Below are 447,382 nucleotides of genomic sequence, written 5' to 3' on the forward strand. Positions count from 1 at the left end.
CGTCGACGCGGCGTCGAACAAGGCGGCGTGGCTCGCCATGCGGCCGCTCACCGGACGCACGCACCAGCTCCGCGTCCACAGCGCGGCGATCGGCACGCCGATCGTTGGCGACGGCAAGTACGGCGGGCCGGAGGCCTACCTGTCGGGCGGCGTCAGCAAGAAGCTGCATCTCCACGCGCGGGCGATCTCGATCCCGCACCCGGACGGCGGCCTGCTGGAGGTGGAGGCGCCGTTGCCGACGCATCTGGTGCAGAGCTTCGCCTTTTTCGGCTGGAGCGAGCAGGAATACGATGACCCCTTCGCCGAGGAGGAAGAGTTTTGAACGGGCCGATCCGCTTCGTCGTCTTCGATTGTGACGGCACCCTGGTCGACAGCCAGCACGGCATCGTTGCCTGCATGACGCTGGCCTTCAACGATATCGGCAAGGGCGCGCCGGACGCCGCGGCGATCCGCGGCATCGTCGGGCTGTCGCTCGACCACGCGGTGGCGGAACTCGCGCCGTCGCTCAGCCTGGCCGAGCAGGGCGCGGTGGTCGCCGGCTACAAGGCGGCGTTCCGTCGCTCGCGCGAGACCGGCAGCCATGGCGAGGCGCTCTATCCCGGTGCGCGCGAGGCGATCGAGGCACTGGAGGAGGCGGGCTACCTGCTCGGCGTGGCGACCGGCAAGTCGATGCGCGGTCTGAAGGCGGTGCTTGACCAGCACGGGCTGGCGAGGGCCTTCGTGACCCTGCAGACCGCCGACAACGCACCCAGCAAGCCGCATCCCGCGATGCTTCGCCAGGCGATGCAGGAGGCCGGCGCCGAGGCGGCAGAGACCCTGATGATCGGCGATACCAGTTTCGACATGGCGATGGCGGTTGCCGCCGGCGCCCACCCGCTCGGGGTCGCCTGGGGCTATCATCCGGTCGAGGCGCTGCGCCAGACCGGCGCCAGCGACGTGCTCGGCCATTTCGACGAGCTGATGCCCTGGCTCGCCGGGCGCGAGGTCGCGGCATGAGCGCGGCGGCGGCAAAGCGCTTCTATCGTGAGGTCGCGGTGGTCGAGGCGACGGCAGAGGAGGGCGCCGACGGACACGGCGTGGCGCTCGACGGGCGGCCGTTGCGGACGCCGGCGCGGCGGCCGCTCATCCTGCCGACCCGTGCCCTTGCCGAGGCGGTGGCATCCGAATGGGCCGGGCAGCAGGACCGCATCGATCCGCACAGCATGCCGATGATGCGGCTGGCCGCCACGGCGCTCGACCGGGTGGTCGATGAACGGCGCCGCGTGCTGGCCGAAATGGCCGCCTATGGCGAGAACGATCTGCTCTGCTACCGGGTCGAGAGCCCGGTCGAGCTGGTCGCGAAGCAGGCCGAGGCCTGGGACCCGCTGCTCGCCTGGCTCCGGCGCCGCTACGACATCGGCCTGCGGGTGACGAGCGCGCTTGTCCATGTGCCGCAGGAGACCGCGGCGCGGGCCGCTTTCGAGCGTATCGTCGACGCCTTCGACCCGATGCGGATCAGCGCCCTACACAACGTCACGACGATCACCGGCTCGCTAGTCCTGGCGCTGGCGCTCGCGGCCCGGGAAATAGACGCGGAGCAGACTTTCGAACTCGGCGAGATCGAGGAAAGCTACCAGATTGGCCTGTGGGGCGAGGATGCCGAGGCGATGGCGCGGCGCGGCGCGCGGCGCGAAACGCTTGCCGATTGCGCCCGTTTCCTCGACCTGCTCGATTCCTGACCACGCCGGCCGGTGTGTGGCGCCCCATGGCACAACGCCGCGCCGCTTACTGGTCAGCGGCCGCAATTGGTGCTAATTGGAGGCCGCTTCGATTTGTAACATTACGACTGGCCAAGGGGGCGAAAGGGGCGGAATGCAGGACATTCTCGGCGAACTGGATGCGCGACGGGCGCGGGCCCGGCTGGGCGGCGGCGATAAACGGATCGAGGCCCAGCACAAACGCGGCAAGCTGAGCGCCCGCGAACGCATCGAGGTCCTGCTCGACGAAGGTTCCTTTGAAGAATGGGACATGTTCGTCGAGCATCGCTGCACCGATTTCGGGATGGGCGACCAGACCATTCCCGGCGATGGCGTGGTCACCGGCCACGGCACGATCAACGGCCGCAAGGTCTTCGTCTTCAGCCAGGATTTCACTGTCTTCGGCGGTTCGCTCTCGTCCAGCCATGCCCAGAAGATCTGCAAGATCATGGACAAGGCGGTGCAGGTCGGCGCGCCGGTCATCGGTCTCAACGATTCCGGCGGCGCCCGCATCCAGGAGGGGATCGACAGCCTCGCCGGCTACGCGGACGTGTTCCAGCGCAACATCCTTGCCTCGGGCGTGGTCCCGCAGATCTCGGTGATCATGGGACCCTGCGCCGGCGGCGCGGTCTATTCGCCGGCGATGACCGACTTCATCTTCATGGTCAAGGACACGTCCTACATGTTCGTGACCGGGCCGGACGTGGTGAAGACCGTCACCAACGAGACCGTGACGGCGGAGGAACTGGGTGGCGCCCGGACCCATACCTCGAAATCCTCAGTCGCCGACAATGCCTTCGAGAACGATGTCGAGACGCTGACCCAGGTCCGCCGGCTCTACGACTTCCTGCCGGCCTCGAACCGCGAGCCGGCGCCGAAACGGGTCGCCTACGACGATCCGCACCGCCAGGAACTGGCCCTCGATTCCCTGATCCCGGCCAATCCGAACAAGCCCTACGACATGATGGAGCTGATCACCAAGGTGGTCGACGAGGGCGATTTCTTCGAGATCCAGCCGGACTTCGCCCGCAACATCATCGTCGGCTTCGGCCGCATGGACGGCCGTACGGTCGGCATCGTCGCCAACCAGCCGATGGTGCTGGCCGGCTGCCTCGACATCGATTCCTCGCGTAAGGCCGCGCGCTTCGTGCGCTTCTGCGACTGCTTCAACATCCCGATCGTGACGTTCGTCGACGTGCCTGGCTTCCTGCCGGGCACCGCGCAGGAATATGGCGGCATCATCAAGCATGGCGCGAAGCTGCTCTTCGCCTACGGCGAGGCGACGGTGCCGAAGGTCACCGTGATCACCCGCAAGGCCTATGGCGGCGCCTACGACGTCATGTCGTCGAAGCATCTGCGCGGCGACGTGAACTACGCCTGGCCGACCGCCGAGATCGCGGTGATGGGTCCGAAAGGGGCGGTGGAGATCATCTTCCGGGCCGATATCGGCGACCAGGAGAAGATGGACGAACGCGCGGAAACCTATCGCCAGCGCTTCGCCAATCCCTTCATCGCCGGCCATCGGGGCTTCATCGATGACGTGATCCAGCCGCACAACACGCGCTGGCGGATCATCAATTCGCTGCGGATGCTGGAGCACAAGGAGCTCCTCAACCCGCCGAAGAAGCACAACAATCTCCCGCTCTGACAGCGCGCCCGATACGGACAACGGAAACAGTCATGTTCGAGAAAATCCTGATTGCGAATCGTGGCGAGATCGCCTGCCGCGTCATCAAGAGCGCGCAGAAGATGGGGATCAAGACCGTCGCGGTCTATTCCGAGGCCGATGACGGCGCCCGTCACATGCGGCTTGCCGACGAGGCGATCCCGATCGGCCCGCCGCCGGCATCCGAGAGCTACCTGCAGATCGACCGCATCGTCGAGGCCTGCAAGGCGACCGGCGCCCAGGCGGTCCATCCGGGTTACGGATTCCTGTCGGAGAACGGCCGCTTCGCCGAGGCGCTGAAAGCCGCCGGGATCGCCTTCATCGGACCCGATGTCCGGGCGATCGGGGCGATGGGCGACAAGATCGAATCGAAAAAGCTGGCCGCCGCGGCCGGCGTCTCGACGGTGCCGGGCCATATCGGCGTGATCGCCGACGACAAGGAAGCGATCGAGATCGCCCGGGGCATCGGCTACCCGGTGATGATCAAGGCCTCGGCCGGCGGTGGCGGCAAGGGCATGCGCGTCGCCTATGACGACGACGAGGTCCGCGAAGGCTTTTCCTCGGCCAAGAACGAGGCCCGCTCAAGCTTCGGCGACGACCGCATCTTCATCGAGAAATATATCGAGGAGCCGCGCCATATCGAGATCCAGGTGCTCGCCGACCGGCACGGCACCTGCCTTTATCTCGGCGAGCGCGAATGCTCGATCCAGCGCCGCCACCAGAAGGTGATCGAGGAGGCGCCGAGCCCCTTCGTCGATGCCGAGACGCGCCGCGCCATGGGCGAGCAGGCGGTGGCGCTGTCCCGCGCCGTCGATTACGTCAGCGCCGGCACGGTCGAATTCATCGTCGACAAGGAGCGCAACTTCTACTTCCTGGAGATGAACACCCGGCTCCAGGTCGAGCATCCGGTGACCGAACTGGTGACCGGGATCGACCTGGTCGAGCAGATGATCCGGGTCGCCGCCGGCGAGAAGCTGCCGTGGAGCCAGGACGACATCAAGCTGAGCGGCTGGGCGGTCGAGAGCCGGCTCTATGCCGAGGACCCCTATCGCGGCTTCCTGCCCTCGATCGGCCGGCTGTCGCGTTTCCGGCCGCTTCCGGAAAGCCCGACCATGCGGATCGACACCGGCGTCGCCGAGGGCTCGGAGATCACCCTGTTCTACGACCCGATGATCGCCAAGCTGATCACCTACGGTCCGGACCGCGACGGGGCGATCGCCGAGATGCGCGCCGCGCTCGACGGCTTCGACATCGGCGGGATCTCGCACAATGTCGATTTCCTGAACGCGGTCATGGCCCACCCGCGCTTCCGCGAGGGCCGGCTGACGACCAACTTCATCGCCGAGGAGTTCCCCGACGGGTTCCAGGGCGCGGCCCTTTCCGACGACGACTACCAGGCGCTGGTCGCGGTCGCGGCGCTTGTTCATGCCCGCCGCCTCAGGCGCGAGCGGTCGCCGCTGGGTGTCGCCGGGGTGTTTGTCGAACGCGACTGGATCGTCATGGAGGGCAAGGAACGCGAGACCGCGATCCGCCTTGCCGACGCGGTCGGCGGCATCGATGTCGGGCTCGGCGACGATACCGTCGAGCTGCGCAGCGAGTGGCGTCCGGGGCAGCGGCTGTTCGAAGGCGAGATCGACGGCCGGGAATACCGCGTGCTGGTCGATCCGGAAGCCTCGGGCTACCGGCTGACCTATGGCGGCGCCCAGGTGACGCTGTCGGTACTGCGCCCGAAGGTCGCCGCGCTGGCCCGCCTGATGCCGGAGAAGGCGGTTGCCGATACCGCCAAGTTCCTGCTCTGCCCGATGCCGGGCCTGCTGGTCTCGGTCGCCGTCGAGGTCGGGCAGGAGGTCAAGACAGGCCAGCCGCTGGCCGTCGTCGAGGCGATGAAGATGGAGAATGTTCTCAGGGCCGAGCGCGACGGCGTGGTCGGCACGGTCGAGGCCAAGGCCGGCGACACGCTGGCCGTCGATCAGGTGATTCTGACATTCGAGTAGCACGGGTCATCATCCGCGGCCGCGTCCAGGGCGTCTGGTTCCGGGCCTGGACACGGGAGCGCGCGCAGGCACTCCGCCTCGCCGGCTGGGTCAGGAACCGCCGGGACGGCGCCGTGGAGGCGCTGTTCGCCGGCCCGGAGCCCGCCGTCGACGAGATGCTCGAAGCCTGCTGGGAAGGGCCGGAGGCGGCCGTGGTGAAGGCCGTCGAGCCGCTTGATGCCGACGTCGACGACGAGGGCCTACCGGACGGCGGTTTCGAGATCCGCCCGTCGGACTGAGCCGAAGATCTCCTCGAAGCTCGCCTGGAGCGCCACATCGAGGTCGCCCATCACTGCCGGAATGCCGAGATCGACCAGCGAGGTGACGCCGTGGCGGGCGATGCCGCAGGGCACGATGCCGCTGAAATGGTCGAGCTCGGGCTCGACATTGATCGAGATCCCGTGGAACGAGACCCAGCGGCGGACGCGGATGCCGATCGCGGCGATCTTGTCCTCGCGCCCGCCGTCGCGCGCCACCCAGACCCCGACCCGGCCCTCGCGGCGCTCGCCGACGACGTTGAAGGTCGCCAGGGTGGCGATCACCCAGTTTTCCAGGTCGTGCACGAAGCGGCGGATGTCGCGGCCGCGCCGGTCGAGGTCCAGCATCACGTAGGCGACCCGCTGGCCGGGCCCATGGTAGGTGTACTGGCCGCCGCGGCCGCTGCGGTGGACAGGGAAGCGGTCGGGCTGCAGCAGGTCCGCCGGGTCGGCGCTGGTGCCGGCGGTATAGAGCGGCGGATGTTCCAGCAGCCAGACCAGTTCGCCGGCGGTGCCGGCGCGGATGGCGGCGACCCGGGCCTCCATGGCAGCGACCGCGGCGTCGTAGCCGACGGGGGCCTCGGCGATCCGCCATTCGACGGCTTCATTCCCGATCATCGTCATGACCGACGATATAGCGCCCCGGGCGCGGCATTTACACTTCGATAACGCTGTTGGGCCATAGTCGTCGCCAGTCATGAACGGTGGTTGGTGAGAATGAACTCCAAGGCGATCCACGATGTCGAGGTGGAAATCTCGGTCGTCCTCGGCAAGGCGACGATGCCGATCCATCAGCTCCTGAAGATGGGGCGGGGCGCGGTCATCGAGCTCGACACCTTCGTCGAGGACCCGGCAATGGTGCTTGCCAACAACAGGATCATCGCCAAGGGCGAGATCGTCATCGTCGACGATCACGTCGCGGTATCGATCCTGGAAACGGTCGATGTCAACAATGGCCCCGAGGGATGAAAAAAGCCCGGCGAGAATGCTTGCGGGCAGGTCGAGGATTTGCTATCTCCCCAACTCCCGCGCGGTCGTGGCGGAATTGGTAGACGCGCAGCGTTGAGGTCGCTGTGGGCGAGAGCCCGTGGAAGTTCGAGTCTTCTCGACCGCACCAGATTTGAGAGACATGTGGCAGGGGCGGCGTCCGATCGGATGTCGCCGCGGCCACGGGATCGGAAGGGCCCGGCATCGCCGCGGCCCTTTTTTCCTGTCCGCCGTCGGCTCAGAGCCGCTTGAACATGCAGGTTGTCGCGTGACGGGCGGCGCCATCCGGGTCGAGCGCATAGTCCGGGATGATGCCGGCCCGCTCGAATCCCATGCTTGCGTAAAGCGCCTCGGCGCTGTCGCCCGTCCGCGTATCGAGCGTCACCAGCGTCCTGCCCAGCGCCCGCGCCTGTCGCTCGGCGGCCGCCAGCAGCGCCCTCGCGATGCCCTGTCGCCGCGCCGCCGGACGCACCGCCATCTTGGCGATCTCGCAGCGGTGGGGCTGGTTGGGCGGCATCCCGACGACAAGCTGCACCGTGCCGACGATCGGTCCGTTCCGCGCCGCCGCGAACAGGATGCGCTGCCCGGAGGCAATTTCCGGGCGGATCGTCCGCCGCCAGAAGCGATCCGCGTCGTCGGCGGTAAACGGCTGCAGGAAGCCGATGGCGCCGCCACCGCCGACGCTTTCCCGGATGATCGCAGCGAGATCGTCGAAATGCGTCTCGATCCGGTCGGCCGCGACCTGAAACACCGTCACGCTGTCCATTCTGGCCCCCCTAGTGAAGCGCGATGAGATACTCGGCGACCTCGTCCCCGGTCTCGAAGCGGGAGGCGCCGAACAGCAAATAGCGAAGGCAGTCGCCCGTCCGCAGTTCGTGGGTCTCGCCCTCTATCGTCACGGTCAGCGCGCCGGACACGAGCAGGAGGTGATGTTCCAGTCCGGGCACCGGCGGCAGCCGGTATTCGATCCGCTGGTTGGCGGCGATGGTGCAGCGGATCAGTTCGACGGCGAGGCTTGCGGACGGGGGCGAGACGCTCCGCCGGACGAAACCGTGCCGGCCATCCTCCCATTTCGCCTGCTCCGCACGGCGGATCAGCGGCTGGAAGCGCTTTTCCAGCGGCTCCAGTATCTGCGAGATCGTCATCGAGAAGACCGCGGCCAGGGCGCCAAGCGTATCGGCGGTCGGGCTCACCTCGGCATTCTCGATCCGCGAAAGGGAGGCCCGGCTGACGCCGCTCCGATCGGCGAGCTGCTGCAGGGAAAGGCCCCTGGCCTGCCGAAGCCGTTTCAGCCGTTCGGCAAGTCGGGTGGTCTCGCGCGTGTCCGGTTCATTCATAAACGGGAAATTGTCCCGAATATGGGATTTCGTCAAGGGCGACGGAATATCGGCGCGGGTTTCGATGCCTGCCGCCGCCGCGGCCCTTTTTTCCTGCCTGTGCCGCCCCGGCGCTTCCCCCCCCGTCCAATGCCCGGTAGTCTGTGAATCAGGACTTTCTGATCATAGTGACAAGAAACCACGGGGACGGGGGGCATCATGGCTGACGATCTTACGGAAATGGCGCTGCGCTATCATCGCCTGCCACAGCCGGGCAAGCTCGCCATCGTGGCGACCAAGCCGATGGAAACGCAGCGCGATCTCTCGCTTGCCTATTCGCCGGGCGTTGCCAAGGCCTGCGAACTGATCGCCGAGGATCCGTCCGAGGCGGCGAACATGACGTCGCGCGGCAACCTGGTCGCGGTTATCTCGAACGGTACCGCCGTGCTCGGCCTCGGCAACATCGGGCCGCTCGCCTCGAAGCCGGTGATGGAGGGCAAGGCGGTGCTCTTCAAGAAATTCGCCGGCATCGACGTCTTCGACATAGAGGTCGCGGAAACCGATCCGCACAAGCTGGTCGATATCGTCTGCGCGCTGGAGCCGACCTTCGGCGGCGTCAATCTCGAGGATATCAAGGCGCCGGAATGCTTCATCGTCGAGAAGCTGTGCCGCGAGCGGATGAAGATCCCCGTCTTCCATGACGATCAGCACGGCACGGCGATCTGCGTCGGCGCGGCGGTCTACAACGCCCTGCGCCTGGTCGAGAAGGACATCGCCAAGGCCCGTGTCGTCTGTTCCGGTGCCGGCGCGGCGGCGCAGGCCTGCCTCGACCTGCTGATCTCGATGGGCGTCGACCGCCAGAACATCCTGATGTGCGACCGCAAGGGCGTGGTCTACGAGGGTCGCGACGAGAAGATGGATCCCTACAAGGGGCGCTTCGCGGTCAAGACCGACAAGCGCGACCTGATGGGCGCGATCGAGGGTGCCGACGTCTTCCTGGGCGTTTCCGGCCCGGGCACGCTGACCGGCGAGATGGTCGCCAAGATGGCCGAAAACCCGATCATCCTGGCGCTCGCCAATCCGACCCCGGAAATCATGCCGGAAGAGGCCAAGGCGGCCCGCCCGGACGCGATCATCGCCACCGGCCGGTCGGACTATCCGAACCAGGTCAACAACGTGCTCTGCTTCCCCTTCCTGTTCCGCGGCGCGCTGGACACCGGGGCGACGGTCATCAACGAGGCCATGAAGGTCGCCGCCGTCAAGGCGATCGCCGACCTGGCGATGGCCGAGGCCTCCGACGTGGTGGCTCGCGCCTATGGCGGCGAGGCGCTCTCCTTCGGGCCGGAATACCTGATCCCGAAGCCGTTCGATCCGCGCCTGATCACCGAGGTTTCGTCCGCCGTCGCCCAGGCGGCGATGGATTCGGGCGTCGCCACCCGGCCGATCGAGGACATGGCGGCCTATCGCCGCAAGCTGACCGAGTATGTCTACCGCTCGAGCTTCGTCATGAAGCCGCTGTTCGACCGGGCCCGCGAGAAGCCGGCCCGGGTCGCCTATGCCGAGGGCGAGGACGAGCGGACGCTCCGCGCCCTGCAGATCGTCGTCGACGAGGGGCTGGCCGAGCCCTGGATCGTCGGCCGTCGCCGCGTGGTGGAGACCCGTATCGAACGCATGGGGCTCCGCATCCGTCTCGGCAAGGACGTGCATCTGGTCGACCCGGAGGATGACGAGCGCTACCGCGAATATTCCGCCGCCTATCACGAGATCGCCGCGCGCCGCGGCGTCAGCCCGGCGAAGGCGCGCATGGCGATGCGCACCGACACGACGGTGATCGGCTCGATGATGGTGCATATGGGGCTGGTGGACGCGATGATCTGCGGCCTCGCCGGCGAGGCGGCGGGCCATATCCGCACCGTTCGCGACATCGTCGGCGCCGAGGAGGGCGTGCGCGACCTGTCCGGCCTGCAGCTGCTGGTGCTGCCGAACAAGGCGCTGTTCGTCGCCGATACGCTGGTCTCGATCGACCCCTCGGCGGAAGAACTGGCCGAGATGGCGATCCTGGCCGCCGAGACGGTGCGCCGCTTCGGGATCGAGCCGAAGGTCGCGCTGGTCTCGCACTCCAACTTCGGCACTTCGCGGGCGCCCTCGGCCGACAAGGTCCGGCGGGCGACCGAGATCCTCGACAGCCTGAGCCCGAATTTCCAGTACGAGGGCGAGATGCAGGCCGACGCGGCGCTGTCCGCGGCGATCCGCGAGCAGGCCTTCCCGGCTTCCCGGCTGGAAGGGGCGGCCAACGTGCTGATCATGCCGACGCTGGATGCGGCGAACATCGCCTTCAACATGGTCAAGGCGCTCGGCGACGGCGTCTCGGTCGGGCCGATCATGGTTGGCATGGCAAAGCCCGCCCATGTCGTCGCGCCGTCGATCACGGTTCGGGGCCTCGTCAACATGACCGCGGTGGCGGTGGTCGACGCCCAGGACCGCGTTGCATCGGGCAACGTCCTGGCGCCGCTGTCGAGCGCGGCCGAGTAACACCGCGCAGGCCGGCGCCGCCTCTTCCGGGGGGCGCCGGCGGCGGTTGCTGGCGGCGGCGGATCGCGCCGTCCCGAAGTCGGCCGTGAAATTGCCGGCCGATACGGAAGTGTCATTTCCAACATGCGGTGAAATCGGCTAGGTTTCGCCGGCACTGGCCGTGCGCGGCCCGTATAGTGCATCATCCTGGACAACCGGGGCGCCCCCGCGCGTGCCCGCCCGACGACTGAGGACGCTGGCCATGAGCGAGACGCCGACCGTCGACGCCGAAGTGCGCCCGGAAGCCGAAGACCAGAGCGAAACCTTCGACCGCATGATGCGGGAGGTTTCCGACCTGCTCGAACGGCACGACATGGCCGGCCTCGTCGACTATGTCCAGGAACTCCATTCCGCCGACATCGCCGACCTGATCGAGCAGCTGCATTCGGACGAGCGGGCGACCTTCATCGCCGCGACCCGGGGCATCCTGGACGCCGAGGTGTTCATCCATCTCGATGAGATCGTCCGCGACGAGGTCCTGGAATATCTCCGGCCGGAGGAACTTGCCGCCGTCGTCAGCGAACTCGATACCGACGACGCGGTCTATCTGATCGAGGACATGGACGAGGCCGACCAGCGCGAGGTGCTGGCGGCGGTCACCCCGGAAGACCGGGCGGCATTGGAGGAAGGTCTCGGTTACGGCGAGGACACCGCCGGCCGACTGATGCAGCGCGACCTGATCTCGGTGCCGGAATTCTGGACCATCGGCCAGACGATCGACTATCTGCGAGAAACCGACGACCTGCCGGACGAGTTCTACGAGATCTTCGTCGTCGATCCGCGCCACCGGCCGATCGGCAGCGTGCCGCTGAACCGGGCGATGCGCTCGAAGCGGCCGGTCCGGATCAGCGAGATCATGGAGGCGGAGCCGCGCATCATCCCGGTCGACATGGACCAGGAAGAGGTCGCCTACATCTTCAAGCAGTATCGCCTGACCTCGGCCCCGGTGGTCGACGCGACCGGGCGGCTGATCGGCGTGATCACCGTCGACGACGTGGTCGAGATCATCGAGGAGGAGGCCGGCGAGGACATCCTCAGGCTGGCCGGTGTCGCCGACGACGACCTGTTCGATACCGTGCTCTCGACGACCCGGACGCGCTTCACCTGGCTGCTCGTCAATCTCGGCACGGCGGTGCTCGCCTCGATCGTGATCGGCCTGTTCGACGCGACCATGGAACAGGTGATCGCGCTCGCCGTGCTGATGCCGATCGTCGCCTCGATGGGCGGCAATGCCGGCACCCAGACGCTCACCGTGACGGTCCGCGCCATCGCGACCCGCGACCTGACCAGCGCCAACGCGCTTCGCCTGCTCAACAAGGAATTCCTGATCAGCCTGATCAACGGCGTCCTGTTCGCGGTGCTTGTCGGCCTCGTCGCCTGGGCCTGGTTCGGCGTGCCGCTGCTCGGCGGGGTGATCGCGCTGGCGATGATCATCAACATGGTGATCGCGGGGATCTCCGGGATGCTGGTGCCGATGGCGCTCGACCGGCTGAACATCGACCCGGCGATCGCCTCCAGCGTCTTCGTCACCACGATCACCGATATCGTCGGCTTCTTCGCCTTCCTCGGCCTCGCGGCGCTCGTCCTGCTTTAGGTTTGCGCGCGCTACCGTGCCCAGCCGAGCCGGGCCGAGGCACCGTCGCCGTCGGCGGTCCAGTCGTGGCTGGTGGCGAACAGCCGGAAGCTTTCCAGCACCGGCGTTGGCCGGCCGTGCCATCGCAGGCTGACCGTGCGCCCGAAACTGGGCTCGGCAAGCGCGACGAGCCGGACCCCCGGGTGGCGATACAGGTCGGGAACGAGGACGACGCCGAGGCCGGCCGCGACATGGCGGAGGGCCTTCTCGTCTGAATCCGTGCGGCAGACGATGCGCGGGCGGATGCCGCGCCTGATCAGTTCCCGCGTGACCTCGCCCAGGCAGTCGCAGTGGCTCCGGACGATGCTCGCCACATGGTCGAGGTCCTCGAGGGTGATCGCGCTCCGGCCGGCGTAGGGCCCGTCCGCGGCCGTCGCCAGCATCAGCCGCCAGCGGAACAGCGCGACGCCCTGGCCGTCCGGGGCTGGGCCGGTGCCGATCGCCGCGTCGATGCGCCCCTGCGCCAGCCAGCCGGCGAGGTCGTCCTCGCTGCCATCGCGGATCACCAGCTCGTCCTTGGGCTCGGCCTCGCGATAGTCCCGGAGCAGGGGGGCGAGACGCTCGGCCGGCAGCGAGCGGCCGATCCCGAGCCGGAGCCGGCGGCGCGGTGCCTCGGGCAGCATGTCGGCCTTGGCGGCGTTGCATTCGGCGATGATGGTGCGCGCCCGGGGTAACAACGCGCGGCCCGCGTCGGTCAGCGCGATCCCCTTGCGGCCGCGCAGGAACAGCACCTGGTCGAGCGCATGCTCGAGCTTCTTGATCCCGGCCGACAGCGTCGGCTGGGTGACGAAGACCCGCTCGGCGGCCTTGGAGAAGGAGCCGGTCTCGACCACGGCGAGAAAGTAGCGAAGCTGATAGAGATCCATTCATAGAAGATATCTATTTCGCATATTGAAAGAAACGATTATGTCTATGGATACGGGGCGCATACTATCCGCCGGTTCGCGACTGCGCGGACGGGGGAGAGGAGACGGCCATGACCGCGAGCGCCCACGAGCCAGCTGAACCGGACTACGCCGAGCGGGTCCGGGCGAGCTTCGGCCGCCAGGCCTTCATGACCCTGATCGGGGCCGAGATCGCGACGGTCGAGCCGGGTTTCGTCGAGATCCGCCTGCCGTTTTCCGAGCGCGTGACCCAGCAGCATCTCTATTTCCACGGCGGCGTCACCGGCGCGATCGCCGATTCCGCCGCCGGCTACGCGGCGTTCAGCCTGTTCGCCGCGGACGAGGCGCCGCTCACCTCCGAGTACAAGATCAACCTGCTGGCGCCGGGCGACGGCGAGGCGCTGGTGGCGCGCGCCCGCGTGCTCAAGCCCGGTGCCTTCCTGAATGTCTGCCGCGCCGATGTCTTCGCGGAACGGCAAGGCGGGGAGGTCCACGTGGCGACGGCGCTGATCACCATCGTCCGGATGAAGGGGCGGCGCGACGAGACCGTCCTTGGCGGCCAGGAGCGCGCCGCATGAGCGCCGCCGGCACCGCGAGCGCGGCGATGACGCCACGCAACCCGGACTACGCGGCGGATGTGCGCGCGGTCTTCGCGAGCCAGGCTTTCCTGCAGCACCTGGGCGCCGAGATCGTCGCATTGGCCCCCGGCAGTTGCGAGCTTCACCTGCCCTACCGGGAAAGCTGGTCGCAGCAGCACGGCTTCTTCCATGGTGGTATCATCACCACGCTGGCCGACAACGCGGCCGGGGCGGCAGCCTTCACGATGATGGAGAAGGGCGCCTACGGCGTTACCGCCGACATCAAGATGAGTTTCCTGGCCCCGGCAAAAGGCGAGCTGTTGATCGCCCGCGCCCGGGTGGTGAAGCCCGGCCGCAGCCTGACGGTGGCCGAGGCCGACGTCTATGTCCGGGCGGCCGATGGCGCGGAGCGGCATGCGGCGACCGCCCTGGTGTCGCTGGTCGGCTCGCGCCTCGGCTAGGCAGGGGCGGCCTGTTGCGCTAAATCAGATATCCCGGAAGCGGGCGGAAGGACCGAAGACATGATCCCCAATCAGTATCCCGGCCTCAATTTCGATCTCGGCGAGACCGCCGACATGCTGCGCGACACGGTGCGGAGCTTCTCCGACGACGAGATCGCGCCGCGTGCCGCCCAGATCGACGAGAGCAACGATTTCCCCGCCGACCTCTGGGAGAAGATGGGCGCGCTCGGCATTCTCGGCGTCACCGTCGAGGAGGAGTACGGCGGCGCCGCGATGGGTTACCTGGAGCATTGCGTCGCCATGGAGGAGGTCAGCCGGGCCTCCGCCTCGGTCGGGCTTTCCTACGGCGCCCATTCCAATCTCTGCGTCAACCAGATCCGCCGCAACGGCCGGGACGAGCACAAGCGCCGCTACCTGCCGAAGCTGATTTCCGGCGAGCATGTCGGCGCGCTGGCGATGAGCGAGCCCGGCGCCGGTTCCGACGTCGTCTCGATGCGCCTCAAGGCGGAGAAGAAGGGCGACCGCTATATCCTCAACGGCAACAAGATGTGGATCACCAACGGCCCCGATGCCGACGTCCTGGTGGTCTACGCCAAGACCAAGCCCGATGCCGGTCCGCGCGGGATCACCGCTTTCCTGATCGAGAAGGGTTTCAAGGGCTTTTCCACGGCGCAGAAGCTGAACAAGCTCGGCATGCGCGGCTCCAACACCTGCGAGCTGGTGTTCCAGGATTGCGAGGTTCCGGCCGAGAATATCCTCGGCCAGGAGCACGAGGGCGTGCGGGTCCTGATGAGCGGCCTCGATTACGAGCGCGCCGTGCTCGCGGCCGGCCCGATCGGCATCATGCAGGCCTGCATGGATGTCGTCGTGCCCTACATCCACGAGCGCCAGCAGTTCGGCAAGCCGATCGGCACCTTCCAGCTGATGCAGGGCAAGATCGCCGACATGTACACCACGATGAACGCCGCCAAGGCCTACGTCTACGCGGTCGCCAAGGCCTGCGACCGCGGCGAGACGACCCGCAAGGACGCCGCCGGGGCCATTCTCTATGCCGCCGAGAAGGCGACCTGGATGGCGCTGGAGGCGATCCAGGCGCTCGGCGGCAACGGCTACATCAACGATTATCCGACCGGGCGCCTTCTGCGCGACGCCAAGCTCTACGAGATCGGCGCCGGCACCTCGGAGATCCGCCGCATGCTGATCGGCCGCGAGCTGTTCGAGGAATCGGTCTGAGGCGCACCCATATCCTTTCATGCCGGGGCACGGCAGCAGGAGAAGACAGATGGACAAGGATTCAATCGTAATCGTCGGCATGGCGCGCACGCCCATGGGCGGCTTCCAGGGCGACCTGGCGCCGCTCACCGCGTCGGAGCTCGGATCCGCCGCGATCCGCGCCGCGCTCGGCCGGGCCGGGGTCGCGGCCGAGGATGTCGGCGAGGTCGTCATGGGCTGCGTTCTGCCGGCCGGCCAGGGCCAGGCGCCGGCCCGCCAGGCCGGTTTCGGTGCCGGGCTGCCCGAGGCGGTCGGCGCGACCACGATCAACAAGATGTGCGGCTCGGGCATGAAGGCGGCCATGTTCGGCCACGACCTGCTGCGCGCCGGCAGCGCCGACATCGTCGTCGCCGGCGGCATGGAGAGCATGACCAACGCTCCCTACCTGTTGCCGAAGGTGCGCGGCGGGCTGCGCCTCGGCCATGGCGAGGTCAAGGACCACATGTTCCTCGACGGTCTCGAGGACGCCTATGACAAGGGCCGGCTGATGGGGACCTTCGCCGAGGAAACGGCGACCCATTACCAGTTCACCCGCGACGCCCAGGACGCCTACGCGATCGAGTCGCTGCGGCGCGCCAGGACCGCCACCGAGGACGGCAGCTTCGCCGGCGAGATCGTCGGCGTCACGGTGCAGACCCGGAAGGGCGAGGTCACCGTCGACAAGGACGAGCAGCCGCTGAAGGCGAGCCCGGAGAAGATCCCGACGCTGAAGCCGGCCTTCGCGAAGGACGGCTCGGTGACGGCGGCCAATTCGTCGTCGATCTCCGACGGCGGCGCGGCGCTTGTGATGATGCGCCAGTCCGAGGCGGAGCGTCGCGGCCTGACGCCGATCGCCCGCATCGTCGGCCATGCCGGCCATGCCCAGGCGCCGGCCTGGTTCACGACCGCGCCGATCGGCGCGATCGGCAAGCTGATGGAGAAGACCGGCTGGTCGAAGGACGACGTCGATCTCTACGAGGTCAACGAGGCGTTCGCCGTGGTCGCCATGGCGGCGATGAAGGATCTCGGGCTCGATCATGATCGCGTCAACGTCCATGGCGGGGCCTGCGCGCTCGGCCATCCGATCGGCGCATCCGGGGCCCGCATCCTGGTCACGCTGATCGCGGCGCTGCAGAAGAACGGCCTGAAGCGTGGCGTCGCCAGCCTGTGCATCGGTGGCGGCGAGGCAACGGCGATGGGCGTCGAACTGATCCACTGATCGGCGCGATCCGCCGCACGGCAAAGGGGGACGGGAATGATTCTCAGCGAGGAACAGCGCATGGTCCAGGCGATGGCGCGGTCCTTTGCCGTCGATCGTCTCGTCCCCGGCGCCGCGGAATGGGACCGGGCGGGAGTCGTCCCGCCCGAGGTCCTGAAGGAAATGGGCGGCCTCGGCCTGATGGGCATGTGCGTGCCCGAGGAATGGGGCGGCGCCGGCGCCGATCTGCTGACCTACACGGTGGCGCTCGAGGAGATCGCGGCCGGCGATGGCGGCGTCTCGACGATCATGAGCGTCAATAATTCGCCGGTCGCGGCGGCACTGATGAAGGCGGGCTCGAGCGAGCAGAAGGATCGCTTCCTCCGCCCGCTGGTCGCCGGTGAATGGCCGGGCGCCTTCTGCCTGACCGAGCCGCAGGCCGGTTCCGACGCCGGCGCGCTGCGCACCCGGGCGAAGAAGGCCGGCAACCGCTATGTCCTGAACGGCACCAAGCAGTTCATCACTTCCGGCTCGACGGCCGGCGTCGCGCTGGTCTTCGCGGTCACCGATCCGGAGGCCGGCAAGCGCGGCATCAGCGCCTTCGCGGTGCCGACCGACCAGCCGGGCTATATCGTCGCCGGCACCGAGAAGAAGCTCGGCCAGCGCTGTTCCGACACCTGCCAGATCGTCTTCGAGGATTACGAGGCGACGCCGGACATGCTGCTCGGCGAGGAGGGCGAGGGCTATCGCATCGCGCTTGCCAACCTCGAGACCGGGCGGATCGGCATCGCCGCCCAGAGCGTCGGCATGGCGCGCGCAGCGTTCGACCATGCGCTCGCCTATGCCGGCGAGCGGCAGAGCTTCGGGACGGCGATCATCAATCACCAGGCGGTCAATTTCCGGCTCGCCGAGATGGCGACGGAAATCGAGGTCGGGCGCCAGATGCTGCGCCATGCGGCGAGCCTCAAGGATGCCGGCGAGCCCTGCCTGAAAGAGGCGTCGATGGCCAAGCTCTATTGTTCGGAAATGGCCGAGCGGGTCTGCTCGAAGGCGCTGCAGACCTTCGGCGGATACGGCTATGTCGCCGATTTCCCGGTCGAGAAGATCTATCGCGATGTCCGGGTCTGCCAGATCTACGAGGGCACGTCCGACATCCAGAAGCTGGTGATCGGCCGCGCCATCGTCGCGGCCTGACCCGGCGGCGACGATGGCAGACCGGACAGAGCGCGCCCTAGAACAGGAAGTAGCCGCCGTCGATGAGGAAGGTGTCGCCGGTATGGTAGCTCGACGCCGTGCTCATGATGTAGACGGCGATGGCGCCGAAATCCTCGGGCTGGCCCCAGCGCCGGGCCGGGATGCGCGGCTTGACGGCGGCGGCGAACTTGTCCCAGCCGAAGGAGCGCTCGGTCATCTCGGTCTCGATCCAGCCGGGCAGGATCGCGTTGGCGGTGATCTGGTGGCGCGCCAGTTCGACGGAGAGCGCCCGGATCATCGAGATCAGGCCGCCCTTGGTGGCCGCGTAATGCTCGTTCCTGGCGGCCCCGGAAATCGCCGCGAGCGAGGCGGTGCCGACCAGCCGGCCGAAGGCGTCGCCGTTCGCGGCGCGCTCGGTCATGTGGCGGGCGGCGGCGCGCAGCGTGTAGAAGGCGCCGTCCATGTTGATCGACATGACACGTCGCCATTCCTCGGTCGTCATCTCGGTGAAGCCGGCGTTCTTGCCGGAGCTGACGCCGGCATTGGCGAAACAGCCGTCGACCCGGCCGAAGCGTTCCACGGTCTCGGCGAAGGTGCGGTCGACCGCCGCCTCGTCGGAAACGTCGCAGCGCATCGCCGCGGTCTTCGTGCCATGGGCGGCGAGTTTCTCGAGCGCCGCGGCGTTCTTCGCCTCGCTGGTGCCCCAGATGCAGATGTCGGCACCGGCCTCCGCCATCGCCTCCGCCATCGCCAGCCCGATGCCGCCGTTGCCGCCGGTGACGAGCGCGACCCGCCCGCTCAGATCGAACGCCTTGTAGGCCATGTCTTCCGTTTCCCTCGAAGTTACGATTGCCTCTCCGCTTTTCGGCGGCGGGCCGTATCATAGCCGCTCGAACGGTCTTAGAAAGAGTCCCCGATGACGATCCTGAAATCCGCGCTCAACAGCCGCGCCCCCGCCTTCCGCGAGAACGAGAAGTCGATGCGTGCCCTGGTCGCCGATCTTCGCGAGGCGGTCGCCGAGGCCAAGCAGGGCGGCGGCGAACGCAGCCGCGCCCGCCATCTGAGCCGCGGCAAGCTGCTGCCGCGCGACCGGGTCAAGACGCTGCTCGATCCGGGTTCGCCGTTCCTCGAACTCAGCCAGCTCGCCGCCAGGGGCCTCTACGGCGGCGACATCCATTCGGCCGGTGTGATCACCGGCATCGGCCGGGTCTCGGGCCGCGAATGCGTGATCGTCTGCAATGACGCCACGGTGAAGGGCGGCACCTATTACCCGATGACCGTGAAGAAGCATCTCCGGGCCCAGGAAGTGGCGCGCGAGAACAAGCTGCCCTGTCTCTACCTGGTCGATTCCGGCGGCGCCAACCTGCCGAACCAGCAGGACGTCTTTCCCGACCGCGAGCATTTCGGGCGGATCTTCTTCAACCAGGCCAACATGTCGTCGGAAGGGATCGCCCAGATCGCCGTGGTCATGGGCTCCTGCACCGCCGGCGGCGCCTATGTCCCGGCGATGTCGGACGAGAGCATCATCGTCCGCCGCCAGGGCACGATCTTTCTCGGCGGCCCGCCGCTGGTGAAGGCGGCGACCGGCGAGGAAGTCTCGGCCGAGGATCTGGGCGGGGCCGACGTGCATTCCCGGACCTCCGGCGTGACCGACCATTACGCCCAGGACGACGCCCATGCGCTGGCGCTGGCCCGCCGCATCGTCGGCAACCTGAACCGGCCGAAGCGGCTCGACGTCGAGGTCCGCGCGCCGAAGCCGCCGCGCTACGACCCGGAAGAGATCTACGGGCTGATCCCGACCGACGTGCGCCAGCCCTACGACGTGCGCGAGGTGATCGCCCGGCTGGTCGACGATTCCGAGTTCGACGAGTTCAAGAAGCTCTACGGCACCACGCTGGTCACCGGCTTCGCCCATATCCACGGCTATCCGGTCGGCATCATCGCCAACAACGGCATCCTGTTCTCGGAAAGCTCGCTCAAGGGGGCGCATTTCATCGAGCTCTGCTGCCAGCGCCGGATCCCGCTGGTCTTCCTGCAGAACATCACCGGCTTTATGGTCGGCCGGAAATACGAATCCGGCGGCATCGCCAAGGACGGCGCCAAGCTGGTCACCGCGGTCGCGACCGCGAAGGTGCCGAAATTCACCCTCATCATCGGCGGCTCCTTCGGGGCCGGGAACTACGGCATGTGCGGCCGCGCCTACAGCCCGCGTTTCCTCTGGACCTGGCCGAACAGCCGGGTCTCGGTGATGGGCGGCGAACAGGCGGCGAGCGTGCTGGCCACCGTCCACGGCGACGCGCAGAAGGCCCAGGGCAAGCCCTGGAGCGATGCCGACCGCGACGGCTTCATGGCGCCGATCCGCGCGCAGTTCGAGGTCGAGAGTCACCCCTATTTCGCGACCGCCCGGCTATGGGACGACGGCATCGTCGACCCGGCCGACAGCCGCGATGTGCTCGGGCTCGGCCTTTCGGCCGCCCTCAACGCGCCGATACCGGAGACCCGGTTCGGCGTCTTCCGGATGTAAAGAAGAGACCAGGGAGTAAGCGATCATGTCAGGTGAACCGGTCATCCTGCACTGCACACCGGAAGGCGTCGCCACGGTGACGCTCAATCGTCCGGAGGTGCACAACGCCTTCAACGACGAGGTGATCGAGAAGCTGACGGAGATCTTCGAGGATCTCGCCAACCAGAGCGGCATCCGTGTCGTCATCCTGGCGTCCGGCGGCAAGAGCTTCTCGGCCGGTGCCGACCTGAAATGGATGCAGCGCGCGGCGGAGTACCTGGACGAGGACAACCTGGAGGACGCGCGCGGCCTTGGCCGCCTGCTGAAGTCGCTCTACACGATGGACAAGCCGACCATCGCGCTGGTCCAGGGCAGTGCCTATGGCGGCGGGCTCGGTCTCGTCGCCGCCTGCGACATCGCCGTGGCGGTGCGAAGCGCCAGTTTCGCCCTGACCGAGGTCCGCCTCGGCCTGATCCCGGCGGTGATCTCGCCCTATGTGGTGCAGGCGATCGGCGCCCGTGCGGCGCGGCGCTATTTCCTGACCGCCGAGCCGATCGCCGCGGATCGCGCCTACGAGCTCGGGCTGGTCAGCGAACTGGTCGACGACGTGCACCAGCTCGCCGAGGTCCGCGACCGCCTGGTGGCGCGGATCTTCCAGGCCTCGCCGGCGGCCATCGCCTCCTCGAAGGAGCTGATCTTCGCGGTCGCCGAGAAGCCGATCGACGACCATGTCATCGACGATACCGCCCATCGCATCGCCGAGGCCCGTTCGCTCCCCGATGGCAAGGAGGGCGTCTCGGCCTTCCTCGGCAAGCGGCGGCCGAACTGGTGGGTCGAGATGGAAAGCTGACGGAGCAAAACGTGTTCAGCAAGATCCTCATCGCCAATCGCGGCGAAATCGCCTGCCGGGTCATCCGCACGGCGCAGCGTCTCGGCATCGCGACCGTGGCCGTCCATTCCGAGGCGGACGCCGGTGCCCGGCACGTGGCGCTGGCCGACGAGGCGGTCCTGATCGGCCCGGCCGCTGTCGGCGAAAGCTACCTGAAGGGCGAGCGCATCCTGCAGGCGGCGAAGGCGACCGGGGCCGAGGCGATCCATCCGGGCTACGGCTTCCTGTCCGAGAATGCCGCCTTCGCCGAGGCCTGTGCGGCCGCCGGGATCGCCTTCATCGGCCCGCCGGCCGCGGCGATCCGCGCGATGGGGCTGAAGGACGCCGCCAAGGCACTGATGGAGAAGGCAGGCGTCCCGGTCGTTCCGGGCTATCACGAGGAGAACCAGGATCCGGCGGTGCTCGCCAGGGCCGCCGCGGAAATCGGCTACCCGGTGCTGATCAAGGCGGTCGCCGGCGGCGGCGGCAAGGGGATGCGCCGGGTCGATGACGCGGCCGGCTTCGCCAGCGCGCTGGAAGGCGCCATGCGCGAGGCGGAATCCGCTTTCGGCGACAGCCGCGTGCTGATCGAGAAATACCTGACCCGGCCCCGCCATATCGAGATCCAGGTGTTCGCCGACAGTCATGGCCGGGCGGTTCACCTGTTCGAGCGCGACTGCTCGCTGCAGCGCCGCCACCAGAAGGTGGTCGAGGAGGCGCCGGCCCCGGACATGCCGCTTTCGATGCGCGAGGCGATGGGCGCGGCGGCGGTGCGCGCGGCCGAGGCGATCGGCTATGTCGGCGCTGGCACCATCGAATTCATCGCCGACGTGTCGGACGGCCTGCGCGATGATGCCTTCTATTTCATGGAGATGAACACTCGGCTGCAGGTCGAGCATCCGGTGACCGAACTGATCACCGGGCAGGACCTTGTCGAATGGCAGCTCCGCGTCGCCGACGGCGAGCCGCTGCCCCTGGCCCAGTCCGACCTGGCGATCCGCGGCCATGCGATCGAGGTCCGGCTCTATGCCGAGGATCCGGCGCGCGGCTTCCTGCCGCAGACCGGTACCCTGCTGCGCCTTCGCCTGCCGGAGGACAGCGCTCATGTCCGGGTCGATTCAGGCGTGGTCGAGGGCGACGCCATCACCCCCTTCTACGATCCGATGATCGCCAAGCTGATCGTCTGGGACGAGGATCGCGCCTCGGCCCTTCGCCGGCTTGCCCAGGCGCTCGGCGAAACCGAGATCGCCGGCCTGGCGACCAACCTGGGCTTCCTCGGCCGGGTCGCCCGCCATCCGGCCTTTGCCGCCGGCGAACTGGACACCGGCTTCATCGGCCGGCTGGAGGCGGACCTGCTGCCGCCGACCGGCGAGCCGGCCCCGACTGCCTATGCCCTCGGCGCGCTCTATCTCCTGCTCCGGCGCAAGGCGGCGGCGCGCGCGCTGGCGCTGACCGGCGCCGACCCCTGGTCGCCCTGGGCGGCCGGCAATGGCTGGCGGCTGAACGACGAGGGACGGGGCGGCTATCGGTTCCTGACCGACGACAGCGTCTGCGACGTCACGGTCCTCTATCGCCGTGACGGCGGCTACCGGATCGGCGTCGGCGAGCATCATTTCGAGGCCCGTGGCACGCTGGACGACAGCGGCTCGATGATCGCCGTGCTCGACGGCATCCGGCGCCGCGCCGCGGTGACCGACAATGCCGGCCGGCTGACCGTGACCTGGGGCGGGACGACTGAGAGCTTCCGGGTTCACGATCCGCTCGACGTCGAGGCGGAGGAGGAGGCCGGTGGCGCGCTGGTCGCGCCGATGCCGGGCAAGGTGATCAGCCTCGTTGCCAGCGCCGGCGCGGCGGTGGAGAAGGGCATGCCGCTGTTGATCCTGGAGGCGATGAAGATGGAGCACACCATCGTTGCGCCCGCGAATGGCCGGGTCGCGGCCTTCCACTACGAGGCCGGCGACCAGGTCGACGAGGGCGCGGTGCTGCTCGATTTCGACATCGACGGGGAGGACTGAGCGATGGCCTGGCCGACGCGCGTCCGGATGTTCGAGGTTGGCCCGCGCGACGGGTTGCAGAACGAGAAGCAGGAGGTCTCGCCGGCGGTCAAGGCCGAGCTGGTCGACCGGCTGGTCGCGGCCGGGATCGGGACCGTCGAGGCGGCGAGCTTCGTGTCGCCGAAATGGGTCCCGCAGATGGCCGGCAGTGCCGAGGTGATGGCGGCGATCCACCGGGTGCCGGGCGCCCGCTATACCGCGCTCACCCCGAACATGCGGGGCTTCGAGGCGGCCCGCGAGGCAGGCGTTGACGAGGTCGCGGTCTTTGCCGCCGCCTCCGAGGGCTTCTCGCGCAAGAACATCAACTGCTCGGTCGCCGAAAGCCTCGAGATGTTCCGCCCCGTGGTCGAGGCGGCGAAGGCTGCCGGGCTGCCGGTCCGGGGTTATGTCTCCTGCGTGCTCGGCTGCCCCTTCGATGGCGACGTCCCGCCCGGCGACGTGGCCCGCGTGGCCGCCGCGCTGTACGGGATGGGCTGCTACGAGGTCAGCCTCGGCGACACCATCGGCGTCGGCACCCCGGCGAGGGCCCGCGCGATGCTGGAGGCGGTCGCCGGCGACATCCCGGTCGAGAAGATCGGCGTCCATTATCACGACACCTACGGACAGGCGCTCGCCAACATCCTTGCCAGCCTCGAGTTCGGCATCGCGACGATCGACAGTTCGGTGGCCGGGCTCGGCGGCTGTCCCTATGCGCCGGGCGCGACCGGCAACGTCGCGACCGAGGATGTCGTCTACATGCTCGACGGTCTCGGCATCGAGACCGGCATCGATCTCGAGGCGCTGGTCCGCACCGCCTGGTGGATTTCCGATCGCCTGGGTCGCCCGCCGGTATCGCGGGTCGCACGGGCCATGAAAGCGAGACTGGACCAGGCGTGAGAGTAGGCTTACCGGGCGCGCTTTCCGCGCTCAGCATTCTGGTCGCGGTCTGGTTCTTCGTCGCGCCGCCGGACGGGCTGCCGCCTGAGACCGCGCGCGCCTTCGGCCTGTCGCTGGCCGCCATCGGCTTCTGGGCGACCGGCTCGCTGCCCGAGCATATCACCGTCATCGGTTTCTTCCTGGCGGCGATGCTGCTCGCCGTCGCGCCGCCGGACGTGGTCTTTTCCGGCTTCACCTCGTCGGCCTTCTGGCTGGTTTTCGGCGGCATGTTGCTCGGCGCCAGCATGGGCCATACGGGGCTCGGCGCACGGATCGCCGGCCGCCTCGCCGGCCTGCTCGGCGGCACCTACGGCGGCGCGGTCGCAGGCATGATCGCGGCCGGGATCGGCCTTGCCTTCCTGATGCCGTCGACCATGGCGCGGCTGATGCTGCTGCTCCCGATCGTCAACGCGCTTGCCGAGGCGATGGGCTTCGAACGCGGCAGCCGCGGCGCGACCGGCCTGACCATGGCGACCGCGGTCGCCTCCTTCCTGCCGGCCTTCGCGATCCTGCCGGCGACCGTGCCGGCCCTCGTCCTGATGGGGACCAGCGAGACGCTGTTCGGCATCCAGCAGATCTACGGCACCTATCTGTTCACCCATTTCCCGGTGCTGGGCGTGCTCAAGTGCCTGCTCATCTGGCTCATCGTCATGACGCTGTTCCGGACCCCGGCGGTGAGCCGCGCGGAACCGGCCGCCGCCGGCCCGATGAGCCGGGCGGAAAAGCGCCTCGGGATCGTCCTTGCGCTCGCCCTCGGCTTCTGGCTGACCGATTTCCTGCACGGCATCTCGCCGGCCTGGGTGGCGCTCGGCGCGGGTTTCGTCTGCCTGCTGCCGGGCACCGACCTGCTGCCGAAGGATGTCTTCACCAGCCGCATCAATTTCGCCCCGCTGCTCTATGTCGCCGGCATTCTCGGGCTCGGCGGGGTGGTTGCCTATTCCGGCGTCGGCGGCCTGCTGGCCGAGAGCATCCTCGGCGCCGGACTGCTCGCGCCGGGTGCCGATGCCCAAAATTTCGCCGTCATCGCGGCGGCCGCGGCCGGGCTCAACATGGTCGCGACGATTCCCGGGTCGGCGGCCGTCATGACGCCGCTCGCCGGCGAGTTCGCGGCCGCCTCGGGGCTCTCGATTTCCGCCGTCTTCGTCATGCAGATGTCCGGCTTCTCGACCCTGCTGCTGCCCTACCAGGGTGCGCCGGTGGTCGTCGCCATGCAGCTCAACCAGGTGAGCCTCGGCGACGCGGCGCGGGTCACGGTGACGCTGGCGCTCTGCAGTGTGCTGATCCTCTGGCCGCTGCAATATCTCTGGATGGTCCTGCTCGGCCTGCTGGCCTGACTGGACCGGGACGTCGAAAGGGGCGGAGATGCTGCGGCAGGCGACGACGACGATCGAGGTGGCGAGCGACGGCGAGGGGCTCTACGAGGTTACCGACCGGGTCGCTGGCTGGGTCGCCACCCAGGCCATCGATTCGGGCCTGCTGACGCTGTTCTGCCGGCACAGCTCGGCCTCGCTGCTGATCCAGGAGAATGCTGATCCGGACGTGCAGGGCGACCTGCTGCGCTTCTTCCGGACGCTGGTCCGCGAGGACCATGACCTCTACTGGCATCGCGCGGAGGGAACCGACGACATGCCGGCGCATATCCGCGCGGCTCTGACCCAGAGCCAGCTTTCGATTCCGGTCGGCGGCGGCCGGCCGCTGCTCGGCACCTGGCAGGGAATCTACCTGTTCGAGCATCGCCGCCGTCCGCACCGGCCGCGAAATCGCCGTTCATCTGCTCGGCGAATAGCTGTTTCCGGGTGCTGGACAAATCGCGGCGGAGCGGTCATTCCATCGCCATGACCGTTCACCTGCTCAAGCTCTGCGTCGGCGTCGACAGCCTTGACCAGCTCCGGCACTGGCAGGCGCGGCGCGTGAAGATCGCGCCGCTTCGCCACATCACGCGGATGACGCCGAAGCGCAAGGACGAGCTGCTCGACGGCGGCTCGCTCTACTGGGTGATCAAGGGCCATGTCCAGGCCCGCCAGCGCCTTGTCGGGCTCGAACCGGTGCAGGACGGCGAGATCCGGCGCTGTGCGCTGATGCTGGACGAGGAACTGGTGCCGACCCGCTGGCAGCCGCGCCGGCCGCACCAGGGCTGGCGCTACCTGGATCCGAAGGACGCGCCGCCCGACCTCCGCGACGACCAGGATATGACCTACGACATGCCGACCGAACTGGTCGCCGAACTGCGCGAGCTCGGCCTGATCTGAGTTTGCCCGGACGCTCAGCCGAGCAGCAGGCTGTCGCTGTCCAGTTCCTCGCCGTGAACCTGCTGGAAGAGCCGGATCAGGTCCGGCACGTCGAGGCCGTCGCGCCGTTCGCCGGCGATGTCGAGAACGGCCTGGCCGGCATGGAGCATTACCGTCCGCGTGCCGGCGTCGAGCGCCTGGCGCATCGAGTGCGTGACCATCAGCGTGGTCAGTTTCTGCTCGCCGACGATATCGAGGGTCAGACCGATGACGGCGGCGGCGATGCGCGGGTCGAGGGCCGAGGTATGCTCGTCGAGCAGCAGCAGCTTCGACGGCGCGAGGGTCGCCATCAGCAGGCTCACCGCCTGCCGCTGGCCGCCCGACAGCAGCCCCATGCGGTCGCCGAGACGGTTCTCCAGGTTCATCCCGAGCCGCTCGATCCGCCCGCGGAAGTCGTCGCGGAGCTTGCGGCTGACGGCGAGGCCGAGGCCCCGGCGGCCGCGCACGCGGGCCCCGGCGAGGGCAAGATTCTCCTCGATCGTCAGGTTGCCGCAACTGCCGGCCAGCGGGTCCTGGAAGACCCGCGAGACCAGCCGCGCCCGCTTCGGCGCGGGCCAGTCGGTGACATCCTCGCCGTCGATCACGATACTGCCGGCCTCCGGCGTGAGGTCGCCGGCGAGGATGTTCAGGAAGGTCGACTTGCCGGAGCCGTTCGAGCCGATCAGCGTGACGAATTCGCCGGCCGGGACGTCGAGGCTGAGCCCGCGCAGCGCCCGGGTCTCCATCGCCGTCCCCTTGTTGAAGGTGACCTGGAGATTCTCGCAGCGGATCATTTCGCGCCTCCGCGGCCGAACATCCGGCGCACCGCGACGCCGCGCCCGGGCAGGACGAGGGCGGCGGCGACGAGCAGCGCGGTGATCAGTTTCAGGTCCTGCGCCCGGAGGCCGAGGAAGTCCGCCTGCAGTGCCAGCGCCACGGCGAACTGGTAAAGCATCGAGCCGGCCAGGCAGGCCAGTGTCGCGCGGAACAGCGTCTTCGGCGACAGGATCGCCTCGCCGCCGATCACCGAGGCCAGTCCGATGACGATCACGCCGACCCCCATGGTCACGTCGGCGGCGCCGTTCGCCTGGGCGAAGAGCGCGCCCGCCAGGGCCACGAAGGCATTGGCGATCGCCATGCCGAGCAGGATCATCGCCGCGGTGTTGATGCCGTTCGCCCGCGCCATGCGCGGATTGGCGCCGGTCGCCCGCATGGCGAGGCCGATCTCGCCGGCCATGAAACGGTCGAGCAGCAGCTTGGCGGCAATGGCGAGCAGGCCGAAGACGATCGGCAGGATGATGAAGCGCGGCAGGCCTAGGGCCTCGAGCGGGGTCAGCACCGTCGCCTCGTTGATCAGCGCGATGTTGGGCCGCCCCATGATCCTGAGGTTGATCGAATGCAGCGAGATCATCGTCAGGATCGAGGCAAGCAGATGCAGGATGCCGAAGCGGGTATTGAGAAAGCCGGTGACGAAACCGGCGCAGGCGCCGGCGCCGACCGCGACGAGGGTCGCGAGATAGGGATCGGTGCCGGTCGTGATCAGGGTTGCGGCGACCGCCGCGCCGAGCGGGAAGGAGCCGTCGACCGTCAGGTCCGGGAAGTCGAGGACCCGGAACGAGAGGAACAGGCCGAGGGCGACGAAGCCGTAGAGAAACCCGACTTCGATCGCCCCGGCGAAGGCAATCTGGTTGAACAATGAGGATCCGTCCGCTGCTTTGCCGGCGTCGCTGCCGCCAGGGAACCGGCCCGGCCGAAGCCGAGCCGACCCGTCGTTAGGCTCCGCTTCCTACTCGATCGTCTTGAAGGCTTCCGCCTTGATCGCGTCCGGGATCGTGACGCCCATCTTGGCCGCCGAGGCCGGGTTGATGTGCAGTTCGAGCTTCTGGACCTGCTCGACCGCGATGTCGCCCGGGTTGGCGCCGTTCAGCACCTTGGCGACGATCACGCCGGTCTGCCGGCCGACATCGTAGTAGTTGAAGCCGAGTGCCGCGACGGCTCCGCGCGCAACCGAATCGGTGTCGCCGGAATAGACCGGGATCTGCCCGTCGTAGCCGACCTGCAGGATGCTCTCGAAGGCCGAGACCGCCGTGTTGTCGGTCGGCACGTAGATCGCGTCGACCTTGCCGGCGAGGCTCCGCGCCGCCGGGCGCACCTCGTTGGAATTGGTGGCGACCCCTTCGACGATGGTCATGCCGTAAGTCGGCGCGGCGCTTTTCAGCAGTTCGACCAGCGAGCGCGAATTGGCCTCGCCGGAATTGTAGATGATGCCGATGCGCTTGGCCGCGGGCGTGATCCGGGTGATCAGCTCCAGGTGCTTGGAGATCGGCGACATGTCGGACATGCCGGTGATGTTGGCGCCGGGCTTCTCGTTGTTGCTGACCAGCTTGGCGCCGACCGGGTCGGTGACCGCCGTGAAGACGATCTTCTGCTCGGGCCCGGCGTTGGCGGCGATCGCCTGCGCCGACGGCGTCGAGATGCCGATGATCACGTCCGGTTTCTCGCCGAGATACTTCTTGGCGATCTGCACCGCGGTCGGGAATTCGCCCTGGGCGGTCTGGAACGAGACGGTGAGATTCTCGCCCTCCTTGAAGCCCTGCGCGGCGAGCTCGTCGAGGATGCCCTGGCGGGCCGCGTCGAGGGCCGGGTGCTCGACGATCGCGGTGATCGCGACCGACTTGTCGGCAGCGCCGGCGGCGGCCGGCAAGCCTGCGACGGCCAGGCTGGCGATGCCGCCGGCCAGCAGTCCGAGAAGCTTCGATTTCGTCATGACATTCGCCTCGCTAGTTGCTGTCATCATGCTGATCGGTCGTCCGCTTCGACCCAGATCGCGGTGTCGTGGAAGGCGGCCCCGCCGACCGGGGCAGGGGAATCCGCGCCGGTCAGCAGGTTGATCCCCATTCCATCGATGAAGGCGCCGTTCGGCCAGACGCTTTCCACCACCACCACGCCCGGCTGCACGCCGTCGAAGATCTCGACATGGATGCGGAGCGAGCCGCGCCCGTTGCCGATGCGGGCGATCGCGCCGTCGGCGAGCCCGAGACGGGCGGCGTCGTCGGGATGCAGCATCAGGCTTGGCCGGCCCTCCCGTTTGATCGAGGTCGGGGTCTCGGTGAAGCTGGTGTTCAGGTAGTTGCGCGACGGCGCCGTGACCATGCGGAACGGGCAGCGCTCGGTCGCCTCGTCGATGGCGGTCCAGTGATCGGGCAGCCGCGGAATGTCGCGCTTCTGGCGGTCGAGCCGCTGCCAGTCGGGGGCGAAGCGGAACTTGCCGTCCGGGTGGCCGAAGCCGTCGAGGAAGTGGGCGGCCCGGAAATCCGGCGCGCAATCGATCCAGCGATCGGCCTCCAGGGTCTCGATATCGCCCCAGCCGGAGGATTTCAGCGTCGCGTCGACGATCTCCCGGGCGCTCATCGAGAAACCCGGATGGCGGGCGCCCAGCCGTTCGGCGAGCCCGCAGATCACCTCGTGGTTGCTGCGCGTCCCCTCGAGCGGTTCGACGACCTTCGCGCCCATCAGGATATGGCTCTGGCCGCCTGCCTGGTAGACGTCGTCATGTTCCAGGAAGGTGGTTGCCGGCAGCACGATGTCGGCGACCGCCGCGGTTTCGGTCATGAACTGCTCGTGCACGCAGACGAACAGGTCGTCCCGGGCGAAGCCGGCGTGAACCTTGGCAAGGTCCGGCGCGACGGTCATCGGATTGGTGCTCTGGATCAGCATGCCGGTGACCGGCGGGCCGTCGCCCAGGTCCTGCGGATCGCCGGTCAGCACCGGGCCGATGCGCGACTGGTCGAGGACGCGGATCGACGGATCGCGGACGTCCAGTCCGTCGATCAGGCTGCGGTCCCAGTGGAAGATCGCGCCGTTGTTGTGGAAGGCGCCGCCGCCCTTGTAGCGCCACGAACCGGTGACCGCGGCGATCGAGGCGGCGGCATGCATGTTGATGGAGCCGTTGCGGCTGCGCGAGAAGCCGTAGCCGAGGCGGAGGTAGCTGCGCTTGTTCTGGCCGAGCAGATGGGCGAAGGCGGTGATTTCCGCCTCGTCGAGGCCGGTGATCGCCGCCGCCCAGGCCGGGTCCCGGGTCCGCAGATGCGCCTCGAGCTCGTCCGGCACGTCGGTATATTGCTTCAGGTAATCCCGGTCGGCGTAGCCGTCGCGGAACAGCACGTGCATGACGGCGCAGGCCAGCGCGCCGTCGGTCCCGGGGCGCAGGCAGAGATGCATGTCGGCCTGCAGCGCCGTGCCGTTGCGGTAGGGGTCGACCACGACGATCTTCGCCGCCCGGTTCTTCCGCGCCTTGACCGCGTGGGTCATGACATTGATCTGGGTGTTGACCGGGTTGGTCCCCCAGATGACGACGACGTCGGAATTGGCCATCTCGCGCGGGTCGGCGCCCATCAGCGCGCCGGTCCCCGCAATCCAGCCGGTCCAGGCGAGCGTCGTGCAGATCGTCGAATATTGCCCCGAATAGCGCATCGCGTGGCGCAGGCGATTGATCCCGTCGCGCTGCACCAGGCCCATCGTCCCGGCATAGAAATAGGGCCAGATCGTTTCCGAGCCGTATTTCGCGGCGAGTGCCCGGAAATTCTCGGCGACCTCGTCGAGGGCCGCGTCCCAGGAGATCGTCTGCCATTCGCCGGCGCCCTTGGCGCCCTTGCGGCGGAGCGGCCGGGTCAGCCGGTCGGGATGGTGATGGCGTTCGGCGTAGCGGGCGACCTTGGCGCAGATCACTCCGGCGGTATAGCTGTTGTCGGCCGCGCCGCGGATTCTGCCGATGCGCCGCCCGTCGAGCCGTTCGACCTCCAGCGCGCAGGTCGAGGGGCAATCGTGCGGGCAGGCGGACGGGCGGAAATCTAGCGTCGTTCCGGTTGATTCCAATGCTGCCATGCCCGTTCTCCCTGAGCCTCGCCACGCGCGCGGCCCCCGAAGGTAGAACGAGCGCGCAGGCGGGGCAACCGGCGAAAGGGCGCGGGATTGGCGCGGCTTTTCCGGCCATGCTATCGTGCCGGCCGTCGATCCGGAACGTCGGTTGCAAGGTGGCAGAACAGGACCAAACGACTAGCCAGGCGGACCCGAACAGGGGCCGTTCCCTCTACATGCGGCTGCTGCGCGAATATGCCTGGCCGCACTGGAAGGCGCTTGCCGGATCGGTCCTGCTGATGGCGGTCGTGGCGGTGGTGACCGCGGCCACGGCGTGGATCCTGAAGCCGATCGTCGACGAGGTCTTCTTCGAGCAGAATCGCGACCGCATCATCCTGACAACGCTGGCGGTTTGCCTGCTGTTCCTGGTCAAGGGCGCGGCGACCTACGGCAACGAGGTGCTGCTCAGCAATGTCGGGCAACGCATCGTCGCCCGCATCCAGGCCCGGCTCTACCGGGCGATCATCGGCTTCGATCTCGCCTGGTTCCACGACATGACGTCCGGCAACATGGTGTCGCGATTCGTCTATGACACCCACCTGCTGCGCGAGGCGCTGTCGAAGACGATCATCGCCGCGGTCAAGGACAGCCTGACCGCGCTGGCGCTGATCGGCCTGCTGTTCTGGCACGACTGGCAGCTGGCGGCGATCGTCTTCATCGTCATCCCGCCGGGCGCGGTCGCCATCCAGCGCCTTGGCAAGCGGATGCGCAAGGTCTCGACCCGCATCCAGCAGGAGACCGGCAGCTTCGCCAACGTCCTCGACGAGAGTTTCCGCGGCATCCGGGTGATCAAGAGCTACGGCACCGAGGAGGCGGAGATCGCCCGTGCCGAGGCGGCGATCGCCAAGCGCATGCGGGCGCTGATCCGCGCCGTCAGGATCGGCGCGGCGAGCAGCCCGGTGGTCGAGGTCATCGGCGGCGGGGCCTTCGCCCTGGTGATCTATTACGGTGGCAGCCGGGTGATCGACGGCACGACGACCCCGGGCACCTTCTTCTCCTTCATGGGCGCGCTGCTGATGGCCTATCCGCCGATGAAGGCGCTCGCACGGTTGAACGCCAAGATCCAGGAAGGCAAGGCAGCGGCGGTGCGGATCTACGATCTGCTGGATGCCGCGCCGAAGGTCGTCGATCGCCCGGGCGCGGCGCCGTTCACCATCGGCGGCGGCGAGATCGTCTTCGAGCAGGTCGGCTTTTCCTACGACGGCCGGACGAAGGTACTGGAGGATCTGAGTTTCACCGTGCCGGCCGGCCGGCGCATCGCCCTGGTCGGCCCGTCGGGCGGCGGCAAGTCGACGATCCTGAACCTCATCCCGCGCCTCTACGACGTCGACGGGGGGCGGATCACCATCGACGGCCATGACATCCGCGATCTCACGGTCGCCTCGCTGCGCCGGCAGATCGCCCTTGTCAGCCAGGACATCTTCCTCTTCAACGACACGATCCGCGCCAACATCGCCTATGGCAGCGGTGCCGACATCGATGACACGGCCATCTGGGCGGCGGCCGAGGCGGCGGCCGCGGCCGATTTCATCCGCGAGCAGCCCGATGGCCTCGACACCGTCGTCGGCAGCACCGGGGTGAAGCTTTCCGGCGGCCAGCGCCAGCGCCTCGCCATCGCCCGGGCGATCCTGCGCGACGCCCCGATCATCCTGCTCGACGAGGCGACCTCGGCGCTCGACAGCGAATCGGAGGAGCGCGTGCAGGCCGCCCTCGACCGGCTGATGCAGGGACGGACGACGCTGATCATCGCGCACCGGCTGTCGACCGTGCTCGACGCCGACCGGATATTCGTGATCGTCGACGGCACGGTCGCCGAATCCGGCACCCATGGCGAGCTCAGCGCCCGCGACGGCGTCTACCGGGCGCTTACCAGCCGGCAGTTCGGCGAGCATCTGCCGCGTCTCGTGCCGCCGCCTTCCGGGGCCCGGGCCGGTGGGCACGGGTAAACGCCAATGCCGTTCTGGAAGCGATGGGCCCATAGCGCGATGGTCCGGCATCTCACCTGCCTGGTGATCGCCGGCTATATCTGGCTGGTTTTCCGAAGCGGCCGCTGGCGGGAACAGGGCGGCGAGGTGCCGCGCGGCTTCTGGGATGCCGGGCGGCCGTTCATCATCGCCTTCTGGCACGGCCGGCTGCTGATGGTCCCGGTCTTCTGGCGACGCGGCCGGCGCCTCCGGGTGCTGATCTCGCAGCACCGGGACGGCGCGCTGATTGCGGACAGCGTCGCCCATTTCGGGCTCGAGAACATCCGCGGCTCGTCCTCCAGGGGCGCGACCTCGGCGCTCCGCGCGATGCTCCGCACGTTGCAGGAGGGCGATTGCGTCGGGATCACCCCGGACGGGCCGCGCGGGCCGCGCATGCGGGCGAGCGACGGCGTGGTCAAGCTCGCCTCGCGGGCCGGCGTGCCGATCGTGCCGGCGGCCTTCTCGGCACGCCGCCGTCGCCTGATGCCGAGCTGGGACCGCTTCGTCCTGCCAGCGCCGTTCTCATCCGGCCTGTTTCTCTGGGGCGAACCAATCGAGGTTCCGGCCCGGGCCGATGCGGCCGCCCTCGAGGTGGCGCGGGCCGATGTCGAACGGCGGCTGACCGCGCTTGCCGACGAGGCCGACCGGCTTTGCGGCCAGCCGCCGGTGCCGCCCGCCACGGCCGGCGATGCGCCGCGCGGCGCGGTCGGCGAGGCACGGACCGGGTGATCGGGCTCGGCACCTATCGCGCGCTGACCGACCTGTCGGCGCCGTTCATCGCGCTTTACCTGGCGCGGCGGCGGCAGCGCGGGGCGGAAGACGCCGAACGCTTCGGCGAACGGCTTGGCCGGCCGGGCCTCGACCGTCCGGAGGGGCCGCTGATCTGGGTCCATGCGGCGTCGGTCGGCGAGGCGCTGTCCGTCCTGCCGCTGATCGAGGAGGTGCTGGTCCGGCGGCCCGCCGCCCACGTGCTGCTGACGACCGGCACGGTCAGTTCGGCGGCGCTGGCCCGGGAGCGGCTGCCGGCACGCGCCTTTCACCAGTATGTCCCGGTCGACCGGCGCGCCTACGTGCGGCGCTTTCTCGACCATTGGCGGCCCGATCTCGGGATCTGGGTGGAATCGGAAATCTGGCCCAACCTGCTCTCGGAAACGGCGGCGCGCGGCACCCCGCTGATCCTCGTCAACGCCCGTATGTCCGAGCGTTCGTTCCGGACCTGGGGACGGCTGCCCGGGCTGATCCGCCCGCTGATCGGCGGCTTCGCGCTCTGCCTGGCGCAGAACGAGGGCGTGGCCGAGCGGCTCGAAGGGCTCGGCGCCCGTGCCGTCGCCTGCCGGGGCGATCTCAAATGGGCGGCGGCGCCTCTGCCGGTGGCGGTCGATCTCCGTGACCGCTTCGCCGCCGCGATCGGCGCCCGCCCGGTCTGGGTGGCCGCCTCGACCCACCCGGGCGAGGAGGCGATGCTGCTCGACGTGCATCGCCGGCTCGCGGCGCGCCTGCCCGGCCTCCTGACCATCCTGGTGCCGCGCCATCCGAAGCGCGGCGGCGAGATCGCGGCGCTGATCGCCGGCGCCGGCCTGGCTTCCGCCCGGCGTTCCGAAGGCGGGCTCCCGGACGAAGGTACGGCGATCTATCTCGGCGACAGCCTCGGCGAACTCGGGCTCTTCTTCCGGCTTGCCCCGGTCGCCTTCGTTGGCGGCTCGCTGGTCCCTCTCGGCGGGCACAACCCGCTCGAACCGCTCCGTCTCGGCGCGATGGTGCTGTACGGTCCGCATATGGAGAATTTCGCCGATGCGGTCGCCCGGCTCGAAGCCTGCGGGGCCGGGGAGCGGGTCGCCGATCCGGCGGCGCTGGCCGATCGGCTCGCCGTGCTGCTGGCCAATCCGGAGACCAGCGCGACGCATGCCGCGGCCGGACGGCGGATCGCCGACGGCGGGGCCGGCGTGCTGGCCCGCGTCGCCGACGAGATCGAGCCCTTCCTGCCACGGAACGGCGGGCCGTGAAGACGCCGGGCTGGTGGGGACGCGACGGCGGCGCGATGGCCGTCCTGTTCGGCCCTGTCGCCGCCCTCTATCGCGGGCTCGGCCGTTTCAGGGCGGTGGGCGTGCGGCCGGTAAAGGTCGGTGTGCCGGTCATCTGCGTCGGCAACCTGACCGCCGGCGGCGCCGGCAAGACGCCGACCGCGCTGGCGCTGGCCGCCCTGCTGGACCGCGCGGACCTGCGGTTCCTGACCCGTGGCTACGGCGGCCGCCTGAAGGGTCCGCTCCGGGTCGACCCGGCGATCCATACGGCGGCGGATGTCGGCGACGAGGCCCTGCTGCTCGCCCGCGCGGCGCCGACCTGGCTTGCCCGCGACCGGGTGCGGGGGGCGCGGGCCGCTGTCGCCGACGGCGCCGGGCTGATCGTGATGGATGACGGGTTCCAGAACCCGGCCCTGCACAAGGACCTGTCGATCGTCGTCGTCGATGCGGGGTTCGGCTTCGGCAACGGCCGGCTGATGCCGGCAGGCCCGCTGCGGGAGCCGGTTGCCGCCGGCCTGGCGCGGGCCGACATCCTCTTGCTGATCGAGGACGGGGGCGAGGCGGCGGACAACGGGTTGCCGCGTGCCCTGCCGCCGGGGCTTCCCTTCTTCCGCGCCTGCTTCCGCCCGGCGACCGACCCGGCCGCCTTCGACGGCCAGCCGCTTTTCGCCTTCGCCGGGATCGGACGGCCGGAGAAATTCTTCCTGAGCCTGCAACAGGCGGGACACCGCCTCGCCGGGACGCGCGGCTTCGCCGACCATCACCGCTACCGGGCGGAGGAACTGATGGAGATCGTGGAAATCTCGGTCGCGCTGGGCGCCCAGCCGGTCACGACCGCGAAGGACGCCGTGCGGCTCGGCCCGACGGAACGGGAAATGGTGAGGATATTCGAGGTTTCCCTCGAATTCGCCGATCCGGAGGATTTGCGCCGGCTGATCGAGACAGCGCTCGCGGCCGGAAAGCGAGCCTGAGAGAGGCCTCAGCCGGCGAGCGCCACCGGGGCCCGTGCGGCGCGGGCGGCGACGATCCGTTCGCGTGCCATCGCGTCGGCGAGCCGGTTGGTGGGAACGTCTTCCCGGGCCGAGCGCACGAAGATCTGGGTCAGGGTTTCGCCGATCGATTCGACATGCGCCATCGCCCGGTCGCGGTCGAAGCGCGGACCCTCGTGACTGATGAAGATGATGCCGCCGGCGTTGATGACATAGTCGGGCGCGTAGAGCACGCCGCGGGCGCGCAGCGCCTCGCCGTGGCAATCCTCGGCAAGCTGGTTGTTCGCGGCGCCGGCGACAACGGTCGCCTTCAGGCGCGGGATCGTCTGGTCGTTCAGGATGGCGCCGAGCGCGCAGGGCGCGACGACGTCGACGTCCTGGAACAGGATTGTCGCCGGATCGACGGCGGTCGCGCCGAAGCGTTCGACGGCCTCGGCGACATTGTCGGCGAAGATGTCGGCGACGACGAGGCTGCCGCCGGCCGCGTGCAGATGCCCGGCAAGGCCCATGCCGACATGGCCGAGACCCTGGATCGCGACGCGGATGCCGCGCAGGTCGTCGGCGCCGAGCCGGTGGCGCACGGCGGCGCGCAGGCCGGCAAAGACGCCGCGCGCGGTCGCCGGGGAGGGATCGCCGGCGCCGCCCTCGCCGATGCCGGCGATGTGGCGGGTCGACTTGCGCGCCTCTTCCAGGTCCTCGACGGAAGTGCCGACATCCTCGGCCGCGATATAGGTGCCGCCGAGACGCTCGACCGCATCTCCGAAGGCGCGGAACAGGGCCGGGCTCTTCTCGCGGCGCGGATCGCCGATGATGACCGACTTGCCGCCGCCGAGATCGAGACCGGCGAGCGCCGACTTGTAGGTCATGCCGCGCGACAGGCGGAGCGCATCGGTGAGCGCCTCCCCGTCGTTCGCGTAGGGCCACATGCGGGTGCCGCCGAGCGCCGGGCCGAGCGTGGTGTCGTGAACGGCGATGATCGCCTTCAGGCCGGTCGCCCGGTCATGGCAGAAAAGGACGTCTTCGTGATTGTCGAACGCGGGATGGGAAAACACCGACATGACGGAAAACCTCCAACCGGTTCTGTCCGGATGCATGACAAATGATTGTCCTAGAGGTTCCATCGAACAGTATAATATTCAATGAAAATCAGGGGCTTGGCGAAATTCGCAGGAATTGTGCGAGGCCCCCGGGCAACTCGATGAATTGTTGCCCGGCCCGCCGCGCGCGCGAAATTAAACGCTGAATGGTAAGACGTCCTGACGCGGGGACGGACCGTCGGTCAGGCAGTGACTCGACGGCCCGCCATCCATGACGGATCGCGTAATGTCAGGCGCGTTCTAGAGACCGAGACTGCCGCCGATCGCGTTCCGGTACAGTCCGGCGAATGCCGCGGCGTCGACCGGGCGCGGATTGGTCGGCGCGGTCGGATCCTTCTCGGCCATCCTGGAGAACGGCTCGGCATGTTCCTCGCTGACGCCGATATCGGCCAGCGTTGCCGGAATGCCGATCGTCTCCCTGAGCTCGATGACCCAGTCCAGCACGCCGGTGAAATCGGCCCGTACGAGGCCGAGATAGCGGGCCAGCCGGGCCATCTTCCCATCGATCGCGTCGCGGTTGAAGGCGAGCACGTAGGGCATGACGACGCCGTTGGTCAGGCCGTGATGGGTGCCGAGCACGGACGAGCAGGGATGGCTCAGCGAATGCATCGCGCCGAGCCCCTTCTGGAACGCCGTGGCGCCCATCGAGGAGGCGATCAGCATGTGGCTGCGGGCCTCGATATTGCCGCCGTCGCGGACCGCGGTGACCAGCCATTCCTTGCAGAGCCGCATGCCTTCCAGCGCGATCCCGTCGGCCATCGGGTGATAGAGCGGGCTGCAATAGGCCTCGAGATTGTGGCTGAGCGCATCCATGCCGACGGCGGCGGTGATCGGCGCCGGCAGGCCGGTGGTGAGCTCCGGGTCGGCGATCACGATCGCCGGCAGCATCTTCGGATGGAAGATGATCTTCTTGGTATGGTCGCCGAGGTCGGTGATGACCGAGGATCGGCCGACCTCCGAGCCGGTCCCGGCGGTGGTCGGCAGCGCGATCACCGGCGCCATCCCGGCGACGTTGACGCGCGTGTACCAGTCCTCGCGATCCTCGAAATCCCAGATCGGCCGGTCCTGGCCGACCATCAGCGCGACCGCCTTGGCGGCATCGAGCGCGGAACCGCCGCCGAAGGCGATGACGCCGTCATGGCCGCCGTCCCGGTAGACGGCGACACCGGCGCTGACATTGGCCTCGACCGGGTTCGGCTGGACCTCGGAGAAGACCGCGACGGCGAGCCCGGCATCGCGGCAGAGCGCGACCGCCTCGGCGATCATCGGCAGCTTCGCCAGGGCCGGGTCGGTGATGAGCAGCGGCCGCGCCATGCCGAGCTCGCGGCAGGCGGCGGGCAGTTCCTTGAGCCGGCCGGCGCCGAAGCGCATCGCGGTCGGGTAGTTCCAGTTGCCTTTGAGGGCGTTCGCCATGACCGCGGTTCCTACTTGTTGCCTTCGCGCATGTGGAAGCTCTTGGGCCGCGTCAGATGCTCGTATCCGACGCGGGACAGCGTGCAGCCGCGCCCCGAATCCTTGACGCCCACCCAGGCGAGCGCCGGATCCAGGTAGTCGCAGCGGTTCATGAACAGGGTGCCGGTCTGGACCTCGTCGCCAAGCGCGAGGCCGGCATCGAGATCGCCGGTCCAGATCGAGGCGGTCAGGCCGTAGGGCGAATCGTTTATCAGTTCGAGCGCTGCCGCGTCGTCCGGAACCTTCATGATGCCGACCACCGGGCCGAAGCTCTCGTCCCGCATGACCGACATCTGGTGGTCGACGTCGATCAGCACCTGCGGCGCCAGGTAGGGCGTGCCGTCGGCGTTGGCCGGGAAGTGGCCGGGATCGATCAGCGCCCGGGCGCCGGCCGCGGTCGCCGCGCGGACCTGCTCGCGCACCGCGTCGGCGGCGCTGGTCCGGACCATGGGGCCGAGATTGACCGACGGCTCCAGCGGATTGCCGAGACGGTAGCCGCGCACGGTTTCCGCGAAGGCCTCGGTGAAGCGGTCATAGAGCGCCTCGTGCACGTAGATCCGCTCGATGCCGCAGCAGCTCTGGCCGCTGTTGAAGAAGGCACCGTCGACCAGGTTCTCGACCGCGAAATCGAGGTCGGCGTCGGCCCGCACATAGGCCGGATCCTTGCCGCCGAGCTCCAGCCCAGTGGCGATGAAGCGCTGCGAGGCCGCCGCCTGGATGCGGTGGCCGCCGCCGACCGAGCCGGTGAACGAGACGTAATCGACGCCGTCGGCGGCGATCAGGGCCTCGGTCGTGGCATGGTCCAGGTTGATGTTGCGGAACAGCCCGGCCGGCAATCCGGCCTCGGCGAAGGCGGCCGCGAAGCGTTCGCCGCAAAGCGCGGTCTGGGCCGAATGCTTGAGGATGACCGCGTTGCCGGCGAGCAGCGCCGGGACGATCGAGTTCACCGCGGTCAGGTAGGGAAAGTTCCAGGCCGGGATCGAGAGCACGACGCCGAGCGGCTCGCGGCGGATGAAGCGGGTGAAGCCCGGGATCTCGCCGACCCGGACATCGGCCAGCGATTCCGCGGCGATGGCGATCATGTGGCGGGCGCGTTCCTCGAAGCCGCGAAGTTCGCCCGGCGACTGCGAGATCGGCCGGCCGATCTGCCAGGTCAGTTCCTCCGCGATGGCCTCGCCGCGGGCAAGGAAGGCGTCGACGAAGCGGCCGAGCAGGGCGGCCCGCTCGCCGACCGGGCATTTCCGCCAGGCGACCTGGGCGACCCGCGCCCTCGCGACCGCCTGTTCGGCCTCGGCCAGTGTTGCAAGCGGACGCTCGGCATAGACCGAGCCGTCCACGGGCGTGATCAGGCGCAACGATTCCGCCATGGAATTCCCCTGTCGAGACGGCGCCGGCCCGTGCCCGGCCGGCAACGGCTCCTATAGCGCGATTGCCCGGCCGTGACCATAGCCGGCGACGGCCGGCCGGTCGCGAAAGCGTGACTTGCCGGGCCCGGCCATCCGCCGGAACATCGGGGGATCATGACGCGCGCAACGGCCATTCTCATGGGGTTCCTGTTCCTCGCCATCGGCGGCGGCGCGGCGGCCCAGCCGGCGCACTGGCAAGGCCAGTGGCCGAACACCGACTTCACCATGCATTCGGTGCCGTTCGAGGAGATCCTTTCCGGCGGCCCGCCGAAGGACGGGATCCCGGCGATCGACGAGCCGCGCTTCCGGCCCCATGCCGAGGTTACCGACATCGCACCGACCGAGCCCGTCATCGGTCTCGTGATCGGCGGCGAGGCCCGGGCCTATCCGCTCCGCATCCTGATGTGGCACGAGATCGTCAACGACGAGATCGGCGGCGTGCCGGTCGCCGTCACCTTCTGTCCGCTCTGCAATACCGCGCTCGTCTTCGACCGGCGGCTGGACGGCGACGTGCTCGACTTCGGCACGACCGGCAAGCTCCGCAATTCCGATCTCGTGATGTACGACCGCCAGAGCGAGAGCTGGTGGCAGCAATTCACCGGCGAGGCGATCGTCGGCCGGATGACCGGCAAGCAGCTGCGGATCCTGCCGTCGCGGCTGGAAAGCTTCGCGCGCTTCGTCGAGCGGGCGCCGGACGGGCAGGTGCTCGTGCCGAACGGCCGCCATGACCGGGCCTATGGCTTCAACCCCTACGAAGGCTACGACAGTCGCCCGGCGCCCTACGAGTTCTTCAAGGGCGACCTGCCGGTCGAGGTCGCGCCGCTCGCCCGCATCGTCGCGGTCGGCGAGGAGGCCTGGTCGCTCGATCATCTGCGCTCGGTCGGCCAGCTCACGACCGCCGATGGGGTCGAGGTGAGCTGGACCCCCGGGCAGAATTCGGCGCTCGATTCCCGAGCCATCGGCGAAGGCGTCGACGTCGGCAACGTGGTTGCCCGGCGGCGCGTGGGCGACGGCTGGGAGGACGTGCCCTACAGGCTCGATTTCGCCTTCGCCTGGCGCGCCTTCCACCCCGACCGGCCTATCGTGAACCGCTGACCGCGGGATGCCCGCGGTCGCACGGCGGACTCCCCTTCCTCGCCGCCATGACGCCAGATGTTGACTTGACGCAGCGGTGGACCCCGGTATTTAGTGTGCCGGATGTATTGTGAGGGGCGATATTGATGTTCGGCGCGACCAAGACGGCGGCTCCGGGCCGGGCGCATATCATCGTGCTCGGGAATGCCAAGGGCGGCTCGGGGAAGTCCACGACTGGCATGCATATCATCGTGGCCCTGCTCTCGCTCGGCTACCGCGTCGCCGCGATCGATCTCGATGGCCGGCAGAAGACGCTCGGCCGCTATATCGAGAATCGCCGGGATTTCCTCGCCGGCAACGACCTCAAGCTGCCGCAGCCCGAGCTCCGGGTGATCACGCCGAGCCAGGAATCGGCCGAGGCCGACCGCCAGCGCGACGAGTACGAGCGCTTCGTCGGCGCGCTTGGCGAATTCGTCCCGGCGCATGACTACGTGGTCGTCGACTGCCCGGGCGCCGATACCTATATCGCCCGGCTCGGCCATTCCTTCGCCGAGACGCTGGTGACGCCGATCAACGATTCCTTCGTCGATCTTGACCTGCTGGCCCGCGTCGACCCGAACAATTACCGGGTCATCGGTCCGTCCTGGTATTCCGAGATGGTGTGGGAGCAGCGCAAGCGCCGGGTCGCCGTCGACGGCTACAACATCGACTGGGTCGTGGTCCGGAACCGGCTTTCCCATCTCGACGCCCGCAACAAGCGGCGGGTCTCAGGCGTGCTGGAGCAGCTCGCCCGCCGCATCGGCTTCCGCCTCGCGCCCGGCGTCGGCGAGCGTGTCGTCTACCGCGAGATGTTCCTGAAGGGGCTGACGCTTTCGGACCTCAAGGCCGAGGGCACCGGCTTCGACATGACGATCTCGAACGTCGCCGCCCGCCAGGAAATGCGGGCGCTGATCCACGCCCTCGACCTGCCCGGCATCGAGGATTACCGCGAAGCGGTGTAACGCGCGGCCCTCACGCCTTCGTCCCGGCCGCGTGCCCGGCCCGCTCATTTCCGTCCTCATTGTCGCCGTCGTCCTCGCCGAGTTCCAGCAGCGCCGCGTCGAGATGGCGGTTCAGCGCCGCCGTCGTCGTCCGCGCCGCGCCGAGCGCCTCGGGCGGGAACTCGCCCGCCAGCCGTTCGAGCAGCGCCGCCTCGGCCGCCCGCATCGCCCCGAACAGGCGCACTCCGGCCGGGGTGAGGGCGTAGAGCGGCGAACGCCGGTGCGCCGGGTTGTCCTGGGCCTCGACCAGCCCGGCGGCGGCCAGCGCATCCATGTTGACCTGGATATGCTGGCGCGACACGCCGCGGGCGCGGGCGATGTCGGGGACCGGACGGGGGCCGTCGCCCAGCGCCTCCATCACCGCCCGCATCGACGCGTTGACGCCGCTTTCCCGGTGCAGCCGCTCGGCCACCGCCTTCAGCCGGTTGAAGGCGCCGCGGATCTCGCGGATCAGGGCGTCGAGGCGGGCGGCGTCCGGGCTCATGGAATATCCGTGCGGGTCGGTTGCGGGGCGAGGGACTGCCCGATTGTAGGGTCTTTGGACGGCCGGGCGAAGGGCCGGAATGGCAACAACAGCATCCAGAAGAGCGAGGCGGTCGGCTGCCCGCGATACTCGTCGAGGCCGATCGTCATCGTCGCCAGCTCCGGGCCGGGCTTCTCCCGGTAGGTGCCGAACAGGCGGTCCCAGATCGTGAGCGTCGCGCCGTAGTTGCTGTCGGTCTCCGGCTGCAGGCTGGAATGATGGATCCGGTGCACGTCCGGCGTCACGATCACCCGGTTGAGCAGGCGTTCGAGGCGGGCCGGCAGGCGGATGTTCGCATGGCTGAAGACCGCGAGCGCGGTGTCGGCGAGTTCGTAGAGCATCAGCGCCGCCGGCGGCAGGCCGAGCAGGACGGCAGCGCCGATCAGCAGCGGCGCGTTGACGACGAACTCGAGCGGGTGCATGCGCACCGTGGTCGAGACGTCGAGCACCGGATCGCTGTGATGAACCCGGTGCAGGCGCCAGAGCCAGGGCACTTTGTGCATGGCCAGGTGGATCGCCCAGGACACCAGGCTGCGGGCGAGCAGCGCGGCGACAACGGCGGTCCAGGGATCGATGGGCAGCAGGTTCAGGAGCCCGATGCCGTTGTCCCGGGCGTAGTCGGCCGCCATCACGGCGCTGACCGGGATGGCGCCGAGAACAACGATATTGAGCGCCGTCATCGCGTAGTTGCCGGTCCAGCGGCGCCGGCGCCGGGGCGCCTCGGCGCTGCGCGAGACGACGCCTTCGAGCAGGATCAGCGGGGCGAGCAGACCGAAGAAGACGAGATAGGTGAGGGGCTCCGACTGCACCCTCAGGAAGGCGTCGAGACCGTCCATTGCCGTTCTCCATATTGACAACAATATTGTCAAAATAGGGAATGACAATTACGTTGTCAATATCACGGGACGCGAGTCAGAGAATGCCGGTGATGAAACGATCGAGCCGGCTGTCCCGCCGATAGGCCTGGCGGACAAGAAGCGCGGCGAGCAGGGCGGTCAGGGTGCCGCCCGCGACATCGCCGGCATAATGCGAACCGACATAGATGCGTGACAGGCCCATCAGGATGGCGGCGGCCAGGTAGGCAAGGCCGCTCCGCCGCAAGCCATTCAGCAGAAAGGCGAAGGCGATGGCGAAGGCGGCGGTGGTGTGGTCGGAGGGGAAGGAAAAGTCGTTGCTGCGCGCGGCGATCAGCGTCGTCACGCCGGCGTCGTAGGGCCGGACTCGGTCAAGGAAGGCCAGGATCAGCAGGTTGATGGCGATGCCGAGCGCGAAGCTCAGGCCGGCGGCGACCAGCACGTGGCGGATGCGCGGCCGCTCGGCCCGGCGCCACCATTGCGCGGCGACGGAGAGAACGAGCAGGTGGATCCCGATGGCCGAGGTCCAGATCATCAGGAAATCGCCTGCCGCGCTGTGCCCGGCCAGGGCGTTGATGGCCGCCGTGATCGCCGTGTCGAACTCGTTCAATCGCGCCTGTCGCCTCCCGCCACTACTGCCCGTACCGTTCGGTGACAAGCCTAGCGCGGAAAGCGGGTTCAGGCGACCGGAACCTCGCCCATGGCGGGAGCCGGGCGGCCGGGACTAGAGGTCGGCCTCGACCCCGCTGGCCTTCAGTTCGGCCGCGAGTTCCGCCTTCAGCCGTTCGAGCCCGGCCTCGTCGCCGGCCTCGCAGCGGGCGACCAGCACCGCCTGGGTGTTGGAGGCGCGCAGGAGCCACCAGCCGTCCGTGGTGGTCACCCGGACCCCGTCGATGTCGTTGAAGTCGGCGCCGCGCGCTTTCAACCGCGCCTTGATCTCGTCGGGAACCTTGAACTTCCGGTCCTCGGCGCAGTCGAAGCGGATCTCGGGCGTGTTCACCACCGGCGCCAGGCCGTCGCGGAGCGCCGCCACCGAGCGGTCCGACCTGGCCGCCAGGTTGAGGAAGCGGACGCCGACGTAGAGCGCGTCGTCATAGCCGTAATAGCGGTCGGCGAAGAAGATATGTCCGCTCATCTCGCCGGCGAAGGGGCTCTTTTCCTCGACCATCTTCTTCTTGATCATCGAATGCCCGGTGCGCCACATCAGCGGCTTGCCGCCATGGGCGGCGATGTCGTCGAACAGCACCTTCGAGGCCTTGACGTCGGCGATGATCGTCGCTCCCGGGTTCTCGGCCAGCACGTCGCGGGCGAGCAGGGTGATGAGCTGGTCGCCCCAGAGCACGCGGCCCTCGCCGTCGACGACGCCGATGCGGTCGCCGTCACCGTCGAAGGCGACGCCGAAATCGGCCCCGGTGCCACGCACGGTGCGGATCAGGTCGGCCAGGTTCTCCGGCACCGTCGGATCGGGATGGTGGTTCGGGAAGGTGCCGTCGATATCCTCGTAGAGCAGCACGTGGCGGCCCGGCAGCTTCGCGCAGATCTTGACCAGCGCCTCGCCGGCGGCGCCGTTGCCGGCGTCCCAGACGACCGCCATCTCGCGCGGCACGTCGGCGTCCTTCAGGATCCGGGCGACGTAATCGTCCATCACCGGGATCTCGGTCGCCGTGCCGGCGCCGCTGACCCAGTCGCCGGCGGCGGCCATGCGGCCGAGCTCCTGGATGTCGGCGCCGAAGAACGAGGCCTTTCCGAGCATGATCTTGAAGCCGTTGTGGCTCGGCGGATTGTGCGACCCGGTGACCATGATGCCGCCGTCGGCATCGCAGTGATAGACGGCGAAGTAAAGCATCGGGGTCGGCCCGCGGCCGATCCGGACGACGTCGATCCCGGCCGCGGTCAGGCCCTCGACCAGGGCCGCCTCGAGGTCGGGGGAGGACAGCCGGCCGTCATAGCCGACCGCGACCTTGGCTCCGCCCTTGCGCGCGACGATGGTGCCGAAGGTCCGCCCGATCGCCCGCGCGTCCGCCGGGCTCAGAGTCTCGCCCATGATCCCGCGGATGTCGTATTCGCGGAGGATCGTCGGGTGAAAGTCGTGACGCTCGCTCATCGGATCTGTTCCATCACTTCACCGGGACCGTGGTCCGCCCGACGCTGACATAGCGGAAGCCGGCCTCGGCCATCCATTCCGGCTTGTAGATGTTGCGCAGGTCGATCATGACCGGCTGCTTCATCAGCTTCTTGACCCGGTCGAGGTCGAGGGCGCGGAACTGGTTCCACTCGGTGATGATGACCAGCGCGTCGGCGCCCTTCATGGTGTCGTAGGCGCTGTGGCAATAGAGAAGGCCGTCGAGCGCCTCGTTCTTGGCCGCCTCGTCCATGCCTTCCGGATCGTAGGCATGGATGTTGGCGCCCATCTCGAGCAGGGCCGGCAGGATGCCGACGCTCGGGCTTTCCCGCATGTCGTCGGTGTTTGGCTTGAAGGTCAGGCCGAGCACGGCGAGGGTCTTGCCGTTGACGTCGCCGTCGCAGGCCGCGACGATCTTCTCGACCATGCGGGCGCGGCGATCCTCGTTGATCTGCACCACCGCCTCGATGATGTGCTGCGGCACGCCGGACTTGCGCGCGGTCGAGACCAGCGCGCGGGTGTCCTTCGGGAAGCAGGAGCCGCCGAAACCCGGCCCCGGATGGAGGAACTTCGAGCCGATCCGGCCGTCGAGGCCGATGCCCTTGGCGAGCTGCTGGATGTCGGCGCCGACCGCCTCGCAGAGATCCGCCATCTGGTTGATGAAGGAGATCTTGGTGGCAAGGAAGCCGTTGGCCGCGTACTTGATCAGTTCGGAGGTCTCGAGCGTGGCGAACACCACCGGCGTCTCGTTCAGGAACAGCGGCCGGTAGATCTCCCGCATGACCTCGCGGGCGCGCTCGTTCTCGACGCCGCAGACCACCCGGTCGGGCCGCATGAAATCCTCGATTGCCGCGCCCTCGCGCAGGAATTCCGGGTTCGACGCGATGTCGAAGCTGGCCCCGCCGGAGGCCTTCTCGATCTCTTCCTTGACCTTGCGGCCGGTGCCGACCGGGACCGTCGACTTGGTGACGACGACGGTATAGCCGTCGAGGGCGCCGGCGATCTCGCGGGCCGCGTCGAAGACGTAGGTAAGGTCGGCCTCGCCGTCGCCGCGGCGACTCGGCGTGCCGACGGCGATGAAGACCGCGTCGGCCTTCGGCACCGCGTCCTTCAGGTCGGTGGTGAAATGCAGCCGGTCGGCGCGGACGTTGCGCTCGACAAGCGCTTCCAGTCCCGGCTCGTAAATCGGGATCTTGCCGTCCTTGAGCTTGGCGATCCGGTCGGCATCCTTGTCGACACAGACGACATCATGGCCGAATTCGGAAAAGCAGGCGCCCGAAACCAGGCCGACGTAGCCGGTGCCGATCATTGCGACATGCATGGGAAGTGCCTCGTGAGTTTGATTTTTGGACGGTCAGAGTTTTGAAACGATGTCTTTCAGGATCGGTGTGAAACTGCCGGCCATGTCCTCGCGGGCGAGCGCGAAGGCGACGGTCGCGTGCAGGAAGCCGATCTTGTCGCCGCAGTCGAAGCGCTTGCCCTCGAAACGGTAGCCGTCGAAGGGCTTGTTGCCGATCATCCGGGCCAGCGCGTCGGTGAGCTGGATCTCGCCGCCGGCGCCGGTTTCGCGCCGCTCCAGGTGCTCGAACACCTCGGGCTCCAGGATATAGCGGCCGATCACGGCGAGCCTGGACGGTGCCTTCGCCGGGTCCGGCTTCTCGACCAGCCCCTTGATCTCGGTCATCCGGCCCTGGCTCTCGCCCGGGGAAATCACGCCATAGCGCGAGGTATGCTCCTGCGGGACCTCCATGGTCGCGACCATGTTGCCGCCTTCCGGCCGGCGGGCCTCGACCATCTGCTTCAGGCAGGGCGTGTCGGCCATGATCACGTCGTCGGGCAGGACCACGATGAAGGGTTCGTCACCGACCAGGTTGCGGGCGCAATAGACCGCGTGGCCGAGGCCGAGCGGAGCCTGCTGGCGGACATAGGAGACTGCGCCCTCGGGCGGCATCCAGCGGCGCACTTCCTCCAGCGCCTCGGTCTTGCCGCGCGCGGCAAGCGTCGCCTCGAGCTCGTAGGAGATGTCGAAATGATCTTCCATCGCCGACTTGCCGCGTCCGGTGACGAAGATGAACTCCTCGACCCCGGCGGCGCGTGCCTCCTCGACGGCATACTGGATGATCGGCTTGTCGACGACAGGCAGCATCTCCTTCGGCATCGCCTTGGTGGCGGGAAGGAAACGGGTTCCGAGGCCCCCGACGGGGAACACGGCCTTGCGTATGGGTTTCGTCATGACGCCCTTGTGTAACGGTTTGTGTTACGGCTGGGTAAACGTGGCGCCGGTTTTGCCACGCACCCTGTTATGTAAGCAATACGTTAAGGAGCTGTTGCGTCACCACTCAAGGTCCCAGCAACAAGTCCTTGGCAGCGTTGATTTTCGCGGCGAGATAGCTCGAACCGCCGTGATCCGGGTGCAGTTTCTTCATCAGCCGCCGATGGGCTTCGCGAATCGCCTCTCCGTCGGCTCCCGGTTCGAGGTCGAGGATCTCGTAGGCCTCCTCGACCGTCATCGCCCCGGACCCGCTCGCCGCGCCGGACCCGCCGGCGCCCGGCCCGGCGCTCGCCCGTTCATGCCAGTCCGGGCCATGCACGCGGTCGAGGTAGGAAGTGACGAGCGCCGCCGACTGTTCGTCGTCGCGGCATTCGCCGAGCAGCGCGACCAGCTCCGCCTCGCTGAGAGTGGCGAGACCGCGGCCGGCGAAGCGTCCCTGCAGGATCTCGCCCCCGATCTCGCCGGTATCGTGGTCGAGACGCATCCTGAGCCAGGCCGTCTCGACATCCGAGGTCTGCCCGGGGGAGGGCTTCCGGCCGAACCCGCCCATCCGGCCGAGGCCGCCCGGAAAGCCGATCCGCGGCCCCTTGCCGAGGACGACCGGAATCAGCGCGATGACCGGGAGCGCGAGACCGAAGCGGCCGGTGACGAGCAGGAAGACCGCGAGCACGCCGAGCACGCCCACGCTGCCGAAGCGGACGATGCGGGTGAGTTTCTTGGTATCCGCCTCGACGAAGGCCTTGAGCCCGATCAGCAGGGCGAGCAGCAGCGAGATCCCGAGGATGAAATAGGCGATCATCGAACCCTGGTCACTTTATCTGACGAGCGATCATCAGTGGCGCGCCGCCCTGCTTTCGCGACAGGTCCTCGAGTGCCTTGCGTCCGCCCGCCGCGTAAACGGCAACCGCGCGCAAGAGTTCCCGGAGCGCGCCGGCACTCGCCCCGTCGAACGGACAATAGGCGCCGCCGGACAATCGCGCCATCTGTTCGAAGGCCGCCCGGGCGATCGGATCGGGGCCTTCGTGAAACAGGAAGATCGGCACGCCCAGCATGCCGAGCTTGCCGGCCAGGTGACAGAGCTCGTCGACATCCTCCTCCATGCAGTCGCCGACGAAGATCAGCGCGTTGACGCGTTTCGCCTCGGTTTCCTTGATTGTCTTGTTGAGCACGCGGCCGATCTGGGTCTGGCCGCCGAGGCAGCGCACCCGCTGCATGTAGCCGATCATCGATTCGGCGCTTGCCACCCAGGGGGTCGCCTTGCATTCGCCGAAACCGCGGTAGAACAGCAGCTTGACGTCGAGGCCGCCGAGCTCGGCGGCGGCGGTGAACATCTCAGCCTGCTGGTGGCAGGCGCGGTCCCATGTCGCCTGCCGGCTCGCCGTCGCGTCGAGCGCGAACATCAGCCGGCCGCGCCCGGCGGCGCCGGTCGGCGGCAGGGTCGCGAGCTTGTCGAGAAACGCATCGACCTCGTTTCGTGAACTCTTTGCGCCCTTGGGCGCGACTTCCCTCGCCATAGACCTGATCGGTTCCCTTGTTTCACCTCCCGTAAAGATGGTCCTTTCCGTGGCCGCTGCCAACAATGCCGCGCGATCAGGATGTCGCGGCTTGCGGCGAGGGTGCGGGGCAGGCGATGCGTCGCGGGCTCAGACGAAGGCGTCGGGGACGGCCGCTTTCTTCCCGGCGACGAAGGCGTCGAGCGCTTCCGCCTTGCCCGGGTCGAGGTCCGGCGCCTGGTATTCGGCAAGCAGCTTCTTCCAGCGCTTGTTAGCGCGCTGCGGCAGATCCATGCCGCCTTCCGCGTCCCATTGCTCGTAGGAATTGTTGTCGGCGATCGGCGAGCGGTAGAAGGCGCTTTCGAAATTCGCCTGGGTATGCGCGCAGCCGAGATAATGCCCGCCGGGCCCGACCTCGCGGATTGCCGAGAGCGCCTGGCCGTTCTCGCTGGTGTCGACGCCGCCGGCGAGGATTTCCATCATCGCCAGCTGGTCGGCGTCCATGATCAGCTTCTCGTAGGAGGAAACCAGCCCGCCTTCCAGCCAGCCGGCGGCGTGGAGGGTGAAGTTGACCCCGCCGAAGACCGTCGGCAGCAGGGTCTGCATGCTTTCGAAGGCGGCCTGTGCGTCGGGCAGCTTGGAGGCGCAGAGCGAGCCGCCGGAACGGAACGGCAGGTTGAGCCGGCGGGCAAGCTGGGCGGCGCCGAACAGCACCATCGTCGGTTCCGGCGTGCCGAAGGTCGGCGCCCCCGACTGCATCGAGATCGAACTGGCGAAGGTTCCGAAGACAACCGGCGCGCCGGGCCGGCAGAGCTGGGTGAAGGCCATGCCGGCAAGCGCCTCGGCAAGGATCTGGGTGAGCGTGCCGACGACCGTCACCGGGCTCATTGCGCCGGCCAGGATGAACGGGCTGATCACCGTCGCCTGGTTGGCCCTGGCGTAGACCTTGAGCGCGCCGAGCATGGTCGAATCGAAGACCAGGGGCGAATTCGCATTGATCAGGTTGATCAACACGGTGTTCTGGTCGACGAAATCCCGGCCGAACAGGATCTCGCACATCGCCACCGAATCGGCGGCCCGGTCGGGCGCCGTCACCGATCCCATGAAGGGTTTGTCGGAATAGCGGATATGGGCATGCACCATGTCGAGGTGGCGCTTGTTGACCGGCAGGTCGACCGGCTCGCAGACCGTGCCGCCGGAATGATGCAGCGAGGGCAGGGCGTAGGCGAGCTTCACGAAGTTGCGGAAGTCGGCGATCGTGCCATAGCGCCGGCCACCTTCCAGGTCGCGCACGAACGGCGGGCCGTAGACCGGCGCGAAGACCGTGTTGCTACCACCGATGGTGACGTTGCGGGCCGGGTTGCGGGCATGCTGGACGAATTGCGACGGTGCCGTCTGCAGCAGGGTGCGGCAGAGCCCCTTCGGGAAATGCACCCGTTCGCCCTGGACGTCGGCACCGGCATCGTGCCAGAGCTTCAGCGCCTCCTCGTCCTCGCGGAACTCGATGCCGATTTCCTCCAGCACCGTGTCGGCATTGGCCTCGATCATCTCCAGCGCCGCGTCGTCGAGGATCTCGGTGAGCGGGATCCGGCGCTGGATATAGGGGGCATGGACGGTCGTCGGGTCCTTGCGCGCGGCGTGCCGGGCGTCTCGCCCGCCACGCCGGCCGGCGGATTTCTCTCTCGCCTCGCTCATCCCGTCTCTCCCTGTCAGCGGATGCCGAGACCCATATTGCGAGGCGGTCGCACGGCCGTGATAGCTGAAATGCGACCCGGCGCGTCGCAGGCAGCGGAGGGGCGGCCGCCGGCTGTCGATTGTCGGCGCGCGGCCCGGCGTCTAGACTGGGTTCATGAGCGATGCGACATGCAATTTGCCGGGCAGGCTGACGGGTCGATGGTGCGGCCTGGTGCTGGCGCTGGCACTGGTGGTCCTGGGATCGTTGCCGGTCGCGTCGCCGGGCCGGGCTGCCGGCGCCGACGGGGCGCTCGCCGAATTCGGCCGCTACCGGGCGCTGGTGATCGGCATCAACGCCTACCGGACGCTGCCCCCGCTCGAGACCGCGGTCAACGATGCCAGCGCCGTGCACGACCTGCTCTCGCGGCGCTACGGCTTCCAGTCGGACCTGCTGCTCAACCCGAGCCGCTACGACCTGGTGCGCGCGCTCGACCGGCTCCGCGCCGAACTCGGCGAGGACGACAACCTGCTGATCTATTATGCCGGGCACGGCGTCCTCGACGAGGCGACGGACGAGGGCTTCTGGCTGCCCATCGATGCCGAGGAGGACAGCCAGGCCAACTGGGTCGCGGTCTCCACGATCACCCGGACGCTGAAGGCGATCGTCGCCAAGCATGTGCTGGTGGTCTCCGATTCCTGCTATTCCGGGGCGCTGACCCGCGATGTTCCGGCGCTGCTCGCGACCGGCGGCGACCGCATGGCCGAACTGCGGCGGATCGCGAGGAAGCGGGCCCGGAAGACGCTCACCTCAGGCGGGATCGAACCGGTGGCAGACGGCGGCGGCGACGGTCATTCGGTCTTCGCCCGCGCTTTCCTCGACATCCTTGCCGCGAACGAGGAGGTGCTGGACGGGCACGGTCTCTACACCCGGCTCCGCCGGCCGGTGATCCTGAATTCGGATCAGACGCCGCGCTATGCCGATATCCGGAACTCCGGCGACCAGGGCGGCGATTTCCTGTTCATCCCGCTGTCCGCCGCGCCGACGCTCGCCTCGGCTGACGCGGCGCCGGCCGCCGCCCCGCCGGCCGCGGTCGACGAGCGGATTCTGGAACTGGCCTTCTGGGACTCGGTCCAGGCAAGCGACGATCCGGCCCTGCTGCAGACCTATCTCAACCGCTATCCGGAAGGCGTCTTCGCTGAACTCGCGACAGTAAGGATCGCCACACTGAAGGAAAGCGGCAAGACCGCCACGACCCGCGCCGCGCCGGCCAATCCGGCGCTTGTCCACGAGAAGGCGGATGCGCCCGATCCGCTGGAAGAGGCGCTCTGGCAGGCGGTCGAGGGCAGCACGCTTCCCTCCGTGGTGCAGGCCTACCTGGACGCCTATCCGCAAGGCCGCTACGCGGCGCTCGCCCAGGTGAAGCTGCTGGAATTGCAGGCGAAAGCGGCGCCCGAACCCGCGACGTCCGCCCCGGCCGCCTCGACGGCGACGCTGGCGCCCATCGCGCCCATCGCGCCCATCGCGCCGTCGGCGCCGGTCGAGACGCCCGGCGCTGAAGTCTGGCGGCTCCGCCTGGCGCTCTCCGGCGACGGCAGCGCCGTACGGGTCTTCGAGGGCGATATCGCGCTTCCGGAGGGGCGCTCGGAAACCGACATCGCGCTCGGCGCCGAGACGCTCCGGCTGTCCGCCCAGCGGACCGGCCGGCGACTCGTTCTCAAGGGCCGGGTCGAGGGCGGCGAGGGCGCGCCGTCGCGCTTCTACCAGCAGCTTGCCGTCGAGGGCGGGCGGGTCGAGAAGCGCTTCACCGCGGATGCCTCGACCGCGATCCGCTTCGAACTGCTGCTGACGCGGTAGGGCCGCTACCGGCCCGATATCTCCGGGACGCGCGCCTTCGCGGCCCAGGCTCTTGCGGCCAGGAGGATTTCCCCGTCGGGACCGGTCGGCAGCCGGGCCCGGACGGCGTCCCGCAGCCGATTGCGCGCATCGTCGCCGAGCGACAGGCAATATTTCGGCGCGGAGCCGGTACCGCCCAGGAATGGCGCCCAGTAATCATCGAAGCTTGCGAACGCCGTCGGAATGTCGATCGGTCGCACCTCGATCTCGGTCAGACCGGCACTCGCGAAGAGTTCGGACAGCGGGCCAGGGCGACAAACGGGCGCCTTCACACCGTCATCATATTCACTCGCGCGGGGATCCAGCGCGGTGGCGGCATCGAAGAAATGACGCATTACCTGCATGTGGCCGGCATAGTCCCACACGTACAGCGCCACCATGCCCTCCGGTCGGACCACGCGGACCATTTCCCGCACGGCAGCGATCTTGTCGGGCAGGAAATTGAGAACAAGGCCGGAGACCGCGATGTCGAAGGCGCCGTCGTCCTCCGGGAGCGCCTGCGCATCTCCCGGCCTGAACGAGACACGGGGATCGTCGCATCGGGCGCGGGCGGTCTGAAGAAACATGTCGGAGCTGTCGATCGCGACCACGCGCGCCGGTTCACAGGTGTCGAGCACGGTCGACGTCAGCACACCGGTCCCACAGCCGATGTCGAGCCAGCTTGCTCCCGGCGGCGCGGCAACCCAGGCGGTGAAGTGCGGGGCGATCCTCCGGCTCCACCGGCCCATGTATCGCTCATACGCGTCGGCGCCGCCCCAAAGGTCGGGTTGCACTGTCGGCATCGGAACGCCCTCCCGCTCCGGTTCATACCGCCAGCGAGTATAGCCGATTCCGGGCCGGCAGACGGGGTCTCGATCGCATCGCCCGCGGCCATCGCGAGCCTAGCGGAAGGGTCGGGTGCCGCCGCCCGGGTCCCGATCCTAGGATTGCTCGGGGCAGCCGTTGTCCTGGGTGAACAGTGACACGAGGAAATCGACGAAGGCGCGGGTGTTGGGCGAGATGCGGTGGCCGTGCGGATAGACCGCGTAGAGCGCGGTATCCTGCGTGGTCGGGCTGACCTCGTACTGGTCGAGGACGCGGACGAGGTCGCCGTTGGCGATTGCCTGACGGGCCATCCATTCCTGCGTGACCATGATCCCGAGGCCGTTGACGGCAGCCTTCATCAGCACGGTGCTGCTGCTCGTCTGCATGTTGCCCGAGACGCTGATTTCCATGCTCTTGCCGTCCCAGGCGAAGGCCCAGGTGCTGCGGTAATGGGCGCCCTTGTAGATCAGGCAGTTGTGTTCGGCGAGTTCGGCCGGATGTTTCGGCGTGCCATGCTCGGCGAAATAGGCCGGGCTGCCGCAGACGACGCGATGGCTCTTGCTCAGGCGTCGGGCGACATTGCTCGAATCGTCCAGCTTGCCGAGCCAGACGGCGACGTCGATCTGGTTCTTGATCAGGTCGATGGTCTCGTCGCTGAGCTGGATATCGAGCGAGAGTTCCGGGTTTTCGCGCAGGAAGCGCGGGATCTCCGGCAGGATCACCTCGGTCGCGACCGAGGTGCGCAGCTGGACGCGCAGCATGCCCTTGACGCTCTTCTGATAGGACGAGACGTCGGTATTGATATTGTCTATCCGGCCGATGACGCCGGCCATCTGCTGGTAATAGAGATGGCCAGGGTCGGTCAGGTTCTGTGTCCGCGTGGTCCGGTTGATCAGGCGAACGCCGAGCAGTTTCTCGAGCGCGCCGACCTGGCGCGCGATCGAGCTGGCGGTCGTGTTCTTCTGCCGGGCGACGGCGGAGAAGCTGCCCGCCTCGACGACCTGCAAAAAGGTCCGGATACAGGTCAGCTCATCCATGACGGGACCCCGGCAGCGGCTCGGGAACGGTCTCGTGGTCGGACCGGGTCATGCCCCTAATCCTGCCGCACGCCGCCATACATCTGCCAGCCGCAGGACGCCTCCCAGCCGCAATCGATGACCAGGTTGGTGCCGGTGATCGCCGAGGCCCGGTCGGACGCCAGGAACTCGATGCCTTCCGCGACCTCGGAGGGCTCGGCGCCGCGGCCGAGCGCGGTGAAGTCGCCCGGATTGCCGGCGTAGCGGCCGCCGGTCCTCTGCCGTTCGAGGATGCGCGGGACCAGGGTCAGGCCGGGCGAGACGCAGTTCACGCGCACGCCGGAACGACCCCATTCGCCGGCCAGCGACTTGGTCATGTTGATGATCGCCGCCTTGCTCGGCCCGTAGGCATGCAGGGGATTGCCGGACAGCCCCGCGATCGAGCCGATGTTCACGATGCTGCCGCGGCCTTGCGCGGCCATCGCGGTGCCGAAGGTGCGGTTGGCAAAATAGGTGCCGTCGAGGTTGACCGCGAAGATCCGCCGCCAGGTCTCGAGTTCGAGCTTCTCGGCCGGTCCCTTGACCTGGAAGGTCCCGGACGAGACGACGAGCGCGTCGACCGGGCCGAGCGCGCTCTCGATCTCCCGGGACAGTCCGGTCACCTGGTCGTAGTCGGAAACATCGAGCGCGAACGCCGTCCCGCCGAGCGAACCGGCGACGGCCTGCGCATTGGCAAGGTCCAGGTCGACCACGGCAAGCGCCCAGCCGCGCTCCGCCATCAGCCGGCAGCAGGCGGCGCCGATGCCGTTGCCGCCGCCGATGACCACGGCGAGTTTTCTTTTCTCAGTTCCCATGACGATCGTTCCCATGCCCCGGTATCGCTCGATTGCCCCCGTACGCCGTCGCCCGGATCATTCGGCGAGGGAGTTGTAGTTGCCGCCATGGAAGATCAGCGGCGGCTTGCGGTGATTGGTGAAGTTCAGGACCCGGCCGAGAAAGATGAAATGGTCACCGCCGTCGAGCCGCCCCTCGGTCGCGCATTCGAAATGCGCCGCCGCCCCGTCGATCAGCAGCACGCCGCACTCGGCGGTGAGCACGGCCACGTCATCGAAGCGCTTGTCGCGCCCGGCAAAGAGGTTGGAGATCGCCTTCTGGCCCTGCGACAGCACGCTGACGCCGAAGTGGCTGGCTTCGCTGAAGGCCTGCACGTTGCTCGAGGTCTTCAGCAGGCTCCACAGGATGAGCGGCGGGCTGAGCGACACCGAACTGAACGAGTTGCAGGTCAGGCCGACCGGATGGCCGTCCCCGGTGCGCGTCGTGACAATCGTGACGCCGGTCGGGAACGAGCCCAGCGCGTCGCGGAACTCGCGATCGCTCCAGGCGGGCCCGGGCCCGGTTTCTCGCTGGTGATTGCTCATCTGCATTGCCATCGGGTCTCTCCGGCTTGGCCGGCCTTGCCTCAGCCGGCCTTCCTGCTCTCGCCGAGCGCGGCGACGGCGCGATCGACCGCTTCCTTGTGCTCGGGCGTCGAATGGGCGATGGCCTGCAGCGACGCGACCTGGCGGAGCATGTCCTCCAGCTCGATCGACAGGCTGCGCCGCAGCAGCGACTTGGTCATGCGAAGCGCAGGGCCGGAATGGCGGGCGATCCGCTCGGCCTGCGCCAGCGCCGTCGCCATCAGCTCGTCCTGGGGCACGAGCTTGGTGACCAGGCCGCATTCCAGCGCCTCCTCGGCCGACAGCCAGTCGCCGGTCAGGGTCATCTCGATCGCCTTGGGCAGGCCGACGACGCGCGGCAGGAACCAGGCCCCGCCGTCGCCCGGCAGGATGCCGAGGCGGATGAAGCTTTCGGCGAAACGGGCCTTCTCGCCGGCGATACGGATATCGCACATGCAGGCAAGATCGAGGCCGGCGCCGGTCGCCGGTCCGTTGACGGCGGCGATGATCGGCACGTCGCAGTTGGCGAAGGCGCGCGGGATGCGCTGGATGCCCTGCATGTAGCTCGTGTGCTTGCCGAGGACGTCGGGCGAGGCCGCGGTGGCGACCATCTTCTTGATGTCGCCGCCGGCGCTGAAGGCGGGACCGGCGCCGGTCAGCACGGCGACGCGGATCTCATGATCGTCACCGATGGCGGCAAGGGCATCGACGATCCCGTCGATCATGCCGGCGCCCGACAGGATGTTGCGCTCGTCGGGCAGGTTGAGGGTCAGGATCGCGATGGGGCCGCGGCGCTCGACCAGCAGGGACTCGGACATGGGATGGTACCTTTAGCGTAAGGGGTGACATTCAGTTTAGGCGCGGGAGGCGCCGGATAAACGGGGCTCCGCCTGAACGATCTTTGCGTGTCGCGTGAAAGCGGCGCGGTCAGACTCGCTCCAGGTGGCTCATCAGGGTGGCGTAGATCGTGTCGTCAACATGGATCGTGCCGCGTGCCTGCGCTTCCTTCCGCCGCTGGCGGCTGGCATCGCCGGGAAAACGGACATTCGGCTGGCCGTCGGCGGGCCGCGAGGTGCGGATCCGATCGGCAAGCGCCGCGACCTCGGTCTTGAAGTCGGCGACGGGCTTCAGCAGCGCCGGGTCGATGGCGACGAAGAAGAAGCCGCAATTGGAGATATCCTCCACGACCGTGCTTCCGCCGGCGAGGATGCCGAGGATCTGCACGACCAGCGACAGGCCGGAGCCGCGATGTCCGCCCCAGGGCAGTATCGCGCCGGCGAGCGCCGAGGCCGGGTCGTCGGTCGGCGCGCCATCCGGGTCGACCGCGGTGTCCGGATCGAGCTTCCGCCCGGTCCGCTTGCGCAGCAGGACCTCGCCCCAGGTCGTGCTGCCGGTCCCGAAATCGACCACGACAGGGCCGTCGTCGGACGGGAAAGCGAAGGCGACCGGGTTGGTCCCGAAGATCCGGTCGATGCCGCCGTGGGGCGCAACCCTGGCCGTCGACGTGGCGGTGTGGAAGGCGATCAGGTCCTCGCGTGCGGCGCGCTCCACGTAGTAGGCGAGGCGGCCGCTGAACCAGGTATTGCGCACGCCGACGATGCCGACGCCGTTCGCCCTGGCCAGTTCGATGGCCTTGTCCATGCCGATGACCGAGGTCACGTAGCCGTTGTGGTTGCCGCCGTCGATGAGCGCCGAGTTGGCGGTTTCCCTGACCACCTCGACGGGTGTCGTCCTGTTCTGCTGCTGCAGGTTCTCGATCAGCGCGAGGACCCGCGGCAGACCGGCGAAGGCGTGCCCGGCCATCGCCGCGTCGACCAGGTGATCGGCGACGATCGCCGCGTAGTCGGCCGAGACGCCGTATTGTCGGAGCAGCCGAACGGCAAGCTGCCGCGCCTCTTCCAGTTTCAGTTCCACCCGATGGTCTCCCGTAACTCGATACTGTTCCCGCGGTGTCTGCGCTGCGACCGGTCGGCTATCCCGCCGATGCCGCCTTGCGGCTCTGCATGCGTTGCCAGAACTGGTAGCCGCCGACCGCCGCGATCATCGAGCCGCCAAGCAGGTCGATCGCGGTATAGGGGAACATCAGCAGGAACGCGCCGACGATCAGCAGGATGCGCCCGGGCCAGTTGAGCGGGGCCAGGAAATAGCCGCTGACACCGGCCGCGAAAGGGATCGCGGAGAAGAACAGGATGACCCAGGTGTAGAGCACATCCATGTTGAAGCCCTCGGGCATCAGGATCGGCGTATACACGAACATGAACGGCATGATGTAGAGGTAGGAGGAGAATCGCATCGACTGGAAGCCGGTCCTGTATGGATGCGAATCCGCGATACTCGACGCCGCGAAGGCGGCCATGCAGACCGGCGGCGTGACGTTCGAGGACTGGCTGAACCAGAAGACGCAGAGATGCGCGGCGATCAGCGGCACGCCCATCTCGCCCAGCGCCGGCGCGGCGAGCACGGCGAGCAGCAGGTAGTCGGCTGTCACCGTCATCCCGAGGCCGAGCACGAAGGTCGCGAGCATGATGATGATGAGCGCGACCCAGACCATGCCGAAGGTGAAGGAGAGCATCAGGGCGGAGAACTTGAACGCCAGCCCGGTCAGCAGCGCCATGCCGACGATGATGCCGACCGGACCGGCCGTCGAGCCGACGATCAGCGACTTGTCGCCGCCGTCCGCCAGGGCGTCGAACAGGGTCTTGAAATAGCCCTTGATGTCGCCGGCGAGAATGAAGCGGACGGCCATCGCGGCAAGGAATGTCGCGATCGCGTAAACCGCCGCGAGCGATGCGGTCCGGCCGCTGAGCAGGACGCCGAACAGGACGAAGATCGGCAGCAGGTAGATCCAGCCGCTCTTGAGGATCGGCCAGACCTCCTTGCGTTCGGAAGCCGGCGTGGCCTCGACGCCCGAGCGCAGCGCCTCGAAATGCACCATCGAGATGTTGGCGAAGAAATAGAGCAGGGCCGGGACCAGCGCGATCAGCATGATCTCGGCGTAGGGCATGCGCAGCATCTCGGCCATCAGGAAGACGCCGGCGCCCATCACCGGCGGCATGAACATGCCACCGGTCGAGGCCGAGGCCTCGATGCCGCCGGCGACATGGGGCCGGTAGCCGGATTTCTTCATGAGCGGAATGGTGAAGGTGCCGGTCGCGACGGTATTGGCGGTCGCGCTGCCGGAAATCATGCCGAAGAAGCCGCTGGCCAGCACCGCCGCCTTCGCCGGGCCGCCCCGGAAGCGGCCGGTCAGGGCCATCGGCAGGTCGATGTAGAAGGCGCCGGCGCCGAAACGCTGGAAGATCGCGCCCATCACCACGAACAGCATCACGAAGGCGATGAAGACATAGGCGACGAAGCCGAAGATCCCGTTCATCGAGGCATAGGTGTCGGCGACGATGCGCGAGGCGGAGAAGCCCTGGTGGCTGAACAGGTCGCCGGGCAGATAGGGGCCGAGATCGGCGTAAAGCAGCAGGATGAGGGCCAGCGTCGGCATGATGAGGCTCATCGCGCGCCGGCACGCCTCGAGGACGAGGCCGATGGCGATCACGCCGAAGAAGATGTCACGCGGCGTCGTGCTGCCGCCGCGCCAGGCCATGTTGGTATAGTCGATGATGAAGTTGCCGAAGGTCAGGACGGCGAGAACGATCAGGCCGAGATCGATGACGCTCGGCCGGGAGAGCGGCGAGCGGCTGGTGGCGCGGTAGCGCATGAAGATCATCGACGTCACGAGCATGATGAAGGTCGCGCGAAGCGTCGAGGTGCTCCACATGTTGGCGACGATCGAGACGATCAGGAAGACGCTGTAGCCGGCCGCGATGAGGCGGAAGGCGAGGTTCCAGCCGGGTGTGAAATCCCGGACCTTTCGCGCACCTTCGCTCGCCTCGATGACGTCCATCAGGGAGCGGCTGCGACCGGTCGAATTGAATGCCATGAGTGTGCTCGCCCCGAAAAAAGCTCAACCGCCCCGGCCCGGCCGGAGGTCGCAATTGAAGAAAAGAAGGAGACCGGCACGAATCGGTACCGGTCTCCGGTCATGGTTGAATTACTTGAGTGTCGGTTCCGGGATCTCGATGCCCTGTTCCTTCCAGTAGCGCGCGGCGCCCGGATGGACCGGGGCGCCGTTGCCGGCGAGCGGATCCTTCGGGTTGAGGCCGTGGCTCTTGAAGGCCATTCCGACCGTATTGATGGCACCGTCGGAATAGGTGAGCTTCGTGAACTCGTAGACGACGTCGTCCGGGACATCCTTGTGGGCGATGAGGAAGCCGCTCGTGCCGAACACCGTGACGTCGTAGTCCTGCTGCGGGTAGGTGCCCGCGGCGATCTTGATCCGCTGGTAGAACGGATACTCCTTGAGGAAGTCGCTGTTGTCCAGCGCGCCCGACAGATCGATCAGGCGGATCTTGTTGCTGGCCGCCAGTTCCTCGACCACCGAAAGCGGCATCGTGCCCTGGCGGCTGATCACGTCGATGCGCCGGTCGACGAGCATGTCCGGGTAATCCTGGTGCGGCAGCATCTGCCAGTCGAGTTCGCTGATCAGGCCGGTGGTCTGCAGGAAGCGGTTCATGCCGGTCGCGGCCGACGAACCCGGCGCGCCGATGGCAAAGCGCTTGCCCTTCAGGTCATCGGCGGTCTTGATCCCCGATTCCGCAAGCGCCACCACGTGATTGGCCATCGGCGGCACGACGACACCGATGGTCCGCCATTCGCGCATCTGTTCGGTGAACGGCTTCTGGCCGTACCACGCCTCGTACATCGCGTCGACGGTGGCCATGCCGATCTGGGCCTCGGCCGAGTTCACGCGGCGAATGTTCTCGTAGCCACCACCCGAGGTGCTCGGCGTGACGTTCAGCCGGTCCGAATGGGTGTTGATGTAGTTGGCGAGCGGCGCGGCGATCAGATAATAGGTGCCGGTGACGCCACCGGTCGGCAGCTGAATCAGTGCCCGGTCGGCGGCCTGTGCCGTCGTCGCGACACCGCCGAGCGCGGCGCTGGCGGCGACCAGCCCCGCGACGATCAATCCCTTGTTCAACATAAAAACTCTTCCTTCCCTCGTTTTGGCAACCTTTGGCCCGGTTGTTTGCCCCGCCGCGGGAGCCGCGGCGATCATGGCTTGTGCATTATCGGTTGGCCAAGGCTCACAGGATTCGTATCTTCAAATCAAACGATATATTCGGATGATTTCTCATCAGGAATCTTGAAGTATGACATTGAAGCAACTCGAGACCTTCTTCTGGGTGGTCCGCCTGAAAAGCTTCGTGGCAGCCGCGCAACGGCTGAACACGGCGCAGTCAACCGTGTCGATGCGGATCAACGAGCTGGAAGAGCATCTCGGCGTCCGCCTGTTCGAGCGGCAGGGGCGGTCGATGGTGCCGACACGTTCGGGGCGCGACCTGTTCTGGTATGTCGACCGGGCGCTGGCGATGCTCGCCGAGGCGCGCGAGCAGGTCGCCAACCCCTCGGTGCAGCGCGGCACGGTGCGTGTCGGCGTGACCGAGCTGGTTGCCGTCACCTGGCTGTCCGACCTGGTGACCCGGATCAACGCCCATTATCCGGACGTCAGCGTCGAGTTGAATGTCGACCTGACGGTCGATCAGCTGCGCAAGCTCGAGGAATTCCAGATCGACGTCGCGCTTGTCCCCGGCCCGATCAAGGCACCGGAGTATCTCCAGGTCAGCCTGGGTTCGGTCGAGTTCCGCTGGATGGCCAGTCCGCGGATACCGATCGGCGACGTCCTGCTGACGCCGGGCGACCTGGAATCATGGCCGCTCCTGATGCTGACCCCGCAGTCGCATCTGCATCCGGTTCTCGGCAGCTGGTTTCGTTCGCCCCTGAACGAGCTGCCGCATGCGAACTTCGCCAACAGCATCGGCGCCGTCCTGGAACTGGCGGTCGCCGGCCTCGGCATCGCCTATCTGCCGGTCGAACACAGCCGGCCGCAGATCGAGGCCGGATTGTTGCGCGTCCTGACCACCAGCCCGGTGCTTCCGAGCATCGAGTACTATGCCATCTACAATCGGCGGGACAGCCAGGGCTTCAGCGAAACGGTCGCCAACATCGCCCGGCTCTGCAGTGGATTCAAGTCTGCCGCCCCGGCCTGATTGTGGCGCGACCGGCCAAAATCCTCAACGCACGGCATACGTTCTCGCCGCATCGGACGACCGATATCGTCTGGGCTGTTCCGGCGTCGGGTTCGGATATCCGTGCTGACCGCGAAAATCGAGAGGATTGAATAATGGATTTTGGCATCTTCAACATCATGCAGCAGCGCGACACGTCGAAGAGCGCCAGCCAGGTGTTCAACGAGTCGATCGAACAGACAATGGTGGCCGAACAGCTCGGCTACGCGCGCTCCTGGTACGCGGAGCATCATTTCTCCAACTACAGCCTCTGCCCGTCGCCGCTGATGATGTGCGCCCACATGGCCGGCCGCACGACGAAGATCCGTGTCGGCACCGCCGTGGTCGTCGCCCCGCTTTATAATCCGGCCCGCCTGCTCGCCGAGATCGGCATGGTCGATCTGCTGAGCGGCGGCCGCCTCGATCTCGGGATCGGGACCGGCTACCAGGGTTACGAGTTCGACCGCTTCGGCGTCGATCTGGCGAATGCCCGCGAGATCACCAGCGAAGTGCTCGACCTCATCGAGATCGGCCTCCGGGCGCAGGCCTTCGAATACAATGGCCAGCATTTGAAGCAGCCGCGTTCGTCGATCAGCTGCAAGCCGGTCCAGCAGCCGGTCCCGCCGATCTGGTATGCCGGCGGCGATCCCGATCACCTTCGCCGCATCGCCCGCAACGACCAGACCCTGTTCGTCTCCGGCGTGCTCGGCGGCGTGACGCGCATGAAGCGGACCCGCGAGATGTTCGAGAAGGCGGCTCTTGCCGAGGGCAAGGATCCGAAAAAGGTCCGTCTCGGCGTTTCGCGCCTCGCCTTCGTCAGCAACAACAAGGACGACGTGCGGAAGTATGTCGAATGCGCGCTCTACCAGCAGCGCCTGGCGGTCAGCCTGAAGCAGCGCCGCGAGAAGGTCGAGAACGACTATATCATCGACGAGGAGCCGTACGACGAGGAGCCGTCGATCGAGGCGATCATGCGCAACCTGCCGGTCGGCGACGTCGACAGCTGCATCGAGAAGATGGTCCGCCTGGTTCGTGAGCTGCGGCCGGTCCATATCTGCATCCAGCCGCAGGTCGGCGACATGGATCACAAGAAGTCGCTGGCCTCGATGCAGCTCTGGGCCGAGGAGGTCATTCCGGCCGTGCTGCGCGAAGTCGGCGACGTGCAAGCGGCGGCCTGAGCGTGAGCGGAAAGATGTCCGGACAGGGAGAAGGGGCGGCAGCGCCCCTCTCCGACTTGCGGGTGATCGATCTCAGCCGCGTTCTCGCCGGGCCTTACAGCGCCCAGTTGCTGGCCGACATGGGCGCCGACGTTCTCAAGATCGAGAGCCCGGGCGGCGACGAGAACCGCATGTGGGGTGCCCGCTGGAAGGATGGGATCACCAGCAACTTCCACAGCGTCAACCGCGGCAAGCGCGGCATCACGCTGAACCTGAAGTCGGAGCAGGGACGTGCCCTGCTGGCCCGTTTCGTGGCCGACGCCGACGTGGTGATCCACAGCTTCCTGCCGGCGACCGGCGCCCGTCTCGGCATCGACTACGAGACGATGAAGGCGATCAACCCGAAGCTGATCTTCGTCTCGGTTTCCGGCTACGGCGAACAGGGCGAGCTTGCGAACCGGCCCGGTTACGACCTGATGATGCAGGCCTTTTCCGGGATCATGTCGACGACCGGCCATGAAGGCGGCCCGCCGATCCGTTCGGGCGTCTCGTTCATCGACATGTCGACCGGGATCATCGCCTATAGCGGCATCCTGACCGCGCTGCGCCAGCGCGAGCGGACGGGGCAGGGCAGCTGGGTCCGGGTTTCGCTGCTCGAGACGGCGATCTCGCTGCTCGGTTATCACGGCGTCGCCTGGATGCATGCCGGCGTGATCCCGCGCAAGGAAGGCTCCGGCGTCTGGCATCTGGTGCCCTACCAGGCCTTCATGTGCAGCGACGGCTACGTGCTGGCCGGGGCGACGAACGACATTGCCTGGCGGCGCTTCTGCAAGGCCCTGGGGTGCGAGGATTATGCCGCGGATCCGCGCTTCGCGACCAACGAGGGCCGGCTGGAGCATCGCGACCTGCTGGTCTCTCTGCTGGAAGCGAAATTTGCCGAGGCGACGGTCGAGCACTGGGTCGGACGGTTCGAGGAGAACGGCGTCGCGGTTGCGCCGCTGCATACGCTCGACCAGATCATGACCCATCCGCAGGTCCTCGCCAACGACATGGTGGTCGAGGCGGAAGCGGCCAACGGCGAGATGACGCAACTGATCGGCACCCCGTTCAAGATGACCTCCTGGCCGTATCACGCCGGCGTCGCCGCGCCGGCACTGAGCGCCGACACGGAGCGGGTGCTGTCGGGCGAACTCGGCCTGAGCGAGGACGAGATCGCCGCGTTGCGGCGCGACGGGGTGATCTGATGGGCGATCTCCGGGTCGAACGCCGGGCGAACGGGGCGATGGTTCTGACCCTGGACAGCCCGGCGGTCCGCAATGCTCTCGACCTGCCGATGATCCGGGCCCTGGCGGCGGCGCTCGACACGGCGGCCGGCGATCCGGACTGCCGGATGGTCATGTTGCGGGGCGCCGGGGAGGATTTCTGTACCGGCCGGAACGTCAACGAGATCAAGGCGTTCGGCACGCGCAGCCGCGACCAGGTCGCCGAGGAGATGGCCTTCCTGCGCGACGTGATGCTGGCGGTCGAGCGGTTTCCGAAGCCGCTCGTCGTGGCCGTCGACGGCTATGCGCTCGGCCTCGGCATGGCGCTGGTCGGTCTCGCCGATATCGCGCTCGCCACCGAGCGCGCCTCGTTCGGCCTGCCGGAAATCAGGCTCGGCTTCGCGCCGTCGCTGGCCGCGGTGGCGGCGCTCCGCGCGGTCGACGGCCGCCTGGCGATGCCGATGCTGCTGACCGGGGAGCGGATCGACGCGGCCGCCGCTAAGGATCTCGGCCTTGTCCACCGGGTGGTGCCGGCGGGCGAACTCGCCGCCGAAAGCGATGCGCTTTCCGAACGCCTGACCGCCCTTTCGACAGACGCCCAGATCGTCTGCAAGCGCCTGGTCCGCGAGGCGGCCGGGCAGGACTTCGCGACCAGCACGGCGCTTGCCGTCGAGGTCGCGCTCGCTGGGTTCGGCAAGGCGCCCGGGAGCGATGGAAAGACGGCGGGAGGTTCGGCATGATCGTGCGGATCAACACGGCGCTGAAGCCCAGTCTCGAGGATGGCGACAATTTCCGGGCCTTCAAGGTGGTGACCGATACGGCGGAGATCGATGTCGAACGGCTGAACGTCCTGCTCGGGCCGGCGATCGTCTTCGAAACCGCCGAACAGGCCTGGATCGAGGTCGAGGCGCTGAAGCGCTGGGCGTCCCGGTCCGGCGACAGCGACTGGATCGCCTCGCTCGACGGGATGGTCGCCTATGCCCGCACGCGCGGCTGGGTGCGCGAGATGCCGCTCCGCCTCGCCGCCCATGTCGAGCATGCCGATCGATGACAGCGTGCCGTCCCACGATCGGGGAATCCGTCGCCTCCGGTTGCCGGCGTTGAACGCCAACGCGCGCGTCATCTTCGCGCTGTTCATGATCCACGTGGTCTGCTCGTCGGCGCCGTTGGGCATCCCGGCGCTGATTCCGTTCATCCAGTCCGACCTCGGCCTCTCGCTCACCGAGCTTGGCGGCCTGTCCGCGTCGCTGTCGCTCGGCGTCGCCGCGGCCGGCTTGTTCACCGGCTGGAGCGGCGATATCTTCGGGATCCGCGTGATGGCCGGAATTGGCCTGTCGCTTGCCGGGATCGCCTTCTTCATCGCCTCCCAGAGCACGACGATCCCGGCGCTGGTGGTCCTGTTCGCGCTCGCCGGCGCCGGCTACAGCACGATCACGCCGGCGACCAACAAGATCGTCCTGCAGCGCGTCGAGAAGCGGTTGTGGGGAACGGCGATGGGGATCAAGCAGACCGGCGCCAGCGTCTCGGGCTTCCTGACCGCGCTGCTGTTCCCGATCATCGGCGTGCATTTCGGGTGGTCGACGGCGCTCGCCGGGGCCGGCGCGGCGATCATGATTTGCGGGATCACGGTCTTCATCGTCCATCGCGATCCGCCGGCCGGCGATCGCCAGGCGTCGCGGGGGAACCAGCGCTCGCTGCGTCGTCTCCTGACCAACCGCGACCTCGTCCTGCTGTGCGTCGAGACGGCGCTGCGGGTCGGCATCCAGTTCGCCGTTCTCACCTATCTCCTGCTGTTCTCGCTCGACGAACTGAAGCTGTCGGTGCCGGCCGGCGCCGCGATCCTCGCCGTCTGCCAGATTGCCGGCGCGGTCGGGCGAATCTTCTGGGGCGTGGTCAGCGACTATTGTTTCGGCGGTCGGCGGAAGGTTGTCTATGTCCCGCTGGCATTCGCCGCCTCGGCGATCCTGCTGCTGCTGTCATTCTGCGATGCCGCGACGCCGCTACCGCTGCTGTTCCTGGTGGCGGCGGGGATCGGCGTGTCGGCGCTGGGCTTCCAGGGGCTCGGCTTCTCGCTGACCGTTGCCGTGGTGCCGCAGGAGAATGTCGGCGCCGCCTCCGGCCTGTCGATGGCCTTCGCCTTTTCGGGTGCCGTCGTGATGACTCCGATGTTCGGTTACATCGTCGAGCACACCCACCTGTTCGAGCGGGCCTGGCAGGCCCTGGCGCTGGTCGCCATGGCCAGCGCCTGCATCGTGCTCTTCGTCCGCGAACCGGTGGCCGAGAAAGCGCCGGCGGCGGCGGAATGATCCGGCGCGAAAGCCCGGTGGCCTATTTCGAGAAGCGCCAGCCGCCGTCGATGTCGAGCGTGTGGCCGGTGACGAAGTCGGACGCCGGGCTGGCCAGGAAGACCGCGCCGCCGGCGATGTCCTCGGGCAGTGCGAGACGGCCGAGCGGGATCCGGTCGCGCAGATAGGCTTCCCGCTCGGGATGCTCCTTCAGTCGCTGCTCGATGGTCGGCGTCAACGTCGCGGTCGGCGCCAGCGCGTTCACCCGGATGCCGTGCGGCGCCCACTCGGTGGCGAGCGCCGCCGTCAGGTGCGATACGCCGGCCTTCGCCGCGCAATAGACCGAGCGGCCGACGCCGACGGTCGTCGCCCAGGTGGAACTCAGGTTGATGATCTTGCCGTAGCCGTCGTCCGCCATCCGGCGACCGAAGGCCTGGCAGGCGAAGAAGGTGCCGCGCAGGTGGACGTCATGGATGCCATCCCACTGCTCGGGCGTCACCTCGAAGGCACTGCCCATGCCGCCGAGCCCGGCGCAATTGACGAGGATCGAGGGGCTCAGTCCCTGCTCGCCGAGGCCGGCCGCCAGCGCGCCGATGCTGTCGACGTCGGCGACATCGACAACGGCCCGGGTGACCTTGCCGCCGGACGCCTCAATCGCCGATGCAGTCGCTGCCAGCCGGTCGTGATGGCGGCCGGCGATGACAAGGCTGCCGCCGGCGCGGGCGAGGGCGATGGCGATCGCGGCGCCGATTCCCTGCGCGCCGCCGATGACAAGGCAGGTTCTGCCTGTAAGGTCATGTTCCGGCAATTGTTGTGAAGTCATTTCAGATCGCCTCGCCTCGTCATGCTGACCGGTTCATGCCCGGGTCGCGGTCCGCCCCCAAGTCTTTGTTCAAGCATACGCGCTTCGCCGGCAGAAATTTTCACGCGATACGCGAAAGTCTTGGGCGCGGCCCGGGATTTGTGGCCCGGGCCGTCTGTGGTCTGTTTGCCCTCGAAAAATCTTGGGGGAGGAACCTGAACATGAAGAAGAATCTCGCGGCCCTGGTGCTGGGCGCGTCGCTGCTGACCGCGGCGCACGCGCAAGCCGAAGACGTCCTGAAACTTGGCGCGCCGTTCCCGCTGTCCGGACCCGGCGCCGCCTGGGGCACGGCGGTTCTGAACGGCGTCAAGCTGGCCGCCAAGGACGTGAACGAGGCGGGCGGCCTCAAGGTCGGCGACACGACCTACAAGATCGAGGTCGTGGCCTACGACGACAAGTATTCGGCGAGCGAGGAGGTTACCGTCGTCAACCGCCTGCTCTCCGTCGAGGGCGTCAAGTTCTTCACCGGCCCGATCCCGTCCGCCGGTCTGCTGGCCGTTCAGCCGATGCTGAAGAAGGCCGACGCGGTCGCCATCACGCTGGCCTTCACCTCGAAGGCGATCGGTCCGGATTATCCGGGTATCTTCCGGGTTTCGATCACCTCGCACGAGATGGCGCAGCCGCAAGTCAACTGGCTGATCAAGAATGTCGGCGTGAAGAAGGTCGTTGGCCTGTTCGAGAATGACGAGACCGGGCACGCCATGGAAGCCGATACGGCGACCGCCTACAAGAAGGCCGGCGCGACGTACAGTTCCGAGTTCTTCGAGCGCGGCACCGTCGACTTCGTGTCGCTGCTGACCCGGGTCCTGTTCAAGGATATCGACGCCATCGAGCTCAGCGGCATGTCGCCGACGACGTCCGGGCTGATCATCAAGCAGGCCCGCGAGCTCGGCTTCACCGGCAAGATCGTCCGCACCGGCGGGCCGGCCACCCAGGAGATCGTCCACGTCGCCGGCAAGGAAGCCGCGGAGGGGATTGTCGTGCACGCGCCGATCAATCCGTACGACGAGCAGATGGCCGCCTTCATCGCGCGCTACGAGGGGGAATACGGCGCCGGCATGAACGGCTTCGCCCCGTTCTTCTATGACGGCACCCGGATGATGCTGAAAGCGATGCAGGATGCCGGCACGGTCGAGGACCCCATTGCCGTCCGCGATGCCATGGCCGCGCTTTCCGAGTACGAGGGCGTTCTCGGCAAGGTCTCGTGGGTGGGTGAGGAGACCTACGGGATCAACCGCCAGATCAGCGTGCCCTTCTACATTGCCGAGATCCGCGACGGCAAAGAGAAGGTGGTCGCCACCTGCAACGTCATCGTCTGCGAATAACGATCCAAGCGGGGGGCGGGGCGCCGGACGGCGCCTCGTCCGTCCGCCTGATCTCGCAGAGCATTCCGGAATGACGACCTGCCAGGGCGGACCATTGTGAGTTTCGAAGCATTCCTCATACAAACCGGCGTGAACGGCCTGATCCTCGGCGCCCTCTATCTGCTGATGGCGGTCGGTTTCACCCTCGTGTTCGGGTCCCTTCGGGTCGTGAATTTCGCCCATGGCGAGTTCTACATGCTCGGCGGGTTCGCGGCATACTTCACGACCGTCACCATGGGCCTGCCGGCGATTGCCAGCATTCCGCTGGCCTTCCTGTTCGTCGCGGTCCTGGGGCTGTTCTGCGAACGCGCGGTGTTCCGTCCATTCCGCGGCGATGAACTGAACGGCATGATCGCCTCGATCGGCCTGGCGCTGATCCTGCAGAACGGCGCGCTGATGCTGTTCGGGCCGATGCCGCTCGCGATGCCGCCCTTTGCCGAGGGCCTGACCCGCTTCGGCTCGATCGTCATCCCGACCTCGCGCCTGCTGGCGATCGTCATTTCGGCGGCGGTGCTCGCCATCTTCTATGTCGTCATGATGCATACGAGGGTCGGGCGCGCCGTCCGCGCCATGGTCCAGGACGCGGAAGTCGCCTCGACGTTCGGCATTCATCCGGGGCTCGTCTATCCGCTCGGCTTCGCGCTTGGCGTCGGGCTGGCCGCGGTCGCCGGCGCGGTCATGGCGCCGCTCTTCTCGGTCTCGCCCTTCACCGGTCATACGCCGCTGCTGAAGGCGTTCCTGGTGGTCGTGCTGGGCGGCCTCGGGTCGATCCCGGGGGCGGCCATCGCCAGCCTCGCCGTCGGCCTCATCGAAAGCTACACGGCGACCTTCTACGGCTCGCTCGCCGCCGACGGCCTGATCCTCCTGCTTGCCGTCATCATGCTGGTGATGCGTCCCAACGGCCTGCTCGGCCGTGCGATGCGGGTGGGATGACGAGGATGAGTGAACTCCAACAGACAAATCCCGTGCCGGCAACCGCGAAGTGGAAGATCCCGCAGGAGTTCCTGACGGCGAAGTCCGCGACCTATTGCGCGCTGTTCCTGCCGCTGGCCGCCCTGCCATTGCTGATCGACAGCTCGTTCGTCTATCACATCGCGATCCTCGTCTGCCTGAACGCGATCATCACCTCCGGCCTCGGCGTGATCGTCCGGGTTGACCAGCTGTCGCTGGCGCATGGCGCCTTCGCCGGTATCGGCGCCTATGCCTCGGCGCTGGCGGTGATCAAGCTCGGCGTGCCCTTCCTGCTGTCGCTGGTCCTTGCCGCATTGGCCGCCGGTGTCGCGGCAGTGCTGCTCGGACGGCTGGTGCTCGGCCTGAAGGGCGTCTATTTCGTGCTCGCGACCTTCGCCTTCAACGAGCTGTTCCGCATGATCATGCTGCTGCTGCCGGAAATCTCCGGCGGCACCAACGGCCTGAGCAACATCCCGGCGGCCGAGATCGCCGGCCTCGAAATCTCCTCCAAGCCCGGCTTCTACATCTTCATCGCGCTGGCGCTCGCCGCGACGCTGCTCGTCGTCTGGATGATCCTGCGGTCGCCGATCGGCCGGGCCTTCGACGCGATCAGCGGGAACCTGCCGCTGGCGCAGGCCTCGGGCATTCCGCCGCGGCGCTACCAGATCCTCGCCTTCACCAGCGGCAGCGTCATCGCCGGCGTCGGCGGCGGCATCATGGCCGCCTATGTCGGCTTCATCTCGCCGGAGAGCTTCACCTTCTGGTTCTCGGTCAACACGATCATCATGCTGATCGTTGGCGGGCGCTACTCGATCATGGGGCCGGTCCTCGGCGCGCTGCTGCTGACGCCGCTCCCGGAAGTGCTGCGCTCGACCGGGCAGCTTCAGCAGATCATCTACGGCGTCTGCCTGATCGCCATCCTGCGCTTCATGCCGGGTGGGGTCAGCGGTCTCATCGACCGGTTCGCCGAGCTCATGTCGGGGAGGAAATAGGCCATGACGGCGATCCTCGAGGTTTCCGACCTGACCATGCGCTTTGGCGGCCTGACGGCCCTCGACAGCCTGTCGTTCAAGGTCAACGATCACGAGACGGTCGGCCTGATCGGCCCGAACGGGGCCGGCAAGACGACCGCCTTCAACGTCATCAGCGGCGTGCTCGCGCCGACCAGCGGCACGGTTCACTACCGGGGCTCCGCGATCACCGGCTTGCCGACCCATCGCATCGTCCGTCACGGCGTCGTCCGCACCTTCCAGTCGACCTCGGTCTTCGCCAAGGCGAGCGTGCTCGACAACATCGTCTGCGGCGGTTTCGTCAACTGGGAAACCGGCTTCGTCAGCAATCTCTTCAACGGGGCGAAGACCCGCGCGACCCAGGCGGCGGCCCGCGACCGGGCGATGGAACTGATCCGCCTCGCCGGTATCGAGGAACTCGCCCACAGCGCCGCCGGCGAGCTTTCCTACGGGCACCAGAAGCGTCTCGGCCTGCTCGTGGCGCTGGCGGCATCGCCGTCGCTGCTGCTGCTCGATGAACCGGCGGCTGGGCTCAATGCGGAGGAATCGGAGGAACTCGCCGAATTCATCCGCAGCGTGAAGCAGCAACTGCAGATCGCGGTGCTCCTGGTCGAGCATCACATCGAGATGATCACGTCGCTTTGCGACCGGCTGATCGTGCTCGAATACGGCCGCAAGATCGCCGACGGACCGGTCGCCGAGGTTCGCCAGGATCCTCGTGTCGTGGACGCTTATCTCGGGGTTGACGATGACGACGACGCTTAGGGTCCGCGACCTGCGGGTCTCATACGGTCCGGTTCAGGCCGTCCGCTCGATCAGCTTCGAGATCGAGCCGAAGGCGATCGTCGCCCTGCTCGGCGCCAACGGCGCCGGCAAGTCGACGACCCTGCGCGCGATCACCGGTCTTCAGCGGCCGGTCGAGGGCGAGATTGAGTTCGAGGGCCGGTCGATCAGCCGCATCACGCCGATGCAGCTCGCCCGCGCGGGGATCGCCTTCTCGCCCGAGGGCCGTCGCCCGTTCGGCGAGATGAGCGTGCTGGAGAACCTGCTGGTCGGTGCGCATACCAGGCCGCGCGACGTCGCGAAGAAACTCGACCGGATCTACGAATATTTCCCGCGTCTGAAGGAGCGGTCGAAACAGATATCCTCGTCGCTGTCAGGCGGCGAGCAGCAGATGCTGGCGATCGGCAGGGCGCTGATGGCCGAGCCCAAGCTGCTGCTGCTGGACGAGCCGACGCTCGGCCTTGCCCCGCTGCTGGCCCGGGAGATCATGCGGATCCTCCGCGAGATCAACGACGAGCAGGGGATCTCGATCCTGATCGTCGAACAGAATGCCCGCATGGCGCTCAAGCTCTGCGACTACGCCTATGTGCTCGCCAGCGGCCGCCTGACCGCGGAAGGCACCGGCGGCGACCTGCTGAAGGGCGACTATATCCAAAACGCCTACATAGGGAACTGACATGACCGATTTCACGGTGGATCTGGGCGAGATCGAGTTCACCGGCGACGGCTTCAGCCGGGCCGAATGCATTCTCTACACCGAATGCGGCGACATGTTCTTCGCCCATATGGGGGCCGTCGCCCGACATGTCACGGCGGACGGCCGGAGCAAGGTGATCGGCACGCCGCCGGCCGGAATGGACTTCATTCCGAACGGCATCGCGCTGCTCGCCGACGGCTCCCTGCTGGTCGCCAACATGGGGGACGACGGCGGCATCTGGCAACTCGACACCGCCGGCGACCTGCGCCCCTGGCTGATGGAGGCCGACGGGCGGACCCTCGAATCGGCGAACTTCGTGGCGCTCGACGATTTCGGCCGGACCTGGATCGCGATCAGCACGCAGACCCATCCGCGCTATCTCGCCTACAACGATTCCGTCGCGGACGGCTATATCGTCCTCGTCGACGAGAAGGGCGCGCGCATCGTCGCCGAGGGACTGGCCTTCACCAACGAATGCCGGGTCGATGCCAGCGGCAAGGGGTTCTATGTCAGCGAGACATCCGGGCGGCGGGTCAAGCGCTACACGATCGCGCCGGACGGGTCGCTGAGCCATCCCGATACCTTCGCCGAGTTCGGCAAGGGCACCTTCCCGGACGGGATCGACTTCGATTCCGAGGGCGCCCTCTGGGTCACCAGCATCGTCAGCAACCGCCTGTACCGGATCATGCCGGACGGGCGGCAGACCATTGTCGTCGAGGACAGCAATCCGGATCATATCGATTGGGTCGAAGCGGCGCAGCAGACCAACAGTCTCTCGCGCGATCATTTCTACAAGCGCGGCGGCAAGAAGCTCAATCCGATCACCAGCGTCTGCTTTACCGGGCCGGATCTCCGGACGGTCTACCTGGGTTCGCTGAGCGGTGAGAGCCTGGCGACCTTCCGCTCGCCGGTTGCCGGCCGGCGGCCGCCGCACTGGAAATTCACGCGGTCATTCTGAGCGTCGGCTCGCACGAGGGGACAGTCATGGCACGACTTGCCGAGAAACGGGCGTTCGTGACCGGCGCCGGCTCGGGCATCGGGGCGGCCATCGCCGCCCGCTTTGCCGAGGAGGGGGCCTCCGTCGCCGCCGTCGATCGCGATTTCGAGAAGGCCACGGCGGTTGCCGAGGCGATCAACCGGAGCGGCGGCAAGGCGATCGCGGTCCATGCCGACGTCACCAGTTCCGGCGACGTAGGCAAGGCCTTCGAGGACACCGTCGCGGCCTTCGGCGGGCTCGAGATCATCGTCAATTGCGCCGGCATCACGCAGCGGCCGACACCCTGCACCGAGATGGACGAAGCGACGATCGACAGGATTTTCAGCGTCAACCTGAAGAGCGTCCATCACACGACGGTGCACGGCGTGCCGATCCTGAGACGCCACGCCGGGTCCGCGATCGTCAACATCGCCTCGGTCGGCGGCGTCCGGCCGCGCGCGGCGATGGGCTGGTACGGCGCCTCCAAGGCGGCGATGATCGCGCTCAGCGCCTCGATGGCGCTCGAACTCGCGCCCGAGCGGATCCGGGTGAACGCGGTCGCCCCGGTGCGGACCGACACGCCGATGGTCTGGTTCATGGCCGGCGGCGAGACGGAAGAGCGGCGCGCCCGGATGAACTCGGAAATCCCGCTCGGCCGCATCGGCCATGCCGACGACATCGCCCGGGCAGCGCTCTATCTCGCGTCCGACGAGGCCGCCTTCGTGACCGGCCAGTGCCTCTCGGTTGACGGCGGACGAACCCTGCTGTGACCGGCTGACCGCCGGATCGCGGCGGGCTTCGCCTCAGGCGAAGTCTTCCGGCGCCGGCAGGCCCTGCAGCTCGACCGTCGTCTTGCCGGCGGCGATCTGGCGCAGGATATCCTCTTCCTTGGCGATCCGCTTCTTGCAGCCGGCCATCAGGCCGTCCCGGTCCTCCGGGCGGATCACGACGATGCCGTCGTCGTCGCCGACGATGAGATCGCCCGGATTGACGGCCGCGCCGGCGCAGCTCACCGGGCCGTTGATGGTGCCGCCGAAGCCCTTGTGCGGGCCGTTCGGCACGACCGCCCGGGCATAGACGGGCAAGCCGGATTCGCGGATCTCGGCGACGTCGCGAACCGCCCCGTCGATGATCACGCCGCCGAGCCTGGCGGCGACCGCCGCCGCCGTCAGGATGCCGCCCCAGACCGCCGTGTTCTCGTGACCGCGGGCGTCGACGACCAGGATCGTGCCCGGGCGGGCCATCGCGACCGCGTAATGCAGCGGCGCGTTGTCGCCGACCATGACGCAAACCGTCATGGCTTGTCCCGACATCGTCGTGCCGGCGACCATCGGCTTGATCGCCGCGTCCATGGTGCAGGCCCGGTTGAGTTCGTCGGAGATCACCGCGGTCGGGATCGCGCGCCAGGCGGAAACCTCTTCGGCCGTCAGGTGGGCGTCGGGCGGATTGTGAACGGTGAGGGCCATCGGCGGATCCTTTTCTGGTGCGGCCCGGTATCGGTCGGGCCGGAATTGTGGCCGGCATGGGCGTCCAGTATCGGCGAGCCCGGCGCCATGCGCAACGCGGCCCCGCCGGCGGGCCGGTTTCCGGGCGATATCGCCCCCGGTTCGCGCGCGGATGTCGCTGGGCCGGAATGAGATGTCGGAATCCGGTCAGTCGAGGCGGCGGAGTTTGCCCACCTTTTGTTGCCGGCATTTTTCAGCCGGGGGACGAATCGCCGGATCAGGGGGTCGCGATGAAGAGCCATGCCCGTGTCGCAATTATCGGAGGCGGCGTCGTCGGCGTCAGCATTCTCTACCATCTGACCAAGCTCGGCTGGCGCGACGTCGTGCTGCTCGAGAAGCACGAACTGACCTCCGGCTCGACCTGGCACGCGGCCGGCCTGCTGCCGCTCTTCAACATGAGCTACACGGTCGGCCAGCTGCACAAGTACTCGGTCGACCTCTACCAGGAACTCGAGGCGGAAACCGGGCAGGCGGTTTCCTTCCACAAGACCGGCAATCTGCGGCTCGCCACCAACGCGGCGCGGATGGACGAGTACCGCAAGTATTGCGGCACCGCGAACACCATCGGCGTGCCCTACGAGATCATCACGCCGAAGCAGATCAAGGAACTCTGGCCGCTCTGCAAGGTCGACGACCTTGTCGGCGCCCTGTTTCATCCCCAGGACGGCCATGTCGCGCCCGTCGATGTCACCAACGCGTTCGCCAAGGGCGCGCGCAGCCGGGGCGCCGAGATCAACCGCCATACCGAGGTCATGGACATCCGCCAGAAGGCGACCGGCGAATGGCTGCTGACCACCAGCCAGGGCGAACTGACCGCCGAGATCGTCGTCTCGGCGACCGGCAACTACGCCCGCGAGACGGCGGCGATGGTCGGTCTCGACATCCCGGTGATCCCGGTCGAACACCAGTATATCGTCACCGACGAGATCCCCGAGCTCATCGAGCGCAAGAAGCAGGGCCTGCCGGAACTCGCCGTACTACGCGAGAGCGACGCGTCCTACTACATGCGCGAGGAGCGCCAGGGCCTGATCCTCGGCCCCTACGAGAAGGGCGCGCCCTGCTGCTGGGACGCCGAGGGCGTGCCGGCCGGGTTCGGCCAGGAACTGCTGCCGCCCGACTATGACCGCCTGCAGCCGCATATCGAGGCGGCGATCGCGCGCGTGCCGATCTTCGGCGAGGCCGGCATCAAGGATTGCGTGAACGGCCCGATCGCCTATACGCCGGACGGCAACCCGATGCTCGGCCCGGCCTACGGGCTGAAGAACTTCTGGTTCGCGGAAGGCTTCTCCTTCGGCATCACGGCGGCCGGCGGGGCCGGCAAGCTGCTCTCGGAATGGATCGTCGAGGGCGAGCCGGAGACCGACCCGATGGCGGTCGACCCGCGCCGCTTCGGCGGCTATGCCAACAAGGAATATGCCCGCCGCAAGAACGAGGAAACCTACGAGCACATCTTCATCATCCATTACCCGACCGAGGAGCGGCCGGCGTCCCGGCCGTCGAAGACGAGTCCCGTGCACGACCTCCTCGACGCCGCCGGCGCGGTCTGGGGCCAGCGCTACGGCTGGGAGCGGCCGAACTGGTTCGCCGCCCCCGGCGAGACCCGCGGCGATGAGCTGAGCTTCCGCCGCTCCAACTGGTTCGAACCGGTCGGCCGCGAATGCCGGCTGGTGCGCGAGAATGCCGGCGTCATCGACATCACCTCCTTCTCGAAGTTCGAGGTCAGCGGGCCGGGCGCGGAAGGCTTTCTCGACCGGCTGGTGGCGCGCAAGCTGCCGCAGAAACCGGGCCGCATCCACCTGGCGCACGCGCTCAACGAACGCGGCGGCGTGCGGAGCGAGTTCACTATCATGCGCGACGGGCCGGAACGCTTCTATCTGGTCTCCTCCGGTGCCGCCGAGCGCTTCGACCACGACCTCCTGCTGAAGCGGATGCCGGACGACGGCAGCGTCCGGGTCGACAATGTCACGACCGCGCACGGCGTGCTCGTCCTGGTCGGGCCGCGGGCCCGCGACATCCTGCAGAAACTGACCCGCACCGACCTCTCGAACGAGGCCTTCCCCTGGCTGACCGGGCAGCAGATCCTCGTCGGGCATGCGCCCTGCCGGGCGATGCGGATCAATTTCGTCGGCGATCTCGGCTGGGAGCTGCATCACCCGATCGAGTATCAGCGCGCCATCTACAACGCGCTGATGCAGGCGGGGGCCGAATACGGCATCGGCAATTGCGGCATGCGGGCGATGGATTCGCTCCGGCTCGAGAAATCCTACCGCATGTGGGGCCAGGACCTGACCCGCGAATACACCATCCTCGAGGCCGGCCTCGATCGCTTCGTCCATCTCGACAAGGGGCCGTTCCCGGGTCGCGAGGCACTGATCCGCCAGATGAAGGCGGGCCTGCCGCGCCACTTCGTGACGCTGGAATGCGAGATCGGCGATTCCGATCCGTCCGGCAGCGAGCCGCTCTATGCGAACGGCTCGATGGTCGGCCGGACGACCGCCGGGGCCTATGGCTACATGGTCGGCAAGCCGCTCGCGCTCGCCTATGTCGAGACGTCCCACGCGGCGGTCGGGACGTCGCTCGAGATCGAGATCCTGGGCGAGCGGTACGCCGCGCGGATCATCCCCGAGAGCCCGTACGACCCGGAGAACACCAGTTTGCGGGGGCTGCGTAATTGAGGGATTGCCCCGGCGACGGCCGTTATTGAACTAAGTTCCGGCCAGAGATTGCGAAAACGATGCTCGTTCTATAGAAATATTGGAGACGCGAATCGAGACAATCACCAAACAATAAGGAAGGGGGAATGTCATGCGAGATCGCTACGAGACCGAATATGAAATCGGTCAGGACAATCTCAAAGTATACGGGATGGATATCCACAACCCTGTATTCTGGATAACCAGCATCCTGATACTTGTGTTTGTAGTCGGATCCATCGCGGCACCCGAAAGTGCCAACGGCCTGTTCAACGGCGCCAAGGGCTGGTCGATCGACAATTTCGACTGGCTGTTCATGCTGGGCGGCAACATCTTCGTGCTGTTCTGCCTGGCGTTGATCGTGCTGCCGGTCGGGAAGATCCGCCTTGGCGGCGAGGCCGCGAAACCCGAATTCTCGCGCATGTCGTGGTTTGCCATGCTGTTCGCCGCGGGCATGGGCATCGGCCTGATGTTCTGGAGCGTGGCCGAGCCCGCCGGCTATTACACCGAGTGGTACGGTTCGCCGTTCAACGAGCCGGGGCGCACACCGGAAGCCGCGCAGATGGCGATGGGCGCGACGATGTTCCACTGGGGCCTGCATCCCTGGGCGATCTACGCGGTGGTCGGTCTGTCGCTCGCCTTCTTCACCTACAACAAGGGCCTGCCGCTCACCATCCGTTCCGGCTTCTACCCGCTGCTCGGCGAGAGGACCTGGGGCTGGTTCGGCCACGTGATCGATATCTTCGCCGTCCTGGCGACGATCTTCGGGCTCGCGACCTCGCTCGGCTTCGGCGCCCAGCAGGCGGCAAGCGGACTGCATTTCCTGTTCGATTTCGACAACACCATCGGCCTGCAGATCGCCATCATCGTCGCGGTGACGGCGGTTGCCCTGATCTCGGTCATTCGCGGCCTCGACGGCGGCGTCAAGCTGCTCAGCAACATCAACATGCTGCTGGCGCTGGCCCTGCTCGCCTTCGTGATCCTGATCGGCCCGACCTTGGCGATCGTCCAGAACTTCTTCTCGACGGCGGTTTCCTACGCGCAGAACATCATTCCCCTGTCGAACTGGATCGGCCGCGAGGACGACACCTTCTACCACGGCTGGACGGTCTTCTACTGGGCCTGGTGGATCTCCTGGTCGCCGTTCGTCGGCATGTTCATCGCCCGCATCTCCAAGGGCCGCACGGTCAGGGAGTTCATCACCGCCGTGCTGCTCGTGCCGACCCTCGTCACGATGGTCTGGATGGCGTCCTTCGGCGGCGCCGGGCTGGAGCAGATCCAGGCCGAGGTCGGCGCCCTTGCCGGCGGTATCGGCGAGGTTTCGCTGGCGCTCTTCCAGATGCTGGAGAACCTGCCGCTGGTCTCGATCACCTCGTTCCTGGCGATCGTCCTGGTGCTGGTCTTCTTCATCACCTCGTCCGATTCCGGCTCGCTGGTGATCGACAGTATCACCTCCGGCGGCAAGGTCGACGCGCCGGTGGCGCAGCGGATCTTCTGGGCGACGCTGGAAGGCGTGATCGCGGCGGCCCTGCTGTATGGCGGCGGCGGCGATGCGCTGGGCGCGCTCCAGGCGGCGGCGATCACCGTCGGCCTGCCGTTCACGGTGGTGCTCATCGCGATGTGCGTCAGCCTCTACATGGGGCTGAGCCACGAGAAGCGCTACGTGCTCGCCGAGAAACCCGCCTAGCGGCGATTCCGGCCGGTCGAGTGTCAGGGCGGCGGTCTTCGGATCGCCGCCCTTTCCGTTTCTGCCTCTACGGCGTCCTAGCGACTGGCGATCGCCGCCGCCGCGCCGGCCATCAGCGCCGCGCTGGAGCGGTTGGCGATCCGCATGGCGCGGCTGCTTCTCAGGAAACGGCGGGCCTGCGCCGCGGCCGCGACCCAGGCGAGATCGACGACGATCAGCACCAGCGCCATGGTCGCGGTCAGCTCGGCCCAGCCGAGCGCCGTGACCCGCGTCAGGTCGACGATCGCCGGCAGCAGCGCCAGGTAGAACATCATGATCTTCGGATTGCCGAGCGTCACCGCCATGCCGGCGAGGAACAGGCGGAACGGCGTCGCGGCCCTCGGCAGCGCCGCCCCGTCGACCGCGACCGGCGCCCGCCACATGCGGATGGCGAGCCAGAGCAGGTAGGCGACGCCGGCCCACTTGATGACGAGGAAGGCGAGGTGGAAGCTTTCCGCGACGACGGCGAGCCCGAAGATCGCGAAGGACAGCCAGATCGCCTCGCCGATCCACATCGCCGCCAGGAACGGCAGGACGTCGCCGACGCCCCGGCTGATCACCCTGGCGACCAGCGCGGCGATCGACGGGCCGGGCGAGCCGGCGGCGACGAACAGCGCCCCGGCGAAGATCAGCAGGGAGGCGAGCGTCATCACCGGCTCCGTTGTCAGATGGCTTCGGGATGCTTCAGGATAAGCGGATCGCGGCCGCCCGCAAGGGGCAGGTGCCGCGCGTCAGGGCGGGAAACTCTCGGCGAAGCGCGTCTCGCCGGCTTTCGAGAAAGCGACGACACGGCTGCCTTCCTGGCGCGCCGCCCAGCCGAGCGCCTGGAAGCGGTCGAGCAGGGCGGAGCCCAGCGCCCCGGCGAGATGGGGCCGGCGTGCGCTCCAGTCGAGGCAGGTCTTGCAGAGCGGCCGGCGCCCGCCCTCGAGCGGGGCAAGGTCGATGCCGAGCGTGGCGATGAATTCGCGACCATCCGGGCTCAGGCCGATCCCGTCGTCGGCCACGACTAGGAAGTTCCGGTTCCGCAGGCTGTCGTATAGCTGGACGCCGAGTTCGCCGGCCAGGTGGTTGTAGCAGACCCGGGCGCGCCGGAGCGCCGGCTCGCGCGGCCCGGTCCGGGTGCGCGTGTGGCCGCGCCGGGCGGCGAGCCCCATCAGCGCCTCCAGCAGGCCGCCCACGTCGTCGTCGGCCAGCGCGAAGTAGCGGTGCCGTCCCTGCCGGCGCTGGCTGACCAGCGCGGCCGCCTCCAGCTTGCCGAGATGGGCGCTCGCGGTCGATGGACTGACGCCGGCCTCGGCCGCCAGTTCGCTCGCGGTGAGCGCCTTGCCGCTCATCAGCGCCGTCAGCATGTTGGCGCGCGCCGGGTCGCCGATCAGCGATCCGATGCGGGCGATGTCGGGCCCGTCCTTGAGACGCGTGTCCTTCATGCTTCGATCGTAAGCGAAACGTCTTCGTCAGGCAATATGCGAGAAGAGACCCCTCATTTCAGGGAGAGGCACCATGATCACCTGTTTCATCCGTTACCGCATCGACCCGACGAAGCGGGATCAGTTCGCCCGGTACGCCCGGAACTGGGGCGAGGCGATCCCCCGGTGCGGCGCCGACCTGATCGGCTATTTCGCCCCGCACGAGGGTTCGTCCACGCTTGCCTACGGGGTCTATTCGGTCGAGAGCCTGGCCGCCTACGAAGCCTATCGCGCCCGTCTCGCCGACGATCCGCTGGGGCGGGAGAATTACGCCTTCGCGCAGTCGGAGAAGTTCCTGCTGGACGAGGACCGCACCTTCCTCATGCTGGTTTCCGCACCCCATGCGGCGCTCGCAAGACCCTGAAACAAAAATTCGACTGTCGCCGGGTTACGAACACGGTCGGTGAGGACGTTCATGACTGCAACGGCACTCAGATGGCCCTGGCGCTGCCGAGCAGGTAGGGCCAGCGTATGGTGATCCGCCCGTTCTCGCGTTTCGCCTCGGCGCCCGCGCGAAGTTCCTCGGTGATTGCCTTGCGGGCGGCGGGCGCCTGCAATTCGATCAGCATCGCCGCCCGGACTGTCGACTTGTAGATCAGATCGATGAACTCCTGACCGTTCGCCGGTTCATGGAGCGCGACTGCGCGGTCGAAGGCGATGGCAGTGAAGCCTGCATCGTGGAGCGCCGCCCGCGCTGTCGCTTCCTCGGCAAACCGAAAAGGCGGAGGAGCGGGCGGCAGCGGCACGTCGAGCCTGCCATGACGCTTGATGGCAGCCATCAGCATGGCGAACATCTCCCAGCCTTCATCCGGCGGGAGCCAGGTCGTGTAGAGGAAGTGCCCGCCGGGTGTCAGCACGCGTGCCGCTTCGCGAAGGGCGCCGTCGGCGTCGGCCAGATGCCAGAGACCGAAAGCGGAAACGGCGATATCGAAGCTGTCATCCGGCAGGGTGAGGGCCTCCGCGTCACCCATGCGGATGTCGGCCGAGGGGGCTCTTGCCGCCGCGATCCCGACCATGGTCGGTGAAAAGTCGACACCCGTGACCGTTGCGCCGCGGTCGCTCGCCGCAGCGGCAAGATCGCCCGGGCCGCAGCAGATGTCGAGCAGCCGCTTTCCCTCCAGCGACCCGGCCGCGCCGAGGATCGGTTCGATTGCCTGGCGCGTGATACTCGCGAAGGCGGTGTCGTAGGCATCGGCCTTCTCGGTCCAGCCGGCCTTCTCCTGTTCCTTGAACGTCGTCATTACGCTGCCGCCCCCAGTTCGGCAAACGTCACGTCGGCATAAATATTAGTAAAATGGAACATATATCTCAAGTACTGAGGCGGTTCATGCAGGAGGTCAGGCGCTCGACGAAGATGCGGGCGGCAAGGGCAAGGCGCTTCCGGGACGGCATGATGATCCCCATGCGCAGACCGGAAAGCCATGGATCGACGAGCGGGATCGCTTCCAGGGCACCTTGGCCATGCCCGGTCAGGCTGAGCGGGGCGCTCACGTGGCCGCCCCCGGGTGGAAAATTGATGTCAGTCAAAGCGAACGGGCCCGGCACGACCTAGAAAGACCCCGAGCCAGTAACGGAGGTCGTCGTGCCGCGTACGAATGTCTGGATTTTCTGGGGTTTCTGGGTCGTGCTGGGTCTGCTCTGGCTGGCCCTGAACCCGGCCATATTCTCCGCCGCGGATGTCTTCGCGTTCCGCCATCAGGTCATGCAGTTCAGCGGTGTCCTGGCGATCGCGGCAATGAGCGTCGCGATGATCCTGTCGATCAGACCGCGCTGGCCCGAGGCAAGACTGGGCGGGCTCGACAAGGTTTACCGGCTGCACAAATGGCTCGGGATCGGTGCGCTCGGCCTTGCGGTCTTTCACTGGCTTTGGTCCGAGGCGCCGAAATGGGCGGTCGGGCTGGGTTGGCTCGACCGTCCCGCCCGGGGGCCGCGGGCGGAGATCACCGACCCGGTCCAGCGCTTCCTCCTCGACTATCGCGACGCGGCCGAAGGTCCCGGCGAATGGGCCTTCTACGGCATGCTCGTCCTTCTGTTGATCGCATTGATCAAGCTGATCCCCTATCGCCTGTTCCGCTACAGCCACCGGGTCATGCCGGTCGTCTATCTGCTGCTGGCATTTCACGCCGTCATCCTGCTGGACTACGAGATGTGGCTGACGCCGCTCGGCCTCGTCATGGCGATCCTGCTGGGTGCCGGCTGCCTCGCGGCCGTCGTCTCGCTCTTCGGGCGGATCGGCGCGGGCCGGCGCGTGGCCGGCGAAATCGTGGCGATGCATCACTACCCGGGCGTCCACTCGCTCGAGACCGTGGTCAGGCTCGGCCCCGGCTGGCCGGGGCACGAGGCCGGGCAGTTCGCCTTCGCCACTTCCGACAGGCTGGAAGGGGCACACCCCTATACGATCGCCTCCGCGTGGGATCCGGCCGAGCCGTGGATCACCTTCATTTCGAAGGAACTGGGCGACCATACAACTGGCCTGGTCGACCGTCTGAAGGTCGGGCAGAAGGTGACCGTCGAAGGCCCGTATGGCTGCTTCACCTTCCATGACGGCGCGCCGCGCCAGATCTGGGTCGGCGCGGGCATCGGGATCACACCCTTCGTCGCCCGGCTGAAGGAGATGGCGAAGCGCGACGGCGGCGCGGCGCGGCCCGGGATCGACCTGTTCCACAGCACGCGCGAGGTCGACGAGGCGGCGCTCGAACGCCTGGCGGAAGACGCCCGCGCCGCCAACGTCCGCCTCCATCTGCTGATCGACGGGCGCGACGGCCGGCTGACCGGCCAGCGCATTCGCGAAGCCGTTCCGGAATGGCGGGAGGCGAGCCTCTGGTTCTGTGGGCCCGGCGGCTTGGGCAAGGCCCTTCGGGCGGATTTCGCCGCCCGCGGCATGCCAGTCGACGCGGCCTTTCACCAGGAACTCTTCGAATTGCGCTAGCGCACTGCCCTGCCGGCTCAGGTGCTCAGGCGGTTCATGCAGGAGGTCAGGTGCTCGACGAAGATGCGGGCGGCAAAGGCGAGGCGCTTCTCGGACGGCACGATGATCCCCATCCGGAGCTCGGAAAGCCGTGAATCGACCAGCGGGATCGCCATCAGCGTGCCTTCCTCCAGCTCCCGGCGGACGCCGATCTCGGTCAGGAAGCCGAGGCAGACATTCGCCGCGACGACCCGTTTCACCATGTCGAGCGCGTTGGTCTCGACCCGCGTCATCTGCGGCTCGGTGGTGGCGGCGAGTTCCTCGCGCAGGGAATCGGTGACGATCCGGCTGCCGTAGATCAGCGCCAGCGGGTAGCCGGCGCATTCCTGCAGGCGGACGAAGCGGCGGGTCGCCAGCGGATGCTGCGGCGAGACGATCAGCTTCAGCGGGGCCGGGATCTCCGCGACCACGTGGGCGAGCGGGAGCGAATCGGGCAGGAACGAAATCCCGACATCGACCTCGCCGGTGGCGACCGCCTCGACGATCGCCTCCGGCGGCGCCTCGTTGACCGCGAAGGTGATGCCTGGGTGGTCGATGGCGAATTCGCTGACCGCGTCGGGCAGGAATTCCAGCAGCAGCGATTCCAGCGCCGCGATGCTGACATGGCCGGTCTTGAGGTCGCGCATATGCTCGATGTCGGACCGGGTGCGCTCGAACTCGTACAGCGTGTTCCGGGTATGGCGGATCAGGATCTCGCCGGCCCGGGTCAGGCGGACGCCGTCGGCGAGGCGCTCGAACAGGCGGGTGCCGAGTTCCTCCTCGAGCTTCAGGATCTGCCGGTTGACCGCCGAGGAGGCGACGTTCAGCGACTGCGCCGCCTTGCGGATCGAACCCCGGCGGGCGACCTCGTCGAAATAGCGGAGAACCACCGCATGCATGTTCCAGCTCCCCGTTCCGCGCCGCCATGGTGATGCCGAAAAGGCAGCGCTTAGAGCGAAAAATTGCGCTTCTGATTATCAGGGGTGCGTGTCACGCTTTCGTCAATCAGAAAGTCGAAAGCGGCGGAAAACGTCGCGCGGCCCCAGGGCCGGGACAGCCTTGTACAGGGTACCAGGCGCGCCAAGCGCCGGAACAGGTGAGACGGCAGGCAGGGAGAACCAGCCAATGACACGACATTTCAGGTCCTTGAACCGGCGCCAGATGCTGGCCGGGACGGCGATGACGGCCGCCGCCCTCGGCATGGGCGGAACGCTGCTCGGCATTTCGCGCCCGGCGCATGCGGCGACCACGGTCAACATGCAGCTCGGCTGGCTCGCCAGCAACGGCGTCATCGGCGAGGTGGTCGCCAGCAAGCTCGGCTATTACGCCGAGAGCGGCATCGAGCTCGAGATCACCCCGGGCGGGCCGAGCGTCGACGGCGTCGCCTCGGTGGCCGCCGGCCGCGCCATGGTCGGCCAGCTTTCCTCGAGCCCGTCGCTGATGCTCGCGCGTTCCGCCGGCATCCCGATCAAATGCATCGCCGCCGGCTACCAGAAGCACCCCTTCACCTATTTCTCGCGCGAACAGGCGCCGATCCGCTCGGCCCAGGACATGGTCGGCAAGACCATCGCCACCAACAAGACCGCCTACATCCTGCTCCGCGCGCTGCTCGCCAAGAACGGCATTGCCGAGGACCAGGTCACCATCGTGCCGATGGGCAGCGACATGAACCAGCTGATGACCGGCCAGGCGCAGGCGGTGACCGGCTGGCTGACCAACACCAACGCGCTGAAGGTGATCGGCGACGACCGCGTCGACCTGATGCTCTGGGACACCGGCATCCAGCTCTACGCCAATCCCTACTATGTCACCGACCAGACGCTGGACACGGAATTCGACACCGTCGTGAATTTCCTGAAGGGCTCCGCCCGCGGCTGGGAATACGCCTACAACAACCCGGAAAAGGCGGTCGACATGCTGGTCGAGGCCTATCCCCGGATGGAAAAGGCGTCCGAGATGGAGGCCATCCAGGGCGTCCTCGGCTTCTCCTTCACCGACAAGACGAAGGCCAAGGGCTGGGGCACCATGGAGACCGACAACTGGGCCGAGCAGATCGAGATCTACGCCAAGCTCGACCAGTTCAAGGGCGAGGTGCCGAAGGTCGAGGATGTCATGACGCTCGCGGTCCTCGAGGCGACCGCCGACGTCAGGCCCAAGATCGGCTGATGGGCGCCACCGCGGTCATGGAGCCGGAGGTCGTTGCCGACTCCGGCTCCGGCGCCCTCATCCTGGACGACGTCACGGTCCGCTTCGAAACCGACAGCGGGCCCGTGACGGCGCTCGAGAATATCTCGCTCGCGGTCGAGGAGGGCGGCTTCCTGACCATGCTCGGGCCGTCCGGCTGCGGCAAGTCGACCCTGCTCCGGGTCGTCGCCGACCTGGTGGCGCCGACCTCGGGCACGGTCCGCGTGCTCGGCGGCAGCACCGAGCAGGCGCGCACCGACCGGGCGATCTCCTTCGTCTTCCAGGATGCCACCCTGCTGCCCTGGCGAAGCGCGATCGACAATGTCCGCCTGCCGCTCGAGGTCGGCCGCAGCGCCGGCGGCCGGGTCGGCCCGCGGACGCCGGAGGAACTGCTCGACCTGGTCGGCCTCGCCGGCCGGGAGGAGGCCCTGCCGCACGAACTCTCCGGCGGCATGCGCCAGCGCGTGGCGATCGCCCGGGCACTGGTGACGCAACCGCGCGTGCTGCTGATGGACGAGCCGTTCGGCGCCCTCGACGAGATCACCCGGGACAAGCTCAACGAGGAACTGCTGCGGATCTGGCGGGAGACCGGGACGACGATCCTGTTCGTCACGCACAGCATCCCGGAGGCCGCCTTCCTCGGCAAGCGGGTCCTGGTGATGAGCGCCAACCCGGGTCGCTGCCGCGACCTTGTCGACGTGCCGCTTGCCTATCCGAGGCGCCTTCGCGACCGGGAGAGCATCGAGTTCGTGAAGATCGCCGCCCATCTCAGAGAACTCCTGGAGAGCTGCTGATGGCCGTCACCGAAGAAGCCGGCGCGACGCACGCCGCCGGCAAGAGCGAACGCAGCCTGCGCCTGGCAGCCTGGCGGCGGCGCTCGCCGCCCGTGCTCGCCGCGATCGCGATCCTGCTCGCCTGGCAACTGGGCGTCATGCTGTTCGGGGTGCCGGCCTATATCGCGCCGACCCCGCTCGACGTGCTCGGCGAGTTCGGCCGGGAATACAAGCTGCTGTTCGACAACCTGGTGCCGACGGCGCTGGAAAGCCTGGCCGGCTTCTTCGTCGGCAACCTGGTGGCGGTGCTGATCGCGATTTCCTTCGTCCACAACAAGACGGCGGAGCGCGCCTTCTACCCGCTCGCGGTCTTCGTCAACACCATCCCGATCCTCGCCATCGCGCCGATCCTGGTGCTGATCTTCGGCAACGGCTTCGCGCCCAAGGTGATGATCGCGGCGCTGATCTGCTTCTTCCCGACGCTGGTCAACATGGTGCGCGGGCTGGAATCTGTGAGCCCGCAGATGCTCGACCTGATGCGCATCCTGTCGGCCAGCAAGTCCGAGGTGTTCTGGAAGATCCGCATCCAGTCGTCGCTGCCCTTCCTGTTCGCGGCGCTGAAGATCGCCACCACGACCTGCGTCATCGGCGCCATCGTCGGCGAATGGATCGGCTCCAATTTCGGCCTCGGCGCGCTGATCCTGGAGGCGACCTACAACTTCCGCTCGCCGCTGCTCTACGCCACCGTCTTCGTTGCATCCGGCCTCGCGGTGGTCCTGTTCGCGTCGGTCACTGCAATCGAGAAGCGGTTGATCCGCTGGAAGCCGCCGACCGCCCACTAGGCCCGGCGCATCCGAATTCTGGAGGAAGAAGAGATGAACGAGATCAAGACAGTGCGCGAAGCGGCCCGCGATGTGCCGGTCGTCTCGACCTCCGATGTGCTGGTGGTCGGCGGCGGCGCGGCCGGTCTCGGCGCGGCGGTCTCGGCGGCGCGGAACGGCGCCTCGGTCACCATGCTGGAACGCTATCCGCACCTGGGCGGCATGGCCTCGGGCGGCATGGTCCTGGTGCTCGACGACATGACCAACGGCGCCGAGATCACCGTTACCGGGATCATGAGCGAGGTGATCGAGCGGATCGACCGGATCGGCCTCGCCGTCTATCCGCCGGAGGACGACCGCCGCCTCGACGAGGCGATGTTCCGGCGCTGGGCGCGCTGGGGCTGCAACGATTTCCACCAGCCGGGCAAGCTGCAGCCGATCATCTATTCGGTCGCCTTCGACCCGGACGGCTGGAAGCGGGTCTCGCTCGACCTGGTCAAGGAAACCGGGGTCAACCTGCGGCTCCACAGCTGGTTCTCCGAGCCGATCGTCGAGGACGGCCGGATTCGCGGCGTGATCTGCGAGACCAAGATGGGCCGCCAGGCGATGCTGGCCGACGTGGTGATCGACGCCACCGGCGATCTCGACGTCGCCTACCGGTCCGGCGCCGAATTCACCCAGGGGGCCTATATCGTCACCACCGTGTTCCGGCTCGGCGGCGTAGACACCGACACCGCCGAGGCCTTCGAGTGGGAACAGCCGGACGTCTACCGGAAGCTCGACCGGCAGGCCCGGCGGATCATCGGCGGCGCGTGGGAGCGCTGGTGGCTCAAGACTCCGCTTCCGGGGATCGTCTGGTGCAATTGCCCGCACATGACCGGTTACGACGGGCTCTCGGTCGAGCATCTGACGGCGGCCGAGTTCGACGGCCGCGAACGGATGGTCAACCTGCTCGAATTCGCCCGCGCCAACATGCCGGGCTTCGAGAAGTCCTACCTGCTCGACAGCGGCGAACAGATCGGCGTCCGCCAGACCCGCCTCCTGCAGGGCGATTATGTCGTCACCAAGGAGGATATCGTCAGCCGCCGCCACTTCCCCGACAGCGTCTGCCGGGGCCGCGACTACTACACGCCCTACCGCTCGCTGCTGCCGCGCGGGATCGAGCAGATGGTCGTTGCCGGGCGTCATTACTCGGCGACGCCGGAGGCCCAGAAGATGTCGCGCGAGATCCCGCCCTGCATGGCCCAGGGCGAGGCGGCGGGGATCGCCGCGTCGCTGGCGCTGAACGGCAACGTTCCGGTCCGCGAGGTCGATCCGGCGGCGATCCAGAAACAGATGCGCGCCCAGGGCGCCGATCCGGGCGACGTGCCGTCGGCCAATGCCGCGAGCCTCGACGCCGCAGAATGACGCCGGCGCAAGCCATTCAGTCGTGAGAGAAGGGACGGGACCGTGTCCAACGGAACGCAATTGCCGCTCGACGGCATCAGGATCATCGACCTGACCCAGGTCATGATGGGGCCGTGCGCCACCCAGGCGCTCGCCGATTTCGGCGCCGACGTGATCAAGATCGAACGGCCGGGCGCCGGCGACCTGTCGCGCGGCTCGATCGAGCCCACGCCGGGCAATGTCGACAACCCGGTCTTCTGCTCGCTCAACCGCAACAAGCGGAGCGTCACCCTCGACCTCCGCGGCGAGGCGGGGCAGGCGGTCGTTCGCGACCTGGTGCGCGAGGCCGACGTCATCGTCAACAATTTCCGCCCCGGCGTGATGGAACGGCTCAATCTCGGATACGAATCGCTGAAGGCGATCAATCCGCGCATCATCTACGCCTCGGGCTCGGGCTTCGGCTCCAGCGGACCGAATGTCCACAAGGGCGGGCAGGACGTCCTCGCCCAGGCGGTGACCGGGGTGATGGCGCGCAAGCAGGACGAGCACCATCCGACCGCGGTCTACGCGACGGCGCTCTGCGACTACACCGCCGGCATGCACATGGTGCAGGGCATCCTGGCGGCAATCATCGGGCGCGGCCGGACCGGCGAGGGCCAGGTGATCGAGGTCTCGCTCTACGATTCCATGCTCGCCATGCAGATGCAGGAGGCGGCGATGCAGCTCATGCAGGGCAAGGACCTGAACTGGGCGGCGATGCCGCTGAGCGGCGTCTTCGAGACCACCGACCGCCCGGTCGTCCTGGTCGGCGCATTCAAGCAGAACCCGCTGCGCGACATCTGCGCCGCGCTCGAGATCGAGGACCTGTCGCTGCGCTATCCCGACCTGCCGTCCCAGCGCAAGGCCAAGGACGAGCTGCAGGCCCGCTTCCGCGCCGCCTTCGCCGGCAATTCCAGCGCCTACTGGCTGGCCCGGCTGGAGGAACAGGACCTGCTCTGCGCCCCGGTCCGCACGCTGGCCGAGGCGCTCGACGATCCGCAGACCGACCACAACGGCATGGTCGTCGAGGCCAAGCACCCGTCGATGGGCGCGATCCGCCTGGTCGGCTCGCCGGTCCACATGTCGGCGGCGCCGCTGACCATCCGTTATGCCCCGCCGGCGCTCGGCGCCGACACCGAGGCGGTGCTGGCCGAGGCCGGCTATTCCGAGGAACGTATCAGGGAACTGCGCAGCGGAGGCGTGCTCGGATGAGCATTCTGTACGAAGTCGCCGACCACGTCGCCCGCGTCACCATCGACCGGCCGAAGAAGCTGAACGCCATCGACGAGGCGTCGGAGGCGGCGTTGCAACGGATCTGGACCGAGATCGAGAACGATCCGGAGGTCCGCGTCGTGGTGCTGACCGGGGCGGGCGACCGGGCCTTCTCGGCCGGCGCCGACATGAGCGATTCGGCCAAGAACGGGGTCGCCTACTGGACCAGTCCGCGGCCCGGCGGCTTCGGCGGCATCGCCATGCGTTCGACCCTGGACGTGCCGGTGATCGCCCGCGTCAACGGCTATGCGCTCGGCGGCGGCTTCGAAATGGTGCTCGGCTGCGACATCGCGATCGCCTGCGAGGAGGCCCAGATGGGCCTGCCCGAGCCGCGCGTCGGCCGCCTCGCGCTCGATGGCGGGATGGTCCAGCTGCCGCGCCAGATTCCGCGCAAACTGGCGATGGGGATGCTCCTGACCGGCAACCGGATCAAGGCCCCGGACGCCTTCCGCATGGGCCTGCTGAACGAGGTCGTGCCGCGCGCCGAGCTCGACGCCGCGGTCGACCGCTGGGTCGCCGACATCCTCGCCTGCGCGCCGCTCTCACTGAAGGCGGTCAAGCAGGTGGTCGGACGGACCGCCCACATGCGGGCCGACGAGGCGCTCGCCGCCCGCCTGCCCGGGCTGGTCGACGCGCTCGAATCCGAGGACGGCCTGGAAGGCGTCGCCGCCTTCATGGAGCGACGGCCGCCGGTCTGGTCCGGGCGCTGAGCGGGGCGGAACCGGGCAACGCCCATGGCCTATGTCATCACCAGTCCCTGCATCGACGTGAAGGACGGCGCCTGCGTCGATGTCTGCCCGGTCGACTGCATCTACGAGGGCGGGCGGATGTTCTACATCCAGCCCGACGAATGCATCGATTGCGGGATCTGCGAATCGATCTGCCCGGTCGCGGCGATCTATCCCGATGACGACCTGCCGGCGGAGGAAGCGCCGTTCCTGGCCGCCAACCGGGCCTACTTTGGCGCCGAGGTCACTGGTCTCGGCCGGCCGGGCGGGGCCAGCGGCGAAAAGCATCGCCGTGACGCCGACCATCCGCTGATCGCCGCGGCACCGGCTAATCCGGACACGAAAGCGAGCTGAGATCTGCTTGGCCGGCGCGCGGGAAACTGCGATAGCAGGGCATGACCGGACCCATCCTCGAAACCCCGCGCCTCGTTCTGCGTCGCTGGAGCGACCGGGATCGTGCCCCCTTCGCGGCGATCTGCGCTGACCCGTAGGTCATGCGCTTCATCGTCGACGGCTCGGTGCGGACGGCGGAACAGGCATTCCGCGCGATCGACCTGTTCGAGCGGGAATGGGAGACGAGCGGCTTCGGCCTCTTCGCGGTGGAACGGAAGGACATCGGCGGGCTGATCGGCTTCACCGGTTTCGCGCGCCCCGATTTCCTGCCGGAGGTTCTGCCGGCGGTCGAGATCGGCTGGCGGTTCGCTCGTGCGCAGTGGGGTTCAGGTTTCGCGACCGAGGCCGCGACGGCGGCGCTCGCCTTCGGCACGGAGACGCTGCGGCTCGACGGGATCGTCAGCATTTGCCAGGTCGGGAACGACGCCTCCGCGCGGATCATGCGCAAGCTCGGCCTGGTTTTCGATCGACGGACGGTGGATCCGGGTTGCGGCCGTGCCGTCCTGGTCTGGCGTCTGCCGCGCTGAGGGTGCAGACAGCGCCCCGCTGCGATGCATTCCGATTGAACGGCGGGGCGAGCGGCTTATGCTCGGCGGCGCCCGCCGCGCGGGCGGGGACCGGCTGCAATCGGATCAAGAAACGTGCGTGAACCCATCGCGACGCCCGGACGGGCGTCCCGTCGCGACTACTGGAATGTCTGGCTGATCGCCTGGCCGGTAATCCTGTCGAATTCCACGGTGCCGCTCTTGGGCGCCGTCGATACCGCCGTCATGGGGCATCTGCCCGAGGCCCGCTACATGGGCGCGGTGACGCTCGGCGCGACGATCTTCTCGCTGATCTACTGGGGATTCGGTTTCCTCCGCATGGGGACGACCGGGATGATTGCCCAGGCCGACGGGGCCGGCGACGGCGACGAGATGCGGGCGGCGCTCGGCCGGGCGCTGCTGATCGCCTTCGCGGTCGGGCTGGCGATCCTCGCCCTGCAACTGCCGATACTCTGGCTGGCGCTCTGGATCTACCCGGCGAGCGCCGGCGTCGAGGAGCTGACCGCCGGCTATTTCCTGGTCCGGGTCTGGAGCGCGCCGGCGGTGCTCGCCAACTACTGCTTTCTCGGCGTCTTCATCGGGCTGAGCCGGACGCGCGCCGCGCTTGGCCTGCAGGTCTGGACCAACGGCGTCAACATCGCCCTCGACCTGCTGTTCGTCGTCGGCTTCGGCTGGGACGTGAAGGGGGTCGCGCTGGCGACCGTGATCGCCGACTGGAGCGCCATGCTGATCGGCGGCTGGATGGTCCTCCGCATGGTCCGGGGCGAGACGACCGGTATCGACTGGCGGCGGATCTTCGAGCCGACGGCGCTCAGGCGGACCTTCTCGGTCAATGGCGACATCTTCATCCGCACGCTCTGCCTGACCGCCGGCTTCGCCTATTTCAACGCCGAGAGCGCGCGGTTCGGCGACGTGGTGCTGGCCGCCAACGCGGTGCTGATGAACTTCCAGCATATCCTGGCCTACGGTCTCGACGGTTTCGCCTTCGCCGCCGAGGGCCTGATCGGGCGGGCGATCGGGCGCCGGGACCTTGCCGCCTACCGGGTCGCGGTCCGGGCGACGACGGTCTGCGCGGTCGCCGTCGCGGTGCTCTACGCGCTCTTCTACGGGCTGTTCGGGCCGTTGCTGATCGACCTGCTGACCGATATCGAGAGCGTGCGCGGCCTGGCGCGCGACTATCTGCCGTGGGTGATCGTCTCGCCGATCATCTCGATCTGGTCGTTCCAGCTCGACGGGATCTTCATCGGCGCGACCCAGACCCGCGATATGCGGAACGCCATGATCCTGTCACTGGCGGGGCTGGTCGTCGCGATCCTGCTCGCCGTGCCGCCGCTCGGCAACCACGGCCTCTGGCTCGCGCTCACCCTCTTCATGGTCGTCCGCGCCATCACCCTCTGGCGCGTCTACCCCCGTATCGGCGCTCGGATCGGATGAATGGTGGAACAGCGGCATGTGTCGCCGGGTCGGCGCCAGCACGCGGAATACCAGCGGCGCGACGAGCACGATCAGCAGGATCCGGAAGACATGCATCATCGAGACGAAGGCGGTGCCGATGCCGAGCGCCAGCGCGATCAGCGCCATCTCGGCCAGCCCGCCCGGCGCGAAGGCCAGCACCAGCGGTTCCCAGTCGATCCCGAGCGGCCCTGAGAGCGCGAAGGAAAGCCCGACGGTGATACCCAGCATCAGGGCCGTCGAGCCGATCGTGACGACGAGCGTGTGACGGATCGCGGCCAGCCGGACGCCGCGGAAGCGCGAGCCGATCGCCGAGCCGATGACGACCTGCGATATCGCGATGGCCAGCGACGGCGGGGTCGAGCCGGTCAGGCCCGAGAGATGAACGACCACCGAGCAGATCATCGGCCCGAGCAGGGCGGCGGCCGGCAGCCGCAGTTTCTCGCCGCCCCACCAGCCGACGATCCCGCAGCCGACCAGCACCAGCCCGTCGACAAGCCCGATATGGGCGAAATCCTGCCATAGCCGGGCAGTTGCCTCGGCCAGCGGTGGCGGCGCGGCGCCGGCCTCGAGGAAGCGGAAGAAGATCGGGATGCCGCTGACGATCAGCAGGATCCGCATGGAATGGACGAGGGCGATCCGCCGGCCGTCGCCGCCGAGCGCGTCGCCCAGCTCGACCATCGTCGTGAGCCCGCCCGGGGCCGCGGAGAAATAGGCGGTGACGACGTCGAATCCGCCGACCATGCGGAACCAGAGGAAGACCAGGGCCGTCGAGAGCGACAGGTAGAAGGCGAGCGCGGCGATCGCCGCCGGCCATTTCGCCGCCTGGGCGATGATGTCGGGCGAGAAGGCGGAGCCGAGCATCACGCCGAGCACCGCGACCATGAGGGTGCGTAGCGACGACGGCACGGCGATGGCGCGCCCGAAGAGCGCGGCCGCGGTGGTGACGATGAGCGCGCCGAGCATCCAGGGCAGCGGCAGGCGCAGGACAAAGAACAGGATCCCGCCGGCCAGTCCGAGGCCGAGCGCGGTAACGACAGGTCTCATGCGGCGCGCTTTCCGAAACGGACGGCGGTCAGCCCGGGACGGATCCGCGGCGAGGGCATCACCAGGTAGCAATCGTCGTAGGGGGTGACGATCTCGCGCCGGCCATCACGGGCAATCGGGGTGCCGGCCCGCGCGATGCAGGTCATGTTGCGGTAGCTTTCCAGGAAGGCGAAATCCCCGCTTCCGGCGGCGATCGCCTCGGTCACGTTAACGAAGACCTGCGGCCGGACGGGCGGCGGCGGAGCCGCGGCCTCCTCCAGCATGTCGAGCGCCGCCAGCAGGCGCAGTGTTGCGGTCAGCGCCATCTCGCCGCTCGCCGGGTCGAGATGCTGACCGCATTCGACGAGCAGGGCCGCGGCCCTGGCGCGCGGCGCGTCGAAGGCGCCGAAGTCGCGCATCCGGGTGCCGTTCTCGTGACCCCTGTCGGCGATCACGAATTCCGGGTACCCGACGCTTTCGGCGAGCCGGCGGCCCTTCGGCGCGGTGCCGGCGAGCGCCAGCGCCGCGCCCGGCGACTGCATCGAATGCAGGTCGAGAAGAATGTCCGCCGCCTCGACGAAGGGACGGATCTCGCGGGCGCGCTTCAGTTCGGCGCTGCTGCCGGCGCCGGACAGGCGCGGCTCCTCCCAGAGCCGGTTCATGTCCTCGTCGAGGAAACGGGCGGCAAGCGGTCGCGACGGGTCGTAGGTCTGGTAGGCCCGGACATTGCAGAAGATCAGCGTCAGCACACCCAGGAGCGGGCGGACATGGCGGCGCAACAGGTAGTCGAGGGCGATCAGCCCGCAGGGCTCGTTGCCATGCGTGATGGCGCTCACCACGACCGAGGGACCGGGCCGGCCGCTGTCCAGCCGGTGCACGTATTCGACCCCGCAGTTACCGCGCCGATAGGGCGCGATGTCGACGAGGGGAAGCTGTTGCGATGCCGTCTCCGTGCTGTCGGCCACGATTGCTGTCATCCGGTACTGGTTGCGCGAGGAGGATTAGCATTTGGGCGTAGGCGGAACAATCGTCGCGGCGCGATTTCCGGCGCGGGTCGGCCGGCCATTACGGGAAGGCGAGCGGGCGGGCATGGTGTGCGAGCGCCAGGGTTGCGGCCCGTCGCCGCTCCCGGTCGCCGATCAGGCCGAGCAGGAAGGCGTCCGCCGGACCGGGATCGCCGATCAGGGCCTGGGCGAGGGCGAGGACCTCGGGCTGCGACATGCGGGCGAGCCCCGGCGCCTCGCCGGGAAGCGCCGACAGGGCGATCGGCCTGCCGTCGTCGAGCAGGGCGCCATAGCGGCTCAGATAGGCATGGGCCTCGATCGTCCGGGGCGTCCCGCCGCGCGGATCGACGGGCAGCGGGCCGAGGGAGACGAAGTCGTAATTGACGCCGAGCGCCTCGCTGGCGTGCATGCGTTCGAGCTGGGCCGGGTCGAGCCAGGTGACATGGACCGGTGCGACCGCGCCCGGATGCGGGATCAGCGTCGCCGGGATCGCGCCATAGCCCGCGAAATGCGCCGAATAGACGGTCGCGACATCGCGGAGAGTTGCCGTGGTGACCGGGATGACGCCGGCGTCGCCGGCGAACTTGTCGGCCAGCCGGGCCGGCGCCGCGTTCGAGCCGGCGGCGATCACCGCCGTCCGCCCGTCGAACAGGCCGGCCTCCGCCGCCGGATCGAGCGACCGGACGCCGCCGCCGAGCTGGAACAGGAAGGCGCCGGCGGGGCGGTCGTAGGGATAGTCGCGGGCGCGCGCGAGCCTGGCCGGGTCGTCCATGAGCACCGCCGCCGTCAGGCGCCGGTGCCGGCGGTCTTGATCCGGCTCTTGCGCTCGTCGCCCGGCGTGTGGCCGTAATATTCCCGGTAGCATTTGGAGAAATGCGAGGCCGAGACGAAGCCGCAGGCCAGGGCCACGCCGATCACCGGCATCGAGGTCTGCTGCAGCAGGTTGCGGGCCCGGGTCAGGCGCAGTTCCAGGTAATAGCGGGTCGGCGTGCGGTTGAGATAGCGCCGGAACAGCCGTTCGAGCTGGCGGGTCGAGATCCCGGCGTTGCGGGCGAGCGCCAGCCGGCTCAGCGGTTCCTCCAGGTTGGCCTCCATCTCGGCGATCACCAGCACCAGCTTCGGATGCGAGATCCCGAGCCGTGACCGCAAGGTCATGCGCTGGAAATCCGCACCCTCGCGGATCCGCTCGTGGATCGACTGCTCGGAGACGATGGTCGCGAGTTCGAGCCCGTGCTGCTTCTCGATCAGGTGCAGCATCAGGTCGAGCGCCGCCGCCCCGCCGGCGCAGGTGAAGCGGTTGCGGTCGATGTCGAACAGGGTCGGCACCACCTCGATGTCGGGGAAGTCCTCCTCGAAGCTCGGGATGTTCTCCCAGTGCACCGTGCAGCGATAGCCGTCCAGCAGCCCGGCCCGGGCGAGATAGTGCGCGCCGGTGCAGAGCGCCCCGAGATCGGCGCCCAGACGGTCCATGCGGCGCAGGAACGAGGTGACGAAGCGGTCGTCGAAGGCATGGGTCTCGAGGCCGCCGACGACGACGAGCGTGCGAATCGCCTCCGCCTCGGCGAGTGGCCGGACCGGGGTCAGCGCGATGCCGGCCGAGGACGAGACCGGCTCGCCGTCGACGGTGAACATCTCCCAGGTATAGAGCTCCTCCGCCGACTGCCGGTTGGCGAGGCGCAGCGGCTCGATCGCCGAGACCACCGGCGCGAGGGAGAAATTCGGCAGCAACAGGAAGCCGACCCGCTGCGGGCGGCTGACTTGCGAGTTACCCAGCATTCGTCGCACCCATCACGCTTCACCCGAACCTACGCAGTCGGAGCAGGGGATGTCGAATTCGCGACATTCGATCTCATTAGCGCCTGTCATAACCACCGGCGTCAAGTGGGCAGCGATTCCCGGAGAATCGGCGGGCCGCGCGGTGCGGCGGGTGGTCGCGCCGGGCTTGTCGGCGATGTCGCTCGGGGCCTATGATTGGCGGTCTCGAGAGGCGGACGGCAACCGTCCGGGAGCAGGTCAGGAGGAAGGCTTGAGCGTGAAGCGAGGGGCCTATTCGATCTGGAGCCTGATGCGCAATGCGCTCAGCTATCACGAGAACTGGCAGCGCGCCTGGCGCAGCCCCGACCCGAAACCCCGCTACGACGTGATCATCGTCGGCGGTGGCGGCCACGGCCTCGCGACCGCCTATTATCTCGCGAAGGAACACGGCGTCCGCAATATCGCGGTGCTTGAGAAGGGCTGGCTCGGCGGCGGCAATACCGGCCGCAACACGACGATCATCCGCTCGAACTACCTGCAGGATGCCAGTGCCTCGCTCTACGAGCATTCGCTCAAGCTCTGGGAGGGACTGAGCCAGGAACTCAATTTCAACGTCATGTTCAGCCAGCGCGGGGTGATGAATCTCGCCCACAACGAGCACGACCTGCGCGAGCTGTCGCGGCGAACCCGCGCCAACTGGCTGAACGGCATCGATTCCGAGCTGCTCGACACCACCGGGGTGAAGCGCTTCTGCCCGATCATCAACGTCTCGCCGGAAAGCCGCTATCCGGTGCTGGGCGCGACCGTGCAGCGGCGCGGCGGCACCGCGCGCCATGACGCCGTCGCCTGGGGCTATGCCCGGGGCGCCGACGCGATGGGCGTCGACATCATCCAGCAATGCGAAGTCACCGGCATGCGGATCGAGAAGGGCCGGATCACCGGCGTCGAGACGACCCGGGGCGCGATCGCCGCCGGCAAGGTCGCGGTCGTCGTCGCCGGCCATGCCTCGGTACTGGCGGCGATGGCCGGCCTGCGCCTGCCGATCGAGAGCCATCCGCTGCAGGCGCTCGTCTCCGAGCCGATCAAGCCGATCCTCGACACCGTGGTGATGTCGTCCTCGGTGCATGTCTACGTCAGTCAGTCCGACAAGGGCGAACTGGTCATGGGCGCCGGTATCGACGGCTATACCTCCTACGCCCAGCGCGGCTCGCTGCCGATCATCGAGGAGATCATGGCCTCGACCATGGAACTGTTCCCGATGTTCTCACGCCTCAAGATGATGCGGAAGTGGGGCGGCATCGTCGATACCTCGCCCGACGCCAGCCCGATCATCTCCAAGATGCCGGTCGAGGGGCTCTACTTCAATTGCGGCTGGGGTACCGGCGGCTTCAAGGCGACGCCGGGCTCGGGCCATGTCTTCGCCCATACCATCGCCCGCGACCGGCCGCACCCGCTGAACCAGCGCCACACCTTCGAGCGCTTCCAGTCGGGCGAGCTGATCGAGGAACACGGCGCGGCCGCCGTCGCGCATTGACCGGGAAGGGACAGGAAACGCGATGCTGCTGATCGAATGCCCCTGGTGCGGCCCCCGCGACGAGCAGGAGTTCGGCTATGGCGGCGAGGCGCATATCGCCCGCCCGGCGAAGAGCGCCGCGCTCGACGATGCCGCCTGGGCCGACTACCTGTTTCACCGGACCAATCCGAAGGGCCTGCACTTCGAGCGCTGGTGGCACGCCCGTGGCTGCCGGCGCTGGTTCAACGTTGCCCGCGACACGGTGAGCCACGAGATCCTTGCGGTCTACCGGATCGGCGAGGCGCGCCCCGACATCGCGGACGGTGACCGATGACGACCGCCTTCCGCACCGCGAAGGGCGGACGCATCGACCGCAGCCAGTCGATCGGCTTCCGCTTCGACGGCCAGAACTACTGGGGCAACGCCGGTGACACGCTGGCCTCGGCGCTGCTCGCCAACGGGGTCCACTTCGTCGGCCGCAGCTTCAAGTATCACCGTCCGCGCGGCATCATGACCGCTGGCTCGGAAGAACCGAACGCGCTGGTCCAGTTCGGCCTCGGCGATCGCACCGAGCCGAATGCCCGGGCGACGGTGGTCGAACTGCACGAGGGCCTGGTCGCCGCCAGCCAGAACGCCTGGCCGACGCTCGGCAGCGACGTCGGGGTCGTCAACAGCTGGGCCTCCCGGCTGATCCCGGCGGGCTTCTACTACAAGACCTTCATGTGGCCGCGCTTCGGCTGGAAATTCTACGAGCGCGCGATCCGTCATGCCGCCGGCCTCGGCCGGGCGCCGGAGGGCAAGGATCCGGACCACTACGACAAGATGCATGCCCATTGCGACGTGCTGGTCGTCGGCGGCGGCCCGGCGGGGCTGTCCGCCGCGCGCGCCGCGGCGATGACCGGCGCCCGGGTGATCGTGATGGACGAGGGCCCCGAGTTCGGCGGCTCGCTGCTCTCGGAGACCGCCGAGATCGCCGGCCGGCCGGCGATGGACTGGGTCGCCGGCGTGGTCGACGAACTGGCCGAGCGGTCGAACGTCCGGCTGCTGACGCGGACCAGCGCGGTCGGCTATTACGACCACAACTTCCTCGTCGCCGTGGAGCGGGTCACCGATCACCTGGCGGCCCCGCCCGAGCATCTGCCGCGCCAGCGGCTCTGGAAGGTCCGGGCGAAGCAGGTGGTGCTCGCCCAGGGCGCGATCGAGCGGCCGCTGGTCTTCGCCGACAACGACCGGCCCGGGATCATGATGGCCGGGGCGGCCCGGAGTTACCTCAACCGCTATGGCGTCAAGGTCGGCAACCGGGTCGTCGTCGCGACCAACAACGACAGCGCCTATGCCGCCGCCGCCGACCTGCACGACGCCGGCGTTGCCGTGACGATCGTCGATATCCGCGACGAGCCGACCGGTGGCGACCTGCCGCTCGCGGCCTTCGGCAAGGGGATCGACGTCCTGAGCGGCCACGCGGTGATCGGCAGCGACGGCGGGCGGCGGGTCGAGGCGGCCTACGTTGCCCAGATCTCCCCGTCGGCGAAACGGATCGCGGGCTCGATCCAGCGCTTCGAGTGCGACGCGATCCTGATGTCGGGCGGATGGAACCCGAGCGTGCACCTGTTCTCGCAATCGGGCGGCAAGCTCGCCTACGATCGCGAGCGAACGATCTTCATCCCCGGCGAGACCCGCCAGCAGGCCCGCTCGACCGGCGCCGCGGCCGGCGACTTCTCGCTCGTCGACGCCCTCACGGACGGGCTCGCAGCCGGTCTCGAGGCGGCCGCCGACGCGGGCCACCGCAAGCGCGGCGGACGACCGCAGGCGCCGGCCGTGGCGCCAGTCATCACGGTCCCGCTGGAGCCGCTCTGGTCGGTGCCCGGCCGCGACCCGCGAGGCCGCACCAACAAGCATTTCGTCGATTTCCAGAACGACGTGACCGCCGCCGACGTGGCGCTCGCCGCCCGCGAGGGCTACCTGTCGGTCGAGCATCTGAAGCGCTACACGACGACCGGCATGGGGACCGACCAGGGCAAGAGCTCGAACGTGAATGCGCTGGCCCTGATGGCGGCGGCGAGCGGCCGGGACATTCCCGAGGTCGGCACCACGACCTTCCGGCCGCCCTTCGTGCCGGTCAGCTTCGGCGCGCTTGCCGGGCGCAACGTGGATCATCTGGCCGATCCGGTCCGCAAGACCCCGATGCATCGCTGGCACGAGACCGCCGGCGCGGTGTTCGAGGATGTCGGCCAGTGGAAGCGGCCGTTCTATTATCCGCAACGCGGCGAGGGCAAGCAGGCGGCGGTCAACCGGGAGGTCCGCGCGGTCCGCAACAGCCTCGGCATTCTCGATGCCTCGACGCTCGGCAAGATCGATATCCGCGGCCCGGACGCGCGCAAACTGCTCAACTGGGTCTATACCAATGCCTGGAACAAGCTCGAGGCCGGGCGCTGTCGCTACGGCCTGATGTGCCACGAGGACGGCATGGTGTTCGATGACGGCGTCACCGCCTGTCTCGACGAGAATCATTTCCTGATGCACACGACGACCGGCAATGCGGCGAGCGTGCTGGGCTGGATCGAGGAATGGCTGCAGACCGAATGGCCAAACCTCAAGGTCTGGTGCACCTCGGTCACCGAGCAGTTCGCGACGGTGACGATCTGCGGCCCGAATGCCCGCCGGCTGCTCGGCGAATTGTGCGGCGACATCGACCTGTCGAGCGAGGCTTTCCCCTTCATGTCGGTCCGCGAGGGTCATGTTGCCGGGCTCAGGGCCCGGGTTTTCCGGGTCTCCTTCACCGGCGAACTGTCCTACGAGATCAATGTCAGCGCCGATTGCGGGCTGGCACTCTGGAATGCCTGCATGATGGCCGGCGAGAAGTTCGGGATCACCCCGTTCGGGACCGAGGCGATGCACGTGCTGCGGGCCGAGAAGGGCTACATCATCGTCGGCCAGGATACCGACGGCACGGTCACGCCGATCGATCTCGGGATGGGCTGGGCGGTATCCGCCACCAAGGATTTCCTCGGCAAGCGTTCGCTCGCCCGTGCCGCCACCGCCGCGCCGGGGCGCAAGGAACTGGTCGGGCTGATGACCGAGACGCCGACCGACGTGCTGCCCGAGGGCGCCCAGATCGTCGAGAAGGCGCTGGAAAGCGCGCCGATGCCGATGCTCGGCCATGTCACGTCGAGCTACTATTCGCCCAATCTCGGCCATTCGATCGCGCTCGCTCTGGTCCGCGACGGGCGTAACCGGATCGGCGAGACGCTGGAGGTGCCGCTGCCGGAGCGGACTTGCCGGGTGAGGCTGACCGACCCGGTCTTCTTCGACAAGGAAGGAGCGCGCCTCGATGGTTGAGACCGTTCTTCGCCAGAGCCCGCTCAGCACCTGCCATCCGGAAGTCGGCGCCCTTGCCGAAATCGGCGAGGCCGGGGCAGCGCTTCGCGAACGGCCCTACCGAACCAAGGTCAACCTGCGCGGCGACGCCGCCGACAAGGCCTTCCTGAAGGCAGTCGCCGGCGCCACCGGTATCGAGCTGCCGCTGGAGCCGAACCGGACGGCGGTGATCGAGCGCCAGTTCGGCCCGGTCGCGACCCTCTGGCTCGGCCCGAACGAGTGGCTGTTCACCGGTGCCCCGGACCAGGCGGCGGCGCTGGTCGAGGCACTCGACGGGGCCTTGATCGGCCGTCACGCGGCGGTCAACGACCTGTCCGGCAGCCGCACGACGATCGAGCTTTCCGGCCCCCGCCATCTCGACCTGCTGGCAAAGGGCTGCGCGCTCGACCTCGACCTCGCCGCTTTTCCCGTAGGGGCCTGCGCGCAAACCCATATCGCCCGGGCGCTGGTCATCCTGCACCGCACTGCCGAGGATCGGGTCGAGATCCATGTGGCCCGCTCGTTCGCCGAGTATCTCTGGCTCTGGCTGCTCGATGCCGGCGCCGAATACGGGGTCGTCACCCTCGCTGGCGCGCCCTAGAGCCGCTTGGTCAGGACCCGCGGCCCGAGATGGGCGCCGCCGTCGAGGCGGATCGTCTCGCCGGTCGTGAGATTGGCGCCGCTGACCAGCCAGAGCACGGTCTGGGCGATGTCCTCGGGCTTCGAGACGCGGCCGAGCGGGATCGAATCCTCGAGCCGCTTCTTCAGCGATTCATAGCGTTCCTCGCCGTAGCCCTCGCGCAGCCAGCGCGTCTCGATCATGCTCGGGCAGATCGCGTTGACCCGGACTTCCGGCGCCAGCGAGCGGGCGAGCGACATGGTCATGGTGTTGAGCGCGCCCTTGGAGGCGGCATAGGCGATCGAGGAGCCGATGCCGCTCAGGCCGGCAACCGAGGAAATCATGATCACGCTGCCCTCGCCGCTCGCCTTCAGCGCCGGGGCCGCGGCCCGGGTCATCTGGTAGGTGCCGACCACGTTGACCGCGTAGATCTTGTGGAAGTCCTCCGCGTCGAGGGCCTCGAGATCGGAATGGGCGGCGAACTTGGTGGTCCCGGCATTGTTGACGAGAATGTCGATCCGGCCCCATTTCGCGGTCGCCGCGTCGGCGAGCCGGCGGCAATCGGCATCGACCGAGATGTCGCCCTGCACGAGCAGCGTCTCGACGCCTTCCGCGGCGCAGGCCTTCTCGGTCTCCTCCGCCTCGGCCAGGCTCTTCGTGTAGTTGATCACCACGTTCACGCCGTTCCGGGCGAGCAGCAGCGCGCAACCGGCGCCGACGCCCGTCGCCGATCCGGTCACGATCGCGACCTTTCCTGCAAGCGACATCAGTTCGTTCCTTCCTGTTCGGACAAGTCAATCGAGAGCCAGGGCATAGAGCGCGACCGGTTCGGTCTTGCCCCGGAGGGAGACGGGGCCGAGGGCCTCGGGTCGGGCCCAGGCGGGCAGGGCAAGCTCGCCGAGCAGGCTTTCCGAGAGCAGGCAATCATGGCCGAGCGTGCGGCAGCTCTGTTCGATCCGCGCCGCCGTGTTGACGGTGTCGCCGAGAAAGACGATTTCCTGGCGCACGTCGCCCATTTCGCCGGTCACGACCGGTCCGCCGTGCAGTCCGGCCCAGAATCCGGGGGAGACGCCGTAGCGCTTCTCGAAGACCGGTGACCGCGCGACGAGGGCGCGGTGGCAGGCGGCGACGCAATCGAGGGCGCGCGCGTTGGCGTCCCGGCCGGCCATCGGCCAGGTCACGATGATCTCGTCGCCGACATATTTGTGGATCTCGCCGCGATGGCTGAGGATCGGCCTGGTGACGGCATAGATCACGTCGTTCATCAGCCGGTGGAATTCCAGCGGGCCGATCCGTTCGGCGATCTCGGTCGAGCCTTTGAGGTCGATGAACAGGAAGATCCGCTTCTCCTCGCGCGGCCGGTGGTAACGGCCGGTGACGAAGCGTGCGAGCACGCCGGGCCCGAGCAGCCGGCGGATCGCGAAATAGATGTTGAACAGCAGGCCGAGCGCCGAGGCGAAGGCGAGCGAGATCAGCGTCTGGCTGTTCCAGCCGATTGTGCCGCGGGCGTCGTCGATCGGCACGACCGCCTCGCCGAACCAGAGCCCGCCGATGAAGACCGCGAGATAGCAGAGCGTGCGAAAGGCGAGCAGGGCGGTGAAGGGAAGGCGCCGGAACCGGTTGTCGTTGCCGGCATTCAGCAGCCCGACCTCGAGCGTCAGCAGGAGCGCCGTGATCGGGCCGCCGGTTGCCGCCCCGCGCAGCGCCCCGGCGAGTTCGCCGTCGCTGACGATCACCCCGAACAGCGCGCCGGAAAGCATGCCGACGAGCGTCATGATCAGGTAGAAGCGAATTCTCAGCCGACGTCACCGACCGCACCCGGCCGGTCCCCCTTTTGTCCCGTCGCCGCCATTTGGCGCTATAGTATGCGTCGCGGCAAGGCCGTGAGAGTAGCGGTGCGGACAAACTCTGGGAAAGTGCTTTCGATGTCACCAGTCACGATCGACCTGAGCGATGAGGTTCGGGCCGCGCTCGCCGATGGCGGCGCCGTTGTCGCGCTCGAATCGACCATCATCTCGCATGGCTTTCCCCATCCGGAGAATCTCGCGCTCGCCGGGGCGCTGGAGGACGAGGTGCGGGCCGCCGGCGCCGTGCCGGCGACGATCGCGATCATCGACGGTCGCCTGACGGCGGGGCTGGACACCGCCGCGCTCGAACGCCTGGCGCTCGGACCGGCCGTCAAGTGCACGACCCGCGATCTCGCGCCCGTCATGGCGGCGGGCGGGCTCGGCGCGACCACCGTGGCGGCGACCGCCTGGGTGGCGGCGCATCTCGGGATCGCCGTCTTCGCGACCGGCGGCATCGGCGGCGTCCATCGGACGGCGCCGGGTGAGGCGGCCTTCGACGTCTCGGCCGATCTCCTGGAACTGGCCCGGACCCCGGTCGCGGTAATCTCGGCCGGCGCGAAATCGATCCTCGACCTGCCGGCGACACTGGAGGTTCTGGAAAGCTACGGGGTGCCGGTGATCGGCTACCGGACCGACGATTTCCCCGCCTTCCACGCCCGCTCGAGCGGATTGCCGGTGCCGCACCGGGCCGACGACGTGGCAGGCCTCGCCCGGATCGTCGCCTGCCATCGCGATCTCGGGATCGGTTCGGCGATGCTGGTCTGCAACCCGCCGCCGGAGGAGATTGCCTTCGCCCGCGAGGACATGGAGGCGATGGTCGGCGACGCGCTCGCGGCGGCGTCCGCGGCGGGAATCTCCGGACCGGCCTCGACGCCGTTCCTGCTCGCCCATCTGCATCACCTGTCGGGCGGGCGGACAAGCGTGGTCAACCGGGGACTGGCGATCTCGAACGCGGCACTCGGCGCGCAACTGGCCGTCGCGCTCGCCGGCCTCGCTTCCGGAAAGGAATAAACTAGCTGCGCAGCGGGTCGCGGGTGATGTCGCCGTCCGGCGTGACGATCCAGCAGCTCACGCCGATATCGACGAGGCGCTGGCAGGCCTGGCTCGCATCCTCGACCTGGAAGCCGCCGAGCCGGGCGCGGTAGAGCAGCTGGTTCCCGGTCCTGGTCGGCTCGATCATGAATTCGCGGCTGTGCAGAACCTGCGGCAGCAAGCCGACCGCCTGGTGCAGGCGGGTGCGCGCGTTCAGCAGGTCCTGATAGGCGCCAAGCTGGATACCCCAGTTGGCGGCGCCCTTCTCTTGCGGCAGGGGCGCGGGCGCCCGCAGGGCCGCCGGGCCGACTTCCGCCGGCTTGCCGTGCAGGGCGACGACGGCGGCGCGGACCGGCCGGCCGGCAGAGGCGACGACGACCGGTTCCGCCTCGACGGCGGCGGTGCGAACCGTCGGCTTGGCGCGCGGCAGCGGCACGCCCACCGGGGTGTCGATGTCGATCATCGCGAAGCTGCGGTCGAACAGCTTCTTCATCTGGGCGTCGCGCGACTTCGGCGTACGGCCGCCGAAGACGACGCCGATCAGGCGCCGTTCGCCGCGCCGGACCGAGGCCACCAGGTTGAAGCCCGAGGCGCGGATGTAGCCGGTCTTGATGCCGTCGGTGCCCTCGTAATTGCCGAGCAGGCCGTTGTGATTGTCATAGGTCCGGCCGGCATAGGTGAAGCTGCGCTGCGAGAAATAGTGATAGTGCTGCGGGAAATCCCGAAGCATGGCGACAGCCAGCGTCGCCATGTCGCGCGCGGTCGAGCGCTGGTGCCGGTTCGGCAGCCCGGTGGCGTTGCGGAAACTGGTCCGCCGCATGCCGAGCTTGCGGGCCCGTTCGGTCATCGCGATGGCGAAGGCGGCCTCGGTCGGGGCCAGCGCCTCGGCCAGCACGGTGGCGGCATCGTTGGCCGATTTGGTGACGAGCGCGAGCACGGCGTCCTCGACCCGGATCGTCGAGCCCCGCTTGAGGCCGAGCTTGGTCGGGGCCTGTCCCTCGGCCCGGGCCGAGACCTTGAGCCGCTGGTCGAAGCGCAGTTCCCCGCGCTCGATCGCCTCGAACACCATGTAAAGGGTCATGATCTTGGTCAGCGAGGCCGGATAAAGTCGCTGGTCGGCGTTGCGGGCGTAGAGCACCTGGCCGTTGTCGGCATCGATGATGATGCCGGCATAGCGGGCTTCCGCCGGCGTTCCGGCAAAGGTGAGAATGGCGACCGTCAGCGACAACAGCAGGGTCGCGATATCCAGACGCGGGAGGCGGCCCCAGCCGAACAATTGCCTCATCGTGCCTACTTTCTCAACTTGGGCGTATAAACTGTTCTCGAATCAATCAGAATCCGAACATTTCGATTCTAGGAAATCGGCGATTCCCTGTCCAATGCAATTTTCCGCACGGGCAGGGGTCGCGATCGTTCCGGAGGCAGCGGCGGGTGCCGCTTGCGACCGGACACAATGATGCCAACATTGACCTTAACAGGGCCTTAAGCGCCGCTTTCGGCGGCCTGCGCTGTCCGATCCCGGTGCCCGGCCGCGGCATGGGCCGGGGTCCGGCGTGAGGCGCGCGGTCTTTTTTGCCGAAGGAGTTTTCGATGCGGTTCGCCTTGCTGTTTGTCGCCCTTGTCCTTGCGGGCTGCACCGCCGATGGCCGCGCCGGGAATCCGGTCAGCCGGATCGCGACCTGGTTCTCCTATCTGAACGGCGACGATCTGCGGGCCCGTTGCGACCCGGGCGCGGTGCCGCGCTATCGCTTCGTCTACAATGCCGTCTATCTGGAACAGGTCCGGATCTACGACCTCGCCCCGGCGGACAACGGCGCCTTCCTCCTCGACAGCAAGGTCACCGCCGGTCGGCTTCCGGCGACGCTGGAGATCGACGAGAACGGCATCCGCTTTCCCGGGTTGGCCGGCGAGACCCGCCGGCTGATCGGCGGCGGAGACGTGGCGCAGCTTTTCCAGGCACTGGCCGACGACGGGTTCGGGCGGCCGACGCCGCGCGGCCGGGTCCTGCATTCGGACAGCTATTACTGGCTGGCGATGGGCTGCCATGGCGGCCGCTTCGTCTACCAGGCGTGGAGCTGGCCGGAGGATCGTCTCGGCTCGCTCCGCTTCGCCGATCGGCTGCTCGCCCATGACGATACCGGCGTGAAGGCGAAGGCGCCGCGCGATTCGGACTTCCTGACGCCGGGCTCGCGGCCGCGTGGCGGCGGGCGTGCGAACGAGGACAACGGGCCCTATTTCAGCCTGCAGGTCGGCGACAACGGTCTGAACATCGGGCCGCGATTCTGACCGTCGGCGATTGATTCTCCGGCTCTTTTCCTTTCGGCGGCGATCCGCCAGCGGCGGCGCCTTTCGGCTTTGCAGCGATTTTGTTGCAGCGCACAAAAAATCCGGTTGACATGCGCAATCGGTTCCTTATATCTCGTGCATATTGCACTGCAGCAAATTGGTACGGCTTAGTACTGCGGGGCAAGAGGAACAACAGCGGATGCAGGGCCAAGGCCCCACCGCGTTACCGAGAGGAACCCGAAACATGGCCACCGCCAAGAAGAATTCCACCGAGACCGTCACCGGCAACTTCGAAGAGATCGTCGAAGCCGGCAAGGAGACCATCGAGAGCGCCATCAAGGCCGGCACCGAAGCCGCCTCTGGCCAGTATCAGAAGGCCTTTGCCGTGAGCCAGGAGAGCCTTGACGCCACTGTCCGCGCCTATTCGGACATTGCCGGCGTGAACAAGGAGCAGCTCGAGGCCGTCGTCGCCGCCGGCAAGCTTGCCGCCGAGGGCGGTGAGAAGGTCAACGCCGAGATCCTGTCGATGACCCGCACCGCGGTCGACGACTATTTCACGCTCGCCCGTTCGCTGGTCGGCGTGAAGACCGTCAAGGAGGCTTTCGAGCTCCAGAGCGCCTTCGCGAAGAATGTCTACGAGTCCTATGTCCAGGGCGCGACCCGCATCTCCAGCCTCGGCGTCGAGGTTGCGCAGGCTGCGGTCGAGCCGATGGGCAAGCAGTTCACCGCGTCGGTCGAGAAGTTCATGAAGCCGATGTCGGCCTGAACGAGCCGACCGTCGGGCGGTCCGGCCGCCGGCATGTCGCGTAGCGCAACAGTCGCGTTTGACATGCCGTCCCGGTCCCGATGAGCACCGAGTACGAGTAGTGTTGGAGAAGGCCCGGCCCGCGAGGACCGGGCCTTCTTCGTTTTCAGCGCGGCGGATCGCGGCCGGGAAGGTCCGCTTTTCGCCTTTTCGGGATCGGGCAGCGGCAGGGTCTTTTATTCGCGCGGCTGAATCCGATATCCTATGCAGACAGTACCCGGGGATCGGCGTTTCGACTGATGAGTGACGACAAGCAGAACGGGCAGCAGGGCAACCAGATCGGGGTTGTCACCAAGACGCGTCCGAAGGTCAAGAAACCTTCGATGTGGCGGGTGATGCTGCTCAACGACGACTTCACGCCGATGGAGTTCGTCGTCTATGTGCTGGAGCGCTTTTTTCACAAGGGTCGTGAGGAAGCCACCCAGATCATGTTGCATGTACACCAGAAAGGTGTCGGAATATGCGGAGTGTTTCCTTACGAGGTCGCTGAAACGAAGGTCATGCAGGTGATCGATTTCGCTCGCCAGAATCAGCATCCCCTTCAATGCACAATGGAAAAAGAGTAGTGCCTTCATTCTCGAAGACCCTGGAGCAGAGCCTCCACCGCGCGATGGCGCTGGCGACGGAACGTCGGCACGAACTGGCGACGCTCGAGCATCTCTTGCTCGCGCTCACCGAGGACCAGGACGCGATGGCGGTCATGCGCGCCTGCAATGTCGACATCGACAAGCTGCGCGAGGCGCTGACCCAGTTCCTGAACGGGGAACTCGACGATCTCGCCACCGCCTCCTTCGAGGAGGCGCGACCGACGCTGTCCTTCCAGCGGGTCGTGCAGCGGGCGCTCATCCATGTCCAGTCCTCGGGCCGGGAGGAAGTGACCGGTTCCAACGTGCTGGTCGCGATCTTCGCCGAGCGCGAGAGCCACGCCGCCTTTTTCCTGCAGCAGCAGAACATGACCCGCTACGACGCGGTCCGCTACATCAGCCACGGCATCGCCAAGGCGCCGGGCATGAGCGTGCAGCGCCCGGTGCGCGGCTCCGAGGGTGACGACGACAAGGGCGGCGAGAGCGGCCCGGCCGGACCCGAGCCCGATGCCGAGATGCCGGCCGAGGAGCGCGAGACGCCGGAGGCGCTGGCCGCCTATTGCGTCGACCTCAACCGCAAGGCCCGCGATGGCAAGATCGATCCGCTGATCGGCCGCGAGAAGGAGATCGAGCGGACCATCCAGGTGCTCTGCCGGCGCTCGAAGAACAATCCGCTCTATGTCGGCGATCCGGGGGTCGGCAAGACGGCGATCGCCGAGGGCCTGGCCCGGCGCATCGTCAACGGCGAGGTGCCGGAGGTTCTGGCCAACGCCACCATCTTCGCCCTCGACATGGGTTCGCTGCTCGCCGGCACGCGCTACCGCGGCGATTTCGAGGAGCGGCTGAAATCCGTTCTCTCCGAACTCGAGACGATCGAGGGCGCGATCCTGTTCATCGACGAGATGCACACGGTGATCGGCGCCGGGGCGACCTCGGGCGGCGCGATGGATGCCTCGAACCTGCTCAAGCCGGCGCTCGCCGGCGGCATCCTGCGCTGCATGGGCTCGACCACCTACAAGGAATATCGCGGCTATATCGAGAAGGACCGGGCGCTGCTCCGGCGCTTCCAGAAGATCGACGTGAACGAGCCGACGCCGGACGACGCGGTCAAGATCCTGCAGGGCCTGAAGCCCTATTTCGAGTCCTATCACAACATCCGCTACACCAACGACGCGATCCGCACCGCCGTCGAGCTGTCGGCCCGTTACATCAACGACCGCAAGCTGCCCGACAAGGCGATCGACGTGATCGACGAGGTCGGCGCCGCGCAGATGCTGAAGCCGGAAAGCCGCCGGAAGAAGGTCATCGGGGTCCGCGACGTCGAGGATATCGTCGCCAAGATCGCCCGCATCCCGGCGAAGAACGTCTCGCGCCAGGACAGCGCCAACCTGCGCAGCCTGGACACCGACCTGAAGCGCGTCGTGTTCGGCCAGGACGCTGCGATCGACGCGCTGTCGAGCGCTATCAAGCTCGCTCGCGCCGGCCTGCGCGAGCCGGAAAAGCCGATCGGCAGCTACCTCTTCTCCGGCCCGACCGGCGTCGGCAAGACCGAGGTCGCGCGCCAGCTCGCCGCCATCCAGTCGGTCGAGCTGATCCGCTTCGACATGTCGGAATACATGGAGCGGCATACCGTCAGCCGCCTGATCGGCGCCCCGCCGGGCTATGTCGGTTTCGACCAGGGCGGCCTGCTGACCGACGCGATCGACCAGAACCCGCATTGCGTGCTGCTGCTCGACGAGATCGAGAAGGCCCATCCGGACCTGTTCAACATCCTCCTGCAGGTCATGGATCACGGCAAGCTGACCGACCATAACGGCAAGCAGATCGACTTCCGGAACGTCATCCTGATCATGACGACCAATGCCGGCGCCGCCGAGATGAACAAGAAGGCGATCGGTTTCGGCCGGGAGGAGCGGACCGGCGAGGACGAGGAGGCGATCAAGCGCCTGTTCACGCCGGAGTTCCGCAACCGGCTGGACGCGGTCATCCCCTTCGCGGCGCTCGCGCCCGACATCGTCGCCCGCGTGGTCGACAAGTTCGTCCTCCAGCTCGAGGCGCAGCTCGCCGACCGGAACGTCACGATCCAGCTGTCCGACGCGGCCCGCGAATGGCTCGCCGAGCGCGGCTACGATCCGCTTTACGGCGCGCGTCCGCTGTCCCGGGTGATCCAGGAGCATATCAAGAAGCCGCTGGCGGAAGAGCTCCTGTTCGGCAAGCTGGAGAAGGGCGGCCATGTGACGGTCGGCTTCGACGGCGAGAAGCTCACCTTCGAGCTCGAGGCCGCCAGCCCGCCCAAGGGCAAGCGCGGCGGCGGCGGGACGCCGAAGAAGGAACCGGCGCTGGTCGACTGACCGGCCGGCGCACCGTCCGGCGATGACCGAGGCCGGCATCACGATCGGGCGCGCGACCGGGGACGACCTCGGCATCCTCGCCGGGATCGAGCGCGACGGTGCCCAGCTCTATCGGGCCATCGGCTACGATTTCTGCGCCGACGGCCCGGTCCGCGAACCCCATGAACATGCCCGGGCGCTCAACGAGGGAACGATCCTCGTTGCCCGGACGGACACGGGCCATGGCGAGGCGGAGGGGCCCGTCGCCTTCGCCATGCTCTGGCCCTGCGACGGCCGCGCCCATCTGGCCGAGTTGTCGGTCCGTCTCGCCTGGCAGAACCGGGGCGTCGGTCGCCGGCTGCTCGACGGCGCGGAAGCCTGGGCCAGGACCGCGGGCTACCCGGAAATCACCCTGACGACCTTTCGCGATGTCGCCTGGAATGCGCCGGTCTATGCGCGCCGGGGCTACCGCGTTTTCGTGCCCGGGCTGGAGCGGCCGGCGCTGCGCGCGGTCATTGCTGAGGAGGCCGGGGCCGGCTTTCATGTCCGGCCGCGTGTCGTCATGGCGAAGCGGCTCAGCGTGTCCGCTTCCGCGTGTGATAGGTGAGCGCGAGCGCGATGCAGTGGCCGAGTTCGGCCACCGGGAGCGGCTTGCCGGCGGGCAGCAGGATCGCCCGCTTGCCCTCGAAGGCGAGGCGGTCGCCGTATAGTTCCCGATAGGTCGCGATCAGGTCGGTCGCGCAATGGCAATACAGTGCGATCCCGCCCGAGCCGTCCTTGCGGCGGTCGATGCGGATCGTCGAGCCGCTTTTCGTCAGGCTCGTGAGATAGGCCGGCTGACCCCACTTCAGCGTTTCGCCGAGCGGGCCGACGCCCCCGGTCCGGGCCGCCGTCGCGAAGATCAGCCGACGGAGCGCCAGCAGCTCGCCGCGGACATCATCGGGAAACTCGGCAAAGGCGGTCGCGACGGCCGGCTCGGCGAAGGGCGGATCGCCATCCGCCATCGTGTCCGCCGCGGCCCGGGTCATCCGGCCGGATTGGGCCGGTCGGGGCCTTTCGGCGGCGGCGAGGAGGGGCCCGGCTTGCCCGGCGGCACGGGCGGCTGGGACGGCGGCGACGGATCGTCCGCGCCGTCGGCGCCGTCCAGCATCGGATCGACGTTCGACAGGGTCTGCGCCATGATGATCGATTCGGTGAACGGCTGGCGCTCTTCCTCGGTGACCTTCGGGCGGAGCCGCATCCGGTAGAGCGTGAAGATCGCCATCAGCACGTGAATGGTCGCGGTATAGCCGAACAGGGCGTCCGGCGAGATCACGCGCATCAGCGACGAGGCGAGCATCGGCCCGATCACCGCGCCGCCGGCGAAGACCAGCAGCAGGCCGCTCGAGGCCTCGACGAAGCCATTCGCCTCGACATGGTCGTTCATGTGCGCGGCGGCCAGCGAATAGAGCGGGAAGGCGGCGGTGCCGAACAGGAAGCCGGCGGCGAGCAGCGCGCGCGGCCAGTAGAGCCCGGTCAGGACCAGGGCGACACCGGCCAGTGCGGCGATCGTGCAGGCCAGCACGATGACGATGCGCCGGTCGGTATGGTCCGACAGCTTGCCGAACGGCCATTGCCCGATCGCCCCGGCCAGCACGCAGACGCTCATGAAGATCGCGATCGCGCCGGTGCCCATCCCGGTTCGCTGGCCGAACAGCGGCGCCAGCGCCCAGAAGGAGCCGTTGGCCAGCCCGACCGCGATCGCGCCGGCGAAGCCGACCGGCGAGATCCGCCAGAGATGGGCGAGGCGGACCTTGACGGTCAGGATCGGCGCCGGCGCCTCGGCCGTGGTCATCGCGACCGGGACGGCGGCCAGCGACACCAGGATCGAGGCGAGTGCGAACAGCGCGAAGCTTTCCGGCGAGACGATCGTCAGGATGAGTTGGCCGATGGTGATGACGGTCAGGTTGATGATCGTGTAGACCGAGAAGACGGCGCCGCGCGTCTTGTTCGTCGCCTTCTCGTTGAGCCAGCTCTCGATCACCATGTAGAGGACGGCGAAGCAGAAGCCGGTGGCGCCACGGGCGATCCACCAGATCGCCGGGACCAGCAGCACCGCGTGGATGAGCGCCGTCGTGGAGGCGATCGCGACCATCGCGGTGAAGGTCCGGATGTGCCCGGCGCGGCGGACCAGCAGCGGCCCGATCAGGCAGCCGGCGCCGAAGCCGAAGAAATAGGACGAACCGAGGATGCCGATGGAGAGCGCCGAGAAATTTTCGATGCCGGCGCGGACCGGCAGCAGCGTGCCCTGGAGGCCGTTGCCCATCAACAGGATGGCGACACTAAGGAGTACGGCGGAGACCGGGGCAATGGCTGAACGCATGAAGGACCGGGGCTTCTTCGAAAGGCCTGGGCGAGGGGCGGGTGAAGGCGCGGGGCGACGGCTCCCGTCTCGGCGCGACGCGCGGCTCCGTGCCGCGCCGGGTTCGTATCCCACGATATCGTGGCGACCCCTACATGGAAAGGCCCGGTCATGCCAGAATAACCTGACCAGGCGACGACAAGGGGCTGGAACGAATGGGTGACGAGCAGAACATGCGGCGTATCTTCCGCTTCGACGGCGCCGGGCAGGGCCGGCCGGTCACGCCGGAGGACGTGGCGGCGCGGGGCCCCGACGGTGGCTGGTACTGGGTCCATGCGAGCCGCGATGCGACCGGCCTTGCCGACTGGCTGCACCGGGATCTCGGGCTGCCCCGCCCGATCATCGCCGCGCTGGTGGCCGAGGAAACCCGGCCCCGCTGCACGGCCATGGGGGCCGGCGTGCTGCTCATCCTGCGTGGCGTCAATCTCAACCCCGGCGCCGATCCCGAGGACATGGTATCGCTCCGCCTCTGGATCGAGAAGGACCGGGTGATCTCGATTCGCCTGCGCCGCCTGCTCGCGGTCGCGGCCCTGACCGAGGAGATCGAGGCCGGCCTGCTGGTCCGCAGCCCGCTCGACCTGATCGCCTTGCTCAGCGACGGGCTGGTCGACCGCATGGGCCCGGTGCTCGACGGCATCGACGACCGGCTCGACGAGTTGGAGGACCGCATCATCGAGGACCAGGGCAGCGACCTGCGGGGCGAGCTTTCCCACCTGCGCCGCCAGGCGATCATCCTGCGCCGCTACATCGCGCCCCAGCGCGAGGCGCTGATGCAGCTTCTCACCTATGGCTCGACCAATGGCACGCTGGTGACCGAGGAGGGGGTGCGCGACCGGATCCGCGAGACCGCCGACAAGGTGACGCGCTACACCGAGGATCTCGACGCCGCCCGCGAACGCGCCGCCGTGGTCCACGAGGAACTCGGCAACCGGCTGTCCGAGCGGATGAATCGCAACATGTACGTGCTGTCGCTGGTCGCCGGGCTGTTCCTGCCGCTCGGCTTCCTGACCGGGCTGCTCGGCATCAACGTCGGCGGTGTCCCGGGGGTCGAGACGCCCTGGGCCTTCACCGCCGTCGTCGTTGCCATGGTGGTCGCCGGAATCGTCGAGATCTGGCTGTTCAAGCGCCTGAAATGGCTGTGACCGGCAGGCTCGGCGAGGCTACTCGACGACGCCGCTCTCGGGCAGCCGGGGGAAGGTGCTGTCGATCCGCTCGCGCAGCTCCGGCGGGCAGTCCTGGCCGGATTCGACGTATTTGCTGACCTGCTCGCCCATGAACTCGCCATGGATGAGCGACAGCAGGAACAGTTCGCGGTCGGTCATCTTGCGGCGATGCTTGCCGTAGACCAGCATCGGCAGGTAGCTGCGCTTGTAATCGAGCCCGCACCATTGCGTCGCGGCCGAGCGCATCGCGAAATAGATCGCCGCCCGGGCGTCGTCGGGGGTGAGCGGCGGATTGGCGAATTCCTCCGCGCTCGCCAGCCGGCACATGTCGTCGCCCTGGCAGAGTTCCGGCCGGATCGTCCTGAGCGCCTGCTGCAGCGCCTCGCGGGCCAGCGCCTCGGGGATCAGCTCGCGGATCTTCTCGTCAAGCTGGTCGTTGGCGGCCGCGCCGCCGTCGGCCGGGGCCTGGTTCTGCGCATGCGCGGGCGTGCCGGCCAGCAGCCCCGCCAGGGCCAGCAGGCAGGCGGCAGGGAGAAGGCGCCGGCGGCCCGGCGTGCCGCCGCTCAATAGAGCCGGTCCCGGATGCTCTCTTCCATCACCGCGTCCAGTTCGCTGACGCTCCGGCCGGTCTCGACCTGATCGGCCAGCATCTGCCCGAGCGTCGGGAAGTCGCCTTTCGCGACCCGGTAATCCTCGCCCCAGAGACGGCTCCGGATGAGCGCCTTGGCGCAATGCAGGTAGGCTTCCTCGACGGTCACCAGGATGCCGGAGAGCGGCGCCTTGCCGTTGACGGCGAGCGGCGCCAGTGCCTCCCCGTCGCGAACGATACGGGCCCAGCCGTTGACCCGGAGCGTCTCGTTGACGCCCGGGATGAAGAAGATCAGCCCGACCCGGGGATTGGCGAGGATGTTGCGCAGGCTGTCGAGGCGCTTGTTGCCCGGCCGGTCGGGGATCAGCAGCGTGTGGTCGTCGAGCACCTGAACGAAGCCCGGCGGATCGCCGCGCGGGCTGACGTCGGCCCGGCCCTCGGCATCGCTCGTCGCCATGCAGAGAAACGGCGATTGCGCGATGAAATTGCGGCAATGCTTCTCCAGCGCCGGCAATTGCTTGCGCCTGACGATCTCGGAGGGCTCGCCATAGGCCTCGCGCAGCGCCGCCTCGTCGGCGAAGGCGTCCGCCATCCCGTCCGGCTTCCGATCCATCCCTGTCTCCCGCGTCGCATTCGGTCGGCGCAGTCTAGTGCAGCATCCGCCGGCTTGGAAATGCCCGGATTGCCCGCGCCGGTCGAGGCGGCCTCAGCGCGGCGGCAGCCCCTCGAAGGCGGGCAGGCCGTCCGGAATATGGTTGAAGGCCTGCTTCCCGCTCGTGTAGATCGCCATCTGCTGGGCGCCGAACAGGGCCGGGTCGTCCAGCGTGCCGGCCTTGATGATGACCGCCTTCACGCCCGGCCGGCGGGTCAGGATCTGGGTGCCGCAGTCGCCGCAGAATTCCCGCGTTACCGCGTTTTCCAGGTCCGGCCTGGTGAAGGATTTCGGCGTCCCGCTGGTGTAGCGGAAGCCTTTCTCCGACAGCACCACGAACAGGTTCGGCGCCCCGCCCGAGAAATAGGCGCAGGGCCGGCAGTGGCATTCCGCCTTCATCCGGGGTTCCCCCTCGGCCACGTAGCGCAGCGCGCCGCAATAGCATCCGCCTTCGTAGGTCATTGTCCGCTCCCCTGATTGCCGCCCTTCCTGAACGGGCTGTGCTCGCCGAGATAGCTGATTTCCGCCTCGACCTCGCGCCGCTCGGCCGTGAGGAAGCGTTCGACCGCCTCGTGGAAGCCGGGATCGCGGAGCCAGTGCGCCGACCAGGTCTTCACCGGGACATAGCCGCGGGCGAGCTTGTGCGGGCCCTGGGCCCCGGCCTCGACGCGGGCAAGGCGGTGCTCGATCGCGTAGTCGATGGCGCGGTAGTAGCAGGTCTCGAAATGCAGGAAGCGGTGGTCCTCGACGGCGCCCCAGTAGCGGCCGTAGAGCGCCTCGGTGCCGGCGAGGTTGAGGGCGCCGGCGATCGGCCGGCCGCCCCGGCTGACCAGCATCAGCACGACGCGATCGCCGAGCCGTTCGCCCAAGAGCGAGAAGAAGGTCCGGTTGAGATAGGGCGTGCCCCATTTGCGGTTGCCGGTATCGATGTAGAAATGGAAGAAGGCGTCCCAGTGTTCCTCGCGGATCCCGGCGCCTGTGAGCGTCTCGAAGGTGAAGGAGGGATCCTGCGCCTCGCGCCGCTCCTTCCGGATCGCCTTGCGCTTGCGCGAGGCGAGATCGTCGAGGAAGTCGTCGAAGCGCGCGTAACCCCGGTTTTCCCAGTGGAACTGCTCCCCGTTCCGGAGCAGCAGGCCGAACTCGCCGAGCCGGCGCGCCTCGGCCTCCTCCGGGAAGGTGACGTGGAAGGACGAGACCTTGTGCCGCTCGGCGACCTGGAGCGCCGCGGCGATGAGCCCGCGTGACGCATCGCCGGCCGGCATGTCCGGGCGGACCATCAGGCGCGGCCCGGTCACCGGGGTGAAGGGGACGGCCGACTGCAGCTTCGGGTAATAGCGCCCGCCGGCCCGCTCGTAGGCATGCGCCCAGGCATGGTCGAAGACATATTCGCCGTAGGAATGGTTCTTCAGGTAAAGCGGCATGACCGCGGCGACGGTGCCGTCGGCGGCCTCGAGCGCCAGGTGCTGCGGCGCCCAGCCGGTCTCGGCCGAGACCGAGCCGGAATCCTCCAGCGCCCGGAGAAAGGCGTGCGAGACGAACGGATTGACCGACCCGGCGCAGGCGTCCCACGCGCCGGCATCGATCGCGCCGATATCCTCCACCACGCGCGCGGTGACGAACGCCGCCTCCGCATCACCCATCACGCAACTCCCCGCTCGCGGGCCTCGCCCTCACGGGAACGAAGGTAGCGCCTGCGCGGGCAAGCGCAAGGGCAGGGGGCGCGTCACGGCGAGACGTTCTCGAAGATCACGTTGTCGGCGAAGCGGCGGGCGCGTTCCAGCGCCGCCTCGTCGCGGATCGTCCAGGCGAGCAGGGGACGGCCGCCGAGCCTCGACCGTTGCGGCGCGTGGGCGTCGATCGCCTTGACGTCGTAGGCGACATAGTGGGGATCGCTGATCCGGTTGACCATCAGCGTTTCGAGGGCGAAGCGCTGGTGCCAGGAAAGCCCGTCCTCGCCGCCCCGGAACTTGCCGGCGATCTGGCCGCGCACGACGTCCGGCGCATGGGCGCGGAACCAGGCGAGGATGTGGGGATTGAAGCTCTGCACCGTGTAGGGGCCGCGATAGGATTCGAGCACCGCCCAGGTCTGCGCCGCGCGGCGGGCCGCCTCGGCGCCCCGGCCCCGGCCCTTGATTTCGACCAGGATCGGCGTCCGCCCGGCGACCGCGGCGAGCGTCGCCGCCAGCGTCGGGATGGTTTCGTCGCTGTCCTTCAGGCGGATCGCGCCGAGCGCCGCCGCCCGCTGGCGGGCCAGCGCGCCGCTTTCGCCGGTCAGCCGGTCAAGGCTGTCGTCATGGAAGACCATCGGTACCGCGTCGGCGGAGAGCTGCACGTCGAGCTCGATGCCGTAGCCGTTCCCGACCGCCGCCTGGAAGGCGGCGATCGAGTTTTCCGGCAGCCCGGTGCGCGGCCCGTGCAGGCCGCGGTGGGCGAAGGGCGTGGCTTTCAGCCAGCCGGGCAGGGTGGTCATGATGGCGGCACGCTCATGCTGGAAGCGGGGCAGATAGGCGGTTCAGTCGACCTCGATGACGGCGTCGATCTCGACCGCGATGCCGAGCGGCAAGGCGTTCGTGCCGACCGCGAAGCGGGCATGGCGGCCGGCGTCGCCGAAGGCCAGCACCATCAGGTCGGAGGCGCCGTTGATGACCTTCGGCTGGTCGGTATAGTCGTCCGTGCAGTTCACGAAACCGCCGAGCTTCACGACCCGCCTGACCCGGCCGAGATCGCCGTCGAGCGCCGCCTTGGCCTGGCCGATGATGTTGAGCCCGACCAGCCGCGCGCAGGCCTGCGCCTCCTCGGTGGTGAAGTCGCGCCCGACCTTGCCCTTGTAGGTGACCTCGCCGTTGACCAGCGGGATCTGGCCGGAAATGAACAGCAGGTTGCCGGTCCGCACCACGGGCACGTAGTTCGCCGCCGGGGCGGCCGCCTCCGGCACGCTCAGGCCCGCTTCCTTCAGCCGTGCTTCGACAGTATCGGTCATCGTCTTGCTTCCTCTTGCTTGGGGTCTCGTTCCGGGCCGCGACGGGTCCGGCGCCTGTTCGATCCGCGCAGGGCCAGCCGTCCGGCCGTCCGTTCAGCCGCCGGGCCGGCCGCCGCCGCCGGCGGCGATCCGGATCCCGACATTCTTCGACTGCACGTAGTTCAGCAGCGCCTCCTGGCCCTTCTCGCGCCCGTAGCCCGACCGCTTCGTGCCGCCGAACGGCGTCTCGATGCCGCCGGCGAACCACTCGTTGACGAAGACCTGGCCGGCGACCAGCCGGTTGGCGGCCCAGTGCGCGGTCTGCAGGTCGCGGGTATAGACCCCGGCGCAGAGCCCGTAGTCGGTGCCGTTGGCGATCGCGAGCGCCTCTTCCGGCTCGTCGAAGGGAATGACGGCAAGCACCGGCCCGAAGACCTCCTCGCGGGCGATGGTCATCTCGGGCGAGACACCCACATAGATCGAGGGCTGCATGAAATGGCCGGGCATGCTCTCGATCCGGCGGCCGCCGGTCGCCGCCTCGGCGCCCTGCTGTTCCGCGCCGAGGCAGAAGCCCTCGACCTTGGCGGCCTGCGGGGCGGAAATCAGCGGCGTCAGGTCGTGGCCGTCGATGCCCGGGCCGATCGAGAGCGATTCCGCCCTGGCGACCAGCATCTCGGCGAGCCGGTCAAGGACTGAGCGATGGACGACCAGCCGCGACTGGGCCGAGCAGACCTGGCCGGCATTGGAGAAGATGCCGGCGGCGGTCGAGGCGACGGTCTGCTCCAGGTCGGCGTCAGGGAAGACGATTCCGGCCGACTTGCCGCCGAGTTCCATGACGCAGGGGATGATGCGTTCGGCGGCCGCCTTCAGGATGCTGCGCCCGGTCGGGACCGAGCCGGTGAAGACGATGTGGTCGACCTCCTCGTGCGCCACCAGGTAGGCGCCGGCGTCGTGGCCATAGCCGCAGATCACGTTGACCGCGCCCTTCGGCACGCCGGCGCGTTCGCAGGCGGTGGCGAGGAAGGTGCAGGCAAGCGGCGACAGTTCGGGCGTCTTGACCACCACGGTGTTGGCGGTGGCGAGCGCGCAGGCGATCGAGCGGGCGGCGATCTGCAGCGGGAAATTCCACGGCACGATCTGCGCCGAGACGCCGAACGGCGCGGGGATCGTGTAGTCGACGTAATTGCCGCCGAGCGGGATCATCCGCCCCTCGACCTTGTCGGCGAGACCGCCGTAATAGGTGAAGTAACGCGCCGCGGCGAGCGCCTCGTTGCGGCCGCCGGCCAGCGACTTGCCGTTGTCGAGGCATTCGGCCAGCGCGATCTCGTCGGCCATCGCCTCGATCTCGCGGGCGATGCGGAACATCAGCTGGCCGCGCTCGACCGGTCGGACGTCCTGCAACTCCCGGCTGTCGAAGGCGCGCCGCGCAGCCGCCAGCGCGGCGTCCACGTCGGCCCGGCCGGCCCGCGCGATCTCGGCGATGGTCTCGCCGGTCGCCGGGTTCTCGACGGCGATCCAGTCGCCGTCCGCGCCGTCCCGCCAGCCGCCGTCGATGTAGTTCTGCCAGCGCCGTTTCAGTTCCTGAGCCATGCCCGTTATCCGCTTGTCGCTCCGAGGCCGCGATACTAGCGGTGACGCGGGCGCAGGCAAACGGGCGAATTCGGGAAGCCGCCTTGTCCGTTTCGCACGCTGGACGCTTCGGGCAATTCCCCTATATGGAGGACCCCAAGGCTGGTAAAACGGAATTCCAATGGCCACAACCGAATCCGGCATCGCAAGAGCCAATCCTCCGGCAATCGCCGCTGCCGTCCCGGCGCACGACTTCGCGCCCGACGACTGGCCGGTCGTCGACTGGCTGATTCGCGCGGGGCTGGGCGACGCCGACCTGGCGACCCTGTTCGAGGGATTCTGCGACAAGCTTCTCGAGGTCGGCCTGCCGGTGTGCCGGGCGAGCATCGGCATGAGCACACTGCACCCGCTCTATCGCGGCTATTTCTACATCTGGAAACGCGGCGAGAGCATCACCGAGGCCACCCAGCAGTTGCATTCCGAGCTGCCCGGTGAAGGCTGGATCCACTCCCCGTTCCATTACATGATCTCGAACAAGCTCAGCCATCTGCGCCGGCGGCTGGCCGGGCCCGGGGCGGAAACCGACTTCCCGGTACTCGCCGAATTCGCCCGTGCCGGTCTGACCGACTGGTTCGCCAATGGTTTCGACCTTGGCTGGAACCATTCGCAGGCCGCGCGCGAGCTGCTCGGCGCGGTCGCGACGATTGCCACCGATTGCGCGGAGGGTTTCAGCGATCGCGATATCGAACGGCTCAACGCGCTGCTTCCGGTCTTCGCGCTGACCGTCAAGAGCACCGAGACCGACCGGATGACCCGGACGGTGCTGGCGACCTATATCGGCAGCCGGGTTGCCGATCGCGTGCTGAGCGGGGAAATCCGGCGCGGCTCGGTCGAATCGATGCGCGCGGTCCTGGTATTCTCCGACCTGCAGGGATTCACCGCGCTCTCCGACAGCCTGCCGCGCAACGAACTGGTGCCGCTGCTCGACGATTATCTCGAGGCGCTGACCCGGCCGATCGAGGCGCGCGGCGGGCAGGTCCTGAAATTCATGGGCGACGGTGTGCTGTCGGTCTTCGATCTGGACGATCCGGCGGATGACGACACATGTTCGAACGGCCTCTGCGCGGCCATCGACTGCGCCGAGGCGATTGCCGCGCTCAACGCCGAGAGGCGAGGCAAGGGACTGACCGTCACCGAAGTCGATATCGCGGTTCACCTGGGCGAAGTGCTGTACGGTAACGTCGGTTCGGAAGGGCGGCTCGACTTCACCGTGATCGGGCCGGCCGTCAACGAGGTCAGCCGCATGGAACTGCTCTGCCAGAAACTCGGCGAGCGCATCGTGATCAGCGAGGATTTCGTCAGCCAGTCCGCGGCGGACTGCCGGCCGGCCCTTCGCTCGCTCGGCCGGCACAGCCTGCGTGGCGTTGCCCGCGAGGCGGAACTTTTCGGAATCAACAAGGGCGACGGACTGTCAGCATGAGCGAGACACCAGCAAACCTCGGCTTCCGCATGCCGGCCGAATGGGCGCCGCATGCCCGTTGCTGGATGGCATGGCCCTGCCGGGCCGAGCTCTGGGGCGAGGAAATCCGTGAGGCGCGGCTGGCCTTCGCCGAGGTCGCCTCGGAAATCGCCGCCTTCGAGCCGGTCACCATGGTCGCCCGGCCCGAGGACGTGCCCGAGGCCTCGATGCGCTGCGGCGCCGGGGTCGACGTCCTGCCGCGATCGCTCGACGATTCCTGGATGCGCGACATCGGCCCGACCTTCCTGCTCGACGGGGCCGGCCAGCTCGCCGGCGTCGACTGGCAGTTCAATGCCTGGGGCGGCAAGTATCCGCCGTTCGACCAGGACGCGCGGATCGCCGCCGAGATCCTCGAGCATCTCGATGTCCGCTCCTTCCAGGCGCCGCTGATCCTCGAGGGCGGCTCGATTCACGTCGACGGGGAAGGGACCTGCCTGGTCACCGAGCAGTGCCTGCTGAACCCGAACCGCAATCCGTCGCTCGACCGGGCGGCGATCGAGCGGCATCTGAAGGACTACCTCGGGGTGCGCACGATCATCTGGCTCGGCCAGGGCCTCGAGAACGACGAGACCGACGGCCACATCGACAACCTGGCCTGCTTCGCCCGGCCGGGCCTCGTGTTGCTGCATGACTGCACCGACAGCGACGACGCCAACTACCGGGTCAGCCAGGAGGCCCGCGAACGGCTCGCGCAGGCCCGTGACGCCGCCGGCAACCCGATCGAGGTGGTCGGCCTGCCGCAACCGAAGGCGCAGTTCCACAACGGCGAGCGCATGCCGCTCTCCTACGTCAATTTCTACCTGGCGAACGGGGCGGTGATCATGCCGGCCTTCGACGACAGCGCCGACAAGAAGGCGGCCGCGATACTCGCCGAGGTTTTCCCGGATCGCGTGGTCGTTCCGGTGTCCGGAACGGTCATCGCCACCGGGGGCGGCAACATCCACTGCATCACCCAGCAGCAGCCGGCGGCGGCGCCGGCTGGCGGGAACGAGGATTGAACGCGATGTCGAAGGTAACGCTTGCCGCGACCCAGATGGCCTGCAGCGACGACGCGGCGGAGAATGTCGCCAATGCCGAGGCGCTGGTCCGCGAGGCCGCCGCCGCCGGGGCGCAGATCATCCTGCTGCAGGAACTGTTCGAGGGACGCTATTTCTGCCAGGAGCAGAAGCCCGAGCATTTCGCCCGGGCCCATCCGGCCGAGGGCAACACGATGCTGGCCCGCATGCAGGCGCTCGCCGCCGAGCTCGGCGTGGTGCTGCCGGTCAGCTTCTTCGAGCGCGCCAACAACGCCTATTACAACAGCCTCCAGGTGATCGACGCCGACGGCCGGGCGCTCGGCATCTATCGCAAGTCGCATATTCCGGACGGCCCGGGCTACCAGGAGAAGTTCTATTTCAATCCGGGCGACACCGGCTTCCGGGTCTGGAAGACCCGCTTCGCGACGATCGGCGTCGGCATCTGCTGGGACCAGTGGTTCCCGGAATCGGCCCGGGCGATGGCGCTGATGGGGGCGGAAATCCTGTTCTATCCGACCGCAATCGGGTCGGAGCCGCAGGATTCCTCGATTGTCTCGACCGGCCACTGGCAGCGGGTGATGCAGGGCCACGCCGGCGCCAACCTGATGCCGCTGGTGGCCTCGAACCGGATCGGCCGGGAAGTCTACGACGGGTCGGAGATCACCTTCTACGGCTCGTCCTTCATCGCCGGACCGAAGGGCGACATGGTGACGACGGCCGACGACCGCGGTCGCGCCGTGCTGACGGCCGAGTTCGACCTCGACGAGATCCGCCTGATGCGGGCCTCCTGGGGGCTGTTCCGCGATCGCCGGCCCGAACTCTACCGTCCGCTGCTCAGCCTCGACGGCGGCAACGGCTAGCGCGCCACCCGGACCCGATCAGTTGGTCCGGCAGCGCCGCCGGTTCCGCTTGTCGCGATACATGGCAAGATCGGCCGAACGCAGGACATCCTCGGCCTCGGCGCTGCCGTCGAAGGCAGAGGCGCCGACACTGGCGCCGAGCGGCAATTCCTTCTTGCCGATATGCAGCGGCGAGGAAGCGAGCGCCTCCTGCAGGCGGGCGGCCTTGACCAGCCCCTGCTTCCGGTCGGCGCGGACGAGGACGACGACGAATTCGTCGCCACCGACGCGGGCGACGAAGTCGGAGGCCCGGACATTCTCGGCCAGCACCCGCGCCACATGGCGGATCGCCGCGTCGCCGATGTCGTGACCGCATTCGTCGTTGATGGTCTTCAGATTGTCGACGTCGAGGAAGACCACGACCCCGCCTTCGCCGTGACGGCGGGCGGCAGCGATCGTCCGGTTCAGGTTGTCCATCAGGCCGCGCCGGTTGAGCAGTCCGGTCAGTTCGTCGCTCATCGAGATCGATTTGAGCTCGGCGATGCGACTTTCCTGCTGGATCAGGCGTTGTTCGGCCGTGGCTGCGAAAGCCAGCACCTCCTCGATCAGCCGCCGGTCGGCGGCGTTGCCGAGCTTGGTGCGCTTCAGCAGGGCATTCAGACGCTCGGCATCGGGACCGAGCTGGCCGTCGAATACGGGGAAGACCGTGGAACCGAAATTCTCCGCAATCGCAACGTGGGACATCTCGACTACTCCTCTCTACGACGGACCATCGGTTTTCTTCTGTAAGTGCCCGCGTCAATTGGGGAAGCAAGGAGTGTGCCAGCTTGATTTCGGCGCTTTCGGCGCAATATCGCCACGATCATGGGCAAGAACTGCCGGTCGATCGCGGCTTGGCGGCCGCCGGGGGACAAATTTTGCCGCCCCTGCGGGAAAAGTGCGGATACCGGCGGGTGCTCGCCCTATGATGGCTTCAGATGACCGAGAGGATTGAGATGCGTCGATATTGTTTGTCCGTCCTGGTGCTGATCGCGATGTCCGCCGGCGCCGCGGCGGAAGCGGCCGACTTCAAGCTGATGTCGCATCGCGCGATCTACGAACTGTCGCTCGGCAAGAGCCGGCAGGCAGGCGAGGTGGCGGGCATCCGGGGCCGGATGGTCATGGAATGGAGCAATGCCTGCGACGGCCGGACCCACAATCAGCGCATGCATATGGAAGTGCAGCGCGCCGACGGCGGGGTGACGGCGACCGAGTTCACGATCTCATCCTGGGAGGCCTTCGACGGCAACCTGCTGCGCTACGCGATCCGCAATCATGTCAACGAGCAACTGGTCGAGGAATACCGCGGGCGGGCCGAGCGCAACGGCGCCGACGGTGCCGGCGAGGCCATCTTCGAGCGGCCGGAAGGCATGTCGGTCCAGTTGCCGGCCGGAACGCTGTTTCCCGATGCTCATTCCGACAAGCTGGTCGCGGCGGCGCTCGAGGGCCGCAGCTTCCTCTCCGCGCGCGTCTTCGACGGCAGCGGCGAGGAGGGCCTGAACACGGTCACGGCCTTCATCGGGCAGGCCCGGGAGGAGCCGAAGATCGCCGAACGCTTTCCGCCGCTCGCCGGCAAGCAGGCCTGGCCGGTACGGATGGCCTTCTACGATATCGATGCCGGCGACGAGCGGCCGAGCTACGAGGTCGGCCTGAACATGTATGCCAACGGCGTCGCGAGCGGTTTCGAGCTCGATTACGAGAGTTTCACCGTCCTGGGCGCGCTTTCCCGCCTGGATGTGCTGGCGGAGCCGTCCTGCTGAGCCGCTTGTCGCCGGTCAGCCCGCGTCCCTTGCCGATCGCCTCCACGCCGAACCGGTCGCGCACCCGGTCGAGCGCCGCCTCGACCTGACGGCGCCTCTCGGCACCCGGATCGAGCAGGTCGGGCAGGTCCGCCTCGACCGCATCGACGATGCCGCTGACGCCGACGCCGAGCAGGCGGAAGCGCAGGCGGCCGTCGGCCTCGCGCCGAAGCAATGGCTCGGCATGGCGGAACAGCACCTCGGCAAGCTGGCTCGGAGCCGGCATCGACTGGGCCCGGGTCAGGATCCGGAAACGGTCGGTCTTGAGCTTCAGGTTGACCGTTCGCCCGGCCAGCCCCTTCTTCTTGAGACGCCGCGACAGGGTCTCGCAGAGCCGCCAGAGCCGCGCGGAGAGATCGTCGAAGGCGGCGATGTCGTCTTCGAAGGTGGTCTCGGAGGAAACGCTCTTGGCCGCCTGCCGGGGGACCACCGGGCGATCGTCCTCGCCGCGGGCGAAATGATAGAGCCGCCGGCCCATGCTGCCGTACCGGGCCATCAGCTCGCTTTCCTGGCGGCCCTGGAACTGGCCGATGGTGATGATCCCGTCCTTCCTGAGCTTGGCCTGGAGGGCCTTGCCGACGCCCCAGATGTCGCCGACCGGGAGCGGCGCCAGGTAGGCCTTCGCCTCGGCCCGGCCGATCAGCGCGAAGCCGCGCGGCTTGTCGCGCTCGGAGGCGAGCTTGGCCAGAGACTTGTTGTAGGAGAGCCCGATCGAGACGGTGATCCCGATCTGCTTCTCGATGGTCGCCGCGAGCCGGGCGAGCGTCGTCGCCGGACTTGCCCCGTGCAGCCGTTCGGTGCCATGCAGGTCGAGAAAGGCCTCGTCGAGCGAGAGCGGCTGGACCAGCGGTGTCACCGCCTGGAACAGTTCCCGGACCTCGCGTCCGACGGCGGTGTATTTCTCGATGTCCGGGCGAATCACCACTGCCTTCGGACAGCGCGCGAGGGCCTTGAACATCGGCATCGCCGAATGCACGCCGTCCAGCCGGGCGATATAGCAGGCCGTCGAGACGACGCCGCGCCGTCCGCCGCCGATGATCAGCGGCCGGTCCCGCAGGCTCGGATCGTCGCGCTTCTCGATCGCCGCGTAGAAGGCGTCGCAGTCGATGTGGGCAATATGCAGTTCATGCAGCTCGGGATGGGCGATCAGCCGCGTGCTGCCGCAGCCCGGACAGCGCCGGGGCGGTTCGGTCCGGTCGATGCGTATCAGGCAGTCGCGACAGAGCGCGTCCATTGGTGCCAGGCCTTCCGCTCAGCTCCCGCCGGTCGGGATGCGTGCCTCGATCTCGCGTTGCAGCGCCGGCCAGTCGTCGTGCCGGGCGTGGCTTTCCTCGGCCGGGCCGAGCAGCCGGGCGAGGCGGGGATCGCCGATGAAATGCAGGCGATCGACATGGCCCGCGCTTTCCTTGACCGAGGCCAGGTTGAGCGGGCTGTCGTCGATGAACACGGTCGGCGCCGCGGCCAGGGCGGAGAGCCGGCGGACCGCCTCGCCCTTCATCCCGCTGTTGGTGATGAGCGGGTAGGGCATGTCGTTGGCGGCGAGGGCGCGACGCCGGGCCTCGCCCTGGGCATGCGGCAGGTTGGAGAGAACGACGATCTGCGCCCGTTGGCTGAGCGCGGCCAGGCCCGCGGCGGCGCCCGGAACCGTCGGCAGCGCCTCGGTATGATTCTCGAAGAAGCTGTAGATATGCCCGCGCACCTCGGTCGCCTCGATCGGCAGATCGTCGGCGCGGCGCCGGATGTTCCCGGTCAGCGCGTAGGAGGACCAGTCGAAATAGAGCGACCGGCCTTCCAGGTAGTCGGCGAATCCCTGGAGGAACAGGAACAGCACCTCGTCGGCGTCGGTGATCACCAGTGGCCGGCCGGGCTCGATCCTGATGGCGTCGATCTGTCGCGCCGTCTCGTCCGAGATCGCGGTCGTGCTCATGCCCCGCTCCATTCGTCACCGATGTCGGCGCCGGGCAGTGCGCGGCGGGCCGCCGCCGGGAGCCGCGGGTCGAGGCCCTCGCTTTCCGAGAAGGCGAGCAGCCGGCTCTCGTTGCCGAGCAGGAAATCCAGCACCCCGCCGAGAATCTCCGGGTCGCCGGCGCGCGGCGCCAGCGTCTCGGGCGCGATGCCGGTCATGCGCAGGAAGCCGTTCAGCGCCTCCGGGTCGGAGGCGATGAAGGCCAGCGCCCGAATCGCGATCGTTTCTGCTTCTTCCGCTTTCATGTCCCGCTCCGTCCGGCCGAGATCGCCGGCAACACCGTTCAGCGGATATTCGCCCCGGGGCGGGATACGATCAAGCCGTCGCTCGCGGCGGCCGGGCTTGCCGCGAAATCGGAATGATTCCGGATCGCGTGTACGCTACTATGGTTACGCACCATATGGGCGAATCCGATGTCGAAGCCGGCGTCCGCCCCCTCGGTCGACGCCGCGCCGGAATCGGCGGCGGGGCGCGCCGCCGCGCCGTCCGTCCGCGGGCTTTCGCGAGGCCCGTCGCGGCGCGCCGGAGGGATATGGGAAATTTAAAGAAAAATTAAGCCGATGCGGCCATCTTTTGATAAGGAGGGGATGGTATCCAAGAGGGTAGATCATGTGGTCCGCAGCTGAGCAGGACACTGCCGATGCGGCCAACGATGATGCCGAATCATACCTTCCCAGTCATGTCCGCCTATTGCGGCAACGAGAAGACCGGCGATGACCAAAACCGTACTGATCGTTGAAGACAACGATTTGAACATGAAGCTCTTCCACGACCTGCTGGATGCGCATGGCTATGCCACGCTGCAGACGAAGGACGGCATGGAGGCGCTTTCCCTGGCTCGCGAGCATCAGCCGGATCTGATCCTCATGGACATCCAGTTGCCGGAGGTCTCGGGCCTCGAGGTCACCAAGTGGATCAAGGAGGATGACGATCTCCGCGCCATCCCGGTGATCGCGGTGACCGCCTTCGCGATGAAGGGCGATGAAGAGAAAATTCGTGAAGGCGGTTGCGAAGCCTACATCGCCAAGCCGATCTCGGTCGGCAAGTTCATAGAGACCGTCAAGTCTTTCCTGGGTTGAGGCTGTATGTCCGCGCGTGTGCTCGTCGTCGATGATGTCCTGCCGAATGTGAAGGTCCTCGAGGCCAAGCTGACGGCGGAGTATTTCGATGTCCTGACTGCCTTCAACGGCCGTGATGCGCTCGAGACGATCTACAACGAACATCCCGACATCGTGCTGCTCGACGTCATGATGCCGATCATGGACGGCTTCGAGGTCTGCCAGAAGATCAAGGCCGACCCGGCTATCGCCCATATCCCGGTCGTCATGGTGACCGCGCTAAGCGGCCAGCAGGACCGCGTGCGCGGGCTCGAGGCGGGCGCCGACGACTTCCTGACCAAGCCGGTCGACGACGTCGCCCTGTTCGCCCGCGTCCGCTCCCTCGTCCGCCTCAAGATGATGATGGACGAGCTCCGGCTCCGCGAGGAGACCGGCCAGGATTTCGGCGTCATCGACAGCACCGCCGCCAGCGACGGTTCCGAGGTGCGCGGCCGCGTCCTGGTGATCGAGGATTACGAGATCTCCGCCGAGGCGATCCGCGAAACGCTGGGCGACCAGCATGACATCCAGATCGAGCCCGACTGCGCCCACGCGCTGGAGCGGGCGACCACCGAATCGTTCGATCTCGTGATCGTCTCCATGGCGGTCGAGAACTACGATCCGCTGCGCTTCTGCTCGCAGATCCGGTCGACTGAGGAAACCCGGCAGCTGCCGATCCTGACGCTGGTCGACGAAGGCGATTCGGCGCGCCTGATCAAGGGGCTGGAACTCGGCGTCAGCGACTATCTGATGCGGCCGCTGGAGCGGCACGAACTGACCGCGCGGACCCGGACGCAGATCCGCCGCAAGCATTACCAGGATCGCCTGCGCAGCAACTACCAGCGGTCGATGGCGATGGCGGTGACCGACAGCCTGACCGGGCTGTTCAACCGCCGCTACCTGAACAACCACCTGGAGAACCTGCTCTCGCACCGCGAGGACGAGGGCAAGCCGCTGTCGATGCTGATCCTCGACATCGACCATTTCAAGCGGATCAACGACACCCACGGCCATGGCGTCGGCGACGAGGTCCTGAAGCAGTTCGCCCAGCGCATGGGGCTCAACCTGCGCGGCGTCGACCTGGCCGCGCGGATCGGTGGCGAGGAATTCGTCGTCGTCATGCCGAGCACCGACCTGGCGCTCGCCGAGGGTATCGCCGAACGCCTGCGCCGGGCCGTCGGCGACGAGCCGTTCAAGGTCAACGGGACCGACCAGCCGCTTGAGGTCACCTGCTCGATCGGCGTCATCACCGCGCGCAGCGGCGAATCCCCGAAGGAGGCGCTGGCGCGCGCCGACGCGGCCCTCTACGAGGCCAAGCATCGTGGCCGCAACAAGGTCGTGAAGCGCATCGCCTGAGCGAGATTGTTGCCGCAGGCGCCTGATCCCAAACGATAATCGCTGTCCGCACGCGCGCGGCACCCGACCGGGCGGAACCGCCTGTTTCCGCCCGACCGGATGAGGCCGCGCCGAAGGCGGCGTTTCGGTTTCCGCCAGGCCGTGCGGCGGTCGCTACTTGCCGATCTGGATCCAGGTGGTCTTGAGCTGGCTGTATTTGTCGATCGCGTGCAGCGAGCGGTCGCGGCCGAAGCCTGACTGCTTGAAGCCGCCGAACGGGGTCGACATGTCGGCCATGTCGTAGCTGTTGACCCAGACCGTGCCGGCCCGGAGCCGGCGGGCGACCTTGTGCGCGGTCGTCACGTCGCGGGTCCAGACGCTGGCGGCGAGGCCGTAGACGCTGTCGTTGGCGATCGTCACCGCCTCCTCGACATCCTTGAAGGTGATGGTCGAAAGCACCGGCCCGAAAATCTCTTCCTGGGCGATCTTCATGTCGTTCTTCACGTTGTCGAAGATGGTCGGCGCGATGTAGTAGCCGCCGGTCTCGCCACGCGCGCGCTCGCCACCGATGCGCAGCGCCGCGCCGCCCGACTTGCCGTCCTCGATATAGCGCATCACGCGATCGGTCTGGGTATCGTCGACCATCGCCCCCATGAAGGTCTTCGGGTCGAGCGGGTCGCCCGGCTGCAGGCGCTGGCCGAAGGCCACGACCTTCTCCAGGAACTCGTCCTTGATCTCCTCCTGGACGAGCAGGCGGGAGGCGGCGTTGCAGACCTCGCCCTGGTTGAAGAAGATGCCGACAGCCGAGGTCTTGGCGGCGGCGTCGAGGTCCGGGGCGTCGGCGAGCACGATGTTCGGCGACTTGCCGCCGCATTCCAGGCTGACCTGCTTCATGTTGCTTTCGCCGGAATAGCGCAGGAAGAACTTGCCGACCTCGGTCGAGCCGGTGAAGGCAATGGCGTCCACGTCCATGTGCCGGCCGAGCGCCTGCCCGGCGGTCTCGCCGAAGCCCGGCAGGACGTTCAGGACGCCGTCGGGAATGCCGGCCTCGGCAGCCAGTTCGGCGATCCGGAGCGCCGTCAGCGGCGACTGCTCGGCCGGCTTGAGGATGACGCTGTTGCCGGCGGCGAGCGCCGGGCCGAGCTTCCACGAGGCCATCAGCAGCGGGAAGTTCCACGGCACGACGGCGGCGACGACGCCGACCGGCTCGCGGGTGATGAAGGCGACCGCGCTCGGATCGGTCGGCGCGATCTCGTCGTAGATCTTGTCGATCGCCTCGCCGTACCAGGCAATGCAGTTGGCGGCGCCGGGGATGTCGACCGTGGTCGAGAACTTGATCGGCTTGCCCATGTCGAGCGTCTCGAGCAGGGCGAGCTCGTCCTTGTGCGAGAGGATCAGGGCGGCGAATTTCTGCAGCACCTTCTTGCGCCGGGCCGGGGCCAGGCGCGACCAGTAACCGGCGTCGAAGGCGGCGCGGGCGGCGGCGACGGCGCGGTCGACATCGGCCGTGTCGCAGGCCGCGACCCGGGTCAGCACCTTGCCGTCGACCGGGCTCACGCAATCGAAGGTCTTGCCACTCGCGGCATCGACATATTGCCCGTTGATGAAGGCCTGGTTGCGGTAGGAGAGGCGGCCGGCCTGCTCCTTCCAGTCGTCAAGTGACAGCGCGGCGGACATGACGTGGTCTCCCGTCTCTGAACGTTGTGCATTTCGATCGATTGCCGGTGAGCTTAGCGCGGCCCGGAAGGACAATAAAGACGCCGTCGCGGGGCGCCGTCCGGGCAATAAAAAGGCGATTATATACTTGACGAACCCACGGTCGATCCCCATCTCTAAGGAGAAGGAGTTGACCCATGAGCGTACTATCCAAGGCATACTTTCACGACGAGGCTGCGGCCTTCGCGAAGCTTGAGGAAATCGTCTGGCCGGATGGCCCTGTCTGCCCTCACTGCGGCGGCATGGAGCGGGCCTACGACCTGACCAAGACGCGCCTTGGATTGAAGAAGTGCGGTCATTGCCGGAAGCAGTTCACGGTACGGGTGGGCACGGTATTCGAGGCAAGCCACGTTCCGCTGCACAAGTGGTTCCAGGCGACCTTCCTGATGGTGTCGAGCAAGAAGGGCATCAGCGCCCACCAGCTCCACCGGGTTCTTGAGGTCACGTACAAGACGGCGTGGTTCATGGCGCACCGTATTCGCGAGGCGATGCGCTCGGGTGATCTGTCCCCGTTCGGCATCGACGGCGGCGCGGTCGAGGTTGACGAGACGTTCATCGGCAACGACCGCACCATCAAGCCGAAGGGCCAGAAGAAGGGACGCGGCTTCCATCACAAGCACAAGGTACTGGCGCTGGTTGACCGGAACACCGGCAAGGCCCGGACGATGGTTGTTGACGATCTCAAGGCCACGACGTTGGCCCCGGTCGTTCGCGAGAACCTTGCCCGCGAAGCACGACTGATGACGGATGAGGCGTCCTACTACACCAAGGTCGGGCAGGAGTTTGCCGAGCACGGCGTGGTGCATCACAATCGCGGCGAGTATGGCCGTGGCGATGTCTACACAAACACCGTTGAAGGCTACTTCTCGATCTTCAAGCGCGGCATGAAGGGCGTCTACCAGCACTGCGGCAAGAAGCATCTGCACCGCTACGTGGCCGAGTTCGAGTTCCGCTACAACGAGCGCGACATCAGCGACGTGGAGCGAGCAGGCGAGGCATTGAAGGGCATCAGCGGCAAGAGGCTGACGTACAACCAACCTTGTGAAACACAAATTGCTTCGTGAAGATTAGAGTTTCTTCCTATAATCGAGATACCCCCTTGGGCCGAACGGTTGGGTCGAACCCGACACCGCCACTGAATTGTGGCTAGGCCCTTGGGGACCCTTCGACAACTTGATATGCCAAATTTTAAAGTGCCGTTTGTCGATAGGGGATTCCTCAGTCAGTGATAGAAGGCACGCTCTCCGACGGATATGGTCGGCCATTCTCTCTTTTGGGGAGTTGGCTCCGAGCCGCCCGTTAAGAGACGCACCTATCGCGCCGATAAGGATGTCCGAAATCCAGAAAACTGGCTCCTCACGATAATCGATATGATCGACCGAGAGGCATGGGGAGCAGTCTTTCCCAAAGCGAGCACGTCCCATTCCGTTAAGGTATTCGTTGAATTTTCCTAGATCGTGGCGGCTATTGCGGTTTGCGTAGAGATGGCGAATGCGACCACTCTTGCCCATGTTGCGCTTAAAGGCGAAGAGATGCTGGATAACAAATTTGTTGAATCCAAGTTCACTGTCGCCATCGTTAAAAGTGGCATGATCCGTATCTGATGTCTTGACAACAGCCGCGTGAAAATCAACGAGATGCTCTTTGTTGAAATCGAAAAATTGATCTATGAGGCGCTCGTATCGAAGATAATTTCCTCGTCGAATGCGCGTCCATTTTAGTGCGTCTGGGAAATCTCCTTTAGCTGACATGGTGGCGGCGCGAAGATCTCTCGCGATAGGTGCTTTACAGAGCACACCGCCGATTACCACGTATCGCTCATTAATTGAGCTTTCGTCACTAAATGAAGCGTAACGGCAAAGCATCGGAGCCAAGGATGAACAGCGACAAACGAGTACCTCAATCCGAAAAATTCAAAGAAGCCGCCCGTGAGGTCGAAGCCGACGATAGCGAGGCCGGGTTCGAGGAAAAGCTGAAACGGTTGGCGAAGGCTAAGTTGAAACCGAAGAAGGAGGTGCCGGACAAATGAGACGATGGATTCTATTTTCTACGCCGGTCAACTGGGTTGCGCGGATTGGCGGTTGGATTATTGAGCAACGGTCCAAAGAGGTTCTCAGGATTGCCGGACTTGATGGTGTTGGAGCCAGTTCCAACCACCAGTGAAAACATGTCCCGAGCCTGTGTAGGTCTCGCCAACCTCCAGGATTAAGAATGCGTCATCGCTGACGCTTTCGGTGCTCCCTTCTAACGCCATCCGGATTTCTCTCGCCGATTTCTGAGAATTGGCAAAGAACCCAGCTAAACTCGTATCCTTAGATCTAAATGCCAGCAGGTAATCCTTGTTGGATAACCGCTCTATGACCACCTTGATGCCGGAGAATGCATCCGCTAGTTCAGCCAAGCTGGCGGTTTTGTGGATGGAAACGACGATCAGATAGGTTCTGGGTTCTGGACTCATTCTCCACCCGATAATGATGAAGTATATGTGTCGCGCCGAGGATCAGGGCACGTCGCCTATCTTTTCGAATGCTACTTGAACGGGCTTGTTCATTATCTTGATCTGCTGAGCCGATCCATCAGCGAACGTAGCCGGCCAAACTGCGGATAACTGCAACGATGTTCCCGCAGCAAGTTGATCACCGGTAACGAGTGTTGCGCCGCCCTGCGGGGCAGTAAGTGTTCCGGACAGGGCCATGTTCCCCCCGGATTCTGTATAGGTGCCGGTGTATCGGCCGTTCGATACATCAACACCGACGAACATTCCCTTACCAATGTAGACAGCTCCAAATCCCGTACCCGCCGAGCCGAGATATCGGATCGCGTACAAAGCGCTCATGTGACCTCCGGAGAATATGAAATGTGCAAAGAGAAGAACGACGCTCAGACCAAAATCGAACGGCTCATCGCGGCGATGGACCGCCTCGCCCAAACCATAGAGGCGAGCACCGCACACGATCACCAAAAGCTCGAACATTGTGACTCGAGCACAACCAAAGAGTCAATGGGTGCGGGAAGTATATAATCGCCAATAAAAAAGGCCGCGATGAACGCGGCCTTTGTCGATGCAGGATCAAGCGGTTGCTACTTGATCTTGGCTTCCTTGAACATCACGTGCTTGCGCGCGACCGGGTCGTATTTCTTGACCTCGAGCTTCTCGGTCAGAGTCCGAGGATTCTTCTTGGTCACGTAGAAATAGCCGGTGCCGGCACTGCTCACGAGCCTGATCTTCAGCGTGGTTGGCTTGGCCATCTTAAAAACTCCGGAATCCCTGGCGGCGCCGGTACGCCCGGCGGCGAGACGCGAAAGATACGGATGCGGCCCGCTTTGTCAAGCACTAGAGGTGGGCTTCCGGCGGTGATGGCGCCAGAGACCGATGGCAAGAAAGACGAGCCCGCCGGCGGCCAGCGTGCCCGGCATGCCCTCCTTGCCGAAACGGTCCATCGCCTCGCCTGCGATCACCGGTCCGGTGATCCCGCCGATCCCCCACAGCGCCGCGAAGGCGGCGTTGCCGACGACCAGTTCGGGCCCGGTGAAGCGTTGCCCGAGCAGCGTCATCGCGACCGTGTAGAGGCCGAAGCAGGCGCCGCACCAGAGCAGCAGCATCGGCCAGAGCAGGATCGACTTGCCGGCAACGAACGGCAGCAGGAGCGCGCCCGCGACCAGCCCGACGCCGCAGCCGAGGAAGACCTTCTGCCGGTCGACGTGATCGGCAAGCCAGCCGATCGGATACTGCAGCAGCAGGCTGCCGAGCGCTCCGACGGTGATCATCAGCGCCGAGGCGCTTGCCGAGAGGCCCGAGCGGAGCCCGTAGACCGGCAGCAGCGAAATCAGCACGGCGTCGACATAGCCGGTCAGCAGAACCGCGAGCGACAGCGTCGGCGCGCGCGCGACGAACCCCATCAGGCCGTGCGAGGCGGTCCCGTCGAGGTCCGGCAGACCGGGCCCGGTGAGCGAGAGCGGCAGCAGGCCGGTGAGGATGATCCCGGTCGCGACCGCGAAGGGCAGCCAGCCCTCGGTCCCGACCAGCCCGAGCAGGGCCGGGCCGATCGCGAAGCCGGCCGCCATGACGCTGGTATAGATCGCCAGCACGCGGCCGCGGCGGGCGTCGCCGGCCAGCATGTTGATCCAGCTCTCGCTGACCGAGAACAGGATGCCGTCGGCGACCCCCATGGCGATCCGGAGCAGGAACCAGCAGGGCAGGTTGTCGAGCACCGGCAGCAGGCCGACGCTGGCGGCCACGGTCAGCAGCGAGATCCAGGCAAGCGGGCGGGCGCCGACGATGCGGACCAGCCGGGCGACGAACGGCGCGATGGCGAACAGGGCGACGGAGGGGGTCGCGGCGAGCAGGCCGATCAGGCCGCTCGAGTAGCCGCGCGATTCCAGCACGAAGGAAACCAGCGGGATCGAGATCCCGTAGGACAGCGCCATGGTCATCATCATCGCGATCACCGGGACGATCTGGCGCGGACTGCCGCCAGGCGCCGGTGTCGCGCTGTCAGCCATGGCGGATGCGGGCGCGGCCGCCGCGGTAGTGGAACAGCGGCAGCGGCCCGAGCGGCGGGATCTCGCCGCGTTCGAGCGCCAGCACGTGGCCGAGCACGAATTCGGTCACGTCGATGATCGGCAGGTGCAGCGCCTTCTCGATCGGAATCCAGTCGAGGTCGAGCAGTTCGCCGTTACCCCGGAGCGTGCCGCTGGCATCCTCCGCGTCGGCGATGAAGAACCGGGCATGGAAGCGCCGCGGGCTCTGCGGCGGGGTGATCGCGCGGGCGACGACGGCCAGGCGGTCGAGGGCGGGGCGGAAACTGTCCTCGCCGTCGCGCTCGCCGAACACGAGGCCGGTCTCCTCGAAGGTCTCGCGCACCGCGGCAACCGCCAGCGCGCGGGACTGGGCCGGCTTGCCGGGCAGCCGGGCGGCCTGCTCGTGGGTCAGCTCGGTCAGCGGTTCGATGGTCCGGTCGGCAGCATCCAGCGTGCCGCCCGGAAAGACGAATACGTCGGGAAAGGAGCGATGCTGCTTGGCGCGCCGGCCGAGCAGCACGCGCGGGCCGCCGGCCTGGCGGTCGACAATGATGAGGCTCGCCGCGTCACGCGGCCTGACAGGGCGTGCCGGCATGGTCCGCACCTATTCTTCGGTAAATTCGCGACGCCCGTGCCGCATGCGGAAAAGCGGGACCGGCCGCGCCGGATCGGGTGCCGGCGGGTTGGCGATCATCTCTCGCACCACGCCGAGCATGATACGCGTGACGATCAGCGTCTCCTTGGCATTCTCATGTTCCTCGATCGGCACCCAGACGAGCTCGGTGAACTCCCCTGTCGGTGCCGGTTCGCCGATCGCTTCCCGGGCCTCGGCGAGGAAGAAGCGCACGTCGAAGCGGATCGGCCGGATCGGCGGGGTGATCGCGCGTCCGACATAATCGAGCCGGTCGAGTGCCGGCAGATAGCCGCCGGCGCAGAATTCCCGCCAGTTTTCCGGCACCTTGCCCCGGGGCGGATCGCCGGGACGGGCGAGCCGCAGGCCGGTTTCCTCGTACAGCTCGCGAACCGCGGCCAGGGCGAGCGCGCGGGCCCGGCCGGGCCGGGTCGAGCGCTGCAGGCGGGCCAGCACGTCCTCGCGCGGCGCGTCGCCGGCACGGAAGCGGCTGTCGGTGGCGTCGACGCGGCCGCCGGGAAAAACCATCTGGTCGGGCATGAAGCGGTGCTTGCCGTGGCGCAGACCCATCAGCACCTCGGGGCGGCCATCGGCGCCGCGCCGATGCAGGACCAGCGTCGCGGCGTCGCGCGGACGCGGTGCGGGGTCTGTCGAGGGCGGCGAATCGGGCCGGACGACACCGGTGAATGCACGGGTCATGAAACAATCGTTCGTTGGCGGTGGGCTTCCCGCAGAGAATGCCCGCCCGCCGCGCGGCTGTCCAGTCGATGCGTCACCGGCCGCGCCGGGCCGACCGGAACTCAGTCGTCGTGGCCGCCGAAACCGTGCATGTAGCGCGACCACTGGAGGCCGATCAGCGCCCCCTTGATTCGCGGCAGCATCCAGAGCGTGAGCAGCAGGGTGATCGGCAGCCAGACCGCCATATGCACCCATTCCGGCGGCGCGTAGAGCTTTTCCGTGACGAGGACGCCGGCGATGACCACGTGGCCGACGATGGAGATCGTGAAATACGGCGGCGCGTCGTCGGCGCGCTGGTGATGCAGTTCGAGACCGCAGGTCGGGCAGGTCCGCCTGACCTTGATATAGCCGTCGTACATGCGGCTGTTCGCGCAGTCCGGACAGCGCTTCCGCCAGCCGTTCAGCAGGGCACGGCCCAGCGACCGGACCGGGCGCTCGTCCTGCACGACACTCGGATACTCGATGCTCACGAAAGTGTTCCTTCCTGACTTGCCACCGGCCTTATGTTGCGCACCGGCGGCTTCGCGGCACTGTGGCAGGTTGCCGCATTGGCCCGAACCGCCCTGCGGGACGCCGGCCGGCGCGCGATCACGGTTCGACCGGCGTGGCCTCGGGCAGCGGCAGGCCGCGCTTCTCCATGACCTCGCGCAGGCGGTCGGGATAGTCGGTGATGATGCCGTCGACCCCGCGTTCGATCAGCAGGGTCATGTCGAGCGGATCGTTCACCGTCCAGACGACGACCTCGAGGCCGATCTCGTGCGCCTCGGCGAGCGCCGCGTCGGTGAGATCGCGGTGATAGGGCGACCAGACGGCGCAGCCGGCCTTCTGCACGAGGCGCGGCAGAGAGCCGCCCTCCCTGTCGATGTCGAGCCCGGCTGTCCAGGGCGAGCTGTCCGGGCGACCGCGCTGGATATTGTTCAGCCAGTCCCGCTCGGCGCTCAGGCAGACCGTGGGGATCGCCGGTGCGAGTGCGCGCGCGGTCCGCAGTGTCGCCCAGTCGAACGACTGGATCATGGCGCGGTCGCCGATGCCGAGTCTCTCGATCTCCCGGACCAGCCGCGCGGCGAAGGCATCGGTCGGCAGGGTCCCGTCGGGACGGGTCGGGTCGACCTTGGTCTCGATGTTGAAGCGGACGCGGTCGTTGCCGCTCTTCCGCACCAGCGCGACCAGCGCCTCCAGCGTCGGAATGCGTGTGCCGTCGACCGCCTGCTGGTCGGGAAAGCGCTTCGCCTGACGGCTCTCCGGGTCGATGCGGCCGACGTCGTAGCCCTCCAGTTCGGCGTAGGGCAGGGCGCGGATCAGTGGCCGGGGGCCGGTCAGCCAGGCGCCGTCCGGCCCGCGCGTGATCGCCGGGTCGAGCGCCGGGTCGTGGCTGATCGCGACCACGTCGTCGGCGGTGATGGCGATGTCCAGTTCCAGCACGTCGACACCGAGCGTGAGCGCGCGGGCAAAGGCGGGCAGGCTGTTCTCCGGCATCAGGCCGCGGGCACCGCGATGGCCCTGGATCTCGACCGCGGATGCCGGAACGGCGCAGGCCAGTGCCGCGGCGAAGGCGGCCGGAATGCCGTATTTCCTGATCATTTCGATTTCCTCGCCTTCCTTTTCCCGGGCGCAGCCGCGGTCTTCCCGGCGGCCTTGGCCTTGCGTTTCCGCACCGCTTTCGGTGTCGTCCGCTTGACCGTCTTGCGCCGCTTGGCAAGGCCGGCCTTGGCGCGGCCGCGCGTCACCTCCTCGGTGACCTTGAGCAGCTTGAAGATCAGCCCGCCGGTGACGGTGTTGGCCTCCATCAGCTCGACCTCGACGCCGTCGCCCAGGTGATATTCCTTGCCACTCGCCTCGCCGATCAGGGCGTGCCGGGTCGCATCATGCCGAAAATACTCGTAGCCGAGGCTGGAAATCGGGATCAGGCCGTCGGCACCGGTATCGGCGATGCGGACGAACAGGCCGGCCCGCGTCGCGCCGGAGACGCGCGCGGCGAAGACGGCGCCGACCCGGTCGGCCATGAACACCGCCGTGAAGCGGTCGAGCGCGTCGCGCTCCGCCGCCGAGGCGCGCCGCTCGTGTCCGGAAATGGCCTCGCCGATCTCGGCGAACTTCTCGATGTCCTCGGGCCTGAGACCGCCCGGCCCGAAGCCGAGCGCGCCGATCAGCGAGCGGTGGACGAGCAGGTCCGCGTAGCGCCGGATCGGCGAGGTGAAATGGGCGTAGCGCCGCAGGTTGAGGCCGAAATGGCCGTAATTCTCCGGCGAATACTCGGCCTGCGCCTGGCAGCGCAGGATCACCTCGTTGATGATATGGGCGTTCGCGCTGTCCGCCGCCTGGGCGAGGATGCCGTTGAAATGGGCCGGCTTGATCACCTGGCCCTTGGCGAGACGGATGTCGAATTCCTGCAGGTAGTCGGCCAGCGCGACCACCTTTTCCGCCGCCGGACGGTCATGCACCCGGTACATGCAGGGCGCCTTGCGCGCTTCCAGCATCTCGGCCGCCGCGACATTGGCCTGGATCATGAACTCCTCGACCAGGCGGTGGGCATCCAGCCTTTCGACCGGATGCACGGCGGCGATATAGCCGTCCTCGCCGATCTCGACCCGTCGTTCGGGCAGGTCGAGGTCGAGCGGCGCCCGTTTCGTCCGCGCCGCGTCGAGGATGTGCCAGGCGTCGTAGAGCCGCGTCACATGCTCGCGCACGTCGCGGTCGTCGGGGCCGGCGATCTTGCCGTCGCGGATCGCCTGCGCCTGGCGGTAGGTCAGCCGGCAATGGACCCGGATCATGGCGCGCGAGAAGCTGTGGCCGATCTTGTTGCCGTCCGCATCGAAACGCATCTTGGCGACCATGCAGGGGCGGTCGGTGCCGGCGATCAGCGAGCAGAGGTCGGCGGACAGTTCCTCGGGCAGCATCGGCACGACGCGGTCGGGGAAATAGGCCGAGTTGCCGCGTTCCAGCGCCGCCTTGTCGAGCGCCGAGCCGGGCCGGACATAATGGGCGACGTCGGCGATCGCGACGACGGCGTGGAAGCCGCCCGGATTGGCCGGGTCGTCGTCCGGCGCGGCCCAGACCGCGTCGTCGAAGTCGCGCGCGTCGGCCGGGTCGATGGTCAGCAGCGGCAGGGCCCTGAGATCCTCGCGGCCCTTCATCTCGGCCGGAGTCGCGGCGCGCGCTTCGGCAAGCGCCGCCTCGCTGAACTCGGTCGGCAGGCCCTGTCGGTGTATCGCGATCAGGCTGAGCGCGCGCGGATCGTCGATGCGGCCGAAGCGCTCGACGACGCGGCCCTCGATGACGGCGCGGCGATGGCCGGGTTCGAGCGTGCAGAGCACCAGGTCGCCGGTCTCCGCGCCCAGCGAATGCTCGCCCCGGATGACCAGCTCGTGCTTGATGCGGCGGTCGGTCGGCTGCACCCGTCCGTCGGCGCCGACGGCGGTGAAGACGCCCAGCACCGCGCCCGGCGGGGCTTCGAGCCGGCGGATGACGCGGGCGAGATAGCTGCCGTCGGCCTGACGGTCGAGGCGGGCGAGGATGCGATGGCCGATCGCCGGCGGGGTCGGCGTGCGCTGTCCCGGCACCACGTAGATGCGCGGCGGGGCGACGTCATTCGACCAGCTTGCCGGGCGGGCCAGCAGTTCGCCGTCGACGTCCTGTTCGTGAATGTCGAGCACCGCGACCGCGGGCAGGGCGTCGGGTGGTGCCACCTTGCGCTTCGCCCCGCGTCCGATCAGACCCTCGTCGGCGAGCTCGCGGAGCATCGCCTTGAGCGGGATCCGGTCGCTGCCTGTGATGTTGAAGGCCCGCGCGATTTCCCGCTTGCCGACGGGGGTCGTGCTCTTCCGGATGAAGTCGAGGACTTCCTCGCGGCTCGGCAACCGGCCCCTGTCGCGCCCGGTCATCGGATCGCTGCGGCCGGCGCCCCGGCGAGGCGTCGCCGCGACCGGCCGTTCCCCGTCATTCCGCCGACACCGCTCCGCGCGCCTTGGCGGGCTTCGCCGTCTTCGCGGCCTTGGTGGTCTTGGTCGCCTTCTTGGCCTTCGCCGGCGCCTTCCGCTTGGCGGCACCGCCGGCCTTCTTCTTCGGGCTGGCGGCGGCCTTGGCGGCGAGCAGGGCGACCGCCTGTTCCATCGTCACGGTTTCCGGGGTCACGTCCTGGGGCAGGGTGGCATTGATGCCATCATGCTTCAGGTATGGGCCGTAACGGCCACTCATGACGGCGATATTCTGGCCGCTCTCCGGATGCGTGCCGACGATCCGCAAGGGCTCGGCGCCGCCCCGGCCACGGCCGGATTTCGACTGGGCGAGGGCATCCACGGCACGGTTGAGGCCGACCGTCAGCGCTTCCTCGGTCGAGGTCAGCCGGCCGTACTTGCCGTCGCATTCGACATAGGGCCCGTAGCGGCCGAGCCCGGCGCGGATCGGCTTGCCGGTTTCCGGGTGGGGGCCGAGGTCGCGCGGCAGCGAGAGCAGGCGGACGGCGAGAGCGAAGTCGACGTTCTCGAGCTCGATATCCTTCGGGATCGAGACCCGCTTCGGCTTCTTCTTTTCCTTCGGAACGGCCTCGCCAAGCTGCAGGTAGTGGCCGTAGGGTCCCTTGCGCAGCGTCATGTCGGCGCCGCTTTCCGGATCCTGGCCGAGCAGCTTCGGGCCTTCCTCGGCCGCGTCCTCGCCATTGCCGCCCGCCGGTGCGCCGAGCGGCCGGGTATAGCGGCATTCCGGGTACTTGTTGCAGCCGATGAAGGCGCCGTAGCGGCTGGTCTTGAGCGACAGCCGGCCATCGCCGCAGGTCGGGCAGACCCGCAGGTCGCGGCCGTCCGTGGCCTCGTCCTCGGGGAAGATGTGGGCGGCGAGAACCTCGTTCAGCTTCTCCAGCACGTCGCTGACGCGAAGCTCCTTGGTACCGTCGACGGCGGCATGGAAGTCGGTCCAGAAATTCCGGAGCACGGTCTTCCAGTCGACCTCGGCGGCGGAAACCTCGTCGAGCTGCTCTTCCAGGTTGGCAGTGAAGTCGTAGCCGACATAGCGGTTGAAGAAATTGTCGAGGAAGGCGGTGACCAGGATGCCGTTGTCCTCGGGCACGAAACGGCGCTGGTCGAGCGTCACGTAGCCGCGATCCTGCAGCACGGTCAGGATCGAGGCATAGGTCGACGGGCGGCCGATGCCGAGTTCTTCCAGTTTCTTCACCAGGGTCGCTTCCGAGTAACGCGGCGGCGGCTCGGTGAAATGCTGTTCCGGCTTGATCGCTTCCTGGGCCATCGCCGTGCCGACGGTGATCTTCGGCAGCCGGCGGCCGTCCTCGTCATCGGCGCTGTCGTCGCGGCCTTCCTCGTAGAGCTTGAGGAAGCCCGGGAACAGCACGACGCTGCCGGTCGCCCGCAGCACGGTCTGCGCCGCGGCGTCGCCGATGTCGATCGCGGTCTGTTCGAGGCGCGCGCTTTCCATCTGGCTGGCCAGCGTGCGCTTCCAGATCAGCGCGTAGAGCTTCGCCTGCTCGTCGGAGAGGAAGCGCGCCATGTCCTGCGGCAGGCGGCTGAGATCGGTCGGACGGACCGCCTCGTGCGCCTCCTGGGCATTCTTCGACTTGGTCTTGTAGAAGCGCGGCTTCTCCGGAACGTAGTCGGCGCCATACTCGCGGCCGATCACCTCGCGGCAGGCCGCCATGGCCTCGTTGGCGATCTGCACGCCGTCGGTCCGCATGTAGGTGATCAGGCCGACGGTCTCGCCGTTGATCGTGGCGCCTTCATAGAGCTTCTGGGCGACCTGCATGGTCCGCTTGGCGCCGAAGCCGAGCTTGCGCGAGGCCTCCTGCTGCAGGGTCGAGGTGGTGAAGGGCGGGGCCGGGTTGCGCCGGGTCGGCTTGACCGCGACGTCGAGGACGCGGAGTTCGGCGGCCTCGATCGTGCGCTTGGCGGCCTCGGCGGCCTCGGCATTGCCGAGATCGAACTTCTGCAGCTTGCGCCCGTCCAGCTGGGTCAGCCGGGCGGCGACGCTGTCGTTCTGTTCGGTCCGGAGCAGCGCCTCGACGGTCCAGTATTCCTGTGCCCGGAAGGCGTCGATCTCGAGTTCCCGCTCGACCACGAGGCGGAGCGCCACCGATTGCACCCGGCCGGCCGACTTGGCGCCGGGCAGCTTGCGCCAGAGCACCGGCGAGAGCGTGAAACCGACCAGATAGTCCAGCGCCCGGCGGGCCTGCTGGGCATTGACCAGCGCCATGTCGAGTTCGCGCGGGTTGGCGACCGCGTCGAGCACGGCGCGCTTGGTGATCTCGTTGAAGACGATGCGATGGACCTTGACGTCCTTCAGGGCCTTGCGGCGCTTCAGTTCCTCCAGCACGTGCCAGGCAATGGCCTCGCCCTCGCGATCCGGGTCAGTCGCGAGATAGAGGTGATCCGACGACTTGACCGCGTCGGCGATCGCCTTGAGATGCTTGGCCGATTTCGGATCGGCCTCGTAAGTCATGCGGAAATCGTCGTCGGGATCGACGCTGCCGTCCTTCGGCGGGAGATCCCGGACATGGCCGTAGGAAGCCAGAACCTCGAAGTCCTTGCCGAGATACTTGTTGATCGTTTTCGCCTTCGCGGGCGATTCCACTACAACGACGTTCATACCTGCTCGCGGGCTCCGTTCGTCGCTTCCAGCACACGGGAAGAATTCGGGACTGCCGGTCTCACGCCTCGGCGCGATCCATCGGCAAGACGGCCGTTACCCGGTTTCCTGGATGCCGTTCCAGACGCCCGGCAAGCTCCAGTTCGAGCAGCACCGTCAGAATGATTGCTGGTGGTACTTGGCACTGTCTAACGAGTTCGTCAACATCTACCGGGGTCGCGCCGAGCTTCTCGACGATCGTCGGACGGTGCCGCGAAAGAGCGTCCTCGGCGACCGCCGCGGGCGCCGGGCCGGCGAAATCGGCGCCGTCCTGATCGGCTCCGGCCGGCCGCGCGACCGCGTTCAGCACGGCCAGCACGTCGCCGGCGCCCTCGACCAGCGTGGCGCCGTCGCGGATCAGCCCGTTGCAGCCGCGCGCCCGGGGATCGAGCGGCGAGCCGGGCACCGCGAAGACCTCCCGGCCCTGGTCGGCGGCCATCCGCGCGGTGATCAGCGAGCCGGAGCGGAGCGCCGCCTCGACCACCAGGACCCCGAGCGACAGGCCCGAGATCAGCCGGTTGCGGCGCGGGAAATGGCTCGCCTGGGGCTGCGTCCCGAGCGGCTGTTCGGCGACCAGGCAGCCGCTTTCGGCCATGCGCTCGTACAGCCCGGCATTCTCGCGCGGATAGACGATGTCGATGCCGCCGCCGAGCACGCCGATGGTGCCGCTGGCGAGCGCCGCCTCGTGTGCTGCCGCGTCGTGGCCGCGGGCCAGGCCGGAGACGATGACCAGGCCTGCCTCGCCCAGTTCGGCGGCGATCGCGCGGGTGAAGCGGAGCGCCGCGGCCGAGGCATTCCGCGCGCCGACGATGGCGAACAGTCGCCGGCCGAGCAGTTCGGGGTGGCCGCGCACGGAGAGCACCGGCGGCGCGTCGTCGATGGCGCGGAGCGCCTTCGGGTAATAGCTGTCGGGCAGCGCCAGAAGGTGGCCGCCGAGGGCCTCCAGCGCGGCCGCCTCGGCCTCGATCTCGGCCCTGGCCGGAACCCGGATGCGCCGTTTCAGGCCGCCGCGCCGGGCCAGTTCGGGCAGGGCGTCGAGGGCGGCGGCGGCATCGCCGTAGCGGGCGAGAAGCTGGCGGAAGGTGACCGGCCCGACATTCTCGGACCGCGAGAGGCGCAGCCAGTCCAGTCGCTGTCGAGGGCCGAGGTCGCGCCGTTCCTGCATGGCGCGAGCATGGCGGAGCCGGGTCGGGTCGTCAATCGGCGGTAGTGCCGGGCGCCGGACGTTCGTGTCGCCGGTTTCGTGGCGGCCGGCCGCTCAGCCCTGCCGGGGAAGCGGGCGGGCAAGGTCGCGGAGCGCCGGGATCGTCGCCTCGAAATAGGCGAGGATGCTGCGCTCCAGCGGCGGCAGGGCGGCGAACGGGGTGCCGGGTTCCTTGCCGTCGTCAGGTGCGGGCGGCCCGGGCGGCTCGGGCGGTGCGGCGGGCCGGGGTTGCCCGGCGTCCGCGCCTTCGGATGCCGGTTCGTCGGTCTCTGCCTCGACCGGCGGACGGTCGGTGTCGTCCTTGCCGGTCTCCGTCGCTGCGACCGGCTGCGTCGCCTCGGGCGTATCGGTGCCGTCCGGGCTGTCGCCGTCGCCGCTGGCATCGGGGTCGTCGTCGAGGGCGGGAAATCCGGCGAGATAGCGGCTGCGGTAGGCGTCCGCCGCCTTGCCGGTCGCGGCCTTGAGCGCCTGCGCCTCCTCGGCGGCCTGTTTGCGGGCCGTGTTCATGGCCGCGCGCAGCCGGTCGGCCGCCTGCCAGAAACCGGCCGGGCCGGGGCGCGGCGGGACGTCGCCGTCCGGGGGAGTGTCGCTCATGGCCGTGATGGCTCCCGTCAAGCGTCCTCGTTCCCTCCAAGGACGCTCGGCGGGGCGGTTTCGTGCCGGCTCAGCCCGGCTAGCCGATCCGGGGCTCCTCGCCGCGCAGCAGGCGGGCGATATTGGCGCGGTGACGGATGACGACCAGCAGCGCCAGGATGGCGGCGAATTCGGCCCGCTGGAAGTCGGCGAGCACGAGGCCCTGCCACGGCGAGATCGTCGCCAGCCCATAGCAATAGACCGGCGCCATGATCGCGGCGACGAGCGCGGCGAGGGAGGAGAAGCGGAAGACCAGCGCGGTCAGCAGCCAGGTCAGGCAGGCGAGGACGCCGACCGGCCAGGCGATGGCGAGCTGGATGCCGAGAAAGGTCGCGACCCCCTTGCCGCCCTGGAAGCGCAGCCAGACCGGGAAAAGGTGGCCGAGGAAGGCGCCGCCGCCGGCCATCACCGCCATGTCCTGTCCGAAGAACTGGTTGGCGATCAGCACCGCCACGGCGCCCTTGGCCCCGTCGAGCAGCAGGGTCGCGAGCGCGAGCCCCTTGCGGCCGGTGCGCAGCACGTTGGTGGCGCCGATATTGCCGGAGCCGATGGCGCGGATGTCGCCGGCGCCGGCGAGCCGGGTCAGGACCAGGCCGAAGGGGATCGAGCCGAGCAGGTAGCCGAGCAGGGCCGCCGCATAAAGCGGCCAGGTGTAGTCGAAGCCACCGAGCGGATCAGGCATTGTCGTCATCCTCCCCGGTCGCGTCGAAGACGGTTTCGCCGCCGACCACGGTGCGCCAGACCCGGCCCTGCACCATCAGCCCGTCGAACGCCGTGTTGGCGCATTTGGAGCGCAGCTTCTCGCCGTCGATGCGCCACGGCGTGTCGGGGTCGAAGATCGCGAGGTCGGCCGAGGCGCCGGGCGCCAGCCGCCCCTGTTCCAGGCCGAGCAGGCGGGCCGGGTTGATGGTCATCTTGGCGAGCACGTCGAGCAGCGACATGTGGCCATTGTGATAGAGCCCGAGCGAAACCGGCAACAGCGTCTCCAGCCCGATCACGCCGGGCGAGGCGAGGCCGAAGGGCAGGCGCTTGCTTTCCACGTCCTGCGGCGAATGCTGGGACGAGATGATCTCGATCGTGCCGTCCTGCAGGCCGAGGACGACGGCGCGCCGGTCCATCTCGTCGCGGAGCGGCGGCGAGACCTTGGCGTAGGTCCGGTAGTCGCCGACCGCGAGTTCGTTGAGCGTGAAATAATGCGGCGCGGTGCCTGCGCTGACGTCGAGGCCGCGATACTTGCCCCGGCGCAGCGCCTCGATCGATTCCGCGGTCGTCAGCTGCGCCGCGTGCCAGCGCCCGCCGGTCAGCTCGACGAGGCGGAGATCGCGTTCCACCATGATCGTCTCGGCGACCGAGGGGTTGCCCGAGAGGCCGAGCAGGCTGGCCATCTCGCCCTCGTTCATCGCCCCGTCGGCGGCGAGGTCCGGGTCTTCCACATGGGCGATGATGAGCGCGTCGAAGGCGCCGGCATAGGCGAGCGCCCGGCGCATCACGGTCGGCCGCGCGACCGGATGCGGCGCGTCGGTGAAGGCGATCGCGCCGGCCTCGGCCAGCAGGCCGATCTCGGCCAGTTCCTCGCCGCGGAGCCCCTTGGTCAGCGCCCCCATCTGGTGCACGCGGACCGGCGAGACGGCGCGCACCCGGCGGAACACGAACTCGACCATCGCCGGATCGTCGATCACCGGCTCGGTATTGGGCAGCGCGACGATGGTGGTGACGCCGCCGGCCGCTGCGGCCGCGCCGGCGCTGCGGACCGTTTCGCGATATTCGGCGCCGGGTTCGCCGAGCTCGGCATGCATGTCGATCAGCCCCGGCGCCAGGCAGCGGCCGCCGCAATCGACGACCAGCGCGTCCTCCGGCGTGCCGTCGGCGAAGATCTCCGGGCCGAGCGCGCGGATCTTGCGGCCCTCGGTCAGCAGCGAGCCGAAATCGTCGAGGCCGCTTTCCGGGTCGAGCAGCCGGGCGTTCACGTAGGCGGTGCGGCGGAACTCGCTCATGCGGCGCCCCTCCCGGCGGTAAGGTGCCGGGTCAGCAAGTCGAGGCAGGCCATGCGCACCGCCACGCCCATCTCGACCTGTTCGCCGATGACGCTCCGGTGGATATCGTCGGCGATCACCGAATCGATCTCGACGCCCCGGTTCATCGGCCCCGGATGCATGACCAGCGCGTCCGTCCGGGCGGCCGAGAGCTTGTCCCGGTCGAGCCCGTAGAAGCGGTAATACTCGCGCTTCGACGGCACGAACGAGCCGCGCATCCGCTCCGTCTGCAGGCGCAGCATCATGATGATGTCGGCATCCCGGAGGCCGTCCCTCATGTTGGTGCAGATCTCGGCGCCGAGCCGCTCGGCGGCGGCCGGCAGCAGGGTCGGCGGGGCGATCAGGCGGACATGGGCGCCCATCGAGTTCAGCAGCCAGATGTTCGAGCGCGCCACCCGGCTGTGCAGGATGTCGCCGCAGATCGCCACCGTGAGCCCTTCCAGCCGGCCCTTGCGGCGGCGGATGGTGAGCGCGTCGAGCAACGCCTGGGTCGGATGCTCGTGGCTGCCGTCGCCGGCATTGATGACGGCGCCGCTCACCTTCTGGCTGAGCAGGCTGGCGGCGCCCGAGTCCGGATGGCGGATCACCAGCACGTCCGGGTGCATGGCGTTCAGCGTCATTGCGGTGTCGATCAGCGTCTCGCCCTTCTTGATGGCGCTGGTCGCGACCGACATGTTGATGACGTCGGCGCCGAGCCGCTTGCCGGCCAGTTCGAACGAGGTCCGGGTGCGCGTCGAATTCTCGAAGAAGAGATTGATCTGGGTCAGCCCGCGCAGCAGCGACATCTTCTTGTCGACCGCGCGATTCTTGTCGACATAGCGGTCGGCAAGATCCAGCAGGACCAGGATATCCGCCGGTTTCAGCCCGGCGATGCCGAGCAGATGGCGGTGCGGGAACGGCGCCGCGTCGGCGCCCTGATCGGGGATACTCATTAAAGCGGCAGTTTATAGTCGCCGCGCGGGACGGCGGCAAGCGGGGTTACCACGCACCGCGTGCCTGCCGCTCCGGCCGTCCCTCAGCGCGCCCGCTGTGCCCCGGAACGCGTGTCGCGGAGCGATTCCCCGCGGCGCAGGTCGTTGACGAAGGCGGCGTTCGGGCAGAAGGCGTCGTAGCCGTTTCGCGGCCGGCCATGCGCCAGCCAGGCGATGCAGGGCGCCCGCCAGGCGCAGGCGCGGCAGCGATCGAGCGCATCCGACAGGCGACCGCGCCCGATCGGGCGGCCGGTTTCGACGGCGTCGAGGCCGAGTTTCCCGATCAGCGTCCAGAACAGGTCCGGCCCGCCCTCGCCAAGCGTCTCATGCGCCGTCGAGCCGATGATCCGGCCCGGCCCGTCCGCTGCGACTGGCTCGGGATGGACGGCGACCAGCAGGATATCCGCCTCCGGCAGCAGCGCCCGGGCCTCGCTCTCGCTCGCCGCGACGACGAGGTGGGTCCGGTAGGCGGCCTGGTGCGCCTCGTCCGCGCGAACGCTGATCTCGTAGAGCTTCTTGCCGGTCATTTGGCAGCCCTCCCTGGCGACCCGGCGCCGATTGCCCGGGAGTCTAGACCGGAAGGCCGCGCGGCGGATTGCGACCGATGGTCCCAGTCCGGGATGTGGGTGGGCTGCGACTAACGGAAAGGTTGTTTCGACAAGTGCTTCTCACTTAAAAATTACGGGATGACACGGCAATGTTGCAGGATCTCTTGCTCCCAGAAGAACGGCCTGATCGAACAACGGAACTTCAGAGAAGCGGATAACTTTATGGCTGTCCCCAAGTATCATGATCTGATGTTGATGGTGCGGCGTTTGGAGACCGAAGGTGAGGGTTCCGCGAAATCACCGATCGGTTAAATCTGGGTCCGTATGCTGGAAGTTTTGGGCGCTATCAGATCGGATCGACTGAACTGAACGCTTGGCGGGATGAATGGAGAAGATGAGCCTTTTTCAAGGTGACTCACTGACGCAAATCGCATTCTCGGTTTACGAGAACAAGGGCGTGTTCGCTGTCCTCTTGGGCTCCGGAATGTCGCGTGCCGCCGAAATTCCCACCGGCTGGGAAATCACGCTCGAACTCGTACGGCGCGTTGCGCTAGCGCAGGGCGTGAAAGAACAGCCGGACTGGGCAATCTGGTACCGGGGGAAGACGGGAAAGGAGCCGGATTACTCAGCGCTCCTTGAGGAACTCGCGGCTTCCCCTGAAGAACGCCGCTCCATCCTGCACAACTATATCGAGCCTAACGAAGAAGATCGCGAGGAAGGCCGGAAGATTCCAACAAAGGCCCACCAGGCGATCGCAGATCTGGTACACAGCGGCTATATCCGCGTGATTATCACGACGAACTTTGACCGGCTCATGGAGAATGCGCTGCGAGAGCGCGGAATTGAACCGACCGTCGTCGCCTCCGTCGATGCGCTCGCGGGCGCAGAACCGCTCACTCATACCGCCTGCTACGTCCTCAAGCTTCACGGTGATTACAAGGATGCGCGCATCCTGAATACCGAAGCGGAACTGAGCAGCTATCCTGCAGCATATGACACTATTCTTGATCGCATCCTGGATGAGCACGGCCTCATCGTTTGCGGCTGGTCCGGGGAGTGGGATCATGCGCTTCGGGCGGCGTTCCTCCGTGCGCCGAATCGCCGCTATTCCGTCTATTGGGCTGCACGCGGCGCACTTGGCGGCGGTGCGGAAGTACTGGTGAAGCATCGCGATGCCCGTTGTATTCAGATCGAGAATGCGGACGGCTTTTTCTCAGAATTGAAGCAACGCGTGGAGACTCTGGAGCAGAGTCAGCGCCAGAATCCGCTCAGCATCGACCTGCAGATAAGCAGCGCCAAACGCTTCCTCGCAAAGCCGGAGCATCGCATCCAGCTCGATGAGCTGTTCGCGGAGGAGACGGAACGAGTGCTGGTGCAACTCGACCACGCTGAATTTTCGCCTGACGAAGAATGGGGGCGGGAGCAGGTTCGCGCCCGCGTCCGAAGATACGAAGCGTTAACCGAAACGCTTGCCAGCATGGCCGGCGTGCTGGGTCGTTGGGGTGATGACGGCGAGCACGCGCTCGTCGTCGATATCATTCGAAGTCTTTGCGCCCACGCTTACAAGAAAGGCAGCGGAAACCCCCGCTATCTTGGTCTTCGGTCGTATCCGGCTGTCCTAATCATGACCACGTACGGTCTTGGCTTGACGCGTGCCGAGCGATGGGCTGCCGTTCATCGACTCTTCACTGCCTCAATCGATCGACCATTTGGGGAACCGGTTCCGGTAACCGAGACGCTCTTCTTGTCGGCTTGGAAGGGCGGCGATGACGACATATGGCGGAAGTTAGAAGGGCTTGAGCAACTGCGGACGCCACTTAGCGATCATCTACTGGCGCTCGCGAGCGAATGGCGAAAGCGCTTCATTGGGCTTACACCCGATTTCGAATTGTTGTTCGAGCGTTTCGAATTTCTGGGCTCCTTGGCAGACTTTGGGCGGAATGAAAAGGCTCACGTTCAGGATGATCTCGCCGACCACTCCCGCATAGGGCTCACATGGATGCCGGTTGGCCGCGTTGGTTGGCACATCGCGAATGCCGAGAAACTTGTAGCGGAGATACAAGCGCTGCCGATGAAAACAGCTCTCTTGCAAGCTGGTTTCGGCAAGGGCGATCCCGAGTTCATCGATCTATTCATTGAGAATCTCAATCGTGCAGCTGCGACAATGCGACAGTGAAGCAAGATCAGATATGTCTGATCGCACAAGAACATTCTTAGTCGGGGTTGGTGCATGGTTGCGCTGAAACTCTGACTCTGGCGGATCTCGCGGAATAGGTGGGGCATCGAATACTCACCCCAGCAACAGCAGCACCGCCGGCATGCTGACCAGCGCGGCGACGGTCGAGGCGGTGATGATGCCGGCCATCAGGCGGGCGTCGCCGCCGAGCATCCGGCTCATCACGTAGGCCGACGAGGCGACCGGCAGCGAGGCCCAGAGCAGCGCCGTGCCGGCGGTCAGCCCCTGGACCCCGAACAGGTGCAGCGACAGCGCCATCACGGCCGGGAAGACCAGCAGCTTGAGCACGACGCCGGCGACGATCGCCGCCTTGGACGCGGCGGCCGCCTGGTAGTCGAGCGCCGCGCCGACCGCGAGCAGGCCGAGGGGCAGCGCCGCGGCGCCGAGGATTTCCAGCACCTGCTGGATCAGCGCCGGGATGCCGGTGCCGCTGCTGCTCAGGCCGGCGCCGATCAGGCAGGCGAGGATCAGCGGGTTGCGGACGACGCTGAGGACGATCTGGCGCAGGCCGGCCTGGCGCCCGGTGAGCGCGATCACCGAGATCACGTTGACCGTCGGGATCATGATCGCCGCGACGATCGCCGCCAGCGTCAGCCCGGCCGTGCCCCAGAGCGCCGAGGCGGCGGCGAAGCCGACATAGGTGTTGAAGCGGATCGCCCCCTGGACCAGCGAGCTCGCCCCCGGCCGGGCGAGGCCGAGCGGGCGGGCGACGAGCAGCGCCAGGCCCCAGAGCACGATCACGGCGAGGATCATCGCGCCGGCCAGCGGCAGCACCTGGAAGCCGCTCAGGTCGGCATGGCCGAGCCGGTTGACGAGCAGGGCCGGGAAGAAGACGAAATAGGTGATCCGCTCGGCCATCGCCCAGAAGCTCTCGTCGCCGAAGGCATAGCGGCGCAGCAGCCAGCCGAGCAGGATCATGATGAAGACGGGGACGAGGGCGGCGATCATCGCCAGGCGGAGCCGCCGCCGAGCCCGACCAGGCGGTCGAGGAAGCCCTGCAGGATGTAGGCCGCCGCCATCTTGTCGACCAGCACCTTGCGGCGGGCCCGGCTGGCGTCGGCGTCGAGCAGCGTGCGGGTCACCGCGACCGTCGACATGCGCTCGTCCCAGAACAGCATCGGCAGCGGGGTCAGTGGTTCCAGGTTGCGCTGGAAGGCACGGGTCGACTGGCTGCGCGGCCCCTCGCGACCGTCGAGCTCGGTCGGCAGGCCGATGACCAGGGCCAACACCTGCTCGCGCGCGGCGATCCGCAGCAGCGCGTCGGCGTCGGCGCGGAACTTGCTCCGCCTGATCGTCTCGAGCGGGCTCGCGATCGTCCGCGAGGCGTCGGAGAGGGCGAGGCCGATGGTCTTCGAGCCGTAATCGAGGCCGAGCAGGCGGCCGCGCGGGGGAAGTTCGGCGAGCAGCGCCTCAGGGTTGCCGATGAGCATGGCGGATGCTAATTTCCCGGCCCTGTCGGGGCCGCGGCCGGGGCTGAGCCGGAACGCCTGCGCGCCTGCCTGACAACAGTCATCTGAAGCACTTTCACAAGGTCGATCATGTCGTTGGATAAGGCCACTGTGGCGCGCATCGCCCGGTTGGCGCGGATCAGGGTCGAGGACGAGCAACTCGAACCGCTGCGCCGGGAACTCAATAACATCCTCGGCTGGGTCGAGCAACTTGGCGAGGTCGATACCGCGGGCGTCGAGCCGATGACCTCGGTGACGCCGATGACGCTGCGCACGCGCGTCGACGCGGTGACCGACGGTGGCTATCCGGAGAAGGTGGTCGCCAACGCGCCGGACGGGGTCGAGCATTTCTTCGCCGTGCCGAAGGTGATCGAGTAATGGCCGCGCTCACCGATCTCGGCATCGCCGGCGCGCTCGACGGGCTGGCGAAGGGCGATTTCTCGGCCCGCGAGCTGACCGAGGCTTCGCTTGGCGCGCTGGAACGTGCCCGTCCGCTCAACATCGCGATCACCGAACTGCCCGAGCAGGCGCTCGCCGTCGCCGACGCCGCCGATGCCCGCCGCAAGGCCGGCGAGGCCGGCGCCATGGACGGCGTGCCGATCGTGATGAAGGACCTGTTCTGCACCGAGGGCGTACTGACCACCGCCGCCTCGCACATCCTCGACGGCTTCCACCCGACCTACAGCGCGACCGTCGCGACGAAGCTGGCCGAGGCCGGCGCGATCACGATCGCCAAGGCCAATCTCGACGAGTTCGCCATGGGCTCGTCGAACGAGACCAGCCATTACGGCCCGGTCGCCAATCCCTGGACGCGGACCGGCGGCGATGCCCGGCTGGTGCCCGGCGGCTCGTCCGGCGGCTCGGCCGCCTCGGTCGCCGCCCGGGTCGTCGCCGGGGCCACCGGCACCGATACCGGCGGCTCGATCCGCCAGCCCGCCGCCTTCACCGGCATCGTCGGCATGAAGCCGACCTACGGACGCTGCTCGCGCTGGGGCATCGTCGCCTTCGCCTCCTCGCTCGACCAGGCCGGGCCGATGACCCGGAGCGTCCGCGACGCCGCCATCATGCTGGGGGCGATGGCCGGCTTCGACCCAAAGGATTCGACCAGTGTCGACCGGCCGGTGCCGGATTTCGCCGCGGCGATGAGCGGCGACGTGCGCGGCCTCAGGGTCGGCGTGCCGACGGAATACCGGGTCGAGGGCATGCCCGCCGATATCGAGGCGCTCTGGCAGCAGGGCATCGACTGGCTGAAGACGGCCGGCGCCGAGATCGTCGAGGTCAGCCTGCCGCACACGAAATACGCCCTGCCGGTCTATTACATCGTCGCCCCGGCCGAGGCCTCGTCGAACCTTGCCCGCTACGACGGCGTCCGCTACGGCCTCCGGGTGCCGGGCGCCGACCTGACCGAAATGTACGAGAATACCCGCGCCGCGGGCTTCGGCCACGAGGTGCAGCGCCGCATCATGATCGGCACCTACGTGCTCTCGGCCGGCTATTACGACGCCTATTACCTGCAGGCGCAGAAGGTCCGGACCCGGATCGCCGAGGATTTCCGCAAGGCCTACGAACAGGTCGACGTGCTGCTGACGCCGACCACGCCGTCGGCCGCCTTCGCCTTCGGCGAGAAGGGCGACGATCCGATCGCGATGTATCTGAACGACGTGCTGACCGTGCCGGCGAGCCTCGCCGGACTGCCGGCGATCTCGCTGCCGGCCGGGCTCGGCGCCGAGGGCACGCCGCTCGGCCTGCAGCTGATCGGCCGCCCGTTCGACGAGGAGACCGTGTTCCGCGCCGCCGGCGTGCTGGAGGAGGCCGCCGGCTTCGACCATCGCCCGGATGCCTGGTGGGAGGAGGCCTGAGCCATGAGCTATCGTCTTCAGGGCGCCACCGGCGAGTGGGAAGTGGTGATCGGCATGGAGGTGCATTCCCAGGTCGTCTCCAACGCCAAGCTGTTCTCCGGCGCCGCGACGGCGTTCGGCGCCGCGCCGAACAGCCAGGTCTCGCTGGTCGACGCGGCGATGCCCGGCATGCTGCCGGTGATCAACGCCCATTGCGTCGAGCAGGCGGTCCGCACCGGCCTCGGGCTCAGGGCCGAGATCAACAAGGTCTCGGTGTTCGACCGCAAGAACTACTTCTATCCGGACCTGCCGCAGGGCTACCAGATCTCGCAATTCACCCAGCCGATCGTCGGGAAGGGCGTCGTCACGCTCGATTTCCCGGATCGGGAGAGCGTCGATGTCGGCATCACCCGGCTGCACCTGGAACAGGACGCCGGCAAGAGCCTGCACGACCAGGATCCGACGCGGAGCCTGATCGACCTCAACCGTTCCGGCGTCGCGCTGATGGAGATCGTCTCCGAACCCGACATGCGCTCGCCCGAGGAGGCCGGCGCCTTCCTGCGCAAGCTCCGGGCGATCCTGCGCTACCTCGGGACCTGCGACGGCAACATGGAGGAAGGCTCCATGCGTGCCGACATCAACGTCTCGGTGCGCAAGCCCGGCGGCGACCTCGGCACCCGCTGCGAGATCAAGAACGTCAACTCGATCCGCTTCCTGCAGCAGGCGATCGTCTACGAGGCGGGGCGGCAGATCGAGATCATCGAGGGCGGCGACGAGGTCCGTCAGGAAACCCGGCTGTTCGATCCGAACAAGGGCGAGACGCGCTCCATGCGCTCCAAGGAAGAGGCGCACGACTACCGCTACTTCCCCGATCCGGACCTGATGCCGTTGGTCCTCGACGACGATTTCATCGAACGCATCCGGGCCGACCTGCCCGAGCTTCCCGACGAGAAGAAGGCGCGCTTCGTCGCCGACCTCGGGCTCGGGGCGGAGGATGCCGGCGTGCTGGTCGCCGAGCGCGAGATCGCCGACTATTTCGAGGCGGTGGCGGCCGGGCGCGATGCCCGGACGGCGGCCAACTGGGTCATCGGCAACCTGTTCGGCGCCCTGAACAAGTCCGGCAAGACGATCCTGCAATGCCCTGTCGCGCCGGCGCAATTGGGTGCGCTGATCGACCTGATCACGGACGGTACCCTGTCCAACCGGCTGGCCAAGGAGGTCTTCGAGGTGATGTTCGAGACCGGCCGGGACGCCGAGGCGGTGATCGACGAGAAGGGCCTCCGCCAGGTCTCCGACTCCGGCGCGATCGAGGGGCTGGTCGACGGCATCCTCGCCGCCAACCCGGACAAGGTCGCCGAGTATCGCGGCGGCAAGGACAAGCTGTTCGGCTTCTTCGTCGGCCAGGTCATGAAGGCAACCCAGGGCAAGGCCAACCCGCAGATCGTCAACGAGATCCTGAAGAAGAAGCTCTCCGAATAGGGCTGTGGCGCCGGCGGCGCGGGCTCAGGAGGAGAGCTTGAGGCCGACGATGCCGACGAGAATGAGGCCGACGAAGAAGATCCGCGCCAGGGCCATCGGCTCGGCGAAGAACATGATGCCGATGGCGAAGGTCCCGGCGGCGCCGATCCCGGTCCAGACCGCGTAGGCGGTGCCCATCGGCACGACGCGCAGCGAGAGCAGAAGCAGGGCGCCGCTCATCGTCATGCAGACGACGCCGAAGGCGACCCAGCCCCAGTGGACGCCGTTCTCGGTCCAGCCGTATTTCAGGCCGACCGGCCAGCCCCATTCGAAGATCCCCGCGATCACCAGATAAAGCCACGACATCGCATTCTCCCCGGCGCCGGGAGGCGCCTGCCGGCACAGATACAGCCTGTGCCCCGACCCGGGCAACTGTCGGATTTATTTACATATTGCTGATGTTTTTCCCGAGTGCATGAGCATAACGATATGAAAACAAATAGTATTTCCGCGCCGATGAATTGGCCCTTAATTTGCACACCTACAAGTTCGGTAAGGTGGCGCCGCCCGACGGGGCGGTGAGAGGGTTGCCGCCGGAGCGGCACGACCGGGTTCGGCGCGTTGCGCGGACCCGGCGATCGAGGGCTCCGGAACGGGGCGGGGCGAGGGGGCCGTGGCAGTCGGCACCCTGTCCCGGAACATGATCGCGCTCTGCCCGGCAGCGTATCCGCCGGGGTCACGCGATGGTCTGGCTGACCTAATCGGCCGAACCCTCAGAAGGGGGCGCGGTTCTTTCGGGGGCCGCGCCCCGCCTTGCCCGGTCCTGTCTGGCGATCCCGACGCCTTTCCGCGCCGCACCGCGGGCTTGCCGCGCGCGCCCGGCCGCTGTAGCTATCGCCCATGCATTGGTCGGATGACGGCATCCTCCTCGCCACGCGACGACATGGCGAGACCTCGTCGGTGATTCACGTCATGACCCGCGCCCACGGCCGCCATTGCGGGCTGGTCCGGGGCGGCGGCGGACGGCGGCTGGCCGGCGTCCTGCAGCCGGGGAACCAGCTTTCCGTGGACTGGACCGGGCGCTTGGAGCAGCATCTGGGCACCTTCAAGGTCGAGCTTTCGAATGCCCGCGCCGCACCGCTGCTCGACGACCGGAAGCGCCTGGCGGCGCTGTCCGCGGCTTGCGCGCTCTGCGAGGTGGCCCTGCCCGAGCGCGAGCCGCACGGGCCGCTCTACGACGCATTGCTGATCCTGCTGGAGGCGCTGGCGGACGACGACCTGACCTGGCCGATGGTTTACCTGCGCTGGGAACTCGGGCTGCTCGCCGAACTCGGTTTCGGCCTCGACCTCGATGCCTGTGCCCTGACCGGCGCGACCGAGGGCCTCGCCTATGTCTCGCCGCGCAGCGGCCGGGCAGCGACCGCCGAGGCGGCCGGCCTGCACCGGCACAAGCTGCTGGCGCTGCCCGGCTTCTTCGTCGGCGAGCGCGGCGTCGGGCCGAGCGACGACGCGGCCGACGACATCCGCGCCGGTTTCGCCCTGACCGGCCATTTCCTCGAACGCTGGCTGTTCGACGGCGGGCCGGCGAAGATGCCGGCGGCGCGGCAACGACTGGCGGCGAATTTCGCCTCTGCACCCACAAGATCTGGTGGTATATAGACCCGATGACAGACGATACAGTGATTGATTCCGGCGAAATCCGCCCCGCTTCGCTGAAGGACGCGCTCGCCGAGCGCTATCTCGCCTACGCGATGTCGACCATCATGTCGCGCTCACTGCCCGATGTGCGCGACGGCCTGAAGCCGGTGCACCGGCGCCTGCTTTACGCCATGCGGCTGCTGAAGCTTGACCCGGAAGGCGGTTTCAAGAAATGCGCCCGCGTCGTCGGCGACGTGATCGGCAAATACCATCCGCACGGCGACCAGTCGGTCTACGACGCGCTTGTCCGCCTCGCCCAGACCTTCGCGCAGCGCTATCCGCTGGTCGACGGCCAGGGAAACTTCGGCAATATCGACGGCGATAACGCGGCCGCCATGCGATATACCGAGGCCCGGCTGACCAAGATCGCCGAGCTGCTGTTGGAGGGGATCGACGAGGATACCGTCGATTTCCGGGCGACCTACGACGGCGAGGAATCGGAGCCGGTGGTCTTGCCGGCGGCCTTCCCGAACCTGCTTGCCAACGGCGCCGCCGGGATCGCCGTGGGCATGGCGACCTCGATCCCGCCGCACAACGCGATCGAGCTTTGCGACGCTCTGGCGCATCTCCTGCGCCACCCGAACGCCTCCATGGATACCCTGATGGAGAAGGTCCGGGCGCCCGACTTCCCGACCGGCGGCGTGCTGGTCGAGCCGAAGGAGCGGATCCGCGAGGCCTTCGAGACCGGCCGCGGCAGCTTCCGCGTCCGCGCCCGCTGGGAGGTCGAGCAACTGCCGCGCGGGACCTGGCAGATCGTCGTCACCGAGATCCCCTACCAGGTGCAGAAGGGCCGCCTGATCGAGCGCATCGCCGAGCTGATGCTGTCGAAGAAGCTGCCGCTGCTGGCCGATATCCGCGACGAATCGGCGGAGGACATCCGCCTGGTGCTGGAGCCGAAGAGCCGCACGGTCGAGCCGGAAGTCCTGATGCAGTCGCTGTTCCGGGCGAGCGATCTGGAAAGCCGCTTCAGCCTCAACATGAACGTGCTCGATTCCCAGGGCGTCCCGCGCGTCATGGGTCTGCGCGAGGTGCTGCTCGAGTATCTCGCGCACCGCCAGGTCGTGCTGGTCCGCCGCAGCCGCAACCGGCTCGAGAAGATCGAGCATCGGCTCGAGGTGCTGGCCGGTTACCTGGTCGTCTATCTCAACCTCGACGAGGTGATCCGCATCATCCGCGAGGAGGACCACCCGAAGGCCTCGCTGATGGAGACCTTCAGCCTGACCGATGTCCAGGCCGAGGCAATCCTCAACATGCGGCTGCGCTCGCTGCGCCGGCTGGAGGAGATGGAGCTGCGCCGCGAGTTCGACGAACTGAGCGCCGAGAAGGGCCTGCTCGAGGCGCTGCTCGCCGACGAGGACCTGCAGCGCGACCGCCTCGGCGAGGAGGTCAAGGCGCTGAAGAAGACGCTTCTCGGCATGCCCGAGCTGTCGAAGCGGCGGACCGACATCGGCGAGGCCGGCGAGATCGTCGAGGTGCCGATCCAGGCCTTCGTCGAGCGCGAGCCGATTACCGTCATCTGCTCCGAAAAGGGCTGGATCCGTGCCTTGCGCGGCCATCAGGACGGCAGCGTCGAGGAACGCTACAAGGAAGGCGACCGGGGCCGCTTCCGGATCCACGCGGAAACCACCGACAAGCTGCTGCTGTTCGGGACCAACGGCCGCTTCTACACGATCGGCTGCGACAAGCTGCCGGGCGGCCGAGGCCATGGCGAACCGGTCCGCCTGATGATCGATCTGGCCAATGACCAGGACATCGTCGGGCTCTTCGTGCACAAGCCGGATCGCAAGCTGCTGGTCGCCTCGACCGACGGCCGCGGTTTCGTCGTCGCCGAGAACCAGGTCGTGGCGCAGACCCGCAACGGCCGCCAGGTGCTGAACGTGGCGAGCGGGCAGGAGGCGCTGATCTGCACGCCGGTCGAGGGCGATTCGATCGCCGTCGTCGGCGACAACCGGAAGCTCAACTGTTTCGCGCTCGAGGAAGTGCCCGAGATGGCCCGCGGGCGCGGCGTGGTGCTGCAGCGCTACCGCGACGGCGGCCTGTCCGACGTCAGCTTCTTCAATCGCGAGGAGGGCGTCGGCTGGATCGACCCGGGCGGCCGCCAGCGCCGGGAAACCGACCTGACCGGCTGGTACACCAAGCGCGGCAATGCCGGCCGCATGGTGCCGCGCGGCTTCAACAGGAGCAACAAGTTCGCCTGACGGCGAGGCGCCGCCGGCCGTCCTGAAAGGAACCGGGCGCGATTCGGGGAGGGGACGATGCGTAGCGTGTACGAGGCGTTTCTGGACAGTGTCGGGGCCGCCCCCGGCAATGCCTTCCTGGCGGTCCCGCCAGCGCCCGGACGACGCTACCACCCGGACGGGCTCGAACTCAGTTACGGCGAGGCCCATGCCGCCGTCGAGGCGCTGAAGACGGCCTATGGCGAGGCCGGCTACGGCCCCGGGCATCGGGTCGCGGTGCTGCTGGAGAACCGCCCGGACCATTTCCTGCACAGCCTGGCGTTGAACGGTCTCGGCGTCTCGGTGGTGCCGATCAACCCGGACTACCGGGACGACGAGGCGCTCTACCTGCTGGAGCATTCCGAGGCGGCGCTGGTTGTCAGCGTGCCCGAACGGGCCGACGACATGCGCCGGGTCGCCGCCGGCCGGGCGATGCCGCTGCCGGTGGTCGAGGCCGGCGCGGCGCCGGGCATCCTGGCCGGTCTGCTGCCCGCGGCGGCGACGCCGGCCGGACGGGCGGTCCCCGATCTCGCGACCGAGGCGAGCCTGCTCTACACCTCGGGCACCACCGGGCGGCCCAAGGGCTGCATCCTGACCAACGACTATCACCTGACCGCCGGGCGCTGGTATGCCGGTCTCGGCGGCCTGCTGACGATCCGGCCGGGCGAGGACCGGATCTACAACCCGCTGCCGATCTTCCACATGAATGCCGGCGTGGTCTCCTTCGTCTGCATGCTGCTGACCCGGAACTGTCTGATCAGCCCGGACCGCTTCCACCCGGCGACCTGGTGGGACGATGTCGCGGCGACCGGGGCGACGATCATCCATTACCTGGGCGTCGTGCCGCCGATGCTGCTCAACCAGCCGCCCACTCGGGCCGAGCGCGCCCATCGCGTGCGCGTCGGACTGGGCGCCGGTGTCGAGCCGGAACTGCACGGCGCCTTCGAGGTCCGTTTCGGCTTTCCCCTCGTCGAGGTCTGGGGGATGACCGAGACGGGGCGGATCTTCGCCGACAACCACGAACCGCGCCAGATCGACACCCGCGCCTTCGGCCGCCCGCATGACGATTTCCAGGCCCGCGTGGTCGATGATTCCGGCCAAGAGGCTCCGGCGGGCGAGCCGGGCGAACTGCTGGTCCGGGCCGATGCCGACGATCCCCGGCGCGGCTTCTTCGCCGGCTATCTGAAGAACGAGGCGGCAACCGAGGAGGCCTGGCAGGGCGGCTGGTTCCATACCGGCGACATCGTCCGCCAGGGCGCCGACGGCATGCTCTATTTCGTCGACCGCAAGAAGAACATCATCCGCCGGTCCGGCGAGAATATCGCCGCCGCGGAGATCGAGGCGACCCTGCAGGCCCATGACGCGGTTCGCCAGGTCGCCGTGATCGCCGCTCCGGACGAACTCCGCGAGGAGGAGGTGATGGCCTGCATCGTGCCGATGGCGGGCGAGACGCCGGACGCGGCGCTGGCCGAGCGGCTGTTCGCCTGGTGCGTCGAGCGGCTCGCCTATTTCAAGACGCCCGGCTGGATCCTGTTCGTCGAGACGCTGCCGACGACCGGCACACAGAAGGTCCAGAAGACGCAGATCTTTCCGCCCGGCGAGGATCCGCGACAGCGCCCCGGCGCGCTCGACTACCGCGACCGGAAGCGGCGGCGCAAGCGCGCCTGAGGCACCTCGGGCGCCGCTCGCGGAAGGCGAGGGAAGGGCTGCGCCGGCCACCCAGACGGTCCCGGCACGATCCGCGGCACGGCCGCGATAATAAGATTGACTAGGAAACTTTATCGAAATAGTTTCCTAGTCAATCACGAGGATCGCCATGCCGCCCACCGCACCCGTTTCCGACCTTACCCAGCATCTCGGCTTCTGGCTGCGCATGGTCTCGAACCACGTCTCGCAGGCCTTCGCGGGCAAACTCGCGGACCAGGGGGTGACGGTCGCGGAATGGTGCCTGATGCGGGCGCTTTACGACAGGGAACCGACGGCGCCGAGCCGTCTGGCGGACGCCATGGGCATGACGCGGGGGGCGATCAGCAAACTCGCCGACCGTTTGATCGCCAAGGCGCTGATCCAGCGCGAGGCCAGCGTCGACGACGGCCGGGCGCAGACACTGGCGCTGACGCCGCGGGCTGTCGCACTGGTCCCGGAACTGGCCGCACTGGCCGACCGCAACGACGCCGAATTCTTCCAGTGCCTCACGGCGGCAGAACGGGAAACCCTGGAACGGCTGCTGAAGCGCATGGTCGAACGCAATCGCCTGACCGCGACACCGATCGATTGATCCAGGTCCCGGTCACGTCACGGAGAACAGCCATGAACGATCACCAGAAGGCTACCGCGCGCGCCTGTCTCGACGGGGCGGAGGACGATACGATGAGTTTTCCCGAGATCGTCGGCGCCCTCATCGAGGCCGGCTTCGAGGGCTACGCGATCGACTTCCGACGCGCCACCGCAACCTACTACCTGCCGGACGGGGGCAGCGTGGCGCTGCCCGCCCATGGCGTCGGGGCCGCCGTCGCGCCGGACTTCGATGCCGCCGGCATGCGGGCCGCCATCAGGGAGGCACAGCAGCAGGCCCCCGGCTACAGTTACCGGGGCTTCTGCGAAAAGGCCGTGGCGGCCGGCTGCGCCGGTTACATCGTGTCCTTCCCCGGTCGCCGGGTTCTCTATGTCGGTCGTTCGGCGGAAACCCACGTCGAGCATTTCCCCGACTAGGGATCGCTTCCGCCGCCCGGCCGGGTTCCGACCTTTTCCTGCCGTTCCTTCTTTCGAACGCCGTTCCGGCTCAGTTTCCGAGATCGGTGCCGAAGACCACTTTCGGCAGCCAGGTCGCGATCTCCGGGAACTGGGCGAGCACGATCAGGCCGATGATCTGGATGGCCACGAAGGGAATGACGCCCTTGTAGATATGCATCGTCGTCACTTCGGGCGGCGCGACGCCGCGCAGGTAGAAGAGCGCGAAGCCGAACGGCGGTGTCAGGAACGAGGTCTGCAGGTTCATCGCCATCATGATGCCGAGCCAGATCGGGTTGACATCGAGTTGCAGGATGATCGGCGCGACGATCGGGACCACGACGAAGGTGATCTCGATGAAGTCGAGGAAGAAGCCGAGCAGGAACATCACCGCCATCACCACGATGATCGCGCCGACGCGGCCGCCGGGCATGTTGGTCAGCAGTTCGTGCACCATGTCGTCGCCGCCGAGGCCGCGGAACACCAGGCTGAACATCGCGGCGCCGATCAGGATGACGAAGACCATGGCGGAGATCTCCATGGTCGAGCGCATCACCGTATGCAGGATCTGCGTCCGGTAGACCCGGATCAGGCTGACCACCACGCCGTAGAGCAGGATCGCGGCGAAGATCAGCGCCGCGCCGATGGCGACCAGGTTGGTCGACGTGGTCGCGTCGAGGTTCATCCGGAGGTCGAAGTAGCTCGCCAGCAGGAGCATCGCGACGAGCGAGAGGGCGCTGACGTAGATCGGCCCGCCATGGCTCTCGTCGAGGCGGAGCCCGGCCAGCAGCAGGGCGCCGACGGCGCCCACCGCGGCGGCTTCCGTGGGCGTCGCGTAGCCGGCGAGGATCGAGCCGAGAACGGCGATGATGAGCACGACCGGCGGCACCAGGGCGTGTACGACACGGCCGCCGAAACTGCCGCTGTCGGTCCCCTCCCCGAGGGCTTCACGCGGGATCGCCGGTGAGCTTTCCGGACGGACGTTCGCGATGATGATCTGGTAGAGCATGTACATGCCGACCAGCATCAGGCCGGGCAGCATCGCCCCGGCGAACAGGTCGCCGACCGAGACCGGTTCCGGCGACCAGTTGCCGATCGCGCGCTGGGCATCGACATAGGCGTTGGAAATCTGGTCGCCGAGAATGACCAGGACGATCGACGGCGGAATGATCTGGCCGAGCGTGCCGGAGGCGCAGATGGCGCCGCAGGCGAGCTTGGGATCGTAGCCGCGCCGGAGCATGGTCGGCAGTGACAGCAGGCCCATCGTCACCACGGTCGCGCCGACGATGCCGGTCGAGGCGGCGAGCAGCGCGCCGACCGTGAAGACCGACAGTCCGAGGCCGCCGCGCATCGGGCCGAACAGCATGCCCATGGTGTCGAGCAGTTCCTCGGCCACCTTACTTCGTTCGAGCATCACGCCCATGAAGACGAAGAGCGGCACCGCGATCAGCACCTCGTTCCACATCGCGTTGCCGAAGATGCGCTGCGGCATGGCGCTGAGGAAGGTCATGTCGAAGACGCCGAAGAAATAGGCGACGACGCCGACCGCAAGGCCGACGCCGGACAGGGTGAAGGCGACCGGGAAGCCGGCCATCAGGCAGGCGCATACCGATGCGAACAGGATGACGGCGAAAATCTCGTTTACGAGCACGGTCAGACCCTCTCGATCTCTTCGTCGGACGGCGCCTCATGGCCGGTCAGGACGAGAATGCTGTGAATGATCATCGAGATGGCCTGCGCGATCATCAGCGCGCAAAAGATCAGGATTGCCGTCTTCAGCAGGAAGACCAGCGGGATCCCGCTCGTTTCCTTGGAGCCCTCGAAATGGGCCCAGGAATTCCAGACATAGGGGAAGGAGGTCCACCAGATCGTCGCGCATACCGGGATCAGCAGGAACAGCGAGCCGAACAGGTCGACCTTCGCCTGGCTCGGCGGCTTCGCGGTCCGGTAGAAGATGTCCACCCGGACGTGGCCGTTGTGCAGCAGCGTGTAGCCGGCGCCGAGCAGGAACAGCAGCGAGTGCATGTAGACGATCGATTCCTGCATGAACAGGGAACCGATGCCGAACACGTAGCGCAGCACGACAACCGTGAACTGCACAAGGACCATGACCACGGCCAGCCACGCCACGTAGCGGCCGACCGTGCCGTTAACGGCGTCGATCGCTCGCGCGAGTTTCGCGATATTCTGCAACGGCACCTCCCAATGCCCGGAGAACTGATGCGCCTGCGGATGGACCTTGATCCGGTTTCTCTTCCGCGGGCGGGTAATGTTTCCCTGACGAAAAGCCTCTGACCTGATTTCGGGGCGGAACGAAAAACCCGCATCGGCTGTCCGATGCGGGTTTCGCTCTCTCTATTCGCGGTGATCAGCCGCCATACTTGAAGGGAAGCAGACGGGCCTGCATGTATGCCTGATCGGACAGCTTGCTCATCCGGATCGCCTGTTTGCGGAAGGCGATGAAGCTGTCGTAGATCTTCTTCTGGATGCCGCCCTCGTTGGCCACCCCCTGCATGACGTCGTTCGACGCCTCGCCGATCGCCTGCATGACGTCGTCGGGCATGCGCCGGGTCTGCACGTTGTGCTTGTTGATGAGGGTGTCGAGCGCGCCGGAATTCTTCGCGTTGAATTCCGAGTACATGTAGTTGTTCTCGGCTGCGGCGGCGTTCTCGACCAGCGCCTGATCGGCCGGCGAGAAGCTTTCCCAGACCTTCTTGCTCATGCCGAGGGCGAGGCCCGAGCCGGGCTCGTGATAGCCGGGCCAGTAGTAGTATTTCGCGACCTTGTAGAAGCCGAAGGCCAGGTCGTTCCACGGCCCGACCCATTCGGTTCCGTCGATCGCGCCGGACTGGAGCGCCGGGAAGATCTCGCCGCCCGGGAGCGCCACGACCGAGGCGCCGAGCTTGCGCAGCACTTCGCCGCCGAGGCCGGGCATGCGGAACTTCAGGCCCTTGAGATCCTCGACCGAATTGATCTCCTTGTTGAGCCAGCCGCCCCACTGCACGCCGGTATTGCCGGCCATCAGCGACTTCAGGCCGAAGTCACCCGCGAGTTCGTCCCAGAGTTCCTGACCGCCGCCGAAATTGACCCAGGCGTCGAGCTCGTTGGCGAGGAAGCCGAACGGCACCGCGGTGAAGAAGTTGAAGGCGGTCGACTTGCCCTGCCAGTAGTAATCGGCCGCGTGATACATGTCGGCTGTGCCACTCGACACCGCGTCGAAGCTCTCGAAGGGCGGTACCAGTTCGCCGGCGGCGAATACCTTGACCGTGATCCGGCCGTCAGACGACTTGGTGATGCGGTCGGCGACGCGCTGGGCACCCGTGCCGAGGCCCGGGAAATTCTTTGGCCAGGTCGTGACCATCTTGAGCTCGCGCTTGCCCTGCGCGAGCGCCGGAGCCGGCAGATTTGCCGCGGCTGTCGCCGCGACAGCCGCGCCGGCAACCGATGCGCCCTTGATGAATGAACGGCGGTCCATGTAGTGCCTCCCTGTTATGATCATTCGGCCGAAATCAAGCTCGGCTTCGTCATTTGGTCTGTTTCGGTTCATGGCCTAAGCCATTTCCACCACCAGAGTATCAAGACTGATGTGCCGAATGCAATAAACGGGTTCGTGTTCGCTGACGGCAGTGCCAACAAGGGTGACTGTTCAGCCGGCGTGATCGCCATCGAGTGGTCGCCAGCCTTCCGGTCGCAACCCTTCGAGGGGCCGGAACCGGGCCTTGTAGGACATCTTCGCGCTCTCGGCGATCCAGTAGCCGAGATACACGTAGGGCAGGTTTTCCCGCCGGGCTTCCTCGATATGCCGGAGGATGATGTAGCTGCCGGGGCTGTCGGCCTCCATGTCGGGATCGAAGAACGAGTAGACCAGCGACAGGCCGTCGCTCATGCGGTCGGTCAGGCAGACCGCATAGAGCGCTCCGCCGGGTCGGCGGTACTCGACCAGGTGGCTGTCGACCGGGGTTTCCTCGATCATCGAGCGATAGTCGGCGAAGCCCATGTTGGCCATGCCGCCGCCGGTATGGCGAGCCTCCAGGTAGCGACGGAACAGCTCGTAATGCTCGCGGCCGGCTACCGCCGGCATGACCCGCGCGACGACGCCTTCGTTGCGGCGGCGAATCCGCCGGTAGCGGCGGCCCTCGGTGAATTCAGCGACCCGGACGCGGACCGGGACACAGGCGCTGCAACCCTCGCAGGCGGGCCGGTAGGCGAGATCCTGGCTGCGCCGGAAGCCGGCCTGGCTGAGCGCGTCGTGCAGGGCGTCCGGATCGTCGCCGGTCAGCAGCGTCACGACCTTGCGTTCCATCCTGCCGTCGATGTAGGGGCAGGGCGCCGGCGGCGTGGCGAAGAAATGCCGCATCGGTATCTGGACGCGCTTCATGCCGGATCACCCCTTTCGTCCAGGGCTGCAAGGCGCCGGGCGGGACTTTCGCCGGCGCGGCGGAACACAGCAAACAGTAACGCGATTTCCGGCCCGCGCCAACGCTCATTCAGCGCCCTCGCGGGGGTCGTCAGAGGCCGTAGAGAAAGGGCGCTGTCAGGCTGAAGGCGAGCCACAGGATGACGACGAGCGGCCCGCCGATGCGCATGAAATCGGCGAAGACATAATGTCCGGGGCCGAGCACGAGAAGGTTCGTCTGGTAGCCGATCGGGGTCGCGAACGAGCAGTTGGCGGCCAGGATCACGGCATGGACGAAGGCGGTGGGCGGAACGCCGATCTCGGTGGCGATGCCGACCGCGATCGGCGTGAACAGGACGGCGGTCGCGTTGTTCGACAGCACGTTGGTGGCGACCGCCACCAGCAGGAAGAAGCCGGACAGGATGATCGCCGGCGAGGCCCCGTCGAGCGCAGCCACCATCTGGCGGGCGAGATAGCCGGCACCGCCGGTCGCCTGCAGCGCGGTGCCGAGGGCAAGCGCCGCCCAGACCAGCATGACGATGCGGCGGTCGATCGCCCGGCTCGCCTGGAAGATGTTCAGGCAGCCGCTGACCACCATCAGGATGGCGCCCCCCATGGCGGCGATGACGATCGGCACAATCCCGGTCGAGGCAGCGATCACGACACCGGCGAAGATTGCCAGCGCGCGCTGGGCAAGGGCGACCGCCGGCAGCTCGCGGGTCGACCATTCGAGCAGCAGGACATCCGGGTTGGATCGCAACCGGAACATGTCCTCGCGATGGCCGAGGATCAGCAGCACGTCGCCGGCCTCGATGCGGATCTCGTTCATCATGTTGGTGCGGATCATGCGCGAGCGCCGCTGCACGCCGAGCACCGTGCAATGGGTCTGGTAGTGGAAGCCGATCTGCTGCAGGTTGCGGCCGATCATCCGCGAGGCCGGCGCCACGACGACTTCGGCCATCATCTGGTCGCGGACAGGCGGCGACTGGTCGGTATCGTCCTGGCCGTCCTGCGAACGGCTGACGAGCAGGCTGGGCAGCAGGTCCTGGGTGTGGGTGACCGCGTCCATCAGCGCCTTCCGGGTGGCGCCGAGAATGAGCACGTCGCCGGCCTGAATCTCGATGTCGTCGTAAGGCGGCAGGATCACCCGTTCGTTGCGCTGGATGAAGCGGACAGTGATGTCCGGGAGCGCCCGGAAGGTTCCTGCGACCGCCTTTGCGCCGATCAGCGAGGATACCGTCGGCACCTCGATCTGGATGATGAACTGCTTGCCTTCGCCACCGCTGGCCATCTCGCCGGCCAGTGTCTGGCGGTCGCGCAGGAAGCGCGGCGCGATGAAGGCGATATAGAAGATACCGATCGCGGCGAGGAGGCTGCCCGGCACGATGAAGTCGAAGAAGCCGATCGGCGCGAGCCCCGCGGTGACCGCCGCGGCCGAGGCCAGCAGGTTGGTCGACGAGCCGATCAGGGTCGTCATGCCGCCCAGGATCGCGGCGAAGGAGAGCGGCATCATCACCGAGGAGGGCGGCCGGTGCAGCCGATCCGCCAGGGCCGTCATCAGCGGGATGAAGATTACCACGACCGGGGTGTTGTTCAGCACCGCGCTGAGCAGCATGACGACCAGCAGCGTCGCGAAGATCGCCAGCGTCGGGTGATGCCGGCGCAACGCCAGAACGCGCCGGACCGCGACCTCCATCGCCCCGGTCTGGACCACGCCCTGGCCGACGACGAGCAGGGCGAGCACCGCGATCAGTGCCGGATCGCCGATTCCGGCCAGGATGTCGGTGGCGTCGAGCACCGGTTCCCCGGTCGCCGGATCGAGCAGCGGCGCCAGCTCGAAGAGCAGCAGGACCGCGATCAGAACCGCCAGCGACGCGAGCTCGAGCGAGATACGCTCGCTCGCGAAGGCCACGATCGCGGCCGCGATGATGGCCAGCGTCAGCCACATATGCAGGCTGGGCTCGAGTCCGCTCATACCATTGGTCCCCTGCGGTAGCGTACTGGCGACCGCGCTCCTGCGTTCTCGGAATGCCGGGAAGCGGTGGCCGTGCCGGCCGTCCATTCCCGACCGTGTTTCTGCCCGGAATTGCGGCCCCGCACAATAACCCGCTGCTGCATCCTTGCCGAGCATGTCTTATGGTGCAAGGGTTCCTTATGCGCGAGGCGGTGGCATGGCGTCAGGCGGTCACGTTGCGTCCTACTATACCGAATCCGCGCAGGAACTGGTCGCGCGCCCGGCGCTGGACGGCGATCGCCGCGCCGACGTCGGCATCGTCGGCGGCGGCTTCACCGGGCTGAGCGCGGCGCTCGAACTGGCGAACCGCGGCTACTCGGTGATCCTGCTGGACGCGGCCGGGCTTGCCTCGGGCGCATCGGGGCGGAACGGCGGCCAGATCATCGGCGGTTTCGCGAATTCCATGACGGAGGTCGTGCGGGTGGTCGGCCTCGACGAGGCCAGGCGGCTGTTCGCGCTGAGCCGGGAGGCGGCGGCCCTGGTCCGCGAACGGGTCGCCCGCCACGCCATCGGGTGCGACCTCAAGCCGGGCTACTACCACGCCGCGGTCAAGCCGCGCCACCTGGACGAAATGAGCGAGGAACATGCGCTGCTCGAGGGCCAATTCGGCGGCACGGGGCTTCGCATGCTGGACCGCGACGGTTTCCGAGCGGTCGTCACCAGCCCCCGTTTCGTTGGCGCGATGCACGATTCAACCGCGGGCCATCTGCATCCGCTGAACTATGCGCTGGGCCTCGCCCGCGCCGCCGAGGCGGCGGGCGCGCTGCTGTTCGAGCGGAGCGCGGTGACGCGGATCGAGGCCGACGGCGGCCCGGCGAGGCTGGTCACCGCCCACGGTACGGTCACCGCCGACCACCTGGTTCTCGCCGCGAACGTCTACGCCGGCGCCCTCGACCGGCGCTTTCGCCACCGCGTGCTGCCGGCCTGGAGCCAGATCGCCGCGACCGAGCCACTGCCGGAGGCGGTCGCCCGCATGCTGATCGCCGACGATGCCTGCATCTGCGATTCCAACATCCTGCTCGACTACTGGCGACTTTCGGCCGATCGCCGCCTGCTGTACGGCGGGCGCGGGACATTGTCCGGGCGGCCGCCTTCCGATCCGGTGGGGCTGATGCGGCGGCGCATGCTGGCGACCTATCCGCAGTTGCGCGACGTCCGTATCGAGCGGGTCTGGGGCGGCGACGTCGCCATCACGGCGAACCTGCTGCCCGATATCGGCCGGCTTGGGCCGAACGTCTTCTACGCGCACGGGTTCTGCGGTCACGGCGTCGCACTGGCGGGTTTCGCCGGCAAGCTGATGGCGGAGGCGGTCGCCGGCACCGCCGAGCGTTTCGCGCTGTTCGAGAGGCTGCCGGGCGCGGAATTCCCGGTGTCCGGCGCGCCGCTTCGCGCGCTCCGCATGCTGGCGCTGGTCTTCTACAGGATCCGGGACGCGTTCTAGCGACCCGCCGACCGGGCCGGCCTCAGTGCCGGCCGCTGCCGCCGGCCTCGAGCTTCGGCTGGGCGGCGAGCGCCGGGTGATTGCGGATCACCACCGTGCCGAGCAGGAAGTCGTGCACGCACTGGCCGCGCCGGTTGAACAGGGCGACGAGGACGATCAGCCAGGCGGTCACCGAAATGCTGGCATAGAAAAGAATGGTATGCAGCAGGGCGAGCAGATAGTCGGGCCGGCGGCCGTCGAGCAGGCGGACCTCGATATTCATCACCCGCATGCCGATCGTCGCCGAATGGGGGCCGCCGACGAAGAAACTGTGATAGGCGAGCGGGATCAACGGGAAGATCAGCCAGATCGGCGACAGGATGCCGAGGCTCAGGATGCTGAGCAGGGTGAAGGCGAAGCCGACGGCGAAGATGAGCAGGGCAATGCAGATGGCGTCGATAAGGTAGGCGAGCGCGCGCGCCGGGGCGACCCCGTCGTAGAGTTCCGGATAGACCGCCGGATCGAGCGCGTCGGCCGGATCGGCCGCGTTCCGGTCGCCGTCGCGGAACGACAGGTCCGGAAAGTCCGGAAGCTTCTGATTGCGTGTCACGGCGGCCTCCCCTGTGGGCGATTGCTCTCCCGGAAATGGGGCCGGCGGGGTACTTTTGCAATCGCGGAACAGCAATCGTGCCAGATCGCCGCGTGCCGTGCGGTGCCTTTGGCGCTACTTCGCTTGTCATAGAAAATCGTCGGGAGCCCCGCATGAGCCAGTCGACACGAAACCTCGTCGTCATCGTCCTGTCGGGCAGCCTGATCCTTTTCATCGCCTTCGGCATCCGCTCGGCGTTCGGCCTGTTCCTGCAGCCGATGTCCGCCGATCTCGGATGGGGACGCGAGGTCTTCGCGCTGGCGATGGCGATCCAGAACCTGGTCTGGGGGGCCATGCAGCCGGTCGCCGGCATGATCGCCGACCGCTTCGGCGCGGCGCGGACGCTCGCCGTCTTCACGCTGCTCTATTTCCTCGGCCTGCTGCTCATGGCGGCGACCTCGGAACCCTGGACGTTCCATCTGTCGGCCGGCCTGCTGATCGGCATCGGCCTCGCCGGATGCAGCTTCGGGGTCGTGCTCGGTGCCGTCGGCCGCGCGGTCGACGAGAAATATCGGTCGCTCGCGCTCGGCATCGGCACCGCGCTCGGCAGCGCCGGGCAGTTCGCCATGGTCCTGATCGGCCAGGAACTGCTCAGCGCCTTCGGCTGGCAGAATGCCTTCCTGATCCTGGCCGCGATCGTGCTGGTGATGCTGCCGCTGGCCTTCGGGCTTCGCTCGGCCACGCCGGTCGCCGATCATGCCGAGACCCAGTCGCTCGGCGCGGCGATCGGCGAGGCCCGCCGCCATGGCGGGTTCCTGCTGCTGACCGCAGGTTTCTTCGTTTGCGGCTTCCACCTGGCCTTCATCGCGGTCCATCTGCCGGCCTACCTGGTCGACGCGGGCCTTCCGGCGGCGACCGGCGCCTGGGCGCTCGCGCTGGTCGGCCTGGCCAATATCGTCGGCTCCTTCGCGGCCGGGATCGCCGGCGGCCGGTATTCCAAGAAATACTGCCTGAGCCTCATCTATCTCGCCCGGAGCGCGGTGATCATCGCCTATATCGCGCTGCCCATCACCACCCTGAGCACGATGCTGTTCGCGGTCGGGATGGGCCTGCTGTGGCTCTCCACGGTGCCACTCACCTCCGGGCTGGTCGCGCAGATCTTCGGGCCCCGCTACATGTCGACGCTGTTCGGTTTCGTCTTCTTCAGCCACCAGGTCGGCAGCTTCCTCGGGGTCTGGCTGGGCGGCTATTTCTACGACACCACCGGTTCCTACGACGGGGTGTGGTGGATCTCGATCGGGCTCGGGGTTGCCGCGGCGCTGCTGCACTGGCCGATCGACGATCGCAGCGTCCGCAACGTTGCCGAAGCGCCCGGCCGGGCCTGATACCGACTGCAAACCGCCACAAGACGGAACCGTCGGGGATGCGGGCGGTTATTGTCCTGTGCTATTGCGCGGCGATTCTCTAAGATCGCCTCTACTTCGGTTACCTTGCGCATGTAAGGCAAGACAATGCCGCGTCTGTATTGCGAGCCGCTTTTGTCCGGGGCTATCCTTTGCGGCCCCGCGGGCGGGGCCGTGGCGGGTCAGCCGGCCGTTACGTCCCGGGAGGACCGCCCGGACGCTGCCGGCACGGCGGCATCGGAACCGCAGTCCGGACAGCCGCTGTGAATTTCGCGAAAGTCGACCTGGTCGCACCGCCTCCGGAGCCGCCGAAACGGGCGAGCCGCATCGGCGCCCGGCTGACGGCGCTGGCGGTCGGCGCGACGGTGCTGCTGAGCCTGGCGCTGAGTGCCACCCAGATCGTGCGCGACCTGTTCGCCGAGCAGTCCCGGGGCGAGCGCGTTGCCCGGCAGATACTGGCCGCGGCCGAGCTTCCCGGTTCGCGCGCCGCGTTCGAAGGCGACAACCGGCTGGCCTCGGAAGTCGTCAACGGCTTGTCGCGATACAGCATCGTCGGCAGCGCGGCGATCTATGACGCGACGGGCCTGGCACTGGCGGAAAGCAGCCGCTCGGAGAAGGTCGGCCTGTTCCTCGAACTCCTGCAGCGGCTGTTTCACGACAACCGGCATTACGAGATCGTGCTTCATGCCCCGAACGGGCAGGAGGTTGTCGGCACCCTGACGCTCGAACTGGACGCGGTCACGATCGCGGACGGCTTCCTGCAACGGTCGGCGACGACGCTGCTGGTCGCTCTCGCGCTCAATGGTTCGCTCGCCGTCCTGTTGCTCCTCGTTTTCCGTCACTGGCTGACCCGGCCGCTGGAGTCACTGGTCAGCCGGTTCGACTCGCAGGAGCGCGGCGACCTTCTGACCGCGCCGCTCGCCATGCCGGAAGGCCATGAGGCCGATGAACTCGGCCGGCTCGTCGAGACCCTGAACCGCTACCTGCAGCGACTGCATGCGTCGGAGCGGGAACTCAGGGTCCGGGAGGAGCGCTTCCGGGGCATCTTCGAGCATGCCGAGGTCGCGATCTGGATCAACGACTTCTCCGGCTTGCATGCCAGGCTCCTGGAGTTCCGGCAACGCGGGTCGGAGGATCTCGGCGCGCTTCTCGATGCCGACCCCGCGTTGCTGTTGAATCTGCTCGAGGGGGTCGGGCTGACGCAGGTCAACAACGCGACCCGGCGGCTTTTCGGGACGGACTCGTTCGAGGACTTCGAGCGGTTGTTCCATGCGGAACTCGCCCCGCGGAACATCGCGGCCTTCCGTGCCCTGCTGCTGGCGATCTGGAACGGCGAGAACGCCTTCCGGGCGGAACTGATCTTCAGGGCGCAGTCCGGCAACGAGTTGCAGACCTTCGTGTCCATCCCGATACCGACGAACGAGGCGGGCTTCCGCAGCGTGCCGGTGATCGTCGTCGACCTGTCGGACCAGAAGAAGCTCGAGAACCAGCTTGCCCAGAACCAGCGCATGGAGGCGATCGGTCAGCTCAGCGGCGGCATCGCCCACGACTTTAACAACATTCTCGGCATCATCGTCGGCAACCTGGAAATCATCCGGGAATTGTACGGTGACGACGATTTCGCCGGCGAACGCGTCGACCTGGCGCTCAGGGCGGCCAATCGCGGCGCCGGCCTGACCCGGAAGATCCTGGCCTTCTCGCGACGGAAGGCGGCCGAGAGCCGGATCGTCTCGCCGAACGAGGCGGTCCGCGACGCGATTGACCTCCTGAGTAAGTCGCTCACCGTCTCGGTGACCATCGAGACCGCGCTGGCGGAGGATGTCTGGCTGATCGATCTCGACGTCGGCGACCTGCAGGACGCGATCCTCAATCTCGCGCTCAACGCCCGCGACGCGATGGGCGGCCGCGGCCGGCTGGTGATCTCGACCCGCAATGCGCGGATCGACGGCAACGGCGACGCTGCCGAACCGGCCGGACTGGAGCCCGGAGATTATGTCGCGGTGTCGGTCGCCGACGAGGGCGAGGGGATGTCGCCGGAGGTCCGCGCGCGGGCGCTCGAGCCGTTCTACTCGACCAAGACCGGCGGCAGCGGCAGCGGTCTCGGTCTCAGCATGGTTTACGGCTTCGTGCTGCGAAGCGGTGGCGTGATGGACATCGAATCCGAACCGGGGCGCGGCACGACCGTAGCGCTCTATTTCAGGCGGGCGAACGAGGCCCTCCTGCCGTCGCCGGCGGACGGTCCGGCCGCGCCGTCCCTGCCGCGTGGCAGCGAAACCGTTCTCGTGGTCGATGACGAGGCCGATCTGGCCGCGCTCGCGGCCTTCCATCTGGGCGAACTCGGCTATCGCGTGCTGGTCGCCGGCGACGGCCATGAGGCCCTGGCCATCCTGCGGCAGGAGCCGGATATCGACCTTCTGTTCAGCGACGTCGTCATGCCGGGCGGCATGGATGGCTTTCAGCTTGCCGAAGCGGCCCATGTCGAGCGTCCGGAGATCGCCATCCTGCTGGCCAGCGGCTATGCGAGGGAACGCGACCCGGCGGCGGGCGGCGGCAGTCCCATGATCGTCGGGCTGGCCCGGAAGCTTCTGGCGAAACCCTACGACAAGACGATGCTTTCCCGTGCCGTCCGCAGGGCCCTCGCCGATCGCGGGGGGCGGTCCGACGCCTAGTTGGCGGTCGGATCGGGAAGCTGCGCCGTCCTGAGCAGCAGGATGCTGATCCGCCGGTTGCCCGGGTTGGTCGGATCGTCGACCAGCATCGGGTCGCGGGCGGCCCGCCCGGTGACTTCCGCGAAGCGGTCGGGAGGCACGCCGGCCTCGACCAGCGCCCGTCGGCTGGCATTGGCCCGGTCGGCCGACAGCTCCCAGTTCGAATAGCCGTTGTTCTCGCGGAACGGCGTCGCGTCGGTATGGCCGCTGATCGCGATCTGGTTCGGCATGTTGGTGATCGCGCGCGCGATCTGCCCCATCAGGGCCTTCGCCCGGTCGGCGATCCGCGAACTGCCGATCTCGAACATCGATTCGCGGAACTGGTCGACGATCTGGATCCGGAGACCCTCCTTGGTGTTCTCGATCAGCAGATGCTCGGCCAGGCCGGACAGCTCCGGATCGGATTCGAGGGCCTGGCGGAGCGCCTGTTCGACCTTGTCGAACGACTTCTCCTCCTTCTCGACCGCTTCGCGGAGGAATTCGTCGTCCTCGCTGTCGAAGCCGTGCGTGCCGTCGCCGGCGCCCTCGTCGTCCTTCAGCCGGTCCGCTGTCTCTTCCGGCGGCGGGGCGATGGTGACCACGACGCTCGGTACGCCGCCGTCGGAAATCCGCGCGCCCTCGGGCGACATCGTGCGGCCGCCCAGGATGCCGCCGGCACCCGACGAGGACTTGCTGGCGGCGGCCGGCGCGAAATAGTCGGCGATCCCCATCTTCTGTTCGTCGGTCGTCACGTTGAGCAGCCAGAGCAGCAGGAAGAAGGCCATCATGGCGGTCACGAAGTCCGCATAGGCGACCTTCCACGCGCCGCCATGGGCGGCATGGCCGCCCTTCTTGATCTTCTTGACGATGATCGGCTGGTTATCCATCAGCGCGCCCCTTCAGGCATCGGCCGCCTAGACGTTCGGCGCGTTGCTGGAGGCTTCCTCGACTTCCGCGAAGGTCGGCCGCTCGTGGCTGTAGAGCGTCTTGCGCGCGAATTCGACGGCGACGGCAGGGGCATAGCCCTGCAGATAGGCCAGCATGCCGCGCTTCATGCACTCGTAATACTTGGTCTCGGCATCGGAATAGGCTTCCATGTTCTTGGCGATCGGGGCGACCAGGCCGTAAGCCATGAGAATGCCGAAGAACGTGCCGACGAGGGCGGCGCCGATCAGGCCGCCAAGGATTTCCGGCGGCTCGCTGATCGAGCCCATGGTGACGATGACGCCGAGCACGGCGGCGACGATGCCGAAAGCGGGCAGGGCCTCGCCCATGTTGCCGAACGCACCGGCGATCGAATGCGCCTCGTGGTGATGGGTCTCGATGTCGATATCCATCAGGTCTTCCATCTGGTGCGGATTCTCGGTGCCCATGGTCATCAGGCGCAGGTAGTCGCAGATGAAGTCGACCGCGTGGTGATCCTTGAGGAACGTCGGGAAATTCTGGAACAGCGGGCTGTCCTTGGGATTCTCCACATGCTGCTCGAGCGCGATCATGCCCTTGGATTTCGCCAGCTTGAAGATCGCATACTGCAGGGTGAGGAGTTCCAGGTAGCTCTTCTTGCTATGCGGCGCGCCCTTGACGATCCGGCCGATTTGCTTCAATCCGCCGATGATGACCCATTTGGGGTTTCCCTGCAGGAAGGCGCCGATCGCGGCGCCGAGGATGATCAGGAACTCGAGCGGCTGAAAAAGCACGGCGAAACTGCCGTGCGGGGCATAGCCGCCGGCGACAGATCCGAAAACGACGACGAAACCGATGATCCAGAACATGAGCGGTTTGCACGCAGTATTTTTCCGAGGGACGAACGGCGCTCATTCTCGGCAGGGAAGGGTTAATTTCCCCTTAGCAATAAGTGATAGAGCCCGGCCGGACGCGCCGGTCCGGGAAACGCCGAGATCGCGGCCGTGAGTATGCTTGCCGCCCGGGCGCCGCTGGTGCGGGCCATGATCGCGCAGCTGCTGGCGCTCTCGGTGCCGATCGCCAACCGGGATTTCGCGCCGCTCGCCGGCATCGGCCTGCCGTTCTGGCAGGTCGTTGTCCTGCAGGGCGCGGTGGCGGCGCTGCTCGGCCTCGCCTTCGGCCTGCGCTGGTGGTGGCTGCCGATCCAGCTCGCCCTGCCGGCGGCGCTGTTCGCGGCCCGCGATCTCGGGCTGCCGCCGTGGCTCTATCTCGCGGTCTTCGCCCTGCTGCTGCTTTTCTACTGGAACAGCGCGCGCGGCCAGGTGCCGCTCTACCTGACCAACCGGGCGACCCGGGTGGCGCTCGCCGGGCTGCTCGAGGGGCGCGAGCGGGGCGCCTTCGTCGACCTGGGCTGCGGTTTCGGCGGCACCGTGATCGCGCTCGCGCGGCATTTCCCGGAGGGCCGCTTCTGCGGCGTTGAATCGGCGCCGATGCCGTGGCTGGTGGCCCGTCTCCGCGCGGCCCTGTCGGGTTGCGGCAATGTCCGCATCGTCCGCGGCGATCTCTGGCGCCACGACCTGTCGGGTTACGATTGCGTCTACTGCTTCCTGTCGCCGGTTCCCATGGCGCGGCTGTTCGCCAAGGCCGAGGCCGAACTCGCCCCCGGCGCGCTGTTCGTGTCGAACAGCTTCGAGGTGCCGGACCGGGCGCCGGAACGGATCGTCGAGGTCGGCGACCGGCGGGGGACCCGGCTGCTGGTCTGGCATCCGGGCCGCGCCACGGGGTAGAGCGCGTGCGGAGGCTATGCTAAAGCTCAGCCGGGGAGAAATGGACGGAACTGGACTATGATGCCTGCCAAGTCAGTCAATGCGTCGGCGTTCCGCGAAGCGATGGGCCGGTTCGTCACCGGGGTGACCGTCGTCACCGCGATGACCGCCGAAGCCGGTCCGGTCGGTATCACGGTCAACTCGTTCAATTCGGTCTCGCTCGATCCGCCGCTGGTCCTGTTCTCGATCGACCGGCTGAGCCAGCAGTTCGGCCCGCTGATCCGGGCGCGGCGCTACGCCGTCAACGTGCTCGGCCGGGAACAGGAAGTGCTGTCGCGGATCTTCTCGCTGCCGCAGGCCGACCGCTGGAACGGCGTCGGCTACAGCGAGACCTCGGCCGGCAGCCCCTATTTCCCCGAGGCGCTCGCCTGTTTCGATTGCGAGGCCTTCGCCCAGCATGACGGCGGCGACCATGTCATCTTCATCGGCCGGGTGGTCGATGTGATCGTCGGCGATCCGGCCGAGCCGCTGGTCTACTACCGCGGCCGCTACAATCGCCTGGAATCGGCCTGAGCGCTATTCCTCGCCGCTCGCCTGCTGGTTGTCGAGCACCGAGACGATGAAGGATGCGCTCTCGATCGCCTGTATGATGTCGCGCATGTGCTGACGGTCGCGGGTCTCGATCACCAGGTCGAGATTGGCGTGCTTGGCCGAGACGTCGCTGAACAGCCGGTTGTGATAGACGTCGATGACATTGCCGCCGGCATTGGCGAGCAGGCCGGTGATCCGGGCCAGCGTGCCGGGCGTGTCGGGAATCTTGATGCGCAGCCGGACGACCCGCCCCTGGCGCACCTGTTCGCGCATCAGCACCGAGGCGAGCAGCCGTGAATCGACATTGCCGCCGGTGACCACCAGGCCGACCTTGCGGCCGGCGAAGCGGTCCGGATAGGCGAGGAGGGCGGCCAGACCGGTCGCGCCGGCCCCTTCGGAAACCGTCTTCTCGATCTCGATGAACAGCGCCATCGCGTGCTCGATGTCGCTCTCGTCGACCAGCAGGATCTCGCTGACCAGGTCGCGCACGACCGGCAGGGTCAGCTTGCCCGGATATTTCACCGCGATGCCTTCGGCGATGGTCTGGCCGGCGGCCGACGGCTTGAGCGCGTGCAGCGCCTGGTACATCGACGGATAGAGCGACGCCTCGACGCCGACGACCTCGATATCCGGCTTCAGCGCCTTCGCCGCGATCGCCGAACCGGCGATGAAGCCGCCGCCGCCGATCGGCAGGGCGAGGATGTCGATGTCCTTGTGGTCGCTGACGAATTCGAGGGCGCAGGTGCCCTGGCCGGCGATGATCTTCTCGTCGTCGTAGGGATGGATGAGGGTCAGTCCCTCCTTCTCGCCGAGACGGTCGACGAGGCCCTGGCACTCGGCCAGCGTCTCGCCCTCGAGCAGCACCCGGGCGCCGAAGGCGCGGGTCTGGCGGACCTTGGCGAAGGGGGTGAAGAAGGGCATGACGATGGTCGCCGGGATGCCCAGCCGCTCGGCATGATAGGCTACCCCCTGGGCATGGTTCCCGGCCGAAAGCGCGATCACGCCGCGGCTGCGTTGCTCGGGGGTGAGCGTCAGCATGCGGTTGAGCGCGCCGCGGTCCTTGAACGAGGCGGTGAACTGGAGATTCTCGAATTTCAGCCAGACCTCGGCCCCGGTGATCGCGCTCAGCGTCCTCGAATAGGCGCTCGGCGTGCGCACCACGGCGTCACGGATAGCGTCGGCAGCCGCCTCGATCGCCGCGAAATCGACAGTCATCGTCTTCTGGTCCTTGTTCAGTCCGGCTTCGGGGTCAGGATGAGCCGTCCGAGCGCGCCGGCCTGGTAGTCGGCGGCGCTGGTCGTCATCGCTACATACCCGACTTTCGCCCAGTCCTCCGCCCAATTCTTGTAGAGCGGCGACAGCCGGTTGCCCGACTGGCCGGTCGAATGGATGAAGATCGAACGGTCGAGATCGGCGAGATCGTAGATCGCCCGGTAGGAGGCCGAATGCACGTTCGCGAAGGGCGCCGTCCCGTTGGCGATATCGAAGCGGCCGGCGTCGACGGTGTAGGTCCCGCCCATGGTCGGCACATCGACGTCGAACAGGTCCTTCAGCACCGGCACCTTGCCGAACGGGCGATGCTCGCCATGGGCGTGGTGCGCCGTCCCCCAGTTCCAGGCCGTGCGGTCGCTGCCGTAGCGCGTTTCCAGGTCGGCGATAGCGAGGTCGAGGGCGCGCCGCAGCATGGTCGGGCAATCCTCGACCGCGTCCGTCGTCACGTCGTCGCACCAGGCGCCCTGGCCCTCGCGGTCCAGCAGCACGTTGGTAATGAAGACCGGGCGCTGGCTCCAGGCGTCGGCGAACAGGTCCGGGCCAAGGTCGTCAGAATAGACGAGGCGGGTGAACTCCCGGTACCAGGCGGAGAAGATCAGCGGCTCCACCATGTCGGCCGCCATCGTGCCGTCCCAGGCGCGCAGCTGGGCAAGCGCCAGCGCCGCCTTCTCGTCGCTTCCCTCGATCGTGGTCATCAGCGGCAGCAGGTCGCCGGCCATGGTCGACCGGACGTCCGCCTGCATGGCGCGGAAGCTCTCGACCGAATGCTTCTCGGTCTCGTCGAGCAGGGTGGCGATGCGCCGCGCCCGGTAGGGCGGCGTCCATTCGAAGGTCAGGTGATAGGGATAGTTGTCCGGGACGACCTTCTGGTTGGCGGTGTAGATGACGCCGCTTTCCGGGTTGAAGGCCTGCGGCAGGTCCTCGAACGGGATGTAGCCGTCCCAGTCGTAGCGGTCGTCCCAGCCGGGCGAGGGCATCAGCCCGCGGATGTCGTTCTCGGCCTTGCGCATCGGGATATGCGCCGGCGCGTAGTAGCCGATGTTCCCGTCGACGTCGGCATAGAGGATATTCTGCTGCGGCACCCGGAAACTGCGGAGCGCGCCGACGAAGCTGTCCCAGTCGGTTGCCGTCATCATGGCGAGGCCGCCGTCGGCGGTGGTGTCGTCGTCGTCGAGCGCGGTCCAGGCGAAGGCGAGCCCGGTGTCGGAGGGCAGGTCGGCGCGAACGCTGGCCATCGCGTCGGAAATGATCGGACCGTGGCGGCTGATCCGGACCCGGAAGGAAACCGGGGCCGAATCCTTCACCTTGATGACCTCGTCGCGGAAGGCGAAGGCGGCCGGGCCGTCAGGCGTCAAGTAGGAATCCGGATCGCCGGCCGGGTTGCGTTCGATATACAGGTCCTGGACGTCCGGCCCTGTGTTGGTGAAGCCCCAGGCGATACGGTCGTTGCGGCCGAGCACGACGGCCGGGATGCCGGGCAGGGTGGCGCCGATCGTGTCCAGGCCGGGCGCCTTCAGATGCGCGAGATACCAGAGCGCCGGCGCCGACAACCCGAGGTGTGGATCGTTGGCGAGCAACGGCTTGCCGGTAACGGTGCGCGCGCCCGAGACCGCCCAGTTGTTCGATCCGGCACCGCGTGGCAGGTGCGGCGGGGCGATCCCGGCAAGCCGGGTAAGGCCGCGCCCGGTACTGTCGTAAAGGGCCTTGAGATTGGGCAGGGAGACCGGCGCGTCGCCCGGATAGGGCGGCAGGAACTGGCCGATGGCGGTCGGCGTCAACCGCTCGGTAAGCGCGAAGCGGAGCAACTCGCTCGACCAGTTGGCGGACAGGTCCCAGGCCATCATCTTCAGCCAGACCAGCGAATCGGCCGCTGTCCAGGGCTCCGGATCGACGCCCAGGATGACGAACTCGACCGGCAGCGCGCCGGAGCGGTTTTCCAGGAAGGCGTTCACCCCGGCCGCGTAGGCGTCGAGCCGGGCGCGCGTCTCCGGCTTAAGCCGGGAATAGTTCCGTTCGGCGAAATGGTAGACGCCGAGCGTGCGCAGGAAGCGGTCGGTGCCGACCGTCGCCTCGCCGAGGATCTCGCTAAGTCGCCCGGCGCCGATGCGGCGGTTCATTTCCATCTGCCAGAGCCGGTCCTGGGCATGCACGAAGCCGAGGCCGAAGAGCGCGTCCTCGATGCTCTGCCCCTCGATATGGGGGATGCCGTTGCGGTCGCGGGTGATGGTGATCGGCGCCGACGGGCCGGCGAGCGCGATCTCGCCGTCAAGCTGCGGCAGCGAGGTCCGCAGGTAGTAATAGCCGCCGGCCGCAGCGATACCGATCAGCAGGATCAGCACGGCGAAGCCGCGCAACAGCCATCTCCCCATCGTCTTCCCGTCTCCCCCGAACCTGGCGGGCAATCCTTGCGGCGCTTTGTACGCCGTCGAGCCTGGGCTATAAGGCCGTCAAAGCCAACTCACATCAAGAAGGAAGCGCCGTCATGTCGAAATCCGTCGCCTTCATCGGTCTGGGCGTCATGGGCTATCCCATGGCCGGTCACCTGCAGAAGGCCGGTCATCGTGTCACCGTCTACAACCGGACGGCGCCGAAGGCCGGTAAATGGGTGTCGGAATATGGCGGCGCGCAGGCCGCGACGCCGGCCGGGGCGGCGAAGGGGGCCGACTTCGTGATGGCCTGCGTCGGCAACGACGACGATCTCCGGAGCGTCGTCCTCGGCGACGAGGGCGCCTTCGCCGGGATGTCGAAGGGGGCGATCTTCGTCGACCATACGACCGCGTCCGCCGATGTCGCGCGCGAACTCGGCGCGATCGCGAAAGAGGCCGGCTTCGGCTTCGTCGACGCCCCGGTGTCCGGCGGCCAGGCCGGCGCCGAGAACGGCGTGCTGACCGTCATGTGCGGCGGCGCCCAGGCCGATTTCGACGCCGCCGCGCCGATCATCGACGCCTATGCGCGGGCCTGCAAGCGGCTGGGCGAGGTCGGTTCCGGCCAGCTCACCAAGATGGTCAACCAGATCTGCATCGCCGGCCTCGTCCAGGGGCTGTCCGAGGCGATCAATTTCGGCGAGAAGGCCGGTCTCGACATGGCCGAGGTGATCTCGGTCATCTCCAAGGGCGCGGCGCAGAGCTGGCAGATGGAGAACCGCTACCGGACCATGATCGACGACGAGTTCGAGCATGGCTTCGCGGTCGACTGGATGCGCAAGGATCTCGGCATCTGCCTGGAGGAGGCGAAGCGCCTCGGCACCAGCCTGCCGGTGACCGCGCTGGTCGACCAGTTCTACGGCGAGGTGCAGGGCCTCGGCGGCAACCGCTGGGACACGTCGAGCCTGATCCGGCGGCTGCGCGTCTTCAACGGAAAGTAGCGGAACCGGGGGGCGCGGACGAGCGGCCCGGGCGAATGGCGGGGGATTGTGAATTGTCACTCGACATTCGCTGTGTTCCGCTCGATATGCATCCTTCCATTCCACCTTCACCGCGAATGCGAGACCGATGACGACAACGAAAGCAGCGGGTGCCAGCGGGCCCCGGATATATCCCAATGTCGATGCCGTCGTTACGGCGCTCAGGCCGAGCTACCCGGTCTTCTGCGTTCGCGCGGGCCGGCTGACGGCCCGTGCCCGGACCTTCATCGAAGGCTTCCCCGGCACCGTGCTCTACGCGGTGAAATGCAATCCCCATCCGTTCGTGCTCCGCACGCTCTACAAGGCGGGGATCCACAATTTCGACAGCGCCTCGCTGCCGGAAATCGCCCTCGTCTCGGAGCTGTTCGAGGAACCCGGCCTGTTCTTCCACCACCCGATCAAGAGCCGGGCGGCGATCCAGTCGGCCTATCGCGTCTACGGCGTGCGCCATTACACGATCGACCACTGGAAGGAACTCGAGAAGATCCGCGAGGAAATCCGCCGGGTCGAGGGCATCGACGAGCCGCCGATCATCCATGTCCGGGTGGCGACGCCGCCGTCCGGCGCCTCCTACGAACTGTCGCGCAAATTCGGCGCGACCCGGGAGGACGCGATCAAGCTGCTCGACAAGGTGCACGAATACGGCTTCGAGTGCGGCATCTCCTTCCATGTCGGCTCGCAATGCGTCGATCCGGAAGCCTGGCGGCGCGGCTTCGAGGTCGTCCGCGACGTGCTCGCCGGAACGCAGGCGAAGCCCCGCTGGATCAATTGCGGCGGTGGCTTCCCGGCGCATTATGGCGGCCAGGAGCCGCCGCCGCTCGACGTCTTCCTCGACATCATCAAGGAGGAATGGGCCCGGCTCGACCTCGGCCCCGACGCGCACCTGCTCTGCGAGCCCGGCCGCGGCATGGTTGCCGATTCGGTCTCGCTGCTGGTCCGCGTGATGCTCCGGAAGGGCGACCGGCTCTATCTCAATGACGGCGTCTTCGGCAGCCTGTCGGAGATCCGCGACGCCAACCTGACCCCGCCGGTCCGGCTGATCAAGCGCGACGGCTCGCCGAAGTCCGAGACGATGCAGGAATTCACCTTCTACGGCCCGACCTGCGACAGCCTCGACATGCTGCCGAGCCGCTTCATGCTGCCGGACGACGTGGAGGAGGGCGACTGGATCGACATCGGCCAGATCGGCGCCTATTCGAATGCCGTTTCCTCCGACTTCAACGGCTTCCGCGCGGAAACCTTCGTGCTGGTCGAATAGCGTCCCGGGCTCCGGGGCGGCTGGCTCTCGTCAGCCGCCCTTGAGCACCCGCGCGGCCTCGACCGCGAAATAGCTCAGCACACCGTCGCAGCCGGCGCGCTTGAAGCCGAGCAGGCTTTCCATCATCGCCCGCTCGCCGTCCAGCCAGCCGCGCTCGGCGGCGCCTGCCAGCATCGCGTATTCGCCGGATACCTGGTAGGCGAAGGTCGGCACGCCGAAGCGCTGCTTCACCCGGGTGCAGATGTCCAGGTAGGGCATGCCGGGCTTCACCATCACCATGTCGGCGCCCTCGGCGATGTCGAGCGCGACCTCGCGGAGCGCCTCGTCGCCGTTCGCCGGGTCCATCTGGTAGGTGCGCTTGTCGCCCTTGCCGAGGTTGCCGGTCGAGCCGACCGCGTCGCGGAACGGCCCGTAGAAGGCGGAGGCGTATTTCGCCGCATAGGCCATCAGCGCCACGTCGACATGGCCGGCCTGTTCCAGCGCCGTGCGGATCGCGCCGATCCGGCCGTCCATCATGTCCGACGGCGCGATGATGTCGCAGCCGGCCTCGACCTGGTTGAGCGACTGCTGCACCAGCACCTCGACCGAGGCGTCGTTGACCACATGGCCGTCACGGAGCAGCCCGTCCTGGCCGTGCGAGGTGTAGGGGTCGAGGGCGACGTCGCAGAGCACGCCGATGTCGGGCAGCGCCGCCTTCAGCGCGCGCACGCCGCGGCAGACCAGGTTGTCGGGATTGAGCGCCTCGTCGCCGTCGTCGGTCTTGAGCCGGGGATCGGTTGCCGGGAACAGCGCGATCACCGGGATGCCGAGATCGCGCGCCTCGGTCGCCCGCTCGACCAGGAGGTCGATGGTCAGCCGCTCGACGCCGGGCATCGAGGCGATCGGCTCGGCCTCGTTCGTGCCGTCCTTGATGAAGACCGGCCAGATCAGGTCGCCGGCGGTGAGCGTGTTCTCCGCGACCAGCCGGCGGGTCCAGTCATGGCGGCGGTTGCGGCGCATCCGGGTTGCCGGATAGGCCGGGGCCGGGGCGGCGCGCGCGCCGTCCTTCTTGGTCGACAGGCGGCCGATCGGGAGCTCGTTCATGGCGCTTCGTTCCAGCTTGCGGGGCTGCCGCCCCTCTCTACGTGTCGCGACTTTAAACCACCGCGGGGCGCGGCTGCAAACGACCAGGTGACGCAGCCCCCGTGGGGCCGCGTTGACAGCCGTCAGGGCAGACCGTATCACCGTAATCCGGCCCGGCCCAAGCGAGGAAGAGCATGGACTTTCGGTTGAATGAGGATCAGCGCGCCTTTCGCGACATGGCGCGGAGCTTCGCGACGGAGGAGATGGCGCCGAACGCCGCCCGCTGGGACGAGGAGAAGCTGTTCCCCGAGGACGTGCTGCGCCAGGCGGCGGCGCTCGGTTTCGCCGGGATCTATGTGGCCGAGGATGTCGGCGGCTCGGGCCTCAAGCGGCTCGACGCGGCGCTGATTTTCGAGGAGCTGGCGGCCGGCTGCACCTCGACCGCGGCCTATATCTCGATCCACAACATGGCGGCCTGGATGATCGACCGCTTCGGCACCGACGATCTCCGCAAGCGGCTGCTGCCGAAGCTCTGCTCGATGGAACATTTCGCGAGCTATTGCCTGACCGAGCCCGGCGCCGGCTCGGACGCCGCGGCGCTGACCACGCGGGCGAGGCGCGACGGCGATCATTACGTGCTGAACGGCGCCAAGGCCTTCATCTCGGGCGGCGGCCGGGCCGACGTCTATGTCGTGATGGCGCGGACCGGCGACGACGGCGCCAACGGGATCACCTGCATCGCCGTCGAGAAGGATGCCCCGGGGCTCGGCTTCGGCGCCCAGGAGCGCAAGCTCGGCTGGCATTCGCAACCGACCGCGATGGTCACCTTCGACGATTGCCGGGTGCCGGTGGCGAACCGGGTCGGCGACGAGGGCGAGGGCTTCAGGATCGCCATGATGGGGCTCGATGGCGGCCGGCTGAATATCGGCGCCTGCTCGATCGGCGCCGCCCGCGCCTGCCTCGACGCGGCCATGGCGCACACCGCCGAGCGCAGGCAGTTCGGCCGCCCGATCGGCGATTTCCAGGCGACCCAGTTCACCCTCGCCGACATGCGGACCGAGCTCGAGGCGGCCCGGCTGATGATCCGCCAGGCCGCCCAGCGGCTCGACGACGGCGATCCGGAGGCGACGCTCCACTGCGCCATGGCCAAACGCTTCGCCACCGATGCCGGCTTCACGATCTGCAACCAGGCGCTTCAGCTCCATGGCGGCTACGGCTACCTGATGGACTACCCGATCGAGCGCTACCTGCGCGATGTCCGGGTCCACCAGATCCTCGAAGGCACCAACGAGATCATGCGCGTCGTCATCGCCCGCCGGCTCGCCGCCGGCCAGGGCCGGGACTGAGCGCCGGAGAAACCGATGTCCGACGACGAACTTCTTGTCGAGGCGCGCGGCGGCCTGCGCCTCGTGACCCTCAACCGCCCGGAGGCGCTGAACGCGCTGACGCATGGCATGTGCCTCGAACTCGACCGCCTGCTCGCGGCGTGGGAGAGCGACCCGGCGGTCGGCGCGGTGCTGCTGAAGGGCGCCGGCGAGCGCGCCTTCTGCGCCGGCGGCGACATCCGCAAGCTCTATGACGAGGGTCGTCATGGCGGACGCTATCCCTACGATTTCTACCACGACGAATATCGCCTGAACGCCCGCGTCCATCATTTCCCGAAGCCCTACATCGCGGTCCTCGACGGCATCGTCATGGGTGGCGGGGTCGGGATCTCGATGCCCGGACCGCACCGGATCGTCACCGAGAACACGCTGTTCGCCATGCCGGAATGCGGGATCGGCCTGTTTCCCGATGTCGGCGGCAGCCATTTCCTGCCGCGCCTGCCGGGCAGGGTCGGTCTCTGGCTCGGCCTGACCGGCGCCCGGATCAAGGCGGCCGATTGCATCGCGGCGGGGATCGGCACCTCCCATCTGCCGGCCGCCAAGCTCGGCCACCTGGAAGACGCGCTGGCCGCGCTTTCCTACGAGCCGGGCGCCCCGGACGGGGTCGGGCCGGCGATCGAGGTGCTGTCCGAGCCGCCGGAGATGGTGCCGCTGGCGGCGATCCGGGACGAGATCGATGCCTGCTTCGACGGGCCGGACGTGGAATCCGTGCTCGCCGCCCTGAAGGCCAGCCCGAGCGACTGGGCGGCGAAGGCGGCGGCGGCGATCGAGCGCAATTCGCCGACCAGCCTGAAGGTCGCCTTCCGCCAGTACCACGAGGGCGCGAAACGCGACTTCGAGGCCTGCATGCGGATGGAATGGCGCATGGTCAACCGGATCATCGCCGGCAGGGATTTCTACGAGGGCACCCGCGCCGTCGTCATCGACAAGGACCAGAAGCCGGTCTGGCAGCCACCGGGCCTCGGCGATGTCAGCGACGCCGACGTGGACGCCTATTTCGCGCCACTCGACGGCGGCGATCTCCGCTTCGACTGGGAATGAAGGCGGTCCAGGGTAACAACGGAAGTCACGATCAAAAGCAAGCGGCGAACAGCCGGGGAGGGAACATCATGGCGAAGATCGGATTCATCGGCGTCGGCAACATGGGCGGGCCGATGGCCCGCAACCTGATCAAGGCGGGGCACGAGGTCGTCGCCTTCGATCTGTCCGAGGCGGCGCTGGCCGCGGTCGAGGCGGCCGGCGGCACCCGGGTGGCGAAGGCGGTCGATGCCGCGAAAGGGGTCGGCACGGTCGTCACCATGCTGCCCCAGGGCAAGCATGTCCGGGCCGTCTACCTGGGGGACCAGGGTATCCTCGGGGTCGCCGAGCCGGACACGCTGTTCATCGACTGCTCGACCATCGATGTCGCGACCGCCCGCGAGGTCGTCGCGGAAGCGGTGAAGCAGGGCCATGCCATGGTCGACGCCCCGGTCTCGGGCGGCGTCGGCGGAGCCGAGGCGGCGACGCTCACCTTCATGGTCGGCGGCGAGACGGCGGCCTTCGAGCGGGCCCGGCCCTACCTGGAGCGGATGGGCAAGAAGATCGTCCATGCCGGCGGCGCCGGCAACGGCCAGGTCGCCAAGATCTGCAACAACATGATCCTCGGCATCTCGATGATCGGCGTGTCGGAGGCCTTCGTGCTGGCCGAGAAGCTCGGCCTCGATGCCCAGACCTTCTTCGACATCTCGTCCGCCGCGTCCGGCCAGTGCTGGGCGATGACCTCCTATTGCCCGGTGCCCGGCCCGGTCCCGGCCTCGCCCGCCAACCGGGGCTACCAGCCCGGCTTCTCCGCCGACAACATGCTGAAGGACCTCAGGCTGTCGCAGGAGGCGGCGGCCACGGCGGCGAGCGCCACCCCGCTCGGCGAGGCGGCGGCCAGGCTCTACGAGCAGTATGTCGGCAAGGACGGCGCCGGTACCGACTTCTCCGGCATCGTCAGGATGATCCGGGGGGAGTGAGGGAGGAGGCCGCGCAACGGCTCCCGATGAGGGAGAGGGGCGGTGACGCCCCTCGGTCAGACCCCGTCGACGATGATGAACTGGGCGTCGGCGGCGTTCGCGCGCTTGGCCTTCGCGGCTGAATATTCCGGCGAGTTGTAGCAGCGCCGGGCACTGTCGAGATCCGGGAACTCGACGATCACGACGCGGCGCGTCTCGTTCTCGCCTTCCATCGTCTCCAGGTTGCCGCCACGGGCAATGAACTTGCCGCCATAGGCCGCGATCGCGCCCGGCGAGAGCTTCTTGTATTCCTCGTAGGCGGCCGGATCGGTGACGTTTACTCTGGCGATCATGTACGCGGGCATCGGCATCTCCATATCTGCCCCCTGCGGGGCGGGCTGAACGGTGCTGTTCGTTCACCCGTGAATAGCTTGGGGGAGAGACGTCATGCAATGGGAACATGTCTCAATAGAGCGTGAAGGGCGGCTCGCCATCGTCCGTTTCGACCGTGGCGACGGGCGCAATCCGCTGTCGGGCCAGTTGCTCCGCGAGCTGACCGAGGCGGCGCGGAGCTTCGAGGACGATCTCGGGACGAGCTGCGTCATCCTGAGCGGGGCCGGGCCGAACTTCTCGGTCGGCTTCGACCTCAAGGACCCGATTGCCACCGAGCGCCTGAGCGCCGGGCTCGACCGGCGGCGCCAGCTTTCCGCCTACGGCGCCCGCATGTGCCGGGCCTGGGAGGAGATCCCGGCCTTCACCATCGCCGCCATCGAGGGCTGGTGCATCGGCGGCGGCACGGCGTTGGCCGTGGCGCTCGATTTCCGTGTCGCCGCCCGCGACGCGACCTTCTACGTGCCGGAAATCAGCCGCGGCATGAACATGAGCTGGCAGTCGATCCCGCGCTTCGTCAGCCTGATCGGTCCGGCCCGTGCGAAGCAGCTCGCCATCATGGCCGAGAAGGTGCCGGCCGATGAGGCGCGGCGCTGGGGCCTTGTCGAGGAACTGGCCGAGCCCGGCGCGGCGATGGCGCTGGCGCGGACCTACGCCGCCAAAGTGACCGACAAGCCGCCGGTCCCGGTCCGCATGATCAAGCAGGGCGCGACCCAGGCCGCCAACGCGCTCGGCCACGCGGTGAGCTACATGGACGCCGACCAGTTCGCGCTCGCCCAGACCGGCGCCGACTATCGCGAGGGGGTCGCGTCGTTCCTGGAGAAACGGCCGCCGAACTATACCGGCGACTGACCGGTTGACGCGGCCGGCGTCCGGCGCGGCCGGGTCGCGATGCTCAGCCCGGCGCGCCGCCGCCCCGTTGCGCGCGCCGCCAGGTGCCCGGCCCGACCCCGAAGGCGACCTTGAAGCGGCGGCTGAAGGCAGCCGGCGAGGCATAGCCGGCGCTGCTCGCGATATCGGCCATGTCGAGCGCCGAGGTGGCGAGCAGGGCGCGGGCCCGGGCGAGCCGCCAGCCGGTCAGGTAGCCGATCGGCGGCAGCCCGACCCGTTCGGTGAAATGGGCGGCGAAGCGGGCCCGCGACATCCCGGCGACCCGGGCCAGCGACTGGATCGTCCAGGCGGTTTCCGGTGAGCGGTGGATGGCGGAGAGCGCGCGCGCGAGGCGGGCGTCGCGCAGTGCCGCGACGAACCCGGCGCCGGGCGCGTCGCCGGCCGGGGCGAGGCGCCGCACCGCCTGGATGAAGACGATCTCCAGCAGGCGGGCGAGGATGCCGCCGGTTCCCTGGCCGTCGAGGCCGGCCTCGAGCGTCAGCAGCCTGAGCGTCGCCGCCGCCCAGGGCTCGGACCCCAGGTCGCGGGCGCGGACCACGATCAGCGGCGGCAGGCCGGACAGCGCCGGATGGTCGACCGCCTCGTCGAAGCGGCAGAAGCCGCAGAGCAGCCGCGCCTGGGGCGGACCGTCGCCGTGACGCAGCAGGCCGTCGGCAAGGCAGCCGGCGCCGAGCAGGTCGCCGAGCGCGGCGGCCCCGGCGTCGGGTCCGTCGCCAAGCACCTGCGCCGCGCCATCGGGAACGATCGCCAGATCGCCTTCCGTGAGCAACTCGGGTTCGGCAGCGGCGTCATCCCCGCTGACCCGGATCCGGCAATGTCCGTTCAGCACGAGGTGGAAGCGAATGCGGCGCTGCTCGCGCGGCAGTGCAACCGCGACATCGGGCCCGAGCTCGGCCCGGAAATAGAGCTCGCCCCGCAGGCGGAGGGTCGAGAATACCTCCGACAGGATGTCCTGCTTGTCCATGTCGCTCAGTATTCGAGACGATCTGCACGAAAATCAAGACGTATGCAGGCTGCCTTTGTCGAGGTAGGCTGGCAAGCTCCCGCCGATCTCAATGAACGGGAAGGCCGACATGTCGATCGATACCGCTCTTGCACTGACAGGCTTCGCCTTCGCGATGTCCATCTCGCCGGGGCCGGCGAATTTCCTGCTGCTCGCTTCCGGCGCCAATTTCGGCTACCTGCGCTCGCTGCCGCTCCTGCTCGGCATCAGCCTCGGATTCCTGGCCATGGTCTTCCTGGTCGGCATGGGTCTGGGCGAGCTGCTCAGGCAGTTCCCGGTCGTCAATGACGTGTTGAAGCTGGCCTGCGCGGGCTTCGTGCTCTGGCTTGCCTGGAAGATCGCCAACAGCCGGACGATGGGCGGGGGCGAGGGGCAGGCGATGGCCCGGCCGCTCGGCTTCGTGCAGGCGGCACTGTTCCAGCTCGTCAACCCGAAGGCCTGGGCGGTCGCCCTGATCGTGACGGTCGGCTATACCGACCCGGACGCCTATCTGACGAGCCTGCTCCTGCTGATCCTGTTGTTCGCCGTCGTCAACCTGCCCTCGATCTCGGTCTGGGCGATTTCCGGCGTGGCGCTCCGCCGGCTGCTCGGCGAGGGGCGGCGGATCGTCGTCTTCAATATCGCGATGGCGCTGTTGCTGGTCGCCTCGATGGTCCCGGTCCTGCTCGGCGGCCACGGATAGGCTTCGACCCTCAAAACCGTGTCCAGTCGATGGGGGGCCGGTGGTCGAGCGTTCGGGCGACCGGCGGCATCGGGTACTTGAGCCCGGTCGCGCAGTTGAACAGCACCGCCTCGTCCGCCCTGTCGACCCGGCCATCGGCGAGCGCCGCGGCATAGGCCGCCGCCGTTGCCGCGCCTTCCGGGCAGAGCAGCAGGCCGTCCTCCCGGGCGATGCGGTCGCGCTCGGCGATGATCGCCTCGTCGTCGACGGCGATCGCGAAGCCGCCCGATTCACGGACCGCGCGGAGGATCATGAAATCGCCGACCGCCGCCGGCACGCGGATGCCGGCCGCGACCGTGTGCGCGTCCTGCCAGAGCGGCGCATGTTCCTCGCCGCGCTCGAACGCCCGCACGATGGGCGCGCAGCCGGATGCCTGGACGGCGACCATGCGAGGCCGCTTCGGGCCGATCCAGCCGATCGCCTCCAGCTCCGCGAAGGCCTTCCACATGCCGATCAGCCCGGTGCCGCCGCCGGTCGGATAGAAGATCACGTCAGGGACGCGCCAGCCGAGCTGTTCGGCGAGTTCCAGCCCCATCGTCTTCTTGCCCTCGATCCGGTAGGGCTCTTTCAGGGTCGAGAGGTCGAACCAGCCGGTCGCCTCCTTGCCCTCGCCGACGATCCGGCCGCAATCGTTGATCAGCCCGTCGACGCGCCAGACCGTGGCGCCCTGCAGCTCGATCTCGGAGACATTGACCTCCGGCGTGTCGGCCGGGCAGAAGACCGTCGCCCGGATCCCGGCGCGCGCCGAGTAGGCCGCCATTGCCGCGCCCGCATTGCCGTTGGTCGGCATGGCGAGATGGCCGAGCCCGAGTTCCTTCGCCATCGAGACGGCGAGCGCTAGGCCGCGCGCCTTGAAGGAACCGGTCGGCAGCCGGCCCTCGTCCTTCACCAGCACGTTCGGGGCGAAGCGGGCGGGAAGCGGGATCAGCGGCGTCTCGACCTCGCCGAGGCTGACGACATTCTCCGCCCGGCGCACGGGAAGAAACTCCCGGTAGCGCCAGAAGCCGGTCGGCCGGGCAGCGAGGGCGTCCTTCGTGAGCGCCTTGCCGAGCCCGTCGAGGTCGTAGCGTACGACGAGCGGCCGGCCGGCCTCCGACAGGCCGTGCAACCGGTCCGCCTCGTAGCGGGCGCCGGTCATCGCGCATTCGAGATGGGTGACGAAGGTCGGCGTTTCGCCGGTTTGTTCGTGATTTTTCATCGGGCGAGGATAGCGCGCCCGATTGCAGGCGGGTAGGCGGATGATCGTCCCATCGGGACGTCAGTCCAGATACTTGTCCTGGAGCGCGGCGCGGGCCTTGTCGTCGAGCCCGACATGGGTCGCGAAATAGGCGTCGATGCTGCCGAACCGGCTCTCGATGGCCTCGAAGGCGGTGGCGAGATATTCCTCGTGCGCCGAGTAGATCGCCGCGACAACGCCCGGGTCGCTGTCCGGCAGGATGCGGTGCGAGGGGTCCCAGTAGCGGTTGGTCAGCAGGTAATCCTCGAACACCGTCTCGCGCGGCACGCCGAGCGCGGTCAGCACCATCGCCGCCGCCGTCCCGGCGCGGTCCTTGCCGGCGGTGCAGTGGATGACCAGCTTCTCGCCGGCGGCCAGCCGGTCGAAGATCTGCTTGTAGGCGGGACCGTAGAGCAGCGGATAATGCCGGTAGTTCTCCATCAGGTATTGCCGCGCGAGGTCGGCATGGCTGAGCGCGCTCTCGAAGGAATCGACGAAGCCCGGACCGGGCCGGGCGTCGAGGCCGAGGGCCAGCACCCTGACCCGGTCGTGACCCTGGAAGCGGGACGGCTCCATGTCCCGCTCCTCTCCGTAGCGGAGGTCGCAGGCCGCCGTCACGCCGAGACCGCAGATCGTCTCCATGTCGGCCTCGGTGACCAGGGCCAACGTGTCGGAGCGGAAGATGGAGCGCCATTTGACGGTCCGCCCGTCAGCCGTCCGGTAGCCGCCGAGATCGCGGAAATTCGAGATCCCCTCGAGCGGGATATGACGCTCCATCACGGGCCTGTCCTCAACCACTTGTGTCGACGGGGCGCCTTCAGGCGCCGGTGAAGGCCTGCAGGCCGGTCTGGGCCCGGCCGAGGATCAGGGCATGCACGTCATGCGCGCCCTCGTAGGTGTTGACCGTTTCCAGGTTCACCATGTGACGGATGACATGGAATTCCTCGTGGATGCCGTTGCCGCCGTGCATGTCGCGGGCGAGCCGGGCGACGTCGAGCGCCTTGCCGCAGGAATTGCGCTTGATCAGGCTGATCGTCTCGGGCGAGAGCTTGCCCTCGTCCTTCATCCGCCCGGCGCGCAGGCAGGCCAGCAGGCCGATCGAGATCTCCGTCTGCATGTCGGCAAGCTTCTTCTGGATCAGCTGGTTTGCCGCCAGCGGACGGCCGAACTGCTTGCGGTCGAGGGTGTATTGCCGGGCCGCGTGCCAGCAGAACTCGGCCGCGCCGAGCGCCCCCCAGGCGATCCCGTAGCGGGCGCTGTTGAGGCAGCCGAACGGACCCTTGAGACCGGACACGTTCGGCAGCAGGTTCTCCTCGGGCACGAAGACATTGTCCATGACGATTTCGCCGGTGACCGAGGCGCGCAGCGAGATCTTGCCCTCGATCTTCGGCGCCGACAGGCCCTTCATGCCCTTCTCCAGGACGAAGCCCCGGATCACGCCGTCCTCGGTCTTGGCCCAGACCACGAAGACATCGGCGATCGGCGAATTCGAGATCCACATTTTCGAGCCGTTGACCTGGTAACCGCCGTCGACCTTCTTGGCCCGCGTCTTCATGCCGCCCGGATCGGAGCCGGCGTCGGGCTCGGTCAGGCCGAAGCAGCCGACCCATTCGCCGGTCGCGAGCTTCGGCAGGTATTTCTGGCGCTGGGCCTCGGTGCCGTAGGCGTTGATCGGGTGCATGACCAGGCTCGACTGCACGCTCATCATCGAGCGGTAGCCGGAATCGACCCGCTCGACCTCGCGGGCGACCAACCCGTAGGTGACGTAGTTGGTGCCGGCGCAGCCATAGCCGTCGATGGTGCAGCCGAGCAGGCCGAGCTCGCCCATCTCGTTGAAGATCTCGCGATCGGTGCGCTCCTCGCGGAAGGCCGAGACGACTCGGGGCTGCAGCTTCGACTGGCAGTATTCACGCGCGGTGTCGCGTACGAGGCGCTCGTCCTCGCTCAGCTCCTGGTCTAGAAGGAACGGGTCCTCCCAGTCGAAAACGGCGCGGGGGGAGGTCTCGGTCTTGCTCAGGGGGGCGCTCATGGGGCGATCCTCGCATCAGGAAAAAAGCGGTTGTTGTCTCGGTTCGGGCCGCGTCGTCGTCGGGCGTCGGCGGCGCTGTTGCCGGGCGCGATCAGCGCGGCGGCACGACGGCTGTACTCTCGATCTCGACGCGGGCGCGGTCCTCGATCAGGGCGACCACCTGGACGACGCTCATGACCGGGAAATTGCGGCCCATGACCTCGCGCCAGACGGTTCCGATGGTGGGTATGTTGTCGACATATTCGCGCTTGTCGGTAACATACCACGTCATGCGGGCGATGTGTTCCGGTCCGGCCTCGGCCTCCGCCAGGATCGCGATCGTGTTCTCGAGCGCCTGCCGGACCTGGTCGACGATATTGTCGCTGACGAACACGCCGTCCGCGTTCCAGCCGATCTGGCCGGCGACGAAGACCGTACGCCCCTCGGCGACGATGCCGTTGGCATAACCCTTTGGCCGGGGCCAGCCCGGAGGATTGAGAATCTGCATAGGGACCGTCCCTCTTCGTACCCGTCATCAGCCGGCGTCCTTGTTAGCCGCTTCCGGTGCGCCCTGCAACATCGCGGGGCGAACGCGCGGGAGCCGGGTCGATGACCGGCGGGGCCGGCGACGACGGCTATATCGTCGAGTTCTATCGCCTGGGCGGGGCCGTCAAGGTCACGGCTTTCGACCCGGAAACGCTGACCGAGGTGTCGATCGTCGGCGATCCGAAGGCGGGCGAGGCGGCGCTCGGCCGGGCCGCCGTCGCGAAACTGGAATATGTCCTTCGCAAGGCACGCGGCAATGGTGGTACGCCGCCGCCGGCCGGACCCGGAATACTGGTATAATTCAGCGCCTTGGGGCGCCCCATTGAAATTACGCTCGATTGGTGGCCAAATAGCGACGCGCTCGCCTGACAGGGAGGGCACGGGAGGGAATGCAGCAATGCACGAGGTCAACGTGCCGCATTCCGCGAACGACCGGTTATCGACGAACAGAAGAAGCAAAAGCGCACCCCTATGGCCTATTTTCTGCAGCAGCTCATCAACGGCGTCACGCTGGGCTCGGTCTACGGACTGATCGCGATTGGTTACACGATGGTCTACGGGATCATCGGGATGATCAATTTCGCCCACGGCGAGATCTACATGATCGGCGCCTTCATCTCGCTGATCACCTTCCTGATCCTCGGCATCGTCGGCATCACTTTCGTGCCCCTGGCATTGCTGATCGTCCTGATCGTGGCGATGCTGTTCACCTCGATGTACGGCTGGACGCTGGAACGGCTCGCCTACCGGCCGCTCCGCGGGGCGCCCCGCCTGGCGCCGCTGATCTCGGCGATCGGCATGTCGATCTTCCTGCAGAACTACGTGCAGATCCTGCAGGGCGCCCGGGTCAAGCCGATGCAGCCGCTGATCCAGGGCGGGATCGAGCTGATGGAGACCGACGGCTTCATCGTCAATCTCTCCTACATGCAGATCATCATCATCCTGCTCACCTTCGTCCTGATGGTCGCCTTCTCGACGCTGATCTCCAAAACCGCGCTCGGACGCGCCCAGCGGGCCTGCGAACAGGACCGCGGCATGGCGGCGATGATCGGGGTGAACGTGGACCGGACGATCGCGCTGACCTTCGTCATGGGCGCCGCGCTGGCCGCCGTCGCCGGCCTGATGGTGACGCTCTACTGGGGCGTGATCGATTTCTTCATCGGCTTCCTCGCCGGCCTCAAGGCCTTCACCGCCGCGGTGCTCGGCGGTATCGGCTCGCTGCCGGGGGCAATGCTCGGCGGACTGGCGATCGGCCTCATCGAAGCCTTCTGGTCCGGTTATTTCACGGTCGAATACAAGGATGTCGCCACCTTCGGCATCCTGGTCATGGTGCTGATCTTCCTGCCGCACGGATTGCTCGGCAAACCCGAAATCGAGAAGGTCTGAGCGATGACCGAGCAAACCGTACCCGCGCCGAAGGGAATCGACATCCCCGCGGCGTTGAAGGAAGCTGCCCTGGCGGCATTCGTGGCCTTCGTCCTCGCCCTGCCGATGGCCGGCCTGAAGACCCAGGAGACGCTGGACGGCCTGACCATCGACGTCCGCCCCTACTACATCATCGTCCCGGTCGTGCTGGTCTTCTTCGGCCGCCTGTTCCTGGTCTACTGGCGCAGCCGGCCGCGCAAGGTGGGCGAGTCGGCGGAAACGCCGATGGACCGGCTGGCCCGGCTGATCGCGGTCAATTCCCGCTTCATCATGCCGGTGATCGTGCTTCTCGCGATCGCGCTGCCGATGATGCCGTTTGCCAACCGCTATATCGTCGACATCGGCACCACGGTGCTGATCTACGTGATGCTCGGCTGGGGCCTCAATATCGTGGTCGGGCTGGCCGGCCTGCTCGACCTGGGCTATGTCGCCTTCTACGCGGTCGGGGCCTATTCCTACGCGTTGCTGGCGACGCAGTTCGACTGGTCCTTCTGGGTCTGCCTGCCGCTCGCCGGCGTGTTCTCGGCGACCGCCGGCGTCCTGCTCGGTTTCCCGGTGCTGCGCCTGCGCGGCGACTACCTGGCGATCGTGACGCTCGGTTTCGGCGAGATCATCCGCCTGATCCTGCTCAACTGGTACCACGTCACAGGCGGCCCGGACGGGATCTCGCGGATTCCGCGGCCGAGCTTCTTCGGGCTCGATTTCGCGCGCAAGGGCGAGGGCGGGGCGGAGACGTTCCACGAATTCTTCTCGATCGCCTACAACAGCGAGCACCGGGTCTTCTTCCTCTATTACCTGATCCTGGCGCTGGCGCTGGTCACCAACATCTTCACCGAACGCATCCGCAAGCTGCCGGTCGGCCGCGCCTGGGAGGCGCTGCGCGAGGACGAGATCGCCTGCCGCTCGCTCGGCATCAACCCGACCAATACCAAGCTCACCGCGTTCGGCCTGGGCGCGATGTTCGGCGGCTTCGCCGGCTCTTTCTTCGCCACGCGCCAGGGCTTCATCAGCCCGGAGAGCTTCACCTTCATCGAATCGGCAATCATCCTCGCGATCGTCGTGCTGGGTGGCATGGGCAGCCAGATCGGCGTGGTTTTCGCCGCCCTGCTGCTGATCGTCCTGCCAGAGATGGGGCGTGAACTCGAACAGTTCCGCATGCTCGCCTTTGGCGGCGCGATGGTGATCATCATGGTATGGCGTCCGCGCGGCCTGCTCGCCTATCGATTGCCGACCATGTTCCTGCACGAGAGAGGGTCGCAAACGGCGAAGGAGGAACCGCGATGACCAGCGACGGCGTCCTCCTCCAAGTCGAGAAGATGACCATGCGCTTCGGCGGCCTGGTCGCCATCGACGATCTCTCCTTCGATGCGCGCGACAAGCAGATCACGGCGATCATCGGGCCGAACGGGGCCGGCAAGACGACTGTGTTCAACTGCCTGACCGGGTTCTACAAGCCGACCGTCGGGCGCCTCGCGCTGAGGCACCCGGGCGGGACCTTCCTGCTCGAGCAGATGGAGGGCTTCCGCATCGCCGCCCGGGCCAAGGTGGCGCGGACCTTCCAGAACATCCGGCTGTTCGAGCGCATGACGGTCCTGGAAAACCTGATCGTCGCCCAGCACAACGCGCTGATGCATGCCTCGGCCTGGTCAGTGGCCGGACTGTTCGGCCTGCCGCGCTACCGCCACGCCGAGCACGAGGCGATCGAGCGCGCCAAGTACTGGCTCGACCGGGTTCGCCTGACCGATCGCGCCGACTGGGAGGCGGGCAACCTGCCTTACGGCGCCCAGCGGCGGCTCGAGATCGCGCGCTGCATGTGCACCGGCCCGCGGCTGCTCTGCCTCGACGAGCCGGCCGCCGGCCTCAACCCGCGGGAATCGGCGGAGCTGAACGAGCTGCTGCTCGACATCCGCGAGAGCCAGGGAATCGGTCTCCTGCTGATCGAGCATGACATGAACGTCGTGATGGGGATCTCCGACCACATCATCGTGCTCGATTACGGCCGCAAGATCGCCGACGGCAACCCCGAGGCGATCCGCAATGACCCGGCCGTGATCAAGGCCTATCTCGGCGAGGACGAGGAGGATGAGTTGCCCCCCGAAGTCGCCGCCGATCTTGCCGCGGACGCGGCCCGTCCGGAAGTCTGAGGCAGGAGCGCGATCATGCTGAGTATCCAGGGCGTGCATACGTTCTACGGTCAGATCGAGGCGCTGAAAGGCGTCGATCTGGAAGTCAACCAGGGCGAGATCGTCACCCTGATCGGGGCCAACGGGGCCGGCAAGTCGACGCTCCTCATGACCATCTGCGGCAGCCCGCGGGCGTCCGCCGGGCGGGTCGTGCTGGAGGGCCAGGACATCACCCGGATGCCGACGCACGAGATCATCAGGCTCGGCGTCGCGCAATCGCCCGAGGGGCGGCGGATCTTCCCCCGCATGACGGTGATGGAAAACCTGCAGATGGGTGCGACGACCACCGATCCCTCCTATTTCGACGACGACCTGAAACGGGTCTTTGACCTGTTTCCCCGGCTGAACGAGCGCCGGAACCAGCGCGGCGGCACGCTGTCGGGGGGCGAACAGCAGATGCTCGCGATCGGCAGGGCGCTGATGAGCCGGCCCCGGCTGCTCCTGCTCGACGAACCGTCGCTCGGCCTGGCGCCGCTGATCGTGAAGCAGATCTTCACGGTCATCCGGGAGATCAACGAGAACGACGGCGTGACCGTGTTCCTGGTCGAACAGAACGCCTATCACGCGCTGCGTCTTGCCCACCGCGGCTACGTGATGGCGACCGGCAACGTGGTCATGCAGGGTTCCGGGCGGGAGCTGCTCGACAACCCGGAGATCCGCGCCGCCTATCTCGAAGGCGGCCACTAGGAGAAACGGCGATGGAAGACATTCTTGGAACATCGGTCGCCGTCTGGGTCGGCCTCACGCTCTTTCTCTTCGGCGGCGCCGCCTACATGTCCGGCCGGGCGCTTGCGGTGACCTGGCGGCCGTTCTGGCAGGCGGTGCCCTACATGCTGATGCTCGGCCTGGCGCGCCAGTTCCTGTCCTTCGCGCTGTTCCAGGGGCCGCTGCTGCACCTGGTGAGCTACGTGATCTCGACCGCGGTACTGTTCGTGATCTGCTATCTCAGCTTCACCTTCAACCGGAACGAGATGATGGCCCGGCAGTACCCCTGGCTTTACGAGCGGTCGGGACTGATCGGCCTGCGCGCCAAGAACCACGGCGAGGCCGGTTGAAGTGCCCATTGCAGCCACGCCTGTCCGTCGTTAAAGTCGTTGTATCCGAAGCGGTTATCCGCTTCGTCCAAAGTCGGGCGGAGGTCCGATGGGCCATCCGACCCGTTCTGTGACAACCTGGATGTCAGGGTCGCAGCTTAGGTAATGATCTCAGGGAGCAAGAAATGACCAACCTCAAGTACGTACTGCTTGGCGCGGCGTCCGCGTTCGCGCTGAGTGCGACGGCGGCACAGGCCGATATCGTGATCGCGACCGCCGGCCCGATGACCGGCCAGTACGCGTCGTTCGGCCAGCAGATGAAGGCCGGCGCGGAACAGGCAGTCAAGGACATCAACGCCGCCGGCGGCGTGCTCGGCGAGAAGCTGGTGCTGGAAGTCGGTGACGACGCCTGCGACCCGAAGCAGGCCGTGGCCGTTGCCAACCAGATGGTCAACAAGGGCGTGGTCTTCATGGCCGGGCATTTCTGCTCCGGCTCGTCGATCCCTGCCTCGGCGGTCTATGACGAGGAAGGTATCGTCCAGATCTCGCCGGCCTCGACCAATCCGAAGCTCACCGACGAAGGTGGCCCCGGCGTCTTCCGCACCTGCGGCCGTGACGACCAGCAGGGCATCGTCGCCGGCGACTTCATCGCCGACAGCTTCGGCGACAAGAAGGTCGCGGTGCTGCACGACAAGACCGCCTACGGCAAGGGCCTTGCCGACGAGACCAAGGCGCGGCTCGAGGCGCGCAACCATGCGCCGGCGATGTACGAAGCCTACACCGCGGGTGACAAGGACTATTCGGCGCTCGTCTCCAAGATGAAGTCCGAGGACATCGGCGTCATCTACATCGGCGGTTACCACACCGAGGCCGGTCTGATCCTGCGCCAGGCGCGTGAGCAGGGCCTCAACGCCACGCTGATCTCCGGCGACGCGCTGGTCACCCAGGAATACTGGCAGATCACCGGCGACGCCGGCGAGGGCACCCTGATGACCTTCAGCCCGGATCCGCGCAAGAACGCCGCGGCGTCCAAGGTCGTCGAGGAGTTCCGCAGCAACAAGATCGAGCCGGAGGGCTATGTCCTCTACACCTACGGCGCGATCCAGGCCTGGGCCCAGGCCGTGACGAAGGCCGGCTCTACCGACTTCGACGCGGTCGTCAAGTCGCTGCATGCCAACCAGTTCGAGACCGTGCTGGGCAACATCGGCTTCGACGAGAAGGGTGACGTGACGGCGCCGGGTTATGTCGTCTACGAATGGAAGAAGGGCAACTACGATTACTATGTGAAGTAATCACCGCCACTTCTTGACGCGATCAGGGCCCGGCGCAAGCCGGGCCCTTTTTCGTGCCCGCGATCGACGCCCGCGCGGTCAGCGGCTGCGCAAACGAAAACCGCCGGGCGCGAGGATCGCGTCCGGCGGTCGTTCTCGAACCGATGGGCCCGCGGCTATTCGCGTTTCTTGCGCGGCCGGCGGGCCGGGGCCTTCGGCTTCTTCAGGCCGAGGCCGATCTTCTTGGCAAAGTCCGAACGCTGTTTGGCATAGTTCGGCGCGACCATGGGATAGTCCGGCGGGAGGTTCCACTTGGCGCGGTATTCCTCGGGCGACAGATTGAAGTTGGAGCGCAGGTAGCGCTTCAGCATCTTCAGTTTCTTGCCGTCCTCGAGACAGATGATGTAATCGTCCGTGACCGAGCGCCGCACCGAAATCGCCGGCTTCTGCTGGACGTCGACCGGTTGAGCGCCTCCGGAATGCGCTTCCTCCAGCGAACTGTGAACGATCTTGATGACCTCGGGCAGTTCGGCACTGCCGAGTTCGTTGTTCTTGACGTAGGCGGCGACTATTTGCGCCGTCATGCGCAGCAATTCTTCGCTTGAAAGCGAATCTTCTTTGATGTCGGTCATCCCCAGCTTTCCGGAAGATTATCGTTGCTGTTTATATTGAGGTGCCCATAAAAGGCATTGTTTTATAAAGTTGTCAAATCGAAATCTGTCGTATTTGGACAAAATTACCTGAACTCAAGCAGAGTCCGGGATGATCAGGTGAGCAATCCTGTTCAATCTCGTCCTCGTCTCACCCTCGACAACGTAATCGATTGCAGTTGCATTGAAAGTTCACTTCTAAATTGACGCGATTAATTGTGCGCTAAACAAAGTTCGCACGGCTGAGGTGTGGGCTCCGGCCGCGGCGCGGCAGGAATTGTGGGGTCGTTCCGCCTTCGAACCAGATGTGGTAAGTTCGCCGCCGCTGATTCCGCGCGGTCGCCTGCGCGATGGACATTGACGAAAGCGTCACGGGCCGTCACTTTGCCGTTTTTCGGCGTTCCGGGACAAGATCCCGCCGGCTGGCCGGCGACGGGGACGACGACGGTGATCGGGGCCTGCCATGTCGTTGCGGGGCCCGCCAGCAGGGAGCAAACGGATAGCCATGTCCTCCAGCAGTCAGGCCGCGTCGTTGGACGCGGGGCGCGATTTCTTCGACAGCGTTCTCAAGCGCGACGATCCCGAGATCTATGCGGCGATGACCGGCGAGCTCGGTCGCCAGCGCGACGAGATCGAACTGATCGCGTCGGAGAATATCGTCAGCCCGGCGGTTCTGGCAGCCCAGGGCAGCGTGCTCACCAACAAGTATGCGGAAGGGTATCCGGGCCGGCGCTACTACGGCGGCTGCGAGCAGGTCGATATCGCCGAGAGGCTCGCCATCGACCGGGCCAAGGCGCTGTTCGGCTGCGATTTCGCCAACGTGCAGCCGCATTCCGGCTCACAGGCCAACCAGGGCGCCTTCATGGCGCTGGTCAGGCCGGGCGACACGGTCATGGGCCTTTCCCTGGCGGCCGGCGGGCATCTGACCCACGGCGCCGCCCCGAACCAGTCGGGGAAATGGTTCGACGCGGTCCAGTACGGCGTCCGGCGCGAGGATTCGCTGGTCGATTTCGACGCGCTTTCCGACCTCGCCGAACAGCATCGTCCGAAACTGATCATCGCCGGCGGCTCGGCCTATCCGCGGATTTTCGATTTCGCCCGCTTCCGCGAGATCGCCGACAATGTCGGTGCCTACCTGATGGTCGACATGGCGCATTTCGCCGGCCTCGTCGCCGGTGGCGTGCACCCGAGCCCGTTCCCGCATGCCCACATCGTCACCACGACGACCCACAAGACGCTGCGCGGCCCGCGCGGCGGCATGATCCTCACCAATGACGAGGCGATCGCCAAGAAGGTCAATTCGGCGATCTTCCCGGGCCTGCAGGGCGGTCCGCTGATGCATGTCGTTGCCGCCAAGGCGGTCGCCTTCGGCGAGGCGCTGCAGCCGTCCTTCCGGGCCTATGCCCAGTCGGTGAAGGACAACGCGGAACTGCTCGCCTCTGTCCTGCTCGACGCCGGGCTCGATATCGTCTCGGGCGGAACCGATACCCATGTCGTGCTTGTCGACCTGCGCCCCAAGGGCCTGACCGGCAAGCTCGCCGAGGAAACCCTCGGCCGGGCCAACATCACCTGCAACAAGAACGGCGTGCCGTTCGATCCGGAGAAGCCGACGATCACGTCCGGCATCCGCCTCGGCAGCCCGGCTGCGACCACGCGCGGCTTCGGCAAGGCCGAGTTCGCCCAGGTCGGCAACCTGATCGCCGAGGTGCTGGACGGTGCGTCCCGCCATGGCGAGGAAAACGGGGCCGCGGAAGCCTCGGTGCGTGAAAAGGTCAAGGCGCTCTGCCAGCGCTTTCCGATCTATCCCGAGCTGTAGGCGGCAGCGGAAGCGAGGCAGGGGGGACCGTTCCATGCGTTGTCCATTTTGCGGAAACGACGACACCCAGGTGAAGGATTCCAGGCCGACGGAGGACAATACCGCGATCCGCCGGCGCCGATCCTGTCTTGCCTGCGGGGCCCGCTTCACCACCTTCGAGCGGGTCCAGCTGCGCGAACTGACGGTGGTCAAGCGCAACAACCAGCGGGTGCCCTTCGACCGCGACAAGGTCGCGCGATCGGTCATGATCGCGACCCGCAAGCGTCCGGTCGATCCCGAGCGGGTCGAGCGCATGATCAACGGCATCGTGCGTCAGCTGGAGAGTTCCGGCGAAAGCGAGATCTCGTCGAAGAATGTCGGCGAGCTGATCATGGAAGGTCTCGCCAATCTCGATCCGGTGGCCTACGTGCGCTTTGCCTCGGTCTACAGGAACTTCCGCGAAGCCAAGGACTTCGAGACGTTCGTGGGCGGGCTGAGTGGCGACCCCGAGCAGAAGTAGCGCCCGCGACCCTGCCTTCATGGACCTGGCCCTGGGGCTTGCCGCGCGCGGCCTCGGGCAGGTCTGGCCCAATCCGGCGGTCGGCTGCGTGCTGGTCCGGGACGGTCGCGTCGTCGGCCGCGGCTGGACCCAGCCGGGTGGCCGCCCCCATGCCGAGACCGAGGCGCTTGCCCGCGCCGGCGATGCCGCGCGGGGCGCCACCGCCTATGTGACGCTCGAACCCTGCGCCCATCACGGCCGCACCGGGCCCTGCGCCGAGGCGCTAGCCCGGGCCGGGGTCGCCCGTGTCGTCCATGCCCTCCGCGACCCGGACCCCCGGGTCGACGGCGGCGGGGCGGCGCTGCTGCGGGCCGCCGGAATCGCGGTCGAGGAGGGCGTGGGAGAGGCCGCCGCGCGGCGCCTCAATGCCGGGTTCCTGAGCCGCCTCGGCCGGGGCCGCCCGCTCATCACGCTCAAGCTTGCGACCAGCCTCGACGGACGGATCGCCGCGGCCGGCGGCGAGAGCCGCTGGATCACCGGCCCGGCGGCACGGGCCCACGGCCACGCACTCCGCGCCAGCCACGACGCGATCCTGGTCGGCGCCGGAACGGCCCGGGCCGACGATCCGTCGCTCGACTGCCGGCTGCCCGGCATGGCGGCGCGTTCGCCGCTCCGGATTGTCATCGCCGGCGCCGGCCCGCTCGACGGCGCGGCGAAACTTCGTGCCACGGCGGCCGAGCGTCCGACCTGGCTGATCGTTGCCGCGGGGGCCGAGGGCCGTTTCGCCGACTGGGCCGGCGCGGGGGCGGACCTGCTGCCGGTCGCCGCCGGCGCCGACGGCCGGCCCGATGCCGGCGCGGCGCTCGCCGCGCTCGGCCTGCGCGGCCTGACACGCCTGCTCGTCGAGGGTGGGGCCGGCCTTGCCGCGTCTCTGCTCCGGGCCGGGCTGGTCGATCGCCTGGCCTGCTACCGGGCGCCGATGCTGATCGGCGGGGACGGGCTCGCGGCAAGCGAAGCGCTCGGAATCGGCCGTCCCGGCGAGGCGCCGCGCTGGCGCCGGACCGGGCTTCGCGCGCTGGGCGACGATCTACTGGAAACTTTCGACGCAGCGGATTAAGTAGGGCCCCATGTTTACTGGCATCATTACCGATGTCGGGCGGGTGCGGGGGATCGAACGGAACGGCGACAGCCGGGTCACGATCGGCACCGCGTTCGACACCGACAGCATCGAACTCGGCGCCTCCATCGCCTGTTCCGGCGTCTGCCTGACCGTGGTCGGCAAGGGCGAGGACTGGTTCGCCGTGGACGTCTCGTCGGAAACCCTGCGCTGCACCGCGCTCGGCGCCTGGTCGGAGGGCAGCCCGGTCAACCTGGAACGGGCGCTGAAGGTCGGCGACGAGCTGGGCGGCCATGTCGTCACCGGCCATGTGGACGGCCTGGCGACGCTGGTCTCGCGCGAGCCGGAAGGCGGGTCGATCCGCCTGACCTTCGAGGCGCCGGCCGAACTCGCCCGTTATATCGCGCGGAAGGGCTCGGTCTGCCTCGACGGCGTGTCGCTGACCGTCAACGACGTCGACGGCGCCCGCTTCGGCATCAACATCATTCCCCATACCCAGTCGCGGACCACCTTCGGCGAGATCGCCGTCGGCGATACGGCGAACCTGGAAATCGACATCCTGGCGCGCTATGTCGCCCGGCTCGGCGAGGCGAACGGCGCATGACGGCATACAGAGAGTTCCTGTCGCCTCCCGAGGAGATCATCGAGGATGCGCGGAACGGCCGGATGATCGTCCTCGTCGACGCGGAGGACCGCGAGAACGAGGGCGACCTCGTGATCCCGGCGCAGATGGCGACGCCGGAAGCGATCAATTTCATGGCCAAGTACGGGCGCGGCCTGGTCTGCCTGGCGATGACGCGGGAACGGGTCGAGCAACTCGGCCTGCCGCTGATGGCGAAGGACAACATGTCCCGCCACCAGACCGCCTTCACGATCTCGATCGAGGCCCGCGAGGGCGTGACCACCGGGATCTCGGCGGCCGACCGGGCGCGCACCATCGCCGTCGCGATCGACGGCTCGCAGGGCGCCGAGGCGATCGCCACCCCCGGACATGTCTTTCCGCTGATGGCCCGTGACGGCGGCGTGCTGCGGCGGGCCGGCCATACCGAGGCGGCGGTCGACATCGCCCGCCTCGCCGGGCTGATCCCGGCCGGCGTGATCTGCGAGATCATGAACGACGACGGCACCATGGCGCGGCTGCCGGACCTGGTGCAGTTCGCCCAGTTCCACAATCTGAAGGTCGGTACCATCGCCGACCTGATCGCCTACCGGCGGCGCCACGACAGCCTGATCAAGCGCGAGCTGGAAAGCGACTTCCACAGCCACTACGGTGGCGACTGGAAGATGATCGTCTATACCAACATGCCGGAATATGCCGAGCATGTGGCGCTGGTGAAGGGCGACATCTCGGGCCCGGAACCGGTAATGGTCCGCATGCACGCGCTGAACGTCCTGACCGACGTGCTCGGCGACCGCGGCGCGGCGGAGGGCCAGCTCGCCAGGGCGATGGCGACGATCGGCCGGGCCGGGCGCGGGGTCGTCGTGCTGATCCGCGAGCCACGCGCGACCGCGCTTTCGGACCGGGTGCGGATGAAGATCGGCGAACCGCCGAAGGTCCCGGCCGAGCTTCGCGACTATGGCATCGGGGCGCAGATACTGATCGACCTCGGGGTCAGCCGGATGGTGCTGCTCTCGAACACGGCGCGAACCATCGTCGGTCTCGACGGCTACGGCCTCTCGATCGTCGCGCAGCGCCCCATCGAAGAAAACGGGAAGTGAAGTCATGGCCGATGCGCCGCATATCCTCATCGTCGAGGCTCGCTACTACGACGATATCTCGGACGCCCTGCTTGCCGGCGCGCAGCAGGCGCTGGCCGAGGCGGGTGCCACCACCGAGGTGATCACGGTGCCCGGCGCGCTGGAGATCCCTGCCGTCGTCCGCTTCGCGATCCGCGCCATGGACCTGGTCGGCGGGCGCCGTCGCTACGACGGTTACGTCGCGCTCGGCTGCGTGATCCGGGGCGAGACCTCTCATTACGACATCGTCGCCGGTGAAAGCGCGCGCGGCCTGCAGGAGCTTGCCCTGAATTTCTCGATCGCCATCGGCAACGGCATCATCACCGTGGAGAACAGCGACCAGGCCTGGGCCCGCGCCGCCGTCGACCGCGGCAACAAGGGCGGCTTCGCGGCCAACGCGACGCTCGCGATGCTGGACGTGAAACGCCGTCTCGGCCTGTTCCCGCGATGAGCGACGACAGCGCAGCCCTGACCCGAGACCGCCGCCGGATCGCCCGCCTGAATGCCGTCCAGGCGCTCTACCAGATCGAGATCGCCGAGCTCGATGCCGAGGCGGTGATCGCGGAGTTCATCGCCCATCGGCTCGGCTACCAGGGCGAGGACCGCGATGTCGAGGACGGCCCGAACGACGGCGAGCCGGACTGGTTCCGGGACGTGGTGAACAGCGTGACCGAGCGCCTGGCCGAACTCGACGGGCTGATCGACGGCGCGCTCGACAAGGGTCGCAACGTCGGCCGCCTGGAGCCGATCATGCGGGCGCTGCTGCGAGCCGCGATCTACGAGCTGGTGGCCCGCATCGACGTGCCGGCGCGGGTGGTCGTGAACGAGTATGTCGACGTTGCGCACGCCTTTTTCAGCGGCAACGAACCGGCCTTCGCGAACGGCGTCATCGATCGTATCGCGCATCAGGTACGGGTTCAGGAATTCGGTAAGAAACATCACTGAAGAGACTGGAAAGATAACCGAATTCGGACTTATAGAGCGCTATTTCGCGCCCCTGTCCGAGGCCGCGCCCGGGGCCATGATGCTGCGCGACGACGCCGCGCTCATCCCCGGCCGGGCCGGTGTCGACACGGTCTGCACGGCCGACATGCTGGTCGCCGGCGTGCATTTCCTGGCCGACGACCCGCCCGCCGACATCGCCCGCAAGATGCTTCGCGTCAACCTGTCCGACCTTGCCGCGATGGGCGCCGAGCCGCATGGATACCTGCTCTCCATCGCCTTTCCGGCGGCCCCGGAGGCGGCCTGGATGGAGGCCTTCAGCGCCGCCCTTGCCGAGGACCAGGCGCGCTTCCGCGTGACCCTGCTGGGCGGCGACACCGTCTCGACTTCCGGCCCCCTGACGCTCAACGTCACGGCGCTCGGCCATGTCCCGCACGGCCAGGCCCTCACCCGTGGCGGCGCCCGCCCGGGTGACCGGGTCGCGGTTTCCGGAACCGTCGGCGATGCCGGGCTGGCCCTGCTGCATCTGCTCGGGCGGGTCGAACCCTTCGCCGCGGAGGTGGCGGAGCCGCTTATGGCCCGCCTGCGCCGGCCGGAGCCGCGGCTGGCCCTCGGGCGGCGGCTCCGTGGCGTGGCGAGCGCCTGCCTTGACCTGTCGGACGGCCTGTTCGCCGATCTCGGCCATATCGCCGAGGTATCGGGCGTCGCGATCGTTCTCGACGCCTCTTCCGTGCCGTTTTCGCCGGCGGCCCGGCGCGTGCTGGCCGACCGCCCCGAGCTGCTCGGCGCGGCGATCTCGGGCGGCGACGACTACGAGCTGGCCTTTACCATACCGGCCGGGACCGAGGCGGCGCTGGCCGGGATCGCCGCGGAATGCGGGGTCGAACTGACCGCGATCGGCGTGGTCGAAAGCGGGCAGGGGGTCCGGGTCCGCGGCGCGGACGGCCAGGATATGGCTTTGGGATCAGGCGGTTGGCGCCATTTCTGATGGATTCGCATGTGAGGCATGCGTTTCTGTGAATTGTTTGTGACGCGTCAATCCCGTAGCGTTAAGTTCTTCATTTGGTTCGTCCGCTTTCACGGAGATCTGCATGCTTGCAATGCAGTATTCATTGCGTCTCCCGCGCGACCACGACATCGATTGGGTAAATCAGCGAGTCGAAAGACGCACCCGCCTTTTTCAAGGCTTCGAGGGTCTGTTACACAAGTCCTACCTGTATTCTCCAGAAGAAAGCGTTTACGCGCCGCTCTATATTTGGAGCAATACCGAAGCGGCCCGGCGGTTTTTGTTCAACGGCCTTTTCGACAGCGCGGTCGAAAGCTTCGGCCGCCCCCGTGTCCGTACCTGGAGTGTCCTCAATTTCGGCTACGGCAACCGCGACAACACGGTCGGTTATGCCTTTTGCGCCTTCGACAAGGTGACGAGCGACGATCAGCTCGCCGAGGTCGAGGGCCGCGAGCTGGCCCGCCACAGCGACCGCCTGCAGCGCCCCGGTCTCTACGCCCACTGGGTCGGCATCGATACCGACCGCTGGGAAGTGGCCCGCTTCAGCCTCTGGCGCGACAAGGAATCGGCGGTTCCGCCGGACGCCGATTGCGTCTACGGATACAAGGTCCTGCACGTGGACGAACCGCATTCGCTGAGCGCCTGAACGGCATGCCGGATGCGTGCCTTAATCACCCCTTAACCATCGCCGCTGCATCGTTCGACCGTGTTTCGAACGACGAGGAACGTGGTGCCGGCCAACAGGATCATCATAGCCGCGGTTGCCGCCATCGTGATGTCGGCGGATGGCCGGGCGATGGAACCCGTCCCGTCAGGGCATGCGCCGATGCCGCCGGACCCGATCCTGCTCGCCTCCTCGCCGGCGGCGAAGCCGGCCGAGCCGCCGGGCGTCGACGAACCGGCCTTCGTCCGCCTGCAGCCGTTCAGCGTCGCGATCTGGAAGCACAAGCGGGTCACCCACCAGGTCTTCCTGACGCTGACGATCGATGTCGCCGACGAGGACGCGGTCGAACATGTCCGGGCGATGCGTCCCCGCCTCCGCGATGCCTTCATCCGCGAACTGAACATGGGCTCGATCATGCGGGCCGAGGGCGACGGGCTGGACTACGACGGGCTCGGCAATCGGCTGACCGCGGTCGCCAAGCGGCTCCTGGGCGACGCGGTCGTCAACCGGGTCCTGATCGCGGACGCGCTCTCGACCGCAAGCTGAGCGGCAGCGCCGCGGCGAGCCGCCTGTTCAGGGCGGTCACGGCGTGAGCCGCTACGCCGGCTTCGCGCGCAACATCGCGTTGCTCGCCTCGGGCCAGGGGCTCGGGAACAGCATGATGTCGATCCTGATCGCGGTCAGCGGCCTGGTCGGCTACGCGCTTGCCGACGACAAGGGGCTTGCGACCCTGCCGGTCAGCCTGACCGTCGCCGGGACCGCGCTTGCGACCGTTCCCGCCTCCTTCCTGATGGCCCGCATCGGCCGCCGCTTCGGCTTCATGTTCGGCGCCACGCTCGGCATGTGCGGTGCCCTGGTCGCGGCCTGGGGCATCCATACGGGATCGTTCTGGGTTTATTGCGCGGGCTGCCTCTGCCTTGGCACCAACGCCGCCTTCAACCAGTATTTCCGCTTTGCCGCGGCCGAGTGCGCCGAGCCCGACCGGCGTCCGCGGGCGATCTCGCTGGTCATGGCGGGCGGTATCGTCGCCGGTTTCGCCGGGCCGGAAATCGCCAAGCATACCCGCGACCTGATGGTGCCTTTCGTCTTCCAGGGCACGCTGATCGCGGTCTTCGGCCTGTGCGCCGTGAATTTCCTGCTCGCCGCCTTCCTGAAGCTCCCGGAGCGGACGGCGGAGGAGGCGGGCGGGCCGCAACGGCCGCTGGCCACGATCATGCGCCAGCCGGTCTTCCTGGCCGCCGTCGCGTCCGGGATGATGGGCTATGGCGCGATGAGCCTGCTGATGACGGCGACGCCGCTCGCCATGGTCGCCTGCGGCCATGTCTTCGACGACGCGGCGACGGTGATCCAGTGGCATGTGGTGGCGATGTTCGGGCCGAGCTTCTTCACCGGCAGCCTGATCGTCCGTTTCGGGGTTTTGCGGATCATCGGGACCGGGATCGCGCTCGGCCTGGTCTGCGTCGCGGTTGCCCTCTCGGGTCTCTCGGTCGCGCATTTCTGGTTCACCCTGGTGCTGCTCGGGCTCGCCTGGAACTTCATGTTCATCGGCGGTACCGCGCTGCTCACCGAGAGCTACACTCCGGCCGAGCGGGCCAAGGTGCAGGCGACCAACGAATTCATCGTGTTCGGCACGGTCGCGACCGCCTCGCTCTCGTCGGGGCAGCTGCTCGACCAGTTCGGCTGGACGGCGGTCGGCACGGCGGCCTTGCCGCTCTATGCGATCGCGGCCATGGCGGTTCTCTGGCTGAGCCTCTCCGGTCGCCATCGGCCGCAGCGCGCGTGAGCCGGAAGCCCGGTGTTTCCGGGGCTTTGGCCTTGCGCGGGCTGGGCAACTCTGGCATAAACCGGCCGGCTTCCGGTCGCATCGCCAGAGTGGGGAAGGTGCGTGTTCCGCCGGTCGTCGTTGCTGTTGTCGCGAATAATCGACGCCGGGGGCATTTCACCGGCTATCCATAAATATCAGAGGGGTCGAAAACAATGTCCGAAGCGTTGTGGTTCCCAATTGTGTGTGGCGTGCTGGCGCTACTCTACGGAGCATATGCCAGCCGTGCCGTGCTGTCCGCCTCGGCCGGCACGAAACGCATGCAAGAAATCGCAGCCGCGATCCAGGAAGGTGCCTCGGCGTATCTCAATCGCCAGTATCTGACGATCGGTCTCGTCGGCATCGTGATCTTCCTGGTGATCAGCTTCGGCCTGTTCGACATCATGGTCGGCCTCGGCTTCGCGATCGGCGCGATCCTGTCGGGCGCCGCCGGCTATATCGGCATGAACGTCTCGGTGCGGGCCAACGTACGCACGGCCGCGGCGGCCCAGAAGGGCCTGAAAGAGGGTCTCGACATCGCCTTCAAGGCGGGCGCCATCACCGGTCTCCTGGTGGTCGGCCTGGCGCTGCTCGCGGTCGCCGGCTACTACGCCGTCCTGGTTTCGATCGGCGCTGAAGGCCGCGCCATGGTCGACCCGCTGGTTGCCCTCGGCTTCGGCGCCTCGCTGATCTCGATCTTCGCCCGTCTCGGCGGCGGCATCTTCACCAAGGGCGCCGACGTCGGCGCCGACCTCGTCGGCAAGGTCGAAGCCGGCATCCCTGAGGACGACCCCCGCAACCCGGCCGTGATCGCCGACAACGTCGGCGACAACGTCGGCGACTGTGCCGGCATGGCCGCCGACCTGTTCGAGACCTATGCCGTGACCACGGTCGCGACGATGGTGCTTGCCTCGATCTACTTCGTCGGCAACGGCGCCCTGCTGATCTATCCGCTGCTGATCGGCGGCGCCTGCATCATCACCTCGATCATCGGCACCTTCTTCGTGCGCCTCGGCGCCAGCCAGAATATCATGGGCGCCCTCTACAAGGGCTTCATCGTGACCGCCGTGCTTTCGGCGCTGGCGCTTCTGCCGATCACCGCCTGGGCCGTCGGCCTCGACAGCGAATTCACGATCGGCGTCAAGTCCTTCACCGGCTGGAGCCTGTTCTGGTGCGGCGTCACCGGCCTGGTCGTCACTGGCCTGCTGGTCTGGGTGACCGAGTATTACACCTCGACCGAATACCGCCCGGTCCGCTCGATCGCGCGTGCGTCCGAAACCGGCCATGGCACCAACGTGATCCAGGGCCTGGCGATCTCGATGGAGGCGACCGCGATCCCGGCGATCATCATCGTTGCCGGCATCATCGTGTCCTACAATCTTGCCGCGCTCTTCGGCATCGCCATCGCGGTCACGACCATGCTGGCGCTGGCCGGCATGGTGGTCGCGCTCGACGCCTACGGCCCGGTCACCGACAATGCCGGCGGCATTGCCGAGATGGCGGACATGGACGAGGGCGTCCGCAAGATCACCGACGCGCTCGACGCGGTCGGCAACACCACGAAGGCGGTCACCAAGGGCTATGCGATCGGCTCGGCCGGTCTCGGCGCGCTGGTGCTGTTCGCCGCCTATACCGAGGACCTCGCCTACTTCTCCAAGAATGTCGCCGAATTTCCCTATTTCGAGGGGGTGATGGTGAACTTCTCGCTGGCCAATCCGTATGTCGTCGTCGGCCTGCTGCTCGGCGGCATGCTGCCCTATCTCTTCGGCGCCATGGGCATGACCGCCGTGGGCCGCGCGGCCGGTTCGGTCGTGGTCGAGGTGCGGCGTCAGTTCCGCGAGATCCCGGGCATCATGGAAGGCACCGCGAAGCCGGATTACAGCCGCGCCGTGGACATGCTGACCAAGGCGGCGATCAAGGAAATGGTGATCCCCTCGCTGCTGCCGGTGCTGGCCCCGATCGTCGTCTACTACGTGATCCTCGGGATCGCCGACAAGTCGGCCGCCTTCTCCTGCGTCGGCGCGATGCTGCTCGGCGTGATCGTCACCGGCCTGTTCGTCGCGATCTCGATGACGGCGGGCGGCGGCGCCTGGGATAACGCCAAGAAGTACATCGAGGACGGCCATCACGGCGGCAAGGGCACCGATGCCCACGCCGCTGCGGTGACCGGCGACACGGTCGGCGATCCCTACAAGGACACCGCCGGACCGGCCGTCAACCCGATGATCAAGATCACCAACATCGTCGCCCTGCTGCTGCTCGGCATGCTGGCGCACTGAGCCGTGACCGGCCGGTCCGGGCCGTCAGGTCCGGGCTGGCCCGCCCGGGTTCATCCGGGAACGGAAGCGAAAATGGAAAGGCCCCGCCGGTTGTCCGGCGGGGCCTTTTCGTTGTCCTGGTCGCTGTCCGTCCCGTCGCGCCCGGGTCAGGCGGGGAGGGAACTTGCGGTCAGCCGCCCGGCGGCTGCGGGCCGCGCGGCGGGCCGGCGCTGTTGCCGCTGTTGGCATTGTTGAAGCGTCCGAAATTGCCGACGAGCTGCTCGAGGATGCCGAGCTGCTTGCCATGGGTCACCGTCTCGCGCTCGACCAGCTCGATCTCGCGGCGGTCCTCCATGCCGAACTGCTTCACTTCCGACACCGTGTCGCTGCCATTGAAGGAGACGACGACGACCTTCTGGTCGATGACCTTCGGCTCGAGAAAGGCGAAGCGCTCGGTGCGCCGGCTGATGTAATACCAGGCATCGCCGGCCTCGGTGAAGGTCGAGGTGCTGGACGGGAAGCCGAGCATCCGGCTGACCTCGTCGCGTGTCGTCACGCCGGGCTTGATCGCCTCGACCTGCTCCATGTCGAGGACGAAGCCGCGAACCGTCTGTTCGGAGGTGCAGGCGCCGAGCGCGAGGGCGCCGGCGACAAGGCAGAGAACGGGGCGAAGGATGGGCATGTTCCTCTTCTGCGCCGGCAGGATGCTTGACCTCACAGCGCAAGCTCGTAAGTTCTGCGGTGCAAGATGGCACCGCCATCCGGCAATTGTCAATTCCGGCAGCGGCGGACGTGCCGAATTGCCGCGCCCACGTGACGGACCCTTATGGCATTTTCCAATCCCTTCCGGAAGTCGCCGCTGAAGAGCGCGGCCTATCGCCTGTATGGCGAGATCGTGGAGCAGGCCCGGGATCCGGGCTTCTACCGGAATGCCGCGGTCGACGACAGCGTCGAGGGCCGCTTCGCGATGATCGTCCTGCACCAGTTCCTGGTGCTCCGGCGGCTCAAGGGGGAGGGCGAGACGGCCGAGACCCTGGCCCAGCACCTGTTCGACATCATGGTCGACGACCTCGACAGGTCGCTCCGCGAAATGGGTGTCGGCGATCTCGGCGTCGGCAAGCGGGTGAAGAAATTGGCGCAGCGTTTCTACGGCCATGTCGCTTCCTATGACGAGGCGCTGCAGGCGTCCGGGGATGCGGCGCTGGCTGCGGCTCTTGGTCGCAATCTCTATCAGCTCGATGACGACGCGGACGCGGCGGCGGGATCGCCGGCCGGCCCCGGCGTCGCGGCAGGTCCGGCGGCACTGGCAATCCCGGCGATGGTCGCCTATGTCAGGCGCGAGGCGGCGCGGCTCGAGGGACGCGCGATCGAGGCGATTGCCACAGACGGACCCGATTTCGGCGCGCCGCCGGAGGTTCCCGCCGACGCTCGCGACAACGGCTGAAAACCGCGCCGTCCGGGATGGCGCGGGGGATCGCACGGGCGCGCGGAGCGCGCGCGAAAGGCGTTGACCCGGTCATGCGTAGGCCCTATTTTCCCGCCTTCCGACCGTGCGATCAGGCGGACGAACCTGCTCTAGCGGAGGATGCAATGACTGAACAGCCGGCCATGGGCGCCTTGCAACGCGTCGTCGACGTGTCGGGTTTGCGGGCGGCGCCGCTGACGGTTTCCGTCAAGGTGTCGGACGGTGAACGCGAGGCGCTGGCCAGGGAACTCGGGATCGAGGCGATCACGGCGCTGTCCGCGCAGGGCGAGATCCGACGGGCGGCGGGCGGCATTGTCCATCTCTCGCTTCTGGTCGAGGCGGAGGTCGTGCAGCTTTGCGGCGTCAGTCTCGAGCCCGTGCCGGAGCGGGTCGAGGAACAGGTCGAACTGGATTTTGCGCCGCCGGACGCATCGGGCGATAATCGGCAGCGGGAGGTCTTCGTCGATCCCGACGAGATCGAGCCGCCGGATCCGCTGATCGACGGCAAGATCGATCTCGGCGCGGTCGTGAGCGAGCATGTGGCACTGGGATTGAACCCCTATCCGCGCAAGGAGGGGGTCGAGATCCCGGCCGAGTTCGTTGTCGGCGACGACGACGAGGACGGAGAGGACGGGCAGGTCGAGGACGGCCGACGCGGTCCCTTCGCGGTGCTGGCCAACCTGAAGGCCAGGGATTGAACTTGCGCCCCTTGGCGGGCGCCGTTAGAACGAACGCCGCCGGTCAGGCGGCTGTGAATAGAGAGAAGTAAGTCATGGCTGTACCCAGAAAGAAGACTACCGTTTCCAAGCGTAACATGCGGCGTTCGCATGACGCTTTGAAGGGCGCGAGCTACGCGGAATGCACGAACTGCGGCGAAACCAAGCGGCCTCACCATATCTGCCCCTCCTGCGGGCACTATGGCGACCGCGAGGTGGTCGAGGCCAGCGGCACCGTTTGATTGGCGCGGGCGTGCAACGCGGCGCTGACATAGCACGATGAGCGAGCCCATCGTCATCGCCCTTGATGGCATGGGGGGCGACGAGGCCCCCGGTGCAGTCATCGAGGGGATGGATATCGCGCGCGTTCGCTTCCCGAACGTGCGCTTCCTGCTGTTCGGCGACGAGGCGCTGCTGCGCGGCCCGGTCGAGGCCCGCGAGGGCCTTTCCGGGATCTGCGAGATTCGCCATACGAGCGAGCGTGTCTCGGCCGAGGCGAAGCCCAGCCAGGCGCTTCGCAAGGGCCGCAAGACGAGCATGCGGCTGGCCATCGACGCGGTCCGCGACGGCGAAGCCAAGGGCGTGGTCTCGGGCGGCAATACCGGCGCGCTGATGGCCATGGCGAAATTCTCGCTGAAGATGCTGCCGGGGATCGACCGGCCGGCGCTGGCCTCGTTCCTGCCGACCCAGCGCGGCGAGAGCGTGATGCTGGACCTCGGCGCCAACGTGCAGTGCGATTCCGAGAATCTGGTGCAGTTCGCGGTCATGGGTGCCGATTTCGCGCGCGCCGTGCTGGGCCGCCGGCGGCCCACCGTCGGGCTGCTCAACGTTGGCATCGAGGAACTCAAGGGCAACGACAGTATCCGCGCCGCCGGCGACGTGCTGCGCCAGTTTCCCAATGCCGCCTTCGACTACCAGGGTTTCATAGAGGGTGACGACATCACCGCCGGCACGGTCGATGTCGTGGTCACCGACGGCTTCACGGGCAATGTCGCGCTGAAGACCGTCGAAGGTGCGGGCAAGATGATGCAGAGCTATCTGCGCATCGCCTTCGAGAGTTCCTGGCTGTCCCGGCTCGGCTACCTGCTGGCCCGGCGCAGCCTGCGCAGCCTTGGCGAGCGGATCGACCCGCGGCGCTACAACGGCGGGGTCTTCCTCGGCCTCAACGGGGTCTGCGTGAAGAGTCACGGAGGCACCGACGCGGTCGGCTTCGCGCAGGCGATCGGCGCGGCCGTCGACATGGTTTCGGAAAAGATGATCGATCACATAATCGCCGACTTCCGGCATCTCGACATGAGCGCCGGGGAGGCCGACCCGTCGGCGGGCGCAGTGCCGGTGGCTGTGGAAGGAAGCGGCAAACCGGGGGCGCAGGCAGTTGCGGAATAACATACGGCGGTCAGTCATCCGGGGGTGTGGCGCCTATCTGCCGGAACGGGTCCTGACGAACGAGGAACTGGCATCGCGCCTCGATACCTCGGACGAGTGGATCGTTTCGCGCACCGGCATCCGCCAGCGTTACATCGCGGCGGAGGGCGAGCTGACCTCCGATCTGGCGACCCGCGCGGCCGAGGAGGCGCTCGCCGCCTCCGGCATCGCGGTCGACGATATCGACCTGATCATTCTCGCCACGGCAACGCCGGACGAGACCTTCCCGGCAACCGCGACGACGGTGCAGCGCAATCTCGGCCTGCGCCGAGGCGCCGCCTTCGACATCCAGGCGGTCTGCTCGGGCTTCATCTTCGCGCTCGCGACCGCCGACAACTTCATCCGTGCCGGCCAGGCAGAGCGTGCTCTGGTGATCGGCGCCGAGACCTTCTCCCGGATCCTCGACTGGGAGGATCGCTCGACCTGCGTGCTGTTCGGCGACGGGGCCGGGGCCGTGGTCGTCGAGGCGGCGGACGGCAACGGCGGCTCGGACGACCGGGGCGTGCTCGCGACCTGCCTGCATACCGACGGCGTCCATCACGACTATCTCTATGTCGATGGCGGGCCGTCCTCGACCCAGAAGGTCGGCCATCTCCGCATGGCCGGGCGCGAGGTCTTCCGCCACGCGGTCGTCAATCTGGCCGAGGTCGTCAACGAGGTCCTGGAGGCGACCAACCTCACGGCCGACGCGATCGACTGGCTGGTGCCCCATCAGGCGAACAAGCGGATCATCGACAGCACCGCCCGCAAGCTCGGGCTGGCCCCGGAAAAGGTCGTGCTGACCGTCGACCGGCATGGCAACACCTCGGCCGCGTCGGTGCCGCTGGCGCTCGCGGAAGCGGCCGCCGACGGCCGGATTCAGGAGGGTCAGTTGGTGCTGATGGAGGCGATGGGCGGCGGCTTTGCCTGGGGCGGCGCGCTGGTTCGCTGGTAAGCGGCCGGGTCACGCCGGGCCGGTCGGCGACGGAATACTTAAAGGTTTAATGCTATCCCTCTGATATTGACACGTTTTTCCGGGAGGTCTAATCTCCGGGACCGGTAAGAACAAGGTGCAATATGTCGGGGAAAACGGTCACGAGGGCGCAGCTTGCAGAGGCTGTCTATCAGGAAGTCGGATTGTCGCGGAACGAATCGGCCGATCTGGTCGAATCCCTGCTCGATGAAATCGCCGACGAACTGATCGAAGGGGAGTCGGTCAAGATCTCCTCATTCGGAAGCTTTCAGGTCCGTTCCAAGGGCGGCCGGGTCGGCCGCAATCCGAAAACCGGGGAAGAGGTGCCGATCCAGCCGCGTCGCGTGCTGGTGTTCCGGCCCTCACATGTGCTGAAGGATCGCATCAACGCCGCCTTCGGTCGTCGGCAGGAAGGCTGAAGATGGCAAAGCTCGCGACACAGCAAGGCGGCCGCGCGGCCGTCGAGACGGACAGCACCACGGCGCGGCGCGGGCGGAAGTCGCCCGACGCCTTCCGCACGATCAGCGAAGTGGCCGACGAACTGGACGTGCCGCAGCATGTCCTGCGCTTCTGGGAGAGCAAGTTCGCCCAGGTGAAGCCGATGAAGCGCGGCGGTGGCCGGCGCTATTACCGGCCGTCCGATATCGATCTCCTGCGCCGGATCCGCGACCTGCTCTACAAGGAAGGTTTCACGATCCGGGGTGTCCAGAAGGTGCTGCGCGAACATGGCGCGCAGCCGGCCGCCGATCCGCATGAACTGGCCAACCAGGCCGCCGCCAAGGTCGGCGGCGAGGCCGAGGGCGGCCGCCCGGCGGCGGCGACCCGGGCCGCCGTGCCACTGGCCGGCGACCAGCTCGAGATGCTGCAGCAGATCATGGACGAGCTGACCTCGATCCGCAGCTATCTTCACAAGGAAACAAAGCGCTAAACGGCGTTTTTAAGGCAAGGTTCGAGTATCCAGCCGGGTTGCCGGAAGGCAAGTCGAGGCGGATGCCTTCGGCCATTGCGAAGGCCAGACGGGGTCGCTATAGTCCGACGCCCGAGACGGACCCGGTCGCGGAGCGTAGCGCAGTCTGGTAGCGCACTTGACTGGGGGTCAAGGGGTCGTGGGTTCGAATCCCGCCGCTCCGACCAGGGTCCGCCACGGGCTGCGAGGCACGCGTCCCGCCACCTCTCCCAAAGATCATTCCCCTGAGCGTCCGACCTCCCGGGCCGGGCGGCCTCACGCCGGCCGCACAGCCGCTCCGGCGTCAGCCGGTCCGATCCGGGTACAGGCCCAGGGACATCAGCAATTTCCGGACCCTCTCGTCGGTCAGCAGGTAGAAGGCGTTCCGGCCCGCCCGGCGTCGTGTCACGATGCCATGCTGCCGCAGGACCCCGAGATGCTGGGAAATCGTCGATTGCCGGAACCCGGTCGCCTTCTGCAGATCGGCGACGTTGCGCTCCTGCTCGGCGAGCAGGACGATCAGCGTCAGGCGCTCGCCGCGGGTGAACAGCATCAGCCAGTCGGATGCGTCGGGGGCCCCTTCCTGTGCCAGGCGCAGGGCCCGTGTCCTGGTGAGGCGTGTCGTGCCGGGCGGAACCGTTCGTTTCCGGGATCGCGGCATCGCGCGGTCGACCATGTGAATTGAATGAGGAATCGGTTGTACAACCTGTATCGATTTGCCGTCAAGCGCACCGCGACGGGGCGCCGCAGGGTGCCGCTTCCGATTGAATATCCGGCCCGGCCGGATATCTTCTCCGCATGTCCATGAACGTCATCTCAGGGGTGGGCGCGCCTCCGGTCCGCGCCGCGACCGCGGCCGCCGATCGTCGGATTGCCCGCTGGCTGTTCCTCGTCGCGCTGCTGGTCTTCGCCATGCTGGTGCTGGGCGGGGTCACGCGGCTCACCAATTCCGGATTGTCGATGGTCGAATGGCGGCCGGTGACCGGCTGGCTGCCGCCGCTCGGCGAGCAGGCCTGGCAGGAGGAATTCGCCAAGTACCGGACCTCGCCCGAGTATCGGAAGGTCAACGCGGGCATGTCGCTCGACGCCTTCAAGCAGATCTACGCCTTCGAGTACGGCCATCGCCTGCTCGGGCGGCTGATCGGGCTCGCGTTCTTTCTGCCGTTCCTCTGGTTCCTGATCCGCGGACAGGTCGCGCGACCGCTCGCCGTCCGGCTGGCCGGGATCTTCCTCCTCGGCGGGCTTCAGGGCGGCATGGGCTGGTTCATGGTGAAAAGCGGCCTGGTCGATCACCCGGACGTCAGCCACTATCGCCTGACGGCCCATCTGGCGCTCGCCATCGCGATTCTGGGCGCGCTGCTCTGGACTGCCTGGGGCCTGATCGGACGCCCGGCGGAAGATGGCGATCCGTCGGCGCGGAGGGCGCTCGCGCCGCTCGCGCGTCTCCTGCTCGGGCTCGTTTTCCTGCAGATCCTGCTCGGCGGGCTGGTCGCCGGAATCAATGCCGGGCTGCTCTATAACGAATGGCCGCTGATGGGCGACGGGCTGATACCGGAAGATGTCTGGTCGCTGTCTCCCTGGTATCTCAATCCGCTGGAGAATCACGCGACCGTGCAGTTCGATCACCGGCTGGTCGCCTATCTGATCGCCGCGCTGGCTGTCTGGCTCTGGCTGCGGGCCCGGCGCCTCGACCTGCCGGCCGACCTGGGACTTGGCCTTCGCCTGTTCTGGCTGACCTTCGCCCTTCAGTTCTGCCTCGGCATCGCGACCCTGCTTGCGCAGGTGCCGGTCTCGCTCGGCGCCCTCCACCAGGCCGGCGGGGCACTGACCTTCGCGGCCGCGCTCTACCTGGTGCATCGTTCGCGCGATGCCGTCGGCAACGTACGCGGGACGGCCGCGCCGGCGGGCGGCCCGGGCCCGGTCCGGCCATGACCGAGGCGCTCCGCCTGCTCTATGTCACCACCGCCGACGCGGAGGAGGCGCGATCGATTGGCCGCGCCGCGGTCGAGGCAGGGCTCGCCGCCTGTGCCAACGTGTTGCCGGCGATGACCTCGATCTACCGCTGGCAGGGCGCGGTCGAGGAGGCGGGCGAGGCGGTGCTGATCCTGAAGACCCGGGCGGCGCTGGTGGCGGCGGCGACCGACCTCATCCGCGAGCGGCACAGCTACGATCTGCCCTGCGTCGTCGCCTTGCCGATCGTGGGCGGCAACCGGGGCTTCCTCGACTGGATCGTCGCCGAGACGGGTCCCCGGGATGCTCGCTAGGCTCGACCACCTGGTGCTCACCGTCGCCGATCTCGAGGCGACCCGCGCCTTTTATTGCGACCTGCTCGGCATGGAACCCCGGCGCTTCAAGGGCGGCCGGCTGGCGCTTCATTTCGGCGACGCCAAGATCAACCTGCACCAGGCCGGGCGCGAGTTCGAACCGAAGGCGGCGAGGCCGACCCCGGGCTCGGCCGATCTCTGCTTCATCGCGGCCTGCCCGCTCGACGAGGTCAGGTCGCGGCTTGCCGCCGCCGGCGTCGCGGTCGAGGCGGGGCCGGTCGCGCGGACCGGCGCGCTCGGCACGATGACCTCGATCTATCTGCGCGATCCGGACGGCAACCTGGTCGAAATATCTGAATACGATCAGTGCCGCGTCCGAGGGTTACATTCGCCCCGCCTGTAGTATGGAACGCTTCACAAGAGCTTTGCCGCGAATCGCTTTTGGCGCCCCGCGGCTCTCGTGCTATGGGTGAATCATGAAGCGCTATGCCAATCAGTGCGTGATCCTGTTCGGCGGCATCGCCCACAGCTACGCCCATCTCTTCACCCTCCTGTTCGCCACCGTCGTGCTGGGGATGGAGGGGATGTGGGGGCTGAGCTATGCCGAGCTGTTCGCGCTCGCGGTGCCGGCGACGGTGATGTTCGGGGTCGGCGCGCTGCCGGCCGGCTGGATCGCCGACCGCTGGAGCGCGACCGGCATGATCGTCGTCTTCTTTCTCGGCATTGGCGCCTCGGCGGTCATCGTCGGCCTCGCCGACAGCCCGTTCCAGGTCGCGGCCGGGCTGACCCTGCTTGGCACCTTCGCCTCGATCTATCACCCGGTCGGGATTCCCTGGCTGGTCGCCCATGCGGCGAATCCGGGCCGCGCGCTCGGGATTTCCGGGGTCTTCGGCTCGCTCGGGACGGCCGGCGCGGCGCTGGTCGCCGGCTTCCTCGTCGCCCATGGCGGCTGGCGCATCGCCTTCCTGGTCCCGGGCGCCGTGGCGCTCGGCTCCGGCGTGCTGTTCCTGCTCGCCGACCGCTCCGGCTGGTTCGACGCGACCCGGCATGCGGCAGCGTCCTCCGCGCCGGTCTCGAAGGGCGATACGCGGCGCGTCTTCGCCGTGCTTGCGGTCACCGTGCTCTGTTCCGGGCTAATCTTCCAGTCGACAGCCTTCGCGCTGCCGAAGATCTTCGAGGAGCGGCTGAGCGATTTCGTCAACGGCAACGTGCTCGGGATCGGCGGTCTCGTCACCGCCTGCTATCTTCTGAGCGCGCTCACCCAGATCATCGGCGGCGAACTGGCCGACCGCTACTCGCTGCGCAGCATCTACTGGTCGGTGCAACTCCTCCAGCTGCCGGTGATCGCGGTCGCCTTCATGCTGCACAATCCGGCGCTGGTCGCGGTCGCGGCGCTGATGATCGGTTTCAACGTCGCCGGCCAGCCGGCCGAGAACGCGCTGCTTGCCCGTCATACGCCGGAAGCCTGGCGGGGCAGGGCCTTCGGGGCCAAGTTCGTGCTGACGCTGGGCGTCAGCGCCCTCGGCGTGGCGCTGATCCCGGTGATCCATGCCATGACCGGGCGGCTCGACTACCTGTTCATCGCACTGTTCGCCTTCGCGGCGATCGCCGCCCTGGCCGCCTATCGCCTGCCGCGCCCGGCCGCGATCCCCGCCGCGGTCCCGGCCGAATAGGGTTCGCGCTTTTTCCGCGACGGATTCCCGGCCCGCCATCGTTGAAGTTCCTGTAGACCCCCTTCTGCAAGGAGACGACGATGCACCCGAAAACACTTGCCCTAGTCCTCGCCGCGACCCTCGCGCTGCCGCTTGCCGCGACCTCCGCGATTGCCCATGGCCATATGGGCGGCCACAAGGGTGGGCACGGCTGGGCCAAGGCGGCGATGACCGCGGCGGATGCCGACAAGGACGGCAAGGTCACGCTCGAGGAAGCCAAGGCGCTCGGCGCCGAGCGCTTCAAGGCCGCCGACGCGGACGGCGACGGCAACATGACGCCGGAGGAATTCGCCAATTATGTCGAGCAGCGCCGGGCCGAACGCATGAAGCGGCATTTCGATCGCCAGGACCTGAACGGCGACGGCGTGATCTCCGAAAGCGAGTTCGCCGACCTCGCGACCATGCGCTTCGGCCGCATGGACCGGAACCGCGACGGCGTGCTGAGTGCCGAGGATGCCCGTCGGCACGGCATGAAGAACATGAAGGAGATGCACGAGAAGCATCACCCGGACGACTCGAAGTCCGAATAGGCCGCCCTGTTTTCCCGTTGCCCGCATGTCAGGTTATGCCGACAGGATGGACGCGCTAGAATCCGCCGCGATGGCGGACCGACAGCCCGAGGATCCCGGAACGCGGGAAAGCGACGACGCGAGAGCGAGCGACGCGGCGCTGATGCGCCGTGTCGCCGCCGGCGATCAGGCGGCCTCGCGTGCCCTCGTCATGGCCGAGCTGCCGCGCATTCATGCCCTGGCGACACGCCTGCTGGGCGACAGCCACGAGGCCGAGGATGTCAGCCAGGAAGCCTTCCTGAGGCTCTGGAAACAGGCGGCGGACTGGCGGCCGGAGGCCCGTGTCGGGACATGGCTTTACCGGGTGGCACGCAATCTCTGCGTCGACCGGATGCGGCGGCGGGGCAGCGAGGCGGCCCGGCCCGGTGACGACGACGGCACGCTTGAACGGCTTGCCGATCCGGCGCCGGACCCGGCCGAACGCTATCGCCAGGGCGAACTCGGCCGCGAGATCGATGCCGCGCTCGGCCGGCTCCCGGAACGTCAGGCAAGCGCGATGCATCTGGTACATTATCTCGAGTTCGGCAATATCGAGGCGGCGAAGGCGATGCAGGTCAGCGTCGAGGCATTGGAATCGCTGCTCTCGCGGGCCCGGCGAACGCTTCGGGACAGGCTCGGCCATCTGCGTGACGAGTTCGGTCCGGACCGGGACCGGGAAGGCCGCGAGGGCGGACGCAAAGGAGACAGGACATGACCGACAGGAGCGGCAGCGACGATTCCGCCATGGCGGCCGGACAACTCCGGCGCGTGATCGAGCTGCTGGACGCCTATGGTGCCGATCCGGCCCGCTGGCCGGCTGCCGAGCGCGGCCTGGCCCGCCTGCTGGAGTCCGGCCAGCCGACCGTGGAGGCTCATCGCGCGGCGGCGGCACGTCTCGACCGTCGACTCGACGAGGCGGCATTCTTCGCGCCTGGTCCGGCCCCGTCAGCCGCGCTCTACGGTGCCGTTCTGGCGCGTGCGCCGGGGGCCCGGTTCGGCACCCGTCTGGCGGCGCTGTGGCCCTTCGGTCCGATCTGGCGACCGGCCGCGGGCCTGCTCATGGCGGCACTGCTCGGCCTCACGATCGGCGTTGCCAGTCCGCCGGCGAGCGACGAAGGCGTCGTCTATGTCACGGCCGCCGCCGATCTCGAGACCCTGGCCTATGGCGGGCTTGCTTCGTGGGAGGATAACTGATGCCCGGTCCGAAGACCCGCTACCTGGCAGTGGCCCTGGTGCTCTCGGTTGCCGTCAACCTGCTGCTCGGCGGCCTCGCGGCCGGTCACTGGCTGCGGGCCCACGACCATGGCGACCGGCACCGCGGCGGGCCGCATTTCCTGGAACGGCTGGAAAGCAAGCTGGACGGGAAGGATCGGCAGGCGCTCGACAGGCTGCAGGCGGTGCGCGATCCGGTCGTCGATGAACGGATCGATGCCCTGCGCGCGGCGCGGCGCGATTTCCAGGCGGCCCTTGCCGCCGAGCCCTTCGACCGGGCGACGGTCGCCGCCGCGCAGGCAGAGATGCGCGCACGATCGCTGGCCGCCCAGCAGGCGATCCACGAAACCATGCTCGACGTCATGGAGGTGCTCAGTCCGGAAGGACGCGAGCTCTATCGTGAAACAATGACGCGGCCGCGCCGGCATGGCGGGCCGCGTCCCTGATCGACCGGTTCGGTCGTCGTCCCGTCAGGTCTTCGCGAGTGCCTGGTCGAGATCGGCGATGATGTCGTCGACCGCTTCCAGCCCGATCGAGAGCCGGACCACGTCCGGCCCGGCGCCGGCGGCGGCGAGCTGCTCCTCGGAAAGCTGCCGATGGGTGGTCGAGGCGGGGTGGATGATCAGGCTCCGCACGTCGCCGATATTGGCGAGATGAGAGAACAGCTCGACATTCTCGACCAGCTTCACGCCGGCCTCGTAGCCGCCCTTGACGCCGAAGGTGAAGACCGCCCCGGCGCCGCGCGGCAGGTACTGTCTGGCCAGCTTGTTGTAACGATCGCCCGGCAGGCCGGCATAGTTGACCCAGGCGACCTTGTCATGGCCGGCGAGGTGCTTCGCCACCGTCAGGGCATTGCTGCAATGCCGGTCCATGCGCAGGCTCAGCGTCTCGATCCCGTTCAGGATCAGGAAGGCGTTGAAGGGCGACAGCGCCGGGCCGAGGTCACGCAGGCTGAGCGCGCGGGCGGCGATGCCGAAGGCCATGTCGCCGAAGGTCTCGTGAAAGACCATGCCGTGATAGGCCGGGCTCGGCTTCGAGATGGCCGGGAACTTGTCGGAAGCCGACCAGTCGAAGCGGCCGGCCTCGACGATTATGCCGCCGATCGTGGTGCCGTTGCCGCACAGGAACTTGGTCAGCGAATGGACGACGATATCGGCGCCGTGATCGATCGGCCGGCACAGGTAGGGGGTCGCCAGCGTGTTGTCGACGATCAGCGGGACGCCGCCGCCGTGGGCGACCGCGGCGATCGCGGCGATGTCGGAGACCACGCCGCCCGGATTGGCCAGGCTCTCGATGAACACCGCCCGCGTGCGGTCGGTGAGCGCCTTGCGGATATTCTCGGGATCGTCCACGTCGACGAAGGTGACCTTCCAGCCGAATTTCCGGAACGAGACCGAAAGCTGCGTGATCGAGCCGCCGTAGAGCCGGTTGGAGGCGATGATCTCGTCGCCCGGTTCCATCAGCACGTGGAACGCGACCATCTGCGCGGCGTGGCCCGAGGCGACGGCGAGCGCGGTGCGGCCGCCTTCGAGAGCGGCGAGCCGTTCCTCCAGCACCGCGTTGGTCGGGTTGGTCAGGCGGGAATAGATGTTCCCGAATTCCTGCAGGTTGAAGAGCGAGGCGGCGTGATCGACGTCGTCGAAGACGAAGGACGCGGTCTGGTAAATCGGCGTCGCCCGCGAACCCGTCGTCGGGTCGGGCGCCGCGCCCGCATGAATGGCCAGTGTGTCGAAGCCTGGTGCCTTGTCCGCGCTCATCTTTCGATCCTTTTTCTTCGTTTGCTTGATATGACGTTGCTGTTGACCCCGAGCCAGCCGATCTCGCCGTTCAGGCGACCGAACTCGATTTTCGGGCAGCGGTTCATGACGACCTTCAGACCGGCAGCCTCGACGAGGCGCGCGGCCTCGTCATTGATGACGCCGAGCTGCATCCACAGGATCTTCGCGCCGATCCGGATCGCATCCTCGGCGATCGGCACCATGGCGTCGGAATTGCGAAAGCAATCGACCATGTCGACCGGCTCCGGGATGTCGCCAAGCGTGGCATAGACCGTCTCGCCCAGGATCTCGCCGCCGGCCTGTCCCGGATTGACTGGGATCACCTTGTAGCCGCGCTTCTGCAGGTACTTCATGGCGAAATGGCTCGGCCGCTTCCAGTTGGCCGATGCGCCGACCATGGCGATCGTCCGTGTCGTGCCGAGAATGTCGCGGATATAGTCGTCCGCGTAGGATTCGTGATTCATCGCAATGTCCTCAGCGGCCTTCCCAGCGGGGCGGGCGCTTCTCGAGAAAGGCCGAGATCCCTTCGCCGGCGTCGCGTGCCAGCATGTTCCGGGTCATCACCTCGCTGGCATAGTCATAGGCGTCGCTGACGCCGAGTTCCAGCTGGCGATAGAAGGCTTCCTTGCCGATCTTGAGCGTGAGCGGCGATTTCTCCGCGATCTGCCGGGCAAGCGCCAGCGTCTCGTCTTCCAGCCTCGCGGCTTCGACGACCCGGTTGACCAGGCCGAAGTCCCGCGCCGTGGCCGCGTCGATCATGTCGCCGGTCAGCAGCATTTCCATCGCCTGCTTGCGGCCGACATTGCGCGACAGCGCGACCATCGGCGTCGAGCAGAACAGGCCGATATTGACGCCCGGCGTGGCGAAGCGCGCGTCCGCCGCGGCGACCGCGAGGTCGCAGCTCGCGACAAGCTGGCAACCCGCCGCCGTGGCCGTTCCCTGGACGCGGGCGATGACCGGCTTCGGATGGCGGAGCACCGCCAGCATCATGTCGCTGCATTGCCGGAACAGGGTCCGGTAGCCGTCGACCCCCTCGATGGCGCGGACCTCGGCGAGGTCGTGGCCGGCGGAGAAGGCGGTGCCGCTGGCGGCGATGACGACGACCCGGACGCTGTCGTCCGCTTCGAGGTCCCGCAGGGCGTCGTGGATTGCCGCGATCAGCGCGCCCGAAAGCGCATTTCTCTGGCGCGGGCGATTGAGCGTCAGGGTCGCGATGCCGTCGCGGTTGTCGCGCAGGAGGCTCTCTTCATTCTGGGCGGTCGGCACGGCGGACCCTCTCGGCTGGTGGCGGCAGGGTTGCGCTCGGATCGCGAAATCGGCGGAGCGTCGCCCTGCGCGCAATATAGCGCCTGGCCGAAACCGATCAACGCCGCCGCCGCACAGCTTCCCGAACCGGTGAATCTGTAAATTATTGTAACAGTACGCGTGGCTCGCTGCGGCAAGGGTCTTCTAACATACTGAAAAATATGGAACATTACTCTGGCACGGGACTTGCTAACGAGATGGGCGAGTAGTTCGGGTGCAGTTTGCCCCTCACGTTGAAACGAATTTTTCCCGTATTCGGAGAGTACAATGAACTGGTTGAAATCTGGTCTCGCCGCCGCCGGCCTCGTCGCCGGTCTCGCCTTCGCCGGCACGGCCTCGGCCACGGTGAGCTTCGATCTCGCCGGCGCGCCTGCGTCCAGTGTGACGATCAGCAATCACAGCTGCATCGGTCTCGGCTGCACGACCCCGACCGCCTCGATCCTCGGCTCGCTCGACAGCCAGGTCTTCGATCTCGAGGTCGGCGAAAGCAAGTCCGTCAACTTCTTCGACATCTCGGTCGGTGGCTTCCTCTCGGCCGGCTCCTTTGACGTTGCCGCGACGCTCGCCTTCGATGCGCCTTCGGTCGCCGGCGGCGCCGGTTCCGGCAGCGGCGGCTATGCGACGTTCCTCGGTGTCGTCTCTGGCGGTGTTCTGACCTGGGATACGCAGCCGGGCACGCTGACCGATGCCGACGGCAACATGTTCTCGGTGGTCTTCAGCAACATCCTCGAGGGTGGCCTGGGCAACACCGCGACCGTCAAGGCGACGATCAAGCTGCTCCAGGAAGCGGAAGTTCCGGAGCCGGCCGCGCTGGGCCTGCTTGGCCTCGGCCTGCTCGGTCTCGGCATCGCGCGTCGCCGCAAGGCCGCGTAACACAGCCGACATCGGTTGATGAGACGGCGGCGCCCCTGGCGCCGCCGTTTTCGTTTCTGCCATGCGGCGCCCCTGGCGCCGCCGCTCTCGTATTTCGACTTGAAGCGATCCACCCCGCGAGAATGTAAAGATTCCCAACAGTTTTACGGGACCTCGCAACCGCCATCGCGCCAAGTTGTTGATTTTCCACGCATCGAGTCTTGGCACGCAATTTGCTGATATTCAGGGCATGAGGTGGCGAGCGCATCGCCCTTCGACCGAATTCTGAACCGATTTATTGTCAGGGAGAATGTCATGAACTGGATGAAAACTGGCCTCGCCACCGCCGGCCTCGTCGCCGGCCTCGCCTTCGCCGGAACGGCTTCCGCCACGGTAAGCTTCGATCTCGCCGGCGCGCCCGCGTCCAGTGTCACCATCAGCAATCACAGCTGCATCGGTCTCGGCTGCACCGCGCCGACCGCCTCGATCCTCGCCTCGCTCGACAGCGAAGTCTTCGATCTGGAAGTCGGCGATAGCAAGACCGTCAACTTCTTCAAGATCTCCGTTTCCGGCTTCCTTACCGGCGGAACCGCCGACATCGCGGCCACCCTTGCCTTCGACGCGCCGACCGGTACCGGCGGCGCCACCGGCTCGGGCAACGGCTCCTACGCGACCTTCCTGGGTCTGATCTCGGGCGGCACCGTGACCTGGACGACCCAGCCGGGCACGCTGACCGACTCCGACGGCAATTCCTTCTCGGTGGTCTTCAGCAACATCCTCGAGGGTGGCCTGGGCAACAGCACCAAGGTCAAGGCGACGATCACCCTGCTTGAGGAAGCGGAAGTTCCGGAGCCGGCCGCGCTCGGCCTGCTCGGCCTCGGCCTGCTCGGTCTCGGCATCGCGCGTCGCCGCAAGGCCGCGTAACACAGCCGACATCGGTTACGGAGACGGCGGCGCCCCTGGTGCCGCCGTTTTCTTTTCTGCCATGCGGCGCCCCTGGCGCCGCCATTCTCGTTTCTGCCATGCGCGGCGCCCCTGGCGCCGCCGCTCTCGTTTCTGCTCTGCCATGCGGCGCCCCTGGCGCCGCCGCTCTCGTTTCTGCCATGGGGCCGCCGTCTCCCTTTCCCGTTCCGCGATCCACGTCGGGCTTGGCCCGAACGGGGCGGGCTCGCTATAACGACCTTGCAGGCGTGATGTAAGGGAGTAACCGGCGTGGCGGTGATGGACGTCAAGATGCTCGAACGCTTCATGCGCGAGCAGTTTCCCCAGATGGATCACATGGGCATGCGGATCGAGGCGGCGGGCGGTCGCTCGGCTCGGATCCACCTGCCGGTCGACAATCGCCACCTGCGGCCGGGCGGCACCATTTCCGGCCCGACGATGATGGCGTTGTCCGATTGCGCGATGTATCTGGCGATCCTGGCCGAACTCGGGCCGGTGGCGCTCGCGGTCACGAGCAACCTCAACATCTCCTTCCTGCGCAAGCCGCCGGCCGGCGATATCGTCGCCGAGGCGCGCATTCTCAAGCTCGGCCGGCGACTGGCCACGGGGACGGTGGAGATCCACAGCGTCGGCGATCCGGACGCGGTCGCCTTCGCGACCCTCACCTACGCGATCCCGGCGGCGGGGGCGGCGGCCTGAAGCGGACCGGCGGGGGTTCTTCGGGATCGGTCCGAAATTGCGGTATCATGATACCGCGACGATAAACCATTTGAAACTATGCGCTATTTCGCTTGACGGCGCGCGAAGGCGACGCGTATATAGCGCCGCAACAAGGGGTCGCTCGCGGCCCCTTCGCGTCTTTCAACAGGCACAACCGCCAAATGGGGTCCCCATGAAGACCTATTCAGCGAAGCCCGGCGACATCGAGCGCAAATGGCTTCTGATCGACGCCGAGGACGTGGTCCTCGGTCGTCTCGCCGTGATCGTCGCCGATCGCCTCCGTGGCAAGCACAAGGCCATGTATACCCCGCATATGGATTGCGGCGATCATGTCATCGTGGTCAATGCGGACAAGATCCGGCTAACCGGCCGCAAGCGGACCGACAAGGTCTACTATCGCCACACCGGCCATCCCGGCGGCATCAAGAGCACGACCCCGGAGAAGATCCTGGAAGGGAAATTCCCGGAGCGGGTCGTGCTGAAGGCGGTACAGCGGATGATCCCGCGCGGTCCGCTCGGCCGTGACCAGTTCGGCAAGCTTCGCGTCTATGCCGGCGCCGAACATCCGCACGAGGCCCAGCAGCCCGAGGTCCTCGACCTCGGTGCGCTGAACGCGAAGAACAAGAGGAGTGCCTGAGCATGGCCGATGAAGCACAGTCGCTCGAGGACCTGAAGGGTCTGACCGGCGTCGAAGGCGAGGCGACGGTGGCTGACGAAGCCGTCACCTACGAGCCGAAGATCGATCCGCAGGGCCGTTCCTATGCCACCGGCAAGCGCAAGGACGCGGTCGCCCGCGTCTGGATCAAGCCGGGCTCCGGCCGGGTCACCGTCAACGGCCGCGACCAGGAAGTCTATTTCGCCCGTCCGGTGCTGCGCATGCTGCTCAACCAGCCGTTCGAGATCGCCGGCCGCAACGGCCAGTATGACGTGGTCTGCACCGTCAAGGGCGGCGGGCTGTCCGGCCAGGCCGGCGCGGTCCGTCACGGCATCTCCAAGGCGCTGACGCATTACGAGCCGACGCTCCGCGGCGCGCTGAAGGCGGAGGGCTTCCTCACCCGCGACGCGCGTACCGTCGAGCGGAAGAAGTACGGCCGCGCCAAGGCCCGCCGTTCCTTCCAGTTCTCGAAGCGCTGAGGCCGGTCCTCAACGATCCTTCGGGGTTATCGGGAAAAGCGCAGCCTCCGGGCTGCGCTTTCTTCGTTCGGGAGCCTGTCTCCGGCCGCCTCAGTCCGGCAGGCCGGCGAGGCGCAGGTCGGCGACGACCCGCTCGACCCCGAGACCGTTCGCGAACAGGTAGCGTTCCTGCAGCGTCGCCAGCCGGGTGTCGGGCGCGATCTCGAGCAGCCGGCGGACGGTCGCTCGCGCTTCCTCAGCCCGGCCGAGCCTGACCAGGCAGAGTGCCAGCGTCGTCAGGCCGGGCGAGAAGACGGGATTGGCCTCCAGCGCCCGGCGGGCACAGGCCAGCGCCGCGTCATGTTCGCCCGAGGCCAGGTGGGCCGCGGCCAGTGCGCTTTCGGGGATATGGCGCAGCGGGTCGAACGGGCTGAGCCGGAGCGAAAGCCGGGCGTGCTCGGCGCTGGTGTCGGGGCGGCCGAGGATCATGTTCACCAGGGCGCCGACATTGTGCGCGATGGCCGAGCTCGGGTTGCGCTCCAGCGCGCGTTCGACCATCACCAGCGCGCTTTCATGGCGTTGGCCGAGGGCGCTGAACGCCAGCGCGGCTAGGGCGAGCGCGGTGGAATCGTCGGTCCTCGCCGCCGCGACCGCTTCCGCGTGTTCGAGCGCCGCCAGCCGGTCGGCCGGCGCCCGACCGCCCCAGAGATAGCGTTGCTGCAGGCAGAAGGCGGCGACGCCATGCGCTTCCGCATAGCCCGGATCGAGGGCGATTGCCTGTTCGAGCAGCGACAGCCCGGCATCGCGGCTGGCCGGCGTGAAGATATAGGATTGTTCCAGCCCGCGCAGATAGAGATCGTAGGCGTCGAGATTGTCCGGGCGCTTGCGCTTGGCCCGCTCGATCTCGGCCTGGCGCACCGAGGGCTCGATGGCGGCGACGACGCCCGCCGTGATCCGGTCCTGCAGGTCGAAGACGTCGTCGAGGGCGCCCGAGAAGCGATCGGCCCAGAGATGGCCGCCGCTTTCCGCCTCGATAAGCTGGGCGGAGATGCGCACGTTGTTGCCGGACTTGCGGACACTGCCCTCGACCACGTAGCGGACCGCGAGTTCCCGGCCGACCAGGCGGATGTCGGATGACTTGCCCTTGTAGGCGAAGCTCGAATTGCGGGCGATCACGGTCAGCCAGCGGAGCCGCGCGAGGCCGGTGATGATCTCGTCCACCATGCCGTCGGCGAAATAGTCCTGGTCCGGATCGCCGCTCATGTTGGTGAACGGCAGGACGGCGATTGACGGCCTCTCCGACTGTGGCAACGGCGCGGCCGCTGCGGTGGCGGCCGCGGCCGGTGCCGCCGCCCCGTCGCGGGCCCAGCGCCAGGCCCGCACGGGCCGGTCGAAATTCTTGAGCATCCGGTCGCCGAGATCGGCGAAGACAAGCCCGCTCCGATCGCGGATCTGTTCGTGAACCGAGTCCGAGATGCAGATGCCGCCGGGCTCGGCGATGCCCTCGAGCCTGGACGCGACGTTCACGCCGTCGCCCTGCAGGTCATCGCCGTCTACCACCACGTCGCCGAGATTGACGCCGACGCGGAACCGGATCGGCGCCGTCGCGGTCCCCGGGGCGCAGCGTTCGGCCAGCGCCTGCTGGATCTCGACGGCCGCGCGGACAGCCTCGACCACGCTCGGGAAGACCGCGAGAAGGCCGTCGCCCATCAGCTTGAAGATCCGCCCGTCATGCCCGGTTATCACCGGATCGATGATCCCGTTGCGCAGGTCGCCGAGCGCGGCGAGCGTCGCCTCCTCGTCGGCGCGGACGAGCCGGGAATAGCCGACCACGTCGGCGGCCAGGATCGCCGCCAATCGCCTTGCAACGCGCGCCGTGGCCATGCCGACCGCTTTCCTTGCCCGGGTCCCGGCGCGAGTCTATGCGGGGCGGGCAGGGGAGTCCATCGACGCCGGATGGCGATCGCGCCTTGACGCAGCGGCGCGCCGTTGGCTTATTGGCGGCGGCGTCTCACGCTTCGTCGGGACGCCGCTTTTGATGGAAGAGGATCAAGGTCGTGTCGATCGGCGGAAACAGGCTCAATGTCGGCGTGCTCGGCGCCTCGGGCTATACCGGGGCGGAACTGCTCAGGCTCCTGGTCACCCATGACGGCGTGAACATCGCCGCGCTGACCGCCGACCGACGCGCCGGCCAGCCGATCGAGGCGGTCTTTCCCCATCTCGGCGGTCTCGGCCTGCCGACGCTGGTCGCCAACGACGAGGTCGACTGGTCGGCCATGGATGTCGCCTTCTGCTGCCTGCCGCACGGCACCACGCAGGAGATCATCGCCGCGCTGCCGGAACATCTGAAGATCGTCGACCTGTCGGCTGACTTCCGGCTCCGCGACATCGCCACCTACGCGGAATGGTACGGCCACGAGCACCGGGCGCCGGCGCTGCAAAGCGATGCCGTCTACGGGCTCACCGAGGCCTACCGGGACGAGATCGCGCGGGCCCGGCTGGTCGCCGCGCCGGGCTGCTATCCGACCGGGGCGCTGCTGCCGCTGATTCCGCTGCTCGAGGCCGGGCAGATCGTCATCGACGAGATCACGATCGATGCCAAGTCGGGCACCACCGGCGCCGGGCGCGCGGCGAAGGAGGGGATGCTGTTCTCCGAGGTCGGCGAGGGCTTCAGCGCCTATGGCATCGCCGGTCATCGTCACATGCCGGAGATGGAGCAGGAACTGAGCGTTGCCGCGGGCCAGCCGGTCACCATCGGCTTCACGCCGCACCTGGTGCCGATGAGCCGGGGCATTCTCTCGACGATCTACGTGCGTCTCCGGGACGGGGCGAGTGCCGACGACCTGCGCGCCACGCTCGACGCGCGCTACGCGGACGAGCCCTTCGTGCGCGTCCTGCCGGCGGGCTTCGCGCCCGCGACCCAGCATGTCCGGGGCTCCAACCATTGCCTGATCGGCGTCCATGCGGATCGCCGGCCGGGCCGGGCGGTACTGGTCTCGGCGATCGACAACCTGACCAAGGGATCCTCCGGCCAGGCGGTGCAGGACATGAACATCATGTATGGCCTCGACGAACGCCGCGGCCTCGGCCAGGCGCCGCTGTTCCCGTGAGCGGCGGGACGGATGCGGCCCCGGTGCCGTCGCCGCTGATCCTGCCGTGGCGCGGCAAGCGCCCGCTCATCGCCGCCGATGCCTTCATCGCGCCGTCGGCGAACATCATCGGCGATGTCGAGATCGGCGCCGGGTCGAGCGTCTGGTTCAACGTCGTGATCCGCGCCGACGTGCACTATGTCCGGATCGGCGCCAACAGCAACGTCCAGGACGGCAGCGTCATCCACGTCACGACCGATCGCCATCCGACGATCATCGGCGACAACGTGCTGGTCGGCCATCTCTGCATGCTGCACGGCTGCCGGATCGAGGATGGCGGCTTCGTCGGCATGAACGCGACGGTGATGGACGATGCCGTCGTCGAAAGCGGCGCCATGGTCGCCGCGGGCTCCCTGGTCACGCCGGGCACGCGGGTCGAGGCGGGCGGCCTATGGGGCGGCCGTCCGGCGAAGCGGCTGCGCGACCTGCGGCCCGAGGAGATCGCCAACCTGACCTCCGGCGCCGAGCATTACGCCGAACTCGCGGCCCGCTACCGGGACCAGCTCGGCTGACCCCCCGGCTTCCTGTGCCGGGTGACTCGCTTCCGCTCGCGGACCTCTCACAGTGAAGTGAGAGGAGTTGAGAAGACCGCGCCCGATGGGCCTTCTAGGATTCCGGGCATGGTTTTCTCATCGCGGGAGGCGTCGGATGCACGGATTTCGGAACAAATTGCTCACCACCACCTTCATTCCCCTGATCGCGGGGCTGGGCGGAGTCGTTGCCGTCGCCGCGATCGGTCCGCAGGCGATCGCCGCCGGGCAGGACCGCGCGGCCAATCCGCCGGCGGCGGCCCGTCCGGCCGATGCCGGCGCGCGGTCGCTCCTGGTCGCTGCGGCCTGCAACCCCTGCGCGGCGAAGAGCGCCTGTAACCCCTGCGCGGCAAAGAACCCCTGTGCCGCGAAGAACGCCTGCAACCCCTGTGCGGCGAAGAACCCCTGCGCCGCCTCGGCCTGCAATCCGTGCAATCCATGCGCGGCCGGCGGTGCTGCCGTCTCGGCGGCCTGCAACGTGCCGCGCCTGATGAAGGCGGCGCTCGCCAACCCGTGCGCGGCGAAGAATCCCTGTGCGGCGAAGGGGGCCTGCAATCCGTGCGCGGCGAAGGGCGCCTGCAATCCCTGCGCGGCGAAGAATCCCTGTGCCGCGTCGGCCTGCAACCCGTGCAATCCCTGCGCGGCGGCGGAAGAGGTCGAGATCAGCAATGCCGAGGCGGTCGCGGTTTACGACTGCCTGCGGGCGGAAATGAAGGCCGGCTATGTCAAGTCGGGCGATGCGGTCGCGGTGCAGTACACGTCCTGGAAGAATTTCTCCATCGCGCCCTATCCCTCGGCGACCCATGGCGGACGCTTCGTCAACAACTACGCCAACGGGGTCGGCCAGGAGGCCTACGGCAAGTACGAGGATGTCGGCACCATGCCGGCCGGATCGGTGCTGGCCAAGGACAGCTTCACCGTCATGCCGGACGGCAAGGTCGCGGCCGGGCCGCTTTTCCTGATGGAGAAGATGCCGGCCGGTTTCAACGCGGCGAGCCATGACTGGAAATATTCCATGATCATGCCGACCGGCCAGGTCGCCGGCGTGACCAACGGCGCGGGCAGCCAGACCGTGCAGTTCTGTTACGAATGCCACGTCGCGATGGAGGACCAGGATGACTTGTTCTTCATGCCGGAAGAGATGCGTGTAAACTGAATGGGGCGGTTCGGCCGGTCCGGGCGACAGGCCCGGGCCGGCGACCCCGCCGACAGGAGGCGCCCGATGCGCTCTGTGCGCGGAAGTGTCGGTTACTGGGCTCTCGTACTCGCGGCCTCTGTTTTCCTGGCCGGCTTCGCAAGTCTTGCCGTGGCCCAGGACGATGACGCGGCCTTCGGGATCCATGAGCATTTCAGGCTGGACGATCCGGCAGATCTCGACGATGCGGCGGCGGAGGCGATCTACCGCGAACTCGTCGACGACCTCGCCGAACGGTATGGCCGTTCGGAGGATGCGACGGCCCGCGACTACCGCGACTGGCGGCGCTTCAACCGGGCGCCATACCGTTCCGCCACCCATGGCGAGCGTTTCGTCAACAATTACGGCAACGGGATCGCCGAGGGGCCCTATGCCCGGGCCGAGCGCGGGGTGGCCATGCCGGCCGGCTCCGTGCTGGCGAAGGACAGCTTCTCCGTGACCGCCGACGGGACGGTGCTGCCGAGCGCCTTCTTCATCATGGAGAAGATGGCGCCGGGCTTCGCGCCGAAGAACGGTGACTGGCGCTACGCGATGATCCTGCCCGACGGCTCGGTGCTCGGCGATACAAACGGCGACAACGGCGCCGAGATGCGCTTCTGCGCCGACTGTCACGTGGCCCGCAAGGCCTACGACTACCTCTTCTTCATGCCGAAACGCGTCCGCCAGGTCGACTGACGGCCACGCCGGGCGACGGCGAAAAACGACGCCGGGTCGTTCAACGGATCCGGAAAAGGCGATATCGTCGCCGCTTCGGGCGCTCATCCGGGCCGGCCCGTCACCCTCTATTGTCCGTGAACCGATGACAGAACGGCGCGCCATTCTCTGCCTGGCCCTTGGCCAGACCATCTTCTGGGCTGGGACATTCTACCTGTTCCCGGCCCTGCTGCTGCGCTGGGAAAGCGCGCTCGGCTGGTCGAAGACGACGCTGACCGGTGCCTTCGCCGGTGCCGTCGTGGTCTCGGCGCTGTGTTCGCCGATTGCCGGGCGGCTGATCGATCGCGGCCGGGGCCCGGCGATGATGGCCTTGTCGGGGCTTGCCGGCGCGCTGCTGATCGGATCGCTGGCGCTTGCCGGAGAGGTCTGGCAGTTCGTCGCGATCTGGCTGCTGATCGGTATCGCGATGTCGGGGTCACTCTACGAACCCTGTTTCGCGCTTGTGACGCGCGCCTCGGGCGAACTCGCGCGGCGCCGGATCACCCTGATCACCCTGATCGCCGGTTTTGCCGGCACGCTTTCCTTCCCGCTCAACCATGTCGTCGCGGAATGGGGCGGCTGGCCGGCGGCGGTGCTGGTTTTCGCCGCCCTGATGGCGCTGATCGGCGTGCCCGCGACCTGGCTCGGCGCCCGTTACCTCGAGGCGGGCCGACCGGCGGACGCGGATTCCCTGCCGCTCACGGCGGAGGAGGCGGCCGCCCGGCCATTCCTGCGGCGGCCGGCCTTCTGGCTGCTGGCCGCCGCCTTCTCGCTGCTGGTCATGACGCATAGCGTCATATTGAGCCACCTGCTGCCGATCCTTGCCGACCGGGGGCTGGCTGTCTCGCAGGCGGTGTTGGCCGCCTCGATGATCGGGCCGATGCAGGTCGCCGGGCGGCTCGCCGTGGTCGCCTTCGAGCGCCATATCGGCACCCGGTCCATCACCGTCGCCTGCTTCCTCGCGGTCGTCGTCGGCGTGCTCTGCCTGATCGGCGCGGTGGCCGTACCGTTCCTGGTGGCGTTGTTCGTGCTGCTGCACGGCAGCGGCTTCGGCGTCACCAGCATCATGAAGCCGGTGACGACCCGCGATATCCTGGGCTCGCGCAATTTCGGCATGATGAACGGCGCGCTTGCCGTGCCCTACCTGACCGCGGCGGCGCTGGCGCCCTTCGTCGGATCGCTGATCTGGGAGGCGGGCGGCTACACCCTCGTCCTCGAGGTCGTTACGGCGACCGCGCTCGCCGGGCTGGTCTGCTACCTGCTGGCCAGCCGTGCGCCGGCCGTCAGCGGACCTTGACGTAGGATCCCGGCGCGTCCTCGATCGCCTTCAGGCCACCTTCGCCCGGGATCCGGGCCGGCACCTTCGGCCCCGACTTGCGCGACAGCCAGCGGTCCCAGTCCTCCCACCAGGAGCCCGGCTTCTCGGTCGCGTCGGCGAGCCACTCCTCGGCCGTCGCGTATTTCTTGCGGCTGTCGTTGATCCAGTGCTGGTACTTCTTCGCCGACGGCGGGTTGATGACGCCGGCGATGTGGCCGGAACCGGCGAGCATGAAGCGGACCGGGCCGGAATAGAGCCCGGTCGCCCGGAAGACCGAGGTATAGGGCGCGATATGGTCTTCCTTGCTGGCCTGCAGGTAAATCGGGATCCTGATCTTGCCGAGGTCGATCGGCACGCCTTCGATCTCCAGCGCGCCCGGTTTCGACAGCAGGTTCTTCTGGTACATGTTGCGCAGATAGTAGGAATGCAGCTCCTTCGGCATCCGCGTGGCGTCCGCGTTCCAGAACAGCAGGTCGAAGGGGAAGGGGTCCTTGCCGAGCAGGTAGTTGTTGACCACGAACGACCAGATCAGGTCGTTGGCGCGCAACATGTTGAAGGTCGAGGCCATCGCCGAGGCGTCGAGATAGCCCTGCTCCTTCATCTGCTCCTCGATGGCGCGGATCTGTTCCTCGTCGATGAAGACCGATAGCTCGCCCGGTTCCGAGAAATCGACCTGTGCGGCGAAGAAGGTGCAGGCGGTGATCCGTTTCTGCTCGGTCGCCGCCAGGTAGGCGAGCGTCGTCGCCATCAGCGTGCCGCCGATGCAGTAGCCGATCGCCGTCACTTCCTTCTCGCCGATCGCTTCCTCGATGGCGTCGAGCGCCGCCAGGATGCCGCCCTTCATGTAGTCGGCGAAGCTGCGCTCGGCGAGCGCCGTGTCCGGATTGACCCAGGAGATGACGAACACGGTGTAGCCCTGGTCGGCGGCCCAGCGGATGAAGGAATTGTCGGCCCGGAGATCGAGGATGTAGAACTTGTTGATCCAGGGCGGCACGATCAGCAACGGCTTCCTGTAGACCTTCTCGGTCCGCGGGGCATATTGCAGGAGCTGCATCAGTTCGTTCTGGTAGATGACCTTGCCTTCGGTCACGGCGACATTCTCGCCGATCCGGAAGGCTTCCATGTCGGTCATCTTGATGTTGAGCTTTCCGGTCCCCCGGTCGAGATCCCCGAGCAGGTTGTCGAGCCCCTTGACCAGGTTCTCGCCGTTGCTCTCGAGGGTCGCCTTGAGCACCTCGGGGTTGGTCATGACGAAGTTTGTCGGGGCCATCGCATCGACGAACTGCCGGGTATAGAAATCGACCTTCTTGGCGGTCTTCTCGTCCAGCCCCTCGACATTGTTGACCGTGTTCTGCATCCAGCGCGCGGTGAGCAGGTAGGACTGCTTGATGAAGTCGAAGATCTGGTTCTCGTCCCATTCCGGGTTCCGGAAGCGCTTGTCGCCCTTGGCCGGTTCCGCAACCGCCTCGGCCTCGCCGCCGAGCATGCGGTTGGCGGTCTGCTGCCAGAGTTCCAGGTAGCTCGTCCAGAGACCGAACTGGGCCTCGAAGATCCGGCTCGGATCGGCCATCATCTTAGTGGTCATCTCGAGGAAGGCGCCGCCGATATTGAGGGGATCGCTGGCGCTGTCGCCGCGGGCCTGTTGACGCTCGAGGAACTCGGTTACAAGTTCCTGGCTCTTGGCCGCAATCTTCACCATATTGCGTGAAAATTCACCGGGGTCGGGAAGCTGGAAATTCTCGCCTAGGTTTTGGCTCACCCTCAAGCTCCTTTTGACGGTCCTGGATACAAAGGGTCTGGCCCTATCGCTCCGCCGTCAATTATATAATTCTCGCCATTGGCGTAATGAAGTCCGCCCGGGTCGCCGGGCCGGCAACATTTCGAGTAGTATTGCCGGGCAAAGGGTGTCCCCGCAGCCCCGCGAGAGGAACGAACGATGCGAATGACCTTGCGACAGGAACCCGACGCGGCCGTGTCCCGCAGCCGGATCGGCGCCTATCCGGCCATGTTCGCCCTGACCATTCTGCTGGGCGCCTGCTCGTATGTTCCCGACTGGGCCAACCCGGTTGCGATTTACGACAATATCACAACCGACGGGCCGGAAGTTGCCGATGCGGAGGCCGATGCGAGCGTGCCCGGCGAATCGAAGGAGTTCCCGGATCTCCGCTCGGTGCCCGAGCGGCCGGCCGAGACCTCGACGGCGGCCGAACGCCGCACGCTTGCCGAGGGCCTGGTCGCCGATCGCGACAATGCCCGTTACACGGACGAGGTGCTGCGTGCCGATACGGAGGCCGCCGTTGCCGGATCGAAGCCGGCCAGCCGGATGGCGGAAACGCCGGCCGCACAGCAGCAGTTGCCAGAGGTGACCGCGCCGAGGCCCGCCGCCCTGCAGGACCTGCCCGCCGCCGCGCCGCAGATGCCGGTCGCGACCGACACCCTGGCCGCGCCGCGCAGCCCGACGCCGATGATCAGCCAGATGGCAGGCAGCGGCACAGCCGCCGCGACGACAGCGACCGCCGGCGCTGCCGCCACGGCCGCGACGACGGCCGCGGGGACAGCCGCGACGACCGCAGCGGCCGCGGGCTCGGTCGTGCCGGCCGCCCCGACGCCACCGCAGGTGGCGCCGCCGGTCGGCGGCAGGGCCATTGCGCCGCCGCCCGTGACGGCGCCGTCGATGCCGCCGGCCCCGACCACGGTCGCGCGCGCGCCGTCAGCCCCGAGCTATCCCGCGGCGCAGCCGCAAGCCACGGCGCCGACGCAGGCGCCGGCCGTGAGCGCGACAGGGAACGTGCTCGAGGACGTCTACAACAGCCAGCTCGCCGCGTCGTCGGCGGGCGCGACCACGCTGCCGCCCAATATCGCCTTCGACCCGAACCGCGCGACGGTCCCGGGTGGCGCCCAGGCTCCGGCGAGCTTCGCCTTCGACGCCGGGGCGACGGCCGGTGCGGCCTCGGGCTCGTCCGACGGCGGTTCCTGGCCGGGCAATCCGGAAGCGGTGATCAAGTTCGGCGACGGATCGACCCGGCTCGGCAACGGCGACCGTGCCAGGATCGCGGTGGTCGCGGAAAAGCTCGGCCAGTATGCCGGTTACGTGCGGGTCGTCGGCCATGCCTCCAGTCGGACCCGGAACATGTCGATCGAAGAGCACATGATGGTCAATTTCAGGATGTCGATGGCGCGTGCCCGCGCCGTCGCCCAGGTCCTGGCCGAGGCGGGCGTCGATCCGGCGCGCATCCTGATCGAGGCCAAGGGCGATTCCGAGCCGGTCTATTACGAAGCCATGCCGAGCGGCGAGGCGGAAAATCGCCGTGTTGAAATCTTCTTCGACTAACGGCTTGGAAGGAATGGCCGTTTTCGGCTAGAAAACGGCTCCCGACGAGGTTGTCGCGTGCCGGCCGCAGGGACCGGAACCGTCGGGCCACGGCCGGCCCGGCCCCGAACTGGAACAGATCCATGGACGTCGACTTTCACCGTATCAAGCGCCTGCCGCCCTATGTCTTCGAAGAGGTCAACCGCATGAAGGCGGCGGCCCGGGCGCGCGGCGAGGACATCATCGATTTCGGCATGGGCAATCCGGACGCGGCGACGCCTGCCCATATCGTCGAAAAGCTGGTCGAGACCGTGCGCGACGGCCGCACGCACCGCTATTCGACCAGCCGCGGCATTCCGGGCCTCCGGCGCGCCAACGCGGCCTATTACGCGCGCCGCTTCGGCGTCGAGATCGACCCCGACAGCGAGACCATTGTCACGCTCGGCTCGAAGGAGGGACTTGCCAACCTGGCGATGGCGATCACCGGTCCCGGCGACGTCATCCTGGTGCCGAACCCGAGCTACCCGATCCATCCCTACGGCTTCATGATCGCCGGCGGCGTGATCCGCCACGTGGAGATCGGCCCGAACACCGACTTCCTTGCCAATATCGAGCGCGCGGCGCGCCATTGCGTGCCGGCGCCGGTCGCGCTGGTGATCAATTTCCCGTCGAACCCGACGGCGATGACGGTCGATCTCGACTATTACGCCGAACTGGTCGATTTCGCCCGGCGCCGCAATCTCTACATCCTCTCCGACGTCGCCTATGCCGAGATCTATTTCGGCGCCCCGCCGCCCTCGATCCTGCAGGTGCCCGGCGCGCGCGACGTTGCCGTCGAATTCACCTCGCTCTCCAAGACCTATTCGATGCCGGGCTGGCGGATCGGCTTCGCGACCGGCAACAAGGCGCTGATCGCGGCCCTGACCCGCATCAAGTCCTATCTCGACTACGGCGCCTTCACGCCGATCCAGGTGGCCGCGACGGCGGCGCTGAACGGCCCGCAGGATTGCGTCGCCGAGGCCCGCAACCGCTACCGGGAGCGCCGCGACGTGCTGATCCAGGGGCTGGCCGCTGCCGGCTGGGACGTGCCGTCGCCCGAGGCGACGATGTTCGCCTGGGCGCCGATCCCGGAACCGTTCCGTCATCTCGGCAGCCTCGAATTCTCCAAGCTGCTGCTGCGCGAATGCGGGGTCGCGGTCGCCCCGGGGCTCGGCTTCGGCGAATATGGCGACGACCATGTCCGCATCGCGCTGGTCGAGAACGAGCAGCGCATCCGGCAGGCGTGCCGCAGCATCAGGCGATTTCTCGGCTCCGGCGGGACGGGGACGACCTCTGACAGGGAACGGGTACTGGCGTCGTGACGAAAACGGTAGGGGTAGGGATCGCCGGCCTCGGCACGGTCGGTGCCGGGGTCGTGGAACTGTTGCGGAAGAACGGCGACCGGATCGCCCGGCGCTGCGGCAGCAGGATCGAGGTTGCCGCCGTCTCGGCGCGCGACCGGGCCCGCGACCGGGGCGTCGATCTCGCGGGCGTGACCTGGCATGACGACGCGGCGGCGCTGGCCGCCGACCCGGCGGTCGATATCGTGCTCGAGCTGATCGGCGGCTCCGACGGCATCGCCCGGGCCGTGATCGACGCGGCGATCGCCGCCGGCAAGCCGGTGGTCACCGCCAACAAGGCGCTGCTCGCGCTGCACGGCTCGGAGATCGCCGAGGCGGCCGAGGCGGCCGGTATCGCGCTCGCCTACGAGGCCGCCGTCGCCGGTGGCATTCCAATCGTCAAGGCGATGCGGGAAGGGCTGGCGGCGAACCGCATCAGCCGCGTCTACGGCATTCTGAACGGGACCTGCAACTATATCCTGACCGAGATGGCGGCGAGCGGCCGGGACTTCAACGACATCCTGGCCGATGCCCAGCGGCTCGGCTTTGCCGAGGCCGATCCGACCTTCGACGTCGAGGGCATCGATGCCGCGCACAAGTTGGCGATCCTGACCAGCATCGCCTTCGGTTCGGCGGTCAATTTCGAGGCCGTCCATATCGAGGGAATCGCCAATGTCGCGGCGACCGACATCGCCTATGCCCGCGAGCTCGGCTACGTGATCAAGCTGCTCGCGATCGCCCGGCAGACGCCGAACGGGATCGAGCAGCGGGTCCATCCCTGCATGGTGCCGGCCGAGGCGGCGATCGCCAAGATCGACGGCGTGTTCAACGCGGTGGTGGCCGACGGCGATTTCGTCGACAGCACCGTCTATGTCGGGCGCGGCGCCGGCGCCGGGCCGACCGCGTCGGCCGTGGTCGCCGACGTGATCGACATCGTGGCCGGACGCCAGGCGCCGATCTTCGGCGTGCCGAGCGCCGACATGAGCCGCTTCGAGGCGGTGCCGATGGCCCGCCATGTCGGTTGCTACTATGTCCGCCTCGTGGTTTATGACCGGCCGGGCGTGATCGCCGAGATTTCCGCCGTGCTCCGCGACGAGCGGATCTCGATCGACAGCCTGCTGCAGCGCGGCCGTTCGGAGAACGAGCCGGTCCCTGTGGTGATGCTGACGCACGAGACGGAGGAGGCGGCGATGCTGCGCGCGCTGGAGGCCTTCCGGCGGATCGAGAGCGTGATCGAGCCGCCGCGCATCATTCGTATCGAAGAGTTTTGAACTGAAATGCCGACTTCCCGGACGGGAAGCGGCCGGGAGAGGGAAGAGAACATGTCTGTATCGCCACTGGGCCGCAATCTGACCCTTGAGATCGTGCGGGTGACCGAGGCCGCCGCCCGGGCCGCCCACGCCCAGGTCGGGTTTGGCGACGAGAAGGCGGCCGACCAGGCCGCCGTCGACGCCATGCGGACCGCGCTCAACTCGGTCAATATCCGGGGCACGGTGGTGATCGGCGAAGGCGAGCGCGACGAGGCGCCGATGCTCTATATCGGCGAGGAGGTCGGCACCGGCGAGGGGCCCGAGGTCGACATCGCCCTCGACCCGCTGGAGGGCACCACGCTGACCGCCAAGGCCGGGCCGAACGCGCTTGCCGTGATCGCGGTCGCCGAGAAGGGGCATTTCCTCAACTCGCCGGACGTCTACATGGAGAAGATCGCCGTCGGCGGCGGCCTGCCGGAAGGGGTCGTCGATCTCGATCGCTCGCCGGCCGAGAACATGCGCGCGCTCGCCAAGGCCAAGGGCGTCGAGGTCGGCGACCTGACGGCCTGCATCCTCGACCGGCCGCGCCACGGCGACATGATCGCGTCGGTGCGCGAGACCGGCGCCCGGGTCAAGCTGATCAGCGACGGCGATGTCGCCGGGGTCATCTGGACCTCCGACCCCGAGACCCAGATCGACATCTACATGGGTATCGGCGGCGCCCCGGAGGGCGTGCTCGCCGCCGCCGCGCTGCATTGCATCGGCGGCCAGATGCAGGGCCGTCTGGTGTTCCGCAACGATGACGAGCGCGGCCGCGCGCACCGCATCGGGATCACCGACCTCGACCGCAAGTACAGCCGCGAGGAACTCGCTTCCGGCGACGTGATCTTCGCCGCCACCGGGGTCACCGACGGCTCCATGCTCAAGGGCGTGCGGCGCGACAACGGCTTCGTCTATACCGACACCCTGGTCATGCGCTCGATCTCGGGCACCGTGCGCTGGATCAAGGCGAGGCAGAAGATCTGAGGTGCCGATGGCGCCGCCTGTCGAGGTTTCTTCCGCGCCTGCCTTTCTCGGTGTCGAGCAGTCGCTGACCGGCCGCCGCTGGCGCAGCCGGCTCGCCGACGACCGGCTCGGCATGGCGATCGCCCAGGCGATCGACGTGCCCGAGGTGATCGGCCGCGTGCTCGCCGGCCGGGGGGTCGACCGGGATGACGCGTCCGACTATCTCGACCCGACCCTGAAGGGCCTGCTGCCCGATCCGGCCCGCTTCCACGACATGGAGGCGGCTGCCGCCCGTCTCGCCGCGGCGGTGGTCAAGGGCGAGACGATCGCGATCTTCGGCGATTACGACGTCGACGGGGCGACCTCCTCGGCGCTGCTCTGGCGTTACCTGGACGCCGTCGGCGCCCGCCCGCTGGTACATATTCCCGATCGCCTGCGCGAAGGCTACGGCCCGAACGCGCCGGCGATGCTCTCGCTTGCAGGGAAGGGCGCGCGGATCGTCGTCACCGTCGATTGCGGAACCGTCGCCCATGCCCCGCTCGAGGCGGCCGCCGAGGCCGGGCTCGAGGTCATCGTCGTCGACCATCACCTGGCCGAGCCGGCGCTGCCCCGGGCACTCGCGGTGATCAACCCGAACCGGCTCGACGAGGAGCCGGGCTACGGCCAGCTTGCCGCCGTCGGCGTCGCCTTCATGCTGGTCGTGGCGCTCAACCGGGCGCTTCGCGCGGCCGGCCATTTCGGTGCCGCCAGGGCCGAGCCGAACCTGCTGCAATGGCTCGACCTCGTGGCCCTCGGCACGGTCTGCGATGTCGTTCCGCTGACCGGGATCAACCGGGCGCTGGTCCGCCAGGGCCTGAAGGTCATGGCCCGCCGGAACAACTGCGGGATCGCCGCGCTGGCCGATGTCGCCGGCCTTTCCGAGGCGCCCGGGACCTATCATGTCGGCTTCCTGATCGGCCCCCGGGTCAATGCCGGCGGCCGGGTCGGCCGGTCCAGCCTGGGCGTCGAGATCCTGACCACGGAAGACCCCATGGAGGCGGCCGCGCTCGCCCGCGAGCTCGACCGGCTGAACGGCGAACGGCGCGATATCGAGGCGGGGATCGAGAGCGCCGCGATCGGCATGGTCGAGGCGGCGGGCGACGATCCCGGGCCGATCGCCATTGCCGCCGGCGAGGGCTGGCACCCGGGCGTGATCGGTATCGTCGCATCGCGGCTCAAGGATCGCTTCCGCCGCCCGGCGCTGGTCATCGCCCTCGACGGCGAGGTCGGGCGGGGCTCGGGCCGGTCGGTGCCGGGCGTCGATCTCGGTGCGGCCGTGACCGCGGCGCGACAGGCCGGCCTGCTGGTCAATGGCGGCGGCCACGCGATGGCGGCCGGACTGACGGTTGCCCGCGACCGTGTGCCGGCGCTGCGCGAATTCCTTGCCGAACGCCTCTCGGCGCAGGTCGGCGAAGCCCGCCAGGCAGCCAGCCTCGGTTTCGACGGCGCGCTCCGCTGCGGCGGGGCAACCGTCGACTTCATCGATCTTCTGGCCCAGGCCGGGCCGTTCGGCGCGGGTAATCCGGAGCCGCGATTCGCGCTTCCCGACGTCACCATCGTACGCGCCGACATCGTCGGCGAACGGCATGTCCGCTGCGTGCTTGCCGGCGCCGATGGCGGCCGGCTGGCCGGCATCGCCTTTCGCAGCATCGACGGTCCGCTCGGACCGGCGCTGCTCGGCAGCAAGGGCCGCCGGCTGCATCTCGCCGGGCATCTGCGGGCCGATACCTGGCGCGGCGAACGGCGCCTGCAATTCACCATCGAGGACGCGGCCTTCGCCGCCGGTTGACCGGCGCTCCCCGTCGCCCGAAGGGCGGACGCGCTGCACATGACGAAAGGGTAAAGAACGGGCAGTTTCGCGCGGTTCTTCCGGCAGGCTTGATTTCCACGCGGATTGCCTTTATTTCCCACCCCGTGGCCACGAGGACCCCATCGTCTAGTGGTTAGGACGTCGGCCTTTCACGCCGAAAACACGGGTTCGAGTCCCGTTGGGGTCGCCACTTTCTCCGCTGCGCGGAAACGCCCTTCCTTCGAAATTCCTGACCCGCGAAACCGGCCCCGCAAGGGGCGGCCGTCCGCGGCCTGGTCCGGCTTTCGGTCGCATGCCGGCCGACGCAAGGAGTGCTATGCGCCCCGTTCACGCGGGTGTATGTTTCGCGAAGAATTCTCCCGATCGGTGATTTCCCGGATTTCACATGGACCGCTTGTCGCGCATTTGCCGTGGTTGCTGGGACCAGATGCATGTGCCGATCCCGATACGGGGACCCCTGGCGGTGCCGTTCCGCATCGTCGGAATCTCCCGCAGCAGGATGAACCCCAATATCTGCACGATCTGCGAGCGGGCCTTCCGGCGCGTCCAGAAGCAGAAGCATATCTCCACTGTCGCGACCATCCTGTTCGCCGACATCCGCGGTTACACGCGGCTTTCCGAGCGGCTCGAGCCGCTCGAACTGAGCGAGATCGTCAGCGCCTTCCACGACCAGTGCGCACGCGGCATCTGGGCCCACGACGGTATCGTCAACAAGCAGATGGGCGACGGGCTGATGGCGATCTTCAATTTCCCGATCAAGGTCGAGGCCCATGCCGAGGCGGCGATCGCCGCGGCGCTCGATATCCAGCGGCTCTGCAAGGCGGAACTGTCGCGTCTGGCCGCGCGCCTCGATCTGCCGCCGGGGGAGACGGTCGGCGTCGGCGTCGGCATTCACAGCGGAAAGGTCGAGATCGGCGAATTCTCGACCGATCACAGCGAATTCACCGCCATCGGCGGTACGGTCAATCTCGCGTCGCGACTGGAATCCGCGGCGGCGGCTGGCGAGGTGATCGTTTCCTCGGAATGCGCCGCCCTGGCGCCGCAACTGGCCGGCGGCGCCGTCGCGCGCCCGCTGACCCTCAAGGGTATCGAGCAGCCGCTGCTGGGCCATGTGATCGCCGCCGCGGCCTGAGCGTCAGTAGGAAAAGACGGTCACCATGAACAGCCGGTCGACCGTGCGGCCGTCCGTGGACAGCGGCATGTTGACGCTCTCGGCGGCCAGGAAGTCCTTCCCGGCATGCTGCGCCGTGCCGGTGACCCGGATCGGCCGGCAATGGTCCATGGCCCATTGCGGCGCCTCGGTAAGCGCGGCCTTGATCGCCGGCGGGTAGATGTCGTCTCAGTAGCAGCCGCTGCAATCGCGGCCGAGGGTCTGCGTGATATGGGTGCCGATCAGCCGCCAGCGGAAGCGCGCGGGCGGTCCCTGCTCGATGTCGAGAAGCAGGACGTGGGGCAGGATCGCGCGCGGGAGCATCAGCGGATCGATATCCTTCGGCGCCGGCATCGGCCGCGCGCCGCACAAGGATCGCCAGGCGTCGAGACCGAGGGCAAGAATCGGGTTGGCGATCTGCAAGTCGGGATCGAGCCCGGAGCGGATCAGGTTTGCCGCGACAGTATCGGTTGGTCGTTCGGTTTCGTACGCATGCAGTTTATTCATGACTGTACCTTCTGTTGCCGAAACGGACTCTTGACGGGTTCGGGCCAAGGTTTCAGGACATTAACAAACAATTCAGCATAATTTTATTTTTGCGTGGTTGTATTGGATCAAAGTTGTGGCATTGGTGGCCTGTGTTTGCGCCGACATGATCGGGCCATGTCGTCTTCGCCGCGCTTGCCGCCACCACAGATTTTCGCGCAGGCCCGTGTCACGGCAGGGACAGCGGAGCGGCGGGACTGGATCGCCCCGCCGATCTCCGTTAGTCTGGTGTCGGCTCTGCGATATTGACTGTCGCCTTGGTATACGCCGTTGGCGCGACGAATTGCGGACACTTACACGTCAGGCGGGGTTATCCGGCGCTAGCCGGGTGCAACCGCAGGCAGATGGCCGACAGGCCCCGGTAGCGGTCGCGGAATGGTTCCGATCGCCGGGAGATCGGCCCGAGGGGAGGGTGCGAACACAACTCGCATTACCGTGACCCGCCATCACGCGTCGACGACGGCGTGCATCCGTTTCCCGAAAGTTACCGGGTGGCCGATGAAGATCTGGTGTGGTCGACAGGAAATCCGGCTGACATGCCGCGCCATCGGGCGAGGCGCGTCGGCGGAAATGAAAAACTTTACAGAGGAGGTCATCGTATGTCTGAGACCAAGGAAAGTTCCAATATCCTGAAGCTGAAGGAGCAGCTTGCCGACGGCAAGATCGAGCGCCGCGAGTTCCTGCGCTATTCCACGCTCCTCGGCCTTTCGGCGGGTGCCGCCTATGCCTTTGCCGGCAAGGTTGGCGGCCTTCCCTTTGCCAGCCCCGCGCAGGCGGCGATTCCCAAGGGCGGCACGATCCGCATCTCGATGCGCGTGCTCGACGTCAAGGACCCGCACACCTTCTCCTGGGTGCAGGATTCCAACGTCACCCGCCAGGTCTGCGAATATCTGACCAAGACTGGCACCGACAATGTCACGCGTCCCTACCTGGCGGAAAGCTGGACGGTGAGCGACGACCTGCTGACCTGGGACTTCAAGATGCGCCAGGGCGTGAAGTGGCATAGCGGGCGCGAGTTCACGGCCGAAGACGCGGTCTGGAACCTGAAGCGGATGCTCGATCCGGCGACCGGCTCCTCCGTGGTCGGCCTGATGCAGGGCTACCTGATGAAAGAGGAGGACGGCAAGTCCGTGCTCTGGGACGCGAACGCGATCGAGCTCGTCGATTCGCATACGCTCCGGCTCAATCTCAAGGAAGCCCAGGTCGCGGTGCCGGAGCATCTGTTCCATTATCCGGCGCTGATCCTCGATCCGGAAGGCGGCGGAACCTTCGGTGTCGGCTCGAACGGCACGGGTCCGTTCGAACTGGTCGAACACGAGATCGGCGTGAAGTCGGTCCTCAAGGCGCGCAGCGACTACTGGGGCGACGGCCCGTATCTCGACACCGTCGAGTTCATCGATCTCGGCGATGACCCGTCGGCGGCGATCAACGCGCTTGCTTCCAAGCAGGTCGACGGCATCTTCGAGGGCGACGTCAGCCAAATCGATGCCTTCAAGGCGATTCCGCACCTGGAAGTCTACCAGGCGGTGACCGCGCAGACCGGCGTGGCGCGCATGCATTCCGACGTGAAGCCCTTCGACGATCCGAAGGTGCGCAAGGCGATGCGGCTTGCGATCGATACCCCGCGCTGCCTCGAACTCGGCCATCGCGGTCTCGGCGCGCCGGGCGAGCATCACCATGTCAGCCCGGTCCATCCGGACTATGCCAAGCTCGAGTTCATGAAGCGTGATGTCGAGGCCGCGAAGAAGCTGCTTGCCGACGCCGGCTATCCGGACGGCATCGATGTCGAGATCGCGGTCAAGAAGGACCCGGCATGGGAGCTGATCGCCGTTCAGGCGATGGTCGAGCAGTGGAAGGATGCCAACATCCGCGTCGCCATCAACGTGATGCCGTCGGCCCAGTACTGGGATATCTGGACCAAGGTGCCGTTCGGCTTCACCAACTGGACCCATCGTCCGCTCGGCTTCATGGTGCTCGGCCTCGCCTATCGTACCGGCGTGCCGTGGAACGAATCGAACTATTCCAATCCGGAGTTCGATGCGCTCCTGACCCAGGCCGAGGGCGTTCTCGACGTCGAGAAGCGCCGCGATCTCATGGCCCAGCTCGAGACCATCATGCAGGAGGACGGGCCGATCGTGCAGCCGCTCTGGCGTTCGGTGTTTGTGGCCTATGACAAGAAGGTCAAGGGCTTCAAGATGCATCCGACCCTCTATCTCTTCATGAACGAGATCGGCATGGAGGCCTGACCGCCAGGTATTCCCTGCGGGGCAGGTGGGGCGGCGCCTTGGCGCCGCCCCATTTCGTTTGCACCCTCGGTTGCCGGTCCGAAGCGCGTATCGGGTGCGGGGAAGCGCTTGTCCCGGCAGCATTGCGGACAACACTATGTTAAACGGGGGCCGGATTTTTCCGACGACGCCGCGGGTCGGGAAAGCCTTCGCGAAAATCGACCGCCGTGGCCGGAGACGTTCGATCCTGTCGTTCTGCGAGGCGATATACCGGCAATCGGCACGGGCCGGGATCCTGGTCCTGCTCGTCCTCGCCGTTCCGCTGACCCTTCCTGCCGGGGTTGCTGCCGCCTATGAGGTCGAGATCGTCGGCGTCGACGACGCGGCGCTGCAGGACCGGCTGCTCGCGGCCTCCTATCTGAACGAACGGCGGGAGGAGCCGCCGGCCAGCGTCCCGGCGCTGATCCGCCGGGCCGAGCAGGAACGGGAGCGGCTGGACGCGGTACTGCGCTCCGAGGGCTATTACGCGGGCGCCGTCGTGGTCCAGGCGGATGGCATCGAGGTCGGCAGGGGACAGGCCGGGAATCTTGCGGCGAACCCGGAAACGCTGGTGGTCGGGGTTGCAACCGGGCCGCTTTACCGGATCGTCTCGGTGGTCACGGACGGCATGCCGGCAACGGTTGCCGAGAGCTTCGCGATGCCGCTCGAGGTCGGTGCGCCGGCCCGCGCCGCCGACATCCTCAATGCCGAGACCGAGGTCGAGCAGGCGATGAACGACGCCGGCTATGCCTTTGCGACTATGGGTAAAAGAACGGTCGTGGTCGATCACGCAACGACCGATGTCACGGTTCGTTACGTGGCCGAGCCCGGCCAGCGCATCCGCTTCGGCGATCTGCAGGTCAAGGGCCGACGGGCGGTCGACGCCTCGCTGCTGCGGGGGCGGGCGACCTGGGAGCACGGTGATTACTACAGCCCGGCGAAACTCGCGGCCTACCGGCGCGACTTGCAGGCACTCGATGTCTTCGATTCGATCAAGGTCAATCTCGATCCGCCGGAGGGCGAGGGTGAGGAGGAGCCCGAGGCGACGGCCGATGTGCTGTTGACCGTCAGCGAGACGCCGCGCCGTTTCGTCGGCTTCGGCGGCGATTTCTCGACCGGCGAGGGTTTCGGCGTCAACGCCTTCTGGGGCCACCGCAACCTGTTCGGCGGCGCCGAGCGGCTGAAGATCAGCGGCCGCCTGTCGCGGATCGCGGCGGAGGGGAGTGCCGGTCTCGACGATATGGACTATCTGCTGGAATCGCTGCTGACCAAGCCGGATTTCCTGATGCCGAAGCAGCAGCTCGAGATCCGCGCCAGCACCCTGCTCGAACATCCCGACGCCTTTACCCGGCGGGCGACGGAGGCGCAGGTCGCGGTCGCCCGCCCGCTCGGCCGATACTGGAACGGGCGGCTCGGCACCTCGCTGGAATATTCCCAGCTCGAGGACGAGAACGAGACGAACGACTTCCTGCTGCTCGGCCTGCCGGCGACGCTCCGCTTCGACAACACCGACAGCCTGCTCGATCCGAGCCGCGGGTTGCGTTCCAGCCTGACCGGCACGCCCTATCTCGTGCTCGCCGGCGCCGACGACCATTTCGCCAGGCTGACCTGGCGGAACAGCAGCTACCTCAAGCTCGCCAACGAACCCTCGATGATCCTTGCCGGGCGCGCGACGGTCGGCGTGCTGGTCGGCGCCGACCGCGCCGCGGTCCCGGCCGACAAGCGGCTCTTTGCCGGCGGCGGCGGCTCGATCCGCGGCTACGGCTTCCAGGAGGTCGGGCCGAAGGATTCGGGCGGGACGCCGATCGGCGGCCGGTCGCTGGTCGAAGCCGGGCTCGAGCTGCGCATGCGCTTCGGCGACTACGGGATCGTGCCCTTCGTCGATGCCGGCAACGTCTACAACAACCAGTTCCCGGATCTCGACGGCGGCCTGAAATGGGCGGCCGGCGTGGGCATCCGCTACTACACCGATTTCGGCCCGCTGCGGCTCGATGTCGGCCTGCCGCTCAACCCGGAGGACGATGACGAGCCGTTCGCCGTCTATGTCAGCATCGGGCAGGCTTTCTGATGATGCGTCGCCGACTGATCCGTATCCTGCTCATCGTCCTGGTCCTGCTGGTTCCGCTCGGCGTGACCGTCGTGGCCCTGCTCGACAGCGACTATGCCCGGCGGAAGGCGATCGCGCTGGCCGTCGACGCGGCGGCCGAGGCCGGCGTCAGGCTGGAAATCGACGCGCTCGACTGGTCGCTCGGCGGCCGCTTCAGCGTCACCGGCTTGCGTCTGGCCGATGGCAGGGGGCCATTCCTCAGCCTCGACCGCCTCGACCTTGATTGGCGGCCCGGGGCGCTGCTCGACCGCCGCGTCGAGGTCGGGCGGCTGGCGCTCGGCAATCTCGATATCCTGCGCGCGCCGGAGCTGCCGCCCGCCGAACCGGCGCCGGCCGAGCCCGCTGGCGATGGCGGCCTGCTGCCGGAACTTCCCGTCGATATCGTGCTGGAGAGCCTGACGGCCGAGCGGATCGGCTTCGGCGAGCCCCTGTTCGGGCAGGCGATGGCGATCGACCTCGATGCCTCGGCCAGCCTGCTCCGGGCGCTGCCGGAGATGACGGCGACGGTGCGCAGCAAGGTCATCGAAGGGGGCGAGGGGACACTCGCCCTCGATCTCGGCTTCGCGCCGGCCACCGACCGGCTCCAGCTCTCGCTCGATCTCGCCGAACCGGAGAACGGGATCGTCGCCGGCCTGCTGGCGCTCGACGGGCGTCCGCCGGTGTCGCTCGCCGTCACGGGCAACGGGTCGCTTTCGGACTGGACCGGGGATATCGCGCTCGCGGCAGGCCCGGACCTTGCCCTTGACGGGCCGCTGAGCATCCGCGCGGTCGAAGGCGGGGCGCATCGGCTGGTGCTGACCGGCAGGGGGCGCGTGGCCGCCCTGCTGCCGCCTGAGGCCCTCGAGGCGGCAGGCGAGGTCCGCTCGCTCTCGCTTGCCGCGACCGTCGACGACGCCGGCGCCGCGCGGGAAATCGTCCTGTCGCTCGATCTTCCAGCTGGACAGCTCCGGCTTTCCGGGGCTGTCGATCCGACGGCCGGCGATCTCGACATGCGCTACAGCCTGCTGCTGCCCGACGGGGCAGCGCTTGCCGATCTCACCGGGGGCGCCGTCTTCCGCGACGGCCGCCTCGACGGCCATGCGGGCGGCACGATCTCGTCGCCGTCCGTCGAGGCCCGGATGACGCTCGGTTCACCGGGGCTTGACAGCATGGCAGCCGACAGCGTCAGGCTCGACCTGCAGGCGACGACCGGCCAGGACGGCGCGCTTGCCTTCACGCTGGCCGGTGTGATCGCGCGCCCGACGCTCGGCGATCCGGCGCTCGATCCGCTGCTGGCCGATGGCGTCACCCTCGACGCGGCCGGGTCGCTCGATGGCGCCTATCAGCAGTTGCGGCTCGAGCGGATCGCGCTTCAGGCCGCCGCGGCGACGCTCGGCGGCGAGGGTGAACTGGCGCTCGACAGCGGCGAGGGACGCATCTCGGCCCGTCTTGATGCACCCACGCTCGACCGCTACGCTGCGCTTGCCGGGATCGCGCTCAGCGGCGCCGGCGGCCTCGACATCGGCGCCGATCTCGGCGACTTCGGGGCGACCGGATCGGCCGATATCCGCTACCGCCTCGCGCCGCTGAAGCTCGGCATCCCGGAGGCAGACCGCCTGCTCGTGAAGGGCGCGAGCGGGAGCGCGCGCGCCGCCTGGCAGGCCGACGGGGCGGTCGACCTGTCTTCCCTTTCACTCGATCTGGACGGTCTGTCGCTGACCGCCGACGGTCGTCTCGCGGCCGACGGGGCGCTCAAGGCGAAGGCCGACATCGCGCTAAGCGACCTTGCCCGGCTCAGGATCGACGGGCTTGCCGGGCGGCTCGACATCGCCGCGACCGCGAGCGGCACGATCGAGGCGCCGACCGCGCGGGTCGTGCTTTCCTCGCCGGAACTCGTCTACGGGGCGGAGCGCCTGCAGGCGCTGAAGGCAACCGTCACCGGCGCATTGCCGGCGGATGGGCCGTCCGCCAACCTGGATCTCGCCGCGCGGCTTCGCGATCAGGAGATAACCGCGCGGGGCGACCTGCGTACCGGCAAGGACGGGCGCATCTCCGTGGACGCTGTCCGCGTCAGCCTGCCGGGTACCGATATCGAGGCCGAGTTGCAGCTCGATCCGGAGACCATGCTGGCGTCCGGCGATGTGCGCATCCGCGCCTCTGACCTGACGCCGGCCGGTCGCCTCGCCGGACTCGATATCGGCGGCCGGCTGGGGGCCGACATCCTGCTCACCGCCGACGGCCGCCAGGGCCTCGGTTACGGCCTCCGCGCCGAGGATCTGCGGTTGGAAGGCGAAAGCGTTCTGACCGTGGGCTCGATCGAATCGAGCGGCGCGGTCGGCGACCTGCTGGCCCTCGACGGCATCGATGCTTCGGCGAGCCTGCGCGACCTCGATGCCGGCGGCGCGCGGATCGCGGAGGCGGAAGCCTCGGTTGCCGGCGCGCTCAGCGCAGTGAGCTTCCGGGCCTCGGCCAGCGGCGAGGCGGAAATGCCCTTCCGGGTCGAGACGGCGGGCCGCTACGGGGCTGTCGACACCGGCCAACAGGTTGACATCGCGCAGTTCTCGGGTGCCTTCGGCAGTATCGACTTCGCCGCCGGCAAGCCCTTCCGGCTGACCATGGGCGGCAGCGGCGACGGCGGCGCGGCGACCGATCTCGCCCTCGACGGCCTGCTCCTCGACGTCGGCGGCGGCCGGCTCGGCGCCGATCTCGCGCTCGCGGGCGAGAAAGCCTCCGGCGCCATCCGCATCGACGCCCTGCCGCTCGGGTTGCTCGCGGCCTTCGATCCGCCGGTGATCCCGAAAGGGACCCTGACGGCGCGTCTCGATCTGGACGGCCTTGTCGCCGCGCCGGTTCTCGACGGCGAGGTGCGGGTCGCCGGCCTGATCGTCGAGGCGCTGGAGGACAGCGGCGCCCGGCCGCTCGACCTGACGCTCCGTTTCGGCTATCGCGACCGCCTGCTCGAGGCGGCGATCGAGGGTGGTGGCGGCGCGGCGCTCGATATCAACGGCAAGGCGACGCTGGGCGCCGACCTGACGCTCATGCCGTTCGCCTTCACGCCGCGTGACGACGGTCAACTGGCCGGCGACATCCGCGCCAGCTCGGACCTTGCCGAACTGAGCGTCTGGATCTTCCCGGAGGACCGGCGCGTCGGCGGCCGTCTCGATCTCGATGCGCGGGTTCGCGGAACTGCCGGCACGCCGATCGTGGAGGGTCGTCTTGCCCTTGCCGACGGCGTGTTCGAGGATTCCCTGCTCGGCCTCCGGATCGATGACATCACGGTTGCCGCGACCGGTTCCGGCGACCGTCTCGAACTGACGACGCTCGGCGCGACGACGCCGAACGGCGGCACGATCGGCGGCGAGGGGTCGCTGGTTCTGGGCTCGGACGGGGTCTGGACGAGTGCGCTGAAGCTCCGCGCCGACAAGGCCCAGCTCGCCGCCCTCGACATCGCCACCGTCGTCGCCAGTGCCGATCTCGGTCTGGATGGCCGGCTCGACGCGCTGGAACTGGCGGGGACGGTGACGATCGACAGCGCCGAGATCCGTATTCCCGAGACGCTGCCGGTCGACATCCCGACGGTCGAGATCCGGGAAGTGAACAACGGCACGCCGGTCAACGAGCCGACGCCGGAGGAAGAGGGCGCCGTGGCGATGACGGCCGCGCTCGACGTCAAGGTTCTGGTCCCGCAGGGGGTCTTTGTTCGCGGCCGCGGCATCGATGTCGAGTTCGGCGGTGAGATCGATGTCGGCGGTACCACCGCCGACCCGTCGGCGAGCGGGGCACTCGGGCTCCGGCGCGGCACGATGGATCTGCTGGGCCGTTCCTTCACCTTCGACAAGGGCACGATCAGCTTCGAGAATGCGCCGGCCGAAGAACCGGAAGTCGATATCGAGGCGTCGGCCGGCGACCAGAGCTTCAAGGCGATCGTCTCGGTGACCGGGCCGGTCTCGAAGCCGGAGATCGCGGTCAGCTCGGAGCCCGAACTGCCACAGGACGAGGTGATCGCCCGGCTCCTGTTCGGCAAGAGTGCGGGCGAACTCTCGGCCCTCGAGGCCGCCCAGCTCGCCGCGTCGGCCGCCAAGCTCGCCGGAGTCGGCGGTGGCGGCCGCGATTACGTGGGCGACGTCCGCGACCGGCTCGGTCTCGACGTGCTGCGCTTCTCCGGCGGCGATGCGGGCGGCGGCCCGGCGGTCGAGGCCGGACGCTATGTCGCCGACGGGGTCTTCGTCGGCGTCAAGCAGGGCGCCGAGGCGGGCTCCAGCAAGGTGACGGTCGAGGTCGAGGTGACGCCCAACATCACGGTCGAGAGCAGCGTCGGCGCGCAGTCCCAGGGCAACGTCGGCGTCCGCATGGAATGGGACTATTGAGCGGCGCCAGGCGCAGCCCGGTACAGGCAGCGGAAAGGCTTGGTTAACGATTGCGGGCGATAGTGGTAGCGGGCCCAGGAAAGGGTATCGGACCATGCGCCACGAACTTGACAGCTTTCAGCACGAACTCGACGAACAGCGGCTGTTCCAGCAATTCGAACAGGGCATTCGCGGCGCCAACAGCAAGGCCATCGGCGAGACGATCGGCCGGATCGATGCCGAACGCTTCCTCGCGGTCGCCGTCAAGGTGTCGGAACTCCGTGCCGCCTATCTCGCCAAGGTGGTCGCCCTCGGCGCCGCCACCCCGGAGGCGACCGGCGCCTTGCTCGACGAGCTCCGGGCCGCCCGCGGCAACTATGTCGAGGCGCTCGAGGGCTTCGGCGCGCTCCGCCATGCGCTGAAGCGCGGCTATTTCGAACTCAAGGGCTGACGACCGGCCTATTTTCCTGCAAGGCCGGTATCGCCCGCCGTCGCCGGGAACGGCAGGCGGCTGTCCTGTTGCCAGTCGAGGCCCGGCAACGCCGCCTCGGCGCGGCTGACCGGCACCGCCGTGCCGACGCTGCCGCCGGTCGCCCCGGCACGGCCGTTCGAGACGCCGGCGACCCGGTAATCGCCGTCATGATGCCAGAGCAGCGGGGCGCCGGAATCGCCCGGCATGCTCGGGCAGCGATGGGCAATGAGTTCGAGGCCGCTAACGAAGCCCGGCAGTTCGCAATCGTCGGCCAGCGAGAGCGCGTGGCGCCGCACCCGGGGATAGCCGGCGAGCGCGAAGGCGCCGCCTTCGCGCGCCGCGGCCAAGTTCCGGCGTTCCAGGCGCGCGAGGCCCAGATAGCCGAGTTTGCGGCCGAGCGGGGCGTCCAGCGTGAGGATCGCCCAGTCGGCGGGGAAATGGACAACCGCTTCCATGCGGGCCGGGTCGAAATCCTTGCCTTGCCCGGTGCGGTAACTGGCGGCGCGGGCATGCGCGCTGTAGTCGCCGCGCTGGTAGCCGGCGACGAAATGTACCGATTCCGGCGGATACCAGCGTCCGGTGCGGCGATTGAACAGGCAATGGGCAGCGGTCAGCACCAGCCGTTCGCCGATCAGGGTGCCGGTGCAATGGCCCTGGCCGGACAGGTTGACCCGGCCGATCGTTCGCCATGGCCAGGCGCCGGCATCGACCACCGGCCGCGCCTGGACCCCGGCGACGTCCTCGCCGAGCCCCGCGGCGCCGGCCGGCGCCGGCCCGGAAAGGGCAAGGACGAGCGTGAGACAGAAGAGGGCCGCGCCGGAAACGAGCCGTCGCGACACGGCGCGCCCGGCGCCGTTACTCGGCGGCGTCCGAGGTGATCGGCTCCTCGACGCGGAATTCCTTCTTCCAGTCCATGGTCTTTTCCTGGACATAGACGGGATTGGCCGGGCACATGCCGCAGATCGGCTCTTCCTCGCGGGTGAGGAAATCCTCGAACTCGGCGTCGCTGCCTTCCAGTCCCAGGCTGTCATAGCGGGCGTAGTCGCGCCATTGCGGGTGATCGGTCAGGCCGAATTTCTTCAGCTGCATCGGCAGATAGGCGATCGGCGGGCATTTCCAGAGCCGGTTCTCGTGAATCTGCGGGCAGAAGCGGCAGGGACATTTCTCCCAGCTCTGGCGCGGATTCTTGTCGTCGAACGGGCGCATCGTCGAGCCGACGCCCTTGTAATAATGGCTCCAGACGTCGGTCCGGTCGTTGTGGAACAGGTTAACGCCGGTCTTCTCGCCGTGGATGTTCAGCGCGTCCTCGAACTCCCGGACCCGCTTCATGTAGGTCGGGTCCTTCGAGTGGATGGTCAGCGCGACGCGGGTGTTGGTCGCGGTCAGCGCCTCGATCAGGCCCTCGTGGCGATGCAGGAAATAGCCGTTCGTGGTGAGCTGGCGGGTCGCGTCGGGCCAGAGCTCGGCCGCGTAGTAGATCATCGGCACGAGCTGCTGGTTGAGCGTCGGTTCGCCGCCCAGCAGGCGGAACTTGCGCGGCGTGACGCGCTCGGCCCAGCTGCTCAGCCAGTCCTTGTACTGATCCAGCGAGAGTTCGCCCTTGTGATTATAATTGCTGTAGTGCCGACAGCCGTCGCAATGCAAGTTACAGGCATGGGTGATGTGGATTTCAAGCGCCTTGATCTCAAACCGGCCATCCTTCCTGCCCACCAGGATACTCATGCCGTTCTCCTTGTCACTTGCCGGTACGCCGGCTTACAGGCCGCTCGCCGAAGCGCGTCGCGGCTTTCCAGAACCCGACCATTATCATATGGCATTGCCATTTGACATCATCGTTCCGGGGTTTTTTCGCGCCCCGAACCGGGCCAGCGTCCGGCTGAGATAGTGCAATGGGGCCGGCGGGTCAAACCGTGATCTTCGGCACCGCCCGACAGGATCCATCAGGAGGAACATATGCGCGCCGCATGGTACGAAAAGCCGGGCAAGGCGGAGGAGGTTCTGATCGTCGGCGAATTGCCCGATCCGGAACCCGGCCCCGGCGAGGTCCGCGTACGGATCCGCCATTCCGCGGTGAACCCGACCGACGTGAAGCGTCGCCAGACCGGTCGCGACCTGAAAGGCCACGATCGCATCGTGCCGAACAATGACGGTGCCGGCGTCGTCGACGCGGTCGGGCCGGGGGTTTCCTCGGCCCGGATCGGCGAGCAGGTCTGGATCTTCGGCGCCCAGGCCGGCCGGGCCGGCGGGACCGCCGCCGAGTGGACCGTGCTGCCGTCGCGCCAGGCGATCGCGCTGCCGGCCGGCGCGGGACTGGAACTCGGCGCCTCGCTCGGCGTCCCGGCGGTCACCGCGCACGCCACGCTCGCCGCCGGTGGCGGCGTCAGGGCGGGCGAGAAGGTGCTGGTCACCGGTGCCGCCGGGCGTGTCGGGCGCATGGCCGTGCGCATGGCGCTCCGCCAGGGTGCGGAGGTCGCGGCCACCGTGCGCCGGGACGGCGACCGGGCGGAGCTGGCACCCCTGCCACCCGGGCGGGTCTTTCTCGCCGACGATCCGGATCTCGCCGCGAAGGTACGGAATGCCCTCGGCGGCCGTGTCGAGCGCCTGGTCGATGTCGCCTTCGGCAGCAACCTGCCGGTCGCGGCCTCGCTGATCGCGGCCAACGGGGTCATCGCGACCTATGCCTCGGATGCCGCCCCGGAACCGTCGCTGCCGTTCCACAGCCTGATGTATCTCGGCGTCTCGATTCACATGATCGCGATCTACGCGCTGCCGAAGGCGGCGCAGGACAGGGCCTTCGCGGCGGTCACCGAGGCACTGATCGCCGGCGACCTCGATTGCCGGGTCGGTGCCCGGTTTTCCCTGGATCAGATCGCCGCCGCCCACCGGGCGATCGAGGAAGGTCGGATACGGGGTAGCGTACTGGTCGATTTTTCTGCCCAGTGAGTGCTAAAATGGGATGTCCGTCGGGGAGGGCGGTCGGCCGCGCGGTCTCGCGGGCGTTCGAGAATGAGTTTGCAGGTGATAATCATTCTCAATAGTCTTCCCTGGCTGGATTATGGCCAAGTCATTCCGCGAGAGTTCGATGTCTGCCGTTGCCCCGAGTAGAGTTGCCTTTCCCGCCTCCGATGTCGACGCGCTCAGCGACAACGAGCGGCTGCTGATCCGGTCATTCCGGCACTGGATCATCGGTTTCCTGAGCCGCGACAGCCAGCAGATGTCGCTGGCCCGGCAAAGCTACCTGCCGCGCCTGGGCGAGGCCTCCTCGCGGGCCGCGCGGGACGCCATGCAGATGCTGGTGCGCAGCCTCGCCGGGGCCGCCTCGCGCCGTATTTCCTATGCGCCGCCAAGCTGCGCCGTGCTGTCGGATGACGAGCAGCGGCTTCTCCGCCTCGTCTCGGCCTGCCAGGAAGGCAACGGCAACAAGGCGGAGGCGACGATCGTCGAACTGACCGGCAGCGGCCCGGCCGCGCCGGTCCTGGCCGCCGCTAGCTGTCTCGCTGCGGTGCTGCACGACAACGACATGCTGCTGCCGCGCTATCCGGACACCGGGACGGGCTATTGCCCGCCGTCCGACGAGTACGTCTTCGCCGCCAGGGCCACCCTGCACTGACGCCTTCCGGGTCGCGCCCCGATCCCGGGTTTTCAGTCGTCGGTCGCGACGCCCTCGATGAGCGGGAATTCCGACTGCGGGCCGAGCGCCATTTCCTCCTTCGCGAACATCGGCGGGGCCAGCATGTAGGCGGCGAGCAGGCGGGCGATCGCAATCAGCGAATCGCGATGGGTCCTCTCGTAGCCGTGGCTTGCGTCGAGGGCGAAGCAGAGCAGCGCGGTGCGGATGTCGTTGCCGGCCTCGAGCGCGGCGGCCGCGTCGCTCCGGTAATGCAGGAAGACGTCGCGCGAGTAGGGGATGTCGTGCGACTGGCAGAGCGATTCGAGGAACAGCGTCAGGTTGCGGTCGAAGGGGCCGCTCGAATCCTTCATCGCGATCGTCGCGCCATATTCGGAGGTGTACTGGCCCGGTGCGATGGTGCCGTTGTCGATCGCCACCATTTCCGCCACCTCGCCATGCAGGACGTTGCTTGCGCCGACGCCCACTTCCTCGGAGATGGTGAACAGGAGATGTGAATCGACCGCCGGGGTGATGCCCGACCGCTGGACGGCGCTGGCGGCCGCCAGCAGACTGGCGACACCGGCCTTGTCGTCCAGGTGGCGGGCGTTGATGAAGCCTTCCGGCGAGAATTCCGGCACCGAATCGATGGCGACGAAATCGCCGACCCGGATGCCCAATCGGGCGATGTCTTCCTCGCTGTGGCAGCGGGCGTCGATGCGGATTTCCAGGTTGCCCCAGTCCGACGGCTGGCTGTCGATCTCGGTGTCGTAGGTGTGGCCCGAGGCTTTCAGCGGCAGGATCGTCCCGCGATATTGCAGGCCGTCCTCGCAATGGATGCTGACCCGGGCGCCCTCGGCGAAGCGCGCCGACCAGGTGCCGATCGGCACGACCCTGAGCCGCCCGTTCGGCTTCATCCCCTTGACCATCGCGCCAAGCGTGTCGAGATGCGCCGCGATCGCCCTGGTCGGGCCTTCGCCCTTGCCCCGGACCGTCGCCCGGATGGCGCCGCGGCGGGTCAGCTCGTAGGGGATGTCGAGCATGTCGAGCTCGTGGCAGGTCTGGCGCACGATCGCATCGGTCATGCCGCTCGGGCTCGGGCAGGCGAGCAGGCTTTCCAGCACATGCTGCAGATATCCGGCGTCGATTTCGTAGTCGCTCACGCGGCGCTCCCCTTGTCCTGTCTGGGCTGTGTCCGCGATTGCGGGAACAGCAGGTCCACGAAACGCTCGACGGTCGGCTGCGGCTCGTGATTGGCGAGGCCTGGCCGTTCGTTCGCCTCGATGATGACGTAATCGGGTTCGCGATGGTTCGTGACCATGAAGTCCAGTCCGACAACCGGCATGTCGAGCGCCCGCGCGGCGCGGACGGCGGCGTCGGCGAGCGCCGGATGGAGCTGTTCGGTCACGTCGTGGATCGTGCCCCCGGTATGCAGGTTGGCGGCCTTGCGCACGACGATCGCCTCGTTGGCCGGCGGCACATCCTCGAGCGTGTAGCCGGCGAGGCGGACGCAGCGCTCGGTTTCCTCGTCGAGCGGGATGGCGCTCTCGCCGTCGGTCGCGGCGGCACGGCGCCGGCTCTGTTTCTCGATCAGGTCGCGGACGCTGTGCCGGCCGTCGCCCTCGATCCGCGCCGGGCGGCGGATCGCGGCGGCCACCACCCTGTGGTCGATGACGACGACGCGAAGATCCTCGCCGTCGACGAACTGCTCGAGTACCGGGCAGTCGCTGAGCGCGCAGACCTCCTTCAGGGCATCCGCCAGTCCCTCTTCGGTCGAGATGTCGACGAAGACGCCGCGGCCCTGCTCGCCACGGGCCGGCTTGACGACGATCCGGCCATGCCGTTCCAGGAAGGCCGTGTTCTCCGCCGGGTCGCCGGCGACGATCTGTTCCGGCACCGTGAGGCCGGCCTTCGCCAGGACCCGCCGGGTCACCGTCTTGTCGTCGCAGCGGCTCATCGCGACCGCGCTGGTCAGCTCGCTCAGGGCTTCCCGGCAGGTGATCGAGCGGCCGCCATAGGTCAGCCGGAAGAAGCCGCCGGCGCCGTCGAGGACCTCGACGCCGATGCCGCGCCGCCGGGCCTCGTCGACGATGATCCGGGCATAGATGTTGAGGTCCTCGTCCTGGGCCGGGCCGATGAAGAGCTTCTCGTTGATCGGGTTCTTGCGCTTCAGGCAATAGACCGGGACCTGCTCGAAGCCGAGCTTGCCGTAAAGCGCGATCGCCTCGGCATTGTCATGCATCACCGAGAGATCCATGAAGCTCCGCCCGCGCGCCTTGAAATGGCTGGCGAGGCGGATCACCAGGGCGCCGCCGATACCCGGCCGGCGGGCCTGCGGGTCGACGGCGAGCGCCCACAGGCTGGCGCCGTTGTCCGGATCGCCGAAGGCAGCGCGGTGATCGACGCCGGTGACGACGCCGACAATCTGGCCGTCGGCGATATCCTCGGCGACCAGGATGACGACGGTCTCGGAATCCCGCTGCGACCAGTAGAAGCCGGCGTCGGCCGGCACCATCCGGCGGCTCAGGTAGATGCGGTTGATCGCCGCTTCCTCGGCCTCGCTGGCCAGCGGGCGGATGACGATGCCGGACAGTGCCTCGTGCGGCCCGTCGAAACGGCGGAGCGGCAGGCGATAGGTCAGCGACGGGTCGATGAACAGCGACTGCGGCGCATGCGAGAGCACAACATGCGGTTCGCGGATGTAGAGCGCGACGTCCCGGCGGCCCTTTTCCTCGGCGTCGAGCGCCGCGGCGAGCCGGGCCGGATCGTCGAAGGTCTGGCCGAAGATCAGCCGGCCCCAGCCGCACTCGATGGCGACCTCGCGCGGCATGGCGCCGTCGCCGGCATGTTCGGGCCGCGCCCCCCAGTGCTTGAGCGAGGCCATGTGCCGGACGTCCAGCGGATCCCGTTCCTCGGCGTTCTGCGCCATCATCGTCATCTCCTCCGGCGCCGTCAGAGCCCGTGTTCCTGCAACCACATCTCCAGCATGCCGACCTGCCAGAGCTTCGAGCCCTGCAGCGGGGTGATATGCGCGCTGGGCTCCTCGAGCAGCCGGTCGACATATTCGGCGTTGAACAGCTTCCGCTCCCGCGCCCGGTCGCTGGTCACCGCGTCGCGGACGAAATCGAGATAGGGGCCCTGCAGATGCTTGAGCGCGGGCACCGGGAAATAGCCCTTCGGCCGGTCGATGACCGCGGCCGGGATGACGTCGCGGGCAAGTTCCTTGAGGATCCACTTGCCGCCGTCGCGGATCTTGTGTTCGGCCGGGATGTGGCCGGCCAGCTCGACCAGTTCATGGTCGAGGAACGGCACCCGCGCCTCCAGCCCCCAGGCCATTGTCATGTTGTCGACCCGCTTCACCGGGTCGTCGACCAGCATCACCGTGGTGTCGAGACGCAGCGCCTTGTCGATCGCCCGGTCGGCGCCCGGCAGGCCGAAATGACCGGCGACATAGGCGCGGCTGAAATCCTCGTCCTGGCGATCGGGATGGACCGCCTCGAGGAATTCGCCATGGCCGCGGTCGAAGAAGACCGAGGCATAGTCGGAGACCGGGTCGTTGCTGTCCATCAGCGGTGGATACCAGTGATAGCCGCCGAAGACCTCGTCGGCGCCCTGGCCGCTCTGCACCACCTTGAGATGCTGGGAGACCTCGGCGGCGAGCACGAAGAAGCCGATATTGTCGTGGCTGACCATCGGTTCCGACATCGCCTGGAAGGTCCGGGGCAGGGTCTCGAGAACCCTGTCGGTGGGCACGAAGATCTGGTGATGCTCTGTGCCGAAATGCTGCGCGATCAGGTCGGAATAGCGGAACTCGTCGCCCTTCTCGCCGCCGGCGGCCTCGAAGCCGACGGAGAAGGTGTTCAGCCCCTGCTGCCCGGCCTCGGCGAGCAGGCCGACGATGAGGCTCGAATCGACGCCGCCGGAAAGCAGCACGCCGACCGGCACGTCGGCCACCATGCGGCGCGAGACGGCGAGCCGGAGCGCTTCGCCCAGGCGTTCCTTCCATTCCTCCGCCGAGGTCGCGAGATCGGCGGAATCCTGTTCAAAGGCGAGCGACCAGTATTGCCGGCTGCGGTGGGTGCCGTCCGCCTCGTAGCGCATGAGCGTGCCGGGCGGCACCTTGCGGATGCCGGCGAGGATCGTGAAGGGGGCCGGGACGACGGCGTGGAAGCTCATGTAGAAATGCAGCGCCACCGGGTCGATCCCGGTATCGACCTCGCCGGCGGCGAGCAGGGCCGGCAGCGACGAGGCGAAGCGCAGGCCGTCCGGCCGGCCGGCGATATAGAGCGGCTTGATCCCGAGCCGGTCGCGGGCGAGCGTCAGACGGCCGCTGTCGCGCTCCAGCATGGCGAAGGCGAACATGCCGTTCAGGCGCGCCACGCTGTCCTCGCCCCAGGCATGCCAGGCCTTCAGGATGACCTCGGTGTCGCTGTTCGAGAAGAAGCGGTAGCCCTTGCCCTCGAGCGTCTCGCGAAGCTCCCGGTAATTGTAGATGCAGCCGTTGAAGACCAGCGTCAGGCCGAGGTCCGGATCCGACATGGGCTGCTGGCCGTGGTCGCTCAGGTCGATGATCTTCAGCCGGCGGTGACCGAGGGCGACCCGGCCATGGGCGACGATTCCGGCATCTTCCGGGCCGCGCGCGGCCATTCGCTCCATCATCCGCCCGACGGCGTCCGTCGAGGCAATTGCCCCGTCAAATCGCAAGTCGCCACAAATTCCGCACATAATAACGATCCCGCCACATCACAGTAATAATCGTGTCAATCTTTCCAAACGAAAGCGTACGAAGCGCTCTCGAAGAAAGACGTCCTGAAAAATGCGCAGAACAGTTCACTGAACATCGCGCATGGATGAACGGATTTGACGACGATAAAGTTCCACCGAAGAGCTGCGATTTTCGGACGCGCCCCGGTGACCGGTATGGGGTGGAAGATCGTGATTTTTTATTGAAATGGTAGTGTTGAATATATACGCTTGTTCATCTTCACACTATGAATCCGTTTCGAACGCTTGGATGTCGGCAGGTGCGATCGCGCGCGCGAAGCGTCGGCGCCGCGTCCGAACGGCGCGGGGCGGGGCATCCGGCCGTGGCCGTGGTTGGCGGCCGTCAGCCGCCCTTTGACTGGATCTTTGCCCAGCTGTCGCGCAGGCCGACCGTGCGGTTGAAAACCGGACGGCCGTCCGCCGTCGTCTCCGGATCGCGGCAGAAATAGCCGAGCCGCTCGAACTGGACGGCCTTGCCGACGGTGCTCTCGGCGAGCGAGGGCTCGAGCCGGCAATCGTTCAGCACGACCAGCGAATCGGGATTGAGGTCGGCCAGGTAGTCGCCCTCGGCGCCGGGGTCGGGGCGGTTGAACAGATGGTCGTAGAGCCGTACGTCCGCGCGAACGGCATGGCTGGCGGAGACCCAGTGCAGGGTGCCCTTGACCTTGCGGCCGTCCGGGGCGTCGCCGCCCTTGGTCGCCGGATCGTAGGTGCAGCGCAGTTCGACGATTTCCCCGGCCGCATCCTTCACGACCCTGGTGCAGGTCAGAAAATAGGCGTAGCGAAGCCGGACCTCGCGTCCCGGGGCGAGCCGGAAGAACTTGCGCGGCGGATCCTCCATGAAATCGTCGCGCTCGATATAGAGTTCGCGCGAGAACGGCACCTCGCGGCTTCCGGCCTCCGGATCGTTGGGGTTGTTGATGGCGGTCAGGGTCTCGGTCTCGCCTTCCGGGTAATTCTCGATCACGACCTTGAGCGGGTTGAGCACCGCCATGCGCCGCTCCGCCGAATTGTTCAGCGTTTCCCGGATGCAGTAATCGACGAAGGACATCTCGACCGTGCTGTCCGACTTGGTGACGCCGACCTTGTGCGCGAGGTCGCGGAGCGCCTCGGGCGGGACCCCGCGCCGCCGCATGGCCGAGAGTGTCGGCATCCGCGGATCGTCCCAGCCGCTGACGTGGCCTTCCTCGACAAGCTGGATCAGCCGGCGCTTGGAGAGCACGGTATGGGTCAGCTTGAGGCGCGCGAATTCATACTGCCGGGGCCGGCTCGGGGTCGGCAGGTTCTCGATCAGCCAGTCGTAAAGCGGGCGGTGATCCTCGAATTCGAGCGTGCAGACCGAATGGGTGATCCCTTCGATCGCATCCGACTGGCCGTGCGCGAAATCGTAGGTCGGGTAGATGTGCCAGGCGGTCCCGGTGCGCGGATGCGGCGCGTTCAGGATGCGGTAGAGGACCGGGTCGCGAAGATTGATGTTGCCCGACGTCATGTCGATCCGCGCCCGCAGCACGCGGGCGCCGTTCGGGAATTCGCCGGCGCGCATGCGGCGGAAGAGGTCGAGATTCTCCGCCACGCCGCGGTCGCGGTAGGGGCTTTCGCGGCCGGGTTCGGTCAGGGTGCCGCGGTACTCACGGATCTGCTCCGCGTCGAGATCGTCGACATAGGCCTTGCCGGCGCTGATCAGATGCTCGGCCCAGGCATAGAGCTGCTCGAAATTGTCGGAGGCGAAGTAGAGATGCTCGCCCCAGTCGAAGCCGAGCCAGGCGACGTCCGCCTTGATCGCCTCGATATAGCGCGCTTCCTCCTTCGTCGGATTGGTGTCGTCGAAGCGGAGATGGCAGCGTCCGCCGAAACTCTCGGCGATCCCGAAGTTGAGGCAGATCGACTTGGCGTGGCCGAGATGCAGATAGCCGTTCGGTTCCGGCGGAAAGCGGGTGACGACCTGGCCGACCCGGCCCGCCTCGAGATCGCCGCGCACGATCTCGCGGATGAAATCTGTCAATTCGTCCCGGCTACCGACGCCGGTCTCGGCTTGGCTCATCGACTGCGCTCCTGATCGCGGACGAGGGCGTCCGCGGCGATTGGCGTCCTTCTCTGTCCGATGCGCTGGCCAAGGTCAAGGGGCTGCCGGCGGCGGTTCAGCCGGGCGCGTTCAGTCCCAGCCATTCGCGGGCCCCCGCCAGGCTGCGGAATGCGGCGAATTCGCGATCGGACGCGCCTTCGAGATTAGGTGCCGTACATGCGCGCGACGGCGAAGGCGAAATCCTCGCTGAGTACGGAGGCGCTTCTGCCCGGTCCGATGGCGGCGAGCAGGCTGCTCATCTCGACGGCAAGCCGCCTCGCGCCGACGGAATCGAACTCTGTCTCGTCGATCGCCATCGCGGCGTCCTTCTCGACAATCGACAGGATCATCGTCGGGCCGCCCGGTGTGGTCAGTTCGGCGATGCGCCGCAACGCCAGGCGAAACTCGGAGAGCTTGCCCGGTCCGTGATAGCGGACGAGAAACCCGTCCGGATTGCTGCTGATGCGGCTGATTTCGAACAACTGATTACCCCTGTCGGATCTCGCGGCCGGACTGCCCGGCCGAAGCGTCCCGGACGGCCGCCGTCGGCGCGCCCGATGTTCTGATATACCGTGTGGCTGGTTGCTTTACGCGCGCGGCTCCCATCCGGATCAACCTGCCGGCGGGATATCGATGCCGAGCCACCGCCGGGCCGAAGCGACCTCGCGAAACACCGCGAATTCGCGCCGGCTGACCCCCTCGACGTAACCGCTGAACATGCGCCCGGTCGCAAAGGGAAAATCGTTCACGAGAACGGCGGCGCCGCGTCCCGGCCCGATGATCTCGAGCGGGCGGCGAAGCGTCGCCGCGAGGGCGCGCGCCGCGCCCGCATCGATCTCCGCATGGCGGGCGATCATGTCGGCCTCGTTATCAAAGGTCGAGAGAATCAGGGTCGGTCCGCCCGGCACGGCCAAGTCGGCGACGGCTTCCACCGCCGCGCTCAGGTCGGCAATCTCGAAAGCGCCATGAAAACGGATATGGAAACCGTCAGGGGCACGGCGGAGCCGTGTGATCTCGAACAAGCGGAACCTCTTTCGCCCTGCCGGGGATGCCGTGTCGGCCACGCTCACCGGGAACCGGATACACGCCAACGATGCATATCTAATACAAAATATACATGTTGGAAGACGTGTCGGCGCAAATTTCCCGGTGGTCGGCCTAGCTGCCGGGCCGCCTGACGACGATGACCAGAAGCCCGGCCACGACCAGGGCGGCCGCGGCGATCAGGGTCGGCGGGGTAAAGCTGTCGGTGAAGCGGTAGGCGTAGCCGGCGAAAGTCGGGCCGATCATCTGCCCGACGCCGAAAACCGCCGTCATGACCGCCATGACCCGGCGCTGGTCGCCGGTCGTGAGTTCGCCGGCGCGGATGAAGCCGATCGCCGTCAGCCCCATGATCGTGCCGCCAAGCAGAAAGGCCGACAGCAGAACGGCGATGCCGCTGGTCGCGACGGTCGAGAGGACGACACCGACGGCCTGGGCGAAACAGGCGAGGGCGAAGCTCCGGTCGTTGCCGTGGCGCCGCCCGATCCAGGCCCAGAACGCGACCGAGGGAATCGCGGCGAGGCCGACGACCAGCCAGACGACCGGTTCGAGCGCCCGGATCTCCGGCGATACCCGCACGATCGTCGACAGGAAGGTCGCGGTGATGACATAGCCGAAGCCGAACAGCCCGTAGGCGGCGATCAGCGCCTTGAGCCGCCGGTCGACCTTCGCCGGAGCGCCGGCGCTCGCGGCCGCCGGCAGGCCGTCGGGCGCGTCCGGCACGAGGCGGGTGACGAGGATGAAGGCGAGCAATGCGAGGGCGCCGCTCGCCAGCCACTGCACGTGCCAGTCGAGGCCGGCGCCGCCGAGGATCGCGATCAGCACGGCGGACAGGGCGATGCCGCTGCCGACGCCGGCGAAATGCACGGTGCTGAGCCCGGCCCTGCCGGCCAGCGCCAGGCGATGCAGGACCAGCGCCGACGAGAAGACCAGCACGAAGGCGCTGGCGAAACCGCCGATGAAACGGAGAGACAGGAACAGCGGCATCGAGCCGACCAGACCCATCGCCCCGGTCGAGAGCGCGCTGGCGAGCAGGCCGCCAAGGAACCAGGCACGCCGTCCGCCCGGCAGCCGGCCGATGGAGGCGGCCATCGCGCCGAGCAGGTAGCCGAGGAAGTTGGCCGAGGCGAGCAGGCCGGCCTGGGCCTCGTCGAGACCGAGTCCGGCGACCATGTAGGGCAGGATCGGCGTATGCACGAAACGGCCGATCCCCATGGCCGCGGCGAGCGCCAGCAAGCCGCCGATTGCAATCCCGAGAGGGCGGGCTCGACCGCCGGTTGCGCTTTCGATCATCGCGGCAAGTTAGCGTGTCTCGCCGCGATCCGAGCGGAAAATTTCGCGCCATGACGGGCAGAACTGCTTTCCGCAGGCCGATGAAATCCAGCCTGCCGGGACGGCGCAGTGAGCCCGCTCAGGCCGACACGCGTTTCACGAAGGGCCGCTCCAGCATGGTGACCATCTCGACCGGCCGGTGAAGCCGGAAATCCTCGAGCAGGTCCGCGATGGTCTGCGCCACCACGTCCGGAAAGCCGCCGTGGGTGGTGAGCGGGGGGGAGAGATAGCCGGCCGATTCCATGTCGCCGATGCCGACCACCGCGATATCCGCGGGGATGCGGAGGCCGTGCGCCCGGACCGCGGCCATCGCGCCGAGCGCCAGTTCGTCACTGCCGGTCTGCAGCGAGCGGAAGACGATACCGTCACGGAGGGCCCGCTCGACGCTCTCGAAGCCCGCCTTGTAGCGGTAGGCCGAATCCCAGACGAGTCGTTCGTCGAGGACTATTCCCCGTTCCGCGTGGGCATCGCAATAGCCGCGATAGCGCTCGCTGCCGGACGCCGACCCCCTGATGCGGCCGAGATAGGCGGCGGGTCCCGGGTAGGTCTGCAACAGGAATTCGGTCGAGGTCCGGGTCGCCCGCCGGTCGTCGTAGATGATCGACGGTATGCCGTGCCTCTGCAGCGACAGGCCGACGGCGATGACCGGAAGCGCGTTGTCGCGGACCCGCGTAGAGAGCGTCTCGATCGCCTCCTCGTTGAGCTGGTCGCTGGTCGCGACGATGATCCCGTGAAGCCGCATGGCGTCGGCCCGCGCCAGGATGTTGGCCAGCCGGCTGGCGCTGTGCCCGAGGTTGTAGAGCAGCAGGTCGAGCCCGATGGCTTCCAGCGCAGGCTGGACATGCTTGGTCAGGGAGGCATAGACGCCCTGCTCGATATCGCCGACCAGCAGGGCCACGGTGTTGCTGCGCCCGCGGCGCAGGCCCTGGGCCATGTGGTTCGGCTGGAACCCCAGCTCGCTGATCGCGGCCATCACTTTCGACCGCGTTTCCTGGGTGACGACGCCGCGCCCGCTGAGCACGCGGGAGACGGTCGCGGACGAAACGCCCGCCCGTTTCGCGACGTCGAGAATTCCGGATACTTTCTTCATCGAACTTGACAGGCCCCTTGAACGCTATCTAGCATCCAGACTGCACATGTAAACGTTTACTTCCAGATGAAAACGTTTACATGTTCGCAAGTTTATTGATCGTGAAGTGCGCATGACAGAACAAACTGCACATCCATCGCCGGCGGCCTCCGGGTCCGCCACGAACGGCGCCATCGTGCTGGACCAGGTCGGCAAGACCTATGGCAGCGGGGAGGGGGCGGTCGAGGCGATCCGCTCGATCTCGCTGACCTTCGCGCAGGGCCAGTCGGTTGCGATCGTCGGGCCGAGCGGCTGCGGCAAGAGCACCCTGATGCGGATGATCGCCGGTCTCGACGACCTGACCGCCGGCTCGATCCGAATCGGCGACCGCCAGGTGACCGGGCCGGTGCGCGACATCGGCGTCGTCTTCCAGCGCGACCTGCTACTCGACTGGCGCAGCGTCCTCGACAATGTCCTCCTGCCCGCGGAAATCAGGGGCATGGACATGGCCGCGGCGTCGAAGCGCGCGATGGCCCTGCTCGAGGAACTCGATGTCGCGGGCTTTGCCAAGCATTACCCGTGGCAGCTTTCCGGCGGCATGCGCCAGCGAGTCGCCATCGCCCGGGCGCTGCTGCCGAGCCCGCATCTGATGTTCCTCGACGAGCCCTTCAGCGCGCTCGACGCTATGACGCGCGACCAGATGAACGTCCTGCTGCAGCAGATCCAGGCGGCGGAGCATGTCACGACCCTGCTGATCACCCACAGCATCCTGGAAGCGGTCTTCGTGGCCGACAGGGTGCTGGTGATGTCGGGTCGGCCGGGCGCCATCCTGGACGACATCACCGTCGATTTCCCGCGCCCCCGCAAGCTCGAGCTGCGGGAAACCCCGGCCTTCACCGCGATCGTCGGCCGGATCCGCGAACAGTTCGTCAAGACCGGAGACCTCGTCGGATGAAGGCTGGCTCGATTCCCGCGTCGCAATCCGCCACCGGGCGGGCCGCGCCCGGCCTCGCGGCCCGCGCTCGGCGTCATTTCGCGGTCCTGTTCCCGCCGCTGCTGAGCGCCGTGATCGGCCTCGGGCTCTGGGAAGGCGTCGTTCGCTGGCTCGAGATGCCGAGCTTTGTGCTGCCGCCGCCCTCGAGCGTCGTCTTCGTGATGATCGAATACTGGGGCTATCTGGTGAGCCAGCTCGCCTGGACCGTGATGGCCGCCGCGGTGGGCGTGCTGATCGGGATCAGCCTTGGCATCATCGCCGGTGCCGGCATCGCGATGTCCGGGATCATCGACCGCATGCTGACGCCCTGGCTGGTCATCATCCACGCGATCCCGAAGGTCGTGGTCGCGCCGCTGTTCCTGATCTGGTTCGGGTTCGGCGTGCAGAGCGAAATCTTCTTCGTCGTCACCTTCACTTTCTTTCCCGTGGTCGTCGCGACGATCACCGGGTTGAAGTCGGCCGATCCGGAAGTCCTGCTGCTCGTCCGCTCGATGGGCGCCGATCGCGGCCAGGTGCTGCGCAAGATCCTGTTTCCCTCGGCCATGCCGACAATTCTCTCGGGTGTGAAACTCTCGGTCTCGCTCGCCCCTGTGGGCGCGGTGATTGGCGAGTTCGTCGCCTCCAACCAGGGCCTCGGCCATCTGCTGATCCGTGCGGTCGGCGACATGGACACCGCGCTCGCCTTCGCGGCGGTGACCCTGTTCTCGATCTTCGGCGTGCTGCTGTGGCGCGCCGCGGAGTTTGTCGAAGGCAAGCTGCTGCCGTGGCACCCGAGCCAGCGCGGCGATCTCGCGTCGAACCGGAAATAAGCAACAGACAATACAGGAGAGAATGATGAGGCAAATCCGAGACCTTCTTCCCCGCCTGGCCACCGGCCTCCGCCGAGGTGCCGCCCTGGGCGTGCTGCTTGCCGCGACCGCGACGGTAAGCGCGCCCGCGCAGGCCGAATCCGTCAAGATGACGCTGCTGCTGGACTGGGCCTGGCTGCCCTACCATTCGCCGTTCCTGATCGCGAAGGACAAGGGCTACTACAGCGATGCCGGCCTCGACGTGACCATCGAGCAGGGCCGGGGCTCGGCCAACACGGCGGTCCTGCTGTCGCAGAACAAGGCCGAGATGGCGCATCTGAACATCACCAATGCCGCGCAGCTGATCGGCAAGGGTGGCGACATCAAGGTCGTCGGCATCTACCAGCACAAGTCCGGCGCTTCCTTCGTCGGCATCAAGGGCAAGGTGAAGCTCGACGGTCCGGAATCCCTGATCGGGCCGCGGATCGGCAGCACGCCGGGCGGCTCGGACGCGCTCAGCCTGAAGATCTTCAGCAAGGCGACGGGCATGGATCTCGCCAAGCTCGACATCGTCTCGTTGGAAGGCAACGCCAAGACCGCGGCGCTCTTCGGCGGCAAGATCGACGTCGTCAGCGGCGATGCGCCGGCCTTCAACTCCTACGTCCAGGCGACCGGGCAGGAGCCTGAAACCCTGCTGCTGGCCGACCACGGCCTGCCGCTCATCGGCTTCGGCTTCGCCGCCAACAGCGACTTCATGAAGGATCATCCGGAGGCGGTCGCGAAGTTTCTCGCGGCGACGAAGAAGGGCTTCCAGGATGCGATCGCCGACCCGGCCGCGGCCTGTGCCTTCATGGCCGAAACGGTTCATCTGTCCGGCGAGCAGAGCCGCTGCGTCAACTACGTGAACGGCCTGCTCGCGCTCTCGACGCCGCCGACCTCGGCCGACTGGGGCAAGCAAAGCGCGGAGGAATGGACGGCCCTGACCTCGGTGCTGCGCGATGTCGGCGAACTCGAGTCCGACAAGCCGATCGAGCATTTCTACACCAACGAGTTCGTTCCTCAATGAAACCTGGTCCAACCAGTGTCAGTGGGCGTAAACGCCCCGACGTGATTGTCGTCGGCGGCGGGCACAACGGGCTGGTCGCCGCCTGTTACCTGGCGGCGGCCGGCCTGAAGGTCCTCGTTCTGGAAGCCACCGACCGCCTCGGCGGTCCGGTGGCGACCGTCGAGTTCATGCCGGGCTACTTCTCGACGATCAGCAACTCGCCGGGTTCGCTCGAACCCAAGATCGTCGAGGATCTGGGTCTGGAGCGCTTCGGCCTTCGTTTCGTGCGCCCGGACCCGACGCTCGTCCATCCGCTGGAAGATGGCCGCCTCTATGTCGGCTGGCGCGATCCGGCGCGGAACAACGCCCAACTCGACGCCTTCGCGCCGGGCGAGGCGGCGCGCTACCAGGCGCTCTTCAAGTATATCCAGGATTTCGCCGACCGCCTCGGGATCTCGCTGTTCGAGCCGCCGCCGTCGCTGCAGCACCTGGTGCGCAACCTGACGCGCCTGGAAGACCAGGAAGCCTTCAGCCGCATCCTGTTCGGCAGCGCGCGCGACCTGATGGACGAGTTCGGCCTGGCGCCGGAAACCCAGGCGCTCATCGGTCCGCTCGCTGTCGTCGGCGGCCAGGTCAGCCCCTCGACCCCCGGGACGCCCTTCAACCTCCTGATGCGGCCGCTCTCGCTCGCCTCGATCAAGAGCGATGCCGAGTACGACCCCCGGCGCATGCCGCTGCGCGGCTCGACCGGCCTGCCGGTCGGCGGCATGGGCGCGATCATCGCCGCCATGCAGAGCAGCCTCGAGCAGCAGGGCGGCGAGATCCGCACCGGCGAGCGGGTCGACCTGTTGCGTGTCCGCGACGGGCGGATCAGCGGCGTGGTGACCGCCGACGGCGAGGAAATCGACGCGCCGCTGGTGATCTCCGCGATCAATCCGCGCACCACCGTCGGCCTGCTCGACGACAGCGCCGACTGGGGTCCGCTGCGCGGCAAGCTCGAACGCAAGCAGATGCGGGGCAGGGCCTTCAAGGTCGTGCTCGCCCTCGACGGCATGCCGCGCTACGCGGCGGCGGCCGACGACGCCGAGGCGAAACGCCTCGCCACGGCGCAATTCCGGATCGCGCCGAGCCTCGATTATCTTGAGGAAGGCCATACCGACATGCTGCTCGGCCGCCTGTCGGAGAAACCGGTCATCTGGGGGCTCTGTCCCTCCATGACCTCGCCGATGCTGGCGCCCGAGGGTCGCCATGTCCTCAGCATGAATATCGGCAACGCCCCCTATCGCCTGAAGCAGGGGACCTGGGACGAGCAGCGCGACGTGCTGGCCAGGCGGGCCATCGCGGCGCTCGCCGAATGGATGCCGAACGTGCCGGACCTGGTCTCCGACTACCGCTGCATCGACCCGGTCGAGTTCGAGCGTCGCTACGGGCTGGTCGAGGCCAACATCACGCACGGCGACACGATGCCGTGGAACAGTTTCTGGATGCGCCCGATGGCCGGGCTGCATGCCTACCGGACCCCGACGCCCGGCCTCTATCTGAGTGGCAACGGCACCTGGCCGGGCAACTACGTCTCGGGCATCGCCGGCCACAACACGGCCCAGGCGGTGCTCCAGGACCTCAGGGCCGAAGGATCCCGGCTCGCGGCACAGTTCAGCGAGTCCTGACCGTCTCCGACCAAGGAACAAGAAAATCATGCTGATCGACGGACTGCAATGCGGGCACTTCACCCGCGAGACTTTCGAGGAGCTCCGGCGGGGTGACGTGACCTGCGTGACAATCACCGCCGGATTCTGGGAGGGAACGCTGGAGTCGCTCGATTCAATCGGGCGGTGGCGCGACCTGGTGCGCGAGAACGCCGATCTTGTGATGCTGGCGACCACCGCCGAGGATATCGAGGAGGCGTCCCGGACCGGGCGTACGGCGCTCGTCATGGGGTTCCAGAACTCGAACCTTCTGGAAGGCCGCATCCGCTTCGTCGAGCTTTTCGCCGAGCTCGGCGTCCGGGTCATCCAGCTGACCTACAACAACCAGAACGAACTGGCGGGAAGCTGCTACGAGACCGAGGATTCCGGGCTGGCGCGCTTCGGCCGCGAGGTCATCGACGAGATGAACCGGCACGGGATCCTGGTCGACCTTTCCCATGTCGGCAATCGCTCGACCCTCGATGCGGTATTGCATTCGAAAAAGCCGGTGGCGGTCACCCACGCCAACCCGGATTCGCTGTTCAGCCACAAGCGGAACAAGACCGACGACGTCCTGAAGGCGCTTGTCGACAACGGCGGCGTGATCGGCTGCGCGACCTATCGCAACATCACCGGCGACTATTACTGCAGCACCGTGAAGGCCTGGGCCGAGCTGGTCGCGCGGACCGTCGACATCGCCGGCATCGACCATGTCGCGATCGGCACCGACCGCAGCCACAATCACACCAAGCCGGATTACGACTGGATGCGCCAGGGACGTTGGACGCGCGGTATCGATTATGGCGCCGGCTCAGCAGCTCGGCCGGGCAAGGTCCCGCCGGCCGACTGGTTCAAGTCGGTCAGCGACCTGAACCTGATTCCCGGCGGCCTTGCCGAGGTCGGCTTCTCGCCGGAGGAGGTCGAGAAGATCACCAGCGGCAACTGGCTGCGGGTCTATCGCGAGGTCTTCCGCAAGGCCTGACCGCCGCGCCCGAATTTCATACGACGAGCTCTGGGACATTCTCCATGCACCTGAACGAATTCTACATCGACGGCCAATGGGTCGCCCCGGCCGAGCCGCGCCACGTCGCGGTCATCAACCCGGCCACGGAGGAAGCGATCTGCGAAGTGGCACTCGGCAATGCCGCCGACGTCGATCGGGCGGTCGCGGCCGCCCGCCGCGCCTTCCCGGCCTTTTCCGCCTGGACCCGCGAACAGCGGCTGGACCTGCTCGCGCGGATCCGGGAGGGCTTCCTCGCGCGCCAGGACGAACTCGCGAAGACGATCTCCCGGGAAATGGGGGCGCCGCTCAAATTCTCGCTTTCCGCCCAGGCGGCCTCCGGCCCGAACCAGCTCGAGGAAACGATCCGCGTGCTCGAGGGCTTCGCCTTCGAGACGATGCGCGGGACGACCCGGGTGGTCCGCGAACCGATTGGCGTCTGCGGCCTGATCACGCCCTGGAACTGGCCGGTCAACCAGCTCATCTGCAAGGTCGCGCCGGCGCTCGCCGCCGGCTGCACGATGGTCCTGAAGCCGAGCGAGGTGTCGCCGCTGAGCGCGCTGATCGTGGCGGAGATCCTGCATGACGCCGGGGTGCCGGCCGGCGTGTTCAACCTGGTCAACGGCGACGGCCCAGGCGTCGGCGAGTCGCTGGCCGCCCATCCTGGCGTCGACATGGTGTCCTTCACCGGCTCGACCCGCGCCGGCGTCCTGGTGGCTAAGGCAGCGGCCGATACGGTGAAGCGGGTCGCCCAGGAACTCGGCGGCAAGGCGCCCAACATCCTGCTGCCCGATACCGACTGGGAACGCTCGGTGACGCTCGGCATCGCCCGCTGTTTCGGAAACAGCGGCCAGTCCTGCAGCGCGGCGACGCGCCTGCTGGTGCCGAGGGAGCAGCATGACGCGGTCGCCGAGATTGCCGGCCGGGTCGCCAACACCTATCGCGTCGGCGATCCGGAGGCCGAGGACACCCAGCTCGGCCCGCTGGTCAGCCAGGCCCAGTTCGACAAGGTCCAGCGCCTGATCGAACGCGGCATCGCGGAAGGCGCCCGCCTGGTCGCCGGCGGTCCGGGCCGTCCCGACGGGCTCGAGCGCGGCTACTACGTCCGGCCGACGATCTTCGCCGACGTCCACAACGACATGGCGATCGCCCGGGAGGAGATTTTCGGCCCGGTGCTGGTGATCATCCCCTATGACAGCGTCGAGCAGGCGATCGAGATCGCCAACGACACGCCCTACGGGCTGAACGCCTATGTCCAGGGCGCCGACATGGAACGCGCCCGCCGGGTCGCCGCCGCACTCCGCGCCGGGGCCGTCCACATCAACTATCCGCCGATGGACCGGGGCGCGCCGTTCGGCGGCTACAAGCAGTCCGGCAATGGCCGTGAGTGGGGCGAATGGGGTCTCTCCGAGTTCCTCGAAACCAAGGCGATCGTCGGCTACGGCGCCTGACGGGGACGGGAAGAGGGGCCGGACAATGGACAAGATACTGCTCGACGTGCACTGCCACCTGGTGCCGCTCACGCCGGCGCTGACCGAGGGCATCGGGGGCGTTGCCTGGGACGGCGGCCGGGCGCCGCTCACGATCGACGGCTACACGCTCGCCTCGCCCGATGTCTATCGCGTCGAGGCGCTGCTCGACTGGATGGATGCGAACGCGGTCGGGCGGGCATGGATTTCCGTGCCGCCGCCGCTCTATCGTCTCGGTCTCGACGAGGCCCGGGCGGTCGAATGGACCGGCCGCCTCAACCAGGGCCTGGCCGATGTCGCCGGCCGGCATGGCGATCGTCTGACCCCCATGTTCCATCTGCCGGTGCAGCATCCGGCGGCGGCCGCGTCTCTGGCGCGCGAATGGTCGGCGCGGGAAAAGCCGATCTTCGCGATGCCCGCCGGGTCGGCGGCGGACGGGATCGTTCTCTCCGGCGAGGCCTATGTCCCGCTCTGGCAGGCCCTCGACGCGGTCGACGCCTTCCTCTTCCTGCATCCCTGCAAGGGCTGCGATCCGCGCTACGAGCCTTTCTACCTGCACAACCTGGCCGGCAGCCCCATCGAGACCGCGCTGGCCGCCGCCCATCTGTCGCTCTCCGGCATCCTCGATCGTCATACACGGATCACCTTCTGTCTCGCCCATGCCGGCGGTGCGACGGCGGCGATTGCCGGCCGGCTCGAGCGCGGCCAACTGACCGGCCGGCCCGGGGCCGACACCGGGGCCCGGAAGCCGCGCCAGGCGCTCCGCAATGTCTGTATCGACTGCATCAGCCACGATGCCGCGGCACTCGGTTTCGCCGCCTCGATGCACGGCGAGGACAATGTCTTCTTCGGCTCGGACTGGCCTTTCGCGATGGGACTGCCGGAGCCGCACAGCCAGCTCGGCGAGGTCGCGCCGGCGCTCAAGCGGAAGATGTTCGAGGGCAACCCCCGCCGGCTGCTGTCGAAATTCGGTCTCTGATCGCGGCGGCCGGCGGCCCGGCCAGCCTGTTACATCTAGCGTACAACGCGGGTTCGATCCCGCCATTCGTGACATGGCGGGCAGAACTGCTTTCCGGATTCAGGGGATTGCGGCTGTTCGGCCAGGCGCGCTGAACTGACGCCTGCCTCCATCGGGCCGCGTGCCGATGGCCGGGCCAGCCGGTCCGCGACAGTGGTTGTGAACGGGGCCGATTCCGGCCGTTCTCGTCGGGCCGCCTGTGCCCTGAGGGCGATTCGGCCTTGACTCCCGTTGCGCCAGGAAGTGTACCAGGTCCGAAGTCCGGCTATCGGTGTTAAGTGCCTGCCATATCGCGGCTTTCGCCCACGGACATCACGAACATGCCAGCTTGAGAGGGGGCTCCCGGGAGCCGGGAGGAAGCGTTTGTATTATCTGGACGAGAAGCTCGAACCGATCCTCGTGGAGGTGATCCGCCGCAATGCGGGGGAAGAGGTCTTTCATCAGGCCGTGCGCGAAGTGCTGGAAAGCCTTGGCCGGGTCGTCGCGAAACATCCGGACTATCTCGATGAGGCGCTGATCGAGCGCATCTGCGAGCCGGAACGGCAGATCATCTTCCGGGTGCCCTGGGTCGACGATACTGGCCAGGTGCGGATCAACCGCGGCTTCCGGGTCCAGTTCAATTCGGCGCTCGGCCCCTACAAGGGCGGCGTCCGGCTTCATCCCTCGGTGAACGTCGGGATCATCAAGTTCCTCGGCTTCGAGCAGGTCTTCAAGAACGCGCTCACGGGCCTGCCGATCGGCGGCGGCAAGGGCGGCTCCGACTTCAATCCGCGCGGCCGCTCGAACGGCGAGATCATGCGCTTCTGCCAGTCCTTCATGACCGAGCTCAGCCGTCACATCGGCGAATATATCGACGTCCCGGCCGGCGATATCGGCGTCGGCGGGCGCGAGATCGGCTACATGTTCGGCCAGTTCAAGCGCCTCACCAACCGCTACGAGGCGGGCGTGCTGACCGGCAAGGGGCTCGCCTATGGCGGCTCCCGCGCGCGCAAGGAGGCGACCGGTTACGGCGCGACCTATTTCGTCGAGCGGATGCTGGCCACGAAGGGCCAGTCCTTCGACGGCAAGCGCGCGGTGGTCTCCGGCTCCGGCAATGTCGCCATCTACACGATGGACAAGATCACCTCGTTCGGCGGCAGGATCGTCGCCTGCTCGGATTCCGGCGGTTACGTCGTCGACGAGGGCGGGATCGATGTCGCGCTCGTGAAGGAGATCAAGGAGGTACGCCGCGAGCGTATCTCGCAGTATGCCCGCCTGAAGGGCAACGGCGCGCGCTATGTCGAGAAGGGCTCGATCTGGGACGTGCCCTGCGACGTCGCGATGCCGTCGGCGACCCAGAACGAACTGACCGGCAAGGATGCGAAGACGCTGGTCCGGAACGGTGTGATCGCCGTGGGCGAGGGCGCCAACATGCCGACGACGCCGGAAGGGGTCCGGATCTTTCAGGAGGCGGGCGTGCTGTTCGCGCCGGGCAAGGCGGCGAATGCCGGCGGCGTTGCCACGTCGGCGCTGGAGATGCAGCAGAACGCCTCCCGCGACAGCTGGAGCTTCGAGCAGACCGAGACCCGGCTGGCGGCGATCATGGCCAACATCCACGACGCCTGCGCCGAGACCGCCGACGAATACGGCGCCCCCGGCGACTACGTGCTCGGCGCCAATATCGCCGGTTTCGTCCGCGTCGCCGAGGCAATGCGGTCGCTCGGCGTCATCTGACCCCTGACACCGCGCCCGACGGGCCGGAGCGTCTCCGGCCCGTCCGCGCTTGCGGGCCTCCTCAGGTCGCGGCGGCGACCTTGTATGCCGGCCGCGCCTCGAGCCTGTCCGCATAGGCCGAGAGGTTCGGCAAGGCGCTGAAGTCGGCTCCGAAGCGCCGGGTGACGATGACCGCATGCCCGGTGACTGTGTCCGCCACGGTGAAATCGTCGGCGAGATACGCGCGCCCTTCCATGTGCGCTTCAGCCGCTGCGAGCGCCTTGTTGATGAGCTTCATCGCCCTGGCCGCCAGTTCCGGGTTCCGGCGCTCCGGCGGCAGCAGGACCGTTTCGACGACGTAGTTGTTCACCGGGGGCATGATCATGCCCTCGGCATATTGCAGCCATTGCAGGTATGGCGCGAAATTCGCCGCGTCGGGGCCGGGAACAAGCGAAGGGGCATACTTGGCGCCCAGGTATTGGGCGATCGCCGTGCTTTCGGTGATCGTGATGTCGCCGTCGATCAGCGTCGGCACGCGGCCGTTCGGATTGATGCGGGTATAGTCCGGGCCGCGCATCTCCTTCTGGCCGAGCGTGAACCGCTCCAGTTCGTATTGGAGGCCAATCTCCTCCAGCAGCCAGACCGTGCGAACCGCACGCGAGCGGGGGGCAAAATACACTTTCATGGGCATTTCCTGTTCTGTCGATTGGGGAGGGAATCCGGATCCCTCCGGTTTCTGCGGGCGCTGTCGCGGGACATGTCGGGCCGCGACCCTGCTAGATACGGGTATCCGTGGCATGGTTCCACCATGCCTGGTCCGTCCAGGCGCGCAGGTCGAGCTCGTGCGTCCAGACCGAGCGGTGCTGATGGGCGATATGCCAGTAGGTCTCCGCGACATGCTCGGGCAGCAGCAGGCCGTCATCGGCCCCCTTCATCGACCGCAGCGCCGCGAAACGTTCCGGGCCGAGCATCTTGCCGAGCGTGTCCGGCGCATCGACCGCGCCGTCGATCACGATATGGGCGATGTGAACGCCCCGGGGAGCGAATTCCGCGTTCAGTGTCTGGCACAGCATCCGGCGCCCGGCCATCGCCGCGGCGTGCGCGTGCTGGCCCGCGTTGCCACGCATCGCCGCGGTCGAGGCGGTGACCAGAACGGTCCCGCTGCCACGCGCCGCCATCAGGGGGCAGACCGCCTGCGCCGCGCGAAACAGGCCGAACGTGGCCATTCGCCAGCAGCGCTCGAACACCTTCGCGCTGGTCTCCGGCAGCGACCGGTCGCCGATCTGCGCACCGATGTTGTAGACCAGCGCGTGGATCGGGCCGACATCCCGCTCGACCTCGTCGACGAGGGCCTCGATCTCGCCCGGTTCGACCGCGTTCAGCAGGCGGCCCGTCGCGGCGCCGCCGGCGGCCCGAATGTCGCTGACCAGCCGATCGAGCCCTTCCGTGTCCGACCGCCGGCCGAGAACCGCATGATATCCGCCGGCCGCGAAACGCGCACCGACCGTTCCGCCGATCCCTGCACCGGCGCCGATGACCAGGCACACCTTGTCCATCACGATCCCTCCGTTTTCCGGCTAACCTAGCCACACAGGAGGCGTGGCGTAACCGGTACGGTCTGCGAAGGAGATGTGCCGAACGACCGGGTTCACCAGGGTGCAACGCGATCGGGCGCGATCGGTTGAATGCGCCGTTCGGCCGCGTCGCCGCCCGAACGGCTCCTGCCCTGTCCCTCCTCAGAAGCCGACGTTCGCCGCGCCCTTCGTCTGGAGCATCGCGCGTGCGTCGTCCGCTGTCGCGACCTCGAGGGAGAGTTCTTCCAGGATACGCCGGATCTTCGCCACCTGCTCGGCATTGCTTTTCGCGAGCACGCCCTTGCCGAGGAACAGGCTGTCTTCCAGGCCGACCCGGACATTGCCGCCGAACAGCAGGCTCTGGGTCGCGAAGCGCATCTGGTGCCGCCCGGCGGCAAGCACGGAGAGATAATAGTCCTGGCCGAACAGCCGGTCCGCGGTGGCGCGGAAGGCGGCGAGATTCTCGAGGTCGGGGCCCTGGCCGCCCAGAATGCCGAAGATGCCCTGCACGAAGAAGGGCGGCTCGACGATCTTCCGGTCGACGAAATGGGCCAGGTTGTAGAGATGCCCGCTGTCGTAGCATTCGAACTCGAAGCGCGAGCCGCCCTCGTCGCCGAGGCGGCGCATCGCCATCTCGATCTGGGCAAAGGTATTCGGCAGGATGAAGTCGCGGGTGCTCTCGAGATAGGGGCGTTCCCAGTCGTGCAGGAAGCGGTCGTATTTCGCAGCCGCGCCCGAGATGTTGAAGTTGAGCGAGCCCATGTTCATCGACGCGACCTCGGGCTTGAGCGAGGCGGCGGCGGCGAGGCGCTCTTCCATGGTCATGCCGAGGCCACCGCCGGTGGTGATGTTGATGATCGCGTCGGAGCGATCGCGGATCGAGGGGAGAAAGCGCCGGAAGACTGCCGGGTCCTGCGTCGGTCGCCCGGTCTCCGGAACGCGGGCATGCAGATGGACCATCGCCGCGCCGGCGGCGGCCGCAGCGACCGCGTCGTCGGCGATCTCCTCGGGTGTCACGGGCAGGTGCGGCGACATGGTCGGCGTGTGGATCGACCCGGTTATCGCGCAGGTGATGATGACTTTCTTGGCTTCGCGCATGTTCTGTTCCCTCCGTTCGTTGCCGGCCCGCCCTCAGTTTCCCGAGGGTTCGACCGCGCGCAGGATCCGCTCGGCGTTACGCTGGTGCGGCATGTCGATCATCCGGCCGTCGAGCAGCGCGACGCCTTCGCCGCTCGCGTCGAGCGCGGCGATGACGCGCCGCGCCCAGTCGACCTGGGCCTCGCTCGGGGTGAAGGCCTCGTTGATCGCCGACACCTGCGCCGGGTGGATGGCGAGCTTGCCATCGAAGCCCGCCCGGTACGCCGCGGTCGCCTCGGCCCTGCAGCCATCGAGATCGCGGACGTCGGTGAAGGCGGTGTCGAAGGCGAGCACGCCGGCCTCCCGCGCGGCCAGGAGGCAGAGATCCCGGGCGAGCGCGAAGACCCCCTCGTAGCGACCCTCGACGCGATTCGCGAAGGCGCCGATGTCGGCGGAAATATCTTCCGCGCCCCAGGTCAGGCCATAGAGACGGGGATGCGACCAGTCGCTTCGCATCAGGTTGCGGACCGCCCGCGCCGTCTCGGTCGCGACCGGCAGGAGGCGGACCGTTTCCGCCGGCAGGCCGGCCGCCGCCATGGCGTCCGAGGCGACCCGGATATCGTCGAGCGAGCCGCATTTCGGCAGCATGACGACTTCCGGCGGGGCCGCCGCGAGGATCGCGATGTCGGCTTCGAAGTAGCCGGATTCGAGGCTGTTCACCCGAACGAAGCGGCGGGCGGGCAAAGGCGTCGCGAGCGCAGCGGCGGTGATGTCGCGAGCCGCCGCCTTGCGGTCCGGATGGACCGAATCCTCCATGTCGAAGATCACCGCGTCCGTCCCGCTCTCGGCCGAACGCGCGATCTTGCGCTCGCTGTCGCCGGGGACGAAGAGGATCGACCTGACGGGACGGCTCGTCATGCCTGCGGCCGCTTGTGCATCAGCGCCGTCCGCTTGCAGCTGCCGACCAGTTCATCGTTCTGATTGAACGCCTCGTGCAGCAGCACGACGATACCGTTGGTCGGGCGCGACTTGCTTTCGCGCGTCTCCAGAACGGTCGTCCGGGAATGCAGCGTGTCGCCATGGAATACCGGGCGCGGGAAATTCACGTCCGTCATGCCGAGATTGCCGACGGTCGTGCCGATGGTGGTTTCCGAGACGCCCATGCCGATCATCAGGCCGAGCGTGAAGACGCTGTTCACGATCGGCTTGCCGAACTCGGTCTTCTCGGCGAAGTGGAAATCGATATGCAGCGGCTGCGTGTTCAGCGTCGCGTTGCAGAACCACATGTTGTCGGATTCGGTCACCGTCCGGCGCGCCGCATGCTCGATGACCTTGCCGACGGTGAATTCCTCGAACCAGAGTCCGGCCATTGTCTTGTCTCCGCAGTTTCGTTGGGGTTTCGATTGTCGTCAGGCGCCGGATTCCATCCCGCGCAGGAGCTCTTCCGCGATGATCAGCTTGCGCACCTGGGTGGTGCCGGCGCCGATCTCGAGCAGCTTGATCGAGCGGTAGAGGCGGTTGATCTCGGATTCCCAGATGTAGCCGGAGCCGCCATGGATCTGCATCGCGTCGTCGAGTACCTTGTGGCAGGCTTCGGCCGCATAGAGCACCGAGGCCGCTGTGACCTTGTGAAGCTCGCCACGGCCACCGGCACCGGGTTCCATCGCGCGGCATTCGGCGAGCGTCCGGTAAGTGAAGGTCCGCGTCGTCTCGACCGCCACATACATGTCCGCCAGCAGGGCCTGAATCATCTGGAACGAGCCGATCGGCTGGCCGAACTGCCTTCGCGTCTTGGCATAGTCGAGGGAAAGCTCGAAGGCCCGCTCGGCGACGCCGAGACACAGCGGCGCGATCATCGCGCGTTCCATGTCGAGTCCGCCCATGACCACGGCCACGCCGCCGTTCTCTACGCCGACGAGGTTCTTCGCCGGGACCCGGCAGTCGTCGAACACGAGCTCGGCGGTCTGGCTGCCGCGATAGCCCATCTTGGTCAGCTTCTGGGCGACCTTGAAGCCGGGGAAACCCTTCTCGACGATGAAGGCTGAGATGCCCTTGGCGCCGAGTTCGGGGGCCGTCTTCGCATAGACCAGGAGGACGTCGGCGACCGGGCCGTTCGTGATGTAGAGCTTCGAGCCGTTGAGGATATAGTCGTCGCCATCGCGGCGCGCGGTGGTCCGCATGGAGCCGAGCGCGTCGGATCCTGAGCCTGGCTCGGTCAGGCCGAGGGCGCCGATCTTGCGGCCGGCGATCATGTCCGGCACGTATCGTCGGCGCTGCTCCTCGTTGGCGTTCCGGTAGAGATTGTCGAGCACGATGTTGTCGTGGACGATGTAGCTCAGCGCGAGCGCATGGTTCCAGCGTCCGAAGGCCTGCGCGACCGCGCCGGCGGCCATGTAGTCGAGGCCCACGCCGCCGTGGACCTCCGGCACCGTCATGCCGAAGAAACCTGCCTCGGCGATCTTCGGGAAAGCCTCGTCGGGCCACCATTCGTCCGCATCCATCCTCGGCGCGAGGGGGTAGAGTTCGCGGCGCGCGAACAGGTCCGCCTGGTCGAGGATCTGCTGCTGATCCGCGTCCAGCGCGTAGCGATCCGGCATCGTGTCGTTCGGAAGATGGTAGCCGCGTCCCATGCCGCGTCCTCCCTTGATTACAAGAAACCCAACCGGCCTCGCTTGCCCGCAAATCGCGCGCTGCGCCGGCTTTTTCAGGACTATAAGTGAGTAGGATTTACTTTGTCCAGAGGGTGACGCTTTCGTGGTGCAGTGCAAAAAGATCCCTGAAACACTGCCAGAATCTGGATACAAGCGCCGATATCATTCTCTCGTTCGTATCTGTGAAAAGAGCCATTGACAAGAAACGTAAGTCCCATTCACCATTGCCGCGTGATTGATCTGAGAAGCCAAGCGGAGGACGTCTTGGGCGTTGAGGCGGGGAAAAGGGCGGGTCGACAGAGCCGCAAGGTGCGAATGGCCGGCATCGAGGCTGCCGCAAGGTCGACCTTCGCCGAAAAGGGCTTCGACGAGGCGTCGATGGCCGAGATCGCCACCCGGGCCGGGATCTCCGAAGCGGCCATCTACAAGTATTTCGACGGCAAGCGGCATCTGCTGCTGACTGTGCTGGAGAGCTGGTACCGCGACATGGTGGCGGACAACCGCGCGAAGGTCGCCGGCGTCGAGGGCACCCGCGCCCGTATCCAGGTGATGATCTGGCAGCATCTCAGGACGATCCGGGAAAATCCCGATCTCTGCCGCCTGTTCTACGGCGAGGTGCGCAGCCAGCCCGGCTACCGGCAAAGCGAACTGTACGAGCTCAACCGCCAGGTGACCGGACTGATGGTCGGCATCCTGAACGACGGCATCGAGGCCGGCGATCTGCGCGACGATATCCCGGTGCGGCTGATTCGCGACGTCGTGTTCGGGGGCATCGAGCATCATGTCGCGGGCTTTCTGGCCGGGCGAGGCGAGCTCGACTGCGATGCGATCGCCACGACGCTCACCAGCCTTGTCGTCGACGGGATCGGTGCCGTGCGCAGCCCGGACGCGGCCGATGGAGCGGTCGCACGGCTTGAACGGATCGCGACGCGGTTCGAAACCCTTCTCGGCCCGAAGGTGAAGCGATGACGACCGCAGCCACAAGACAGTTCACGAAGATTCTGGTCGCCAACCGTGGCGAGATCGCCTGCCGGATCATCGGCACCCTGCAGCGCTTGGGGATCCGCTCGGTGGCGATCTGCCATGCGCTCGATCATCGGGCCCGGCACGCCCGTATGGCGGATGAGGTGCACGCGATCACCGGCGAGACCCCGGTCGCGGCCCATCTCGACATCGCGCAGATCGTAGAGATCGCGCGCCGGAGCGGTGCCGAGGCGATCCACCCGGGCTACGGCTTCCTGTCGGAGAACGCGGATTTCGCGGCGGCGGTCGCCGATGCCGGGCTTGTCTTCATCGGCCCCGACGCCGAGACGATCCGCCTGATGGGCGACAAGATCACGTCGCGCCGTTTCGCCGAGACGCACGGTGTCCCGGTGGCGCCGTCGGCGGTCCCGACCGACGATCTCGATGCCTTCCTGGGCGACGCGGCGGCGATCGGCTTCCCGCTGCTGATCAAGGCGGCGGCCGGGGGCGGCGGCAAGGGCATGAGCATCGTGGACGATCGCTCGGAGCTTGCCGACAAGGCGGCGCTCGCGGCCAGCGAGGCGAAGCGCTATTTTGCCGACAGCCGCATCTATGCCGAGCGCTACATCGCCGAGCCGCGCCATATCGAAGTGCAGGTCTTCGGCGACGGTGCCGGCAATGCCGTTCACCTGATCGAGCGGGAATGTTCGGTCCAGCGGCGCTTCCAGAAGATCATCGAGGAGGCGCCGGCGGTCGGGCTGTCAGAGAAACTCCGCCGCGAGATCTGGGATGCCGCGGTTCGTCTGGCCCGCGCCGCGCGGTACCGCAATGCCGGCACGGTCGAGTTCATCCTCGCCCCGGACGGCGCGTTCTATTTCCTCGAGATGAACACCCGGCTGCAGGTCGAGCACCCGGTGACGGAAATGGTGACAGGGCTCGATCTCGTGGAGCTGCAGCTCGCGGTCGCCGGCGGCGCGAGCCTGCCGTCCCAGGACGATATCAGGACCAGCGGCCACGCGATCGAGTGCCGCATCTGCGCCGAGGATCCGGATCGGGACTTCCTGCCGGAAACCGGCCGCGTGCTGCGGCTGGCCGAGCCCTCCACGAACCTCGCGCGTTTCGACAGCGGCCTCGTCGCGGGGCAGACGGTGAGCGCCAGTTTCGATCCGATGCTGGCCAAGCTGATCGTTCACGGCGGCACCCGTGACGAGGCGATCGCGCGGGCCGGCGAGGCGCTCCGCGAAACCGCGATTCTGGGCGTGGTGACCAATCTCGACTACTTGGCGCGAATCGTCGGTCATCCGGCCTTCCGCGACGGTGCCCTGCACACCGGTTTTCTCACCGAGCATGCGGCGGCGCTCGCGACACCTCCGGCAGACGATGAGGCCCGGACGGCGGCCCTGCTGGTGGCGTTCGTGTCCTCGCCCGAACTGCGCCGACAGGTGTTCGATGTCCCGGAGCCCTATGCCGCGATGGGTGGCTGGAGGAATTGACGATGGTGATCCAGCTGCGCCTCGACGGCGCTGACCATGAACTCGACATCGTGTCGCGGACACCCGAATTGGTCGTTCGCCTCGACGGCAGGCTGCACCGGCTGGGCCCGGCGATGCCGGATGGTGCCGGCGCGCGCCTTCTCGTCGACGACCGGCAGGTCGCCTACGAAGCGGCAGCGGACGGCGGGGCGGTCTACGTGCGCTGCGCCGGGCGACATTTCCGTGTCGAGATTCCCGACCCGCGCGACGCCGCCGGAGCCGGCGGCGGCAACGCCGACGAGATCGTGGCGCCGATGCCTGGGGTGGTGGTCCGCCTCGCGCGCGCAGCGGGCGACGAAGTCGCGGCGGGCGACACGGTGCTCACCATCGAGAGCATGAAACTGCAAATGAACCTGACCGCGCAGCGCGGCGGGCGGATCGCCCGGATCGTGGCCCGGCAGGACCAGACCTTCGACAAGGGCGATGTGCTCGCCGTTCTGGAATCCGTAGAGGCTGCCGAGTAATGCGTAGAATAGTTTCGTCGATTTCCACCACGGATCCGGATTTCCGCCGCAACGATGCCCACTACCGTCGCATCGTGGAGGACTTCCGCGCCCGTCAGCAGGCCGCACGCTACGACCGGCCCGAGCGCGATCTCGCGCGGCTCGAACGGCAGGGCAAGATGCGACCGCGCGAGCGGCTGGAGAAACTGCTGGATCCCGGCACGCCGTTTCTCGAACTCTCGACGCTCGCCGCCAACATGGACTATGACGGCGAGGCGCCTGGCGCCAGCGCGATCACCGGTATCGGCATCATTGCGGGGCGCGAGGTCGCGATCCGCGCCGACGACAGTTCGGTCAAGGGCGGCGCCTGGTATCCGCTGACGATCAAGAAGATCGTCCGCCTGCTCGACATCGCGCTCGAGAACCGGCTGCCGGTCGTGCATCTCTGCGACAGCGCCGGCGGCTTTCTGCCACTGCAATCCGATCTTTTCGCCGACCGCCACATGGCCGGGCGGATCTTCCGCAACCAGTGCCAGTTGTCGAAACTGGGCGTGCAGCAGCTTTCGCTCGTCTTCGGCCATTGCACCGCGGGCGGCGCCTATGTGCCGGCCCTGTCGGACTATTCGGTGATCGTCAAGGGAACCGGGGCGGTGTTCCTCGGTGGCCCACCGCTTGTGAAGGCGGCGACCGGCGAGGAGGTCGGCGTCGAGGAACTCGGTGGCGCCGAGATGCATACCTCGGTCTCCGGCACCTGCGACTATTACGCGGCCAGCGAGGACGAGGCGATCGCGATCGGCCGGGAGATCGTCTCGCAATGGCGGCGCCAGCCGAAATGGGCCTGCCAGCGCGATCCGATCGAGGATCCCTATTTCGATCCCGAGGAACTGTACGGGATCCTGCCCGACAGCCCGAAGGCGGTCTTCGACATGCGCGAGGTCATCGCCCGGATGGTCGACGGCAGCCGTTTCCACGAATACCAGCCGAATTACGGCACGGCGCTGGTCTGCGGCTTCGCGAACATCTGGGGCTGGAAGGTCGGGATCATTGCCAACAACGGGGTCCTGTTCAACGATTCCTCCCTGAAGGCCGCCCATTTCATCGAACTCTGCAATCAGAACGAGACGCCGCTCGTCTTCCTGCAAAACATCACCGGCTACATGGTCGGACGCGACTACGAGCGGGCCGGGATCACCAAGGACGGCGCCAAGATGATCATGGCGCAGAGCTGCTCGCGGACGCCGAAATTCACCGTGATGTGCAACAGCTCCTACGGCGCCGGCAATTACGGCATGTGCGGGCGGGCCTTCGATGCGCGCTTCCTGTTCGGCTGGCCGACCTACCAGGTCGGCACGATGGGCGGCGAGCAGGCGGTCAACACGCTGGTCGAGGTCAAGGCGGCGCAGATGCGGCGCAACGGCGAGGAGATCGACCAGGCGGTGCTCGACGGGGTGCGCGACGAAACGCGCCGCGCCTACGAACACCAGCTCTCGGCCTACTTCGCGACGTCCCGGATCTGGGACGACGGGCTGCTCGATCCCGTCGATACACGAAACGCGCTCGGGATGGCGATCACCGCCTCGCTGAACGCACCGCTGGGAGAGCCCGGGTATGGCGTTTTCCGCTTGTGAACGGCTGTCCTCGACAGTCCGGCTCTCCGGCCGGTTCCGACGCGGCGCACGGCTAGGAAAGGGGGATCGATGTCCATCCAGGATTATGTGAACCTGCTGGTAATCGGCCTGAGCCAGGGGTGCGCCTACGGGCTCGTGGCCCTCGGGTTCGTCCTGATCTACAAGGCGACCGAGATCGTGAACTTCTCCCATGGCGAGTTCATGATGCTGGGCGCCTTCGCCGCCATCCCGCTGATCGCCCTGTTCGGGTTCTGGCTCGGCATCGTCTGCGCCCTGCTGGCGATGGCCGTCGTCGGCTTCCTGCTCGACGCGCTGGTGATGCGACGGATCATCGGTGAAAGCCAGGCCAGCGTGTTCATCGTCACGGTCGCCTTCGGCTTCATATTCCGCGCGCTCGCCGGCATGATCTGGGGGTGGCAGCCGGTCCCGTTCCCGGCCTACCTGACCGGCTCGATCGAGTTCGCGGGCTTCACGCTGCAGGCCAACCGCCTGGCGGTCGTCGCCGTGACCCTCGTCCTCTGCGGGTCGCTTTTCCTGTTCTTCTCCCGCAGCAAGCTCGGCATCGCCATGCAGGCGATCAGCCAGAACCAGCTCGCCGCCTACTACATGGCAATTCCGGTCAAGCGGGTGGTGTCGCTCGTCTGGGCGCTCGGCGCGGTCATCGCCGCGGTGGCCGGGATCTTCAATGCCCCCTTTACCCAGGTCGACACCAGTATCGGCGCGCTCGGCCTCAAGGCGCTGGCCGGCGCGATCATCGGCGGCTTCGGATCGATTCCCGGGGCGCTGCTCGGCTGCCTGCTGATCGGCGTCATCGAACCGTTCGCCGACCTTTTCGTGCCGACCCTCAAGGGGGTGTCGGCATACGTGATCATGCTCGCGGTACTGTTCGTGCGCCCCGACGGGCTCATCGCGCAAACCTTCGCCAAGAAGGTCTGAGACGATGCAGATACTCTTCAAGACCAGCTACGACCAGGACATCGATCATCTGCCCCACCGGGCCGAACTGCTGCGGGTCGGCCTTGCGCTGGCGCTCGCGATCGCGGCCCCGCTGCTCGTCGGAAGCTACATCCTCTCGCAACTCGGCCTGCTCATGGTCTATGCGATCGCCGGGGTCGGCCTGATGATGCTGACCGGCTTCACCGGCCAGGTAAGCTTCGGCCATGCCGCCTTCCTCGGGCTCGGCGCCTATGCCCATGCCATCCTCATGTCGAAGGGTGTGCCGTTCGGACTGGCGCTACCGTGCGCGGTCGCGATCTCCACCGTGATCGGCGCCGTGCTCGGGCGCTCGGCCTCGAAGATGCACGGTTTCTACCTTGCGATCGCGACCCTGGTCTTCGCCGTTCTGTTCGAGACCCTGCTGGGTGAATGGGAAGGCATGACCGGTGGTTACGCCGGAATGTTCGTGCCGGCATTCGAGCTGTTCGGTCTCGATTTCGGGAGCGGCTGGCGGCAGTATTACGTCGATCTGGCCTTCCTGGTAGTGGTCCTGCTGGCGGCCGCGAACGTCCTACGCGGGCCGACAGGGCGCGCCTTCGTGGCGATCCGCGATTCCGAGCTCTCGGCCCGCTGTCTCGGCGTTGACATCGCCCGGACGAAAATCCTGTCCTTCGCGCTGAGCGCCGGGATCACCGGCCTGGCGGGCGCGTTGCTCGCGCATCATCTCCAGTATCTCTCGCCCGAGACCTTCAGCGTCATGGAATCCCTGCGCCTGCTGCTGATGATCGTGGTCGGCGGGCTCGGGACGCTGCTCGGACCGATACTCGGGGCGACGTTCATCATGATCCTGCCGCTCATCATACGCGGCATGCGCGACCTGCTGCCGTCGGCGATCAGCGAGCAGGCCGGTCTCGAGCCGCTGGTCTTCGGCCTGATCATCGTCCTGTTCATCCTATTCGAGCCGACCGGAATGGCGGGGCGATGGACCAAGATCCGGCGCTTTATCGAGACCTTTCCCTACTATCGCGCGGATTCCTTCGAGCGGCAGAAGCGCTACGTGAAGACGGAGCGGATGCGATGAGCAGACTTGTCGTCGAGAACCTGTCGATCCGTTTCGGCGGGCTGCTGGCGGTGGAGGATGTCTCCTTCAGTGTCGAACCGGGCGAGATCTTCGCCGTGATCGGGCCGAACGGCGCCGGCAAGTCCACCGTCTTCAATCTCATCAGCCGGCTGTACGAGCCGAGCGGCGGCGCCATCCGCTATGGCGACGCCGACCTCCTGCGCTACCGGGCGCACCAGATCACCGGGCTCGGCGTGGCGCGCACCTTCCAGAATATCGAGCTCTTCGAGAATGCGACGGTGCTCGACAACCTGCTGGTCGGCCGGCACCACAGGATGCGCCGGAACCTGCTGCGCGAGATGATCTTTCCGCCCGCGCAGCGGCGCGAAGAACATGACGCGCGGCTCAAGGTCGAGCAGGTGATCGACCTTCTCGACCTTGCCCATCTGCGCTACGAGCGGATCCGCGACCTGCCATACGGCGCCCGCAAGAATGTCGAGATCGCCCGGGCGCTCTGCTCGGAGCCGAGCCTGCTACTACTCGATGAACCGGCCTCGGGCCTCAACCACGAGGAAACCGACGATCTGGCCTTCTGGCTCGAGGACATCCGGGCCGATCTCGGCGTCACCCTGGTCATGGTCGAGCATGACATGGGCCTCGTTAACCGCATGGCCGACCGCGTGCTGGCGCTCCACAACGGCCGCGTGCTGGCGCTCGGGTCGCCGGAAGAGGTGCGCGGCCACCCGGCCGTGCAGGAAGCCTATCTGGGAGGAGTCGCATGACCGAGGCGATGCTCCAGGTCAGCAATCTCGAGACCTATTACGGCCCCATCATGGCGATCTGCGGCGTCAGCCTGGAGGTGCGGCAGGGCGAGATCGTGGCTGTGCTGGGCGCCAACGGCGCGGGCAAGACGACGTTGCTCAAGACGATCTCAGGCGCGCTCAACTGCCGCAAGGGCGACGTCCTCCTCGAAGGCAAGGCCATCCAGAACCGCGATCCCAACTGGGTCGCCGCCCAGGGACTGGCCCACGTGCCCGAGGGGCGCGAGGTCTTTCCCTTCCTGAGCGTGCGGGACAACCTGATGCTCGGTGCCTATCGACGCTCCGACGGCGACACCATCTCCGCCGACCTGGAGACGATGTACCGGTATTTCCCGGCGCTGAAGGAGAATGCCGGCAAGCTGGCCGGCTATCTCTCGGGCGGGCAGCAGCAGATGCTGGCGATCGCGCGCGGATACATGTCGCGACCGAGGCTGATGGTTCTCGACGAACCCAGCCTCGGGCTCTCGCCGGTCCTCGTCCAGTCGATCTTCCACATCATCCGCCGCCTGAACGAGGAGGAGGGGCTGACGATCCTGCTGGTCGAGCAGAATGCCGCGGTGGCGCTGGAGACCTCGCGTCGTGCCTACGTGATGGAAGTGGGTGGCATCGTCATGGACGGCCCATCCGCCGAATTGGCCCGCAGCGACGACATCAAGGAATTCTATCTCGGTCAGAAGGAAACCGGCGTCCGCGGCACGCGGCGCTGGAAGAAGCGAAAGACATGGCGATGAGGGCGCGGCGATGACGCAGCACACGATTCCCACGCGGCCGCTCACCATCCACCGGATCGACGGCTGCGACACGACGCCCAAGCTGTTCCTGAAGAAGGCGGCCGAACGCGGCGACCGGGTCGCCATGCGGGAGAAGGACTTCGGGCTCTGGCAGAGCTACAGCTGGCGCGAGTTCCACGACCGCGCCATGCGCGTCGCCCATGGCCTGCGCGCGCTCGGCCTGCAGAAGGGCGACGTGGTCAGCATCCTTTCCGAAGATTGCAAGGAGTGGGTCTGGGTCGACATGGGGGTAATGCTGGCCGGCGGTGTCGTCAGCGGCATATACCCGACCTTGCAGGCGCCACAGATGCAATATTGTCTGACCGACAGCCGCACGCGTTTTCTCTTCGTGGAGAACGAGGAGCAACTCGACAAGTTCCTCGCCGTCCGCGACTCGCTGCCCGACATCGCCGGCGTCTTCTTTTTCGATCCGAAGGGCCTGCGGGGCTTTAGCGATCGCCTGGTGAAGCCGTGCGATGCGCTGCTCGAAGCCGGACGCACGGCATGGGATGCCAATCCCGGCGAGGTCGAGGCGATCGCGGCGGCGGGCGAGCCGGAGGAGACCGCCGTCATCGTCTACACCTCCGGTACCACGGGTCAGCCGAAGGGCGCCATGATCCCGCACCGGATGTTGATCCACCAGATGACGGCGACGCCGGATCATTATCCGCTCGGGCCCGATGACGAGATCCTGACCTATCTGCCGCTCTGCCATCTCGCCGAGCGCCTGTTCTCGCTCACCCTGCCACTGACGACCGGGGCGACGATCAACTTCGCGGAAAGCCCGGCCTCGGTGCCCGCCAATCTCCAGGAACTGTCGCCGACCGTGATCTTCGGCGTGCCGAGGATCTGGGAGAAATCCTATTCCCGGGTCGTGACGTTGATGTCAGAGGCGACCTGGATCGGGCGCAAGCTCTACGACGCCGCGCTTGCCGTCGGTTACCGCCGCGCCGATGCGCTGATCGCCGGAAAGCAGCCGGCGGCGTTCGACGCACTGCTGTTCCGTCTCGCGGACCTGCTGGTATTCCGGAACATCAAGCAGCTTCTGGGTCTCGACCGGGCCCGCTTCATGGTTTCGGGCGCGGCGCCGATTTCCGAGAGCCTGCTGCGCTGGTACCTGGCGATCGGCCTGCCGATCGCGGAACTCTACGGCCAGACGGAAACCGGTATCGCGACGATTACCCGTTCGGGAAGTTTCCGACCCGGGACGGTCGGCCTCACGCTGCCCGGCGTCGATATCCGGATCGCGGAAACCGGCGAGATCCTGATCCGCTCGGACGGCCAGTTCTCGGGCTATCTCAACCAGCCCGAGAAAACGGCCGAGACCATCGTCGACGGCTGGGTCCATACCGGCGATGTCGGCGTCGTCGACACGGACGGCAGTCTACGCATCACCGACCGCATCAAGGACATCATCATCACGGCGGGCGGCAAGAACATCACGCCGAGCCAGATCGAGAACGAGTTGAAATACTCGGCCTACATCTCCGACAGCGTCGTGATCGGCGACCGCAGGAAATTCCTGACCGCACTCATCATGATCGACAAGGAGAATGTCGAGCATTTCGCCCAGACACGCGGCATCCCGTTCACGGATTACCGCTCGCTGTGCGCGCGCCCGGAGATCGTCTCGCTGATCGAGCAGGAAATCGCCGGCGTCAACAAGCGCTTTTCCTCGGTCGAGCAGGTCAAACGGTTTCGCCTGATCGACATTCTGCTGACCGCGGAGGACGAGGAACTGACCCCGACGATGAAGCTCAAGCGCAACGTCGTCAGCCAGAAATACAAGAAACTGATCGACGAGATGTATGCCTGAGGACCTTCCCGGGCCGCATCTCCAATACGGAGGAGGAACGTTATGAAGTTGTTTGCTTTCCTGCTGAGCGGGGTCGTCGCGCTCGGCGTCCAGTCCGTGAGCGCCGAGACGCGCGGCGTGACGGACGATACCATCAAGATCGGCACCGTCACTGATCTGTCCGGACCGCTTGCCAGTTGGGGCGTCGCCGCGACCAACGGTCAGCGGATGCGCTACGAGGAGGTCAACGAGAACGGCGGCATCAATAGCCGCAAGATCGACTTCATCGTCGAGGACATGCAGTACCAGATCCCGATGGCGGTCCAGGCGGCCGCCAAGCTGATGACCTCGGACGAGGTTTTCGCTTTCGTGGCCAATCTTGGCACGCCGCCCAACAACGCGATCATGAAGCGGACCCTCGATGCCGGATTCCCGTACATCTTCCCGCTGTCGGCGGGCCTCTCGATGTCCGAGCCGGCATATCCGCTGAAGAAGCCCTACCTGCTGAACGACCGTGACACGATGCGCGGCGCCGTCCGCTATTTCGCGGAGACCAAGGGCGTCAAGAAGATCTGCTATCAGGTCATGGCCAATGATTACGGTACCGAGGTCGAAAGCGGCATCAAGATGGCGGCCGAGACCCTCGGCCTCGAAATCACCGCCTTCGGTCGTCACAAGCCGACCGAAACCGAATTCACGGCGGCCGTCCTGCAGCTCCGCAATTCGGGCTGTGAAGCGCTCTTCATCGGCTCGGTCAGCCGTGACGCGACGCAGATCTACACGACCGTCCGCGGTGCCGGTTGGGACGTCCCGGTGATTTCCAGTCTCGGCTCGCTGGTCCCGCCGGTCGCCGAGAACGCTGCAATGGAGGGCTTCTATACCGCGGCGCCGTTCCACCTGATCGATTTCGAGGGGGCCAAGGACAGCGCTCCGCATGTTTATGAATGGTATCAGGACTACAAGGCGCGTTTCGGGGCGAACCCCTCTGCGCAGGCAGTGATCGGCTACACCATGGCCGATGTCACCGTGAAGGCGCTGGAGAAGGCCGGGAAGGATCTCACGGTCGACAGCTTCATCGCCGCCTTCGATTCGATCGAGAGCTACAACGATCCCTTCGGCGGACCCGAAGTGTCCTTCAAGGGCGCGACCCATTACGGCGCCCAGTATTCCGTGCTCTCCCAGGTGCGGGACGGCAAGTGGGTCGTGGTAAGCCAGAGCCTGCCCTTCTGACGGGTTGCGGCGCGATCGGCTCGACCCGATCGCGCCGCGTTCCGTATCCCCGAACAGGAGAATTGCGAGCCATGACGGGATTGCCATGAGCGAGACACGCCGGGCGCCTGAGCGCGTGGTGGTCGTCGGCGGAACCGCCGGAATCGGGCTGACCACTGCGCGTCGGCTTCTCGCCACGGGGACGCGTGGCCTGGCGCTGTTCGGGCGTTCTCCCGAGCGGGGAGAGGCCGCACGGGACCGGCTGTCCGCGGATTTTCCGGAGGTGCATGTCACCTTCATCCGCTGCGACGCCGGCGAGGCCGAGGCGACGGAACGGGCGATGGCGCAAGCCGCGCGATCGCTCGGCGGAATCGACGCGCTCGTCAGCAGCGCAGGCGGCGACGTCCTGCCGAAGCTGCTGAAGGATATTCCGACGGCCGAGGTGATGTCGGTGATCGGGGCGATTGCCGGCTGCGTGATCGTGCCGGCGCGGGCCGTCTATCCGGTCATGAAGGCGCAGGGGACGGGTGCCATCGTCTGCTTCGCCTCCGATGCCTGCAAGGTCGCGACCCCCGGGGAGAGCCTTGTCGGCGCTGCCATGGCGGCGATCGCCATGTTCTGCCGCGGCATGGCGATAGAAGCGAAACGGGACGGCGTTCGGGTGAATTGCATCACGCCGAGCATCGTGCGCGGCACGCCTCTCTACGACCGGCTCCAGGAAGACGAATTCAGCCGCCGCCTGTTCGCCAAGGCCGAGCAGATGGCCAGCCTCGGTGTCGCCACCGCCGACGACATCGCCAATCTTGCCTGTTTCCTCGTCTCCGATGAGGCAGCCCGGTTGACGGGCCAGACGATCAGCGTCACCGGCGGCATCTCGGCCGCCTGACGTCCCGATTGCCTCCGAAACCTTCGAAATCGCTGCAGGTGACCGGGCCCGCCGGACGCCTGCCTGCGTGCGCGCACAGGCATCTGCATGACGGCGCGCGGTGGCGTTGCAAATTCATCGATGAAAACCGGGGGATGGCTGGGGCGCCAGGATTCGAACCTGGGATCACGGGATCAGAACCCGTTGCCTTACCGCTTGGCCACGCCCCATCCCTCGGCGCGGGACCGAACCTTTGCCCGCGCGAAGGCGATCCGTCTAGCAATACCGCCGGAGAATGTCAATCACGCTCCGTCGGTTTTGCGCGTCAACGAATGCTGCTATGTTTCATCGCGATGACGGTGACGGTCGGCGCCCACTGGCGCGGATCCATGGCGGGAGCCGTCAGGAACAGGTACCGGACAGGTCGGGAGTATTCAGTCGGATGGACGTGGCGTCGCGATCGCAGGATTCGGGGGTGGAAATCCGCTCGGCCGATACCCGGCGCGAGGTCTATGCGGCGCTCGATCTCGGCACCAACAACTGCCGCCTGCTGATCGCCTGCGCCGAACCCGGCGGGTTCCGCGTCATCGACGCCTTTTCCCGGATCGTCCGGCTTGGCGAGGGAATCGGCGATGGCGGCGACCTGTCGCGCGAGGCGATCGACCGGACGCTGGCGGCACTCCGCATCTGCATGTCGAAGATTCGCCGCAACCGGGTGACCCATCTGCGCGCCGTCGCCACCGAGGTCTGCCGACGGGCCGGCAACAGCGCCGCCTTCATCGAACGGGTGCGCAAGGAAATCGGCCTCGAACTCGACGTCATCACGACGCGGGAAGAGGCGCAGCTGGCGCTCGACGGCTGTTCGCCGCTGCTCGACCCGGAGAACGGCCATGCGCTGGTCTTCGACATCGGCGGCGGCAGTACCGAACTGATGTTTCTCCGCCAGGACGCCGGAGGCGCGACGCTGAAGGCGTGGCTGTCGCTGCCGCACGGCGTGGTCACGCTGTCCGAGCGCTTTGGCGGCTACGCGATCGATGCCGAGGCCTACCGGGCGATGCAGGAAGAGATCATGCCCGTGCTGCGCGCCTTCGAGGCGGAGCACGAGGTCGCCGCGACCCTTGGCGACGGCGGCCTGCAGGTCCTCGGCACGTCCGGCACGGTGACCACGCTGGCCGGCATCCATCTCGACCTGGCCCGCTATGACCGCTCCCGTGTCGACGGCCTGTGGATCGATTTCCCGACCATCATCGGGATCTGCCGGCGGCTCGCCACCAGCGACTACGAGCTTCGCCGCCGGCATCCCTGCATCGGCCGCGAGCGCGCCGACCTGGTGGTCGCCGGCTGCGCCATCCTGGAGGCGATGCACCGGCTCTGGCCGGCCAAGCGGCTGCGTGTCGCCGACCGGGGCGTCCGCGAGGGCATTCTTTTCGAACTCATGCGCAACGGCGCGGTACCGACGGTCTGACAACATGGCGAATGACGGCAAGGGCGGGCGTTCATCGACCCGGTTCGGCGGGCGTGGGCTGGCGACCCGGGTCAAGACCGCGAAGGGGCGCAAGATCTCCTCGAAGCGTTGGCTGCAGCGCCAGCTCAACGATCCCTTCGTCGCCGAGGCGCGGCGACAGGGCTATCGTTCGCGGGCGGCCTTCAAGCTGCTGCAGCTCGACGACCGTTTCCAGATCCTCAAGCCGGGTGCCCGCGTCGTCGACCTGGGCGCCGCGCCCGGCGGCTGGACCCAGGTGGCGATTGCCCGGACCGGCGCCGACAAGGGCGAAGGCGAGGGCGGCGGCGATGTCATCGCCATCGACATCCTGGAGATGGAATCGCTTGCCGGCGCCCGGTTCCTGAAGCTCGACTTCACCGCCGAGGGGGCCGAGGAAAAGGTCCTCGCGCTGATCGACGGACCGGTCGATGCGGTGATTTCCGACATGGCCGCGTCGGCGACAGGGCACCGGCCGACCGATCACCTGCGGATCATCGCGCTTTGCGAACTCGCCTTCGATTTCGCCTGCAAGGTGCTTGCGCCGGGCGGCGCCTTCATCGCCAAGGTGCTGAAGGGCGGCACCGAGGACCAGTTGCTGAAGTTGCTGAAACAGGATTTCCGCGAGGTCCGCCACGCCAAGCCGGAGGCGAGCCGGGCCGATTCGGCGGAAACATACGTTGTGGCACTGGGCTTCCGCGGCAAGCCCGGCGCCAGCGCGAGCGACCGGCAGGACGACAATGACAGCGGCAACGACGATGCCGGACGAGACGAGGAGAGCGGGGCGTGACGAACAACGAGCCGGTGCCGGCGGACCTGGAGCCGACGGCGTTTCTGGATCTTGACGAGCCGAAGGTCGCCGCGTTTGCCGACGAGGCGACGGCCGGCGCCCGGGATGCCACCGACCGCGCGGTCCGGCTCTACTACGCGGTGCGCGACCGGATCCGCTACGATCCCTACACCATCGAGCTTTCGGTGCGGGGGCTCAGTGCCTCGCGCTGCGTCGAGCGCGGCGTCGGCTGGTGCGTCTCCAAGGCGGCGCTGCTCGCCGCGGTCGCCCGCCATGCCGGCATTCCGGCCCGGGTCGGTTACGCGGACGTGAAGAACCACATCGCGACCGAGCGGCTGACCGAGCAGATGGGGACGGACGTCTTCTACTGGCACGGTTACACGGCGCTCTACCTGGAAGGCCGCTGGGTCAAGGCGACGCCGGCCTTCAACATCGGGCTCTGCGAGAAATTCGGCATCAGGCCGCTGGAATTCGACGGCAGCGACGATTCGCTGTTTCACCCCTTCGATCAGGAGGGCAGGCGCCACATGGAATATCTGAACGATCGCGGCAGCTTCGACGACGTGCCGCTCGAGGCGATCATGGAGACCTTCCGCGAGGTCTATCCGCGCATCGTCGCGGGCCAGACGGCGGGCGACTTCGCCGCCGAGGCGGAGGCCGAGCGGCGCGCCGCCGGGCAGGCCGGTTGACCGCCGCCAGGCCGGTGGGCCGCTGGGCGCCGGTCAGCCTCGTCGCCTTCAACACGGCCACCGAATCGGAGAACCGTATCCACGACGATTCCGTCGCCCGAAAGTTCGGCTTTCGCGGCGGCCTCGTGCCCGGCGTCGACGTCCATGCCTACATGACGCAACTGCCGGTCGCTGCCTGGGGCTTGGAATGGCTGCGGCGGGGGACGATCTTCGCGCGCTTCCGCGAGCCGGTCTACGACGGCGAGACGGTCACCGTGAGCGGCAGCGCGGTCGGCGACGAAACCGTGGAACTGAGCGTGGAATCGACCGGCCGGGTTTGCGCCACCGGGCGCGCCATCCTGCCGGACGGGGTCGGGGTCGCGCCGGTGATCGCCGACTATCCGGAGGCGCCGCTGCCGGCCGACCCGCCGCCGGCGAGCGAGGCCAGCCTGCCGGCGGGCGCGATCCTCGGCAGCCTGTCCGAGATCTTCCGGGCGGCCGAGGCGCCGGCCTACCTGGACGCCGTGCGCGACGCGCAGCCGCTCTACCGCCGGGAAGGGGTCGCGCACCCCGGCTTCCTGATCCGCCGCGCCAACGACATCCTGAAGCTGAATGTCCGCCTCGGCCCCTGGATCCATGTCGAGAGCGAGGTCCGTCATTTCGGCCTGGTTCGCGACGGCGAGGCGATCCTGACCCGGGGCCGGGTGGTCGGCACCTTCGAGCGCAAGGGGCACCGTTTCGTGACCCTGGACGTCGCGCTCTTTTCCGACGGCGGCCGGCCGCTCATCGCGGCCCGCCACACCGCGATCTACGCACCGCGCGGCGTCGCCTGAGCCGCCAGCCATCGGCGATGCGCATGGCTGCCATTCGGCGGCCAATTGATGCTGGCCGGTCGTCAACTTCCATGCCATAAACTGCGCGCAAATTCCCTGAGAGGTGATTTGCATGCAAGTCCGTATGGCGCTGACTTTCGACGATGTCCTTTTGCAGCCCGCCGCCTCGTCGGTGCTGCCCGCCAACGCCGACACCTCCGTCAACCTGACCGGTTCGATCCGCCTCGGTGTGCCGCTGATTTCCAGCGCGATGGACACCGTAACCGAACATGCCATGGCGATTTCCATGGCGCAGTCTGGCGGCATCGGCGTGATCCACAAGAATCTCGGGATCGCCGAGCAGGCCTCGGAGGTCCGCGCGGTCAAGAAGTTCGAGGCCGGGATGGTCGTGAACCCGGTGACGATCAGCCCGGAACGGCCGTTGTCGGACGCGCTGGCACTGATGGACCGGCACAGGATTTCCGGCATCCCGGTGACCGAGTCGGACAGCGGCCAACTGGTCGGCATCCTGACCAACCGCGATGTCCGCTTCGCCACCGACATGAGCCAGTCGGTTCGCGAACTGATGACCAAGGACAACCTGGTCACCGTGCCCGAGGCGGTCAGCCAGTCCGAGGCCAAGCGCCTGCTGCACCAGCACCGCATCGAGAAGCTGCTGGTCATCGACGATGCCCATCGCTGCATCGGCCTGATCACGGTCAAGGATATCGAGAAGGCGACGCTGTTCCCGAACGCCGCCAAGGACGAGCATGGCCGGCTCCGCGTCGCCGCCGCGACCGGCGTCGGCGAGGACGGCCTGGCCCGCGCCGAGGCGCTGATCGAGGCCGGCGCCGACCTGATCGTGGTCGATACCGCGCATGGCCATTCGGCCGGCGTGCTGAAGGCGATCTCGGCGATCAAGGGCCTGTCCAACTATTCCCAGGTGGTTGGCGGCAATGTCTCGACGGCCGAGGCCGCGCGCGCGCTGATCGATGCCGGGGCCGACGCGGTCAAGGTCGGCATCGGGCCGGGCTCGATCTGCACGACCCGCGTCGTCGCCGGCGTCGGCACGCCGCAGCTCACCGCCATTCTCGATTGCGCCGAGGCCTGCCGCGCCCGCGGCATCCCGGTGATCGCCGACGGCGGCATCAAGAATTCCGGCGATGTCGCCAAGGCGATCGCCGCCGGCGCCGATTGCGTCATGGTCGGCTCGCTGCTGGCCGGCACCGACGAGAGCCCGGGCGAGGTCTTCCTCTACCAGGGCCGTTCCTACAAGTCCTATCGCGGCATGGGCTCGCTGGGCGCGATGGCGCGCGGTTCCGCCGACCGCTATTTCCAGGAAGAGGTGACCGACAACCTGAAGCTGGTGCCGGAAGGGGTCGAGGGCCAGGTGCCCTATCGCGGCCCGGCCGGCGCCGTCATCCATCAGCTCGTCGGCGGCTTGAAGGCGGCGATGGGCTATACCGGCAACGCCACGATCAAGGACATGCAGAGCAATTGCAGCTTCGTGCAGATCACCAATGCGGGCCTGCGCGAGAGCCATGTTCATGACATCACGATCACCCGCGAGGCGCCGAACTATCGCCAGTCCTGAGCCCGGCCCGAGGGTGACGGCCGGATGATCCCCGCCGCGCGGCTGGCCGCGCTCATCGAGCTGCTGGACGGGGTGCAGGGCGCGGCCCTGCCCGCCGACCGCGTTGCCCAGCGCTATTTCCGCGAGCGCCGTTTCATCGGCTCCAAGGATCGCAACTGGATCGGCGATGCGCTGTTCGCGGTCGGCCGCGATCTCGGCCGCCTGCGCTGGCGTCTCGACCGTCTCGGCCGGGCGCCGGACGGCCGCGCGCTGGTGCTGGCCCAGCGCCATGCGGAAGGCGACGAGCGGTCGCTGCTGGAAAGCCAGTTCTCCGGCGAACGCTATACGCCGGCGGCCCTTGATGCCGACGACCGGGCGCTGCTCGACGGCCTCGACGGGCTGACCGGCCCGGCGGCGGAGGCGATGCCCGGCTGGGCGCGCGACAATTATCCGGACTGGATGGAGGCGCCGCTTCGCGCCCGCTTCGGCGCCGACCTCGGTCAGGCGATGGCGGCCTACGGCGAACGCGCGCCGCTCGGCCTGCGCGTCAATCTTCTGAAGGCGTCCCGCGAGAAGGCGGCCGCCGCGCTGGCGGAGGAGGGGATCGAGACCACGCCGATGGCACGCTCGCCCCTCGGCCTGGTTGCCGGCAGGGCCGCGCTTGGCGCCAGTCCCGCCTATCGGCGCGGGCTGGTCGAGGTCCAGGACGAGGCCTCCCAGCTCTGTGCGCTCGCCTGCGCCGCCCGGCCGGGCGAGCAGGTCGTCGATTTCTGCGCCGGGGCCGGCGGCAAAAGCCTGGCGCTTGCCGCGGCGATGGCCAACAAGGGGCAGATCCACGCCTTCGACATCGATGCCCGCGCGCTCGGCGAACTGAAGAAGCGGGCCGACCGGGCCGGTATCCGCAACCTGCAGACCCGGCGGATCGCCGCCGAGGACGACCGGTCGGGCGAACCGCTGCCGGCCGATCTCGCGGGCCGCGCCGACCTGGTGCTGGTCGACGCGCCCTGCTCGGGCAGCGGCACCTGGCGACGCAACCCGTTCGCCCGCTGGCAGCTAGAGGCGGCCGACGTCGAGCGCCAGGCGACCCGCCAAGCGGCCCTGCTCGACCGCGCATCGGCCCTGGTTCGTCCGGGCGGGCGGCTGTTCTACGCGGTCTGCTCGGTGTTCCCGGTGGAAGGCGAGGCGGTCGTCGCCGCCTTTCTCGCTGCAAACCCGGACTTCCGGCCGCGGCCGCTCGACGGTGACTGGCTGGCGGAAACCGGGCTCAAAGGGTCCGGCGAGGATGGCGCGGCGCTGGTCCTGCTGCCCCATGTCCACGGCACCGACGGCTTCTTCGTCGCCGCCTTCGAGCGCGCCTGAGCAGCGACCGGGGGGACACGGGCGCCAATGCGGCGACGGTCACAGATTCGCGAGGAATTGCCGGGCGACGGTCATGCGCCCTTGCCATTCGGGGCGGGCGGGCGAATTCTATCGCAATCGACACCGACCGGAGAGAGAACGATGCGCGTGACTGGTTTCCTGACCGCCGCCCTGGCCTCGGCCTGGATCGTGGCGGGCGCCGCCTCGGGCGCCGCCGCGATGGGCAGCGCCAAACCCGGCAACAACGATGCTGACTTCACCTCGGCGCAGGAGGCGGTCGATGCCGGCCGCTACGCGGACGCGATCGAGCATCTGAAGCAGGCCGTCGCCAAGCGTGACGACAATGCCGACTATTACAACCTGCTCGGCTTCGCGAGCCGAAAGATCGGCGATTTCGAGAATGCCTTCGCCTATTACGAGAAGGCGCTGAGCCTCGAGCCGGACCACAAGGCGGCCCACGAATATATCGGCGAGGCTTATCTGGAGACCGGCAAGCTGGCCGAGGCCGAGTCCCACCTGGCCCGGCTCGACAAGATCTGCACCTTCGGCTGCGCCGAGTATACCGAGCTCAAGGAACGGATCGCCGCCTACAAGGCGACTCACTAGCGGCGGCCCCGGCCCCGCGGGGTGACCCGATAGCCGCCCCGCCGGGGCGACCTTCGGGGCGTGGCGGAATTCGGCTGGACAGCCGGCGGGCAGCTTGCTAAATGCCCGCATGAACGAACGCATCCTGATCGTCGATTTCGGCTCTCAAGTGACCCAACTCATCGCGCGGCGTGTGCGCGAATGCGGCGTCTACAGTGAAATCGTCCCATTCCAGAACGCCGAAGCGGCGCTCCGCGAAGCCCCGCCGGTGGCCGTCATCCTGTCCGGCGGCCCGGCCTCGGTCACCCTCGACACCACGCCCAGAGCGCCGGCCATGGCCTTCGAACTCGGCGTGCCCGTCCTTGCCATCTGCTACGGCGAGCAGGCGATGTGCGCCCAGCTCGGCGGCCGGGTCGAGGCCGCGGACCATCGCGAGTTCGGCCGGGCCTTCGTCGATATCCAACGCGACTGCGCGCTGTTCGACGGCGTCTGGCAGGCCGGCGAGCGTCACCAGGTCTGGATGAGCCACGGCGACCGGGTGATCGCGATCCCGGACGGTTTCGAGGTCGTCGCGACATCCGACAACGCGCCCTTCGCCGCGATCGCCGACGAGCGCCGCCGGCTCTACGGCGTGCAGTTCCACCCCGAGGTGATGCACACGCCCGACGGGGCCCGCCTGATCGGGAACTTCGCCCGCAGGATTGCCGGTTGCGAGGGCGAGTGGACGATGGCCGCCTTTCGCGACGAGGCGATTGCCCGGGTTCGTGAACAGGTCGGCAAGGAGCGGGTGATCTGCGGCCTGTCGGGAGGCGTTGATTCCTCCGTCGTCGCGGTCCTGCTGCACGAGGCGATCGGCGACCAGCTTACCTGCGTGTTCGTCGATACCGGCGTGCTCAGGGCCGGCGAGCCGGAGCAGGTGGTGAGCCTTTTCCGCGATCATTACAACATCCCGCTCGTCCATCGCGATGCCGCCGACCTGTTCATCGACCGGCTCGAAGGGGTGGCCGACCCGGAGAAGAAACGGAAGATCATCGGCTCGACCTTCATCGACGTGTTCGAGGAAGAGGCGAAGAAGATCGGCGGCGCCCGCTTCCTCGCCCAGGGCACGCTCTACCCGGACGTCATCGAATCGGTTTCCTTCACCGGCGGCCCGAGCGTCACCATCAAGTCGCACCACAACGTCGGCGGTCTCCCGGAACGGATGAACATGGCGCTGGTCGAGCCGCTCCGCGAGCTGTTCAAGGACGAGGTGCGCGAGCTTGGCCGCGAGCTCGGGCTTGCCGCCGACTTCGTCGACCGCCATCCGTTCCCGGGCCCGGGGCTTGCCATCCGGCTGCCCGGCGCGATCGACCGGGAGCGGCTGGAGATCCTGCGCCGGGCGGACCTGATCTATCTCGACGAGATCCGCAAGGCCGGCCTCTACGACGCCATCTGGCAGGCCTTCGCGGTGCTGCTGCCGGTGCGCACCGTGGGCGTGATGGGCGACGAACGCTCCTACGAATATGTCTGCGCGCTCCGCGCCGTGACCTCGACCGACGGCATGACGGCCGACTATTACCCCTTCGACCATGCCTTCCTCGGCCGCGTCTCCAGCCGCATCATCAATGAGGTGCGCGGCGTCAACCGGGTCGTCTACGACGTCACCTCGAAGCCGCCTGGAACGATCGAGTGGGAGTGATCCGCACCGTTCCGATCGTTGGCTTCTGCTGCAGCCGTCCGCCAGGCCGCCATTGAATCGGCATCGCTCAGGCCGCTGATCTGTTCTGCGTTTTCGCCAGCGACTTCTGCATCCTGACGCACTTGAACCGGGACTGATCCGCGAACGTCAGCTCCATGGCCGCTTCGGTTCGATAGCCCAACGCCTCGTAAAGCGCGACGCCGGAGAGCGTGGCAGTCAGTTGGAGCGTATCGACACCATGTTCGAGGGCGTCCCGTTCGGTCCGCGACATGATCGCCGAAGCGATGCCGCAGCGCGTGGCGGCGGGATCGACAAACACGCTGCGGACGATCGCCACGCCGGGAGCCGCATCGTCGGCGGCGGTCGCATCGGCATAGCCCGGCCGCGAACGAGACCAGCCGCCGCTTCCGAGGATCGCGCCGTGACGGTCCTCGGCCACGAGATAATGTCCTTCTCCGACCACGGCATCGTCCATCGTTCCGCACAGAGCGAGGAGGTTGGCGATCTCGTTGGATTTGTAGAACGCGCCGCCGATCTCCCAGATCGAGCGTTCCTGCATGGCCCGTATCGCCGGGATGTCGGCCGGGTGGGCGAGCCGGATGACGTGATGGAATGCGGTTGTTTCAGTCGACATGGTCTTTCCTGCGCGAGACGGTTCGCGGTTTGCCCGAACGCTTCGTTCGATCCGCCGGGATCAGAAATTCGGTCCCGCCGGGCTGGTCCCGGCGGGGTTGCCGAAGGCTTCGTGTCAGTCACCGCCGAACTCGGCCTTGAAGGTCTCGAAGTCGATCTGCATGCCGTTGAGGATTGCGCTCCAGTGCCGGGTCAGCCCGGCCTGGGCCACCGCTTCCGCGATCTCCTCGTCCGTCGCGCCGAGTTCGCGGGCGAACCTGGTGTCGAGCCAGATGCAGTACCGGCACGGGATCTGCGCGGCGACGGCGATGTTGATCAGCGACTTGATTTTCGGATCGAGTGCGCCCTTCTCGACTTCCAGGGACTTCGTGAGTTCCCAGGCGGCCGCGATGCCCTGCTTGGGATAGACCTTCATGTATTCGGGGGTCACGCCGTAGACCGCCTCGATATCCTTGTAGGTTTCCTCGAGGGACGGCCTGTCCTGGGCCGCCGCAATCGAGGCTCCGAAGGCGACGATGGATGCTGCGGTGAGCACGGCGCGAGTCTGGAAGAGTTTCATTGTTCGCGACTTTCAGATTGCTGGTTTCATAGGTATGGGAATGGGGCCGGACAGCTTCGGTGTCTGCCCCGCAGACCCGACCCTCCGGCAGGAGAATCGGGCCGTGCCGGTCGACGGGCGAGCACCTGACGGCACCCGCCCGCCTTGTTCGGCCATGATCGGCCGAGGCGTTCGTCGATGCGCTAGAGCCGGCGCTCGACCTCCGGTCGCGTTCGTCGGAGCCCGATGTCCCTCAGGAGATAGTCGTCGAACTCGAAGAACCTCAGTTCGCGTTCGGCGCGATGCCGCCTGATCGCGGCCCGCCAGCGTCCGAACATCGATAGCAGGATCGTCACCATCGTTCAGGCCGCCCTCTGTTCCGGTGCCGCGTTCGCGCGGGCACGGTTCAGGAAGGACCTGTTGACAGGGCTGTGAGGCTTCAGTGCCAGGCGCTCACTGGCGAGAGCTTCGGCCATGCCGGTCATGTTCCCTCGCAATGCCGCTTCCGTCAGCGTCCAGTCGATGATGTCGCGCTGGGCGTGGCTGCCGCCGAAGGAATTGGCGATGAAACGCGCACCGTGCAGCAGGTCTGCCGCCGTCCGGTAGTCGCCGCGCCAGAACGCCGCAAAGCCTTCGACCAGTGGCAGGGCGGTCCGTGTGCCCCACGTCGCCGCCTCGGATGTCGCCGCGCCAGCGCGGTACGCAGTGAGGATGCGATCGACATCCTTGTGGCGGTCGGCGCCCAGATAGGCCATCGCCGCATGCCAGTCGTTGAACGGATAGGTGCGGCCGTCCGCATGGCTGTCCCAGGCGGATGCCAGTTCCTGCCAACGGTCGCCGACGTCGTGGCCTGACAGGTGCAGCCGCCAGAGCAGTGCCGAGGCATCGACCATGTCGAGTGCGACCTGGCTGCGATCCTGCCTGATCGGCCCGTCATAGAGCGCCAGGACCGCGTCGGCCTGGCCGAGTTCGAAATGGCAGAGCGAGCGGTGCCACCAGTTGTGCACCTGGAAGAAGTTGTCATCTCCCGACCAGTGCGGCTCACGCGCGATCATCCAGCCGAGGCCGTCTTCGGCGCGACCCTGCATCTCCATGACATGGGCGACCGCATGGTGGGCCCAGCAGTCGAGCGGCTGGAGGTGCAGTGCCTGGCGGCCGACGTCTTCAGCCCTCCGGTAGTCGCCGGTCTCCTCCAGGCCGAAAGCAAGCATCCCGAGCAGGATCGAGTAGCCGGGCGTATCCGCCGACCACTTCGGTAGCACGCGCCCGATCCGGTCACGCAGGCCGCGCGTTCCGGCGCGGTAGAAATCCATCAGGTGGCCCGACTGCAACGCCACGATGTCACGCGAATGGTCCGCGTTATGACGGTCGAGAGCGATTGCCGCCGCGGTCCATTCTCCAGCGAGCAGGAGGTCCAGAGCGACGACATGGGACGCTTCGCGATCAGACAGGCGAAGCGCCTTCACCGTGCCCAGGGTGGCCTTTGCCATGGTCGTCGCCTCGGGCTCGGTCGCGAGACCGAACAGGTACGCCTTGAGGATGTACGCCATCGCGAACTCCGGGGCGGCGTCAATGGCGCGGTCCGCCAGGGCAACGGGATCGCCACGGTAGATGTTGAAGGCATTGACGGCCGCCTCGTAAAGGTCCGCGGCCTCGGCGGTGGCGCCGGTTAGTTCATTGCCTTGCGCATCGATCATCATGATCGCTGTTTCCTTCCATTGGATCTAAAGGTTCGCTGCCCGCAAACAATCGGTGGACCGGCCATGGGTCCGGCGGATTGTCTGACGGTTTCGAGGTCGAGATTGACCGGTCCGTCAATTCCCGTCGCCGAAGCTGCAGACGAGGCAGGCAATAAATCCTCGCAAGCGGCCAATCCAACGAGTAGTTTCAATCGCCGCTATTTGCGTTGCTCATGGACAGTCATGGATCTGGACCTGCTCAGGACTTTTGTCGCCATCTGCGATACGAAGAGCTTCACGGCGGCCGCACGTCAGGTCGGCCGCACGCAATCCGCCGTCAGTCTGCAAATGAAGCGGCTGGAAGGATCGTTGGGCCGACCGCTGTTCCAGCGCGGGTCGCCCGGAGTGGTCCTGACCGAGCACGGCGTGATGCTTGGTCCGAATGCGCGCCGTATCCTGGCTGCTGTCAGCGAAACCCTGGCTTCCTTCGACAGGGCGACCGTCGAAGGCGTTTTCGTGATCGGCATGCCGGACGATTATGCACCGCGGGTTCTTGTGCCGACTCTGCAGGCCTTTGGCGCGCTCTTTCCGCTGGCTTCGGTCGATATCGTGATCGATGAGTCGCGCGCGCTGGTCAAGCGGCTGGCCGAAGGCTCTGTGGATCTGGCCTTCGTGACGGAGGACGAGGGGCCGATGTCGGGGGGACCGACAGCCTTTGTGGACGAGATGGTGTGGGTCACTTCACGCAGCGGGGATGTTCATCTTCGGGATCCGTTACCCATCGCAGTGTGGGACGACGACCAAGACAGCTACGCCAGCCATATGCGCACACGACTGGAGGAATTGGCGCGCCCTTACCGGATTGTCGTCCTTGCGCGCAGCATGACCGGTTTGAGAGGCGCGGTTGGCTCCGGCCTTGCCGCCAGCGCCATGATGCGCAGCAGCGTGACCGGGGAGATGCGCGAACTGACCGAGCGCGACGGCTTCCCGCCACTTGCACGATTGTCCGTCCGGCTCGAGAAAGCCCATATGAAGAAGTCCGCAGCGGTGGATGCGTTGGAGCAGGCGCTGCTCGCCGCCGTGGCGGGCGATGCCGCCGAACGTGCGGAAGGCTAGTTTCCCGGGCGCGCGGCGTGCCGCTGTCTGCTGCGCACGGCTGGTTGATGGCGATTCCGGACCGGGTCGAAGCTGACTTGCAGCGATACATTGTCATAACCGGCTGCTCGGGCGGCGGGAAGTCGACCCTGCTCGCCGAATTGTCCCGACGTGGCCATGCCGTTGTCGAGGAACCGGGCCGGCGGATTGTCGCGGAGGAGACCCGGGCAGGGGGTGTCGCGCTGCCGTGGCTCGACATGGCCGCCTTCGCGCGGCGTGCCGCCGAGGTCGCGCTCGCGGACCGCGCGACCGTGCCCGCCGGGCCGTCCCCGGTCTTCTTCGATCGCGGCCTGATCGACGCCGCCGCCGCCCTCGAACATGCGACCGGGGAGCCGGCCCCGGTCGCGCTGGGGGCGGCGCACCGCTATCACCGCCGCGTATTCTTCACCCCGCCCTGGCCGGAGATCTACCGGAGAGACGGGGAACGGCGACACAACCTGGCGTCCGCCATCGCCGAGTATGACCGCCTGATCGACGCCTATGCGGCGCTCGGCTACGAGCCCGTGATCTTGCCGAAGCTGCCGGTCGCGGATCGTGCCGATTTCCTTCTCGGCGCCCTTTGCCGATAGCCTGCCGGTCAGACGCGGCGTGCGGGCATCAGGGGCGGATTGTCCGCTCAGACACTGCCGGCTCCGGCTCCGGCTCGGTGGCGAAGGTGAGGCCCTCGTCGGCCCAGCCGGTCAGGCCGCCGATCATGATCTTGACCGGCCGGCCCAGGCTCGCCAGCCTGTAGGCTGCGCGATCGGCGCCGTTGCAATGCGGCCCCGCGCAATAGACGACGAACAGCGTGTCCATCGGCCATGCCGCCATGCGGGCCTCCGATATCTCGCGGTGCGGCAGGTGAAGGGCGCCGGGAACATGTCGGCGGCGGAAGGCCGTGGCCGAACCGACGACGTGGAGCAGGACGAAATCCGGCTCCCCGACGCGCAGCGCTTCGGCCACGTCGGCACAATCGGTCTCGAACGACAGGCGGCGCCCGAAATGCTCCCGCGCCAGCGCGGCCGGGGCAGGCGGGATTTGCGTCACGATGCTCATGCAGGTCTCCAGTGTTGGCGATAGCCGTTGCGGGTTGTCGCGTCGGAATTCGTTACGTGATGCGTCATAGAGCGATACGGAGCCCGTCGCGGGCCGCCTCGAAAGGCGGCGCGAGCGGTCGGCCGATCATGTCGGGGCTCATGTGGGTGAGCACGATCCGGCGCGCTTCCAGCCGTCCGAGATTGGCCGTCAGGCTGGCATGATCGAGGTGCAGTTTCACCCGCTTTTCGTGGAAATAGGCCTCGGCGATGAACAGGTCGGTGTCGCGGGCGAGATCGACCAGGCTGTCCGTCCATTCGGTGTCCCCGGTATAGGCAATGGTGCGGCCCTCGACGGTGACGCGGTAGCCGTGGAACGGGCCGCCCGCATTGCCGTGATTGACCTCGAAGGCATCGACCTCGAGCGCCCCGACCTGTTGGCCGGCGCCGGCCACGAGCTCGATGAAGTGGAGCGGGAAGCGGGGCGTGGTGGCGGACGAGCCGGGGAACATCAGCTCCGTCAACTGGCGGTAGCGATCCTCGATCCCGGCCGGGCCGGCCACGGTCAGGGGGGCTGTTCGCCGCGAATGGAACTGCGCGTCCAGCATGAAGAAGGGCAGGCCGCCGAAATGGTCGGCGTGGAAATGGGTGACCAGGATCGACTGGATGGCATTGAGGTCGATCTGCTGCTGCCGGAGGGCGATCAGCGACGAGGCGCCGCAGTCGATCAGGAAGTTCGCTTCGCGTCCGCTGAGGTGGAAGCAGGTGTTGAACCTGCCGCCGGATCCGAACGCGTCGCCGCTGCCGATGAAATGGACCTGCATCTGCTTTCTCCGGATGGGGGGTGTCGATGTGCCGGGGAACCTCAGCCGGTCCACATCGGGATTACCGAGGCGGCAAGGAGCAGGCCGAGCACCGCGTTGAGCAGGCGCCACTGGCGTTCCGAGCGCAGCAGGCGCCCGAGGGCGTGGCCGGTCGAGCACCAGAGCAGCATGGAACCGGCGGCGAAGACCAGGAAGGTCCCGCCGATCAGCGCGGCCTGGCCGGCCGGGTCCGCGGCAAGATGGGCGAAGGAGGACGAGGCGCCGATCGTCACGGCCCAGGCCTTCGGATTGTACCAGACGAGGCCCGCCGCACCCCACAGGCCGATCGGCCGTGATGCCGGCCCGGCGTCGGAAGGCGAGCCGCCGGTCGCCACCCGCCATGCCAGGAAGAGCAGGTAAGCCGTCCCGAGCACCCGGACAGAGAGCTCGAGCGCCGGCACCGCCATCAGCAGGGCCGCGAGGCCGAGCGCGGAGGCCACCGCCATCGTTCCCATTCCGGCCGCCACGCCGGCGACGTAGGGCAGGGAGCGCCGCAATCCGTAGCGCATGCCGGACGCGGTGGCGAGCGTGGTCGCGCCGCCCGGGCTGCCGGTCGCGGCGGCGACGAAGATCAGGAAGGCGAGATGCTGTTCGTCCATCGATCTATTGTATCAGCGCAGATGTGAGAGAATATCAAACATATTTGTCTGATCCGGAGTCAATATCATGGACGTGCGGCTGCACGCCGTAGGTGCGATAGGCGGCCTGCATGCGCGCCTCTTCGCTGCGCCCGGGGAAGAGGCTGTAGCTCGGCGCCCATATCCGGGAGATGCGGGCGATATGCACGAGGATGACGTGACGGATCGGGAAGGCATCGCCGGCCTTCGCCAACAGGTCGCGTCCGAGCGTCGCGAAATCGGCTTCGCCGGGCCCGATGATTCGCGCCGTGCCGGTGATCTTGAAGCCACGCTGGCGGAAAACGTCGACCATGGCGACGCAGACCTTGGGGTTTGCCCGGGCATTCCGGACGCTTGCCGGCGAGGCGATATCGGCGATGACCAGGGAATTCCCGTCCAGCGTCGCGAAAATCTCCTTCGGCGACACGTTGGGCAGGCCGTCGGCCGATACCGTGGCGAGCCAGCAGAGCACGGCCCGGTCCATCTCGCTTCGCATCGCTTCGTTCATCGGCATCGATCTTCTCCGCGGCGCGCTCCAGATTGCCTGTCGATGATACAATATCTCCGACAACAACAATACGACGATATGGACATATGATGCATTGTATCGTAGAAAGGTCAATAGATCTGACCTAATGAGGTGACCCAGATGCCTGATGTCGTCGCAATTGATGCCGCTGCCGTGCCGCCGCGGACGAAGCCGTCGAATTATCCGGCCCCTTTCGCGGTGAGGATGGGGGGGCGCGTCAAGCGCCAGCTTGGCGATGTCTTCGGGCTCACGAATTTCGGCGTCAACCTGACGATCCTCGAACCCGGGGCGGCCTCGGCGCTGCAGCATCAGCACAGCTGCCAGGACGAGTTCATCTACGTTCTCGAGGGCGAACTGGTCCTCGTCTCCGGCGCGACGGAAACCTTGCTTCGGCCGGGCATGTGCGCCGGTTTCAAGGCGGGGGAGGCGCCCCACCATCTCGAGAACCGCGCGGGGGCCGAGGCCCGTTACCTGGAGATCGGCGATCGTTCGGAGGGCGACGAGGTCAGCTATCCTGCCGACGATCTAATTGCCGTCATGGAGGGCGGCGCCTGGCGGTTCCGGCACAAGGACGGAACGTCTTACTGACGGCGGATCGCCGCAACCTGGATCCAGACTGAGGGAGGAACATGTGAAGACGGGATTCATCGGGCTCGGGGTCATGGGCCAGCCTATGGCGCTCAACCTGGCGCGGGCCGGACAGCCGCTTGTCGTCTGGAACCGCTCGCCGCAGAAATGCGAACCGCTCCGGGAAGCGGGGGCCGAGGTCGCGGGCAGCCCGGCGGAGGTCTTTCGCCAGGCGCGGGTCGTCATCCTGATGATGGTCGACAGCGACGCGACCGACGCGGTGCTGGCGCGTGGAACGCCGGCTTTCGCCGATAACGTCGCCGGCCATGTCATCGTCAGCATGGGGACGAACTCGGCCGACTATTCGCGCGGTCTCGACGGGGATATCCGTGCCGCCGGCGGCTGCTATGTCGAGGCGCCGGTGTCCGGCTCGCGCATTCCGGCCGAGGAGGGCGAGCTTGTCGCCATGCTGGCCGGAGACCCCGAGGCAACGGCGGAAGTGCTGCCGCTGCTCGCGCCGATGTGCCGGCAGACGGTGGCTTGCGGCGCCGTGCCGTCGGCGCTCCTGATGAAGCTTTCGGTGAACCTTTTCCTCATCACCATGGTGACGGGCCTGGCCGAATCCTTCCATTTCGCCGAATGTCACGGTCTGGATCTGGAACGCTTCGTGAAGGTCCTGAACGCCGGACCGATGTCGAGCGCGGTATCGCGGATCAAGCTGCAGAAACTGCTCGAGGGCGACTACGCGGCGCAGGCCCTGATCGCCGATGTCTGGAAGAACAGCCGTCTCGTGGCCGATGCCGCCCGCAGCGCGTGCGTGGCGGCGCCGCTGCTCGAGGCCAGCGATGCGCTTTATGCGGAAACCGCCGGGCTGGGTTACGGGCATGAGGACATGGCTGCCGTCGTCAAGGCGATCGCGAGTCGGACGTCGCTGCGGCGAAATCCCGCGCCGCACGCCTAGATGGATAGCCGGATCGCCCCGTGATATCCCGGGGTGAGGAACCGGGCTGCGCGGGGAGGGACCGTTGCCTATGACCGATCGATCGTGCCATGCCGCGTGGCTTTCCCGGTCGGGAGAAACGGGGCAGTTGGGCGCGGCCGGATCCCTCTTTCCGTGGTGGAGCTTCGCCAAGACACTGCTCGCGATCTGCGCGCTCCGCCTGGCCGAACAGGGTCGGATCGACCTCGACCGGCCTTCCGCCGAAGCGCCTTTCACGCTCCGGCAACTGCTGCAGCACAGGGCCGGTGTCCCGAACTACGGGCAACTCCCGAGCTATCACGAGGCGGTCGCGCGTGGCGACCCGCCCTGGTCGCGGGAGACGCTGCTCGCGGCGGTCGGCGCGGACCAGCCCGAGTTCCCGCCCGGGACCGGCTGGTCCTACAGCAATGTCGGCTACATGCTTGTCCGCGAGGCCGTCGAACGGGCCTGCGAATGCCCCCTGGCCGGGGCGCTGAAGCAGCTGGTCCTCGACCGGGTGGAGGTGCCCTCGGTCCGCGTCGCGGTGGAGCGCGGCGACCTCGCCGAGGTCCACTGGCCGGATGTCCGGCCCTATGATCCGGGCTGGGTCTATCATGGCTGCGTGGTCGGTTCCGCCGTCGATGCCGCGAAGGTGCTGGCGGCGCTGTTCGCGGGCCAGATCCTCGGTCCGGCCAGTGTCAGCGCCATGCTGGCCCGTCATGACCTTGGCGGCGCGCTGCCGGATCGACCTTGGACCGCCTGCGGCTACGGCCTCGGTCTGATGTCGGGCGAGATGGGCGCCGCGGGCCGCGCCATCGGCCATTCCGGCGGGGGACCGGGCTGCGTGAACGCGGTCTATCATTTTCCCGACCTGGCGGATCCGGTCACCGTGGCGGTCTTCACCGACGGTGTGGCCGAGGGCGTGGCGGAGTTCGCGGCCCGCGACATCGCGTTGCACGGGGAACTCCAAGGCTAGCGGGCGCGCCCCTTCTGATGATACAATCGGGTGATTGTTCATTGGAGAATGGCGTGTCAGTTCAAAACTCGATCCAGTTGTCTCTCCCCGAAGGCAAGGGTCCGCTGCATGAGAGGCTGGCCGACGCGGTCGAACAGCTGATATCCGGGGGGCGTTACGGCCGGGGCGACCGGCTGCCGACGCATCGCGAGCTCGCCCGCGGCGCGAACGTGGCCATCGGGACGGTGACCAAGGCCATCGATCTCCTCGAGCGGCGCGGTGTGGTGCGCGGCGAGACCGGTCGCGGCACCTTCGTCAACCTGCCGGTCGCGGCCGACGACGAGCTCGTCGATCTCAATTTCAATGTCCCGCTCCCGGTCGTCGACGAGGCGCAGTTCCGCGCGGCGGCAAGCCTTGCCGCGAGCCGGCTGGGCAGCGTGCCGAACGGCGGCTATCCGGAACCCGGCGGCGGCCGCGAGCAGCGCATGGTGGTCGCCGCCTGGCTTGCCGCGATGCGGCTGGAGGTCGATCCCAACGACCTGCTGATCACCATCGGCGGCCAGCACGGGATCCATCTGGCGATGGCCGACCTTGCCGGCACGACGAAGTCGGTGGCGACCGAGGCCGCAACATTCTCGGGCGCGATCGCCGCCGCCCGGAATCTTTCCCTCGACCTGCTGTCGGTCGACCATGACGGGCAGGGCATGCTCCCCGCGGATCTGCACCGGGTGCTCGCGACAACGGGCTGCAAGGCAGTTTACCTGACCCCGGTCTGCCAGAACCCCTTCGGCTTCGAGATGGGAGCGGAAAGGCGCCAGGAGATCCTCGACATCTGCCGTCGGCACGACGCCTATATCATCGAGGACGACATCTACAGCCTCTACGCCGCGTCGAAGGCGAAGCCCTTTCACGAACTGGCGCCGGACCGGGTCTATTATCTCAACGGGTTGTCGAAATCGCTCACGCCCCTGGTTCGGGTCGGGCTGTTGATCCCGCCGCGCGAACGGCGGACGGCGATCGCTTCCCGCGTGCGGGCGGAGGTCTGGGGCGCCTCGCCCTTCGACCTCGAGGTTGCCCGCGCCCTGGTCGAGGGCGAGGCCCATCTGAAGGCCCGGGACATCCTCCAGCCCGAGGCCAGGCACCGGGTCGCGCTGGCGAGCCGCCTGCTTGGCCTGGACGGGGTGCCGATGCCGCAGGGCGCGCCGCACCTGTGGCTGCCGATGACGACCGCATCGGCGGAGAACCTGGCGCGGCGCGCGCTCGAGCGGGGTGTCCGCGTGACGCCCCCCGACGCCACCGCGGTCGGCGGGGACAAGTCCGGCGGCGTGCGTCTCTGCCTGATGTCGCCGTCCCAGAGGGCGAGCCTCGAACGCGCGCTGCGGATCATCGCGGACCTCCTGCAAAGTCCCTCGGCCGAGGTCGTCTGACAGGGTCGGTCGTGCGTTGCACTGTTGCGGGTAAAATCGTATCTATTGTACTATATTCAGGATACGATTTGTCGAAGGGGACGGGTGCGAATGCAGAAGAAGCCTTGCCTGCTCGTGACTGGCGGCGGCCGCGGGATCGGCGCCGCGATCGTGCGCCTCGCGGTCGCGAAAGGCCACGACGTCTGTTTCAGCTATCTGCGCGACGAGGCGGCGGCCGAGGGCCTGATCGCCAGCCTCGGACGCGATGGCGATCGTGTGCGGTGTCTGCGGGGCGACGTCGTGGAAGCCGGTTTCGCGACCCGCTTCTTCGATTTCGCCGAGGACGTCTTCGGGCCGGTGACGATGCTCGTCAACAATGCCGGCGTCACGGGGCCGATCGGAGCCTTCCGCGACACCCGCGTCGAGACCCTGCGCCGGACCGTCGACACCAACCTGCTCGGGCCGATGATGCTGGCGCAGGAAGCTGTCCGGCGGTGGGAGGCGGCAGAGATCCCGGGGCGGATGGTCAATGTCTCGTCGATTGCCTCAACGCTCGGCGCACCGCACGAATATGTGCATTACGCGGCCACCAAGGCAGCGATCGAGGCCATGACGGTCGGGCTCGGCAAGGAGGTCGCGGCGAAGGGGATACGGGTCAATGCCGTGGCGCCCGGCACGGCCTTCACGGATATCCATGCGGCCGCCGGCGAGCCCGACCGGCCGGCGAGGGTGGTGAGCCGCATCCCGATGGGCCGGATCGGCGAGCCGGACGAAATCGCCGGGGCCGTCATGTGGCTGCTGTCTGATGAGGCCTCTTACGTGACCGCAACGGTCCTGAGGGTCTCGGGCGGCCTCTAGAGACTGGCCTGAAGGCCAGGGAGCGAGAGATGCATATCGGACTGCTGCTGTATCCCCGGCTGACCCAGCTCGACCTGACCGGTCCGCTGGAGGTCTTCGCACGCATGCCCGATGCGCAGGTATCCCTGGTCTGGAAAAGCCTCGATCCGGTCCCGTGCGACAGCGGATTCCGCATCGTCCCGACGGTTCGCTTCGCGGACTGCCCCGACCTGGATGTCCTTTGCGTGCCGGGCGGCCCAGGCCAGATCGAGCTGATGTCGGATCGGTCCACGCTCGACTTCATCCGCTCGAAGGCCGAGACCTGCAGGCTCGTGACTTCGGTCTGCACGGGCTCGCTGGTGCTGGCGGTGGCCGGCCTGCTCAAGGGCAGGAAGGCGACATGCCACTGGTCGTCGCTGGATCAGCTCGCCCTGTTCGGCGCGATCCCGGTCGACGCGCGCGTGGTACGCGACGGCAACCTGATCAGCGGCGCCGGCGTCACCTCCGGGATCGACTTCGCGCTGACGGTCGTGGCCGAGCTTTGCGGCGAGGCGACGGCGAAGGAGATCCAGTTGCAGATGGAATACGATCCAGCGCCGCCGTTCGCGGGCGGTACGCCGCGGACCTCCGATCCCGCCATCCATGCGTCGGTGAGCGGCAAGATCGCGCCCTTCATCGCGAGGCGGCGAGAAGTATCCGAGGCCGCGGCGAGGGCACTGGCCGGCTGAGACCCAGGCTGCGCGGGAACCGGGAACGGACGCGTCAGTCGACGGCCCGGCGCGGCCGCCGCCTGTCCCTCGGCAGCAGGATCGCGAACAGCGTCGCGAGCGAGCCGCCGATACCCAGCACCGCGAAGGCCCAGCCCCAGTTCCGGGGCGTGTCGAGTCCCGGATTGGTGAGATCGAGGATCCATCCGAACACCAGGGGCGAGACGGCGCCGGCGCCGAAGCCGAGGATCGAACGCAGCGCCAGCATGCTGCCCAGATGACGCGGCGCCACGGATTCCGTCATCGCCGTCGACAGCACACCGGAATCGGCGATGGTGGCGAAGCCGTAGAGCGCGGCGAGCACCAGCACCACCGCCGGGCCCCAGCCGATGCTCCACCCGAAGACATAGGAAAGCGCCGCGCCGGCAAGCGCCATCGTCACGAGGATGAGCTTGCGGCCGAAGCGGTCGGACAGGCCGCCGCTGATCAGCGTGGCCAGCGCGCCGGAGAAGTGAAGGATGCAGGCGATCACGATGCCGAGCGTCGCAGCGGACCAGTCGATCCGCCCGGCGAGCGAGATCGTCAGGAATGCCGGCGCCCAGGCCCACATTCCGAGCAGTTCCCAGCAATGGCTCGTATAGCCCGCGGTCAGCAGGACGGACGGGCGCGAGGCCAGTGACTCGCGGAAGCGGGTTTCACCCTCCGCCACCGGCTCCCGGCGGTGGATCCGGTTGGGCTCGCGTCGCAACGCGGCGAGGGCGGCGGCGAACCCGGCGCAGAGGAAAAGCGCGACCAGGGCCCAGGTCCAGCGGTAGCCGATGACGGGGATGCAGGCCGCCGCGAGCGCGATTGCCACGCAGTATCCGAGCGAGGAGCCGGCGAGAACCAGCCCCATGGCCCAGCCGCGCGAGGCGGACGGGACCTTGTCCGCGACGAGCATCAGGGCCGGGGTGTAGGAGCCGCCGAGCGTCAGGCCGACGAGGCCGTAGAGGACGAGCGCGCTTTCGTGCGATCGGGCGGCGAATGCGAAGATCAGGAAGGAGACCAGCGAGCAGGCGTTCGACGCGAGGAACACGCGCTTCGCGCCGAGATGGTCGGACAGCCACGAGGTGACCAGCAGCGAGATGGCATAGGCGAGATTGAAGACGGACTGGACCGCGCCGGCTTCGGCGCCCGACATTCGCCACTCGCCCAGCAGGAACGGCAGGCTCCCCGCATAGATCATCATGGCGATGCTGGCGGTGAAGCGGCTGGCCGTCAGCAGCAGCAGGAACCGGTTCATGGCGCTCCGTTCCCCCTCAGCCTGGCGCCGGCCGGGCCGCGATCATGCCGACGGGCTGCACGGCCGGTCCGTTCAGGCGGCGCTGCGGCCGCCGGCGGCGCCGGCCCGCAATGCCACTTCCAGCAGGCCGCAGAGCGTCCCGATGCCGTTCGCGATGGCCTCTTCATGCAGGAGGGAGAAGCTCAGTCGCAAGTTGTTCGCGCCGCTGCCGTCGGTGAAGAAGGCGCGCCCCGGGACGAAGGCGATGTTCAGTTCCATCGCCTTCGCGAGCAGGACATCGCTGTCGAGGTCGGGCGGCAGGGTCAGCCAGACGAACAGGCCACCGGCCGGCCTGGTGAAGCCGACGCCGGCCGGGGCATGGCGGTCGAGCGCCGCCAGCATCGCATCGCGGCGCCCGGCATAAAGGGCGCGCGCCCGTTGCACCGCCCCGTCGAAGGAGGTGCTGGCGATGCGGTGGACGACCTGCTGGTTGATCGTCGCCGTGTGCAGGTCGGCGGCCTGCTTGATGAGGGTCAGGCGGCGAATGAGCGCGGCCGGTCCGCAGACCCAGCCGACCCGCAGCCCGGGCGACAACGTCTTCGAGAAAGTCCCGCAGTAAAGCGTTCTCGCGGCGTCGATGGAACCGCTGTCGGCAATGTCGAGCGCCGCCATCGACGGCAGGCTCTCGCCCTCGTAGCGGAGGTCGGCATAGGCGGCGTCCTCGACCACGATCGCGCCGGCGCGGCGGGCGAAGGCGAGGGCGGCCTCCCGTTCCCGGACCGTCAGCGTCTCGCCGCTCGGGTTGGCGAAATCGGGGACGAGGTACACGAGCTTCGCCGGCCCGGATTCACTGACCGCGTCGGCATGGAAGCGCATCGCGACGAAGGCCGGGTCGAAGGCGGAGAAGGATTGCAGGGCGCCCAGATAGGTCGGTGCCGCGGTGACGAGCGCATCGCCCGGGTCCAGGAAGAGCTTGCCGATCAGGTCGAGCGCCTGCTGCGAGCCATGGGTGACGAGGACATGCTCCTCCGTGCAGGCCACGCCGCGCGCGGTCATCATCCGGGCGATCCACTGGCGGAGCGGCGGATAGCCTTCGCTGGTGGAATATTGCAGGCTCGCGCCGCTGTCCGTCAGCGCCTCGGCATAGGCCTCGCGGAAGGCCGCGACATCGAACAGCGACGGCTCGGGAATGCCGCCGGCGAATGACGTCATGCCCGGTCGCTCGATGACCTTCAGCAGTTCGCGGATCTCCGAGGCGCGCATGCGGTGCGCGCGACGGGAGAGGGGATAGTCGGGGCGGTCGAACGTCACGGTCGTGTTCCTCGAGCGGTTGGATGCGCCGGCGGGCGGTGCGCGCGCCGGGGCGATCCGGGGTTTCGGTCAGGCATTCCCGTCCGCCGGCGATCGCCACGGATTGGCCCCGTCGACGAGCCACGACACGGTGTCGCGCCAGAAGCGGACTTCATGGGCCGAGTGGAACAGGCCGAAATGGCCTGTCGGACCGGCGGTGAAATAATCCGGTCCGAGATGCACCAGCGTCTTCGGGGCGTTCCGGTAGTAGCTCAGGCCCCGGCGCACGGCGGGCGGCGTCGCGTAGATGTCGTCATGTGTCGCGATGGCGAGCAGGGGGGCGGTGACGGCGTCGAAGCGGGCGAGGATCTCGGCCCGACGGGATGCGGGGTAGCTCGCCTCCATCCGCGCCCGGCGGAAACTCCACTCGTTCGCGACGCCGGCCGGCAGGTCTTCCAGCCAGCCCAGCCGCCGGCCGGGGAAGTAGCCGCACAGGGCGGTGACGAGGGGCATCGCCAGATGCCACTTCACGAACAGCCGGAGCCGCTGGCGGGCCGCGTAGTCCGGCCAGTAGGCGTACTGGGCGCCGACCGTCAGGATCCGCTCGACCGCGCCGGCACTTGCCGCCAGGCCCGGCAGGAACCCGCCGATGCTGTGGCCGACGACCGCGATCCGGCCATCGGGATCGCGGGCGCGCAGGAAGCGCACCGCGGCGTCGAAATCGTACTCGCCCCAGTCGCGCCAGCGATAGCCGCAGCCTCTGAGCGATGCCGGGCGGGACGCGCCGATCCCCCGGTAATCGTAGGTCAGCGCGTTCAGGCCGTGCCGGGTGAGAAAGCGGGCGTAGCGGTGATAGTAGCTCGCGAGAACGCCGGTCGCAGGATTGACGATGACCGTCCGGGATGCCGTGCCGGGTCGGGCCGGCCAGAATTCGCCGCGCAGCCTGACCCCGTCGCTGCAGGCGAATTCGACCGGGATCGCCCCGGCGGCAGCCTGCTGCGGTTGCGCCGTTGCCGTCGCAGGCGCCCGGTCCGGGCCGCCGTCCTGCCGTATCCTGTCCGGAATCCCGTGCGTCATGTTGGCCCCGGTGTCGCCTCGCTTCCGGCGATGGCGGCGCAATGAGACAGTATTGCTGACATAAATACATTTTTCCGGAATGGTATCAAGCGTCTCATTGTCGGGAATACAAAATTTCCCCGGCGACGCCCGGTGCGACCGCATCAGGCGCCGACTGCCTCGTGCATCGCCCGGGTGATAGACTGGCGCCAGCCGGACGCCGCCTTCCACGGATCGTCCGTCTCGATCCGCTCCAGGACATCGGCGACGCGGAAACCGCGGGCCGATTCCAGGGTCGCGAGCTCGTCCCAGGCGACCGGCATTGCCACCGGGCCGCCTTCCCGGGCGCGCGTCGAATAGGGCGCGATCGCCGTGGCGCCGCGCCGGTTGCGGAGCCAGTCGATGAAGATGCGGCCCTTGCGCTTCGCCTTGGAGGCGGTCGCCGTGTAGCGCTTCGGCGCGTCCCCGGCGAGGGTCCGCGCGAAGGCCTCGGCGAACCGCCCGACATCCGCCGCCGTCGCCCGGCGGACCAGCGGGACGGTGACGTGAATGCCCTTGCCGCCGGTCACCAGCGGCAGGCTTTCCAGGCCGATGTCGGCGAGCCGGCCGTGCATGTCGAACGCGGCGGCCCTGACCTCGGAAAAGGCGAGGCCCTCGTCCGGGTCGAGGTCGAAGACCAGCCGTTCGGGCCGCTCCAGCGCATCGATTCGCGACCACCAGAGATGGAACTCGAGCGTCCCCATCTGGACCGCGGAAACGAGGCCCGCGGCATCCCGCACATACATGTAGCTTTCCGTCTCGCCGGAGCTTTCCTCGATCGCCACACGGCGGATCGGATCGGGGAAGCCGGTGCCGGCATGTTTCTGGAAGAAGCAGGATTTCCGCCGGCCCTGTGGGCAGCGGACCAGCGACAGCGGCCGCCCGGCGACATGCGCCAGCATGCGGTCGGCGACCCGTTCGTAGTAGCGGGCAAGCGCGATCTTCGTCAGGCCCTGTTCGGGATAGACGGCCCGGTCCGGATGGGTGATTCGGATCCCGGCCACCAAATGACCGTCCGCATCCTGCGTTCGCCCGGGCGTTTCCATGCGCACCTCGCGGGCGTCCTTGTCCTCGCGCAGCCCCAGGAAGACCCCGTGCCGGACATGGCCGTCGGCGGTGAACTCGGTGAAATCCACCTCGGCGACCTGCTTCGGCGTGACCCAGCGGGCGTGCCGGGCGATCGCCGCCGGCACCTTGTCGAACGGCGCGGTCTTGCGGGCGAGGGGCTTCAGCGCCGCCGCGACCTGTTCCATGACAGCCCCGGAGAAGCCGGTGCCGACGCGGCCGCGATAGCGGAGGGCGCCGTTCTCGAAGCTGCCGAGCAGCAGCGAGGCGAAGGGGCGGCCGCGCTTGTCCGACGGCGAGTAGCCGCCGATGACGAATTCCTGTCGCCGGGTGCATTTGACCTTCCGCCAGGCGCCATTCCGCCGCCCGGAATAGGGCGCGTCCGCGCGCTTGGAGACGATGCCCTCCTGTCCGGCCCGGCAGATCGACCGGAAGACCTCGGGCCCGCTGCCGCGCACATGCTCGCTGTAGCGCAGCACGCCGGACCGCCCGGCGCTTTCGAGGAGGGTGGCAAGGCGTTCCTTCCGTTCGATCAGCGGGCGTTTCCGGAGGTCCTCGCCGTCCAGCGAGAGCAGGTCGAAGGCGTAGAAGCGCAGGCTGCCGCCGGATTTGAGCGCCGCCTGCAGGGCCGAGAAGGTCGACGATCCCGACTGGCCGGCAGCGACCACCTCGCCGTCGATCAGCGCCCGCCCGCATTCGAGGTCGGCGGCGGCGTCGGCGATCCCGGCGAACCGGTCGGTCCAGTCGTGGCCGCCGCGCGTGTAGCAGCGCACCGTCCCGCCGCCGATCGCGACCAGGCAGCGGTAGCCGTCGAACTTCACCTCGTGCAGCCAGTCGTCCCCGGCCGGGGCCTCGGAGACGAGGCGCGCGAGTTGCGGTGCCTCGAAGCCCGGTCGTTCCCCGACGTCGGGTTCCGCGTTCCGGGCGATGGCATCCATGCCGCGTTCGCTCGCCACGCTTTTCGTCTCCCGCTCGATCAGGGGCCGGCCCGAGATTCGGGCGGCATCGTCGTCGGCCTTGATCAGGAGCCAGTTCTCGCGCTTCTCGCGCTTCCTTGCCGCCATGCGGACGAGGATCCACTCGCCCTTCATCCGTTCGCCGTGGGCGATGAAATGCAGCTTGCCCCCGGACAGGCCGGCGTCGGGATCGCCCTTCGGTTCCCAGGCGCCGGTGTCCCAGAGCATGACGGTGCCGGCGCCGTACTCGCCCTCCGGGATCACGCCCTCGAAATCGCCGTAGGAGAGCGGGTGATCCTCGGTGCGGACGGCGAGGCGCTTGTCCGCCGGGTCGAGGCTCGGCCCCTTGGTCACCGCCCAGCTTTTCAGGACGCCGTCCCATTCGAGCCGGAGGTCGTAGTGCAGCCGGCGCGCGTCGTGCTTCTGGACGAGGAAGGCGAGCTTCCGCGTGCGCCGCCGTCCGCGCCGGCCCGGCGGCTCGGCGGTCCGCGCGAAATCGCGGCGCGCGTTGTAGGCGTCGAGCGGCCGCGAGGGGGTGCGCCCGCTCATGCCGCCTTCGGGCCCGACTTCCGCGCGCGGCCGGATTTCGACGCCGGTTTCGCCTTCGACGCCGGTTTCGCCTTCGACCCGGATTTCGACCGGGGCGAGGATTTCGTCGTCTCCAGGCTCTTCTTCAGCGCCGACATCAGGTCGACGACATTGTCGCCGCTCGTCTCGCGCCGATCGTCCCCGGCGGTCACCTTTCGGGACTTGCGGCTGCCGCGCTTGCGCTCGATCAGGTCGCGGAGCGCGTCGGCGTAGTGGTTCCGGAACGACGTCGCGTCGAACGGCGCGGTCTTCTTCCCGATCAGCGTGGTCGCGACCTCGAGCAGTTCCTTGTCGGACTTCTTCGCCCGGATGTCGGCGAACAGCGGCTCGGCCTCGCGGATCTCCTCGGCATAGCGCAGGGTCTCGAGCAGCAGCCCGTCACCGCAGGGCCGGACGGCGGCGAGATATTCCTTGCCGCGAAGCGCCAGCTGGCCGAGGCCGATCTTCTCCGATTCCCTGAGGGCATCGCGCACGACATTGTAGGCGTCCATGGCGAGCTCGTCGGTCGGCACGAGGTAATAGGGCTTGTCGTAATAGAGCGGGGCGATCTCGCAGGCGCCGACGAACTGCACCAGTTCGAGTGTCCGCTTCGTCTCCAGCCGGATCGCCTCGATCTCGTCAGGGTCGAGCAGGACGTAATTGTCCTTCTCGTATTCGAAGCCCTTCACGATGTCGTCGCGGTCGACCGGGCCGATGCCCTCGACGACCTTCCGGTAATGCACCGGCTTGCCGCTCGGCTCGTGGATCTGGCGGAACGACAGGGACGCGCCGGATTTCGTCGCGCTGTACATCTCGACCGGGATCGAGACGAGCGAGAGACGGAGCTGGCCCTTCCAGAGGGAACGCGGCGCCATGGGGCACTCCCGGGATTGTTGATCGACAGGCGGTTGTCCGCCCGTGAAACGATCCCGGCGCGTGTTGGTTCCGTGGGGAGGAGTTAGGAAAGGGGAACGGTTCGCGCGCTCAACTTCCTCCGGGGCTTGGCGTCCCGCCTGATCCCGCTATGATCGCGGCACATCGGCGACTTCACCGGGGGACATGGGCGTGCACGCTCTGGACGGCATCAAGGTTCTGGATCTTTCGCGCGTGCTGGCCGGGCCGTGGTGCGCGCAGACGCTGGCCGATCTCGGCGCCGACGTGTGGAAGGTCGAGGCGCCGGGCACCGGCGACGACACGCGGACCTGGATGCCGCCGGAGATCGGCGGGGAATCGACCTATTATCTCTGCGCCAACCGCTCCAAGCGCTCGATCGCGGTCGATTTCCGCACCGCGGCGGGGCAGGAGATCGTCCGCCGCTTCGCCCGCGAGGCGGACGTGGTGGTGGAGAATTTCCGCCACGGCGCGCTGGAACGCTACGGCCTCGACCATGCCTCGCTCGCCGCGCTCAACCCGCGCCTGATCTATTGCTCGATCTCCGGCTACGGCCGCACCGGATCGCGCGCCACCGAGCCCGGCTACGACTTCGCCATCCAGGCGGAAAGCGGCCTGATGTCGATCACCGGCGATCCGGACGGCGAGCCGATGAAGCTCGGCGTCGCGATCGCCGACGTCGCGACCGGCATGAACGCGGTGCAGGCGATCCTGGCGGCGCTGTTCGCCCGCGAGCGAAGCGGCGAGGGACAGTTCATCGACATGTCGCTGCTCGACAGTGCCGTCTCGCTGCTCGCCAACGTCGCCTCGGGCCACCTGGCGACCGGCGGCGCGCCGGGCCGTTTCGGCAACGCGCATGCGACCGTCGCACCCTACCAGATCTTCCCGAGCGCGGACGGCAGCTTCGCGCTCGCCGTCGGCAACGACCGGCAGTTCGCCATCCTGTGCGGCAAGGTGATCGGCCGGCCGGAACTGGCCGAGGATCCGCGCTTCCTCACCAACCGCAAGCGGGTCGACAACCGGGAGGCGCTGATCCCGATCCTGCGCGAGCATTTCATGACCCGGCCGACCGCCCACTGGATCGCCGCGCTGAAGGCGGCCGGCGTGCCGTCCGGCCAGGTGCGGACGGTGCCCGAGGTCTTCGCCGCGCCCGAGATCGCCGAGCGCGGCCTGACCGCCGAGGTCGCGGACAAGCGGCACGGGACGCTCAGGCTCATGCGGTCGCCGCTGCAACTGCGCGGCACGCCGACGCGGGCGCCTTCCGCGCCGCCCCGCCTCGGCGAGCATACCGACGAGCTGTTGCGCGAGGTGCTGGGCGCCAGCGCGGACGAGATCGCCGAGTGGCGGCGGAACGGCGCCGTTGCCTGAGGGCGCCGCCGCCTGATCCGGGCGGGTTCCGGGCGTCACCGCCGCCGGGAGCGCCCGTGGCGCCCCCGGACGGGCGGATCAGCGCTTGGCGAGAAGGTCGCGGATTTCCTCCAGCAGGACTTCCTGCTTCGGCGGGGCGGCCGGCTCCTTGGGCGCGGCCTCTTCCTTCTTCTTCAGGGTGTTCATCGCCTTGATGATCAGGAACAGGGCCCAGGCGACGATCACGAAGCTGATGACATTGTTGATGAACAGCCCGTAACTGATTGCCACCTCGGCGATATCGGCGGCCTCGTTCCCCTCTTTCAGGACGATTTTCAGGTTGGAAAAGTCGACCCCGCCGAGCAGCAGGCCGATCGGCGGCATGAGGACATCGTTCACCAGCGACTTGACGATGGTGCCGAACGCACCGCCGAGAATGAAGCCGACAGCCAGATCGACCACGTTGCCACGCATGGCAAAGTCTTTGAATTCCTTGAGCATTCTTGTTTCCCTGTTATTGCGCCAGCCATTGTCGAGCGTCGTGACCGCCCTGTCTATGTCGATAGAAGCAGGTTGCGCCCAGGCCCGAGCGTAACGCCTTGGCGGGAATACGTCGATGCGCCATGCGCTATCGGTCCGGGCCGGCGTTCCGGGCGGCCGCCTCGCTGTGTCAGCGTGCCGGCAGCGCCCCGAGCACGCCCAGGATCTGGGTGTTGATGTGGGGGATCGCGACCAGGTCGCCGAAATGCCCGCGGGTCAGCGGGCCGATGACCCGGAGCCTGTCGGACGGCGTGCCCGAGCGGTCGACGGCCCGGCATTCGTCGTCGATATCGACGCCGGCGCCGGACGGATCGGGGCGGATCAGGCCGCGCGCGGCGAGCGCCGCGATCAGCGGGTTACCGCTGGCGCCGATGTCCGCGTTCGGGCCGGTGCAGTTGACCACGCCCCGGACCCGGAGCGACGAGGCGGCGTCCCCGCCGCGTGGACGATAGCGGATCGCCAGCTGCCCGCCCTCGGCGTTCACCGCCTCGACCCGGGCGCGCAGGAAGGCGAGCCGGCCGTCCGCCTCGGCGCGGCGCAGGATGGCGGCGATCTGGGGCGCGATGCGGAAGCGGTGGACGTCGTAGAAGGCGCGCAGGTGGCGCAGCGTGCGCCGGCGCTCGTGATCGGACAGGTTGCGCCAGAGGAGCGGCGCGGCGTCCCGGAGGTCGTCGAAGGCCGACTGCCAGCCTTCGCCCCTGGCCTCGAGTTCGGCGATCTCCTCGCGGGCCCGCCGCAGGCTGATCCGGGCCCGGTCGGGGATGCCGTGGCGGCGGATGAAGCCCGGCGGCTTGAGCGCCATTTTCGCCAGCCGTTCCGCCGCCGGCGGCAGCACGCCCTGTTCGCGGGGCCGGAGGCCGCGGCGGGAGATCACCGTGATCCGCGCCCGCCGACCGGAGCGGAGCAGGGTTGCCGCGACGTCCGCCGTGGTCAGCGCGGAGCCGAGGATCAGGACATCGCCGTCGTCCGGCAGCCGGGCGAGCGCTTCCGCGGCCCAGGGGTCGGCCACGAACCCATCGTGCCGGGCCAGGGCGCGGAACGGGCCGGGGATCGCCGGCTGCTCGTGCGCGACGGTGAGGAAAACCCGGTCGGCGGCGAAGGCACCGCCGCTCTCGAGGGCGACCCGGTAGCCGTCGCCGGCCGGGATCACGTCGACCGCCCGGTCGGCGACATGGGCGATCGTCGAACCGGAGGCGTTGCCGGCGGCATGGACGTCGACGAGGTCGCGCATGTAGCGGCCGAAGCTCGACCGCCGGCAATAGAGCTGGCCGGTTTGCGCGAGCGCATCGGGATCGCCGGCACGCTCGCCAGAGGCGTCGTACCAGCGTCCGAAATGCCCCGGGTCGTCGCCGAACAGCACCAGGATGTCGATCGGGCCGTTGACCCGGTGGTCCGGGTCGGCGGTCGAATAGGCGAGGCCGCCGCCGACCTGCGGGCGCGGCTCGACGATCCGGATGTCGAGCGGCACGGCGCTCAGCCGGGCCATGTGGACCGCCAGCGCCGCGCCGCTGAAACCGCCGCCGAGAATGGCGACCGTGGACAACGCGCTCATGGACGGATGGTCGTTGCCGGCCGGTCAGGCCGCCTTTGGTGCCAGCCGGTCGCGATGCTCGTCGACGAAGCCGGTCCAGACCCGCCCCTCCCGGAACTCGGGATGGTCGAGGGCGGCGATCAGGAAGTCGCGGTTGGTGACGATCCCCTCCACATGCGTCGCCTTCAGGGCCTCGAGCGCGCGCGCGATCGCCTCGTCCCGGGTCGCCCCCCAGACCACCAGCTTGGCGATCATCGGGTCGTAGAAGGGCGTGATGGCATCGCCCGCCCGGACGCCGGTATCGAAGCGGACATGCTCGCCGGTCGGCGTGTCGAAACGGTCGAGCGTGCCGGGGGAGGGCAGGAACATCTTGCGCGGGTTCTCGGCATAGAGCCGGCATTCGATCGCCGCGCCCTTCTTGGAGACATTGCCGAGTTCGCCGGCCAGGTCCTCGCCCCGGGCGAGCCGGAGCTGGAGCGCCACCAGGTCGACGCCGGTCACCATCTCGGTCACCGGATGCTCGACCTGGATGCGGGTGTTCATCTCGAGGAAGAAGAAGTCGCCGCTGTCGGCATCGACGATGAATTCGACCGTGCCGGCGCCCCGGTAGTTCTGGCTGGCGGCAAGGCTCCGCGCCGCCTCGGCCATCGCCGCGACCTTGTCCGCCGGAAGGCCGGGGGCAGGGCTTTCCTCGATGATCTTCTGGAAGCGCCGCTGGGTCGAGCAGTCGCGCTCGAACAGGTGGAAGGCCCGCCCGTCGCCGAGACCGAAGACCTGGATCTCGACATGGCGGGCGCGGGCGATGTAGCGCTCCAGGTAGACGGTGCCGTCGCCGAAGCTCCGGGCCGCCATCGACTGGGTCGATTCGACGACCTTGCGCAACTGCTCGACGCTGTCGACCCGGCGCATGCCGATCCCGCCGCCGCCGGCCGAGGCCTTGACGAGCAGCGGATAGCCGGTCGCCTCGGCCTGCGCCTCGAGATCGTCGAGGTCTTCCGGGGCGAGCCGCCGCGAACCCTTGAGAACCGGCACGCCGGCCGCCTCGGCGAGCGACTTGGCGCGCTCCTTGTCGCCCATCGCCTCGATCGAGGCGGGCTCCGGCCCGACCCAGGTCAGGCCGCGCTCGGCGACCGCGCGGGCGAAACCGGCATTCTCGGCGAGGAAGCCGTAGCCCGGATGGACGGCATCGGCGCCGAGCTTCTCGGCGGCGTCGAGGATGGCGGCCTGGTCGAGATAGCTGGCCGCGGCCTGCGCCGGCCCGATGCGCAGCGACGCGTCGGCCGCCGCGACATGGGTGGCCGCTTCGTCGGCGTCGGAATAGACCGCCGCCGCCTCGATGCCCAGGGAATGTGCCGCGCGAATGACGCGGCAGGCGATTTCGCCACGATTGGCGATCAGTACCCGCTTCATGATGTCCCCCTCAGAGCCGGATCGTACGGGCGCGGACGCCGAGCTGTTCGGGCAGGACCCGCCAGGCGTCGTCGAGCCAGTTGTTCAGGATCGTGCGCGTCTCGCGCGGATCGATGATGTCGGGCACGCGGAACCGCTCGGCGGTCAGGAACGGCGATTCGAGATGGTCGAAATGCTGCTCGATCTCGGCCAGCCGGACCTTGCGCTCCTCCGGCGGCAGATCCGCCAGTTCGGCCCGGAAGGCGGCCTCGACGCCGCCGCTGATCGGGATCGAACCCCAGCGCGCCGAGGGCCAGGCGAAATGCAGGTTGATGTCCTGCAGCCGGCCGTAGGCGGAGCCGGCGAGGCCGTAGAGCCGGCGGATCACCACCGCGCACCACGGCACCGTGCTCTGCTCGATCGCCGAGACGACACGTACCGAGCCCTTCACCGTGCCCATCCGCTCGGCGTCGGGGCCGACGATGGTGCCCGGCTGGTCGACGAAGTTGATGATCGGCAGGTGGAAGGTGTCGCAGATGTCGATGAAGCTTTCCATCTTCTCCGCCGCCGCCCGCGTCAGGCCGCCGCCGTAATGCATCGGGTCGTTGGCGATCACGCCGACAGGCCGGCCGCCCATGCGGGCCAGGCAGGTCACGACCGAGCGGCCGTAAAGCGGCGCGATCTCGAAGACCGAGCCCTTGTCCATGACCAGTTCGAGAATGCGGCGGGACTTGTAGATCTTGCGCCGCTCGCGCGGGATGATCGACAGGAGTTCCTCCTCGCGGCGGTCCTTCGGGTCGTCGCATTCCACGACCGGCGGCATCTCGTAGACGCTCGACGGCATGTAGGAGAGGAAGCGCTTGACCTGCTCGATCGCATCCTCCTCGGTCGCGGCCTCGTTGTTGATGACGCCCGATTCGCGGGTGTGGATGCGCGAGCCGCCGAGCGCTTCCTTGTCGACCGGCTTGCCCATCGCGCGCTCGACCACCGGCGGGCCGCCGGCGAAGACCTGCGAGGTGCCCTTGACCATGACCGAGAAATGCGCGCAGGCCGCTTTCAGGGCGCCAAGACCGGCGCAGGGGCCCATCGCCATCGCGGCAATCGGGATATAGCCGAGCATGCCGGCCATCTTCCAGGTCGGGTAGCCGGGGATCTTGGTCGAGCCCTGCTGCTCGAGCAGCCGGACGCTGCCGCCGGCACTCTCGACCACGCGGACCAGCGGCATGCGCATCTCGAGCGCGTAATTCTCCGCGTAGATCCATTTCTCCGAGATCGTCGCTTCCGACGAACCGCCGCGAATCGTGTAATCGTCGCCGCCGATCGAGACCTTGCGGCCGTTGATAAGGGCCGTGCCGATGACCGCGTTGGCCGGCCGAACGGATTTCAGTTTCTTGTTCTCGTCGTAGCTCGCCTTGCCCGACAGGATGCCGAATTCGTTGAACGAACCGGGATCGGCCAGCTTGTCGATCCGTTCGCGTACGGTTTGCCGGCCATTGGCATGCTGGCGGGCGACGGCTTCCGGCCCGCCGAGCTGCATGGCGAATTCACGGCGGCGCGCGATCTCTTTGATTTCTTCCGACCAGCTCACAGGCGTCCTCCTTGGCGATTGCTTTGGATTCGGTTTAGCGAAAATGACGATTGTTGACAATGTGAATGATGGTATAGCCTATGGGGACAGGAAAAAACGGAAATCGGGGAAACGAACCATGTCGGCCTACGAAAAGATTCTCGCCGAGCATGAGAAGCAGAAAGCCAAGGCGCTGGGGATGGGCGGCGAGAAGAAACTCGCGGCCCGTCGCGAGGCGGGGCGGCTGAACGCGCGGGAACGGATCGATGTGATCTTCGACGAAGGCACCTTCGTCGAGACCGGAATGTTCGTGACCTCGCACCGGCCGGAAGCCCGGGATCGCTCGCCGGCCGACGGCAAGGTCACCGGCTTCGGCAAGATCGACGGCCGGATGGCGGGAATCGTTTCCTGCGACCTGACGGTCCTTGGCGCCTCGTCGAGCCTCAACAACGTCAAGAAGATGGGGCATATGCGGCGGACCGCGATCCGCAACGGCATGCCGCTGATCTTCCTCAACGAGACCTCGGGCGCGCGCATCCCCGATACCATGGGCGCCCAGGGGACCGGTGCGCTCGGCCAGGATCCGACGCAGTTCCTGCGCGATCGCGAGATTCCCTACGTTTCCGCCTGCCTCGGGCCGAGCTTCGGGACCGGCACCTGGTTCACCATGCTGTCGGACTTCGTGGTCATGCGGAAGGGCGCCTGCCTGGCGGTATCCAGCCCGCGGGTCACCTCGCTGGCGATCAAGGAATCGGTCGATCCGGAGGAACTCGGCGGCTGGCGCCTGCATACCGAGAAGACCGGCATCGTCGATTACGCGGTGGATACCGACGAGGAGGCGCTCGAACTCGTCCGCAAGTTCCTCTCCTACCTGCCGTCGCATTGCGACGAGCTGCCGCCCGAGGCCGAGCCCCGGGAAGCCGGCGCCGATCCGGAGAAGATCCTCGAGATCGTGCCGCCGGAGCGCCAGAAGGTCTACGACGTGCGCAAGCTGATCGCCGCGATCGCCGACAAGGACAGCGTCTTCGAACTCAAGCCCAAGTTCGGCAAGGTCGCGACCACGGCCTTCGCCCGGATGAACGGCAAGGTGGTCGGCTTTGTCGCGACCAATCCGATGTTCAAGGCCGGCGCGCTGGACCCGGACGGCTGCGACAAGATCATCAGCTTCCTGGTGATGTGCGACAGTTTCCACATCCCGGTGCTGATCCTGACCGACACCCCCGGCTTCCTGATCGGCATCGAGGGCGAGCGTCGCAAGGCGCCCGGCAAGATCATGAACTTCATGACCGCGCTGCAGATGTGCACGGTGCCGAAGATATCCATCGTGACGCGGAAATCGTACGGTCAGGCCTATCTGAACATGGGCGGCTCGCGCAATTCCGACGAGATGGGCGCCTGGCCGACCGCCGATGTCGGCTTCATGGACCCGAATATCGGCGTCAACGTCGTCTACGGCGTCACCGCCGAGAGCGATCCGCAGAAGTTCGAGGAACTGAAGGCGGAGATCACCCGCGATTCCTCCGCCTATGATCTGGCGGCCATCTACTCGGCGCAGACGGTTCTCGATCCGCGTGAAACTCGCGACTGGCTTCTCGACATGCTTGAGGTACATTCTCGCGGCCGCAGCCGCGGCTTCTCTAAGCGGCGCCTCGCGTCGTGGCCGACCACCTTCTGATTATCACAACCGTAGCTTGAAGACTTGAAGAGGAATAGTTCACTATGGCAGACATCAAGATTGAATCCGAGATCACCGGCACCGTCTGGAAGATCGAGACCGCGGTCGGCAACCGCGTCGCCGAAGACGACGTTCTGATGATCCTCGAATCGATGAAGATGGAGATCCCGGTCCTGGCCACCGACGCAGGCGTCGTCAAGTCGATCGAAGTCGAGGAAGGGGCGAATATCGCCGAGGGTCAGAGCCTGGTCATACTGGAGGGGTAGCGGCTCGAGGGAGCCGTTTCCGGGGTGCTGAATGCCGATAACCGAAACGGAGCCCAGACGGAACTTCCTGGCTGCCATTCGCCCGCCGGGCGGAAGCGAGACCTGGTCGCTCGGCGAGCAGATCGCCTCGCAACTGGCCGACATGATCGTCAAGGGCGAGTACAAGCCGGGAGCCCGTGTTCACGAGGTAGCGGTGTCGTCGCGGTTCCAGGTGAGCCGCGGCCCCGTCCGCGAAGCCCTTCGTCTGCTCGAGAAGGAGGGCCTGATCACCATCCTGCCGCGGCGCGGCGCGGTGGTGACCAAGCTGTCCATCGACGAGGTGCGCGACGTTTTCGCGATACGTTCGGTCCTGTTCGGCCTGGCGGCAAGCCGGGTGGCCGAACTGCAGGACCCGCAGGTGTTGCGTGAACTGAAGCAGGGGGTCGCGCGGGTCAACAAGCTGGCGAAGACGAAGAATGTCGACCTCGACGAATATGTCGGCGCGGTGCAGGAGCTGAGCTTCGTGTTCAGTGCCGGCTCGGGCAGTTCGCACCTGTCGAACATGGTCTATTCGCTGTTCCGCCAGACCTTGCGCTATTCCCGTCTCGGCCTGTCGTCTCGCGAACGCCGGCTGACGTCCGCCGCCAACTGGTCCCGCCTGCTCGATACGGTCCTTGCCGGCGATGTGGTCCAGGCCGAGATCCTCGGCCGGAAGCAGATCAGCGATTCCGGCGCGGAGGCCATGCGGCGGCTGCGCGAAGCGGAAGAAGAAAAGCCCTAGCCCGTCTGTCCGACCTCATTGTTCAACCGATTTCGGGCGGCTGTCCGCCGCCCGCAGGAAACCGCCATGTCGATCAAGGATATCGTCCATATCGCCCTGTTCGCCGCGATCACCGCGGCGCTCGGCGTCTTCCCGCCCTTCGTGCTGCCGCTGATCGGCGTGCCGATCACCGCCCAGTCGATGGGACCGATGCTGGCGGGCTCCATTCTCGGCGCGCGCAAGGGCGCCCTGTCGATGGCGCTCTTCCTCCTGCTGGTGGCGATCGGCCTGCCGCTGCTTGCCGGCGGCAATGGCGGGCTCGCCGTCTTCCTCGGCCCGACGGCCGGATTCCTGTTCGGCTGGGTCCTGTCAGCCGCCGTGATCGGCTGGCTCTGCCAGACATACTGGTCGCGTGCCGGCGTCGGGCATTTCGCGCTGTTCAATTTCCTGGGCGGCGTCCTGCTGCTCTATCCGATCGGCATTGCCGGGATCAGCATCGTCGCCGGGATCCCGCTCCTGCAGGCGGCGATCGCCTCGCTGGCATTCGTGCCGGGCGACCTGGTCAAGGTTGCGGTGGCGGCGATAGTGGCGACGACGGTGCGCCGGTCCTACCCGGTGATGGCCGGGGCCCATTGAACCGGGTCGCGACCGGCCCGGATCACGCCCATGATCAGTCTGGATGACGTCACGGTTCGTTTCGGCGACCGCACCGTGCTGCAGTCCGTCAGTCTCGCGATCCCGGAATTCCGGGTCGCCGTTCTCGGGCCGAACGGCTCGGGCAAGAGCACCTTCGCGAGGCTGCTCAACGGCCTGCTGCTGCCGACCGAGGGGGCGGTGCGCGTCGACGGCCTGGATACCAGGACCGACGGCCGGCGGGTGCGTCGGCAGGTCGGCTTCGTCTTCCAGAATCCCGACAACCAGATCGTCTTCCCGATCGTCGACGAGGATGTCCGCTTCGGCCTCAAGAATCTCGGTTACGGCGCGGCGGAAACCGAACGGACGGTCGCCGAAGTGCTGGAGCGGTTCGACCTCACCGCCTGTCGCCACGAGCGGACCCATACGCTGAGCGGCGGGCAGAAGCAGTTGCTGGCACTGGCGGGCGTGCTGGCGATGCGGCCCGGATACATCGTCTTCGACGAGCCCACGACGCTGCTCGACCTGCGCAACCGCAACCGTGTGATCGCGGCGATCGGCGCGCTCGAGACGCCGGCGATCGTCGTCACCCACGACCTCGACTTCGCCGCCGGCTTCGAGCGGGTGATCGTTTTCGACGAGGGCCAGATTGTCTGCGACGGGCCCGCCGGCATCGCCATCGAACATTATCGCGAGCGGATGCGTTGAGCGGGCAGGGGGCGCGGCGCCGGATCGGCGCCGGCTGGAAGATCGCCATGCTGGCCGTCTTCGCGACGGCGATCTATTTCGTCGCCTCGTTGCCCGTTCAACTCGCGCTGATCGGCGCCGTCGTCGCCCTGCACCGGCTGTCCGGGGTTCCGGCCCGACAGATGCTGGCGCCGCTCGTCTCCCTGAAATGGATTCTGCTCGTTATCGGTGTGGCGCTGCTGTTCTACGACGGCCCGCATGGCGCCGCGCGGGTCGTTCTGCGCCTGATCCTGCTGGTCCTCGCCGCCCAGCTGGTGACCGCGACGACGACCAGTTCCGAACTGGTCGATGCCTTCGTCGCCTGGCTCGAGCCGCTGCGGCGGTTCGGCGTGCGGCCGGAACGGGTCGGCCTGGCGCTCGCCATGGCACTCCGCTTCGCGCCGATGCTGGTGGAGATCGGCCGCGAGGTTGCCGACGCCCAGAAGGCGCGCGGTTGCGGACGCAGCATGGTCGCCACGGCGGTGCCGATGATCGTCCGCACGCTCAAGAGTGCCGACGAGATTGCCGATGCCATCCAGGCGCGCGGCTTCGATTCACGCGACTAGCAAGCCGGGCCGCCGCTGTTCGCGCTTTCGTCAAACAGATTGTTGACAATGCGATTGTCTCGGGTACCGTGAGACGTCGGTTTGGGAGGATTCCTGGCGTGTCGCCATTGATCGTCAACGGAGTGGTCGGCGTCGGCTTCGTGCTGGTGTTCCAGATGGCGATCATCGCAGCGGCGCAGGCCTTCCCGGTTCTTGCCCCGATCGCCGCCGGCGCGCTCGGCTTCGATCCCGACCATGTCGGCTATTTCACCATGATCGTGTTCGTCGCGGCGCTGCTCTCGTCGAACGGGACCGCCGGCCTGCTGCGCCGCTGGGGCTCGATCCGGAGCGCCGCGGTCACGCTCGTCCTGTCGGGTCTCGGACTGGCGATCCTGGCGGTCGCGGGGTCGGTGACCGGGCTCATTCTCGGCGCCCTGGTGATGGGTATCGCCTACGGCCCGGTCAATCCGGCCGGCTCGCGCCTGCTGCTGCGCGTGTCGCACGGATTCCGCCGCAACCTCGTCTTCTCGATCAAGCAGACCAGCGTCGCGATCGGCGGCGCGGCGACCGGCGTGCTGCTGCCGCTGGCGGCAATCGCCTTCGGCTGGCGCGGCGCCATGGTCGCTCTCGCGCTCGTCTGTCTCGGCGTGGCGCTGACCGCCCTGGCGGTGCGGAGCCGGCTCGGCGACGACGGCGACCCGCGCGCCTCGATCCGCTTCGAGGGGCCGATCGGGCCGGCCCGCCGGCTGCTCGCGGATCGCTCGCTGCGTTCGCTGGCGATCGCCATCCTCGCCTTCTCCTCGGCACAGTTCGGGCTGATGTCGGTTTACGTGACCTTCCTGTGGAGCCGGGCCGGCCTGTCGCCCGGCGGGGCCGCAGCGATGCTCTCGCTGATGCTCGGGATGAGCGTGATCGGCCGGCTGGTCTGGGGCTGGCTTGCCGATCTCGGCAAGCCGATCGCGATCCTTGCCGGTCTCGCGGCCAGCGGCGGCATCGGTTTCCTCGCGCTCCTGACGCTCGGGCCCGGCCAGACGCCGCTGCTCAGTGCGACGATCAGCATCCTGCTCGGCCTCGGACCGTTGAGCTGGAGCGGCGTCTTCCTGGCGGAGATCGCCCAGGAAGGGGTCTCGCGCGGCGGCGAACAGGTGGTCGTGACGATCACCGCCGGGATGATGGTCTTCGGCTACCTGGGCGGCATGATCGGACCGGGCTGTCTCAGCCTGTCGGCGGTCGCCTTCGGCTCCTACGGGCCGGGCATCGCCCTGATCGGGGCGGCGCTGGCGCTGACCGCGATCCTGCTGTTCAGACGAGGCCAGTCGATGTCGAAACAGCCACCGGAAGGACCCGCCGCATGACCGAACGCCGAACGATGATCGTGACAGGGGCCTCGCGCGGAATAGGCGCTGCGGTGGCGCTGGGCGCCGCCCGGCGGGGATGGGCCGTCGGCGTCAACTACCGGACCCAGCCGGACGAGGCGGAAGCGGTCGTCCGGTCGATCCGGAACGATGGGGGCGAGGCCGTGGCCCTGGCCGCCGATCTCGGCGATGAGGCGGCGATCGTCGCCATGTTCGAGGCGGCGGACCGGCAACTGCCGCCGCTCGGCTGCCTGGTCAACAACGCGGCCGGTGTCGCGCCGCGGCGGCTGCGGCTGACCGACCTCGACGCGGCCGCGATCAACGCGCTGCTGGCGGTCAACGTGACCGGCGCCATGGTCGCCGCGCGCGAGGCGGTGCGACGGATGGCGACGGCCGGCGGCGGTGCCGGCGGCAGCATCGTCAACGTGTCATCGCTGGCGGCCCGGCACGGCGCGCCGAATCTCTATATCCATTACGCCGCGTCGAAGGCGGCGGTCGACACCTTCACCCATGGCCTGGCGCTGGAAGTCGCGGCCGACGGGATCCGGGTGAACGCTGTCAGGCCGGGGCTGATCGACACCGAGATCCACGAGCGGGCAGGAATGGCGAGCCGGGTCGAGAAGGTCGCGCCGCGGCTGCCGATGAAGCGCGCGGGGCGGCCGGACGAGGTCGCCGACGCGATCCTCTGGCTGGCCTCGGAAGAGGCGTCCTATGTCACCGGCGCGATACTCGACGTCGGCGGCGGCGCCTAGGTCCCGCGATGGAAGATGCGCGGACCGAAACCCTGTCCCTGCGACATCAACTCGAGCTCGGTCACATCGACATGGGCGGGCATCGAGAGCGCGAACAGGATCGCCTCGGCGATGTCGTCGCCGGTGAGCGGCTCGGCGATCGGCAGCGCCCCGTCGGCCTTTGCCCGGTCGCCGTCCCAGCGCACCAGCCAGAACTCGGACTCGGTCGCGCCCGGTGCGATATAGGTCGCCCGGACGCCGGTCCCGATGAGATCCGACTTCAGATTCTTGGTGAAATTCAGCACGAAGCCCTTGGTCGCGCCATAGACGGCGCTGCCCGGCCCGTTCGCCCTTCCTGCGACCGATCCGAGATTGACGATATGGCCCTTGCGGCGCCGGACCATCGGCCCGAGGACGCGGTGCGTGCAGTAGAGCAGCCCCGAAATGTTGGTGTCTATCATCGCCTGCCAGTCGTCGAGGCTGGCGGCCTGGGACGGCCCGCGGTCGGTGCCGAGACCGGCGTTGTTGACCAGGATCGAAACCTCGCTGAACGGGGCGGGCAGTGCGTCGAAGGCGGCCTCGACCGCGGCCCGGTCGCGGATGTCCAGTTCGATCGGCAGCAGCCGTTCGCCCAGTTCCTCGCGAAGCTCCCGGAGGCGGTCGGCGCGGCGGCCGGCCGCGACGACATGCGCGCCTTCGCCCACGAGACGACGGGCGGTGGCAAGACCGATGCCCGATGTGGCGCCGGTGACGAAGGCGATTTCTCCGCGAATGGTTCTTCTCCCGGGGGAAGGCATGGAGGGTTAAACAGAGGTTGACACCGAGACATTCACATTGTCAACATTGCAACGAAATTGAGTGCAGCGCGCGCGGGCCGGACAACCGGCATGCAGGCGTAAGCCGGGTGAATCAAACACCATAATCATGGGAGGAAGATAGTATGCGTAGCGACCTTACGCGTTTTGTCAGAAATACACTCGGTGCGGTTGCCGCGGTGGCCGTACTGACGCCCTTCTCGGCGGGTGCCGAGGAGATCGTGGCGCGGCTCAGCTATCACTGGGCGCCGGCGCATCACAGCGCGATCTATTGCCAGAAATTCGCCGACCGTGTGAACGAGCGCGGCGCCGGCAAGATCCGCATCGAGACCTATCCCTCGGGACAGCTCTTCGGCATCCGCGAGATCATGGGGGCGCTGACCTCCGGCGCGGTCGAACTCGGCGGTGTCGTGGGCACGGTGAGCTTCCCGCCGGTCAACAAGAACTACAATGCCGAGGGCCTGCCGGGCGTCTTCCAGAGCTTCGATCACCTGCGCGGATTCTTCCGCGATGATCCGGCGGGCAAGGCGGTCTGGGACAATATCCTGAAGCGGACCCTGACCACTTTCGTCGCCTACAACCCGACCGGTCCGTACATGTCCTTCTCGGCGGTTCGTCCGCTCGATTCGGTGGAGGCCTTCCAGGGCCTGAAGCCGCGTTACCTGGCCGGCCTCGAGCGGCCGCGCTGGGAAGCACTCGGCGCCAGCGCGATCTCGCTGCCGACCCGCGAGGTCTATACCTCTCTGCAGAACGGCATGATCGACACGCTGTCGACTGTCCCCTCGGCGATCAAGGCCTATAGCTGGTGGGAATATCTGAAGTTCGGCCAGAAGCCGTACCAGTTCTTCGCCGACGCCTTCATCCTCGGCAATCAGCGCTGGTGGGACGGTCTGCCGGACGACGTCAAGCAGATCCTGCTCGAGGTCGGCGAGGAGATTTCCAAGGAATCGACCGAGTCGATCATGCGGTTCTCCGACGAAGTCCTTGAGGAATTCGTGAAGGAGCAAGGCGGTCGCGTCGACGAGCTGTCCGGCGAGGAACTCGCCAAGCTCGAGGCGATCGACCGCGAGAAGGTCCTGCCGGCGATCAAGGACCTCATCGACGCCGACGTCCTGAAAGCTGTCCAGGACTACGCAGCGAAGTAACGAAGATCCGGCCCTCGCCTTCGGGCGAGGGCTTTTTTCGTCGTTCGAGACGGGAGAATCCGCCTCATGCACGCCGCTCTCAACATCCTGTCGGCCGTCAACAACCGGCTGGCGCAGGTCATCGTCATCGTTGCCGCGCTGATCGTCCTTGTCATCGTCGCGGTCGTCTTCGGCGGCGTCGCGATCCGGACCGTTACCGGACACGGCTCGGCCATGGTCCAGGAACTCCCGCCGCTGCTTGTGCCCTGGCTGGTCTTTCCGCTTCTCGGCCTGCTGCTACGTTCCGATTCCCATATCGCGATCGATTTCCTGCCAGCAATCCTGCCTGACCGGTCGAAACGGATGCTGCGGATTGCGGTGGCGCTGGTATCGCTGATCGCCGGCGCGATCTTCTGCCAGGCCGGGCTCGAGGCGGTGTCGCTGTTCCAGATGACCGGGCAGGTCACCGAGATGGAGCTCGAATTCCCGATCTGGTGGATCTACCTGTCGTTTCCGGTCGGCTTCGCGATTCTCATGAGCTTTGCGCTGGAGGTGGCCCTGGCCGCTTTCCTCGGCAAGCCGGGCACCGGCGATGCCGCGCCGGCTCACAATCCAGAACTCTGAGGGGGCGGTTCGATGGTTGGTACGGCACTCGGACTCTCTCTCGTCCTGCTGTTTCTTTCCGTTCCGGTCTTCCTGGTCTTCGGGCTGGGATCCGGTCTGGTGGCGATCTTCGGGCTGAACCTGCCCTGGTCGACACTGATCCAGGTTTCGTTCGGCGCCGTCACCAAGCATGTCCTGCTGGCGATCCCGCTGTTCATCTTCGCCGGCCTGATCATGCTGAGGGCCGGCGTCGCGCGCCGTCTGGTCGCCCTGGCGATGGCCATGGTCGGCCACTGGCCGGGCGGGCTCGGCGTCGCGATGGTCCTGACCATGGGCTTCTTCGCCGCCTTCTGCGGCTCGATCCTCGCCGCGATCACCGCGGTCGGCTCGATCATGCTTCCCGAGATGAAGAAGAGCGGCTATCCGCCTGCCTTCTCGGTCGTTCTGGCCGCCTCGGCCGGACTACTCGAAGCGCTGATCCCGCCCTCCAACGCGGCGATCATCTTCTCCTCGCTGACCAACGTCCCGGTCTCCCAGACGTTCTCGGCAGGCATCCTGCCCGGCCTCGTCCTGATGGTCCTGCTGATCGTCGTCGTGATGATCCGGGGCCGCGCCTTCTCGCGCAACGAACGGGCCGGATGGGGCGCGCGTCTCGTCGCCGTCCGCCGGGCGGTGCCGAGCCTGCTCACGCCGGTGATCATTCTGGGCGGCATCTATGCCGGGCTCCTGACGCCGTCGGAAAGCGCCGCCGTCGCCGTGGTATGGGCGGCGTTTGTCGGCTTCTTCATCCATCGCGAACTCACCTTCGAGGGCGTCTGGTCGGCGCTCAAGGCGACCGCCGTGACGACCACGGTGATCTTCTCGATCATCGCGATGGCGACCTTCCTGGCCGTCGTCCTGACCTACACCCAGGCGCCGCAGCATCTGACCGCCTACCTGCTGCAATACGGGATCGGGCCGATCACCTTCCTGATCATGGTCGGGGTGATCTGTCTGGTCCTCGGGACCTTCATCGAGATCGTGCCGGTGTTTTACCTGACCGTCCCGATCTTCATGGGCATCGCGCTCACGATGGACGTCTCGATGCTGCATCTCTATGTCGTCTTCACCGCCTTTGCCGGGATCGGCCTGCTGACGCCGCCGGTCTGCGTCGGGATCTACACCGCCGCCAGCGTGGCGAATATCTCGGCCGACAAGGCGTTCCCGCAGGTGCCGCTGTTCGTCGGTGTCGGCGTGATCTACGGCGTGCTGATGATCTTCACGCCGTGGCTGGCCGAATGGCTGCCCTCCGCGCTGCACTGATGGCGCGTCTGACAAGCACCGAGGAGGGTGGCGGCATCGTCGTCGTCACCCTCGATCGCGCCGAGGCGATGAACGCCTTCGACACGCAGATGGCGCGCGAGATGCTGGAGCTGTTCGGCAATGTCCGGCGGCGGCGTGACGACCTGCGCTGCGTGGTCCTCGCCGCGGCCGGCGGCAAGGCCTTCTCGGTCGGCGCCGACCTGAAGGAGCGGGACGGCATGAGCGTCGAGGACTGGCGCCGCCAGCATGCCCTGTTCCGTGACGCCTACGATACGCTCTGGCGCTTTCCCTGGCCGATCGTCGCCGCCGTCGAAGGCTACGCGCTCGGCGGCGGCTGCGAACTCGCGCTCGCCTGCGATTTCATCATCGCCTCCGAGACGGCCTCCTTCGCGCTGCCGGAAATTCGCCTCGGGATCATGCCGGGTTGCGGCGGCACGCAACTGCTGCCCCGCGCCATGCCTGAACGCGTGGCCCGCGAACTGATCTTTACCGGCAGACGCTTCGGGGCCGCCGAGGCGCAGGCCTGGGGTATGGTCAACCGCGTCGTCGCGCCGGGCGGCGCGCTCGCCGAGGCGCTTGAATCGGCGCGGGCCATCGCCGCCAACGCGCCGCTTGCCATCCAGGGGGCGAAGCGGGCGATCGACCACGGCCTGCAGACCGATCTTTCCACGGCACTTGCCCTGGAGGTGTCGATCCACCAGCGGCTGTCGGCCAGCGACGACCGCATGGAAGGCATTGCGGCCTTCAACGGAAAACGCGCGCCACGATGGCGCAATCAATGAGAACGGGAGTTCACGGGTGAACGAGATCGTTTCCGGCGCCGGCGCAGAGGGCGCGGCACTGACCGAATGGGACGCCAAGGCACTGCTCGCCGAGTACGGCATCAGGGTGCCGGGCGGGATCCGGCTGAGCGGCCCGGACGAGGTCGACGAGGCGGCCCTCTCGGCGCTCAAACCGCCCTTCGTCTGCAAGGTTCTGAACCGCGAGGGCGCGCACAAGAGCGATTTCGGCGGCTTGCGGCTCGGCCTGTCGACGGTGGCCGAGGTCCGCGCCGCGGCCGAGGCGGTGACGCAGGCGGCTCGCAAGGCCGGACTCGCCGTCGACGGCGTGCTGGTCGAGGAGCAGGCCGATCGCGGCACCGAGCTGGTGATCGGCGGCCTGGTCGATTCCCGTTTCGGTCCCTGCGTGATGGTCGGGCTCGGCGGCATCTTCGTCGAGATCTTCCAGGACGTCGCCTTTCGCGTCGCGCCGATCACCGAGGCCGATGCCCGGGCCATGCTGTCGGAACTGAAGGCGAGCGCCATCCTCGGCGGCGCCCGGGGCGGCAAGGCGGTCGATATCGAACCCGCCGTGGCGGCCCTTCTCGCGATCGGCGGCGCCGACGGGCTGATGCTCTCGCAGGAAGGCCGGATCGCCGAGATCGACATCAATCCGCTTATCCTGAACGACGCCGGCGCCTTCGCGGCGGATGCCCGCATCATCCTGACAGGGGCCGAGGCCACGCCGCTGCCGGCGCCCGTGCCGCTCGACGAGGCGGCCACTGTGACGCGTTACGAAGCCCTGTTCCGGCCGCGCTCGATCGCCATTCTGGGCGCGTCGGCGACCGGCACCAGTTTCGGCAACGAGGTGATCCGCCACAGCCGCGCCTTCGGCTACAAGGGCAAGATCATTCCGATCCACCCCAAGGCCGACGAGGTCGAGGGACTGCCGGCCTGCCGTTCGCTCGCCGACCTGCCCGAGCCGGTCGATTTCGCCTATGTCGCGATCGGCGCCGAGGCCGCCGTCGCGGCGCTCGAGGCGGCGCCGGGCAAGGCCCGCTTCGTGCAGGTCATGTCGTCGGGCTTCGGCGAGGCGGCGGACGGCGTCGAGAACGAGCGCCGTCTGAAGCTGGCGGCCGAGAAGGGCGGGATGCGCGTGCTCGGGCCGAACTGCCTCGGCGTGCATTCGCCCCGTGGCGGCCTCACGTTCGTCGGCAACGCCTTGCCCGGCGCCGGCCCCGTCGGGATCGTCTCGCAGTCCGGCGGCCTCGCCGTCGACATGATCCTGCGCGGCCAGAACATGGGCCTGCGCTTCGCCGCCGTGTCGACGCTCGGCAACAGCGTCGACCTGAAGCCGGCCGACCTGCTGGAATTCCATCTCGCCGATCCCGAGACGAAGGTGATCGGCCTCTATCTCGAGGATGTCCGTGACGGCCGGCGCTTCGTCCAGCGGCTGGTCGAGGCGCGGGCGCGCAAGCCCGTCGTTCTCCTGGTCGGTGGACGGACCGACGCCGGGCGGCGCGCCGCCGCCTCGCATACCGGTTCGCTCGCCGCCGACAGCCGGCTCTGGGACGGCGTCGCCCGGCAGACCGGGGTGATCCTCACCGATACCCTCGACGGCTTCCTGAATGCGCTGCTCGGCTTCCAGATGCTGGTCGACGACGCGCGCGCGCCGGTCCAGCGCGTCGCCCTGTTCGGCAATGGCGGCGGGACCAGCGTGCTGGCCGCCGACGCGCTCGCCCGTGGCGGCCTGAGCGTGCCGAACGTTTCGCCGGAAACCCGCGCGCGCCTCGATGCCCTTGGCCTGCCGCCCGGGACCGGCCTCGACAATCCGATCGACACCCCGGCCGGCACCATGCGCCATCGCGATGGCGAGGTCGTCGGCGAGATCCTCGACATCCTTGTCGAGGGCGGCGAGTTCGACGCCATCGTCGTGCACGTGAACCTCACGGTCTTCGCCACGTCGAGCAACCAGAAGGTCGACGTCATCGGGAATATCGTCCGCGAGGCGGTGCGAATTCGCACGACCGTGCCGGAGGCCCCGCGACTGGCACTGGTCCTGCGTTCGGATGGCAGCGAGGTGACCGAGAATCGCAAGCGGTCGGATCGCCGGACGGCGCTCGACGCCGGTCTGGCGGTCTATGATGAACTGGTCGACGCGGCTGCCGCGCTATCGGCGCTCGCCGCCTGGGAACGCTTCCGCGCGAGCCGCTGAAATCTCCTCCCGACGGCATCCGGAAGGCAAACGCCGGACCCCGCGGGACAAGGACGGCAGCGTCTCAGCAACGTAAGACATTAGCTTTGTCAACAATCTCTATTTGTGTGTATCCTGCCAGTTGAGTTCGCGGATCGCCGACGAGGCGTAACAGCCTCCCGGTCCGCAAGGCAGGGAAGACCGGAGGGGTCATGAAGCTTGTCGAAGACAGCACCAAGCAATTGCTGAGGAGCAGGGGCCTGCCGGTGCCGGCCGGCGGGGTCGCGACCACGGCGGCGGAATGCGCCGAACTGGCGCGCGAGCTCGGCGGCGCCGTGGCGGTCAAGGCGCTGGTCGCCGCCGGGCGCCGGGGCAAGGCCGGGCTGGTGAAGCTCGCCGCCTCGCCGGACGAGGCGAAAGCTGCCGCCACCGACATTCTCGGCAAGGAGATCGCCGGCCGGCCGGTCGAACGGCTCTACGTCGAGAAGCGTCTCGATATCGCGGAGGAATTCTACGTCAGCTTCGCCTTTTCCGACCGGGCGCCGAAGATCGTCCTGTCATCCAAGGGCGGGGTCGACATCGAACATGTCTTCGAGACCGAGCCCGGGTCGGTCCTGCAGGCCGACATCGACGCCGCCCGCGGTTTGCGTCCGTGGGACGCGACCGAACTCTGGTCGCAGGCCGGCCTGACCGGCCGCACCCTGCCGACGGTCGCGCGGCTCACGGCCGAGCTGTATGCGGCCTTCGTCGCCCTCGATGCCCAGATGCTCGAAATCAATCCACTGGCCATCGACCCGGACGGCAAGCCCTGTCTGGTCGGCGCGATGATGGAGATCGACGACGACGCGCTGTTCCGCCATCCGGAGCTCGCCCACGGGCCGTCGCGGCATGCTTCGGAAAATCCGCGCGAGCGTGCCGTGCTCGAGGCGAACCGGGCCTATCCGGGCGGCGATTCCCGTTACACCGAACTCGAAGGCGATATCGGCCTGCTGGTGGCCGGCGGCGGCGCGGGACTGCTTCAGCACGACCTGATCGTCGGCATGGGCGGCAGGCCGGCAAATCACTCGGACATGAGCCCGGCGCCCGGCACCGAGAAGATGGAGGCCGTCCTCGACGCGGTGTTCACCAACCCGCGCGCCCGCAGCCTGCTCATCGGTTACAACTATCTGCAGATGGCGCCCTGCGATCATGTCGTGAAGGCGCTGGTCAAGTCGGTCGCCCGCAACAAGGTCGACGCGACCCGCTTTCCCATCGTGCTCCGGCTGTTCGGCCCGCGCGAGGCGGAGGCGCGGGCGCTCGCGGCGACGATACCCGGCATCCGCTACCTGCCGCCCGGATCGAGCCTCGAGGACGGGGCACGGACCATCGTCACCCTGACCGAGCAGGTCCGGGAGAATTCCAAGCAGGTGGCAGGACAATGAGCATTCTCATCGATGAGGAAACCCGGGTCGTGGTCCAGGGGATCACCGGGAACCAGGGGCGTTTCGACACCAAGCTCTCGCTTGCCTACGGGGTCAATATCGTCGCCGGCGTGACCCCCGGCCGCGGCGGCGAGGCGGTCGAGGGCGTGCCGGTCTTCAACACGGTGCGCCAGGCGGTCGAAAGCACCGGGGCCAACGCGGCGGTGCTCTACGTGCCGCTGCTCGGCGTCCGAGACGCGGTCATCGAATCGGTCGAGGCGGGCTGCAAGGTCCTGCTGGCGACCACCGAGAATGTCCCGCGCCACGACGCGGTCGCGGCGGTTGCCGCCGCCCGCAATGCCGGCGCCTGGCTGGTCGGCTTTAACACCAACGGCATCATCTCGCCCGGCAAGTGCAAGCTCGGCGGCATCGGCGGCGACGATCCGGACGCGGTCTATCCGGCCGGCCGCATCGGTGTCGTTTCCCGCTCGGGCGGCATGTCGGCCGAGATCTCATGGGCCCTGGCGCGCGGCGGCTACGGTGTCTCGACCGCCGTCTCCATGGGCGGCGACCGGACGACCGGGCGCTCGATGAGCGAGTATCTGGAACTCTTCGAGGCCGACCCGGACACCGACGCCATGGTGATCTATGGCGAGCCCGGGACGAGCAACGAATCGCAGGTCGGCGAGGCGATCCGCGCCGGCCGCCTGAGCAAGCCGGTGGTGGCGCTGGTTGCCGGTGCGTTCCAGGAGAACTATCCCGCCGGCGTGAGCTTCGGCCATGTCGCGGCGATGATCGGTGACAGCGCCGATACCGCCACCGCCAAGCGCCGGATGCTGCGCGACGCCGGCGCCCATGTGGTGGAGTCGCTTGACGAGATCCCGGTCCTGCTGAAAGGACTCGTTCCGCAGACGGCGGCGCCGCGCCCGTAAGGCCCTCATGTCCCGTTTCGTCAACGCCGTGGCGGGCAGCGGCCCGCGCCGTATCCGCGCCGCCCTGGTCGAGATCGCCCCGGGGCTGGCACTCACCTGCATGATCGCGGCGGCCGCGGCCTTCGTTTCGGCGACCTATGGCGGCCCGGTCATGCTGCTCGCGCTGCTGATGGGCATGGCGCTCAACTTCACCGCCGAGCAGCCGCGGGCGGCGCCCGGCATCCGCTTCGCCTCGAAGCGGGTCCTGCGCTTCGGCGTCGCCCTGCTCGGGCTTCGCATCACCTTCGGCGACGTCATGGCGCTCGGCCTCGGGACGATCGAGCTGGTCGTCGCCGGCGTGCTCCTGACCATCGCCGCCGGGATCGCCACCGCGGCCCTGCTGGGCAGCAGCCGGACCTTCGGCGTTCTGGTCGGCGGGGCGACGGCGATCTGCGGCGCCTCGGCCGCACTTGCGATCGCCTCGGTGCTGCCACAACGGAGCAGCGGCGAGAAGGAGGTGATCTTCACCGTCGTCTCGGTGACGGCGCTATCGACGCTTGCGATGATCATCTATCCGGCGCTGTTCTCGGTGCTCGGCTTCTCCCATCACGAGATCGGCATCCTGCTCGGCGCCACCATTCACGATGTCGCCCAGGTGGTCGGCGCCGGATACGCCGTGTCGGACGAGGCCGGCGATACCGCGACGATCGTCAAGCTGTTCCGGGTCGCGCTGCTGCTGCCGACCGTCTTCGTCATCTCCCTGGTCGTCGCCCGTCGCGGCCGGCGGAACGGCGGCGGCGCCTCGCTGATCCCGTTCTTCGCGCTCGGCTTCGCCGCGCTGGTGGTCGTGCGCTCGAGCGGCGTGTTGCCGGACGCGGTATTGCAGCCGCTGAGCGACCTGTCGCGCGGCTGCCTGGTTGCGGCGGTCGCGGCGATCGGTCTTTCGACGTCGATGCGCGATATCGTGAAGGTCGGCTACCGGCCGGTGGTCATGGCCGGCACGTCGACCCTGGTGCTTCTCGTCTTTTCCATGCTGGCGGTGGCCTATGCCCTCTGACGAAACGCCGGACTGGTTCCGACAGGCCCTGGCCGATAAGCCGGAGGAAATCGACCTCGCGGTCGATGGCGGCACGGTCCATGTCCTTCTGTGGGGGACGGGGCCGGGACGGCCGCTGATCCTGGTCCATGGCAACGGCGCGCACGCGCGCTGGTGGAGCTTCATCGCTCCCTCGCTGGCGAGCGGGCGGCGGGTGGCGGCGCTCGACCTCGGCGGAATGGGCGACAGCGGCGGGCGGGCGAACTATTCGCCCGACAGCTTCGCCGCCGAGCTCGAAACGCTCGCCCGCCGGCTGTGCGCCGACAGCGGGCATGACGCGGTCGATATCGCCGCCCACAGTTTCGGCGGCCTGGTCTCGACCTGGTTCACCTATCACCACCCGGCGCTGGTAAACCGCCTGGTGCTTCTCGACGTCCCGTTCCCGGTGGAACGCGGCTTCCGTCCCAATTGGCGGCGCCAGGACGGCCGCCGGTCGATCTTCCCGAGCCGGGAAGCGGCGCTCGACCGGTTCCGGCTGCTGCCCGCCCAGCCCTGCGAGAACGGCTACCTGGTCGATTACATCGCCGGCCATTCGATACGCGAGACGGCCGAAGGCTGGACCTGGAAATTCACCGCCAATCCCTGGGATTACGAGCCCTTCCAGGGGGACTTCTGGCCCCGTCTCGGCGAGGCGGCGGGCGGCCTCGCGCGGCCCCCGGTCCTGGTCCGGGGGGCGGCAAGCGCGCTTTGCACGGCGGAGATGGAGGATCGCTGGCGGGTGCTATTCGGGGACAGTGTCGAGATCGACGTCATCGAGGGCGCCCATCACCATCTCATGCTCGACCAGCCCTTGCGGCTGGCGGCCGTGCTGGCGCACCGGACCGGCCCCTGACCCGGCGACCCCGCGGACCATTTCCGAGGCGAGCTTCCGGCCGAGAACGATAGTCCGTTCATGGCTTTCCAGCATCATCCTGAGATCCCGGTGGAGCACATCGTCGGCGATCCGCGCGAGGTTTTTCCGGAGTGTCTCGACAACCGCCGACTGTCCGCGTTCGAGCAGGTCCATCCGGCGCCTTGCCGTCGTTGCCGCGACCAGCCTGTCGTGGAAATCGCCCGTCCGCCCGGTCGGGCGGCCGCCCAGGCGGATGATGTGATCGGACAACATGGCGCAGAAGCGGGCCTGGTCGTCGGCGATCGCGCGCAGGAACCGCCGCTCCCCGGGGCGGCCCGCGGCCTCGACGATGCGGACGATCCCGCGCGCACCGGCGCGCGCGCCCTCCAGCAGGCGGTTGAGCAGCGCGACGGTTTCGACCGGACCCAGGTAGCCGAGATAGGCGGGGTCGAGTTCGGGCAGGAAACAGGGCGGGGACGCGAAGGGGCGCGGTTCCTCTGAACTGTCCGGTTCGGTCTGCCGGCCTGCGGTTTCGTTTCTCTCGGTCATGCGCCGCGTTGCTACAGCCCGAGCCAGCCGAGCAGCGTCGCGAGCGCGAAGGCGAGGAGGAGGGCGGCGGCGAGTTGCCGGCGATGCTGCGTCGGACCGGCCGATGGGCGCCAGAGATCGCGCATCAGGCCGCGGCGCTGTCGCTGTACCGAGGCGCGGAGCGGGAGCGGCTGCCGGATTTGCAGGGCGCGGTCTTCCGGACGATAGCCCTGCAGGGCGAGCCGGGCCAGCCGCGCCACCGCTTCGTTGTCGCCATCGCTGCGCATGCAGCATCTGAAATGCAGGTCGGAGTGCATGTCTCGTTCTCCGCGGCCGGGGCCGCGCGGCAGTCCCGCGACATCGGAATGGCCGCTTCCTGGCACGTTATGGGGTGGCTTTACTTTAGACAAACGATAAAAAATGGATGTTGATATCGGTCTCATTGATATTAAATCAGGGACAACGTCGAGGAGCAGATTGTGGATACCGAGCTCGCGCGGACTTTCCTGAGCGTGGTGGCGAGCGGCAACTTCAGCAATGCCGCGAACGGGCTGAACGTGACGCAGTCGACGGTCAGCGCCCGCATCCATGCGCTTGAAGAACTTCTCGGCTGCCGGCTGTTCGTTCGCAACAAGGCGGGGACGACGCTGACCCATGCCGGCCGGCAGTTCCAGAAACATGCCTCGATCCTCGTCCGCACCGTCGAGCAGGCGCGCCACGACATCGGCGTGGCCAGGGGATTCCAGGCGACGCTGACAGTCGGGGGCCGGTTCGGCCTCTGGGATCATCTGCTGCTCAACTGGCTGCCGCTGATGCGCGAGCGGGCCCCCGACGTCTCGGTCCGTGCCGAGGTCGGATTCGAGGCCGAGCTGATGCAGGGGCTGGTCGAGGGGCGGATCGATATCGGCGTCATGTACACGCCGCAGAGCCGGCCGGGGCTCACGGTCGAGCCCCTGCTGGAAGAGACCCTTGTGCTGGCAGCAACGCCAGAGGGCGAGCGCGGCGGCATGGGGCCGGGTTATGTCTTCATCGACTGGGGGCCGGAATTCTATGCCCGCCACAGCGTCCTGTTTCCGGATCATCCCGGACCGGCGATCGCGGCGAATATCGGCTGGCTCGGCCTGCAGCATATTCTTTCGGCCGGCGGCTCGGGCTATTTTCCGCTGCGGGTCGTGCGCGGCCTGCTGGCCGAGGGAACCCTCGTCCGGGTCGCCGGCGCGCCCGAATTCGCCTTGCTCGCCTACATGGTCTATCCGGCCGATCCGGGCTCGGACATCATCGCGGCGGCGATCGGCGCGATGCGGGACGTGGCCGGCGCCGAAGGCGGCCGGCGAACGGACTGAATGAGGAACGGCGCGAAAGGCGCGCCGTGATCGCAAGACCTGGAGGAACCGTGTCTTTACGAGTGGGCGTGATGTCGGATCTTCACCTGGAGATCGACCGGAAACATGGCATCGCAACGGGGATCGACGCCCCCGGCCATCCGCAGATTGGGCCCGACCTGCGGCCCCTGCCGGGGCAGGTCGATCTCTGCATCCTGGCCGGGGACATCGACCGCGGCGTGGCGGCAATCGACTATGCCGACGCGGTGGCCCGGTTTCTCGCGGTGCCGACGGTCTTCATCGCTGGCAATCACGAATTCTATCACTACCGCTATCGCGAATTGCTGGCGGCCTTTCGCGAGGCGGCAGCGGCGACCGACGGTCGCGTGCGCTTCCTCGAGAACGACGAGGCGGTCTTCGATCTCGACGGCCGCCCGGTCCGGGTCCTCGGCTGCACGCTGTGGACCGATCTCGCGCTGTATGGCGCCGACGCCGCCGAGCGGCTGGTGCAGTCGGGCGATCTCCTGCGGATATACGATTACCAGCGGATCCGCCACGAAGACGACACGACGATCGGCGTGCTCGATCCGGTCGCCTGGCATCGGGACAGCGTCCACTGGCTCGAGACCCGGCTTGCCGAGCGGCCGGACGGGGGTGTGACCGTCGTCGTCACCCATCACGGCATCTCGCCGCGTTCGGTCGCGCCGCAGTTCGAGGGCAGCCCGCTCAACGCCGCCTTTACCAGCGACCTCGACGCGCTCGTGGAGCGCTCGGGCGCGGCGCTCTGGATCCACGGCCATACCCACCACGGTGTCGACTATGTTGCCGGGGCGACCAGGGTCGTGTCCTGTCCGCGCGGCTACCCGGCGGAGCGGGCGGACGATTACAGCCCCGGCCTGATCGATCTCTGATATCACCTTGCCGCCGGAAGAGTCCGTTTACGGTCAGGGTGTTGGTCGAATTGTCTCAGATGCGATATCGACTGTGCGCTGCAAGACGGCTGAACAAATTCGCCATTTCCACCCGATCAATTCGAAGAGGTTCCGGAAGTGACCGGAGCCGGATTCCGTCTTGTCAGGAAGTCGTCATATTGCTAATATCCTGTTGCCTGGATCGAAGACGTCGTGCGTCCGCGACGTGGACAGAAACGCCGGCTTGAGGAAGTCGATGTGGTCTATCCGGGTACGATAGTGACGGCAATATAGGAAGGACAGCTTCGGATCGATTACTTGGACGCCTGCTTGATGTCCTTGGAGATATCATCCAATTCGGCGCCACGCAAAAAATGCCGATCCGAAAATTCCTCTGAGAGGCGAGCCGTCACGCAGAACTGTCTCGGCTGGTGCAACAGGCGCCGGCGTGCAGAACGCACCGAGACGCCCTAGGCAAGATGGCCTCGGACGAGATTTTTTCGCGTCCCCCTGAACAACTCCTGGTAGAACATCGCGGCGCGCATCGCGAACGTGGGTCTTCCGCTGCCTGGACCCATGCCGGCGGTCGGGCGCGTACGATCGGTTCCGCTAAGGATTTTGCGGCTTGCCGCCGCCGGCGTCAGGTGATCGGCAGGTAACGCCAGACCAGCGCGAGGACGACGGCCAGCGTCAGCCAGATGGCCGCGTGGCGGAGCGCCTGGTTCATCCGGCCGCGATAGCGGTAGAGCCCCGGCAGCACCAGAATGAGGATCAGGGCGAGGGCGAGAAGCCTTGCCCAGTCATGGCCTTCCATCGCCCGGTCCTTCCTCGCCCGGGCCGTCGCCCGGCACGCCGGCGCGGTCCGGCGCCGTGCGGTCGATCACCTGCTTGATGATGACAACGCCGATCCAGAGCGCGAGCGGAACGATGAAGACATAGTCGAACAGCGGGTGATGCAGGTCGCCGCCCGTCTCCATGGTGACATAGGTCAGCCAGAGGACCGTCCCGATCAGGGCGACCCGGCTCCACGTCGTCTTGTCGCGTATGTCCCACTTCATGCTAGATATACCTAGCGCAATTCCGGATCGGATTGAAGCGGTGCCGGCCCGTCCGGCCGCCGGCCGTGCCGTGAGACGGCGAGGAGATGCAGGATGAGCCTGAAACAGACATCGGTTGTCGAAGCGGGCTGGACGGCCCGGGATTTCGACCTGCGGGGCGTCGACGGCAAGCGCTACCGGCTCGCCGATGTGCGGGGCAGGAACGGGACGCTGGTGATGTTCATCTGCAACCACTGTCCCTACGTGCTGGCGCTGCTCGACGATATCGTCCGCGATGTCGCCGAACTTGCTCCGCTCGGTATCGGCGCGATCGCGATGATGCCGAACGACACCGACGCCTATCCGCAGGATTCCTTCGAGCGGATGCAGTTGCTGTCGGCCGAGCGGAAGTTCGGCTTTCCCTATGTGATCGACGAGACCCAGGACGTGGCGCGCGCCTACGGCGCCGTCTGCACGCCGGATTTCTTCGGTTTCGGCGCCGACCTGGGCCTCCGTTATCGCGGGCGGCTGACAGAGGTCCGTCATCTCGAGCCGGTCCCGGACGCCCGCCGCGAGCTGTTCGAGGCCATGCGGATGATCGCCGAATGCGGAGAGGGGCCGGCGGTGCAGCATCCCTCCATGGGCTGCTCGATCAAGTGGCGCGACTGAGCGGGATCGACGGCCGGGATTTTCGGTGACGCTGAGTTTGCCTTGGCCCCTTGCCCCGGCTATGTTACCGCGGCTTTTCGGGACGGCGGATCGGCCGCTGACATGTGGAGTGACGTGTGTCCGACATATTCAAGGAAGTTGAGGAGGATCTGCGCCGCGAGCAGAGCCTCGAACTCTGGAAGAAATACGGCAAGTACGTCCTGGCGCTGGCCGTCGTGATTGTCGCGACCGCTGCCGGCATCGTCAGCTGGAAGGAATATCGCGAGCGCGCGATGAACGAGCAAGGCGCCGAATATGCCAGCGCGATGGCGCTGATCGGCGAAGAGGATCAGCAGCGCGTGGCCGATGCCTTCGGCGCGCTCGCCAGCCACGCCGACGGCGGCTACCAGGCGCTTGCCCGCCTGCAGGAGGCGGCCGCGCTGATCGCCGCCGAGGACGATCAGGCCGCCTTCGCCGTCTACGACCAGCTGATCGACGAGGCCGGCACGCCCGACAATCTCCGCCGCGTGGCACGCTACCTGCGCGGCATGCACCAGATCGGCAAGCTGCCGGCGTCGGATATCCGGGCGTCCCTCGCGCCGCTGATGGAAGGCAACGACCCGTGGCGCTTCCTGGCGCAGGAACTGGTCGCCATGGCCGAACTGGACGGCGGCAATCTGGACGGCGCCCGGCAGATCTTCCGCGAACTCAGCGACGATGCGGCCGCACCGGCCGGCGTTCGCGCGCGCGCGGCCCGGCTTCTCCAGGCCATTGGCGGGAACGGCTAGACGATGAACGACGGCACCCGTCGCCGCGTCGCCGCCCTCGCCCGGTCGGCTGTCCTCGGCGCATTGTTCCTCGCGCCGACCGCCTGTTCGCTGCCCGACTGGCTCGGCGGCTACGAGACCGACAAGCCGCTGCCCGGCGAGCGGATCTCCGTGCTCGCGCTCGAAAGCAAGATCGAGCCGGACCCGCGTGTCGCCGATGTCGAGGTGCGCTTGCCGAGGCCCTACGTGAACACCTTCTGGCCGCAGGCCGGCGGGGTGGCGAGCCACGCGATGTATCATCTCGAGCTCGGCGCCGCGCCGCGCGAGATCTGGCGCGCCGACATCGGTTCCGGCAGCGATCGCGATTCCCGCCTGATGGCGCAGCCGGTGGTCGCCGCCGGCCGGGTCTTCACGATGGATTCGGAGAGCCGCGTCACCGCCTTCGGGGTTGCCGACGGCAAGCGGCTATGGCGCGTCGACCTGACTCCCGATTACGAGGAGGAGGGCACGATCGGCGGCGGGCTGGCCTACTGGAACGGCACACTCTACGCGGCGACCGCCTATGGCGAGGTCTTCGCGCTCGCCGAGGCCGACGGTGCCATCGCCTGGCATCATTCGATCGGCGTGCCGGTGCGGGCGGCGCCGACGGTCGCCGACGGCCGGGTCTTCGCGATCAGCTTCGACAACCAGATGCACGCCCTCTCGACCGCCACGGGCGAGGAGGAATGGACCCATATCGGCCTCGAGGAACAGGCCGGCCTGCTCGGCGCCGCCTCGGCGGCGGCCGACGGCGGGATCGTCATCGCGCCCTATTCGTCGGGCGAGATCTATGCCCTTCGCGCCGACAACGGCCGCGCCGTCTGGTCCGACCAGCTGACCCGGACGCGGCCGCTCACCAATCTCGGCGCGCTCAGCGATATCAACGGCCGCCCGGTGATCGACCGCGGCGTCGTCTTCGCGGTCAGCAATGCCGGCCGCATGGTGGCGATCAGCCTGCGCTCGGGCGAGCGGCTGTGGGAGCAGGATATCGCCAGCCTGCAGGGCCCGTGGGTGGCCGGCGACTTCGTCTACCTGGTGACCAGCGACGCCGAGGTCGTGTGCCTGTCGCGCCGCGACGGCCGCATCCGCTGGGTCCGCCAGTTGCAGCGTTACGAGGACGAGGAGGATCGCGAGGACCCGGTCTTCTGGTCCGGACCGGTACTTGCCGGCGACCGGCTCATCCTGGTCTCCTCGCACGGCCAGGCGCTCGCCGTCTCGCCCTACAGCGGGCGGCTGCTCGGCTGGCTGCCGCTTTCGGACAACAGTTCGATTGCCCCGGTCGTTGCCGACGGCACGCTCTTCATTCTCACCGACGACGCCAAGCTCGTCGCACTCCGGTAGTATCATGACCTTCACGGTCGCCATCATCGGCCGCCCCAACGTGGGCAAGTCCACGCTCTTCAACCGTCTGGTCGGCAAGCGGCTGGCGCTGGTCGACGACCAGCCCGGCGTCACACGCGACCGCCGCGAGGGCCAGGGCCGGCTCGCCGACCTCACCTTCCGCATCATCGACACCGCCGGTCTCGAGGAAGCCTTCGACGACAGCCTGGCCGGGCGGATGCGCAGCCAGACCGAGCGCGCGCTGGCCGATGCCGACGCCGTGCTCCTGCTGGTCGACGCCCGGACCGGCACGACGCCGCTCGACAATCACTTCGCCAACTGGCTGCGGAGCACCGACAAGCCGGTGATCCTGGTTGCCAACAAGGCCGAGGGCAAGGCCGCCCAGGGCGGCCTGATGGACGCCTACGCGCTCGGCCTCGGCAGCCCGGTGCCGCTCTCGGCCGAGCATGGCGAGGGCATGGAAATGCTCTATGACGCCCTGCGTCCGCTGGTCGACGCCGCCGAGGCGGCCGAGAAGGCGGCAAGGGAGGCGGCGGAAGGGGACGGCGACGGGAAGGGCGAACGCCCGCTCGCGCTCGCCATCGTCGGCCGCCCGAATGTCGGCAAGTCGACCCTGGTCAATCGCATGCTCGGCGAGGAGCGGATGCTGACCGGGCCGGAGGCCGGTGTGACCCGCGACGCGATCGCCAGCGACTGGGCCTGGAAGGGCCGGCCGGTGCGCCTCGTCGACACCGCGGGGCTGCGGCGGAAGTCCCGGGTCAGCGAGAAGCTGGAAAAGCTCTCGGTCGCGGAATCGCTGCGCACCATCCGCCTGGCCGAGGTCGTGGTCCTGCTGCTCGACGCCGCCGAGGGACTGGACAAGCAGGATCTCACCATCGCCTCGCACGTGGTCGAGGAAGGCCGGGCGCTGATCATCGCCGTCAACAAGTGGGACCTGGCGCGGGATCGCGACGCGACGCTGAAGGCGTTCCGCGACCGGCTCGCCACCTCCTTCGCCCAGGTCGGCCACAACATCCCCGTTGTCACTTTCTCGGCGATGACCGGGCAGGGCGTCGACAAGCTGATGCCGGCCGTCTTCAAGGCGCACGAGGCCTGGAACCGGCGCGTGCCCACCGCCGCGCTCAACCGCTGGCTCTCGGACATGACCGAGCGCCATCCGCCGCCGATGGTCAAGGGCCGCAGGCTCCGGCTCCGCTACATGACGCAGATCAAGTCGCGGCCGCCGACCTTCGCGGTCTTCCAGTCCTCCCGCGGCGAGCTTCCCGACAGCTACGGGCGCTACCTGCAGAACGGCCTGCGCGACGATTTCGGCTTCGGCGCCGTCCCGATCCGGATCTATTTCCGCTCGGGCAAGAATCCCTACGCCGACGACAAGTAGCATGACCGGGCGCGACGATCTGGCGGGCCGTCACCTGGTGATCACCGGGGCCGCCGGCGCGCTCGGCAACGCGGTGGCGCGGCTGGCGCTCGACGCGGGCGCGACCTGCCACCTGCCGCTCCGGGGCGCGGCACCGCCTGCCGACGCCGCCTGGCGCGATCATCCGAAGGCGCAGGTGACGGGCGGGATCGACCTCGCCGACGAGGCCGCGCTTGCCGGCTATTTCAGGGAACTTCCCGAACTCTGGGGGCTGTTCGCCTGCGCCGGCGGTTTCGCCATGGCGCCGCTGGCGAAGACCTCGCTGGCGGATTTCCGGGGCCAGCTCGACCGCAACCTCGTCTCGGCCTTCCTCTGCATCCGCGAGGCGGCGGCGAAGATGCCGTCGGGCGGACGGATCGTTGCCGTTGCCGCGCGCCCGGCGCTGGAACCGCGCCAGGGCAAGGGGATGACCGCCTATACCGCGTCCAAGGCGGCGCTCGCCGCGCTGGTCGAGGCGGCGGCTGAGGAACTGGCGCCGGCCGGGATCTGGGTCAATGGCGTCGCGCCGTCGATCATCGACACGGCGGCCAACCGGCAGGCGATGCCGAAGGCCGACCATTCCAATTGGCCTACGCCGGCGGAAATCGCCCGCACCATGCTGTTCCTGGCATCCCCCGGCAACGCCGTCACCCGCGGCGCGATCGTCCCGGTTTACGGCCGGACCTGACGCCGCTGCCGACGCCGGCGCAGGATCGACGTCCTAGTGAACCTCGGCGCCGCCCCACTGGTCGGCTGCGATCCATTCCCCGGTATGCTGGAAGGCCGGGTCGACGGCGGCGACGAAGGCGGCCATCAGGTCGTCCGGCGCCGGCACGTTCTCCGGCGGCTCGCCCGGGAAGGCTAGTGCCCGTAGCTTGGTCCGGGCCGGGCCCGGGTTGATCAGGTTGACCCGGATCGGCGTCTTCATCACTTCCGCCGCATAGGTCAGGGCCATCGCCTCCAGCGCCGCCTTGGAGGCCGCGTAGGGGCCCCAGTAGGGCTGCAAGCTGCGGGTGATGCCCGAGGTGACGAACAGCACCCTGCCGGCGTCGCTCTGGCGGAGCAGCGGGTCGAGGGCACGGATTAGCCGCCAGTTGGCGTGGACGTTGAGGCGGAAGACCTTGTCCCACATGTCGGGCGGGTAATGGCCCATCGGCGAGAGCCGGCCGAGCATCGCGGCATTGCCGACGAAGATGTCGAGCTTGCCCCAGCGTTCGAGCAGCGGCGCCGCGAGGCCGTCGATATTGTCCCATTCCAGCAGGTCGAGCGGAACCAGCGTGGCCGAGCCGCCGAGCGCCTGGACCTCGTCGTCGATCTCCTCCAGCGCGCCGCTGGTCCGGGCGACCAGGATCAGGTGGGCGCCTTCCCGGGCATAGGCCCGGGCGATCGCGGCGCCGATCCCGCGCGAGGCGCCGGTGATCAGCGCGATGCGTCCTGCAAGCCGTCCGGCCATCGGTCTTTTCCCTGGTATTGCGGTTTCGTCAGCGCCGCTCGTTGAGCAGCGAAAGCTGGGTTTCCTGGCCGCCGTCGCGGTCGACGAGGGCGAGCGGATAGTCGCCGGTGAAGCAGGCGTCGCAATATTGCGGCTGCCCCTCGTTCCGCGAGGTCTCGCCCATCGCCCGGTAGAGCCCGTCGATGGAGACGAAGGCGAGCGTGTCGACACCGATCAGCCGGGCCATCTCGGCGAGGTCGTAGCGCGCCGCGAGCAGCTTGCTGCGCTCCGGCGTGTCGACGCCGTAATAGCAGGAATGTGCCGTTGGCGGGCTGGCGATCCGCATGTGGACCTCGCTGGCGCCGGCTTCCCGCATCATCGTGACGATCTTGGTCGAGGTCGTGCCGCGGACGATCGAATCGTCGACCAGCACGATCCGCTTGCCCTTGACCAGCGGCGCGTTGGCGCTGTGCTTCAGGCGCACGCCGAGATGGCGGATCTGGTCGGTCGGCTCGATGAAGGTGCGGCCGATATAGTGGTTGCGGATGATGCCGAGCTCGAACGGCAGGCCGACCTGCTGGGCATAGCCGAGCGCCGCCGGGGTACCGGAATCGGGGATCGGGATCACCAGGTCGGCGGGCGCGTGGCTTTCCTTGGCGAGCTCGGCGCCGATCCGCTTGCGCGCCTCGTAGACCGATCGGTCGTCGAAGATCGAATCGGGCCGGGCGAAATAGACATGCTCGAAGATGCAGAAGCGGCGCGGATGCGTCGGGAAGGGACGGTGGCTGGTGATCCCGTCCTCGTCGACCACCACCATCTCGCCGGGGTCGATCTCGCGCACGAACTCGGCGCCGATGATTTCCAGCGCACAGGTCTCGGAGGCGAGGATGTAGGCCTCGTCGAGACGGCCGAGGACGAGCGGGCGGATGCCCATCGGGTCGCGCACGCCGATCAGCTTCTTCGAGGTCAGGACGACCAGCGAGTAGGCGCCCACCACCTGCCGGAGCGCATCGGTCAGGCGATCGACGATGCGCGCCTGCCGGCTGGTCGCGGTCAGGTGGATGATGACTTCCGAATCCATCGTCGACTGGAAGATCGAGCCGCGCGAGACGAGCTCGTTGCGCAGCGTCTGGGCATTCGTCAGGTTGCCGTTGTGCGCGATGGCAAGGCCGCCGTGGCCGAGGTCGGCGAACAGCGGCTGGACGTTGCGCAGCGCCGGTTCGCCCGAGGTCGAATAACGGTTGTGGCCGATCGCGCAATGGCCGGCGAGGCCGGCGATCACCGCCTCGTCGCCGAAATTGTCGCCGACCCGGCCGATGCTGCGATGGCTGTGGAACTGGGTATTGTCGAAGGAGACGATCCCGCAGGCTTCCTGGCCGCGATGCTGGAGGGCATGCAGGCCGAGCGCGGTCAGCGCCGCCGCCTCGACATTGCCGAAGACGCCGAAGACGCCGCATTCCTCATGCAGCTTGTCGTCGTCGAACGGATGCTGGAATGCGATGTCGGTCACGCTGACGGTCACTCCTTGTCGCGCAGGCTGTCGGTCAGGCGCTCCATGATCCGACGCTCGCTGAGGCCATAGCCCTGTTCGCCGTTCTGTCCGGCTTCCGCGCCGCCCGGCGGCACGGCGATATCGCGGACCTTTTCCTCGACTTCGGCGGTTGCCGCCAGCACCCGGTCGCGGGCTTCCGGCGGCAGCAGCGCCACGAGTGTCTCGGAGAAGCTGCCGACCACCGGCATCAGGCGCGCTTCACGAATCCAGTCCGGCCGATCCCTGGGTGGAAAGATCTGCACGAAGACGAGCCAGGCGATACTGACCAGGACCGCGCCGCGGAGCAGACCAAACAGGAAACCGAGCGAACGGTCAAGCGCACCGATCCCGGAATCGCGGACCCTGGACGAGATCATGTTGGCAAGCAGTGAAATCACCACCAGCGTGACGATGAAGATGCCGACCGCGGTCAGCGCGTCGGCAAGCAGCTGGCTCGGGATATAGGCGCGCAGATAGGGCTGCAGCGGCAGGAACAGGTAGAGCGTCGCGAAGGCCGCGCCGACCCAGGCGGCGACCGCCAGAACTTCCTTGGTGAAGCCGCGCATGAAGGCGAGCAGGGCCGACAGCGCCAGCACCACGAAGATCGCCAGGTCGGCCGGGTTGATCGGGAAGTCCTGCATCGTCGGCGTCTTTCCTCAGGGCGTCTCAGCGGCGACCGAACGCCGCCCGGGCGTCGCTCTCGTCGACGCGGAAAAGCTGCACCAGTTCGTCAAGCCGCCGGAGCTCCCTGAGTTTCAGGCCGACGGGCTTCAGTTTCAGTCCCGCCGGCACCACCGCCTCGTCGAAGCCCAGCTTGGCCGCTTCCCGGCAGCGCGATTCGGCCTGGCCGACCGGGCGGATCTCGCCGGACAGCCCGACCTCGCCGAAGAAGAATGTCCTGGCCGGCGTCGGCTGGTCGCTCATGGAGGAGAGCAGCGCGGCGACAACCGCGAGGTCGGCGCCGGGTTCCTGCACGCGCAATCCGCCGGCGACGTTGAGATAGACGTCCATGCCGCCGAGCGCAAGCCCGCAGCGGGTGTCGAGCACGGCAAGCAGCATGGCGAGACGGGCGCTGTCCCAGCCGACCACGGCGCGGCGCGGGGTGGCCAGCGGCGAGCTTGCGACCAGTGCCTGGATCTCGACCAGCAGCGGGCGCGAGCCCTCGATCCCGGAAAACACCGCGGCCCCGCTGACCGGGTTCTCGCGGTTGCCGAGAAACAGGGCGGAAGGATTGGAGACCTCGGCGAGGCCGCGGTCGGTCATCTCGAAGACGCCGATCTCGTCGGCCGCGCCGAAGCGGTTCTTGACGGCGCGCAGGATGCGGAACTGGTGGCCGCGCTCGCCCTCGAAATAGAGCACCGTGTCGACCATGTGCTCGACCACGCGCGGGCCGGCGATTTGGCCGTCCTTGGTGACATGGCCGACCAGGAACAGCGTCACTCCGCGGCGCTTGGCGAAGCGCACCAGCTCGTGCGAGCAGGTCCGCACCTGGGAGACCGTTCCCGGCGCCGAATCCAGGTTGTCGGCATAGATCGTCTGGATCGAATCGATGACCACGGCGCGCGGTGGCTCGCCCTCCTCGAGGGTCGCCAGGATATCGCGCAGCGAGGTCGCCGTGGCGAGCTTCAGCGGCGCGTTCTCGAGCCCGAGACGGCGGGCCCGGCCGACGATCTGCGCGGTCGCCTCCTCGCCGGAGATATAGGCGCAGGACTGGCCGGCGGCGGCCAGCCTGGCCAGCGCCTGCAGCAGGATCGTCGACTTGCCGATACCCGGATCGCCGCCCAGCAGCACGGCCGAGCCGGCGACCAGGCCGCCGCCCAGCACCCGGTCGAACTCGCCGACGCCGGACGGAATGCGGGGGGCTTCCTCGACCGATGCGTCAAGCGTGGTGAAGGCGATCGTCCGGCCCTTGCCCTGGTTCAGGCCCTTGGGCACGGCCTCGGGCGCGGTTTCCTCGGTCAGGCTGTTCCAGGCGTCGCAGGCGTCGCACTTGCCCTGCCACTTGGGGTAGCGGGCGCCGCAGGCCTGGCACTGGTAACCGTCGCTTCGTTTCGCCATCAGGCGCTCCCCGGCGGGCGGCCGGTCATGGCTTCAGGATATCCAGCTTGATCGGCCCCTCGACCTCGCCGTGGATGAACTGGTCGACGTAGGCGTTGCCGCTTTCCTCGATCTCCGACGTCGGCCCGGCCCAGATGATCCGGCCCTCGTAGATCATGGCGATGCGGTGGGCGATCTTGCGGGCGCTCGCCATGTCGTGGGTGATCGTCAGCGTGGTCGCGCCCGACCGCTTCACGCAATCGACGATCAGCTCGTCGATGATGTCCGACATGATCGGGTCGAGCCCGGTCGTCGGCTCGTCGAAGAAGATGATCTCCGGATCGGTGGCGATCGCACGGGCGAGCCCGACGCGCTTCTGCATGCCGCCGGAAAGTTCCCCCGGCCAGAGGTTCATCACGTCGCTGCCGAGTCCGACCTCGGCCAGCTTCTCGACCGCGACCTCGCGGGCCTCGGCACGTTTCATCGCCCCGGTCGAGGTCAGTCCGAAAGCGACATTCTCCCAGACCCGAAGGCTGTCGAAGAGCGCGGCCCCCTGGAACAGCATGCCGAGGCGGCGGAGGATCGGCTCGCGTTCCTCGAACTTGCGACCGACAAGCTCCTCGCCGTCGATCCGGATGCTGCCCGCATCGGGCTCCAGCAGCCCGAGGATGCATTTCAGCATGACCGACTTGCCGGTGCCCGAGCCGCCGATGACGACGACCGACTCGCCGGCCGCGATATCGAGGTCGAGGCCGCGCAGGACGTGCTTCGGCCCGAACGACCTGGTGACGCCCGTCAGGCTGATCTTCGGTTCCGCCATCCCGCTCAGCGGCCGGCGAAGAAGATTTCCGTCACCAGGTAGTTGGCGACGAGGATCAGGATCGAGGCGGAAACCACCGCATTCGTCGTCGCCCGGCCGACGCCCTGGGCGCCGCCGGTGGAGTTGAAGCCGTGATAGCAGCCCATCAGCGCGATGATGAAGCCGAAGACCGCCGCCTTGACGAGGCCGGATACGACGTCGATCACCTCGAGGAACTCGAAGGTGTTGGTCAGGTAGCTGCCGGCGTTGAAGCCGAGCTTCTGGGTGCCGACGAGGTAACCGCCGTAGACGCCGATGATGTCGGCGATGATGACCAGCAGCGGCATCATCGTCACGCCGGCGATCAGGCGCGGCGCGACCAGGTACTTGAACGGATTGGTCGAGAGCGTGGTCAGGGCGTCGATCTGCTCGGTCACCCGCATGGTGCCGATCTCGGCGGCCATCGCCGAGGAAACCCGGCCGGCGACCATCAGCCCGCCGAGCACCGGCCCGAGTTCGCGGGTGATGCCGATGACGACGATGGTGGCGACCGCGTTCTCGGCGTTGAAGCGCTCGGAACCAATGAAGATCTGCAGCGCGAGAACCATGCCGGTGAACAGCGCCGTCAGGCCGACAACCGGCAGCGAGTAATAGCCGATGAACAGCATCTGCCGGCCGATCAGCCGGAAATAGAAGGGCGGCAGCACGCTGTTGCGGACGCCGTTGCCGGTGAAGATGGCGAGCCGGCCGGTCGTCGCCATGAAGGCGAGCACCACGTGGCCGATGAGCTGCAGGGGATTCCAGGGCATCAGACAGCCTCCGACCGGGTCCGGTAGACGCGATGATAGCGCCGGCCGAGGCCGGTCAGGATCTCGTATCCGATGGTGCCGGCGTTGCCGGCCAGTTCGTCGAGCGACACGGTCGGCCCGATCAGCTCGACCGGGGTGCCGATCGGCGTCGCAGCTTCCGGCAATGCGCTCACGTCGAGTGTCGTAAGGTCCATGGATATGCGGCCGACGATCGGTACCCTTACGCCGTTGACGGCACAATGTCCCTGGCCACCCAAGGCGCGCAGATAGCCGTCGGCATAACCGACCGGGACGGTGGCGATCCGCGCCTTGCGGGTCACCGGATGGGCCGCACCATAGCCAACGGTCCGACCCCTGTCAATCTCGTGGACCTGGACGATTTTGCCTTGTAATTGAACGACTTGCGCCATCGGATTGGGCCGGCTCGGAGTCGGGTTGACGCCGTAGAGCGCGACCCCCGGCCGGACCATCTCGCCATGGAAGGCGGGCCCGAGGAAGATTCCGGAGGAATTGGCGAAGGAGGCGGGCAGGGCGCGCAGCGGCGCCGGAAGGCGGTCGCGCATCGCCGAGAAAAGCCGCCGCTGTTCCTCGTTCAGCGGATGTTCGGGCAGGTCGGCGCAGGCCAGGTGGGTCATCACGAAGCGGATGTCGAGCGCCCCGGCCAGTTCCGGCTTTTCCGAGAGCATGTCGAGTTCGCTCTCGATGAAGCCGAGCCGGGTCATCCCGGTATCGAGATGTAGCGCCGCCGGCAGGCGGCCGTGGCGGGCCGTGGCGGCGGCCCAGAGCGCGAGCTCGGCCGGGTTGTTGAGCACCGGGATCAGGTCGTGCGCGACGAGGTCCGCCTCGATTCCGCGGATCATGGGGCAGAGGACGTGGATCCGCGGCGCCTCGGCGCCGCCGTCCGGGCCCGCGGGCGGGTAACGGCGGAAATGACGGCGCAGCCGGATGCCCTCCTCCGGCAGGGCGACGAAGAAGTCGCGGCAGCCGGCCTTCCAGAGCCGGCTGGCGACCCGATCGGCGCCGAGCCCGTAGCCGTTCGCCTTGACGACACCGGCGACTCGCGCCGGCGTGGCCCGGTCGCACAGCGTGGCGTAGTTCCGGGCAATGGCGTCGAGGTCGATGGTCAGCGTGGCGCCGGCTCGATCCGTGGCGCTCAAAGCCCGCCTCCGGACGAGTAATCGTTCCGGTCGAGGTCGCCGAACTTGGTGATTTCCGGGTTGAAGTAGAGCTCGACCCGTCCGATCGGGCCGTGCCGCTGCTTGTCGATGATGACCTCGGCGAGATTGTGGATCTCCGCCATCCGCTCCTGCCACTGCTGGTGCTCGGGCGTGTTCTCGCGCGGTTCCTTGCGGGCCTCGTAATATTCCTCGCGGAAGACGAACATGACGACGTCGGAATCCTGCTCGATCGAGCCGGATTCGCGGAGATCGCTGAGCTGCGGGCGCTTGTCCTCGCGGTTCTCGACCTGGCGGCTGAGCTGGGAGAGCGCCAGCACCGGCACGTTGACCTCCTTGGCGATCGCCTTGAGGCCCATCGTGATCTCGGAGATCTCCTGCACCCGGCTGTCGATCCGGTTGCCCGAGCCGGCCCGCATGAGCTGCAGATAGTCGACGACGATGAGGCCGAGGTTGTCGTTCCGCTTGAGGCGCCGGGCGCGGGTGCGGAGCGCGGCGACCGAAAGCGCCGGGGTGTCGTCGATATAGAGCGGCAGTTCGGCCAGTTCGATGCTCGCGGGGACTACCCGGTTGACGAAATCGTCCTGGGATATCTCGCCGCTGCGAAGCTTGACCGAGGAGATCTCGGTCGCTTCCGCGAGGATGCGGGTGGTGAGCTGTTCGGCCGACATTTCCAGCGAGAAGACGGCCACGACCGCGCCCTCGGTGCCGCCGCTGCGGCGGTGCGCCTTGGCGGCGTTGTAGGCGATGTTGGTCGCCAGCGAGGTCTTGCCCATGGATGGCCGGCCGGCAAGGATCACGAGGTCCGAGCGGTGCAGGCCGCCGAGCTTCTTGTCCATGTCGCGGAGCCCGGTGGTGACCCCGGTCAGGTTGCCGTCGCGGTTGAAGGCGGTATCGATGACCTCGATCGAGGTCTTGACCGTGTTCCGGATATGCTGCGGCCCGGTTTCGCCGGCGCCGCGCTCGGCCAGTTCGAAGAGCTGGCGCTCGGCGAGTTCGAGCTGCTGGGCGGCGCCCTCGTCGACCTGGGCGTCGTAGGCCCGGTTGACGACTTCCTCGCCGAGCCGGATCAGCTCCCGCCGAATCGCCAGGTCGTAGACCGTGCGGCCGTAATCGCCGGCATTGATGACGGTCGTCGCCCCGGCCGCGAGGCGGGCGAGATACTGCGTGCCGCCGATGTCGGCGAGCCCCTCGTCATGCTCGAAGAAGGCCTTGAGCGTGACCGGATTGGCGATCTCGCCGCGTTCGATCAGGCGTTGCGCGGCGGCATAGATGCGGGCGTGCACGCCCTCGTGGAAATGCTGCGCCTCGAGGAAGTCCGAAACCTTCGAATAGGCCTCGTTGTTGACCAGGATGGCGCCGAGCAGGTCCTGCTCGGCCTCGACGTTCGACGGCGCGGTGCGGTAAAGCGCCGGGCCATCGCCCGCCTCGCTCCCGGGGCTGCTTTTCGTGCGGAGGTCGATCGTGTTCATGATCCGCGGAGACTAGCACAGGAGATCGTTCGCGCGGTGTCCGAAGTCGCGTCCATCCACCGCAATTAAAAGCGGGGATAGTTACTCGGCCGCCGCCGCCGCGGAATCGGGAACGTCGATCGGATGGGCCCGTTCCCACTCGCCCATATAGTCCCGTGTTCTCGGCACCGCTTCCTGGTGGCGGGCGAACTGGAGCTGGAAATTCATGTGGCCGCCGTGGCGGAAGGCCATCTCGGAACCTACCAGGTAGAATTCCCACATCCGGCAGAAACGCTCGTCATAGATCTCCGCGACGCGGTCCCGGTTGGCGGCGAAACGCTGTTGCCAGCGCTCCAGCGTCTGCGCGTAGTGCAGGCGGAGGATCTCGATGTCGGTGGCGATCAGCGCCTCCCGCTCGACCACCGGGATGACTTCGCTCAGGGCCGGCGAATAGCCGCCGGGAAAGATGTACTTGCGGATCCAGGCGTTGGTGTGGCCGGGACCGTCGGCGCGGCCGATCGAATGGACCAGGCCGACGCCGTCGGGCTTCAGCAGCGAGCGGCATTTCCGGAAGAAGGCCGGATAGTGGTTGACCCCGACATGCTCGAACATGCCGACCGAGACGATGCGGTCGAACTGCTCCTCCACCAGCCGGAAATCGCGGAACTCGAAGCGGACCCGGTCGGCAAGGCCGAGCGCCTGGGCCCGCTCGTTGGAGTATTTGTGCTGCTCGCGCGACAGGGTGACACCGGTGACCTCGACGTCGGCGACCTGGGCGAGGTATATCGCGAGCCCGCCCCAGCCCGAGCCGATATCGATCACCCGCTGGCCGGGCTGGAGCAGCAGCTTGGCCGCGATATGGCGCTTCTTCTGCGCCTGGGCGCGCTCCAGCGAGTCTTCCGGATGTTCGAAATAGGCGCAGGAATACTGCCGGTCCGGATCGAGGAAGAGGTCGTAGAGCTGGTCCGACAGGTCGTAATGGTGGGCGACGTTGCGAACGGCCCGCTGGATCGGGTTGAACTGCGCCAGGCGGCGGCCGAACTGGCGGATCGCTGCGATCGCGCGCATGAAGGGCTCGCCGTCGGTCCAGCCGAGGTTAAGCGTGATCAGGTCCATGAAGGCGCGCAGCCCGGGGTCGCCGAAATCGATCCGGCCATCCATGTAGCTCTCGCCGAGGCGAAGCGCCGGATCCAGCGCGATGTCGCGGGCGACGGTGCGGTCGTGCAGCCTGAGGATCGCGGTCGGTTCGCCGCCCGGGCCGAAGCGATGCGTTCGGCCGTCCGCGTCGATGACGTCGAGCGTTCCGACTTTCATAAGTCTGCTGAGCAATCGCGACAGCAGAAACATGTTCCCCGCCTCACTCACTCCGATGGACTGTCGATACTCTAATCAAACGAAACTCAGTTCGGCAAGAGATTGACCGGAATGACAAAACACCTGTTCGACGGGAACCAGACGGGTTCTGGCGCCAAGCACGGCCGAAAGCAAAACGGCGCGGATTGCCCCGCGCCGTTTGCCGTCGTCCGGTTGATCGCCGCGGGCCGCCCGAGGGGCGGCCGCCGGATCAGTTCGCGGCGTCGTCCGCTTCCTCGGCGAAATCCGTTTCCTCTTCGCCGGCGGCTTCCATCGCCACTTCATCGTTCTCGTCGTCGTCGTCGAAGAAGTCGCGCTCGCCCGGCTTCTCGCCGCGCGCCTGCATTCCGGCTTCTTCTTCCGAACGGGCGATATTGATCGTCACCATGACGTCGACTTCCGAATGCAGCCGCACCCGGATCTCGGTCAGCCCGAGGGTCTTCAGCGCGCGGTCGAGAATGACCTGGCGCCGGTCGACGGAAAAGCCGGCGGCGGTGATCGCGTCGGCGATGTCGCGGGCGGTGACCGAACCGTAGAGCTGCGCCGAATCGCTCGCCTGGCGGATCAGCACGACCGACAGGCCGGTCATCCGGCCGGCGATGTCCTGGGCTTCCGACTTGCGCTGCAGGTTGTCGGCTTCGAGCTGCGTGCGGCGCTGCTGGAACTCCGCCATGTTCGCCTTGGTGGCGCGCTGCGCGACATTGCGCGGCAGCAGGTAGTTGCGGGCATAGCCGTCCTTGACCTTGACGACATCGCCCATCTGGCCGAGCTTTTCGACCCTCTCCAGCAAGATGACTTCCATCAATCGTCCTCCTCACTGCCGCCGGGCATCAGGCGCCGGCGGAGTTTCAACCAGGTTTCCAGGAAGCCCGCCAAGGTTATGAGCGGGCCCAGGATATTGAAAAAAAGAACCAGCACGACATAGCTTCCGACCAGGAAGAACGCCGGCTGCGGAATGCGTGCCGCGACCGTATGCAGGAGCGCGAGACCCTGCAGCAGGAAGGCGAACGAGAGCACGATTGCCAGCGATGCGCCGAGAACGCCGATTTCGCCGCCGAACAGGGCAAGCGCCACCCCGGCGATGAGGAGCCAGGCCATGGCCGGCGGCAGGGCGAGCCGCCGGAAGACCGGACTCGGCCGCCGGTTGCGGTTGAATTGCGCCAGCAATCCCTGCGCCAGAACACCGTTCATCGCCGCCACCAGCATCCACAGGAAGGCCCCGACCGCCGGCAGCAGGCGTATCGTCGCCGCCGCCGTCCGCTGGGCCAGGTCCGGCGAGGTATTGCCGAACTGGGCCAGCATGTAGGACACCATGTCGGTGACATGTGCCTGCAGTTCCTCGCTGCCCTGGAGCTGCCAGTTGATGCGAAGACCCACCAGGATCCCGATTGCCGTCAGCCAGGCGACCAGCCTGCCCGCGGGGTACCAGTGGATCGTGCCGTCCGCCGTTTGCCGCCAGAGCATCGCCTGTCGACAGATGACCAGCGTCACCGCCCCGTTCTCGAGCGCGAAGATCGACGCCGAGAACAGTCCGGTGGCCAGCAGGCTGACCAGCGAACCGGCGATCAGCGAAACGATCAATGCCTGCAGCCCGTAGCCGAGCCCCACCGCGAACAGCGGCAACAGCACCAGCAACCGGAACAGGGCGGCCTGAGGGCCGAGCGAGAGCGCGATGTAGAACATCCCGCTCAGAAGCCCGAGCCCCGCGGCAATCAGAAGATCGTTGCGCATCCACCTGCAATCCTGCCCCCGGATTCCGGGTCGCGAACCGTCGCGACCTAGCTCAAGAGATACGGCAGAAGGGCGAGATGCCGGGCGCGCTTGATGGCGCGCGCGAGTTCACGCTGCTTCTTCGCCGAGACGGCCGTGATGCGGCTCGGCACGATCTTGCCGCGCTCGGACACGAAGCGCTGCAGCAGCTTCACGTCCTTGTAGTCGATCACCGGCGCGTTCGCGCCGGAGAACGGGCAGCTCTTGCGGCGGCGGAAGAACGGACGGCGCTGTGCTCCGGGGGCGGCCATTATGCTTTCTCCTCGGTCGGAGTGGGCTCACTGCGGGTTTCGCTGCTCTCGCCGCGCGGCGCGGAATCCCGGTCGCGCCGGGGCCCCCGGTCGCCGCGATCGCCACGGCCGCCGCGATCGCCACGATCTCCGCGGTCGCTGCGTGCATACTTGTTCTGCATCATGATCGACGGCGTCTCTTCGAGTTCGTCGACCTTGATCGTCATGAAACGCAGGATGTCTTCGTTGATCTTGTACTGCCGCTCCAGCTCCTGCATCGCGGCCGCGGGTGCGTCCAGATTGATGAGCGTGTAGTGGCCCTTGCGGTTCTTCTTGATCTTGTAGGACAGGGTGCGCAGGCCCCAGTATTCGGTCTTGCCGACCGTCCCGCCATTGTCCTTGATGAGGGTGCTGAACTGCTCGGTCAGGCTCTCGGCCTGCTGGGCAGAAATATCCTGTCGAGCGATGAATACGCTCTCGTAAAGCGGCATCCGCTTCTCCTTCTGGCTGATCGATGTCGAGGGCCCGGCACATGTCCGAACGATCCCGACTAAGCCGGCTGGGCCGGCAAGGAGCTATGTGAAGCGCGGCAATATAGCGATACCGCGTCAAACTGCAAGCGCGCTTGACAGGGCCTCGGCTGGGCTTATGAACTCGGGCCCCTGAAGTGTGACATCCAACGAGCAGCGGCGGACATAACGAGATGACAAAGCGCGCATTCGTCTTTCCCGGTCAGGGCAGCCAGGCGGTCGGCATGGGGCAGGCCCTCGCCGAGGCGTTCCCGGTCGCCCGCCAGGTTTTCGAAGAGGTCGACGACGCGCTCGGCCTTGCCCTCAGCCGGCTGATGGCGGAGGGGCCGGAGGATACGCTTCGCCTCACCGAGAATGCGCAGCCGGCGCTGATGGCCTCGAGCCTCGCGGTGCTTCGCGTGCTCGAGACCGAGGGCGGTGTCAGCCTCGGCCAGATCGCGTCCTTCGTCGCAGGCCATTCGCTCGGCGAGTATTCGGCGCTGACCGCCGCCGGCAGCCTGACGCTGGGCGACGCGGCCCGGCTGCTGCAGATCCGCGGCCGCGCCATGCAGCAGGCGGTGCCGGTCGGTGAGGGGGCGATGGCGGCGCTTCTCGGCCTCGATTTCGATGTCGCGGTCGAGGTGGCCGCGGCCGCCGCCGACGACGAGATCTGCGTTGCCGCCAACGACAACGCGCCGGGCCAGGTGGTGATCTCGGGCCATGCGGCGGCGGTCGACCGGGCGATCGAACTGGCCAAGGAGAAGGGTGGCCGCCGTTCGATCAAGTTGCCGGTCAGCGCGCCGTTCCACTGCCCGCTGATGGCGCCGGCCGCCGAGGCCATGGCCGCGGCGCTGGAGGGTGTCATGCTGGCGCCGCCGGTCGTGCCGCTGATCGCCAACGTGACGGCAAGCCCGATCAGCGATCCGGAGACGATCAAGGCGCGCCTGGTCGACCAGGTGACGGCGCTTGTGCGCTGGCGCGAAAGCGTGCTCTGCATGCGGGCATACGAGGTCGAGCAGCAGGTCGAGATCGGCACCGGCAAGGTCCTGAGCGGCATGGTCAAGCGGATCGACCGCGAACTCGCGACCGTCTCGGTCGAGAGCCCGGCCGATGTCGAGGCGTTCCTCAAGACGCTGTAGGGAAGGATAAAGAGGGGATGGCAATGTTCGATCTGACGGGCAGGACGGCGCTGGTGACCGGCGCCAGCGGCGGTATCGGCGGCGCGATCGCCCGCGCGCTGCATGCGCAGGGCGCCCGGGTGGCGCTGACCGGCACCCGGCAGGACGCCCTCGACGCGCTCGCCGGCGAACTCGGCGAGGGCGCCGTTGCGCTGGCCTGCGACCTGTCAGACCGGGCGGCGGCCGAGGCTCTGCCCGGCCGGGCGGAGGAAGCGCTGGGCGGCCTCGACATCCTCGTCAACAACGCCGGCCTGACACGCGACGGCCTGGCGATGCGGATGAAGGAGGACGACTGGCAGACCGTGCTCGAGGTCAATCTGTCGGCCGGCTTTCGCCTCGCGCGCGCCTCGCTGCGCGGCATGATGAAGCGCCGTCATGGCCGCATCATCGGAATAACCTCGATCGTCGGCGTGACCGGCAACGCGGGCCAGGCCAATTACGCGGCCTCGAAGGCCGGCATGATCGGCATGTCGAAATCATTGGCCCAGGAGGTCGCGAGCCGCGGAATCACCGTGAATTGCGTGGCGCCGGGCTTCATCGAAACGGCAATGACGGACGCGCTTCCAGAGGCCCAGCGCGAGAAGTTGCTGCAGCAGATTCCGGCCGGCCGTCTGGGCGCCGGCGGGGATATCGCGGCCGCGGTGGTCTACCTGTCCAGCGCGGAAGCGGCCTACGTCACCGGCCAGACCTTGCACGTCAACGGCGGAATGGCCATGATCTAAAGGGAAACCGGGGCTTTCCGGGCGGAATGGGGCGCGCTTTGCAAGGTCCGGAAAGTATGCTAGGTACGAGCACTTTTTTGCAGGTCCGGCGCAACTTCGCGCCGCAAAGCGCTGCCAATCCACCCCTCTGTTCACGAACGTTTAAATCAAGGACCTAGCCATGAGTGATGTCGCCGAAAAGGTGAAGAAGATCGTCATCGAACATCTTGGTGTCGAAGCCGACAAGGTGACGGAAACGGCGAGCTTCATCGACGATCTTGGCGCCGACAGTCTCGACACCGTCGAGTTGGTAATGGCGTTCGAGGAAGAGTTCGGTTGCGAGATTCCGGACGAGATCGCTGAGAAGATTCTCACCGTCAAGGACGCGATCGACTATATCGAGGCGCATCAGTCCTAAACCTCAGTCGGGCAAAGCGGCCGCGTCGGGTCGGCGCGCGCCGGTTGAGCGAGGAAATCAGATGCGACGTGTTGTCGTCACAGGCTTGGGTTGCGTGACTCCGCTGGCCAGCGGAGTCGAGCAAACCTGGAAAAGGCTTCTCAACAGCGAATCCGGCGCCGGACCGATTACCCGGTTCGACGCCTCGGACCTCTCGGTCCGCTACGGCTGTGAGGTGCCGATCGATACCGATGCCGAGGATTGCTTCCGGCCCGCCGAGTACATGGAGCCGAAGGAGATCCGCAAGGTCGATCACTTCATCCTGTTCGGTGTCGCGGCCGCCCAGCAGGCGGTCGAGGATTCGGGCTGGATGCCCGAGGACGAGGAGGATCGCTGCCGGACCGGCGTGATGATCGGCTCGGGTATCGGGGGTCTTCCGGGCATCGAGGAGGGGGCGGTCACGCTCCATGAGAAGGGCCCGAGGCGGATCAGTCCGTTCTTCATCCCCGGTCGCCTGATCAATCTCGTCTCCGGCCATGTCTCCATCAAGTACGGTTTCAAGGGCCCGAACCACGCGGTCGTCACCGCCTGTTCGACGGGTGCGCATGCGATCGGCGATGCCGCCCGCATGATCGCCCTCGACGATGCGGACGTGATGGTCGCCGGTGGCACCGAAGGGGCCATGTGCCGCCTCGGCATCGCCGGCTTCGCCGCCTGCAAGGCGCTTTCCGCCGGCTTCCACGATGCGCCCGAGCGCGCCTCGCGGCCGTGGGACAAGGATCGTGACGGCTTCGTCATGGGCGAGGGTGCCGGCATCGTCGTGCTCGAGGAGTACGAGCATGCGAAGGCCCGCGGCGCGAACATCTACGCCGAGGTCGTGGGTTACGGGCTGTCCGGCGATGCCTATCACATCACCGCCCCGTCGCCGACCGGCGACGGCGCCTTCCGCTCCATGCGGATGGCGATGAAGAAGGCCGGCCTGAATGCCGACGACATCGATTACATCAACGCCCACGGCACCTCGACGCCGCTCGGCGACGAGATCGAGGTCGGCGCGGTGAAGCGGCTGTTCGGCAATTCGGCGAAGTCCCTCACCATGTCGTCGACGAAATCGTCGGTCGGCCACCTGCTCGGCGCTGCCGGCGGGGTCGAGGCGATCTTCTCGATCCTGGCCCTGCGGGACCAGGTCGCGCCGCCGACGCTCAATCTCGACGAGCCGTCCGAGGCCTGCGACCTGGACTTCGCTCCGCATCAGCCGAAGGAGCGCAAGATTGACGCGGTCCTGACCAATTCGTTCGGCTTCGGTGGCACCAACGCCACCCTCGTGATGACGCGAGTCTGACCGGGGTCGAGGCCGGACCATGCGCCGCCTGCTTGCGCAGCTTGGCGTTGCCGTAGTCGCCTTCGCCGCCTTCTTCGCGGCGTTGGCGGGCTATGGCTGGCATCTCTATCAGCAACCGCGTGACGGTGCCGGTGACGATATTCGCATCGTCGTCGGGGCCGGCGGCGGGGTGCGCTCCGTCGCCGCGGAACTGGAAGCGGTCGGCGCGATCGGCAGCCGCTGGGTATTCCTGCTCGGCAGCCGCCTGGAAGGTTTCGACCGGCGCCTGAGGGCCGGCGAATACCTGCTGCCGGCGAATGCGAGCCCGGCCGAGATCGCCACCATGATGGTCGAGGGCCGAACCGTGGTGCGCAAGCTCACGGTCGCCGAGGGGCTTCTCTCGTCGCAGATCCTCGACGTACTCGCCAATGCCGAGGGCCTGCAGGGCGAGATCGCGGAGATCCCGCCCGAGGGCAGCCTGTTGCCCGAAACCTATCATTACAGCTGGGGCGACCGGCGCGCCGATATCGTCGCCCGCATGCAGCAATCGATGCAGGAAACGCTCGCCTCGCTCTGGCCGACCCGGGCCGCCGAACTTCCCTTCGCGACGCCGGAGGAGGCCGTGATCCTCGCCTCGATCGTCGAGAAGGAAACCGGGGTCGCGGCGGAACGGCCGGAAATCGCGGGCGTCTTCGTCAACCGGCTGCGAAAGGGGATGCGGCTGCAGTCCGATCCGACCGTCGCCTACGGCATCACCGAAGGCAAGGCGCCGCTCGGCCGGCCGCTCAGCCGCGCCGACCTGCGCGATGCGAACGCTTACAATACCTACGTCATCGACGGTCTGCCGCCGGGACCGATCGCCAACCCGGGGCGCGCCAGCATCGCTGCCGTGCTCAACCCGGCGACGACCAGCAACTTCTATTTCGTGGCCGATGGCAGCGGTGGGCACGCCTTCTCGGAAACCCTCAACGGACATCTCAGGAATGTCCGCGAGTGGCGGAAGCTGCAACGACAATCCCAATAGCGGCTTTCGCCGCCTGAAGCGTTCGTGACGGGCCCGTTTCACGAACTGCCGTCGGCAACCGTCTTTCCTTCGCAAGCGAGGGAACGATGGCGGCAACGATGAACCCAGCAGACAGCATGACGACCGGTGGACGATTCGCGGGAAGCCGCGAAACGGCGGTACTGCTGCCCGCCCTGTTGCGCGAGGCGGCGCGGGTCGCGGCGATCCGGAACGCGGCCGACACAGCTCCTGCCGTGCCGAGGGATTCGGACGCGGATGAGGCGTCGGGCGCGGCGAGCCCGCCGCCGACTGCCGGCGGGCTGCCCTTCGAGATCCCGGCCCGGTATGTGAGCGCCGCCCCGCCCGAGCAGGGGCAGCAGGAGAAACCCCAACCGGCTCCCGAGGCCGCCAGCGAGACGCCGGGCGTGGCCCCGCTGCAGCCGTTCGCGCCCCCGCCCGAGGCACCGGGGCCGGATGCGACGGCGGACCCCGGTCGCGCGGCGGCGGGCCCGGTCGCGATCGAGCAGGTGGGGTCGGGTGCGGATCTGACCCTCAGGCGGGCGCGGGCGCTGCTTTCCTTCGCGACCGAGCGGGCGCTGATGCCGGACGATGCGCTGCTGCGGCGCCTGGCGGCGGCGGTCGGCGCCTTCGAGGCGGCACCCGGCACCGCATCGCTGACCGAATTGCGGGCCGCCTACGGCGCCTTCGTCAGGTACACCTACGCGACCTACGGCGTCAGCGGCAAGACGCTGCTCGATTCGTCGCCGGGCGCGAGCCCGGGCCGCCGGCTGGCCTTCTGGCTGGTCGCGCTGTTCGCCTTCGCGGTCCTGTTGCAGGCGGTCAACTGGCCGGGCCTGGAAAGCCTCGCGCCCTCGCTCGGCGACAGCGGCTTCAAGTCCATGGCGCGCGACCTCTCGCTGTTCGTCTGGGGGGCGCTCGGGGCGCTGGTTTTCGTTGCCAAGCGGGTCGGCGACGCGCTCGCCCAGTCGCGTTTCGACGAGGCCCGCTTCCGCGGCATCGCCGTTCGCGTCACCCTCGGCGCGGTGCTCGGCGCGGTCACGGTGATCCTTTTCGGCACCCTCGTCGACGGGGCGCTGTCCCACCCGCTGTCGGAGAACGGGATCGCCTTCCTCGCCGGGATCGGCGTCAAGGTGGTCTACGGCCTGATCGAGAAGGCGATCGAGCAGGTTTCCTCGCGGCTCGGGCTGGACGGGGGCGGCGACGCCGTTGCCGCGCCCACGGCGCCGGCACCGGCGTCAGTCCTTGGCCGGCGCACGCTGGAAAAGCCGGCTGCGGAGCCCGACGGGCAGGGCGGCGATGGCGAGCGTCAGGGCCGCCATCCGTAGCGGGAAGATGATCGTCGCCCGGTTCCGCGCGAGGCCCCGGCGGATGATCCCGGCGGCCCGGTCGGCGTCCATCAGGAACGGCATGGGGAACCTGTTGCGCGCCGTCAGGCGGCTGCGCACGAAGCCCGGCGAGATCACCGACACGCCGACCCCGTGGCGGGCCATGTAGCCGCGCAGGCCCTCGCCGTAGTTCCTGACGGCGGCCTTGCTCGCGGTATAGGCGAGGTTGCCCGGGATCCCGAAATAGCCGGCGATCGAACTGACGATGGCGATCTGGCCGGATCGCCGTTCGGCCATGCGCGGGACCAGCGGATGGACGGTGTCGAAGACCCCCTGGACATTGATCGCGAAGACCGCCTCGGTATGCTCGCCGAGTTCCGCCGGTTTCGGCAGGCCGAGCCCGGTCCCGGCGTTGGCGATCACCAGGTCGACCGGCGCGCGGTGGTCGACCGCCTCGATCCAGGCTTTCAGCGCCGCGCCGTCACGGACGTCGAGGGTCACCGTCTCGGCTTCCGCGCCGCGCGCCCGGCAGGCTTCCGCGACCTCGTTCAGGCGCGCCTCGTCGCGGCCCTGCAGGGCGAGCCGGCGGCCGGGCGCGGCATAGGCATGGGCCAGCGCGGCGCCGATGCCGCTGCTCGCGCCGGTGATCAGGATCGTTCGGGGATCTTGCATCTCTCGCCTCGTCGCCGCCTTGCGGCCGGATTGCTTGTTGCCGTCGGGAGCAGCCGCTATAAAGGCCGCCGTTTCACCTCTCATCCAAGGTTATTCGATTTGGCCATCAGCAGCATGACCGGCTTTGCCCGGGTCGAAGGGGCGCTTGCCGGCGATAGCTGGTGCTGGGAGCTGAAGAGCGTCAACGGGCGCGGGCTCGAGGTCCGCATGCGTCTGCCGTCCGGGTTCGAGCGACTGGAGCGGGACATCCGGGCCAGCGCCAGCGGGCGATTCGCGCGCGGCTCGATCAACATCCAGTTGCAGTACCAGCCGGCGGCGACGGAAACCGGTTACCGGATCAACCGGGCCCTGCTGCAAACCCTGCTCGACCTCGTCGCCGAACATGAAAGCGCGCCCAACCTGGCGCCGGCCCGGCTTGACGGGCTGCTCGCCGTGCGCGGCGTCGTCGAGGCGGCCGAGAACGATGCCGGTGACAGCGACGCCGGGGTGGAAGCGGGCGAAGCGCGTCTCGCGGCCATGCTTGCCGATTTCAACGTCGCCCTCGACCGGCTCGCCGAGGCCCGCCGCGAGGAGGGTGCCAGGCTTGCCGAGGCGCTCGGCCAGCATGTCGACGAGATCGCCCTGCTGGTGGCCCAGGTTCGCAACCACGCCTCGCGGACGCCCGAGGCGCTCCGCCAGCGGCTTCGCGACCAGATCGCCGCGCTGCTCGACGCCAACGCGGCGCTGCCCGAGGAACGGCTCGCCCAGGAACTGGCGATGCTCGCCACCAAGGCCGACATCGCCGAGGAGCTCGACCGGCTCGATACCCATATCGCCGCGGCCCGGGACCTGCTGGGCAAGGATGGCCCGAACGGCCGCCGTCTCGATTTCCTGTGCCAGGAGTTCAATCGCGAGGCCAACACCGTCTGCTCGAAGGCGTTCGACGGCGAGGTCACCCGCATCGGCCTCGAGCTGAAGGTGACGATCGACCGGTTCCGCGAGCAGATCCAGAACATCGAGTGAGGTCGGCGTGAGCGGGAACGAGTTCGAACCGGTGGCGATCGCGCGGCGCGGCCTGATGCTGGTGCTGTCGTCGCCGTCCGGCGCCGGCAAGACGACGATCTCGCGGGCGTTGCTGGCCGACGACGACGGGCTGACCATGTCGATCTCGGCGACCACCCGGCGGCCACGCCCGGCCGAGGCGCATGGCCGCGACTATTATTTCGTCGACCCGGAGGAATTCGGGCTGATGATCAACCGGCGCGAGCTGCTGGAGCATGCCAAGGTCTTCGACCATTACTACGGCACGCCGAGGGAGCCGGTCGAACAGGCCCTGAGCGACGGCCGCGACGTGTTGTTCGACATCGACTGGCAGGGCACCCAGCAGCTCAAGCAGCAGGCCCGCGAGGACCTGGTCTCGATCTTCATTCTGCCGCCGTCGACGCTGGAACTGGAGCGACGGCTCACCCAGCGCGCCCAGGACCCGGCCGATGTGGTCGCCCGGCGCATGTCGAAGGCGGCCGACGAGATCAGTCACTGGGCCGAGTACGACTATGTCCTGGTGAACGAGGATGTCGGGCGTTGCCTCGCCCAGGTGAAGGCGATCCTGACCGCCGAGCGCCTCAAGCGCGAGCGTCAGCCCGGCCTGCTCGACTTCGTGAAGGCGCTCCGCGAAGGTTATTGACGGGCCGCGTCATAGGCCCGCGCGAGCGCGCAGAAACCTTCCACGTCGATTTCCTCCGCCCGCTTCTCCGGCGCGATCCCGGCCGCCTCGAGAAGCGGTTCAGGGGCAAGGCCGAGCGTCTTCAGGCTGGAACGGAGCATCTTCCGGCGCTGGCCGAAGGCGGCCGCGACGACCATTTGCAGGCTTTCCGCCGTCGCCGGGAAGAGCGGCGCCGGCCGCGGCGTCAGCCGGACCACGGTCGAGGTCACCTTGGGCGGCGGTGTGAAGGCCTGCGGCGAGACATCGAACAGCTTCTCGACGGTGCAGAGCCACTGGCAGAAGACCGACAGCCGGCCGTAGCTCTTGGAGCGCGGCGCCGCAACGAGGCGATCGGCAACCTCGCGCTGGAACATCAGCACCAGCATGGCGATGTCGGCCGGCCGGCCAAGCCATTTCAGCAGCAGCACGGTCGAGATGTTGTAGGGCAGGTTGGCGACGATGGTGTGCGGCGGCGGCGCGAGATCCCGTTCGGCGATCGCCAGGGCATCGCCGGGGACGATCCGCAGGCGCCCGGGAAAGGCGTCTGCCAGTTCGCCGAGCGCGGCAAGGCAACGCTCGTCCTTCTCGATGGCCACGACCTCGGCGGCGCCTTCCAGCAGCAGCGCCCGGGTCAGGCCGCCAGGTCCCGGACCGACCTCGATCACCGTCCGCCCGGCGAGGGTCCCGGCGCCGCGGGCGATCCGCCGGGTCAGGTTGAGATCGAGCAGGAAATTCTGGCCGAGGCTGCGCCGCGCGGCGAGCTGGTGGCGGGCGATGACGTCGCGAAGCGGCGGCAGATCGGGCGAATCATCCTCAGCCATTGTCGGTCCGGCCGGGACGGGCACGGTTGCGGGCGATCCCGGCGGCGCTCTGCAGGGCGGCGATCAGGCTGGCTGCCGAGGCCGTGCCCCTGCCGGCGATATCGAAGGCGGTGCCGTGGTCGGGCGAGGTGCGGATGACGGGCAGGCCGAGGGTGATGTTGACACCATTGTCGAAATCGATGGTCTTGAGCGGGATCAGCGCCTGGTCGTGATACATGCAGAGCACCGCGTCGTAGCGTGCGCGGGCCGCCGGGTGGAACAGCGAATCGGCCGGCGCCGGATCGCCGATACGGACGCCGCGTTTGCGAAGGGCGGCGATCGCCGGGGCGATGATCTCGATTTCCTCGCGACCGAGCGCGCCGCCTTCGCCGGCATGGGGGTTGAGCCCGGCAATCGCGATGCGTGGCCGGGAAATCGCGAAATCCCGGACCAGCGCGTCGGCGAGGATCGTGCCGGTTTCGACGATCAGCCCGGCGCTGAGCGCCGCGGCCGCCTCGATGAGCGCCATGTGCACGGTCACCGGCACGACCCGGAGACCCGGGCAGGCCAGCATCATCACCGGGCGGGCGCCGCCGGTCAGTTCGGCGAGATACTCGGTATGGCCCGGATGCCGGAAGCCGGCCGCGTAAAGCGCCGCCTTGTTGATCGGGTTGGTGACGATTCCGGCAACCGCGCTGCGTTCGGCGAGCGCCACGGCGCGACGGATCGATTCGAGCACCAGTGCCGCGTCGGCCGGGTCAGGGCGGCCGGGGCGGGCGGCCACCGGTCGTTCGAGGGCCAGGACAGGGAGGGCGCCGTCGAAGAGGGCGGCGGCCTCGGCCGGATCGCCGATGGCGGCGATGGGGATGTCGAGGCCGAGCCCGGCCGCGAGACGGCCGAGCTGATCGGGATCGGCAAGCGCGACGAACGGCGGCAAGGCCCGCTCACGCCGCGCTTGCCACGCCTTGAGGGTGATTTCCGGCCCGATTCCGGCCGGTTCGCCCATCGTCAGGGCGAGCGGGCGCGCCCCGTCCTGCATGGCGGTCAGCGGAACTCGATGGTCGCGTTGCGCCGCAGGTCGCGCATGTAGCCGCGCGACAGCATGGCCATCCGGCGCTGGCGGAGCGATTTCGCGATATCGTCGCGGCTCGGCAGGTCGACCTCCTGGTCCTTGCGGTCGCAGACGACCAGGACATGCAGGCCGAGCGGCGTGCGAACCGGCTCGCTCGTCTCGCCGGGCTGGAGGTCGCGCACCGCGTCGCGCAGCGATTCCGGCAGCTCGCCGAGACGGACCGTGCCGAGATCGCCGGAACTGTCGGACTTGATCTCGGCGGCCAGCGGGGCGACATCGTCGCAGCTCGTGATCGACCCCCGGGCCTTCACGGCGGCGGTCCTGGCCGCCGTGACGTCGGCCTCGGCGGCGTCCTGGGCGAGCGTGACGACAAGCTGCTTGAGCGTGAACTGGGTCGCCATCGGGTCGGCCGCGAGGATCTTGCGGCGATCGTTCAGCCGGTAGATCTGGAAGCCGCCCGGGACCCGGATCGGGTCGGTGATCTGGCCGAGGCCGAGATCGGCGAGGGCGTTCGCGGCGTCGGGGTCGAGCTGGTCCGGCTGGGTCCAGCCGACGAGTCCGCCGTTGGCGGCCGTTGGGCCCTGGCTGAACTGCGCGGCGATGGCTTCGAAGCTTGCGCCCTGGCGGATGTCGGAAACCAGCCGCCGGGCATTCTCGGCGACCTGCATCTCGCCCACTGTCGGATCGATATCGAGGAAGATCTCGGCGATCAGGTATTCGGTCTTGCCGGCATTGGCCTTGAGTTTCTCCAGGACGCTGTCGATCTCCTCCTCGTCGACCGAGCTGTTGCGCGAGAACTGCCGCTGCACGAGCTTGCTCCAGGCGATTTCGGCGGTGATCTGGCGGATCATCGTTTCCGGCGGCACGCCGCGGCGGCGCAGGAATTCCTCGAAGCGACCCTCGGGTATCTGGTTGCGGGTCTCCAGCAGGCCGATCGCATAGTCGATGTCGGCGTCGGTGACCCGGACATTGACCCGCTTCGCCTCCTGCAGCTGGATCACCTCGTCGATGACCGCGCGCAACGCCTGGCCCTGGACCCGCTGGCGGTTCTCCTTGCTGTCGGTAATGCCCGACAGCACCATGATCGCCTTCATGCGCTGCGCCAGATCGTAGGCGGAGACGACCTCGTCATTGACGACGGCGGCGATGCGCTGGACCTCCTGGGCGGCGACGCGCCCGGGCAGCAGGCTGAGTGCCAGCAGCAACAGACAGGCGAGGCGGCCGAGACCGGCCCTGTTTAACGATATGCGGCTCATCGCCCTGACCTAGTTGATGTGGCTGCGCATTGAAAGGGGCATGATCGCGTTCCGTCAATGCATTCAGTTGAAGGGAAGCAGGCGGATCTGGAGTTTGAAGCTCTTCGCCGGCTCCAGATCGCGGTCGCGGGTAAAGGATTCCTCGTAGACGAGCGAGAGATCGAAGCACTCGTCAAGATACTGCAGGCCGAGCGAACGGTTGATCGATTGCTCGCCCTCGATATCGTAGCGATAGCGTCCGAAGAGCCGCCAGTAATCGGTGATCTTGGCGGTCGCCGTGACCTGGATCTCCTGCTCGTCGCTCTTCCCCAGGATCGTCGATTCCTGGCTGTCGAGCGCCACGTAATTCACCCCGACCCGGTAGCCCGGCGGGCCCGCCTGGAGATAGATCTCGTGCCGGTTGATCGACAGGTCGTCCTTGTCGAGGCGCACGCGGTCGGTGAAGGAGAGATAGTTGTTCGGCTGGATGCTGAACTGCGCGACATAGTCGGAGAAGCTGTCCTGCATGCCGCTGCCGCGCCCGAAGGTGCCCTCGTCGAGCCGGTAGACCTGGCCGAAGGTGAGATTGGTGTAGCCGCCGCTCTGGCCGTAGGCGCCGAGCTTGACGCCATAATTGACGCGCAGGCCGTCCTCGATCCGGTCGCGGCCGGCAAAGCGGTTGAGGCTGAAGAGGTTGGTGTCGTCGAGCTCGGCCGCCTGACTGTCCTCGTTCGGGACATCGTTGTTGCCGACCGAGTCCGGTGTCCAGACGACCTGCGCGATCGGCTCGACGACCTGGCGGACGGTGCCGGTCGAGCGGACGAAGGGATAGCGCCATTCGCCGGCCAGCAGCGGCACCATGCGGGCCTGGAACTCGGTGTCCGAGGGCGACCCGATGTCGGTCTGGTCGGAAAGGAAATAGGCGTCGCCGCGGAGCGCCGCGGTGAGCGTGTAGACGTCGCCGGCGGGCGCGATATGGGGCAACTGCCACATGACATCGCCGGAGACCCGGTTGCTGTCCGCCCCGCCGGTCCGCTGCAGCACCAGCATGTCGCCGTTCAGGTGGAAGCGGCCGCCGTACTTGCCGGGCTCGGTCGTGTAGCTGTAATCGACCAGCGGCAGCACATAGGGTGTCGTGCCGGCATCGTCGCGGACCTGCAGGCCCTGGAAGGCATAGGTGTCGACCGCGAGATATTCCCGGCCCTTCTGGTAGTTCACGAAGGCATTGCTGGTCAGCGTGTTCTCGTTCGAGATGTTGTAGCGGCGCAGGTAGGTGTCGTCGGTGGTGCGGAAGACATCGAAGCCGGAGCGCCAGCCGTTGCCGATCTGGTAGCGTCCGGAGCTCCGGACATGGCCGCGGAACTCCTTGTCGCCGGTCTTCACGCCATCGTTGTCGAACTCGTCCACGTAGGTTCCGGAGCCGTCGATCTCGAAGCGGCCCCGTTCGAAGGCCTGGCGGTATTCGAGGGCCAGCGCGACGCCGGCCTGAGTGGTGAACAGCGGCGTGATCGTCGCGTCCTTGTCGTCGGAGATGGCCCAGAAGTAGGGCGTGTCGATGGTGAAGCCGAGATTCTCGTCCGACGAGTAGGAGGGCGCGAGGAAGCCGCTCTTGCGCTTCACCGTCGGGTCGGGATGGGAGAAATAGGGCGTATAGAAGACCGGAACGCCGTAGAACTCCAGGAAGGCGTCCTTGTACTCGATCTCCTGTTCCCGCTTGTCGTGGATCACCGTGACGGCCCGAATCTGCCAGAGCGGCGGTCGGGCGCCTTCCTCGTTGCAGACCTTGCACGGGCTGTAGACGGCCTTCTTCATCACCGTTGTTTCATCGCCGAAGCGCCGGCCACCGGCAGCGGCGAAGCGGGAATCGTCCTTCAGCAGGACCTTCAGGTCGCGCACGAGGCCCTGCTTGAGCTGGTCGGTGAGTTCCACGTAGTCGGCGAACAGGACGTCGCCGGAGGGCTCCAGCAGGACCACGTCGCCAACCGCCGTCACCCGGTCGTTGGGCTCGTCATAGATCACCTTCCGGGCCCGCAGCACGCGCTCGCCCTGGCTGATCTCGACATTGCCGCGCGCCGTCGTGATCCGGTTGTCCTTGTCGTAGATCACCTCGTCGGCGGTCAGCAGCACCGGTTCGCCGCTGTTGGCCTGATCGAGCGACTGGGCATGGGCCCCGATGCCGCCGAGCAGGTGGATCAGGATCAGGACGATGGCGACGCGAATTACGGATCTCGGCACGGCTCAGCCATCTTCGAGTTGAAACACAAACCAGGTTCCCGCCATGAGGCCCACCAGACCGGGCGCCCAGGCGGCGAGATAGATCGGCACGTCTCCGGTGACACCGAAGGCCGAGGCAACGTCCGACATGAAGAAGAGCAGGAAGCCCGACAGCACGCCACCCAGCAGGAATAGCGCATTGCCCCCGCGCCGGACCAGTCGAAGTGTCGAGGCGGCGGCAAGAAAGACCATGGCGACGAACAGCAGTGGCGTCGCCAGCAGCGAATGCAGGTAGAGCCGCTGGCGGGTCGCGACGAAGCCGTTGTCCTGCAGGGTCTGGATGAAGGCCGGCAATTCCCAGAACGACAGCGTCTCCGGCGGCGCGAAGCTCTCCTGGATCTGCAGGAAGGTCAGTGTCGTCGGCAGCTTGAACCGCTTGTACACCTCGATCGGCTGGTTCGGCAGGGCGACATAGGCGTCGCGCATTTCCCAGTAGCCATCGCGCAGGACGGCGCGCTGGGCGTCGATGCGCATGGTGAAGCGATCGAGATCGACGAAGCGGAAGAAGATCACGTCGCGGAGGTCGACACCCTGCTGGCGGGCCCGGTCGGCATGGACGACGATCTGGCCGTCGCCGTCGGCCTGGCGCATCCAGAGCCCGTCGGAGGTGACCTTGAGCATGCTTGCCCGGCCGCGCAGATACTGCCCCTCGACCAGCTCGAATCGGCTCGCCATCGCCGCGGCGAGGGGATTGATGATGGTGACGACGACGATGCCGAAGACCAGCGAGACGGCGAGCGCTGGGGCCAGGAACTGCCAGGCCGAGATGCCGGCGGCGCGCGCCACCACCAGTTCGCTGGACCGGTTCAGGCGGTAGAAGGCGAGCATGGCGCCGAACAGCATCACGAAGGGCAGCAGTTCCAGCGTCTTGGTCGGCAGGTCGAGGAAGGTGAGTTGCAGAATGACGCCGAACGTCACGTCGACCTTGTCGGCGGTGCGGCGCAGGAATTCGAGGATCTGGATGATCGCCGTCAGGGCGACCAGGACGAACAGCACGATCGCGACGCTCTGCAGGAACTGCCGCCCGAGATAGAGCGCGAGCTTGCCGCGCAGCATCATCGGGCGAGGCCGGCGGCGAGGTCCGCCGACGCATGGCGGCGCAGGTAGTTCCGCCGCATCAGCCAGGCGGCGACGAGGGCGGGAATGGCGACGTTGGCGTAAATGAGCGGAATCGCCCGGGCGTCGCTCGCGGCCAGGTAGGTGAAGCCCATCGCGGCGAGCAGCACCCCGACCCCGCAGGCCCCGGTGACGATCAGCCGCCAGGCCCGGCGGCGGCGGTCGTATTCGCCGGACAGAACGCCGGTCATGGCGATCAGGGTGAGCGTCAGGGCGTAGAGCGGGAAGGCGAGCCGGTGATGACCCTCGGCGATCAGCCGGCCCTGCTTGCGCAGGTCGCGGTCGCCGTCGGGAGCGGCGAAAAGCTCGCCCAGGTAGCGCTCCTTGGCACCGAACCACAGGTCGTCGGATTCCTCCGAGCGATCGGAGATGTCGACCAGATTGCGGTCGAAGAACAGGAACTGCGGCGTCCGCCCGTCGCTGCCGAAGACCTGCCGGTTGCCCTTGACCAGCAGCAGGCGCGGCCCGTCTTTCGTGTCGACCAGGGCGCCGCGCTCGGCCATGAAGGTCACCGGCGACTCGGGGTCGGACTGGTCATGCACCAGCAGTCCGGCCAGTTCGCCGTTGGCCAGCCGCTCGCGGACATAGACCGTCAGGCCGTCGCCGACGCTGTTGAAACGTCCCTCCTGCAGGGCGACCGAGAGGAACGATCCCTGGAACTCGTGCTGCAAGTCCTTGACGCTGCGCAGGCCCCAGGGCGACAGCCAGAGGCCCAGCCCGTAGAGCACGAGGCAGAACAGCGCGGCGAGGGTGAGGGCCGGCCGGCCGAGACCGCCGGTGCTCCAGCCGCAGGCCCACATCACCAGCAGCTCGGATTCGGCGTAAAGCCGATGGAAGGCGTAGATCGTGCCGAAGAACAGCGCGAGGACCAGGGTCATGCCGAGGACCGAGGGCAGCAGCAGCATGGTGATCTTCAGGAAGCTTGTCGCCGGCATGCCGCGCACCACTTCATCGACGAAGCGCAGCGACTGGGTCAGCCAGGCGACACCGGTCAGCGCGAGCGCGATGAACGAGATCGGAGCCAGCATCTCCCGCATGATGTAGAGCGACAATCCACGCATGGCCGGAGTATAGGAAACCAGCGCAGGGGCGCCAGACGCTTCTTGGCCCGCATCGTCGATTTCGGGCTGCCGGAAACGCGCCGCTTTTCAAAGTGCCACGGGAGGCTAAGATACCCGCCGGGCTCGTCGGCGCCGGGAGGGGCTCCCTCCCCGGCCGAATATGACACGAGGACAAGATGAAGATTGCGTTTTCCGAGATTTCAATGCCGAAACGGGGCTCGCTGGCCGTCGGCGTCTACGCCGGCTCGAAGCTGAGCGCGAGCGCCGAGAGCGCCGATGAAGCCAGCGGCGGCCAGATCCGCCGCGCCATCGCCGCCAGCCGCTTCACCGGCGCCCGGCGCCAGTGGCTCGAGATCTTCGCGCCCAGTGGCCTCGATGTCCGCACGGTGTTCCTGTTCGGCCTCGGCGACGAGGGCAAGCTCGACGAACTGACCCTCGAGGCGGTCGGCGGCGAACTGGTCCGGCGCGCCAATGCCGCCGGCGAGACCGGTGTCACCGTGCTGCTCGACGATCTCGACAACCCGGACGTCAAGCCGGGCGAGGGCGCGGCCCGGATCGCCTATGGCGCGGTGCTCGGTGCCTACCGCTTCGATCGCTACCGGACGCGCGAGAGCGACGACAAGAAGCCGACGCTGACCCGGGTCACCGTGGCCTCGAAGAGTTCGGCCTCGGCCCGGCGCCGCTTCGGCGCCCTCGAGATGATCGCCGACGGCGTGAAGCTGACCCGTGACCTGGTCAGCGAGCCGGCCAACAAGCTCTATCCGGAAAGCTTCGCCGCCCAATGCGAGGAACTGCGCTCGCTCGGCGTCGATGTCGAGGTGCTGGACGAGGCGGCGATGCGCTCGCTCGGGATGCATGCGCTGCTCGGTGTCGGCCAGGGTTCGGCCCGCGAAAGCCGTCTCGTGGTCATGCAGTGGAAGGGCTCCCATCGCAAGAATGCCGCGCCGCTCGCCTTCGTCGGCAAGGGCGTCTGCTTCGATACCGGCGGCATCTCGCTGAAGCCCGCGCCGGGCATGGAAGAGATGAAATGGGACATGGGCGGCGCCGGCACGGTGACCGGCCTGATGAAGGCGCTGGCCGGGCGCAAGGCGAAGATCGACGCGGTCGGCGTCGTCGGCCTGGTCGAGAACATGCCCGACGGCAACGCGCAGCGGCCGGGCGACGTCGTGACCTCGATGTCGGGCCAGACCATCGAGATCCTGAATACCGACGCCGAGGGCCGGCTCGTGCTGGCGGATGCGCTCTGGTACACGCAGGACCGTTTCAAGCCGGAGCTGATGATCGACCTGGCGACGCTCACCGGGGCGATCATCATCACGCTCGGCGCCGAGAAGGCGGGCCTGTTCTCGAACGACGACACGCTTGCCGACCGTCTGCTGGCCGCCGGCAAGGCCGAGGACGAGGGGCTCTGGCGGCTGCCGGTCGGCGAGCCCTATGACAAGACGCTGGAATCGCCGATTGCCGACATGGGCAATATCTCGGCCAACGGACGCGGCGCCGGTTCGATCGTCGCGGCGGAATTCCTGCGCCGTTTCGTCAACGACGTGCCGTGGGCGCATCTCGACATCGCCGGGGTCGCCTGGTCGAAGAAGGACAAGCCGACCGTGCCGAAGGGCGGTACCGGCTTCGGCGTGCGCCTGCTCGACCGCTTCGTCCAAGACAATTACGAAGCCTGAGCGGCGCGCGGACGGCGATGGCCGAAGTCTCGTTCTACCATCTGGTCCGCGACCCGCTCGAGACGGCTTTGCCGAAACTGCTGGAGAAGGCTCGGGAGCGCGACTTCCGGATCCTTGTCCGGGCCGCTTCGGCCGAGCGTGTCGCCCATCTCGACGGGGTGCTCTGGACCTATAGCCGCGAGAGTTTCCTGGCGCATGGCCGGGCCGGGCAGGCACGGGCGGCGGAACAGCCGATCCTGCTTTGCGACAGCGGCGGAAACCCGAACGCGGCGAACCTGCTGGTCGTGGTCGACGGCGCCGAAACGGACGATGCGGGTGCGTTCGAGCGCTGTCTCTACCTATTCGACGGCAAGTCGGAAGAAGGGGTCGCGGAAGCGCGCGCGCGGTGGCGCGGCTTCCGCGAGGCCGGGATCGCCGTGACCTATTGGCAGCAGGGCGAACGCGGCTGGGAGAAGAAGACCTGAGGCCCTATTCGCAGGGCGGCAGGGCCAGCAGCCAGTCGACCAGGGCGGCCCGTTCGGACTCCTTCTTGACCCCGGCATAGGCCATGATCGTGCCGGGAACGGCGGCACGCGGATTGGCGAGGAACGCGTCGAGCGTCTCCTTGTTCCAGACGATGTGCGAATTCCGCATCGCCTTCGAATAGTTGTATCCCTCGACGCTGCCGGCGGCCCGGCCGTTCAGCCCGCAATGGCGCGGTCCGGTCCGGTTGCGCTCGACCGAATGGCAGGCGAAACAGCGCTGGTAGATTTTCTCGCCGTCGGGCTCGGCCCCGGCGGAGGCGCTGCCGGCGCCGGTGAGAAGCAGGGCAAGGACGGCGGCCGCGCCGGCCTGACGGAGACCCCCGCCCCGAAGACGGGACGGGGGCCTGCGCGCGATCACGCGGTCACGCATCGGATCGTCAGGAGACGAAGGCGCTCGGAACCGGGGCAAGCCCGAGAGCCTGCCGCAGCACGGCCCAATGCATGGCCTCGTCGCCGAGGATGCTGGCGGCGGCGGTGGCGAGATCGCGATTGTCGAACAGCGGGACGGCGCCGAGGTAGGCACTGACCGCGCCCTTCTCCAGGCCGGCGGCGAATTCCAGCACGTCGCGCTGGGACTTCAGCTTCTCGACCGGGAAGTCGTAGGACGACTTGGCCTTGGCCGGCTTGCCGCCGAGCTTCGAGATGGTGCTCGCGAGCACGTCGGCATGTTCCTTGTGATGACCCTGGAAGGTCACCGCGAGGTCGAGGACCGGCTTCTGCAGCAGGCCGCTCTCGGCGCCGAGCTGGTAGGCGGCGATCGCTTCCTGCTCGGCCGCGAGCGCACCGGCCAGGATGTTGACGTCGGCTTCCGCGTTGCCGCTGGTGCCGGCGGCGAGGCTCTCCTTGCCGGCCAGCATGGCGACCGCGGCGGCGGACAGGGTCAGGCCGCCGAGGCCGGTCAGGAAGCTGCGGCGACGGAGGGTCGGGATCTCGGCGGATGCCGGGACGATGATCTGGCTTTCGGACATGTTGGTCTCTCCTGGGGTTGCAGACAGGGTGGTAACGAACAGAGGGGATGCCCGGCGCGAGGGCGCAGGCGGTGGTTGCCGCCGGGCGATGCCCGACGGAATGGCGTTGCTGGTCGAAAGGTCTGGCGTGGCGCTAGCGGTCGTCCGCCAGGCCGAGACGGGCGAGGGTGGCCGCGACGACCCGGTCGCAGGTCCGTCCGCCGAACGGGAAGGCTTCCTTCAGCGACTGATGGATCTCTTCATCGATCGCGCTCTGAAGCAGCGCCTTGGCCCGGTGGTAGCGGGTCTTGACCGCTTCCGGACGGATCCCGAGCAGCTCGGCGACCTCTTGCACCGAATATTCCTCGAGCGCGCGGAGCGCGAAGACATCCCGCATGCCGGCCGGCAGGTTGCCGATGGCGCGTTCGAGGCAACGGCGGATCTGCGCCCGGGCGACCGCCGCCTCCGGACTGGCCTGTCCGGCACCGCAGGTCGAGTCGCCGCGCAGGATGTCCATCGGCCGCACGTTGCTGATCTCGTCCAGTTCGACGGTCGGCCGGGAACGGCGCCGACGGTCATGGGTCTCGTTGATGGCGATCCGGACCAGCCAGGACGACAGGCTGGCCTCGCCGCGGAAATCCATGATGTGCTGGTAGGCACGCACATAGGTCTCCTGGACGATGTCCTCGGCCTCGCTGTCGTCGGGTACCATCGCCCGGACGACGCGGAACAGCCGTGAATTGTTGTCGCGCATGACGCGCTCGAACGCGTCGACGTCGCCGCGGCCGATACGGTCTGCCTGGACCCGGTCCGAATCGACCGCCAGCGCGGCATTGCCTTGTATCTGGATCATCGCCGGCTCCTGATGTGAAGATGCCTTCTTCACCGTTAGACGGGGCGCGGCGTAAAAGGTTACATCTCTAGGGAAGATTTATCGCGTTGCCGGGCGAAATCCAGAGAGGCGCGGCTCAGCCTGCGCTCGTACCGCTGCCGGCGGCGGCCCAAAGCCGCTCGCGCTCCATGCGGACGAAGATTTCCGCCGTCGCCCCGTGGTCGCTGCCGTCATGCAGGCCGAGTTTCTTCGCCTTGGCGAAGAATCCCGGGGCCGGCATGTCGCCGCGCACCTTGCTGGTGACGAGCGCGGCGAGGAGTGGCCGACCGGCGGCGGCGTCCTCGGCCATCATGATCTCGAGCGCCGTCGCGACCCGGTGGATGGTGTGCGGCGGGGCGAGCGCCAGGGCCATGGCCGCCTCGCCATAGGTCACGGTGCGGCGGGTTGCCGCCAGCCCCTCGAGGTAATGGCGGAGCCGGGCTTCGAGCGCCTGATCGCCCATCAGTCGGCGTCCTCGGTCTCGCCTTCCTTCACCCCGGTCGCCGCCTCGACCGCTTCCATTGCCGTGAGCCAGCGTTCCTCGGCCGCCCCGTGGCGATCGCGGAGGGCCGCCAGTTTCACGTTCAGGCTGGCCACCTTGCTGTGATCGTCGCCGTAAAGCGAGGGATCGGCGAGCTTGGCCTCCAGCTTCTCGCGTTCGCGCACGAGGCGGGCCATTTCCGCCTCCGCCTCCTTGGCGGCCTTGCGGTGATGGGCGATGGCGGCCCGCTGCTGGGCGGCGAGCTGGCGCCGCTCGCGGCCGCTCAGGCCCTGGCTCTTGGTTCCGTTCCTGGGCGCGCTGCCGGCATCGCCGCCGCTCCGTCCGCGCCGGCTCAGGACCTCGGTCCGGTAATCGTCGAGGGTGCTGTCGTAGGGTTCGATGCGGCCGTTCTCGACCCGCCAGAGCTCGTCGGCGACGAGGCCGACCAGGTGCGGGTCATGGCTGATCAGCAGGACCGCGCCCTGGAATTCGTTGAGCGCACTGACCAGGGCTTCCCGGGAGTCCACGTCGAGATGGTTGGTCGGCTCGTCGAGGATCAGCAGGTGCGGCGCGTCGCGGGTTGCCAGGCAGAACAGCAGGCGCGCCTTCTCGCCGCCGGACAGGTTGCCGACCTTGGTGTCGGCCTTGCCCTGGGCGAAGCCGAAGCGACCGAGCGCGGCCCGCACCTTGGCTTCCGTCTGCAGCGGCATGAGCCGGCGCAGATGCTCGAAGGCGCTCTCGCCATGCACCAGTTCGTCGACCTGGTGCTGGGCGAAATAGCCGACCCGGAGCTTGGAGGATTTCTCGAAGGTGCCGGATTCCGCCTTGAGCCGGCCGACCAGGAACTTGGCGAAGGTCGACTTTCCGTTGCCGTTGGCGCCGAGCAGGGCGATCCGGTCCTCCATGTCGAGGCGCAGGTCGAGGCGCGAGAGCACCGGCTTGCCGGGGGTGTAGCCGATGCTGACATTCTCCAGCGTGATCAGGGGCGACGACAGGGCCTGCGGATCCGGGAAATGGAAGCTCGGCGTGCGAGACTCGATCACCGAGGCGACCGGCTGCATGCGCTCCAGCATCTTCAGCCGGCTCTGCGCCTGGCGCGCCTTGCTTGCCTTGGCCCGGAATCGCTCGACGAAGGATTCGATATGCCGGCGCTCGGCCTCCTGCCGGCTGCGCAGGGCCGCCTGGTGGATCAGATGTTCGCGCCGGGTCCGCTCGAAGGTATCGTAGTTGCCGCGATAGCGGACCAGACGACGATCCTCCAGGTGGATGATCTCGTCGACGACGTTGTTCAGCAGCGCCCGGTCGTGGCTGACGATCAGCAGCGTGTGCGGATAGGCTCGCAGGAAACTCTCCAGCCAGATCGTCGCCTCGAGATCGAGATAGTTCGACGGCTCGTCGAGGAGCAGCAGGTCCGGTTCGCCGAACAGCGCCGCGGCGAGCGCGACACGCATCCGCCAGCCGCCGGAATAGGCGTCGCACGGTTGTTTCTGCGCCTCGTCGTCGAAGCCCAGTCCGGCGAGGATGCGCGACGCCCGGGCCGGCGCGGTATGGGCCTGGATGTCGCCCAGCCGGATGTGGATCTCGGCGATCCGGTGCGGGTCGCTCGCATGCTCCGCCTCGGCGAGCAGGGCGCTGCGCTCGGTGTCGGCGTCGAGAACCGTGTCGATCAGCGATCGCTGTCCGCCCGGTGCCTCCTGCGCCAGGTGGCCGAGGCGCGCCCGTGGCCGCATCGCGATGCTGCCGGTTTCCGGCGCGATCTCGTTGCGGATCAGGCGCAACAGGGTCGACTTGCCGGCGCCGTTCGGCCCGATCAGGCCGACCTTGCGGTTGGCATGGACATGGACATCGGCGTTCTCGAGCAGGAGACGCTCGCCGATGCGGTAGCTGAGGTTCTGAATATGAAGCATGGTGCCCGCCTCATATCACGGCACCGGCCGGCAAAGAAGAACTTGCCGCACCGCACGCGTTCGCCGGTTGCTGGCCGGGCCGGCTTTGGCTATAAGGCGCGCGACTTCATGCTTCATGATTTTTCCAAACAAGGTGGACTGCCCAGATGGCTGTGGAACGCACGCTCTCGATCATCAAGCCCGACGCGACTCGTCGCAACCTGACCGGCAAGATCAACGCGCTGCTGGAAGGGGCGGGGCTGCGTATCGTCGCCCAGCGCCGGATCCAGATGACGCGGACCCAGGCCGAGACCTTCTACGCGGTGCACAAGGAACGCCCGTTCTTCGGCAGCCTGTGCGACTTCATGACCTCCGGTCCGGTCGTCGTCCAGGTTCTCGAGGGCGAGAACGCGGTGGCGAAGAACCGCGAAGTCATGGGTGCGACCAATCCGGCCGACGCCGCGCCGGGCACCATCCGCAAGGAATTCGCCGAGAGCATCGAGGCGAATTCGGCACACGGGTCCGATTCCGCCGAGAATGCCGCGGTCGAGATCGCCTATTTCTTCGCTGGCGCCGACATCGTCGGCTGAGACCCGGGTAACCGGACCGGCCCGACCGCCCGGATCGCCGCGCAGGACCGCTCGATCAGCGCCTGCGCGGCAACGCGGTCGAGTGGCAGCGGCAGCCGGGCCCTGAGCCAGGGGCCGATCAGCGTCAGGCGGCTGCCCTGGCCGTTCTGCCGCACGAAGCGGCGGGCCCGCCCGGTCGCGCGCCGCGCCGCTAGGCGGCACAGGGCCGGGGCAAGATCCGCCCGGTCGGCCAGATAGCCGCCGAGGGCGGCATTCAGATCATGGGTTTCCTGGGCCGCCCGGTTCGACATCCGGTCGCCGCCGCCGTCGCCCGCCAGCGGGCAATCGGCGACCAGGTCGTCGATCTGCGCGAAGGGACCAAGCCCCGCGAGCCTCAGGAACAGCGAATAATCCTGCACGAAGACGCGCTCGTCGCAGCCGCCGGCGGCGAAGAGCAGCTCGCGCCGCGCCAGCATGTCGCTCGGCGTCCAGTCGACCGCGCGGATGACCCGTGGCAGCGGATCGGGCCAGATCTCCGGGGCGGTTTCCGGCGGGTTGGCGCTTTGCCCCGAACTCGGTGTCGCGGAGGCGTCCGGGTCGTAGCGGCCATGGCGGCCGAAGGCGACGCCGGCGCCGCCCCGCCGGATCGCGTCGAGCAGCTTCAGGGTGGCATCGGGCCTCAGGACGTCGTCGCCGTCGACCAGCTTGACATAGTCGCCGGTCGCCCGGGCGAGCCCCGCATTGGTCGCGAAGGCCGGCCCGGCATTGGCCTGCTCGATGAGGATGAGGTTCGGCCAGTCCCGCGTCGCTTCGCGGACCAGGGCCGCCGAGCCGTCGGTCGAGCCGTCGTCGACGATCACGTACTCGCGGGCGAATTCGCCCTCTTGGTCGGCGAGGGCGGCGAGGACGCGCGGCAGGTAGCGCGCCTTGTTGTAGACGGTGACGACGAAGCTGACAGTCGGGCCGCCGGCCGTCATGGGTCTTGCCGCTGTCCGCTGCCGGTCATGGCTCCGGCGAGAGCAGGCGGTTGTCGCCGCAGCCGCTGTCGCGGATCCGCACGCGTTCGCCGTAGATGCTGACCCGGCCCTCGGCGATCCAGCGGAGCGCGGCCGGGTAGATCCGGTGTTCCTCGGCAAGGATGCGGGCGGCCAGGCTGTCCGGCGTGTCGTTGTCGGCGACCGGCACGGCGGCCTGGGCGATGATCGGGCCGGAATCCATTTCCGGGCGCACGTAATGGACCGTGCAGCCGCTGATCCGGACGCCGGCATCGAGGGCCCGTTCATGCACATGCAAGCCCTTGAAGGCGGGCAGCAGCGAGGGATGGATGTTGACCAGCCGGTCGCGCCAGGAGTTGACGAAATCGTTGCCGAGGATGCGCATGAAGCCGGCGAGGCAGACCAGTTCGACGCCGGCGGCGCGGAGCGCGCCGTCCATCGCCGCTTCGAAGGCCGCCCTGTCCGCATGGTCGCGGTGGTCGATGACGGCCGTCGCGATGCCGGCGGCAGCGGCCGTGGCGAGGCCGCCCGCGTCGGCGCGGTTGGCGACCACCAGCACGATCTTCGCCGGATGGTCGGGCAGGGCGGTGGCGCGGATCAGCGCCTCCATGTTGCTGCCGCGGCCGGAGATCAGGATCCCGACCTTCACGAGCCCCGGGTCCGTTCGTTCATCGGTCCCATGCCGTCCTGTTTCCGTCATAGCGGACGCGTTCGGCTCCGCCGTCGGCGGCTTCGAGCCGGCCGATGGCGACCGTCGGCACAGCGGCATCGCGGAAACAGGCGGTCAGGGCCTCGGCACGCTCGGCCGCGACGACCGCGATCATGCCGATTCCGCAATTGAAGGTGCGCAGCATTTCCGCCGTCTCGATGCCGCCCTGCTTGGCCAGCCAGCCGAAGACCGGCGGCGCGCGCCAGCTTTCCAGGTCGATCCGGGCATTCACGCCGTCGGGCAGGACACGTGGCAGGTTTTCCGTCAGCCCGCCACCGGTGATATGCGCGAGCGCCCGGACGCCGCCTTCGGCGATCGCCGCCAGGGCCGGGCGGACATAGATGCGGGTCGGCTCCAGCAGCGCCTCGCCAAGGCTGCGCGGATCCTCGAAGGGGGCGGGACCGGCGAGATCGAAGCTGCCATTGTCGAGAATCCGGCGGACCAGCGAGAAGCCGTTCGAATGGACGCCAGATGCAGCGAGGCCGAGCAGCACGTCGCCGGCCGCCGCCTCGGCCCCGGTGAGCAGCGCCTGGCGCTCGACCGCGCCGACAGCGAAGCCGGCGAGATCGTAGTCGCCGCCGCCGTACATGCCGGGCATTTCCGCCGTCTCGCCGCCGATCAGGGCGCAACCGGCGATCCGGCAGCCCTCGGCGATGCCCTCGACGACGCGCCGGGCGACATCGATCTCGAGCCGGCCGCTGGCGTAATAGTCGAGGAAGAAGAGCGGCTCCGCGCCCTGCACGACGAGGTCGTTGACGCACATCGCGACGAGATCGATTCCGACCCCGGCATGGCGACCCGCCTGGCCGGCGAGCTTCAGCTTCGTGCCGACCCCGTCGGTCGCGGCGACCAGCAGCGGGTCCCGGAAGCCGGCCGCCTTGAGGTCGAAGAGGGCGCCGAAACCGCCAAGCGCCGCGTCGGCGCCCGGACGGCGCGTCGAGGCGGCCGCGGGAACGATGGCGCGGACGAGCGCGTCGCCGGCCTCGATATCGACGCCGGCGTCCTTGTAAGTGACGCCTTTGTTGCTGCTTTCCCTGCTCATGGGATAGGCTTGCCCACCGATTTTCGCGAACTGGTAAGAGCCCCGGTCGGGGCGCGCCGAACATACTTCTTTTCGGACGGTTTTCAATGTTGCTGACCATTCGTCGCATAGCCCGCGATCACGCCATGGTGGCGGTCGTGAGCCTGCTGGCCTGCCTGGCGGCGGGCGATGCCCTGGCGCGCGACATCTTCAGCGTCGAGGGGATCGCCGTCGACCGCTCGGCGGCGAGCGCCGCGGAGGCGCGGGTGCAGGCGCTGCGCGACGGCCAGCGCGAGGCCCTGGGGCTGCTGCTCCGCCGGCTGACGCTCAAGGCCGATCACGGGCGGCTGCCATCGCTTTCCGACACCGATCTCACCACCGTGGTGAAGAGCATCGGGATCGACAACGAGAAGACCTCGCCGACCCGCTATCTCGCGAGCCTCTCGGTGAGCTTCAAGCCGAACGAGATCCGCTCGCTGCTGCGGAACGCGGGCATCCCGTTCAGCGAGACCCTGAGCAAGCCGATGCTGGTCCTGCCGGTCTACCGGACCGCCGGCGGCCCGGTACTATGGGATTCCGGCAGCGAATGGTTCAACGCCTGGGCGGCGATCGAGCGCCCGGACTCGGTCATCCCGGTGATCCTGCCGCTCGGCGACATCGACGACATCGCGACCATCTCCGCCGATGCGGCGCTGGCCGGGAACCAGGAGGCGATCGATCGCATGGTGGCCCGCTACAACGTCGCCGAGCTGCTGGTCGCCGAGGCGGCGATCGTCGACACCACGGTCGACGGGAACGGCACGGTGAACGGCGGTCAGCTCGCCCTGGCGCTCTATCGGTACGGCGCCGGCGGTCCGCAGAGCCGGGTGGAAAATTTCGCGCTTTCCGGCACGACCGCCGAGATCCTGGCGCAGGGCGCGCGGCTGAGCGTCGAATCGCTCGAGGATGCGTGGAAGGCCGACAACCTGCTTCGCTTCGGCGAGGAGGGAGTGCTGAGCGCGCTGGTGCCGCTCACCGACCTGTCCGGCTGGCTCACCGTGCGCGACCGGCTGGAGCGCGCGGCGGCGGTTCGCCGCATCGATCTCGCGGCGCTCACCGTGACCGACGCCCAGGTCGTGCTGCATTATCTCGGGTCGCCCGAACAGCTTGCCGTGGCGCTCGCCCAGCTCGACCTCTCTCTGGCCGAGGAAGGCGGCTACTGGACGCTCCGCGTGGCCTCGTCTACCCGCTAGCATCCGACTCGCCGCCACCCGCGAAGGACGCCGGTCTTGAACCTGCCGAACTGCATCACGCTCGCCCGACTGTTCTCGGTGCCGCTGATCGTCTGGCTCATGCTGGCCGACCGGACCCTGGCGGCGCTTGCCGTGTTCCTTCTGGCGGGACTCTCCGACGCGGTCGACGGAATCATCGCCAAGCGCTTCAACCTGGTCACCGATCTCGGGCGCTTCCTCGACCCGGTCGCCGACAAGCTGCTGCTCACCAGCGTCTATGTCACGCTCGGGCTCAAGGGCGGGCTGCCGACCTGGCTGGTCATCCTGGTGGTCAGCCGCGATCTGCTGATCGTCGGCGGCGCGCTGTTCTCGATCTTTCTCGGCATGTCGATGCGGGTGCTGCCGTCCTTCATCTCGAAACTCAACACGCTTCTGCAGATACTGCTGGCCGCGCTGGCGCTGGCGCATATGGAATATGCCGATCTTTACGCCACCGCCTTTGATATCCTTGTCGGACTCGTCGCCGCGACGACGGTGCTGTCGGGGGCCGGCTATCTTCGATACTGGATCAGCCTGCAGGAACGCTGAGGGAAGGCGATGACGCTTCGACAACATGCCCGGTTCTGGCTGATCGCGATTCTCGTCGCCGGCCTGTTCCTCTATTTTCTCGCCGACATCCTGCTGCCCTTCGTGCTCGGCATGGCGGTCTCGTATTTCCTCGACCCGGTCGCCGACCGGCTGGAGGCGGCGGGGCTCTCGCGCACCCTGGCAACCACAGTGATCACGCTGCTGTTCGTGATCGTCACGCTCGCCGGCTTCGTCGTCGTGGTCCCGCTGATCATCGAACAGACCGCTGGCCTCGCGGAGCGGCTGCCGGAATATGTCCGGAAGCTGCTGGAGGCGAGCATGCCGCTGATCGAGCGGGTGGTCGACATGTTCTTCCATGGCGACGCGGAGAGCCTGAAACAGGCGATCGGAGCCCAGGCGAGCAGCCTCGTGCAGTCGGTCGGGGCGATTGCGGCGAAGCTGGTCGGGGGCGGGCTCGCGGTCGTCAACCTGGTCTCGCTGCTGATCGTGACGCCGGTCGTGACCTTCTACCTGCTGCGCGACTGGGACGAGATCGTCGCCCGCATCGACGGCTGGCTGCCGCGCCGGCAGGCCGGGACGATCCGCCGCCTGGCGCGCGAGACCGACCGGGTGCTGGCCGGCTTCGTGCGCGGCCAGGCCACGGTCTGCATCATCCTGGCACTCTATTACGGCATGGCGCTGCTCGCCGTCGGGCTCGATTTCGGGCTCGTGATCGGCCTTGTCACGGGACTGATCTCCTTCATCCCCTTCGTCGGAGCGATCGTCGGCTTCGTCGCCTCGGTGGGCGTGGCGCTGCTGCAGTTCTGGCCGGATTATCCGATGATCGCCATCGTCGGCGTGATCTTCGTGGTCGGCCAGGTGCTGGAAGGCAACGTGCTGACCCCGCGGCTGGTCGGCGGCAGCGTCGGTCTGCACCCGGTCTGGGTGATGTTCGGGCTGTTCGCCGGGGGATCGCTGTTCGGCTTCGTCGGCATGCTGATCGCGGTGCCGACAACGGCGGTCGCCGGCGTGCTCGCCCGGTTCAGCCTCGGGCAGTATCTCGCCAGTCCGTTCTATCACGGCACCGCCGAGGATGCCGATGGCGCCGCGCTGGCCACCCCGCCGCCGCCGCCCGAGCATACCCCGCCGCCGCCCGCCAAGGATGCGCCATGACGAACCGGCAGCTCGCCCTTGCCCTGCCGCACCGGCCGGCCTTCGGATTCGAGGATTTCCTCGTCGCGCGCTGCAACGAGGCCGCCGTCGGCTGGCTTGACCGCTGGCCGGACTGGCCGATGCGGGCGCTGCTGCTGGTCGGGCCGGCGGGGTCGGGGAAAAGCCATCTGGTGCGGGTCTGGGCCGAGCGGAGCGGGGCGCCGATCGTCGCCGCGGAACGCTATTCCGCGGCCGTCGATGCCCGCTGCCTTGTCATCGAGGACGCCGATCGCGGGCTCGACGAGGAGGCGCTGTTCCATGCCTTCAACCGGTTGGCCGAACAGGACGGCTCCCTGCTGCTGACCGCGCGGGCGCCGCTGGCGGCGTGGCCGGTGATCCTGCCGGACCTGCGCTCGCGCCTGCAGGCGGCCGGGTCGGTCCGTCTCGACGGGCCGGACGACGAATTGCTGGCCGCGCTGCTGGTCAAGCAGTTCGCGGACCGGCAGATCGATGTCCACGTCGACTTGATCAGCTATCTGGTCGCCCGGATGGAGCGCACTTTTTCGGCTGTCGGCCATATTGTAGGATCGCTCGACGCCGCCGCGCTGGTCGAGAAGCGCCCGGTGACGGTGCCGTTCGCGCGTCGCGTGCTCGGTTGGGAGAATGAGGGGAAACGATCCGGCCGACGTCTGACCGACGCCTGATCATGTGATTATCTGGGGGAGAGAGTAGCGTGGACATGGGTATTTCAGGGCGCAGCGCGCTCGTTTGTGCGGCCAGCAGGGGGCTTGGCAAGGCCTGCGCGATGGCGCTCGCCGCCGAAGGCGTGGCGGTCACCATCACCGCCCGCAATGCCGATGTCCTGAACGAGGCCGCGGACGAGATCCGCCGCGCCACCGGCGTCTCGGTCACCGCGGTCGCCGGCGACATCACCACGCCGGAAGGGCGTCGCGCGGCGCTTGCCGCCGCCGGATCCCCCGATATCCTTGTCAACAACGCCGGCGGCCCGCCGCCCGGCAATTTCCGCGACTGGACGCTCGACGACTGGAACAAGGCGCTCAACGCCAACATGCTGACGGCGATCGAACTGATCCGGGCCACAGTCGATCCGATGATCGCCCGCCGTTTCGGGCGCATCGTCAACATCACGTCCAGCGCGGTGAAGGCGCCGATCGACATTCTCGGCCTGTCCAACGGCGCGCGCTCCGGGCTAACCGGGTTCGTCGCCGGCGTCGCGCGGACCACGGTCGCCCACAACGTGACCATCAACGGCCTGCTGCCGGGATTGTTCGACACCGACCGGCTGAAGGGCAATTTCGCCGCCCGCGCGCGCTCGACCGGACAGACCGAGGAGGCGGTCAGGGAACAGGCCGCCAAAGCCAACCCGGCCGGGCGCTTTGGCCGGCCGGCGGAATTCGGCGCCGCCTGCGCGTACCTGTGCAGCGCGCACGCGGGCTATATCACCGGGCAGAACATGCTGATCGACGGCGGCAGCTATCCGGGTACGTTCTGAGCGCCCGACGCGGCGCGAACAGGAAAGGGAGACGCTAGATGACAGGTCGTCACGGTTTTCGCGCTATCCTTGCATTCTCGACCGGCCTTGCCGCGCTCGCTGCGCTCTCCACCGTGGCCGCGGCGGCGGACGTCGCCGGCGTCTGGGCGACCGAGGAAGAGAAAAGTCACGTCGAGATCGAGCCTTGCGGCGACAAGATGTGCGGCGGGATCATCTGGCTGAAGGAGCCCAATGACGCCGCCGGCAATCCGAAGGTCGACAAGCGGAACGAGGACGAATCGATGCACAGCCGGCCGATCATCGGCCTGCGCCTGCTGGAAGGCTTCGCATCCGCCGGTGACGGGGCCTGGGAAGGCGGCAAGATCTACAATCCCGAGGACGGCAAGACCTATTCCTCGGAGCTGAAGCTGGTCGACGAGGACACCCTGGAAGTGAAGGGCTGCGTCTTCGTGTTCTGCAAGACACAGACCTGGACCCGGGTCGAATAGGACGTTACCGCCGGGGCCGGCCCGAACGGGGGGCGGTCTTGAAGGCGCGCGCCGCTTGACCCGCCGAATCGCGGGCGGTATCGTGCGCGCCATGACCAGCCGCACCCCTGTCGCCCTGCGCGCGCTTCGACTTACTGGCCCGGCGTCCTGAACGACGTCGGGAAACGGTATTCGCGCGTCCATTGGCGACAGGATTTCTCGGTATGAACCGGTCACGAAACTTCCCACGGTATTATTCTCTCCCGGGTCCCGGCGGCCCGTCGCTCGTGCCGGCCCGTCCGTGCGCGCCGGAGTCCGTGTCGCTTCGACTTATTCGGGGTCGGCCCGCGTGAGCAGCGCAGGACGACCCGTTACGACGAGGCTTGACGCAACCGCATTCGAATGATGGCCCAGGCGCCCGGCGCCGAGCGGCCCGAAAGACACGGAGACCCGAGATGACCTTCACCCCCGGCAACAAGTACAAGCCGTTCGAACAGATCCGCCTGGCCGACCGACAATGGCCCGGCAAGACCATCGACAAGGCGCCGATCTGGTGCAGCGTCGACCTGCGCGACGGCAACCAGGCGCTGGTCGAACCGATGGGCGACGGCCGCAAGCGGCGGATGTTCGAGACCCTGGTGGATATCGGCTTCAAGGAGATCGAGGTCGGCTTCCCGAGCGCCTCGCAGACCGATTTCGATTTCGTCCGTGCGCTGATCGACGAGAAGCTCATTCCGGACGACGTCACGATCCAGGTTCTGACCCAGGCCCGCGAGCCGCTGATCCGCCGCACCTTCGAGGCGATCAGGGGCGCCCGCCGGGCGATCGTCCATATCTACAACTCGACCTCCACCCTGCAGCGCCGGGTCGTGTTCGGCCTCGACCAGGCGGGCATCACCCAGATCGCCGTCGACGGCGCCAAGCTGTGTCGCGAACTGGCCGACGCCCAGAACGAGACCGAGGTCATGTTCGAATATTCGCCGGAAAGCTTCACCGGCACCGAGCTCGAATATGCCCGCGACATCTGCGGCGCGGTCACAGACATTTTCGAGCCGACGCCGGACTGGCCGTTGATCATCAACCTGCCGGCGACCGTCGAGATGGCGACGGCCAACATCTATGCCGATCAGATCGAGTGGATGCATCGCAACCTGAAGAAGCGGGATTCGATCATCCTCTCGCTGCATCCCCATAACGACCGCGGGACCGGCGTCGCCGCCGCCGAGCTCGGCGTGATGGCCGGCGCCGACCGGATCGAGGGAACCCTGTTCGGCAACGGCGAGCGCACCGGCAATGTCGACGTCGTGACGCTGGCGCTCAACATGTATACCCAGGGCGTCGCGCCGAACCTGAATTTCGCCGAGATCGACCGCATCAAGAACACGGTCGAGCATTGCAACCGCCTGCCGGTGCATCCGCGCCATCCCTATGCCGGCGAACTCGTCTACACGGCCTTCTCGGGCTCGCACCAGGACGCGATCAAGAAGGGCTTCGCGGCGCTCAAGCAATCCAACAGCGAACTCTGGGAAGTGCCCTATCTGCCGATCGATCCGGCCGACGTGGGCCGCAACTACGAGGCCGTGATCCGCATCAACAGCCAGTCCGGCAAGGGCGGCGTCGCCTATGTCATGGAAGAGGATTACGGGTTTCAGCTGCCCCGGCGATTGCAGGTCGAGTTCAGCAACCTCATCCAGAAGATCACCGACGAGACCGAGGCCGAGGTCAGCCCGGACGAGATCTGGACCCGCTTCGAGAGCGAGTATCTCGACGGCAACGGGCGCTACCAGCTGGTCGAGTACCGGACCGTGCCGGAAAGCCATGCCGCCGAGCGCCGCAAGATCACCGCGGTGATCCGCGAGGACGGCAAGGAGCGGACGATCCATGGCGCTGGCAACGGTCCGATCGACGCCTTCCTCGACGCGCTGTCCGCCGAATGCGGCGCGCAGCTCTCGGTCCGCGACTATTCCGAGCACGCGATCGGCTCCGGCGCCGATGCGATGGCGGTCGCCTATGTCGAGGCGGCGCTCCCCGACGGCAGCTCGCTCTACGGCGTCGGGCGCCACCAGAATATCGTCTCGGCGTCGCTGAAGGCGTTGTTGAGTGCTGTCAACCGTTCGCAACAGTAATAGTCTAGGGTCCGACCATCCCGGACTGTGAGTCCGGACATCGACTGGAAACGGGGCGAGTGGCACGATGGCGAGGACGAAATCGGGTGGACGGGGTGCGGTCAGGGCGGCGGCTGAAGGCGTCGCCGCGGCGGCGAAGCCGGACGTTGTCGCGCCGCTGGAACTGACCGACCCCGATCGCTTCATCAACCGGGAGATCTCCTGGCTCGCCTTCAACTGGCGGGTCATGGAAGAGGCCCGCAACGTGCGTCACCCGCTTCTCGAGCGGCTCCGCTTCCTGTCGATCTCGGCCAATAACCTGGACGAGTTCTTCACCGTCCGCGTGGCCGGCCTTGCCGGGCAGGTCAATGCCGGCATCACCCAGACCAGCATCGACGGGCTGACCCCGGCGCAACAGCTCGAACGGGTCGACCAGAAGGCCAACGAGCTGATCGTTGCCCAGCAGGAGGCCTGGAAGGAGATCAAGGCGGCGCTCCGCGAGGCAGGTGTCACGGTCACCGATCCGGCCGGCCTGACGGACGCCGAGCGGGAATGGCTGGACGGCTATTTCTTCGACCATATCTTCCCGGTGCTGACGCCGATGGCGGTCGACCCGGCGCACCCGTTCCCGTTCATCCCGAACTTCGGCTTCGGGCTGCTGCTGCTGCTGGAACGCGCCAAGGATGCTTTCCGGATGAACGCCCTGATCCTGCTGCCGAACCAGTTCGGGCGCTTTGTCCGGCTGCCCGGCGACGAAACCCGCTTCATCAGCCTCGAGCATATCGTCGAGATCTACCTCGGCCAGATGTTCCCCGGCTACAACGTTGTCGGGAAAGGCTATTTCCGGGTTCTGCGCGACAGTGACGTGGAAATCGAGGAAGAGGCCGTCGATCTCGTCCGGGTGTTCGAGAACGCGCTGATGCGCCGCCGCCGGGGCACCGTGGTCCGCCTCAAGGTCGATTCCGACATGCCGCCGGCCTTGCGCCGGTTCGTCGCCGACAAGCTCGAGGTTGAGCATCGCTCGGTCTACGTGATCGACGGCCTGGTCGGCATGGTCGACATCAAGCGGCTGATCGTCGACGACCGTCCCGACCTGGTCTTCAAGCCCTATGTCGCGCGCTTCCCCGAGCGCGTCCGCGACACCGGCGGCGACTGTTTCGAGGCGATCCGCCAGAAGGATTTCGTCGTCCACCATCCCTACGAGAGCTTCGACGTCGTCGTCCAGTTCGTCCGCCAGGCGGCGGAGGATCCGAACGTCGTCGCGATCAAGCAGACGCTCTACCGGACCTCGGACGATTCGCCGATCGTCAAGGCGCTCATCAAGGCGGCCGAGCGCGGTGTCTCGGTGACCGCGATGGTCGAGCTCAAGGCCCGTTTCGACGAGGCTGCGAACATCAAGTGGGCGCGCGATCTCGAACGGGCAGGGGCCCAGGTGGTCTACGGCTTCATCGACATGAAGACCCACGCCAAGGTGTCGCTGGTGGTGCGCCGGGAGGGCGGCGGGCTGCATTCCTACGCCCATTTCGGCACCGGCAACTACCACCCGGTGACCGCAAAGGTCTATACGGACCTGTCGTTCTTCACCGACGATCCGGACCTGACCAAGGACGCGGCCTACCTGTTCAATTTCATGACCGGCTATGCCCAGCCGGACCGGCTGACGCGGATCGCCGCCTCGCCGCATACCCTGCGCAAGCGCCTGATCGAGCTGATCGAGGCGGAGATCGCCCATGCCCGGGCCGGCCGCCCGGCGACGATCTGGGCCAAGCTCAACTCGCTGGTCGACGGCCGCATCATCGACGCGCTTTACCGGGCGAGCCAGGCCGGCGTCGAGATCCGGCTCGTGGTGCGCGGCATCTGCTGCCTGCGGCCGGGCGTGCCGGGCCTGTCCGAGACGATTCGGGTGAAGAGCATCGTCGGACGTTTCCTTGAGCATTCCCGTATCGTATGTTTCGGCGACGGACACGAGATGCCGTCGCGCGAAGCCAAGGTCTACATCAGCTCGGCCGACTGGATGACACGCAATTTCGACTGGCGGGTCGAGACCCTGGTCCCGGTTTCGACGCCGTCGATTCACCAGCAGGTGGTCGACCAGATCATGGTCGCCTGTCTCAAGGATAACCTGCAATCGTGGGAACTCTGCCCCGACGGACAGTATGAGCGGACCGTTCCGCAAGATGAGGAGCCGTTCTCGGCGCACGACTATTTCATGACCAATCCATCGCTTTCGGGGCGCGGCAAGGCGCTCGAGCTCTCGAAACCCGTTCCGACACTCGAATTGCTGGACAATTGAGCGCACGCCTGACTTCGAAACGGGATAGTGGTGGTCTCGCCCCGGGCGGTCAGGTCTCGGCGGTCATCGATATCGGCTCCAACTCGGTCCGGCTCGTCGTCTTCGACGGGCCGCCCCGGGCGCCGCTGCCCAAGTTCAACGAGAAGGCGACCTGCGGTCTCGGCCAGGGCATTGCCGAGACCGGCGCCCTCAAGGCGGAATCGATCGAGGCCGCGATCACCACGCTGAAACGGTTTTCCAAGCTGCTCGCCCTGATGGGCGTCGAGCGGGTCCGCGTCGTCGCCACGGCGGCCGTTCGCGAGGCCAGCAACGGCGACGAGTTCGTCCGCCGGGTACGCCGGGAATGCCATTTCGACGTGCAGGTGCTGAGCGGCCGGGAGGAGGCGCGCTATGCCGCCTACGGCGTCATGGCCGGCACGCCGCACGCCGATGGTATCGTCGGCGATCTCGGTGGCGGCAGCCTCGAACTGGTGAATGTCTCCCGTGCCCGGCTTGGGCGCTCGGCGACCCTGCCGCTCGGCGCGCTCCGCCTCTATTCGAGCGGCCTCAAGGGGGCGGCGCTGGAGGACGAGATCGACCGGCGGTTCGCGACCCTGCCGTGGCTGGCCGGGGGCAAGGGCCGGCCGATCTACGTGGTCGGCGGCGCCTGGCGGGCGATTGCCCGCATTCACATGGCGCAGGAGGATTATCCGCTGCGCGTCATCCACAATTACCGCCTGCCGCAGGCCGAGGCGATCGAGGTCTGCCGCCTGCTGGCCCGGCAGAGCACCGAGTCGCTGGCCGGGCTGTCGGCGATCCCCTCGAAGCGCCTGATGACGTTGCAGGTCGCGGCCACCCTGATGGGCCGGCTGCTCGCCGTGACCGGCGCCTCTGGCGTCGATTTCATGTCCTACGGCCTGCGCGAGGGGCTGCTCTACGGCGAACTGAATCCTGCCGAGCGCCGCCGCGACCCGCTGATCGATGCCTGTCGCGACATGGCGGCGCGGGAAGGCCGCTTCCGCGAACATGGCAACGAGCTCCGGCGCTGGCTGATGCCGCTCTTTCCCGATGCCGACAAGTCGCTGCAACGGCTCATCCTCGCCGCCGCCCTGCTCGGCGACATCGCCTGGCGGGTCAATTCCGACTATCGCGCCGGCCAGGCCTTCCGCCGCATCATCCGGGCCCCGTTCGGCGGCATCGACCATCGCGGCCGGGCGATCATCGCGCTCGCCGTCTATGCCCGCTACCGCAACAGCCTGGACGGCGACTCGGCCGCCTCCGGCCGGGCGCTCCTGTCCTCCGAAGACCGCCGCACGGCGCTGGTCATCGGCCTCGGCCTCGGCCTCGCGCACAAGATCTCCGGCGGCACCCTCGGCGTTCTCGACAAGGTTTCGCTGTCGCTCGACAAGAACGCCGTGGCGCTCGAGGTGATGCCCGATTTCCAGCCGCTGCTCGGCGATCATGTCGAGCGTCGCCTGGCCCAGCTTGCCCAGGCGCTCGACCGCGAGGCCCAGCTCCGCCTGCCGGCCTGAGACCGCCAGGCGGACCGGGGAACGGTTTCAGTCTCCGGAGAGCCGCACCAGCTTGACCTGGCGGCGGCCGGCGGCAAGGGCGACGCGACCGGCCTTCAGCGCCAGCGCATCATTGCCGAAGATCTCCCGCCGCCAGCCGCGCATCGCCGCGACGTCCGGCTCGTCCTCCGCGGCAATCCGCTCTAGATCGGCGGTGTTGGCGATCAGTTTCTGCGCGACATCGGCCTCTTCGCTGCGATATTTGAGAAGAACCTTCAAGAGCTCCATGAGCGGCCCGATGCCTTTCGCCGGCGGCAGCTTGGGCGCGGAGGAGGGGCATTCGGATTCCGGCCGCTCCTTGCCGCGGGCGATCGCGGCGAGCATCTCCTGGCCGCTGCGCCCTTCGGCAAGCCCGCGGGAGACGCCCCGGGCGGCGCTGAGTTCCTTCTGGTCCGACGGCGGATGCGCCGCGATCTCGAGCAGCGACTCGTCGCGCAGGATGCGGTTCCGCGGAATGTCCTTGGCCTGGGCCTGGAGTTCGCGCCAGGCGGCGAGTTCCTGCAGGATGGCAAGGAAGCGCGGCTTGTTGTTGCGGGTCTTGAGCCGCTGCCAGGCGCGATCCGGCTCCATCGCGTAGGTCTTCGGATCGCAGAGCACCGCCATTTCCTCGGCCAGCCAGGGCGTGCGGCCGCTCTCGTCGAGCCGGCGCTTGAGCTTCTCGTAGATCACCCGGAGATGGGTGACGTCGGACAGCGCATATTCCAGCTGCCGCTTGGCGAGCGGGCGGCGCGCCCAGTCGGTGAAGCGCGAGCTCTTGTCGACCTCGGCGCGGGCCAGCTTGCGGACCAGCGTATCGTAGGCGGCCGAATCGCCGAAGCCGCAGACCATCGCGGCGATCTGGGTGTCGAAGATCGGTTTCGGCACCCGGCCGGACAGGTGGTAGAAGATTTCCACGTCCTGGCGGGCGGCATGGAAGACCTTGAGCACCGCCTCGTCGGCGAGCAGGCGGAGCAGGGGGTCGAGCGAGATGCCCTCGGCCAGCGGGTCGATGATCATCGCGTCGTCGGGGCCGGCGAGCTGAATCAGGCAGAGATGGGGCCAGTAGCTGTTCTCGCGCATGAACTCCGTATCGACGGTGACATACTCTGCTGCATGAAGCGGTTCACAGGCGGCTTCGAGGGCGGCCGTGTCGGTAATAACTTTCATCGAGATGACGGCTCACTTCCTTGTCTTCGTTGCGGTATCCGCCACGTCGTCCGCGGCACCGGAAAGCCCGGGCGCTACTTGACATCGGCGGTCAATCCATGCGTCTTTTCGCACGCGCCTGCGCCCGCGTTACAAGCCCATTTCCGGATCGAGAGACTATAAATGCATCGCTATCGCACTCACAATTGCGGTGAGCTCCGCACCACCCATGTCGGAGACACCGTGCGGCTTTCAGGCTGGGTGCACCGCAAGCGGGATCACGGCAACCTGATGTTCGTTGACCTGCGTGATCATTACGGCATTACGCAGTGCGTGGTCGAGTCCGACAGCGCGCATTTCCCGATCCTGGAGCGTTTGCGGCCGGAAAGCGTCGTCACCATGACCGGCCGCGTCGTCATGCGGAGCGAGGAGACGGTCAACCGCGACCTCGATACCGGCGAGGTCGAGCTCCGGATCGACACGATGGAAGTCGACTCGAACGCCGACGAACTGCCGATGCCGGTCTTCGGCGAGCACGACTATCCGGAGGATATCCGGCTGCGCTACCGCTTCCTCGACCTGCGGCGCGAGAACCTGCATCGCAACATCGTGCTGCGCTCGAAGGTCATCTCGTCGCTGCGCCGGCGCATGACCGATCTCGGCTTCATGGAATTCCAGACGCCGATCCTGACCGCCTCGTCGCCCGAGGGCGCACGCGACTTCCTGGTGCCGAGCCGGATGCATCCGGGCCAGTTCTACGCCCTGCCGCAGGCACCGCAGCAGTTCAAGCAGCTCATCATGGTGTCCGGCTTCGACCGCTATTTCCAGATCGCGCCCTGTTTCCGCGACGAGGACGCGCGCGCCGACCGGAGCCCGGGCGAGTTCTACCAGCTCGACATCGAGATGGCCTTCGTCGAGCAGGAAGATGTCTTCGCCGCCGTCGAACCGGTGATGGCGGGCGTGTTCCAGGAATTCGCCGGCGAGCGCCAAGTGCCGACGCCGTTCCCGCGCATCAGCTATCGCGACGCGATGCTGCGTTATGGCAGCGACAAGCCGGACCTGCGCAACCCGATCGAGATCGTCGACACGACCGAGGCGTTCCGGGGCGGCGGCTTCGGGATCTTCGCCCGCGCCATCGAGGGCGGAGCCGTGGTGCGCGCCATCCCCGCGCCCGGCGCGGCGGCGCAGCCGCGCAGCTTCTTCGACAAGATGAACGACTGGGCCCGGGGCGAGGGCGCGGCCGGTCTCGGCTACGTCGTCTATCGCGACGGCGAGCCGCAGGGCCCGATCGCCAAGAACCTGGGGGCCGAGCGCTGCGAGCGGATCCGCCAGGAATGCGGGGCGAGCGACGGTGATGCGATCTTCTTCGCCTGCGATAAGCCGGCCGGCGCGGCCTCGCTCGCCGGAAAGGCGCGCATGCGGATCGGCGAGCAGCTCGATCTCTGCGAGAAGAATGTCTTCCGCTTCTGCTGGATCGTCGATTACCCGATGTACGAGTACAACGAGATCGATAAGAAGATCGAGTTCAGCCACAACCCGTTCTCGATGCCCCAGGGCGGGCTCGAGGCGCTGGAGACGATGGATCCGCTGGATATCCTTGCCTACCAGTACGACATCGTCTGCAACGGTGTGGAACTGTCGTCGGGGGCGATCCGGAACCATCGTCCGGATATCATGCTGAAGGCCTTCGGGATCGCCGGTTACTCGGCGGAGGAAGTCGAGGAACGGTTCGGGGGCATGCTGCGCGCGTTCCGCTTCGGTGCTCCGCCGCATGGCGGCATTGCGCCGGGCGTCGACCGAATCGTCATGCAGCTGGCCGATGCGCCGAATATTCGCGAGGTCATCCTGTTCCCGATGAACCAGCAGGCTCAGGATCTCCTGATGGGCGCGCCGGCACCGGCCGAACCCAAGCATCTGCGGGAACTTCACATCCGTCTGGCGCCGCCGCCGGCAGCAAAAAGCGGGAGCTAGCCGCCGCGCGAATTAAGGCATTCTAAACGGAATAGTTGCACAATGGGGTCCTTATCAGTAGGTGGTATCGCATTGTGGATGATCTGCGTATCCGGAGGGATCGGGATCGCTTCGTAGCGTTCTCGTTCGCGGCGGCCGACGTCCTGTTCGAACTGGACGAAGCGGGGGCGATAGTTTTTGCCTCCGGGGCCACAAAGGGTCTGTTCGGCACGGACACCGAGGCGATCACCCGGATCGCCTTCCTCGATCTCCTGCATCCGGCCGACAGGCGGACGGTCGATTTCGCGATCCGGAGCCTGCAGCCCGGCCACAGGCTGGAGCCCATGCGGGTGCGGCCGAACGGGTCCGAGGTCGCGGTGCTGCTGGGCGGCTGCCGGCTCGGCGAACCGGACAATCACTGCTTCGTCACCTTCTCCGCCAACAATTCCTCGATCGACGATGTCGATCCGTCCCAGGTCGACGCCGAGACCGGTCTGCTCAATCGCGACAGTTTCCTCCGTCGCGCCCAGGAGCAGCGGCGCGTCGCGGCGAAGAGCAAGCGCAGCAGCGCGATCAACCTCCTCGACATTACCGGGCTCGACAGCCTTGGCGCGGAGAAGTCGGAGGAGGAAACGGCGAAATTCCTCTCCGATCTTGGCTCCCTGATGCGCGCCAACGCGATCGGCGGCGCCCTTGCCGGGCGCCTCGGCGATTCCAAGTTCGCGGTGCTCAGCGGCGAGAACGCGGTTGCCGGCGATATCGAACGCGGCTTCAACGAACTCGTTGCCGAAAGCGGCGGCGGCGGTGCGCTCTCGCTCTCCAGCGCCCAGGTTTCGCTGGATGGCAAGGGCTTGAGCGACGATCAGAGCGCTCGGGCGCTGATCTTCACGATCAACAGTTTCGCCCGCTCGGCGCCCGGTGAATTCTCGATTTCCGATCTCGACGGTGCCTGGAAGAACGAGGCGCTCGCCAACCTGCGCCGGGGTGCCGAACTGAAGAAGATGTTCGACAGCGGGGCGTTCAACATCGTCTTTCAGCCGATCGTCGACCTGAAGTCCCGCGTCCCGCATCATTTCGAGGTGCTGACCCGCTTCGAGGGCGACAGTTCCCCCTACCAGGATATCGTCTTCGCCGAGGATATCGGGCTCATCCTCGAACTTGATCTCGCGGTGTGCCGCAAGGCGATCGACTATCTGAAAGGCTGCGATACCGCCGTCGCGCCGAATCTCGCGATCAACCTCTCGGCCCGTTCACTGTCGAGCGACGGCTTCGTCGACAAGCTCCTGGGCGAGCTGGAACAGTTCGGCGAGGACCACAAGTCGATCAGCTTCGAGGTCACGGAATCGACCGAAATCGACAATCTCGACCGCATGAACCAGATTCTCGGCAGGTTGCGGGGCCTTGGCTACCAGGTCGGCCTCGACGATTTCGGCGCCGGCGCCGCCTCGCTCTCCTACATACAGGCGCTCGAGATCGACATCGTGAAGCTCGACGGGAAATATATCCGCAAGATGATCGACAGCCCGCGCGACCGGGCCATTCTCCGCTCGATGGCCGTGCTGTGCGAGGAACTTGGCGTGAAGACCGTGGCGGAGATGGTGGAAACCGAGGAGCAGGCGGTTTCCCTCGCCGATATCGGCATCACCTACGGACAGGGCTGGCTCTTCGGCAAGCCCATCCCGACGGTGCCGGCACCACCCGTGTCGTCCGCCTCGGCGCGGGTCGATCGCGCCTGGCGTCGCCGGAGCATTGCCTGATCGCGACGACGGGATGCCCGTCCGGCAAAAATCGGCGCGCCCCGTACGAATCATGGAGCGCGCCAGTTTCAGGGAGGCTTCTGACACGGGGCCATGATCGGGCCCCGTACGCGAACGCTACCCTACGCTAATCGTCCGAACCCTCGGACTTCCCGGCAAACCGGCAAGCGCGCGGCGGCTCAGGAACAGCCGCTCGTGGCGCCGCAGGTATTGCATTTCAGGCAGGTCCCGTTGCGGACCAGGGTGAAGTTGCCGCACTCTCCGCAGGCATCGCCCTCGTATCCCTTCATCCGCGCCTCGGTGACCTGGTTGATCCGGCTGCCCGTGCCGCCGCCCGCGACCGATGCCGCCGCCTGGCTCGCACCGGCTGCCACCGCCGACGCGCCGCGCGTCGCCTGGCGGCCGGCGCCGCCGTGCAGGACATAGAGATTCGACCGGACATAGCCGTTCGAGGCCAGCGCGACGACGCGGTCGTAATCGGCGATGCCGCCGGCGCCTTCCTCGGTTTCCGCCTGTACGCCGCTCATCATGCCCGCGCTTTGCCGTTCGCCGCTGCCGATGCTGTCGAGGCGCAGGTCCTCGGGCTCGACATGGGCGAGATCGTTGCGCCCGAGATAGGAGACCGCGAGTTCGCGGAAGACATAGTCGAGGATCGAGGTCGACATCTTGATCGCGTCGTTGCCCTCGACGATGCCCGAAGGCTCGAAGCGGGTGAAGGTGAAGGCATCGACGAATTCTTCCAGCGGCACGCCGTATTGCAGGCCGATCGAGATGGCGATCGCGAAATTGTTCATCATGCTGCGGAAGGCGGCGCCCTCCTTGTGCATGTCGACGAAGATCTCGCCGAGCGCGCCGTCGTCGTATTCGCCGGTCCGAAGATAGACCTTGTGACCGCCGACGACCGCCTTCTGGGTATAGCCCTTGCGCCGGAGCGGCAGCCGCTTGCGCTCGGACACGAAGCGCTCGACGATTCGCTCGGCGATGATCTGGGCCGACTGCGCCGCCGGCTTTGCCGCGACTTCGCCGGCGGCCTCGCCCTCGTCCGAATCGTCCTCGAGGATCGAGGCGTTGAGCGGCTGGGAAAGTTTCGAGCCGTCGCGGTAAAGCGCATTGGCCTTGAGGCCGAGCCGCCAGGACAGCATGTAGGCGTCCTTGCAATCCTCGACCGTGGCGCTGTTCGGCATGTTGATGGTCTTCGAGATCGCCCCCGAGATGAAGGGCTGTGCCGCCGCCATCATGCGGATATGGCTTTCCGCCGACAGGTAGCGCCGGCCGATCCGGCCGCACGGGCTTGCGCAGTCGAAGACCGGCAGGTGCTCTTCCTTCAGGTGCGGCGCGCCTTCCACCGTCATGGCGCCGCAGCAGTGGATATTGGCGGTCTCGATCTCGCCCCGGCTGTAGCCGAGGGCGGCCAGCAGATCGAAGCCGGGATCGTTCAGCGCGGCCGCGTCGAGGCCGAGCGTCTCGGTGCAGAAGGCCTCGCCCAGCGTCCATTTGTTGAACACGAAGCGGATGTCGAAGGCGGCCTCGAGCGCGGCCTCCACCTTGTCGATCTCGGCGCTGCCGAAACCCCTGGCCCTCAGGCTGTCGTGATTGATCGCCGGCGCCCCCTCCAGGGTGCCGTGGCCGACCGCGTAGTCGGCGATGTCGGCGATCTGGGTCTCGGAATAGCCGAGCCGCGCGAGCGCGCGGGGCACGGTCTGGTTGATGATCTTGAAATAGCCGCCGCCGGCGAGCTTCTTGAACTTCACGATGGCGAAGTCGGGTTCGATCCCGGTGGTGTCGCAATCCATCACCAGGCCGATCGTGCCGGTCGGCGCGATCACCGTGGTCTGGGCGTTGCGGAAACCGTGCGCCTCGCCGCCGGCAAGCGCGGCCTGCCAGCTTTCCGCGGCGGCGCTGGCGAGCGCCGGGAAGGGGCAGTTCACGATGTCGAGCGGCACCGGCGCGACCGCCAGTTCCTCGTATCCGTCCGCTTCGCCGCGGGCCGCGCGGGCATGGTTGCGGATTACCCGGAGCATGGCCTCCCGGTTGGCCTCGTAACCCGGGAAGGCGCCCAGTTCGCCCGCCATTTCGGCGCTCGCCTGGTAGGCGGTACCGGTCATGAAGGCGGTGATCGCGGCGCAGAAGGCGCGCCCGGCATCGCTGTCGTAGGACATCCCGTTGGCCATCAGCAGCGCGCCGATATTGGCGTAGCCGAGGCCGAGGGTGCGGAAGCGGTAGGAAAGCTCGGCGATTCGCGCCGAGGGGAACTGCGCCATCAGCACCGAGATCTCGAGCGTGACCGTCCAGATACGGACCGCGTGGCGGAAGCCCTCGATGTCGAATTCACCGCTCTCCGCGTCGTGGAAGGTCATCAGGTTGAGCGACGCTAGGTTGCAGGCCGTGTCGTCGAGGAACATGTATTCCGAGCACGGGTTGGAGGCGTTGATGCGGCCGTCCGCGGGGCAGGTGTGCCATTCGTTGATGGTGCTGTCGAACTGGACGCCGGGGTCGGCCGACTGCCAGGCGGCCTCGCCGATCTGGTCCCACAGTTCGCGGGCGCTGACGCGCTTCTGGACCTCGCCGTCGGTGCGGCGAATCAGGTCCCAGTCGCCGTTGTCCAGCACCGCCTGCAGGAAGGCGTTGTTGAGGCGCACCGAGTTGTTCGAATTCTGCCCCGAGACGGTCAGGTAGGATTCCGAATCCCAGTCGGTGTCGTAGGTCGGAAAATCGATCGCCGTATAGCCCTGGCGGGCGAACTGGATGACCCGCTGGACATAGTTTTCCGGAATCATCGCCTTGCGCGCCTCGATGATCGCCTGCCGGAGCGCCTTGTTCCGGCGCGGATCGAAGCGGGCCTCGCCAAGCGCCTCGTCGGCGCAGGCGCCGATCACCCTGTTCAGGTGACGCTCGGCGAGTTTCGAGCCGGCGACCAGGCTCGCCACCTTGCGTTCCTCGGCGACCTTCCAGTTGATGAAGGCCTCGACGTCCGGGTGGTCGATGTCGAGCGTCACCATCTTGGCGGCGCGCCGGGTCGTGCCGCCGGACTTGATCGCCCCGGCGGCGCGGTCGCCGATCTTCAGGAAGCTCATCAGGCCGGACGAGCGGCCGCCGCCGGACAGCGGCTCGTTCTCGCCGCGCAGCGCCGAGAAATTGGTGCCGGTACCGGAGCCATACTTGAACAGCCGGGCCTCGCGGACCCAGAGATCCATGATCCCGCCTTCATTGACGAGATCGTCGCCGACCGACTGGATGAAGCAGGCGTGCGGCTGCGGATGCTCGTAGGCCGAGACCGAGCGGACCGTCTCGCCGGTGACGTGGTCGACGTAGTAGTGGCCTTGCGAGGGGCCGTCGATGCCGTAGGCCCAGTGCAGCCCGGTATTGAACCATTGCGGCGAGTTCGGCGCGCCCATCTGGCGGGCCAGCATGTAGCGCATCTCGTCGTAATAGGCGCGGGCGTCGCTCTCGCCGTCGAAGTATCCGCCTTTCCAGGCCCAGTAGGTCCAGGTCCCGGCCAGCCGGTCGAAGACCTGGCGGGCGTCGCGCTCGCCGCCATAGCGCTTGCCGGCCGGCAGGTCGGCCAACGCCTGCTCGTCGGCGGTGCGCCGCCACAGCCATTTCGGGACATCGTCCTCGGCCACGGTCTTCAGGGCCGCGGGCACGCCCGCCTTGCGGAAGTACTTCTGCGCCAGCACGTCGCAGGCGACCTGCGACCAGTGCGTGGGGACGGCGATGCCGCCCTGGGCGAACACCGCCGAGCCGTCCGGATTGCGGATCTCGCTCGCCGCCTCGCGAAACGCGATCGTCTCGTAGGCGGATGCGCCTTCACTGGTGAAACGACGCTGAATACGCATCCTGAGGCCCCCTAAGCCTGATTGCATGCCGCCGAATCCGGCAGAAATGCTTGATACTATATTTGGTGTAGCAGTGAAATTGCGGCACCGAATGTAGCGAAAACGCGAAAGCGCCGTCAAATCCTTTCGGGCCACCGGGTGCATTGAAGGGGCTTCCGCGGGGTGCCTTCAGACTGGACGCGGGCCCGGGCGAATGCCATATTCCGCGGCGTTCCGGGAAGTCCTCGCCGTCAGACGGCCAGGCATCCGGAAAAGGCCTGTCCGCGGAGGCGGAAGCAGGGTTCCGACTGGTTGTGGCGAAACGGCGAGGCGACGGTAAAGCGATGGCGACCTGGGGTACAAGGCTGTTCACCTGGCTCAACGGCGAGCCGGTCGGCGAGGATTCCTTCGGCAACCGCTATTACACCGAGAAGGGCAAGGGCACCGGGCTCGGCGGCGCCAAGCGCCGCTGGGTGGTCTACAAGGGCCGTCCGGAAGCCTCGAAGGTGCCGGCCGAATGGCATTCCTGGCTGCATCACACCGTCGACGCGTTGCCGACGGAGCGGGCGCGCCAGCCCAAGGACTGGGAGAAGCCGCATCTGCCGAATCTGAGCGGCACCGATCATGCCTACCGTCCGCCGGGTTCGGTGCTGGCCGAGCGCAGCCGGCCCGCCGCGACCGGCGATTACGAAGCCTGGCGCCCCGAGTAACCGGGCGAGGCCGAGGGAGTATCCGATGGGCAGTCATGTCGTCGAAACGGTGATCGGGGCGATCGTGCTCGCGGTCGCGGCCGTGTTCATGGTCTTTGCCTATCGGACCGCCGATCTGGGCGGCCCGGGCAATGCCATCCACCTGACCGCCAAGTTCGACCGCGTCGACGGCCTCAGTGTCGGCAGCGACGTCAGGGTCAGCGGTATCAAGGTCGGCACCATCGTCGGCCAGGACCTGGATCCCAAGAGCTACCTGGCGGTGGTCCGGATGAACGTCGACGCCGATGTCGGCCTGCCGGAGGACACCGCCGCGAAGATCGCCAGCGAGAGCCTGCTCGGCGGGGCCTACCTGGCGCTCGAGCCGGGCGGCGCCGAGGACATGCTGAAGGACGGCGACGAGATCCAGTTCACCCAGGGCTCGGTCAGCATCATGGACCTGATCGGCCAGGCGATCTTCGGCGGTGCCGGCGGCGAGGCGACAAAGGACGGCGCGGCCGCGCCCGCCGACTGACGCCGACCGTGCGCCAGCCCGCGATCACGCGGTGGCTTGCCGGGCTCGCGCTCGGCGCCGCCCTGGCCCTGAGCGCCGCCGCGCAGGCCCAGACGGCGACATCCACTCCCGCGAACCCGCCGGACGGCGCCGGCGAGGCGACGGGGGCCGGGCCCACGGCGGAACGGCCGCTCGCCATCCTGCGCGGGCTCGACAAGATCACCGCCCGGATCTCGACCATAGAGGCGCCGATCGACAGCGAGGTCCGCTTCGGCACCCTGCACATGTTGGTCCGGCATTGCGAGAAGCGGCCGCCGGAAGAGCCGCCCGAGACCACGGCTTTCCTGGAAATCTGGGAACAGCTGCCGGACGAGCCCAGGGTCGTGTGGTTCTCCGGCTGGATGTTCGCCTCGAGCCCCGCGGTCAGCGCGCTCGAGCATCCGGTCTACGATGTCTGGGTCATCGACTGCAAAACCGCTTCGCCCGAGAGTCCCTCCGGCAACCGGTAGAAATCGCCGTTCTGCCGGAGCGCCGAGGCGAGCAGCCGGCGATAGTCCTGGCGCGGGATCTCGATCGCACCGAAGCGGGTCAGATGCTCGGTCACGAACTGGGTGTCGAGCAGCCGGAAGCCGCCAACGGAAAGCCGGACGACCAGATGGACGAGCGCCACCTTGCTGGCGTCCCGGGCTCGCGAGAACATGCTTTCGCCGAAGAAGGCGGCGCCGAGGTTGACGCCGTACAGGCCGCCGACCAGCCGGTCTTCCTGCCAGCATTCGATCGAATGGCCGTGGCCGGCCTCGTGCAGCTCGTCGTAGATCGCCATGATCGTGTCGTTGATCCAGGTCGCGCGGCGGTTCGGCCGGGATTCGGCGCAGCCCTCGACGACCGCATGGAAGGCGCGGTCGACGGTGATCCGGAACGGATCCTGGCGGACCGTGCGGGCGAGCCGTTTGGGAATGTGGAAGCGGTCGAGCGGCAGGATGCCGCGGAAGTCCGGGTTGACCCAGTAGATCGTCGGGTCGTCGCGATCTTCCGCCATCGGGAAACGCCCCGACGCATAGGCGCGGAGCAGGGCTTCAGGCGTCAGCCCCTGCAATTGATAATCCTAATCCAGACTTGAAAGATATTCTTCCAACCACTTGATGTCGTAGGTCCCGTCGACGAAGTCCCGGTTTCCGACGAGATCGGAAAGGAGCGGGATCGTGCAAGTGATGCCGCCGATGACATATTCTTCCAGCGCCCGCCGCAAGCGCATCAGGCATTCGTTCCGGGTATTGCCGTGGACGATCAGCTTGGCGATCAGGCTGTCGTAATACGGCGGAATCCGGTAGCCGGAATAGAGCGCGGAATCGACCCGGACGCCGAGGCCGCCGGGCTGGTGATAATCGGTGACCTGGCCGGGCGAGGCCATGAAGGTGCGCGGATGCTCGGCGTTGATCCGGCATTCGATCGCGTGCCCGGTGAAGCGGACATCCTTCTGGGTGAAGGAAAGCGGCGCCCCGCTGGCGATCCGGATCTGCTCGCGCACCAGGTCGATGCCGGTCACCATCTCGGTCACCGGATGCTCGACCTGCAGGCGGGTGTTCATCTCGATGAAATAGAAGGCGCCGTCCTCATAGAGGAACTCGATGGTGCCGACGCCGAGATAGCCGAGTGCCGAGATCGCCTTCACGACGGTCTCGCCGATTTCCTCGCGCTCGCGGGCGTTGAGGGCGGGCGAGGGCGATTCCTCGACGACCTTCTGGTGGCGCCGCTGCAGCGAGCAGTCGCGCTCGCCCAGGTGAACCACGTTGCCATGCGCGTCGGCGATGATCTGCATCTCGATATGGCGCGGCCGGCTGAGATACTTCTCCATGTAGACGGCATCGTCGCCGAAGGCGTTGCGCGCCTCGGAGCGGGCGTCGGCGATCTCGGCGGACAGCCTTTCCGGCTCCTTCACGACGCGCATGCCGCGCCCGCCGCCGCCCGCCGCCGCCTTGACGAGCACCGGATAGCCGATCTCGGCGGCGATCCGCGCCGCCTCGGCCTCGTCGTCGATGGCGCCGTCCGAACCGGGCACGCAGGGCACGCCGAGCCGACGCACGGTGTCCTTGGCGGCGATCTTGTCGCCCATCAGGCGGATATGCTCGGCCGTCGGGCCGATGAAGGTAATGCCGTGGTCGGCAACGATCTCGGCGAACTTGGCGTTCTCGGAGAGGAAGCCGTAGCCCGGATGAATGGCGTCGGCGTTGGTGATCTCCGCCGCCGCCATGATGGCCGGAATGTTCAGGTAGCTGCGGGCGGCGCTCGGCGGGCCGATGCAGACGCTCTCGTCGGCCAGCCGCACATGCATGGCATCCTCGTCCGCCGTCGAATGGACGGCGACCGTGTGGATGCCCATCTCGCGGCAGGCGCGGTGGATGCGGAGGGCGATCTCCCCGCGATTGGCAATCAGGACCTTGTCGAACATCGAATGCAGACCAGCCTCGCTATTCGATAATCATCAGGGTCTGGCCGAATTCGACCGGTTCCTCGTTGCTCACGAGAATCCGCGACAGCGTGCCGCTGGTCGGGGCCGGAATCGGGTTCATGGTCTTCATCGCCTCGACGATCAGCAGGGTCTGGCCCTTGGTGACGCTGTCGCCGACGCGGACGAAGGCCCCGACGCCGGGTTCGGGCGACAGGTAGGCGGTGCCGACCATCGGCGAGGTGACGGCGCCCGGATGGTTCTTCGGGTCGCTGTCGGTCGCCGCTGCGGCCGCGGCCGGCGCGGGCGCTGCGGCCGGCGCGGCGGCGACGGGCACGGCTGCGGCCTGCGCGCTCTGCGAGGTGCCGAGCGAGACGCGGATCCGTGTCGTCTCGTCCTCCCACTCGATCTCGCCGAGACCGGTTTCGTGCAGCAGGCCCGCGAGTTCGCGGATCGCGTCGGTGTCGATCTTCCCTTTGCTCATGTCGCTTCCGGTCAGTCCGTCGTTTCGTTCAGGATATGGGCGATGGCGTCAATCGCCAGCAGGTAGCTCTGGGCGCCGAAGCCCGCCACCATGCCACGGACCGCCGGCCCGAGATAGCTGTGGCGGCGAAAATCTTCGCGCGCATGGATATTCGACAGATGGACCTCGATCGCCGGCAGTGCAACCGCGAGCAGCGCGTCGCGCAGCGCGACCGAGGTATGGGTATAGGCGGCCGCGTTGATGATGATGCCGTCGAAGCGGCCCGCCGCCTCCTGGATCCAGCCGACCAGCTCGCCCTCGTGGTTGCTCTGGCGGAAATCGGCCGACAGGCCGAGCGCCGTCGCCTTTTGCACGCAGGCGTCCCGGATGTCGTCCAGGCTCGCACGGCCATAGATGCCGGGCTCGCGCCGTCCGAGCATGTTCAGGTTGGGGCCGTTCAGGATGAGGATGGATGATGCCATGTCTTCGCTTTTGCGCGCGAACGAAGAGGTCCGCCGGGCGTCTGTATAATCGCTTTTCGGGCAGGGGGAAAGTCTTGCGCCGCGTGCCCTGTCGGAGCCCGGCATCGGCCGGCCCGGCTTGTCAGTCCGCCTGTGGCCTACCATAATCAGGGTAACGGTCTGCCCAGCTGACGAAACGGAAAATACCGATGCGTTTAACGATCAATGGTGAGGCGCGCGACGTTGCCGACGCCCTCACGGTCGCCGATCTGCTTGTCGAACTCGGCCTCGACGGCCGCAAGATCGCCTTCGAGCGGAATCTGGAAATCGTGCCGCGGTCTGCCTACCAGGCGACCAGCCTCGCCGACGGCGACCGGCTCGAGATCGTCCATTTCATCGGTGGCGGCTCGGGCCTGGCGGCCGCCGCGCCGGACGACGACGACATGCTGGAGGTCGCCGGGCTGCGCTTCCGCTCGCGCCTGCTGGTCGGGACCGGCAAGTACCGCGATTTCGAGGAGACCCGCCGGGCGATCGAGGCCTCGGGCGCGGAAATCGTCACCGTCGCCGTGCGCCGGGTGAACATCACCGACCCGAAACAGCCGATGCTGGTCGACCACGTCGACCCGAAGAAATACACCTACCTGCCCAATACCGCGTTCTGCTACACCGCCGACGAGGCGGTCCGGACCCTCAGGCTGGCGCGCGAGGCGGGCGGCTGGGAACTCGTCAAGCTCGAGGTCCTGGGCGACCACAAGACGCTCTATCCGGACATGCTGGAAACCCTTCGCGCGGCCGAAGAGCTGATCCGCGACGGCTTCAAGGTCATGGTCTACTGTTCCGACGACCCGCTGATGGCCAAGCGGCTGGAGGATCTGGGCTGCGTCGCGATCATGCCGCTCGCGGCGCCGATCGGCTCCGGTCTCGGCCTCCAGAACCCGGTCAATATCCGCATCATCATCGAGCAGTCGTCGGTCCCGGTGCTGGTCGATGCCGGCGTCGGCACCGCCTCCGACGCGGCGCTGGCCATGGAACTCGGCTGCGACGGCGTGCTCATGAACACGGCGATCGCCCATGCCAAGGACCCGGTCATGATGGCCCACGCCATGCGGCACGGCGTCGAGGCCGGCCGCCTGGCCTACCTGGCGGGGCGGATGCCGAAGAAGTTCTATGCCGATCCGTCCTCGCCGCTCGCCGGGCTGATCTGACCGGTCAGACGCCCTCGGGTTCGGCCTGGGCCTCGCCGGTTTCCGGCTGCAGCGCCAGCGCGCGATCCTGCAGCCGGGTGAGGATCTGGTCGAGGCGCTGCAGGTCGCGGGCCGGCAGGGCGGCCAGCAGGTCGCGTTCGTAATCGAGCGCCAGCGGCACGATCTCGTCGTAAATCCGCTTGCCCTCGGCGCTCATCTCGAGGATCGAGCGGCGCCGGTCGGCGGTGTCCTGGCGCCGGTCGAGGCGCTTCGCCCGGACCAGGCGGTCGACGGCACGGCTGACCATGACCTTGTCCATCGCCGATTTCTCCGCCACCTCGTTGGCGGAGATGCCGGGATTGGCGCCGAGCACGGCAAGTACCCGCCACTCGGGCACGGTCAGCCGGAATCGATCGGCGTAGACGCGGGCCAGGTTTCGGCTGACGATGTTGGTCAGGACCGACAGCCGGTAGGGGATGAAATGGCCGAGGACGAGTGAGTCCTGGTCGGTGTCGCCGGACCCGGCTGCGTTGCCCGCCATGCTCTGGCGGGTCGGTCGGTCGAGGGTCATGGCGGGTGATGTCCCACTTGCAATTAGTTTCGGATGAAACTACTCATGGCATGAGCAGACGGTGGCCCGGCCGGCCGGGCCGCGCCAAACCACGGGAGAATGCCGATGGCTGACCTTTTCGACAACCCCATGGGTACCGATGGCTTTGAATTCGTCGAATATACCGCGCCCGACCCGGAAGCGCTCGGACGGCTGTTCGAGAGCATGGGCTTCCGGCCCGTGGCGCGCCACCGTTCCAAGAATGTGACGCTCTATCGCCAGGGCGACGTCAACTTCATCGTCAACGGCGAGAGCGACAGTTTCGCCCAGTCCTTCGCCCGGGTGCACGGGCCGAGCGCCTGCGCCATGGCCTTCCGGGTGAAGAATGCCGGGGAAGCCTACAAGCGGGCGATCGCCAACGGCGCGTGGGGCGTCGAGAGCACGGTCGGGCCGATGGAGCTGAACATCCCGGCGATCAAGGGGATCGGCGATTCGCTGATTTACCTGGTCGACCGTTACGGGCCGCGCGGCACGATCTATGACGTCGACTTCCTGCCGGTCGAGGGCGAGAGCCTGACGCCAGACGGTGTCGGCCTGACCTATGTCGACCACCTGACCCACAACGTCCATCGCGGCCGCATGAACGAATGGGCGGATTTCTACGAGCGGCTCTTCAATTTCCGCGAGATCCGCTATTTCGATATCGAGGGCCAGGTGACCGGTCTGAAGAGCCGGGCGATGACCAGCCCCTGCGGCAAGATCCGCATCCCGATCAACGAGAGCTCGGACGACCAGTCGCAGATCGTCGAATACCTGAATGCCTATCATGGCGAGGGGATCCAGCATATCGCGCTCGGGACCAGCGACATCTATGCCACCGTCGAGGCGCTGCGCGCCGGCGGCGTCGCCTTCCAGACCGTGCCCGACACCTATTACGACCAGGTCGGTGCCCGGGTGCCAGATCACGGCGAGGATCTCGAACGGCTCGCCCGTAACCGGATCCTGATCGACGGCGCGCCGACCGAGGGGCAGGGGCTGCTGCTGCAGATCTTCACGGAGAACGTCATCGGCCCGATCTTCTTCGAGATCATCCAGCGCAAGGGCAACGACGGCTTCGGCGAAGGCAATTTCAAGGCGCTGTTCGAATCGATCGAACTCGACCAGATCCGTCGCGGAGTGGTCAAGGCACCGGCGGAGGCTTGAGAGCATGGCCAGGAACTGGATCAGGATTCCGCACCGGGAAGGCGAGCACAGCCGCCAGGCCCATGCCGACCTGCCCGACGGGACCTATGAGCGCGAGCTCGGCAAGGAGGGGTTCTTCGGCCCGGCGACGCACATGTACCATGCCCATCCGCCGACCGGCTGGAGTTCGTGGGAGGGGCCGCTCCGGCCGCGCGCCTTCGACACCACGAAGCTCAACAAGGCCGGCGACAGCCCGTGGGAGGCCCGCCATCTGCTCGGCAACGCCTCGGTCAAGCTGCGCGCCTGGTCCTGCGACGCGCCGATGGATCACCTGGTGCGCAATGCCGATGGCGACGAGCTGATCTTCATCCACCAGGGTGCCGGCGAGCTCTATTGCGACTATGGCCACATGACGGTGCGCGACGGCGACTACGTGATGCTGCCGCGGGCGACGATGTGGCGGCTCGAGCCGAGCGCGCCGGTCCGGGCGCTGCTGATCGAGGCGACCAACGATTCCTTCCAGTTGCCGGAGAAGGGCCTGGTCGGCGCCCATGCGATCTTCGATCCGGCGATCCTCGACGTGCCGGCCCTGGACGACGCCTTCCGCGCCCAGCAGGGCGACGACCCCTGGCGGGTCGTGGTCAAGCGCCGCGACCAGCTGTCGACCGTGAGCTATCCCTACAATCCGCTCGACGCGGTCGGCTGGAAGGGCGACCTCATGCCGGTGCGCGTCAACTGGCGCGACATCCGCCCGCTGATGAGCGCCCGCTATCACCTGCCGCCGTCGGCGCATACCACCTTCCTGGCCGGCCGCTTCGTCGTCTGCACCTTCTGCCCGCGGCCGATCGAAAGCGATCCGGGGGCGCTGAAGGTGCCGTTCTTCCATTCGAACGACGATTACGACGAGGTGATCTTCTATCACGCGGGCGATTTCTTCAGCCGCGACAACATCCATCCGGGGATGATCACCCTGCATCCCTCGGGCTTCACCCACGGGCCGCATCCGAAGGCCTTCGCCGCCGGCGCCAGGGCGAAGAAGACGGCGACCGACGAGGTCGCGGTGATGATCGACACGCGCGACGCGCTCGACATCGCCGAGGCCGCGACGGGCATCGAATGGCCGGACTATCACCGCTCCTGGGGCGGCGGGACGGCATCCGAGTAGACGCATCCGAGTAGACTGGGGAACGTGCCAGAAACCGACAGGGCGGGAACGGGATCGAGATGAAACTTGCTTCACTGAAAGGCGGCCGGGACGGCCGCCTCGTGGTCGTCAGCCGTGATCTGGAGAGCTGCCTCGAAGTGCCTGACATCGCGCCGACCCTGCAGGCGGCGCTGGACGACTGGAAGACCGCCGCGCCGCGCCTGAAGGCGGTCGCCGAGAGCCTCGATGCCGGCACGGCGAAGGGCGCGAGGCCGTTCGATCAGGCCGCCGCCGCCTCGCCGCTGCCGCGCGCCTACCAGTTCGTCGACGGCTCGGCCTATCTCTACCATGTCGAACTGGTCCGCAAGGCCCGCGGCGCCGAGATGCCCGAGGGGCTGAAGACCGATCCGCTGATGTACCAGGGGCTCTCCGACAGCTTCATCGGCCCCCGCGACGACATCCTGGTGGCGTCCGAGGATTACGGCATCGACTTCGAATCCGAGGTCGCGGTGATCACCGGCGATGTGCCGATGGGCATCGACGCGCGGGCGGCGCGCGCGCATATCCGCCTCGTCATGCTGATCAACGACGTCTCGCTGCGCGGCCTGATCCCGGGCGAACTCGGCAAGGGCTTCGGATTCCTGCACGGCAAGCCGGCGAGTGCCTTCTCGCCGGTCGCGGTGACCCCGGACGCGCTCGGGCCCGCGTGGGACGGCGGCAAGCTCTCGCTGCCGCTGGTCAGCACCCTGAACGGGGCCGAGTTCGGCCATCCGGATGCCGGCGAGGACCTTGCCTTCGATTTCGGCGCGCTCATCGCCCATGCCGCGAAGACCCGGGCGCTGTCGGCCGGGACCATCGTCGGCTCGGGCACCGTGTCCAACCGTCGCGAGGGTGTCGGTTCGAGCTGCCTGGCCGAGAAGCGGATGATCGAGACGATCGAGCAGGGCAAGCCCTCGACGCCCTTCATGCGCTTCGGCGATCGCATCCGGATCGAGATGCGCGACGAGGCAGGCGCCTCGATCTTTGGCGCCATCGACCAGACGGTCGTCCGCTACGAGGGCTAGGCGGGGCAGGGGCGCGGCGCTGGGGCTGGCGGGCCGAGCCTACTCGGCCGCTTCCGAGGCGTAGATCGACTGCTTCGGCCGTGCCATCACCCGGTTCAGCATCGGCACGAAGGCCTCCAGCGGCATGCTGTCGTAGTTCGGATCGAAGGCCGGCCCGTCGTACTTGGCGCAGAATTCCGCCGTCTGTTCGAAGCCCGGATGACCGCGGAACCGTTCGCGCATGTTGCGGTCGCGGCCGATGTGATGGAAGAAGTAATAGCCCTGGAAGATGCCGTGCTGCTCGACCATCCAGTGGTTCTCGGGCGAGACGAAGGGCTTGAGCACGGCGGCGGCAATGTCCGCATGGTTCCACGGGCCGAGCAGGTCGCCGATGTCGTGGATCAGGGCGCAGACAACGTATTCCTCGTCGCGGCCGTCGCGGTGGGCGCGCGTCGCGGTCTGCAGCGAATGTTCCAGCCGGTCGACGGCGAAACCGCCGCAATCGCCCTCGAGTCCGCGGAGATGGCCGAGAACCCGTTCCGGCAGGGCGCCGGCAAAGGCCGCGTAATGCGGGCCGATCGCCCGCCAGTCGGCCTTCGTGCTGTCGGCCATGTTGGTGAAGCTCGCGCGCGGAAGCTCGTCGTCGTTATCGGCCATGGTCGTCTCCTCCTGGGCGGTCGGCGCGTTCAGCTGTCGCCGCGCGCCTGCCTCACGATCTCGCGGAACTGGTCGGCCGTCAGCGCGCCCGGATAGACCTTTTCGCCGACCACGAACGCCGGCGTGCCGGTGATGTCGAGGGCCTGGGCGAGGGCATAGCTCCGGCGGATGACGGCGACGATCTCCTCGGAGGCCATGTCCTGCTGCAACTTCGCGGTGTCGAGGCCGACCGAGGCGGCGAGCGCCAGCACCCGGTCCTCGCCGAGGTTGCCCTCGTTCGCCATCATGGCCTCGTGGAACGCTAGGTAGCCGTCCTGGTGGACGGCCGCCAGCGCGGCGCGGGCGGCGGTCACGCTGTCCTTGCCGAGCACCGGAAATTCCTTGAGCACGACGCGGATGTTGCCGTCCGCCTCCAGGACCTCGGCGAGCGCCCGGTGGGCGCGCTTGCAATAGGGGCAGCGGTAATCGAAGAACTCGACGATCGTCACGTCGCCGTCCGGGTTGCCGAGGATCGGCGACGTCGGATCGTTGAACAGGCCGTCGGCATGGGCAACGACGCGATCCTTCAGCGAATCCTGGCGCGCCGCCTGCTCGCGCGCCTCGAGCGCCTGCAGCGCCTCGACGATGACCTCGGGGTGCTCGATCAGGTATTCGCGGACGATTTCGCGGATGCGCGCCTCCTGGGCCTCGTCCAGGGACTCGCCGGCCTGCGCGCCGGTGACGCCGAGAAGCGTGACGGCGAGGGCCAGCGCGGCAAGGAAGGTTCGGATGGCGGTCATGCGATTCTCGCGAAACGGGGAACGTTTGGCGCATCTTGAGGGCGCGCAGGATGCATCACAAGGAAAATTCCCGTGAGCGGGTGCCTGACCCGGAGCGCCTCAGCCGCGGTGCCGCGTCTGGGCGACGGCGCGCCGCCAGCCGGCGCAGAGCGCGTTCCGCCGCGCCGCCGGCATCTGCGGCTCGAAGCGCCGCTGGCGCTGCCAGATCTCCGCGATGGTCGCCTGGCTGGCATAGAATCCGGTGGCGAGCCCGGCCAGGTAGGCGGCGCCGAGCGCCGTCGTCTCGGTCACCACCGGGCGCTCGATCGGCAGGTCGAGGATGTCGGCGAGGAACTGCATCGCCCAGTCGTTGGCGACCAGGCCGCCATCGACGCGGAGCGCGTTCGGCGCCGCCGCGCCTTCCGCGCGCATGTCGGCGGCCATCGCCTCCATCAGGTCGCGGCTCTGGTAGGCGACGGATTCGAGGGCCGCGCGGGCGATCTCCGCGACACCGGTGGCGCGGCTCAGGCCGACCAGGGCGCCGCGCGCGTCCGGGTCCCAGTAGGGCGCGCCGAGCCCGGTGAAGGCCGGCACCAGATAGGCGCCGCCGGTATCGTCGATGCCGGCGGCCAGCGCCTCGGTCTCGTGCGCCGAGCCGATCGCGCGCAGGCCGTCGCGGACCCATTGCACGGCGGCACCGGCGACGAAGATCGAGCCCTCCAGCGCGTAGGTGGTCCGGCCGCCGATCCGCCAGGCGATGGTCGAGAGCAGGCGGTTGGACGAGGTCACGACCCTGTCGCCGGTATTCAGCAGCATGAAGCAGCCGGTGCCGTAGGTGCTCTTGACCATGCCGGGCTCGAACAGCGCCTGGCCGAAACTCGCCGCCTGCTGGTCGCCGGCCATCCCGGTGATCGGGATCGCGCGCCCGAAGATGCGGCTGTCGGTGACGCCGAGCTCGCCGGAACAGTCGCAGACCGTGCCGAGCACCGCGCGCGGGATGCGGAACAGGCCGAGCAGCTCATCGTCCCAATCGTTGTCGTGGATGTTGTAGAGCATGGTGCGGGCGGCGTTGCTCGCGTCCGTGGCATGGACCCGGCCGCCGGTCAGATGCCAGAGCAGGTAGCTGTCGACAGTGCCGAAGGCGAGCTTGCCGGCCTCGGCCAGGTCGCGCGCGCCGGCAACGTTGTCGAGCAGCCAGGCGAGCTTGCTGGCCGAGAAATAGGCGTCGACGACAAGGCCGGTCCTGGCCGCGATGATGTCCGCCGCGCCTTCCTGCACGATGCGTTCGCAATGGGCCGCCGTGCGCCGGTCCTGCCAGACGATGGCATTGTGCAGCGGCTCGCCCGTCTCCCGGTCCCAGAGCAGGGTGGTTTCGCGCTGGTTGGTGATGCCGATCGCCTCGATCGTCTCGACGCCGGCCTGCTCGACCACGTCGCGCGCGACCTGCAGGCTGTCGCTCCGGATCCGTTCCGCGTCATGCTCGACCCAGCCCGATTGCGGGTAGATCTGCGGCAGCTCGACCTGCGCCGTGACGCCGGGCCTGCCGTCACGGTCGAACAGGATGGCCCGCGTGGATGTCGTTCCCTGGTCGATGGACAGGATATGGCGGCCTGCCGGCATCGCGCCCCCCTCGCTGCTGTTCGTCGGTTTCTTTTGCGGCGATCTTATTCGGGTTTCGAGGCGGCCGCGAGAATATCGTCGGCCCGCTGGCGGCTGGGCGTGCCTTCGGGCAGCTTGTCGATGGCGCGCTGGGCGAAGATCCGCGCGTCGCGCTTGTTGCCGCCGAGCAGATGCTGCTCGGCGCTGGCGAGCGCCGAGAGGCCAAGCTGGTCGTCGCGGCCGAGGGCGATGGCAAGCTGCTGCCAGGCGCCGCGATTGTCGGGTTCGTAGCGGACCACTTCCTCGAGCTCGCCGATCGCCTGGCGATAGGCCTCGGGCCGTTCGGTGGCAATCAGCGCCCGGGCGTAGAGCAGCCGGAGCAGGGGCGAGGCGGGTGCCAGCCTGACCGATTTCGCCAGCGGCTCCAGCGAGTCCTCGATCTTGCCGTTCTCGAACAGCATCTGGCCCTTCAGCTCCCAGAAATAGGGATCGTCCGGCCATTCGGCGAGGAGGCTGTCCATTTCCGCCGCCGCCTTGGCGAAATCCGGCTTGAGATGATAGGCAATCGCCCGGGCGTAGCGGGCAACGAGGCTGGTGTCGCTGGTCGGGTAGGTCTGCAGCACCTGGTTGAGCGGCTTGATGAAGCCGATGAGCTTGGCCCGCATGCGGTCGTGGCGGATCACCAGGTCGGGATTGTTGGGGGTCTTCGCGTAGGGCGAGGCGTTGACCCGGCGTTCCAGCGCCGCGATACGGTCGCGGCTCAGCGGATGGGTGCGGGCATAGGGGTCCTGGGAGGCGGAGAGCAGCATCTCCTGCTCGCCCAGCAGTTCCAGCACGTCGATCATGCCTTTTCCGGTCACGCCGACATTGTCCAGGTAGCTGATCGCCGCCTGGTCGGCCGAGGCTTCCTGGGTCTGGCTGTATCTCAGGTAATTCTGCTGGGCGACGCCCTGGCCGCCGAGGATGATCGCCGATCCGGCCTGGCCGGCACCGGCAACGATCGCCGCGGCGCCGAGGATGTAGCCGATGATCGCCGCCGTCGTGGCGTTCTCGATCGCGTCCTTTCCGCGGGCCAGGTGGCCGCCGGCGATGTGGCCGGTTTCATGGGCGATCACGCCCATGAGCTGGTCGGGCTTCTCGGTCCGCATGATCAGGCCGGTGAACAGGAAGATCCGCTGGCCGCCGGCGACGAAGGCGTTGATCGAGTCCGATTTCACCAGGTGAACGCGGACGACCTCGCTGTCGAGCCCGGCCGCCTCGAAGATCGGCAGCGAGTAGAGCCGGATTGTATCTTCGATTTCCGCGTCGCGGATGATAGGAAGGGACGGGCGCGCAAACGCACCCGTCACATCGGCGAACAGGAAGCCGAACAACGCGAAGATTGTCAGAAAGCGTCGGAGCAAGGTCATATCACCATTGTCAGGGCTTGAAGGTAGGGACCGCCGGGAGGCGCGTCAATGCAAGGGGGGCAAACTTGCCTCCGGACTCCGTCTCGGCCGGGCCCTGCCGCTGCTCGCCGGGCTGCTGCTCGCCGGCTGTGGCGCCTCGGTTCCCAAGGGAACGGTCGGCAGCGTCGAAGGGTTCCTCGGCGGCGCCGTCGCCGACGAGCCGCGCGCGGCGCTGGTCGCCCGCGAGATCCTGTCCGCCGGCGGCAACGCCGTCGATGCCGCGGTCGGTCTCTACTTCACGCTTGCCGTGACCTATCCGTCGGCGGCCGCGCTTGGCGGCGGCGGTCGCTGCCTGGTTTACCAGGCGCGCAAGAACGAGATCGAGAGCCTGGACTTCCTGCCCGGCGTGCCGAGCGCGGGCGGGCCGGTCGCGATCCCGGGCTCGATGCGCGGCATGGCCGCGATGCAGGCCCGCTACGGCGACCTGCGCTGGGCCGCGCTGCTCTCGCCGGCCGAGAATATCGCGCGGAACGGCGAGCGGGTGTCGCGGGCGATGGCCCGTTCGCTCACCGCCTTCGAGGGCCGTTCCGATGGCCGGCTGGCCCCGCTCCTGCGCGACCAGCAGGGCGCGCTGCTGAAAGAGGGGACGCCCTATCGCCGGATCGGCCTTGCCGGCCTGATCAGTCGGCTGCGGGCGCAGGGCGGTGCCGCCTTCTACGGCGGCCAGATCGCCGCCGACTTCGTCGCCGATACCGCCGCGCTCGGCGGCCGGCTGACGGTCGAGGATCTGCGCAACTACAAGCCGCGCTGGCAGAAGACCCGGACGGTCGAGATCGGCGATCTCGAGGCGCATACGACCAGCGACGAGGACGGCGAACGGGTCGCGGCGGCGCTGACGGCGCTCGAGGATGGCGGCCAGGTGGCAGCCGATTCCGAGGCCACGGCCGATTATGCCAGCACCAGCTTCCTCACCGTCGACCGCCAGGGCAATGCCGTCGCCTGCGCGGTAACCATGAACCGGCCGTTCGGGATTGCCGATCTGGCAGCCATTTCCGGCACCATTCCGGCCGCCGCCGACAATCCGTCGAAGGGACCGGCGCCGCTGCTCGTCGCCTTCAACCGCTATACCGACCAATTCTATGGCGCGGCGGTCGCGACCGGCGGGGCACGGACACCCGAACGGGTCGCCGCGGCCGCCTTCCGGATGCTTCGGAAACGCGACGATGCGGGGCAGGCGATGGCGCACAGCAAGGGCGGGCTGCTCAATCTCGCTGTCTGTCCCGAGGGTCTGCCCGACAAACCGAAGAGCTGCCGCGCCGTCAACGATCCGGCCGGCTTCGGCCTCGCCAGCAGCGCCGACAATTACTGAGTGGCAGGCATGACCTTCTCGAAGCGTAGTGACGTCGATCCCTTCATCGTCATGGAGGTCATGAAGGCGGCGGCGGCGCGCGCCGCGGCCGGCGGCGATGTCCTTCACATGGAGGTCGGGCAGCCGGGCACCCCGGCGCCGCGCCTGGTCCGGGAAGCGGCCAAGGCGGCGATCGACAGCCAGGTCCTGGGCTACAGCGACGCGCTCGGCCTGCCGGCACTGCGCGAGTCGATCGCCGGCCATTACCGCGAAACCTATGGCGTCGACGTGGGGGCGGAACGGATCGCCGTCACGACCGGCTCTTCCGGCGCCTTCCTGCTCGCTTTCCTGGCGCTGTTCGATCATGGCGAGCGGATCGCCCTCGGCCGGCCCTGCTACCCGGCCTACCGCAACATCCTCCGTGCCCTCGGGATCGAGGTGGTCGACATCCCGGTCGGGCCGGACAGCCGCTTCCAGCCGACCGTGGCCCATCTCGACGCCGTCGAGGGTCCGCTCAAGGGCCTGCTGGTCGCCAGTCCCGCCAACCCGACCGGCACGATGCTGGAACTCGACGACTACCGCGCGCTATCGGCGGCCTGCCGGGCGCGGGGGATGCGGCTGATTTCCGACGAGATCTACCACGGCATCACCTACGAACGACCGGCGGTGACGGCGCTGGCCGTCGATCCGTCCGCCATCGTGGTCAACTCCTTCTCGAAATATTTCTCGATGACCGGCTGGCGCGTCGGCTGGATGGTCCTGCCGCCGGACATGGTTCGCCCGATCGAGCGGCTGGCCCAGAGCTTCTATATTTCCGTGCCGGTGGTGAGCCAGTGGGCGGCGCTCGCCGCCTTTTCGGCGCGCGAGGAACTGGAGGCCAATGTCGCGGCCTATGCGCGCAACCGGGCGGTGCTGCTGGAGGCATTGCCGAAGGCCGGTTTCGACCGGCTGGCGCCGGCCGACGGGGCCTTCTACATCTACGCGGATGTCAGCCGGCACACCAACTCGGCAACCGATTTCTGCAAGGAGATGCTGGCCGAGATCGGTGTCGCGGCGACGCCGGGGACGGATTTCGATCCGGTCGACGGCGAATCATACGTGCGCTTTTCCTTCGCGGGCGCGGAGCCCGAGATTGCCGAGGCCGCCCGGCGCATCGTCGGCTGGCCAAGGCTTCGCACGGCGGGCAGGGGCTGAGCCCGGCCTGATCGGTTAACGCCGAAGGGCGGGCGAGGGGGCGCAACGCACTCCGCTCGACCCGCCCGTCGGGTTGTCAGGTCAGCGGTCGAACCGCCGCCAGCCGGGTTGACGGCGCGTCAGTCGCGCCGCCGCCACCAGCCGAGCCGGATACGGCGCTTGCCTTCGGCCTTCTCGTCCTCGCCGTTGCCGGCGTCGACGGTTTCCGGTGTCGGTTCGTCGGCGCTGTCGGCGACCTGCTCGTTGGCCGGTTCCGGCAGTGTCTCAACCCGTTCGGTCTCGGCGATATCGTGCGCCATCGCCTCGTCCCGCACGGCTGCTGTCTCGACCGGCGGCTCCTCGACCGGAGCGTCCTCTGTGCCAGCGGCCGCCTGCTCGATCGCCGGCTGCTCGCTCGAAACGGTTTCCGGGGCAGGGCTTGCGGCCACCGGTTCCGTCGTGCTGGCGGTCTCGGTCTCGGCCACGGTTTCGGCTCCAATTTCGGCCGGCGTCTCCTCGACCTTCTTGGCGCGCGGGCTCCGGCGTCGGCGCTTCGGCTTCTCCGGCGCCGTCTCGACGGCCGCTTCGACCGTCTCCGCGGCGGGTGCCTCGGCCACCTCCGCAGCGACCGGTTCGGCGGGCTCCGCCGCCTGTGGCATGTCGGGGGTTTCCTCGGCTGCCGGCCGTGCCGCGTCGATATCGGCGCTCGCGGCGCCCGACACGATGCCGACGTCCGGCTGTTCGCCTTCGCCCGGCATCACGGCCGGTGTGTCGCCATCCTGGGGCTGTTCGCCCGAAGTCGTGTCGCGGTTGCCCTCGTCACCCTGAACGGCAGTCGACGTCTCGGTCGACGATTCGTCGCCGGACCGCCGGCGGCGCCCGCCGCGACGGCCGCGACGGCGGCGCTTGGGCTGACCCTCCGGCTGTTCGCCATCGGCGGCGGCGGGCCGGGATGCGGCACCGCCATCGCTGTCGCCTTCCTCATCGTCGCTCTGCTCGGACGCCTCATGGCCCTGCTGGGCATGGCCCTCGCCATCGCCGGGTTTCCGGCGGCGGCGGCGGCGGCGGCGCTTGCTCGGTGCGGCCTCGCCGTCGCTGTCCGCGCTCGGCGTTTCCGCGACCTCGATCTCGGGCTCGTCGTCGTCCTCGTCCTCTTCAGGCGGCGGGGCGAGCGCGACGGCGGTCTTGCCGCGTTCCTCCTCCGGCTTGGCGACGGTCCGGTCGAGCCGGTGGTCCGGCGGGATCAGGCTCGGATCGGCATAGACAAAGGCGCGCATGCCGTAGCGACCTTCGATCGCCTGCAACGTGTCGCGCTTCTGGTTGAGCAGGTAGATCGCGGTGTCGGTGTCGACATGCACGGTCAACGCCGAGGTGCGATCACGCACGCCTTCCTCCTCGATCGCGCGGAGGATGTGCAGCGCGGTCGATTCGGTGGAGCGGATATAACCGGTGCCCTGGCAATGAGGGCAGGGCTCGGTGCTCGCCTCGAGCAGGCTCGGCCGCATCCGCTGGCGCGACATCTCGAGCAGCCCGAAGGCGCTGATCCGGCCGACCTGAATGCGGGCACGGTCGGATTTCAGGGCATCCTTGATCCGCCGTTCGACATTCCGGTTGTTGCGATTCTCCTCCATGTCGATGAAGTCGATGACGATCAGTCCCGCCAGATCGCGCAGCCGGAGTTGCCGGGCGACCTCGTCGGCCGCCTCCAGGTTGGTCTTGTAGGCAGTATCCTCGATCGAATGCTCGCGCGTCGCCTTGCCCGAGTTGACGTCGATCGAGACCAGCGCTTCGGTCGGATTGATGACGATGTAGCCGCCGGAGCGCAGCGTCACGGTCGGCGAATACATCGACGCGAACTGCTGCTCGACCTGGTAGCGCTGGAACAGCGGGAGCGGCTCGCGGTAGGCTTGGACCTTCTTGGCATGGCTCGGAATGAGCATGCGCATGAAGCTCTTCGCGGTCTTGTAGCCTTCCTCGCCCTCGACCAGGATCTCGTCGATATCCTTGTCGTAGAGGTCGCGGATCGAGCGCTTGATCAGGCTCGCCTCCTCGTAGACGAGGCATGGCGCGATCGACTTCAGCGTGGTCTCGCGGATTTCGTCCCAGGCACGCAGCAGGTAATCGTAGTCGCGCTTGATCTCCGCCTTGGTCCGGCTCAGGCCGGCGGTCCGGACGATGACGCCGGTGCCTTCCGGAACCTCGAAGGAGGAGACGATTTCCTTCAGCCGCTTGCGGTCGGTGAGATTGACGATCTTGCGGCTGATTCCGCCGCCGCGCGCGGTGTTCGGCATGAGCACGCAATAGCGGCCGGCCAGCGACATGTAGGTGGTCAGCGCCGCGCCCTTGGTGCCGCGCTCTTCCTTGACGACCTGCACGAGCAGGATCTGGCGGCGCTTGATGACTTCCTGGATCTTGTAGTCCCGGGCCCGATGTACCGCCCGCTTCTGGCGCACATCGTCGAGCTCGTCGCCGCCGACGCTCTCGACCGCGTGGGTCTCGCCGTTGGCGTCCTCAGTGCCGTCATCGGCACCGTGCTCGGCGTCGGACTGGCCGGACTGGTCCGCATCCGACGCCGTCTCGGCGTTGCCGGCCTGGCCCTCGTCGTCCTTCTTGGAGCGCCGGCCGCGGCCGCGCCTCCCGCGGGGCCGTTCGACGTCGGCCTCTTCCTCCTCGACGGCGGCGCGTTCGGCCGCCTTGGTCTGCTCGATCAGTGCCTCGCGATCGGCGACCGGGATCTGGTAATAGTCCGGGTGGATTTCGCTGAAGGCGAGAAAGCCGTGCCGGTTGCCGCCATATTCGACGAACGCCGCCTGAAGCGACGGTTCGACGCGGGTTACCTTGGCGAGGTAGATATTGCCCTTGAGTTGCTTCTTCGTCGAAGTCTCGAAATCGAACTCTTCGAGCCGCGTTCCCTTGACGACGACAACACGAGTTTCCTCGGCGTGTGTCGCGTCGATCAACATACGCGTAGCCATTTATTTCTCCGGGACGACACCCCCGCTGCGCGCGAACAACGCGCGGGTTGCCGTCATCTGTTCAGGCGAAACCTCCGCGCTTCAGCCGGACAACCTGGCGGCTCACGACAAATACTGACCGTGGCGCCTGGCAATAACCGCCATTAACGCGGTGCAGCGGATCGTGAACGATACCGCCGCACGGCTTCGAGTCTCATTCAAACTCCGTGCTGTCTTGAGCGCGGCACCCGTACGCTCCGGGGATTTGGCAACTTGACCAAATGCCGTACTAAAGCTGTCGAATGTTGCGCCGACCGTCCCTTTCGGGGCGCGGTCTGACTACGGAGGCTCGCACCCGCAAGATAGCTTCAAAGCGCGGAGTTCCACAATATAATTCTCCGGCCTCCGCAATATCGGCGGATGCCGCGCGGCGCGGCCGACCGAAAGGGTTCCGACGTGTTGGCGGGCGGGCCCGAAGCTGGTATGCAGGGAACCCTTCGAACCGGGCAGCGAAATCCGTCTCATGTGGCCAGTCCAGCGTCGTCTCCTGCAAATCCTGTTCGCCCTGCTGTTCTGCGCGGCCGCGACCCCGGCGACGGCCGACCTCGTGGCGACGGCGGCCCGCGTCGGCGATCACGGCGGCAAGACGCGGTTCGTCCTGGAACTGACCGAGAAAGCGCCGTTCCAGGTCTTCGTGCTGCCGGATCCCTATCGCGTGGTGATCGATTTCCCGGTGGTGGACTGGCACCTGCCGCCGCATCAGGACCAGCGTCCCGTCGGCCTGATCGACAGCTATCGCTTCGGCCTGTTCCGTCCCGATACCTCGCGCGTCGTGCTCGACGTGCGCGGCCCGGTCGAGGTGACCGCGGCGGAACTGCTGCCGCCCCGGGACGGAAAGCCCTACCGCTTCTACATCGACATCAGGCCGACCGGCCGGGACGCCTTCCTTGCCGCCGCGGCGCGCGATCGTGAACGGCTTGCCAAGATCGCGGCGATTCGGCCGGAGCCGCTGCCGGCGACGCCGCCGGTCGCGAAGGAGGCCAGACGCTACACCATCGTCATCGATGCCGGCCATGGCGGCGTCGATCCGGGGACGATCGGCGTCCACGGCGGCCAGGAGAAGGATCTCGTGCTGGCGGTGGCCCGGCGGATCGCCGGGGAACTGCACAAGTCGCCGCAGTATCGTGTGGTCATGACCCGCTCGAGCGACGTTTTCCTCTCGCTTCGCGACCGGGTGGCCGTCGCCCGTAAGGAAGAGGCCGACCTGTTCATCTCGATCCACGCGGACAGCATCAAGAGCCCCAAGGTGCGAGGCGCCACCGTCTACACGCTCTCGGAGACCGCCTCCGACGACGAGGCCGAGGCGCTCGCCCACAAGGAAAACAAGTCCGACGTCATCGCCGGCGTCGACCTGGCGCTGCATGACGATGCGGTCAGCGGCATCCTGATCGATCTCGCCCAGCGCGAGACCAAGAATTTCGCCGCCGCCTTCGCCAAGATCCTGCTGCCCGAGATCACCCAGCGGAACGGCGGGGTGAGCCGCGATCACCGCTATGCCGGCTTCCGCGTGCTGCGGGCGCCGGACGTGCCCTCGGTTCTGGTCGAACTCGGCTATCTCTCGAACAGTCAGGACTACGACTTCCTGTTCTCCAAGGCCGGCCAGGAACGCATGACCGAAGGCGTGGTCTCCGCCGTTGACCGTTATTTCAGGGAAATCAGGTCGGAATAGCCGTCGCGTCGCCCGCCCGGGTCCGGCCTGGTCCTGAAAAAGCGCGCGAAACTGGAACTTTCAGAGACCTCGCCCATTTGAATGACACCATGAAGCGTCTCCTCAAGGTCTTTATCGTTCTGCTTGTGCTCGGGCTGCTTGGCGGCATCGCCGGGGCCGGTGCCGTGCTTTATGCCTTCTGGCATTACGGCAAGGGCCTGCCCGATTACCAGCAGCTCGCCGGCTACGAGCCGCCGGTGGTCACCCGCGTGCATGCGGGCGACGGCTCCCTGCTGACCGAATATGCCCGGGAACGGCGGCTCTTCGTGCCGATCGAGGTGATCCCGAAGCATGTCTGGCAGGCCTTCCTCTCGGCCGAGGACCAGCGCTTCTTCAGCCATCCGGGCGTCGATTTCATCGGCGTGGCGCGCGCCGTCCTGGTCAACCTGCGGCAGATCGGTACCGACCGGCGGCCGGTCGGCGCCTCGACAATCACGCAGCAGGTCGCGAAGAACATGCTGCTGACCAACGAGGTCTCGATCGAGCGCAAGGTCAAGGAGATGATCCTCGCCTTCCGGATCGAGCGCACGATGCCGAAGGAGCGGATCCTCGAGCTCTATCTGAACGAGATCTACCTCGGCCAGGGCAGCTACGGCGTCGCGGCCGCGGCGCTGACCTATTTCGACAAGGCGCTCGGTGAATTGACGATCCCCGAGGCGGCCTACCTGGCGGCGCTGCCGAAGGCGCCGAACAATTACCACCCGGTGCGCAAGCGCGATGCCGCGATCGCCCGGCGCAACTGGATCATCGGCCGGATGGTCGAGGACGGCTATGTCCCGGCCGACCAGATGGTGGCCCTGGAGGCGACCCCGCTCGGCGTCGTTCCCGGTCGCGAGGCGACCTTCGTCAAGGCCGACTGGTTCGTCGAGGAGGTCCGCCGCGAGCTTTACGATCTCTATGGCGCAGACGGTCTCTACGATGGCGGGCTCTCGGTCCGGACGACGATGGAGACCGAGCTGCAACTGCTCGGCCAGCGGGTCCTGCGCGACGGCCTGCGCGCCTACGACCGGCGGCACGGCTGGCGTGGCCCGCTCGACAGGCTGCCGCTCGACGGCGACTGGCAGGCGCGCTTCGCCGAATGGCCGGTTCCGTCCGGCCTGACGAGCTGGTGGCCGGCCGTGGTGACCGGTCTCGATGCCCGCGAGGCGATGATTGCCTTCCAGGACGGGAGCACCGGGACGATCCCGCTCGACGCGCTGAAATGGGCGCGGAAATTCATCTCGGTCGACGGCCGGGGGCCGGCCGTCAAGTCACCGGCTGATGTCCTGGACAAGGGCGACATCGTCGCGGTCTCGCCGCTGGCGGAAGAGGGCGGGGCCGGCAATCGCTACGCGCTCGAGCAGATCCCGAAGATCAACGGCGCCCTGGTCGCGATGGATCCCCACACCGGGCGGGTGCTGGCGCTGGTCGGCGGCTGGAGCCACGCGGTGTCCGAGTTCAACCGCGCGACCCAGGCGGCCCGGCAGCCGGGCTCGGCCTTCAAGCCCTTCGTCTACGCCGCGGCAATGGAGAACGGCTTCACGCCGTCGAGCCTCGTGCTCGACGCCCCGTTCGTCCTCGACCAGGGCGAACTCGGCAAATGGAAGCCGGGCAACTATTCGAACAAGTTCTACGGTCCCAGTACCTTGCGCCTCGGTCTTGAGAAATCGCGCAACCTGATGACGGTGCGGCTCGCCCGGTCGCTCGGGATCGACGTCGTCGCCGACTACGCGAAGCGCTTCGGGATCGCCGAGGACATGCCGCAGATCCTCTCCATGTCGCTCGGCGCGATGCAGACGACGCTGCTCCAGCTCACGACCGCCTACGCGATCCTCGACAATGGCGGCAAGAGCCTGACCCCGACCCTGATCGACCGGGTCCAGGATCGCCGCGGCCGGACCATCTTCCGTCATGACAAGCGCGATTGCGACGGCTGCCTTGCCGCCTCCTGGCATGGCCAGCCGGTGCCGAAGCTGCCCGACAACCGGAGCCGGGTGATGAGCGCGGAGGGCGCCTACCAGGTCGTGTCCATGCTCGAGGGCGTGGTCGAGCGGGGGACCGGGCGGAGCATCGCCAGCCTCGGCCGGCCGCTCGCCGGCAAGACCGGCACCACCAACGACAGCTTCGACGCCTGGTTCGTCGGCTTCGCGCCGGACCTCGCGGTCGGCGTCTATACCGGCTTCGACCAGCCCTCGACGCTCGGCGACAAGGAGCAGGGGGCCTCGGTCGCGGCGCCGATCTTCAAGGCCTTCATGGCCGAGGCGCTGGCCGGCCAGCCGGCCATCCCGTTCCGGGTGCCGCCGGGCATCCGCCTGGTCCGGGTGCGCGCCGATTCGGGCGTCGCCGCCCAGCCGGGCGACCGCAACGTGATCCTGGAGGCCTTCCGGCCGGGCACAGAACCGACCGCCGCGGCCGCCGTGCTGGACGGATCCGATATCGGCGCGGCCGGTGGGGCAGCTAGCGCGGGCGGCTCGCTGTCGTCGGGGACCGGCGGGCTTTACTGAGGCCGGGCAAGGTTTTATGGTCGCCCGCCGCGATAGCGGGCGAGATCGAGCGATGCGCGATATCCGCTGGCTGTCGCGCCGAATTCCGAAGCTAGAGAGATCAGATGCGGGCTGAACAGCAGGCGTTAATCGATGACATCAAGCAGTCGCTGGAACTGCTGAGGAGGCATCTTTGACTGGGATCGCGCAACCCGTCGCCTCGACGAGCTGAACGCCCTCAGCGAGGATCCCGCGCTCTGGAACGATCCGGACCGCGCCCAGTCGCTGATGAAGGAACGCCGCCGCCTCGACGAGGCGGTCACCGGCTACAAGACCCTCGAACAGGATCTTGCCGACACCATCGAGCTGATCGAGCTTGCCGAGCTTGAGGATGACGAGGAAGTCCTCGGCGAGGCCGAGGCGTCGCTGCGGGCGCTGCAGGCCAACGCGGCGCGCCGGCGGCTGGAAAGCATGCTGTCCGGCGAGGCCGACCAGCTCGACAGCTATCTCGAGATCCATGCCGGCGCGGGCGGCACGGAGAGCCAGGACTGGGCCTCCATGCTGGTCCGCATGTACAGCCGCTGGGCCGAGGCGCGCGGCTACAAGGTGACGCTGATCGAGGAGAGCGGCGGCGAGGAGGCCGGCATCAAGTCGGCGACCCTGCAGATCGCCGGCGAGAACGCCTATGGCTGGCTGAAGACGGAATCCGGCGTGCACCGCCTGGTCCGCATCTCGCCGTTCGATTCGTCGGCCCGGCGCCACACCAGCTTCGCCTCGGTCGGCGCATTCCCCGTGATCGACGACAGCATCGAGATCGAGATTGAGGACAAGGATCTCCGGATCGACACCTACCGGGCCTCGGGCGCCGGCGGACAGCACGTCAACCGGACCGATTCGGCCGTCCGCATCACCCATATTCCGACCAACATCGTCGTGCAGTGCCAGAACGACCGCTCGCAGCACAAGAACCGGGCGACGGCGATGGGCATGCTGAAGGCCCGCCTCTACGAGCGCGAGTTGCAACTCAGGGAAGAGAAGGCGGCGGCGATGCGCGGCGCCCAGACCGATATCGGCTGGGGCCACCAGATCCGCTCCTACGTCCTGCATCCCTACCAGATGGTCAAGGACCTGCGGACGAGCGTCGAGACCAGCAACACGCAGGGCGTGCTCGACGGGGCGCTGGACGATTTCATGGCGGCGGCGCTGGCCCAGCGGGTCGGCGAAGACAATGAGGCCGAGGACGGCGCGTCCTGAGGCAGGGCGGCGTGCGCCGGGTCAGTTCATCCTGGTGAGCGGGCGCTCGACAGCCGGCACGTCCGCCGGCAACCGCTCGACCGACGCGGCCGGGCCCGCGCCGGCCGGCGCGGCGACGACGGTCGGGTCGGCGGCACCGTAAAGCGCGGCGGCGCCGGCGATGTCGCCGGGCTGCAGGCCGCGAAAGAGCTCGGTATAGCGGAACGACATCAGCTGCCCCGAGGGGCCGGCATGGTCCAGGCCGATCGCGTGGCCGATCTCGTGCGCCAGGGCATAGCGGAGGTCATAGATCGTCCGGTCGCCGTCGAAGCCGATCTTCCATGTCCGTTCGGGGTTGAGGCAGATCCGCGACTGGCGGATGGCGCGGATACCGCCATCCTGGTCCCGGCGGTAATCGACATCGGCATAGGCGATGCCCCGGGGAACCGCCTGGACGCCGATGACGATGCCCGCTTTGGTGGCGTCATCGGTGCGCACGAAGCGGATATCGGCAGCCTGTTCCCACATGGCGAAGGCGGCCGCGGTCTCGCGGTCGAGAACCTCCGGGCTGATGGCCGGATCGTCGAACAGCGAGGTCATGGCATCGATGGCGCGGCAGTTCCGGGCGGTCGGGAAATGCATCGCCGAGGCGGCGAAAGCATAGCTCACGGTTGCGCCCGACTTCAGCGCGGGCGCGCCCCATTTCACGAGACTGCCGTTGAGGCTGAGAAGCTGGTAACGGTCGCGCGCGACCGCCGCCGACATGATGCCGGGCAGGAGCACTGCCAGAAGGGCAACAACTGTAACCGGTATCCTCACCGAAACTCCGTGCCGCCGTAACGGATTTCCGTAATTCGAGCGGACCCGGCTCGGTAGGACTACTGTACCCGGCCCATTCGGCAACCAGCATCGCGCCGATTGGTAATGATTCGATAAACGACATCGGCCGCGAGGTCAACGAAGGGTAGAAAAAGAACGGGACGCCCGACCGCTCTGGCGGCGGGACGTCCCGGAGTTTCAGGCCGCTGCCGCGTCATTCGCGGCCGCGGGAGGCGAGCGGTCTCTCGCGGCGGCGACCCGCAGGGAGGCGGACCGGGTTACTCGGCCGCGGCACCCGGAAGCTGACCCTTGGTCTGCTGCTCGAGCTGGCGGGCCCGCTCGGCCTGGGCGGCCGCGGCGGCGCGGTCACGCTCGGCCTCGGCCAGCGACTTGAACTCCGGCGCCGCGGTGAGCGACTGCTCGGACATGTCGACCATCGCGATCAGCTTGTCGTCCTCGCGGCTCAGCCGGATCTCGTTCCAGGCGACCCCGACCTCCTTGCTGCCGAGGCCGAGAAATCCGCCGACCGAGACCACGGCGCCGACCACGCGATCCTGGTCGTCGATGATCAGGTTGGAGATCTCGCCGATATTCTGGCCTTCCGAGTTGACGACCGGCCGGCCGACGAGATCGGACGAAAGGACCTGGTTGTCGTGCTGGACGGTGATCGAGGCGGTCCCGGCCGGTGCCGTCATCGCGCGCGGCGTGGTCTGGGTCGCCTCGGGCGCCTTCGGCTGCACGGCGTCGCTGCCGGTGGTCGCGGTCTCGGCGATGGCCGGGCTCGCGACGGCAAGCGCGAGCAGCGAGGCGAGGACGAAATTCTGCGTCTTGTACATGGTTCTTCCTCCATGATTGCCACTCTCCGTCCCCTCCACATAGGAAGATGCCCCGGCCTCGTCAGCAGGCGTCCGGAAATTGACACGATCCGGATTCACAACTGTCACAACGCCGGTTCATCTTGCTTTTCCGCCGGGTTTCCCTAGATAGAGGGGATGATGACCGTCCTGCACATTTTCGCTGCGCTACGACGATCGGGGTGCCTGGCCGCGGATGGCCCGCCCCCGAGCTTGCGGTAGGATTCGCGTCTACTGTTCTTGCCGGCTCGGGGCTGCCCAACGAGTCCCAACTCCATAACGCTCATTCCGGTGTCCTGACCGATCAGTCCTGCTGATCGACCGTCGTCGTTGACGACGGTCGGCCCGTAACTGTTCCGGTCACGGCTGCGGATTCGGGCTCTGGCAGGAACGGGCCGGCAGCCGTCACGACGGGCCGGCCACTGGCGAGGCACGTACCATGATCTGGTTTCATCGTTTGAAGTCCGATTTCCATTCCCTGCGATCGTTGTGGCGGCGGCGCCAGACACGCATCGCCACGATCCGGGTCCTGCGCCGGCTCGACGACCGGCTGCTCGACGATATCGGCGTGGTCCGGGGGCGCATCGGGGAGGCCGCCCGCAAGGCGGTCGACGATCGCGCGGCAGCGGGGACGGAGCAGGCACCCGCCTCCGGGAGGAGGCCGGGACCGCGCCGCACCGTGAGCGGCGAGCGCCCGTCCATCATTCTTCCGTCACCGTTACCGGCGCTGGCGATCGCCTGATCGCCCGCCGTCAGCACCCATTCATTCATTTCAAGACAAAGGATAAAGTCATGTCGACAAGGCACAGCGAGACAACTCTCGGCTCCGACGCCATCATCGTGACCGACCGCGACCACGAGCGGCTGTTCGGGCTCGCGAATCGGTATGACCAGTTGAACGAAGTCAGCCGCATGCTGGCGCAGGAACTCGAGAACGCCAAGGTGGTCGACGCCACCGAGATCCCGGCGACCGTGGTCACCATGAATTCGCAGGTGACCGTGCGCGAGGAGGATACCGGCAAGGTCCGCACCTACACGCTCGTCTATCCGGGCGAGGCGGATATCTCGGCCGGCAAGCTTTCCATCCTGACCCCGGTCGGGACGGCGCTGATCGGCCTGTCCGAGGGCGAGACGATGGAG

The 447,382-nt window shown here is 67.7% G+C and carries 429 protein-coding genes, 4 tRNA genes and 2 pseudogenes (2 of these 435 only partly in view); 250 read left to right on the plus strand and 185 right to left on the minus strand.

Annotated features, from left to right (window positions below; translation table 11 throughout):
• From OCH7691_RS08505 to OCH7691_RS08530, 6 genes are all read left to right on the plus strand, one after another.
• Positions 1-322, plus strand: partial view of an RluA family pseudouridine synthase gene (locus OCH7691_RS08505; RefSeq protein ID WP_085882916.1) — the 3' end only. 680 nt of this gene lie to the left of the window's left edge; only the last 322 of its 1,002 coding nucleotides appear in the window; its start codon lies off the left edge, out of view; the stop codon is at positions 320-322.
• On the plus strand, positions 319-996 hold the full coding sequence (locus tag OCH7691_RS08510; RefSeq protein WP_085882918.1) for an HAD-IA family hydrolase: 678 nt from the start codon (positions 319-321) through the stop codon (positions 994-996). The genes OCH7691_RS08505 and OCH7691_RS08510 overlap by 4 nt, the downstream gene beginning before the upstream one ends.
• A complete protein-coding gene (locus OCH7691_RS08515; protein ID WP_085882920.1) occupies positions 993-1,718 on the plus strand; it encodes an ATP12 family chaperone protein in 726 nt (241 codons plus the stop codon). The genes OCH7691_RS08510 and OCH7691_RS08515 overlap by 4 nt, the downstream gene beginning before the upstream one ends.
• A gap of 133 nt (positions 1,719-1,851) precedes the next feature.
• Positions 1,852-3,384 (plus strand): acyl-CoA carboxylase subunit beta, encoded by a 1,533-nt coding sequence (locus OCH7691_RS08520; protein WP_085882922.1) that lies wholly within the window; start codon positions 1,852-1,854, stop codon positions 3,382-3,384.
• Positions 3,385-3,416: 32 nt separating this feature from the next.
• A complete protein-coding gene (locus tag OCH7691_RS08525; protein ID WP_085882923.1) occupies positions 3,417-5,396 on the plus strand; it encodes an acetyl-CoA carboxylase biotin carboxylase subunit in 1,980 nt (659 codons plus the stop codon).
• 11 nt (positions 5,397-5,407) lie between these two features.
• Complete coding sequence (locus OCH7691_RS08530; RefSeq protein WP_245826527.1) at positions 5,408-5,674, plus strand: acylphosphatase; 267 nt, start codon at positions 5,408-5,410, stop codon at positions 5,672-5,674.
• Here the strand turns inward: OCH7691_RS08530 and lipB are convergent.
• Complete coding sequence (lipB, locus tag OCH7691_RS08535; protein ID WP_085883571.1) at positions 5,636-6,310, minus strand: lipoyl(octanoyl) transferase LipB; 675 nt, start codon at positions 6,308-6,310, stop codon at positions 5,636-5,638. The genes OCH7691_RS08530 and lipB overlap by 39 nt on opposite strands.
• A 99-nt stretch (positions 6,311-6,409) precedes the next feature.
• Between lipB and OCH7691_RS08540 the strand changes: the two genes are divergently transcribed.
• Positions 6,410-6,661, plus strand: a complete 252-nt coding sequence (locus tag OCH7691_RS08540) for a FliM/FliN family flagellar motor switch protein (RefSeq protein WP_085882925.1) — start codon at positions 6,410-6,412, stop codon at positions 6,659-6,661.
• 61 nt (positions 6,662-6,722) lie between these two features.
• A tRNA-Leu gene (locus tag OCH7691_RS08545) sits at positions 6,723-6,809 on the plus strand.
• A gap of 108 nt (positions 6,810-6,917) precedes the next feature.
• On the opposite strand, the gene OCH7691_RS08550 is transcribed toward OCH7691_RS08545, so the two are convergent.
• Together OCH7691_RS08550 and OCH7691_RS08555 are read right to left on the minus strand one after the other, a co-directional pair.
• On the minus strand, positions 6,918-7,445 hold the full coding sequence (locus tag OCH7691_RS08550; RefSeq protein ID WP_085882927.1) for a GNAT family N-acetyltransferase: 528 nt from the start codon (positions 7,443-7,445) through the stop codon (positions 6,918-6,920).
• A 10-nt stretch (positions 7,446-7,455) separates the two neighbouring features.
• On the minus strand, positions 7,456-8,016 hold the full coding sequence (locus OCH7691_RS08555; protein WP_085882928.1) for a helix-turn-helix domain-containing protein: 561 nt from the start codon (positions 8,014-8,016) through the stop codon (positions 7,456-7,458).
• 198 nt (positions 8,017-8,214) lie between these two features.
• Here OCH7691_RS08555 and OCH7691_RS08560 point away from each other — a divergent pair, with 198 nt between their 5' ends.
• The gene (locus OCH7691_RS08560) at positions 8,215-10,527 is read left to right on the plus strand and encodes an NADP-dependent malic enzyme (RefSeq protein WP_085882930.1); all 2,313 of its coding nucleotides are present in this window, start codon (positions 8,215-8,217) and stop codon (positions 10,525-10,527) included.
• A 241-nt stretch (positions 10,528-10,768) separates the two neighbouring features.
• Positions 10,769-12,160 carry a magnesium transporter gene (mgtE, locus tag OCH7691_RS08565; RefSeq protein ID WP_085882931.1) on the plus strand — a complete coding sequence of 464 codons (1,392 nt, stop codon included), beginning with the start codon at positions 10,769-10,771 and terminating at the stop codon, positions 12,158-12,160.
• A gap of 11 nt (positions 12,161-12,171) precedes the next feature.
• Here the strand turns inward: mgtE and OCH7691_RS08570 are convergent, their stop codons facing one another.
• A complete protein-coding gene (locus OCH7691_RS08570) occupies positions 12,172-13,065 on the minus strand; it encodes a LysR family transcriptional regulator (protein ID WP_085882933.1) in 894 nt (297 codons plus the stop codon).
• 110 nt (positions 13,066-13,175) lie between these two features.
• Between OCH7691_RS08570 and OCH7691_RS08575 the strand changes: the two genes are divergently transcribed.
• The 5 genes from OCH7691_RS08575 to OCH7691_RS08595 are packed head-to-tail and all read left to right on the plus strand — an operon-like array spanning position 13,176 to position 17,765.
• On the plus strand, positions 13,176-13,661 hold the full coding sequence (locus OCH7691_RS08575; protein WP_085882935.1) for a PaaI family thioesterase: 486 nt from the start codon (positions 13,176-13,178) through the stop codon (positions 13,659-13,661).
• Entirely contained in the window at positions 13,658-14,122 is a 465-nt protein-coding gene (locus OCH7691_RS08580) for a PaaI family thioesterase (RefSeq protein WP_085882936.1), read from the plus strand. The genes OCH7691_RS08575 and OCH7691_RS08580 overlap by 4 nt, the downstream gene beginning before the upstream one ends.
• A gap of 60 nt (positions 14,123-14,182) precedes the next feature.
• Complete coding sequence (locus tag OCH7691_RS08585) at positions 14,183-15,355, plus strand: isovaleryl-CoA dehydrogenase (RefSeq protein WP_085882938.1); 1,173 nt, start codon at positions 14,183-14,185, stop codon at positions 15,353-15,355.
• Between the two features lie 49 nt (positions 15,356-15,404).
• Positions 15,405-16,592, plus strand: a complete 1,188-nt coding sequence (locus tag OCH7691_RS08590) for an acetyl-CoA C-acetyltransferase (RefSeq protein WP_085882940.1) — start codon at positions 15,405-15,407, stop codon at positions 16,590-16,592.
• Positions 16,593-16,628: 36 nt separating this feature from the next.
• Positions 16,629-17,765, plus strand: coding sequence for an acyl-CoA dehydrogenase family protein (locus OCH7691_RS08595; protein WP_139839591.1), 1,137 nt, complete (start codon positions 16,629-16,631; stop codon positions 17,763-17,765).
• A gap of 37 nt (positions 17,766-17,802) precedes the next feature.
• Here the strand turns inward: OCH7691_RS08595 and OCH7691_RS08600 are convergent, their stop codons facing one another.
• Complete coding sequence (locus tag OCH7691_RS08600) at positions 17,803-18,588, minus strand: SDR family NAD(P)-dependent oxidoreductase (protein WP_085882942.1); 786 nt, start codon at positions 18,586-18,588, stop codon at positions 17,803-17,805.
• Between the two features lie 93 nt (positions 18,589-18,681).
• On the opposite strand from OCH7691_RS08600, the gene OCH7691_RS08605 reads away from it, so the two are divergent.
• From OCH7691_RS08605 to OCH7691_RS08635, 7 genes and pseudogenes are all read left to right on the plus strand, one after another.
• Complete coding sequence (locus OCH7691_RS08605) at positions 18,682-20,289, plus strand: carboxyl transferase domain-containing protein (protein WP_085882944.1); 1,608 nt, start codon at positions 18,682-18,684, stop codon at positions 20,287-20,289.
• Between the two features lie 25 nt (positions 20,290-20,314).
• Positions 20,315-21,118 (plus strand): enoyl-CoA hydratase/isomerase family protein, encoded by an 804-nt coding sequence (locus tag OCH7691_RS08610; protein WP_085882945.1) that lies wholly within the window; start codon positions 20,315-20,317, stop codon positions 21,116-21,118.
• 11 nt (positions 21,119-21,129) lie between these two features.
• Positions 21,130-23,151, plus strand: coding sequence for an acetyl/propionyl/methylcrotonyl-CoA carboxylase subunit alpha (locus tag OCH7691_RS08615; protein WP_085882946.1), 2,022 nt, complete (start codon positions 21,130-21,132; stop codon positions 23,149-23,151).
• Positions 23,152-23,154: 3 nt separating this feature from the next.
• Complete coding sequence (locus OCH7691_RS08620; RefSeq protein ID WP_085883574.1) at positions 23,155-24,066, plus strand: hydroxymethylglutaryl-CoA lyase; 912 nt, start codon at positions 23,155-23,157, stop codon at positions 24,064-24,066.
• Positions 24,063-25,439, plus strand: a complete 1,377-nt coding sequence (locus OCH7691_RS08625) for an SLC13 family permease (RefSeq protein WP_176244969.1) — start codon at positions 24,063-24,065, stop codon at positions 25,437-25,439. The genes OCH7691_RS08620 and OCH7691_RS08625 overlap by 4 nt, the downstream gene beginning before the upstream one ends.
• Positions 25,440-25,467: 28 nt before the next feature.
• Positions 25,468-25,891 (plus strand): annotated as a pseudogene (locus tag OCH7691_RS08630) (secondary thiamine-phosphate synthase enzyme YjbQ).
• Positions 25,892-25,940: 49 nt separating this feature from the next.
• A complete protein-coding gene (locus tag OCH7691_RS08635; protein ID WP_085883575.1) occupies positions 25,941-26,354 on the plus strand; it encodes a DUF1489 family protein in 414 nt (137 codons plus the stop codon).
• A gap of 14 nt (positions 26,355-26,368) precedes the next feature.
• Here OCH7691_RS08635 and OCH7691_RS08640 read toward each other — a convergent pair whose 3' ends face one another.
• The 4 genes from OCH7691_RS08640 to OCH7691_RS08655 all read right to left on the minus strand — a co-directional run bounded on the left by OCH7691_RS08640 (position 26,369) and on the right by OCH7691_RS08655 (position 31,256).
• Entirely contained in the window at positions 26,369-27,166 is a 798-nt protein-coding gene (locus OCH7691_RS08640) for an ABC transporter ATP-binding protein (protein WP_085882949.1), read from the minus strand.
• Positions 27,163-28,068: an ABC transporter permease gene (locus tag OCH7691_RS08645; RefSeq protein WP_085882950.1), complete on the minus strand. Its 906-nt coding sequence runs from the start codon at positions 28,066-28,068 to the stop codon at positions 27,163-27,165. The genes OCH7691_RS08640 and OCH7691_RS08645 overlap by 4 nt, the downstream gene beginning before the upstream one ends.
• Positions 28,069-28,158: 90 nt before the next feature.
• A complete protein-coding gene (locus tag OCH7691_RS08650) occupies positions 28,159-29,139 on the minus strand; it encodes an ABC transporter substrate-binding protein (RefSeq protein ID WP_085882951.1) in 981 nt (326 codons plus the stop codon).
• Between the two features lie 26 nt (positions 29,140-29,165).
• Complete coding sequence (locus OCH7691_RS08655; RefSeq protein WP_085882953.1) at positions 29,166-31,256, minus strand: molybdopterin-containing oxidoreductase family protein; 2,091 nt, start codon at positions 31,254-31,256, stop codon at positions 29,166-29,168.
• Positions 31,257-31,465: 209 nt separating this feature from the next.
• Here OCH7691_RS08655 and OCH7691_RS22900 point away from each other — a divergent pair, with 209 nt between their 5' ends.
• The 4 genes from OCH7691_RS22900 to lpxK are packed head-to-tail and all read left to right on the plus strand — an operon-like array spanning position 31,466 to position 36,245.
• Positions 31,466-33,235, plus strand: coding sequence for an ABC transporter ATP-binding protein (locus tag OCH7691_RS22900; RefSeq protein WP_176244970.1), 1,770 nt, complete (start codon positions 31,466-31,468; stop codon positions 33,233-33,235).
• A gap of 6 nt (positions 33,236-33,241) precedes the next feature.
• On the plus strand, positions 33,242-33,982 hold the full coding sequence (locus OCH7691_RS08670; RefSeq protein ID WP_085882956.1) for a lysophospholipid acyltransferase family protein: 741 nt from the start codon (positions 33,242-33,244) through the stop codon (positions 33,980-33,982).
• On the plus strand, positions 33,979-35,256 hold the full coding sequence (locus tag OCH7691_RS08675; RefSeq protein WP_085882957.1) for a 3-deoxy-D-manno-octulosonic acid transferase: 1,278 nt from the start codon (positions 33,979-33,981) through the stop codon (positions 35,254-35,256). The genes OCH7691_RS08670 and OCH7691_RS08675 overlap by 4 nt, the downstream gene beginning before the upstream one ends.
• On the plus strand, positions 35,253-36,245 hold the full coding sequence (lpxK, locus tag OCH7691_RS08680; protein WP_085882958.1) for a tetraacyldisaccharide 4'-kinase: 993 nt from the start codon (positions 35,253-35,255) through the stop codon (positions 36,243-36,245). The genes OCH7691_RS08675 and lpxK overlap by 4 nt, the downstream gene beginning before the upstream one ends.
• Before the next feature lie 8 nt (positions 36,246-36,253).
• Here lpxK and OCH7691_RS08685 read toward each other — a convergent pair whose 3' ends face one another.
• From OCH7691_RS08685 to OCH7691_RS08695, 3 genes are all read right to left on the minus strand, one after another.
• Positions 36,254-37,321 carry a Glu/Leu/Phe/Val dehydrogenase dimerization domain-containing protein gene (locus OCH7691_RS08685; protein ID WP_085882959.1) on the minus strand — a complete coding sequence of 356 codons (1,068 nt, stop codon included), beginning with the start codon at positions 37,319-37,321 and terminating at the stop codon, positions 36,254-36,256.
• A gap of 279 nt (positions 37,322-37,600) precedes the next feature.
• Entirely contained in the window at positions 37,601-38,773 is a 1,173-nt protein-coding gene (locus OCH7691_RS08690) for an iron-containing alcohol dehydrogenase (protein WP_085882960.1), read from the minus strand.
• Positions 38,774-38,784: 11 nt separating this feature from the next.
• Entirely contained in the window at positions 38,785-40,179 is a 1,395-nt protein-coding gene (locus OCH7691_RS08695) for an aldehyde dehydrogenase family protein (protein WP_085882961.1), read from the minus strand.
• Positions 40,180-40,332: 153 nt separating this feature from the next.
• On the opposite strand from OCH7691_RS08695, the gene OCH7691_RS08700 reads away from it, so the two are divergent.
• Positions 40,333-41,313, plus strand: coding sequence for a DUF3179 domain-containing protein (locus OCH7691_RS08700; RefSeq protein WP_085882963.1), 981 nt, complete (start codon positions 40,333-40,335; stop codon positions 41,311-41,313).
• A 125-nt stretch (positions 41,314-41,438) separates the two neighbouring features.
• Positions 41,439-42,293: a division plane positioning ATPase MipZ gene (locus tag OCH7691_RS08705; RefSeq protein WP_085882964.1), complete on the plus strand. Its 855-nt coding sequence runs from the start codon at positions 41,439-41,441 to the stop codon at positions 42,291-42,293.
• Between the two features lie 10 nt (positions 42,294-42,303).
• On the opposite strand, the gene OCH7691_RS08710 is transcribed toward OCH7691_RS08705, so the two are convergent.
• From OCH7691_RS08710 to OCH7691_RS08750, 9 genes are all read right to left on the minus strand, one after another.
• A complete protein-coding gene (locus OCH7691_RS08710; RefSeq protein WP_085882965.1) occupies positions 42,304-42,816 on the minus strand; it encodes a MarR family winged helix-turn-helix transcriptional regulator in 513 nt (170 codons plus the stop codon).
• The gene (locus OCH7691_RS08715; protein ID WP_085882967.1) at positions 42,813-43,691 is read right to left on the minus strand and encodes a sterol desaturase family protein; all 879 of its coding nucleotides are present in this window, start codon (positions 43,689-43,691) and stop codon (positions 42,813-42,815) included. The genes OCH7691_RS08710 and OCH7691_RS08715 overlap by 4 nt, the downstream gene beginning before the upstream one ends.
• Positions 43,692-43,767: 76 nt before the next feature.
• Positions 43,768-44,319: a phosphatase PAP2 family protein gene (locus tag OCH7691_RS08720; RefSeq protein WP_085882969.1), complete on the minus strand. Its 552-nt coding sequence runs from the start codon at positions 44,317-44,319 to the stop codon at positions 43,768-43,770.
• Positions 44,320-44,433: 114 nt separating this feature from the next.
• Positions 44,434-45,813 (minus strand): phosphoglucomutase/phosphomannomutase PgmG, encoded by a 1,380-nt coding sequence (gene pgmG, locus OCH7691_RS08725; protein ID WP_085882971.1) that lies wholly within the window; start codon positions 45,811-45,813, stop codon positions 44,434-44,436.
• 13 nt (positions 45,814-45,826) lie between these two features.
• Positions 45,827-47,152: a UDP-glucose dehydrogenase family protein gene (locus OCH7691_RS08730; RefSeq protein WP_085882973.1), complete on the minus strand. Its 1,326-nt coding sequence runs from the start codon at positions 47,150-47,152 to the stop codon at positions 45,827-45,829.
• A 33-nt stretch (positions 47,153-47,185) separates the two neighbouring features.
• Positions 47,186-48,064: a UTP--glucose-1-phosphate uridylyltransferase GalU gene (gene galU / locus OCH7691_RS08735; protein WP_085882974.1), complete on the minus strand. Its 879-nt coding sequence runs from the start codon at positions 48,062-48,064 to the stop codon at positions 47,186-47,188.
• A 106-nt stretch (positions 48,065-48,170) separates the two neighbouring features.
• Positions 48,171-48,902: a DnaJ domain-containing protein gene (locus OCH7691_RS08740; protein WP_085882976.1), complete on the minus strand. Its 732-nt coding sequence runs from the start codon at positions 48,900-48,902 to the stop codon at positions 48,171-48,173.
• Between the two features lie 10 nt (positions 48,903-48,912).
• Positions 48,913-49,617, minus strand: a complete 705-nt coding sequence (locus OCH7691_RS08745; protein ID WP_085882977.1) for a vWA domain-containing protein — start codon at positions 49,615-49,617, stop codon at positions 48,913-48,915.
• A gap of 129 nt (positions 49,618-49,746) precedes the next feature.
• A complete protein-coding gene (locus OCH7691_RS08750; RefSeq protein ID WP_085882978.1) occupies positions 49,747-51,291 on the minus strand; it encodes a trimethylamine methyltransferase family protein in 1,545 nt (514 codons plus the stop codon).
• Positions 51,292-51,445: 154 nt separating this feature from the next.
• Here OCH7691_RS08750 and OCH7691_RS08755 point away from each other — a divergent pair, with 154 nt between their 5' ends.
• Positions 51,446-53,125: a caspase family protein gene (locus tag OCH7691_RS08755; RefSeq protein WP_085882979.1), complete on the plus strand. Its 1,680-nt coding sequence runs from the start codon at positions 51,446-51,448 to the stop codon at positions 53,123-53,125.
• 5 nt (positions 53,126-53,130) lie between these two features.
• Here the strand turns inward: OCH7691_RS08755 and OCH7691_RS08760 are convergent, their stop codons facing one another.
• The 8 genes from OCH7691_RS08760 to OCH7691_RS08795 all read right to left on the minus strand — a co-directional run bounded on the left by OCH7691_RS08760 (position 53,131) and on the right by OCH7691_RS08795 (position 61,452).
• Entirely contained in the window at positions 53,131-53,946 is an 816-nt protein-coding gene (locus OCH7691_RS08760) for a class I SAM-dependent methyltransferase (RefSeq protein ID WP_085882980.1), read from the minus strand.
• A gap of 138 nt (positions 53,947-54,084) precedes the next feature.
• Entirely contained in the window at positions 54,085-55,005 is a 921-nt protein-coding gene (locus OCH7691_RS08765) for a LysR family transcriptional regulator (RefSeq protein WP_085882981.1), read from the minus strand.
• A gap of 56 nt (positions 55,006-55,061) precedes the next feature.
• Positions 55,062-55,838 (minus strand): SDR family NAD(P)-dependent oxidoreductase, encoded by a 777-nt coding sequence (locus tag OCH7691_RS08770; protein ID WP_217807865.1) that lies wholly within the window; start codon positions 55,836-55,838, stop codon positions 55,062-55,064.
• 57 nt (positions 55,839-55,895) lie between these two features.
• Positions 55,896-56,414 (minus strand): flavin reductase family protein, encoded by a 519-nt coding sequence (locus OCH7691_RS08775; RefSeq protein WP_085882983.1) that lies wholly within the window; start codon positions 56,412-56,414, stop codon positions 55,896-55,898.
• Positions 56,415-56,443: 29 nt separating this feature from the next.
• Positions 56,444-57,238, minus strand: coding sequence for an enoyl-CoA hydratase-related protein (locus tag OCH7691_RS08780; RefSeq protein WP_085882984.1), 795 nt, complete (start codon positions 57,236-57,238; stop codon positions 56,444-56,446).
• Between the two features lie 109 nt (positions 57,239-57,347).
• Positions 57,348-58,334: an Ldh family oxidoreductase gene (locus OCH7691_RS08785; RefSeq protein WP_085882986.1), complete on the minus strand. Its 987-nt coding sequence runs from the start codon at positions 58,332-58,334 to the stop codon at positions 57,348-57,350.
• Positions 58,335-58,392: 58 nt separating this feature from the next.
• Positions 58,393-60,351, minus strand: a complete 1,959-nt coding sequence (locus tag OCH7691_RS08790) for a TRAP transporter permease (protein ID WP_085882987.1) — start codon at positions 60,349-60,351, stop codon at positions 58,393-58,395.
• A gap of 111 nt (positions 60,352-60,462) precedes the next feature.
• Entirely contained in the window at positions 60,463-61,452 is a 990-nt protein-coding gene (locus tag OCH7691_RS08795) for a TAXI family TRAP transporter solute-binding subunit (protein ID WP_176244971.1), read from the minus strand.
• Between the two features lie 169 nt (positions 61,453-61,621).
• Here OCH7691_RS08795 and OCH7691_RS08800 point away from each other — a divergent pair, with 169 nt between their 5' ends.
• The 6 genes from OCH7691_RS08800 to OCH7691_RS08825 all read left to right on the plus strand — a co-directional run bounded on the left by OCH7691_RS08800 (position 61,622) and on the right by OCH7691_RS08825 (position 67,261).
• Entirely contained in the window at positions 61,622-62,518 is an 897-nt protein-coding gene (locus OCH7691_RS08800) for a LysR family transcriptional regulator (protein ID WP_085882990.1), read from the plus strand.
• A 134-nt stretch (positions 62,519-62,652) separates the two neighbouring features.
• Complete coding sequence (locus tag OCH7691_RS08805; RefSeq protein ID WP_085882991.1) at positions 62,653-63,714, plus strand: LLM class flavin-dependent oxidoreductase; 1,062 nt, start codon at positions 62,653-62,655, stop codon at positions 63,712-63,714.
• Positions 63,715-63,728: 14 nt separating this feature from the next.
• A complete protein-coding gene (locus tag OCH7691_RS08810; protein WP_085882993.1) occupies positions 63,729-64,937 on the plus strand; it encodes a CaiB/BaiF CoA transferase family protein in 1,209 nt (402 codons plus the stop codon).
• Positions 64,937-65,695, plus strand: coding sequence for an enoyl-CoA hydratase/isomerase family protein (locus tag OCH7691_RS08815; RefSeq protein ID WP_085882994.1), 759 nt, complete (start codon positions 64,937-64,939; stop codon positions 65,693-65,695). Before OCH7691_RS08810 ends, OCH7691_RS08815 begins: the two co-directional genes overlap by 1 nt.
• On the plus strand, positions 65,692-66,006 hold the full coding sequence (locus OCH7691_RS08820) for a hypothetical protein (protein WP_085882996.1): 315 nt from the start codon (positions 65,692-65,694) through the stop codon (positions 66,004-66,006). Before OCH7691_RS08815 ends, OCH7691_RS08820 begins: the two co-directional genes overlap by 4 nt.
• A gap of 49 nt (positions 66,007-66,055) precedes the next feature.
• On the plus strand, positions 66,056-67,261 hold the full coding sequence (locus OCH7691_RS08825) for an MFS transporter (RefSeq protein WP_176244972.1): 1,206 nt from the start codon (positions 66,056-66,058) through the stop codon (positions 67,259-67,261).
• A gap of 22 nt (positions 67,262-67,283) precedes the next feature.
• Here the strand turns inward: OCH7691_RS08825 and OCH7691_RS08830 are convergent, their stop codons facing one another.
• A complete protein-coding gene (locus tag OCH7691_RS08830) occupies positions 67,284-68,063 on the minus strand; it encodes an SDR family NAD(P)-dependent oxidoreductase (protein WP_085882998.1) in 780 nt (259 codons plus the stop codon).
• A gap of 200 nt (positions 68,064-68,263) precedes the next feature.
• On the opposite strand from OCH7691_RS08830, the gene OCH7691_RS08835 reads away from it, so the two are divergent.
• The 7 genes from OCH7691_RS08835 to OCH7691_RS08865 all read left to right on the plus strand — a co-directional run bounded on the left by OCH7691_RS08835 (position 68,264) and on the right by OCH7691_RS08865 (position 74,653).
• Complete coding sequence (locus OCH7691_RS08835) at positions 68,264-69,427, plus strand: ABC transporter substrate-binding protein (RefSeq protein WP_085882999.1); 1,164 nt, start codon at positions 68,264-68,266, stop codon at positions 69,425-69,427.
• Between the two features lie 96 nt (positions 69,428-69,523).
• Positions 69,524-70,399 carry a branched-chain amino acid ABC transporter permease gene (locus OCH7691_RS08840; RefSeq protein WP_085883000.1) on the plus strand — a complete coding sequence of 292 codons (876 nt, stop codon included), beginning with the start codon at positions 69,524-69,526 and terminating at the stop codon, positions 70,397-70,399.
• A 5-nt stretch (positions 70,400-70,404) separates the two neighbouring features.
• Positions 70,405-71,409 carry a branched-chain amino acid ABC transporter permease gene (locus tag OCH7691_RS08845; protein WP_085883002.1) on the plus strand — a complete coding sequence of 335 codons (1,005 nt, stop codon included), beginning with the start codon at positions 70,405-70,407 and terminating at the stop codon, positions 71,407-71,409.
• Between the two features lie 3 nt (positions 71,410-71,412).
• On the plus strand, positions 71,413-72,192 hold the full coding sequence (locus OCH7691_RS08850) for an ABC transporter ATP-binding protein (protein ID WP_085883003.1): 780 nt from the start codon (positions 71,413-71,415) through the stop codon (positions 72,190-72,192).
• The gene (locus OCH7691_RS08855) at positions 72,176-72,886 is read left to right on the plus strand and encodes an ABC transporter ATP-binding protein (RefSeq protein ID WP_085883004.1); all 711 of its coding nucleotides are present in this window, start codon (positions 72,176-72,178) and stop codon (positions 72,884-72,886) included. Before OCH7691_RS08850 ends, OCH7691_RS08855 begins: the two co-directional genes overlap by 17 nt.
• Position 72,887: 1 nt before the next feature.
• A complete protein-coding gene (locus OCH7691_RS08860; protein WP_085883005.1) occupies positions 72,888-73,865 on the plus strand; it encodes an SMP-30/gluconolactonase/LRE family protein in 978 nt (325 codons plus the stop codon).
• Positions 73,866-73,891: 26 nt separating this feature from the next.
• A complete protein-coding gene (locus tag OCH7691_RS08865) occupies positions 73,892-74,653 on the plus strand; it encodes an SDR family oxidoreductase (RefSeq protein ID WP_085883006.1) in 762 nt (253 codons plus the stop codon).
• 33 nt (positions 74,654-74,686) lie between these two features.
• On the opposite strand, the gene OCH7691_RS08870 is transcribed toward OCH7691_RS08865, so the two are convergent.
• Positions 74,687-75,349 carry an RraA family protein gene (locus tag OCH7691_RS08870; RefSeq protein WP_085883007.1) on the minus strand — a complete coding sequence of 221 codons (663 nt, stop codon included), beginning with the start codon at positions 75,347-75,349 and terminating at the stop codon, positions 74,687-74,689.
• A gap of 269 nt (positions 75,350-75,618) precedes the next feature.
• Here OCH7691_RS08870 and OCH7691_RS08875 point away from each other — a divergent pair, with 269 nt between their 5' ends.
• Positions 75,619-78,063 (plus strand): GcvT family protein, encoded by a 2,445-nt coding sequence (locus tag OCH7691_RS08875; protein WP_085883008.1) that lies wholly within the window; start codon positions 75,619-75,621, stop codon positions 78,061-78,063.
• A gap of 130 nt (positions 78,064-78,193) precedes the next feature.
• Positions 78,194-79,768, plus strand: a complete 1,575-nt coding sequence (locus OCH7691_RS08880; protein WP_085883009.1) for a BCCT family transporter — start codon at positions 78,194-78,196, stop codon at positions 79,766-79,768.
• 77 nt (positions 79,769-79,845) lie between these two features.
• Here the strand turns inward: OCH7691_RS08880 and OCH7691_RS08885 are convergent, their stop codons facing one another.
• Together OCH7691_RS08885 and OCH7691_RS08890 are read right to left on the minus strand one after the other, a co-directional pair.
• Positions 79,846-80,457, minus strand: coding sequence for a LysE family translocator (locus OCH7691_RS08885; protein WP_085883011.1), 612 nt, complete (start codon positions 80,455-80,457; stop codon positions 79,846-79,848).
• An 81-nt stretch (positions 80,458-80,538) separates the two neighbouring features.
• On the minus strand, positions 80,539-81,234 hold the full coding sequence (locus OCH7691_RS08890) for an ArsR/SmtB family transcription factor (RefSeq protein ID WP_085883012.1): 696 nt from the start codon (positions 81,232-81,234) through the stop codon (positions 80,539-80,541).
• Between the two features lie 73 nt (positions 81,235-81,307).
• Here OCH7691_RS08890 and OCH7691_RS08895 point away from each other — a divergent pair, with 73 nt between their 5' ends.
• The gene (locus OCH7691_RS08895) at positions 81,308-81,637 is read left to right on the plus strand and encodes an NIPSNAP family protein (protein WP_085883014.1); all 330 of its coding nucleotides are present in this window, start codon (positions 81,308-81,310) and stop codon (positions 81,635-81,637) included.
• Positions 81,638-81,704: 67 nt separating this feature from the next.
• On the opposite strand, the gene OCH7691_RS08900 is transcribed toward OCH7691_RS08895, so the two are convergent.
• Positions 81,705-82,514 (minus strand): class I SAM-dependent methyltransferase, encoded by an 810-nt coding sequence (locus OCH7691_RS08900; protein WP_085883015.1) that lies wholly within the window; start codon positions 82,512-82,514, stop codon positions 81,705-81,707.
• A 67-nt stretch (positions 82,515-82,581) separates the two neighbouring features.
• On the minus strand, positions 82,582-82,764 hold the full coding sequence (locus OCH7691_RS08905; protein ID WP_085883016.1) for a hypothetical protein: 183 nt from the start codon (positions 82,762-82,764) through the stop codon (positions 82,582-82,584).
• Positions 82,765-82,855: 91 nt separating this feature from the next.
• Between OCH7691_RS08905 and OCH7691_RS08910 the strand changes: the two genes are divergently transcribed.
• Complete coding sequence (locus tag OCH7691_RS08910; protein WP_217807866.1) at positions 82,856-84,202, plus strand: ferredoxin reductase family protein; 1,347 nt, start codon at positions 82,856-82,858, stop codon at positions 84,200-84,202.
• Positions 84,203-84,219: 17 nt separating this feature from the next.
• On the opposite strand, the gene OCH7691_RS08915 is transcribed toward OCH7691_RS08910, so the two are convergent.
• Positions 84,220-85,119, minus strand: a complete 900-nt coding sequence (locus OCH7691_RS08915; protein WP_085883018.1) for a LysR family transcriptional regulator — start codon at positions 85,117-85,119, stop codon at positions 84,220-84,222.
• Between the two features lie 226 nt (positions 85,120-85,345).
• On the opposite strand from OCH7691_RS08915, the gene OCH7691_RS08920 reads away from it, so the two are divergent.
• The 10 genes from OCH7691_RS08920 (at position 85,346) to OCH7691_RS08960 (ending at position 93,795) form a co-directional block, all read left to right on the plus strand.
• Positions 85,346-86,386: an ABC transporter substrate-binding protein gene (locus OCH7691_RS08920; RefSeq protein ID WP_085883019.1), complete on the plus strand. Its 1,041-nt coding sequence runs from the start codon at positions 85,346-85,348 to the stop codon at positions 86,384-86,386.
• Positions 86,383-87,198 (plus strand): ABC transporter ATP-binding protein, encoded by an 816-nt coding sequence (locus OCH7691_RS08925; protein WP_370853110.1) that lies wholly within the window; start codon positions 86,383-86,385, stop codon positions 87,196-87,198. Before OCH7691_RS08920 ends, OCH7691_RS08925 begins: the two co-directional genes overlap by 4 nt.
• Positions 87,198-88,019 (plus strand): ABC transporter permease, encoded by an 822-nt coding sequence (locus OCH7691_RS08930; RefSeq protein WP_085883022.1) that lies wholly within the window; start codon positions 87,198-87,200, stop codon positions 88,017-88,019. Before OCH7691_RS08925 ends, OCH7691_RS08930 begins: the two co-directional genes overlap by 1 nt.
• Positions 88,020-88,052: 33 nt before the next feature.
• Positions 88,053-89,405, plus strand: coding sequence for an FAD-dependent oxidoreductase (locus OCH7691_RS08935; protein WP_085883024.1), 1,353 nt, complete (start codon positions 88,053-88,055; stop codon positions 89,403-89,405).
• 42 nt (positions 89,406-89,447) lie between these two features.
• A complete protein-coding gene (locus OCH7691_RS08940; protein ID WP_085883025.1) occupies positions 89,448-90,635 on the plus strand; it encodes a CaiB/BaiF CoA transferase family protein in 1,188 nt (395 codons plus the stop codon).
• Positions 90,632-91,405 carry an enoyl-CoA hydratase-related protein gene (locus OCH7691_RS08945; RefSeq protein ID WP_085883027.1) on the plus strand — a complete coding sequence of 258 codons (774 nt, stop codon included), beginning with the start codon at positions 90,632-90,634 and terminating at the stop codon, positions 91,403-91,405. The genes OCH7691_RS08940 and OCH7691_RS08945 overlap by 4 nt, the downstream gene beginning before the upstream one ends.
• Positions 91,406-91,429: 24 nt before the next feature.
• Complete coding sequence (gene fdxA, locus OCH7691_RS08950) at positions 91,430-91,777, plus strand: ferredoxin (protein WP_085883028.1); 348 nt, start codon at positions 91,430-91,432, stop codon at positions 91,775-91,777.
• Positions 91,778-91,818: 41 nt separating this feature from the next.
• The gene (locus tag OCH7691_RS23495) at positions 91,819-91,914 is read left to right on the plus strand and encodes a GNAT family N-acetyltransferase (protein ID WP_217807867.1); all 96 of its coding nucleotides are present in this window, start codon (positions 91,819-91,821) and stop codon (positions 91,912-91,914) included.
• A 3-nt stretch (positions 91,915-91,917) separates the two neighbouring features.
• Positions 91,918-92,343: a GNAT family N-acetyltransferase gene (locus OCH7691_RS08955; RefSeq protein ID WP_085883030.1), complete on the plus strand. Its 426-nt coding sequence runs from the start codon at positions 91,918-91,920 to the stop codon at positions 92,341-92,343.
• 114 nt (positions 92,344-92,457) lie between these two features.
• Positions 92,458-93,795: an MATE family efflux transporter gene (locus tag OCH7691_RS08960; protein WP_217807868.1), complete on the plus strand. Its 1,338-nt coding sequence runs from the start codon at positions 92,458-92,460 to the stop codon at positions 93,793-93,795.
• Between the two features lie 48 nt (positions 93,796-93,843).
• On the opposite strand, the pseudogene OCH7691_RS23640 reads toward OCH7691_RS08960, so the two are convergent.
• The 4 genes and pseudogenes from OCH7691_RS23640 to OCH7691_RS08980 all read right to left on the minus strand — a co-directional run.
• A pseudogene (locus tag OCH7691_RS23640) lies at positions 93,844-94,860 on the minus strand (AbrB family transcriptional regulator); the annotation flags it as partial.
• Positions 94,857-95,804 carry a M14 family metallopeptidase gene (locus OCH7691_RS08970; RefSeq protein WP_217807869.1) on the minus strand — a complete coding sequence of 316 codons (948 nt, stop codon included), beginning with the start codon at positions 95,802-95,804 and terminating at the stop codon, positions 94,857-94,859. The pseudogene OCH7691_RS23640 and the gene OCH7691_RS08970, both read right to left, overlap by 4 nt.
• 100 nt (positions 95,805-95,904) lie before the next feature.
• Complete coding sequence (locus tag OCH7691_RS08975; RefSeq protein WP_139839593.1) at positions 95,905-96,615, minus strand: hypothetical protein; 711 nt, start codon at positions 96,613-96,615, stop codon at positions 95,905-95,907.
• Positions 96,616-96,629: 14 nt separating this feature from the next.
• On the minus strand, positions 96,630-97,619 hold the full coding sequence (locus tag OCH7691_RS08980; protein ID WP_085883036.1) for a GlxA family transcriptional regulator: 990 nt from the start codon (positions 97,617-97,619) through the stop codon (positions 96,630-96,632).
• Between the two features lie 256 nt (positions 97,620-97,875).
• On the opposite strand from OCH7691_RS08980, the gene OCH7691_RS08985 reads away from it, so the two are divergent.
• The 4 genes from OCH7691_RS08985 to OCH7691_RS09000 are packed head-to-tail and all read left to right on the plus strand — an operon-like array spanning position 97,876 to position 103,069.
• Entirely contained in the window at positions 97,876-99,132 is a 1,257-nt protein-coding gene (locus tag OCH7691_RS08985; RefSeq protein ID WP_281251907.1) for a sarcosine oxidase subunit beta family protein, read from the plus strand.
• 22 nt (positions 99,133-99,154) lie between these two features.
• Positions 99,155-99,445: a sarcosine oxidase subunit delta gene (locus OCH7691_RS08990; protein WP_085883037.1), complete on the plus strand. Its 291-nt coding sequence runs from the start codon at positions 99,155-99,157 to the stop codon at positions 99,443-99,445.
• Positions 99,442-102,450, plus strand: coding sequence for a sarcosine oxidase subunit alpha (locus OCH7691_RS08995; protein ID WP_085883039.1), 3,009 nt, complete (start codon positions 99,442-99,444; stop codon positions 102,448-102,450). The genes OCH7691_RS08990 and OCH7691_RS08995 overlap by 4 nt, the downstream gene beginning before the upstream one ends.
• Complete coding sequence (locus tag OCH7691_RS09000) at positions 102,443-103,069, plus strand: sarcosine oxidase subunit gamma (RefSeq protein ID WP_085883041.1); 627 nt, start codon at positions 102,443-102,445, stop codon at positions 103,067-103,069. The genes OCH7691_RS08995 and OCH7691_RS09000 overlap by 8 nt, the downstream gene beginning before the upstream one ends.
• Here the strand turns inward: OCH7691_RS09000 and OCH7691_RS09005 are convergent.
• Together OCH7691_RS09005 and OCH7691_RS09010 are read right to left on the minus strand one after the other, a co-directional pair.
• The gene (locus tag OCH7691_RS09005; RefSeq protein ID WP_085883042.1) at positions 103,066-103,854 is read right to left on the minus strand and encodes an SDR family NAD(P)-dependent oxidoreductase; all 789 of its coding nucleotides are present in this window, start codon (positions 103,852-103,854) and stop codon (positions 103,066-103,068) included. The genes OCH7691_RS09000 and OCH7691_RS09005 overlap by 4 nt on opposite strands.
• A 27-nt stretch (positions 103,855-103,881) precedes the next feature.
• Complete coding sequence (locus OCH7691_RS09010; protein WP_085883044.1) at positions 103,882-104,862, minus strand: adenylate/guanylate cyclase domain-containing protein; 981 nt, start codon at positions 104,860-104,862, stop codon at positions 103,882-103,884.
• A gap of 150 nt (positions 104,863-105,012) precedes the next feature.
• Here OCH7691_RS09010 and OCH7691_RS09015 point away from each other — a divergent pair, with 150 nt between their 5' ends.
• The gene (locus OCH7691_RS09015; RefSeq protein ID WP_085883046.1) at positions 105,013-105,945 is read left to right on the plus strand and encodes a pseudouridine-5'-phosphate glycosidase; all 933 of its coding nucleotides are present in this window, start codon (positions 105,013-105,015) and stop codon (positions 105,943-105,945) included.
• Between the two features lies 1 nt (position 105,946).
• Here OCH7691_RS09015 and OCH7691_RS09020 read toward each other — a convergent pair whose 3' ends face one another.
• Positions 105,947-107,251 (minus strand): D-alanyl-D-alanine carboxypeptidase, encoded by a 1,305-nt coding sequence (locus OCH7691_RS09020; RefSeq protein WP_085883048.1) that lies wholly within the window; start codon positions 107,249-107,251, stop codon positions 105,947-105,949.
• A gap of 305 nt (positions 107,252-107,556) precedes the next feature.
• On the opposite strand from OCH7691_RS09020, the gene OCH7691_RS09025 reads away from it, so the two are divergent.
• The 5 genes from OCH7691_RS09025 (at position 107,557) to OCH7691_RS09045 (ending at position 112,578) form a co-directional block, all read left to right on the plus strand.
• Positions 107,557-108,252 carry a hypothetical protein gene (locus OCH7691_RS09025; protein WP_139839594.1) on the plus strand — a complete coding sequence of 232 codons (696 nt, stop codon included), beginning with the start codon at positions 107,557-107,559 and terminating at the stop codon, positions 108,250-108,252.
• Between the two features lie 244 nt (positions 108,253-108,496).
• Positions 108,497-109,018 (plus strand): phasin family protein, encoded by a 522-nt coding sequence (locus OCH7691_RS09030; protein ID WP_139839595.1) that lies wholly within the window; start codon positions 108,497-108,499, stop codon positions 109,016-109,018.
• A gap of 278 nt (positions 109,019-109,296) precedes the next feature.
• Positions 109,297-109,623 (plus strand): ATP-dependent Clp protease adapter ClpS, encoded by a 327-nt coding sequence (clpS, locus tag OCH7691_RS09035; RefSeq protein WP_085883051.1) that lies wholly within the window; start codon positions 109,297-109,299, stop codon positions 109,621-109,623.
• Positions 109,623-111,992: an ATP-dependent Clp protease ATP-binding subunit ClpA gene (gene clpA / locus OCH7691_RS09040; protein ID WP_085883052.1), complete on the plus strand. Its 2,370-nt coding sequence runs from the start codon at positions 109,623-109,625 to the stop codon at positions 111,990-111,992. Before clpS ends, clpA begins: the two co-directional genes overlap by 1 nt.
• A 22-nt stretch (positions 111,993-112,014) precedes the next feature.
• Positions 112,015-112,578 (plus strand): GNAT family N-acetyltransferase, encoded by a 564-nt coding sequence (locus OCH7691_RS09045; protein WP_085883053.1) that lies wholly within the window; start codon positions 112,015-112,017, stop codon positions 112,576-112,578.
• On the opposite strand, the gene OCH7691_RS09050 is transcribed toward OCH7691_RS09045, so the two are convergent.
• Entirely contained in the window at positions 112,547-112,999 is a 453-nt protein-coding gene (locus tag OCH7691_RS09050) for a DUF1801 domain-containing protein (RefSeq protein ID WP_217807870.1), read from the minus strand. The genes OCH7691_RS09045 and OCH7691_RS09050 overlap by 32 nt on opposite strands.
• Complete coding sequence (locus OCH7691_RS09055) at positions 112,996-114,333, minus strand: MFS transporter (RefSeq protein ID WP_085883054.1); 1,338 nt, start codon at positions 114,331-114,333, stop codon at positions 112,996-112,998. The genes OCH7691_RS09050 and OCH7691_RS09055 overlap by 4 nt, the downstream gene beginning before the upstream one ends.
• A 194-nt stretch (positions 114,334-114,527) precedes the next feature.
• Here OCH7691_RS09055 and OCH7691_RS09060 point away from each other — a divergent pair, with 194 nt between their 5' ends.
• A complete protein-coding gene (locus OCH7691_RS09060; RefSeq protein WP_085883055.1) occupies positions 114,528-115,514 on the plus strand; it encodes a zinc transporter ZntB in 987 nt (328 codons plus the stop codon).
• A gap of 18 nt (positions 115,515-115,532) precedes the next feature.
• Here OCH7691_RS09060 and OCH7691_RS09065 read toward each other — a convergent pair whose 3' ends face one another.
• The 7 genes from OCH7691_RS09065 to OCH7691_RS09095 form a co-directional block, all read right to left on the minus strand.
• Positions 115,533-116,102: a hypothetical protein gene (locus tag OCH7691_RS09065; protein ID WP_085883056.1), complete on the minus strand. Its 570-nt coding sequence runs from the start codon at positions 116,100-116,102 to the stop codon at positions 115,533-115,535.
• Positions 116,099-116,737, minus strand: coding sequence for a pyridoxamine 5'-phosphate oxidase family protein (locus OCH7691_RS09070; RefSeq protein ID WP_217807871.1), 639 nt, complete (start codon positions 116,735-116,737; stop codon positions 116,099-116,101). The genes OCH7691_RS09065 and OCH7691_RS09070 overlap by 4 nt, the downstream gene beginning before the upstream one ends.
• Before the next feature lie 93 nt (positions 116,738-116,830).
• The gene (locus OCH7691_RS09075; protein WP_085883057.1) at positions 116,831-117,238 is read right to left on the minus strand and encodes a GFA family protein; all 408 of its coding nucleotides are present in this window, start codon (positions 117,236-117,238) and stop codon (positions 116,831-116,833) included.
• Complete coding sequence (locus OCH7691_RS09080; RefSeq protein WP_085883058.1) at positions 117,235-118,416, minus strand: GNAT family N-acetyltransferase; 1,182 nt, start codon at positions 118,414-118,416, stop codon at positions 117,235-117,237. Before OCH7691_RS09080 ends, OCH7691_RS09075 begins: the two co-directional genes overlap by 4 nt.
• 83 nt (positions 118,417-118,499) lie before the next feature.
• The gene (locus OCH7691_RS09085; protein WP_085883059.1) at positions 118,500-119,246 is read right to left on the minus strand and encodes a glycerophosphodiester phosphodiesterase family protein; all 747 of its coding nucleotides are present in this window, start codon (positions 119,244-119,246) and stop codon (positions 118,500-118,502) included.
• A 42-nt stretch (positions 119,247-119,288) separates the two neighbouring features.
• A complete protein-coding gene (locus tag OCH7691_RS09090; RefSeq protein WP_085883060.1) occupies positions 119,289-119,756 on the minus strand; it encodes a RidA family protein in 468 nt (155 codons plus the stop codon).
• 93 nt (positions 119,757-119,849) lie between these two features.
• Positions 119,850-121,325, minus strand: coding sequence for an aldehyde dehydrogenase family protein (locus OCH7691_RS09095; RefSeq protein ID WP_085883061.1), 1,476 nt, complete (start codon positions 121,323-121,325; stop codon positions 119,850-119,852).
• Positions 121,326-121,485: 160 nt separating this feature from the next.
• On the opposite strand from OCH7691_RS09095, the gene OCH7691_RS09100 reads away from it, so the two are divergent.
• Genes OCH7691_RS09100 through aguB form a run of 3 tightly spaced genes read left to right on the plus strand, consistent with a single transcriptional unit; the run spans position 121,486 to position 124,699 of the window.
• Positions 121,486-122,784: an adenylate/guanylate cyclase domain-containing protein gene (locus tag OCH7691_RS09100; RefSeq protein WP_085883062.1), complete on the plus strand. Its 1,299-nt coding sequence runs from the start codon at positions 121,486-121,488 to the stop codon at positions 122,782-122,784.
• Positions 122,781-123,821: an agmatine deiminase gene (gene aguA, locus OCH7691_RS09105; RefSeq protein WP_085883063.1), complete on the plus strand. Its 1,041-nt coding sequence runs from the start codon at positions 122,781-122,783 to the stop codon at positions 123,819-123,821. The genes OCH7691_RS09100 and aguA overlap by 4 nt, the downstream gene beginning before the upstream one ends.
• 5 nt (positions 123,822-123,826) lie before the next feature.
• Complete coding sequence (gene aguB / locus OCH7691_RS09110; RefSeq protein WP_085883064.1) at positions 123,827-124,699, plus strand: N-carbamoylputrescine amidase; 873 nt, start codon at positions 123,827-123,829, stop codon at positions 124,697-124,699.
• An 18-nt stretch (positions 124,700-124,717) separates the two neighbouring features.
• On the opposite strand, the gene OCH7691_RS09115 is transcribed toward aguB, so the two are convergent.
• Positions 124,718-125,422, minus strand: a complete 705-nt coding sequence (locus tag OCH7691_RS09115; RefSeq protein WP_085883065.1) for a GGDEF domain-containing protein — start codon at positions 125,420-125,422, stop codon at positions 124,718-124,720.
• A gap of 233 nt (positions 125,423-125,655) precedes the next feature.
• Between OCH7691_RS09115 and OCH7691_RS09120 the strand changes: the two genes are divergently transcribed.
• On the plus strand, positions 125,656-126,477 hold the full coding sequence (locus tag OCH7691_RS09120; RefSeq protein ID WP_085883066.1) for an EipB family protein: 822 nt from the start codon (positions 125,656-125,658) through the stop codon (positions 126,475-126,477).
• On the opposite strand, the gene OCH7691_RS09125 is transcribed toward OCH7691_RS09120, so the two are convergent.
• Genes OCH7691_RS09125 through OCH7691_RS09135 form a run of 3 tightly spaced genes read right to left on the minus strand, consistent with a single transcriptional unit; the run spans position 126,422 to position 128,727 of the window.
• The gene (locus tag OCH7691_RS09125; RefSeq protein WP_085883067.1) at positions 126,422-127,750 is read right to left on the minus strand and encodes a DNA polymerase IV; all 1,329 of its coding nucleotides are present in this window, start codon (positions 127,748-127,750) and stop codon (positions 126,422-126,424) included. The two genes, OCH7691_RS09120 and OCH7691_RS09125, sit on opposite strands and share 56 nt — an antisense overlap.
• An 18-nt stretch (positions 127,751-127,768) precedes the next feature.
• Positions 127,769-128,443, minus strand: coding sequence for a hypothetical protein (locus OCH7691_RS09130; RefSeq protein WP_139839596.1), 675 nt, complete (start codon positions 128,441-128,443; stop codon positions 127,769-127,771).
• Positions 128,440-128,727 (minus strand): DUF3572 domain-containing protein, encoded by a 288-nt coding sequence (locus OCH7691_RS09135; RefSeq protein ID WP_085883069.1) that lies wholly within the window; start codon positions 128,725-128,727, stop codon positions 128,440-128,442. The genes OCH7691_RS09130 and OCH7691_RS09135 overlap by 4 nt, the downstream gene beginning before the upstream one ends.
• 468 nt (positions 128,728-129,195) lie before the next feature.
• Between OCH7691_RS09135 and OCH7691_RS09140 the strand changes: the two genes are divergently transcribed.
• Both OCH7691_RS09140 and OCH7691_RS09145 read left to right on the plus strand, forming a co-directional pair.
• Positions 129,196-129,561 carry a response regulator gene (locus OCH7691_RS09140; protein WP_085883070.1) on the plus strand — a complete coding sequence of 122 codons (366 nt, stop codon included), beginning with the start codon at positions 129,196-129,198 and terminating at the stop codon, positions 129,559-129,561.
• Positions 129,562-129,567: 6 nt separating this feature from the next.
• The gene (locus OCH7691_RS09145) at positions 129,568-130,935 is read left to right on the plus strand and encodes a PleD family two-component system response regulator (RefSeq protein WP_085883071.1); all 1,368 of its coding nucleotides are present in this window, start codon (positions 129,568-129,570) and stop codon (positions 130,933-130,935) included.
• 153 nt (positions 130,936-131,088) lie between these two features.
• Here OCH7691_RS09145 and OCH7691_RS09150 read toward each other — a convergent pair whose 3' ends face one another.
• Positions 131,089-132,591 carry an aldehyde dehydrogenase gene (locus tag OCH7691_RS09150; RefSeq protein WP_085883072.1) on the minus strand — a complete coding sequence of 501 codons (1,503 nt, stop codon included), beginning with the start codon at positions 132,589-132,591 and terminating at the stop codon, positions 131,089-131,091.
• A 176-nt stretch (positions 132,592-132,767) separates the two neighbouring features.
• Here OCH7691_RS09150 and OCH7691_RS09155 point away from each other — a divergent pair, with 176 nt between their 5' ends.
• Complete coding sequence (locus OCH7691_RS09155) at positions 132,768-133,694, plus strand: IS1595 family transposase (protein ID WP_085883073.1); 927 nt, start codon at positions 132,768-132,770, stop codon at positions 133,692-133,694.
• A gap of 3 nt (positions 133,695-133,697) precedes the next feature.
• Here OCH7691_RS09155 and OCH7691_RS22905 read toward each other — a convergent pair whose 3' ends face one another.
• On the minus strand, positions 133,698-134,441 hold the full coding sequence (locus OCH7691_RS22905; RefSeq protein WP_139839597.1) for a DUF3800 domain-containing protein: 744 nt from the start codon (positions 134,439-134,441) through the stop codon (positions 133,698-133,700).
• Positions 134,442-134,506: 65 nt separating this feature from the next.
• Between OCH7691_RS22905 and OCH7691_RS23230 the strand changes: the two genes are divergently transcribed.
• On the plus strand, positions 134,507-134,659 hold the full coding sequence (locus OCH7691_RS23230) for a hypothetical protein (protein ID WP_176244974.1): 153 nt from the start codon (positions 134,507-134,509) through the stop codon (positions 134,657-134,659).
• Between the two features lie 84 nt (positions 134,660-134,743).
• On the opposite strand, the gene OCH7691_RS22910 is transcribed toward OCH7691_RS23230, so the two are convergent.
• The 16 genes from OCH7691_RS22910 to OCH7691_RS09225 all read right to left on the minus strand — a co-directional run bounded on the left by OCH7691_RS22910 (position 134,744) and on the right by OCH7691_RS09225 (position 150,515).
• Positions 134,744-135,088, minus strand: a complete 345-nt coding sequence (locus tag OCH7691_RS22910) for a hypothetical protein (protein WP_139839598.1) — start codon at positions 135,086-135,088, stop codon at positions 134,744-134,746.
• Positions 135,089-135,130: 42 nt separating this feature from the next.
• A complete protein-coding gene (locus OCH7691_RS22915) occupies positions 135,131-135,604 on the minus strand; it encodes a hypothetical protein (RefSeq protein WP_139839599.1) in 474 nt (157 codons plus the stop codon).
• A 107-nt stretch (positions 135,605-135,711) separates the two neighbouring features.
• Entirely contained in the window at positions 135,712-135,879 is a 168-nt protein-coding gene (gene rpmG, locus OCH7691_RS09160; RefSeq protein ID WP_085883074.1) for a 50S ribosomal protein L33, read from the minus strand.
• Between the two features lie 78 nt (positions 135,880-135,957).
• Positions 135,958-137,133, minus strand: coding sequence for an MFS transporter (locus tag OCH7691_RS09165; RefSeq protein ID WP_085883075.1), 1,176 nt, complete (start codon positions 137,131-137,133; stop codon positions 135,958-135,960).
• Entirely contained in the window at positions 137,126-137,746 is a 621-nt protein-coding gene (locus OCH7691_RS09170) for an NUDIX hydrolase (protein WP_139839600.1), read from the minus strand. Before OCH7691_RS09170 ends, OCH7691_RS09165 begins: the two co-directional genes overlap by 8 nt.
• A 9-nt stretch (positions 137,747-137,755) precedes the next feature.
• Entirely contained in the window at positions 137,756-138,481 is a 726-nt protein-coding gene (locus OCH7691_RS09175) for an NUDIX hydrolase (protein WP_085883077.1), read from the minus strand.
• Positions 138,482-138,582: 101 nt separating this feature from the next.
• A complete protein-coding gene (locus tag OCH7691_RS09180; RefSeq protein WP_217807872.1) occupies positions 138,583-138,990 on the minus strand; it encodes a DUF983 domain-containing protein in 408 nt (135 codons plus the stop codon).
• Between the two features lie 118 nt (positions 138,991-139,108).
• Complete coding sequence (locus OCH7691_RS09185; RefSeq protein WP_085883078.1) at positions 139,109-140,101, minus strand: glycerophosphodiester phosphodiesterase; 993 nt, start codon at positions 140,099-140,101, stop codon at positions 139,109-139,111.
• Positions 140,098-142,401 carry a ribonuclease R gene (gene rnr, locus OCH7691_RS09190; RefSeq protein ID WP_085883079.1) on the minus strand — a complete coding sequence of 768 codons (2,304 nt, stop codon included), beginning with the start codon at positions 142,399-142,401 and terminating at the stop codon, positions 140,098-140,100. The genes OCH7691_RS09185 and rnr overlap by 4 nt, the downstream gene beginning before the upstream one ends.
• A 55-nt stretch (positions 142,402-142,456) precedes the next feature.
• Positions 142,457-145,108, minus strand: a complete 2,652-nt coding sequence (gene topA, locus OCH7691_RS09195) for a type I DNA topoisomerase (protein WP_085883080.1) — start codon at positions 145,106-145,108, stop codon at positions 142,457-142,459.
• A 61-nt stretch (positions 145,109-145,169) separates the two neighbouring features.
• Complete coding sequence (dprA, locus tag OCH7691_RS09200) at positions 145,170-146,312, minus strand: DNA-processing protein DprA (RefSeq protein ID WP_085883081.1); 1,143 nt, start codon at positions 146,310-146,312, stop codon at positions 145,170-145,172.
• Positions 146,313-146,405: 93 nt separating this feature from the next.
• On the minus strand, positions 146,406-146,945 hold the full coding sequence (locus OCH7691_RS09205; RefSeq protein WP_085883082.1) for a hypothetical protein: 540 nt from the start codon (positions 146,943-146,945) through the stop codon (positions 146,406-146,408).
• A gap of 79 nt (positions 146,946-147,024) precedes the next feature.
• The gene (plsY, locus tag OCH7691_RS09210) at positions 147,025-147,666 is read right to left on the minus strand and encodes a glycerol-3-phosphate 1-O-acyltransferase PlsY (protein WP_085883083.1); all 642 of its coding nucleotides are present in this window, start codon (positions 147,664-147,666) and stop codon (positions 147,025-147,027) included.
• On the minus strand, positions 147,659-148,978 hold the full coding sequence (gene pyrC / locus OCH7691_RS09215) for a dihydroorotase (RefSeq protein WP_085883084.1): 1,320 nt from the start codon (positions 148,976-148,978) through the stop codon (positions 147,659-147,661). Before pyrC ends, plsY begins: the two co-directional genes overlap by 8 nt.
• A complete protein-coding gene (locus tag OCH7691_RS09220) occupies positions 148,975-149,949 on the minus strand; it encodes an aspartate carbamoyltransferase catalytic subunit (protein ID WP_085883085.1) in 975 nt (324 codons plus the stop codon). The genes pyrC and OCH7691_RS09220 overlap by 4 nt, the downstream gene beginning before the upstream one ends.
• Positions 149,950-150,032: 83 nt before the next feature.
• Entirely contained in the window at positions 150,033-150,515 is a 483-nt protein-coding gene (locus tag OCH7691_RS09225) for a DUF6455 family protein (protein WP_085883086.1), read from the minus strand.
• A gap of 406 nt (positions 150,516-150,921) precedes the next feature.
• Here OCH7691_RS09225 and OCH7691_RS09230 point away from each other — a divergent pair, with 406 nt between their 5' ends.
• Positions 150,922-152,712 (plus strand): SIR2 family protein, encoded by a 1,791-nt coding sequence (locus tag OCH7691_RS09230; RefSeq protein WP_217807873.1) that lies wholly within the window; start codon positions 150,922-150,924, stop codon positions 152,710-152,712.
• Positions 152,713-152,826: 114 nt separating this feature from the next.
• Here the strand turns inward: OCH7691_RS09230 and OCH7691_RS09235 are convergent, their stop codons facing one another.
• Positions 152,827-153,720, minus strand: a complete 894-nt coding sequence (locus OCH7691_RS09235; RefSeq protein WP_085883087.1) for an AEC family transporter — start codon at positions 153,718-153,720, stop codon at positions 152,827-152,829.
• The gene (gene ruvX, locus OCH7691_RS09240) at positions 153,717-154,202 is read right to left on the minus strand and encodes a Holliday junction resolvase RuvX (protein ID WP_085883088.1); all 486 of its coding nucleotides are present in this window, start codon (positions 154,200-154,202) and stop codon (positions 153,717-153,719) included. Before ruvX ends, OCH7691_RS09235 begins: the two co-directional genes overlap by 4 nt.
• 108 nt (positions 154,203-154,310) lie before the next feature.
• Here ruvX and gatC point away from each other — a divergent pair, with 108 nt between their 5' ends.
• From gatC to gatB, 3 genes are read left to right on the plus strand one after another with little or no spacing between them, the layout of a single operon-like run.
• On the plus strand, positions 154,311-154,598 hold the full coding sequence (gene gatC / locus OCH7691_RS09245; protein ID WP_085883089.1) for an Asp-tRNA(Asn)/Glu-tRNA(Gln) amidotransferase subunit GatC: 288 nt from the start codon (positions 154,311-154,313) through the stop codon (positions 154,596-154,598).
• Complete coding sequence (gatA, locus tag OCH7691_RS09250) at positions 154,598-156,079, plus strand: Asp-tRNA(Asn)/Glu-tRNA(Gln) amidotransferase subunit GatA (protein WP_085883090.1); 1,482 nt, start codon at positions 154,598-154,600, stop codon at positions 156,077-156,079. Before gatC ends, gatA begins: the two co-directional genes overlap by 1 nt.
• A gap of 3 nt (positions 156,080-156,082) precedes the next feature.
• Positions 156,083-157,537 (plus strand): Asp-tRNA(Asn)/Glu-tRNA(Gln) amidotransferase subunit GatB, encoded by a 1,455-nt coding sequence (gene gatB, locus OCH7691_RS09255; RefSeq protein ID WP_085883091.1) that lies wholly within the window; start codon positions 156,083-156,085, stop codon positions 157,535-157,537.
• Positions 157,538-157,561: 24 nt separating this feature from the next.
• Here the strand turns inward: gatB and OCH7691_RS09260 are convergent, their stop codons facing one another.
• Positions 157,562-157,882, minus strand: coding sequence for a DMT family transporter (locus tag OCH7691_RS09260; protein WP_085883092.1), 321 nt, complete (start codon positions 157,880-157,882; stop codon positions 157,562-157,564).
• Positions 157,883-158,416: 534 nt separating this feature from the next.
• Here OCH7691_RS09260 and recO point away from each other — a divergent pair.
• From recO to OCH7691_RS09285, 5 genes are all read left to right on the plus strand, one after another.
• Positions 158,417-159,175: a DNA repair protein RecO gene (gene recO / locus OCH7691_RS09265; protein ID WP_085883093.1), complete on the plus strand. Its 759-nt coding sequence runs from the start codon at positions 158,417-158,419 to the stop codon at positions 159,173-159,175.
• A gap of 5 nt (positions 159,176-159,180) precedes the next feature.
• Entirely contained in the window at positions 159,181-161,412 is a 2,232-nt protein-coding gene (gene parC / locus OCH7691_RS09270) for a DNA topoisomerase IV subunit A (RefSeq protein WP_085883094.1), read from the plus strand.
• A gap of 57 nt (positions 161,413-161,469) precedes the next feature.
• The gene (locus tag OCH7691_RS09275) at positions 161,470-163,098 is read left to right on the plus strand and encodes an AMP-binding protein (RefSeq protein WP_085883095.1); all 1,629 of its coding nucleotides are present in this window, start codon (positions 161,470-161,472) and stop codon (positions 163,096-163,098) included.
• A gap of 148 nt (positions 163,099-163,246) precedes the next feature.
• Positions 163,247-163,708, plus strand: a complete 462-nt coding sequence (locus OCH7691_RS09280) for a MarR family winged helix-turn-helix transcriptional regulator (protein WP_085883096.1) — start codon at positions 163,247-163,249, stop codon at positions 163,706-163,708.
• A 32-nt stretch (positions 163,709-163,740) separates the two neighbouring features.
• The gene (locus OCH7691_RS09285) at positions 163,741-164,142 is read left to right on the plus strand and encodes a DUF1398 domain-containing protein (RefSeq protein WP_085883097.1); all 402 of its coding nucleotides are present in this window, start codon (positions 163,741-163,743) and stop codon (positions 164,140-164,142) included.
• 70 nt (positions 164,143-164,212) lie between these two features.
• On the opposite strand, the gene OCH7691_RS09290 is transcribed toward OCH7691_RS09285, so the two are convergent.
• The 5 genes from OCH7691_RS09290 to OCH7691_RS09310 all read right to left on the minus strand — a co-directional run bounded on the left by OCH7691_RS09290 (position 164,213) and on the right by OCH7691_RS09310 (position 170,531).
• The gene (locus OCH7691_RS09290; RefSeq protein ID WP_217807874.1) at positions 164,213-165,811 is read right to left on the minus strand and encodes a TRAP transporter large permease; all 1,599 of its coding nucleotides are present in this window, start codon (positions 165,809-165,811) and stop codon (positions 164,213-164,215) included.
• Between the two features lie 2 nt (positions 165,812-165,813).
• Positions 165,814-166,359: a TRAP transporter small permease subunit gene (locus tag OCH7691_RS09295; RefSeq protein WP_370853097.1), complete on the minus strand. Its 546-nt coding sequence runs from the start codon at positions 166,357-166,359 to the stop codon at positions 165,814-165,816.
• A 169-nt stretch (positions 166,360-166,528) separates the two neighbouring features.
• Positions 166,529-167,635, minus strand: coding sequence for a TRAP transporter substrate-binding protein (locus OCH7691_RS09300; protein WP_085883099.1), 1,107 nt, complete (start codon positions 167,633-167,635; stop codon positions 166,529-166,531).
• Positions 167,636-167,806: 171 nt separating this feature from the next.
• Entirely contained in the window at positions 167,807-168,538 is a 732-nt protein-coding gene (locus OCH7691_RS09305; RefSeq protein WP_085883100.1) for an arginyltransferase, read from the minus strand.
• 130 nt (positions 168,539-168,668) lie between these two features.
• Positions 168,669-170,531, minus strand: coding sequence for an SLC13 family permease (locus tag OCH7691_RS09310; RefSeq protein WP_085883101.1), 1,863 nt, complete (start codon positions 170,529-170,531; stop codon positions 168,669-168,671).
• Between the two features lie 196 nt (positions 170,532-170,727).
• Here OCH7691_RS09310 and OCH7691_RS09315 point away from each other — a divergent pair, with 196 nt between their 5' ends.
• Positions 170,728-172,011, plus strand: coding sequence for an NAD(P)/FAD-dependent oxidoreductase (locus OCH7691_RS09315; protein ID WP_176244975.1), 1,284 nt, complete (start codon positions 170,728-170,730; stop codon positions 172,009-172,011).
• 22 nt (positions 172,012-172,033) lie between these two features.
• Here the strand turns inward: OCH7691_RS09315 and OCH7691_RS09320 are convergent, their stop codons facing one another.
• Positions 172,034-172,600 (minus strand): RDD family protein, encoded by a 567-nt coding sequence (locus OCH7691_RS09320; RefSeq protein ID WP_176244976.1) that lies wholly within the window; start codon positions 172,598-172,600, stop codon positions 172,034-172,036.
• Positions 172,601-172,752: 152 nt separating this feature from the next.
• Between OCH7691_RS09320 and OCH7691_RS09325 the strand changes: the two genes are divergently transcribed.
• Together OCH7691_RS09325 and OCH7691_RS09330 are read left to right on the plus strand one after the other, a co-directional pair.
• Positions 172,753-173,964, plus strand: a complete 1,212-nt coding sequence (locus OCH7691_RS09325; protein WP_085883104.1) for an MFS transporter — start codon at positions 172,753-172,755, stop codon at positions 173,962-173,964.
• 281 nt (positions 173,965-174,245) lie between these two features.
• Positions 174,246-176,651 carry an ATP-binding protein gene (locus OCH7691_RS09330; RefSeq protein ID WP_176244977.1) on the plus strand — a complete coding sequence of 802 codons (2,406 nt, stop codon included), beginning with the start codon at positions 174,246-174,248 and terminating at the stop codon, positions 176,649-176,651.
• Here OCH7691_RS09330 and OCH7691_RS09335 read toward each other — a convergent pair.
• Positions 176,648-177,556, minus strand: a complete 909-nt coding sequence (locus OCH7691_RS09335) for a flagellar motor protein MotB (RefSeq protein ID WP_085883106.1) — start codon at positions 177,554-177,556, stop codon at positions 176,648-176,650. The two genes, OCH7691_RS09330 and OCH7691_RS09335, sit on opposite strands and share 4 nt — an antisense overlap.
• Before the next feature lie 27 nt (positions 177,557-177,583).
• The gene (motA, locus tag OCH7691_RS09340; RefSeq protein ID WP_085883107.1) at positions 177,584-178,441 is read right to left on the minus strand and encodes a flagellar motor stator protein MotA; all 858 of its coding nucleotides are present in this window, start codon (positions 178,439-178,441) and stop codon (positions 177,584-177,586) included.
• A 141-nt stretch (positions 178,442-178,582) separates the two neighbouring features.
• On the opposite strand from motA, the gene OCH7691_RS09345 reads away from it, so the two are divergent.
• Together OCH7691_RS09345 and OCH7691_RS09350 are read left to right on the plus strand one after the other, a co-directional pair.
• The gene (locus OCH7691_RS09345; RefSeq protein ID WP_085883108.1) at positions 178,583-179,359 is read left to right on the plus strand and encodes a class I SAM-dependent methyltransferase; all 777 of its coding nucleotides are present in this window, start codon (positions 178,583-178,585) and stop codon (positions 179,357-179,359) included.
• A 60-nt stretch (positions 179,360-179,419) separates the two neighbouring features.
• Positions 179,420-179,911 (plus strand): flavin reductase family protein, encoded by a 492-nt coding sequence (locus OCH7691_RS09350; RefSeq protein ID WP_217807877.1) that lies wholly within the window; start codon positions 179,420-179,422, stop codon positions 179,909-179,911.
• A 3-nt stretch (positions 179,912-179,914) separates the two neighbouring features.
• Here the strand turns inward: OCH7691_RS09350 and OCH7691_RS09355 are convergent, their stop codons facing one another.
• Both OCH7691_RS09355 and OCH7691_RS09360 read right to left on the minus strand, forming a co-directional pair.
• Positions 179,915-181,144, minus strand: a complete 1,230-nt coding sequence (locus OCH7691_RS09355) for a threonine ammonia-lyase (RefSeq protein ID WP_085883110.1) — start codon at positions 181,142-181,144, stop codon at positions 179,915-179,917.
• Between the two features lie 17 nt (positions 181,145-181,161).
• Positions 181,162-183,570, minus strand: coding sequence for a penicillin acylase family protein (locus OCH7691_RS09360; protein ID WP_139839601.1), 2,409 nt, complete (start codon positions 183,568-183,570; stop codon positions 181,162-181,164).
• A gap of 62 nt (positions 183,571-183,632) precedes the next feature.
• Here OCH7691_RS09360 and OCH7691_RS09365 point away from each other — a divergent pair, with 62 nt between their 5' ends.
• Together OCH7691_RS09365 and OCH7691_RS09370 are read left to right on the plus strand one after the other, a co-directional pair.
• A complete protein-coding gene (locus tag OCH7691_RS09365; protein WP_281251908.1) occupies positions 183,633-184,565 on the plus strand; it encodes an NAD(P)-dependent oxidoreductase in 933 nt (310 codons plus the stop codon).
• A gap of 127 nt (positions 184,566-184,692) precedes the next feature.
• The gene (locus OCH7691_RS09370) at positions 184,693-185,862 is read left to right on the plus strand and encodes a type III PLP-dependent enzyme (protein ID WP_085883112.1); all 1,170 of its coding nucleotides are present in this window, start codon (positions 184,693-184,695) and stop codon (positions 185,860-185,862) included.
• A 30-nt stretch (positions 185,863-185,892) separates the two neighbouring features.
• On the opposite strand, the gene hemB is transcribed toward OCH7691_RS09370, so the two are convergent.
• On the minus strand, positions 185,893-186,945 hold the full coding sequence (gene hemB / locus OCH7691_RS09375; protein ID WP_085883113.1) for a porphobilinogen synthase: 1,053 nt from the start codon (positions 186,943-186,945) through the stop codon (positions 185,893-185,895).
• Between the two features lie 173 nt (positions 186,946-187,118).
• Between hemB and OCH7691_RS09380 the strand changes: the two genes are divergently transcribed.
• The 3 genes from OCH7691_RS09380 (at position 187,119) to mmsB (ending at position 190,306) form a co-directional block, all read left to right on the plus strand.
• Positions 187,119-188,270: an isobutyryl-CoA dehydrogenase gene (locus tag OCH7691_RS09380; protein ID WP_085883114.1), complete on the plus strand. Its 1,152-nt coding sequence runs from the start codon at positions 187,119-187,121 to the stop codon at positions 188,268-188,270.
• A gap of 15 nt (positions 188,271-188,285) precedes the next feature.
• Positions 188,286-189,350 carry an enoyl-CoA hydratase/isomerase family protein gene (locus OCH7691_RS09385; RefSeq protein WP_085883115.1) on the plus strand — a complete coding sequence of 355 codons (1,065 nt, stop codon included), beginning with the start codon at positions 188,286-188,288 and terminating at the stop codon, positions 189,348-189,350.
• Between the two features lie 68 nt (positions 189,351-189,418).
• Entirely contained in the window at positions 189,419-190,306 is an 888-nt protein-coding gene (gene mmsB / locus OCH7691_RS09390; protein ID WP_085883116.1) for a 3-hydroxyisobutyrate dehydrogenase, read from the plus strand.
• A 56-nt stretch (positions 190,307-190,362) separates the two neighbouring features.
• On the opposite strand, the gene OCH7691_RS09395 is transcribed toward mmsB, so the two are convergent.
• On the minus strand, positions 190,363-190,638 hold the full coding sequence (locus tag OCH7691_RS09395; protein ID WP_245826498.1) for a DUF1330 domain-containing protein: 276 nt from the start codon (positions 190,636-190,638) through the stop codon (positions 190,363-190,365).
• A 94-nt stretch (positions 190,639-190,732) separates the two neighbouring features.
• Between OCH7691_RS09395 and OCH7691_RS09400 the strand changes: the two genes are divergently transcribed.
• Positions 190,733-191,527 carry an enoyl-CoA hydratase/isomerase family protein gene (locus OCH7691_RS09400; RefSeq protein ID WP_085883117.1) on the plus strand — a complete coding sequence of 265 codons (795 nt, stop codon included), beginning with the start codon at positions 190,733-190,735 and terminating at the stop codon, positions 191,525-191,527.
• A gap of 43 nt (positions 191,528-191,570) precedes the next feature.
• On the opposite strand, the gene OCH7691_RS09405 is transcribed toward OCH7691_RS09400, so the two are convergent.
• Positions 191,571-192,530, minus strand: a complete 960-nt coding sequence (locus tag OCH7691_RS09405) for an AraC family transcriptional regulator (protein ID WP_085883118.1) — start codon at positions 192,528-192,530, stop codon at positions 191,571-191,573.
• Positions 192,531-192,639: 109 nt separating this feature from the next.
• Here OCH7691_RS09405 and OCH7691_RS09410 point away from each other — a divergent pair, with 109 nt between their 5' ends.
• Positions 192,640-193,251: a LysE family translocator gene (locus OCH7691_RS09410; protein WP_085883586.1), complete on the plus strand. Its 612-nt coding sequence runs from the start codon at positions 192,640-192,642 to the stop codon at positions 193,249-193,251.
• Between the two features lie 10 nt (positions 193,252-193,261).
• On the opposite strand, the gene OCH7691_RS09415 is transcribed toward OCH7691_RS09410, so the two are convergent.
• From OCH7691_RS09415 to OCH7691_RS09430, 4 genes are all read right to left on the minus strand, one after another.
• The gene (locus OCH7691_RS09415) at positions 193,262-194,488 is read right to left on the minus strand and encodes a threonine synthase (protein WP_085883119.1); all 1,227 of its coding nucleotides are present in this window, start codon (positions 194,486-194,488) and stop codon (positions 193,262-193,264) included.
• Positions 194,489-194,548: 60 nt separating this feature from the next.
• Positions 194,549-195,283 (minus strand): tyrosine-protein phosphatase, encoded by a 735-nt coding sequence (locus OCH7691_RS09420; protein WP_085883120.1) that lies wholly within the window; start codon positions 195,281-195,283, stop codon positions 194,549-194,551.
• A 40-nt stretch (positions 195,284-195,323) separates the two neighbouring features.
• The gene (locus tag OCH7691_RS09425) at positions 195,324-196,535 is read right to left on the minus strand and encodes an acyl-CoA dehydrogenase (protein WP_085883121.1); all 1,212 of its coding nucleotides are present in this window, start codon (positions 196,533-196,535) and stop codon (positions 195,324-195,326) included.
• Between the two features lie 91 nt (positions 196,536-196,626).
• The gene (locus OCH7691_RS09430; protein ID WP_085883122.1) at positions 196,627-197,022 is read right to left on the minus strand and encodes a RidA family protein; all 396 of its coding nucleotides are present in this window, start codon (positions 197,020-197,022) and stop codon (positions 196,627-196,629) included.
• A gap of 101 nt (positions 197,023-197,123) precedes the next feature.
• Here OCH7691_RS09430 and OCH7691_RS09435 point away from each other — a divergent pair, with 101 nt between their 5' ends.
• The 7 genes from OCH7691_RS09435 (at position 197,124) to OCH7691_RS09465 (ending at position 202,994) form a co-directional block, all read left to right on the plus strand.
• On the plus strand, positions 197,124-197,360 hold the full coding sequence (locus tag OCH7691_RS09435) for a DUF6898 family protein (RefSeq protein WP_085883123.1): 237 nt from the start codon (positions 197,124-197,126) through the stop codon (positions 197,358-197,360).
• Positions 197,361-197,531: 171 nt separating this feature from the next.
• Complete coding sequence (locus OCH7691_RS09440) at positions 197,532-198,446, plus strand: ABC transporter permease subunit (protein WP_085883124.1); 915 nt, start codon at positions 197,532-197,534, stop codon at positions 198,444-198,446.
• A 3-nt stretch (positions 198,447-198,449) separates the two neighbouring features.
• On the plus strand, positions 198,450-199,769 hold the full coding sequence (gene livM, locus OCH7691_RS09445) for a high-affinity branched-chain amino acid ABC transporter permease LivM (protein WP_085883125.1): 1,320 nt from the start codon (positions 198,450-198,452) through the stop codon (positions 199,767-199,769).
• A complete protein-coding gene (locus tag OCH7691_RS09450) occupies positions 199,766-200,629 on the plus strand; it encodes an ATP-binding cassette domain-containing protein (protein ID WP_085883126.1) in 864 nt (287 codons plus the stop codon). The genes livM and OCH7691_RS09450 overlap by 4 nt, the downstream gene beginning before the upstream one ends.
• Before the next feature lie 15 nt (positions 200,630-200,644).
• Complete coding sequence (locus OCH7691_RS09455; protein WP_085883127.1) at positions 200,645-201,355, plus strand: ABC transporter ATP-binding protein; 711 nt, start codon at positions 200,645-200,647, stop codon at positions 201,353-201,355.
• 11 nt (positions 201,356-201,366) lie between these two features.
• Complete coding sequence (locus OCH7691_RS09460) at positions 201,367-201,723, plus strand: DUF6867 family protein (protein WP_085883128.1); 357 nt, start codon at positions 201,367-201,369, stop codon at positions 201,721-201,723.
• A 164-nt stretch (positions 201,724-201,887) separates the two neighbouring features.
• Positions 201,888-202,994, plus strand: coding sequence for a branched-chain amino acid ABC transporter substrate-binding protein (locus tag OCH7691_RS09465; RefSeq protein WP_085883129.1), 1,107 nt, complete (start codon positions 201,888-201,890; stop codon positions 202,992-202,994).
• A 155-nt stretch (positions 202,995-203,149) separates the two neighbouring features.
• Here OCH7691_RS09465 and OCH7691_RS09470 read toward each other — a convergent pair whose 3' ends face one another.
• Positions 203,150-203,605 carry a Ros/MucR family transcriptional regulator gene (locus OCH7691_RS09470; protein WP_085883130.1) on the minus strand — a complete coding sequence of 152 codons (456 nt, stop codon included), beginning with the start codon at positions 203,603-203,605 and terminating at the stop codon, positions 203,150-203,152.
• Between the two features lie 523 nt (positions 203,606-204,128).
• Here OCH7691_RS09470 and glyA point away from each other — a divergent pair.
• The 12 genes from glyA to OCH7691_RS09530 all read left to right on the plus strand — a co-directional run bounded on the left by glyA (position 204,129) and on the right by OCH7691_RS09530 (position 215,463).
• Positions 204,129-205,439, plus strand: a complete 1,311-nt coding sequence (glyA, locus tag OCH7691_RS09475; RefSeq protein ID WP_085883131.1) for a serine hydroxymethyltransferase — start codon at positions 204,129-204,131, stop codon at positions 205,437-205,439.
• A 34-nt stretch (positions 205,440-205,473) separates the two neighbouring features.
• Positions 205,474-205,938, plus strand: a complete 465-nt coding sequence (gene nrdR / locus OCH7691_RS09480; protein ID WP_085883132.1) for a transcriptional regulator NrdR — start codon at positions 205,474-205,476, stop codon at positions 205,936-205,938.
• A 19-nt stretch (positions 205,939-205,957) separates the two neighbouring features.
• Complete coding sequence (gene ribD / locus OCH7691_RS09485) at positions 205,958-207,034, plus strand: bifunctional diaminohydroxyphosphoribosylaminopyrimidine deaminase/5-amino-6-(5-phosphoribosylamino)uracil reductase RibD (protein WP_085883133.1); 1,077 nt, start codon at positions 205,958-205,960, stop codon at positions 207,032-207,034.
• A 10-nt stretch (positions 207,035-207,044) separates the two neighbouring features.
• Positions 207,045-207,638: a riboflavin synthase gene (locus tag OCH7691_RS09490; RefSeq protein WP_085883134.1), complete on the plus strand. Its 594-nt coding sequence runs from the start codon at positions 207,045-207,047 to the stop codon at positions 207,636-207,638.
• Complete coding sequence (gene ribB / locus OCH7691_RS09495; protein WP_085883135.1) at positions 207,635-208,753, plus strand: 3,4-dihydroxy-2-butanone-4-phosphate synthase; 1,119 nt, start codon at positions 207,635-207,637, stop codon at positions 208,751-208,753. The genes OCH7691_RS09490 and ribB overlap by 4 nt, the downstream gene beginning before the upstream one ends.
• 4 nt (positions 208,754-208,757) lie before the next feature.
• Positions 208,758-209,222, plus strand: coding sequence for a 6,7-dimethyl-8-ribityllumazine synthase (locus OCH7691_RS09500; protein WP_085883136.1), 465 nt, complete (start codon positions 208,758-208,760; stop codon positions 209,220-209,222).
• Positions 209,219-209,716, plus strand: coding sequence for a transcription antitermination factor NusB (nusB, locus tag OCH7691_RS09505; RefSeq protein ID WP_085883137.1), 498 nt, complete (start codon positions 209,219-209,221; stop codon positions 209,714-209,716). The genes OCH7691_RS09500 and nusB overlap by 4 nt, the downstream gene beginning before the upstream one ends.
• 13 nt (positions 209,717-209,729) lie before the next feature.
• On the plus strand, positions 209,730-210,701 hold the full coding sequence (thiL, locus tag OCH7691_RS09510) for a thiamine-phosphate kinase (protein ID WP_370853111.1): 972 nt from the start codon (positions 209,730-209,732) through the stop codon (positions 210,699-210,701).
• A 103-nt stretch (positions 210,702-210,804) separates the two neighbouring features.
• The gene (locus OCH7691_RS09515) at positions 210,805-211,365 is read left to right on the plus strand and encodes a DUF4865 family protein (protein WP_085883139.1); all 561 of its coding nucleotides are present in this window, start codon (positions 210,805-210,807) and stop codon (positions 211,363-211,365) included.
• An 84-nt stretch (positions 211,366-211,449) separates the two neighbouring features.
• Positions 211,450-211,929: a hypothetical protein gene (locus tag OCH7691_RS09520; protein ID WP_085883140.1), complete on the plus strand. Its 480-nt coding sequence runs from the start codon at positions 211,450-211,452 to the stop codon at positions 211,927-211,929.
• Positions 211,930-211,972: 43 nt separating this feature from the next.
• Entirely contained in the window at positions 211,973-213,166 is a 1,194-nt protein-coding gene (locus OCH7691_RS09525; protein WP_139839602.1) for an MFS transporter, read from the plus strand.
• 194 nt (positions 213,167-213,360) lie between these two features.
• Complete coding sequence (locus tag OCH7691_RS09530) at positions 213,361-215,463, plus strand: sodium-translocating pyrophosphatase (RefSeq protein ID WP_085883141.1); 2,103 nt, start codon at positions 213,361-213,363, stop codon at positions 215,461-215,463.
• Positions 215,464-215,632: 169 nt separating this feature from the next.
• On the opposite strand, the gene OCH7691_RS09535 is transcribed toward OCH7691_RS09530, so the two are convergent.
• Positions 215,633-216,124: an outer membrane protein assembly factor BamE gene (locus OCH7691_RS09535; RefSeq protein WP_085883142.1), complete on the minus strand. Its 492-nt coding sequence runs from the start codon at positions 216,122-216,124 to the stop codon at positions 215,633-215,635.
• Positions 216,125-216,268: 144 nt separating this feature from the next.
• Between OCH7691_RS09535 and OCH7691_RS09540 the strand changes: the two genes are divergently transcribed.
• The 8 genes from OCH7691_RS09540 to OCH7691_RS09575 all read left to right on the plus strand — a co-directional run bounded on the left by OCH7691_RS09540 (position 216,269) and on the right by OCH7691_RS09575 (position 221,134).
• Positions 216,269-216,886: a ubiquinol-cytochrome C chaperone family protein gene (locus tag OCH7691_RS09540; RefSeq protein WP_085883143.1), complete on the plus strand. Its 618-nt coding sequence runs from the start codon at positions 216,269-216,271 to the stop codon at positions 216,884-216,886.
• Between the two features lie 146 nt (positions 216,887-217,032).
• Positions 217,033-217,605, plus strand: coding sequence for a YceD family protein (locus OCH7691_RS09545; RefSeq protein WP_176244978.1), 573 nt, complete (start codon positions 217,033-217,035; stop codon positions 217,603-217,605).
• Positions 217,606-217,679: 74 nt separating this feature from the next.
• The gene (rpmF, locus tag OCH7691_RS09550; protein ID WP_085883145.1) at positions 217,680-217,865 is read left to right on the plus strand and encodes a 50S ribosomal protein L32; all 186 of its coding nucleotides are present in this window, start codon (positions 217,680-217,682) and stop codon (positions 217,863-217,865) included.
• Positions 217,866-217,902: 37 nt separating this feature from the next.
• Positions 217,903-219,009: a phosphate acyltransferase PlsX gene (gene plsX / locus OCH7691_RS09555; RefSeq protein ID WP_085883146.1), complete on the plus strand. Its 1,107-nt coding sequence runs from the start codon at positions 217,903-217,905 to the stop codon at positions 219,007-219,009.
• Positions 218,999-219,982, plus strand: a complete 984-nt coding sequence (locus OCH7691_RS09560; RefSeq protein WP_245826502.1) for a beta-ketoacyl-ACP synthase III — start codon at positions 218,999-219,001, stop codon at positions 219,980-219,982. Before plsX ends, OCH7691_RS09560 begins: the two co-directional genes overlap by 11 nt.
• 122 nt (positions 219,983-220,104) lie before the next feature.
• Positions 220,105-220,419 (plus strand): integration host factor subunit alpha, encoded by a 315-nt coding sequence (locus OCH7691_RS09565; protein ID WP_085883147.1) that lies wholly within the window; start codon positions 220,105-220,107, stop codon positions 220,417-220,419.
• A 2-nt stretch (positions 220,420-220,421) separates the two neighbouring features.
• Positions 220,422-220,928 carry a MerR family transcriptional regulator gene (locus OCH7691_RS09570; protein WP_139839603.1) on the plus strand — a complete coding sequence of 169 codons (507 nt, stop codon included), beginning with the start codon at positions 220,422-220,424 and terminating at the stop codon, positions 220,926-220,928.
• A gap of 129 nt (positions 220,929-221,057) precedes the next feature.
• A tRNA-Pro gene (locus OCH7691_RS09575) sits at positions 221,058-221,134 on the plus strand.
• A 116-nt stretch (positions 221,135-221,250) separates the two neighbouring features.
• On the opposite strand, the gene OCH7691_RS09580 is transcribed toward OCH7691_RS09575, so the two are convergent.
• Positions 221,251-221,607: an ArsR/SmtB family transcription factor gene (locus OCH7691_RS09580; protein WP_176244979.1), complete on the minus strand. Its 357-nt coding sequence runs from the start codon at positions 221,605-221,607 to the stop codon at positions 221,251-221,253.
• A 137-nt stretch (positions 221,608-221,744) separates the two neighbouring features.
• Here OCH7691_RS09580 and OCH7691_RS09585 point away from each other — a divergent pair, with 137 nt between their 5' ends.
• From OCH7691_RS09585 to OCH7691_RS09620, 8 genes are all read left to right on the plus strand, one after another.
• Positions 221,745-222,878, plus strand: coding sequence for a COX15/CtaA family protein (locus OCH7691_RS09585; RefSeq protein ID WP_217807879.1), 1,134 nt, complete (start codon positions 221,745-221,747; stop codon positions 222,876-222,878).
• Complete coding sequence (gene cutA / locus OCH7691_RS09590) at positions 222,875-223,210, plus strand: divalent-cation tolerance protein CutA (RefSeq protein WP_085883149.1); 336 nt, start codon at positions 222,875-222,877, stop codon at positions 223,208-223,210. Before OCH7691_RS09585 ends, cutA begins: the two co-directional genes overlap by 4 nt.
• Complete coding sequence (locus OCH7691_RS09595; RefSeq protein ID WP_085883150.1) at positions 223,200-223,613, plus strand: VOC family protein; 414 nt, start codon at positions 223,200-223,202, stop codon at positions 223,611-223,613. Before cutA ends, OCH7691_RS09595 begins: the two co-directional genes overlap by 11 nt.
• Before the next feature lie 73 nt (positions 223,614-223,686).
• On the plus strand, positions 223,687-224,883 hold the full coding sequence (locus tag OCH7691_RS09600; protein WP_085883151.1) for an MFS transporter: 1,197 nt from the start codon (positions 223,687-223,689) through the stop codon (positions 224,881-224,883).
• Between the two features lie 80 nt (positions 224,884-224,963).
• Entirely contained in the window at positions 224,964-225,452 is a 489-nt protein-coding gene (locus OCH7691_RS09605; RefSeq protein ID WP_085883152.1) for an EF-hand domain-containing protein, read from the plus strand.
• Positions 225,424-226,185, plus strand: a complete 762-nt coding sequence (locus OCH7691_RS09610; RefSeq protein WP_370853112.1) for an RNA polymerase sigma factor — start codon at positions 225,424-225,426, stop codon at positions 226,183-226,185. Before OCH7691_RS09605 ends, OCH7691_RS09610 begins: the two co-directional genes overlap by 29 nt.
• Positions 226,182-226,664 (plus strand): hypothetical protein, encoded by a 483-nt coding sequence (locus OCH7691_RS09615; protein WP_085883154.1) that lies wholly within the window; start codon positions 226,182-226,184, stop codon positions 226,662-226,664. The genes OCH7691_RS09610 and OCH7691_RS09615 overlap by 4 nt, the downstream gene beginning before the upstream one ends.
• On the plus strand, positions 226,664-227,128 hold the full coding sequence (locus OCH7691_RS09620; protein WP_085883155.1) for a periplasmic heavy metal sensor: 465 nt from the start codon (positions 226,664-226,666) through the stop codon (positions 227,126-227,128). Before OCH7691_RS09615 ends, OCH7691_RS09620 begins: the two co-directional genes overlap by 1 nt.
• Positions 227,129-227,152: 24 nt before the next feature.
• Here OCH7691_RS09620 and OCH7691_RS09625 read toward each other — a convergent pair whose 3' ends face one another.
• The 3 genes from OCH7691_RS09625 to OCH7691_RS09635 are packed head-to-tail and all read right to left on the minus strand — an operon-like array spanning position 227,153 to position 229,726.
• On the minus strand, positions 227,153-228,439 hold the full coding sequence (locus OCH7691_RS09625; protein ID WP_085883156.1) for an O-acetylhomoserine aminocarboxypropyltransferase: 1,287 nt from the start codon (positions 228,437-228,439) through the stop codon (positions 227,153-227,155).
• A complete protein-coding gene (locus OCH7691_RS09630) occupies positions 228,436-228,924 on the minus strand; it encodes a CoA-binding protein (RefSeq protein WP_085883157.1) in 489 nt (162 codons plus the stop codon). Before OCH7691_RS09630 ends, OCH7691_RS09625 begins: the two co-directional genes overlap by 4 nt.
• A gap of 10 nt (positions 228,925-228,934) precedes the next feature.
• Complete coding sequence (locus OCH7691_RS09635; protein ID WP_085883158.1) at positions 228,935-229,726, minus strand: enoyl-CoA hydratase; 792 nt, start codon at positions 229,724-229,726, stop codon at positions 228,935-228,937.
• Positions 229,727-230,032: 306 nt separating this feature from the next.
• Here OCH7691_RS09635 and OCH7691_RS09640 point away from each other — a divergent pair, with 306 nt between their 5' ends.
• The 5 genes from OCH7691_RS09640 to rpsI all read left to right on the plus strand — a co-directional run bounded on the left by OCH7691_RS09640 (position 230,033) and on the right by rpsI (position 233,413).
• Entirely contained in the window at positions 230,033-230,638 is a 606-nt protein-coding gene (locus OCH7691_RS09640; protein ID WP_085883159.1) for a PEP-CTERM sorting domain-containing protein, read from the plus strand.
• 294 nt (positions 230,639-230,932) lie between these two features.
• Complete coding sequence (locus OCH7691_RS09645; protein WP_085883160.1) at positions 230,933-231,541, plus strand: PEP-CTERM sorting domain-containing protein; 609 nt, start codon at positions 230,933-230,935, stop codon at positions 231,539-231,541.
• Positions 231,542-231,838: 297 nt separating this feature from the next.
• Positions 231,839-232,258, plus strand: coding sequence for a PaaI family thioesterase (locus OCH7691_RS09650; protein WP_085883161.1), 420 nt, complete (start codon positions 231,839-231,841; stop codon positions 232,256-232,258).
• A gap of 193 nt (positions 232,259-232,451) precedes the next feature.
• On the plus strand, positions 232,452-232,916 hold the full coding sequence (gene rplM, locus OCH7691_RS09655; RefSeq protein WP_085883162.1) for a 50S ribosomal protein L13: 465 nt from the start codon (positions 232,452-232,454) through the stop codon (positions 232,914-232,916).
• A 2-nt stretch (positions 232,917-232,918) separates the two neighbouring features.
• The gene (gene rpsI, locus OCH7691_RS09660; protein ID WP_085883163.1) at positions 232,919-233,413 is read left to right on the plus strand and encodes a 30S ribosomal protein S9; all 495 of its coding nucleotides are present in this window, start codon (positions 232,919-232,921) and stop codon (positions 233,411-233,413) included.
• Positions 233,414-233,503: 90 nt separating this feature from the next.
• Here the strand turns inward: rpsI and OCH7691_RS09665 are convergent, their stop codons facing one another.
• A complete protein-coding gene (locus OCH7691_RS09665) occupies positions 233,504-235,276 on the minus strand; it encodes an adenylate/guanylate cyclase domain-containing protein (RefSeq protein ID WP_085883164.1) in 1,773 nt (590 codons plus the stop codon).
• Positions 235,277-235,449: 173 nt separating this feature from the next.
• On the opposite strand from OCH7691_RS09665, the gene argC reads away from it, so the two are divergent.
• The 5 genes from argC to OCH7691_RS09690 all read left to right on the plus strand — a co-directional run bounded on the left by argC (position 235,450) and on the right by OCH7691_RS09690 (position 240,256).
• On the plus strand, positions 235,450-236,502 hold the full coding sequence (argC, locus tag OCH7691_RS09670; RefSeq protein WP_085883165.1) for an N-acetyl-gamma-glutamyl-phosphate reductase: 1,053 nt from the start codon (positions 235,450-235,452) through the stop codon (positions 236,500-236,502).
• Positions 236,499-237,053 carry a gamma carbonic anhydrase family protein gene (locus OCH7691_RS09675; protein ID WP_217807881.1) on the plus strand — a complete coding sequence of 185 codons (555 nt, stop codon included), beginning with the start codon at positions 236,499-236,501 and terminating at the stop codon, positions 237,051-237,053. The genes argC and OCH7691_RS09675 overlap by 4 nt, the downstream gene beginning before the upstream one ends.
• Positions 237,054-237,189: 136 nt before the next feature.
• Positions 237,190-238,227 (plus strand): cytochrome P460 family protein, encoded by a 1,038-nt coding sequence (locus tag OCH7691_RS09680; protein ID WP_085883166.1) that lies wholly within the window; start codon positions 237,190-237,192, stop codon positions 238,225-238,227.
• A gap of 66 nt (positions 238,228-238,293) precedes the next feature.
• Positions 238,294-238,941, plus strand: a complete 648-nt coding sequence (locus tag OCH7691_RS09685; RefSeq protein WP_176244980.1) for a cytochrome P460 family protein — start codon at positions 238,294-238,296, stop codon at positions 238,939-238,941.
• A gap of 124 nt (positions 238,942-239,065) precedes the next feature.
• The gene (locus OCH7691_RS09690; RefSeq protein ID WP_085883168.1) at positions 239,066-240,256 is read left to right on the plus strand and encodes an MFS transporter; all 1,191 of its coding nucleotides are present in this window, start codon (positions 239,066-239,068) and stop codon (positions 240,254-240,256) included.
• Here OCH7691_RS09690 and OCH7691_RS09695 read toward each other — a convergent pair.
• Positions 240,243-242,036 carry a PHA/PHB synthase family protein gene (locus tag OCH7691_RS09695; RefSeq protein WP_217807882.1) on the minus strand — a complete coding sequence of 598 codons (1,794 nt, stop codon included), beginning with the start codon at positions 242,034-242,036 and terminating at the stop codon, positions 240,243-240,245. The genes OCH7691_RS09690 and OCH7691_RS09695 overlap by 14 nt on opposite strands.
• A 183-nt stretch (positions 242,037-242,219) precedes the next feature.
• Between OCH7691_RS09695 and OCH7691_RS09700 the strand changes: the two genes are divergently transcribed.
• The 7 genes from OCH7691_RS09700 (at position 242,220) to OCH7691_RS09730 (ending at position 250,202) form a co-directional block, all read left to right on the plus strand.
• Positions 242,220-243,608, plus strand: a complete 1,389-nt coding sequence (locus tag OCH7691_RS09700; RefSeq protein ID WP_085883170.1) for an OmpA family protein — start codon at positions 242,220-242,222, stop codon at positions 243,606-243,608.
• 122 nt (positions 243,609-243,730) lie between these two features.
• Positions 243,731-244,948, plus strand: a complete 1,218-nt coding sequence (locus tag OCH7691_RS09705) for an LL-diaminopimelate aminotransferase (protein ID WP_085883171.1) — start codon at positions 243,731-243,733, stop codon at positions 244,946-244,948.
• Positions 244,945-246,237, plus strand: coding sequence for a homoserine dehydrogenase (locus OCH7691_RS09710; RefSeq protein ID WP_085883172.1), 1,293 nt, complete (start codon positions 244,945-244,947; stop codon positions 246,235-246,237). Before OCH7691_RS09705 ends, OCH7691_RS09710 begins: the two co-directional genes overlap by 4 nt.
• Before the next feature lie 51 nt (positions 246,238-246,288).
• Positions 246,289-247,242, plus strand: coding sequence for a class II fructose-bisphosphatase (gene glpX, locus OCH7691_RS09715; protein WP_176244981.1), 954 nt, complete (start codon positions 246,289-246,291; stop codon positions 247,240-247,242).
• Between the two features lie 7 nt (positions 247,243-247,249).
• Entirely contained in the window at positions 247,250-249,049 is a 1,800-nt protein-coding gene (gene recJ, locus OCH7691_RS09720) for a single-stranded-DNA-specific exonuclease RecJ (protein WP_085883592.1), read from the plus strand.
• 136 nt (positions 249,050-249,185) lie between these two features.
• Positions 249,186-249,260 (plus strand) — tRNA-Glu (locus tag OCH7691_RS09725).
• A gap of 195 nt (positions 249,261-249,455) precedes the next feature.
• The gene (locus OCH7691_RS09730) at positions 249,456-250,202 is read left to right on the plus strand and encodes an adenylate/guanylate cyclase domain-containing protein (RefSeq protein ID WP_139839605.1); all 747 of its coding nucleotides are present in this window, start codon (positions 249,456-249,458) and stop codon (positions 250,200-250,202) included.
• 3 nt (positions 250,203-250,205) lie between these two features.
• Here OCH7691_RS09730 and OCH7691_RS23235 read toward each other — a convergent pair whose 3' ends face one another.
• Both OCH7691_RS23235 and OCH7691_RS09735 read right to left on the minus strand, forming a co-directional pair.
• Positions 250,206-250,352, minus strand: coding sequence for a PAS domain-containing protein (locus OCH7691_RS23235; protein WP_176244982.1), 147 nt, complete (start codon positions 250,350-250,352; stop codon positions 250,206-250,208).
• Between the two features lie 57 nt (positions 250,353-250,409).
• A complete protein-coding gene (locus tag OCH7691_RS09735; RefSeq protein WP_085883174.1) occupies positions 250,410-250,727 on the minus strand; it encodes a PAS domain-containing protein in 318 nt (105 codons plus the stop codon).
• Between the two features lie 638 nt (positions 250,728-251,365).
• On the opposite strand from OCH7691_RS09735, the gene OCH7691_RS09740 reads away from it, so the two are divergent.
• The 4 genes from OCH7691_RS09740 (at position 251,366) to OCH7691_RS09755 (ending at position 259,913) form a co-directional block, all read left to right on the plus strand.
• Positions 251,366-253,012, plus strand: a complete 1,647-nt coding sequence (locus tag OCH7691_RS09740) for an ABC transporter substrate-binding protein (protein ID WP_085883175.1) — start codon at positions 251,366-251,368, stop codon at positions 253,010-253,012.
• 136 nt (positions 253,013-253,148) lie between these two features.
• Positions 253,149-255,098, plus strand: coding sequence for an autotransporter assembly complex protein TamA (locus OCH7691_RS09745; protein ID WP_085883176.1), 1,950 nt, complete (start codon positions 253,149-253,151; stop codon positions 255,096-255,098).
• Positions 255,098-259,483, plus strand: a complete 4,386-nt coding sequence (locus OCH7691_RS09750) for a translocation/assembly module TamB domain-containing protein (RefSeq protein WP_085883177.1) — start codon at positions 255,098-255,100, stop codon at positions 259,481-259,483. The genes OCH7691_RS09745 and OCH7691_RS09750 overlap by 1 nt, the downstream gene beginning before the upstream one ends.
• Before the next feature lie 94 nt (positions 259,484-259,577).
• Positions 259,578-259,913 (plus strand): hypothetical protein, encoded by a 336-nt coding sequence (locus tag OCH7691_RS09755; protein WP_085883178.1) that lies wholly within the window; start codon positions 259,578-259,580, stop codon positions 259,911-259,913.
• A gap of 8 nt (positions 259,914-259,921) precedes the next feature.
• On the opposite strand, the gene OCH7691_RS09760 is transcribed toward OCH7691_RS09755, so the two are convergent.
• Entirely contained in the window at positions 259,922-260,773 is an 852-nt protein-coding gene (locus OCH7691_RS09760) for a trypsin-like serine peptidase (protein WP_176244983.1), read from the minus strand.
• A gap of 16 nt (positions 260,774-260,789) precedes the next feature.
• Positions 260,790-261,656: a radical SAM protein gene (locus OCH7691_RS09765; protein ID WP_085883180.1), complete on the minus strand. Its 867-nt coding sequence runs from the start codon at positions 261,654-261,656 to the stop codon at positions 260,790-260,792.
• A 231-nt stretch (positions 261,657-261,887) separates the two neighbouring features.
• On the opposite strand from OCH7691_RS09765, the gene OCH7691_RS09770 reads away from it, so the two are divergent.
• On the plus strand, positions 261,888-262,877 hold the full coding sequence (locus OCH7691_RS09770; protein ID WP_085883181.1) for an NADPH:quinone reductase: 990 nt from the start codon (positions 261,888-261,890) through the stop codon (positions 262,875-262,877).
• Positions 262,878-263,016: 139 nt separating this feature from the next.
• Positions 263,017-263,544, plus strand: a complete 528-nt coding sequence (locus tag OCH7691_RS09775) for a hypothetical protein (protein WP_139839606.1) — start codon at positions 263,017-263,019, stop codon at positions 263,542-263,544.
• 32 nt (positions 263,545-263,576) lie between these two features.
• Here OCH7691_RS09775 and OCH7691_RS09780 read toward each other — a convergent pair whose 3' ends face one another.
• From OCH7691_RS09780 to OCH7691_RS09815, 8 genes are all read right to left on the minus strand, one after another.
• Entirely contained in the window at positions 263,577-264,704 is a 1,128-nt protein-coding gene (locus OCH7691_RS09780) for an osmoprotectant NAGGN system M42 family peptidase (protein ID WP_085883183.1), read from the minus strand.
• Positions 264,701-266,473 carry an N-acetylglutaminylglutamine synthetase gene (ngg, locus tag OCH7691_RS09785; RefSeq protein ID WP_217807883.1) on the minus strand — a complete coding sequence of 591 codons (1,773 nt, stop codon included), beginning with the start codon at positions 266,471-266,473 and terminating at the stop codon, positions 264,701-264,703. Before ngg ends, OCH7691_RS09780 begins: the two co-directional genes overlap by 4 nt.
• 20 nt (positions 266,474-266,493) lie before the next feature.
• Positions 266,494-268,266 (minus strand): N-acetylglutaminylglutamine amidotransferase, encoded by a 1,773-nt coding sequence (locus OCH7691_RS09790; protein ID WP_085883184.1) that lies wholly within the window; start codon positions 268,264-268,266, stop codon positions 266,494-266,496.
• 382 nt (positions 268,267-268,648) lie between these two features.
• Complete coding sequence (locus OCH7691_RS09795; protein WP_085883185.1) at positions 268,649-270,346, minus strand: glutamine--tRNA ligase/YqeY domain fusion protein; 1,698 nt, start codon at positions 270,344-270,346, stop codon at positions 268,649-268,651.
• A 185-nt stretch (positions 270,347-270,531) separates the two neighbouring features.
• Positions 270,532-270,849, minus strand: a complete 318-nt coding sequence (locus OCH7691_RS09800) for a hypothetical protein (protein ID WP_085883186.1) — start codon at positions 270,847-270,849, stop codon at positions 270,532-270,534.
• A 129-nt stretch (positions 270,850-270,978) separates the two neighbouring features.
• Entirely contained in the window at positions 270,979-271,389 is a 411-nt protein-coding gene (locus tag OCH7691_RS09805; RefSeq protein WP_085883187.1) for a hypothetical protein, read from the minus strand.
• A gap of 136 nt (positions 271,390-271,525) precedes the next feature.
• Complete coding sequence (locus tag OCH7691_RS09810) at positions 271,526-272,701, minus strand: YbfB/YjiJ family MFS transporter (protein WP_085883188.1); 1,176 nt, start codon at positions 272,699-272,701, stop codon at positions 271,526-271,528.
• A 118-nt stretch (positions 272,702-272,819) separates the two neighbouring features.
• Positions 272,820-273,830 carry a LacI family DNA-binding transcriptional regulator gene (locus tag OCH7691_RS09815; protein ID WP_085883189.1) on the minus strand — a complete coding sequence of 337 codons (1,011 nt, stop codon included), beginning with the start codon at positions 273,828-273,830 and terminating at the stop codon, positions 272,820-272,822.
• 112 nt (positions 273,831-273,942) lie between these two features.
• On the opposite strand from OCH7691_RS09815, the gene OCH7691_RS09820 reads away from it, so the two are divergent.
• The 8 genes from OCH7691_RS09820 (at position 273,943) to gdhA (ending at position 283,521) form a co-directional block, all read left to right on the plus strand.
• Positions 273,943-274,764: an ABC transporter ATP-binding protein gene (locus tag OCH7691_RS09820; protein WP_085883594.1), complete on the plus strand. Its 822-nt coding sequence runs from the start codon at positions 273,943-273,945 to the stop codon at positions 274,762-274,764.
• Positions 274,761-275,612, plus strand: coding sequence for an ABC transporter permease (locus tag OCH7691_RS09825; RefSeq protein ID WP_085883190.1), 852 nt, complete (start codon positions 274,761-274,763; stop codon positions 275,610-275,612). Before OCH7691_RS09820 ends, OCH7691_RS09825 begins: the two co-directional genes overlap by 4 nt.
• 25 nt (positions 275,613-275,637) lie before the next feature.
• Positions 275,638-276,657, plus strand: a complete 1,020-nt coding sequence (locus OCH7691_RS09830; RefSeq protein WP_176244984.1) for an ABC transporter substrate-binding protein — start codon at positions 275,638-275,640, stop codon at positions 276,655-276,657.
• 41 nt (positions 276,658-276,698) lie between these two features.
• Positions 276,699-278,303 carry a phytoene desaturase family protein gene (locus OCH7691_RS09835; protein WP_217807885.1) on the plus strand — a complete coding sequence of 535 codons (1,605 nt, stop codon included), beginning with the start codon at positions 276,699-276,701 and terminating at the stop codon, positions 278,301-278,303.
• Between the two features lie 28 nt (positions 278,304-278,331).
• Positions 278,332-279,303: a dipeptidase gene (locus OCH7691_RS09840; protein WP_085883193.1), complete on the plus strand. Its 972-nt coding sequence runs from the start codon at positions 278,332-278,334 to the stop codon at positions 279,301-279,303.
• 44 nt (positions 279,304-279,347) lie between these two features.
• Positions 279,348-280,772: an aldehyde dehydrogenase family protein gene (locus OCH7691_RS09845; RefSeq protein WP_085883194.1), complete on the plus strand. Its 1,425-nt coding sequence runs from the start codon at positions 279,348-279,350 to the stop codon at positions 280,770-280,772.
• 25 nt (positions 280,773-280,797) lie between these two features.
• Positions 280,798-281,769 carry an amidohydrolase family protein gene (locus tag OCH7691_RS09850; RefSeq protein WP_176244985.1) on the plus strand — a complete coding sequence of 324 codons (972 nt, stop codon included), beginning with the start codon at positions 280,798-280,800 and terminating at the stop codon, positions 281,767-281,769.
• 402 nt (positions 281,770-282,171) lie between these two features.
• Entirely contained in the window at positions 282,172-283,521 is a 1,350-nt protein-coding gene (gene gdhA / locus OCH7691_RS09855; RefSeq protein WP_085883196.1) for an NADP-specific glutamate dehydrogenase, read from the plus strand.
• Between the two features lie 61 nt (positions 283,522-283,582).
• Here the strand turns inward: gdhA and OCH7691_RS09860 are convergent, their stop codons facing one another.
• From OCH7691_RS09860 to OCH7691_RS09885, 6 genes are all read right to left on the minus strand, one after another.
• Positions 283,583-284,185, minus strand: coding sequence for a glutathione S-transferase family protein (locus OCH7691_RS09860; protein WP_085883197.1), 603 nt, complete (start codon positions 284,183-284,185; stop codon positions 283,583-283,585).
• Between the two features lie 91 nt (positions 284,186-284,276).
• Positions 284,277-285,056, minus strand: a complete 780-nt coding sequence (locus tag OCH7691_RS09865; protein WP_085883198.1) for an SDR family NAD(P)-dependent oxidoreductase — start codon at positions 285,054-285,056, stop codon at positions 284,277-284,279.
• A gap of 180 nt (positions 285,057-285,236) precedes the next feature.
• On the minus strand, positions 285,237-286,172 hold the full coding sequence (gene kce / locus OCH7691_RS09870) for a 3,5-dioxohexanoate:acetyl-CoA acetone transferase (RefSeq protein ID WP_085883199.1): 936 nt from the start codon (positions 286,170-286,172) through the stop codon (positions 285,237-285,239).
• Between the two features lie 33 nt (positions 286,173-286,205).
• Complete coding sequence (locus OCH7691_RS09875) at positions 286,206-287,069, minus strand: HpcH/HpaI aldolase/citrate lyase family protein (RefSeq protein WP_085883200.1); 864 nt, start codon at positions 287,067-287,069, stop codon at positions 286,206-286,208.
• On the minus strand, positions 287,066-287,521 hold the full coding sequence (locus OCH7691_RS09880) for a MaoC family dehydratase (RefSeq protein ID WP_085883201.1): 456 nt from the start codon (positions 287,519-287,521) through the stop codon (positions 287,066-287,068). The genes OCH7691_RS09875 and OCH7691_RS09880 overlap by 4 nt, the downstream gene beginning before the upstream one ends.
• A gap of 39 nt (positions 287,522-287,560) precedes the next feature.
• Positions 287,561-288,781 carry an acyl-CoA dehydrogenase family protein gene (locus OCH7691_RS09885; protein WP_217807887.1) on the minus strand — a complete coding sequence of 407 codons (1,221 nt, stop codon included), beginning with the start codon at positions 288,779-288,781 and terminating at the stop codon, positions 287,561-287,563.
• Positions 288,782-289,117: 336 nt separating this feature from the next.
• Here OCH7691_RS09885 and OCH7691_RS09890 point away from each other — a divergent pair, with 336 nt between their 5' ends.
• The 11 genes from OCH7691_RS09890 to OCH7691_RS09940 all read left to right on the plus strand — a co-directional run bounded on the left by OCH7691_RS09890 (position 289,118) and on the right by OCH7691_RS09940 (position 300,845).
• Complete coding sequence (locus OCH7691_RS09890) at positions 289,118-289,771, plus strand: TetR/AcrR family transcriptional regulator (RefSeq protein WP_085883202.1); 654 nt, start codon at positions 289,118-289,120, stop codon at positions 289,769-289,771.
• Entirely contained in the window at positions 289,768-291,258 is a 1,491-nt protein-coding gene (locus OCH7691_RS09895; protein WP_085883203.1) for an acetyl-CoA carboxylase biotin carboxylase subunit, read from the plus strand. The genes OCH7691_RS09890 and OCH7691_RS09895 overlap by 4 nt, the downstream gene beginning before the upstream one ends.
• A gap of 2 nt (positions 291,259-291,260) precedes the next feature.
• Positions 291,261-291,761 (plus strand): acyl-CoA carboxylase biotin carboxyl carrier protein subunit, encoded by a 501-nt coding sequence (locus tag OCH7691_RS09900; protein WP_085883204.1) that lies wholly within the window; start codon positions 291,261-291,263, stop codon positions 291,759-291,761.
• Positions 291,761-293,368 carry an acyl-CoA carboxylase subunit beta gene (locus OCH7691_RS09905; protein ID WP_085883205.1) on the plus strand — a complete coding sequence of 536 codons (1,608 nt, stop codon included), beginning with the start codon at positions 291,761-291,763 and terminating at the stop codon, positions 293,366-293,368. Before OCH7691_RS09900 ends, OCH7691_RS09905 begins: the two co-directional genes overlap by 1 nt.
• Before the next feature lie 69 nt (positions 293,369-293,437).
• Positions 293,438-294,304, plus strand: a complete 867-nt coding sequence (locus OCH7691_RS09910; protein WP_085883206.1) for a branched-chain amino acid ABC transporter permease — start codon at positions 293,438-293,440, stop codon at positions 294,302-294,304.
• Positions 294,305-294,308: 4 nt separating this feature from the next.
• The gene (locus OCH7691_RS09915) at positions 294,309-295,385 is read left to right on the plus strand and encodes a branched-chain amino acid ABC transporter permease (RefSeq protein ID WP_085883207.1); all 1,077 of its coding nucleotides are present in this window, start codon (positions 294,309-294,311) and stop codon (positions 295,383-295,385) included.
• The gene (locus tag OCH7691_RS09920; RefSeq protein ID WP_085883208.1) at positions 295,382-296,146 is read left to right on the plus strand and encodes an ABC transporter ATP-binding protein; all 765 of its coding nucleotides are present in this window, start codon (positions 295,382-295,384) and stop codon (positions 296,144-296,146) included. The genes OCH7691_RS09915 and OCH7691_RS09920 overlap by 4 nt, the downstream gene beginning before the upstream one ends.
• Positions 296,143-296,916 carry an ABC transporter ATP-binding protein gene (locus tag OCH7691_RS09925; protein ID WP_085883209.1) on the plus strand — a complete coding sequence of 258 codons (774 nt, stop codon included), beginning with the start codon at positions 296,143-296,145 and terminating at the stop codon, positions 296,914-296,916. The genes OCH7691_RS09920 and OCH7691_RS09925 overlap by 4 nt, the downstream gene beginning before the upstream one ends.
• A 10-nt stretch (positions 296,917-296,926) precedes the next feature.
• Positions 296,927-298,771: an AMP-dependent synthetase/ligase gene (locus tag OCH7691_RS09930; protein ID WP_085883210.1), complete on the plus strand. Its 1,845-nt coding sequence runs from the start codon at positions 296,927-296,929 to the stop codon at positions 298,769-298,771.
• 42 nt (positions 298,772-298,813) lie between these two features.
• A complete protein-coding gene (locus OCH7691_RS09935; protein ID WP_085883211.1) occupies positions 298,814-299,980 on the plus strand; it encodes an ABC transporter substrate-binding protein in 1,167 nt (388 codons plus the stop codon).
• An 85-nt stretch (positions 299,981-300,065) separates the two neighbouring features.
• Positions 300,066-300,845 (plus strand): SDR family NAD(P)-dependent oxidoreductase, encoded by a 780-nt coding sequence (locus tag OCH7691_RS09940; protein WP_085883212.1) that lies wholly within the window; start codon positions 300,066-300,068, stop codon positions 300,843-300,845.
• Between the two features lie 135 nt (positions 300,846-300,980).
• Here OCH7691_RS09940 and OCH7691_RS09945 read toward each other — a convergent pair.
• Positions 300,981-301,054, minus strand: a tRNA-Gln gene (locus OCH7691_RS09945).
• A gap of 245 nt (positions 301,055-301,299) precedes the next feature.
• Here OCH7691_RS09945 and OCH7691_RS09950 point away from each other — a divergent pair.
• The 8 genes from OCH7691_RS09950 to guaA all read left to right on the plus strand — a co-directional run bounded on the left by OCH7691_RS09950 (position 301,300) and on the right by guaA (position 309,769).
• Complete coding sequence (locus OCH7691_RS09950; RefSeq protein ID WP_217807888.1) at positions 301,300-302,289, plus strand: Ppx/GppA phosphatase family protein; 990 nt, start codon at positions 301,300-301,302, stop codon at positions 302,287-302,289.
• Positions 302,290-302,293: 4 nt separating this feature from the next.
• On the plus strand, positions 302,294-303,094 hold the full coding sequence (locus tag OCH7691_RS09955) for an RlmE family RNA methyltransferase (protein ID WP_085883214.1): 801 nt from the start codon (positions 302,294-302,296) through the stop codon (positions 303,092-303,094).
• On the plus strand, positions 303,091-303,783 hold the full coding sequence (locus tag OCH7691_RS09960; protein ID WP_217807889.1) for a transglutaminase-like domain-containing protein: 693 nt from the start codon (positions 303,091-303,093) through the stop codon (positions 303,781-303,783). The genes OCH7691_RS09955 and OCH7691_RS09960 overlap by 4 nt, the downstream gene beginning before the upstream one ends.
• Positions 303,780-304,595, plus strand: coding sequence for a hotdog family protein (locus tag OCH7691_RS09965; RefSeq protein ID WP_139839607.1), 816 nt, complete (start codon positions 303,780-303,782; stop codon positions 304,593-304,595). Before OCH7691_RS09960 ends, OCH7691_RS09965 begins: the two co-directional genes overlap by 4 nt.
• A gap of 112 nt (positions 304,596-304,707) precedes the next feature.
• Positions 304,708-306,168 carry an IMP dehydrogenase gene (guaB, locus tag OCH7691_RS09970; protein ID WP_085883216.1) on the plus strand — a complete coding sequence of 487 codons (1,461 nt, stop codon included), beginning with the start codon at positions 304,708-304,710 and terminating at the stop codon, positions 306,166-306,168.
• Between the two features lie 24 nt (positions 306,169-306,192).
• Positions 306,193-307,506, plus strand: a complete 1,314-nt coding sequence (locus tag OCH7691_RS09975; protein WP_085883217.1) for an RsmB/NOP family class I SAM-dependent RNA methyltransferase — start codon at positions 306,193-306,195, stop codon at positions 307,504-307,506.
• 141 nt (positions 307,507-307,647) lie between these two features.
• Entirely contained in the window at positions 307,648-308,112 is a 465-nt protein-coding gene (locus OCH7691_RS09980) for a tetratricopeptide repeat protein (protein WP_176244986.1), read from the plus strand.
• A 109-nt stretch (positions 308,113-308,221) separates the two neighbouring features.
• A complete protein-coding gene (gene guaA / locus OCH7691_RS09985) occupies positions 308,222-309,769 on the plus strand; it encodes a glutamine-hydrolyzing GMP synthase (protein WP_085883219.1) in 1,548 nt (515 codons plus the stop codon).
• Positions 309,770-309,836: 67 nt separating this feature from the next.
• Here guaA and OCH7691_RS09990 read toward each other — a convergent pair whose 3' ends face one another.
• From OCH7691_RS09990 to OCH7691_RS10000, 4 genes are all read right to left on the minus strand, one after another.
• Positions 309,837-310,328, minus strand: coding sequence for a GNAT family N-acetyltransferase (locus OCH7691_RS09990; protein ID WP_176244987.1), 492 nt, complete (start codon positions 310,326-310,328; stop codon positions 309,837-309,839).
• Between the two features lie 189 nt (positions 310,329-310,517).
• Entirely contained in the window at positions 310,518-310,961 is a 444-nt protein-coding gene (locus OCH7691_RS09995; protein ID WP_085883221.1) for a carboxymuconolactone decarboxylase family protein, read from the minus strand.
• 182 nt (positions 310,962-311,143) lie between these two features.
• Positions 311,144-311,299, minus strand: coding sequence for a hypothetical protein (locus tag OCH7691_RS23240; RefSeq protein ID WP_176244988.1), 156 nt, complete (start codon positions 311,297-311,299; stop codon positions 311,144-311,146).
• A 3-nt stretch (positions 311,300-311,302) separates the two neighbouring features.
• Positions 311,303-312,640: a tetratricopeptide repeat protein gene (locus OCH7691_RS10000; RefSeq protein WP_085883222.1), complete on the minus strand. Its 1,338-nt coding sequence runs from the start codon at positions 312,638-312,640 to the stop codon at positions 311,303-311,305.
• A 222-nt stretch (positions 312,641-312,862) separates the two neighbouring features.
• Here OCH7691_RS10000 and OCH7691_RS10005 point away from each other — a divergent pair, with 222 nt between their 5' ends.
• The gene (locus OCH7691_RS10005) at positions 312,863-313,735 is read left to right on the plus strand and encodes a LysR family transcriptional regulator (protein ID WP_176244989.1); all 873 of its coding nucleotides are present in this window, start codon (positions 312,863-312,865) and stop codon (positions 313,733-313,735) included.
• Between the two features lie 77 nt (positions 313,736-313,812).
• Positions 313,813-314,343, plus strand: a complete 531-nt coding sequence (locus OCH7691_RS10010) for an AAA family ATPase (protein WP_085883224.1) — start codon at positions 313,813-313,815, stop codon at positions 314,341-314,343.
• Between the two features lie 28 nt (positions 314,344-314,371).
• Here OCH7691_RS10010 and OCH7691_RS10015 read toward each other — a convergent pair whose 3' ends face one another.
• The 4 genes from OCH7691_RS10015 to OCH7691_RS10030 all read right to left on the minus strand — a co-directional run bounded on the left by OCH7691_RS10015 (position 314,372) and on the right by OCH7691_RS10030 (position 316,781).
• Positions 314,372-314,809: a rhodanese-like domain-containing protein gene (locus tag OCH7691_RS10015; RefSeq protein WP_139839609.1), complete on the minus strand. Its 438-nt coding sequence runs from the start codon at positions 314,807-314,809 to the stop codon at positions 314,372-314,374.
• 64 nt (positions 314,810-314,873) lie between these two features.
• Positions 314,874-315,611: an MBL fold metallo-hydrolase gene (locus OCH7691_RS10020; protein ID WP_085883226.1), complete on the minus strand. Its 738-nt coding sequence runs from the start codon at positions 315,609-315,611 to the stop codon at positions 314,874-314,876.
• 41 nt (positions 315,612-315,652) lie between these two features.
• The gene (locus OCH7691_RS10025) at positions 315,653-316,249 is read right to left on the minus strand and encodes a LysE family translocator (RefSeq protein ID WP_085883227.1); all 597 of its coding nucleotides are present in this window, start codon (positions 316,247-316,249) and stop codon (positions 315,653-315,655) included.
• A 34-nt stretch (positions 316,250-316,283) separates the two neighbouring features.
• On the minus strand, positions 316,284-316,781 hold the full coding sequence (locus OCH7691_RS10030; RefSeq protein WP_085883228.1) for a pyridoxamine 5'-phosphate oxidase family protein: 498 nt from the start codon (positions 316,779-316,781) through the stop codon (positions 316,284-316,286).
• 135 nt (positions 316,782-316,916) lie between these two features.
• Between OCH7691_RS10030 and OCH7691_RS10035 the strand changes: the two genes are divergently transcribed.
• The 6 genes from OCH7691_RS10035 (at position 316,917) to OCH7691_RS10060 (ending at position 322,247) form a co-directional block, all read left to right on the plus strand.
• Entirely contained in the window at positions 316,917-317,384 is a 468-nt protein-coding gene (locus tag OCH7691_RS10035) for a cupin domain-containing protein (RefSeq protein WP_085883229.1), read from the plus strand.
• Positions 317,385-317,427: 43 nt separating this feature from the next.
• Entirely contained in the window at positions 317,428-318,324 is an 897-nt protein-coding gene (locus OCH7691_RS10040) for an NAD(P)-dependent oxidoreductase (protein ID WP_085883230.1), read from the plus strand.
• Positions 318,325-318,394: 70 nt separating this feature from the next.
• Positions 318,395-319,297 carry a serine hydrolase domain-containing protein gene (locus OCH7691_RS10045; protein WP_085883231.1) on the plus strand — a complete coding sequence of 301 codons (903 nt, stop codon included), beginning with the start codon at positions 318,395-318,397 and terminating at the stop codon, positions 319,295-319,297.
• Between the two features lie 53 nt (positions 319,298-319,350).
• Entirely contained in the window at positions 319,351-320,703 is a 1,353-nt protein-coding gene (locus tag OCH7691_RS10050; RefSeq protein WP_176244990.1) for an aminotransferase-like domain-containing protein, read from the plus strand.
• Positions 320,704-320,793: 90 nt separating this feature from the next.
• Entirely contained in the window at positions 320,794-321,540 is a 747-nt protein-coding gene (locus OCH7691_RS10055; protein WP_085883233.1) for an SDR family oxidoreductase, read from the plus strand.
• Positions 321,541-321,569: 29 nt separating this feature from the next.
• Positions 321,570-322,247, plus strand: a complete 678-nt coding sequence (locus OCH7691_RS10060; protein WP_085883234.1) for a DJ-1/PfpI family protein — start codon at positions 321,570-321,572, stop codon at positions 322,245-322,247.
• Between the two features lie 34 nt (positions 322,248-322,281).
• On the opposite strand, the gene OCH7691_RS10065 is transcribed toward OCH7691_RS10060, so the two are convergent.
• From OCH7691_RS10065 to ku, 5 genes are all read right to left on the minus strand, one after another.
• Positions 322,282-323,508 (minus strand): MFS transporter, encoded by a 1,227-nt coding sequence (locus OCH7691_RS10065; RefSeq protein WP_139839610.1) that lies wholly within the window; start codon positions 323,506-323,508, stop codon positions 322,282-322,284.
• A gap of 72 nt (positions 323,509-323,580) precedes the next feature.
• Positions 323,581-324,798, minus strand: a complete 1,218-nt coding sequence (locus tag OCH7691_RS10070) for an aminotransferase-like domain-containing protein (RefSeq protein ID WP_217807892.1) — start codon at positions 324,796-324,798, stop codon at positions 323,581-323,583.
• Positions 324,799-324,867: 69 nt separating this feature from the next.
• Positions 324,868-325,854 carry an alpha/beta hydrolase family protein gene (locus tag OCH7691_RS10075; RefSeq protein ID WP_085883235.1) on the minus strand — a complete coding sequence of 329 codons (987 nt, stop codon included), beginning with the start codon at positions 325,852-325,854 and terminating at the stop codon, positions 324,868-324,870.
• A gap of 143 nt (positions 325,855-325,997) precedes the next feature.
• Complete coding sequence (gene ligD / locus OCH7691_RS10080) at positions 325,998-328,442, minus strand: DNA ligase D (protein ID WP_085883236.1); 2,445 nt, start codon at positions 328,440-328,442, stop codon at positions 325,998-326,000.
• Entirely contained in the window at positions 328,439-329,335 is an 897-nt protein-coding gene (ku, locus tag OCH7691_RS10085) for a non-homologous end joining protein Ku (RefSeq protein ID WP_085883237.1), read from the minus strand. The genes ligD and ku overlap by 4 nt, the downstream gene beginning before the upstream one ends.
• A 184-nt stretch (positions 329,336-329,519) precedes the next feature.
• Between ku and OCH7691_RS10090 the strand changes: the two genes are divergently transcribed.
• Entirely contained in the window at positions 329,520-330,719 is a 1,200-nt protein-coding gene (locus OCH7691_RS10090; RefSeq protein WP_085883238.1) for a CaiB/BaiF CoA transferase family protein, read from the plus strand.
• A 78-nt stretch (positions 330,720-330,797) separates the two neighbouring features.
• Here OCH7691_RS10090 and mscL read toward each other — a convergent pair whose 3' ends face one another.
• The 4 genes from mscL to OCH7691_RS10110 all read right to left on the minus strand — a co-directional run bounded on the left by mscL (position 330,798) and on the right by OCH7691_RS10110 (position 335,746).
• The gene (mscL, locus tag OCH7691_RS10095; protein WP_085883239.1) at positions 330,798-331,199 is read right to left on the minus strand and encodes a large-conductance mechanosensitive channel protein MscL; all 402 of its coding nucleotides are present in this window, start codon (positions 331,197-331,199) and stop codon (positions 330,798-330,800) included.
• A gap of 169 nt (positions 331,200-331,368) precedes the next feature.
• Positions 331,369-332,790 (minus strand): FAD/NAD(P)-binding protein, encoded by a 1,422-nt coding sequence (locus tag OCH7691_RS10100; protein ID WP_085883240.1) that lies wholly within the window; start codon positions 332,788-332,790, stop codon positions 331,369-331,371.
• A gap of 24 nt (positions 332,791-332,814) precedes the next feature.
• Positions 332,815-334,179: an acetyl-CoA carboxylase biotin carboxylase subunit gene (locus OCH7691_RS10105; protein ID WP_085883241.1), complete on the minus strand. Its 1,365-nt coding sequence runs from the start codon at positions 334,177-334,179 to the stop codon at positions 332,815-332,817.
• Between the two features lie 10 nt (positions 334,180-334,189).
• Positions 334,190-335,746 (minus strand): acyl-CoA carboxylase subunit beta, encoded by a 1,557-nt coding sequence (locus OCH7691_RS10110; protein ID WP_085883242.1) that lies wholly within the window; start codon positions 335,744-335,746, stop codon positions 334,190-334,192.
• Positions 335,747-335,864: 118 nt separating this feature from the next.
• Between OCH7691_RS10110 and OCH7691_RS10115 the strand changes: the two genes are divergently transcribed.
• The 8 genes from OCH7691_RS10115 to OCH7691_RS10150 all read left to right on the plus strand — a co-directional run bounded on the left by OCH7691_RS10115 (position 335,865) and on the right by OCH7691_RS10150 (position 342,416).
• Positions 335,865-337,400, plus strand: coding sequence for an acyl-CoA carboxylase subunit beta (locus OCH7691_RS10115; protein WP_085883243.1), 1,536 nt, complete (start codon positions 335,865-335,867; stop codon positions 337,398-337,400).
• Positions 337,401-337,444: 44 nt separating this feature from the next.
• Positions 337,445-337,666, plus strand: coding sequence for an acyl-CoA carboxylase biotin carboxyl carrier protein subunit (locus tag OCH7691_RS10120; RefSeq protein WP_085883244.1), 222 nt, complete (start codon positions 337,445-337,447; stop codon positions 337,664-337,666).
• Between the two features lie 31 nt (positions 337,667-337,697).
• Positions 337,698-338,426, plus strand: a complete 729-nt coding sequence (locus OCH7691_RS10125; protein ID WP_085883245.1) for a GntR family transcriptional regulator — start codon at positions 337,698-337,700, stop codon at positions 338,424-338,426.
• A 66-nt stretch (positions 338,427-338,492) separates the two neighbouring features.
• A complete protein-coding gene (locus OCH7691_RS10130) occupies positions 338,493-339,041 on the plus strand; it encodes a biotin transporter BioY (protein WP_085883246.1) in 549 nt (182 codons plus the stop codon).
• 30 nt (positions 339,042-339,071) lie between these two features.
• The gene (locus tag OCH7691_RS10135; RefSeq protein ID WP_085883247.1) at positions 339,072-339,746 is read left to right on the plus strand and encodes an energy-coupling factor ABC transporter ATP-binding protein; all 675 of its coding nucleotides are present in this window, start codon (positions 339,072-339,074) and stop codon (positions 339,744-339,746) included.
• On the plus strand, positions 339,743-340,330 hold the full coding sequence (locus OCH7691_RS10140) for an energy-coupling factor transporter transmembrane component T family protein (RefSeq protein ID WP_085883248.1): 588 nt from the start codon (positions 339,743-339,745) through the stop codon (positions 340,328-340,330). The genes OCH7691_RS10135 and OCH7691_RS10140 overlap by 4 nt, the downstream gene beginning before the upstream one ends.
• A gap of 98 nt (positions 340,331-340,428) precedes the next feature.
• On the plus strand, positions 340,429-341,664 hold the full coding sequence (locus tag OCH7691_RS10145; protein ID WP_139839611.1) for an MFS transporter: 1,236 nt from the start codon (positions 340,429-340,431) through the stop codon (positions 341,662-341,664).
• The gene (locus OCH7691_RS10150) at positions 341,661-342,416 is read left to right on the plus strand and encodes an SDR family oxidoreductase (RefSeq protein ID WP_085883250.1); all 756 of its coding nucleotides are present in this window, start codon (positions 341,661-341,663) and stop codon (positions 342,414-342,416) included. Before OCH7691_RS10145 ends, OCH7691_RS10150 begins: the two co-directional genes overlap by 4 nt.
• On the opposite strand, the gene OCH7691_RS10155 is transcribed toward OCH7691_RS10150, so the two are convergent.
• On the minus strand, positions 342,413-343,192 hold the full coding sequence (locus tag OCH7691_RS10155; protein ID WP_085883251.1) for an SDR family NAD(P)-dependent oxidoreductase: 780 nt from the start codon (positions 343,190-343,192) through the stop codon (positions 342,413-342,415). The two genes, OCH7691_RS10150 and OCH7691_RS10155, sit on opposite strands and share 4 nt — an antisense overlap.
• A gap of 197 nt (positions 343,193-343,389) precedes the next feature.
• Here OCH7691_RS10155 and OCH7691_RS10160 point away from each other — a divergent pair, with 197 nt between their 5' ends.
• The 9 genes from OCH7691_RS10160 to OCH7691_RS10200 all read left to right on the plus strand — a co-directional run bounded on the left by OCH7691_RS10160 (position 343,390) and on the right by OCH7691_RS10200 (position 353,430).
• Positions 343,390-344,355, plus strand: a complete 966-nt coding sequence (locus OCH7691_RS10160) for a TRAP transporter substrate-binding protein (RefSeq protein WP_176244991.1) — start codon at positions 343,390-343,392, stop codon at positions 344,353-344,355.
• Between the two features lie 66 nt (positions 344,356-344,421).
• Positions 344,422-344,958, plus strand: coding sequence for a TRAP transporter small permease (locus OCH7691_RS10165; protein ID WP_085883253.1), 537 nt, complete (start codon positions 344,422-344,424; stop codon positions 344,956-344,958).
• A 12-nt stretch (positions 344,959-344,970) separates the two neighbouring features.
• Complete coding sequence (locus tag OCH7691_RS10170; RefSeq protein ID WP_085883254.1) at positions 344,971-346,239, plus strand: TRAP transporter large permease; 1,269 nt, start codon at positions 344,971-344,973, stop codon at positions 346,237-346,239.
• On the plus strand, positions 346,239-347,021 hold the full coding sequence (locus OCH7691_RS10175; RefSeq protein ID WP_085883599.1) for an enoyl-CoA hydratase/isomerase family protein: 783 nt from the start codon (positions 346,239-346,241) through the stop codon (positions 347,019-347,021). The genes OCH7691_RS10170 and OCH7691_RS10175 overlap by 1 nt, the downstream gene beginning before the upstream one ends.
• Before the next feature lie 16 nt (positions 347,022-347,037).
• Positions 347,038-349,212 (plus strand): acetate--CoA ligase family protein, encoded by a 2,175-nt coding sequence (locus OCH7691_RS10180; protein ID WP_176244992.1) that lies wholly within the window; start codon positions 347,038-347,040, stop codon positions 349,210-349,212.
• A gap of 191 nt (positions 349,213-349,403) precedes the next feature.
• Positions 349,404-350,612: an ATP-grasp domain-containing protein gene (locus OCH7691_RS10185; protein ID WP_085883256.1), complete on the plus strand. Its 1,209-nt coding sequence runs from the start codon at positions 349,404-349,406 to the stop codon at positions 350,610-350,612.
• Complete coding sequence (locus OCH7691_RS10190) at positions 350,609-351,523, plus strand: succinate--CoA ligase subunit alpha (protein WP_085883257.1); 915 nt, start codon at positions 350,609-350,611, stop codon at positions 351,521-351,523. The genes OCH7691_RS10185 and OCH7691_RS10190 overlap by 4 nt, the downstream gene beginning before the upstream one ends.
• A gap of 7 nt (positions 351,524-351,530) precedes the next feature.
• Positions 351,531-352,559 (plus strand): YeiH family protein, encoded by a 1,029-nt coding sequence (locus tag OCH7691_RS10195; protein ID WP_085883258.1) that lies wholly within the window; start codon positions 351,531-351,533, stop codon positions 352,557-352,559.
• The gene (locus tag OCH7691_RS10200) at positions 352,549-353,430 is read left to right on the plus strand and encodes an alpha/beta fold hydrolase (RefSeq protein ID WP_085883259.1); all 882 of its coding nucleotides are present in this window, start codon (positions 352,549-352,551) and stop codon (positions 353,428-353,430) included. The genes OCH7691_RS10195 and OCH7691_RS10200 overlap by 11 nt, the downstream gene beginning before the upstream one ends.
• On the opposite strand, the gene OCH7691_RS22920 is transcribed toward OCH7691_RS10200, so the two are convergent.
• Positions 353,320-353,979 (minus strand): DUF6306 domain-containing protein, encoded by a 660-nt coding sequence (locus OCH7691_RS22920; RefSeq protein WP_139839613.1) that lies wholly within the window; start codon positions 353,977-353,979, stop codon positions 353,320-353,322. The genes OCH7691_RS10200 and OCH7691_RS22920 overlap by 111 nt on opposite strands.
• An 11-nt stretch (positions 353,980-353,990) precedes the next feature.
• Positions 353,991-354,275 carry a hypothetical protein gene (locus tag OCH7691_RS10210; RefSeq protein ID WP_085883261.1) on the minus strand — a complete coding sequence of 95 codons (285 nt, stop codon included), beginning with the start codon at positions 354,273-354,275 and terminating at the stop codon, positions 353,991-353,993.
• Positions 354,276-354,437: 162 nt separating this feature from the next.
• Here OCH7691_RS10210 and OCH7691_RS10215 point away from each other — a divergent pair, with 162 nt between their 5' ends.
• Together OCH7691_RS10215 and OCH7691_RS10220 are read left to right on the plus strand one after the other, a co-directional pair.
• Positions 354,438-355,301 (plus strand): LysR family transcriptional regulator, encoded by an 864-nt coding sequence (locus tag OCH7691_RS10215; protein ID WP_085883262.1) that lies wholly within the window; start codon positions 354,438-354,440, stop codon positions 355,299-355,301.
• Positions 355,302-355,369: 68 nt separating this feature from the next.
• Positions 355,370-356,191: a metallophosphoesterase gene (locus OCH7691_RS10220; protein ID WP_281251909.1), complete on the plus strand. Its 822-nt coding sequence runs from the start codon at positions 355,370-355,372 to the stop codon at positions 356,189-356,191.
• Positions 356,192-356,831: 640 nt separating this feature from the next.
• Here OCH7691_RS10220 and OCH7691_RS23245 read toward each other — a convergent pair.
• On the minus strand, positions 356,832-357,005 hold the full coding sequence (locus tag OCH7691_RS23245; protein ID WP_176244993.1) for a hypothetical protein: 174 nt from the start codon (positions 357,003-357,005) through the stop codon (positions 356,832-356,834).
• Entirely contained in the window at positions 356,992-357,249 is a 258-nt protein-coding gene (locus tag OCH7691_RS10225; RefSeq protein WP_085883264.1) for a hypothetical protein, read from the minus strand. The genes OCH7691_RS23245 and OCH7691_RS10225 overlap by 14 nt, the downstream gene beginning before the upstream one ends.
• Before the next feature lie 93 nt (positions 357,250-357,342).
• On the opposite strand from OCH7691_RS10225, the gene OCH7691_RS10230 reads away from it, so the two are divergent.
• The 5 genes from OCH7691_RS10230 to OCH7691_RS10250 all read left to right on the plus strand — a co-directional run bounded on the left by OCH7691_RS10230 (position 357,343) and on the right by OCH7691_RS10250 (position 362,107).
• Positions 357,343-357,897 carry a thioredoxin family protein gene (locus tag OCH7691_RS10230; RefSeq protein ID WP_085883265.1) on the plus strand — a complete coding sequence of 185 codons (555 nt, stop codon included), beginning with the start codon at positions 357,343-357,345 and terminating at the stop codon, positions 357,895-357,897.
• Between the two features lie 116 nt (positions 357,898-358,013).
• Positions 358,014-358,664: a tetratricopeptide repeat protein gene (locus OCH7691_RS10235; RefSeq protein WP_085883266.1), complete on the plus strand. Its 651-nt coding sequence runs from the start codon at positions 358,014-358,016 to the stop codon at positions 358,662-358,664.
• Between the two features lie 3 nt (positions 358,665-358,667).
• Positions 358,668-360,023 carry an outer membrane protein assembly factor BamB family protein gene (locus OCH7691_RS10240; protein WP_085883267.1) on the plus strand — a complete coding sequence of 452 codons (1,356 nt, stop codon included), beginning with the start codon at positions 358,668-358,670 and terminating at the stop codon, positions 360,021-360,023.
• 4 nt (positions 360,024-360,027) lie between these two features.
• Positions 360,028-361,401: a ribosome biogenesis GTPase Der gene (gene der / locus OCH7691_RS10245; RefSeq protein WP_085883268.1), complete on the plus strand. Its 1,374-nt coding sequence runs from the start codon at positions 360,028-360,030 to the stop codon at positions 361,399-361,401.
• A gap of 1 nt (position 361,402) precedes the next feature.
• The gene (locus tag OCH7691_RS10250; RefSeq protein WP_085883269.1) at positions 361,403-362,107 is read left to right on the plus strand and encodes an SDR family NAD(P)-dependent oxidoreductase; all 705 of its coding nucleotides are present in this window, start codon (positions 361,403-361,405) and stop codon (positions 362,105-362,107) included.
• Between the two features lie 33 nt (positions 362,108-362,140).
• On the opposite strand, the gene OCH7691_RS10255 is transcribed toward OCH7691_RS10250, so the two are convergent.
• The 13 genes from OCH7691_RS10255 to rpsF form a co-directional block, all read right to left on the minus strand.
• Positions 362,141-362,872, minus strand: coding sequence for an SDR family NAD(P)-dependent oxidoreductase (locus OCH7691_RS10255; RefSeq protein ID WP_085883270.1), 732 nt, complete (start codon positions 362,870-362,872; stop codon positions 362,141-362,143).
• A gap of 28 nt (positions 362,873-362,900) precedes the next feature.
• Positions 362,901-364,352, minus strand: coding sequence for an amidophosphoribosyltransferase (gene purF / locus OCH7691_RS10260; RefSeq protein WP_139839662.1), 1,452 nt, complete (start codon positions 364,350-364,352; stop codon positions 362,901-362,903).
• Positions 364,353-364,369: 17 nt separating this feature from the next.
• Positions 364,370-365,023, minus strand: a complete 654-nt coding sequence (locus OCH7691_RS10265) for a CvpA family protein (protein ID WP_085883272.1) — start codon at positions 365,021-365,023, stop codon at positions 364,370-364,372.
• Between the two features lie 25 nt (positions 365,024-365,048).
• The gene (radA, locus tag OCH7691_RS10270) at positions 365,049-366,440 is read right to left on the minus strand and encodes a DNA repair protein RadA (RefSeq protein ID WP_085883273.1); all 1,392 of its coding nucleotides are present in this window, start codon (positions 366,438-366,440) and stop codon (positions 365,049-365,051) included.
• 25 nt (positions 366,441-366,465) lie between these two features.
• Positions 366,466-367,239: an ABC transporter ATP-binding protein gene (locus OCH7691_RS10275; RefSeq protein WP_085883274.1), complete on the minus strand. Its 774-nt coding sequence runs from the start codon at positions 367,237-367,239 to the stop codon at positions 366,466-366,468.
• 5 nt (positions 367,240-367,244) lie between these two features.
• A complete protein-coding gene (locus OCH7691_RS10280) occupies positions 367,245-368,027 on the minus strand; it encodes an MlaE family ABC transporter permease (RefSeq protein WP_085883275.1) in 783 nt (260 codons plus the stop codon).
• Positions 368,027-369,184, minus strand: a complete 1,158-nt coding sequence (gene alr, locus OCH7691_RS10285; RefSeq protein ID WP_085883276.1) for an alanine racemase — start codon at positions 369,182-369,184, stop codon at positions 368,027-368,029. The genes OCH7691_RS10280 and alr overlap by 1 nt, the downstream gene beginning before the upstream one ends.
• Complete coding sequence (locus OCH7691_RS10290; protein ID WP_085883277.1) at positions 369,181-370,674, minus strand: replicative DNA helicase; 1,494 nt, start codon at positions 370,672-370,674, stop codon at positions 369,181-369,183. Before OCH7691_RS10290 ends, alr begins: the two co-directional genes overlap by 4 nt.
• A gap of 81 nt (positions 370,675-370,755) precedes the next feature.
• Positions 370,756-372,000 carry an SAM-dependent methyltransferase gene (locus OCH7691_RS10295; RefSeq protein WP_085883278.1) on the minus strand — a complete coding sequence of 415 codons (1,245 nt, stop codon included), beginning with the start codon at positions 371,998-372,000 and terminating at the stop codon, positions 370,756-370,758.
• A 217-nt stretch (positions 372,001-372,217) separates the two neighbouring features.
• A complete protein-coding gene (gene rplI, locus OCH7691_RS10300) occupies positions 372,218-372,808 on the minus strand; it encodes a 50S ribosomal protein L9 (RefSeq protein WP_085883279.1) in 591 nt (196 codons plus the stop codon).
• A complete protein-coding gene (locus OCH7691_RS10305) occupies positions 372,808-373,737 on the minus strand; it encodes a DUF2232 domain-containing protein (protein ID WP_085883280.1) in 930 nt (309 codons plus the stop codon). Before OCH7691_RS10305 ends, rplI begins: the two co-directional genes overlap by 1 nt.
• A 47-nt stretch (positions 373,738-373,784) precedes the next feature.
• A complete protein-coding gene (rpsR, locus tag OCH7691_RS10310; RefSeq protein ID WP_085883281.1) occupies positions 373,785-374,027 on the minus strand; it encodes a 30S ribosomal protein S18 in 243 nt (80 codons plus the stop codon).
• Positions 374,027-374,497, minus strand: coding sequence for a 30S ribosomal protein S6 (gene rpsF, locus OCH7691_RS10315; protein WP_085883282.1), 471 nt, complete (start codon positions 374,495-374,497; stop codon positions 374,027-374,029). The genes rpsR and rpsF overlap by 1 nt, the downstream gene beginning before the upstream one ends.
• 212 nt (positions 374,498-374,709) lie before the next feature.
• On the opposite strand from rpsF, the gene fabD reads away from it, so the two are divergent.
• The 6 genes from fabD (at position 374,710) to OCH7691_RS10345 (ending at position 380,461) form a co-directional block, all read left to right on the plus strand.
• Positions 374,710-375,654, plus strand: a complete 945-nt coding sequence (gene fabD, locus OCH7691_RS10320) for an ACP S-malonyltransferase (RefSeq protein ID WP_085883283.1) — start codon at positions 374,710-374,712, stop codon at positions 375,652-375,654.
• Between the two features lie 23 nt (positions 375,655-375,677).
• Positions 375,678-376,415, plus strand: coding sequence for a 3-oxoacyl-[acyl-carrier-protein] reductase (fabG, locus tag OCH7691_RS10325; protein ID WP_085883284.1), 738 nt, complete (start codon positions 375,678-375,680; stop codon positions 376,413-376,415).
• 160 nt (positions 376,416-376,575) lie between these two features.
• Positions 376,576-376,812, plus strand: coding sequence for an acyl carrier protein (locus OCH7691_RS10330; RefSeq protein ID WP_085883285.1), 237 nt, complete (start codon positions 376,576-376,578; stop codon positions 376,810-376,812).
• Positions 376,813-376,873: 61 nt separating this feature from the next.
• Positions 376,874-378,133 carry a beta-ketoacyl-ACP synthase II gene (gene fabF / locus OCH7691_RS10335; RefSeq protein WP_085883286.1) on the plus strand — a complete coding sequence of 420 codons (1,260 nt, stop codon included), beginning with the start codon at positions 376,874-376,876 and terminating at the stop codon, positions 378,131-378,133.
• A 19-nt stretch (positions 378,134-378,152) separates the two neighbouring features.
• Positions 378,153-379,136, plus strand: coding sequence for an endolytic transglycosylase MltG (gene mltG, locus OCH7691_RS10340; RefSeq protein WP_085883287.1), 984 nt, complete (start codon positions 378,153-378,155; stop codon positions 379,134-379,136).
• 86 nt (positions 379,137-379,222) lie between these two features.
• A complete protein-coding gene (locus OCH7691_RS10345) occupies positions 379,223-380,461 on the plus strand; it encodes a hypothetical protein (RefSeq protein ID WP_139839614.1) in 1,239 nt (412 codons plus the stop codon).
• Here the strand turns inward: OCH7691_RS10345 and OCH7691_RS10350 are convergent.
• Positions 380,372-381,133 (minus strand): SDR family NAD(P)-dependent oxidoreductase, encoded by a 762-nt coding sequence (locus OCH7691_RS10350; RefSeq protein ID WP_085883289.1) that lies wholly within the window; start codon positions 381,131-381,133, stop codon positions 380,372-380,374. The two genes, OCH7691_RS10345 and OCH7691_RS10350, sit on opposite strands and share 90 nt — an antisense overlap.
• Positions 381,134-381,232: 99 nt before the next feature.
• Here OCH7691_RS10350 and OCH7691_RS10355 point away from each other — a divergent pair, with 99 nt between their 5' ends.
• A complete protein-coding gene (locus OCH7691_RS10355) occupies positions 381,233-382,135 on the plus strand; it encodes a YicC/YloC family endoribonuclease (RefSeq protein ID WP_085883290.1) in 903 nt (300 codons plus the stop codon).
• 55 nt (positions 382,136-382,190) lie between these two features.
• Positions 382,191-382,796, plus strand: coding sequence for a guanylate kinase (gene gmk / locus OCH7691_RS10360; RefSeq protein WP_085883600.1), 606 nt, complete (start codon positions 382,191-382,193; stop codon positions 382,794-382,796).
• Here gmk and rsmA read toward each other — a convergent pair.
• The 6 genes from rsmA to OCH7691_RS10390 all read right to left on the minus strand — a co-directional run bounded on the left by rsmA (position 382,790) and on the right by OCH7691_RS10390 (position 390,372).
• Complete coding sequence (rsmA, locus tag OCH7691_RS10365; protein ID WP_085883291.1) at positions 382,790-383,635, minus strand: 16S rRNA (adenine(1518)-N(6)/adenine(1519)-N(6))-dimethyltransferase RsmA; 846 nt, start codon at positions 383,633-383,635, stop codon at positions 382,790-382,792. The genes gmk and rsmA overlap by 7 nt on opposite strands.
• On the minus strand, positions 383,628-384,653 hold the full coding sequence (pdxA, locus tag OCH7691_RS10370) for a 4-hydroxythreonine-4-phosphate dehydrogenase PdxA (protein WP_085883292.1): 1,026 nt from the start codon (positions 384,651-384,653) through the stop codon (positions 383,628-383,630). The genes rsmA and pdxA overlap by 8 nt, the downstream gene beginning before the upstream one ends.
• Before the next feature lie 5 nt (positions 384,654-384,658).
• Complete coding sequence (locus OCH7691_RS10375) at positions 384,659-385,942, minus strand: peptidylprolyl isomerase (RefSeq protein ID WP_085883293.1); 1,284 nt, start codon at positions 385,940-385,942, stop codon at positions 384,659-384,661.
• Positions 385,943-386,005: 63 nt separating this feature from the next.
• Entirely contained in the window at positions 386,006-388,156 is a 2,151-nt protein-coding gene (locus tag OCH7691_RS10380) for an LPS-assembly protein LptD (RefSeq protein WP_085883294.1), read from the minus strand.
• A gap of 3 nt (positions 388,157-388,159) precedes the next feature.
• On the minus strand, positions 388,160-389,254 hold the full coding sequence (gene lptG, locus OCH7691_RS10385; protein WP_085883295.1) for an LPS export ABC transporter permease LptG: 1,095 nt from the start codon (positions 389,252-389,254) through the stop codon (positions 388,160-388,162).
• The gene (locus tag OCH7691_RS10390) at positions 389,251-390,372 is read right to left on the minus strand and encodes an LptF/LptG family permease (protein WP_085883296.1); all 1,122 of its coding nucleotides are present in this window, start codon (positions 390,370-390,372) and stop codon (positions 389,251-389,253) included. The genes lptG and OCH7691_RS10390 overlap by 4 nt, the downstream gene beginning before the upstream one ends.
• A gap of 176 nt (positions 390,373-390,548) precedes the next feature.
• Between OCH7691_RS10390 and OCH7691_RS10395 the strand changes: the two genes are divergently transcribed.
• Complete coding sequence (locus OCH7691_RS10395) at positions 390,549-392,048, plus strand: leucyl aminopeptidase (RefSeq protein ID WP_085883297.1); 1,500 nt, start codon at positions 390,549-390,551, stop codon at positions 392,046-392,048.
• 17 nt (positions 392,049-392,065) lie between these two features.
• Positions 392,066-392,512 carry a DNA polymerase III subunit chi gene (locus OCH7691_RS10400; protein WP_085883298.1) on the plus strand — a complete coding sequence of 149 codons (447 nt, stop codon included), beginning with the start codon at positions 392,066-392,068 and terminating at the stop codon, positions 392,510-392,512.
• Between the two features lie 4 nt (positions 392,513-392,516).
• On the opposite strand, the gene OCH7691_RS10405 is transcribed toward OCH7691_RS10400, so the two are convergent.
• From OCH7691_RS10405 to OCH7691_RS10425, 5 genes are all read right to left on the minus strand, one after another.
• A complete protein-coding gene (locus OCH7691_RS10405) occupies positions 392,517-392,942 on the minus strand; it encodes a c-type cytochrome (RefSeq protein ID WP_139839615.1) in 426 nt (141 codons plus the stop codon).
• A gap of 7 nt (positions 392,943-392,949) precedes the next feature.
• Positions 392,950-393,540 carry a ferritin-like domain-containing protein gene (locus tag OCH7691_RS10410; protein WP_085883299.1) on the minus strand — a complete coding sequence of 197 codons (591 nt, stop codon included), beginning with the start codon at positions 393,538-393,540 and terminating at the stop codon, positions 392,950-392,952.
• A 133-nt stretch (positions 393,541-393,673) separates the two neighbouring features.
• Positions 393,674-394,372 (minus strand): RNA polymerase sigma factor, encoded by a 699-nt coding sequence (locus tag OCH7691_RS10415; protein WP_085883300.1) that lies wholly within the window; start codon positions 394,370-394,372, stop codon positions 393,674-393,676.
• A gap of 115 nt (positions 394,373-394,487) precedes the next feature.
• Positions 394,488-394,853: a hypothetical protein gene (locus tag OCH7691_RS10420; RefSeq protein ID WP_085883301.1), complete on the minus strand. Its 366-nt coding sequence runs from the start codon at positions 394,851-394,853 to the stop codon at positions 394,488-394,490.
• Positions 394,853-396,778, minus strand: a complete 1,926-nt coding sequence (locus OCH7691_RS10425; RefSeq protein ID WP_085883302.1) for an ABC-F family ATP-binding cassette domain-containing protein — start codon at positions 396,776-396,778, stop codon at positions 394,853-394,855. Before OCH7691_RS10425 ends, OCH7691_RS10420 begins: the two co-directional genes overlap by 1 nt.
• Positions 396,779-396,924: 146 nt before the next feature.
• Between OCH7691_RS10425 and ndk the strand changes: the two genes are divergently transcribed.
• Positions 396,925-397,347 (plus strand): nucleoside-diphosphate kinase, encoded by a 423-nt coding sequence (gene ndk / locus OCH7691_RS10430; protein ID WP_085883303.1) that lies wholly within the window; start codon positions 396,925-396,927, stop codon positions 397,345-397,347.
• Here the strand turns inward: ndk and OCH7691_RS10435 are convergent.
• From OCH7691_RS10435 to purM, 3 genes are read right to left on the minus strand one after another with little or no spacing between them, the layout of a single operon-like run.
• Complete coding sequence (locus OCH7691_RS10435; protein ID WP_085883304.1) at positions 397,314-398,303, minus strand: glycosyltransferase family 2 protein; 990 nt, start codon at positions 398,301-398,303, stop codon at positions 397,314-397,316. The two genes, ndk and OCH7691_RS10435, sit on opposite strands and share 34 nt — an antisense overlap.
• A gap of 25 nt (positions 398,304-398,328) precedes the next feature.
• Complete coding sequence (purN, locus tag OCH7691_RS10440) at positions 398,329-398,970, minus strand: phosphoribosylglycinamide formyltransferase (protein ID WP_217807895.1); 642 nt, start codon at positions 398,968-398,970, stop codon at positions 398,329-398,331.
• Between the two features lie 19 nt (positions 398,971-398,989).
• Positions 398,990-400,072, minus strand: coding sequence for a phosphoribosylformylglycinamidine cyclo-ligase (gene purM, locus OCH7691_RS10445; RefSeq protein WP_085883306.1), 1,083 nt, complete (start codon positions 400,070-400,072; stop codon positions 398,990-398,992).
• 86 nt (positions 400,073-400,158) lie between these two features.
• Between purM and OCH7691_RS10450 the strand changes: the two genes are divergently transcribed.
• The 9 genes from OCH7691_RS10450 (at position 400,159) to OCH7691_RS10490 (ending at position 410,870) form a co-directional block, all read left to right on the plus strand.
• On the plus strand, positions 400,159-401,283 hold the full coding sequence (locus tag OCH7691_RS10450) for a DUF2066 domain-containing protein (RefSeq protein WP_085883307.1): 1,125 nt from the start codon (positions 400,159-400,161) through the stop codon (positions 401,281-401,283).
• 36 nt (positions 401,284-401,319) lie between these two features.
• Positions 401,320-401,850, plus strand: a complete 531-nt coding sequence (locus OCH7691_RS10455; RefSeq protein ID WP_085883308.1) for a CDP-alcohol phosphatidyltransferase family protein — start codon at positions 401,320-401,322, stop codon at positions 401,848-401,850.
• 9 nt (positions 401,851-401,859) lie between these two features.
• Complete coding sequence (locus OCH7691_RS10460) at positions 401,860-403,002, plus strand: AI-2E family transporter (protein WP_085883309.1); 1,143 nt, start codon at positions 401,860-401,862, stop codon at positions 403,000-403,002.
• The gene (locus OCH7691_RS10465) at positions 402,999-403,685 is read left to right on the plus strand and encodes an HdaA/DnaA family protein (protein WP_085883310.1); all 687 of its coding nucleotides are present in this window, start codon (positions 402,999-403,001) and stop codon (positions 403,683-403,685) included. The genes OCH7691_RS10460 and OCH7691_RS10465 overlap by 4 nt, the downstream gene beginning before the upstream one ends.
• A 29-nt stretch (positions 403,686-403,714) precedes the next feature.
• Positions 403,715-404,494 (plus strand): SDR family oxidoreductase, encoded by a 780-nt coding sequence (locus tag OCH7691_RS10470; protein WP_085883311.1) that lies wholly within the window; start codon positions 403,715-403,717, stop codon positions 404,492-404,494.
• Between the two features lie 38 nt (positions 404,495-404,532).
• Complete coding sequence (locus tag OCH7691_RS10475; protein WP_085883312.1) at positions 404,533-404,982, plus strand: DUF2147 domain-containing protein; 450 nt, start codon at positions 404,533-404,535, stop codon at positions 404,980-404,982.
• Positions 404,983-405,416: 434 nt separating this feature from the next.
• Entirely contained in the window at positions 405,417-407,087 is a 1,671-nt protein-coding gene (gene leuA, locus OCH7691_RS10480) for a 2-isopropylmalate synthase (protein WP_085883313.1), read from the plus strand.
• Between the two features lie 67 nt (positions 407,088-407,154).
• Positions 407,155-409,359: an RNA degradosome polyphosphate kinase gene (locus tag OCH7691_RS10485; protein WP_085883314.1), complete on the plus strand. Its 2,205-nt coding sequence runs from the start codon at positions 407,155-407,157 to the stop codon at positions 409,357-409,359.
• The gene (locus OCH7691_RS10490) at positions 409,356-410,870 is read left to right on the plus strand and encodes a Ppx/GppA family phosphatase (protein WP_085883315.1); all 1,515 of its coding nucleotides are present in this window, start codon (positions 409,356-409,358) and stop codon (positions 410,868-410,870) included. The genes OCH7691_RS10485 and OCH7691_RS10490 overlap by 4 nt, the downstream gene beginning before the upstream one ends.
• Positions 410,871-410,897: 27 nt before the next feature.
• On the opposite strand, the gene rnd is transcribed toward OCH7691_RS10490, so the two are convergent.
• Positions 410,898-412,055, minus strand: coding sequence for a ribonuclease D (rnd, locus tag OCH7691_RS10495; RefSeq protein WP_085883316.1), 1,158 nt, complete (start codon positions 412,053-412,055; stop codon positions 410,898-410,900).
• Positions 412,056-412,217: 162 nt separating this feature from the next.
• Between rnd and aspS the strand changes: the two genes are divergently transcribed.
• Together aspS and OCH7691_RS10505 are read left to right on the plus strand one after the other, a co-directional pair.
• Positions 412,218-414,005, plus strand: a complete 1,788-nt coding sequence (gene aspS / locus OCH7691_RS10500) for an aspartate--tRNA ligase (RefSeq protein ID WP_085883317.1) — start codon at positions 412,218-412,220, stop codon at positions 414,003-414,005.
• A gap of 74 nt (positions 414,006-414,079) precedes the next feature.
• Entirely contained in the window at positions 414,080-415,741 is a 1,662-nt protein-coding gene (locus tag OCH7691_RS10505; protein WP_085883318.1) for an EAL domain-containing protein, read from the plus strand.
• Between the two features lie 179 nt (positions 415,742-415,920).
• Here the strand turns inward: OCH7691_RS10505 and OCH7691_RS10510 are convergent, their stop codons facing one another.
• Complete coding sequence (locus tag OCH7691_RS10510) at positions 415,921-419,577, minus strand: vitamin B12-dependent ribonucleotide reductase (protein WP_085883319.1); 3,657 nt, start codon at positions 419,575-419,577, stop codon at positions 415,921-415,923.
• 323 nt (positions 419,578-419,900) lie between these two features.
• Here OCH7691_RS10510 and OCH7691_RS10515 point away from each other — a divergent pair, with 323 nt between their 5' ends.
• From OCH7691_RS10515 to OCH7691_RS10525, 3 genes are read left to right on the plus strand one after another with little or no spacing between them, the layout of a single operon-like run.
• Positions 419,901-420,266 carry an NADH:ubiquinone oxidoreductase subunit NDUFA12 gene (locus OCH7691_RS10515; RefSeq protein ID WP_085883320.1) on the plus strand — a complete coding sequence of 122 codons (366 nt, stop codon included), beginning with the start codon at positions 419,901-419,903 and terminating at the stop codon, positions 420,264-420,266.
• A gap of 25 nt (positions 420,267-420,291) precedes the next feature.
• Entirely contained in the window at positions 420,292-420,777 is a 486-nt protein-coding gene (gene mlaD / locus OCH7691_RS10520; RefSeq protein WP_085883321.1) for an outer membrane lipid asymmetry maintenance protein MlaD, read from the plus strand.
• A gap of 8 nt (positions 420,778-420,785) precedes the next feature.
• Positions 420,786-421,265, plus strand: a complete 480-nt coding sequence (locus OCH7691_RS10525) for a DUF2155 domain-containing protein (RefSeq protein ID WP_217807896.1) — start codon at positions 420,786-420,788, stop codon at positions 421,263-421,265.
• Here the strand turns inward: OCH7691_RS10525 and aat are convergent.
• From aat to aroQ, 4 genes are read right to left on the minus strand one after another with little or no spacing between them, the layout of a single operon-like run.
• Positions 421,202-421,852, minus strand: coding sequence for a leucyl/phenylalanyl-tRNA--protein transferase (gene aat / locus OCH7691_RS10530; RefSeq protein ID WP_085883322.1), 651 nt, complete (start codon positions 421,850-421,852; stop codon positions 421,202-421,204). The two genes, OCH7691_RS10525 and aat, sit on opposite strands and share 64 nt — an antisense overlap.
• A 9-nt stretch (positions 421,853-421,861) precedes the next feature.
• Entirely contained in the window at positions 421,862-423,205 is a 1,344-nt protein-coding gene (gene accC, locus OCH7691_RS10535; RefSeq protein ID WP_085883323.1) for an acetyl-CoA carboxylase biotin carboxylase subunit, read from the minus strand.
• A 19-nt stretch (positions 423,206-423,224) separates the two neighbouring features.
• A complete protein-coding gene (accB, locus tag OCH7691_RS10540; protein ID WP_085883324.1) occupies positions 423,225-423,686 on the minus strand; it encodes an acetyl-CoA carboxylase biotin carboxyl carrier protein in 462 nt (153 codons plus the stop codon).
• Positions 423,687-423,697: 11 nt separating this feature from the next.
• A complete protein-coding gene (gene aroQ / locus OCH7691_RS10545; RefSeq protein WP_085883325.1) occupies positions 423,698-424,147 on the minus strand; it encodes a type II 3-dehydroquinate dehydratase in 450 nt (149 codons plus the stop codon).
• A gap of 188 nt (positions 424,148-424,335) precedes the next feature.
• Between aroQ and thiS the strand changes: the two genes are divergently transcribed.
• Complete coding sequence (thiS, locus tag OCH7691_RS10550) at positions 424,336-425,331, plus strand: sulfur carrier protein ThiS (RefSeq protein ID WP_085883326.1); 996 nt, start codon at positions 424,336-424,338, stop codon at positions 425,329-425,331.
• Between the two features lie 4 nt (positions 425,332-425,335).
• On the opposite strand, the gene OCH7691_RS10555 is transcribed toward thiS, so the two are convergent.
• Entirely contained in the window at positions 425,336-425,881 is a 546-nt protein-coding gene (locus OCH7691_RS10555; protein ID WP_217807897.1) for a MarR family winged helix-turn-helix transcriptional regulator, read from the minus strand.
• A 105-nt stretch (positions 425,882-425,986) separates the two neighbouring features.
• On the opposite strand from OCH7691_RS10555, the gene hppD reads away from it, so the two are divergent.
• The 3 genes from hppD to OCH7691_RS10570 are packed head-to-tail and all read left to right on the plus strand — an operon-like array spanning position 425,987 to position 429,250.
• Entirely contained in the window at positions 425,987-427,063 is a 1,077-nt protein-coding gene (gene hppD, locus OCH7691_RS10560) for a 4-hydroxyphenylpyruvate dioxygenase (RefSeq protein ID WP_085883327.1), read from the plus strand.
• 4 nt (positions 427,064-427,067) lie between these two features.
• The gene (locus tag OCH7691_RS10565; RefSeq protein ID WP_085883328.1) at positions 427,068-428,207 is read left to right on the plus strand and encodes a homogentisate 1,2-dioxygenase; all 1,140 of its coding nucleotides are present in this window, start codon (positions 427,068-427,070) and stop codon (positions 428,205-428,207) included.
• Between the two features lie 59 nt (positions 428,208-428,266).
• Positions 428,267-429,250: a fumarylacetoacetate hydrolase family protein gene (locus OCH7691_RS10570; protein ID WP_085883329.1), complete on the plus strand. Its 984-nt coding sequence runs from the start codon at positions 428,267-428,269 to the stop codon at positions 429,248-429,250.
• A gap of 39 nt (positions 429,251-429,289) precedes the next feature.
• On the opposite strand, the gene OCH7691_RS10575 is transcribed toward OCH7691_RS10570, so the two are convergent.
• The 4 genes from OCH7691_RS10575 to OCH7691_RS10590 all read right to left on the minus strand — a co-directional run bounded on the left by OCH7691_RS10575 (position 429,290) and on the right by OCH7691_RS10590 (position 433,652).
• Positions 429,290-429,886, minus strand: coding sequence for an HD domain-containing protein (locus tag OCH7691_RS10575; protein ID WP_085883330.1), 597 nt, complete (start codon positions 429,884-429,886; stop codon positions 429,290-429,292).
• Between the two features lie 29 nt (positions 429,887-429,915).
• Positions 429,916-430,665 carry a DsbA family protein gene (locus OCH7691_RS10580; protein WP_085883331.1) on the minus strand — a complete coding sequence of 250 codons (750 nt, stop codon included), beginning with the start codon at positions 430,663-430,665 and terminating at the stop codon, positions 429,916-429,918.
• A 99-nt stretch (positions 430,666-430,764) separates the two neighbouring features.
• Positions 430,765-432,264 carry a glycerol kinase GlpK gene (gene glpK, locus OCH7691_RS10585; protein ID WP_085883332.1) on the minus strand — a complete coding sequence of 500 codons (1,500 nt, stop codon included), beginning with the start codon at positions 432,262-432,264 and terminating at the stop codon, positions 430,765-430,767.
• Between the two features lie 44 nt (positions 432,265-432,308).
• On the minus strand, positions 432,309-433,652 hold the full coding sequence (locus OCH7691_RS10590; protein WP_085883333.1) for a M48 family metalloprotease: 1,344 nt from the start codon (positions 433,650-433,652) through the stop codon (positions 432,309-432,311).
• A 7-nt stretch (positions 433,653-433,659) separates the two neighbouring features.
• On the opposite strand from OCH7691_RS10590, the gene OCH7691_RS10595 reads away from it, so the two are divergent.
• Both OCH7691_RS10595 and OCH7691_RS10600 read left to right on the plus strand, forming a co-directional pair.
• Positions 433,660-435,000 carry a gamma-glutamyltransferase gene (locus tag OCH7691_RS10595; protein ID WP_176244994.1) on the plus strand — a complete coding sequence of 447 codons (1,341 nt, stop codon included), beginning with the start codon at positions 433,660-433,662 and terminating at the stop codon, positions 434,998-435,000.
• 9 nt (positions 435,001-435,009) lie between these two features.
• Positions 435,010-436,173: a pyridoxal phosphate-dependent aminotransferase gene (locus tag OCH7691_RS10600; RefSeq protein ID WP_085883334.1), complete on the plus strand. Its 1,164-nt coding sequence runs from the start codon at positions 435,010-435,012 to the stop codon at positions 436,171-436,173.
• A gap of 119 nt (positions 436,174-436,292) precedes the next feature.
• On the opposite strand, the gene OCH7691_RS10605 is transcribed toward OCH7691_RS10600, so the two are convergent.
• Positions 436,293-439,127, minus strand: a complete 2,835-nt coding sequence (locus OCH7691_RS10605; RefSeq protein ID WP_085883335.1) for an Rne/Rng family ribonuclease — start codon at positions 439,125-439,127, stop codon at positions 436,293-436,295.
• 502 nt (positions 439,128-439,629) lie between these two features.
• Between OCH7691_RS10605 and OCH7691_RS10610 the strand changes: the two genes are divergently transcribed.
• The 3 genes from OCH7691_RS10610 (at position 439,630) to prfB (ending at position 444,590) form a co-directional block, all read left to right on the plus strand.
• A complete protein-coding gene (locus tag OCH7691_RS10610; RefSeq protein ID WP_085883336.1) occupies positions 439,630-440,835 on the plus strand; it encodes an N-acetylmuramoyl-L-alanine amidase in 1,206 nt (401 codons plus the stop codon).
• Positions 440,836-440,924: 89 nt separating this feature from the next.
• Positions 440,925-443,357: a penicillin-binding protein 1A gene (locus OCH7691_RS10615; protein WP_085883605.1), complete on the plus strand. Its 2,433-nt coding sequence runs from the start codon at positions 440,925-440,927 to the stop codon at positions 443,355-443,357.
• Between the two features lie 104 nt (positions 443,358-443,461).
• Positions 443,462-444,590 (plus strand): peptide chain release factor 2 gene (prfB, locus tag OCH7691_RS10620; protein ID WP_139839617.1). Its coding sequence is split into 2 segments (ribosomal slippage): positions 443,462-443,530 and positions 443,532-444,590, totalling 1,128 coding nucleotides; the frame shifts between segments, so codons are not numbered across the junction.
• Between the two features lie 21 nt (positions 444,591-444,611).
• On the opposite strand, the gene OCH7691_RS10625 is transcribed toward prfB, so the two are convergent.
• A complete protein-coding gene (locus OCH7691_RS10625) occupies positions 444,612-445,388 on the minus strand; it encodes a matrixin family metalloprotease (RefSeq protein ID WP_139839618.1) in 777 nt (258 codons plus the stop codon).
• 278 nt (positions 445,389-445,666) lie between these two features.
• Positions 445,667-446,224, minus strand: a complete 558-nt coding sequence (locus tag OCH7691_RS10630) for a PRC-barrel domain-containing protein (protein ID WP_085883338.1) — start codon at positions 446,222-446,224, stop codon at positions 445,667-445,669.
• Positions 446,225-446,681: 457 nt separating this feature from the next.
• On the opposite strand from OCH7691_RS10630, the gene OCH7691_RS10635 reads away from it, so the two are divergent.
• Both OCH7691_RS10635 and rnk read left to right on the plus strand, forming a co-directional pair.
• A complete protein-coding gene (locus OCH7691_RS10635) occupies positions 446,682-446,984 on the plus strand; it encodes a YjiS-like domain-containing protein (RefSeq protein WP_085883339.1) in 303 nt (100 codons plus the stop codon).
• Positions 446,985-447,034: 50 nt separating this feature from the next.
• On the plus strand, positions 447,035-447,382 hold the 5' portion of the coding sequence (gene rnk / locus OCH7691_RS10640; protein WP_085883340.1) for a nucleoside diphosphate kinase regulator. The gene runs 87 nt beyond the window's last position; 348 of the gene's 435 nt are visible here — the first part of the coding sequence; it begins with the start codon at positions 447,035-447,037; the stop codon falls past the right edge of the window.

Source organism: Oceanibacterium hippocampi (assembly GCF_900172325.1).
Classification (GTDB): Bacteria; Pseudomonadota; Alphaproteobacteria; order Sneathiellales; family Sneathiellaceae; genus Oceanibacterium; species Oceanibacterium hippocampi.

Excerpts from the sequence above, each read along its gene's own strand:
- OCH7691_RS08515 (WP_085882920.1), top strand. The coding sequence starts at position 993 with ATGAGCGCGGCGGCGGCAAAGCGCTTCTATCGTGAGGTCGCGGTGGTC.
- OCH7691_RS08520 (WP_085882922.1), top strand. The coding sequence starts at position 1,852 with ATGCAGGACATTCTCGGCGAACTGGATGCGCGACGGGCGCGGGCCCGG.
- OCH7691_RS08525 (WP_085882923.1), top strand. The coding sequence starts at position 3,417 with ATGTTCGAGAAAATCCTGATTGCGAATCGTGGCGAGATCGCCTGCCGC.
- lipB (WP_085883571.1), bottom strand. The coding sequence starts at position 6,310 with ATGATCGGGAATGAAGCCGTCGAATGGCGGATCGCCGAGGCCCCCGTC.
- OCH7691_RS08540 (WP_085882925.1), top strand. The coding sequence starts at position 6,410 with ATGAACTCCAAGGCGATCCACGATGTCGAGGTGGAAATCTCGGTCGTC.
- OCH7691_RS08550 (WP_085882927.1), bottom strand. The coding sequence starts at position 7,445 with ATGGACAGCGTGACGGTGTTTCAGGTCGCGGCCGACCGGATCGAGACG.
- OCH7691_RS08555 (WP_085882928.1), bottom strand. The coding sequence starts at position 8,016 with ATGAATGAACCGGACACGCGCGAGACCACCCGACTTGCCGAACGGCTG.
- OCH7691_RS08560 (WP_085882930.1), top strand. The coding sequence starts at position 8,215 with ATGGCTGACGATCTTACGGAAATGGCGCTGCGCTATCATCGCCTGCCA.
- mgtE (WP_085882931.1), top strand. The coding sequence starts at position 10,769 with ATGAGCGAGACGCCGACCGTCGACGCCGAAGTGCGCCCGGAAGCCGAA.
- OCH7691_RS08570 (WP_085882933.1), bottom strand. The coding sequence starts at position 13,065 with ATGGATCTCTATCAGCTTCGCTACTTTCTCGCCGTGGTCGAGACCGGC.
- OCH7691_RS08575 (WP_085882935.1), top strand. The coding sequence starts at position 13,176 with ATGACCGCGAGCGCCCACGAGCCAGCTGAACCGGACTACGCCGAGCGG.
- OCH7691_RS08580 (WP_085882936.1), top strand. The coding sequence starts at position 13,658 with ATGAGCGCCGCCGGCACCGCGAGCGCGGCGATGACGCCACGCAACCCG.
- OCH7691_RS08585 (WP_085882938.1), top strand. The coding sequence starts at position 14,183 with ATGATCCCCAATCAGTATCCCGGCCTCAATTTCGATCTCGGCGAGACC.
- OCH7691_RS08590 (WP_085882940.1), top strand. The coding sequence starts at position 15,405 with ATGGACAAGGATTCAATCGTAATCGTCGGCATGGCGCGCACGCCCATG.
- OCH7691_RS08595 (WP_139839591.1), top strand. The coding sequence starts at position 16,629 with ATGATTCTCAGCGAGGAACAGCGCATGGTCCAGGCGATGGCGCGGTCC.
- OCH7691_RS08600 (WP_085882942.1), bottom strand. The coding sequence starts at position 18,588 with ATGGCCTACAAGGCGTTCGATCTGAGCGGGCGGGTCGCGCTCGTCACC.
- OCH7691_RS08605 (WP_085882944.1), top strand. The coding sequence starts at position 18,682 with ATGACGATCCTGAAATCCGCGCTCAACAGCCGCGCCCCCGCCTTCCGC.
- OCH7691_RS08610 (WP_085882945.1), top strand. The coding sequence starts at position 20,315 with ATGTCAGGTGAACCGGTCATCCTGCACTGCACACCGGAAGGCGTCGCC.
- OCH7691_RS08620 (WP_085883574.1), top strand. The coding sequence starts at position 23,155 with ATGGCCTGGCCGACGCGCGTCCGGATGTTCGAGGTTGGCCCGCGCGAC.
- OCH7691_RS08635 (WP_085883575.1), top strand. The coding sequence starts at position 25,941 with ATGACCGTTCACCTGCTCAAGCTCTGCGTCGGCGTCGACAGCCTTGAC.
- OCH7691_RS08640 (WP_085882949.1), bottom strand. The coding sequence starts at position 27,166 with ATGATCCGCTGCGAGAATCTCCAGGTCACCTTCAACAAGGGGACGGCG.
- OCH7691_RS08650 (WP_085882951.1), bottom strand. The coding sequence starts at position 29,139 with ATGACGAAATCGAAGCTTCTCGGACTGCTGGCCGGCGGCATCGCCAGC.
- OCH7691_RS08655 (WP_085882953.1), bottom strand. The coding sequence starts at position 31,256 with ATGGCAGCATTGGAATCAACCGGAACGACGCTAGATTTCCGCCCGTCC.
- OCH7691_RS22900 (WP_176244970.1), top strand. The coding sequence starts at position 31,466 with ATGCGGCTGCTGCGCGAATATGCCTGGCCGCACTGGAAGGCGCTTGCC.
- OCH7691_RS08670 (WP_085882956.1), top strand. The coding sequence starts at position 33,242 with ATGCCGTTCTGGAAGCGATGGGCCCATAGCGCGATGGTCCGGCATCTC.
- OCH7691_RS08685 (WP_085882959.1), bottom strand. The coding sequence starts at position 37,321 with ATGTCGGTGTTTTCCCATCCCGCGTTCGACAATCACGAAGACGTCCTT.
- OCH7691_RS08690 (WP_085882960.1), bottom strand. The coding sequence starts at position 38,773 with ATGGCGAACGCCCTCAAAGGCAACTGGAACTACCCGACCGCGATGCGC.
- OCH7691_RS08695 (WP_085882961.1), bottom strand. The coding sequence starts at position 40,179 with ATGGCGGAATCGTTGCGCCTGATCACGCCCGTGGACGGCTCGGTCTAT.
- OCH7691_RS08700 (WP_085882963.1), top strand. The coding sequence starts at position 40,333 with ATGACGCGCGCAACGGCCATTCTCATGGGGTTCCTGTTCCTCGCCATC.
- OCH7691_RS08705 (WP_085882964.1), top strand. The coding sequence starts at position 41,439 with ATGTTCGGCGCGACCAAGACGGCGGCTCCGGGCCGGGCGCATATCATC.
- OCH7691_RS08710 (WP_085882965.1), bottom strand. The coding sequence starts at position 42,816 with ATGAGCCCGGACGCCGCCCGCCTCGACGCCCTGATCCGCGAGATCCGC.
- OCH7691_RS08715 (WP_085882967.1), bottom strand. The coding sequence starts at position 43,691 with ATGGACGGTCTCGACGCCTTCCTGAGGGTGCAGTCGGAGCCCCTCACC.
- pgmG (WP_085882971.1), bottom strand. The coding sequence starts at position 45,813 with ATGAGCGAGCGTCACGACTTTCACCCGACGATCCTCCGCGAATACGAC.
- OCH7691_RS08730 (WP_085882973.1), bottom strand. The coding sequence starts at position 47,152 with ATGCATGTCGCAATGATCGGCACCGGCTACGTCGGCCTGGTTTCGGGC.
- galU (WP_085882974.1), bottom strand. The coding sequence starts at position 48,064 with ATGACGAAACCCATACGCAAGGCCGTGTTCCCCGTCGGGGGCCTCGGA.
- OCH7691_RS08740 (WP_085882976.1), bottom strand. The coding sequence starts at position 48,902 with ATGATCGCCTATTTCATCCTCGGGATCTCGCTGCTGCTCGCCCTGCTG.
- OCH7691_RS08745 (WP_085882977.1), bottom strand. The coding sequence starts at position 49,617 with ATGGCGAGGGAAGTCGCGCCCAAGGGCGCAAAGAGTTCACGAAACGAG.
- OCH7691_RS08750 (WP_085882978.1), bottom strand. The coding sequence starts at position 51,291 with ATGAGCGAGGCGAGAGAGAAATCCGCCGGCCGGCGTGGCGGGCGAGAC.
- OCH7691_RS08755 (WP_085882979.1), top strand. The coding sequence starts at position 51,446 with ATGAGCGATGCGACATGCAATTTGCCGGGCAGGCTGACGGGTCGATGG.
- OCH7691_RS08760 (WP_085882980.1), bottom strand. The coding sequence starts at position 53,946 with ATGCCGACAGTGCAACCCGACCTTTGGGGCGGCGCCGACGCGTATGAG.
- OCH7691_RS08765 (WP_085882981.1), bottom strand. The coding sequence starts at position 55,005 with ATGGATGAGCTGACCTGTATCCGGACCTTTTTGCAGGTCGTCGAGGCG.
- OCH7691_RS08770 (WP_217807865.1), bottom strand. The coding sequence starts at position 55,838 with ATGGGAACTGAGAAAAGAAAACTCGCCGTGGTCATCGGCGGCGGCAAC.
- OCH7691_RS08775 (WP_085882983.1), bottom strand. The coding sequence starts at position 56,414 with ATGGCAATGCAGATGAGCAATCACCAGCGAGAAACCGGGCCCGGGCCC.
- OCH7691_RS08780 (WP_085882984.1), bottom strand. The coding sequence starts at position 57,238 with ATGTCCGAGTCCCTGCTGGTCGAGCGCCGCGGCCCCATCGCGATCCTG.
- OCH7691_RS08790 (WP_085882987.1), bottom strand. The coding sequence starts at position 60,351 with ATGGCATTCAATTCGACCGGTCGCAGCCGCTCCCTGATGGACGTCATC.
- OCH7691_RS08795 (WP_176244971.1), bottom strand. The coding sequence starts at position 61,452 with ATGTTGAACAAGGGATTGATCGTCGCGGGGCTGGTCGCCGCCAGCGCC.
- OCH7691_RS08800 (WP_085882990.1), top strand. The coding sequence starts at position 61,622 with ATGACATTGAAGCAACTCGAGACCTTCTTCTGGGTGGTCCGCCTGAAA.
- OCH7691_RS08805 (WP_085882991.1), top strand. The coding sequence starts at position 62,653 with ATGGATTTTGGCATCTTCAACATCATGCAGCAGCGCGACACGTCGAAG.
- OCH7691_RS08810 (WP_085882993.1), top strand. The coding sequence starts at position 63,729 with ATGTCCGGACAGGGAGAAGGGGCGGCAGCGCCCCTCTCCGACTTGCGG.
- OCH7691_RS08815 (WP_085882994.1), top strand. The coding sequence starts at position 64,937 with ATGGGCGATCTCCGGGTCGAACGCCGGGCGAACGGGGCGATGGTTCTG.
- OCH7691_RS08820 (WP_085882996.1), top strand. The coding sequence starts at position 65,692 with ATGATCGTGCGGATCAACACGGCGCTGAAGCCCAGTCTCGAGGATGGC.
- OCH7691_RS08830 (WP_085882998.1), bottom strand. The coding sequence starts at position 68,063 with ATGACTTCACAACAATTGCCGGAACATGACCTTACAGGCAGAACCTGC.
- OCH7691_RS08835 (WP_085882999.1), top strand. The coding sequence starts at position 68,264 with ATGAAGAAGAATCTCGCGGCCCTGGTGCTGGGCGCGTCGCTGCTGACC.
- OCH7691_RS08845 (WP_085883002.1), top strand. The coding sequence starts at position 70,405 with ATGAGTGAACTCCAACAGACAAATCCCGTGCCGGCAACCGCGAAGTGG.
- OCH7691_RS08850 (WP_085883003.1), top strand. The coding sequence starts at position 71,413 with ATGACGGCGATCCTCGAGGTTTCCGACCTGACCATGCGCTTTGGCGGC.
- OCH7691_RS08855 (WP_085883004.1), top strand. The coding sequence starts at position 72,176 with ATGACGACGACGCTTAGGGTCCGCGACCTGCGGGTCTCATACGGTCCG.
- OCH7691_RS08860 (WP_085883005.1), top strand. The coding sequence starts at position 72,888 with ATGACCGATTTCACGGTGGATCTGGGCGAGATCGAGTTCACCGGCGAC.
- OCH7691_RS08865 (WP_085883006.1), top strand. The coding sequence starts at position 73,892 with ATGGCACGACTTGCCGAGAAACGGGCGTTCGTGACCGGCGCCGGCTCG.
- OCH7691_RS08870 (WP_085883007.1), bottom strand. The coding sequence starts at position 75,349 with ATGGCCCTCACCGTTCACAATCCGCCCGACGCCCACCTGACGGCCGAA.
- OCH7691_RS08875 (WP_085883008.1), top strand. The coding sequence starts at position 75,619 with ATGAAGAGCCATGCCCGTGTCGCAATTATCGGAGGCGGCGTCGTCGGC.
- OCH7691_RS08880 (WP_085883009.1), top strand. The coding sequence starts at position 78,194 with ATGCGAGATCGCTACGAGACCGAATATGAAATCGGTCAGGACAATCTC.
- OCH7691_RS08885 (WP_085883011.1), bottom strand. The coding sequence starts at position 80,457 with ATGACGCTCGCCTCCCTGCTGATCTTCGCCGGGGCGCTGTTCGTCGCC.
- OCH7691_RS08890 (WP_085883012.1), bottom strand. The coding sequence starts at position 81,234 with ATGAAGGACACGCGTCTCAAGGACGGGCCCGACATCGCCCGCATCGGA.
- OCH7691_RS08895 (WP_085883014.1), top strand. The coding sequence starts at position 81,308 with ATGATCACCTGTTTCATCCGTTACCGCATCGACCCGACGAAGCGGGAT.
- OCH7691_RS08900 (WP_085883015.1), bottom strand. The coding sequence starts at position 82,514 with ATGACGACGTTCAAGGAACAGGAGAAGGCCGGCTGGACCGAGAAGGCC.
- OCH7691_RS08915 (WP_085883018.1), bottom strand. The coding sequence starts at position 85,119 with ATGCATGCGGTGGTTCTCCGCTATTTCGACGAGGTCGCCCGCCGGGGT.
- OCH7691_RS08920 (WP_085883019.1), top strand. The coding sequence starts at position 85,346 with ATGACACGACATTTCAGGTCCTTGAACCGGCGCCAGATGCTGGCCGGG.
- OCH7691_RS08930 (WP_085883022.1), top strand. The coding sequence starts at position 87,198 with ATGGCCGTCACCGAAGAAGCCGGCGCGACGCACGCCGCCGGCAAGAGC.
- OCH7691_RS08935 (WP_085883024.1), top strand. The coding sequence starts at position 88,053 with ATGAACGAGATCAAGACAGTGCGCGAAGCGGCCCGCGATGTGCCGGTC.
- OCH7691_RS08945 (WP_085883027.1), top strand. The coding sequence starts at position 90,632 with ATGAGCATTCTGTACGAAGTCGCCGACCACGTCGCCCGCGTCACCATC.
- fdxA (WP_085883028.1), top strand. The coding sequence starts at position 91,430 with ATGGCCTATGTCATCACCAGTCCCTGCATCGACGTGAAGGACGGCGCC.
- OCH7691_RS23495 (WP_217807867.1), top strand. The coding sequence starts at position 91,819 with ATGACCGGACCCATCCTCGAAACCCCGCGCCTCGTTCTGCGTCGCTGG.
- OCH7691_RS08955 (WP_085883030.1), top strand. The coding sequence starts at position 91,918 with ATGCGCTTCATCGTCGACGGCTCGGTGCGGACGGCGGAACAGGCATTC.
- OCH7691_RS08975 (WP_139839593.1), bottom strand. The coding sequence starts at position 96,615 with ATGGACGACCCGGCCAGGCTCGCGCGCGCCCGCGACTATCCCTACGAC.
- OCH7691_RS08980 (WP_085883036.1), bottom strand. The coding sequence starts at position 97,619 with ATGCTGGGTAACTCGCAAGTCAGCCGCCCGCAGCGGGTCGGCTTCCTG.
- OCH7691_RS08990 (WP_085883037.1), top strand. The coding sequence starts at position 99,155 with ATGCTGCTGATCGAATGCCCCTGGTGCGGCCCCCGCGACGAGCAGGAG.
- OCH7691_RS08995 (WP_085883039.1), top strand. The coding sequence starts at position 99,442 with ATGACGACCGCCTTCCGCACCGCGAAGGGCGGACGCATCGACCGCAGC.
- OCH7691_RS09000 (WP_085883041.1), top strand. The coding sequence starts at position 102,443 with ATGGTTGAGACCGTTCTTCGCCAGAGCCCGCTCAGCACCTGCCATCCG.
- OCH7691_RS09005 (WP_085883042.1), bottom strand. The coding sequence starts at position 103,854 with ATGTCGCTTGCAGGAAAGGTCGCGATCGTGACCGGATCGGCGACGGGC.
- OCH7691_RS09010 (WP_085883044.1), bottom strand. The coding sequence starts at position 104,862 with ATGACGCTCGTCGGCATGCTTTCCGGCGCGCTGTTCGGGGTGATCGTC.
- OCH7691_RS09015 (WP_085883046.1), top strand. The coding sequence starts at position 105,013 with ATGTCACCAGTCACGATCGACCTGAGCGATGAGGTTCGGGCCGCGCTC.
- OCH7691_RS09020 (WP_085883048.1), bottom strand. The coding sequence starts at position 107,251 with ATGAGGCAATTGTTCGGCTGGGGCCGCCTCCCGCGTCTGGATATCGCG.
- OCH7691_RS09025 (WP_139839594.1), top strand. The coding sequence starts at position 107,557 with ATGCGGTTCGCCTTGCTGTTTGTCGCCCTTGTCCTTGCGGGCTGCACC.
- OCH7691_RS09030 (WP_139839595.1), top strand. The coding sequence starts at position 108,497 with ATGGCCACCGCCAAGAAGAATTCCACCGAGACCGTCACCGGCAACTTC.
- clpS (WP_085883051.1), top strand. The coding sequence starts at position 109,297 with ATGAGTGACGACAAGCAGAACGGGCAGCAGGGCAACCAGATCGGGGTT.
- OCH7691_RS09045 (WP_085883053.1), top strand. The coding sequence starts at position 112,015 with ATGACCGAGGCCGGCATCACGATCGGGCGCGCGACCGGGGACGACCTC.
- OCH7691_RS09050 (WP_217807870.1), bottom strand. The coding sequence starts at position 112,999 with ATGACCCGGGCCGCGGCGGACACGATGGCGGATGGCGATCCGCCCTTC.
- OCH7691_RS09055 (WP_085883054.1), bottom strand. The coding sequence starts at position 114,333 with ATGCGTTCAGCCATTGCCCCGGTCTCCGCCGTACTCCTTAGTGTCGCC.
- OCH7691_RS09060 (WP_085883055.1), top strand. The coding sequence starts at position 114,528 with ATGGGTGACGAGCAGAACATGCGGCGTATCTTCCGCTTCGACGGCGCC.
- OCH7691_RS09070 (WP_217807871.1), bottom strand. The coding sequence starts at position 116,737 with ATGGATCGGAAGCCGGACGGGATGGCGGACGCCTTCGCCGACGAGGCG.
- OCH7691_RS09075 (WP_085883057.1), bottom strand. The coding sequence starts at position 117,238 with ATGACCTACGAAGGCGGATGCTATTGCGGCGCGCTGCGCTACGTGGCC.
- OCH7691_RS09080 (WP_085883058.1), bottom strand. The coding sequence starts at position 118,416 with ATGGGTGATGCGGAGGCGGCGTTCGTCACCGCGCGCGTGGTGGAGGAT.
- OCH7691_RS09085 (WP_085883059.1), bottom strand. The coding sequence starts at position 119,246 with ATGACCACCCTGCCCGGCTGGCTGAAAGCCACGCCCTTCGCCCACCGC.
- OCH7691_RS09090 (WP_085883060.1), bottom strand. The coding sequence starts at position 119,756 with ATGACCGATACTGTCGAAGCACGGCTGAAGGAAGCGGGCCTGAGCGTG.
- OCH7691_RS09095 (WP_085883061.1), bottom strand. The coding sequence starts at position 121,325 with ATGGCTCAGGAACTGAAACGGCGCTGGCAGAACTACATCGACGGCGGC.
- OCH7691_RS09100 (WP_085883062.1), top strand. The coding sequence starts at position 121,486 with ATGGCCACAACCGAATCCGGCATCGCAAGAGCCAATCCTCCGGCAATC.
- aguA (WP_085883063.1), top strand. The coding sequence starts at position 122,781 with ATGAGCGAGACACCAGCAAACCTCGGCTTCCGCATGCCGGCCGAATGG.
- aguB (WP_085883064.1), top strand. The coding sequence starts at position 123,827 with ATGTCGAAGGTAACGCTTGCCGCGACCCAGATGGCCTGCAGCGACGAC.
- OCH7691_RS09115 (WP_085883065.1), bottom strand. The coding sequence starts at position 125,422 with ATGTCCCACGTTGCGATTGCGGAGAATTTCGGTTCCACGGTCTTCCCC.
- OCH7691_RS09120 (WP_085883066.1), top strand. The coding sequence starts at position 125,656 with ATGACCGAGAGGATTGAGATGCGTCGATATTGTTTGTCCGTCCTGGTG.
- OCH7691_RS09125 (WP_085883067.1), bottom strand. The coding sequence starts at position 127,750 with ATGGACGCGCTCTGTCGCGACTGCCTGATACGCATCGACCGGACCGAA.
- OCH7691_RS09130 (WP_139839596.1), bottom strand. The coding sequence starts at position 128,443 with ATGAGCACGACCGCGATCTCGGACGAGACGGCGCGACAGATCGACGCC.
- OCH7691_RS09135 (WP_085883069.1), bottom strand. The coding sequence starts at position 128,727 with ATGAAAGCGGAAGAAGCAGAAACGATCGCGATTCGGGCGCTGGCCTTC.
- OCH7691_RS09140 (WP_085883070.1), top strand. The coding sequence starts at position 129,196 with ATGACCAAAACCGTACTGATCGTTGAAGACAACGATTTGAACATGAAG.
- OCH7691_RS09145 (WP_085883071.1), top strand. The coding sequence starts at position 129,568 with ATGTCCGCGCGTGTGCTCGTCGTCGATGATGTCCTGCCGAATGTGAAG.
- OCH7691_RS09150 (WP_085883072.1), bottom strand. The coding sequence starts at position 132,591 with ATGTCCGCCGCGCTGTCACTTGACGACTGGAAGGAGCAGGCCGGCCGC.
- OCH7691_RS09155 (WP_085883073.1), top strand. The coding sequence starts at position 132,768 with ATGAGCGTACTATCCAAGGCATACTTTCACGACGAGGCTGCGGCCTTC.
- OCH7691_RS23230 (WP_176244974.1), top strand. The coding sequence starts at position 134,507 with ATGAACAGCGACAAACGAGTACCTCAATCCGAAAAATTCAAAGAAGCC.
- OCH7691_RS22910 (WP_139839598.1), bottom strand. The coding sequence starts at position 135,088 with ATGAGTCCAGAACCCAGAACCTATCTGATCGTCGTTTCCATCCACAAA.
- OCH7691_RS22915 (WP_139839599.1), bottom strand. The coding sequence starts at position 135,604 with ATGTTCGAGCTTTTGGTGATCGTGTGCGGTGCTCGCCTCTATGGTTTG.
- rpmG (WP_085883074.1), bottom strand. The coding sequence starts at position 135,879 with ATGGCCAAGCCAACCACGCTGAAGATCAGGCTCGTGAGCAGTGCCGGC.
- OCH7691_RS09165 (WP_085883075.1), bottom strand. The coding sequence starts at position 137,133 with ATGGCTGACAGCGCGACACCGGCGCCTGGCGGCAGTCCGCGCCAGATC.
- OCH7691_RS09170 (WP_139839600.1), bottom strand. The coding sequence starts at position 137,746 with ATGCCGGCACGCCCTGTCAGGCCGCGTGACGCGGCGAGCCTCATCATT.
- OCH7691_RS09175 (WP_085883077.1), bottom strand. The coding sequence starts at position 138,481 with ATGACCCGTGCATTCACCGGTGTCGTCCGGCCCGATTCGCCGCCCTCG.
- OCH7691_RS09185 (WP_085883078.1), bottom strand. The coding sequence starts at position 140,101 with ATGATCAGGAAATACGGCATTCCGGCCGCCTTCGCCGCGGCACTGGCC.
- rnr (WP_085883079.1), bottom strand. The coding sequence starts at position 142,401 with ATGACCGGGCGCGACAGGGGCCGGTTGCCGAGCCGCGAGGAAGTCCTC.
- topA (WP_085883080.1), bottom strand. The coding sequence starts at position 145,108 with ATGAACGTCGTTGTAGTGGAATCGCCCGCGAAGGCGAAAACGATCAAC.
- dprA (WP_085883081.1), bottom strand. The coding sequence starts at position 146,312 with ATGCAGGAACGGCGCGACCTCGGCCCTCGACAGCGACTGGACTGGCTG.
- OCH7691_RS09205 (WP_085883082.1), bottom strand. The coding sequence starts at position 146,945 with ATGAGCGACACTCCCCCGGACGGCGACGTCCCGCCGCGCCCCGGCCCG.
- plsY (WP_085883083.1), bottom strand. The coding sequence starts at position 147,666 with ATGCCTGATCCGCTCGGTGGCTTCGACTACACCTGGCCGCTTTATGCG.
- pyrC (WP_085883084.1), bottom strand. The coding sequence starts at position 148,978 with ATGAGCGAGTTCCGCCGCACCGCCTACGTGAACGCCCGGCTGCTCGAC.
- OCH7691_RS09220 (WP_085883085.1), bottom strand. The coding sequence starts at position 149,949 with ATGAGTATCCCCGATCAGGGCGCCGACGCGGCGCCGTTCCCGCACCGC.
- OCH7691_RS09225 (WP_085883086.1), bottom strand. The coding sequence starts at position 150,515 with ATGACCGGCAAGAAGCTCTACGAGATCAGCGTTCGCGCGGACGAGGCG.
- OCH7691_RS09230 (WP_217807873.1), top strand. The coding sequence starts at position 150,922 with ATGGAGAAGATGAGCCTTTTTCAAGGTGACTCACTGACGCAAATCGCA.
- OCH7691_RS09235 (WP_085883087.1), bottom strand. The coding sequence starts at position 153,720 with ATGATCGCCGCCCTCGTCCCCGTCTTCATCATGATCCTGCTCGGCTGG.
- ruvX (WP_085883088.1), bottom strand. The coding sequence starts at position 154,202 with ATGCTCATCGGCAACCCTGAGGCGCTGCTCGCCGAACTTCCCCCGCGC.
- gatC (WP_085883089.1), top strand. The coding sequence starts at position 154,311 with ATGTCGTTGGATAAGGCCACTGTGGCGCGCATCGCCCGGTTGGCGCGG.
- gatA (WP_085883090.1), top strand. The coding sequence starts at position 154,598 with ATGGCCGCGCTCACCGATCTCGGCATCGCCGGCGCGCTCGACGGGCTG.
- gatB (WP_085883091.1), top strand. The coding sequence starts at position 156,083 with ATGAGCTATCGTCTTCAGGGCGCCACCGGCGAGTGGGAAGTGGTGATC.
- OCH7691_RS09260 (WP_085883092.1), bottom strand. The coding sequence starts at position 157,882 with ATGTCGTGGCTTTATCTGGTGATCGCGGGGATCTTCGAATGGGGCTGG.
- recO (WP_085883093.1), top strand. The coding sequence starts at position 158,417 with ATGCATTGGTCGGATGACGGCATCCTCCTCGCCACGCGACGACATGGC.
- parC (WP_085883094.1), top strand. The coding sequence starts at position 159,181 with ATGACAGACGATACAGTGATTGATTCCGGCGAAATCCGCCCCGCTTCG.
- OCH7691_RS09275 (WP_085883095.1), top strand. The coding sequence starts at position 161,470 with ATGCGTAGCGTGTACGAGGCGTTTCTGGACAGTGTCGGGGCCGCCCCC.
- OCH7691_RS09280 (WP_085883096.1), top strand. The coding sequence starts at position 163,247 with ATGCCGCCCACCGCACCCGTTTCCGACCTTACCCAGCATCTCGGCTTC.
- OCH7691_RS09285 (WP_085883097.1), top strand. The coding sequence starts at position 163,741 with ATGAACGATCACCAGAAGGCTACCGCGCGCGCCTGTCTCGACGGGGCG.
- OCH7691_RS09300 (WP_085883099.1), bottom strand. The coding sequence starts at position 167,635 with ATGGACCGCCGTTCATTCATCAAGGGCGCATCGGTTGCCGGCGCGGCT.
- OCH7691_RS09305 (WP_085883100.1), bottom strand. The coding sequence starts at position 168,538 with ATGAAGCGCGTCCAGATACCGATGCGGCATTTCTTCGCCACGCCGCCG.
- OCH7691_RS09310 (WP_085883101.1), bottom strand. The coding sequence starts at position 170,531 with ATGAGCGGACTCGAGCCCAGCCTGCATATGTGGCTGACGCTGGCCATC.
- OCH7691_RS09315 (WP_176244975.1), top strand. The coding sequence starts at position 170,728 with ATGGCGTCAGGCGGTCACGTTGCGTCCTACTATACCGAATCCGCGCAG.
- OCH7691_RS09325 (WP_085883104.1), top strand. The coding sequence starts at position 172,753 with ATGAGCCAGTCGACACGAAACCTCGTCGTCATCGTCCTGTCGGGCAGC.
- OCH7691_RS09335 (WP_085883106.1), bottom strand. The coding sequence starts at position 177,556 with ATGGATAACCAGCCGATCATCGTCAAGAAGATCAAGAAGGGCGGCCAT.
- motA (WP_085883107.1), bottom strand. The coding sequence starts at position 178,441 with ATGTTCTGGATCATCGGTTTCGTCGTCGTTTTCGGATCTGTCGCCGGC.
- OCH7691_RS09345 (WP_085883108.1), top strand. The coding sequence starts at position 178,583 with ATGCTTGCCGCCCGGGCGCCGCTGGTGCGGGCCATGATCGCGCAGCTG.
- OCH7691_RS09350 (WP_217807877.1), top strand. The coding sequence starts at position 179,420 with ATGCCTGCCAAGTCAGTCAATGCGTCGGCGTTCCGCGAAGCGATGGGC.
- OCH7691_RS09355 (WP_085883110.1), bottom strand. The coding sequence starts at position 181,144 with ATGACTGTCGATTTCGCGGCGATCGAGGCGGCTGCCGACGCTATCCGT.
- OCH7691_RS09360 (WP_139839601.1), bottom strand. The coding sequence starts at position 183,570 with ATGGGGAGATGGCTGTTGCGCGGCTTCGCCGTGCTGATCCTGCTGATC.
- OCH7691_RS09370 (WP_085883112.1), top strand. The coding sequence starts at position 184,693 with ATGACGACAACGAAAGCAGCGGGTGCCAGCGGGCCCCGGATATATCCC.
- hemB (WP_085883113.1), bottom strand. The coding sequence starts at position 186,945 with ATGAACGAGCTCCCGATCGGCCGCCTGTCGACCAAGAAGGACGGCGCG.
- OCH7691_RS09380 (WP_085883114.1), top strand. The coding sequence starts at position 187,119 with ATGGACTTTCGGTTGAATGAGGATCAGCGCGCCTTTCGCGACATGGCG.
- OCH7691_RS09385 (WP_085883115.1), top strand. The coding sequence starts at position 188,286 with ATGTCCGACGACGAACTTCTTGTCGAGGCGCGCGGCGGCCTGCGCCTC.
- mmsB (WP_085883116.1), top strand. The coding sequence starts at position 189,419 with ATGGCGAAGATCGGATTCATCGGCGTCGGCAACATGGGCGGGCCGATG.
- OCH7691_RS09395 (WP_245826498.1), bottom strand. The coding sequence starts at position 190,638 with ATGATCGCCAGAGTAAACGTCACCGATCCGGCCGCCTACGAGGAATAC.
- OCH7691_RS09400 (WP_085883117.1), top strand. The coding sequence starts at position 190,733 with ATGCAATGGGAACATGTCTCAATAGAGCGTGAAGGGCGGCTCGCCATC.
- OCH7691_RS09405 (WP_085883118.1), bottom strand. The coding sequence starts at position 192,530 with ATGGACAAGCAGGACATCCTGTCGGAGGTATTCTCGACCCTCCGCCTG.
- OCH7691_RS09410 (WP_085883586.1), top strand. The coding sequence starts at position 192,640 with ATGTCGATCGATACCGCTCTTGCACTGACAGGCTTCGCCTTCGCGATG.
- OCH7691_RS09415 (WP_085883119.1), bottom strand. The coding sequence starts at position 194,488 with ATGAAAAATCACGAACAAACCGGCGAAACGCCGACCTTCGTCACCCAT.
- OCH7691_RS09420 (WP_085883120.1), bottom strand. The coding sequence starts at position 195,283 with ATGGAGCGTCATATCCCGCTCGAGGGGATCTCGAATTTCCGCGATCTC.
- OCH7691_RS09425 (WP_085883121.1), bottom strand. The coding sequence starts at position 196,535 with ATGAGCGCCCCCCTGAGCAAGACCGAGACCTCCCCCCGCGCCGTTTTC.
- OCH7691_RS09430 (WP_085883122.1), bottom strand. The coding sequence starts at position 197,022 with ATGCAGATTCTCAATCCTCCGGGCTGGCCCCGGCCAAAGGGTTATGCC.
- OCH7691_RS09435 (WP_085883123.1), top strand. The coding sequence starts at position 197,124 with ATGACCGGCGGGGCCGGCGACGACGGCTATATCGTCGAGTTCTATCGC.
- OCH7691_RS09440 (WP_085883124.1), top strand. The coding sequence starts at position 197,532 with ATGGCCTATTTTCTGCAGCAGCTCATCAACGGCGTCACGCTGGGCTCG.
- livM (WP_085883125.1), top strand. The coding sequence starts at position 198,450 with ATGACCGAGCAAACCGTACCCGCGCCGAAGGGAATCGACATCCCCGCG.
- OCH7691_RS09450 (WP_085883126.1), top strand. The coding sequence starts at position 199,766 with ATGACCAGCGACGGCGTCCTCCTCCAAGTCGAGAAGATGACCATGCGC.
- OCH7691_RS09455 (WP_085883127.1), top strand. The coding sequence starts at position 200,645 with ATGCTGAGTATCCAGGGCGTGCATACGTTCTACGGTCAGATCGAGGCG.
- OCH7691_RS09460 (WP_085883128.1), top strand. The coding sequence starts at position 201,367 with ATGGAAGACATTCTTGGAACATCGGTCGCCGTCTGGGTCGGCCTCACG.
- OCH7691_RS09465 (WP_085883129.1), top strand. The coding sequence starts at position 201,888 with ATGACCAACCTCAAGTACGTACTGCTTGGCGCGGCGTCCGCGTTCGCG.
- OCH7691_RS09470 (WP_085883130.1), bottom strand. The coding sequence starts at position 203,605 with ATGACCGACATCAAAGAAGATTCGCTTTCAAGCGAAGAATTGCTGCGC.
- glyA (WP_085883131.1), top strand. The coding sequence starts at position 204,129 with ATGTCCTCCAGCAGTCAGGCCGCGTCGTTGGACGCGGGGCGCGATTTC.
- nrdR (WP_085883132.1), top strand. The coding sequence starts at position 205,474 with ATGCGTTGTCCATTTTGCGGAAACGACGACACCCAGGTGAAGGATTCC.
- ribD (WP_085883133.1), top strand. The coding sequence starts at position 205,958 with ATGGACCTGGCCCTGGGGCTTGCCGCGCGCGGCCTCGGGCAGGTCTGG.
- OCH7691_RS09490 (WP_085883134.1), top strand. The coding sequence starts at position 207,045 with ATGTTTACTGGCATCATTACCGATGTCGGGCGGGTGCGGGGGATCGAA.
- ribB (WP_085883135.1), top strand. The coding sequence starts at position 207,635 with ATGACGGCATACAGAGAGTTCCTGTCGCCTCCCGAGGAGATCATCGAG.
- OCH7691_RS09500 (WP_085883136.1), top strand. The coding sequence starts at position 208,758 with ATGGCCGATGCGCCGCATATCCTCATCGTCGAGGCTCGCTACTACGAC.
- nusB (WP_085883137.1), top strand. The coding sequence starts at position 209,219 with ATGAGCGACGACAGCGCAGCCCTGACCCGAGACCGCCGCCGGATCGCC.
- OCH7691_RS09515 (WP_085883139.1), top strand. The coding sequence starts at position 210,805 with ATGCTTGCAATGCAGTATTCATTGCGTCTCCCGCGCGACCACGACATC.
- OCH7691_RS09530 (WP_085883141.1), top strand. The coding sequence starts at position 213,361 with ATGTCCGAAGCGTTGTGGTTCCCAATTGTGTGTGGCGTGCTGGCGCTA.
- OCH7691_RS09535 (WP_085883142.1), bottom strand. The coding sequence starts at position 216,124 with ATGCCCATCCTTCGCCCCGTTCTCTGCCTTGTCGCCGGCGCCCTCGCG.
- OCH7691_RS09540 (WP_085883143.1), top strand. The coding sequence starts at position 216,269 with ATGGCATTTTCCAATCCCTTCCGGAAGTCGCCGCTGAAGAGCGCGGCC.
- OCH7691_RS09545 (WP_176244978.1), top strand. The coding sequence starts at position 217,033 with ATGACTGAACAGCCGGCCATGGGCGCCTTGCAACGCGTCGTCGACGTG.
- rpmF (WP_085883145.1), top strand. The coding sequence starts at position 217,680 with ATGGCTGTACCCAGAAAGAAGACTACCGTTTCCAAGCGTAACATGCGG.
- plsX (WP_085883146.1), top strand. The coding sequence starts at position 217,903 with ATGAGCGAGCCCATCGTCATCGCCCTTGATGGCATGGGGGGCGACGAG.
- OCH7691_RS09565 (WP_085883147.1), top strand. The coding sequence starts at position 220,105 with ATGTCGGGGAAAACGGTCACGAGGGCGCAGCTTGCAGAGGCTGTCTAT.
- OCH7691_RS09570 (WP_139839603.1), top strand. The coding sequence starts at position 220,422 with ATGGCAAAGCTCGCGACACAGCAAGGCGGCCGCGCGGCCGTCGAGACG.
- OCH7691_RS09580 (WP_176244979.1), bottom strand. The coding sequence starts at position 221,607 with ATGCCGCGATCCCGGAAACGAACGGTTCCGCCCGGCACGACACGCCTC.
- OCH7691_RS09585 (WP_217807879.1), top strand. The coding sequence starts at position 221,745 with ATGTCCATGAACGTCATCTCAGGGGTGGGCGCGCCTCCGGTCCGCGCC.
- cutA (WP_085883149.1), top strand. The coding sequence starts at position 222,875 with ATGACCGAGGCGCTCCGCCTGCTCTATGTCACCACCGCCGACGCGGAG.
- OCH7691_RS09595 (WP_085883150.1), top strand. The coding sequence starts at position 223,200 with ATGCTCGCTAGGCTCGACCACCTGGTGCTCACCGTCGCCGATCTCGAG.
- OCH7691_RS09600 (WP_085883151.1), top strand. The coding sequence starts at position 223,687 with ATGAAGCGCTATGCCAATCAGTGCGTGATCCTGTTCGGCGGCATCGCC.
- OCH7691_RS09605 (WP_085883152.1), top strand. The coding sequence starts at position 224,964 with ATGCACCCGAAAACACTTGCCCTAGTCCTCGCCGCGACCCTCGCGCTG.
- OCH7691_RS09615 (WP_085883154.1), top strand. The coding sequence starts at position 226,182 with ATGACCGACAGGAGCGGCAGCGACGATTCCGCCATGGCGGCCGGACAA.
- OCH7691_RS09620 (WP_085883155.1), top strand. The coding sequence starts at position 226,664 with ATGCCCGGTCCGAAGACCCGCTACCTGGCAGTGGCCCTGGTGCTCTCG.
- OCH7691_RS09625 (WP_085883156.1), bottom strand. The coding sequence starts at position 228,439 with ATGAGCGCGGACAAGGCACCAGGCTTCGACACACTGGCCATTCATGCG.
- OCH7691_RS09630 (WP_085883157.1), bottom strand. The coding sequence starts at position 228,924 with ATGAATCACGAATCCTACGCGGACGACTATATCCGCGACATTCTCGGC.
- OCH7691_RS09640 (WP_085883159.1), top strand. The coding sequence starts at position 230,033 with ATGAACTGGTTGAAATCTGGTCTCGCCGCCGCCGGCCTCGTCGCCGGT.
- OCH7691_RS09645 (WP_085883160.1), top strand. The coding sequence starts at position 230,933 with ATGAACTGGATGAAAACTGGCCTCGCCACCGCCGGCCTCGTCGCCGGC.
- OCH7691_RS09650 (WP_085883161.1), top strand. The coding sequence starts at position 231,839 with ATGGACGTCAAGATGCTCGAACGCTTCATGCGCGAGCAGTTTCCCCAG.
- rplM (WP_085883162.1), top strand. The coding sequence starts at position 232,452 with ATGAAGACCTATTCAGCGAAGCCCGGCGACATCGAGCGCAAATGGCTT.
- rpsI (WP_085883163.1), top strand. The coding sequence starts at position 232,919 with ATGGCCGATGAAGCACAGTCGCTCGAGGACCTGAAGGGTCTGACCGGC.
- OCH7691_RS09665 (WP_085883164.1), bottom strand. The coding sequence starts at position 235,276 with ATGGCCACGGCGCGCGTTGCAAGGCGATTGGCGGCGATCCTGGCCGCC.
- OCH7691_RS09680 (WP_085883166.1), top strand. The coding sequence starts at position 237,190 with ATGCACGGATTTCGGAACAAATTGCTCACCACCACCTTCATTCCCCTG.
- OCH7691_RS09685 (WP_176244980.1), top strand. The coding sequence starts at position 238,294 with ATGCGCTCTGTGCGCGGAAGTGTCGGTTACTGGGCTCTCGTACTCGCG.
- OCH7691_RS09690 (WP_085883168.1), top strand. The coding sequence starts at position 239,066 with ATGACAGAACGGCGCGCCATTCTCTGCCTGGCCCTTGGCCAGACCATC.
- OCH7691_RS09700 (WP_085883170.1), top strand. The coding sequence starts at position 242,220 with ATGACCTTGCGACAGGAACCCGACGCGGCCGTGTCCCGCAGCCGGATC.
- OCH7691_RS09705 (WP_085883171.1), top strand. The coding sequence starts at position 243,731 with ATGGACGTCGACTTTCACCGTATCAAGCGCCTGCCGCCCTATGTCTTC.
- glpX (WP_176244981.1), top strand. The coding sequence starts at position 246,289 with ATGTCTGTATCGCCACTGGGCCGCAATCTGACCCTTGAGATCGTGCGG.
- recJ (WP_085883592.1), top strand. The coding sequence starts at position 247,250 with ATGGCGCCGCCTGTCGAGGTTTCTTCCGCGCCTGCCTTTCTCGGTGTC.
- OCH7691_RS09730 (WP_139839605.1), top strand. The coding sequence starts at position 249,456 with ATGGACCGCTTGTCGCGCATTTGCCGTGGTTGCTGGGACCAGATGCAT.
- OCH7691_RS23235 (WP_176244982.1), bottom strand. The coding sequence starts at position 250,352 with ATGGACCATTGCCGGCCGATCCGGGTCACCGGCACGGCGCAGCATGCC.
- OCH7691_RS09735 (WP_085883174.1), bottom strand. The coding sequence starts at position 250,727 with ATGAATAAACTGCATGCGTACGAAACCGAACGACCAACCGATACTGTC.
- OCH7691_RS09740 (WP_085883175.1), top strand. The coding sequence starts at position 251,366 with ATGTCTGAGACCAAGGAAAGTTCCAATATCCTGAAGCTGAAGGAGCAG.
- OCH7691_RS09745 (WP_085883176.1), top strand. The coding sequence starts at position 253,149 with ATGTTAAACGGGGGCCGGATTTTTCCGACGACGCCGCGGGTCGGGAAA.
- OCH7691_RS09750 (WP_085883177.1), top strand. The coding sequence starts at position 255,098 with ATGATGCGTCGCCGACTGATCCGTATCCTGCTCATCGTCCTGGTCCTG.
- OCH7691_RS09755 (WP_085883178.1), top strand. The coding sequence starts at position 259,578 with ATGCGCCACGAACTTGACAGCTTTCAGCACGAACTCGACGAACAGCGG.
- OCH7691_RS09765 (WP_085883180.1), bottom strand. The coding sequence starts at position 261,656 with ATGAGTATCCTGGTGGGCAGGAAGGATGGCCGGTTTGAGATCAAGGCG.
- OCH7691_RS09770 (WP_085883181.1), top strand. The coding sequence starts at position 261,888 with ATGCGCGCCGCATGGTACGAAAAGCCGGGCAAGGCGGAGGAGGTTCTG.
- OCH7691_RS09775 (WP_139839606.1), top strand. The coding sequence starts at position 263,017 with ATGTCTGCCGTTGCCCCGAGTAGAGTTGCCTTTCCCGCCTCCGATGTC.
- ngg (WP_217807883.1), bottom strand. The coding sequence starts at position 266,473 with ATGATGGCGCAGAACGCCGAGGAACGGGATCCGCTGGACGTCCGGCAC.
- OCH7691_RS09790 (WP_085883184.1), bottom strand. The coding sequence starts at position 268,266 with ATGTGCGGAATTTGTGGCGACTTGCGATTTGACGGGGCAATTGCCTCG.
- OCH7691_RS09795 (WP_085883185.1), bottom strand. The coding sequence starts at position 270,346 with ATGAGCCAAGCCGAGACCGGCGTCGGTAGCCGGGACGAATTGACAGAT.
- OCH7691_RS09810 (WP_085883188.1), bottom strand. The coding sequence starts at position 272,701 with ATGATCGAAAGCGCAACCGGCGGTCGAGCCCGCCCTCTCGGGATTGCA.
- OCH7691_RS09815 (WP_085883189.1), bottom strand. The coding sequence starts at position 273,830 with ATGAAGAAAGTATCCGGAATTCTCGACGTCGCGAAACGGGCGGGCGTT.
- OCH7691_RS09820 (WP_085883594.1), top strand. The coding sequence starts at position 273,943 with ATGACAGAACAAACTGCACATCCATCGCCGGCGGCCTCCGGGTCCGCC.
- OCH7691_RS09825 (WP_085883190.1), top strand. The coding sequence starts at position 274,761 with ATGAAGGCTGGCTCGATTCCCGCGTCGCAATCCGCCACCGGGCGGGCC.
- OCH7691_RS09830 (WP_176244984.1), top strand. The coding sequence starts at position 275,638 with ATGAGGCAAATCCGAGACCTTCTTCCCCGCCTGGCCACCGGCCTCCGC.
- OCH7691_RS09840 (WP_085883193.1), top strand. The coding sequence starts at position 278,332 with ATGCTGATCGACGGACTGCAATGCGGGCACTTCACCCGCGAGACTTTC.
- OCH7691_RS09845 (WP_085883194.1), top strand. The coding sequence starts at position 279,348 with ATGCACCTGAACGAATTCTACATCGACGGCCAATGGGTCGCCCCGGCC.
- OCH7691_RS09850 (WP_176244985.1), top strand. The coding sequence starts at position 280,798 with ATGGACAAGATACTGCTCGACGTGCACTGCCACCTGGTGCCGCTCACG.
- OCH7691_RS09860 (WP_085883197.1), bottom strand. The coding sequence starts at position 284,185 with ATGAAAGTGTATTTTGCCCCCCGCTCGCGTGCGGTTCGCACGGTCTGG.
- OCH7691_RS09865 (WP_085883198.1), bottom strand. The coding sequence starts at position 285,056 with ATGGACAAGGTGTGCCTGGTCATCGGCGCCGGTGCAGGGATCGGCGGA.
- kce (WP_085883199.1), bottom strand. The coding sequence starts at position 286,172 with ATGCGCGAAGCCAAGAAAGTCATCATCACCTGCGCGATAACCGGGTCG.
- OCH7691_RS09875 (WP_085883200.1), bottom strand. The coding sequence starts at position 287,069 with ATGACGAGCCGTCCCGTCAGGTCGATCCTCTTCGTCCCCGGCGACAGC.
- OCH7691_RS09880 (WP_085883201.1), bottom strand. The coding sequence starts at position 287,521 with ATGGCCGGACTCTGGTTCGAGGAATTCACCGTCGGCAAGGTCATCGAG.
- OCH7691_RS09885 (WP_217807887.1), bottom strand. The coding sequence starts at position 288,781 with ATGGGACGCGGCTACCATCTTCCGAACGACACGATGCCGGATCGCTAC.
- OCH7691_RS09890 (WP_085883202.1), top strand. The coding sequence starts at position 289,118 with ATGGCCGGCATCGAGGCTGCCGCAAGGTCGACCTTCGCCGAAAAGGGC.
- OCH7691_RS09895 (WP_085883203.1), top strand. The coding sequence starts at position 289,768 with ATGACGACCGCAGCCACAAGACAGTTCACGAAGATTCTGGTCGCCAAC.
- OCH7691_RS09900 (WP_085883204.1), top strand. The coding sequence starts at position 291,261 with ATGGTGATCCAGCTGCGCCTCGACGGCGCTGACCATGAACTCGACATC.
- OCH7691_RS09905 (WP_085883205.1), top strand. The coding sequence starts at position 291,761 with ATGCGTAGAATAGTTTCGTCGATTTCCACCACGGATCCGGATTTCCGC.
- OCH7691_RS09910 (WP_085883206.1), top strand. The coding sequence starts at position 293,438 with ATGTCCATCCAGGATTATGTGAACCTGCTGGTAATCGGCCTGAGCCAG.
- OCH7691_RS09915 (WP_085883207.1), top strand. The coding sequence starts at position 294,309 with ATGCAGATACTCTTCAAGACCAGCTACGACCAGGACATCGATCATCTG.
- OCH7691_RS09920 (WP_085883208.1), top strand. The coding sequence starts at position 295,382 with ATGAGCAGACTTGTCGTCGAGAACCTGTCGATCCGTTTCGGCGGGCTG.
- OCH7691_RS09925 (WP_085883209.1), top strand. The coding sequence starts at position 296,143 with ATGACCGAGGCGATGCTCCAGGTCAGCAATCTCGAGACCTATTACGGC.
- OCH7691_RS09930 (WP_085883210.1), top strand. The coding sequence starts at position 296,927 with ATGACGCAGCACACGATTCCCACGCGGCCGCTCACCATCCACCGGATC.
- OCH7691_RS09935 (WP_085883211.1), top strand. The coding sequence starts at position 298,814 with ATGAAGTTGTTTGCTTTCCTGCTGAGCGGGGTCGTCGCGCTCGGCGTC.
- OCH7691_RS09940 (WP_085883212.1), top strand. The coding sequence starts at position 300,066 with ATGAGCGAGACACGCCGGGCGCCTGAGCGCGTGGTGGTCGTCGGCGGA.
- OCH7691_RS09955 (WP_085883214.1), top strand. The coding sequence starts at position 302,294 with ATGGCGAATGACGGCAAGGGCGGGCGTTCATCGACCCGGTTCGGCGGG.
- guaB (WP_085883216.1), top strand. The coding sequence starts at position 304,708 with ATGCAAGTCCGTATGGCGCTGACTTTCGACGATGTCCTTTTGCAGCCC.
- OCH7691_RS09975 (WP_085883217.1), top strand. The coding sequence starts at position 306,193 with ATGATCCCCGCCGCGCGGCTGGCCGCGCTCATCGAGCTGCTGGACGGG.
- OCH7691_RS09980 (WP_176244986.1), top strand. The coding sequence starts at position 307,648 with ATGCGCGTGACTGGTTTCCTGACCGCCGCCCTGGCCTCGGCCTGGATC.
- guaA (WP_085883219.1), top strand. The coding sequence starts at position 308,222 with ATGAACGAACGCATCCTGATCGTCGATTTCGGCTCTCAAGTGACCCAA.
- OCH7691_RS09990 (WP_176244987.1), bottom strand. The coding sequence starts at position 310,328 with ATGCAGGAACGCTCGATCTGGGAGATCGGCGGCGCGTTCTACAAATCC.
- OCH7691_RS09995 (WP_085883221.1), bottom strand. The coding sequence starts at position 310,961 with ATGAAACTCTTCCAGACTCGCGCCGTGCTCACCGCAGCATCCATCGTC.
- OCH7691_RS23240 (WP_176244988.1), bottom strand. The coding sequence starts at position 311,299 with ATGGTGACGATCCTGCTATCGATGTTCGGACGCTGGCGGGCCGCGATC.
- OCH7691_RS10000 (WP_085883222.1), bottom strand. The coding sequence starts at position 312,640 with ATGATGATCGATGCGCAAGGCAATGAACTAACCGGCGCCACCGCCGAG.
- OCH7691_RS10005 (WP_176244989.1), top strand. The coding sequence starts at position 312,863 with ATGGATCTGGACCTGCTCAGGACTTTTGTCGCCATCTGCGATACGAAG.
- OCH7691_RS10015 (WP_139839609.1), bottom strand. The coding sequence starts at position 314,809 with ATGAGCATCGTGACGCAAATCCCGCCTGCCCCGGCCGCGCTGGCGCGG.
- OCH7691_RS10020 (WP_085883226.1), bottom strand. The coding sequence starts at position 315,611 with ATGCAGGTCCATTTCATCGGCAGCGGCGACGCGTTCGGATCCGGCGGC.
- OCH7691_RS10025 (WP_085883227.1), bottom strand. The coding sequence starts at position 316,249 with ATGGACGAACAGCATCTCGCCTTCCTGATCTTCGTCGCCGCCGCGACC.
- OCH7691_RS10030 (WP_085883228.1), bottom strand. The coding sequence starts at position 316,781 with ATGCCGATGAACGAAGCGATGCGAAGCGAGATGGACCGGGCCGTGCTC.
- OCH7691_RS10035 (WP_085883229.1), top strand. The coding sequence starts at position 316,917 with ATGCCTGATGTCGTCGCAATTGATGCCGCTGCCGTGCCGCCGCGGACG.
- OCH7691_RS10045 (WP_085883231.1), top strand. The coding sequence starts at position 318,395 with ATGACCGATCGATCGTGCCATGCCGCGTGGCTTTCCCGGTCGGGAGAA.
- OCH7691_RS10055 (WP_085883233.1), top strand. The coding sequence starts at position 320,794 with ATGCAGAAGAAGCCTTGCCTGCTCGTGACTGGCGGCGGCCGCGGGATC.
- OCH7691_RS10060 (WP_085883234.1), top strand. The coding sequence starts at position 321,570 with ATGCATATCGGACTGCTGCTGTATCCCCGGCTGACCCAGCTCGACCTG.
- OCH7691_RS10065 (WP_139839610.1), bottom strand. The coding sequence starts at position 323,508 with ATGAACCGGTTCCTGCTGCTGCTGACGGCCAGCCGCTTCACCGCCAGC.
- OCH7691_RS10075 (WP_085883235.1), bottom strand. The coding sequence starts at position 325,854 with ATGACGCACGGGATTCCGGACAGGATACGGCAGGACGGCGGCCCGGAC.
- ligD (WP_085883236.1), bottom strand. The coding sequence starts at position 328,442 with ATGAGCGGGCGCACCCCCTCGCGGCCGCTCGACGCCTACAACGCGCGC.
- ku (WP_085883237.1), bottom strand. The coding sequence starts at position 329,335 with ATGGCGCCGCGTTCCCTCTGGAAGGGCCAGCTCCGTCTCTCGCTCGTC.
- OCH7691_RS10090 (WP_085883238.1), top strand. The coding sequence starts at position 329,520 with ATGGGCGTGCACGCTCTGGACGGCATCAAGGTTCTGGATCTTTCGCGC.
- mscL (WP_085883239.1), bottom strand. The coding sequence starts at position 331,199 with ATGCTCAAGGAATTCAAAGACTTTGCCATGCGTGGCAACGTGGTCGAT.
- OCH7691_RS10100 (WP_085883240.1), bottom strand. The coding sequence starts at position 332,790 with ATGAGCGCGTTGTCCACGGTCGCCATTCTCGGCGGCGGTTTCAGCGGC.
- OCH7691_RS10105 (WP_085883241.1), bottom strand. The coding sequence starts at position 334,179 with ATGAAGCGGGTACTGATCGCCAATCGTGGCGAAATCGCCTGCCGCGTC.
- OCH7691_RS10115 (WP_085883243.1), top strand. The coding sequence starts at position 335,865 with ATGTCGGCCTACGAAAAGATTCTCGCCGAGCATGAGAAGCAGAAAGCC.
- OCH7691_RS10120 (WP_085883244.1), top strand. The coding sequence starts at position 337,445 with ATGGCAGACATCAAGATTGAATCCGAGATCACCGGCACCGTCTGGAAG.
- OCH7691_RS10125 (WP_085883245.1), top strand. The coding sequence starts at position 337,698 with ATGCCGATAACCGAAACGGAGCCCAGACGGAACTTCCTGGCTGCCATT.
- OCH7691_RS10130 (WP_085883246.1), top strand. The coding sequence starts at position 338,493 with ATGTCGATCAAGGATATCGTCCATATCGCCCTGTTCGCCGCGATCACC.
- OCH7691_RS10135 (WP_085883247.1), top strand. The coding sequence starts at position 339,072 with ATGATCAGTCTGGATGACGTCACGGTTCGTTTCGGCGACCGCACCGTG.
- OCH7691_RS10150 (WP_085883250.1), top strand. The coding sequence starts at position 341,661 with ATGACCGAACGCCGAACGATGATCGTGACAGGGGCCTCGCGCGGAATA.
- OCH7691_RS10155 (WP_085883251.1), bottom strand. The coding sequence starts at position 343,192 with ATGCCTTCCCCCGGGAGAAGAACCATTCGCGGAGAAATCGCCTTCGTC.
- OCH7691_RS10165 (WP_085883253.1), top strand. The coding sequence starts at position 344,422 with ATGCACGCCGCTCTCAACATCCTGTCGGCCGTCAACAACCGGCTGGCG.
- OCH7691_RS10170 (WP_085883254.1), top strand. The coding sequence starts at position 344,971 with ATGGTTGGTACGGCACTCGGACTCTCTCTCGTCCTGCTGTTTCTTTCC.
- OCH7691_RS10175 (WP_085883599.1), top strand. The coding sequence starts at position 346,239 with ATGGCGCGTCTGACAAGCACCGAGGAGGGTGGCGGCATCGTCGTCGTC.
- OCH7691_RS10185 (WP_085883256.1), top strand. The coding sequence starts at position 349,404 with ATGAAGCTTGTCGAAGACAGCACCAAGCAATTGCTGAGGAGCAGGGGC.
- OCH7691_RS10190 (WP_085883257.1), top strand. The coding sequence starts at position 350,609 with ATGAGCATTCTCATCGATGAGGAAACCCGGGTCGTGGTCCAGGGGATC.
- OCH7691_RS10195 (WP_085883258.1), top strand. The coding sequence starts at position 351,531 with ATGTCCCGTTTCGTCAACGCCGTGGCGGGCAGCGGCCCGCGCCGTATC.
- OCH7691_RS10200 (WP_085883259.1), top strand. The coding sequence starts at position 352,549 with ATGCCCTCTGACGAAACGCCGGACTGGTTCCGACAGGCCCTGGCCGAT.
- OCH7691_RS22920 (WP_139839613.1), bottom strand. The coding sequence starts at position 353,979 with ATGACCGAGAGAAACGAAACCGCAGGCCGGCAGACCGAACCGGACAGT.
- OCH7691_RS10210 (WP_085883261.1), bottom strand. The coding sequence starts at position 354,275 with ATGCACTCCGACCTGCATTTCAGATGCTGCATGCGCAGCGATGGCGAC.
- OCH7691_RS23245 (WP_176244993.1), bottom strand. The coding sequence starts at position 357,005 with ATGGAAGGCCATGACTGGGCAAGGCTTCTCGCCCTCGCCCTGATCCTC.
- OCH7691_RS10225 (WP_085883264.1), bottom strand. The coding sequence starts at position 357,249 with ATGAAGTGGGACATACGCGACAAGACGACGTGGAGCCGGGTCGCCCTG.
- OCH7691_RS10230 (WP_085883265.1), top strand. The coding sequence starts at position 357,343 with ATGAGCCTGAAACAGACATCGGTTGTCGAAGCGGGCTGGACGGCCCGG.
- OCH7691_RS10240 (WP_085883267.1), top strand. The coding sequence starts at position 358,668 with ATGAACGACGGCACCCGTCGCCGCGTCGCCGCCCTCGCCCGGTCGGCT.
- der (WP_085883268.1), top strand. The coding sequence starts at position 360,028 with ATGACCTTCACGGTCGCCATCATCGGCCGCCCCAACGTGGGCAAGTCC.
- OCH7691_RS10250 (WP_085883269.1), top strand. The coding sequence starts at position 361,403 with ATGACCGGGCGCGACGATCTGGCGGGCCGTCACCTGGTGATCACCGGG.
- OCH7691_RS10255 (WP_085883270.1), bottom strand. The coding sequence starts at position 362,872 with ATGGCCGGACGGCTTGCAGGACGCATCGCGCTGATCACCGGCGCCTCG.
- OCH7691_RS10265 (WP_085883272.1), bottom strand. The coding sequence starts at position 365,023 with ATGCAGGACTTCCCGATCAACCCGGCCGACCTGGCGATCTTCGTGGTG.
- radA (WP_085883273.1), bottom strand. The coding sequence starts at position 366,440 with ATGGCGAAACGAAGCGACGGTTACCAGTGCCAGGCCTGCGGCGCCCGC.
- OCH7691_RS10275 (WP_085883274.1), bottom strand. The coding sequence starts at position 367,239 with ATGGCGGAACCGAAGATCAGCCTGACGGGCGTCACCAGGTCGTTCGGG.
- OCH7691_RS10280 (WP_085883275.1), bottom strand. The coding sequence starts at position 368,027 with ATGCCCTGGAATCCCCTGCAGCTCATCGGCCACGTGGTGCTCGCCTTC.
- OCH7691_RS10290 (WP_085883277.1), bottom strand. The coding sequence starts at position 370,674 with ATGAACACGATCGACCTCCGCACGAAAAGCAGCCCCGGGAGCGAGGCG.
- OCH7691_RS10295 (WP_085883278.1), bottom strand. The coding sequence starts at position 372,000 with ATGTTTCTGCTGTCGCGATTGCTCAGCAGACTTATGAAAGTCGGAACG.
- rplI (WP_085883279.1), bottom strand. The coding sequence starts at position 372,808 with ATGGAAGTCATCTTGCTGGAGAGGGTCGAAAAGCTCGGCCAGATGGGC.
- OCH7691_RS10305 (WP_085883280.1), bottom strand. The coding sequence starts at position 373,737 with ATGCGCAACGATCTTCTGATTGCCGCGGGGCTCGGGCTTCTGAGCGGG.
- rpsR (WP_085883281.1), bottom strand. The coding sequence starts at position 374,027 with ATGGCCGCCCCCGGAGCACAGCGCCGTCCGTTCTTCCGCCGCCGCAAG.
- rpsF (WP_085883282.1), bottom strand. The coding sequence starts at position 374,497 with ATGCCGCTTTACGAGAGCGTATTCATCGCTCGACAGGATATTTCTGCC.
- fabD (WP_085883283.1), top strand. The coding sequence starts at position 374,710 with ATGACAAAGCGCGCATTCGTCTTTCCCGGTCAGGGCAGCCAGGCGGTC.
- fabG (WP_085883284.1), top strand. The coding sequence starts at position 375,678 with ATGTTCGATCTGACGGGCAGGACGGCGCTGGTGACCGGCGCCAGCGGC.
- OCH7691_RS10330 (WP_085883285.1), top strand. The coding sequence starts at position 376,576 with ATGAGTGATGTCGCCGAAAAGGTGAAGAAGATCGTCATCGAACATCTT.
- fabF (WP_085883286.1), top strand. The coding sequence starts at position 376,874 with ATGCGACGTGTTGTCGTCACAGGCTTGGGTTGCGTGACTCCGCTGGCC.
- mltG (WP_085883287.1), top strand. The coding sequence starts at position 378,153 with ATGCGCCGCCTGCTTGCGCAGCTTGGCGTTGCCGTAGTCGCCTTCGCC.
- OCH7691_RS10345 (WP_139839614.1), top strand. The coding sequence starts at position 379,223 with ATGGCGGCAACGATGAACCCAGCAGACAGCATGACGACCGGTGGACGA.
- OCH7691_RS10350 (WP_085883289.1), bottom strand. The coding sequence starts at position 381,133 with ATGCAAGATCCCCGAACGATCCTGATCACCGGCGCGAGCAGCGGCATC.
- gmk (WP_085883600.1), top strand. The coding sequence starts at position 382,191 with ATGCTGGTGCTGTCGTCGCCGTCCGGCGCCGGCAAGACGACGATCTCG.
- rsmA (WP_085883291.1), bottom strand. The coding sequence starts at position 383,635 with ATGGCTGAGGATGATTCGCCCGATCTGCCGCCGCTTCGCGACGTCATC.
- pdxA (WP_085883292.1), bottom strand. The coding sequence starts at position 384,653 with ATGCAGGACGGGGCGCGCCCGCTCGCCCTGACGATGGGCGAACCGGCC.
- OCH7691_RS10375 (WP_085883293.1), bottom strand. The coding sequence starts at position 385,942 with ATGAGCCGCATATCGTTAAACAGGGCCGGTCTCGGCCGCCTCGCCTGT.
- lptG (WP_085883295.1), bottom strand. The coding sequence starts at position 389,254 with ATGATGCTGCGCGGCAAGCTCGCGCTCTATCTCGGGCGGCAGTTCCTG.
- OCH7691_RS10390 (WP_085883296.1), bottom strand. The coding sequence starts at position 390,372 with ATGCGTGGATTGTCGCTCTACATCATGCGGGAGATGCTGGCTCCGATC.
- OCH7691_RS10395 (WP_085883297.1), top strand. The coding sequence starts at position 390,549 with ATGAAGATTGCGTTTTCCGAGATTTCAATGCCGAAACGGGGCTCGCTG.
- OCH7691_RS10400 (WP_085883298.1), top strand. The coding sequence starts at position 392,066 with ATGGCCGAAGTCTCGTTCTACCATCTGGTCCGCGACCCGCTCGAGACG.
- OCH7691_RS10405 (WP_139839615.1), bottom strand. The coding sequence starts at position 392,942 with ATGCGTGACCGCGTGATCGCGCGCAGGCCCCCGTCCCGTCTTCGGGGC.
- OCH7691_RS10410 (WP_085883299.1), bottom strand. The coding sequence starts at position 393,540 with ATGTCCGAAAGCCAGATCATCGTCCCGGCATCCGCCGAGATCCCGACC.
- OCH7691_RS10415 (WP_085883300.1), bottom strand. The coding sequence starts at position 394,372 with ATGATCCAGATACAAGGCAATGCCGCGCTGGCGGTCGATTCGGACCGG.
- OCH7691_RS10420 (WP_085883301.1), bottom strand. The coding sequence starts at position 394,853 with ATGGGCGATCAGGCGCTCGAAGCCCGGCTCCGCCATTACCTCGAGGGG.
- OCH7691_RS10425 (WP_085883302.1), bottom strand. The coding sequence starts at position 396,778 with ATGCTTCATATTCAGAACCTCAGCTACCGCATCGGCGAGCGTCTCCTG.
- ndk (WP_085883303.1), top strand. The coding sequence starts at position 396,925 with ATGGCTGTGGAACGCACGCTCTCGATCATCAAGCCCGACGCGACTCGT.
- OCH7691_RS10435 (WP_085883304.1), bottom strand. The coding sequence starts at position 398,303 with ATGACGGCCGGCGGCCCGACTGTCAGCTTCGTCGTCACCGTCTACAAC.
- purM (WP_085883306.1), bottom strand. The coding sequence starts at position 400,072 with ATGAGCAGGGAAAGCAGCAACAAAGGCGTCACTTACAAGGACGCCGGC.
- OCH7691_RS10450 (WP_085883307.1), top strand. The coding sequence starts at position 400,159 with ATGTTGCTGACCATTCGTCGCATAGCCCGCGATCACGCCATGGTGGCG.
- OCH7691_RS10460 (WP_085883309.1), top strand. The coding sequence starts at position 401,860 with ATGACGCTTCGACAACATGCCCGGTTCTGGCTGATCGCGATTCTCGTC.
- OCH7691_RS10465 (WP_085883310.1), top strand. The coding sequence starts at position 402,999 with ATGACGAACCGGCAGCTCGCCCTTGCCCTGCCGCACCGGCCGGCCTTC.
- OCH7691_RS10475 (WP_085883312.1), top strand. The coding sequence starts at position 404,533 with ATGACAGGTCGTCACGGTTTTCGCGCTATCCTTGCATTCTCGACCGGC.
- leuA (WP_085883313.1), top strand. The coding sequence starts at position 405,417 with ATGACCTTCACCCCCGGCAACAAGTACAAGCCGTTCGAACAGATCCGC.
- OCH7691_RS10485 (WP_085883314.1), top strand. The coding sequence starts at position 407,155 with ATGGCGAGGACGAAATCGGGTGGACGGGGTGCGGTCAGGGCGGCGGCT.
- rnd (WP_085883316.1), bottom strand. The coding sequence starts at position 412,055 with ATGAAAGTTATTACCGACACGGCCGCCCTCGAAGCCGCCTGTGAACCG.
- aspS (WP_085883317.1), top strand. The coding sequence starts at position 412,218 with ATGCATCGCTATCGCACTCACAATTGCGGTGAGCTCCGCACCACCCAT.
- OCH7691_RS10510 (WP_085883319.1), bottom strand. The coding sequence starts at position 419,577 with ATGCGTATTCAGCGTCGTTTCACCAGTGAAGGCGCATCCGCCTACGAG.
- OCH7691_RS10515 (WP_085883320.1), top strand. The coding sequence starts at position 419,901 with ATGGCGACCTGGGGTACAAGGCTGTTCACCTGGCTCAACGGCGAGCCG.
- mlaD (WP_085883321.1), top strand. The coding sequence starts at position 420,292 with ATGGGCAGTCATGTCGTCGAAACGGTGATCGGGGCGATCGTGCTCGCG.
- accC (WP_085883323.1), bottom strand. The coding sequence starts at position 423,205 with ATGTTCGACAAGGTCCTGATTGCCAATCGCGGGGAGATCGCCCTCCGC.
- accB (WP_085883324.1), bottom strand. The coding sequence starts at position 423,686 with ATGAGCAAAGGGAAGATCGACACCGACGCGATCCGCGAACTCGCGGGC.
- aroQ (WP_085883325.1), bottom strand. The coding sequence starts at position 424,147 with ATGGCATCATCCATCCTCATCCTGAACGGCCCCAACCTGAACATGCTC.
- thiS (WP_085883326.1), top strand. The coding sequence starts at position 424,336 with ATGCGTTTAACGATCAATGGTGAGGCGCGCGACGTTGCCGACGCCCTC.
- OCH7691_RS10555 (WP_217807897.1), bottom strand. The coding sequence starts at position 425,881 with ATGACCCTCGACCGACCGACCCGCCAGAGCATGGCGGGCAACGCAGCC.
- hppD (WP_085883327.1), top strand. The coding sequence starts at position 425,987 with ATGGCTGACCTTTTCGACAACCCCATGGGTACCGATGGCTTTGAATTC.
- OCH7691_RS10565 (WP_085883328.1), top strand. The coding sequence starts at position 427,068 with ATGGCCAGGAACTGGATCAGGATTCCGCACCGGGAAGGCGAGCACAGC.
- OCH7691_RS10570 (WP_085883329.1), top strand. The coding sequence starts at position 428,267 with ATGAAACTTGCTTCACTGAAAGGCGGCCGGGACGGCCGCCTCGTGGTC.
- OCH7691_RS10575 (WP_085883330.1), bottom strand. The coding sequence starts at position 429,886 with ATGGCCGATAACGACGACGAGCTTCCGCGCGCGAGCTTCACCAACATG.
- OCH7691_RS10580 (WP_085883331.1), bottom strand. The coding sequence starts at position 430,665 with ATGACCGCCATCCGAACCTTCCTTGCCGCGCTGGCCCTCGCCGTCACG.
- glpK (WP_085883332.1), bottom strand. The coding sequence starts at position 432,264 with ATGCCGGCAGGCCGCCATATCCTGTCCATCGACCAGGGAACGACATCC.
- OCH7691_RS10590 (WP_085883333.1), bottom strand. The coding sequence starts at position 433,652 with ATGACCTTGCTCCGACGCTTTCTGACAATCTTCGCGTTGTTCGGCTTC.
- OCH7691_RS10600 (WP_085883334.1), top strand. The coding sequence starts at position 435,010 with ATGACCTTCTCGAAGCGTAGTGACGTCGATCCCTTCATCGTCATGGAG.
- OCH7691_RS10605 (WP_085883335.1), bottom strand. The coding sequence starts at position 439,127 with ATGGCTACGCGTATGTTGATCGACGCGACACACGCCGAGGAAACTCGT.
- OCH7691_RS10610 (WP_085883336.1), top strand. The coding sequence starts at position 439,630 with ATGTGGCCAGTCCAGCGTCGTCTCCTGCAAATCCTGTTCGCCCTGCTG.
- OCH7691_RS10615 (WP_085883605.1), top strand. The coding sequence starts at position 440,925 with ATGAAGCGTCTCCTCAAGGTCTTTATCGTTCTGCTTGTGCTCGGGCTG.
- OCH7691_RS10630 (WP_085883338.1), bottom strand. The coding sequence starts at position 446,224 with ATGTACAAGACGCAGAATTTCGTCCTCGCCTCGCTGCTCGCGCTTGCC.
- OCH7691_RS10635 (WP_085883339.1), top strand. The coding sequence starts at position 446,682 with ATGATCTGGTTTCATCGTTTGAAGTCCGATTTCCATTCCCTGCGATCG.